Raw genomic sequence first — 445,661 nt, 5'->3', positions numbered from 1 at the left:
CCGGCGCGACGAAGCCCGAGGCGAAGGCCGCCGCGACGGCGGCCTCCTCGCCACCTGACATGTGCGGACGCGAGAGCCAGATGCGCATTCAGGGCTTCCGTCGGATGGGGCGGGCGGGGCTGCCGACGACCGTGGCGCCGGGCGGCACGTCGCGGGTGACGACCGCGCCCATGCCGACCACCGCCCCCGCGCCGATGCGCAGCGGCGCGCCGGGGCGGCCCTGGCGGATCGTCGCGCCCGCGCCGAGATAGGCGCCGTCGCCGACGTGGACGTTGCCGTTGCAGCGGACCCCGGGGGCGAAGGTGACGAAGTCGCCGATGACGCAGTCGTGCTCGACGACGCTGTGGACGTTGGCATGGAAGGCCCGCCCGATGCTGATGTTCGAGGTGAGGACCACATAGGGCGAGAGGCAGGCGCCCGGGGCGATCCGGACGTCGTCCATCTCGACCACGGTGGGATGGCGCGCGCCGTGCAGCGGCACCCCGGCTGCGGCGGCCCGCTCGGCCAGGCGGCGCCGCGTGCCGGGATCGGCCACGGCGAGGCATACGGCCGCCCCCGAGGCGGCGAACCCCTGCCAGTCGAGCACGGGAAGGCCGTTGACCATCCCGCCGGCGAGCGCGTCGTCCACGAAGACGAGGCGGGCATCCCCTTCGCGCCCGCGAAGGAGGGGCATGATGCCCCGCCCGCACCCCGAAGCCCCGTACACCCCGAGAAGGTCAGCCATTCCCCTGGTTCCCCTGGTCCCCCCGGCCTCCCTGGCCCCCCTGGCCCACGCCGGGCCCGCCCGTGAAGGGGGGCATGGTCGCCTCGCCCGCGGCGGCGACGCCCTCGCGGCGCAGGACCTTCGACACGGTCGTCGCGATGATCCGCAGGTCGAGGAGGAGGGTCCGGTTCTCCACGTACCAGAGGTCCAGCTCGAACTTCTCCTCCCAGGCGATGGCGTTGCGGCCGTTGACCTGCGCCCAGCCGGTCAGGCCGGGCCGGACCTCGTGCCGGCGGGCCTGGCGCGGGGTGTAGAGGGGGAGGTACTCCGGCAGGAGGGGGCGGGGCCCGACGAGGCTCATGTCGCCGAGGAGGACGTTCCACAGCTCGGGCAGCTCGTCGAGCGAGGAGGCGCGCAGCCGGGCGCCGAAGGGGGTCAGCCGCTCGGCGTCCGTGCCGGGGCCGCCCCGCATGGTGCGGAACTTGCGCATCTCGAAGGGGCGGCCGCCGAGCCCGGGCCGGACCTGCCGGAAGAGGACGGGCGCGCCCATCTCGCGCCGCACCCGCCAGGCGAGGACCGCGAGCAGCGGCGCGAGCAGCGTCAGCCCGACGAGCGCCCCGGCCACGTCGAGCGCGCGCTTGGCCGCAGCGGCGCCGCGCCCGGTCACGACGCCTCCTCCACCGCGCGCTCGAGCGTGCCGATCACCCGGCGGGCGACCGCGTCGCGCCCGAACTCGCCCTGCGCCAGCGCCTCCGCCGCCCGCGAGGCGGCCGCGAGCCTTCCCTCGTCGGCCAGGAGGCCGGCCAGCGCCCGGGCCGCCGCGTCCGGGTCGCCGGGGGCGAGCGCGAGGCCGAGGCCGTGCTCGGCGACGAGGTCGGCCTGCCAGCCGCCGTAGTTGATCGCCACCGGCGTGCCGGAGGCGAGGGCGTCGAAGAACTTGTTGGCCGAGTTGTGCCGCATCTCCGGCAGGTCGACGAAGAGCGAGGTCGAGACCCGCGCCGCGCGGAACGCGTCCACCAGCGCGGTCTTGGGCATGGCGGGGTACTGGAAGTAGTTGCGCCCGAGGACCCCGAGGCGCCCGGCCTCGGCACGGACCGCGTCCGCGCGGGCGCCGCCGCCGATGGCCACGAAGCGGACGTCAGGGCGGATCCCCGCCATCGCGGCCGCGAGGCGGGCGAGGTACTCGACCCCGTTGATGCGGCCGAACGTGCCGGCGTAGAGGACGATCGGCCCCTCCCCCAGCTCGGGGCGGGCGGCGCGGAAGCGCGCGGCGCCCGCCGGGTCGGGCGCGAAGAGGTCCGTGTCGCAGCTGTTGGGCGCGACCGTCACCCGCCCTTCGGGATAGCCCGCCGCGACCACGCCCCGCGCCATGCCGGGCGACAGGGCCAGCACCCGCGCCGAGTTGCGGTAGGCGTACCGCTCGAGCCGGCGGGCGAGGTGGATGCTGACCGGATCGCGCAGGATCCCCATCGCCACGGGCAGCGCCGGCCAGAGGTCCCGCACCTCGAGGACGTGCGGCACCCCGAGGCGGCGCGCGGCGCGCACCCCCGGCACCGCGATGGTGAGCGGCGTGCTCGTCGAGAGGACGACGTCGCCGCCGATCCCGGTCGCCCGCGCCCGCGCGAGGCGGGCGAAGCGGGCGAAGGCGCGCAGGCGGGCGAGGGGGCCCATCGCGTTGCGGTAGGGGACGGGCAGCCAGTGGACTTGGATGCCGTCGACCTCCTCCTGCCACCAGCCCCGGCGGTCCGTCCCCTCGCGCCAGGAGGTGACGACGTGCACCTCGTGGCCGGCGGCGACCATGCGGCGCGCCATCTCGTAGGAGCGGGTGCCCCCCGCCATCCGCGGCGTGGCGAAGTACTGGTGGAGGTAGAGCACCTTCATGCCCCGGCCCCCCGCCGGCGGGGGCGCCGGCGGGCGCGCGGCGCCGCGGGATCCGGACGTGTAAGGCGCGGCCGCATCCCTGGCTCTCTCCGTGATGGCCCGTGGCATGGCGATAAGCGGCCCCCGGGGCGCCTTCCATCCGTCCGCGCGGCGGCCGGGCCGCCGCCGTGGCCCTCGTGCCGCGCCGGGCGCGGCCTGGGCATGCGGACGCCTCCAGCGCCGCGCATCAGTCGAAGCCCAACCCGAGCGCGTAGAGCGCGGCGAACAGCGCCGGGCTGACGAGCGCGTAGCAGACCAGCCGGGCGAACAGCATCAGCCGGATCAGCGGCTGCAGGTTGGTCGCCGCGTCGAGGTTGCGCGCCACGACCGGGTCGATCACGAACGACAGCAGGATCGTCCCGATCCCGTTCACCATCCCCAGCATCTGAAGGATGATCGGCGCGTATTGCCGGTTCTCGAGCACCACGAGGTTGAGAAGGAAGATCGCCCCCCCGTAGAGCGCGTAGACGGTCACGCAGAACGCCGCCAGGCGGGGCGGCAGGGTGCCGTGCCCCGCCTCGTCCGCGTCCAGGGGCGGGCCCAGGGGCTGGTCCGGGGGCGGGCCCGCGTCCCCCGCCCGCCGCCCCGCCGCCGAGGCGATCGCCCGGTGCACCGCCTTTCCGCCCGACAGCTCGGACGCGAACGCGGTCGAGAAGGCGACGATCCGGCGCCTCAGCGCGTAGGCCGCGCCCACCGCCAGGGTGGCGGCGGCGTAGCTCGCGAAGATGGCGGCGTAGACCCCCGCCGGATCGCCGCGATAGACGAGAAGCCCCAGGAACGGCGGGTAGCAGAAGAAGAAGAGGCTCTTGCAGGCGTTGGCCATCTTCTCGATCGCGCCGCCCATCGCGTTCGTCCGCGCCATGGACGAGCCGACGCGCGTCAGGATCACGATCGTGTCCATGAAGACGAAGGCGGCGTAGAGCGCGGGGATGACCAGAAGGGGGATCACGGCCGGCTGCCCCGCGCCCCGCGCACGCAGAGGGCGAGGGGCAGGAAGACGAGGAACCGCCAGTACTGCATGTCCCCCGAGAAGAGCAGCCCCGTGCCGGAGAGGACGAGGACCGCGAGGCCGAAGCGGTCGCAGCGCCATGCGACGTAGGCGACCACCGCCCCGAACACCGCGAGCCCCGCGAGCCCGTGCTCCGCGAGGGTCTCGGCCACGAGGTTGTGGGGGTAGGTCGCGGGCCCCGCATGGGTCGCGATCGAGGAGTGGACGACCCAGTTCCCGCTTCCCACCCCGAACCAGGGATGGGACCCGAAGAGGAGGGCGGCGTCCTCGAGCATGAGCGCGCGCACGCCGACCGAGCCGAAGTCGCGGCCCTCGAGGCTCATCGTCGCGATACGGTAGATGGCGGTCAGCCGCTCGGGCAGGACGCCGTACTCCGCCGCGGCGAACCCCCCCGCGAGGAGCGCGGCGAGCAGGAAGAGGATCGAGCCGATCCGCCTCTCCAGCAGCAGGAAGAGCGCGCCGGCCAGCACCAGGGCCACCATCGGGCCCTTCGAGCCGCTCCAGACCACGGCCGCGGCGAAGGCCGCGACCGCGAGGGCCGCCCGCCGGCGTCCGCCCGGGGGCCCCTCGCATGCCAGGCGAAGGGCCAGCATCGCCATCAGCGCCATCATCCAGCCGAACACGATCGGGCCGTTGAGGAAGTAGCGCGTCCCCCGGTCCGTCAGGCCGAACGCCGCCTTGTGGAGCAGCGTGATGAAGAGCACGAGGAGGCCGGCGCGCACGACCCCCCGAAGGAAGCGGGGCCCGAACTCCTCCATGCCGTAGCGCCAGGTCAGGAAGACGATCGGGCCGGCGACCAGGAACCCGTCCACCTTCGCCAGCGCCAGGGCGGGGACCTCCGAGCGGGCGGACTGGACGATCAGGAACGCCGCGAGCGCCGCGAGGAGTGCCGCCGCGGGAAGGCCGACGGGCCACCGCCGCATCAGGTAGAGATAGGCCGCGAGGACCGCCAGCCACGCCGGCGCCAGGAGCGAGCGGGCCGAGCCGACCGGCTCGCCCAGGCCGAGCCCGCCGATGGCGAGCGCCAGATACGCCAGGAGCGCGGTGGCAGCCAGCATCGGGTCGACCGTCGCCGCCGCGGGCGCGCCGCGCCAGACGACCTCGCCGCCATGTCCGCCATGTCCGCGCGCACCCCCGCGCATCGGCGCGTCAGCCATGCCCCGGCGCCCCGCCCCGGGCGACGGCCCCCGTCCCGCCCCGGAACGCCGGTGGGGACGCGGCGGCTGCGCGGCGGTTCGCGATGGCCGGGAAGGGGCTCTTCATGGGATGGTCGTTCCGGTGCCAGCGCCGGGGCGTCCCATGCCCGGGCCAGGCGATCCCTAGCCGGACGGCGCGGGGGCGGGCCAGACGCCGGCGGCCCCGGCGGCCCCGGCGGCGGGCGCGGGTTGCGCGGGGGCCACGCAGGCATGCGCGCCGGCCACGGTCGCCCGCGCCAACCTGCCCGGCGGCGCGGCCGCCCGCATGGCAGCGCCCCCGTATCCCCGGCCCCTTCCCAGCCCCCCCGGGGCTTGCGCCGCCGGGTCCGGGCGCGCAGGGGGCGGGGATGCGCGCGGCCGCCGCCTTCGTCCGGGAGAACCTCCGCTGGCTCGCGGCGGGCGCGCTCCTCGCCTTCGTGTCCTCCTTCGGGCAGACCTTCTTCATCTCCGTCTTCGCGGGCGAGATCCGGGCCGCCTTCGCCCTCACGGAAGGGGAATGGGGCCGGACCTACGCCCTCGGCACGATCGCCTCGGCCGCGATCGTCGTCTTCGCGGGCGGGCTGGCCGACACGATGCCGGCGCGGCGCCTCGGCACGCTGGTCTTCCTGGGGCTGGCGGCGGCCTGCGCGTTCATGGCCGTGGTGCCCGCGCCTCTCCTGCCGCTCGCGGTGCTCTTCCTGCGGTTCTTCGGGCAGGGGATGTCCTCGCACCTCGCGGGGGTCACCATGGCGCGCTGGTTCACCCGGACGCGGGGCAAGGCCCTGGCCTTCGCCGGCCTCGGCTTCGCCCTGGGCGAGTCGCTGCTGCCGATGACCTTCGTGGCGGCGCTGCCGGCCTTCGGGGCGCGGACGCTCTGGCTTTCCTGCGCCGCGCTGGTCCTCGCGGCGATCCCCGTCCTGCGCGCCCTCCTCGCGGTGGAGCGGGACCCCCGCGCCCCGGGTCCCGGCGCGGCGGACGTTCCGGGCGCGGACGGGCGGCACTGGACGCGGGGCGAGGTGCTGCGCTCGCCGCTCTTCTGGACGCTCGTGCCCCTCCTCCTCGGGCCGCCTGCCTTCGGCACGGCGCTCTTCTTCCTGCAGGTGCACCTCGCGGCGGTGAAGGGCTGGACGCATCTGGGCTTCGTTGCCCTCTTCCCGGCCTACACGGCCGTCTCGGTCGCCGCCTCCGTCGGGGCGGGGGTGCTGCTCGACCGGATCGGCACGCGGCGGCTGATCTCCCTCGCAGCGGTCCCGATGGCGGCGGGGTTCCTGCTGATGGCGGGGGCCGCGACGCTGGCGGGGGCGACGCTTGCGCTGATGGCGACCGCCCTGACCACCGGGGCGAACCACACGGTCGTCGCCGCCTTCTGGGCCGAGCGGTTCGGCACCCGCCACCTCGGCGCGATCCGGGCGATGGCCTCGGCGATCATGGTCCTCGGCTCGGCTCTGGGGCCTTGGCTGACGGGGGCGCTAATCGACGCGGGGCACGACTTCCCCGCGCAGATGGGGTGGATCGCGCTCTACCTTCTCGGGGCGGCGGGGCTGGCGGCCGCCGGCCTCGCGCGGGCGGCGCCCGGGCGGGCCTAGAGGTCCACCCAGATCGGCAGGTGGTCGCTGGCGCGGTTGGCGGGCGCCTCGCCCCAGACGCCCGACCCCTTCGCCCGCAGGTCCGGCCCTAGGACGAAATGGTCCAGCGCCACCATGGGCCGCGAGGCGTGGAAGGTCGGCCCCGGCGTCACGTCGCTGAGCGCGTGGTAGGTGGTGCCGAGCAGCGGGTTCATCTGCCATTCGTTGAAGTCGCCGCCCATCACCAGCCGCTCGATGCCGAACCGCTCGGCCTCGCGGAGGATGACATCGACCTGCCGCCGCCGGTCCGCGCGCCGAAGGCCCAGATGGCACCCCGCGAGCAGCAGGTCCCCGACCCGCGCGATCACCGCGCCCCTCGGCTCGAGGCCCGGCAGGGTCAGGCGCGACAGGCACTCGGCCTGCAGCCCCTCGCGCAGCAGGATGGCGTTGCCGTGCCAGCCCAGCGACACCTCCGTGTCGGCGACGCGCAACCATTCCAGCCGTTCGTGCGCCTCGATCAGGCGGAAGGGCAGGGCGGCGGGGCGGGGCGCGATGCGCTTGTCGGCCTCCTGCAGGAGGACGACGTCGGGCGCGAGGTCGTCCAGCGCCGACAGGATCCGCGCGGGGCTGCGGCGCCAGTCGAGGCCCACTGCCTTGCGGATGTTCCAGGACACGATCCTCACGGGCGCTTCCCTTTCACAGCACGGGCGCGAAGAGGCGCGCCACCGGCGCGGCCGCCTTCAGCCAGAGGGGCATGGTGGCGGGGTCGGTGTCCAGGCGGCGGGCGCGGGCGAAGTCGCGCTCCAGCATGGCCTCGACGCGGGCGGCGAAGCCCTCGTCCTCGACCAGGACGGAGGTCTCGAAGTTCAGCATCACGCTGCGGATGTCGAGGTTCAGCGTGCCGATGCTGGCCACGTCGTCGTCCACGAGGAAGACCTTCTGGTGCATGAAGCCGGGCCTGTAGGCGTGGACCTCGATCCCCACCTGGTCGAGGTCGGCGAGGTAGTCGCGCGCGGCCAGCCAGGGCAGGCGGTGGTCGGCCTTCTCAGGGATCAGCAGGCGCACGTCCACGCCCCGCTTGGCGGCGAGCTGCAGCGCCGTCAGCAGGTCCGTGTGCGGCACGAGATAGGGCGAGGCGATCCAGAGCCGCCGCCGCGCCAGCCCGATCAGCGCGCAGACCAGGAGCGAGCCGCGCTCGAGCTCGTCGGTGGGGCCGGTCGGCACGAGGAGGGCGGGCAGCCCGTCCCCCTCCTCCGGTCTCTCGAGGTCGCCCGCGGGCAGCTCGACACCGTGCGAGGCCCATTTCCAGTCGTCAGCGAAGCTCTCGCGCAGGTGCCAGGCGACGGGCCCCTCGACGCGCAGGTGCGTGTCGCGCCAGGCGTCGAACTTGCCGCCGTCGACATATTCGCGCGCGGCGTTGATCCCGCCCGTGAAGCCGACGCGCCCGTCCACCACCACCGTCTTGCGGTGGTTGCGGTAGTTCAGGCCCAGCCGCCCCACGGGCCGGCTGGGGCCGTGCACGACATGGGCCTCGACCCCGCCCTCGCGCAGCGTCCGGAGGTAGCGGCGCGGAAGCCAGAGGCAGCCCAGCGCGTCGCAGAGGAACCGCACCCGGACCCCCCTGGAGGCCGCGGCGAGCAGGCGTTCGTGCAGCGCCCAGCCGATCTCGTCGGCACGCACGATGTAGTACTGGACGAGGACCTCCGTGCGGGCGGCCTCGATGGCCTCGAAGAGGGCGGGGAAGGTCTCGACCCCGTCGATCAGCAGGTCGGGATGGTTGCCCAAGGTGACCGGGAAGGGCGAGATCGCGTCCATCGTCGCCAGCCGCGACCAGTCCGGGCCCGTCGCGTCGGGGCCGGGGCTGGTCCGCGTCTCGACCGCGCGGCGGCGGCGCAGGTAGCCCCGAAAGCCGATGCGCCCGAAGATCAGGTAGCCCGGGATCGCGATGAGCGGGAAGCTGACGAGGAACACGACCCAGCCCACCGCGCCCTGCGGCGTCCGGGCGGTCGTGATCGCGGACCATGCGATCCCCGCCCCGACGAGGGTCAGCGCCGCCTGCCAGAGCGACAGCGGCACGAGGGCGTCCCAGATCCCCTCCATCACCGCCCCCGCCGCAGGTAGACGTAGAGCGCGCCGTCGCCCCCGTGGCGCCGGTGGGCGGGCATCACCTGCTGCACCAGCGCGGCGAGCGGCCCCTGCGCCAGCCAGAAGGGCACCTGCCGGCGCAGGGCCCCGCGCCCGCCAGCGGCGGCGCCGGCGCGGCCCTTGCCCGTGATGACGAGGACCAGCCGCCTGCCCTCGCCATGGGCGCGCGCCACGAACCCGAGGAGCGCGGGGTGCGCGGCGTCGAGCGTCATCCCGTGAAGGTCGATCCGCGCCTCGGGCCGCAGCGCCCCCCGCCGCAGCCGCCGCGCCTTCTTCGCGTCCATCGCCAACGACCCGGGGGACGGCCCAGGGGACGACCCGGGGGCGGCGAGGTCGGGGAACGGCCGGACCGCGGGGGCCTTCGCGCCGACGCGGAAGGCCGGCACCGGCGCGGGCCCCTCGGGGGCCGGGCGCACGGGCGAGGGCTTCGGGGCGCGGGGCCGGGGCGGGGCGGGGTGCATCCGCTCGACGCCGCTGGCCACGACCTCCCAGAGGGCGCGGTCCTCGGCGCTCAGCCCCTGGCGGCGGCGGCGGCTCACAGGCCGGTGTCCGGCGCCAGGGCGTAGGCCGCCCGCACCGGCAGCAGGGTCACCATCCGCCCGCCGTCGCGGACGCGCCCCGCCGCGAGGCCCGCCTCCGCCCCCGTGCCCCAGAAGATGTCGGCCCGCTGCGCGCCGCGGATCGCGCTGCCGGTGTCCTGGGCCACCGCGAGGCGCCGGATGGGCGCGGCGCCGTCCTTCTCGATCCAGACGGGCGCGCCGAGCGGGTGGTAGCCCGGATCGACCGCGATGGAGCGGTGCGGCACGAGCGAGAGGTTCAGCGCCCCCAGCGGGCCGAGCGCGGGGTCCACCTCCACCTCGCGGAAGAACACGTAGGAGGCGTTGTGCCGCAGCAGCGCGCGCCCCTCGTCGGGGTTGGTGCGCACGAAGGCCCGGATCACCTCCGCGCTGGCGCGATGCTCCTCTACGAGGCCGCGGCGGATCATCTCCAGCCCGACGGAGCGGTACTCGTGCCCGTTCTTGCCGCCATAGCCCACGCGCACCCCGCCCCCGCCCGGGAAGCGGACGCGGCCCGACCCCTGCACCTGCAGGAAGAAGAGGTCGACAGGATCCTCGACCCACGCGATCTCGAGGTTCCGCCCGGCGAGCGCGCCGGCCTCGATCTCGGCACGGGTCAGCCAGGCGCCGCCCTCGGGCAGCTCGGGCGGCACGGCGTAGAGCGGCACGTCGAAGCGCGCGGTCCGCCGGGGCGATCCCGCGAGCTCCGGCTCGTAATAGGCGGTGAACACGGTGCCGCCGCCCGGCCCGGCGGTCGTGAGGACGGGCCGGAAGAACGCCTCGAAGAAGGCCCGCGCTTGCGCCGGCTCGGTCCGGCGGGCGACGGCGCAGACGCCGTCCCAGTCCGGGCCCGGGGGGCGGTGGCAGGACGTCTGGAACACCGCGAGGGCCGCGGCGTGGTCGTCCCCGGCCCAACCGTCGAGCTCGTCGAAGCGCAGCATCTCGTGCCGGGGCGCGGTCTCGATCTCGGCCATGGCCCCTCCGCCCGCCCCCAGGCCCAGAAGCGCCAGCACCCCCGGCAGGAGCCATGCCGACGCCACCGGACGCTGCCTCAGCCGCCCGTCGCGACGAGCTGCCAGTTCGGATCGTCCGCGCCCATGCGCCGGGCGAAGGTCCAGATGTCGCGCTGGGGCGCTATGGTGTTGGGGTCGCCCTCCACCACCTCGCCCTCCAGGTCGCGCACCACGCTCGTCAGCTCGCCGACGAGGCGCAGCGTGATCTCGCCGACGCCGCCGGCCTCGTCCCACTCGGCGTCGTTCACGGCGATCTCGCGCAGGCCGACGAAGGTGGCGTCCACCCGCAGCCCCTGGTCGGCGCGCTGGTCGATCACCTCCTGGAAGGCCGCCGCGACGTCCTCGGAGAGAAAGCCGCGCACGGGCGCGAGGTCGCCGTTCTCGAAGGCCATGAGGATCATCTCGTAGGCCTGCTTGGCGCCTTCGAGGAACTCGCCCACGTGGAAGGAGGGCTCGGCCGCCTTCATGCGGGCCAGCGCCGCGGCGGCCGGGCTGCCCTCGGGGACGTGGTCCACGATGTCGGGATCGGGCCCGCCCTCGATCACCTCGAAGTCCGGGCGGCGCTGCGCCTCGGGGGCGGGACGCTCGAGGGGGGGCTTCTCGAACCCCTCGCGCGTGCCGAGGACCGATCGCAGCCGCAGGATGAGGAACAGCGCGACCCCGGCGAGGACCAGAAGCTGGATGACGGCGGCGTTCATGCGGGCGGGACCTCTCGCGGGGGGGGGTGAAACGGGCGGCGCGGGTCACATATCTAGGAAGGGCGCGCGGCCAAGTCCATGCGGCGCGCGCGCGCGAAGCGGCCGGGGCCGGTCCCCGCCGAGCGATCCCAGGCCCGCCCGGGCCGCCCCAGAGGACCCGACAGCACCGATGCCCCTCTTCCTCGTCTTTCTGATCGTGCCCATCGTCGAGATCGGCCTCTTCATCCAGGTCGGCGGCTGGATCGGCCTCTGGCCCACCCTCGGGATCGTGATCCTGACGGCGGCGCTCGGCGCGTGGATGGTGCGCACGCAGGGGCGGCAGGCGCTGGCGGGCGTGCGCGGCAGCCTCTCCAACCTCGAGGATCCGACCCGTCCGCTCGCGCACGGGGCGATGATCATCTTCTCGGGCGCGCTCCTGCTGACGCCGGGCTTCTTCACGGACGCGGTCGGCTTCGCGCTGCTGGTCCCGGCGGTGCGCGACTTCGTGATGCGCCGCGCGGGCCGGCGGATGACCGTGGGCGTGATGGGCGGCGCGGGGCGCCCGGCGCCCGGTGGCCGGCCGCGCCCGGCCCGGCGCCGGCCGGCCCCGTCCGGCGTGATCGAGGGCGAGTGGGAGGAGGCCGACCCCGCCGATCCCGTGGGCCCGGGCGCCGCCGCGGGCCCCCGCCCCGACCCCGGCACGCCCCCCTCGGGCTGGACGCGCCATTGAGGGCCGCCGGCCTGCCCGCTATAGCCCCGCCCGAGCACGCAAGGCACGCAACCCCACCAGGAGGCCCCATGGCCGAGAACGAGAACGGCGCCGCCACGGGCGCGGGCACGGACGCGACGACGGGAGGCCAGGGCCAGGGGGGGCAGGGGGGCGGCGAAGCGACGCAGCCCCAGCAGGCGGCCCCCACGATGAAGGTCCTGGGGCAGTTCGTCCGCGACCTCTCCTTCGAGAACATCCTCGCGCAGAAGGGCCTGAAGGGCGAGGTGCAGCCCGACATCCGCGTTCAGGTCGCCCTCGACGCCAAGAAGCGCCAGTCCGAGAACCAGTACGAGGTCGGCATGAAGCTGAACGTCGCGTCCCGCCAGCGGGACGGGGACGCGACGCTCTTCCTGCTCGAGCTGGACTATGTCGGCCTCTTCCAGGTCGAGGGGGTGCCGGAGAACCAGCTCCACCCGTTCCTCCTGATCCAGTGCCCGCAGATGCTGTTCCCCTTCGTCCGGCGCATCGTGCACGACGTCACCCGCGACGGCGGCTTCCCGGCGCTGAACCTCGAGCAGATCGACTTCGTCGGCCTCTACCGAAACCAGATCCTCGCGCAGCAGCAGAAGAAGGCGGCCGAGCAGCCCGCTTCCTGACCGCTGAGCCGCCCGGCGACATGGGCCCCGGCCCGCCGGGCGGCAGCTCGGACCGGCGCCGCACCGGGTCCGGCCAGAGGCCACGGGGCGGGCCGCCGACCGGCACGATGACCGCCGCGCCGCGGGCGCCGGCGGCCACCTTCGTGCCGTGGGCGCCGCCCGCCATGACGATCGCCGCATAGATCGGAAGCTGGAAGGACCGCAGCGCGGCCATGTCGCGCAGCAGCGCCGAGCGGAGCCGCCCCGCCCCATCACCCGGTCCCGCCAGAGGCCCGCAGGGCCGCGCCGTCGGCGCCATGAGCGGCACACCGATCGCCCGGCTCGCGGCGGCGACCTCGTCCCGGTCGTCCCCGCCACGAAGCGCTCGTCCAGGACGCCCGCGGCCGTGAAGAAGACGACCGGCGCCACCCGTGTCGGCGAAGAACCCCCCCTACCAGCGCCCGCCGCCGTCCAGCGTGGCCACGAAGGCGGCGTGCGCCTTCGCCTCGGCGTCCGTGATCCGGGGCGGCAGGGGCGTGGGCCGGGGCGGGGGGCGCCATGCGCCGCCCTCGCCCTCCTCGCGCCCGCCGGCGGCCAGCTCCAGCCCCGGCTGGCGGCCGCCGATCAGCTCGAGATAGACCTCCGCCAGAAGCTCCGAGTCGAGGAGCGCGCCGTGCTTCTCGCGCGCCGAGTTGTCGACCCCGAACCGCGCGCAGAGCGCGTCGAGGCTGTTCCTCGCGCCGGGGAAGCGCTTTCGCGCGATGGCCAGCGAATCGACCATCCGCCCGGGGCCCATCGGCGGGTGGCCGGCCCGGCGAAGCTCGGCGTTCATGAACTTGAAGTCGAACTCGGCGTTGTGCGCGACGAGGCGGGCGTCGCCCACGAACGCGATCCACTCGGCCGCGACCTCGGCGAACTTGGGCTTGCCGCGCAGGAACTCCGAGGACAGGCCGTGCACCTCGAAGGCGCCCTGGGGCATGTCCCGCTCGGGGTCGATGTACCGGTGGAACACGTTGCCCGTCGGCATGTGGCCCTTCAGCTCGATCGCGCCGATCTCGACGACGCGGTCGCCCGATTCGGGGTCGAAGCCCGTGGTCTCGGTGTCGAAGACGATCTCGCGCATGGGGCCTACCTAAGCGCCTCCAGCACCCGGCGCACCCCCTCGCGCGCGCGCTCCATCGTGGACGTGTCGATCACGAAGTCCGCCCGCGCGCGCTTCTCGGCGTCGGGCATCTGGCGCGACAGGATCACCGCCAGCCGGTCCTCGGTCATGCCCTCGCGCGCGAGGACCCGCTCGCGCTGGAGGGCCTCGGGGGCGCTGCACACGACCACGAGGTCGCAGCCCGCGTCGATCCCCGCCTCGAAGAGGAGGGGCACGTCGAGGATCACGTCGCCCGCCCGCGCGTCGATCCATTCCCGGCGGGCCTTCGCGACATGGGCGTGGATCTCGCCCTCGAAGGCCGCCAAGGCCCCCGCGTCCGACAGGAGGGCGGCGCGCAGCGCGGCGCGGTCGACCGCGCCGTCCCGGACCGCCTGCGGGAACCGGGCCTCGACCACCGGCACGCCCGCCCCGCCGGGGGCATAGAGGCGCCCGACCTCCGCGTCGGCGTCCCAGACCGGCAGGCCGGCCGCGGCGAACATCTCGGCGGTGGTGGTCTTGCCCATCCCGACGCTGCCCGTCAGGCCGACGATCCGGCCGGCGCGCGTCACCCGAAGCCCAGCGCGGCGCGGCGGGCGGCCTCGTCCACCATGGGGCGCTTGCCGAACCACCGCTCGAAGCCGGGCGCGCCCTGGTGGACCAGCATCCCCAGCCCGTCCACCGTGACGGCGCCGCCGGCCGCGGCCTCCTGCAGGAAGGGGGTGCGGAGCGGCGCGTAGACCAGGTCCATCGCCGCCGCGCCCGGCCCGATCCCGTCGAGCGGCACCCTGAGGGGCGGCTGGCCCGTCATCCCCAGCGAGGTCGTGTTCACCGCAAGCGCCGCGTCGTCGAAGATCGACCCCGCCCGGCCCCAGTCCACCACCGAGACGCGGGGCCCGAAATCCGCCCTCAGGGCGTCCGCCCGCCCGCGCGAGCGGTTGGCGACGCGCACCTCGGGCACGCCCGCCTCCAGCAGCGCGGCCACCACCGCGCGCGCCGCGCCCCCCGCGCCCAGCACCGCCGCCGGCCCCGCGCCCGGCGACCAATCCGGCGCGCCCTGCCGCAGCGCCTGGATGAAGCCGTGCCCGTCCGTGTTGTCCGCGTGGACCGTGCCGTCCGCGCGGAAGGTCAGCGTGTTCGCCGCCCCGATCAGCGCGGCGCGGTCGGTCACGTGCTCGGCGAGCTCCAGCGCCCGCTCCTTGAGGGGGACGGTCACGTTGACCCCCGCGAAGCCCAGGCCCGGCAGGACCCCCAGCACGCGGGCGAGGTCCTCATTCTCGACGTGGATGGGGACGTAGTGGCCGCGCAGCCCCAGCGACCGCAGCCAGTGCGCGTGCAGCGCGGGGCTTCGCGAATGCGAGACGGGCGCGCCCAGCACGCCGGCGAGGGGGATCCGGTCCGTCATGCCCCCACCTCGCCCCGAAGGCGCAGCCAGCGCAACAGCGCCGCCATCGGCATGCCGAGGATCGCCTCCCGCTCGCCCCGCACCTCCTCGAAGAGATCCTCCATCTCTTCGAAGAGGTAGCCCATGCTGCCCTCCAGCGCGGGCCGCCGCGCCAGGGCGCGCGCCTCCTCCGGCGCGAGCGGCCGCATCCTCAGCCGCACGGAGGAGACGTGCCGCCAGACCGGCGCGCCCCCCTCGCAGGCGACGGCGGCCGAGTGCAGCCGGTGATCGCGCCCCGAGAGGGCGAGGAGGCGCGCGGCGACGGCCTCCGCCCCCCGGACCTTGCCCAGCGCCTCGCCGCGAAGGTCCATCACCTGGTCCGAGCCGACCACCAACGCCTCCGGCCGCCGGCCCGCCACCTTGCGCGCCTTCGCCTCGGCCAGGGCGTCCGCCATGTCCCGCGGGCCCGCGCCCTCGGCCGCGAGGGCTGCGCGGACCGCCGCCTCGTCCACGCGCGGGGCCGCCGCCTCGAAGGGCACCCCCGCCTCCCGCAGCATCGCCGCGCGCGTCGCCGATCCCGAAGCCAGCACGATCACCTGTGGACGACCTCCGGACGAATCGTGGACGGGCGCGGACGGATCGGCGCCGGGGGGCGGTCCGTCCGCCGGTCCGCCCGTCCGTCCACCGCCGCCCACCGATTCCCCCACCTGTGGAAAGGACGGCTCCGCCGGTCCGCGGCGGGTGTGCCTTGAAGGCCGCACGGCGGGAACCTACATCGAACGTGCACTGGGTCCCTCGTTCCAAGGCCTTGGGGCGCAATCCGTTTCCCTATCGGCAACGTCACCGTGTCCCCGCTGCACAACCCTGTGGACGTGTAGCCAATCCACAACTCTGCGGCATCCCTACAACATCATCATCTCTATCTTCTCTTTATTATAGATAGGGGGCAGAGAGGCGGGGATGTTCCTCGATCTCCTCCAGGCGGCCTATCCTTGGACCAAGGCCTTCCACGTGATCGCGGTGATCGCTTGGATGGCGGCGCTGTTCTACCTGCCGCGCCTCTACGTCTACCACGCCGAGCGGGTGGGCGACCTGGGCCCCGAGACGGACGAGATGTTCCAGACGATGGAGCGGCTGCTCCTGCGGGCGATCATGAACCCCGCGATGATCGCCACCTGGGTCCTCGGCCTCCTCCTTGTCGCGACGCCGGGCGTGGTGGACTGGTCCCAGCTCTGGCCCTGGACCAAGGCCGCCGCCGTCCTCGCGATGAGCTGGTTCCACGGCTGGCTCGCCACCCGCCGGAAGGAGTTCGCCGCCGGCACGAACACGCGGGACGGCCGGACCTACCGCATCATGAACGAGGTGCCGACGCTTCTGCTGGTCGTCATCGTCCTGTCGGTGATCGTCCGCTGGTAGCCCCGGCGACGGCGACTTGACCCCCCGGCACCGCACGGGCTAACCCTTCCGCGACCGGCCGTCCTGGCCGCAAGGTCGCTTCCCAAACCCGGACCGCTGCGACGCGCCGTGACGGTGCGCCCGGTCCCGAGAGAGCACCCATGACCGAAGACACCCAGACCATCGACCGCGAGGTCGAGACCGAGGAAACCGGCGAGCGCCCCGTCGTGGACGAGCGGCTGAACCTCTCGGACCTCAAGGCCACCTCGCCCAAGGACCTCGTCCACTACGCCGAGGAGCTCGAGATCGAGAACGCCTCGACCATGAGGAAGGGGGAGCTGATGTTCTCCATCCTCAAGGAGCGGGCCGAGGACGGCTGGACCATCGGCGGCAACGGCGTCCTCGAGGTGCTGCAGGACGGCTTCGGCTTCCTCCGCGCGCCGGAGGCGAACTACCTGCCCGGCCCCGACGACATCTACGTCTCGCCCGAGATGATCCGCTCGAACTCGCTGCGGACGGGCGACACCGTGACGGGCGTGATCCGCGACCCCGGCGAGAGCGAGAACTACTTCGCCCTCACCAAGGTCGAGACGATCAACTTCGAGAAGCCCGAGAAGAACCGCCACAAGGTCGCCTTCGACAACCTCACGCCCCTCTACCCCGACGAGCGGCTGACGATGGAGATCGAGGATCCCACCATCAAGGACCGCTCGGCCCGGATCATCGACCTCGTCGCGCCCATCGGAAAGGGCCAGCGCGCGCTGATCACCGCGCCGCCGCGCACGGGCAAGACGGTCCTCCTCCAGAACATCGCCAAGTCGATCGAGACCAACCACCCCGAGTGCTACCTCATCGTCCTCCTCATCGACGAGCGCCCGGAGGAGGTGACCGACATGCAGCGGACCGTGAAGGGCGAGGTGATCTCCTCCACCTTCGACGAGCCGCCGACCCGCCACGTCGCCGTCGCCGAGATGGTGATCGAGAAGGCCAAGCGCCTGATCGAGCACAAGCGCGACGTGGTCATCCTGCTCGACTCGATCACCCGGCTGGGCCGCGCCTACAACACGGTCGTCCCGTCCTCGGGCAAGGTCCTGACGGGCGGCGTGGACGCCAACGCCCTCCAGCGGCCCAAGCGCTTCTTCGGCGCGGCCCGGAACATCGAGGAAGGCGGCTCGCTGACCATCATCGCGACGGCGCTGATCGACACCGGCTCCCGCATGGACGAGGTCATCTTCGAGGAGTTCAAGGGAACCGGCAACTCCGAGATCATCCTCGACCGCAAGGTGGCTGACAAGCGCGTGTTCCCGGCGATGGACATCCTCAAGTCCGGCACCCGGAAGGAGGATCTGCTGATCGACCCGAAGGACCTGCAGAAGACCTTCGTCCTGCGCCGCATCCTGAACCCGATGGGCACGATGGACGCGATGGAGTTCCTGATCGGCAAGCTGAAGCAGACCAAGACCAACGCTGACTTCTTCGACTCCATGAACACCTGAGGCCATGGGCGGCGACACGATCTTCGCCCTGGCCACGGCCCGGGGGAAGGCCGGCGTCGCCGTCCTGCGGCTGTCGGGGCCCGATGCCGCCGCGATGGCCGAGGCGCTGTGCGGCCCTCTGCCGCCGCCGCGTCGCGCCGGGCTGCGCGACCTGCGCCACGATGGCGAGCTTATCGACCGCCCGCTCGTCCTGCGCTTCGAGGCGGGCGCCTCCTTCACCGGCGAGGCGGTGGTCGAGCTGCACCTTCACGGCGCCCCCGTGATCGCGGACCGGGTGATGGACCTTCTCGAAGGGCAGGGGGCCCGCCCGGCCGGCCCGGGCGAGTTCACGCGCCGCGCCTTCGCCAACGGCACCCTCGACCTCCTGGAGGTGGAGGGCCTCGGCGACCTCCTCGACGCCGAGACGGAGGCCCAGCGGCGCCAGGCGATGCGCCTCGCCGGCGGCGACGCCGAGACGGTCCTCTCGCGCTGGAAGGACGCGCTGACCGAAGCCCTCGCCTGGTGCGAGGCCTCGCTCGAGTTCGACGATGGCGACATCCCCGAGGACGTCCGCCCGAAGGTTCGCGAGATCGTCGACCCCGTCCTCGCCGAACTGGCGGTAGAACGCCGGGGGATCGGCGCCGCAGAACGGATCCGCGACGGGTTCACCGTCGCCCTGATCGGCGCGCCGAACGTCGGAAAATCAACTCTAATCAACAAGATAGCAGGTCGGGAGATCGCGTTGGTCAGCCCCGAGGCTGGAACCACCCGCGACCGGCTGGAGGTGCCGCTCGACCTCCGGGGGCTCGCCGTGCGCCTCGTCGACACCGCCGGCATCCGCGAGGCCGACGGGGTCGAGCGTCTCGGCATCGACCGCGCGCTCGAGGTGGCGACCGAGGCCGACCTGCGCGTCTATCTCGGACCCCCGCCGCCGGACGCGCCCGAACCCCGTTCGGGGGACATCCTCGTCGCGGCCAAGGCCGACCTCTCCACCGTCCCGGACGGCGTCTCGGGCCTCACGGGGGAGGGGGTCGACCGCCTTCTGGACCGCATCGCCGGGACGCTTTCGCGACGTGCGGCGAGCTCGGGCACCTTCGCCCGCCGCCGTCACGCCGACCTCCTCGCGGCGTTCTCCGAGGCCATGGCATCCGTCATCGCCGCCCTCGAAGCCGACGCGCTGGAGATCGCCGCCGAAGGGCTGTGGTCCGCGCTCCACGTGCTTGACCGCCTCCTGGGACGGACCGATGTGGAGGACGTGCTCGACCGATTGTTTGCGAGCTTCTGCATCGGGAAGTAGATGTTTCACGTGGAACATTCATACGACGTCATCGTGATCGGCGCCGGCCATGCGGGGCTGGAGGCTGCGGACGCCGCCGCCCGTGCCGGCGCGCGCACCCTCGTCCTCTCGATGCGTGAGGGGGACTGGGGCGCCCTCTCCTGCAATCCTGCCATGGGCGGGGTCGGGAAGAGCCATCTCCTGCGGGAGGTGGACGCCATGGGCGGCGTGACCGCCCGCCTCTCCGACGGGGCCGCGATCCACTACCGCCTGCTGAACGCCAGCAAGGGGCCGGCGGTGCAGGGCCCCCGCGCCCAGATCGACCGCGCCGCCTATCCCCGGATCGTCCGGGACTACGTGAGGACGGCCGCCTTCGCCTTCCGCGCGGGGGAGGTGACGCGCCTCGTCCTGGCCGGCGGACGGGTGGCGGGCGTGGCCCTGTCGGACGGGTCCGAACTGCATGCTCCGGCCGTCGTGCTGACCACGGGCACCTTCCTCGGCGGGCGAATCCATATCGGCGACGTCAGCCGCGAGGCCGGCCGGATCGGCGACGACAGCGCGAGCATTCTCGCCGCGCAGCTGCGGGACGTCTTTCCGGGGATCGGCCGACTGAAGACAGGGACGCCGCCGCGCCTCGACGCGCGGACGATCGACTGGCCGCGCGTCGCGACACAGCCCTCCGACCCCGATCCGGTGTTCCTGTCCTTCGGGACAGACCGCATCCGGTGCGAACAGGTCGCCTGCGGCATCACCCAGACCAACCCCCGGACGCACGAGATCGTTGCGGACAATCTCGACCGCTCGGCGATGTATGGCGGGCGGATCGACAGCATCGGCCCGCGCTACTGCCCCTCCATCGAGGACAAGGTCGTCCGCTTCGCGGATCGCACCTCGCACAACGTCTTCCTCGAACCCGAGAGCCGGGAGACGGGGTGGATCTATCCCAACGGCATCAGCACCTCGCTGCCCGAGGACGTGCAGCGATCCTACGTCCGGACAATCGAAGGGCTCGAAGCGGCCGAGATCCTCCAGTCTGGCTATGCCGTCGAATACGACTTCATCCAGCCGACCGCCCTCGCGCCGACCTTGGAGGCGCGCGAGGTGCCCGGCCTCTACCTCGCCGGGCAGATCAACGGCACGACCGGCTACGAGGAGGCCGCGGCGCAGGGGCTTCTGGCCGGGGCTAACGCGGCCCTTCGTGTGGCGGGCCACGATCCGCTCGTGCTCGGGCGAGATCAGGCCTATCTCGGCGTCCTCGTCGATGACCTGACTACACGCGGCGTGACCGAGCCCTACCGGATGTTCACAAGCCGGGCCGAGTTCCGCTTGTCGCTTCGGCCCGACAACGCGGACGAACGGCTGACCGAGATCGCCGGGGCGGCCGGCCTCGTCACCGAGGCGGAAAGGGTGGCTGTCACGGATCGTCGGCGGCGTATCCGCGAAGGAAAGGGGATAGGCCGCGGCGAGCGGATCGCTCAGGAGGCGGAGCGCCTCTATCGGCCTTATCTCGAACGCCAAGCGCGTGCGGTGGAGGCTGCGCGGCGGGATCGGGACGTCGCCATACCCGTCGGGATCGACTTCGACCTCCCCGGCCTCTCGGGCGAGCTTCGCGAGAAGCTGACGCGGTCGGCCCCGAAGACCTTGGAAGACGTTCAGCGCATCCCGGGGATGACGCCCACCGCGGTTGCCCGAATCATGGCGGCGATCCGCAAGGCCGCCTGATGAATGTTCCACGTGGAACAATTCAGCGATACGCCGACCTCGTCCACCGTTGGAACCCCAGGATACAGCTCTTCGCACCGTCCGATCTAAACGCGTTCGAGACGCGGCATTTCGCAGACGGGTTGGAGCCGCTGACCTATGTCCCCGGCGGCGCGGAGCGCCATGTCGACTTCGGATCGGGCGGCGGAATCCCCCTCGTTCCCATGACGATCGCCATGCCCGGCCTCCACCATGTCGGCGTCGAGGCCGATCGCCGGAAGGCCGCGTTCCTGAATGCGGTTGCGCGGGAGTTGTCTCTGAACGTCGAGATCCGTGCCGAGCGGTTGGAGGACCTGGCACCGCAGGACGCCGACGTCGTCACCGCGCGCGCCTTCGCACCCCTGGTGCGGACGATCCCGCTTCTTCGCCGGCACCTCCGGGTCGGGGGACGGGCGATCCTGCAGAAGGGGCGGCGTTGGCGGGAAGAGGTCGAAGAGGCGAACGACGATCTCGACGCGTTCGAACTTCGGGACTATCCCACTGCGACATCCGGGGACGGCCGGATCCTCGTTCTGGACAGGATGCGTTGAATGAGCCGTGTGGTCGCGATCACCAATCAGAAGGGCGGCGTCGGAAAGACCACGACGACGATCAGCCTCGGCGCCGCACTGGCTGGGGAGGGGCGGTCGGTCCTGGTGATCGACCTGGATCCGCAGGGCAACGCTTCGACGGGCCTCGGGGTAATGCCGGAGGATCGCGACCTGACGACATACGACCTTCTGGTCGAGGGGGCGGACCTCGGGGATTGCATCGTCGGGACCGGAACGGCGAACCTGCGCATCGTCACCGGGACGGGCGACCTCTCCTCGGCCGACGTCGAGCTGATGGGCGAGCGGCGGCGCCTGCATCTTCTGGCGGATGCTCTGTCCGCGACCACGGACGACTACGTCCTCCTCGACTGCCCGCCCTCGCTAAACCTTCTGACGTTGAACGCGCTGACGGCGGCGGGATCGGTCCTGATCCCGCTGCAGTCTGAATTCTACGCGTTGGAAGGCCTCTCGCAGCTGATGCGGACGGTTCGTACGGTGCGCGAGGGGCCCAATCCCGCGCTGCGGATCGAGGGCGTCGTCCTGACGATGTTCGACGGCCGCAACAACCTCGCGCGGCAGGTCGAGCAGGACGTCCGGGCTGCGATGGGCGATCTGGTCTTCGGCACCCGCATCCCCCGCAACGTCCGGCTGAGCGAGGCGCCCAGCTTCGCCCAGCCGATCACCGAATACGACCCCCTCTCAGTCGGCAGCCGGGCCTACAAGGCCCTCGCGGCGGAGATGCTGAAGCGGCACGGATGGACGGAGGACGCGGCGTGAGCGAACGGAAACGCGGGCTGGGGCGGGGGCTTTCGGCCCTGATGGCGGATATCCCGGATGCCGGGCCGGACGGCGTGCCGGCCCGGCCCGACCGGGTGGTGGCCATCGAACGGATCGTGCCGAACCCCGACCAGCCCCGGCGACGCTTCGACGAGGACGCATTGGAGGAGCTCGCCGCGTCGATCCGGTCGAAGGGCGTGATCCAGCCCCTGATCGTGCGCGCCAAGGGCGAGGGCTATGAGATCGTCGCGGGCGAGCGCCGGTGGCGCGCGGCCCAGCGCGCGCAGGTCCACGAGCTGCCCGTCGTCGTGCGCGAGTTCGACGACACCGAGGTGCTGGAGGTGGCGATCATCGAGAACGTCCAGCGCGCGGACCTGAACCCCTTAGAGGAGGCGGCGGGCTACCGTGCGCTGATGGACCGGTTCGGCCACACGCAGGAGCAGCTGGCCGAGGCGATGGGAAAGTCGCGCAGCCATCTGGCGAACCTCCTGCGGCTTCTGAACCTGCCGGGGCCGGTGCAGCACATGGTGCGCGACGGGCAGCTCTCGATGGGGCACGCGCGGGTGCTGGCGGGGAACGAGAACGCGACGATCCTCGCGCATGACGCGGCGACGAAGGGCTGGTCGGTCAGGCAGTTGGAGGCCAAGGCCAAGGCCGCGGGCGGCGGCGGCACCGCCAAGCGCGGCGGGCAGGGGATCACGAAGCGGAAGGACGCGGACGTCATCGCCTTGGAGGAGGAGCTGTCGGGCGCCCTCGGGATGAAGGTCGAGGTCGAGACGGGCAAGGACGACAATGGCCGGGTGGTGATCCACTATGACGGGATGGGCGCGCTGGACGACCTCGTCGCCCATCTCGGCGTGTTCAGCCTAGGCGAGTAGCCGCGAGAGGATCGCGTTCAGAAGCGGGCGGCCCTCATCGGTCAGGCTAAGGCGGTCGCCTTCGCGGCGCAGGAGGCCGTCCCCGATCAACTCGGGCAGGCAGGCGAGGGGGGGACCGCCCAAGGCGTCGTAGCGGGCGAGGTCGACCCCCTCGCGCAGGCGCAGGCCCATCATCAGGAGGATCTCGGCCGGCTCGTCCTCGGGCAGGTGTACGGTCGCGCGCCCGGCTTCGGCGGCGTGGAGCCACTCGCCAGGGGCGAGGGGCGTCTCCGTCGCGATCCGTCGCCCGTCCAGCGTGAGGCGGCCATGCGCGCCGGGGCCGATCCCGGCCCAGTCGCCGCCGCGCCAGTAGGTCAGGTTGTGCCGGCTCTCCGCGCCTGGGCGGGCGTGGTTCGAGATTTCGTAGGCGGGCAGGCCATGGGCCTGCGTCACCTCCTGGGTGAGGTGCCAGAGGTCGGCCGCGCGGTCGTCGCCAGGCAGGCCGGGAAGCTTGCCCGCGTCGAACCGCGCGCCGAACGCGGTCCCGGCCTCGATCGTGAGCTGATAGAGGGCGAGGTGCGAGGGGTTCAGGCTAAGTGCCTGTTCCAGCTCTATTCTCCAGGCCTCGGGGGTCTGATCCTGGCGGGCGTAGATCAGATCGAACGAGGTACGGTCGAAGGATCGGCTGGCGATCTCGATGGTCCGCAGGGCTTCGGCGGCCGAGTGGAGGCGGCCGAGCCGCCTCAGGTCGGGATCCCGAAGGCTCTGCACGCCGATGGAGAGGCGGTTCACGCCCGCGTCGCGGTAGCCGCGGAAGCGGCCCGCCTCGGAGGAGGTGGGGTTCGCCTCCAGCGTGATCTCGGTGCCCTCGCCGATGCCCCAGGCGCGGTCGGCGGCGCGCAGGATGCGCGCGACGAGACGGGGCGACATGAGCGACGGGGTGCCGCCGCCGAAGAACACGGAAGTCAGGTCGCGGGGGCCGACGAGGGCGCGGTGCCGCGCGATCTCAAGCTCGAAGGCGGCGGCCCAGCGATCCTCGTCCGGGGGCGGGGCGACATGCGAGTTGAAGTCGCAATAGGGGCACTTGGCCGCGCAGAAGGGCCAATGGAGATAGAGGGCGAGCGCGTCCGTCAGGGCAGGAGGGCCTTCAGCTTGGCGAACGCGTCCGCGCGATGGGTCAGCGGCTCCTTCTCCTCGGGAGGCATCTCGCCGAAGGTGCGGTCGTGGCCGAGGGGGGTGAAGACGGGATCGAAGCCGAAGCCCTCCCCGCCCCTGGGGGGCCAGGTGAAGTGCCCTTCGGCGCGGCCTTCCACGATCTCGTCGTGCCCGTCCGGCCATGCGAGGCAGAGCGTGGCGCGAAAACGGGCGGGCCAGGGGGCGGGGGCGCCGGCGGCGAGGATGGCGTCGTGGGCGCGGGCCATCGCCGCGGTGAAGTCGCGGCGGGCGCTCTGGTCCGCGCCGGTCCCGGTCTCGGCCCAGTCGGCGGTGCGGACGCCCGGCGCGCCGCCGAGCGCCTCGATCTCGATCCCCGAATCGTCCGAGAGGGCGGGCAGCCCGGTGGCCGACGCCGCGGCGAGGGCCTTGATGCGGGCGTTGCCCTCGAAGGTCCCCTCGGTCTCAGCGGGTTCGGCGAGGCCGAGCGCGGCGGCGCCCGCGGCCTCGATCCCGTGGGGGGCGAGGAGGGCGGCGATCTCGCGCAGCTTTCCCGAGTTGTGCGTGGCGATCACCAGGCGTCCGGGGGCGAGCCTGCGCGTCACGAGACAGCGGCGAGCTGCGCCTGCGTCAGGTCCCTGCCGCCCGCGAGCGCCATGTCGAGGAGGGCGTCGAGCTCGGCCCGGGTGAAGGTCTTGCCCTCGGCGGACATCTGCAGCTCGATCAGGTCCTCGCCCTGGAGGACGAAGTTGCCGTCGACGTCGGCCTCGGAATCCTCGGGGTAGTCGAGGTCGGCCACGGGCGTGCCCCGGTAGATGCCGCAGGAGAGGGCCGTGACGGGCGTGCCGAGCGGGTCGTGCGGCAGCTCGCCCGACGCCATCAGGCCGTTCACGGCGAGGCGCAGCGCGACCCAGCCCCCGGCGATCGAGGCGCAGCGGGTGCCGCCGTCGGCCTGCAGCACGTCGCAGTCCACGGTGATCTGACGCTCGCCCAGGGCGGAGCGGTCGGTGCCGGCGCGCAGGGCCCGGCCGATCAGGCGCTGGATCTCCTGCGTGCGGCCCGACTGCTTGCCGGCCGCCGCCTCGCGCCGCCCGCGGGTATGGGTGGCCCGGGGCAGCATCCCGTACTCGGCCGTGACCCAGCCCAGGCCCGAGCCCTTGATCCAGCGCGGCACGGACGGCTCGACCGAGGCGGTGCAAAGGACGTGCGTGTCGCCCATGCGGATCAGGCAGGACCCTTCGGCGTGGCGGGTGAACCCCGCCTCGATGGAAAGGGGGCGGATTTCGGCGGGCTGGCGGCCGGAGGGGCGCATGAGGTCGTCCTTTCAGGGTCGGTGGGGGATATGGCGAAGCCCGCCCCCGTTGACCAGAGCGCTGCGCGCGCCTTAATCGAGCCCGCTCACGAGGGGTCAGATCGCTTGCAGGACAGCGCCGCCATCCTGTCGGACATGAACGACCGCGCCCGCGAGGTCTTCCGGCGCGTGGTCGAGGGCTATCTCGACACGGGCGATCCCGTGGGGAGCCGGACGCTGACGCGGTCGATGACCGTCTCGGCGGCGACCATCCGCAACGTGATGAGCGACCTCGAGCATCTCGGCCTGATCGAGAGCCCGCACGTCTCGGCCGGGCGGGTGCCGACGGAGACGGGCCTGCGGATGTTCGTGGACGGGCTTCTGGAGGTGAAGGCCCTGGGCGAGGAGGAGCGCGGGCTGATCGACGGCGCGCGCGGCGAGGACGGCGACGTCGCGGGGCTGATGGGCCGCGTCTCGGAGGCCCTCTCCGGGGCGACGCGGGGCGCGTCCCTCGTGCTGGCGCCGAAGGTCGAGGCCCCGATCAAGCACATCGAGTTCGTCTCGCTCGCCCCGGACCGGGCGCTGGTGGTCCTGGTGATGGCGGACGGGCGGGTCGAGAACCGCGTCTTCGTGCCGCCGGCGGGCGTCACCCCTTCGGCGCTGCGCGAGGGGGCGAACTTTCTCAACGCCTTCGCCGAGGGACGCACCCTGGGCGAGCTGCGCGCCCGCACCGAGCGCGAGGTCGCCGCCCGCCGCCGCGAGATCGACGCGCTGGCCGCGGGCCTCGTCGAGCAGGGGCTCGCGGCGTGGTCGGAGGATGCCGGCGGCGGATCCGACGATTCGGGGCGCCTGATCGTGCGGGGGCGCGCGAACCTCCTCGAGGAGGAGACGGACGACCTGGACCGCATCCGGCGCCTCTTCGACGATCTCGAGCGCAAGGCGGACATCGCGGAGTTCCTCTCGCTCGCCGAAGGGGGCGAGGGGGTGCGCATCTTCATCGGCTCGGAGAACAGGCTTTTCTCGCTTTCGGGTTCCTCTCTCGTCGTCTCTCCATATATGGACGCCGACCGGAACATCGTCGGGGCGGTGGGCGTGATCGGCCCCACCCGGCTGAACTACGGGCGCATCGTGCCCATCGTGGATTACACCGCCCGGCTGGTCGGCGAGGTCGTCGCCGCAGGCGGGCGAAAGGAGTGAAGCGCATGGCGGAAGCCAAACCCACGCTGCCGGAAGGCGATCCCACCGAGAAGCCCGAGGTCGGCCTGGAGGCCGCGAACGGCCCGGCGCCGGACGAAGGGCAGTCCCTGGAGGCGCGGCTGGCCGCCGCGGAGGCCGAGGCGGACGAGATGCGCGATCGCTGGATGCGCGCGCTGGCCGACGCCGAGAACGTCCGCAAGCGCGCCGACCAGGACCGCCGCAACGCCGAGGCCTATGGCGGCACGCGGATCGCGCGCGACCTGCTGCCGGTGTTCGACAACCTCCGCCGGGCCCTCGACGCGGTCCCGGAGGACGAGCGCGAGGCGAAGGGCGGCCTCGTCGAGGGGGTCGATCTGACCCTGCGCGAGCTGACCCAGGTGATGACGAAGAACGGCATCGAGGCCATCGTCCCCGAGATCGGCGAGAAGTTCGACCCGCAGATCCACGAGGCGATGTTCGAGGCCCCCGTGCCCGGCACCCGGAAGGGCGACATCCTGGAGGTGATGGCCACGGGCTTCACCCTGAACGGGCGCCTGCTGCGGCCCGCGCAGGTCGGCGTCTCGAGCATGGTGGCCGCCTGACGCGAGGGCAGGTTTGATTTTCGGGCCCTTCCCCCGCCTTCTGGCCCGGGGGAGGGCCTTTTCGCATGTGGAGATGGATCGGACGGGGGGCGCTGGCCCTCGTGGTGGTGCTGCTGGCGGCCGGCATCTGGCAGCGCGAGCGGATCGGACGGCTCCACGCGGTGCTGACCCTCTTCGACGAGGAACGGATCGACGCGAACTTCCGCGACATGCGGGGCGCGTTCGAGACCGTGCCAGTCGACGGGGGCGAGGCGTCCGAACTGCCCCGGGGCGAGCCCGTCGCGCTGCCCCCCGGCGTCGCCGAATGGGCCGAGGCGCGGCACGTCGCGGCCCTGCTGGCCGTGTCGGGGGGCGAGCTGGTCCTCGAGGAGTACTATCGAGGCGCCGACGCGGAGGATCTGTTCGTCTCGTGGTCGATGGCCAAGTCGGTCCTGTCGACGCTGGTCGGCGTGCTGATCGAGGAGGGGGCGATCCCTTCGGTGGACGTTGCCGTCACGGACTACGCCCCCGAGCTGGCGGGCGGGGCCTATGACGGCGCGCGCCTGCGGGACGTGCTGCTCATGTCCTCGGGCGTGGTGTTCGACGAGGACTACCTCGACTTCCGCAGCGACATAAACCGGATGGGCCGGGTGCTGGGCCTGGGCGGCTCGATGGACCGGTTCGCGGCCGGCCTGTCGGAGCGGGACGCCCCGCCGGGGACGCGCTGGCGCTACGTCTCGATCGACACGCACGTGATCGGCATGGTCGCGCGCGGGGCGACGGGGCGTCCGGTCGCGGACCTGGTGGGCGAGAAGGTGTTCGCCCCCATCGGGCTGGAGGCGGATCCCTACTACGTCGCGGATGGCCACGGGGTCGCCTTCGTGCTGGGCGGGCTGAACCTGAGGGCGCGGGACTACGCGCGCTTCGGGGCGATGGTCGCGGCGGGCGGCGCGTGGAACGGGCGGCGGGTCGTGCCCGCCGCCTGGATCGAGGAGGCGACCGCGCCCCTGGTCCCGGCCGCGGACGGCTGGGGCTACGGCTATCAGTGGTGGGTGCCGCCCGGCGCGCGCGAGGGCGAGGTGATCGCGCGCGGCGTCTACGGGCAGACCATGCTGATCGACCGGGCGCGGGACGTGGTGGTGCTGGCCCTCGCGGCCGACCGGGGGTTCCGCGAGGAGGGCGTCTGGGACGACAACCTCGCCGCGCTGCGCGCCCTCGCGGACGCGGCGGCGCGATAACCGCCTGCGGGCGGTTGAAAGCCGGCCCCCGGTGCCACAATGTCCCCCGGCATCGCATGAAGGGATCGTGGGGCGTTGGCAGGGGCGCAGGGACGGAACGGCATCGTGGCCGGTTGGCTGCCGGTCGCGATCGCGGCGGCGCTCTTCGCGTTCTTCGTGTCCCTCGCGCCCGAGGTCGCGGCGGGGCGGGCGCCGGCCGTCTCGTGGGACTGGCTGCCGAGCCTCGGGATCGCGTTCGGGTTCCGGGTCGACGGCCTCGCGCTGACCTTCGCGCTGCTGATCTCGGGGATCGGCGCGCTCGTGCTGCTGTATTCCAACGCCTACCTCGCGGGGCACCCGCAATACGCGCGCTTCGCCCTCTTCCTGACCTCGTTCATGCTGGCGATGCTGGGGCTGGTGCTGGCGGCGGACCTGATCGCGCTCTTCGTGTTCTGGGAGCTGACGACGATCACCTCCTACCTCCTGATCGGCTTCATCCACGAGGACCCGAAGTCGCGCCGCAACGCCCTGCAGGCGCTGTTCGTCACCGGGGGCGGGGCGCTGGCGATGCTGGCGGGGTTCATCCTGATCGGGATGGCCGCCGGCACGTTCGACATCGCGGCGATCAACGCCGCGGGGCTGCAGGCGCATCCCTGGTACGGCGCGATCCTGGTCCTGATGCTGATCGGCGCGTTCACCAAGTCGGCGCAGGTGCCGCTGCACTTCTGGCTGCCGAACGCGATGGCCGCGCCCACGCCCGTCTCGGCCTTCCTTCATTCGGCGACGATGGTGAAGGGCGGGGTCTACCTTCTGGCGCGGCTGCATCCGTCGCTGTCGGGGACGGAGGCCTGGCTGTGGTCGCTGACCCTCTTCGGGGGCGCGACGGCGGTCTTCGCCTCGCTGCAGGCGATGCGGCAGACGGACCTGAAGCAGGCGCTAGCTTACACGACGCTGATGGCGCTGGGCACGCTGGTGCTTCTCCTGGGGCAGAGCACGGGATACGCGCTGACCGCATTCGCCGCGTTCCTCGTGGTCCATTCGCTCTACAAGGCGGCGCTGTTCCTGGTCGTGGGCTGCGTCGACCACGAGACGGGCACGCGCCAGGTGGGCGTCCTGGGGGGCCTGCTGCGACCAATGCCGGCAACGGCCCTGGCGGCGGCGCTGGCCGCGCTGTCGATGGCGGGCATCCCGCCCCTCCTGGGGTTCATCGCCAAGGAGATCGCCTATGCCTCCGCCGCGCAGTCCTTCGCGCCGCTGCTGGTCGCGGCCACGCTTCTGGCGGCCAACGTCCTGATGGTGGCGGTGGCTGGGGTCGTGGCGATCGGGCCGTTCTGGCAGCGCGCGCGCGGACCCTTGCCCAAGGCGCCGCACGAGGCGCCCTGGGCCATGCTGGCCGGGCCGCTGCTGCTGGCGGCGCTCGGGCTGGGCCTCGGCCTCCTTCCGGGGCCGGTGCAGACCTACCTCGTCGATCCCGTCGTCCTGGGCGCGCTGGGGCCGGGGGCCGTGCCGGCGGAGCTGAAGCTCTGGGCGGGGGTGAACCTCGCGCTGGTGCTCTCGGGGGTGACGCTGGCGCTGGGCATAGCGGTCTGGCTGGCGCGGGGCGCCGCGCGGCGGGCGCTGGAGCGGGCGCTGGGCGCCCTGCCCTCGCTCGACGCCGGGTGGGACGGGTTCATGGACGGGCTGAAGGCCTTCGCCGTCTGGCAGACGCGGATCATCCAGGGCGGGCGGCTGCGGGTCTACATGGCGACGATGTTCGTCGTCGTGGCCGCGGCCGTGGGCGGCAGCATGCTGCTGCGCGGTGCGCTTCCCGCGTGGCCGGACCTCTCGGACGTGACGCCCCAGAACGTCGTCCTCCTGGGGTTGATCGGGGCGGGCTCGGTCCTGGCGGCGTTCACGGGAAGCCGCATCCTCGCCATGGCGGCGCTGGGGGTGACGGGGATCGGGGTCGCGATGACCTTCATCGTCTTCTCGGCGCCGGATGTGGCGATCACCCAGCTTCTCGTCGAGACGCTGATCGTCGTGCTCGTGGCGGTGGCCCTGCTGCGTCTGCCGCAGCTCGATCCGACCGGCAGGCCGAGCTTCCGGCCCTGGGACGCGGCCCTGGCGGCGGCGGTGGGGATCGGCACGACGCTCGTGCTGCTGGCGGTGCTGCAGCAGCCCCTAGACCTCTCCCTGACCGCGTTCTTCGAGGCGGCCTCCTACCCCGAGGCGTTCGGACGCAACATCGTCAACGTGATCCTCGTGGACTTCCGCGCGCTCGACACGTTCGGCGAGATCGCGGTGGTGGTGATCGCCGCGCTGTCGTCCTACGCGCTCCTCCGGACGACGGCGCCCGTCTGGGGGCGCGGGCCGGGAGGGACGCGCCGGTGAGGTCGATCATCCTGCGGACGGGCGCGCGCTACATCTGCGCGCTGATGCTGGTGTTCAGCGTCTACATGCTGCTGCGCGGCCACAACGAGCCGGGGGGCGGCTTCATCGGCGGGCTGATCGGCGGGACGGCCTTCGCCCTCTACGCGATCGGCTGCTCGGTCGCGGAGGCGCGGCGGGCCCTGCGCGTGCTGCCGCAGAACGTCGCCGTGGCGGGCCTGGGGATCGCGCTCCTCGCGGGGCTGATGGCGGGCCTGGACGGCGACGCCTTCTTCGAGGGGCAGTGGCTCTTCCTCGGGGGCGAGGTGCCTGGGACCTACTCGAAGGGGGCGCTGCCCCTCTCCTCCGTGCTGGTGTTCGACATCGGGGTCTATCTCGTCGTCTTCGGCTCCGTCGCCACGCTGGTCTTCGCCATGGAGGAGGAGATCTGACATGGAGGAGCTGACGGCCGTGCTGATCGGCCTGCTCACCGCCTGCGCGGTCTACCTGATGCTGGCGCGGAACGTCTTGCGCTTCATCTTCGGGCTGGTCCTGATCTCGAACGCGGCGAACCTCGTGATCTTCCTCGGGGGACGGCTGACGGCCGGCGCGCCCCCCCTGATCGAGAGCGGGCAGACCGCCCCGCCGCCCGGGGTGGCGAACGCCCTGCCGCAGGCGCTGGTGCTGACGGCGATCGTGATCGGCTTCGGCCTCTTCGCCTTCGCGCTGATCCTGATGTTCCGGGCGCACGCGACGCTCGGCACGCTCGACTCGGAGGAGATGCGCCTCGCCGAGCCGCGCCCGGACCTGCGCGCGGTGGACGAGGCCGACGCCATGCCCGCGGACGCCGAGGACCCGATGCCCGCCACGGACGAGGCCGCGACGGACGAAGCCTCGGGGGCGGCGCGATGAGCTGGCTGCTGGCGGCGCCGCTGATCGCGCCCTTCCTGACCGCGGTGGCCGCGTTCCTGCTGCGGTTCACGCCCCTGGGGCACTGGGTCAGCGTGGGCGGGATGGCGCTGCAGCTCGTCGCGGCGGGGGCGCTGATGGCCGTGGTGCTGGACCAGGGCGTGGTCGCGGCGCAGATGGGCGGCTGGCCCGCGCCCTTCGGGATCACGCTGGTGGCCGACCGCCTGTCCGCGGTGATGGTGGTCATCACCGCGATCACCGGCCTAGCGGTCGCGGTCTACGCCCTGGGCGACGTGACCCGCCGGATGGAGGAGCTGGGCTACCACGCCCTCTTCAACATCCTGATCGGCGGGGTGACGGGGGCCTTCCTGACCGGGGACCTCTTCAACCTCTACGTCTGGTTCGAGGTGATGCTGATCTCGAGCTTCGGCCTCCTCATCCTCGGCGGACGGCCCGAGCAGATCGACGGCGCGATCAAGTACGTCACGCTGAACCTCGTCTCGACCATCCTGTTCCTCTCGGGGATCGGCCTCCTCTACGGGATGACCGGCACGCTCAACATGGCGGACCTCGCGGTGAGGGTGCCCGAGGTGGCGGACCAGCCGCTCGTCACCGTGGTGGCGATGCTGTTCATGGTGGCGTTCGGGGTGAAGGCGGCGGTCTTCCCGCTCTTCTTCTGGCTTCCGGCGTCCTACCACACGCCGGCCTTCGCGGTCTCGGCGGTGTTCGCGGGCCTCCTGACCAAGGTGGGGGTCTACGCGCTGATCCGCATGTTCACCCTCGTCTTCACGGGGGACGTGGCTTTCACGCACACGGTCCTGCTGTGGGTGGCGGGACTGACCATGGTGACGGGGGTCCTGGGGGCCGCGGCGCAGATGGAGGTGCGGCGCATCCTGTCGTTCCACATCGTCAGCCAGATCGGGTACATGATCCTGGGGCTGGCGCTGATGACGCCGCTGGCTATCGCAGGGGCGGTGTTCTACCTCGTCCACCACATCATCGTGAAGGCGAACCTCTTCCTGATCGCGGGCGTGATCGACCAGGCTGCCGGATCGAACGAGCTGAAGCGGATCGGGGGGCTCTACAAGGCGGCGCCGCTGCTGGGGCTGCTGTTCCTGATCCCCGCCTTCTCCCTCGCGGGGTTCCCGCCGCTCTCGGGGTTCTGGGCCAAGTACGTGCTGATCGCCGCCGCGCTGGAGGTCGAGGCGTGGGTCATCGCCGGGATCGCGCTGGTGACGGGCCTTCTGACGATCTACTCGATGACCAAGATCTGGGGCGAGGCGTTCTGGCCCGCCCACCCCGCCGGGATCGAGCCGTCGCTCTCCGCGATCCCGCGGGCGCGGCGCCTCTCGCTGATGCTGCCCATCGCGGCGCTGGCCGGGCTGACCCTGCTGATCGGCTTCCTGCCCGGGCCCTTCGTCGCCTTCGCCGAGGCCTCGGCGGCGGAGCTGCTCGATCCGTCGGGCTACGTCGCCGCCGTCCTGGGGCGCGCGCCGTGAGAACGCTCGTCGCGAACATCATGCTGACTGTCGTCTGGGTCGCCTTCCTCGGCGCGTTCACGCCGCTGACGGTGATCTCGGGCTTCCTACTGGGGACGGTGGTCCTCTATCTGCTGCAGCCCTTGATGGGCGCGCCGACCAGCTACTTCCGGCGGGCCTTCTACTGGGCCAAGCTGGTCGCCGCCTTCCTCTACGAGCTCGTCGTCTCCTCCGTGGGGGTGCTGTGGGACATCGTGACGCCCCGCCACCGCGCGGTGCCGGCCTTCGTGGACGTGCCGCTCGACGTGAAGTCCGATACCGGGATACTGCTGGTGACGAACCTGATCTCGCTGACGCCGGGCACGCTCAGCCTCGACGTCTCGCCGGACCGCTCGACCTTGCGGGTCCACGCCATGTTCGCCGAGGATCCCGAGGAGGTCGTGCGCATGATCAAGCAGGGCATGGAGAAGTGGGTGATCGACGCCGTGGAGGAGAGGCCGTGACCGGGGCCGAGTTCCTCGAGCTGAGCGTCGGCGCCGGCTTCGCGATGGTGTTCGGCGCCGTCCTGATGGCGGTGGTGCGGCTGGCCCGCGGGCCCAGCCTGCCCGACCGGGTGGTCGCCCTCGACCTGATGACGGTGGCCATCGTCGCGTTCTGCGGGCTGATGGCGATCGCGGTGCGCGACACCGCCTTCCTCGACGTGGCGCTGGTGCTGGCGCTGGTCGGGTTCCTCGCGACGGTGGCGCTCTCGCGCTTCGCGGAGCGGGCGCGCCTGCGCCGCGAGAGGGACGAGAAGGGCGAGGAGGGCGAGGCCCGTGACTGAGGCCGTCGCAGGGGTGCTGATCTGGATCGCGGGGCTCTTCGCCCTGGCCGCCGCGCTGGGCATCCTGCGCCTGCCGGACGTCTACATCCGCATGCACGCGGCGACGAAGGTGGGCACGCTCTCCTCGGGTCTCGTGATGGCGGCCGTCGCGCTCGCGCTGCCCGAGCCGGGGGTCCTGTTGCGGTGCTTTCTGATCGTCCTGTTCCTTCTGGTGACGGCGCCGGTGGGCGCGCACATGATCGGGCGCGCCGCGCTGACCATCGGGGTGCGCCCCTGGGGCATCGACGAGAAGGACGTCCCCTCCACCTGGCGCCCCGACCCGGGCGGCGGCGGCGGCGACTGAACCGCCCCCCGGGGCCCGCCCCCCCCCCGATAAATGCGATCCCGCTTTACGATCGGCAGCCCGCGCGCGCGCCATGGCCGGCCCGCCCCGGCGACATAGGTTCCCTCTCCAGAACAGGGAGAGAACCGCATGCGCCGACCCATCCTCGCCGCCCTCCTCGCCACGGCGCCCGCAGGCGCGTTCGCGCAAGGCGGCCCGCTGACGCTCGCGATGCACTACAACCAGGAGCAGGCCGCGCCGCTGCTCGCGTGCCTCGATATCTACGAGGACGAGACCGGGCAGGCGGCGGAGTACCGGCAGATCTCATACGGGGACTATCTCCAGACGGTGCTGACCGGCCGGATCGGGGGCACGCAGCCCGACATCTATCACCTCTACTCGATCTGGGGGGCGCAGATGGCCGAGAACGGCGTTCTGGCCGAGCCGCCCGAGGAGGTCGCCGACTTCGTGCGCGAGACCTACGGCGAGACGGCCGAGGCCGCCACGATCGACGGCACGCTCTACGGGGTGCCGACGGAGGTGTCGGTCTACATGCTGGTGTCGAACATGGCGCTGCTGCGCGAGGCCGGGTACGACAGCCCCCCCGCCACCTGGGAGGAGCTGCGCGAGGTCGCGGACGCGATCACCACGCGCAACGACCAGGGCCGGATCGAGACGGCGGGCTTCGCCTTCGCGGACTCGGCCGCGGGCTCGGTCCATCCGTTCTACGCCCTCCTCGCCTCGCGCGGGGGGGAGGTCTATTCGGACGGCTTCTCGGAGGCGAACCTCGACAGCCCTGAGGCGGCTGCGGCCGTCCGGGACATGGCCGGGCTGGTCGAGGACGGGATCACCGACAAGTCCGTCGACGGGTTCGACTTCCCCGCGGGCGGGATCGGCATGATCGTCATGGCCAACTGGATGAAGTCCTCGATCCAAGAGGGGCTGGGGTCGCTGGACGACGTGGCCGTCACCCCCATCCCGGCGGGCGAGGGCTGGCGCACCCTGTCCTACGCGTTCTTTATGGGCGTCGATTCCCAGAGCGAGCGCCAGGACGACGCCTGGGCCTTGGTGCGGTGGCTGAACTCGGACGCCTCGGCCGACGAGAGCGGTGTCTCGTGCATGGGCCGGGTGCTGTCGGGGATCGGCGCGCTGACGGCGAACGCGTCGGACAACGCGGCGATGGGCGAGGCGGACGCCTTCACCCAGCCCTTCCTCGACGCGCTCGCCGAGGGGCGGGCGACGGGCCAGCCCAACGTGATGCAGGCGGCCGAGATCGAGGGCATGATGGCCGAGGCCATCGACACGGTCCTCGCCGGGGACGCTGAGGCCGAGGCGGCGCTGGAGGACCTCGACGGGCGGGTCGAGGACATCCTCTTCGAGTTCTACTGAGCGTGGGGGCCCGGCCCGCAGGCACGCGCGGCCGGCCGCCGCCCCGCCGCCGCCGCGCCGGAGCCCCGGGCTGATGCGGCGGCGCGGCGCGCCGGCGCGGCCGGGGGGCAGCGCGCCCTACTGGTTCCTGGCGCCCGTGTTCCTCTTCACGGGGGCGTTCCTCGTCCTGCCGCTGGGGTTCAGCGTCTGGCTCGCGTTCACGCGCTGGAACCCTCTGTCCGAGCCGCGCTGGGTCGGCACCCGCCAGTTCGAGTTCCTCCTGACCCGCGACGACGCGTTCTGGGGCACGCTTGGGAACACGTTCGTCTTCGCGGGCGCGCTGGTGGTGATTGGCGTGCCGCTGGCGCTGGGGCTGGCCTTCGTCTTCTCGCGCGCGCGGGGCAAGGCGGCGTGGCGGGCGATCTACTACCTGCCGCAGATCACGAGCTTCGTCGCCATCGCCTATATCTGGCAGTTCGTCCTCGACGACCGCTACGGCCTCGCCAACCGGCTGCTGGGCCTGGCGGGCCTTCGCGGATTCGACTGGCTGTCCGACCCGACCATGGCGATGGTGTCGATCGTCCTCGTGATGGTCTGGTACGACGTCGGCCGGAACATGGTCGTCTTCTCCGCCGCGATCGAGGGGGTGCCGAAGGACCTCTACGAGGCGGCGGAGCTGGACGGGGCGGGGGCCTGGCTGCAGTTCTCGCGCATCACCGTGCCGATCATCCGGCCTGCGGTGGTGTTCGTGACCGTCACCTCCTTCATCGGGGGCATGGGGTTCTTCGCGCTGATCCTGGCCATGACGAAGGGCGGGCCGAGGGGGGCGACGGAGGTCACCGCACTCTATCTCTACGAGATGGCGTTCCAGGATCTGCGGATGGGCCGGGCGAGCGCGGGGGCGTTGATCCTCTTCGCCATCATCGCGGTGCTGACGGTGCTGCAGTTCCGCCTTCTGCGGGAGCGGAGGGGATGACCGTCGCGGACGAGTTCGCGCTGGAGGCCGACGCGGACGTGCGCGCCGCCACCGGCGCGCCCGCGCCGCGGCCCGGACGGCGGAGGCGGCAGGCGATGGGGGCATTGAAATACGTCCTGCTGACCTTTGGCGCGCTTCTGATGGTGCTGCCCTTCGCGGACACGTTCATCGGCGCCCTGCGAAGTCCGGCCGACGTCTTCGCGAACCCGCCCCGCTACTTCCCGTCCGATCCGCAATGGGGCGTCTACGGCCGGGTCTTCGCCGAGCTGCCCATGGGGCGGTGGATCTTCAACAGCGTGGTCGTGACGGTGACGATCACGGTCGTGCAGGTCGCGACATCGGCCATGGCGGGCTGGGCACTGGCCCGCTACGAGTTTCCCGGGCGGGCGAACGCGTTCCGCCTCGTGGTCGGGGCACAGATGTTCCCCTTCTTCCTCTTCGTCATCCCGATCTTCTTCCTTCTGCGCTTCGCGCCGCTCGCGGGGGGGAACGACATCCTCGGGCAGGGGGGGTCGGGCCTTCTGGGCACCTATGCCGCACTCGTCCTGCCCTTCGCCGTCACTTGGTACGGCGTCTTCCTGATGCGGCAGTTCTTCACCACGATCCCCGAGGAGCTGATCGAGGCCGCGCGCCTCGACGGGGCGTCCGAATGGCTGATCTTCCGGCGCATCGCGCTGCCCCTGGTGCGGCCCGCGCTGGCCACGCTGGCGGTCTTCGCCTTCGTCTACCACTGGAACGAGTTCATCTGGACGATGACCATCACCCGCACCGCGCCCGAGCTGCAGACCCTGCCCGTGGGCATCTTCCTTCTGGAGAACCAGTTCCAGGACCTCGACCAGAAGGCCCTGCAGCAGGCCGCGCTGGCCGTCAGCGTCCTGCCGGTCCTCGTCCTCTTCGCGCTGGCGCAGCGGTTCTTCGTCTCCGCCTCGATGGAATCGGCGGTGAAGTAGTCAGACGAGGAGGTCCGCGAGGACCGGGTTCGGGAAGCGCCGGCGCATGGTGACGGCGACGAAGGCCTCCGTGATGCCGTCCAGCCGGTCGGCCTCGACGAGGGCGCCGGAGGCCAGCTCGTCGCGCACGACGATGGGCGGGACCACGGCGAGGGCGACCCCCTCGCGTGCCAGGAGGCGGATCATGGCCATGTCGTCGACCTCGGCCGCGATCTGCGGGCGCGCGCCCAGCCGCTCGGCGAGCGCGTCGAACCCCGCCCGCATCCCCGTGCCCAGGCTGGGCAGGATCACCGGCTGCCCCTCCAGCCGGGCGCGGAGGCCTTGCGCCGGGTCCACGCGCCCCGGCACCCCGACGAGGCTGACGGGCTGCTCGGTCAGGGGGTGGGCGGCGAAGGGGGTGGCGGCGTCGGCCTCGGGCGCGCGGTTGGTCAGCACCACGTCGAGCGCAAGGGATTCGAGCGCAGCCATCAGGTCCGCCTGCCCGCCCGAGCGCAGGACCACCTCGACGTCCGCGCGGCCCAGCACGGGGCGGAGGAAGCCGATCAGGAAGTTGCGCGACAGGGTGGCGAGCGCGCCGACCCGCACCGCCCGGCGGGCGCGGCCTCGCTCGCGCAGGGTGCCGACCAATTCCTCGCCGGCGGCGAAGATGGCGTCGGCGTGGTCGAGCGCGATGCGCCCCGCCTCCGTCAGGTGGAGCGCGCGGCCGCGCCGCTCGAAGAGGGGGTGGCCGAGCCGCTCCTCCAGCTTGCGAATCTGCACGGAGACGGCGGACTGCGAGAGGTTCAACCGCTCGGCCGCGCGGGTCAGGTTCCCCTCGTGCGCCACGGCCCGGAAATAGCGCAGGTGATGGTAGTTCAGATCGGCCATCCATTTACCGTATCGAACGGTTGGGCGCAGACAATGTATTTTCCTGCGGGCGCGTGCGCCTCTAGGTGGCTGCGGACCGCAATTGCCGCCGGAGCCCGGGATGCTCGCACTTCTCCTCTACCTCGCGCCCCTGGCGCTGATCGCCGCCGCGCTCCTCGCCCGGCGGACCCCCGGCGCGCGTCCGGCGGAGGCGCTGCGCGTCGCCGAATGGGCCGCGCTGGGCGCCCTCGGGGTCGCGGCGGCGGGGGGGGGCGCGCTCGTCCTCGCGGGGCCCGAGGGCGGGCCGACGCTGGGGGCGGGGGGGATCGGCCTCTCCACGCGGCTCGACGTGGTGTCGGCAGTGATGCTGCTTCTCGTCGCCTTCGTGGGATGGGTCGTGCTGCGCTACGCGGCGACCTATCTCGACGGCGATCCGCGGCAGGGCGCGTTCACCGGCTGGCTCTGCGCGACGCTGGCCTCGGTGATGCTCCTGGTGACGGCCGGCAACGTCCTGCAGCTCGTGCTGGCCTGGATCGCGACGAGCGTGTTCCTCCACCGGCTGCTGCTGCACTATCCGGGGCGGACCCCCGCCCGGCGGGCGGCGCGCAAGAAGTTCGTGACTGCGCGGATCGGCGACGCGGCGGTGATCGCGGCGGCGGCGCTGATCTGGGCGACCTACGGCACCGGCGACATCGGCGCGGTCCTCCTCGCCGCGCGGGCGGGCCTCGGCTGGGAGGCGGCGCCGTGGATCGCCGGCCTCCTGGCCCTGGCGGCGGTGCTGAAGTCGGCGCAGTTCCCCCTGCACGGCTGGCTGACCGAGGTGATGGAGACGCCGACCCCCGTCTCGGCCACGCTCCATGCGGGGGTCGTCAACGCGGGCGGGTTCCTCCTGATCCGGTTCGCGGACGTGATGCTGCTGTCGCCGGGGGTCCTTGCGGTGCTCGTGATGGTGGGCGGGTTCACGGCCCTCTTCGGCGGGCTCGCGATGCTGACGCAGCCGGCGGTGAAGACCTCGCTGGCCTGGTCCACCGTCGGGCAGATGGGGTTCATGATATTCCAGTGCGGGCTGGCCCTCTTCCCCTTGGCGCTGCTGCACATCGTGGCGCACTCGCTCTACAAGGCGCATGCCTTCCTCGCCTCGGGGACGGCCGTGGACGTGGTCGCGGCCATCCGGCGGCCCGGCCCCGTGGCGGTGCCGGGGCCCGGCGCGGTCGCGCTGGCCTTCGCGGTGGCGCTGGCGATCTACGCGGCCATCGCGCTGCTCTTCGGGCTGGAGGGCAAGTCGCCGCAGGCCGTCGCGCTGGGCGCGATCCTGATCTTCGGGATCGCCTATCTCCTGGCGCAGGGCCTGGCCGACGCCGCGCCGGCGGCGCTGACCCGGCGCACGGCGCTCTACTCCGTGGCGGCTGCGGTGGGCTACTTCGCCCTGCAGACCGGGGCGGAGTGGCTGACGGCCGGCACCCTGCCGCCGACGCCCCCGCCCGGCCCGCTGGAATGGGCGCTGATCGTCCTGGCCGTGCTGTCCTTCGGCCTCGTGGCGGTGGCGCAGGCGATGTTCCCGCTCTGGGCGCATCACCCGGCGGCGGCGGGGCTGCGGGTGCATCTGTCGAACGGGCTCTACGCGAACGCGGTCTTCGACCGGATGCTCGGCGGGTGGCGCCGGAAGGGAGAGGTAGGATGACCGACGTGATGCAGATCGCCGAGCGGACCGCGCGGGCGGTGCCGCCCGTCTGGCCGCTGGCCTCCTCCGTGGCGGTGAACCCGTTCCTCGACCAGGCGGGGATGACCCTGGCCGAGACGGGCGCGCTTCTGGGCCGGGTGGCCGGCGCGCCGGTGACGATGCCGCGCGAATGGTACGCGGCGCGGATCGTGGACGGGCGGATCGCGGACGAGGACCTCCTCGCCGCGGGGGCGGGCGACCTCGACGCCGTGAAGGCCGCCGCAAGGCAGGCGCGGCCCCTACCCGAGGCGCTGCCGACGGTCGCCCTCCTCGCCGCGGAGGCATCGGGCACGGACTGGCCGGGCCTGGTCGCGGAGCGGATCGGGGCCTGGGCGGCGGGCTGGTTCGACGAGGGCCAAGCCCTCTGGGCCGCGCCGAAGGGCCGGGGCGCCTGGGATTCCTGGCGCGAGGGGGCGACGCGCGACCTGACGCCGGAGATCGCCGGCCTGCGCGGCTTCGCCCGCTTCGCCGTGGACGCGCACCGCAACCCGCGGAAGGCGGTCGCGCGGGCGGTCCGTACGCTGAACCTCCCCGAGGAAGCCCTGGAGACCTACTTCCACCAGCTCCTCCTCGACATGGGGGGGTGGTCGCAATACGCGCGCTACCGCCTCTGGCAGGCCGAGCTGGCGGGCGGGGAGGACGCGACGCTTACCGACCTTCTCGCGATCCGCCTCCTCTGGGAGGAGGCGCTGTTCCTGCAGCACCGGGGCGCGATCGACGCGCGCTGGGCGGAGGTGCGGCGGGCCCACGCCGCGCCGCCCGAGCCGGGCGAGGCGATGCGGACCGACGCCGTCCTGCAGGAGGCCGCCGAGCGGGCCGCGCAGCGCGCCCTCGCCGCGACGCTGGCCATGCCCGCCCCGGAGAGGCCGGAGGGGCGGCCCGCGCTGCAGGCGGCGTTCTGCATCGACGTCCGGTCGGAGGTGTTCCGCCGGGCCCTCGAAGGGGTGGACCCGGGCATCCGCACCAAGGGCTTCGCGGGGTTCTTCGGCCTCGCCACCGCCCACAGGGGCTTCGCCTCGGACGTCGAGGAGCGGCGGCTTCCGGTCCTTCTGAACCCGGGCCTGCATTCGGCCGCGGGCGGCGCGGACGCCGATGACCGGGCCGCGCGCTTCCGGGCGCGGGCGGGCCGGGCCTGGGAGCGGTTCAAGCTGGCGGCCGTCTCCTCCTTCGCCTTCGTGGAGGCGATGGGCCCGGTCTATGCGGGCAAGCTGCTGCGCGACGCGCTGGGGATCGGGCACGGGAACGCCGCGCCGGAGCCGATGCCCCATCTCGACCCCGTGCCCGACCCGAAGGCGCGCGTGGACGCCGCCGAGACGGTGCTGCGGGCCATGTCGATGACCGAAGGCTTCGCCCCCCTCGTGCTGATCGCGGGCCACGGGGCGAACGTGGTGAACAACCCCCATGCGTCGGGGCTGCACTGCGGCGCCTGCGGCGGCTACTCGGGCGAGGTGAACGCGCGCCTCCTGGCCGGGCTGCTGAACGATCCCGCCGTGCGCGAGGGCGTCGCGGCGCGGGGCATCGCGATACCGGAGGACACGCTCTTCCTCGCCGCGCTGCACGACACGACGACGGACGCGGTCACGCTCTACGAGGGGGACGTGCCGGCCCCTTCCCACGCGGGCGCCATCCGGCAGGCGGAGGCGTGGCTGGCGCGCGCAGGGGCCGTCGCGCGGGCCGAGCGGGCGCTGCGCCTGCCGCGTGCGGCGGACGGGGACGACGTGCCCGCCCGGGCGCGCGACTGGGCCGAGACGCGGCCCGAATGGGCCCTGGCGGGCTGCAAGGCCTTCATCGCTGCGCCGCGCGGCCGCACCACAGGCCGCAGCCTGGAGGGGCGGGCCTTCCTTCACGACTACGAATGGCGGCGCGACGAGGGCTTCGGTGTGCTCGAGCTGATCATGACCGCGCCGGTGGTCGTCGCCTCGTGGATCAGCCTCCAGTACTACGGCTCGACCGTGGCGCCGGGGCTGTGGGGGTCGGGCGACAAGCTGCTGCACAACGTCGTGGGCGGGATCGGCGTGCTGGAGGGGAACGGCGGGCGCCTGCGCGCAGGGCTGCCCTGGCAATCGGTCCATGACGGCACGGACTACGTCCACGAGCCCCTGCGCCTTTCCGTGTGCATCGAGGCCCCGCGCGAGGCGATGGCCGACGTGCTGCGGCGCCACGAAGGGGTCCGCGCCCTCTTCGACAACGGCTGGCTGCACCTCTTCGCGCTGGACGACAGGGGGCGCATGGCCTGGCGCTACGCGGGCGGGCTGGAGTGGACGCCCGTCGCGGAGGCCGTGGAGGAGCCCATCGCCCTTTCCGCCTAGGGGACGGGGCCGTCTGGGGGAGGGAGACGTTAGCTGCGGTGACGTGCTAGCGCGCGGGCGAGGCCGGTCGCGGCGTCCGTCTCGGGCGCCGCCGCGACCGGCACGCCGAGGACGCGGGCGCGGATCGCCGTCCACCCCGGGTTCGCCGCGCCCCCGCCCGCCGTCAGGACGTGGCGCAGGGCCGGCGCGCCGAGGGCCGCGAGGGCGGCGTAGCCCCGCGCCTCGATCCGGGCGACCGACTCGAGCAGGCCGTGCAGGAAGAGGGCGTCGTCCGCGGGGCGGGGGGCCGTCCGCGGGGGAAGGTCCGGGTCGGGTTCGGGGAAGCGCTCGCCCGGGCGGGGGAGGGGGTGGTAGTCGAGCGGGGAGGGCACGTCCGGCGCGATCTTCGCGGAAAGGGCCGCCAGGTCGGCGCCCGGCAAGGCTGCGGCGATCCCCGCGCCGCCGGCGTTCGACGCGCCCCCCGCGAGCCAGAGGTCGCCGAGAGGATGCGAGTACGCGCCCCGTGCGGGGTCGTCGACGCGGACCGGGCTGACGAGCTTCAGCACGGTCGTCGAGCCGAGCGAGGTCACCGCCTCGCCGGGCGCGCGCGGCCCGGCGGCGAGGAAGGCCGCGACGGAGTCGGTCGTGCCGGCGTGGATCGTGGCGGAGGCGGGGACGCCCAGGGCGCGGGCCGCCGGGGACGCGGTCCCGATGGGCGCGTGGAGCGGGCGCACCCGTGGCAGGAGGGGGCCGAGCGGCCCCTCGCGCAGCGCGTCCGGCCAGCCCGCCACCGGGTCGTGGCCGGTCTTGAGGGCGTTGTTCGGATCGGTCGTGCCGGGCCGCGCCCCGAGAAGGGTCAGCACGAAGTCCGTCTGGTGCGCCACGTGCGCGGCGGGTCCCCGCGCGAGGGGAAGCAGCGCCCCGGCCCGGTCGGCGGCGGTCCCGTGGGCGCTGTCGTACATCAGCCCCGGCGAGACGGCGTTCCCCACGGCGTCGACCAGCACCACCGTCCCGGAGGTGCCGTCGGCGGTGATCGCGCCGATCTCCTCCGCCCAGCGCCCCCTTTCGCGAAGGGCGGCGATCAGGGCGGCGAGGGCGCCCTCGGCGCGGGCTCGCCAGGGGCGGGGATCCACGGTGCCGTCCGCGCGGCGCCGGTCCGTCCCGATGACGCGGGCGCGCGCGACGAGGGCGCCGTCCTCGTCCACCGCCGCAGCGCGGGTGCCCGAGGTGCCGACATCGAAGGCGACCGTGAGGCTCATGCCCCGCCGGCCCCTCCGTCCGATGTCCGGGCCGCTCCCATGTCCGCGCCTGGGTCCGTCCCGTCCCGCTTGCGGCGGAAGGCCTCGGCTTCCCAGTCTCGGAGGCGGGCGACCTTCGCCTCGGGAAGAGGCGCGGGCGTCCAGCCCTCCGGCACGCGGGCGAGGACGGCGCCGAGGCAGTCCAGCATCTCCCCGGCAGCCTGTGGGGCGCCCGCTTCGATCAGCCCGCCGCCCGCATCGACGCGGGCGGGGCGGCTGGTCGCGTCGACGCGGGGACCGAGGAAGACGGCCGCGTCGGGCCAGTAGGCCCCGGCGGCGGCCCGCGCGCGGGCGAGGGGCGCGGCCAGGGCGGACGCGCGGCGGCGCCAGCCCGCGGCGCAGGCCGGCGACGGGTCGTCGTCCGGGTCGATGGTCGCCGCGGGGGCCGGGGCGATCCGAAGGGCCCGCTCCACCGCCGCGAGGAGGCGGGCGGCACCGGCGACCGTGTCCGCGCCGACGACGAGCCCGTGGTTCGACAGAAGGTGGACCGAGGCGCCCGCGCCCGCCGCCTCGATGGCGGCCGTCAGCGGAAGGCCGGGCATCGCGTAGGGGACGAGCGCCGCGCCGAGATGGGCGGTCTTCTGCAGCGCCTTCGCGCGGCCCTCCGAGCAGATCAGGTGCGCGAGGGCGTTCACCGAATGGGTGTGGATCACGACCTGGTGCGGGATCAGGGCGTGGAAGCTCGTCTCGATGCTGGGGCGGGGGCCGTCCGAGACGATGTCGGCGCCGGCGCGATAGGCGTCGAGGACGGCCTTGCGATCGAGTTCGGCGAAGACGTCGCGGCCGAGCGCGTCGGCGAGGCGGGTCCCGCTCGCCTTCACGATCAGCCGCCCGCCTTCCTTCAGCGACACGTTCCCCCCGGGCCCCTGGATCTGCAGCGGGTCCGCCCCGATCCGGGCGGCGAGGCGGCGGAGCGCGTCCCTCTCGCTCACGCCAGCGCCTCGAGGAGGTAATCGGGCTCGGGCGCGCCCTCCTCGGCGCAGAGCGTGCGGGCCGCGCGAACCCCCCGCCCCGAGAGCCGCGCGGCGTGGAGGCCCCCGGCGATCAGGGCGGCGTCCCAGCCCGCCCCCTTGGCCCCCGCGACGTCATGGGCAGGGCTGTCGCCGACCATCAGGAGGCGCGCGCCCGAGGGAAGGTCGAGCGCGCGGCGCGTGGCCTCGAAGACCGGGCGGTAGGGCTTGCCGTACCAGGTGACGGCCGCGCCCGCCGCCTCGGCCTCGGCCGCGAGCGTGCCGGGGGCGAGGGCGGTCCGCCCCCCCGTGCGCGGGCTGCCCCGGTCCGGGTTCGAGCAGAGGATCGGCAGGCCGCGCCGGACCCCTTCGGCGATCGCCGCGCGGGCCTCGTCCACGCGGGCCTCGTCGAGGCCCATGACGAGGATCGCGTCGGCTTCCCCGGGGGCGTGGGCCAGCACCAGATCCAGCCCCTTGGCCCATATGTCCGCGTTCTCGCGCCGGTCGGCGACGGGGTAGGGTCGGCGCGCGGGGATCCGGCCCTCGGCCAAGTCGCGCCAGAGCGCCTCGCCCGAGGTCATCACGACCTCGGCGAGGTCTGGCAGGCCGAGGTCGCGGATGCGCGCGCGGTTCACCGCCGCCCGCTTGCCGGAGTTGGAGAGGACCGCGAGGCGGGTCGGCCCGGCCAACGCCCTCATCGCCCATGGTGCGGAAGGGTAGGGGGCGGCGCCGTCGTGCAGGACGCCCCATTGGTCGAGGACCACCGCGTCGTATCGCGCCGCCACCTCGGCGAGCGAGGCGATCAGGCGCATGGCGCGGCCCCGCGGGCGCGGCCGGAAGGCGCCGCCCACCGCCCCCGGAGGGTCATTCCGGGTCGGCCCTCGGCGCATCCAGCGAGGCGATGTAGGCGTCGGCCTCGTCCCGGCTCATGGCGGGGGCGGCCTTTTGGGCGGCGCCCGGGGGCATGTCCCCGAAGTAGAAGCGATACCCCGGGATCGGCTGGCGGCGCCTGCGGATCGGCATCCCCTCGTAGGGGAAGACGTCCGAACGCTCGTTGGCAACCTTGTCGTGGCAGGCGAGCACGTAGTCGGCGCGCTTGTCGATCTCCTCCACCGACTTCCATCCCTGATAGCTGTCGACGAAGCGCGCGGGCACCCAGTGACGCCAGCCCTCGTCGGGGTTCGGCTCGAGGTTGCGCTCCTGGAAGATGGCGTCGCCGGCGATCACGATGTCGCCCATGGCAGTGGCCACCGTCACGGCCATGTGGCCGACGCTGTGGCCAGGGGTGTGGAACATGGTGATGCCCGGCAGGACCTCGCACTCGTCCTCGACGGCCTCGAAGGCGCAGCCGGCATAGGCGGGCTCGATGCCCAGGACGCCGCTCTCGTAGGTGCGGTAGTAGAGGGGCAGGGGGTTGTAGGCCATCTCGATCTCGGCCTTGGGGGCGATGTAGCGGGCGTTCGGGAAGCGCTTCATGTTCTGCACGTGGTCCCAGTGCAGGTGGGTGAAGACGATGGCGTCGATCTCGCCCGGGTCGACGCCGAGCTTCTGCTGGAGGTGCTCGTGGACCTCGAGGCAGCCGCGCTTGTCGCACTTGTGGTGGTAGCGGGTCGCCCGCTCCTCGTCGCAGAGGCCGGTGTCGATCAGGATCTTGTGCTCGCCCGTGTCGACGTAGTGGCAGAACACCGGGTTCCAGATCTTCTGCCCCGCCGGGCCCTTCCAGAAGATGTAGGTGCCGAGGTCGGCCTCGAGCCAGCCGGTGTTGATCGGGTAGATCCTGGTTTCCTGGACGCCCATCGGCCCCTCCTGTCGGTGTCCGCCATTCTTGTGCACAAGGGCGCCTGTCTGTCCACCGCGATCAGGAGAGGGAGAGCGCGCGAATGTAGGATTCGGCCATGTGCGCCCGCATGTCGCCTTCGGCACGCTCCGCGTCGCCGCCCCGGATCACCGAGAGGAGGGCGTCGTGGCCGGCCGTGGAGGCCAGCAGATCGTCCTTGGTGACGAACCTGCGCGCCCGGAACGGCCCGGTGCGGCGCCGGAAGTCGCTGGCGAGGTCCGCCATGTAAGGGTTCTGCGTGGCCGCGTAGATCGCCTGGTGGAACGCCTCGTTCGCAGGAAGGTAGCGGGAGACGTCTCCCGCCTCGGCCGCGGCGCGGCATTCGGCCTGCGCGGCTTCCAGCGCGCCGCGGGAGAGGAGCGTCAGGCGCTGCGCGGCCAGCTTGGCGCAGACGGCCTCGAGCTCCTGCATGGTCTCGAACATGTGAGCGAGCTGCTCGCGCGTGTAGCTGGCCACCCGAACCCCGCGCCTCGGCTCGGACACGAGGATGCCTTGGGCGGCGAGGCTCGCCAAGGCCTCGCGGACGGGCGTGCGCGAGGTGCCGAACCGCTCCGCGACCCGGGTCTCGTCCAGCCGCTCGCCCGGGGCGAGGAGGCCCGCGGCGATGTCCTCGGTCAGCGTCGCGGCGATCCTGGCCCCGGTGCCGCCGCGCGCTACATGCGTGCCATCGTCCTCGTCCATCCGAGCCCCTCCAGCCGGCGCCGTCCCGGCTGCAAACCTGCGCACTGCATAATCCGCCTTGATATTGCATACAAGAAGGGCAAGTGTTGCCGCGGCCAAGGGGTGAGGGACATGCCGGTCATCGAGCTGGAGAACCTGCGCAAGGACTATGGCGGGGCGACCGTCATGGAAGGGCTCGACCTGACGATGGAGGACGGCGAGTTCACCGTCCTCGTCGGCCCCTCGGGCTGCGGCAAGTCGACCACGCTGCGGATGATCGCGGGGCTGGAGGACGTGACGGACGGCCGCATCCTGATCGGCGGGCGCGACGTCACCGACCTCGACCCCAAGGAGCGGGACTTGGCGATGGTCTTCCAAGACTACGCGCTCTACCCGCACATGAACGTGGCGCGGAACATGTCCTTCGCGCTGCGCCTCCAGCGGATGGACAAGGCCGAGATCGACCGCCGCGTGCGCGACGTGGCCGAGGTGCTGGGGCTGACCGACTATCTCGGCCGCAAGCCCGCCGCCCTGTCGGGGGGGCAGCGCCAGCGCGTCGCGATGGGGCGCGCCCTGGTGCGCGACGCCTCGACCTTCCTCTTCGACGAGCCCTTGTCGAACCTCGACGCCAAGCTTCGCGGGCAGATGCGCGCCGAGCTGGCCGAGACGCGCCAGAGGGTCGAGAAGAACATGATCTACGTCACCCACGACCAGGTCGAGGCGATGACCCTTGGCGACCGGATCGTGGTCATGCGCGCGGGCCGGATCATGCAGGTCGGCACCCCCGAGGAGCTGTTCCGCAGGCCGCGCAACCTCTTCGTGGCGGGTTTCATCGGTAGTCCGCCGATGAACTTCCTGCCCGGCCGCATCGAGGAGGGGCGCGTGGTCGGCGAGGGGTTCGCCCTGCCTCTCGGCCCCGGGCGGGCGGGCGGCGCCGCGCCGTCCGGCGCCGTGACCGTGGGCCTGCGCCCCAGCGCCTTCCGGCGTGCGGCGGACGGCGACATCCCCTTCCGCGTCGAGATCAGCGAGTATCTCGGCGCCACTTCCGTCCTCGTGGGGCGCCTGGGCACGGCCCGGGTGCAGGTCGAGGTCGATACGCCCGCCCCCGTCCGGGTGGGCGAGACGCTGCAGCTCGGCGTCGATCCGGATCAGCTCCACCTGTTCGATCCGCAAACCGAGGCCGCACTGTGATGCGGCCCGCTTCCAAGGGAGGAAGAACCATGATACTCGGAAGAAAGGCGTCCGGCGCCGCCGCGCTGGCCCTCGTGGCCGGCGGGGCGCTCGCCCAGCCCTACGAGGACTACGCCGGCCAGACGGTCGTCGCCATGTTCCCGGCGCACCCGCACTACGACGCCGTGATGGAGGTCCTGCCGACCTTCACCGAGCAGACGGGAATCGAGGTCGAGGTCGACCAGATGCAGTACCTCGCCATGCGCGAGCGCCAGACGCTGGAGCTGACCCGCCCCGAGGGCGACTACGACCTGATCGGCTACGTCGTCTTCTCGAAGGCCGACTACGTCTATGCCGACCAGATCGAGCCCCTGGCGCGGTTCTTCATGGACCCGGTCCTGGCCGATCCGGGCTACGACAGCGCCGACCTGATCCCCGGCTACATGGAGAACCTCGGCTTCGCGGGGGGCGACCGGGGCTATCTGGCCGGTCGCACCGGCGGGCAGTTCGGCATCCCCTTCGGCGCCGAGACCAGCGTGCTGGCCTACCGCACCGACATTTTCGAGGAGCACGGGCTGGAGCCGCCCGAGACCTACGAGGAGATGCTCGACCTCGCGTGCCGCATCGAGGAGCTGGAGCCCGGGATGACCGGCATCGCCTCGCGCGGGCAGTCCGGTCACCAGACCAGCCACGCGTTCCTTCTGCACCTCAACCCCTACGGGGGCGGCATCTTCGACGACGACTGGAACGTGATCGTCAACGACGAGGCCGGGGTCCAAGCCGCCGAGGCGCTGAAGACCATCCTCGACTGCGGGCCCGCGGGCGGCACGAGCTTCGGCTACGCCGAGGCCAAGAACGCCTTCCTGACGGGCGAGGCGGCGATGATCCTCGACTCGACCGCGATCGGCGGCGAGGTGAACGACCCCGAAGTCTCCCAGGTCGTGGGCAATGTCGGCTTCGTGCCCCATCCCTGCGCGGTCGAGTGCGCGTCCCAGACGGGGGGCTTCGGCCTCGCGATCCCGCGGAACGCCCGGAACCCCGAGGCCGCGTTCCTGCTGATGCAGTGGCTGACCTCGAAGGAAGGGGACAAGCTGATCGCGCTGGCCGGGGGCAACCCGTCGCGGATCAGCACCCACCAGGACGCCGAGGTGCTGGCCGAGTATCCGCACCTCGCCATCTTCGGCGAGGCGCTCGAGAACGCCGATCCCGACTGGCGCCCGATCATCCCGCCCTGGGGCGAGATCAACAGCGAGCTCGGGACCACGCTGAACATGGCGATGACCGGCGAGATGGAGATCCAGGAGGCGCTCGACATCGTGGCCGAGCGCACGGAGGAGATCATGCGCGAGGCCGGGTACTACACCTGGCAGGACGCCGCGGCCGAGTGATCCGCCCCCGCGCCGGCCCGCCATGCGCGGCGGGCCGGCGCACACCCTGCCGAAGGACCCCCTCATGGCCACCGCCCGCCGCCGCGCGAACCGCCTGACGCCCTACCTCTTCGTGGCGCCCGCGCTTCTCGTGCTGGCGGTGGGGCTGCTCTATCCGATCGGCTACATGGTCTGGGCGAGCTTCCTTGACTGGTCCCCGTCCCAGCGCATCGGCGAGGCCGAGTTCGTGGGGATGCGGAACTACGTCGGGCTGCTCGGCGACGCGAGCTTCCAGGAATCGGTGCGCGTGACCCTGGTCTTCGCCGCCGCCGTCGTCTCGATCGAGATGGTGCTGGGCGTGGGCCTCGCGCTGCTGCTCGACCGGCAGATCCGGGGCATGTCGCTGCTGCGGACGGTGTTCATCCTGCCGATGATGATCGCGCCCATCGTGGTGGGCCTGATCTGGCGCTACATGTACCACCCCTCGGTCGGCGTCTTCAACCGGACCCTCGAGTCCTGGGGGCTCGAGCCGATCCCCTGGCTCTCCTCGCCTGACTGGGCGCTGGCCTCCGTCATCATCGCCGACGTCTGGCAGTGGACGCCCTTCGTCTTCATCCTGTCGCTCGCCGCGCTGCAGTCGCTGCCCCGCTCGGCCCTCGAGGCGGCGCGCGTGGACGGCGCGTCCGAATGGCAGCAGGTCTGGCACATCAAGCTGCCGCTCATGCTGCCCGTGCTGATCGTCACCGCGCTTCTGCGGCTCATCGACGCGTTCAAGGTCCTGGAGGTGATCCTCGTGATGACGAACGGGGGGCCCGGCCTCTCGACCGAGATCGTGTCCCTGCGCATCCAGCGCACCGTGGCCGAGTTCCGGCAGCTCGGCACCGGGGCGGCGATGTCCATCTACCTCCTGCTCATCGTCCTCGTGCTGACGGTGGCGATGTTCCTCTTCGGGAAGTGGCGCGAGGGGCGGGACGCGCGCGTCCGGGCGCGCGCCGCGGAAGCAGAGGCGGCATGACCGACCAGGCGACCGGCCCGGGCCGCGCGCGCCCCGCCGCGCCCCCTGCCGCGCCCCCTGCCGGCGTTCCCGTCAGGGCCGAGGACGCCCCCGTCGCCCCCCCCCGCCGCCGGCGCCGCGAGGCGGGGCCGGTCTTCTACGTGATCATCGCCCTTCTCGTGATGATGGCGCTGGGGCCGATCCTGCTGATGGTCACGACCTCGCTGAAGCTGCAGGTCGACATCGTGTCGAGCGCGCCCGGCCTTCTCTTCGCGCCGACGCTGCAGAACTACGAGACCGTCCTCTGCGACGTCCTATGGTACGAGCCCGAGCACGTGCGCTTCTGCGATCCGACCTTCAGCCGTGCGCTGGGCAACAGCCTGATCGTGGCGACCGTCAGCACCGTCCTGACGCTGCTGATCGGCACGATGGCCGCCTACGCCATCGTCCGCTTCCGCTTCATGGGGCGCGACGCGGTCAGCCTCGGCACGCTCCTGATGCGGATGGTCCCGCCCGCGGTCCTCCTCGTGCCGATCTTCGGGATCTGGACCTTCCAGTACGGGCTGAACGACACTTATGCCGGGATCGTCCTCGTCTACGTGGCGATGAACCTGCCCTTCGTGATCTGGATCCTGCAGTCGTTCATCAGCCAGGTCCCCATGCCCCTGGAGGAGGCCGCGCGCATGGACGGCGCGAACCCCTGGCAGGTCTTCCTCCTCGTGGTGCTGCCCCTCATCAAGCCGGGGCTGGCGGCAGCGGCGATCTTCACCTTCCGCATCGCCTGGAACGAGTTCATCCTCGCCAACGTGCTGCTGGGCCGGAACACGCGCACGGTGCCGGTCACGATCGTGAACAGCCTGACCGAGCACAACATCGACTGGGGCGTCATCATGGCGACCGGGATGCTCCTGGCGGTCCCGCCGGTGATCTTCACGCTGCTGGCCAGCCGCCAGATCATCACCGGGATGACCGCCGGCGCCGTGAAGGGCTGAAGGATGTCGGTCCTGCTGCTCGCGACCTACGACACGAAGGCCGAGGAGGCCGCTTACCTAATGGGCGCGCTCATGGCCCTCGGCGTGGCGGCCGAGCGGTGCGACATCTCGCTCCATTCGGAGGGCGAGCACTGGGAGGCCGCGCGCAAGCTCTCGGGGATGGAGGCGGCGGCGGCGCGCGCCCTCGACCACGTGGCCTTCGCCCCCCAGCAGGGGCGGCGCATGGTCGTGGCCATCGGCGGCGGCACCGGCGGGCAGATCGCGCTGCGGGTGATGCGCGCGCTGCCGATCGAGATGCCGAAGGTCATGGTCAGCACGCTGCCCTTCGACCCGCGCTACGAGCTGGCGGACAACGCCATCGTCCTCGTGCCGACCATGGCCGATCTGACTGGGCTGAACGCGACCGTGCGCCAGGCGCTCGACCGGGCGGCGGCGATCGTCGGCGGGCTCTACCATGCGACCCTGCCCACGGGGCGGGTGGCGGTCGCGCCGTCCACGGGCATCACCGCGCTGGGGGTCACGGGGCCCGGGGTGGACGCGCTGTCGCGGCGCCTGAAGCGCGAGGGCCGCGAGGCGACCGTCTTCCACGCCAACGGCTTCGGCGGCGCGGCCTTCGCCCGGTGGTGCGCGGCCGGCGCGTTCGACTCGGTGGTCGACTACACCCCGCACGAGCTGACGCGTCTCTACGTCGCGGGCGTCCACACCGACATGCCCACGCGCTTCACCGCCTATCGCGACCTGCCCCGCGTCGTCCTGCCGGGGGGCGCCAACTTCATCGGCATGGGCGAGCCGCACCTGATGCCGGACGCCTACCGGCTGCGGCCGCACTATCGCCACTCGCCCCTCTTCACGCACGTGCAATGCACCCCCGAGGAGGCCGCGCGCTGCGCCGCCATCCTCGGCGCGGCCCTCTCCGAGGGGAGGGGGCCGGCGCGGGTGCTCCTGCCCATGCGCGGCTTCTCGGCCGAGGACCGCGAGGGCTGCGCCATCCCCTCGCCCGCGCTGCGCGAGGCCTTCGCCGCCGCGCTGGAGGGGGCGCTGCCGGACCACGTTCCCGTCCGCCGCATGGACGCGCACATCAACGACCCCGCCGCCGCCGAGGCCGCCGCCGCCGCGCTGGCCGAGGTCCGCGCCGAAGCCACCGCGAAGGAGCACGCATGACCCTCGACCCCAACGACGTGGAGGCGAAGAAGGACGCCCTCATCGCCGCCGCCCGCCGCTGCTTCGAGACGGGGCTGCAGACCAACGCGGGCGGCAACCTCTCCGTGCGCCTCTCGGCGGCGGAGGCGGTCGTGATCAAGCCGTCGGGCGTGGGCTTCGCCGAAGTCGCCCGCGACAACCTGCAGGTTGCCTGGCTCGACGGGCGGATCGAGCCGTCGGCGTTGAAGCCGTCCAAGGATCTCGACTTCCATCTGGCCATCTACCGCGCGCGGGACGACGTGAACGCCGTCGTGCACTGCCACAGCCCCTGGGCGACGGGCTGGGCCTGCGCGGGGCTCGAGATCCCCTGCTGCACGGTGCAGACCATTGAGAAGATCGGGCGGATGCCGCTGATCCCGCTGTCGCCCAATGGCGGTCCGCAGACGGAGGCCGAGATCGGCCCGGTCTTCGCCGACCCCTCCGTCCGCGCGGCCGTCCTAGCCAATCATGGCACGATCGGCGTCGGGCCGACGCTGACCAAGGCGCTGCACCTCGCCGAGATCATCGAGGAGACGGCGCAGGTCGCCTTCGTGCGCGACGGCCTCATGGCCGCGCGGGGGATGGCGGGGGCCGACCTGCCGCGCTTCGGGACCGCGGCGGACGCGCGCGCCGCAGGATAGCGAAACCCCGCGCGGCGGGGCGCGTTGGGGCCTCGCCGCCACCGAGGGAAGGAAGCGCGCCCCTGTGTCCCACCGAAGCCCCGCCGTCAGCGCCGTGCCGGCCGCGCTCTTCGCGGTCGCCGCGCTGTGCGCCGTGCCGTTCGACACGGTCCTCGCGGGGGTGCTGATCGGCGTCTCGGGATGCGCGATCCTGCTGCCGGCCTTCGAGGCCCTCTCGGGCCTGCGCTTCCCGTTCCGGCTGCATGCGCAGATCGCGATCTTCGTGGCGGCCGCGCTCCTCCTCGGCGAGTGGTCGGGCATCTACGAGGCGGTCCCGGCCTGGGACCTCGCGCTGCACCTCGTCAGCGCCGCCGTGCTGTCGGTCGCGGGCCTCGGCCTCGCGCTGACGCTGACGGGCGGGACCTGGCCCGCGCGGCGCCTCTGGGTGGCGGGGGTGCTGGCCTTCGGCTTCTCGCAGATGGTCGGCGCGCTTTGGGAGGTGCTGGAGTTCGGCCTGGACATCGGGTTCGGGCTGAACACGCAGCGCAGCGGCCTGCCGGACACGATGACGGACGTGATCGCGAACGCCCTGGGCGGCGTCTGGGGGGCGGTGGCCGGCACGCTCGCCCTCGCGGGGCGCGTGGCGGTCGTTCCGGCCGGCCTCATGTTGGACACGATGGCGGCCAACCCGGTGCTCTGGCCGCGCTGGCGCGGCCCGTCAGGCGCGCAGGGCGAGGTCCGCCGCCCGCTCGCCGGAGAGGACGGCGCCTTCGAGGGTGGCCGGTAGCCCCGTCGCCGCGTGGTCCCCCGCTAGGAAGAGGTTCGCCCGGTCCGTCCGGGGGCCCGTCCGCCGCGCCGCGCCGGTGGGCGACTGGTCGAAGGTCGCGGCCCGCTCGCGCAGGAAGCGGGCGGCGGGCATCGCGTCAGGGGCCGTGCCGCCATGCGCGCGGATCGCGCGGGCGACGTCGGACCAGAGGCGGGCCAGCGCCTCCTCCCGCCCGAGCCCGTCGAGGGGGGACCGCTCGGCCGCCGAGACCGTGACCGACACCACGTCCCCCCGTGCGAAGAGCCAGTGCGCGGTGCCCCCGAGCAGCGCGAGGAGCGGCGGCAGGCCGTGTGCGGGCACGAGGAAGTGCCCGTTGGCGATGGTCCGGCCCGGCCCGGGCACCGGGATGCCGGGAAGTAGGCTCGCCGCATGCTGGGACGGCACGGCCAGGACCGCCACGTCCCCAGGCCGGAGGGGGATCGGTCCATCGCGCGTCTCGAGCGTTTCGGCGCGGCCCCCGCCGTGGATGGCGGTGACGGGCGTTCGCAGGCGCGTCCCGACCCCCCGCCCCGCCAGGAGGGCCAGCGCCGGGTCGATCAGCGCGGGGCCGAGCCCGCCAGGGGCGAAGACGGGGCGCGCGGCGCGCTCGCCCTTGGCGAAGGAGCGGACCATCGCCGCGCGCAGGAGGCCGGCATCCCCCTCCTCGGGGTCCTCGTTCAGGACGGCGCGGGTCATCGGATCCCAGAAGGCGCGCCAGGCGGGCCCGCCGGCGCCGACCGCCGCCGCGACGGTGCGCCCCCGCCGCGCGAGGAGGAGGCGGCCGACCTCGCGCAGCAGCGCCGCCCTGCCGACGCCCGGCGGGCGCGCGGCCGCCGCCAGCGATCCCAGCGGCCCCCGTCCCGGCCGCACGGTCCAGCGCCGGCCGTCCGCGAGGTCGAGGAAGGGAAAGGCGGCCTCGCCCTCCCGCAGGGCATCCGCGCCGCCGATCCGCCGGGCCCAGCCGAGGACGGCCCGGTTCGCGGAGAGGATCAGGTGGTTGCCGTTGTCGATAAGCTGGCCCAGCCGCTCGTCCCGGTAGGAGCGGCAGCGCCCGCCCGCCTTGGGGGACGCCTCCAGGATGGTGACGTCCCGCCCGGCCGCCGACAGGCGTTCGGCCGCGACGAGGCCGGCCAGCCCCGCGCCGATCACGAACGCGCGGCTCATCTAAGGCGGGTCGCCGTCGCCACCCCGTCCGCAACCTTGCCCCATCGGGAGCGGGGGGGAGGAGGTGCGGCCCAGTCCGCCTCCCAGCGGCGGAGGAGCCGCTCGTAGGGGCCCATCATCATCAGGGCGGGCAGGAGCGGCACGCGGCGATGCGCCGGGATCTCGGCGGCGGCGGCCTTGAACCCGGCCCGGGCTTCGGCGCCGAGCGCCGCGCGCGCGGCCGGTAGGCGCGGATCGCCGGGGACGCCGGCGGGGTCGTGCGGCAGCCCGGCGGCGTCGAGGACGTGGCGGGGAAGGTATAGGCGGCCCCTGCGCGCGTCCTCCTCCACGTCGCGCAGGATGTTCGTCAGCTGCAGCCCCCGCGCGAGGTTCAGGGCGAACCGTTCGGAAGGGGGCCCGCTCCAGGCGCCGAAGCAGCGCATCGAGAGGATGCCGGCCGCCCCCGCGACGCGGCGGACATAGGCATCGAGGCGCTGGGCCGATGGGGCAACGATGGCGTCCGCGTCCATCCGCATCCCCTCGAGGATCAGCTCGAACTCCCTCCGAGGGAGGGCGTGCCGTTCGGCCGAGCGGGCGATCTCGGCGCCGATGGCGGTGCGGGGGCTGCCGGCGAAGGTCCTGGCGATCTCGTCGTCCCAATCGTCGAGGAGGCGCGCGCGCGTCCCGGGATCGGCGCAGCCGGGGGCGTCGCCGTCGGCGATGTCGTCCACCACGCGACAGAGCGCGTAGACCGAATGGATCGCGCGGCGGCGCATGGCGGGCAGGATCCGCATGCCCGCCGCGAAGGAGGAGCCGGCGGAGGCGACGACGCGCCGCACCTCGGCGATGTCGCGGGCGATGTCGGTGGCGGGCGCGAAGCTCATGCCCAGGCCCCGAGGCCCGCGGCGCCCGCGCGAAGGAAGTCGACGCGCGAGAGGGCGACGCGGCCCGCGAGCGGATCGCCCACGCGCAGCCGGGCGGAGAGGCGGCGGGCAAGGCGAAGCGTCGCGGTGGACTGGGCGCGCAGGCCCCGCGCCCGGATGCGGGCTGGCAGCGGCGCGGCCTCCTCGAGAAGGTCGTCGGCGGCATCGAGGGTCCGCAGTACGACGCGGCGCAGCGCGGGCGTCAGCGCGGGGGCCAGGAGGTCCGCGTCGCGCGCGCCCTCGGCCTCCATCCAGTTGCCGGGCAGGTAGCGCCGGCCGAGCCGGCGCCGGTCGGCGCCCATGTCCTGGAGATGGTTTAGCACCTGGAGCGCGGTGCAGAGCGCATCCGAGGGCGCCCTTGCGCCCTCCCCCTCCTCGTGGATCGCGAGGAGGAAGCGCCCGACGCTCGCTGCGGAGAAGCGGCAGTAGCCGGCGAGATCGGCCCAGTCCGCGCAGAGGATCCCTTCCGCGTCGCGCCGGAACGCCGGCAGGAGGTCCAGCGCCGCCGCGGCCGCCCCCGCCGCGCCCGGGGTGCCCGCAAGGGCCGCGCGCAGCTCGGCGCCGGCGTTCGCCGGCTGGCCGGCGCGCAGCCCCTCCTCCAGGCGCGCGAGGGCCGCGAGGCGTTCGGAAGGGGCGCTTGCGGGGTCGTCCGCGGCGTCGTCGGCAGTGCGCGCGAAGCGGTAGAAGGCCATCACCCGCGCGCGCGTCGCCCGCGGCAGGAGGCGCGAGGCGACGGGAAAGTTCTCGGCCCGGGCGGCACGCACGAGGGGGTCGGGCCCGCGGCGCGCGGCCGGCCCGATCCCCCCTTCCTCGGGTGCGTCCGCAAGCGTCATCTACCCGTGCCCCGCTTCCCGTGACTCTCCGTGCCCGCCACCTAGGTGGCCCCACCGGGAGAGAAAGGTGTGCCTATGCCTTGGGACAGTATGACCGGCCTCGTGGTCGGAACGCTAGCCTTCGCCGCGCCGGCCCTCGCGGCCGACGTGACGGTGGAGGTGACGGACCTGCGCTCGGGCTTGGGGGTCGTCCGCGTCGCCGTCTGCCCGGAGAGCAGCTTCACGCGCCCCGACTGCCCCTACACCGCCACCGCGCCCGCCGGAGAGGTCGTCGTGGTCAGGGACGTGCCGGCGGGCGTCTACGCGGTGCAGGCCTTCCACGACGAGAACAACGATGGCAATCTGAACCGCCGGGGCTTCCGCCCCTCCGAGGGGCTGGGCTTCTCGCGGGACGCACCCCTGCGGATGGGCCCGCCGCGCTTCTCGGACGCGGCCGTCCAGATCAACGGAAGCGGGCGGCTCACGCTCAGCATGAGGTACTATTGATGAACGCCATGACCGGCGCGAGCGGGCAACAGGAAACGAGGGACGTCGTGGTGATCGGCGCCGGCCCCGGGGGGCTGGCCTCCGCGATGCTGATGCGCGCGGCGGGCGCGCGCGTCACCCTGCTCGAGCGCGAGGACCGCGTGGGCGGGCGCACCGCCTCGTTCACGCAGGACGGGTTCACCTTCGACTACGGCCCGACCTTCTACCTCTATCCCGAGGTGCTGCAGGAAGTGTTTCAGGCCTGCGGGCGCGACCTCTTCGAGGAGGTCGAGCTGAAGCGGCTCGACCCGATGTACCGGCTGCAGTTCGACGACGGGAACACCTTCGACGCCACCCCGGACGTCGAGCGGCTGAAGGCCGAGGCCGCGAAGATCGACCCCGACGACGCCCGCAACGTGCCTGCCTACCTGCAGGAGCAGATCGACAAGTTCGCCGCCTTCAAGCCGATCCTCCAGCGCCCCTTCCTCGGGCCCCGGGATCTGGCGCGCATGGACATGGTGAAGGCGTTCCCGCTGTTCCGGCCCTGGCTGACGGTGGACCAGGACCTGCGGCGCTTCTTCAAGCACCCCGATCTGCGCCTCGCCTTCTCGTTCCAGTCGAAGTACCTCGGGATGAGCCCGTTCAAGTGCCCGTCCCTCTTCACCATCGTCGCGCATGTCGAGTACGGGTTCGGCGTGTTCCACCCGATCGGTGGCTGCAACGCGATCCCCCGCGCGATGGCGCGCGTGGCCAGCGAGATGGGCGTCGACATTCGCCTGAGCGCCCCCGCCGAGGAGATCGAGTTCGAGGGCCGCAAGGCCAGGGCCGTCCGCGTGAACGGAGAGGTGCTGAAGGCCGATGCCGTGATCGTGAACGGCGACTTCGCCTCGACCATCCCGAAGCTGATCCCGAACGCGAAGCGGCGGCGGTGGACGGATGCGAAGGTGGACTCCAAGAAGTACTCCTGCTCGACCTTCATGCTCTATCTCGGGATCGAGGGGCGGCTCGACGACGTGAGCCACCACACGATCCACCTGTCGGACGACTACTTGAAGAACATCCAGGAGATCGACGAGGGCCGCGCGCCGGAGGATCCGACGATCTACGTCCAGAACGCCTCCGTCACCGACCCGACGCTGGCGCCGGAGGGGCACTCCACGCTCTACGTCCTCGTGCCGACGGGCAACCTGTCCGGTCCCGAGGACTGGGAGGCGCTGGGCCCGGTCTACCGCGAGAAGATCCTCGACCGGCTCTCCAAGCTGACCGGCCACGACATCCGCCCGCGCATCAGGACCGAGCGGATGATCACCCCCGCCGACTGGCAGACGCAGATGGGCATCTTCCGAGGCGCGACCTTCAACCTCGCGCACAACCTGGGCCAGATGCTGCACTGGCGGCCCCGCAACCGGTTCGAGGACGTGGACGGCGTCTACCTGACGGGGGGCGGCACGCATCCCGGCTCGGGCCTGCCGACCATCTTCGAGAGCGCGCGCATCGCCTCGCGCCTCGCGGCTGAGGACCTGGGGCTGGACGCGGACGCCCTGCCCGATCAACTTCCAACCCAACCGAAGTTCAAGGAGGCCGCGGAATGAGCACGGTCGGCATCATCGGCGGCGGCCTCGGCGGCCTCGCCGCCGCGGCGACGCTCGCGGCGCGGGGGCACAAGGTCACGCTGCTGGAGAAGAACGAGTGGCTGGGCGGCAAGGCGGCCGAGCTGGAGGAGGGGGGCTTCCGCTTCGACATGGGCCCCACGATCCTGACCATGCCCCGCGTGCTGGAGCGCGTGTTCGCCGAAGCCGGGCGGGACATGACGGACTATCTGGACCTGCGCCGCCTCGATCCGCAGTGGCGCTGCTTCTACGACGACGGCACGGTCCTCGACCTGCGGGACGATCCCGCCGAGGCCGCGCGCGAGATCGGCAGGCTCTCCCCCGCGGACGAGGCGGGCTTCCAGCGGTTCATGGAGGTGGCGGACCGCCTCTCGGACGTGTCGGACCGGTTCTTCTTCTGGCGCTCGGTCGAGGACATCCGCGACACGATGAACCTGAAGCAGAACATGAACCTCGCCACCTTGTCCGACGTGATGGCGCTGCGGATGCACCGCACGGTGGCGGGGCAGATCAAGAAGGACGTGCGCGACCCCCGTGTCCAGCAGATGCTGGAGCATTTCATCCAATACGTGGGCTCGTCGCCCCTGGCCTCTCCGGCGGTGCTGTGCGGGATCGCGCAGATGCAGCAGGGCGAGGGGGTTTGGTACCCGATCGGCGGCACCCGCGCCGTGCCGACGGCGCTGACCCGGCTGGGCGAGGAGTTGGGCGTCGACTACCGGACGGGCGTCGACGTGACTGGGATCGACGTCGAGGACGGCCGGGCCGTCGGGGTCGTCGCGGACGGCGAGCGTATGCGCTTCGACAAGGTCGTCTCGAACATGGATTCGGTGCGCACCTATCGCGAACTGGTCGGCGGCGACGCCTGGCGCGACTTCGGCTACCGCAAGCGCGAGGCGGCCTGCTCGGGCATCGTGCTCTATCTCGGGCTCGACCGAGCCTACGACCATCTCGCCCATCACAACTTCGTCTTCTCGCGCGACCCCGAGGAGGAGTTCGCGGCCATCTACGACCAAGGCGTGCCGGCGCCCGACCCGACCGCCTACATCGCCGCCCCTGCCCGGACCGAGCCTGGCGTCGCGCCCGAGGGGGGCGAGGCGCTCTACGTCCTCGTCCACACGCCGCATCTGAGGGACGGTCACGACTGGGAGGCGATGCTGCCCGGCGAGCGGGCGAAGATCATGTCCAAGCTCGCCCGCGCCGCCGGGATGGAGGATCTGGAGGAGCGGATCGTCGTCGAGCGCGCGCTGACCCCGCAGAGCATCCACGACCGCTACAAGGTGCTGGACGGGGCGATCTACGGCCTCGTCAGCCATGGAAAGGTGAACGGAGCCTTCAAGCCGGGCAACCGCTCGCGGCAGGTGCGGGACCTCTACCTCGCTGGCGGGTCCGCCCATCCGGGGCCGGGGATGCCGATGGCGCTGATGTCGGGCTGGATCGCGGCCGACAGCCTCGACAGGGACGCGGCGGCCAATGCTCCGGCCGTCGCGGCCGAGTAGGCCTCCCCCCCGTGCCCCGCGCCGGGCCGCCCGCAGACGATCCGGTCGCCCTGCGCTCGCCCCGTATGTGCCGGTTCTTCGCGGGCGTCATGCGCCGGCAGATGGCGCGGAGCTTCCGCGCCGTCCGCCTCCTGCGGCCCGGCCTGCCCGCGCTGCCCGAGGGTGCGCCGACCGTCGTCTACTCCAACCACCCTTCATGGTGGGACCCGGCCTTCCACATCGTCCTGACGACGACGTTCCTTCCCCGGCACACCACCTTCGGCCCGATCGACGCCGAGGCGCTGGAGCGGTACGGCTTCATGAAGCGGATCGGCCTCTTCGGCGTGGAGCCCGGCAGCCGCGCGGGCGCGGCGCGCTTCCTCGAGGTGGGGCGGCACGTTCTCGCCGATCCGGCGCGCACGCTCTGGATGACGGCGCAAGGCACCTTCGCCGATCCCCGCGCGGCGGTCCCGATCCGGGCGGGGCTGGCGCATCTGATGGCCCGGGTGCCCGGCACCGTGGCGGTGCCGCTGGCCTTGGAGTACCCGTTCTGGGGCGAGAAGCGCCCCGAGGCGCTTGCCGCCTTCGGCGCGCCCGTCGCCGCCCCGCCATCCAAAGACGTCCCCCGCGCCGTGCGGACACGGAACCTGCAGGCGGCCCTGCAACGCGGCCTCGACGAGACGATGGAGCGCCTCTCGGCCGCGGCCCGCGAACGCGACCCCGCGGCGTTCGAGCCGGTCCTCGGTGGACGGCGCGGCGTGGGCGGTGTCTACGGGGCCTGGAAGCGCGTGACCGCCCGCGCCGCTGGGCGCGCCCACGATCCGGACCATATCATGGACCACACCACATAGGGGCACCATGATCCTCGCGTTGAACATCCTCGCCTCGCTCGGCCTCGCCCTCGGCGGGCTCTATGCCGTCGTGACGCTCATGAACCTGGCGATCTTCGGCGTGCCCCGGCGTGCGCCCGAAGGAACCCCGCGGCCCGTCTCGGTCCTGATCCCCGCGCGGGACGAGGCGGGCAACATCGGCGCCGCGCTCGAGGCGGTGCTGGCGCAGGAGGGGGCGCAGATCGAGGTCGTGGTCTGCGACGACGGCTCGACCGACGGGACGGACCGCATCGTGGGCGAGTTCGCGGCGCGCGACGGGCGCGTCCGTCTGATCCACGGGGCGCCGTTGCCCATGGGCTGGAACGGCAAGCAGCACGCCTGCCACCAGCTCGCGCTCGCGGCGAGGCATCCCCGGCTCCTCTTCCTCGACGCGGACGTGCGTCTCGCGCCCGGCGCGGTGGCGCGCATGTCCGGCTACATGGACGCGCGCGGCCTCGACCTCGTCTCGGGCTTTCCGCGCCAGATCACCCGGACCCTGGGCGAGGTCGTGACGATCCCCCAGATCCTCGTCCTCCTCCTCGGCTACCTGCCCTTCCCGATGGCCCGCATGCTGCCTGGGGAAGGGTTCGCGGCAGGGTGCGGGCAGCTCATGCTGGTCGAGGCCGAGGCCTACCGCGCCGCCGGCGGCCACGAGGCGTTCCGGGACCGGATGCACGACGGCCTGAACCTGCCGCGCAACGTGCGGGCGGCGGGGGGGCGCACGGACATCCTGGACGCGACGCCGCTGGCGCGGGTGCGGATGTACGACAACTGGGCCGACATCTGGTCGGGGTTCACGAAGAACGCGACCGAAGGGATGGCCAAGCCCGTCGCGCTGCCGATCTGGACGGTCCTGCTAGCCGGCGGGCACATCCTGCCGCCCGTGGTCGCGTTGGTCGCCTGGGGGGCGGGGGCCGACTACGCCGCCAAGGTGGCGCTGCTTACGACGGCGATGGTCCTCCTCGCCCGGGCGCTGCTGGCGTGGAAGGTGCGGCAGCGTCCGCTCGCGGTCCTCCTCCATCCGGTCGGCGTGGCGGTGACGCTGGCGATCCAGTGGTCGGCCCTCCTCGGGGCGCGGAAGGGGGCGCAGGCGCAGTGGCGCGGCCGCCTCTACGACATGAACTGATGGCCGACGGAGCGCCCATCCCCCACCCGGTTCGCGAGGCGCACGACCGCCTCGCGCGGGCCTTCGACCTCGGCGCCGTTCCTTCCGTCCGCGAGCGGATCGCCCGTCTGGACGCCCTCATGGACGTGCTTCGCGCCCGCACGGACGAGATCGCCCGGACCGTCGCCTCGGACTTCCAAGGTCACCGCGCGGAGGTCGAGACGCTGACCTCCGAGGTCGGCTTCACCCTCGACGCGATCCGGCACCTCAAGCGCGTCCTGCCGCGATGGGCGCGCACGCGCCGCCGCCGCGTGGTGCGGCCCGTCCCCGGCCGGACGGAGATCTGGCGCGAGCCGAAGGGCGTGGTGGCCGTCCTCTCGCCCTGGAACTATCCCCTGCAGCTCGCGCTCGTGCCGCTGGCGACGGCCGTGGCGGCGGGGAACCGGGTGATCCTGAAGCCGTCCGAGCGGAGCCCTGCGACCTCCGAGCTTCTCGCGGATATGCTGGGGGAGGTCTTCCCCCCGGACGAGGTCGCCGTCGTGACCGGGGGGCCGGACGTCGCGGCGGCGGTCTGCGACCTGCCGCTGGGGCACATCTTCTTCACCGGCTCGACGGAGATCGGGCGCAAGGTCGCCGCCGCGGCCGCGCGCCACCTGACGCCCGTGACGCTGGAGCTGGGCGGCAAGTCCCCCGCCATCGCCATGCCGGGCGCCGATCCCGTGCGGGAGGCCGCCCCGATCGCCTGGGGCAAGTGGTTCAGCGCCGGCCAGACCTGCGTGGCGCCGGACTTCCTTCTGGTGCCCGAGGGTACCGCGCCCGCCTGGGCGGACGCGCTCCTCGGGCAGGCCGGCCGGTTCCTCGGCGGGGCGGGCGACTACACCGCCATGATCGACGCCCGCGCCGGGGACCGCATCCGCTCGATGCTGGACGAGGCGCGGGGCGCGGGCGCCGATGTCCGCGCCCTCGACGCCGAGGCGCCCCATGTCGCCCCCGCGGTCGTGCTGCGCCCGCCCGAGGGCATCGCATTGATGCGCGAGGAGATCTTCGGCCCGGTCCTGCCGATCCTCGAGTACGGCTCCGAGGAGGATATCCTCAGGCGCCAGCGGGACGAGGCGCCGCTCGCGGCCTATGCGTTCGGGCCGGACCGGGGGGCGTCCGCCGCGCTCCTGCGGCGCATCCGTTCGGGCGGGGCGGCGACGGGGCTGCCGGTGATCCACCTCGCGGCGCACGATCTGCCCTTCGGGGGGATCGGCACTTCCGGCATGGGCGCCTATCACGGCACGAGCGGGCTGGAGGCGTTCACCCACGAGCGCAGCGTGATGCACGTGGCGCGGGGCCCGTGGATGCGGATGCTCGCCCCGCCGCACCCGCCCTTCATGCAGCGGATCATCCGCCGGATGGCGCGCTGAGCAATCCCTTCAGCTCGTAGACGAGGTCCAGCGCCTCCCTCGGGGTGAGGGCGTCGGGATTGACCGCGTCCAGCCGCTCCTCGGCGGGTCCGGCCCTCTTCGCGGGCGGCGGCGGCGGGGGAGCGTTCGAGAAGAGGGGCAGGTCGTCGATAAGGGCGGCGGGCCTCGCCCCCCGCTCGCCGTTCTCGAGAGTCTCGAGGATGCGGCGGGCGCGATCCACCACGGAGGCGGGCAGCCCCGCCAGCCGGGCGACCTGCACCCCGTAGGAGCGGTCGGCCGCCCCCTCGCGGACCTCGTGGAGGAAGACGACCTCGCCCTCCCATTCGCGCACCGCGACGGTGGCGTTGCGGGCCCCATCCAGCTTGGCCGCGAGCGCCGTCATCTCGTGGTAGTGGGTGGCGAAGATCGCGCGGCAGCGATTCACGCCCTCGAGATGCTCGAGCACCGCCCAGGCGATGGAGAGGCCGTCCCAAGTGGCCGTGCCGCGCCCGATCTCGTCGAGGATCACCAGGGCCCGGGGGCCGGCCTGGTTCAGGATCGCGGCCGTCTCGACCATCTCGACCATGAAGGTCGAGCGGCCCGCCGCGAGGTCGTCCGAAGCGCCCACGCGGGAGTGGAGGGAATCGACCGTGCCGATATGCGCCGCGGCGGCGGGAACGTAGCTGCCAGTCTGCGCCAGGAGGCAGATCAGCGCGTTCTGGCGCAGGAAGGTCGACTTGCCGGCCATGTTCGGGCCGGTCAGCAGGATAACGCGGGGGCCGCCGAGGTCGCAGTCGTTGGCGACGAAGGGGGTTCCGCCGCGGCGGAGGGCACGCTCGACCACGGGGTGGCGGCCGCCCTCAATCGCGAAGGCCGCCGAGTCGTCCACCAAGGGGCGGGTCCAGCCCCCCTCGACCGCGAGGGTCGCGAAGGCCGCCGCCAGGTCGATCTCGGCCAGCGCGGCGGCGGTGGCGTGCAGCGCCGGGGCCCGGTCCAGCACCAGCGCGCGAAGCTGCTCGAAGATGCGCAGCTCGATGGCTTGGGCGCGGCCGGCGGCGTTCAGGATCCTCGTCTCTAGCTCGGACAGCTCGGGCGTGGTGAAGCGCACGGCCGAGGCGGTCGTCTGGCGGTGGATGAAGTCGTCCCGCGCGAGCATCGCCTCCGCATGGGTCGCGGTCGTCTCGACGAAGTAGCCGAGGACGTTGTTGTGCTTGACCTTCAGCGAGGCGATGCCCGTGCGCTCGGCGTAGTCCTTCTGCATCCCCGCGATCACGGAACGGCCGTCGTGCTGGAGAGCGCGCGCCTCGTCCAGCTCGGCGTCCGCGCCCTCGACCACGAGGCCGCCATCGCGCGCGAGGAGCGGCGGCTCGGCCACGAGGGCGGATCGAAGGGTGTTCAAGACGGCGTTGTGGTCGTGAAGGTCCGCCAAGGCGTCCCGGAGGAGGTCCGGAAGGTCCATCGGGGCCACGCCCTCGAGGATCAGGGCCGACTCCAGCCCCCCCCGGATCGCCGCGAGGTCGCGCGGCCCGCCGCGGTTCAGCGCCAGCCGCGACAGGGCGCGGTCGAGGTCGGGCGCGGCGCGCAGCGCGTCGCGGAACCGCTCGCGAGTGGCGGCGTCGCCAGCCAGCGCCTCGACCGCGTCTGCCCGGGCGCGGATCACCGCGACCTCCGTCGAGGGCGCCGAGAGGCGGCGGGCGAGGAGGCGCGCGCCCGACGCCGTCGCGGTGCGGTCCACCGCCTCCAGCAGCGATCCCGCGCGGCCGCCGCCCTGCGCCTCGGCGATCTCCAGCGAACGGCGGGTGGGGGCGTCGATCGACATGGCGCCCGAGCTCCGCTCCAGCCGAGGCGGGCGCAGGAGGGGGAGCGCGCCGCGCTGCGTGATCTCCAGCCAGTCGGCCAGGGCCCCCATCGCGCCGATCTGGGCGCGGGTGAAGCTGCCGAAGCCCCCGAGATCCCTCGCCCCGAAGAGCCTGGCGGTGCGCGCCTCGCCTTCGGTCGAGTCGAAGCTCGACGGCGCAAGGGGGGTGAGGGTGGCGCCCGCGGTCTCGACCGTCTCGGCCATGGCCGCCTCGAAATCGGTGGAGACGAGGACCTCGACCGGCGCGAGGCGGGCGAGAAGGGGCGGCAGGTCCCGCGCCTCCGCCACGGTGAACGCGCCGGTGGAGATGTCGACCCAAGCCAGCGCGCCCTCGTCCCGGACCCGGTGGAAGGCCGCGAGGAGGTTCTCGGCCCGCGCGTCGAGCAGCGCGTCCTCCGTCAGCGTGCCGGGGGTGACGAGGCGCACGATCTCGCGGTTCACGACGGCCTTGGAGCCGCGTTTCCTCGCCTCGGCGGGGTCCTCGGTCTGCTCGCAGACGGCGACGCGGTGGCCTGCGCGGATCAGCCGCTGAAGGTAGCCTTCGGCGGAATGGACCGGCACGCCGCACATGGGGATGTCGCGCCCCTCGTGCTGGCCGCGCTTCGTGAGCGCGATGTCGAGCGCCTGCGCGGCGACCTCCGCGTCCTCGAAGAAGAGCTCGTAGAAATCGCCCATGCGATAGAAGAGGAGGGCCGACCCGGCTTCCTCCCTGATCCGCAGGTACTGCGCCATCATCGGCGTCGGTGCCATGTGATCCCCCCTCTCCGACGGGTGTAGGGTGCGCGCTAGAAAGGGTGAAGGCGGAGGGCGGCCGTCACATCTCGGCGGGAACCTCGATGCCTAGGATGCCCAGGATCAGCACGAGCTGCCGCCGCGCGAGGAGGAGAAGGGCGAGGTGCCCCGCCCCGTCCTCCGCACCGAGGATCCGGTTCGCGGCGTAGCAGGCGTTGATCCGGTTCGCGACGTCGTAGGCGTGCATCGCCAGGACCGAGGGCTTGCGCTGCGCCACCGCCCGGTCGAGCTGGGCCGGGAAGGCGTCGAGGGCGAGGATCAGCTCGCGCGTGCCGGTCCCGAGGGTCGGCGCGCCCGGCTCGATCCCGACCTCGGCGGCTTTGGCGCGCAGCGATTCCAGACGGACGGCGGTGTACTGCAGATAGGGGCCGGTGCGCCCCTCGAAGCGGGTGAAGGCATCGACGTCGAAGACGTAGTTCTGCTCGCGGTCGTGGGAGAGCTCGCCGAACTTCACCGCGGCCATGGCGACCTGCTCGGCGGTGTCCGTGTCGACCTCGCCGCGTTCCTTCAGCCGCTCGGTCGCGGCCTCCAGCATCATGTCGGCGAGGTCCTTCAGGCGCATCACCCCGCCGGCGCGGGTCTTGAAGGGCTTGCCGTCGGGGCCGTTCACCGTGCCGAAGGCGATGTGCTCGAGCCGGTCGCGCGAGACGTAGCCCGCGCGCCCGGCGGCGGCGAAGACCTGCCGGAAGTGCAGCTTCTGGCGCGCGTCGACGACGTAGAGCATCGCGTCCGGCGCCCCGCCCGCCATGCCCTCGTCCACGCGGTCCTTGATCGTGGCCAAGTCCGTCGCCCCGTAGCCGTAGCCCCCGCGCGAGTTGCGCAGGATGAGGGGCGGCAGCTTCTCCTCGAAGCGGATGATGACGGCGCCGTCGTCCTCCTCGGCCACCCCGCGGGCGAGGAGGTCGTCGACCATCCCGTCCAGCATGCCCTGGTAGCGCGACTCGCCGTACCAGTACTCGAACCCCACGCCGAGGCGGTCGAAGTCGCGCCGCAGCCCGGCCTTCGAGACCTCCATCATCCGATCCCAGATGGCACGGTAGCGCGGCTCGCCCGCTTGGAGGGCGGCCGTCACCCGCCTCGCGCGGGCGAGGAACTCCTCGTCCTCCTTCGAGCGGGCGGAGGCGGCGGGATACCACCGGCGCAGGTCGTCCATGTCGAACGGTGCGCCGTCCAGGGCCTCGGGGACGTCCTCCTCGATCCAGGCGATGACCTGGCCCATCTGCAGGCCCCAGTCCCCGAGGTGGACGTCCCCCTCGACCATGGCGCCCGCGAAGGCGAGAAGGCGGCGCAGCCCCTCGCCGATGAGCGAGGAGCGCAGGTGCCCGACGTGCATCTCCTTCGCGACGTTGGGGCCGCCATAGTCGAGGAGGAGGCGCCGGCCCTCCGCCGGGGTGCCGGCGCCGAACCGGGGATCGCCCGCGAGGGACGCGGCGCGGCCGAGAAGCCCCTCCTCGGTGACGCGGACGTTCAGGAAGCCCGGCGGCGCGAACGCCGTCTCGAACCCGCCTTCGAGATGCGCGGCGACCTTCTCGTACGCCGCCTGGGGCGCCATCCTGTAGCGCTTCGCGGCGGCGAGGCAGCCGTTGCATTGGAAGTCCGCGAGGTCGGGCCGGTCGGAGGGGCGCACGGTGCCGAGCGCCGGATCGAAGCCCGCGGCCTCAAAGGCGGAACGGACCTTGCTCTCGATGGCCGTTTGCAGCGTCATGGGGCCCTCCGGTGCGAAACCGGGATGCCCTAGGGCGGGGCGGGGGAGGGCGCAACATGGGACCGGTCATCATCTGCGTGGCGATCACGGGATCCTTGCCGCGCAAGCGCGACAACCCGGCGGTGCCGATCACCGTGGCCGAGCAGATCGAATCGACCCACGAGGCGTTCGAGGTGGGCGCCAGCATCGCGCATTGCCACGTCCGGAACGACGACGGGACGCCGACGAGCGACCCGGCGCGATTCGCCGCGCTGAAGGAGGGGATCGAGCGGCACTGCCCAGGGATGATCGTCCAGCTCTCGACCGGGGGGCGCTCGGGGGCGGGGCGCGAGCGGGGCGGGATGATCGGGCTGCGGCCGGACATGTGCTCGCTGAGCGTCGGGTCGAACAACTTCCCGGCGCGGGTCTACGAGAACCCGCCCGACCTGGTGGACTGGCTGGCGGCCGAGATGGCCGCCCACGGCGTCTTGCCGGAGGTCGAGTGCTTCGACCTGAGCCATCTCTGGCAGGCGGCGGCGATGCACCGCGACGGCAGGCTGCCGCGCGTTCCCTATTGCCAGTTCGTCCTGGGGGTGCGGAACGCCCTGCCCGCGGACCCGCACGCCTTCGAGGCGATGCTCGCGGCCAAGCGTCACCTCCTCGGCGAGGCGCCCTGGTGCGCCGCCGGGATCGGGCGGCACCAGCTGGAGGTGAACGAATGGGCCATCGGCGCGGGCGGGCACGCGCGTACCGGGCTGGAGGACAACGTGCGCCTCGACCGCGAGACGCTGGCCCCGTCGAACGGCGCCCTCGTCCGGCGGGCGGCGGCGGTGGCCGGGCGTCACGGCCGGCCCGTCGCCACCCCGGCGGAGGCCCGCGCGATCCTGGGCCTAGGCGAGCAGCGGACGCGCTAGGCGAAGCATCGTCGCCTCCTCGTCCGCGGGCACCACGTGGGCCGCGCGGCAACCGGTCCAGGCGAGGCCCTCCATCACCGCCTCGCGGAAGGAGGCGTCGTTCTCGCCGATGCCGCCGGTGAAGGCGACGGCGTCGAGGCCCCGCATCGCGGCGATCAGCGCGCCGCACTGCCGGAGGGTCCAGTGGACGAGGTACTCGACGGCCGCGCCCCGCCCTTCTGCGCGGAGGGTCCGCATGTCCGCGCTGCCCCCAAGGGCCAGGAGGCCCGAGCGGCGGTTGAGGATCTCGGCGGCACCGTCCGCCCCATGCCGCCGCGCGAGGTCGAGGACGGCCATCGGGTCGAGGTCGCCCGCGCGGGTCCCCATCGGCAGGCCCGAGGCGGGCGAGTAGCCCATCGTCGTCGCGACCGATCGCCCGCCCACGATCGCGCAGGCCGAGCAGCCGCCGCCCAGATGCAGGGCAAGGAGGCGCCCCGGCAGGGGATCGAGCGCGGCGGCCACCCCCGAATAGGAGATGCCGTGGAAGCCGTAGCGACGCAGGCCGCGCGCGCGCTCCTCCTCGGGGAGGGGCAGCGCGCGCTCGACCTCCGGCATGGTCGCGTGGAAGGCCGTGTCGAAGACGGCGATCTGGGGCAGGTCCGGGTCGATCCGGGTCAGGGCGCGGACCGCCGCGAGGGCTGGCGGGTTGTGCAGCGGCGCGAGGGGGGCGAGGGCGTCGAGGGCGGTCAGGGTCGCGTCGTCCAGAAGGGCGGGCTCGGCCCGGTCGCCGCCGTGGACGATCCGGTGGACAGCCGCCCTGGGCCGGGGAAGGTCTGCGAGCATCTCGAAGAGGGCGGCGGCGTGACCGCCTTCGGCGAGGCGGTCCCGCTGGTTCGAGGCGACGCGCACGCCGTCCCGGAAGGCCGACAGCTTGAGCGAGGTGCTGCCGGCGTTCAGGCAGAGGACCGTCACCCGGCGGCGATCATGTCGTCCCTCGAGACGCCCGCGACGCGAACGGGCTTCTTCATCGCGTCGCGGCGGAAGGGCTCGCCCAGCTCCTGGTTGATCATGGCCTCGATCAAGGTGGTGGTGCCGTCCCGCATCTGCGCGCGCACGGCATTGCGGAGGGCTTCCGTCAGCTCCTCCATGGTGCGCGCGACCACGCCCTTCAGGCCGCAGGCCCGCGCGATGCCGGCATAGGAGACCTGGGTATCGAGCTCGGTGCCGACGAAGTTGTCGTCGAACCAGAGCGTCGAGTTCCGCTTCTCCGCCCCCCACTGGTAGTTGCGGAACACGATCTGCGTGATCGCGGGCCATTCGCCGCGGCCGATCGCCGTCAGCTCGTTCACCGCGATGCCGAAGGCGCCGTCGCCCGCGAAGCCCACGACGGGCAGGTCCGGCCGACCGATCTTCGCGCCCACGATGGCCGGCAGGCCGTAGCCGCAGGGCCCGAACAACCCGGGCGCGAGATAGCGGCGCCCCTCGTCGAAGTCCGGGTAGGCGTTGCCGATGGCGCAGTTGTTGCCGATGTCCGACGAGATGATCGCCTCGCGCGGCAGGGCGGCCTGGATCGCGCGCCACGCCATGCGCGGGCTCATCCAGTCGGGCCTGTCCTGCCTCGCGCGCTCGTTCCAGGTGGTGCCGGGGTCGTCCTCCTCGTGGTCCATCGACGACAGCTCCTGCGCCCAGCGGGATTTCGTCTCGGCGATCAGGGTCCGGCGCGCCTGGCGCCCCTCGTCGCCCGCCGTCTCCGACAGGTCCGCGAGGATGCCGCGCGCCACCTTCGCCGCGTCGCCGACGATGGGGACGGCGACCTTCTTGGTCAGACCGACGCGGTCGGGGTTGATGTCGACCTGGATCACCTTCGCGCCCGGCGGCCAGTAGTCGATGCCGTAGCCCGGAAGCGTGCTGAACGGGTTGAGGCGCGTGCCGAGGGCGAGGATCACGTCCGCCTTCGCGATCAGCTCCATAGCGGCCTTCGAGCCGTTGTAGCCCAAGGGGCCGGCGAAGAGCGGGTGCGCGCCGGGGAAGGCGTCGTTGTGCTGGTAGCCCACGCAGACCGGCGCATCGAGACGTTCGGCCAGATCGGACGAGGCGTCGATCCCGCCCTTGGACAGCACCGCGCCCGCGCCGTTCAGGATGACGGGGAACCGCGCCTCCGACAGCAGCGCGGCGGCGGCGGCAACGGACCGCTCGCCGCCGGGCGCGCGCTCGAACACGACCGGCTCGGGGATCTCGACGTCGATCTCGCGGGTCCAGAAGTCGCGGGGCACGTTGATCTGGGCCGGGCCGCAGAGGCGCCTCGCCTTCGCGATGACGCGGGTGAGCACCTCGGCGATGCGGGCAGGGTCGCGCACCTCCTCCTGGTAGGCGACCATGTCCTCGAACAGCTTCATCTGCTCGACCTCTTGGAAGCCGCCCTGGCCGATGGTGGCGTTCGCGGCCTGCGGCGTGACGAGCAGGAGCGGCGTGTGGTTCCAATAGGCGGTCTTCACGGCCGTGACGAAGTTGGTGATGCCCGGCCCGTTCTGCGCGATCATCATCGACGTCTCGCCCGTGGCCCGGGTGTAGCCGTCGGCCATGAAGCCGGCCGAGCCTTCGTGCGCGGCGTCCCAGAAGGTGATCCCCGCCTGCGGAAACAGGTCCGAGATCGGCATCATGGCGCTGCCGATGATCCCGAAGGCATGACGGATCCCGTGCCGCTGCAGGACCTTGATGAAGGCTTCCTCGGTCGTCATGCGCATGGTCTCGTCCCCTCCCCTTGGGCCCGCCGGTCGTGATGGGCCAGGCGGGCGCGCTTGGCGAGGGGGTATTTCGCCCCGTCCCGGCCGGGGCCGCGGCCCTCAGGCGTGCGCGGCCTCGGCGATGGGATGGATGCAGGCGGCCTCGGTCTCCCGCACGGGGCGCAGGGCCGGCGGCGCGTCGGCGCAGTCGGGCCGGGCGCGCGGGCAGCGGGTGCGGAACACGCAGCCCGACGGGGGGCTGAGGGGCGAGGGGATGTCGCCCTCGACCAGGCCGGCGGCGCGCACGGCGCCGCGCGCGGGGTCGGGAACGGGCACGGCCTCGACCAGCGCGCGGGTGTAGGGATGGGCCGGCGCCGCGATCAGCGGCCGGGCGGGCCCCACCTCCATCAGGCGACCGAGGTACATGACGGCGATCCGGTCCGAGACGTTGCGCACCACCGAAAGGTCGTGCGCGATGAAGATCAGGCTGATCCCCATGTCCTTCACCAGGCGCTTCATCAGGTTCACGACCTGCGCCTGCACCGAAACGTCGAGCGCCGAGACCGGCTCGTCCGCGACGATGAGGCGCGGGTTCAGGACGAGCGCCCGCGCGATGCCGACGCGCTGGCACTGGCCGCCCGAGAACTCGTGCGGGTAGCGGTCCATCAGCTTCGGGGACAGGCCGACCTTCTCCATCACCTCGCCGACGCGTCGGCGGCGCTCGTCCCGGCTCGCGTCCGGCTCGTGGGTCTGCAGGGGCTCGGCGATGGCGCGGCCCACCGTCATGCGGGGGTTCAGCGCGGCGAGCGGATCCTGGAACACCATCTGGACCTCTGCGCGGTGGCGCCGCCGCCGGCCGGCCGAAAGCGCGGCGAGATCCTGCCCCTCCCAGAGGACGCGGCCCGACGAGGCGGGGATCGTGCCGATCACGGCGCGGGCGAGGGTGGACTTGCCCGACCCCGACTCGCCCACGAGGCCCAGCGTCTCGCCCGCGGCGACCTCCAGCGAGACGTCCGTGACCGCGCGCAAGAGGTCCGGCGCCTCCCATGGCCAGGCGCCGCGCCGGGCGACGGGGAAGGTGACCGACAGGTCCTCGAGGCGCAGCAGGGTCATTCCGCGGCCTCCGGGGCGAGGCGCGCCGCGAGGGCGCGGACGTCCGGCACCGGCGCATGGCAGGCGCGCCGGCCGTCCATAGGCGGGCGCACGGTGGGGCAGGGCGCATGAGCGAGGGGGCAGCGCGGCGTGAAGGGACAGCCCGGCAAGGGGCGCGACATGTCGGGCGGATCGCCCGGGATCGCGGCGAGATCGCCGTCGCCGTCGATGCGCGGCACCGCCGCGAGAAGGCCCACCGTGTAGGGATGCGTCGGGGCGGCGAAGAGGTCGGCCGTCGGCCCCTTCTCCATCACCCGCCCGCCATACATCACGACCGTCTCCTCGCAGGCGCCCGCCACGATCCCGAGGTCGTGCGTGATGAGGAGGAGCGCCATCCCGAACTCGCGCCGCAGATCGGCGAGCAGCTCCATGATCTGGGCCTGGACGGTCACGTCGAGCGCGGTCGTCGGCTCGTCCGCGATGAGGAGGCGCGGCCGGTTCAAGAGGGCCATCGCGATCATCACGCGCTGGCGCATCCCGCCCGAGAACTCGTGCGGGTACTGGCGCAGGCGCGCCTTCGCGTCGGGTATGCGGACCGCGTCGAGCATCCGTCCGGCCTCCCGCTCGGCCTCGCGGCGGCTGACGCCGCGGTGCTCCGTCAGGGCCTCGGCGAGCTGCGAGCCCACCCGCATGAACGGGTTGAGCGAGGTCATCGGGTCCTGGAAGATGATCCCGATCTCCTCGCCGCGCAGGGTGCGCAGGCGCCGGTCGGGGGCGTTCAGGATGTCCTCGCCGTCCCAGCGCACCGCGCCCGTCGCCCGGCCGTTCTTCGCCAGCAGGCCCAGGACGGAGAAGGCGGTCTGCGACTTGCCCGACCCCGACTCGCCCACCACGGCCGTGGCGCCGCCCTCGTCCACCGAGAGCGACACGCCGTCGACCGCGCGCACGTCGCCGCCAGGCGTGGCGAAGGTCACGGCGAGGTCGTCGATTTCCAGAAGCGGCATCTCAGCGGTCCTTCGGATCGAGCGCGTCGCGCAGCCCGTCGCCGATGAAGAAGAAGGCGAAGAGGGTCGTGACGAAGAAGAAGAGCGGGAACCCGATCTGCCAGAGCGTCCCGCGGGTCAGCGTCTCGGCGCCGTCGTTCAGCAGCGCCCCCCACGAGGTCGCCGGCTCCTGCACGCCGAGGCCGAGGAAGGAGACGAAGGATTCGAAGATGATCATGTTCGGCACGAGGAGCGTGGCATAGACCACGACGATCCCCATCAGGTTCGGCACGATGTGGCGCGTGACGATGCGGAAGGGGCGCACCCCCGTGGCGATGGCCGCCTCGACGAACTCGCGGTTCTTCAGCGACAGGGTCTGGCCGCGCGCGATGCGGGCCATGTCGAACCACGAGATCGCGCCGATCCCCACGAAGAGGGCGATGAACTGGATGCCCGGAATGGACTGGAGGAACGCGCTAGCCTGCACGACGACCAGCAGCAGGATGAGCACGAACATGTACGGGATCGAGACGAGGATGTCGACGAGGCGCATCATGAACCCGTCCACCCGGCCCCCCGCATAGCCCGAGATCGCGCCGTAGAGCGTGCCGATGACGACGGCCGCCAGCGCGCCGACGATGCCGACCATCAAGCTGATCTGCGTGCCCTGCATGGTCCGTGCGAAGAGGTCGCGCCCGAGCTCGTCCGTGCCGAACCAGTGCCCGCTCTCGATCGAAGGGCGTCCCGCCTCGCGGATGTTGCCGAGGACGGACCAGTCCACGCTCTCGTAGTCCCAGGGCGCCACGAGCGGGCCGATCAGGGCCATGGCCGCCACGATGGCGAGCCAGACCAGAGAGGCCACAGCGACCTTGTTCTGGAAGAAGCGGCGCCGGGCGTCCTGCCAGAGGGACCGTCCGCCACCTTCCTCGTCGGCGACGAGCACGCCCGTCTCGGCCGCCTCGACGAAGGGCTCGGCCGCGGCGGCCGGATGCATCTTGGGTGCGCGCATCAGTAGCGGATTCTCGGATCGATCCAGGCGTAGGTAAGATCCACCAGGAGGTTGAACAGGATCGTCAGCGCGCCGATCAGGATCGTGATGCCCATCATCGTCGAATAGTCCCGGTTCAGGGCTGCGTTCACGAGAAAGCCCCCGATCCCGCCGGTCGAGAAGAAGTAGTCGATCACCACCGACCCGGTGATCATGCCCACGAAGGTCGGCCCCAGATAGGAGATGACGGGCAGCATCGCCGGCTTCAGCGCGTGGCGCAGGACGACCTTGCGCATGGGCATGCCCTTGGCGCGCGCGGTCCGGATGAAGCCCGAGTTCATCGTCTCGAGCATGGACGAGCGCGTCAGGCGCGCGATCGAGGCCATGAAGGACGTGCCCAGCGCGATCACCGGCAGCACGAGGTTCTCGGGCGCGCCGCCGTTCCATCCGCCCGCCGGCAGCCAGCCCAGCCAGACGGTGAAGATCACGACGAGGATCGGCGCCATCACGAAGTTCGGCAGCACCTGCGCGCCCACGGAGAAGCCGACCGCGAGATAGTCGAGCCAGGTGTTCTGGCGCACCGCCGCCACGACGCCGAGCGGCACGCCCACCGCGACCGCGAGGACGAAGGACAGCGCGCCGTAGGTCAGCGTCACGGGGAAACCCTGCGCGATCATGTCGTTCACGGAAAGGTCGCGGCGCAGGAAGGAGGGGCCGAAGTCGAAGCGCAGCACGACGTTCTCGACGTAGTCGTAGATCTGCTTCCACAGCGGCTGGTCGAGGCCGTAGCGCGCCTCGATGTTGGCGATGACGGCGGCGGGCAGCGTCCGCTCGGAGGAGGTGGGCCCGCCAGGGGCGAGCACCATCACGAGGTAACTGACGATCACCAAGATCAGCAGCACCGGGATCGCTACGAGGATGCGCTTGATTGAGTAGACGAGCATAGGGCTTCCGCAGCGGGCCGGGGGCCGTCCCGCATGGACGGCCCCCGGGCTTTCAGGTCATTCGCCGGCGACGCGGTAGAGGTCGCGGGCGTACCAGTTGTTCTCGGCGTTCTCGAACGGCCAGCCCTTCACGTCCTCGTCGAGCATGAAGGCGAGCGAGTAGTGGTAGATCGGGATGATCGCCGTGTCCTCGTTCAGGATCTCCTCGACCTCGGTGTAGATCTCCTGCGGGTTCTCGGCCGTGCGCGAGGCGTCGATCAGCTCGTCCACGCGGGGGTTCGCGTACTTGCCGTCGTTGTTCTCGTTGTTGGAGGTCATCAGGTCGAGGAAGCTCGACGCCTCGTTGTAGTCGGCGCACCAAGCCGAGCGGGAGATGTCGAAGTTCTGCCCCCCGCGCACGTCGAGATAGGTCGACCATTCGTAGTTCGAAAGATCGGTGTCGACGCCGAGCTTCTGCTTCCACATCTGCGAGACGATCGTCGCGATCTGCTCGTGCTGGTCGGAGGTGTTGTAGATGAGGTCGAGCGTCAGGTCGGGGCTCCCGGCCTCCTCCCAGAGGCGCTGGGCCTCGGCGTCGCGCTCGGCCTGGGTCATCTGGGCGTCGGGAAGGACCGGCATCTCGAAGTTCGCCGTGTCCTGGTGCGCGAAGGTGTAGGCCGGCGTCTGCCCGCCCTGCAGGATCTGGTCGGTGATCACGCTGCGGTCCACCGCGAGCGACAGCGCCCGGCGGACGTTCGGGTCCTTCAGCGCCTCGGGGCCGGATTCGGACTGGTTGAACGCGTAGTAGTAGGAGCACAGGCGCGGGATCGAGTGGGCCTGATCGGGATACTCCTCCTTCAGCTCGGGGAACTGGCCGGCGGGCAGGGGCTCGGTCATGTCGACCTCGCCGTCGAAGTAGCGGGTCAGCGCCTGGTTCGGGTCGTTGATGATGAGGCCGGTGACCTCGTCGATGATGACGTCGTCGGCGTTCCAATAGGTGTCCGACTTCTCGGCGCTCCAGCGCTCGCCGACGCGGTAGTCGGTCAGGACGTAGGCGCCGTTCCCGACGATGTTGCCGGGCCGCACCCAGTCGGCGCCGTGCTCCTCGATGACGTCCTGCCTAGCCGGGAAGAAGGTCGAGTAGGTGACCATCTGCGGGAAGTAGGGCAGCGCCTCCTCGAGGGTGATCTCGAGGGTGGTGTCGTCGATGGCGCGCACGCCGATCTCGGAGGGGTCGATCTCGCCCGCGATGGCCTCGGTCGCGCCCTCCACGGTCGCGAGCTCGATATACCACGAGTAGTTCGAGGCCAGCTCCGGGTCGACGGCGCGCTGGATGCCGTAGACGAAGTCCTGCGCGGTCACCGGCTCGCCGTCGGACCACCTGGCGTCGTCGCGCAGCGTGAACGTGTAGGTCAGGCCGTCGTCCGAGACTTCGTGGGAAAGGGCGACGCCCGGCTCGATCGTGCCGTCGGGGGCCGAGTTGTAGAGCCCCTCGAAGAGCTGGCGGACCGCATGGTTCCCGGCGGTCTCCTCGACCAGCTGCGGGTCGATCGACTTCCAGTCGTCCAGCATCCGGTAGGTGAAGGACTGGTCCTCGGCCAGCGGCTCGCCGGTCTCGGGGTTGGTGGCGTCCTGAGCGAAGGCGGCCGTCGACAGAAGCAGCGCGGCGAGCGTGCCGGTGGCTGTGCGGATCATGGGGATCTCCCGTATTGGGGTCGGTGCGGGCCGCTTTTCGCGGCCTCTGGCCCCGATCCTGCGCGAGGGTCCGCCGACGCCGCAAGGCGGCTCGGCACCTTACGTCGGGTTCGGGGCGATATGCCGCCTAGGGCGGCCCCGCCTCGGCGAACAGGCGAAGGAACCCCAGTTCCTCCTCGGGCAGGAACACCTCCGTCCTCAGTCCCTCGGTCGCGTCCGCCACCCCCGTCAGCCCATAGGCGAAGGAGAGGCCCGTCGCCCGCCCGTGCCACGCCCCGCCCGAGAAGCCGAGCGCGTGACCGGCATGGCCGACCGGCCGCCCCGGCAGCGCGTCGTGCGGCGTCAGCGACAGCGCCTGCGCCGGAAAGAGGCCCCCGGCGGCCTCTCCGTTCGTGCCGTCGTGGCGCCAGCGGACCTTGCGCTGCAGGCGTCCGGCCGCGTCGTCGGCGCCGAAGAGGCGCGCGAGGCGCGCCAGCTCCGGCAGGGAGGCGCGCAGCCCCGCATGGGGCGACAGGAGGGCCGTGTCCCGGCCCGGCAGGCAGGCGCCGAGGTCGATCGCCGCGCCCCCGGCCAGGGCGGGCGCGTCCCAGGGCCATTGCGCGCCGTCCACCGACGGCACGAGGCGGTCCCCCCGCCGCTGATGGAGGGGCAGCCGCCGCGTCCGGTCCCGGACCCCCGCCCAGTTCAGCCCGCCATCGATCCCCGCCGGCCGCAGGACGTGGCGCGCGAGGAGCGTGTCGATACGCTCGCCCGCCTCCTCCTCGACGATCTGCGCGGCCACGAGCGCGGAGAGGTTCGAGTAGAAGAACGGCCCCGGTGCCTCCCGCGCCCTCGGGGCGAGGGTGCGGGGCGTCTCGGACGGGCCCGGCAGATAGCCGGCGAAGTCACGGATTCCGTCCGTGTGCGACAGAAGGCCCCCCAGCGTGACAGGCGGCCCGTGCGGCAGCACGTGCGGCGCGCCGAGGTTGAGGCCGAGCACCGCCACCAGCCGCCCCAGCGCGCCCTTGGTGATCGAGGCCGCCCTCAGTCGGAGGCCCGGGTCGATCGGGCCGGTCGCGTCCTCGGGATGCACCCGGCCCCAGAGGATCGCGCCCTCCGTCCCGTCCGGCGCGATCCACGCGGCGCCCGCCGCCATGGCGAGGCCCCCGCCGACGATGGCGCGGCAATGGCGAAGGACGGCGTCATGCATCGGGCTCGGCCTGCCCTATCGCTGCGCGACCCGCCATGCGGGGTGGGTCCACGGCTCGAGGTTGGCGGGCGCGAGGGGCCGGCGGCCGAGGACGTGGTCGGCCGCCTTCTCGCCCACCATGATCGAGGGGCCGTTCAGGTTGCCGTTGGTGATGCGCGGGAAGATCGAGCTGTCGGCCACGCGCAGCGCGTCCACGCCGATCACCCGGCATTCGGGGTCGACCACCGCGCCCGGATCGTCCGCCGCGCCCATCCGGCAGGTGCCCGTCGGGTGATAGGCGCTCTCGGCGTGCTCGCGGATGACGGCGTCCAGCTCCTCGTCGGTTCGGGCGGCCTCGCCGGGCTGGATCTCGTGGCGGCGGAAGGGGGCGAAGGCGTCCTGGGCGAAGACCTCGCGCGTCAGGCGGATGGCCCGGCGGAACGCGGGGAAGTCGTCCTCGTGGCTCATGTAGTTGAACCGGATCACGGGGGCGTCCGAAGGATCGCCCGAGCGCAGGGTGACGGTCCCCCGCGACTTCGAGCGCATGGGCCCCACATGGGCCTGGAAGCCGTGCCCCTCGGCCGCGGCCCGCCCGTCGTAGCGCACCGCGAGGGGCAGGAAATGGAATTGGATGTCCGGGTACTCGACCCCCGGGGCCGAGCGGACGAAGCCGCAGCTCTCGAAGTTGTTGCTCGCCCCCGGGCCCCGGCGCGCGAGGAGCCAGCTCGCGCCGACCCAGGCCTTCCCAAGAAGCGACCAGTATCGGAAGAGCGTGATCGGCTGCGAGGCCGCCATCTGGACGTAGATCTCCAGATGGTCCTGGAGGTTCGCGCCGACGCCGGGGCGGTCGCGGACCGTCTCGATCCCGTGCTCGGCGAGGTGCGCGGCGGGCCCGATCCCGGACTGCATCAGCAGCTTGGGCGAGTTGATCGCGCTGGCCGAGACGATCACCTCCGCCCTCGCCCGGATCACCGTGCCGTCCTTCAGCGCAACGCCCGTCGCGCGCCCGTCCTCGATCACGACGCGGGCGGCGAGGCCGCGCTTCACCGCGACCTTGCCTGTCCGCATCGCGGGCCGGAGGTAGGCGTTCGCCGCCGACCAGCGGCGGCCCTTCCAGACCGTCTGCTCGAAGGGGCCGAACCCCTCCTGCTGCCGGCCGTTGTAGTCCTCCGTCACCTCGTAGCCGGCCTGCCGCCCCGCCTCGACGAAGGCGTGGTAGAGGGGGTTCAGCCGGGTGCCCCGCGTGACGTGCAGGGGTCCGTCCTTGCCCCGCCAGGCGGGATCGGTGCCGCCATGCGAATGCTCCATCCGCTTGAAGTAGGGCAGCACGTCCGCGAAGGCCCAGCCGCGCGCGCCCGCCTCGGCCCAATGGTCGAAGTCCCTCGCGTGGCCGCGGACATAGACCATGCCGTTGATGCTGGAGGACCCGCCCAGGACCTTGCCCCGCGGCGTGGCGAGGACGCGGCCGTTGAGGTTCGGCTCGGGCTCGGTGCGGTAGCCCCAGTCGTAGCGCGGCATGTTCATCGGGAAGGACAAGGCGCCCGGCATCTGGATCAGGGGGCCGGCGTCGGTGCCGCCATGCTCGATCACGATCACGCTGCGTCCTGCCTCGGCCAGCCGGTAGGCGATGGCGCATCCGGCGCTGCCCGCGCCGACGACGACGTAGTCCGCCTCCATCTCAGAACGCCGCCTCGACGGGGGACATGCCGACGTAGACCGTCTGGACCTCCGTGAACTGGTCCAGGGCGACGCGCGCGTTCTCGCGCCCGATGCCGGACGCCTTCGAGCCGCCGAACGGCATCCCGGCGGGGGTCAGGTTGTACTGGTTGATCCAGATGGTCCCCGCCTCCAGCGCGGCCGCGACGCGGTGGGCGCGGGCGAGGTCGCGGGTGAACACCCCGGCGGACAGGCCGAACGGCGTCGCGTTGGCGCGGCCGAGGACCTCCCCCTCCTCCCGGAAGGCGAGGATCGACAGGACGGGGCCGAACACCTCCTCGCGCGCTACGGTCATTTCGTCTCTGACGCCTGCCAGGATCGCGGGCGTGATCCAGAAGCCCGGGCGGTCCAGCCGCTCGCCCCCCAGGACGGTGGCGCCCTCCTCCCGCGCGGTGGCGAGGTGGCGCTCGACCACGCGAAGCTGCGCCTCCGTCGTCATGGGGCCGAAATCCGTCGCCTCGTCCATCGGATCGCCGATCCGCGCGCCCTCCGTGCGCACGCGCAGGCGGCGGGTGAACTCCTCCAGGACGTCCTCGTGCACGAAGACCCGCGTCCCGTTCGAGCAGACCTGCCCGGAGGAGTAGAAGTTCGCGTTGATCGCCCCCGAGACGGCCGAATCGAGGTCGGCGTCGGGGAACACGATGAAGGGGGACTTGCCGCCCAGCTCCATCGTCACGGACTTGATCCTCTCTCCCGCGATGGCGGCCACCTTGCGGCCCGTGGGCACCGACCCCGTCAACGAGACCTTCGCCACCCGCGCGTCCGCCACCAGGGCCGAACCCTGCGGCGCGCGGCCCTGCACGACGTTGAAGAGCCCGGCGGGAAGCCCCGCCTCGACCAGGATCTCCGCCACCTTCAGGGCGCAGAGCGGGGTCGCCTCGCTCGGCTTGAAGACCATGGCGTTGCCGGCGGCGAGGGCGGGCGCCGCCTTCCAGCAGGCGATCTGGGTCGGGTAGTTCCACGCGCCGATCCCGACGCAGACCCCCAGGGGGCGGCGGATCGTGTAGGCCCAGTCCTGCCCGAAGCGCATCGTCTGGCCGGTAACGTCGGCGGCGAGGCCCCCGAAGTACTCCAGCGCGTCCGCGCCGGAGGACGCGTCGGCGACGAGCGTCTCGGACAGCGGCTTGCCGGTATCGAGCGTCTCCAGCTCGGAGAGGGCCCGGTTGCGCGTGCGGATGATGTCGGCGGCGCGGCGCAGGACGCGCCCCCGCTCGGCCGGATCGGTTTCCGCCCATTCGCGCTGCGCGCGCGCGGCGGAGGCGAGGGCCGTCTCGATCACCGCGTCCGTCGCGGCGTGGACGCGGGCGACCACCTCGCCCGTAGCGGGATAGATCACGTCGATCGGATCGCCGGCGTCGTCCTCGACGGGCCGGCCGTCGACGAAGTGCGAGGCGGAGGGTCGGGCACGCATCGGCTCAGTCCTTCGGCGCGCGCTGGGCGTCTTCCAGCACGTTCAGGTCCATGTGGTTGCGCATGTACCGCTCGGAGGCGGTGCGCACGGGCTGCCAGTCCCAGGGGTAGTGGCCGCCCTGACGCAGCGCCTCGTAGGCGATCAGCCGGCGCGCCTGGCTCTCGCGCACCTCCGCGTCGAAGCGGGCGAGGTCCCAGCGAGCGTCCGCCTGGGACCTGAAGCCCGCCAGGACGTCCGCGTGCCGCGCATCCCCGGCGAGGTCGCGCAGCTCGTGCGGGTCGGCCTGAAGGTCGAAGAGCTGCTCGGGGTCCAGCTCGCAGCGCGTGTACTTCCACCGCCCCTGCCGCAAGGCGACGAGCGGCGCGTACGAGCCCTCGGCCGCGTACTCCATCGCCACCGGCGTCTCGCGCGTTCCGCCCGAACCCAGGGGGACGAGGCTCTCGCCCGTGGTCCAGGGCTCGATCTCCGAAAGGTCCACCCCCGCGAGGTCGCAGAGGGTCGCGCAGAGGTCGATGTTCGACACCGGGTCGTCCACGCGGCCGGGCGCCATCCCGGGGGCGGCGATCATCAGGGGCACGCGGGCCGAGCCCTCGAGGAAGCTCATCTTGTACCACAGTCCCCGCTCGCCCAGCATGTCGCCATGGTCCGACAGGAAGACGACCGCGGCCTCCTGGCGCGTGTCGTCCAGCACCTTCAGCAGCTCGCCCACCTTCGCGTCGACATAGGAGAGGTTGGCGAAATAGGCCCGGCGCGAGCGCATGACGTCCTCCTCCGTGACGTCGTAGTTCCCGTGGTCGTTGGCCCGGAGGATGCGCTGGGAATGGGGGTCGTGATCCTCGAACGGCATGGGGCCGATCTCGGGCAGCAGGTGCCCGCACCCCTCGTAGAGATCCCAGAACTCCCGCCGGGCGACGTAGGGGTCGTGCGGGTGGGTGAAGGACACCGTCAGGCACCAGGGCCGGGGATCATGCCCCCGCGCGGCGTCGTAGAGCCACATCCGCGCGAAGTGCGCGACCTCGTCGTCGTACTCCATCTGATTGGTGATCTCGGCCACGCCGGATCCGGTCACGGAGCCCATGTTGTGGTACCACCAGTCGATCCGCTCGCCGGGCCTGCGGTAGTCCGGCGTCCAGCCGAAGTCGGCCGGATAGATGTCCGTGGTCAGCCGCTCCTCGAACCCGTGGAGCTGGTCGGGCCCGACGAAGTGCATCTTGCCGGACAGAGAGGTCCGCCATCCGGCGCGGCGCAGGTGGTGGGCGTAGGTCGGGATGTCGGAGGCGAACTCGGCCGCGTTGTCGTAGACCCGGGTGCGCGAGGGCGGCAGGCCCGACATGAACGACGCCCGCCCCGGCGCGCAGAGCGGCGAGGCGGTGTAGCAGTTGCGGAACCGGGTCGAGCGTGCGGCCAGCCGCTTGAGGTTCGGCGCATCGAGCCACTCGGCCGGCCCGTCCGGGAAGAACGTGCCGTTCAGCTGGTCGACCATGATCAGCAGGAGGTTCACAGCCGCGCCTCGATCCATTCGTTGACGGTCCGCTCGGGCGCGTCCGTCTCGCCCAGCGCCGCGCGCAGCCACACGCCGTCGATCAGCGCGGCCGCGCCTTCCGCGACCTCCGGCGCCTGGGGCGTCAGGGGCCGCAGCGCGTGCAGGAGGTTCGAGCGCAGGCGCCGCTGATACACCCGCAGGAGGCGCATGGTCGCCGGATCGGTCCGTGCGGCGACGTAGAAGTCCAGCCATGCGGCCACGTTCTCCTCCCGGAAGCTCGCCGGGGCGAAGGAGGCGCCGACGACCGCCCGGACCCGGGCCAGGGGCGTCTCGGCCCTCCGCAGCCGGCCGCGCGTCTCGGCCGCCAGAGCCCGCAGGATATGGCGCATCGCGGCCAGGAGGATCGCGTCCTTCGAGCCGAAGTAGTGGTGCGCCAGCGGGGCCGACACCCCGGCCCGGCGGGCGATCTTCGCGACCGTCACCGCGCCCGCGCCCCCATGGGCGATCTCGCCGATGGCGGCCTCGACGAGCGCGGCGCGACGCTCGGATTCCATTCCCTTTCGCGGCATCGCTTCCTCTGGCAACGTGGGACCCATCGCCGAAACCCCTTACGGGTGGATGATTGACTAGTCAATCAATGCACAGGGAGAGACCCATGAAGACCATACTCGCGACCACCGCGCTGGCGTTCTGCGCGGGCGCCGCCCTCTCGCAGGAACCCGGCGACTGCGCCGAGGTCGTGTTCTCGGACGTCGGCTGGACCGACATCACCGCTACCACGGCCACGGCGACCGTGATCCTCGACGCGCTGGGCTACGAGACCGAGACCCGCGTGCTCGCGGTGCCCGTGACCTACACGGCGATGGCCGGGGGCGACGTGGACGTGTTCCTGGGCAACTGGATGCCCACCATGGAGGCCGACATCGCCCCCTACCGTGAGGCCGGCACCGTCGAGACGGTGCGCGCCAACCTCGAGGGGGCGAAGTACACGCTGGCGACCAACGCGGCGGGCGCCGAGATCGGCATCGCCTCCTTCGAGGACATCGCCGCGAACGCCGACGCCCTGGACGGGGAGATCTACGGCATCGAGCCCGGCAACGACGGCAACCGCCTGATCCAGAGCATGATCGACGCGGACGCCTTCGGCCTCGGCGACTTCGAGCTTGTCGAGAGCTCCGAGCAGGGGATGCTCGCGCAGGTGGACCGCCTGTCGGCCGACGACGAGCCCATCGTCTTCCTCGGCTGGGAGCCGCATCCCATGAACGCCAACTTCGACCTGACCTACCTGGAGGGGGGCGACGACTTCTTCGGCCCCGACCTCGGGGGGGCCACCGTCCACACCAACACCCGCGCCGGCCTGCGGGAGGAGTGCGGCAATCTCGGCACGTTCCTCGAGAACCTCGAGTTCTCGCTGCCCATGGAGAACGAGATCATGGGCGCCATCCTCGACGGCGGCGAGGACCCGCGCGACGCCGCGCGGACCTGGCTCTCGGGCAACGAGGCGGAGTGGGCCCCCTGGCTGGACGGCGTGACGACGCTGGACGGAGGCGACGCGGTCGCCGCCGTGAAGGCCGGGCTGGGCATGTGAACCTTCCGGCCCGGCGCCCCCTCGGCGCCGGGTCGATCCCGCCATGGCAGGCCTTCTCCAGACCCTCACCGGGTGCGAGCGTCCCCTGGACCCGGGCGAGCGCACCCCCATCGGCTTCCTGACCGAGTGCAAGCTGCGCGTCGGCGACGGCGCGGAGGCGGCGTTCGAATGGACGCGCGAGAACGCGGCCGCCGTGGTGGACCGCTTCCGCGACGGCGCCGAGGCGGCCATCGAGGCCGTCGTCGCCGTCCTGCAGGACCCGCCCAACACCGGATGGCTGCGCGACATCCCGCGCCGCGAGGTCGAGTACCTCTATCCCCCCGACTGGCACCCGTTCGTCGTCATCGGCCTGCTCGCCGCGCTGACCTTCGCGCTGCACCGGCGGGCCGGCGTCACGCTCCTCGTGCTCCTCGGCCTCCTCTTCGTGGTCAACCAGGGATACTGGGACGAGACCACCGAGAGCCTGACGCTCGTCCTCTTCGCCTGCGCGGTCTGCATGGCCGTCGGGGTGCCCATCGGCATCGCCGCGGCGCACCGGCCCGCGCTCTACCGCGGGATGCGGCCCGTCCTCGACCTGATGCAGACGCTGCCCACCTTCGTCTATCTCATACCCGCCATCGTCTTCTTCGGCATCGGGATGGTGCCGGGGCTGATCGCCACGGTCGTCTTCGTCCTGCCCGCGCCGATCAGGCTGACGCATCTGGGCGTCTCGTCCACGCCCAAGCCCCTGATCGAGGCCGTCGAGGCGTTCGGCGGCACCCGGCGGAACGTGCTGTGGAAGGCAGAGCTGCCCCACGCTCTGCCGCAGATCATGGCCGGCCTGAACCAGACGATCATGCTGTCGCTCTCGATGGTGGTCATCGCGGCCCTCGTGGGCGCGGACGGCCTCGGCGTGCCGGTGGTCCGGGCGCTCAACAGCGTCAACACCGGCCTGGGCTTCGAGAGCGGGATCGTCATCGTCGTCGTGGCCATCATGCTCGACCGGATGCTGCGGGTGGACCGGCGCCGATGAGCACCCCCCCCGAGCGGCCCGCCGTCGTGTTCGACGACGTCTCCATCGTGTTCGGCCCCCGGCCGAAGCGCGCGCTGCCCCTGATGGACGAGGGGCGCACCCGCGCCGAGGTGCAGGAGGCGACGGGCCAAGTGCTGGGCGTCCACGATTGTTCGCTGACAGTGGCGCAGGGCGAGATCGTCGTGCTGATGGGCCTGTCCGGGTCGGGCAAGTCCACCCTGCTGCGGGCGGTGAACGGCCTGAACCCGGTCGTGCGCGGCGAGGTCCGGGTCGACGACGGGGACGGCATGGTCTCGGTCACGAGGGCGGGCGGGCGCGCGCTGCGGCGGCTGCGCCAGCGCCGGATCGCCATGGTGTTCCAGCAGTTCGGCCTCCTGCCCTGGCGGGACGTGCGCGGCAACGTGGGCCTCGGGCTCGAGCTGGCGGGCGTGCCGAAGGACGAATGGCGCCGCCGCGTCGACGAGCAGCTCGCGCTCGTGGGCCTCGCGGACGTGGCGGACCGCAGGGTCGACACGCTCTCGGGCGGGATGCAGCAGCGCGTCGGCCTCGCGCGGGCCTTCGCCACCGAGGCACCGATCCTCCTGATGGACGAGCCGTTCTCCGCCCTCGACCCCCTCATCCGCACCCGCCTCCAGGACGAGCTGCTGGAGCTGCAGCAGACCTTGGGCAAGACCATCGTCTTCGTCAGCCACGACCTCGACGAGGCGTTCAAGATCGGCAACCGGATCGCCATCATGAAGGGGGGGCGCATCGTCCAGAGCGGCACCCCACCGGAGATCTACACCGCCCCCGCCGACGGCTACGTCGCGGACTTCGTGGCGCACATGAACCCGCTCGGCGTGCTGCGCGCGCGCGACGTGTGCGTGCCCTCCAGCGGCGTGCCGGAACGCGCGATTCCCGCCGAGGCCCCCCTGTCGTCCGTGATGGAGGCGCTCGCCGGGGCGCCGGGTCCGATCGGCGTGCGCGACGGCGACGCGCTGATCGGCGAGGTCACGCCCGAATCCGTGATGGCGCGGCTGAACGGCAACTGACGGGGGGCGTCGTCGCGCCGCGCCCCCTCCCTCCTTCCGCCGCCCCCTCCGGTTGCGCCAAGATCCTCCGTGACGGCCGCGCTGCGGCGCCCCGTGTGCGAGGATCGCATGATCGGATACCAACTCTACTCCTCCCGGCGCTGGCCGCTCGAGGACACGCTCGCCATGCTGCGGGGCCACGGCTTCTCCTGGGTCGAGGGCTGGGCGGACCTCTACCGGACGCCGGCCGACGCGAGGCGCCTCAGCCGCGCGCTGGAGGGCGCGGGCCTGCGGATGCGCACGGCGCACCTGCCGCTCGATCTGGTCGAGGGGGACCCGCCCGCCGCCCTCGACATCGTCCGGGCGCTGAGGCTGGAGGCCGCGTTCGTGCCCTTCGTGGCGGAGCGTCCCGCGGACGCCGAAGGCTGGCGGGCGCTCGCCGCGCGGGTGGCCCGGGCGGGGGGGGCGCTGGACGGGGCCGGCGTTCCCTATGGATGGCACAACCACGACTTCGAGTTCGCGATCCTGCCGGACGGCACCCGCCCAATCGACCACATCGTCGCCGCCGGCGTGCCGCTCGAGCTGGACATCGCGTGGATCGCCCGCGCCGGCGCCGACCCGCTGGAGGCGATCGCGCGGCACGGCCACGCGGTCCGCGCAGTCCACTTCAAGGACCTCGCGCGCGTGGGCGGCGGCGAGGGGGAGGGCGGCTGGGCCGACCCGGGCGCCGGCACGCTCGACTGGCCGGCCATCGCAGCCGCGCTCGCCCCTCATGCCCCCGCCTCTTGGATCGCCGAGCACGACGATCCCTCCGACCACGACCGCTTTGCCGGCGCGGCTTTCAAAGCCGCCCGCCGCATCGAGGGAATACCCGGATGAACGACCAGTCCCCCGCGTTCGGCGGACGCCCGATGGGCGTCGGCGTGATCGGCTGCGGCAACATCTCGGGCAGCTACCTGTCGCTCGCGCCTCTCTTCCGGGGGATCGAGTTCCGCGCGGTCGCCGACCTGGACCCGGCCGCGGCCGCCGCGAAGGCGGCGCTCCACGGCCTGCGGGCAGAGACCGTCGAGGGGCTGCTCGCCGCGCCGGACGTCGACATCGTCCTGAACCTGACCGTCCCCTCCGCGCACCGGGAGGTGACGGCAGCCATCCTCGAGGCCGGCAAGCATGCCTATTCGGAGAAGCCCCTCGCCCTCTCCCTGGAGGAAGGGCAGGCGCTCGCCACGATCGCGGCGCGCACGGGCCGCCGCGTGGGGAGCGCGCCGGACACCTTCCTCGGGGCGGCGCACCAGACGGCGCGGCGGCTGGTGGACGAGGGCGCGGCGGGGCGGATCGTCCACGGCACCGCGCATTTCCTCTCCCCGGGGATGGAGCACTGGCATCCGAACCCCGGCTTCTTCTACGGGGCCGGCGGCGGGCCGGTCCTCGACATGGGGCCCTATCATGTCGCCCTTATCGTGAACCTCCTCGGCCCCGTCGCCCGCGTCGCGGGGATGTCGGCGACCGCGTCGGGGACCCGCGCCGTCACCGCGCCGGGCGCGGCGGTCCGTTCCGTCCCCGTCGAGGTCCCGACCACGCACCACGCCCTGCTCGAGTTCGCCTCCGGCGCCGTCGTCACCCTCGGGGCGAGCTGGGATGCCCACGCCCACGGCCATCGCCACCTCGAGCTCTACGGCACCGAAGGCACCCTGGTCCCGCAGGACCCCAACTTCTTCGGCGGCGCGGTCGAGGTGCACGGCCGCGACGGCCGCCCCCGGCGCCACGAGGGCGAAGGGCACCCCCTGTCGGTGCGCAACCGCGTCCAGCCCGGCGGGCACCGTCTGGCCGACTACAGGGGCATCGGCCTCGCGGACATGGCGGCCGCCATCCGCGAGGGGCGCGAGGCGCGCTGCGGCCTCGCCTTCGCGCTCCACGTCACCGAGGTGCTCGACGCCGTGATCCGTTCGGGGCGCGAGCGGCGCTTCGTCGAGATGGCCACCACCTGCCCGCGGCCCGAGGCCCTCGGCCCCGAGGAGGCCCGCGCCCTCCTCGCGGGCGAGCCGGTCCCGGCCTAGGAGGCGGGCAGGAACGGGGCGTCCTCGCCCCAGATGTCGCGGATGCGGTCGTCGCGCCCGCACGCGTCGCGGTAGAGCTGGTAGGCCGTCTCCTTCGCGCGGGGGCCGAAGCGGGTCAGGATCAGGTCCTGGGACTTGTAGTAGTCCTGATGGTAGTCCTCGGCGTCGTAGAATGGCCCGAGGTCGACGATCGGCGTCACGATCTCGCGGCCCAGCTCGGCCTCGGCCGCGGCCACCGCCGCCTCGGCGGCCTCGCGGCTCTCGGCGTCGTCCACGAAGATCGCGGTGCGGTAGCTGTCGCCGCGGTCGCAGAACTGCCCGCCCTCGTCGAACACGTCGACCGAGCGCAGGAACAGGTCGTAGAGCTGCCGCTCGCTGATCTCGGCGGGGTCGTACTCGATCTCGGCGGCCTCGTAGTGGCCGGTGCCGCCGCGCACGACCTCGCGGTAGGTCGGGTCCTCCACCGTGCCGCCGGTATAGCCGGACACGACCTCCGAGACGCCGCGCACCTTCTCGAAGTCCGCCTCCACGCACCAGAAGCAGCCCCCCGCCACGGTGATCGTGTCGGCCTGGGCGGCGAGAGGCGCGGCGAGGGGCAATGCGGCGGCGCAGGCGAGGGCGAGGGGCTTGAGCATGACGGGTTCTCCTTTGCCCGCCAAACTGGGAACGGCGCGCGCGGGGTCCATCCCCGCTCGCGCGGATGTCATTCCGCCGCGAGGCCGGCGTTCGACAGAAGGTCCGTCTTCGGCATCAGCGAGATCAGCTCGCGCGTGTAGGGATGCTCCGGCGCCTCGAAGAGCCGCGCGGTCTCCGCCACCTCGACGAGGCGGCCGTCCTTCAGGACCCCCACCCGGTCGCACATCTGCCGCACCACCGGCAGGTCGTGGCTGATGAACAGCATGGTCAGCCCCAGATGCTCCTGCAGGTCCTTCAGGATGTTCAGGATCTGCGCCTGGATCGAGACATCGAGCGCGCTGGTCGGCTCGTCGCAGATGAGGAAGCGGGGCTGGGTCGCCAGCGCCCGCGCGATCGAGATGCGCTGCCGCTGCCCGCCCGAGAACTCGTGCGGGTACTTCAGCCCGGCCTCCGCCCCGAGGCCCACGCGGTCGAGGAGCTCGCCCACCCGGGCGGTGACGTTGGCCTTCGGGATCACGCCGAGATGCAGCGCAGGCTCGGCCACGATCCGGTCGACCCTGTGGCGCGGGTTGAGGGACGAGAACGGGTCCTGGAAGATCATCTGGACTTGGCTGCGATAGGCGTCCCGCGCCGCTTCCGTCGCCCCTGCGCCGGCCACGACCTCGCCCTCGAAGCGCACCTCGCCCTCGTCGAGCGGGTAGAGCCCCGCGATCATCCGGGCGATGGTCGACTTACCCGACCCGCTCTCCCCGACGAGGCCGAACACCTCGCCGGGGCGGATGGCGAAGCTCGCGTCGTCCACGGCCGTGAACCAGCGACGGCGCGAGGGGATCAGGCTGCCCTTCTCGAGGAACCGCTTGGTCAGCCCCCGCGCCTCGAGGAAGGGGCCGTCCCCGGCGGGCCGCGCGGGCCAGTCGCGGGCGAGGTCCTCGATCCGGAAGGCCGTCTCGCGCCCTCCGTAGGAGACCTGGGGGAAGCGGCGCAGCTTGCGGTCGGGGCGCGGCACGGCGGCGACGAGGGACTGGGTGTAGGGATGCTCCGGCGCGCCAAGGACCCTCGCGGTCGGCCCGCTCTCGACGATCTCGCCGTCGTACATGACGTTCACCCGGTCGGTCGTCTCGGCGATCACGCCCATGTCGTGCGTCACCAGCATGACGCCCATCCCTCTCTCGCGCGCCAGCTCGCGAATGAGGTCGAGGATCTGCGCCTGGATCGACACGTCGAGCGCGGTGGTCGGCTCGTCCGCCACGACGACCTCGGGCTCGGCGCAGAGCGCGAGGGCGATCACCACGCGCTGGCGCATCCCCCCCGAGAACTGGTGCGGGTACTGGTCGACGCGCGTTCCCGGGTCGGGGATGCCCACGCGGTCCAGGAGGGCGACGGCCCGCTCGCGCGCCTCGCCCGCCGAGACGTCCAGATGGGCGCGTATCGTCTCCACCAGCTGCTGGCCCACCGTGAAGAGCGGATTGAGCGAGGTCAGCGGGTCTTGGAAGATCATCGCGATCCGCCGGCCGCGGATGCGGGCCTTCTCGCGCTCGGGGAGGTCGTCGATCCGCCGCCCGTCGAGGTCGATCTCGCCCGCGGAGATGTGCGCGGGCCGGTCCAGAAGGCCGATCACCGCGTTGCCCGTCATCGACTTGCCTGCGCCCGACTCGCCCACCACGCCGACGATCTCGCCCGGGCGGATGTCCCATGAGACGTCGCGCACGGGCCGCACGACGCCCCGGCGGGTCGGGATCTCGACCGTCAGGCCGGTGATCTTCAGGACGGGATCGGTCACCGCAGCCTCGGGTTCAGGGCGTCGCGCAGCCAGTCGCCCAGCAGGTTCACCGATAGCGCGAGCGCGAGGAGGGTCATCGCCGGGAAGAAGAGGATCCACCACTCCCCGGAGAAGAGGAAGTCCTGCCCGATGCGGATCAGCGTGCCGAGCGAAGGCTGGGTGGGCGGCGCGCCGACGCCGAGGAAGCTCAGCGTCGCCTCCGCGATGATCGCGAGCGCCAGCGAGATCGTCGCGATGACCAGCACCGGCGACAGCACGTTGGGCAGGATGTGCCGGAACATGATCGCCCCGTTCGAGCGGCCGATCAGGCGGGCGGCCTGCACGTACTCGCGGTCCTTCTGCACCAGCGTGGCGCCGCGCACGACGCGGGCGAACTGGACCCAGTCCGACAGCCCGATCGCCAGGATCAGCACCCAGATCGCCATGTCGGCGCGGTGCTCGATCGGCACGATCCCCCGCGCCACCCCGAAGATGAGCAGGGCCACGAGGATCGACGGAAAGGTCAGCTGCACGTCCGCGACCCGCATGATGACCGTATCCGTCCAGCCCCCCGCGTAGCCCGCCAGCAGCCCCAGCGTGATCCCCAGGAGCATGGCGAAGAGCACCGCCATCACCCCCACGAAGAGGCTGATCCTCAGCCCGTAGAGGATGGTCGAGAGCACGTCCCGCCCCTGGTCGTCGGTCCCGAAGAGGAAGTAGTCGCCCGTGAACTCGTTCGCCGTGAAGGGCGGGGTGATGCCGTTGAAGAGGTTCAGCGAGGCCGGGTCGAACGGGGTGTAGGGCGCGATCAGCGGCGCCAGCGCCGCCCCCAGCACCATCACCAGCACCACGAGGGCGGCCACCAGCGCCACGGGCGAGCGGCGGAAGCTCCAGGCGAGGTCGCCGTCCCAGACCGCCCTCCAGCGCGAGGGGCGGTGCGCCGAGGGCGCGAGCGGCGTCTCCTCGTGGGGATCGGCGGGGATGTGGGTCGGGTCGGTCACGCGGTGCCTCCGTCGATCCGAAGCCGCGGGTCCACCGTCACGTAGAGTAGGTCGACGATCAGGTTGATCACCACGAACATCACCGAGACCAGCATCAGGTAGGCGGCCATCACCGGGATGTCGACGAACTGCACCGCGTTGATGAAGAGGAGCCCGACCCCGGGCCACTGGAACACCGTCTCGGTGATGATGGCGAAGGCGATGATCGCGCCGAGCTGCAGGCCGATGATCGTGATGACCGGCACGAGCGTGTTCTTCAGCGCGTGCCGGAAGTTCACCACCCGCGCCTTCAGCCCCCGCGCCCGGGCGAAGCGGATGTAGTCCTGGCGCAGGACCTCCAGCATCTCCGAGCGGACGAGGCGCATGATCAGCGTCATCTGGTAGAGGCCCAGCGTGATCGCCGGCAGCACCAGCGAGGCGCGGCCCGATTCCGTCAGCAGGCCCGTCGTCCACCAGCCGAGGTCCACGACCTCGCCCCGCCCGAAGGTCGGGAAGAGCTTGGTCGAGATCGTCCCGTCCCCCCAGGGCACGGGGATCTCGATGCCGATGCCGAAGAACCAGATCAGCAGCACCCCGATCAGGAAGGTCGGCAGGCTGACCCCGATCAGCGAGACCGTCATGATGGCGTTCGCCGCGAACCCCTCGCGGCGGATCGCGGTGAACACGCCGAGGGCGATGCCCAGCACCACCGCGATGATGCCCGAGACCAGCGCCAGCTCGAGCGTGGCGGGCGCGCGCTCCAGCAGGATCTCGGCCACGGGCCGCGCCTGACGGTAGGAGATCCCGAAATCGCCCTGGATCGCCCGCCCGAGGAAGCCGAGGTACTGGACGACGAAGGGCTCGTTCAGGCCCAGCGCCTCGCGCAGGCGATCGACGTCGGCCTGCGTCCGCTCCTGCCCGAGGAGCTGCTCGATCGGGTCGCCGACGAAGCGGAACATCGAGAACGCAACGAGGCCGACGACCAGAAGGACGATCACGGACTGCAGGATGCGGCGCAGGATGTAGGACAGCATCCTTCGCTTCTCTGCGCGCCCGGGGGACGGGTCAAGCCGTGCCGGCCGCCCGGGCGCGCGCCGCCCCCGCCCGCTGCCGGAAAAGGAGAAGGGGGGCGGACCCTCCGGTCCGCCCCCTCCCAGCCCGCCGGACGTCCGGCCCGGATCAGTCGATCGTGAAGTACTTGAACATCGGCTGGTCGTCGGGATCGACGGAAGGATAATCGATGCTGTCCGTCTCGCCCCAGTTCAGCACCTGGTTGTGCACGGGCAGGTAGAGCGTCTCGTCCTGCACGGTGTCCCAGATGTCGGCGACGGTCTGGCTGCGGACGTCGAGGTCCGTCTCCGAGGCCAGCGACTCGATCATCGCGTCGACCTCGGGGTTCGAGTAGCCCGTCGCGTTCCACGAGCCCCGGTCGTCCGTTGGGGTGTGGACGAGGAAGTTGAAGACGTATTCCGAATCGTAGGTCGGCACGCCCCAGCCCAGCATGAAGAAGTCCGTGGTCTTGTTCTGAATCAGCGGGAAGTGCTGGGCCTTGGACTGCGCGTTCAGGTTCACGTTCACGCCGATCTGGCCCAGCATCCCGACCACGGCCTGGCAGATCGCCTCGTCGTTGACGTAGCGGTCGTTCGGGCAGTCGAGCTGGATCGAGAACCCGTCGCCGTAGCCGGCCTCATCCATGAGGGCGCGGGCCTGATCGAGGTCGCCCTCGGGCAGCGCGTCCAGCGCCTCGGTCCAGCCGTTCACGAAGGGCGGGGCGATCATCCCGGCGGGCTCGGACTGGCCGCGCATCACCACCTGCCGGATGGCGTCGCGGTTGATGGCCATGTTCATCGCCTGGCGGACGCGCGGGTCGGCCAGCGGGTTCGCCCCGTCGACGTCGTCCCCCTCGATGTCCTCCGCGCCCGAGTTCATGCCGAAGAAGATCACCCGGTTCTGCGGGGCGGTCTTGACGGTCAGCCCTTCGGTGCCCTCGACCCGCGCGATGTCCTGCGTGGGCACGTCCTGGATGAAGTCCACCTCGCCCGACAGCAGGGCGGCGACCCGCGTGGCCGCGTTCTGGATCGGCGTGTACTCGATCCGCGTGACGTCGAGGGGGAACTCGCCCTGGCCCCAGTAGTCCTCGTTCTGGGTCAGCACGGTGCGCACGTCCGGCTCGCGCGATTCCAGCACGTAGGGGCCGGTGCCGTTGGCGTGGGTCGCGGCATAGGTCGTCTCGCCGGCGGCGATGTCCTGGACGGCCGTGACGCCGTTCTCCTCCGTCCAGCCCTTGTCCATGACGAAGAGGTTGGTGAAGTTCGCCGGCAGGATCGGGTTCGGCCCGTCGGTCACGAACTCGACCGTGTGGTCGTCGACCGCCCGAACCTCGACGATGGAGTTCAGCAGCTCCTTCATGGCCGAGGTCTCGGACTGCGCCCGCTCGAAGGAGAAGACGACGTCCTCGGCGGTGAACTCGGACCCGTCGTGGAAGGTCACGCCGTCGCGCAGGTTGAACACCCAGACGTTCGGGTCCTCCTCCGAGACGGCCCAGTCGGTCGCGAGGGCGGGCTGAAGCTCGCCCGTCATGTCGCGGAGGATCAGCGGCTCGTAGATCTGGTGGGCGAGGGTGTGGGTCGGCCCCTCGTTCTGGGCGTGCGGGTCCAGCGTCAGGCTGTCGCCGGCGCGGGCCCAGCGGACCGTCTCGGCGGAGGCGAGGCTGGTCGACGCCATCAGCGCGGCGGCCCCAAGGCCGATCATGCGGGTCATGGTGATGCTCCCTATGTTTCGTTCTGCGGGCAGGGAAGCGCGCGCGGGGGCAAAGGGCAAGCGGCAAGGGCGCTTCCCTAGCCGCCGAAGCCCGCCTTCGGGTCCGCCTCGCCGCCGTAGAACGCGTCCAGCACCCGCCGCAGCGCCTCCGGCGCGCCCGGCTGCGCGAGAAAGAGCGACACGGAGGAGCGCAGCTTCATCGCGTCGAGATCGCCCAGCACCTCCTCCGGGGGGCGTCCCTCGTTCCGCAGCATCGCCTCGGCGGCCCGTGCCAGACGCTCGCGCAGGACCGGATGGGCGAGGTAGGCGCGCGCCTCCGTCTCGGACCGGATGCCGAAGGCCTCCGCCGTGGGCGAGGTGCCGAGGCCCGCGCGTTGCGGGAAGACCCACCAGATCCAGTGCGTGCGCTTGCGACCCGCCCGCAGCTCGCCGAGGGCGGTCTCGAAGTCGTGCTCCTGCGCGCGCAGGAAGCGGTCCAGGTCGGGCTCCTCGGTCATCGCGGACCTCCCTCCACCGCCCGCAGACTAGCGTGCCGCCGCCCTAGTTCGACCCCAGCCGCCGCGCCCGGGCGGCCAGCAGCTTCAGGCGCAGGGCGTTGAGTTGGATGAAGCCCTGGGCGTCCTTCTGGTCGTAGGCGCCCGCGTCGTCCTCGAAGGTGACGTGCGCCTCCGAGTAGAGCGAGGCGTCCGACCACCGCCCCACCACGTCCGCCGACCCCTTGTAGAGCTTCAGCCGGACAGTGCCCGTGACGTGCCGCTGCGAGCGGTCGATCGCTGCCTGCAACATCTCGCGCTCGGGCGAGAACCAGAACCCGTTGTAGATCAGCTCCGCGTAGCGGGGCATCAGCTCATCCTTCAGGTGCGCCTCGCCCCGGTCGAGGGTGATCTGCTCGATGCCGCGGTGCGCGGCCAGCAGCACCGTGCCGCCCGGCGTCTCGTAGATGCCGCGGGACTTCATGCCCACGAACCGCCCCTCCACGAGGTCGAGCCGCCCGATCCCGTTGCGCCCCCCCAGCTCGTTCAGGCGCGCCAGCAGCGCGGCGGGCGACAGCGCCTCGCCGTCGACGGACGCGGCGTCGCCCCGCTCGAAGCCGATCTCGACGTATTCGGGCCGGTCGGGCGCGTCCTCGGGGGCGACGGTGCGCTGGAAGACGTGCGCCTCGGCCTCGCGCGCGGGGTCCTCCAGCGCCTTGCCCTCGGACGAGGTGTGCAGGAGGTTCGCGTCGACCGAGAAGGGCGCCTCGCCGCGCTTGTCCTTCGCGATGGGGATCTGGTGCTTCTCGGCGAAGTCGATCAGCCTCGTGCGGCTCGTCAGGTCCCATTCGCGCCAGGGGGCGACGACCTTGATGTCCGGGTCCAGCGCGTAGGCCGCCAGCTCGAACCGGACCTGGTCGTTGCCCTTGCCCGTCGCGCCGTGGGCAATGGCGTCCGCCCCCTCGGCCGCCGCGATCTCGACCAGCCGCTTCGAGATCAGGGGCCGCGCGATGGACGTGCCCAACAGGTAGAGCCCCTCGTAGACGGCGTTCGCCCGGAACATGGGGAAGACGAAGTCGCACACGAACTCCTCGCGCAGGTCTTCGACGTAGACCGCCTTCGCGCCCATGGCCTCGGCCTTCCGACGCGCGGGCTCCAGCTCCTCGCCCTGGCCGAGGTCGGCGGTGAAGGTGACGACCTCGCAGCCGTACTCCTCCTGCAGCCAGCGCAGGATGATCGAGGTGTCGAGCCCCCCCGAATAGGCGAGGACGACCTTCTTGGGCTTCGGCATGGGCGTGGCTCTCCGGCTTGGGGACGTTGCGGGCGGGGCGCGGGTAGCGCCGAAGGCGGGCCCCGGCAAGCCGCGGGCGTTGACCGCGCCGCGCCCGCGCGGCACCCGGTGGCAGCAAGCGGAAGGGAACGGACATGGGACCTGAGATCGTCGGAAAGGCCATCGGCCTTCTCATGCGCAACCTCGGCGCGGCGCTCAGGGCGTCGGCCGCGCCGCTCGTGATCTTCGCCGCGCTCGCCTGGTTCCTGGGCAGGCCGGCCCTGGCGACGCTGGCGACGGTCCAAGCCGACCTCGGCGCAGATCCCGTAGCCGTCGACCCGGCGGTGGCGCAGGCCCTCGCGGCCGCGAGCGGCCGCCTGATCCTGGTCGCGCTGCTCTACGGCGTCGCCTTCTGCTGGATCGCCGTCGCCTGGCATCGCTACGTCCTCCTCGAGGAGGACCCCGGCCTCGTCCCCGTGCCGCCCGCCGGCGCGCTGCTGCGCTACGCCCTGACGGCGATCGCCGTCGCCCTCGTCGTCGTCGCGCTGGCCATTCCCGTCAGCCTGGTGGCGGGGGCCCTGATCGGGTCGCTGGGACCGGACGCGGGCTTCCTGGTCCTCTCGCTCCTCGGCTTCGGGATCGGCGTCCTCCTCAGCTATGTCGGCCTGCGCTTCTCGCTCGCGCTGCCGGCGAAGGCGGTGGGCGGGGACCTCGGGATCGGAGGCTCGTGGACCGTGACGAAGCGGGCCTCCGGGGCGATCCTGACCGTCGCGATCCTCCTCTCCGCGCTCAACGCGGTCTTCCAGATCGTCGCGGGCGCGCTCGGCACGCTGGGGATCGCGGGCGTCCTCCTCGGCCTCGCCGTCACTTGGTTCTCCACGATGCTGGGCGTGTCGATCCTGACCGCGCTCTACGGCCACCTCGTCGAGGGCCGGCCGGTTTGACCGCGCCTGCGGCCGCCCCGCCAGCGGTCCGGGACGCGCTCGCGGCGATCCGCACGCTCTTCCCGCCCACGCCCTGCCAGCGCAACGCCTTCCTCTCTGACCGCCTCGGCGCGGAGGTCTGGCTCAAGCGCGAGGACCTGACCCCCGTGCGCTCCTACAAGATCAGGGGCGCGTTCAACGCGATGCGCGGCAGCGGCGCCCCCGTGGTCTGCGCCTCGGCCGGCAACCACGCGCAGGGCGTCGCCTGGTGCTGCGCGCGCCTCAAGGTCCGGGGCGAGGTGTTCATGCCCGTCACCACGCCCGAGCAGAAGCGCATGAAGACCGCCCAGTTCGGCGGCGAATGGGTGACGATCCGCCTCGTCGGCGACACGTTCGACGAATGCCTCGCCGCCGCGCTGGACAATGCCGCGGGCACGGACGCGCGGTTCCTCTCGCCCTTCGACGACGACGCGGTGATCGCCGGGCAGGCCACCGTCGCCGCCGAGATCGCCGAGGCGGTGCCCGGGGCGGACGTCCTCGTCATGCCCGTGGGCGGCGGGGGCCTCTCGGCGGGCGCGCGCCTCCTCTTCGGGGACGGCGGGCCCGAGCTGCGGCTGGCCGAGCCTGAGACCGCCGCGTCGCTGAAGGCAGCGCTCGCTGCGGGGGCGCCGGTGGACATCGGGAAAGTGCCGAACTTCGTGGACGGCGCCGCCGTGGCGCGGATCGGCGCGCGGCCCTTCGCCCTCCTGCGCGGCATGGACCCCGCCGCGGTCGTCACGGTGCCGGAGGACCGCCTCTGCGGCACCATCCAAGAGATGCTGAACGTCGAGGGCATCGTCCTCGAGCCGGCCGGCGCCCTCGCGGTGGACGCGGTCGAGCACATGGGCGACCTCGCCGGGCGCACGGTGGTCGCCGTCTGCACGGGCGGCAACTTCGACTTCGAGCGGCTGCCCGAGGTGCGCGAGCGGGCGGCCCGCTTCGCCGGGCTCAAGCGGTACTGGATCCTCTCGCTGCCCCAGCGCCCCGGCGCGCTTCGCGGCTTCCTCGACCTCCTCGGGCCGAACGACAACATCACCCGGTTCGAGTACCTCAAGAAGTCCGCCCGCACCGTCGGCACCGTCCTCATCGGGATCGAGAGCGCGTCTCCGGCCGAGCTCCTCGCGCTCGATGCGCGGGTCCAGGCCGAGGGGCTTTCCTTCCGCGACATCACGGACGATCCCGTGATGGTCGAGTTCGTGATCTAGGCCGCGACCCGCCGCTCGAGCGCCGTGCAGACCTCCTCGAACCGTCCGGCGAGCGGCGCCAGCGGCACCTCCTCGCCCCGCGAGAGCGCCAGCATCGCCCCCCGCGCGTCCCGCTCGAGCGCGGAGAAGCCCAGGTTCGCCGCCGCCCCGGACAGCGAATGGAGGACCTCGCCCGCGTCCGCGCCGCCCCGCAGATGGGCGACGCCCTCGCGCGTCTCCTCCACGAAGATCGCGACGACCTCGTCCACGGCCTCCGCGCCGATCTCCTCCGACAGGCGCAGGATCCATCCATCGTCGATCTCGTCCGGCATCTCGTCCCTCCTCCGGGCCGTTCCGTTCCGGGCCCCCTCTAGCACCGGGTTCCTAAGGAAAGACGAACGGCCCCGTTCACCCGACCTTAACGCGCCCCGTGCGAAGGATCCCGCGTGACCAGTGCCTCCTCCAGCCCCGCCGGGCCGCCCCGCGCCGACCCGGACGGGGACGCGCCGCCCGTCGTCCTCGTCGTCGATGCCAGCCGGCTGAAGCGCCGGCTCGTGCGCGCGCACCTCGCCCCCCTCGGCTGCCCCATCGAGGAGGCCGGCGCGATGGAGGACGCGCTCCGCGCGGTGCGCGCGGGCCGGCCGGCCATCGTCGTCAGCGGCTGGCGGCTTCCCGGCGGCTCCGGCCCCGAGCTCTGCCGCCATATCCGCGAGGTCGCGGCGGGGACGGGGCGCTACGTCTACTCGATCCTCCTGACGGGCCGCGCGGACGAGGACGCGACGGCCGAAGGGCTCGGGGCGGGGGCGGACGACCTCGTCTCGATCCCGTTCCGCGGCGCGGACCTGCGCGCCCGGGTGCAGGCGGGGGTGCGGATGCTCGCGGCGCAGGACGCCGCCGCCGCCGCCCGCGCCCGGGCGGAGGCCGCGCTCGCCGACCTGCGCCGCGCCCTCGACGCGACCGAGCGGGACCTGGACGAGGCGCGGCGCCTCCAGCGCAGCCTCGTCCCCCAGCGGACCGAGACGCACGGCCCCGCCCTCCTGCAGGCCCACTACGAGAGCAGCGGCAAGGTCGGCGGCGACCTCCTCGGCTGGTTCCCCCTCGCGCGCGGGCGCCTCGCGCTCTGGGCGATCGACGTGTCGGGCCACGGCATCTCGTCGGCGCTGATGGCGATGCGGGTGAAGGGCTGGTTGTCGGGCGACGGCCAGGGCGGATCGGCCGCGTTCGAGCTCGGGCGCCCGCTGCGCCCCGACCGCGTCGCCGCCCGCCTGAACCAGCTCGCGCTCCGCGAGATGCGGACCGAGCTCTACTTCACCATGTTCTACGCCGATCTCGATCTCTCGGCCGGGACGATGACCTTCGTCCAGGCCGGCCACCCGCCGCCCCTTCTCCTGCGCGGCGGCGGCGGGACGTTCCAGGGTTCGGGCGGGCTGCCCGTCGGGCTGATCGAAGGGGCCGAGTACGACGCCGAGGCGCTGACCCTCGCGCAGGGGGACCAGCTTCTGATCTACTCGGACGGGATCACCGAATGCGAGGGGCCCACCGGGCAGCTCGGCGAGGAGGGGCTCCTCGCCATCGCGGGCGGCGGCGGGCAGGGCCTGCTGCGGACGATAACGAACGGCCTCTCGATCCACGCCGCGGGGGATCCGCCCGCCGACGACGTCAGCGCGCTGCTTCTCGAATGGCAGGGGGCGGCGGCGCGAAAGCGCCCCGCCCGCGCCCGCTAGCGCCCGCGCCGAAGGCCCGCCGCAGGCAGGTCCGGTCCCCCCCGGCCTCCCCGGCCTCCCCGGCCCCCCGCTCGCCGCGAGGCGCCGCCCCGCCTCCGCCGGCGGGCCGCGACGCGGCGCGGGCCGGGCGAGGAACGCGGCGCAGACCCCCCCGGCGTGGAAGCCGTGCCCCAGCATCCGGACGAGGCATCGCCGCGCCCCGGCCGGGGCGGGCCGGCGATCGTCCGGCCCGTCTCCTCCAGCACCTCGCGGCGACGCGCCCGCGAGGGATGCTCGCCCCGGATCGGCCCCGCCGCCCGGAAGCTGCACCTCGGGACGGGCCTCCGTCTCCTGCATCGTCAGCAGCACCCCGCCGGGGACGGGCAGCGCCGCGCGCCCCGCGCCGGTGCCCTGCCTGCCGCCCGGTGATGCCGCCCCCTTCCGCGGCCCCCCGCCCCTGCAACATCGCGCGCCCGGTCCCTATATCCCGGTCCGAGCCCGCGAAAGGGAAAGCCGATGAACGACATCTCCAAGATCGCGTGGGACGACACCGTCCTGCCCTTCCAACTCGACGCCTCCGACATCCGGGGCCGCATCGCGCGCCTCGACGGCACGCTCGACGCCGTCCTGTCGCAGCACGACTACCCCGCCCCGATCGAGCGGTTGGTGGCCGAGATGGCCCTCCTGACCGCGCTGATCGGGCAGAACGTGAACCCTGGCTGGAAGCTCTCGCTGCAGGTGCGCGGCGACGGGCCCGCACGCCTCATCGCGACCGACTGGCACGCGCCCGACACCCCGGGCGAGCCGGGCCGCCTGCGCGCCTGGGCCTCCTTCGACGCCGAGCGCCTGGACGAGCGCGCCGACCCGTTCGGGCAGATCGGCCGCGGCTACTTCGCCATCCTGATCGATCAGGGCCAGGGTACCCACCCCTACCAAGGCATCACGCCCATCTCCGGCGGCTCGCTGACCGCCTGCGCGGAGACCTACTTCGCCCAGTCCGAGCAGCTTCCCACGCGCTTCGCCCTTTCGGTCGGCGTCGACATCGCCCCCGGCGGACGCGAGAGCTGGCGCGGCGGGGGCGTGATGCTCCAGCACATGCCCAAGGCCAGCCCCTTCGCCAGGGAGGCCACGGGCGAGGGCGGGCTCCTGCAGGCCGGGGACATCCTGTCGGCGGAAGAGGGCGAGAACTGGCGCCGGGCGAACATGCTGCTCGACACGGTCGAGGACCTCGAGCTGATCGGCCCCTCGCTCCAGCCGACCGAGCTTCTCGTCCGCCTCTTCCACGAGGAGGGGCCGCGCGTCTTCGACCCCCAGCCGGCCGAGTTCGGCTGCCCCTGCTCGGCCGAGCGGGTGCGCCAGTCGCTGTCGATCTACTCGGCCCGCGACATCGGCCACATGACGACCGAGGACGGCCGCGTCACCGCCGATTGCCAGTTCTGCGGCGCCCATTACGAGTTCGATCCAGCAACCCTGGGCTTCGAGGCGACCGAGGCCCCCTGATCCGCCGCTCCGGGCGGTCCTGGGCGCCCCAGGCCCCCCGTCAGCGCCTGAAAATCCTCTGCTCGAGCTCGCGAAGGGTGTAGGCCTCCCGCACGGGGCGGTGGGCCCTCTCGTCGTAGCGCGGGTCGAAGGGCAGGCAGCGCGGCCCGCAGACGAGGACCGAGATCCCGTTGGCCGGGTCGATCCGCCAGAGCCGCCCGCCCGGCGTCGCCACGTAGTGCGGGTTGCCCCGCTCGAGGGTGTAGAGGACGTCGTCGTCCGACGGGACCTCGTTCATGTAGCCTTCGTCGAAGCTCCCGTGGGTGTGGTAGTCGATCACCTGGTCCCATGCCCGCGGGGCGGCCGCGCTGCCGCAGGACGCCCCCTCGCCCCGGTGCGGCGCGAGGTGCACCTCGAAGCCCCCCTCGTCGCGGCCCAGCGCGCCGCAATACTCCCGGCTCTCGTCGACCGACCGGGCGTTGAGGTCGCTCAGCAGCTTGACGACGCGCTTGAACTCGCGCGGGCTCTCGGGCGTCTGGGCGAGGGCCGGCAGGGCCACGAGAACGGCGAGCACGGCGAAGAGGGGCTTCATGGGCGAGGGTTCCCGATGGTGCTTGTCGGGGGCGAGCATAGGCGCGATGGATGCGGGATGCAGCAGGGCGATGCCGATCTGACGCGCTTCCTGCCCGCCGCGGGGGACGGGGCCACCTCGGATTTCGATCTGAACCCGGAGGCGCGGCCCCCCGCCCGCCCCTCCCTGCGCGAGGCGGCGGTCCTCGTCGGCGTGGTCCGCCGCGACGTCGACCGGATCGTCCTGACCCGCCGCTCGGCGCGGCTGAAGCACCATCCCGGCCAGGTCGCCTTCCCCGGCGGCAAGCTCGAGCCGGGCGAGGGCGCCGTCGACGCCGCCCTGCGCGAGGCCCGCGAGGAGGTGGGCCTCCGGGACGCGGAGGTGGTCGGCCTCCTCGCCCCGCACGAGACGGTGACCGGCTTTCGCGTGCGCCCCGTCCTCGCCAGGATGGACCCGTCCTTCCGCGCCGTGCCCGAGCGGGGCGAGGTCGACGAGGTCTTCGAGGCGCCGCTGGCCTATCTGACGGACCCGGCGAGCTTTCGCGTCCGCCGGCGGGAATGGCGCGGCGCCTGGCGCCGCTACCACGCCGTTCCCTGGGGCCCCTGGTACGTCTGGGGCGCGACGGCCCGGATCCTGCGGGGGATGGCGCCTTGAGGCTCCGGGCGGAGTGGCTGGACGATCCCGCCTCGCGCGCGGTGACGGATGCGCTGGAGGGGGCCGGGCACCGCGCGCTCTACGTCGGGGGCTGCGTGCGCAACGCGCTCCTGGGCGCGCCGGTCTCGGACCTCGACATCGCGACGGACGCCGCGCCGGAGGCGGTCGTCGCGGCCGCCGCGGGCGCCGGACTGCGCGCCGTCCCGACGGGGATCGCGCACGGCACCGTCACGGTCGTCTCGGACGGGCGCCCCTACGAGGTCACGACCTTCCGCCGCGACGAGGAGACGGACGGAAGGCACGCCCGCGTCGCCTTCACCGCCGAGGTCGCCGAGGACGCCGCGCGCCGCGACTTCACGATGAACGCCCTCTACGCCGCGCCGGACGGCGCGGTGGTCGACCCGCTGGAAGGGCTGCCCGACCTCCTGGCCCGCCGGGTCCGCTTCGTCGGCGCGCCGGACGCGCGCATCCGCGAGGACTACCTCCGCATCCTGCGCTTCTTCCGCTTCCACGCCTGGTACGGCGATCCGTCCGGCGGCATCGACCCCGACGCCCTCGACGCCTGCGCGCGCCATGCCGGCGGCCTCGGACGCCTCTCGGCCGAGCGGATCGGGGCCGAGATGAAGAAGCTCCTCGCCGCGCCGGATCCCGCGCCCGCCCTCGCCGCGATGGCGGCCTCGGGGGTGCTGGCACGGGTCATGCCGGGCGCGTCCGCCTCGAACGTTGCCTCCCTCGTCCATGCGGAGGGCGACCTCCCCCCCCGGTGGGAGCGGCGGGCGCTGGCGCTCGGCGGCGCGGTGGACGGCTGGCGGCTGTCCAACGCCGAGGCCAGGGGCATGGAGCGCCGGGCCGGGGCGGCCGCGTCGACCCTTCCCCCCGCCGCCCTGGGCCGGGCCTTCGGGCGCGAGGCCGCCGAGGACGCCGCGCTCCTCGCCGCGGCCGCTGCGGAGGGGGGCGTCCCGGCCGAGACCTTCGAGCGGATCGCGGCGGGCGCGGAGGCGTCCTTCCCCCTCGCCGCGAGGCACCTGATGCCCGCGCTGGAGGGCCCGGCGCTGGGAGAGGGGCTGAAGCGGGCCGAGCGGGCCTGGCTCGCCTCCGACCTGACCCTCGACCGCGAGGCCCTCCGCCGGATCGCGTTGGGCGAGAGGGCCTAGCGCCACCGGCCAGAAGGACTACGTAGGGCCGCCTGGGGGGCGCCCGTGCAGCTATCCGACATCATCGACCCCGAGGTCCCGGCCTCCGGCCCGCCGCCGCGCACGCTCTGGGCGTTCGCGCGCTGGTGCCTGGCGGGCGGGGGCCTCGCCCTGGGGATCGCGGGCGCGCTCTCGGTCACGGCCGGCGTGTTCGAGGTGCTGACCGCCCTCCTGCTGGGATGGATCATCGACGCCGCCCTCGCCTCCGGCCCGTCGGAGCTCTGGGCCGGGACGATGCCGCTCCTCCTCGCGGCGGCGGCATTCCTCGTGATCCTGCGTCCCGCCGTCACCGGGGCGAGCGCGATCATGCAGGCGGTGGTGCTGCAGCCGAACATCCAGAACCAGGTCCTGACGCGGCTGCACCGCTGGACGATGGGCCAGGCCGTCACCTTCTTCGACGAGGACTTCGCCGGCCGCATTGCCCAGAAGCAGATGCAGACCGCCAACGCCGTCACGAGCGTCACGGTCGACGTCATCAACACCGGCCTCTTCGCGCTGGCCTCGATCGTCGGGGCGGCGATCATGGTCGCGGGGATCGACGCGCGCGCGGGCGCCGCGATGGCGCTGTGGGTGGTGGCCTATCTCGGGCTGATGGCCTTCTTCCTGCCCCGCATCCGGGTCCGGGCGAAGGACCGCGCCGGCAAGCGGGCCGCCGTGACGGGCCAGGTCGTGGACACGGTCACCAACATCAAGACCGTGAAGCTCTTCGCCCATTCCGAGCACGAGGACCGCGCAGCCCTCGACGCCATGGGCCGCTTCCGCGGGGCGGCGCTGCGCTTCGGCCGCCTCTCGGCGGCGTTCCGGGTGTCGCTCTTCGCGCTCGCGGGCCTGCTGCCGGTGATCCTCGTCGGGATGATGCTGTACTACTGGTCCACGGGGGCGGCGACGGCGGGGGCCATCGTCTCGGCCGGGGCCATCTCCATCCGGCTGGCGCAGATGTCGGGCTGGGTCTCGTTCACCTTCATGGGCGTCTATTCCTACATCGGCGAGATCGAGGACGGGATGCGCACCCTTTCACCCCGCCCGACGCTGGTGGACGCCGAGGGCGCGGCCGACCTCGCGGTGGACGGCGGCCGGATCGAGCTGGACGACGTCTCCTTCACCTATGGCCGCGAGGGGGGGCAGGGGCTGCATGGCGTCTCGCTGACCGTGCGGCCGGGCGAGAAGGTCGGCATCGTCGGCGCGTCCGGGGCGGGCAAGTCGACGCTCGTGAACCTCGTGCTGCGGATGCACGACGTGCAGGGGGGCGCGATCCGCATCGACGGGCAGGACGTCGCCCGCGTCACCCAGGACAGCCTGCGCCGCGCCATCGCGCTGGTCACGCAGGAGACGGCGATGTTCAACCGCTCGGCCCGGGACAATATCGCCTACGGCGATCCCGGCGCCTCGGACGAGGCGGTGGTCGCGGCCGCGAAGGCCGCCGAGGCGCACGAGTTCATCCTGGCCTTGCGCGACCGCGAGGGGCGGGAGGGCTACGACGCCTTCCTCGGCGAGCGGGGCGTGCGCCTGTCCGGCGGGCAGCGCCAGAGGATCGCCCTCGCGCGCGCGATCCTGAAGGACGCGCCGATCCTCGTGCTCGACGAGGCCACCTCGGCCCTCGATTCGGAGGTGGAGGCGTCGATCCAGGCGGCCCTCGGGCGGGTGATGGAGGGCAAGACCGTGCTGGCCATCGCGCACCGCCTGTCCACCCTGACCGAGATGGACCGGATCGTCGTCCTCGACGAGGGCCGGGTGGTCGAGGAGGGCACCCATGCCGCGCTCCTGGCGCGCGGCGGCCTCTACGCCCGCTACTGGGACCGCCAGTCGGGCGGCTTCCGGGACCGGCGCGAGGCGGCGGAGTAGGCCGCGTGCCCCTTCGGCGGGTCATGGTCGTGGGCGGCCCCTGCGCCGGCAAGTCCACCTTCGCCCGCGCGCTGGGCGCCCGGACGGGTCTGCCGGTCGTCCATATGGACAGGATCCACTGGCAGCTCGGCTGGACCGAGCGGCCCCTGGCGGAGAAGCTGCCCATGATCCGTGCGGAGGAGGCGAAGCCGCGCTGGATCATCGAGGGCGGCCTCTCGGCGACCTATGCGGAGCGGGCGGCACGGGCGGACCTCGTGGTGTTCCTCGACCTGCCGGTCGGGCGGCGGCTCTGGCGGATGGGCCGGCGGATCGCCGCGGCGCGGCTGACGGGCGCCGAGCGCCCCGATGTGCCCGAGGACTGCCCCGAGCGACCCGACCTGGAGTTCGTCCGCTACACCCTTCGGACCGCCGGGCTGCACCGGCAGCGGCATCTGGCGCTGATCGCCGGGCTGCCCGCGGGGAAGGGGGTCGTCCTGCGCGGCGACCGCGTCTCCGCCCGGTTCGTCGCGAATGTTCCACGTGAAACAGTCTAAGATCGGGTTGCCAGGGGCCGCCCGGCATCATCGCCCCTCCGCAGGAAGAGGGCGATGGCGGGCAGCGCGACGACGTACATCAGGATCCCGTAGACGGCCGAGGGCACTGCGAAGGGCGGCATGGCCGTGCCGGCGATCAGGCTCGCGACGGTGATGCCAACGGTGCCGTTCTGCACCCCCGCCTCGATCGAGATCGTGGAGGCCTGCCGCCCGTCCAGCCCTAGGAGCCGGGCGAGGGCGTAGCCCAGCGCCAGGAGCGCCGCGCCCCATCCCAGCAGGAGCGGGCCGAGCACGGGCAGGTTCGCGGCGAACACCGCCCATTGCGTGGCCAGCGCCGCGAGGAGCACGACCGCGAAGAGAATCGCCGCGAGGCGCAGCAGCGCCGGCTCGATCCGCCTGGTGAAGCCGGGCGCGAGGCGGCGGATCGCCATGCCGATCAGCACCGGGACCGTGGTGATGAGGAACATCGCCGCCGCGAGCGCGGTGATGTCGATCGCCTCGGCCGCCTCGCCGAGGATGAGCCCGGCGAAGAGCGCGACGAGGATCGGCACCGTCACCACCGAAAGGAGGCTGACCACCGCGGTCAGGGACACCGAGAGGGCGACGTCGCCCCGGGCGAAGCGCGTCAGGATGTTCGTCGTCGCCCCGCCCGGCGAGAGGGCGAGGATCATCATCCCGAAGGCCAGCGCCGGATCGAGCGGCACGACCTGCAGGAGGGCATAGGCCAGCGCCGGGACGAGGGCGACCTGCGCGAGGAAGCCGATGGCGAAGGCGCGGGGCCGGGTGGCCACGCGGGCGAAGTCGGCCCCCGAGAGGCCGAGGCCCAGCGTCAGCATGATGATCGCGAGCGCCAGGGGCAGCCCCAGCGAGAGCACGAGGTCCATGTCGCATCCTCCCTTTTGGCGCCAGCCTGCGCGGAGCCGGCGCCTGGCGCCAGCCCCTTCGGCGCGGACCCCCTGTCGCGGCGGCGTCGCGGGCGCTAGGGCCGGGGGATGGAGCGGGTGCGGATCGAGCGGCTGGACGGCAGGGGCGAGGGGGTCGCGCCGGGCGTCTCCGTGCCCTTCGCCCTGCCCGGCGAGATCGCGGAAGGCACGGTGGAGCGGGGCCGCATGACCGCCCCCCGCATCCTGGACCCCGTGCCCGAGCGGCAGCTCCCGCCCTGCCCGCATTTCGGCCCCTGCGGGGGCTGCGCCCTGCAGCATATGGCGGACGCGCCCCTGGCGCGCTGGAAGGCCGGTCGGGCGCTCGGGGCGCTCCGGGCGCGGGGGATCGAGGGGCGCGTCGCGGGGGTCGCCACCTCGCCAGCCGGATCGCGCCGGCGGGCGGTGCTGTCGGGGCGGATGCTCGCGGACGGGCCGGTGGTGGGGTTCCACGGCCGGGCCAGCGACCGGATCGTCCCGATGCCCGGATGCCGGGTGGTCCGGCCCGCGATCCTGGCCGCCCTGCCGGCGCTGGAGGCCCTCGTCGCGGCGGGCGCGAAGGGCGAGGTGGCGCTGACGGTGACGGAGACGGCGGCCGGCCTCGACGTGGCGGTCGCGGGCGCCCCCGCGACGGAGCGGCTGCGGCTCGCCGCGCCGGGGATCGCCGCCGGGGCCTTCGCGCGCCTTGCCTGGGAGGGGGAGGTGCTGTTCCAGTCCGCCCCGCCCCGGCTGCCCTTCGGGCGCGCGCGCGTCGTGCCGCCGCCGGGCGCGTTCCTGCAGGCCACGCGCCACGGCGAGGCGGCGCTGCTGGCGGTGGTGCGCGACGCCCTGCGGGAGGTGCCGGAGGGCGCGCGGGTGCTGGACCTCTTCGCGGGGGCCGGCACCTTCGCGCTGCCCCTCGCCGAGCGGTTCGAGGTCCACGCCTTCGAGGGGGACCGCGCCATGGTCGCCGCCCTCCTCGACGGGTGGCGGGGCGCCCGGGGGCTGCGCGAGGTGCGGGCCGAGGCGCGGGATCTCTTCCGCTCGCCCCTCGCGCCCGAGGAGATGCGGGGCGCCGCGGCGGCCGTGATCGACCCGCCCCGCGCGGGGGCGGAGGCGCAGGCCCGGGCGCTCGCCGCGCACGGCCCGCCGGTGATCGCGCACCTCTCCTGCAACCCGTCGACCTTCGCGCGCGACGCGGCGGCGCTGGTCGCGGGCGGCTACCGGATGGGGCCGCTGCGGATCGTGGACCAGTTCCGCTGGTCCCCCCATGTCGAGCTTGCCGCCGCCTTCCGCCGCTGACGCCTTGCCAAGCACCGCCGGCACGCCGCATGGGTCGCCCATGAGGGAGGCGATCCGCAAGCTGGTCGATTCGGGCGCGTTCCGGCGCTTCATCATCGGCGTCATCGTCTTCAACGCCGTGATCCTGGGGATCGAGACCTCGGACCGGGCGATGGCGGCGGCGGGGCCGGTGCTGGTCGCGCTGGACACCGCCTGCCTCGCGGTCTTCGTGGTCGAGATCGCGCTGAAGCTCCTCGCGTGGCGGGGGGCGTTCTTCCGCTCGGGCTGGAACTGGTTCGACGTGTTCGTGGTGGGCATCGCCCTCGTGCCCGACGCAGGGGGGCTGTCGGTGCTGCGGGCGCTGCGGATCCTGCGGGTCCTGCGCCTGATCACCGTGGTGCCGCGCCTGCGCCGGGTGGTCGAGGGGTTCCTCGCCGCCGTGCCCGGCATGGCGAGCGTGTTCGTCCTGATGGCGATCATCTTCTACATCTTCGGCGTGATGGCCGCGAAGCTGTTCGGCGACACCTTCCCCGAGTGGTTCGGGGGGCTGGGCGCCGCGCTTTACTCGCTGTTCCAGATCATGACGCTGGAATCGTGGTCCATGGGGATCGTGCGCCCGGTGATGGAGGTCCATCCCTGGGCCTGGGCCTTCTTCGTGCCGTTCATCCTCGTGACGACCTTCGCGGTGGTGAACCTGGTGGTCGGCCTGATCGTGAACAGCATGCAGGATGCCCATGCCGAGGAGGAGAACGCCGCGCGCGACGCCTACCGCGACGAGGTGCTCGAGCGGCTGAGGGCAATCGAGGCGCGACTCGACGGCAACGGAGCGCCGCCGCCGAGCGAGGCCGATGGCGGGACGGCCCGCGGGGTGCTACGCCGGTAGCCGGACAGTTCGGGACCGCCGCCCATGCGTATATTGGCCTTCATCCTTCTCACGTTGGCCCTTACGGGCTGCGCGTCGAAGTTCCGCAGCTATGACGGGCCGGCCGTGACGCGCATCGTCGTCTACAAGGCAGAACGCGAGGTGCACCTGCTGCATCACGACGCCGTGCTGGAGAGCTTCGACATGGAGCTGGGCTTCGCCCCCGAGGGCACGAAGGAGCGCTACGGCGACGGGCGCACGCCCGAGGGGCGCTACTTCATCGACCGCCGCAACCCCGAATCGCGCTACCATCTCTCGCTCGGGATCGACTATCCGCGGGGCGTGGACCAGCAGCGCGCGACCGAGGCCGGGGTCGATCCGGGCGGCGACATCTTCTTCCACGGCACCCCGAGGGAGTTCGCGGGACGCGACGACTGGACCGCCGGCTGCCTGGCGATCCCGAACCGCGACATCGAGCGGATGTACGCCATGGTCGGCATCGGCACGCCCGTGGACATCTACGCCGCGCGCCCGGCCCCGAACCCGATGGTCCTTCCCGACCCGTTGCGACCGGCGCCGCTGGGCCGCTAGGCCCCGGCCCTCCGGGGGGGGGCCGCCGGGGGGCGCCTAGCTTCGCGGAAGCTGGATCGCCCCGCCGCCGAAGCCCGCGCCGCCGGGGGGCGCGGCGATGCCCGGCGCGGGCGGCAGCGTGCCCGCCGGACGCGAGACGGCCGAGGCCCCGGCGCCGGGGGCGCCCGTGACGAGGGTCCACCAGATCTTGCCGCCCGGCTCCTGGAACCAGCCGATGCCGGCATCTCGCGCGGCCGGGTTCAGGATCGCCTGGCGCGAGCCCTCCTCGAGCATCCAGGCGGCGACGGTCTCGCGCTCGGTCTCGAAGCTCTCGGCGATGACCTCGCCGACGAAGCCGCCGGTGTAGCCCGCGCGGCGCACCCGCTCGATCGGGGAGGACCCGTCGGACGAGAAGTGCCAGGGCCGGTTCTGGCGGGCCATGTCGCGGCTGTGCGTCACGGCGGCGGCGTTGAGCGCGGCGTCGAGCGACAGCGCCTCCGCCCCCCCCGCCGAGCGAAGGGCGTTCACCTCGTCGAGCATGGCGAACTGCACCCGGCCCTCGTCGGCTTCGGTGATGCGGTAGATCCCGGATGCCGGCGCGCCCGCCATCGGGCCCCCGGGCGAGGTGCAGCCCGAAAGGGCGATGAGGGCCGCGAGGGCCGCCGGGACGAGGGTGCCGCGCATGGGAAGGTTATCCGTCGTGACGGGACCGGCCTGCAGGCCCCGGCGCGGCTTCTAGCGGCCGGACCGTGGCGTCGAAAGCCCCATGGGCGATCTTCCGCCCGTCCCGCGGAGGGTCGGTGATGCCCCCGCCGCGCGCGCCGTGTAGGTCGGGGGGGCGATCTTCAGGGGAAGGACGAACGACATGGACGAGACCCGACGCCCCACCCGCCGCGCGCTTCTGGGCGTGGCCGCCGCCTTCGGCGCGGGGACGCTGGCCGCGCCGGCGCTGGCGCAGTTCGGCGCGACGGCCCAGCGCGACGACGCCGCGGACGCGCCGCGCAACATCTCCTCGTTCCGGGCGCTGGACTGGCGGCCCTATTTCGACACGCTGGCGGGGGGCGCCATCCTCTGCGACCTGCAGTCCCGCGCGCTGCACTTCTGGTCCGAGGACGAGAGCGTCTACCGCCTCTACCCGACTTCCGTGCCCCTTTCGGAGGACCTGACGCGGCGCGGCCGGACGGAGGTGATCCGGAAGGTGGAGGGGCCGTCCTGGCGCCCGACCCCCGCGATGCTGGAGCGCAATCCCGACTGGCCCGAGTTCATCGGGCCGGGACCGGACAATCCGCTTGGGACGCATGCATTGTATCTGTCTTGGCAATACTACCGGATCCACGGCACCCACGACACGCGGAAGATCGGGCGCCGATCGTCCAATGGTTGCATCGGCCTCTTCAACGAGCAGATCGCGGAGCTTTTCAATTTCTCGCAAGTCGGCACACAGGTGTTGCTGATTTGACGAAAGGCGTGGCCGCGCGGGCATATCAAGCTAGAGTCGGTTTGCAATCGAAGGAAACGGGTGATTACCCATAACTTACGAGAGACTGTCCCTTGGCCGTTTTTTCCGTTCTCTCTCGGATTGTCCGGATGACGGCCCTCAATGGAGTGAACACATGAAGAAGATCGTTCTCGCCGCCGCGCTGTCCGCCGCCGCCTCCTCCGCCTTCGCCGGCGGCCTGGTCGAGCCCATCATCACGGCCCCCGTCATCGTCGAAGAGACCACCGCCGCGTCCTCGTCGGCCGGCATCGTCGTCCCGCTGCTGCTGCTGGCCGTCATCGCCGCAGCCGTGGCCGACTGATCAGTCCTTCGCGCCGGCGCGACTGGAGAGGGCGCCCCCAGGGGCGCCCTCTTCGCATCCAGGCGCCCCGGCGCTATCCGATCCAACCCTTCAGCTCGTCCCGGATCACGTTCGACAGGGCGTCCATGTGGGCGTCGTCGTCGTTGAGGCAGGGGATGTAGGTGAACCGCTCGCCGCCGGCCTCCTCGAAGCTCTCGCGGATCTCTTCGTTGATCTCCTCGAGGGTCTCGATGCAGTCGGCCGAGAACGCCGGGGCGATCACGGCGATGTTCCTCTTGCCGTCCTCGCGGGCGAGGCGCGCGACCTCCTCGACCGTGTAGGGCTTGAGCCATTCCTCCGGGCCGAACTTGGACTGGAAGGTGGTCGCGATCTCAAAATCGTCCCAGCCCAGCCGCTCCTTCAGGAGGCGCGTCGTCTTCTGGCACTGGCAGTGGTAGGGGTCGCCCTCCATCAGGTAGCGCCGCGGCACGCCGTGATAGGAGCAGACGAGGATGTCGGGCTTCGTCTCGAGCGCGCCGTAGGCCCGTTCCACGGACCGCGCGAGCGCGTCGATGTAGTCCGGCCGGTCGTAATAGGCCGGCACCGTGCGGACGGGGGGCTGCCACTTGTCCTTCATCAAGGCGCGGAAGAACTGGTCGCAGGCCGTCGCGGTCGTGGCGCCCGCGTACTGGGGATAGAGCGGGAAGAAGAGGATCTTCGTGCAGCCCTTGGCGCGCAGCGCCTCGACCTTCGAGATCGTCGAGGGGTTGCCGTAGCGCATGCAGTAGTCGACCTCGACCGCGTCGCCGAAGGCCGCCCGCATCCGCCCTGCGATGGCCGCCGTCTGGGCCTTCGTGATGGTGGCGAGGGGTGATTCGCCCGCCTCCTCGTTCCAGATCGACTTGTAGGCCGCCCCGGAGGAGAAGGGCCGCTTGGACAGGATCACGAGCTGCAGGAGCGGCTGCCAGACGAACGGCGAGTAGTCGATCACCCGCCGGTCGGAGAGGAACTCGTTCAGGTAGCGCCGCATGGAGCGGTAGTCCGTCCCGTCCGGCGTGCCGAGATTCGCCAGCAGCACGCCGATCCTGCCCATGCGGACGGGGGGATGCCCGGCCGGCAGGTGGCCTTCGCCCGGCTCGCGGTGGAAGCGGTCCGGCCCCCGCCCGACCAGGGGATCGGCGGTCTCGACCTCTGGCAGGCCTTTGCTGTCGAGCATCGCTTTCGTCCTGTCCGGGGAATCCTTCATGGGACACGTCACCTAGCGACCCTGGGGGCAGGTTCAATCGGACAGTTTGCCCTCCCGCGTGCCCAGCGCCTCGGCGAGCCGGTGGGTGGCCGAGCCGGGGCGCAGGGGCCTGGGCTGATCCGCCGACGGGGCGAAGCCCGCGAGGTGGATCATCTCGAACGTCGCCTCGACGCGCCCGTCCCGGCGGGGCAGGAGGGCGCCCGCCTCCGGGAAGAGCGCGCGGGGCGGGACGCCGCGATGGCGGGCGGCCAGGGCGTTGCCCTCGCCCATGGCGCGCAGGTCGCGCATCAGGGCGCGCGCGTCCGCGTAGGTGACGGCCCGGCGGTCGCTGTCGGCCACGGGCAGCGCGAGGCCCGCGCGCTGCAGCAGGGCGCCCATGTCGCGGATCTCGGCCATGGGGGCGACGCGCGGCGAGAGGCCGCCCGTCAGCCGCGTCTCGGCCGTGGCGAGGGCGGCGCGCAGCTCGGCGAGGGTGTCGCCGCCGAGAAGGACGCCGAGGAAGAGGCCGTCGGGGCGGAGCGCGCGGCGGCACTGGATGATCTGCCCGAGGGGATCGTCCGCCCAGTGGAGCGACATGGCGTGGACCACGAGGTCGTGCGCCCCCGGGGCGAGGTCCAGAACCTCGTCGTCGGGCACCACCTTCGCGCCGGGGATCGCCCATTCGGAGGGAACGCCTGTGACCACGGCCGGCGCCGTAAACGTTCTGTTAACCAGCGCGATGCGATCCTCGACCTCCAGGCGCGCCTCGCGGTGTAGGAAGAGCGCGTCGGGCCGCGCGCGCGCGCGGTTCCGGGCGAGGGCCGCGCGGTCAGCGAGGGGAGGGCGCGTCATGGGCATCGGGGCGCAGATAGGGGCGGCCGTCGATCTGATCTACCCGCCCACGTGCCTCGCATGCGAGGCGCGGGTGCTCGGGCGGGGCGGCCTCTGTCCCGGGTGCTGGCGCGAGACGGGCTTCGTGCGCGGCCTCGCCTGCCGCCTCTGCGGCGCGCCGCTGCCGGGCGAATCGGACCGGGCCGAGACCTGCGACGACTGCCTCGCCACCCCCCGCCCCTGGGCCGAGGGGCGCGCGGCGCTGGTCTATGCGGGCGCGGGGCGGCGGATGGTTCTGGCGCTGAAGCACGGGGACCGGCTGGACCTCGCGGGGCCCTGCGCAGGCCTGATGGCGCGGGCCGCGGCCCCCATGGCGCTGGCGGGCGCGGTGGTCGCGCCGGTGCCGCTGCACTGGCGGCGCCACCTCGCCCGGCGGGGCAACCAGGCGGCCGCGCTGGCCGCGCCCGTGGCGCGGGCCCTGGGCCTTCCCCTCGCGCCGGACCTCCTCCGGCGGGCGCGGGCGACGGCGCCGCTGGACCGGGTCACGCCGGCCGAGCGGTTCGCCGCGCTGCGGGGCGCGATCGACGTCCCGCAAGCCCGCGCGGCGCGCCATGCCGGCCGGCCGCTCCTTCTCGTGGACGACGTGATGACCTCCGGCGCGACGCTCGCGGCCTGCGCGGAGGCCGCGCTGGCCGCCGGGCTGGGGTCGGCGCGGGTGCTGACCCTCGCCCGCGCGGTCAAGGATGGCTAGATGGGTCCCGAAGGGAGACCCCGAATGAAGCCGATCGAGATCTACACCTCGCCGCTCTGCGGCTATTGCCACGCCGCCAAGCGCCTTCTCGCCGCGAAGGGCGCCAGCTTCACGGAGCACGACGTCTCCGCCGACCCGGCGGCGCGCCAGGCGATGACGGAGCGCGCCGGGCGCCGCACGGTGCCGCAGATCTTCGTCGGGGACACCCACGTGGGCGGCTACGACGACCTCGCCGCGCTGGAGCGCGCGGGCGAGCTGGAGCCCCTGCTGAGAGCATGACGATCCGCGCGGCGCTGATCCAGCTGAACGCCTCGGACGATCCGGAGGCGAATCTCGGCGAGACCCTTCGACTCTGCGAGGAGGCGGCGCGGGGCGGGGCGCGGTGGCTCCTGACGCCGGAGGCGACGAACTGCGTCTCGGCCTCGCGCGGGCGGCAGCGCGCCTTGCTGCGCGCGGAGGGAGAGGATCCGACCCTCGCCGCGCTTCGCGGCCTCGCGGCCGAGCGGGGCGTCTGGCTGACCATCGGCTCGCTCGCGCTGGCCGAGGGCGGGCGCCTGGCGAACCGCTCCTTCGTGGTCGATCCCGAAGGGGGCGTCGCCGCGCGCTACGACAAGCTCCACATGTTCGACGTGGCCCTGGGCGGCGGCGAGGAGTTCCGCGAATCGGACGCCTACGATCCGGGCGACCGCGCGGTGCTGGCGGAGGTGGAGGGCGTCCCCGTGGGGCTGTCGATCTGCTACGACCTGCGCTTTCCGGCGCTCTACCGAGCCTACGCGCGGGGGGGCGCGCGCGTCCTGGCGGTGCCCTCCGCCTTCACCGTCCCGACGGGCCGCGCCCATTGGGAGGTGCTCCTGCGGGCGCGGGCGATCGAGAACGGCGCCTGGGTGCTGGCCCCGGCGCAGTGCGGCACCCATGCCGCCCGGGAAGGGCGGGAGCGCCGGTCCTGGGGGCATTCCCTCGCGGTGGATCCCTGGGGCGCGGTGGTCGCGGACGGGGGCGAGGCGCCGGGCGTCGCCTTCGTGGACGTGGATCCGGCGGCCTCGGCGCAGGCGCGGCGGCGCGTCCCCTCGCTCGAGCACGACCGGGCGTGGTCGGGGCCGTGAGCGCGGCCGATTCCCTCGCGGTGCAGCTCTTCTCGGAGCTCCTGGTCGCGGACCAGCTCGCCCGGTCGCGGCTGCAGAAGGCGCTGCCCAAGGGGATGGAGCTGTCGCACTTCACCGTCCTCAACAACCTCGCCCGCCAGGAGGAGAGGACGCCGGGGCAGCTCGCGCAGGCGTTCAACGTGACGCGGGGGGCGATGAGCAACACGCTCGCGCGGCTGGAGGGGGCGGGCTGGATCCACGTGCGGCCGGACTGGGACGACGCGCGGCGCAAGATGGTCGCCATCAGCCCCGCCGGGCGGCGCGAATGGGAGGCGGCGCTCGCCGCGGTCGCCCCCGTGATCGCCGCCGTGGTGGACGAGATCGGCGCCGAGAGGGTCCGCCAGGCCCTGCCGGTGCTGCGCGCGCTTCGCGTGAAGCTGGGCCCGGGGGGCTGAGGACGGGGCCGGGGGCGTCCTCAGGCTCGCCGGACCGCGGCGGTGACGTAGTTGACCGAGAGGTCGCGGTCCGAGGTCGACCAGCTCCAGCGGACGAAGTCGAACACGAACCCGGTCCGGTCCACGGGCTCGAGGCCCGCCTCCCGGAGCATGGCGAAGAGCTCGTCCGGGGTGATGAACTTGCGCCATTCGTGCGTGCCCTTTGGCAGCCAGCGCATGACCCATTCGGCGCCGACGATGCCGAAGGCGAAGCTCTTGGGGTTCCGGTTCAGGGTCGAGGTGCACATCACCGCGCCGGGGCGCATCAGGTCGTGGCAGGCCCGGAGGTAGCCCTGGGGGTCGGCGACGTGCTCGACCACCTCCATGTTGAGGATCGCGTCGAAGCGCTCGCCCGCCTCGGCCAGGGCCTCGGCGGTGGTGTGGCGGTAGTCGATGTCGAGGCCGGACGCCTCGGCGTGGATACGGGCGACGGGGATGTTCCTCTCGGCGGCGTCCGCGCCCACCACGTCGGCCCCCAGGCGGGCCATCGGCTCGGAGAGGAGGCCCCCGCCGCAGCCGATGTCGAGGATGCGCAGCCCGTCGAAGGGCCGGTCCGACTTCAGGTCGCGGCCGTGCTGGGCGGCGATCTGCTCGGTCACGTAGGAGAGGCGCACGGGATTCATCATGTGCAGCGGCTTGAACTTGCCCTGGGGGTCCCACCACTCATCGGCCATGGCCTGGAACTTCTCGACCTCGCCGGGGTCGATGGTGTCGGTGGCGCGCGCTGCGTCGGCCATTCTGCCTCTCCTCTTTCCGATGACCCCTGCCCGGGGCGGCTCGCGCGTCTATATGGGGCGGATGGACCGGCTTTCCCCCGACGCCCGGACGCGGCACCTCTTCCCGCCCGTCGACCCGTTCGACCAGCGGATGCTGGACGTGGGCGACGGCCACAGGATCTACGTCGAGCAGTGCGGCCGCCCGGACGGCATCCCCGTGGTGATCCTCCATGGCGGGCCGGGGGGCGGGTGCAGCCCGGCGATGCGCCGCTACTTCGACCCCGGCCGCTACCGCGTGGTGCTGTTCGACCAGAGGGGATGCGGCCGCTCGCGCCCCCATGCGAGCGTGGAGGCGAACACCACGCAGCACCTCATCGGGGACATCGAGCGCATCCGCGAGGTCCTCGGGATCGGGTCGTGGATCGCGTTCGGCGGCTCGTGGGGGGCGACGCTGGCGCTGGCCTACGCGCAGGCGCATCCCGAACGGGTCGCGCGGCTCGTGCTGCGGGGCGTGTTCCTCGCCACGAAGGCGGAGCTTCGGTGGTTCTACGGCGGCGGCGCCGGCCTCTTCTGGCCGGAGCTCTGGGCGCGCTTCGCCGGCATGGTCCCGGAGGAGGAGCGGGGCGACCTCATCGCCGCCTATCACGCCCGGCTCTTCGAGGCCGACCTGCCCACCCAGACCCGCTTCGCGCGCGCCTGGGCCGGATGGGAGAACGCCCTCGCCTCGGCCGAGAACCGCGGGATGACGGGCGAGAGCCCCGGCGAGTACGCGCGCGCCTTCGCCCGGCTGGAGAACCACTACTTCATCAACGGCGCCTTCCTGCGCGAGGGGCAGCTCCTGGAGGAGGCGCACCGGCTGCACGGCATCCCCGGCACGATCGTGCAGGGCCGCATCGACATGATCTGCCCCCCCGCGAACGCCCATGCCCTGGCGAGGGCATGGCCGGACGCCGACCTGCGGATCGTGCACGGCGCGGGCCACGCCCTCTCCGAGCCGGGCATCTCGGCTGAGCTCGTGGCCGAGATGAAGCGCCTCGCCGCGCTGCCCGAGGTGCGGCGGCTGGCTGCCTGAGGGGGGCCTTGCGCCCGCCGGCGCGGGCGCCTATCTGCCCTTCGACAGCGGCGCGCCGGCCTCCACCCCCGGCGCCCACCGGACGAAGAACCGATGGGGCCGCGAGGCCCCTTTTTCACGCCCGGAGACGTCATGTCCGACCTCGTCGCCCGCACCGCGCAGGACCGCCGCCTCGCGGAGATCGTCCGCCCGGTGATCGAGCACATGGGCTACGAGCTGGTCCGCCTGCGGATGCAGGGGGGCCGCACGCCCATGCTGCAGATCATGGCCGACCGCCCCGAGGGCGGGATCGAGGTCGAGGACTGCGCCCGCATCTCCACGGAGGTGAGCGCGAACCTCGACGTCGAGGACCCGATCGAAGAGGGCTACACGCTGGAGGTCGGGAGCCCCGGCATCGACCGGCCCCTGACCCGCCCGAAGGACTTCGAGGCCTGGGCCGGCTATGAGGCCAAGCTGGAGACCGCCGAGCTGATCGACGGCCGCCGCCGGTTCCGGGGCACGCTGCAGGGCGTCGAGGACGGCGAGGTGCTGGTCGAGATCGAGGAGGGTGGCGAGCCCGTCACCATCGGCCTGGCCTTCGACATGCTGTCGGACGCGAAGCTGGTGCTGACGGACGCGCTGATCCGCGACGTCCTGAGGGCCCGCAAGGACAAGGGCGCCATCGGCGCCGAGGAGGCGGCCGAGACGGCCGCGTTCATGGATAAGGACGCCGCCCCGAAGGGCGCAGAGGAGGACTGAACCGATGGCGATCACGTCTGCCAACCAGCTGGAGCTTCTCCAGACCGCCGAGGCGGTCGCGCGCGAGAAGATGATCGACCCCGGCCTCGTCGTGGAGGCCATGGAGGAGTCGCTCGCCCGCGCGGCGAAGTCCCGCTACGGGCAGGAGCTGGACATCCGCGTCTCCATCGATCGCAAGACGGGCCGCGCGACCTTCACCCGCGTGCGCACGGTGATCGACCCGGACGCCCCCCTCCCGGAGGACGAGGAGGAGGCGCCCGAGGACAACACCCGCGCCCGCCTGACCGCCGAGGAGGCGGCCGTCGCCGTCGCCCAGCAGCGCCCTGACGTCGTGGTCGTGCCCGGCGCGAACGGCATCCGCCGCTTCCTGATGCGCCGCGGCACGGAAGGCGACAACAAGCTGGCCTCCGGCACCGACCAGGAGGGCGCGCCCCGGATCGGCGACGAGCTGGTCGACGAGGTGCCGCCCGTCGAGATGAACCGCATCGCCGCGCAGTCGGCCAAGCAGGTCATCCTCCAGAAGGTCCGCGAGGCCGAGCGCGAGCGCCAGTACGAGGAGTTCAAGGACCGCGCCGGCACGATCCTGAACGGCGTCGTCAAGCGTGAGGAGTACGGCAACGTCGTCATCGACATCGGCCGGGGCGAGGCCGTCCTGCGCCGCCGCGACAAGCTGCCGCGCGAGAGCTACCGTCCGAACGACCGCATCCGCGTCTACATCGAGGACGTCCGCCGTGAGCCGCGCGGCCCGCAGATCTTCCTCTCCCGCACGCATCCTGAGTTCATGAAGAAGCTCTTCGAGATGGAGGTGCCGGAGATCTACGACGGCATCATCGAGATCAAGGCGGTGGCCCGCGACCCCGGCTCCCGCGCGAAGATCGGCGTGATCTCCTATGATGGGTCGATCGATCCCGTTGGCGCCTGCGTCGGGATGCGCGGCAGCCGCGTGCAGGCGGTGGTGAACGAGCTTCAGGGCGAGAAGATCGACATCATCCCCTGGAACGAGGATATGCCGACCTTCCTTGTGAACGCGCTGCAGCCCGCGGAGGTGGCGAAGGTCGTCTTCGACGAGGACGCCGAGCGGATCGAGGTCGTCGTGCCGGACGAGCAGCTGAGCCTCGCGATCGGCCGGCGGGGGCAGAACGTTCGCCTCGCCTCGCAGCTCACGGGCCTCGACATCGACATCCTCACCGAGGAGGAGGAGAGCGCCCGCCGCCAGGCCGAGTTCGAGGAGCGCACGAAGCTCTTCGTGGACGCGCTCGACCTCGACGAGTTCTTCGCCCAGCTCCTGGTCGCGGAGGGCTTCACCTCGCTGGAGGAGGTAGCCTATGTCGACGCCGAGGAGCTGACCGGCATCGACGGCGTGGACGAGGACACCGCCGAGGAGCTGCAGACCCGCGCGCGCGAGCATCTCGAGGCGCAGGCCGCCGCCGCGCTGGAGAAGGCGCGCGAGCTGGGGGCGGAGGATTCCCTCATTGCATTCGAGGGGCTGACCCCCCAGATGGTGCAGGCCCTGGCGGAGGACGACGTGAAGACCCTGGAGGACTTCGCCACCCTCGCCGACTGGGAGCTGGCCGGCGGATGGACCGTGCAGGACGGCGAGCGGCACAAGGACGACGGCGCGCTCGAGCCGTTCGGCATCAGCCTGGAGGAGGCGCAGGACATGATCATGACGGCGCGCGTGCTTCTGGGCTGGGTCGATCCTGACGACCTGAACCGGGACGCGGAGGCGGAAGGCGAGGACGCCGCCGCCGAGACCGAGGAGGCGTCGGCCTGATGGCCGGCGTTGAGGGGCAGGGATGTCGCGGGGCGGCAGGACGAAGGACCGGGACGAGCCGCAGCGCCGCTGCCTCGTCACCGGCGAGACGGGCCCGAAGCAGGGGCTGATCCGCTTCGTCCTCGGCCCGGACGGCGCGCCCGTCCCCGACGTGCTGGGCAAGCTGCCGGGGCGCGGCTTCTACGTCGCCGCCGACCGCGGGGCCCTGGGCAGGGCGGTCGCGAAGCGGATGTTCTCGAAGGGTGCGAAGGCGCCCGTCCCCGTGCCACCCGAATGGGCGGAGGGGGGGCTGGCCGACCTCGTGGAGGGGCAGCTCCTCCGCCGGGTGCAGGACGGCATCGCGATGGCCCGCAAGGCCGGGCTGGCGGTGTCGGGCTACGAGAAGGTCCGCGGGTGGCTCGAGTCGGGCGAGGGCCGTGTCCTTGTGCAGGCGCGCGACGGCTCGGCCCGCGGCAAGTCGAAACTGAACACCCCTCCGGGCGGCCGCTTCATAGGCTGCCTGACGGGGGACGAGTTGGGTTTGAGCTTCGGCCGCCCGCATGTCATACATGCGGCTCTGGCGGCTGGCGGACTCACGACCCGTGTTGTAGAGGACGCCGGCAAGCTATCCGGCCTCCGAGGAACAGGTGGCGGCGATCCGGCCGCCCGGAAGGAAGTGAAGCCCTATGGCAGATGATGACGGCAAAAAGCCCCTGGGGCTTCGCGGCGCCGGTGGTCCCCGGTCGGGCCAGGTGAAGCAGCGCTTCAGCCACGGCCGGACGAACAACGTGGTCGTCGAGACCAAGCGCAAGCGCGTGCTCGCGCCCAAGCCGGGGGCGAAGCCGTCCGCGGCCGCGGCGCCCGTGCGCGCGGGGGGTGACCCCTCCAAGCGGCCGGCCGGCATCTCGGAGGCCGAGCTCGAGCGGCGGATGAAGGCGCTGCAGGCCGCCAAGGCCCGCGAGGCCGAGGACGCCGCCCGCCGCGAGGCCGAGGAGAAGGCCCGCGCCGAGGAGCGGGCCCGCCGCCGCGCCGAGATCGAGGCCAAGGAGCGCGAGGACCGCGAGCGCGAGGAGGCGATCCGCGCCAAGAAGGACGCCGAGGAGGCCGAGAAGCGCGCGGCCGAGGCTCGCGCCCAGGCCGCCGCCGCGCCCGCGCCGAACCCCGACAAGCCCGCCGGCCGCGCCGCGCCCGACCGCCGCCGCGAGGAGCCCAAGCGCCGCGACAACCAGGGCAAGGGCACGAAGGACGGCGGCGGCCGCCGCACGGGCAAGCTGACCCTCGCGGACGCCACGGGCGGCGCGGGCGGCAGGCAGCGCTCGCTCGCGTCCATGCGGCGCAAGCAGGACCGCGCCCGCCGCCAGGCCATGGGCCAGTCCGAGCCGCGCGAGAAGGTGATCCGCACGGTCCAGCTTCCCGAGGCGATCACCGTCTCGGAGCTGGCGAACCGCATGACCGAGCGCGTCGCCGACGTGGTCAAGTCCCTCATGCAGAACGGCATCATGGCGACGTCGACCCAGACGATCGACGCCGACACCGCCGAGCTGGTGATCGAGGAGTTCGGCCACAAGGTCCAGCGCGTCTCGGACGCGGACGTCGAGGACGTGATCCAGCAGGTCGAGGACGCGCCTGAAGACCTCGAGCCGCGCGCGCCCGTCGTCACGATCATGGGCCATGTCGACCACGGCAAGACGTCGCTTCTGGACGCGATCCGCAACGCCCGCGTGGCGGGCGGCGAGGCGGGGGGCATCACCCAGCACATCGGCGCCTACCAGGTCGAGCAGGACGGCAAGGCGCTGACCTTCCTCGACACGCCGGGCCACGCCGCGTTCACCGCGATGCGGGCGCGCGGCGCGCAGGTCACGGACATCGTGGTGCTGGTGGTCGCCGCCGACGATGCGGTGATGCCGCAGACCGTCGAGGCCATCAACCACGCCCGCGCTGCCGAGGTGCCGATGATCGTGGCGATCAACAAGGTCGACCGCCCTGGCGCCAACCCCGACAAGGTCCGAACGGACCTGCTGCAGCACGAGGTCATCGTCGAGAAGATGTCCGGCGACGTGCAGGACGTCGAGGTGTCGGCGACCGAGGGCACGGGCATCGACGCGCTTCTCGAGGCGATCGCGCTGCAGGCCGAGATCCTCGAGTTGAAGGCCAACCCGAACCGCGCCGCCGTCGGCGCCGTGGTCGAGGCGCAGCTCGACGTGGGCCGCGGCCCCGTGGCCACGGTGCTGGTGCAGAACGGCACGCTCAAGCAGGGCGACATCTTCGTCGTGGGCGAGCAGTGGGGCAAGGTGCGCGCGATGGAGAACGACCAGGGCAAGCGGGTAAAGTCCGCCGGCCCGTCCGTTCCCGTCGAGGTGCTGGGCCTGAACGGCACGCCGGCGGCGGGCGACGTCCTGAACGTCGTCGACACGGAGGCCCAGGCCCGCGAGATCGCCGAGTTCCGTGCCGCGCAGGCCAAGGACAAGCGCGCCGCGGCCGGTGCCGCGATGACGCTCGAGCAGATGATGTCGAAGGCCAAGGCCGACGAGAACGTCTCCGAGCTGGCGATCGTGGTGAAGGCTGACGTGCAGGGCTCGGCCGAGGCGATCCAGCAGGCGATGGAGAAGATCGGCAACGAGGAGGTGCGCGTGCGCGTGCTGCATTCGGGCGTCGGCGCCATCACCGAATCCGACGTCACCCTGGCCGAGGCCTCGAAGGCGCCGATCATCGGCTTCAACGTCCGCGCCAACGCCGCCGCGCGGGCGGCCGCGAACCAGAAGGGCGTCGAGTTGCGCTACTACAGCGTGATCTACGACCTCGTGGACGACATCACGGCGGCGGCCTCCGGCATGCTGTCGGCCGAGATCCGTGAGAACTTCATCGGCTATGCCGAGATCAAGGAGGTCTTCCGCGTGACCGGCGTCGGCAACGTGGCGGGCTGCCTCGTGACCGAAGGGGTCGCGCGCCGCAGCGCGGGCGTGCGCCTCCTGCGGGACGAGGTGGTGATCCACGAGGGCACGCTGAAGACGCTCAAGCGCTTCAAGGACGAGGTGCGCGAGGTTCAGTCGGGTCAGGAATGCGGCATGGCGTTCGAGCGCTACGACGACGTCCGCGTCGGCGACCGGATCGAGATCTTCGAGCGCGAGGAGGTCGAGCGCTCGCTCTGACGGGCGTGCCGCGCGATGCCGAAGCAGGGGGCGCCTTCCGGGCGCCCCCTTCGTCCTTCCGGAAGTCCCGGCCCCTCAGGCGGCCTTGGACCCCACGGGGCGGCCCGCGAAGGTGCTCTGCCCCACGCGCACGAGGATGCGTCCGCCGGAGAGCTCGCGCACGAAGGCGCCTTGGACCGAGAGATGGTCGCCGATGGTGATGGTGCGGATCATGCCTGTCCCCTGCCGATCTGCTTCGTTGTCCCCGGCACGCTAGCGTCTTCCCTGCGTCAGTTCACCACCTTTTTGACCGCATCCCGCCGCAATCGCGCTCGGCGACCCGCCAGCGCCGTCAGAGCAGGTCGCGGAGCATCGCGACCAGCGGTACGTCCGCCGGCGGCATCGGGTAGCCGCGCATCCCGTTCGGCTTGACCCAGGCCAAGGCCTGCCCCTCGCGCGCCTCGGGGGTGCCGGCCCATCTGCGGCAGGCGAACACGGGCATCAGCAGGTGGAACCCCTCGTAGGAATGGCTCGCGAAGGTGAGAGGGGCGAGGCAGCTCGCCCAGGTGTCGATCCCGAGTTCCTCGCGCAGTTCGCGGATCAGGGCGGCCTCGGGGGTCTCGCCCGGTTCGACCTTGCCGCCCGGGAATTCCCACAGGCCGGCCATCGGCTTGCCCTCGGGACGCCGCGCAAGAAGGACGCGCCCGTCGGGATCGACCAGCGCCGCGGCGGAGACAAGGACCGTCCTCACGAACGGTAGTCGGCGTTGATGTCGATGTAGCCATGGGTCAGGTCGCAGGTCCAAACGGTCGCCTCGGCCCGCCCCAGGCCGAGATTCACGTGGATCGTCACCTCGCGCCCTTTCATGTGCGCCGCGGCGTCCTCCTCGCGGTAGCCCGGGTGCACCCAGCCATCGGAGGCGACGAGCACGTCGCCGAAGCGGATCGCGAGGCGGTCGCGATCGGCCCGCGCGCCGGACTTGCCCACAGCCATGACCACGCGGCCCCAATTCGGGTCCTCGCCGGCGATGGCGGTCTTCACGAGGGGGCTGTCGGCTATGGCGCGGGCCACCCGCTCGGCGTCTCCTTCGGTCTCCGCCCCGGTGACACGGACGGTGACGAACTTGGTCGCCCCCTCGCCGTCACGGACGATCTGGTGCGCGAGGTCGAGGAGGACGCCGTGGAGCGCTTCCTCGAACGCCGCCTCGTCCACCGGCCCCGCCATGCCCGTCGCGGCGAGGAGGAGCGTGTCGGAGGTCGAGGTGTCCGAGTCCACCGTGATGCGGTTGAAGGTCCGTGCCGCCTGCCGGGCCAGCATCGCCTGCAGCCGGTCCGCGCGGATGGCGGCGTCCGTGAAGACGTAGGCCAGCATCGTCGCCATGTCCGGCGCGATCATCCCCGATCCCTTGGCGATGCCCGCGAGGGCCGCGCCCCCCACGCGCCCCCCGGCGCCCTTGGGGAAGGTGTCGGTGGTGCGGATGGCGTTCGCCGCATCCTCCCAGGAAGCGCCGCCCGCCGCGAGGCGGTCCAGAACGGCGAGGATGCGGTCGTGGGGCAGCGGCTCGCCGATGACGCCGGTGGCCGAGGTGAGGACGCGGGCTTCCGGCACGCCCGCAGCCCCGGCCACACCCGTGCGGATCGCCGCGACCGATCCGTCGCCTGCCTTGCCGGTGAAGGCGTTGGCGTTGCCCGCCGAGACGAGGATCGCCGCCCGCCCGGTCCCGCCGCGCGCCAGGACCTCGCGGCAGCCCAGGACGTCGGACGACGCGGTCGCCGATCGGGTCAGGACGCCGGCGACGGCCGACCCTTCCGGCAGCACGGCCAGCATCGCGTCGAGCCGGCCGCGATAGCGGGTGCCGGCCTCGGCGACGCCCAGTTCCAGGCCCCGGACCTCGGGCAGTTCCGGGAACCCCGCCGGTGCGAGGGGCGAGCGTGGCAGCGCCTTTCCCACGATCTCAGTCGGCGAGGGACATGGTGGACAGGACGGAGGGGCCCACCCCTTCCGGCTCGAGCAGCTCGATGTCGGCGTCCGCCGCCCGCTCGGCGACCACCGCGCCGACGGCCTCGCGCTGCAGGGCCTGGCGGAGCTGCGGCTCGACGTCCTCGAAGGCGGGCGGCTCCTGGGTGCGGGTGTCGTTCAGGCGGATGACGTGCCAGCCGAACTGCGTCTCGACCGGGTCGCTGAGCTCGCCGGGCTCGAGGGTCTCGACGGCGTCCTGGAAGGGCTCGACCATCTGGCCGGCCTGGAACCAGCCGAGGTCGCCGCCGCGCGGGCCGGAGGGGCCGGTGGACCGCTCCATCGCCAGCTCGCCGAAGTCGGCGCCGTCCTCCAGCGCGGCGCGGACCTCCTGCGCCTCCTCCTCGGTCTCGACGAGGATGTGAGCGGCCTCGTACTCCGGCGCGCCCTCGAAGGCGGCGACCTGCTCGTCATAGGCGGCGCGCACCTCGTCGTCCGTCACGGCCTCGGCCATGGCGTCGTTCAGCGCGATCGCGGCGAGCTGCTCGCGCCGGGCAGCGTCGACGACGTAGGGGAGGCCCTCAGGCTCCTCCTCGACGGACTGCGCGAGGGCCTCCTGCTGGGTGACCTGGTCGAGGAGCCCCGAGAAGAGCTGGTCGTCGGGCAGGGCGCGGAACTGCTCGGGCAGGGCCTGGCGCGCGGCGAGGAGGTCGCCGACGGTGATCTCGGTCTCGCCCACGCGGGCGAGGGGTGTGTCGAGCGTGACCTCGCCGCCCTGGGCGAAGGCGGGCAGGGCGAGCGTCGCGAGGAGGGCTGCGGTGCGGATGGGGCGCATGGGGATGCCTTTCGGGCCGGGGCCACGGCTGCGTGGCGTTGACGATCCGCGGGCCGCTGCTTACCTCGGGCGGCGGTCGCGGGCGGGACGTCACGGCGCCCCTGTCGCCCGGCTGGATATGGCCCGGATTCCTGGGCGGCAAGCCATCCCCCCACATGCGGCCCTGACGATCTGGAGAGACCACATGCTCGGCTTCGGCACGCTAGCGCGCAAGGTTATCGGCACGCCCAATGACAGGAAGATCAGGACAGTCCGGTCGCTGGTGGACCGCATCAACGCGCTCGAGGGGGAGTTCGAGGCGCTGGACGATGCCGGGCTCGTCGCCAAGACGGAGGAGCTGCGCGCCCGCGTGGCCGGGGGAGAGGACCTGGACGCCGTCCTGCCCGAAGCCTTCGCCAACTGCCGCGAGGGCGCGCGCCGGGCCCTGGGCCTGCGGGCCTTCGACACGCAGCTCATGGGCGGCATCTTCCTGCACAAGGGCAACATCGCCGAGATGAAGACGGGCGAGGGCAAGACCCTCGTGGCGACCTTTCCGGCCTATCTCAACGCCCTGACTGGTAAGGGCGTGCACATCGTCACGGTCAACGACTACCTCGTACGCCGCGACGCCGAGTGGATGGGCAAGGTCTACGCCGCCCTCGGCATGACCACGGGCGTCGTCGTGCCCCAGCAGCCCGAGGACGAGAAGCGCGCTGGCTACGCCGCCGACGTCACCTACGCGACCAACAACGAGCTGGGCTTCGACTACTTGCGCGACAACATGCGCGGCAGCCTCAAGGAGATGTCCCAGCGCGGGCACTACTTCGCCATCGTGGACGAGGTGGACAGCATCCTCATCGACGAGGCCCGCACGCCGCTGATCATCTCGGGCCCGTCGGAGGACCGCTCGGACCTCTACGTGCAGATCGACAAGCTCGCGCCGGAGGTCTCGGAGGACTTCTACACCAAGGACGAGAAGCAGCGGAACGTCACCTTCACGGACGAAGGCAACGAGTGGCTGGAGGAGAGGCTGCACGAGGTCGGCCTGCTGCCCGAGGGGCAGTCGCTCTACGATCCCGAATCGACGACCATCGTGCATCACGTGAACCAAGCCCTGCGGGCGCACGTCCTCTTCCAGAAGGACGTCAACTACATTGTCCAGAACGGCGAGGCGGTGCTGGTCGACGAGTTCACGGGCCGCATGATGCCGGGCCGGCGCCTCTCGGAGGGGCTGCACCAGGCGATCGAGGCCAAGGAGGGGCTGGAGATCAAGCCCGAGAACGTGACGCTCGCCTCCGTCACCTTCCAGAACTACTTCCGCCTCTACGACAAGCTCGCCGGGATGACCGGCACTGCGGCCACCGAGGCCGAGGAGTTCGCGCAGATCTACGGCCTCGGCGTCGTCGAGGTGCCGACCAACCGCCCCGTCGCGCGCGAGGACAAGGACGACGCCGTCTACCGCACCGCCCGCGAGAAGTTCGAGGCGATCACCGAGGAGGTGAAGGAGGCGCACGGCCGCGGCCAGCCGGTGCTGGTGGGCACGACCTCGATCGAGAAGTCCGAGATGCTGTCGCGCCTGCTGCGCGAGGCGGGGGTCAGGCACAACGTCCTGAACGCCCGCCAGCACGAGCAGGAGGCGCAGATCATCGCCGAGGCCGGGCGGCCCGGCGCGGTCACCATCGCCACGAACATGGCCGGGCGCGGCACCGACATCCAGCTGGGTGGCAACGTCGAGATGAAGGTCCTGGAGGCGCTGGCCGCCGACCCCGAGGCCGATCCCGACGAGGTCCGCACCCGGATCGAGGCCGAAGTCGCCGCCGACAAGCGGAAAGTGCTGGAGGCCGGCGGCCTCTTCGTCCTCGCGACCGAGCGGCACGAGTCGCGCCGCATCGACAACCAGCTTCGCGGCCGCTCGGGCCGTCAGGGCGACCCGGGCCGGTCGTCCTTCTTCCTCTCGCTCGAGGACGACCTGATGCGCATCTTCGGCTCCGAACGGCTGGAGAAGGTGCTGAAGACCCTCGGGATGAAGGAGGGCGAGGCGATCGTCCATCCGTGGGTCAACAAGTCGCTGGAGAAGGCGCAGGCGAAGGTCGAGGGGCGCAACTTCGACATCCGGAAGCAGCTGCTGAAGTTCGACGACGTGATGAACGACCAGCGCAAGGTCATCTTCGGCCAGCGCCGCGAGATCATGGACGCGGACGAGGTGGGCGAGATCGTCGCCGACATGCGCCAGCAGGTGATCGACGACCTGATGGCCGCCTACGTGCCGCAGGGGGCGTATTCCGATCAGTGGGACGTCGAGGGTCTCTATGCCGCGCTGATCGAGAAGCTGAACCTCGAGACGGATGTCGTGGCCTGGGCCGACGAGGACGGGGTCGATCAGGACGTCATCGCCGAGCGCCTCTACAAGGCCGCCGACGAGGCCGCCGCGAAGAAGGCCGCCGAGTTCGGGCCCCAGGCGATGCGCGACATCGAGAAGCAGCTCCTCCTGCAGGCGATCGACGCCAAGTGGCGCGAGCACCTCCTGCGGCTGGAGCACCTGCGCTCGGTCATCGGCTTCCGGGGCTACGCGCAGCGCGACCCTCTGAACGAGTACAAGAACGAGAGCTTCCAGCTCTTCGAGGGGATGCTCGACGGCCTGCGCGAGGACGTGATCCAGAAGCTCGGCCAGATCCGCCCGATGACCGAGGAGGAGCGCGCCGCCATCCTCTCGCGGATGAAGGCGCAGCAGGCGGCCGTCGCCGCGACGGCGACAGCCGGCGAGGGGAACGGCAGCGCCCCGCCCGTGCCCGACGGCCCGGCCGAGGCCGGGTTCGACGAGAGCGACCGGTCGACCTGGGGCGATCCGGGGCGCAACGACGCCTGCCCCTGCGGGTCTGGGAAGAAGTTCAAGCACTGCCACGGGCAGATCGCCTGACCTTCCCCGGCGGACGCGGCCTGCCGCTCGCCTTCGCGCATAGCCTTTGGAGGGCGCGGGGGCGATTGGCGGGATGCCGGGCCCCCGCGCGCCCGTCCGGGCGGGGGGCATCCTCGATGCGGCGCATCGCCATCGCGGCCCTTGCCGCCGTCTTCGCCATCCCGGTCGCCGCGGACGACACCGTCGTTCTGAGGGGGCCGGAGGGCCTTGAGGTGACAGGCGCGCTCCTGGACCATGACGGCCGCTTCTACCGGATCGGCGCGTCCGAAGGCGTGCTGACGCTGGACGGCGCCGCTTTCGAATGCGAGGGCGCGGCCTGCCCCGACGCGCCGAACCGGCTGCAGGAGGTCGTCATCCTCGCCGATCCGGTGGCCTCGGACGTCCTCCTCCCCGCGTTGATCGAAGCGCATGCCGCCCGAACCGGGCGCGAGGTCGAGCGGTTCCCCGAGGCGGCGGGCGCCGTCTGGGTCCTGGGCGGGGCGGACGAGGCGGAAGTCCTGATCCACGTCCGCCCCGTCCCCGCGGCCGAAGCCCTCGCGGCCCTCGCTGCCGAGGCCGCCGACATCGCCGTGACGACCCGCCCGGCGACCCCGCGCGAGCGCCGGTCCGCGGAAGCGGCGGGCGCCGGCGATCCGGACGCCGCCGGTCGCGGCCGGGTGCTGGCGCTGATGGGGCTGGTGCCGGTGGCGGCGCCGGGAACCGACCTGGAGGCGCCGACCCTGCCGCAGCTCGCCGCGCTCTTCGCGGGCGGCGGCGGGGGCCGGTCCGGCCCTGGAGATGCCGCCGTGCCGGTGCGGCCCCATCTGCCGCTGCCGGACACGGGCGTCGATCCCGCCTTTCGGGAAAGGGCGATGGCCGCCGCCGGGCGCGAGGTCGCCGCGGACGTCGCACGGCACGCCGACGAGGCGGCGCTGCTCGGGGCTGTTGCGGCGACCCCGGGGGGGATCGGGGTCGCGGTCGCCGATGGCGACGTGGGCCCGGCGCGGGCGCTGGCGCTGCGTCCGGCCTGTGGGCCGCCCGTGAGGCCGAGCGCGGCGGCGGTGCGATCCGGGGACTGGCCGCTGGTCGCGCCCGTGATGGTCTATCTTCCCCCCCGGCCCGCTCCGCCCGAGGCGCGCGCGCTTCTGCGCTTCATCCTCTCGATCGAGGCCCAGCTGGTGATCCGCCGTGCCGGGTTCGTGGACCAGGCCGCGGCCGGCGTGCCGATCGCCCAGCAGGGGGAGCGGTTCGCCAGCGCGATCCTGGCGGCGCGCGATGCGGAGGACCTCGCCGAGCTCCGGCGCATGACGCGGCGGCTGCGTCCGCTGGCGCGTCAGGGCGAGACCTTCCGTTTCGAAGCCGAAGGTGCCGGCCTCGATGCGACGTCACGCGAGGCCATCTCTCGGCTCGCCGAGGCGCTGGCGACCGGGCGACGGCAGGGGCCGGTCCTCCTGGCCGGATTCTGGAGCGGCGAGGCATCGGCCGTGTCCAACCGCCGGCTCGCCTTGCATCAGGCGCGGCGGGTCGCCGCCGCGCTGCGGGCGGCCCTGCCCGAGGGAACGGAGGTAGAGATAGAGGTGGACGGGTTCGAGGAGGTCCCGCCGCCGGGCTGCGACGATGGGCCGTGGGGCCGGCAGGCCGGTCGCCGCGTCGAAATCTGGCTGCCCCGGAACCCCTAGATCAGCCCTTCGGCGCGGAAGCTGACCTCGCCGCCTGCGCCGATGACGACGTGGTCGTGCAGCACGAGGCCGAGCGCGTCCGCCCCGTCGCGGATGCGGTCGGTCATCATGATGTCAGCCTCCGAGGGGGTGGGGTCGCCCGAGGGATGGTTGTGCACGAGGATCAGCGCGCTCGCGTCGAGCTCGAGCGCGCGCTTGAGCACTTCGCGCGGATAGACGGGAACGTGGTCCACCGTGCCCCGGCCCATCCCCTCGTCCGCGATCAAGGCGTTCTTCCGATCGAGGTAGAGGCAGCGGAACGCCTCCGTCGTCTCGTGCGCGAGGGCGGTGCGGAGGTAGTCCAGGATCGCGCGCCAGGACGATATGACCGGCCGCTGCATCACCCGGGTCCTCGCCAGGCGGCGCGCGGCGGCGGCGACGATCTTCACCTCCTGCGCGACGGCCTCGCCCACGCCATGCACCTCGCGCAGGCGGGCGGTGGGTGCGGCCATGAGGCCCGCGAGATCGCCGAACTCGTCGAGTAGGCGACGGGCGAGGGGCTTCACGTCCTGCCGCGGTATGGCGCGGAAGAGGATCAGCTCCAGCAGCTCGTAGTCCGGCATCGCATCCTCGCCGCCCTGGAGGAACCGCTCGCGCAGGCGGGTGCGATGGTCGCGGATGTAGGACGGCAGACGCCCCTTGTGGTCGGGCGCGACGGTGGGCGGCGGCGCGGCGCGCGCGATCACCGGCATCTCGCCGAAGCCAGGCGCCTCGTCGGGGGAGGGCGCCTCGCCCTCCCCCAGGAGGGGGAGCATCGTGTCCTGAAAGGTGGAAGGCTGGGTCATGCCCCAGCCTTCGGACGATTTCGTTAAGGAATGGTTGACGGCCTAGCCGGTCATCCGCTCCCAAAACGACTTGACCCGGGCCCCGAAGCCCGAGGATTGCGGGTTGGTGGACGCGTCGCAGAGACCCTCGAACTCGCGCAGGATCTCCTTCTGGCGGCTCGTCAGGTTCACAGGCGTCTCCACGGCCAGCTCGATGAACATGTCCCCACGCCCGCCGCCGCGAAGCATCGGCATCCCCTTGCCGCGCAGGCGCATCTGCCGGCCCGACTGCGAGCCTGCCGGCACCTTTACCTTGGACCGTCCGCCCTCGATGGTCGGCACCTCGACGTCGCCGCCGAGCGCGGCCGTCGCGATCGAGACCGGGACCCGGCAGAAGAGGTGCTGCCCGTCGCGTTGGAAGATCGGGTGCTCGGCCACCTCGACGAAGATGTAGAGGTCGCCCGAGGGCCCACCGCGCAGGCCGGCCTCACCCTCCCCGCCGAGGCGGATGCGCGTTCCGGTCTCGACCCCCGCGGGGATGTTGACGTTCAGGGCGCGGTCCTTCTCGACCCGGCCGGCGCCGCCGCAGACATGGCACGGATCCTTGATGATCTGGCCTGCGCCGTTGCAGGTCGGGCAGGTGCGCTCGACGGTGAAGAAGCCCTGCTGCGCCCGCACCTTGCCAAGCCCCGAGCAGGTCGGGCAGGTCTGCGGCTCGGCGCCGCTCTCGGCGCCGGTGCCCTCGCAGTTGCCGCAGGTGACGGAGGTGGGAACGTCTATGGTCGCCTGCTTGCCCGCGAACGCCTCCTCCAGCGTGACGGAGAGGTTGTAGCGCAGGTCCGAGCCACGGGACGCGCGACCGGCGCGGCCACCGCCCTGACGCGTCCCGGACATCCCCCCGAAGAGGTCGTCGAACACGTCAGAGAACGCGGAGGCGAAGTCCTGGTTCTGATACCCGCCACGCCCGCCGAACGGATTGCCGCGCGCCCCGCCCCCGCCGCCGCCTTCGAAGGCGGCATGGCCGAACCGGTCATAGGCGGCCTTCTTGTCGGGGTCCTTCAGGACGTCGTGCGCCTCGTTCACTTCCTTGAACTGCGCTTCGGCCTTCGGGTTGTCCGCGTTGCGGTCGGGATGTAGTTCCTTGGCCTTGCGGCGGTAGGCCTTCTTGATCTCGTCCGCGCCGGCGCCCTTCGAAAGGCCGAGCACCTCGTAGTAGTCGCGTTTCGCCATTCTCGAATGTCCCCTCGAACGGGATGCGGCCGGCCCCGGAAGGGGACCGGCCGCCAGACGTCAGACAGGGTGGATCACGACGCGCGCTTGTCGTCGTCGAGATCCTCGAAATCCGCGTCGACGATGTCGTCGTCCACGCCACCCGGCTGGTCCTGGCCCTCGGGGGCCTCCTCGCCGGCTTCCTCCTGGCTGGCCTTGTAGATGGCCTCGCCCAGACGCATGGACGCCTCGGTGACGTTCTGGATGCCCGAGCGGATCTTCCCCGCGTCGTCGCCCTTCATGTCCTCCTCGAGGGCGCCGAGCGCCAGCTCGATCGCCTCCACGGTGGACGGATCGACCTTGTCGCCGTGGTCCTTGAGCGACTTCTTCGTCGCCTCGACCAAGCTCTCGGCCTGGTTGCGGGCCTCGACGAGCTCGCGGCGCTTGGCGTCCGCCTCGGCGTTGGCCTCGGCATCCTTGACCATCTGCTCGATCTCGTCGTCCGAGAGGCCGCCCGACGCCTGGATGGTGATCTTCTGCTCCTTGCCGGTGCCCTTGTCCTTGGCGCCGACCTCCACGATGCCGTTGGCGTCGATGTCGAAGGTCACCTCGATCTGCGGCATGCCGCGGGGCGCGGGGGGTATGTCCTCGAGGTTGAACTGGCCGAGCAGCTTGTTGTCGCCGGCCATCTCGCGCTCGCCCTGGAAGACGCGCAAGGTCACCGCGTTCTGGTTGTCCTCGGCGGTCGAGAAGACCTGGGACTTCTTCGTCGGGATTGTGGTGTTGCGGTCGATCAGGCGGGTGAACACGCCGCCCAGCGTCTCGATGCCGAGGCTCAGCGGGGTCACGTCCAGAAGGACCACGTCCTTCACGTCGCCCTGCAGCACGCCCGCCTGGATGGCGGCGCCCATCGCGACGACCTCGTCGGGGTTCACGCCCTTGTTCGGCTCGCGGCCGAAGAACTTCGTGACCTCGTCGATCACCTTGGGCATCCGCGTCATGCCGCCGACCAGGACTACCTCGTCGATGTCGCCCGCCGACAGGCCCGCGTCCTTCAGGGCCTCCTTGCAGGGCTTGATCGACTGCTTGATCAGGTCGGAGACCAGCGATTCCAGCTTGGCCCGCGTCAGCTTGACGACGAGGTGCAGCGGCTGGCCGTTCGAGCCCATGGAGATGAACGGCTGGTTGATCTCGGTCTGGGTCGAGGAGGACAGCTCGATCTTGGCCTTCTCGGCCGCCTCCTTGAGGCGCTGGAGGGCCATCTTGTCGGCCGTCAGGTCGACGCCGTGCTCCTTCTTGAACTCGTCCGCGAGGTAGTTGACGATCCGCATGTCGAAGTCCTCGCCCCCGAGGAACGTGTCCCCGTTGGTGGACTTCACCTCGAAGAGGCCGTCGTCAATCTCGAGGATGGTGATGTCGAAGGTGCCGCCGCCGAGGTCGTAGACGGCGATCGTCTTCGTGTCCTTCTTGTCGAGGCCGTAGGCCAGCGCGGCGGCCGTCGGCTCGTTGATGATGCGCAGCACCTCGAGGCCGGCGATCTTGCCGGCATCCTTCGTGGCCTGACGCTGGGCGTCGTTGAAGTAGGCCGGCACGGTGATGACCGCCTGCGTCACGTCCTCGCCGAGATAGCTCTCGGCGGTCTCCTTCATCTTCTGGAGGATGAAGGCGGAGATCTGCGAGGGCGAGTACTTCTCGCCGCGGGCCTCGACCCAGGCGTCGCCGTTGCCGTTCACAACGTTGAAGGGGAGGTTCTTCTTGTCCTTGGCGAGATGCTCGTCGTCGAAGCGGCGCCCGATCAGGCGCTTCACGCCGAAGACGGTGTTCTCGGGGTTCGTCACCGCCTGCCGCTTGGCGGGCTGGCCGACGAGGCGCTCGTCCTCGGTGAAGGCGACGATGGAGGGGGTGGTCCGCGCGCCTTCCGCGTTCTCGATCACGCGGGGGGTGGACCCGTCCATGATGGCCACGCACGAGTTCGTGGTGCCGAGGTCGATGCCGATGACCTTTGCCATATGTCTGCTCTCCTAAAGGCGATTGGGGCGTCCGCCCGTTCTGGCGCTGGACGCCGATCCCACTGGAAAACCGGAGCGACTGATCGTCCCGCCGGTGCTGCGGGATCATATAGGAAGGCCGTTTTCGCGCCGCAACGCGGATGCGGGGAGAAATCTCGCGGGTTCGTGATCGCCCGGGCGGCGCCCGGACGGCGGGGCGCGGGGGCCGCGGGAGGTGGGCGCCTAGCGCCCCGCCGTCCAGGACAGGGACACGGACCTGCGGGTCGTGAACTCAGCCATCAGGCCGATCGTCAGGCAGACCATGCCGACCCAGAACGGGTAGCTCACCGAGGAGAAGTGCGGGTTATAGTTCACGAAGGCGAAACCCCGCGTCTGGTCGATGACGTGGAAGAGGGGGTTCCAGTCGAAGAACGCCAGCAAGGCCGGCGGCAGCGAGTTGGCGACGAACATCTTTCCGGACGTGATCATGTTGGCCCTGGTGTAGAACTGGCGGACCATCCCCAGCATGCCCGGCGCCCACGGGGTGATCGCGTAGAAGAGCACCCCGACCGCCGAGCCGACGAACCAGCACAGGACGAACATGCCGAGGACGCCGGCGGGCTGGTCGATCTCCACCGGGCGGATGGCGAGGTGGTAGATGCCCAGCATCAGGAACACCGCCAGCGCGTTCTTGTAGAGCGAGGCGAGCGCCGCCGACCCGAGCGCCACGACCGTGTTCATCGGCGCGTGCTGCATCATCGCGGAGGCCGGCCCCTCGGCCGAGGCTGTGGCCGCCAGCGACTTGTTGAAGACGAGGAACATGAAGATCCCCGTCATGACGTAGACGAGGAAGTCGCCGCGGATCGCGAACTTCCGGGTGCCGAGTATCTCGAACATGAAGTAGAACACAGCGACGAGGAGGACGGCCTGCATCACGTCCTGGAGGAGCCCCCAGATCGGGGTGCGGCTGCTCTGCCGGACGCTGCGCACGGCCCCGTGATAGACGAGCTCGGCCAGTCGGAGCGCCGAGGCCGCGCTGGAGCGGCTGCGCCGCCGATGATCCCACATGCCGGTCCCCCGCCGATGCCGATGGCCGTCCGCGCGGTCCCACAAAGAGGTTGCCCGGGCGCCGCGGTGGAGCATAACCGGCGCGGCGGCCGGAACAAAGGGACGGGACCGATGGACATGGATCGTCTTGTGGCGACGATGCGGCGGCTGGCGCTCGCCGGCGGCGAGGCCATCATGGAGGTCTACGGCTCCGGCGACCTCGGGGTCGAGGCCAAGGCCGACGACAGCCCCGTCACCCGCGCGGACAAGGCCGCCGACGCCGTCATCTCGGCCGGGCTGCGCGAGGCGTTCCCGGACGTCGCCCTCGTCACGGAGGAGCAGGCGGCCACCCATTCGAAGGTCGCGGACCGCTTCCTGATCGTCGATCCGCTCGACGGCACGAAGGAGTTCGTGCGCCGCCGCGGCGACTTCACCGTGAACATAGCCCTCGTGGAGGACGGCGCGCCCGTGCGCGGCGTCGTCTATGCGCCCGCGCGGCGGCGCCTCTTCTACACGGACGCCTCCGGCGCCTCGGTCGAGGAGGAGGGGCCGTTCGGCCGGGCCCCCGGCCGGACGACGCCGCTGCAGGCGGCGCATCCGGGCGGCCCCTTGCGCGTCGTCGCGTCCAAGTCGCACCGGGACGCGGCGACGGACGCCTACATCGCGCGCTACGACGTGGCCGGGATCGTCTCCGCCGGCTCGTCGCTGAAGTTCTGCCTCGTCGCCGCCGGGGAGGCGGACCTCTATCCCCGCTTCGGCCCGACGATGGAATGGGACACCGCCGCCGGGGACGCCGTGCTGCGCGGCGCGGGGGGGCGGATGATCGACCTCGGGACGGGCGGGACGTTCCGCTACGGCAAGCCGGGCTACCGCAACGGCTCCTTCCTCGCGCACGGGCCGGGGGTGGCACCGCGATGAGTGTCCTCGTCGCGATCCCCGCGCGCTACGCCTCCTCGCGCTATCCCGGAAAGCCCCTCGCCGAACTGCGGGGCGCGTCGGGGGCGGCGCGCTCGCTCGTCCGCCGCTCGTGGGAAGCTGCGCTGGAGGCCGCGCCCGGCGCCCGCGTCGTGGTGGCGACGGACGACGACCGCATCCGCGACCACGCGGCGGGCTTCGGCGCCGAGGTGGTGATGACGCCCGCCGCGTGCCGCAACGGGACCGAGCGGGTCGCGGCCGTTCTCGACGTCGTCGGGGCGGGCTTCGACGTCGTGGTGAACCTGCAGGGCGACGCGCCCCTGACGCCGCCTTGGTACGTCTCGGCCATCCTCGCCGCCATGGAGGAGGGCGCGGCCGTCGCGACGCCCGTCCTTCGCGCGAGCCGCGAGCATGTCGACGCCCTGCGGGCGGACCGGGCCGCGGGGCGCGTGGGGGGGACCACCGCCGTGGTCGCGCGGGACCGGCGGGCGCTCTACTTCTCCAAGGAGGTCATGCCGCACGGGGGCGACGGGGCGACGGTGCCGGTCTGGCACCATGTCGGCCTCTACGCCTACACCCCCTCGGCCCTGGCGGCCTACCGCCTTTGGCCCGAGGGGGTCCTGGAGAAGGCCGAGGGCCTCGAGCAGCTGCGCTTCCTCGAGAATGGGCATCCCGTCCGCTGCGTCGAGGTCGAGGCCCGCGACCGCCCCTTCTGGGAGCTGAACAACCCCGAGGACGTGCCCCGGATCGAGGCCATGATGGTCGAGATCGGGATGTACTAGCGGCGGGACGCGCGGCGGCGCGCCCGCCGCACGGCCGGTCCCGGCGGGAAGGACGGCGGGCGGAACCGGACCCTCGTCCCGGGCGTCCCGATGGTGCAGGGTGGCGCGATCCCCCGTCCGCCGCACGCACCAAGGAGGTTCCCGATGCCACGCAAGGTCACGAAAGCCATCTTCCCCGTCGCCGGCCTGGGGACGCGGTTCCTGCCCGCGACCAAGTCCGTCCCGAAGGAGATCATGACCCTCGTGGACAAGCCCCTGATCCAGTACGCCATCGACGAGGCGCGGGCGGCGGGGATCAAGGACTTCATCTTCGTCACCGCCAAGGGCAAGTCGGCGCTCGAGGACTACTTCGACCAGTCCCCCGAGCTGGAGCGCACGCTGAAGAAGAAGGGCAAGGACGACCTCCTGCAGGCGCTGAAGGAGTCCAACATGGATTCCGGCGAGATCGCCTATACCCGTCAGGCCAAGGCCCTGGGGCTGGGGCACGCGGTATGGTGCGCGCGCCGCTTCGTCGGGAACGAGCCCTTCGCCGTGATGCTGCCCGACGACGTGATCCAGTCGGACGACAAGCCCTGCCTGCAGCAGATGGTCGAGGCCCACGCCGAGACCGGCGGCTGCATGGTCGCCGCCATGGAGGTGCCGAAGGACAAGGTCAGCGCCTACGGCGTGCTCGACGTGGAGGAGGATCACGGCGCGATCGTGAAGGTGCGCGGCATGGTCGAGAAGCCGGACGCGGAGGAGGCGCCGAGCAACCTCGCCGTGATCGGGCGCTACATTTTGACGCCGGAGGTCATGCGGTCGCTCAACCGCACGAAGGCCGGCGCGGGGGGGGAGATCCAGCTGACCGACGCCATCGCCGAGCAGATCGACGGCGGCGGGGTATACGGCCTGCGCTTCCGCGGGCAGCGGTTCGACTGCGGCTCGAAGGCCGGCTTCCTTCAGGCGACCGTCGCGTTCGGTCTGTCGCGGCCCGATCTCAGAGAGGACCTCGAGGGATTCCTCGCGGAGGTCATGGCCTCCCGCACCGCCGCGCAGTAAGGCATCCCCCGGACGTGTGGGGGGTGCGGTCATGATGGAGGGAAAGGGCGCCGTCCTGGTCACGGGCGGCGCGGGCTACATCGGGTCCCACGCCTGCAAGGCCCTGCGTCGCGAGGGCTTCCTTCCCGTCACCTTCGACGATCTCTCGACGGGCAACCCCGCCGCGGTGCGGTTCGGCCCGCTGGTCGAGGGCGCGTTGCACGACGCCCGCGCGCTGGACCGCGCCTTCGCCGAGCACCGGCCGATCGCGGTCATGCACTTCGCCGCGTCCTCGCAGGTGGGCGAGGCGATGGCTCGGCCGGGGCGGTACTGGCGCAACAACCTCGGCGGCTCGCTGGAGCTGCTGGAGGCTACCGTCCGGGCCGGCGTGGGCGCGCTCGTCTTCTCCTCGACCTGCGCGGTCTATGGCGACCGGGACGGCGAGGTCCTGGACGAGGGCGCGCCGCGGCTTCCCCTGAACGCCTACGGCGCCTCCAAGCGGGCGACGGAGGACATGCTGCGCGACTTCGAGGCGGCGCACGGGCTGCGGCACGTGATCTTCCGCTACTTCAACGTCGCCGGCGCCGACCCGGAGGGAGAGGTCGGCGAGGCGCACGACCCGGAGACGCACCTGATCCCCGCGATGATCGAGGCCGTCCGCGGCATGCGCCCGGCGCTCACGATCCACGGCACCGACTACGCCACGGCCGACGGCACCGCCGTCAGGGACTACGTCCACGTCCTCGACCTCTGCGAGGCGCACGTGGCGGGGCTGGAGCGGCTCCTGCAGGGGGGGACGAGCCGGGCCTACAACCTCGGCTCGGGGACGGGCTACTCCGTGCGCGAGGTGGTCGAGGCCGCCCGCGCGGTCACCAACAGGGAGGTCCCGGTCGTGGAAGGTCCCCGGCGCGCGGGCGACGCCGTGCGCCTCGTCTCCGGATCGCGCCTCGCCGCGGACGAGCTCGCCTGGACCCCGACGCGGGGCCTGCGCGCCATGATCGAGGACGCATGGCGGTGGCATACGGGACCGGGCTTCGGCCCCCGGGCGTGAGGCGGCGGGTCGAAGGCGCCACATACGAGCCGCTGCGCGGGGCGGCCCGCGAGGCGGCCCTAGCCTGGAAGCTGCGCTGGCGACGCCTGCACCGGCTGCGCGACGCCCGCCACTCGGGGCGCGACCTCGTTCCGCTCGGCGCCCCGCCGCGGCTGCCCGCGGGCGCGATACCAGTCTTCGCCGTCGTCCGGGACGAGATCGAGCGGCTTCCCCATTGGCTCGAATGGCACCGCCGGATCGGCGCCGGGCCATTCGTCGTGGTGGACAACGGCTCCTCCGACGGAACGACCGAGCTTCTCCTCGGCGAGGAAGACGTCCATCTCTGGCGGACGGAGGCGTCCTATCGGGCGTCCCGGTTCGGCGTGGACTGGTTGAACCACCTCCTGCGCCGTCATGGGACCGGCCGCTGGTGCGTGGTGCTCGACGCGGACGAGCTGCTTCTGGCGCCCCATCACGGCGTCCGCGACCTTCGCGCGCTCACGACTTGGCTGGACGGCCGGGGCGGCAGGTCGATGGGCGCGCTGATGCTCGACCTCTATCCAGACGCACCCGTCGGCGCGGGGCCGGCCTTCGCGCCCGGGGACGATCCCCTCGCCGCGCTGACGCTCTTCGATCCGGACGGCTATCGCGGAACGCGCCAGCGGGTGCTTCGGAACCTCTGGATCCAGGGCGGCCCGCGGGACCGGCTGTTCCACCGGGCCGCGCCCCGCCGCGCGCCGACGCTGAACAAGCTTCCCCTCGTCCGGTGGCGAAAGGGCGACGCCCTCGTCAACTCGGCGCACACAGCGCTGCCGCGGGGGCTCAACGACGTCTGGGAGAGGGTGCCCGGCACGCCTGCGCAGGACCTGGCGCGGCCGGTGGCCGCGCTCCTGCACACGAAGCTCCTGCCGATGATCCGCGCCCGCTCGGCGATAGAGAAGGCCCGCGGCGAGCATTTCCACGACCCCCTCGGCCATGACGGGTACTACGACGCGCTGATCGCGGGCCCCGACTTCCGGCACGGCGGCAGCCTGGCGCTGGAGGGGTGGGAGCAGCTCGAGCGGCTGGGCCTGATCACCCGCGGTGCCTGGACGTAGCGGCGCGGACGCTCGGACGTGCGCGACGATCCCGCGCTCTTTACCAGAACCTAACGGGTTCCTAGACAACTGGCGAGCGCGCGGGTCGTCCCGCGTCACGGGACGGGCCGGCACCATGGGCATAATCGATTCCTACCGGATGCGCGTCGCTCGCCGCCGCCTTCGCCTTCGTGCCCTTCGCAAGTCGCGAGAGCTTTCGATCCTTGCCGACCGCACCGGACGGATCGGGCCGCGCGACGTGGTGGTGCTGGCGACGATTCGGAACGAGCGGCTGCGCCTGCCCTACTTCCTGCGTTACTACCGCGGCCTCGGTGTGGGGCACTTCCTCCTCGTCGACAACGGTTCGGACGATGGAGGCGCGGAGTACCTGCGCGATCAGCCGGACGTGTCGCTCTGGCACGCGGAAGGATCCTACCGGTCCGCCCGCTTCGGCACCGACTGGACGAACCACCTCGCGTCGCGCCATGCCGACGGGCACTGGGTCCTGACCGTCGATCCGGACGAGTTCTTCGTCTATCCCTTCTGCGACACGCGGCCCGTGACCGCCCTGTGCGACTGGCTCGATGTGGCGAGGATCCGGGCGTTCCCGGCGATGCTGCTCGACATGTACCCCAAGGGGCCGATCGACGCGCAGCCCTACCAGGAAGGGCAGGACCCCCTCGAGATCGCGTCCTGGTTCGACAGCGGCAACTACTTCTACCGCAGGAACGCGCGCTACGGGAACCTGTGGATCCAGGGCGGGCCGCGCATGCGGGCCTTCTTCGCGGACGATCCGTCCGGCGCGCCCGCGCTCAACAAGATCCCGCTCGTCAGATGGCGCGGGCACTACGCCTACGCCTCGTCGACCCACATGCTGCTGCCGCGTGGGCTGAACCGGGTCTACGACGACGTCGGCGGCGAGAAGGCGTCGGGCGTTCTCCTGCACGCCAAGTTCCTCAGCACGTTCGGCGAGAAGGTCGAGGAGGAGCTCGAGCGCCGCCAGCACTACGGCGCCGGCCGCGAATATGCCGGCTATGCCGGATGGGGCGGGAAGGCGCCCGACCTCTGGAATCGTTGGAGCGAGAAGTACATCAACTGGCGCCAGCTCGAGGTGCTGGGCCTGATCTCCAAAGGGAACTGGGTGTGACGGTCGGGGTCGTCATGCTTGTGCACGAGGCCCTGCACCGCGCCGGCGAACTGGCGCGGCACTGGTCGGACGCCGGATGCCCAGTCGTGATCCACGTCGACAGCAACGTCGGCGACGCGGCCTTCGCGCGGCTCAGAGGCGCCACCGCCGACCTCGGGCGGGTCACCTTCTGCAAGCGGTTCCGCTGCGAATGGGGGACCTGGTCGCTCGTGCAGGCGACGCAGGCCGCCGCCGAGCAGATGCTGCGCCAGCACGAGGACGTGCGGCACGTCTACCTGACCTCGGGATCCTGCCTGCCACTGCGGCCCGTCGCCGAGCTGAAGGACTATCTCGCCGCCCGGCCCCGCACCGACTTCATCGAGAGCGCGACCACCGCCGACGTCGCCTGGACGGTCGGCGGCCTCTCGGCGGAGCGTTTCACCTTGCGCTTCCCCTTCTCGTGGCGGCGGCAGCGGGCCCTCTTCGATCGGGCGGTCGCGCTGCAGCGCAGGGCGGGCTACCGGCGCCGCATTCCGCCGGGGATCGAGCCGCACCTGGGCAGCCAGTGGTGGTGCCTGACGCGCCAGACGCTCTCGGCGATCCTCACCGATCCCGCCCGGGCCGAGCGCGACCGCTACTTCCGCCAGGTCTGGATCCCGGACGAGAGCTACTTCCAGACGCTCGCCCGCAACTACGCCGTCAACATCGAGAGCCGGTCGCTCACGCTCTCCAAGTTCGACTTCCAGGGCAAGCCGCACATCTTCTACGACGACCACCTCCAGCTCCTGCGGCGGTCGGACTGCTTCGTCGCGCGCAAGATCTGGCCCCGGGCCGACCGTCTCTGGGCCGCGTTTCTCGCCCCCCCCGCAGACATGCCCGAGCGGTCCGAGCCGCAGCCGGGCAAGATCGACCGGCTCTTCGCCCGTGCGGTCGAGCGGCGGACCCGCGGCCGGCCGGGCCTCTTCATGCAGTCGCGCTATCCCCGCGAAGGGTTCGAGAACGGGAAGACCGCGAATCCCTTCTCCGTGTTCGAGGGGTTCGACCGCCTCTTCGAGGACTTCGAGGGATGGCTGGGCCGCGCCCTCGGCACGGACGTCCACGGCCGCCTCTTCGACGAGGGCGGCGCGCGCTTCGCCGATGGGGGGGACGTCCACGCCGGCGGGCTTCCCGCCGCACCGGCGGTGCGGGACCACAACTGCCATCACTGGTTCCGCAGCCTCGTCTGGAACACCCGGGGAAAGCGGCAGTGCTTCATGTTCGGCCCAGAGGATGCCCAGGACATCACCTGGCACCTGTCGGCGGACGGCAACGGCGACTTCTCCGTCATCACGGGGGCCTGGGCGATCCCGCTCTTCCAGCAGGGCGGGGACTTCGCCGAGACGCGGCGGCTGGCCTCGCGACTCCAGCGGATCGAACAGGGGCATGTCGAGATCCTGCGCTCGCCCCATTCGCGGGCCCGGACGCGGATCTGGAGCCTGTCGGACGTCGTCCTGCACCCCATGGCGCCGCTGCAGCAAATCCTCGACGAGATCGGGCCCAAGGCCGCGACGCCCCTCGCGGAGGCCCCGCGCATGGTCGACCTGTCCGGCTTCTCGAACTTCCTGCGGGCGCTGAAGAACCAGGGGATGCACCTGCCCCTCGTCGGCGACTTCCCTGCCGAGGTCGAGGTCGCCGGGCCCCCGTCCGAGCGACGCCGGCGCCGACCCTACCTCGTCAAGTGAAGGGCTTCGTCGTCCTCGCGGAGATGCGGACAGGGTCGAACCATCTCGAGGCGTCCCTGAACGCGATGGACCGGGTGACCTGCCATGGCGAGGCGTTCAACCAAGCCTTCGTCGGCTATCCCGATCAGGATAAGGTACTGGGCTTCGATCTGGCGCGCCGGCGTTCCGATCCTGCCGGGATGCTCGAGGCGATCGCCGCGCAGCCAGGGCTGAACGGGTTCCGCTACTTCCACGATCACGACCCGGCGGTGTTCGACCTGGTGATGCGCGACCCGGCTTGGCGGAAGGTCGTGCTGACGCGCGACCTGCTCGACAGCTTCGTCTCGCTGGAGATCGCGCGGGCGACCGGCCAGTGGAAGCTGACCCGGCCCAAGCACCGCAGGACGGCGCGGATCACCTTCGATCCGGCACGCTACGACGCCTATCGCCGCGAGGTGGAGGGGTTCGCGTCCCGTCGCCGCCACGCCCTGCAGGAGAGCGGGCAGGCGGCCTTCGACGTCGCATTCGAGGAAATCGGCGATCCCATCGTGATCGGCGGGCTCGCGCGGTTCCTCGGGACGGAGCCGCCGGCGAGGCTGGGGGGGCGTCTGGTTCGGCAGAACCCGCCGGACCTGCGCGAGAAGGTCGAGAACTTCGACGCCATGATCGCCGCCACGGCGGCCCGTCCCGCCGAGCCCGAGAGCGAAGCCACGAGGACCGCCGCGGTGCCGAGCTGGCGCGCCTCCGCGGCCGTTCCGCTTCTGCACATGCCGGTGCGCGGCGGGCCGGAGGCCGCGGTCACCGCTTGGCTGGAGGGGTTCGGGCCGCTGGAGGACGCATTCGACCAGAGGCGCCTGCGCCAGTGGAGCCGGCACCACCCGGGCCACCGGCGCTTTGCCGTCCTGCGCCATCCCGTTCGCCGCGCCCATGCCGTCTTCGCGAGCCGCGTCCTCGGCACGGGCGAGGGCCCGTTCCTCAAGGTCAGGGAGCGGCTGCAGCGGGACTGGGGCCTCTCCTTGCCGAAGGGGGCTGCGCGGGGGGGCTGGGACGCGGCGCGGCAGAAGGCGGCGCTGCTGGGCTATCTCGGCTTCGTGCGGGAGAATCTCTTGGGCCAGACGTCGATCCGCGTCGAGGCGGATTGGGCCACCCAGGCGGCGCAGATCGCGGGCTTCGCGCAGGTCGCGCCCCCCGACCTCGTCCTCCGGGAGGGCGAGCTGCAGAAGGCACTTCCCGCCCTGGCCTCACGGGTCGGCGCGGAAGCGCGCCCCTTCGCCGGCGCCGTGGACGATGCCCCCGTGCCCCTAGCCGACTACTACGACGACCAGGTCGAGCGCGCGGTGCACGAGGTCTACAGGCGCGACTACGTGATGTTCGGCTTCGGACCCCTCGCCTAGGCGGCGGCGGCGGTCCGGTCGGTCAAGATGGCGTGGAGCGGATCAGGATCGGCGTTCGCCCGCAGCTTCGCGCGGACGTCGACGTCGCGCATCATCCGGCTCACGGCGGCGAGCGCCTTGAGGTGCTCGACCCCGCTGCTGGCGGGCGCGAGGAGGCAGAACACCAGATCGACCGGCTGACGGTCGACGGCCTCCCACTCGACGGGCTTCTCGAGGCGCACGAAGCATCCACGCACCCGGTCGAGGCCGTCGAGCCGGGCATGCGGCAGGGCGACGCCGTGGCCGACCCCGGTCGGCCCGAGGGTCTCGCGTTCCATGAGGGCGGCCACGACGGCGTCCGTCCTCAGCCCGTAGGCCGATGCGGCCAAATCGCCGGCCGCCATCAGGACGCGCTTCTTCGACGCGGCGGTGGCGGACGGCCTCACGGCCTCCGGGGGGAGGATGTCCACGATCTGCATGTGCTGCACCTCGTACTGCCCGCGGCGTGGCGGCCGTCTACGCCGCCTCGCGCCGCTCCGCGTTGCCGGGCTCAGGCCGATCCGCCGGGATCGATCCAGCCGACGTTTCCGTCCTCGCGCGCGTAGACCACGTTGATCCCGCCGTTCCCTTCCTTGCGGAAGACCAGCACCGTCGCGCCCTTCAGCTCCATCTGCATCACCGCCTCGCCTACCGAAAGGGAGGGGATCTGCGTCTGCATCTCCGCCACGATCAGCGGCGCGAGGTCCTCGGAGCTCTCCTCCTCCTCGCTCGGCGCGAGCACGTAATGGGCGCCTTCGAGGACTTCAATGGGCCGTGCTCGCCCGGCGTGATGGTTCTTGAGGCGGCGCTTGTAGCGGCGAAGCTGCTTGTCCATCTTCTCGCCGCAGGCGTCGAAGGCGGCGTAGATGTCCGGCGCGCGGGCGCTGGCCTGGACCGTCATGCCGGTCGAGAGGTGGATTTCGGCGTCGCAGGAATGCTCGTGCCCGCGCCGCGAGAAGACGATCTCCGCGTCCGTGGGCCGTTGGGAGTACTTCGACAGGATGCCCTCGATCTGCGAGGTCACATGGCCGCGCAGCGCCTCGCCCACGTCGATCTGCCGTCCGCTCACCCTGGTCCGCATCGCCTCTCCCTTCGTCCGGCCGCCACGCGCGGCCCCGGCATCATCGCGCGGCGCACGGGGGGCCTGTCAACGCCTCGCGGCGGCGCCCATTCGCCACGCCTCAGACGATCCGGAAGCCCTCTCCGAGATAGACCTTCCGCACCGCCTCGTCCTCGACGATCTCCTCCGCCGTGCCGGACATCAGCACCGCGCCGTCGTGGAGTATGTAGGCCCGGTCCACGATCCCCAGCGTCTCGCGCACGTTGTGGTCGGTGATGAGGACCCCTATGCCGCGCGTCCGGAGGTCCCCCACCAGCGTCCGGATGTCGCCGACGGCGATGGGGTCCACGCCGGCGAACGGCTCGTCCAGCAGCAGGTAGCGCGGGGCCGAGGCGAGGCAGCGCGCGATCTCGAGCCGCCGCCGCTCCCCACCAGACAGGGCCGTCGCGGGCGCGCGGCGCAGGTGCTCGATCCCGAACTCGGCGAGGAGCCGCTCGAGCGTTCCGGACCGCTTGCGGCGAGAGGGCTCCGCGATCTCGAGCACCGCGAGGACGTTGTCCTCGACCGACAGGCCGCGAAAGACGCTCATCTCCTGGGGAAGGTAGCCGATTCCGAGGCGGGCGCGGCGATACATCGGCAAGCCCGTGGCGTCACGTCCGTCGATGGCGACGGTACCGGAATCGGGCGGCACGAGGCCGGCGATGCAGTAGAAGCTGGTGGTCTTGCCCGATCCGTTCGGGCCAAGCAGGGCGACCACCTCGCCCCGGCCGAGGTCCAGCGAGATGTCGCGGATCACGGGGCGCTTGCGATAGGCCTTGCTCAGGCCGCGTATGCGGAGGCCCCCGCTCCCCTCGATGACCTCCGGCGCGCTCACTGAAGGACGGTCCGGACGTTGCCTTCGGCCTGCGCCTCGCCGGTGGCGAGGTTCACCGTGGCGCTGTCGGCGGAGATCGCCGTCTCGCCCTGCGACAGGAGGACGTCGCCCGTCAGCACGACGACGCCCGCGTCCACGTCGTAGGAGGCGGACCGTGCCTCGGCCGCGTCGGGCCCGGAGACGAGCGTGACCCCCCCCGTGGCGTCGAGCCGGGCGATGCGGCGGTTTTCTCCATCATAGGCGACCTCGACCCGCGCGGCGCTGAGCCGGATCTCGCCCTGTCCGATCACGACGCCGCCCTCGAACACCGCCGATCCGCCGTTCCGCGCCACCGAGAGGGAGTCGGCGGTCACCTCGACCGGCGCGCCGACGTCCTGCGCACCCCCTCCGAACGGGACCTGCGACAGGGCCGGCGCGCCGACGACGAGCGCCAAGATCAGGACGAACGGACGCATGGCAGGCTCCGGGGTTCAAGTGGGGGGGCGATACACGAGGGCGACGCCGTCATCAAAGGTCAGCCCCTCCGCATCGAGCGTCAGGAGCCCGGCGGACAGGTCGCCGAGCGGCCCGGCCCCGTCCACGGGGCCGGTGCTGCGCATGGCGGTCAGGTCGAGCCTGCCGTCGAGCCCATCGGCATCGAGGTCGTAGCCGTCCGAGGTGCGGACCGTCAGGCCGCCGCCGAGGGAGAAGGTCCCAGAGGCCGGGTCGATCCGGCCCACCGCCGCGTCCAGCGCCACGTCGCGGGCCGTGCCCTGCAGGGTGACGGAGAGGCCGGCCGCGGTGACGACGGAGGGCTCGCGCGGGTCGGGCCGGCCTTCCTCGGCGGTGATGCGGATCGCGTCCCCGTCCTGCGTGACGCCCGCGAAGTCGGGCGCGCGCAGCCGCTGCTCGCGGGCGAGGGCGTCGATCTCGGCGTCCGAGTAGGGGATCGTCGGGACCGTGCCGTGGTCGCGCGAGAGCAGGAACAGGACCGAGAGGAGCGCGAGCGACAGAACCGGCAGCATGATCTTCGCCAGCCGCACGAAGCGGGACCAGCCGTCGAGGGCGGCCCCCCGCGCCATCAGTGCGCGAAGATGTCCTGGTCGGCCCAGCCCATCAGGTCGAGCCGCGCGCGCGTGGGCAGGAAGTCGAAGCACGCCCGGGCGAGATCCGTGCGCCCCTCGCGCTCGAGCCGGTCCTCGAGGATGTCCTTGATGCGGTGCAGGTGCAGGACGTCCGAGGCGGCATAGCTCAGCTGCGCCTCGTTGAGGTCCTCCGCGCCCCAGTCGGAGGATTGCTGCTGCTTGGAGATGTCGACGTCCAGAAGCTCGTGCGTGAGCTTCGCAAGGCCGTGGCGGTCCGTATAGGTCCGCACCAGCTTCGAGGCGATCTTCGTGCACCAGACCGGCGCGGCGAGCGTGCCGAAGGCGTGGAGGAGGACCGCGATGTCGAAGCGCCCGAAATGGAAGAGCTTCAGCACTTCCGGGTCCGCCAGCATCCGCTGAAGGTTTGGCGCCTCGCGCTGCCCCTGCGCCACCTGGACGAGATGCGCGGTCCCGTCGCCGCCCGACATCTGCACGAGGCACAACCGGTCGCGGTGCGGGTTCAGGCCCATCGTCTCGCAGTCGATGGCGACGACGGGGCCCATGTCGACGTCCCCGGGCAGGTCGCGCTGATGGAGGTGGATGCTCATGGAAAGGGCCTAGCGGGCGCCGCGTGCCGCCGCAACGGGCGCGAGGGCCTCGGCGAGCCAGCGAAGCTCGGCCTCGTCGATGCCGTGCCCCGCGCCGGGCATGACGTGCTCCGTCACCGCGGCGCCCATCGCGCGCAGCACGTCCGCGCTCCGGCGCACCCGGGCGAGGGGGATGTGCGGGTCCCGCTCGTGGCAGCCGAGAAGGACCGGCACGCCATCCAGCCGGCCGTGATACTCCATCCGCTTGTCCGCCGCGCCATGAAGGGCCCGATCCGGCGTGCCCTCTCCTTCGGCGGTGCCGATCAGCGCGCCGGACAGGACGGCGACCGCCCGCCAAGCCGCCGGGCGCCGGGCCGCGACCTCCGCCGCGAGGCAGGCGCCTTGGCTGAACCCGCCGAGCGCGATCCGCTCCGGCGCGACGCCGCGCCCGCCGAGATCGTCGAGGATCGCACCCGCCATGCGCAGCGCCGAGGAGAGGTGCGGCTCGTTCGCGGCGAGGGGCGCGAGGAAGCTCTCCGGCCACCAGGAGCGGCCGGCCGCCCCTGGGGCGAGCACGGCGACGTCCGGGATGGCGAGATGCTGCGCGAGCCCCAGCACGTCCTCCGGCGCGCCGCCGCGCCCGTGGAAGAGCAGCAGGGTCGACCTCGCCTCCTCCGGCGAGGGACCGAGGGCGAGGATGCGGGGTTCGGCGTGCGGATCGGTCATGAAGCGTCAGCCGCCGGGGCGGGGATCGGTTCCATCGGTCGAGGGAATGGTGCCCAGAAGAGGACTCGAACCTCCACGTCCATACGGACACCAGCACCTGAAGCTGGCGCGTCTACCAATTCCGCCATCTGGGCGATCGCGTGTGGCGGCGCACTAAGCCGGGGCGTGGGGGGTGTCAACGGGCCGCTTGCGGGGATTTTCCCGCCCGGCTACTGCGGTGCCCGCACCCGAGGAGACGCCCCCATGGCCATGCCGAAGAACGCCCCCGCCGCCGGCCCGAACCTCGTGACGATCTACGGCGGCTCGGGCTTCGTCGGGCGCTACGTCGCGCGGCGCATGGCGCGGGCCGGCTGGCGGGTGCGGGTGGCCTGCCGCAACCCGAACGAGGCCCTCTTCGTGAAGGTCTACGGCAATGTCGGCCAGGTCGAGCCGGTGTTCTGCAACGTCCGTGACGACGCTTCCGTGGCAGCGGTAATGGAGGGGGCGGACGCGGTGGTGAACTGCGTCGGCATCCTGGAGGAAGCCGGGCGCAACACCTTCCGCGCCGTTCAGGAGGAGGGCGCCGAGCGCATCGCGCGCCTCGCCGTCGAGCGCGGCATCGGCCGGATGGTGCAGATCAGCGCCATCGGCGCTGATCCCGGCTCGAAGTCGGCCTACGCGCGCACCAAGGCCGCTGGCGAGGCCGCGGTGCTGCGCCACCTGCCGGACGCCGTGATCCTGCGTCCGTCGATCGTCTTCGGGCCGGAGGACGAGTTCTTCAACCGCTTCGCCTCCATGGCCCGGTTCGGTCCCGTCCTGCCGGTCGTCGGTGCCGGCACGCTGTTCCAGCCGGTCTACGTGGACGACGTGGCCCATGCCGCCGAGAAGGCCCTGACCGGTGCCGCCATGCCCGGCATCTACGAGCTGGGAGGCCCCGACGTCGCCACCTTCCGCGAGTTGATGGAGCAGATGCTGGACGTCATCGGCCGCCGCCGCCTGATCGGCAACATCCCCTTTCCCCTCGCCAGCGCGATGGGTTGGGGCGCCGGCGCCGCCAGCCGGCTGAGCTTCGGGCTGGTGCCGCAGCCGGTCACGGTGGACCAGGTCCGCAACCTGCGACGCGACAACGTCGTCGCGGGCAGGGCGATGACCTTCGCCGACCTCGGGATCGAGCCGATGTCGATGGAGGCGATCCTTCCGGGCTATCTCTGGCGCTTCCGCAAGGGCGGAGAGTACGCCGAGATCACCGAGAGCGCGAAGGACCTGCGCGAGGACATCTAGCGCGGCCTCCGCTCGGTTCCCGACGGTCCGGCTTGCCGGAAGGCGCGATCAGATTAGCTCTCGTCCTGCACACACATGAAGGCAGGGGGCCGTCTTCGCGGCGCCCCTCGCTTCCCCCTTTCGGGCGTCCGTATCCGAAAGCGGGGCATCAGGATCGGAGGGAGTATCGCTCCAATGCGTATAGCACAAGTCGCACCGCTCGCCGAGAGCGTGCCGCCCAGCCTCTACGGCGGAACGGAGCGCGTCGTCTCCTGGCTCACCGAGGAACTCGTCCGACTGGGCCATGACGTGACCCTCTTCGCCTCGGGCGATTCGCGGACCGCGGCGCGTCTCCACGCCTCCGTTCCGAAGGCTCTGCGCCTGCAGCCGCACATCGTTGACCACAGCGTCTACAACGGCATCCTCCTGGGGGACGTCGCGGACCGTGCGGAGGAGTTCGACGTCATCCATTCGCATCTCGACGTCGTCGGCATGCCCCTTCTGCGGAGCTTGGCCGCGCCGACCCTGCACACGCTGCACGGCCGGCTGGACCTCGACGACCTCAAGCCGTTCTACGAGCGTTTCCCGGACGAGCCGCTGGTCTCCATCTCGGATCATCAGCGGCTTCACCTTCCCGTGGACGTCAACTGGGCCGGAACCGTCCTGCACGGCCTCCCCGAGGACGAACTGCCCTTCCGCGCAGAGCCCGATGGCTACCTCGCGTTCCTGGGCCGCATCTCGCCCGAGAAGCGGCCGGACCGGGCGATCGAGATCGCGGCCCGTTCGGGGATCCCGCTGAAGATCGCCGCCAAGGTGGATCGGGTGGACCGCGAGTACTGGGAGACCATGATCGAGCCCCTGATCCGCCATCACCGCGGGCTGGTCGAGTATGTCGGCGAGGTCGGCGGCCGCGACAAGGCCGACTTCCTCGGCGGGGCTTCGGCCCTTCTCTTCCCGATCGACTGGCCCGAGCCCTTCGGTCTCGTGATGATCGAAGCGATGGCCTGCGGCACGCCGGTGCTGGCCTGGCGCAATGGAAGCGCCCCGGAGGTCCTGGAGGACGACGTGACAGGGGTCCTCGTGGAGGAGATGTCCGGCGCCCTGGCCGCGGTCGAGCGCGTCCTGAGGATCGACCGCCAAGGCGTGCGCGCCGCGTTCGAGAAGCGGTTCAGCGCGAGGCGGATGGCCGAGGAGTACGTGCGCCTCTACGAGCGGCTCGTCGGGATGAGGGACCGGGCGCCGGACGACGTGGCCGGCGCGACGCGGCTCGGCGTCGGGGAGGCCCCCGGGACGGTTCATCTGGCCGAGTAGGGCGAGGGCCCTCCCCCCCCCCGATCAGGCCGGCAGCGGCCAGTACGCCCAGAGAAGGAGCGCGGCGCCGAAGACCACGCGGTAGATGACGTAGGGCGTGAAGCTGACGCTGCGGAGCATTCGCATCATCAGCGCCAACGCCCCCAGTGCGGCGAGGAAGGCGAGCGCGGCCGCGAGGGCGAGCTCGCGCCAGAAGGCGGCGTCCCGCTCGGCTGCGAGCGCGTCGAACCCCAGCAGCGCGCCCGCGGCCAGTATCGTTGGGATCGACATGAGCATGGCGAGGCGGGCGGCGTCCTCCCGCTTCCAGCCGAGAGCGCGCGCGCCCGTTATGGTGATGCCGCTGCGCGACGTGCCGGGGATCAGGGCGACGGCCTGGAACAGGCCCATCACCGCCGCGTCCCGCAACGGCCAGGCGACGCCCTCCTTCTCCGTCCGGCCCCACTTGTCCGCGATCCAGAGCAGCACGCCGAAGCCCAGCATCGTCCAGCCGATCACCGCCACCGACCGGAGCGCTTCCTCGGCGTCGGCCGCGAAGAGGACCAGCCCGAAGGCCACGACCGGGACGGTGCCGACGACGAGCCCGGACATGAGGCGGGCGCCTTCCGTTCGGGTCCGCCCCGAAAGAAGGTCGCCCGCCCCCCGAAGCGCCAGCGCGACCTCCTGCCGGAAGTAGAGGACGACCGCCCCGAGGGTTCCGACGTGCACGGCCACGTCCACGGCGACCCCCTGGTCGTCGAGGCCGGTCAGCTTGGGCAGCAGGATCAGGTGCCCGGAGGACGATACGGGCAGGAACTCGGTCACGCCCTGTATGAGGGCGACCAGGATCAGGTGCAGGAGGGGCATGGGCGCGGTTCCGGTCGAAGGTGCGCCGACGCTCTAGCGGCCGTCCCTTCGGCGGGATAGGGGGCATCCCGGACTTAAACCCCAGGTGTTCGCGCGCGGTGGAGGCCCCCACAGCTATCAGACGCTCATTTCAGGTCAGCATCGCTGACTTGTCAGGCGCGGCTTCGATCGGCTAGAGGCTGTCGGCGACCTTTCCGAGCCATCCTCCGGAGCCTCTCATGGCCAAGCAGCCCATGCTCAAGTTCGTGTCGACCCCGCGCGACATGCCCGAGAAGCGTGCCGCCGACGCCCGACGTGAGGATTTCCATGAGATCTACGGCGAGTTCGCCCGGCGGAAGGCGGCGCAGCAGGCGGCGCGCTGCTCGCAGTGCGGCGTGCCGTACTGCCAGTCGCACTGCCCGCTTCACAACAACATCCCCGACTGGCTGCGCCTGACGGCCGAGGGACGGCTGCGCGAGGCCTACGAGGTCAGCCAACTCACCAACACCTTCCCGGAGATCTGCGGCCGCATCTGTCCCCAAGACCGTCTCTGCGAGGGCAATTGCGTCATCGAGCAGTCCGGCCACGGCACCGTCACCATCGGTGCGGTGGAGAAGTACGTCACCGACACCGCCTGGGAGGAGGGCTGGGTCCAGCCCATCGCCCCCTCCGCCGAGCGGCCCGAAAGCGTCGGGATCATCGGCGCGGGGCCGGGCGGGCTGGCCGCCGCCGACATGCTGCGCCGCGCGGGCGTGCAGGTGACGGTCTACGACCGTCATGATCGCGCTGGCGGGCTGATGACCTACGGCATCCCTGGCTTCAAGCTGGAGAAGGACGTCGTGATGCGCCGCAACCGCCAGCTCGAGGAGGGCGGGGTCGAGTTCGCCCTGGGCTGCGACGTCGGCGCCGAAGGGGCCCCGTCCTTCGCCGAGATCAGGTCACGCCACGACGCGGTGCTGATCGCCACGGGGGTCTACAAGACGCGCGACCTCTCCGCCCCTGGCGCGTCCGCCGCCGGAGTCGTCAGAGCGATCGACTACCTGACCGCGTCCAACCGCAAGTCGTTCGGCGACGCGGTGCCCGAGTTCGACTCGGGCGAGCTGTCGGCCGATGGCAAGCGGGTCGTCGTGATCGGCGGGGGCGACACGGCGATGGATTGCGTCCGCACCGCGGTCCGGCAGGGCGCCACTTCGGTCAAGTGCCTCTACCGCCGTGACCGGGCCAACATGCCCGGATCGCAGCGCGAGGTCGCGAACGCGGAGGAGGAAGGGGTCGAGTTCGTCTGGCTCTCCGCTCCGAAGCGGTTCGTGACGCGGCCGGGCGAAGAGGCCGTGAAGGGCGTCGAGGTCAGCCGGATGCGCCTGGGCCAGCCCGACGCCACGGGCCGCCAGGTGCCCGAGGTGATCGAGGGCGCGGACTATGTCGAGGACGCGGAAATGGTCGTGATGGCGCTGGGGTTCGAGGCCGAGGATCTGCCTGCCCTCTGGGACGAGCCCGCGCTGGAGGTCACGCGCTGGGGCACGGTGCGCGCGCAGTTCGGCACCCACGAGACGGCGATGGACGGCGTCTACGCGGTGGGCGACATCGTGCGGGGCGCCTCGCTCGTCGTGTGGGCGATCCGCGACGGGCGCGAGGCCGCCGCCGCGATGCTGCAGCGGTTCGACGCCGCGAGCGCCGGCATCGCCGCCGAGTAACGCACGAACCGAAAGGAACGACGGCAATGGCATCGCGGATTCTCACCGGCGCGTCCCTCGGCGCCCTTTTCGGAGCGCTTCTGGCGGGGCCGGCGGCAGCGCAGGAGTTCGAGGTGCCCGAAGGCTGCGAGCTGCAGCTCACTGTGCAGGGCCGGGAATGCGCCGTGACCCAATACTTCATCTGCGAGGAGGACCCGGAGGGCTTCCGCCGCTCGATTCAGTTCCGCGAGGACGGCGCGACGGGCGCCTCTGTCGTGGACGCCGAGTACCAGTGGGTCCAGACCATCGGCGGCGCCTCTCGGGAACGCCTGGTCGACGCCGAGGACCCCGCGAGCCTCTCCGAGCTGTTCGAGACGGGGGAGGACAGCTTCGACTTCACCTTGCAGGAGGACGGCCCCCGCGGCACGAACGAGTACCGCGTCGTCGGCATCGACCGGTTGGAGGGGGGCGAGGTCGAGATCGACGGCGTGCCGCTGCAGCGCACCATCTTCGCCTATCAGCGCCTGGACGAGGATGGCGAGGCGCTGATCTCCGTCACGGGCGAGCAGTACGTCTCCGAGGACCTGCGCCTCTTCTTCGCGGGACCGGAGACGGCGCGGATCGGGGGCCGGGTGATCGAGAGCGACAACTCCCCCGTGCGCTTCGCGCGCGAGGGCGATCCGGGCTTTGGGGACATCCGCCCGGCCTTCGGCTGCGACGTCAGCGACATCGGGTTCCGCCCGTGAGGGAGGGCGGCTGCCTCTGCGGCGCGGTGCGCGTGCGGGCCGAGGTGGGCTCGGGCATCCAAGCCTGCCATTGCAGCCAGTGCCAGCGCTGGACGGGGGGCGGACCGCTCTGGTCGGTGCGCGTTGCGGACCTGGTGGTGGCGGGCGAGGACGCGGTGCGGACCTTCCGCATGTCCGAATGGGGTGAGCGGGCCTTCTGCGGCACCTGCGGCTCGACGCTTTGGTGGCGGATGCGAGGCAAGTCGATCGCCTACGTGACCACGGGCTTGCTGGACGACCAGTCCGGCCTGACCGTCGATCAGGAGATTTTCGTGGATCATCGCCCCGGATGGCTGCCGCCGTTCGCGGGCGCCTCGCAGAGCACGGAGGCCGAGGAGATGGTCGCGCTCGCGAAGCACCTTGAAGGGGAACGCCCATGACCGCCGACGCCTGGATCGCTCAGTACGAGGACGACGCCCGCCGGCTCGCCGGGACGGGCATGTACCTGCCCGAGACGGAGACCGCCAATTGCGGCGTCGGCCTCGTCGTGTCGATCGACGGCGCGAAGTCCCGCAAGGTGGTGACGGCCGGGATCGACGCGCTCAAGGCCGTGTGGCACCGGGGCGCGGTGGATGCGGACGGGCGCACCGGCGACGGCGCGGGCATCCACGTGCAGATCCCGTTCCGCTTCTTCCGTGAGCAGGTCGAGCGCACCGGCCACGCCATGCGCGACGATCTCTTCGCCGTGGGCCAGGTCTTCCTGCCGCGCACCGATTTCGGCGCGCAGGAGACCTGCCGGACCATCGTCGAATCCGAGATCCTGCGCATGGGCTACGTTATCTACGGCTGGCGGCACGTGCCCGTGAACATCGACGTTCTCGGCGAGAAGGCGAACGCCACCCGCCCGGAGATCGAGCAGATCATGATCTCGAACGCCAAGGGCGTGGACGAGGAGACCTTCGAGCGTGAGCTCTACGTGATCCGCCGCCGGATCGAGAAGGCCGCCTTCGCCGCCGGGGTGCGCGATCTCTACCTCGCCTCGCTCTCCTGCCGGTCGATCATCTACAAGGGCATGATGCTGGCCCAGGACGTGGCGGACTTCTATCCCGACCTCCAGGACGAGCGCTTCGAGAGCGCGTTCGCCATCTACCACCAGCGCTACTCGACCAACACCTTCCCGCAATGGTGGCTGGCGCAGCCCTTCCGGATGCTGGCCCACAACGGTGAGATCAACACGCTGAAGGGCAACCTGAACTGGATGCGGAGCCACGAGATCCGCATGGCCGCCGGCGCCTTCGCTGGGCTCGAGGACGACATCAAGCCGATCGTCGCGAACGGCTCGTCCGATTCGGCGGCACTCGACGCGGTGTTCGAGGTGCTGGTGCGGGCGGGCCGCTCCGCGCCCATGGCGAAGACGATGCTGGTGCCCGAGTCCTGGTCCAAGCAGGCCGAGGAGCTGCCCCAGGCCTGGCGGGACATGTACTCCTACTGCAACGCGGTGATGGAGCCTTGGGACGGGCCCGCCGCGCTGGCGATGACCGACGGGCGCTGGGTCTGCGCGGGCCTCGATCGGAACGGTTTGCGGCCCATGCGCTACGTCGTCGCCGAAGGGCTGCTGATCGCGGGGTCCGAGGTGGGCATGGTCCCCGTGGACGAGGCGGGCGTGACGCGGAAGGGCGCGCTCGGCCCAGGCCAGATGATCGCCGTGGACATGGCGGAGGGGCGCCTCTTCCACGACCGCGAGATCAAGGACGCGCTGGCCGCCGAGAAGCCCTACGGCGATTGGGTGGGCCGGATCGTGGAGTTGGACGGGGCGCTGGCGGAGGTTGCCGAGCGCGCCCTCTTCGCGGGCGACGAGCTGCGCCGGCGGCAGGTCGCGGCCGGCTACTCGGTCGAGGAGCTCGAGCAGATCCTCGCCCCCATGGCCGAGGACGGCAAGGAGACGCTGGCCTCCATGGGCGACGACACGCCGTCGGCGGTGCTGTCGAACCAGTACCGGCCGCTCTCGCATTTCTTCCGTCAGAACTTCAGCCAGGTCACGAACCCGCCCATCGACTCCCTGAGGGAGTACCGGGTGATGTCGCTCAAGACGCGGTTCGGGAACCTCAAGAACGTGCTCGACCAGTCCTCGGCCCAGACCGAGATCCTCGTCCTCGACAGCCCCTTCGTCGGCAACGCCCAGTTCGAGCGGCTGACGCAGGCGTTCAACGCGCCCATGCGCGAGATCGACTGCACCTTCCCGGCCGGCGAGGGGGCGGGCGCGCTGGCCGCGGGCCTTGCCCGCATCCGCGAGGAAGCCGAGGAGGCCGTCGCATCGGGCACGGGCCACGTCGTGCTGACCGATCAGCACCAAGGCGAGGGCCGCGTCGCGATGCCGATGATCCTCGCGACGAGCGCGGTCCACTCGCACCTCACGAAGAAGGGCCTCAGGACCTTCTGCTCGCTCTGCGCGCGCTCGGCCGAATGCGTCGACCCGCACTACTTCGCCGTCCTCATCGGCGCGGGCGCCACCGTGGTGAACGCCTACCTCGCCGAGGATTCCATCGCCGACCGGATCGACCGGGGGCTGATCGACGGCACCCTGACGGAGGCGGTCGCCCGATACCGCGCGGCCATAGACGCGGGCTTGCTGAAGATCATGGCGAAGATGGGGATCAGCGTGATCTCGTCCTATCGCGGCGGGCTGAACTTCGAGGCGGTCGGCCTCTCCCGTGCGATGTGCGCGGAGTACTTCCCCGGGATGCCCTCGCGCATCTCCGGGATCGGCGTCGCCGGCATCCAGCGCAAGCTGGAGGAGGTGCACATCAGGGGCTTCGGCGGCCCGGCCAACGTCCTGCCCATCGGCGGCTTCTACAAGGCCCGTCGCACGGGCGAGACGCATGCCTGGGAAGCATCCTCGATGCACATGATGCAGGTCGCCGTGGGCACGGCGAGCTTCGAGATGTGGAAGCAGTACAGCGCCAAGATGCGGTCCAACCCGCCGATCCACCTGCGCGACCTCCTCGACTTCAAGCCGGTCGGCCAGCCCGTGCCGGTGGAGGAGGTCGAGAGCGTCACCGCGATCCGCAAGCGCTTCGTAACGCCCGGCATGTCCCTCGGCGCGCTCAGCCCCGAAGCGCACAAGACGCTGAACGTGGCGATGAACCGGATCGGGGCGAAGTCGGATTCCGGCGAGGGGGGCGAGGATCCCGCCCACTTCCATCCGGAGGCGAACGGCGACAACCCTTCCGCGAAGATCAAGCAGGTGGCGTCCGGCCGGTTCGGCGTCACGGCCGAGTACCTCAACCAGTGCGAGGAGCTCGAGATCAAGGTCGCTCAGGGCGCCAAGCCCGGCGAGGGCGGGCAGCTTCCCGGCATGAAGGTGACGGAGCTCATCGCGCGGCTGCGTCACTCGACCCCCGGCGTGACCCTCATCAGCCCGCCGCCGCACCACGACATCTACTCGATCGAGGACCTGGCGCAGCTGATCTACGACCTCAAGCAGATCAACCCGCGCGCCAAGGTGACGGTGAAGCTCGTCGCCGCCTCGGGCGTCGGGACGATCGCGGCGGGGGTGGCGAAGGCCAAGGCCGACATCATCCTGATCTCGGGCCACAACGGCGGCACGGGCGCCTCGCCGGCGACCTCGATCAAGTATGCGGGCCTGCCCTGGGAGATGGGGCTGACCGAGGCCCACCAGGTCCTCGCGCTGAACAAGCTGCGGGATCGCGTGACGCTCCGGACCGACGGCGGGCTGCGCACGGGGCGCGACATCGTCATCGCCGCCATGCTGGGCGCCGAGGAGTACGGGATCGGCACCGCGGCCCTCATCGCGATGGGCTGCATCATGGTGCGTCAGTGCCAGTCGAACACCTGCCCGGTGGGCGTGTGCACGCAGGACGAGGCGCTGCGCGGGAAGTTCACCGGGAACGCCGACAAGGTGGTGAACCTCATCACCTTCTACGCCCAGGAGGTGCGCGAGCTGCTGGCCAGCCTCGGCGCGCGGTCGCTGGACGAGATCATCGGCCGGGCGGACCTCCTCTCCCAGGTCTCGCGAGGCTCGGCGCATCTGGACGATCTCGACCTCAATCCCCTCCTCGTCACCGTGGAGGGCGGCGCGGGCGGGTTCGACCGCGACCGCGAGCGGGGCCGCGTGATGGCGACGCTGGACAAGCAGATCGTGAAGGACGCCGCGCGCTTCCTGAAGGACGGCGAGAAGATGCAGCTCTCCTACACGGTGCAGAATACGCTGCGGACGGTGGGCACACGGGTCTCGAGCCACATCGTGCGCGAGTACGGAATGCGCAACGAGCTGCAGCCCGACCATCTGCACGTGAAGCTGACCGGCAGCGCCGGGCAGTCCCTCGGGGCCTTCGCGGCGCCTGGCCTCAAGATCGAGGTATCGGGCGACGCCAACGACTACGTGGGCAAGGGCCTGTCTGGGGGCACGATCGTCGTGCGCCCGCCCAAGGTCTCGGCCCTCGTGGCGGCCGAGAACACCATCATCGGCAACACGGTGCTCTACGGCGCGACGGACGGCCATCTCTTCGCCGCCGGCCGCGCGGGCGAGCGGTTCGCCGTCCGCAACTCGGGCGCGCGGGTGGTGATCGAGGGCTGCGGCTCGAACGGGTGCGAGTACATGACGGGCGGGGTGGCCGTGGTCCTCGGCGGGATCGGCGCGAACTTCGGGGCCGGGATGACGGGGGGGATGGCCTACGTGCACGACCCCGACGGCACCGCCGCGCGCCTGATGAACGTCGAGACGCTGGTCCTCGGCCCCGTCGTGCACGACCACTGGCGCCGCGAGCTTCGCGAGCTGGTCGAGCGGCATCTCGAGGAGACCGGTTCGCGCAAGGCCGAAGGCCTGCTCCAGCATTGGGAGGAGGCCGAGGCAGAGTTCCTCCAGGTCTGCCCGCGCGAGATGCTGCCCCATCTCGCCGCGCCGCTCGGCTGGGAAGCCGAGGCGGTTCCGGCACAGTGACGCGGCGCGCGGCGGCGGACGGTTGATCCGGCCGCCGCCGCGCGGTCACTGGCCCCGATGGCGAAGCGCAGACGGAAGAAGGGCGGCGGGGCGGGGCCGTGGCGGCGCTTCGGGGCGCGGTGGCTGCGGCGCGTCCTTCTCGCGGCCATGGCCTTCGCGGTGTCGATGGTCGCGCTCTATGCCGTGGTGCGTCCCCCGACGACGCCCTACGTCGTCTCCGAAGGGGTGCGCCTGGGCGGGATCGAGCGGCGCTGGATCCCCCTCGAGGAGATGGCCCCCGTCCTCGTCCGGTCGGTCGTGGCGGCCGAGGACGCGAGCTTCTGCGCGCATTGGGGCTTCGACATGGACGCGATCCGCGCCGCCATGGAGGACGGGGCGGGCCGCGGCGCCTCGACGATCAGCCAGCAGACCGTGAAGAACGTCTATCTCTGGCAGGGCCGGTCCTGGCTGCGCAAGGCGATCGAGGCCGGGCTGACCCCCCTCGTCGAGTTGATCTGGCCGAAGCGCCGCATCCTGGAGGTCTATCTCAACGTCGCCGAGTTCGACGAGGGCGTCTTCGGCGCGGAAGCCGCGGCCCGCCGCTACTTCGGCGTCCCGGCCGCGGACCTCACGCCCGAGCAGGCCGCGCGCCTCGCCGTGGTGCTGCCGAACCCCAAGGGGCGGAACGCCTCCGACCTCTCCGAGCGGGACCTGCGGCGGATGCGGGTCGTCATGGACGGGGCGGAGGTCATCCGCCGGGACGGGCGGGCCGCCTGCTTCGAGGGTTGAGCGCGGTGCGCGGGCGGCGTTAGGGGGCGGGCATGATCACGCTCTACCACTATCCGCTGTCCCCTTTCTGCCGGAAGGTCCGCCTCAGCCTTGCGGAGAAGAAGCTGGAGGTCCGCCTGGTCGACGAGCCCTACTGGGAGAAGCCGGCCGAGCTGATGCGCCGCAACCCCGCCGGCAAGGTGCCCGTGCTGAAGATCGACGGCGCTGTGATGAGCGAGAGCGCCGCGATCTGCGAGTACCTCGAGGAGACGCGGCCCGACCCCGCCCTGATGCCCAAGGATCCCAAGGAGCGGGCGGAGGTCCGGCGCATGGTCGCCTGGTTCGACGACGGATTCGACCGCGAGGTGACGTCGAAGCTGGTGGGCGAGCGGTTGAACAGGAAGGTGTTCGGGCAGGGCTATCCCGATTCCAAGCGCGTGAAGGCGGGCGCGGCGCGGCGGCGCTATCATCTGGAGTACATGTCCTGGCTTCTCGACAGGCGGCGCTGGCTGGCGGGGGACGCGATGAGCCTTGCGGACTTCGCCGGCGCTGCCCATCTCAGTTGCCTCGACTACATATCGGACGTTCCATGGCAGGACTTTCCCCTCGTCCACGACTGGTACGCCAAGGTGAAGTCGCGCCCGGCCTTCCGGCCCCTTCTGGCGGACGCGATCCCGGGCTCGCCGCCGCCCCGGCATTACGCCGACCTCGACTTCTGATCCGCCGCCGTGACCTCGTGTGAAGCCTCCCTGACCGAGAGGCTTCGCGCCCGTGCGCGCGAGGAGGGGTTCGCCGCCTGCGGCATCACCGGTCCGGACGCCATCCCGGACGCGCCGAAGCGGCTGGGCGTCTTCCTCGAGGCGGGCCATCACGGCGAGATGCGGTGGATGGGCGAGCGGACGGCCTGGCGTGGCGATCCCCGCGCGCTTTGGCCCGAATGCCGCTCGGTCGTGATGCTGGCCGAGAGCTACGCGCCCGAGGCCGATCCGCTGGCCCAGCTCGCTGATCCGTCGCGGGGGGCGATCAGCGTGTACGCGCAGGGGCGGGACTACCACGACGTCGTCAAGAAGCGCCTGAAGCGGCTCGGGCGGTGGTTGCTGGAGGAGGTCCCGGGCGAGGCGATCAAGGTCTTCGTCGACACCGCCCCCGTGATGGAGAAGCCGCTGGCGCAGGCCGCCGGGATCGGATGGCAGGGCAAGCATACCAACGTGCTGAGCCGCGACTGGGGCAACTGGGCCTTCCTCGGGGCGATCTTCGCCACGGTGGCCCTGGACCGCGATCCCCCCGAGGCCGAGCACTGCGGCACCTGCCGGAGATGTCTGGACGTCTGCCCGACGGACGCCTTTCCCGCGCCCTTCCGCCTCGACGCCACGCGCTGCGTCTCGTACCTGACGATCGAGCATTCCGGCCCCGTGCCCGAGGATCTGCGCCCGGGCCTCGGCAACCGCATCTACGGCTGCGACGACTGCCTCGCCGTCTGTCCCTGGAACAAGTTCGCCGTCGCCGCCTCGGACGCACGCCTCGTGGCGAGGGACAGTCCCACGCCCCTGGCCGAGCTGGCAATGCTGGACGATGCAGCCTTCCGGCAACGGTTCAGGGGCACGGCCGTGAAGCGGATCGGGCGGGCCCGCTTCGTCCGCAACGTCGCCTACGCGATCGGCAACAGCGGCGATCCCGCGCTGGCGGAACCTGCCCGCCACCTTGCGGCCGATGCCGACCCCGTCGTGGCCGAGGCCGGGCGCTGGGCGCTGAGGCGCCTTGCGACCGTTTCGTGACGGCTGGGTTGTTATCGCCGGCGGGACGGGGCTACCTCGCCGCCGGGAAGAGTGAGAGGCATCCTTCATGCCCAAGGACACCGTCGCCGCGGCCGATCTGGGCCGCGACCTGCCGCGCCGCCTGATGGCCGAACGCGGCGTGGCGCCGGAGGAGGCGCCGCCCGGCGCATGGGCGGTCGCTCTCGGCTCCGTCCTGCGGGAGCGGATCGGCCCGGTCTGGGTCGATGCCCGGCGGGGCGCGCGGGGCGCGAAGCACGTCTCCTACCTGTCGATGGAGTTCTTGGTCGGCCGCCTGATGGGCGATGCCCTGCGCAACCTCGGCCTCTTCGATGAGGCTGAGGAGGCCCTCGCCGTGCATGGCGTCCGCCTCGCCGACGTGCTGGCGGAGGAGCCGGACCCGGCCCTAGGCAACGGAGGGCTCGGGCGCCTCGCGGCCTGCTTCCTCGAATCCCTCGCCTCGCTCGGCGTGCCGGCCTTCGGCTATGGGTTGCGCTACGAGCACGGGCTCTTCGCGCAATCCCTAGAAGGGGGGCGGCAGGTCGAGCGGGCGGACCATTGGCTTCATGCCGACATGCTCTCGGTGCGCCGTCCCGCGCGCGACGTGACGGTGGGCTTCGCGGGCCATGTGGCGAACGGCGCCTGGCATCCGTCCGAGTTCGTGGACGCGCGCGCCCATGACGTCCCGGTCCCTGGCTGGGGCGGGGAATGGTGCGCGACGCTGCGCCTCTGGCAGCCCGCCGCGCACGAGCCCTTCGATCTGCAGCAGTTCAACGCGGGCGACCATGTCGGCGCCCAGGAGGGCGAGGCCCGCGCCCGCGCCCTGGCGCGCGTCCTCTATCCCGAGGACGGGCACGAGGCCGGCCAAGCCCTGCGCCTGAAGCAGGAATACCTTCTCTGCGCCGCCTCCGTCGCCGATGTGCTGCGGCGCCACGAGGCGGCGGGCGGGACCTCTGCGGACCTGCCCGACCGGGCGGCGATCCAGATGAACGACACGCACCCCGCCCTCGCGGCGCCCGAGCTGGTGCGCCTTCTGGCGGACGAACGGGGCGTCGAGATGGGCGAGGCCATCCGCATCGCCCGCGCCTGCCTGGGCTACACGAACCATACCCTCCTGCCGGAGGCGCTGGAGGCCTGGCCCGAAGGCCTCATGTGGCACCTCCTGCCCCGCCACATGCAGATCATCTGCGAGATCGACGCGCGCCACTACGCCGAGACGCCCCAGCGGCCCGGCAGCGTGATCGACCATGGCGTCGTGCGCATGGGCGATCTGGCGTTCGTGATGTCGCACCGGGTGAACGGGGTCTCGGCGCTCCACACGGACCTGATGAAGCGGACGGTCTTCGAGGGGCTGCACCGCGCCCATCCCGGCCGGATCGTGAACCAGACCAACGGCGTCACCCCGCGCCGCTGGTTGCGCGGCTGCAACCCCGGCCTCGCCGCGCTCTACGACGAGGCGCTGGGTCCGGGCTGGGTGATGGAGCCCGAGCGGCTGCGCGAGCTGGAGCCGATGCTGGACGATGCCGGCTGGCTGGATCGCTTCATGGAGGTCAAGCGCGCGAACCAGGCCCGGCTCGCCGGAGCTTGCGGCACCCCCACGGGCTTCATGCACGACGTTCACGTCAAGCGCATCCACGAGTACAAGCGCCAGCACCTCAACCTCCTCGAGACGATCGCGCTCTGGCAGGACCTGCGGGACGGGGGCGAGCACGCCCCACGGCTGAAGATCTTCGCGGGCAAGGCCGCGCCGGGCTACGCCCTGGCCAAGGAAATCATCCGCGCGATCAACGACGTCGCCGCGGTGGTGAACGCCGATCCGGCCACCCGTGACCGCCTCCGCGTGGCCTTCCTGCCGGACTACGACGTCTCGCTCGCCGAGCTGCTTATACCGGCGGCCGACCTCTCCGAGCAGATCAGCACCGCGGGCAAGGAAGCCTCCGGCACCGGCAACATGAAGTTCGCCCTGAACGGCGCGCCGACGGTCGGCACGCTCGACGGCGCGAACGTCGAGATCCGCGAGCATGTGGGGGCGGAGAACTTCTTCCTCTTCGGCCTCACGGCGGAGGAGGCGATGAAGCGTCGCGCACTTCCGGATCACGCGGCGCGGGCCATCGTCGTCTCGCACCGGCTGGAGCGGGCGCTCGATGCCCTGCAAAGGGGCGCCTTCTCGCCGGGCGAGCCGGCGCGCCACGCCAGCCTCGCCGCGGACATCCGCCGATCGGACCATTTCCTCGTCGCGTCCGACTTCGACGACTACTGGCGCGCGCAGCGCGAGGTGGACGCCGCCTTCGCCGATCCCGCCCGGTGGGCGCGCATGGCGGTCGCGAACGCCTTGCGCTCGGGCTGGTTCTCCTCAGACCGGACGATCCGGGGCTACATGGACGAGGTCTGGAACGTCGCCCCCGTTCCCGGGTTAGGCTCCCGTTAGAGCAGGGCCCCGCGAGAGGGCGGATCGAGGGGAGGGCGCGGCAACTTGAAGGACACCGCCCCGCCAATCGGCCACGACGAGGCCCGCGCCATCTCGGACGGCACCCACCCCGACGCGTGGTCGGTCCTCGGCCGCCACGACGGCTGGGTCGTGGCCTTCGATCCCGGCGCCGAGGAGATGGCGGCGCTCTCGGCGGGCGAGGCGCATCCGCTCGCCCGTATCGAAGGGACGGACGTCTTCGCCGGTCTGGTGCCCGACGGCCCCTACACCCTGCGCGGCCGTGCCCACGGAGGGGAGTGGGAGGCGGAGGACCCATTCCGCTTCGGCCCCCTCCTCGGCGAGGTCGACGAGTACCTCCTCGGCGAGGGAACGCACCAGCGCCTCTGGAAGGCCCTCGGCGCCCACGTCACCGAGCGCGACGGCGCCGGAGGCACCCATTTCGCCGTCTGGGCCCCGAACGCCTGGCGCGTCGCCGTGGTGGGCGACTTCAACTGGTGGGACGGGCGCCGCCTTCCCATGCGGCCGCGTGGCGGAACCGGCGTCTGGGAAGCCTTCGCGCCCGGCGTGGGCGAGGGGGCGCTCTACCGCTACGAGATCACCGGGCCGGACGGCGTCGTTCGGCCCTTGAAGGCCGACCCGGTCGGTTTCGGCTCCGAGCATCCCCCAAAGACGGCCAGCGTCGTGCGCGACCTTCGCGGCTATGGCTGGACCGACGGGGATTGGATGCGAGGGCGCGCCGCCCGCAACCGCCGCGACGCCCCGATCTCGATCTACGAGGTCCATCTCGGCTCTTGGCGCCGGCGCGAGGGCGGGCGCCCGATCTCCTACCGCGAGGCGGCAGGCGAGCTGGTGGAGTACGCCGCGTGGATGGGCTTCACCCATATCGAGCTGCTCCCCGTCTCGGAGCATCCCTTCGACGGCTCGTGGGGCTACCAGCCCGTCGGCCTCTACGCCCCCACGATCCGCTTCGGCCCCCCGAACGAGTTCCGCGACCTCGTGGACGCGGCCCACCGCGCGGGCCTCGGCGTCCTCGTCGACTGGGTGCCGGGCCACTTCCCTGCGGACGAGCACGGTCTCGTGCGCTTCGATGGCACCCATCTCTACGAGCATGCCGATCCGAAGGAGGGGTTCCATCAGGACTGGAACACCCTGATCTACAACTACGGCCGCCGCGAGGTGGCGAACTACCTCTCGGCCAACGCCCTTTACTGGCTGGAGGAATATCACGTCGACGGGCTGCGCGTGGATGCGGTCGCCTCCATGCTCTACCGCGACTACTCCCGGAGGGAGGGGGAATGGATCCCCAACAAGGACGGCGGGCGCGAGAACTACGAGGCGATCGCCCTCCTCCAGCGGATGAACGCGACCGTCTACGGCAACGTGGACGGGATCATGACCGTCGCGGAGGAGTCCACGTCCTATCCCGGCGTCTCCGCGCCGGTCGACCGGGGTGGGCTGGGCTTCGGCTACAAGTGGAACATGGGGTGGATGAACGACACCTTGCGCTTCATGGAGAAGGCGCCCGAGCATCGGAAGTGGCACCACAACCTGATGACCTTCGGGCTGCACTACGCCTTCTCCGAGAACTTCGTCCTGCCGATCTCCCATGACGAGGTCGTGCATGGGAAGGGCTCGATGCTGGGCAAGATGCCCGGGGACGAATGGCAGCGCTTCGCCAGCCTGCGGGCCTATTACGGCTTCATGTGGGGGCATCCGGGCAAGAAGCTCCTCTTCATGGGGCAGGAGTTCGCGCAGCCCGGCGAGTGGGATCACGACGGCACGCTACCCTGGCACCTCTCGACGGAAGGGATGCACGAGGGCGTGCGCGAATGGGTCCGCGACCTGAACCGCGTCTATCGCGAGACGCCCGCCCTCCACGTCCTCGACGCCGAGCCGGCGGGATTCGAGTGGGTGGTGGGCGACGACATCGCCAACAGCACCTTCGTCTGGCTGCGCAAAGGCAGGGGCGGGGACGCGCCCGTCCTGATCGCCTGCAACTTCACCCCGGTCGAGAGGGCGAGCTACCGCGTCGGCCTGCCGAAGGGCGGGCGCTGGGCCGAGGTGCTGAACAGCGATGCCGAACGCTATGGCGGATCGGGCAAGGGCAACCTCGGCGGCGTGACGGCCCGCGAGGGCGGCTCGCACGGGCAGCCCTTCCAGGCCGAGATCGTGGTCCCGCCGCTCGGGACGGTGATGCTCCGCCACGAAGGCTAGCGAGGAAGAAAGGGAGAAAGACCGATGGCGACACCCTCGATGGACCGCCTGAGCCGCCGAACGGTGGCCTTCGTCCTCGCCGGCGGGCGCGGCTCGCGCCTGAAGGAGCTCACGGACCGCCGCGCGAAACCGGCCGTGCCCTTCGGCGGCAAGACCCGGATCGTGGACTTCGCCCTGTCGAACGCCCTGAACTCGGGCATCCGCAAGATGGCCGTCGCCACGCAGTACAAGGCGCACAGCCTGATCCGCCACTGCCAGCGCGGCTGGTCCTTCTTTCGCGCCGAACGGAACGAGTATCTCGACATCCTCCCCGCGTCCCAGCGCGTCTCGGAGGAGAAGTGGTATCTCGGGACCGCCGACGCGGTGACGCAGAACATCGACATCGTGGACGACTACGACATCGACTACGTGCTGATCCTCGCCGGCGACCACATCTACAAGATGGACTACGAGATCATGCTCCAGCAGCATGTGGACACGGGCGCGGACGTGACGATCGGATGCCTGACCGTCCCGCGCGAGGAGGCGTCGGCATTCGGCGTGATGGCCGTCGACGCGGACGACCGGGTGACCGGCTTCCTCGAGAAGCCGGCCGACCCGCCCGGCACGCCGGACGACCCGGCCGTGACCCTCGCCTCCATGGGCATCTACGTCTTCAGGTGGAGCTACCTGCGCGAGCTGCTGCAGCGCGACGCGGACGACCCCCACTCCAAGCACGACTTCGGCGGCGACATCATCCCCTGGATCGTCGAGAACGGGAAGGCCGTCGCCCACCGCTTCACGCAAAGCTGCGTGCGCAGCTCGGCCGAGGCGCCTGCCTACTGGCGCGACGTCGGAACGGTGGATGCCTATTGGAAGGCCCATATCGACCTGACCGACTTCACGCCCGCGCTCGACCTCTGGGATCGGGACTGGCCGATCTGGACCTACTCGGAGAGCGTGCCGCCCGCCAAGTTCATCCATGACGAGGAGGATCGGCGCGGCCTCGCCATCTCGTCGATGGTGGCGGGGGGCTGCATCGTGTCCGGCACGGAGGTCCGCAACTCCGTCCTCTTCACGATGGTGAACACCAACAGCTACGCCCAGCTGCACGAGAGCGTCCTGCTGCCTTACGTGAACGTCGCCCGCAGCGCCCGGCTGACCCGCTGCGTGGTGGACAGCGGCGTCCGGATCCCGGAGGGCATCGTCGTCGGCGAGGACCCGGAGGAGGACGCGCGGTGGTTCCGCGTCTCAGAAGGGGGCGTGACGTTGATCACGCAGGACATGCTGGACAGAAGGGCCGCCGCATCTTGAAGGTCCTCTCGGTCGCCTCCGAATGCGTGCCTTTGGTGAAGACCGGGGGGCTCGCGGACGTGGTGGGGGCGCTGCCCCGGGCGCTCGCCCCGCACGGCGTGGAGATGCGGACCCTCCTGCCCGGCTACGGGGCCGTCATGGACGCGCTCGAGGGCGCCGAGCCGCTCGAGGTGGACCTGCCGGAAGGCCGGGTGCTCGGGGGCCGGGCGGCCGGGCTCGACCTCTTCGTCCTGGACGCGCCCGACCTCTTCGCGCGCGAGGGGGGCGCCTACCTCGATCCGGAGGGGCGCGATTGGCCGGACAACCCCGAACGGTTCGCGGCCCTCTCGCTCGCGGCGGATGCGGTGGGCGCGATCTGGGGCGCCGACGTGATCCATGCCCACGACTGGCAGGCCGGCCTCGCGCCGCTCTTCGCGCGCCGCCGGGGCGGCCCTTCGGTGATGACGATCCACAACGTCGCCTTCCAGGGCAACGCGCCGATGGACCGCGCGGGCGCGATGCACCTCCTCCCGGAGGACCTGTCGGGGGAGGTGGCCGAGTACTGGGGGCAGATCAGCACCCTCAAGGCTGGCATCGCGGTCGCGGACGCGGTCACGACCGTCTCCCCGACATACGCGGCCGAGCTGGCGACGGACGATTTCGGGATGGGCCTCGCCGGATTGATCCGGCATCGGGGCGCGGACGTGCACGGCATCCTGAACGGCATCGACACCGAAGCCTGGGCGCCGCCCTATGGGGACCCGGCAGGCAAGGCCGCGCATCGCGCCGCCCTGCTGGCGGAGTTCGGGCTTCCCGATACGGACGGCCCCCTCTGCGTCGTCGTCTCACGCCTCACCCTGCAGAAGGGACTGGACCTCCTTCTCCAGGCCCTCCCCGCGCTGGTGGACCAAGGCGGCGCGCTGGCGCTCCTCGGGACGGGCGACGTGGCCATCGAGGCTGGCTTCCGGGAAGCCGCCTCCCATCCGCTGGTCGGCGTGAGGATCGGCTATGACGAGGCGCTGTCGCATCGCATGATGGCGGGGGGCGACGCGATCCTGATCCCCTCGCGGTTCGAGCCCTGCGGCCTGACGCAGCTCTACGGCCTGCATCACGGCACGGTGCCGGTCGTCGCGAACGTGGGCGGGCTCGCCGACACGGTGATCGACGCGAACGACGCCGCGCTGCGCGCCGACGCGGCGACCGGGATCAAGCTGCGCGACGTCACCACGCACGAGCTGGCGCGCGCGCTTCACAAGACCCTCGCCCTCCATCGGAACAAAGAAGTCTGGACGGGCATTCAACGGCGCGGCATGGCGCACCCCGTCGGCTGGGACGTCTCGGCCGCCGAGTATGCCGCTCTCTATCGCCGGATATCGGGATGAACGCTCACATCGGTGCCGTCGGAGGCGATGCCCTGGGAACCGCCGGGCACGCGGTGACCGCCGGCCAGCCCCTGCCGCTGGGCGTCACCGTCGGGGATGGGGGCGCGAACGTCGCGGTGGCCGCCCCGCACGCCACCGCTGTCTACGTCTGCCTCTTCGATGGGGACGGGGACGAAGGCGGGGAAGGTGGCGAGGTACGGCTGCGCCTGCCCGAACGCACGGGCGACATCTGGCACGGCTTCGTCGCCGGCCTGACGGCCGGCCGCCGCTACGGCCTGCGGGCCGACGGACCCTGGCGGCCCGAGGAGGGGCACCGGTTCAACGTGAACAAGCTCCTCCTCGACCCCTACGCCCGCCGCATCGAAGGCGAAGTCGTGTGGAACGACGCGGTCTACGGCTATACCGTGGGCGAGGGCGAGGCGGTCGACCTCGTCATGGACGGCCGGGACAGCGCGCCGTTCATGCCGCGCTGCATCGCGGTGAAGGACATGCCTCCCCTGGAGGGGCCCCGCCCCGCACATCCCTGGCACCGCACGGTCATCTACGAGGCCCATGCCCGCGGCCTGACCGAGCTGATGGAAGGCGTGGAGGGCTCGCCGATCCGCCGCCTCGCCGATCCCAGGGTGATCGCGCACCTGAAGGCGCTCGGCGTGACCGCGCTGGAGCTGCTGCCCGTCCACGCTTTCATGGACGACCGCTTCCTCGTGGAGAAGGGGCTGTCGAACTACTGGGGCTATCAGAGCTACGGCTTCTTCGCGCCCGCGCCTCGCTACATGGGCGGCGAGGGACCCGAAGCCTTCCGCGAAACGGTCGCCAAGCTCCATGCGGCGGGGATCGAGGTGATCCTCGACGTAGTCTACAACCACACCGCCGAAGGCGACGAGCACGGGCCGCACCTCTTCCTGAAGGGTCTGGGCAACACGCTCTACTACCGACTCAACCCCGAGGATCCGCGCCGCTACGTCAACGACACCGGCACAGGCAACACGGTCCAGGCCGACAGCCCCGCAGTCGTGCAGCTCGTGATGGATTCCTTGCGGTACTGGGTCGAGATCATGGGCGTCGACGGGTTCCGCTTCGACCTGATGGCGACGCTGGGCCGGGTGGGGGAGGGGGGCTTCGATCCCCGCGCGCCGCTTCTCGACGCGATACGGCAGGACCCCGTCCTGCGCTGCGTCAAGCTCATCGCCGAGCCTTGGGACATCGGCCCGGGCGGCTATCAGGTCGGTGCCTTCCCCTGGCCCTTCCGCGAGTGGAACGACCGGTTCCGCGACGACGTCCGGGCCTTCTGGCGGGGCGATCCCGGCATGGTGCCCAAGCTGGCCGAGGCGTTGGCTGGCTCCGCGCCGGAGTTCGACCATTCCGGCCGCCCGGCGACCACCTCCGTCAACTTCCTGACGGCGCATGACGGCTACACGCTGGCGGACGTCACCGCCTATGCCGAGAAGCACAACGAGGCCAATGGCGAGGGGAACCGCGACGGGCACGACCACAACCTCTCGGACAACATGGGCGCCGAGGGCGGGACGAACGACCCGGCGATTCGCGAAGCACGCGCCCGCCGCCGCCGCGCGATGATGGCGACGCTCATGGTCGCGCAGGGCGTGCCCATGATCCTGGCGGGCGACGAGGTCTGCAACTCGCAGGACGGCAACAACAACGCCTATGCCCAGGACAACCCGATCGGCTGGACCCGCTGGGACGCCGAGGGCTCCGGCGAGATGAGGGACTTCACCGCCCGCGCCATCGCGTTTCGGCAGGGGCAGCCGATCCTCGGGCAGAAGCGGTTCCTCCATGCCGAGGAGACGCCGAGCGGCAACCGCGACATCCTCTGGCTGAAGGAGGACGCCGCGCCGATGCGGGACGAGGACTGGGCCGATCCCGAACGCCGGCTGATCGTCTGCGTCAAGCGCATCGCCGCCGAGGCACCGGGCTACGTCGAGCGGGGCGGCGCGGTCCTGCTGATTCTGAACGCCGGGGACGGGGCCGAGGTCACGATGCCCGAGGGCGACTGGCGGCTCGCGCTCAACAGCGCCGATCCGGACGCCCCGGCCTCGGGGGGAGAGCGGATCGAGATGCCCGGGCAGGCGGTCCTCGCCTATGTCCTGCCCGACAACGAATGAGGAGCGGCCCCATGCGGATCGAGACGGTTCCGACGACCCCCATCGCGGGCCAGAAGCCCGGCACCAGCGGCCTGCGGAAGAAGACCCGGGTCTTCATGAAGCGCCATTACCTCGAGAACTTCGTCGCCTCGATCTTCGCAGGCATCGGCGGCGTTCGGGGGCGTACGCTCGTCCTGGGCGGCGACGGGCGTTACTTCGCGAAAGAGGCGGCGCAGGTGATCCTGCGGATGATGGCCGCTCACGGGGTCGCGCGGGCCATCGTCGGGGCGGGGGGGCTCCTCTCCACGCCGGCGGCCTCGAACCTCATTCGCCAGCGCGCCGCGGACGGCGGGATCATCCTTTCGGCCTCGCACAATCCCGGTGGTCCGGACGCGGATTTCGGCGTGAAGTTCAACGCCGCCAACGGCGGGCCCGCGCCCGAATCGGTCACCGACGCCATCTTCGCCGCCACCAGGGAGATCGAGGAGTACCGCATCGTCGTCGCCGAGGACGCCGACCTCTCCGCGCCCGGCGAGCACAGGCTGGGCGACATGGTGGTCGAGGTCGTCGATCCCGTCGCCGACTACGCCGACCTGATGGAGACGCTGTTCGACTTCGACGCGCTGCGCGCACTGATCGGGGGAGGCTTCCGCGTCCGCTTCGACGCGATGCACGCCGTCACCGGCCCCTACGCCCGCGAGATCCTGGAGAACCGGCTGGGCGCGCCGGAGGGCACGGTGGTCAACGGCACCCCGCGGGAGGATTTCGGCGGCGGCCACCCCGACCCCAACCCCGTCTGGGCGAGGGAGCTGATGGACACGATGCTGGCCGAGGACGCGCCCGACTTCGGCGCCGCCTCGGACGGCGATGGCGACAGGAACATGATCCTCGGGCGCGGCGTCTATGTCGGCCCCTCCGACAGCCTCGCGGTGCTGACGGCGAACGCCCATCTCGCCCCGGGCTACGCGGACGGCCTGGCGGGCGCCGCGCGGTCCATGCCGACCTCGCGCGCGGTGGACCGGGTGGCGGCGGCCAAGGGCATCGACTGCTACGAGACGCCGACCGGCTGGAAGTTCTTCGGCAACCTGCTCGATGCCGGTCGCGTGACCATCTGCGGCGAGGAATCGGCCGGAACGGGCAGCGACCACGTGCGCGAGAAGGACGGCCTCTGGGCGGTGCTGCTCTGGCTGAACGTCCTGGCCGTCCGGGAGAGGTCCGTGGCCGAGATCATGGAGGAGCACTGGGCCCGCTACGGCCGCAACTGGTACTCGCGCCACGACTACGAAGGGGTGGATGCCGAATCCGCCGAAGGTCTGATGAGGGCCCTGCGCGCGCGCCTTCCCGACCTGCCGGGCGAGACCGTCGCCGGCCGCACCGTCGAGGCCGCGGACGAGTTCTCCTATCACGATCCCGTGGATGGCAGCACGTCCTCCGGCCAGGGCATCCGCATCGTCCTGGGGGGGGGCGGGCGCATCGTCCTGCGCCTGTCGGGCACGGGCACGGAGGGCGCGACGCTCCGGGTCTATCTCGAGGACCTTCAGGAGGAGGGGCCCTTCGGCGGCGATCCGCAGGACGCCCTGGCCGGGATGATCGCGGCGGCGGAAGGATTGGCGGGCATCCGCGAGGCGACCGGCCGGGACGCGCCGGACGTCGCGACCTGAGGCTGGACGCGGCGCCTGCGCCGCTCCACCATCCCGCCCGGGAGGTCAGACATGCGCGACACCGTATCCGAACCCCTGCCCGAGGGGATGACCGGGGCGCCCAGCCTGTCGGGCGGCTACGCCCCGGGCTTCGGCAACGACTTCGAGACCGAGGCGCTGCCCGGGGCGCTGCCGCGGGGGATGAACTCGCCCCAGCGCTGCGCCTACGGGCTGTATGCCGAGCAGCTCTCCGGCACCCCCTTCACCGCGCCGCGCGGCCAGAACGAGCGGACCTGGTGCTATCGCATCCGGCCTTCGGTGAAGCACATGGGCCGGATGTCGCGGATCGACCTGCCCTATTGGAAGTCCGCACCGCACGTCGATCCCGAGGTCACCTCGCTCGGCCAGTACCGCTGGGACCCCGTCCCCCATGCGGGCGAGGCGCTGACCTGGCTGACGGGCATGCGGACCATGACCACCGCCGGCGATGTGAACACCCAGGTCGGCATGGCCGCGCATGTCTACCTCGTCACCGAAGGGATGGGCGACACCTACTTCTACTCGGCCGACAGCGAGCTTCTCGTCGTCCCGCAGGAGGGGCGGCTGCGCTTCGCGACCGAGCTGGGGGTGATCGACCTCGCCCCGCAGGAGGTCGCCGTCATCCCCCGCGGCATGGTCTATCGCGTCGACCTGCTCGAAGGGCCCGCCCGCGGCTTCGTGTGCGAGAACTACGGCCAGAAGTTCGACCTGCCCGACCGCGGCCCGATCGGTGCCAACTGCCTGGCGAACCCGCGCGACTTCCTAGCCCCCGTCGCCTGCTTCGAGGATCGTGACTGCGAGGCCCGGATGGTCGTGAAGTGGTGCGGCGCCTTCCACGAGAGCCGGATCGACCACTCGCCGCTCGACGTCATCGCCTGGCACGGCAACTACGCGCCAGTGAAGTACGACCTGAAGACGTTCAGCCCGGTCGGCGCGATCCTCTTCGACCATCCGGATCCGTCGATCTTCACCGTCCTCACCGCGCCTTCGGGCGTGCCCGGGACGGCGAATATCGACTTCGTCCTCTTCCGCGACCGCTGGAATGTCGCCGAGGGCACGTTCCGCCCGCCTTGGTACCACAAGAACGTCATGTCCGAGCTGATGGGCAACATCCACGGCGTCTACGACGCCAAGCCGCAGGGATTCGTCCCCGGCGGCATGTCGCTGCACAACATGATGCTGCCCCACGGGCCCGACGAGGATGCGTTCCGCGCCGCGTCGCTCGCCGATCTCGCGCCCTCGAAACTCGAGGACACGATGGCATTCATGTTCGAGACGCGCTTTCCCCAGCACCTCACCCGCTTCGCCGCCGAGGAGGCACCGCTGCAGGACGACTATGTCGAATGCTGGGCGGCCCTGCGCAAGCGCTTCGACGGCACGCCGGAGGGTGACTGGTGAGCGAGGTTCTCTGGACCATCGCCGTCCTCTTCGGCGCCATCGGGCTGGCCGGGGCCATCGCCTGGGGTGCGACCGGCCGCTATCGCCGGGAGGCGCGCAGGGGGAACCGGAACCGTGACGGGCAGTAGGGGATTGAGGCCGCGAGCGGATCTGAGTGGAGGAGAAGCCAATGGAACTGACGGCATTGATAGCCTGGGGCATCCTGCTCCTCATTCCCATCGTCGGGCTGGTCATGGCGTCCAAGGGCGCCAGGGACCACGACGGCGGCGTACGCCGTCGCGATCGCTGACGCTCCGCTCCGGGGGGACATGTGGCTGACGGCTGCAGTCCTCCCGGCATCGGAGGGCACCTTCCGTCTGCCGCCGCCTCCTTCGAGTATGGCGCGCGGTTCGGGGCGGCGACGCCCGCCTCGGTTGCATGCCGCACATCGCGTTGCCGCATCTTCCTGAGGGAGCGATGCCCCCCCGGACCGCATTGCCGCGCGACGTTCGGCGGCGTCCGGGTCCATCAGGTCTGGCCGGAGGCGCGTCGATGACGGCGAAGGGGGCCTTCCTCGTCCTTCTCTTCCTCGGCGTCGTGCTCGGCACGGCGTGGCTGCGCTGGCGGCTCAGCCACGGCCGGTGGTGGCGCAGATGAGGCTGGCGAGCCTTCGGGAAGGGCCGGACGGCCCGCTGGTGAAGCTTTCCGCCGACGGGCGCCGGATGGCGCGCGCGGGAACGACCCTGCAGCATGCGCTCGACGATTGGGACAGATGGGAGCCGAAGCTGCGCCATCTGGTCCCCGACAAGCCCGCCGGCCGCCTGGGCGCGGTGTTGCCGAGGGCGTTCCAGTTCCTAGACGGATCGGCCTACGTGAACCACGTCGAGCTCGTGCGCCGTGCCAGGGGGGCCGAGATGCCCGAAAGGTTCTGGACCGACCCGCTCATGTACCAGGGCTGCTCGACGTTCCTCTCCCCCAACGCGCCCATCGAGGGGGACGCGACCTGGGGGATCGACTGCGAGGCGGAGGTGGCGGTGATCACGGGCCCCGTGCCGATGGGTGCGGACGAGGCCGAGGCCGCCCATGCCATCCGTCTGGTCACCATCTTGAACGACGTCTCCTTGCGGAACCTCGTCCCCGACGAGCTGGGAAAGGGGTTCGGTTTCGTCCAGTCGAAGCCGCCTTCCGCCCTCGCCCCCGTGGCGGTGACGCCGGACGCGCTGCCAGGATGGGACGGCGCACGCCTGCACGGCACGATGCATGTCGAGGTGAACGGCCTTGCGCTCGGCCGGGCGGACGCAGGCCACGACATGACCTTCGGCTTTCCCGCGCTGATCGCCCACGCGGCGAGGACGCGCGCCCTGCCGGCCGGGACGGTGATCGGCTCGGGCACGGTGTCGAACCGGGACCCGGACGGGCCGGGACGTCCGGTGGCAGACGGGGGGCGCGGCTACTCCTGCATCGCCGAGCAGCGGATGGTCGAGACGATCCTGGGGGGCGAGGCCCGGACCCCGTTCCTCGAAGTCGGCGACCGGGTGCGGATCTGGATGGGCGACGAGGTGGCCCCGCCCTTCGGCGTCATAGACCAGAAGGTGGTGGCGGCTCCGGGTTGACCGTGCCGCAGGGGGCTTCGGAGGAGTGGCGCCGCTCGCCCTCGGCGGATCGCAGGCCGTAGGGCTCCGCCTGGCGCCAGACGTGCTCCGGGATCATCCACCTCATCCGGGCCGGAAGCCGTCGCCGGAGATGGAGGATGGATTCGACGGCCTTCATCTCGATCCGCGCCCGCGCGAACTCGAGGCCTCTCGGCCCGATCCGGGGCTGGAGGAAGGCTGCCAGGGGCCGGGCCCAACCCGGCATCCGGCGCACCGGCAGGCCGCCCGCCGCCGCTTCGGTGTTCGCCACGAACCCCGCGACCGCCCGGCCGCGCCGCCCCCGGGTCGTCGGCGGCGACAGGCGCAGCCCCTCCAGCCCTTCGACCAGGGCGCGCCCCCGCTCGTTCCGGACGATCAACCACTGCTCGCCATCGCCGCCCATGTAGCCGACCGTGACGTCCGACAAGCGGTTGGCGTAGTCGACGCAGGTCCGGCAGGTCAGCGGGAAGAAGTCGTCCGGCAGGTCCGACAGCGGCAGCTTCAGGAAGGGGATGGTGCGGACGGCGCCGTCGCGGAACCGCAGCTCGACCCGGTAGTCGGCCCTGAACTCGAGGTAGCTGACCTCCTCCGGGCGGCTCGTGAGCCGGCCGAGGAATCGGTGGAAGTTCTCCGTCGTGGTGTTGTCCGAACAGGGCGTCCCGATCACGACGAGCGCCTCGAGGCCCAGCCGTGCCTCGACCGCGCGCAGGGCGTGGACCTGGCAGGGAATGCCCACCACCGCGAGGCGCCGATGGCCAGCGGAAGCCGCCGTCTCGAGCAGCGCAAGGAGCGGCGCGTAACCCATCCGCATCCCCCGCGCCTGCGCCAGGTCGACGGGATCGGTGATCAGCGCCGGCACGGGTCGCCATCGGTCGTCCGGGTCCGCCACCATCGTCAGCACCGCGTCCACCCCACCCGAGCGGAGCGCGCGCGCCGCGAGCGCGGTGGTGATGCCGGTCCACTGGGCGCCCTCGGCGGGGGGCGTCATCGTCGCCCGATGCATGGAGAGGACGACGCCGAAGAATCCCTCGTCGCCCCCGCGGGCGGCCTCGCGGCCGTGGACCGCGCGCTCGCGCGCGGGATAGTCGGGCCGGATGAACTGGCAGGCCGTGCCGCAGGCCCCCGCGAGCGCCGTCCGCGACAGGCCGCAATCGGTGCACAAGCCGCGCGGTGCGGCGGCGGGAGGGTTGTCGAGGCGGATCACGCCGCGACCCTCGCAGGATCGGGGCGCGGGGGCGAGGGCCTTCAGGGCTGCCAGAACAGGGTCCGTCCCTCCGGCCATTCCAGCGTGAAGGTCAGGTCTACCTCCGCCGTCTCGCCCGCCCCGATCGAGAGGTCCCAGGCGGCGACGCCGCGGACGCCATCCACGTCCTCCTCGTCCGGCCGGGGGTCGGCGGCGACCTCGACCTCCAGGTTCTCCTGCTCGGAGATGGGCAGGGCGTAGAGGGCGCGCACGTCCCGCGCCTCGTTCCCAGTGTTCTCGACGGTGAAGCGGGCGCGGACCTCCCGGGTGAGCGCCGTCGTGACGACGCCGGTGTCGCCCCTCTCGTTCCCGAGAACCGCGAAGTCGAGGCGCATCTCGTCGAGCGGGCCGAAAGGCAGCTCCTCCTCGGCGCCGGCGGCCCAGAGGGGCAGGGACGTGCCGCCGATGAAGTCGCCGTCGCGGTAGAAAGCGGCCGGCCCCGGCACGAGCGTCTCGCCGCTGTCATTGGTCGCCCGGACGATCAGGAACGCGGTCTCGTCCACGCGCGGAACGGCGCGGGCGCCGACCTCGGAGGGCAGGTCCAGCGTTTCGAGCACGATCTGCGCCGGGTGCCCCGTCGGGGCGAGCGTCACCGGCTCGTCGTATTCGTAGCGCAGCGAGAGCCCGCGCGCGACGGCGGTCGCCCGGGCAGGGGCGGCCATCTCGAGGACGCGGGGCGCGGCGCCGGCGAAGCTTGCCGCATCCTCCTGCATGGCGATGCCGGGGGCGGGCCGGTCATCGCCGATCACCGCGATGGAGGGGCCGGGCTCGGCCGGCGCGAGGGCCCGCCGGGGATCTGCGGTGGAGAGGGTCAGCGAGACGTCCTCCCAGGCCTCGCCCGTCGCCTGCCGGATCGCGGCTCGCCGGGTCAGCGCGAGGCTCGCGGCTTCCGTGTCGAGGCGCAGCTCGTAGTCGGGCGTCCAGCCCGCCGCACCGGAGAGATAGGCGATCTCGACCGGGATCGCCGCCGGCGCGTCCAGCGTGACCGTCGCGATCAGCCCACCCGGGATCTCCGCCGGCGGCGGGGCGGCCTGCAGAAGGAGCTGCGCCCGGCGCAGGTCGGCCTGGGCTTCCTCCAGGGCGTCCTCCAGGGGGCGCCGCTCCTCCTCGAGCTCGGCGATGCCGGCCCGGGCGTCGGCGATCTCGCGCCCGATGACGTCGATCAGGCCGGCGGCCTGTCCGGCCGGCTCCTCCGCGCCCTCGAGCGCGTCGCCCTCCAGCGAGCGGGCGAAGGCGATGCGGGCCTCCAAGCCCTCGATCTGCCCTTCGATCCGGGCCAGCTCGTCCCGGCGCAGGGCGACGGCCTCGGCCCGGGTCTCGACCTCGCGCTCCGGCGGGGTCGGCGCCGCGGGCTCGACCGGCAGGGCGTCGCGCCGCTCCAGGCCGACGAGGGTGGCCGAGCCGACGGCGAGGCGCGGCTCGTCGAGGAAGGAGGCGATCTGCGGCAGCGGCAGCAAGATGCGGTGCGTGCCCGCCGGCAGCTCGGCGGTCTCGGCGGAGCGGACGATCCGTGCGCCCGTGCCGTAGAGGGTCACGGCCTCGGGCACGGTGGGAAGGGTCACGTCCTCGGCGAGAACCGGAAGGGGCAGGAGGGCGACGACGAGGAGATGGCGCATGACGGCTCCGCAGGGGTGGGTCGCGGGAAAGGTGCGCCATGCGCGGCCGTCAGGCAATGACATGGCGCCCCGCCCCGCGGCCCTGCGCTAACGGACCATCCCGAGGATGTCGTAGGTCCGCTCGAGGATGGGGACCGTGATCGCCCGCGCCCGCTCGGCTCCGCGGGCGAGGGTGGCGTCGATCTCGGCCGGGTCGCCCAGCAGGCGCCTCATCTCCTCGCCAATCGGGGCGAGCCTCCCGACCGCGAGGTCGGCCAGCGCGGGCTTGAACTCGGCCCAACCCTTCCCGCCATGCTCCGCGAGTACGGCGTCGACGGTCGTGTCCGACAGGGCGGCGTAGAGGTTCACGAGGTTCCGCGCGCCCTCCCGCCCCGCGAGGCCGGCCGCGTCGGATGGCAGGGCGTCGGGATCTGTCCGGGCCTTGCGGAGCTTGCGGGCGATGGTCTCCGCATCGTCGAGCATGTTGATCCGGCTGGCGTCGGACGGGTCGGAGGAGGACATCTTCCGCGTCCCGTCGCGCAGGGACATGACGCGGGTCGCGGTGCCCTCGATGACGGGCGTGACCTCAGGGAAGAAGTCCACGCCGTGGTCGTGGTTGAACTTCGCCGCGATGTCGCGGGTCAGCTCGAGGTGCTGCTTCTGGTCGTCGCCCACGGGAACGTGGGTTGCGTGGTAGATCATGATGTCGGCCGCCATCAGGGCCGGATACGCGAAGAGGCCGAGGGACGCGGCCTCGGCGTTCTTGCCTGCCTTGTCCTTCCACTGGGTCATGCGTCCCATCCAGCCCATGCGCGCCACGCAGTTGAACACCCAGGCGAGCTGCGCGTGCTCGGGCACGCGGGACTGGTTGATCAGGATCGACCGCTCGGGGTCGACCCCGGCGGCGAGGAAGCCGGCCGCCACCTCACGCGTCATCCGGCAGAGGCGCTCGGGGTCCTGGGGGACGGTGATCGCGTGAAGGTCGACCACGCAGTAGACGGTCTCGTAGGTACCCTCGTCCTGCATCTCGACGAAGCGGCGCAGCGCGCCGAGATAGTTCCCGAGATGGAGGTCGCCCGAGGGCTGGATGCCGGAGAAGATCCGGGGCGTGAAGTCGGCCATTGGGGTGCCTTCGGCTGGCGTCCGTGAAGGGCGCGGGGTAGCCCCGGCCGGACGATCGCGCAAGGAGGCCGGCCGGTGCAGGGCTACGACGAATCCCCTTTCCAGGCCCTGCCGCCCGTGGTGGTCGCGCTGGCCCTCGCCGTCGCCTTGCCCGAGCTGGCGCTGTCGGCGGCGGACCGGGGGCTCCTCGGCGCGGGCGCCGCGGGCTGGCGGATCGAGGCGTTGAAGGCGTTGGGCGTGTTCCCCCGGCTCCTCGACCTCGGGGCCGCGCGGGGCGACGTCATCGCCGCCGAGCCCTGGCGCCTCGCGACCTTCCCGTTCGTCCACCGGGGCTTCGCGGACATGCTCTTCGGGGTGGTGTTCGTCCTCGCGCTCGGCAAGTTCGTCGCCGAGGCGATGGGCACGCTCGCCACCTTGGCGGTGTTCTTCGGGGCGGCGATCTTCGGCGCGCTCCTCTGGTGGGCTCTGGGCGGCGCGTCGGCGCCGCTCGCGGGGGCCTACGTGCCGGCCTACGGGCTGATCGGCGCCTTCACCTTCGTCCTCTTCACGCGCGCGGGGGCGGCCGGCGGATCGCGGCTTGCGGCGTTCCGGCTGATCGGGTTCCTCATGGCGATCCAGCTGGCCTTCTCGCTGCTCTTCGGCGCGGCGGACTGGTGGATGGGCGAGATGGCGGGCTTCCTCTTCGGGTTCGCGATATCCTTCGTGGCCGCGCCGGGCCGTGCGCGCGTCTTCCTCGAGAGGATACGCTCGCGCTAGCGACGGGCCGAATTCACGAGGTCGCGCAGGCGGAACGCCCCGAAGAGCTGCCCCAGAAGCCCGTAGGACAGGATGCCGACCGCCACGAGGGCGACGATGCCCAGCGTGCGCGACGTGCCGAACACCGGCAGGAGCGCGAGGTTGGCCCCCCAGACCACCACGCCCATGGCGAGGCTCGCCAGGACGATCCGCCAGATGCGGGCCTTCGCGTCGGGCAGCAGGCGCACGTCCTCGCCATGGCGGCGCGCCGCCCGGGCGAGGAGGAGGAAGGTCGCCCACCCAGCCACGGTCGTGGCGACGGCGGCGGCGGCGAAGCCGATGGCCGGCATCAGGCCGAAGGCGAGGGCGGCGTTCACCACCATCGCCGCGACGGCGATGCGGAACGGGGTCCGCGTGTCCTCGCGCGCGAAGAAGACGGGCTGCCAGACCTTCTGGAGGACGAAGGCCGGCAGCCCGAGGCCGTAGATCGCGACGGCGACGGCGGTGGCGGCGGTGTCGTCGGGCCCGAACGCCCCCCGCTGGAAGAGCGCGGAGACCAGCGGCAGCGGCACCACGAGGAGAGCGACGGCCGCCGGCACCGTCAGGGCCAGCGCGAACTCGGCCGCGCGCGAGAGCGAGCGCCGGCCCGCCGCCGCGTCCCCGTCCGAGAGGCGGCGGGACAGCTCGGGCAGGAGGACCACGCCCACCGCGATGCCCACCACGCCGAGGGGAAGCTGGTAGAGGCGGTCGGCCAGCGACAGCCACGTGATGGCCCCTTCGGTCCGCGAGGCGACCTGCCGCCCGACGAGAAGGTTGACCTGCACCACCCCCCCGGCGAGCGCCGCGGGCGCGGCGATCACCGCGAGGCGCTTCAGTTCGGGCGTGATGCGGGGGCGGCCGGGGACCAGCCGGTAGCCGGCGCGCGCCGCCGCCCACCAGACCAGCGCGAGCTGTGCGGCCCCTGCGATAGGAACGGTCCAGGCCAGCACGAGGCCGACGTCGAGGCCGGAATGGAGGGCCAGCGCGACGGCGGCCACGAAGAGGACGTTGAGGAGGGCTGGGGCCGCAGCGGCCGCCACGAAGCGCCCCGTGGCGTTGAGAACCCCCGAGAGGAGCGCGGCGAGCGAGATGAAGAGGATGTAGGGGAACGCGATCCGGCCGTAGAGCACCGCGAGGTCGAACCGCTCGTCCCCCGCGAAGCCCGAGGCCATCGCGAGCACGAGGAGCGGCATCGCCGCCGTCGCGATCACGGTGAGGACGATCAGGATCGTCGCGAGCCCCATCGCCGCGTCGCGCGCGAAGGGAAGGGCCCCGTCCCCCTTCTCCACCTTCTTCGAGAACATGGGCACGAAGGCCATGTTGAACGCCCCTTCCGCGAAGAGCCGCCGGAAGAGGTTCGGAAGCGAGAACGCGACGATGAAGGCGTCGAAGACGGGGCCGGCGCCGAGGACGGCCGCGAAGGCGACGTCGCGCACGAAGCCCAGCACCCGCGACAGCATGGTCCAGACGCCGACGGTGGCGAAGGCGCGGGCGAGGCGGGGGGCGGGACGGGGGGCCATGCAGCGGTCATGGCCCCCCCGGCGCGCGATGGCAATTTGCCCCCCGGACGGAAGGCTTCCGGCGCGGCGCGGACGCCGCGGCCGAACCCGGGGTGCCCTCCCCCCGCCCGCGCCCGGCTAGCTGCGCGCCCGGGCCGCGCCGGTCGCGATGGCCTCGCGCAGGTGCTTCTCCAGGGACTTGCGCCGCCGCTCGTCGTGCAGCTTCAGGCCGAACAGGTCCTTGACGTAGAACGTGTCGACCGCCTGCTCGCCATAGGTGGCGACGACCGCCGAGGCGATCGTCAGCCCCGCGTCGGCGAGGGTGCGCGTCAGGTCGTGGAGAAGGCCCGGACGATCGCGGGTATCGACTTCGACCAGCGTGTAGAGATCGGACGCCTCGTTGTCGAAGGCGATCACCGTGGGCACCCGGAAGCCGCGCTCGCGCTTGCGGATCTGGTCCTTCGGCGCCAGCGCGTCGCGCGTCACCACGTCGCCCTTGAGGCAGCGGCCGATCGCCTGCCGCAGGCGCGGCAGCCGCGCCTCGTCATAGGCGGCCCCGTTGCCGTCCTGCAGCCAAAACACCGCCGTCGCGAAGCCGTCCTTCGAGGTGAAGGTGGTCGCGTCGACCACCTCGGCCCCGGCCAGCGCCAGCGCCCCGGCCAGACGCGAGAAGAGGCCCGGATGGTCGGCCATCGCGAAGGCGATGCGGGTGGCGTCGCGATCGGCGTCGGCGCGCAGCTCCATCCGCATCCCGTCCGGCGCGAGATCGCGCAGCATCCGGGCGAACCCGACATGGGCGGCGACCGGCAGGCTCAGCCAGTAGGGCCCGTAGTGTCGCGCCGTCTCGGCGCGCAGGGCGGCGGCGGGCCAGTCCGCGAGGGCCTCGCGCAAGGCGCGCTTGGCCTCGGCCTCCCGGGGGGCGCGCGCGGCGGGTGGGCGGCCGTCCAGCACGGCCGCCGCCTCCCGGTGCAGGCGGCGGAGGAGCTGCGCCTTCCAGTTGTTCCACGTGTCCGGCCCCACGGCGCGGATGTCGCAGACGGTCAGCACGGTCAGCAGGTCCAGGCGCCCCCGCGTGCCCACCTGCTTGGCGAAGGCGGCGATGGTGCGCGCCTCGGAGAGATCGCGCTTCTGGGCCACGTCCGACATCAGCAGGTGGTGGCGCACCAGCCATTCGACGGTCTCGACCTCCCCCCTGGAGAGGCCGAGGCGCTGGCAGGCGCTCCGCGCGATGCGGGCGCCGAGGACCGAATGGTCCTCCTCGCGGCCCTTGCCGATGTCGTGCAGCAGCGTCGCGAGGTAGAGCGCCCGGCGCTCGACCCCGGCCTCCAGGATGCCGCTCGCGACGGGCAGCTCCTCGAGCATCTCGCCCTTCTCGATCATCGCGAGGGTGGCCACGGCCTGGATCGTGTGCTCGTCCACCGTGTAGGAATGGTACATGTTGTACTGCATCAGGCAGGCGACGTGCTCGAACTCGGGCAGGAAGGCGGCGAGGACGCCGATCTCGTTCATGCGGCGCAGCGCGCGCTCGGGGTTTCCGTGCTTGAGGATCGTGTCGAGGAAGACCCGCTGGGCGGCGCGATCCTCGCGCAGGCCGGCGACGAGGGCGAGGTTGTCCTTCGTCAGCCTCAGCGCGTCGGCGTCGATCAGCAGCCCCGTGCGCAGCGCCTCCTCGAAGAGGCGCAGGATGTTCAGCGGCTCGGAGAGGTAGGCGGCGGGGTCGGCGACCGAAAGGCGCCCGTAGCGGACCCCGAAAGGCGCGCGGACGCGGCGCCGGCGGGGCAGCAGGCGCTGGAGCAGGGGCTCCGACTTGAACTCCTCCGCCTCGAGGGCCTGCAGGACGATGCGCGTCAGCTCGCCGACGTCGGTGGCATGGCGGAAGAAGTCCTGCATCAGCCGCTCGACGCCGCGCCGGCCGGGACGGTCCTCGTAACCCATGCGCTCGGCGACCTCGATCTGCAGGTCGAAGGTCAGGGTCTCGGCCGCGCGCCCGGCGGCGAGGTGCATGTGGCAGCGCACCGCCCAGAGGAAGGCGTGCGCCCGCTCGAAGAGGAGCTGCTCGGAAGGGCGGAACGCGCCACGCGCCACGAGGGCGTCCCCGTCGGGGGCGTCGTGGACGTATTTCGCCATCCAGTAGAGCGACTGGAGGTCCCGCAGCCCGCCCTTGCCCTCCTTGACGTTGGGCTCGACCCGGTAGCGCTGGTTGCCCTGCCGCTCGAGGCGCAGCGCCCGCTCGGCGAGCTTGGCGTCGACGAAGGCCTTCTCGCTCCCGGAGAAGAGGTCGCGCCGCAGCCGCAGCCCGAGCTCGTCCGCCAGCGCGGCGTCCCCCGCCACGGCCCGCTGCTCGAGCAGGGAGGTGCGGATGGTGAAGTCCTCGCGCCCGAGGCGCAGGCAGTCCGCAACCGTGCGCGTCGCGTGCCCGACCTTCAGCTTGAGGTCCCAGAGGAGGTAGAGGACCGTCTCGATCACCCGTTCCTGCCACCCCGTCACCTTCCACGGCACGAGGAACAGAAGGTCCACGTCGCTGAAGGGGGCCATCTCGCCCCGGCCGTAGCCGCCCACCGCGAGGATCGTGAGGCGCTCGCCCTCGGAGGGCACGCCGTTGGGATGGAGCGCGAGGGCATGGGCGAAGGCGGCGCGGACCACGACGTCGGTCAGTGCGGCCTGCCCCTCGATCACGGGGCGCGAATCGCACGGCGCCCCGGCGAGGCGCGCGGCCAGCGCGGCCCGGCCCTGTTCCAGCGCCTTGCCGAGGAGGCGGCGCGCCTCTGCGGCGGCCTCCTCGGGGGGAAGGGCAGCGATGCGCTCCGCGAGTGGCGCCTCCGGCGCGGCGCCCCGGCCGTCCGGGATCAGAAGAAGCCGCCGCCGAGGCGGGCGGGGGCGGGATCGACGACGGCGACCTGCCCGCCCCGGACCGTGGCCACCGCCAGCGCCCGCTCGGCGGTGCCGTCGGGGCGGATGCGGAACGGGCCGGTCGCCCCCTCGAAGCCCTGGCCGCGCGTCAGCGTCCCCGCCGACAGCGCGTCGCCCCTGCCGGAGGCGAGGCCGGCGACGATCGCCCGCATCCCGTCGTAGGCCACGGAGGCCAGCGGGTGCGGCTCGCTGCCGTAGGCGGCGGCGAAGCGGCTGCGGAAGGCGGCGTCGCGCCCGGGATCGGGAAGCGCGAACCAGCCGCCCTCGACGCCCGGCAGCGCCAGCGTCGCGGGCGGGATGTCCCAGCGCGTCAGGCCGACATATTGCTGGGCGGGCGGCGCGATGCCGTTCTGGGGCAGCAGCTCGACCAGCAGGGGCAGGGCGCCCGCGGTGTCGGTGGTCAGGAAGACGGTGTCCGCGCCGCCCGCGGCCTGCGCGATCCGGGGCGCCGCCTCGACGACGCCGCCTTGGGTGAACTCGAAGGTCTCGACCCCGGCGATCCGCGCGCCGGCCTGGCTGGCAGCCGTGGTCACCGCCTGCCTGCCGGCCCGCCCGACGGCGTTGTCCGGCGCCACCACGAGGATGTCGTCACGCCCCTGCGAGACCCCGTAGGACACCAGCCGCCGGGCCGTGTCGTCGAAGGTCTGCCCCAGGATGAAGACGTTCCCGCCCGCGATGGCGGCGTTGTTGGACAGCGCCAGGACGTTCACGCCCGCCGGCGCCGCGGCGACGCCCGCGGCGTTGGCCGCCTGCGCGAAGAGCGGCCCGAGGATCACCGGCGTGCCCGCGGCGACCGCCGCCTGCGCCGCCTGCCGGGCGCCCGCCGCCGTCCCGCCGGTCTCGAACACCTCGAGGGTGACGGCGTCCGCCCCGGCCTCGGACAGGGCGAGGCGGGCCGCCCGCTCGAGGTCGGTGGAGAGCTGCCCCTCGTTCCCGCCGCCCCCGGGCAGGAGGAGGGCGACGGTGGCCGGCGCGACCGGTCCGGCGTCGCGCGCCGGCCCGGCGAGGCCGACGGGCCCGCCGCAGGCCGCCAGCGCCAGCGGCAGCGCGAGAAGCGCGAGCGCGCGGCGCGCGCGGGTCGGAAAGGACGCCTTGCGGGCGGCGGTGTTGACGGCGATCATGCGGCTCTCCCCTCGGGCGGATCCGTCGCGGTCGCCCCGGCCTTCGATAGCGCCGGGTCGCGGGGCTGGCAAACGCCTCGCGCCTCCGCCCGGGCCGCGCGGGCGGGAAGGCGCGGAGAGACCCATGAGCGAGAGCGACCCCCCTTCCATCCCCCCCGGCCTCACCCTCGTCTCCGTGCCGATCGGGAACGCCCGCGACGTGACCCTGCGCGCCCTCGACGTCCTGCGGGGCGCCGAGGTGCTGGCGGCGGAGGACACGCGGTCCCTGCGCCGCCTGATGGACATCCACGGCATCCCTTTGAACGGGCGCCGCATCCGGCCCTATCACGACGCCAACGGCGCCCGCGCCCGCCCCGCCCTGATGCACGCGCTGGGGGAGGGTCGCTCGGTCGCCTACGCGTCCGAGGCCGGAACGCCCATGATCGCCGATCCGGGCCTCAAGCTCGCGCGCGAGGCCGTCTCGGCCGGAATCCCCGTGACGGCCGCGCCCGGTCCCGTGGCGGCGGTGGCGGCGCTGACCCTTTCGGGCCTGCCGACCGACCGGTTCCTCTTCGCGGGCTTCCCGCCGCCCGGCGCGGGCGCGCGGCGGCGCTGGCTGGAGGGGCTGGCGGGCGCCGGGGCGACCGTGATCCTCTACGAGAGCCCGCGCCGTGTTCACCGCCTGTTAACGGAGATGCGCGAGAGCTTCGGGGACGGCCGCGCCGCGGCGCTGGCCCGCGAGGTGACGAAGCGCTTCGAGGAGGTGATCCGCGGCACCCTCGCCGAGGTGGCCGAGGCGACCCACGGGCGCGAGCTGAAGGGCGAGGTCGTCGTGATGGCCGGCCCCGGAGGGGGCGGAGGCGCGGCGGAGGACCTTCCGGCCCTTCTCGCCGAGGCGCTGGAGGGGGCCTCCCTTCGCGACGCGGTGGACCGCGTGGCGGCGGCGACGGGATGCAAGCGGCGCGAGGTCTACCGCCTCGCCCTGGAGATGGAGCGCGGGGATGGAGACGGCGGGGACCCGGAGGGGGCGCAGGAACCACGCTGATGGCATGGCCGCCGAGGAGGCCGTCGCCCGCCACTACGCCCGCCGCGGCCTCTCCCTGCGGGACCGCCGCTGGCGCGGGTCAGGGATGGAGATCGACCTCGTGCTCCAGGACGGCGAGGGCGTCGTCTTCGTCGAGGTGAAGAAGGGCCGCGACCACGCCGCGGCCGCCCAGCGGATCACCCCGCGCCTGATGGCGCGCCTCCACGCCGCCGCGGAGGAGTATCTCGGCACCATGCCGAAGGGCCTCCTGACCCTGGCGCGCGTCGACCTGGCCTATGTGGACGCCCTGGGCCGGATCGAGCTGGTCGAGAACGCGGTGATCTAACGGCGATCCCCGCGCGGGGATTGCGCGGGCGGCGCGCGGGCGGCATCCCAGGCCCGAAGCCGGAGGAGCGCCCGTGACAGATCACCCCCGCGTCGCGGTCCAGATGGACCCCCTGGAGGCCGTCGACATCGACGCCGACACCACGTTCCGGCTCATCGAGTCGGCGCAAGGCAAGGGTTGGCCCGTGTTCGTCTACACGCCGGACCGGCTGGCCTACGTGGAGGGGCGGGTCCTGGCGACGGGGCGCGTCGTCACCGTCTCGCGGCGCAGGGGCGGGCACGCCCGCTTCGGCCCCTGGGAAGAGCGCGACCTCGCCGAGGAGGCCGACGTCGTCTGGCTGCGCCAGGACCCGCCCTTCGACATGGGCTACATCACCACGACGCACATCCTGGATCGGCTGGCGGGCCGGACGCTGGTGGTCAACGACCCGTTCTGGGTCCGCAACCACCCCGAGAAGCTGCTCGTCCTCGACTTTCCGGACCTGACGCCCCCCACCGCCGTCACGCGCGACCTCGGCACCATCCGCGCCTTCCGCGAACGGCACGGCGACGTCATCCTCAAGCCGCTCTACGGCAACGGGGGCGCGGGCGTGTTCAAGCTGGCGCCGGGGGACGGCAACCTCGCCTCGCTGCACGAGCTCTTCACCTCCATGAGCCGCGAGCCCCTGATCGTGCAGAAGTTCCTTCCCGACGTGACGGCGGGCGACAAGCGCGTCCTTCTCGTCGACGGCGAGCCGGTCGGCGCGATCAACCGGGTGCCCGCGAAGGGCGAGACCCGGTCGAACATGCATGTGGGCGGGCGCGCGGAAGCCTCCGTCCTGACCGAGCGGGAGCGGGAGATCTGCGCCCGGATCGGCCCCCTGCTGCGCGAGAAGGGGCAGTTGCTGGTGGGGATCGACGTGATCGGCGGCTGGCTGACGGAGATCAACGTGACCTCGCCCACTGGCGTGCAGGAGCTGGAGCGGTTCGATGGCACCGATGTCGCCGGCCTGATCTGGGACGCGGTGGAGCGCCGGCTTCAGAGCGCCTCGCCGTAGAGGCGGAAGCCCAGCGCCTCGGCCACGTGGGGCGCTTCGACCCGTTCGGCCCCCGCGAGGTCGGCGACGGTGCGCGCCACCCGCAGCACCCGGTGGTAGCCCCGCGCGGAGAGGCCCCGGCGGGCGGCGAACCGCTCGATCAGGGCGCGCCCCTCGCCGTCCGGCCGCGCGACGGCCTCCAGCTGCCCGGCGGAGAGGTCGGCGTTGGTCGCGGCCCCCTCCACGCCGCGCGCGGCCTGCCGCCCGCGCGCGGCGGCGACGCGTTCGGCGACCGCCGCCGTCCCTTCGCCCGCCGCGGGGCCGTCCATGTCGGTCCAGGGCACGGCGGGCACCTCCAGCCGCAGGTCGAAGCGGTCCATCAGCGGCCCGGAGATGCGCCCGAGGTAGTCGCCCCCGCAGCTGGGCGCCTTCGGGCAGGCGCGGGACGGGTCCGCGAGGTGCCCGCAGCGGCAGGGGTTCGCGGCGGCCACGAGGAGGAAGCGGCAGGGATACTTCACATGCGCGTTCGCGCGGGAGACGGTGATCTCGCCGGTCTCGACGGGCTGGCGCAGGGTCTCGAGCACCTGGCGCGGGAACTCGGGGAACTCGTCCATGAAGAGGACGCCGTTATGCGCGAGGGAGACCTCGCCCGGGCCCGCGCCCTTGCCGCCGCCGATGATGGCGGCCGTGGACGCGGTGTGGTGCGGCGTCATGCAGGGCCGCGCGCGCGAGACGGCTCCCCCCTCGATCAGGCCGGCGACGGAGTGGACCATCGTGGTCTCCAGCGTCTCGGCGGGGGTCATGGGGGGCAGGATGCCGGGCAGGCAGGCGGCCAGCATCGACTTGCCGGCCCCGGGCGGGCCCACCATCAGGAGGTGGTGGCGCCCGGCGGCGGCGATCTCCAGCGCGCGGCGCGCCTTCTCCTGGCCCCGCACCTCCGCGAGGTCGCGGGCGGGGCGCGCGCGCCCGACCTCGCCCGGGACGGCGGGCTCCAGCGGGGCGGCGTCCGTCAAATGGGCGATGGCGGCGGCGAGGTCCTTCGGCCCCAGCACGGTCGCGGCGGCGACCCAGGCTCCCTCGGGCGCGCAGGGCGCGGGAACCATCAGCGCGCGCGCCTCCGCGGCGGCGGTCATGGCGGCGGGCAGGGCGCCGCTGACCGGGACGAGGCCGCCGTCGAGGGAGAGCTCGCCCATGGCGACGAGGTCCTCGACACGCTGGGCGGGCACCACGTCAATCGCCGCAAGGAGCGCCAGGACGATCGGCAGGTCGAAATGCGAGCCTTCCTTCGGCAGGTCCGCGGGCGAGAGGTTCACCACGATGCGCCGGGCGGGGGCCGCGATGGAAAGGGCGGTCATGGCGGCGCGCACGCGCTCGCGCGCCTCCTGCACGGCCTTGTCGGGCAGGCCCACGACGGCGAAGCCCGGCGCGCCCGGCAGGACCGAGCACTGGACCTCGACGATGCGGGCCTCGACGCCCTCGAAGGCGACGGTGCGGGTGGTGGCGTGCAACGGCTCGGCCTTCCTCTGGTTCGGGAAGGGCTTCGCGCAGGGCGGTTAGGAAATCGTTAACGCCCCTCGCCGTCCGGCCAGGGGAAGGGGCGGCGGGGCAGGTCCTGCTCGTAGACGGTCTGGTCGGGCCCGTCCTCCATCGCGAGATCCCGCCATTCGAGGAGCGGGCCATGCCCTAGGTGGGCGTCCACGTAGGCGCGCGCGGCCTCTCCCACCGGCAGGTCGTAGCCTGCGATCCGCATGGCGACCGGGGCGAAGAACGCGTCCGCCGCGCCGTAGGGGCCGGAGAGCCAGGGGCCGCCTTCCGCGCGCTCGCGTGCCAGCGCCCACAGCGCCTCCAGCCGGGCGAGGTCGGCGCGCACCGCATCGCCGGGGGTCATGGCCCATCCCTGGCGCAGGTTCATCGGGCAGGCGGCGCGCAGGGCCGCGAAGCCCGAATGCATCTCCGCCACGAGGGAGCGGGCCAGGGCGCGCGCCGCCGGATCGCCCGGCCAGTGGCCGGCACCGGGGTGCCGGCTCGCCAGCTCCTCGGCGATGGCGAGGCTGTCGGTCGCGATCGCGCCGTCCGGGCAGCGCATCGCCGGCACCGTCCGGGCGGGGGCGAAGCGTTCGAGGAGGACGGGAAGCTCGTCCGTGCGCAGCTGGGCGCGGCGGACGCGGACGGGAAGGCCGAAGGCCGCGAGGAGGAGCCATCCACGCAGGCTCCAGGACGAATAGGCGCGATCGCCTATGGCGAGGTCGTAGGGCATGGGGCACCCCTAGCGTGTGCGTCCGGCCCGGTCATCCCCCGTGCGGCGCGCAAAAAATATCGCCCTTCGCCGGGGGTGTGGATGGCCGCTGCCCCGCGATATATCGCCCTTGTGCCAAAGGATATTCGGTGCCGCGTACGCAAGCGCGGAAAGCAAGATGTGCGGCGGGGCGGCACCGTCAAGGCCGCCGCCAGCCACAAAGACGGAAACCAACCGCGTTCCGAAGCAGTTGCTGATCCGTAGGCCGGTCGATCGGTACGAGTCGGACACACGCCTGCGGCAACGACGCGAAGGTCAGACCACGGGGGGTTTCACATGGCTTTCGATGGATATTCCGGGGATCAGTCCCTCTCCCGCCGCGCGATGCAGGCGGAGCTTCTGGACGCCGAGACCGAGCTCGAGCTGGCCTATGCCTGGCGCGACCGGCGGGACGAGAAGGCGCTGCACCGCCTCGTGACCGCCTACATGCGCCTCGCGATCTCCATGGCGGCGAAGTTCAAGCGCTACGGCGCGCCCATGAACGACCTGATCCAGGAGGCGTCGCTGGGCCTGATGAAGGCCGCCGACAAGTTCGACCCGGACCGCGGCGTGCGCTTCTCGACCTATGCGGTCTGGTGGATCAAGGCCTCGATCCAGGACCACGTGATGCGCAACTGGTCGATGGTGCGCACGGGCTCGACCTCCTCTCAGAAGTCGCTGTTCTTCAACATGCGGCGCGTGCAGGCCCGGATCGAGCGGGAGGCCCTGAAGGCGGGCGAGAACCTCGACCGGCACCAGCTGCGCCAGATGATCGCCACGGAGGTGGGCGTGCCGCTCCACGACGTGGAGATGATGGAAGGGCGCCTGGCCGGGTCCGACTTCTCGCTCAACGCGACGCAATCGGCCGAGGACGAGGGGCGCGAATGGATCGACGCCCTCGAGGACGAGCGCGAGCAGGCCGACGTCACCGTCACGGCCGAGAAGGACACGGACGTCCTGCGAAGCTGGCTGGTCACGGCGCTGTGCGGCCTGAACGCGCGCGAGCAGTTCATCGTGCGCGAGCGCAAGATGCGCGAGGAGCCCCGGACGCTGGAATCCCTGGGCAACGAGCTCGGCCTCTCGAAGGAGCGGGTGCGCCAGCTGGAGGCCGCGGCCTTCGGGAAGATGCGCAAGGCCCTGGAGGCGCAGTCGCGCGAGGTGCACGAATTCCTCGCCTGACGGCGCTGGCGGCGGCGGCCCTCCTGGCCGCCCCCGCCCTGGCCGAGCGGATCGGGCCGGCGGCGCTGGACGCGGCCCCGGAGGTCGACGTCCTGATCGTGGGCGAGGCGCACGACAATCCGGCGCACCATCTGAACCAGGCGCGGGCGGCCGCCCATGCCTCGGCGGTGGTGTGGGAGATGCTGACCCCCGACATGGCGGCGGGCTGGGACCCGGCCCTTCTGGGCGACCTCGCCGCGCTCGACGCGGCGCTGGGATGGTCCGGGGCGGGCTGGCCCGACGTCGCGGGCTACGCGCCCATCCTCGAGGCGGCGCGGGCCGTGCCGCAGCGCCCCGGAGGGGTGCCGCCGGCGGACGTCCGGCGCGCCGCGGCCGAAGGGGCCGCCCCCGTCTTCGGCGAGGGCGCCCGGCGCTTCGGCCTCGCGGACCCGTTCGCGCCCGCGCGGCAGGCCCGCGAGGTCGCCCGCCAGGCCGCCGCCCATTGTGGCGCGCTGCCGGAGGACCTTCTGCCCGGCATGGTCGAGGTCCAGCGCCTGCGCGACGCGGCGCTGGCCCGCGCGGCGATCGACGCGCTCGACCGGCACGGCCCCCCTGTCCTGGTGATCGCTGGCAACGGCCATGCGGAGTTCGGCGCGGTCCCGGAGGCGATCCTGCGCGCGGACCCGGAGATCGTCGTGCGGACGGTGGGCCAGCTCGAGGCGGAGCCGGAGGAGGCGCCGCCCTTCGACCGCTGGATCCTCACGGACGCCCCCGGCCGGGACGATCCTTGCGAGGCGTTCCAGTAGGCGCGCGGATCGGATAGGGTCGTCCCTATGCAGGGCAGGCGCATCCTTCTGGTGATCGGCGGCGGCATCGCCGCGTTCAAGGCGCTGGACCTCGTCCGCCGCCTGCGCGAGCGCGGCGCCGAGGTCGTGCCCGTGCTGACCCGCGCCGCCGAGGAGTTCGTGACCCCCCTCAGCGTGTCGGCCCTGGCCGCCCACAAGGTCCACCGCGACCTCTTCGACCTCACGGACGAGGCCGAGATGGGCCATATCGAGCTGTCGCGCAGCGCCGACCTCGTGGTGGTCGCCCCCGCGACCGCGAACCTGATGGGCAAGATGGCGCAGGGCCTCGCGGACGACCTGGCCTCGACCCTCCTTCTGGCGACGGACAAGCGCGTCCTCCTGGCGCCGGCGATGAACGTGCGCATGTGGGAGCATCCCGCCACCCGCCGGAACGAGGCGCTGCTGCGGCACGACGGGGTCCTCTTCGTCGGCCCGGACGAGGGGCCGATGGCCTGCGGCGAGTTCGGGGCGGGGCGCATGGCCGAGGTGCCCGCGATCCTGGCGGCTGCCGAGGCGGCGCTGGGGGACGGGCCGCTGCGGGGCGTTCGCGCGGTCGTGACCTCGGGCCCCACGCACGAGCCCATCGACCCCGTCCGCTACGTGGCCAACCGCTCCTCGGGGGCGCAGGGCGCGGCCCTCGCGGCGGCGCTGCGGGACCTCGGGGCGACCGTGGTCTTCGTCACCGGCCCGGCCGCCGTGCCCCCGCCCTCGGGCGTGGAGGTCCGCCGGGTCGAGACCGCGCGCGAGATGATGGCGGCCGTGCGGCAGGCGCTGCCCGCCGATCTCTTCGTGGGCGCGGCCGCCGTCGCCGACTGGCACGTGGAGAACGCGGCGGGCCGAAAGCTGAAGAAGGAGAGGGGCGCGATGCCCCCCCTGCGCTTCGCCGAGAACCCCGACATCCTGCGCGCCGTCGCCTCCGGGGCGGACCGGCCCGGCCTCGTGGTGGGCTTCGCGGCCGAGACCGACGACCTCGCCGCGAACGCGGAGGCCAAGCGCCTTCGCAAGGGCTGCGACTGGATCGTGGCGAACGACGTCTCGCCCGCGACGGGGATCATGGGCGGGGCCGAGAACGCCGTGCGGCTGGTCACCGCCGAGGGGGCGGAGGACTGGCCGCGCATGCCCAAGGGAGAGGTCGCGCGGCGCCTCGCCGAGAGGATGGCCGCTGCCCTGGGCCGCCCCTTGCGGGGGGCCGAGGCCGCCGAGTAGGCCCCCCCCATGCCGCCGACGATCCGCTTCCAGCGCCTTCCGGGCTTCGACCGCGACGTTCCCCTGCCCGCCTACGCGTCCGAGGGCGCGGCGGCCGCCGACCTGCGCGCCAACCTCCTGGCGCCGGACCGGCGGCACGGGCTGAACCTCGATCCGGGGGCGCGGGCGCAGGTCCCGCTGGGCTTCGCGATGGCGATCCCGGACAGGTGGGAGGCGCAGATCAGGGCGCGCTCGGGCCTCGCGCTGCGCGAGGGGCTGGCCATCGTGAACGCGCCGGGCACGATCGACGCGGACTACCGTGGGCCGGTCTCGGTGATCCTCGTCAACCTCGGCCAGGAGGCGGTGCGCCTTCGTCACGGGACGCGCGTCGCGCAGATGGTGGTCGCACGCGTCCCCCGCCCCATCTTCCGGGAGGTCGAGGTCCTCGGGGGGACGGCGCGCGGGCCGGGGGGCTTCGGATCGACCGGGACGGACTGACGCGGGGGCCGACGGATGCTGCTTTTCCTCGTCGTGGCAGCGGCGATCTGGATCCTGGGCGCGCTGCTGCGGCAGCCCCGGCAGGCGCGCTGGCTTCTCGTCGCGCTGGTCTGGGTGGCTTTCCTGATGCTCCAGATCGCGTTGCCCGAGGGCAGCGCGCTGCGCGAGGCCGTGGGCGGCGAGCCGGTCATATGGGCCTTCTTCGGCCTTCTCGGCGTGGCGATCTTCTACTACGGCCGGTGGCTGAACGGCCTGCGCGGCAAGGCGCCGGAGATGGAGGTGCTGCCCTCCGAGACCCCCGACGACCGGCTCGGGCGGCATGCGCGGCACATCGTCCTGCGCGAGATCGGCGGCCCCGGGCAGCGGCGCCTCTGGGAGGCGAAGGTGCTGGTGGTGGGGGCCGGCGGCCTCGGCTCGCCGGCGCTGCTCTACCTCGCGGGGGCGGGGGTGGGCACGATCGGGGTGATCGACCCGGACGTGGTCGACGTCTCGAACCTTCAGCGGCAGGTCATCCATCGCGAGGCGGACGTGGGCGCCCCGAAGGTCGCCAGCGCCCTGCGCGCGGTCAAGGCGCTGGCCCCGCAGGCGGTGGTGCGGCCCTATCGCCGGCCCTTCACCCCCGAGATCGGGCGCGACCTCGTGGAGGACTACGACCTCGTCCTCGACGGCACCGACGACTGGGCGGTGCGCGAGGCGGTGAACGGGGCCTGCGCGGCGGCGGGCGTTCCCCTGATCTCGGGCGCGATCGCGCAATGGGAAGGGCAGCTCTCGCTCTTCCATCCGGCGGCGGGGCTGCCCTGCGCGCGCTGCGTCTTCCCCGAGGAGCCGGCCTCCGGCCTCGCCCCTTCCTGCGCGGAGGGCGGCGTGGCGGGCCCTTTGCCGGGGGTGATCGGCTCGATGATGGCGCTGGAGGCGGTCAAGCACCTCGCCGGTGCGGGCGAGACCCTCGGGGGGCGCCTCCTCCTCTTCGACGGGCTCACCGCCGAGACCCGCGTCATCGCCGTGCGGCGCGATCCCGACTGCGCCGTCTGCGGACGGATCGCGGCCGCCGGGTAGGGGCGTTGCGTCCCCCGCGTGACGCGCCATGATCGGGCCGGCATCCGTCCGCCGTCCCAGCAAGGAGAGAAACCCATGCGCCGCGTTCCCGAAGCCCTCGCCCTCGCCGCCCTCGCGGCGGGGCCCGCCCTCGCAGACCTGCCCGACCTCGGGGGGCGCGAGATCGTCGTCGCCACGGAGAACGCCTATCCGCCCCTCCAGTACATCCGGGATGGCGAGCCGGTCGGATGGGAGTACGACGCGATGGCCGACATCGCCGAGCGGCTGAACGCGGAGGTCTCCTACGAGAACATATCCTGGGACGCTATGATCCCCGCGGTCTCGGACGGGCAGTACGACATGGGCATGACGGGCATCACCATCCGCGACGACCGCCGCGAGGCGGTGGACTTCTCCGCGCCCTACATGACGAGCGAGATGCTGATGCTCGTGCGCGCGGACGAGGACCGGTTCGACGACGCCGAGGGGTTCGCCGCCGATCCTGACCTGCTGATGGCCGCCCAGCCGGGGACGACGCCCTTCTATGTCGGCGTCTACGAGGTGCTCGACGGCGACGAGGCCAACCCCCGCATCGTCACGTTCGAGACCTTCGGAGCGGGCGTCCAGGCGCTGCGGACGGGGGACGTGGACTTGGTGCTGTCGGATTCGACGGCCGCGCAAGGCTATGTCGGCGCGTCCGAGGGGGCGCTGAAGATCGTCGGCGAGCCCCTGGGAACCGAGCAGTTCGGCTTCATCTTCCCCAAGGGGTCGGACCTCGTCGCGCCCATCGACGCGGCCATCGAGGCGATGGAGGCGGACGGCACGCTCGACGAGCTGAACCGGCGCTGGTTCGTCGAGACCGAGCTGGGGCAATAGCGGAGTTGACCGCGAACGGTCGGCCCCAGGACGGGAAAGGCCCCGCGCGATGCGCGGGGCCCGTTCCTTCGTCCTGGCCGTCCGGCCTACATCACGTCGCCGACGGTCTGAACCTCGGCTTCGATGTCGTCGCCGTCGAACCAGCCTTCGAAGAAACCTTCCTCCTCGATCGTCACCACGGCGTCGCGGTTGACGTCGGCCGTGTCGTAGAGGTCGCTCGCATACTCGTCCGAGTTCAGGAACCCGTCCTGGTCGGCGTCGTACTCGGCGAAGCGGGGCGCGACGTCCGTGCCGTAGAAGCCGCCGAACTCGCCTTGGTCGAGCATGCCGTCGGCGTTCGCGTCGTAGTCGGCGAACGCGCCGCCCTGGTAGGCGTCGCCGTAGTAACGGACGTTCGCGGTGTCGAACTCGTCCTGCGAGATCAGCACGTCGTTGTCGGTGTCGTAGTCCGCGTAAAGGCCGGTCGCATACTCGTTCTCGTCGAGCATCGTGTCGCGGTCGCGGTCGAGCGCGTCGAAGTAGCCCGTGTCGGCGAACCCGGTGTTGAACGTGTCGCGGTCGAAATCCGTCCCGATCGTGTCGGAGAGGCGGACGTCGGCGGCGGCGGCGGTGGCCACCAGCGCGGCTGCGGCGGTCGTGGCGAAGAGCTTCTTGAAGGTCATGTGATCCTCCGGCTTGCGTGCGTGTCGGCCCGGCGGGACGTCCCCGCCAGGGTCTGCAAGGAGAACGGCGAGGGGGGAGGGACGGTTCCGATCCCCCCCGGGCCTTTCCCGGCCCATGGGCGACGGGCCGCATGAGCCCCGCGCCCGGCCGCGACTTCCCCTGGTGGCTGCTCGCCGCGGCGGGGCTGCTCGGGGCCTACGTGGTCTCCGTCTGGGGCGATCCGTTCTACGTCGACCTCGCGCGGACGCTCCTGCGGGGGGTGTGGGTGACGCTGGGGGTGACGGGGGCGGCCTTCGTGCTCTCCTGCCTCGCGGGGATGGGCCTCGCGCTGATGAGCCTGTCGCGTTGGGTGGCCGTGCGGCAGGTCGCACGGTTCTACGTCGAGATCGTGCGCGGCGTGCCGGTGCTGGTCCTGCTGCTCTACGTGGCCTTCGTCGGCGCGCCGGCCCTGGTCGCGGCTTGGAACTGGGTGGCCGAGCCCCTTGGCCTCGGGACCGCGCGCAACCGCGACTTCCCCTTGATCTGGCGCGCGATCCTGGCGCTGGCCATCGGCTACGCCGCCTTCCTGTCGGAGGTGTTCCGCGCCGGCATCCTCTCGGTCGAGGGGGGGCAGATCGAGGCGGCGAAGGCGCTGGGGCTGCGCCCCGGGCAGCGCTTCCGCCACGTGGTGCTGCCGCAGGCGGTCCGAACGGTGCTGCCGCCCCTGGGCAACGACTTCGTGGCGCTGGTGAAGGATTCCTCCCTCGTCAGCGTGCTGGGGGTGCTGGACGTGACGCAGCTGGGGAAGGTCACGGCCGTCAGCAACTTCCGCTATCTCGAGACCTACAACATGGTCGCGCTGATCTACCTGACGCTGACGATCACCCTCTCGATCCTGCTGCGCCGGCTGGAGGGGCGGCTGCGCCGCAAGGTGGCGCGGGGCGGCGCGGGACCCTAGATCCGGGCGGCGCCCGAAAAGGAGGCCCCCGCCATGACCGACCCGCTTCTCGCCGACTGGGACACGCCCTTCGCCATCCCGCCCTTCGGGGCGATCTCGGACGACGACTGGGCGCCCGCCGTGGAGGCCGCCCTGGAGGAGGCCCGGGCGCGCGTCGCGGGAATCGCGGACGACCCGGCGCCGCCGACCTTCGAGAACACGGTCGAGGCGCTGGAGCGGGCGGACGCGCCGCTCTCGAGGGTGCTGGGGCCGTTCTACGTCCTGAACGGGGCGGACACGAACCGCGACCGGCAGGCGCTGGCGCGGAAATTCGCACCCGAACTGGCCGCCTACGGCAACGAGGTGGCGATGAACCGCGCGCTCTTCGAACGCATCGACGCCCTCTGGGCGCGACGGGACGCGCTGGGGCTGAGCGCCGAGCAGGAGCGGGTGCTGATGCTGACGCGCCGGGGCTTCGTGCGGCAGGGCGCGCTGCTGGAGGGCGCCGAGCGCGAGCGGCTGGGCGCGATCAAGGTGCGCCTCAGCGAGCTGGGCACCCGGTTCGCCCAGAACCTGCTGGAGGACGAGGCGGGATGGTCCATGCCCCTTTCCGGCGAGGACATGGCGGGGCTGCCGGAGTTCGTGCGCGACGCCGCCCGCGCCGCGGGCGAGGAGCGGGGGGCGGAGGGGCCGGTCCTGACCCTCTCGCGCAGCCTCGTCGTGCCGTTCCTGCAGTTCTCGGAGCGGCGGGACCTGCGCGAGAAGGCCTGGCGGGCCTGGACCTCGCGCGGGGCGAACGGGGGCGGGACCGACAACCGCCGCCTCGCCGCCGAGATCCTGGCGCTTCGCAAGGAGCGGGCGGCGCTTCTGGGATACGGAAGCTTCGCCGAGTTCAAGCTGGAGACGGAGATGGCCGGAACGCCCGAGGCGGTCGCCGACCTCCTGACGACCGTGTGGGAGCCCGCCAGGGCCAGGGCGCTGGAGGATCAGGCCGCCCTGCAGGCCATGGCCGCAGGGGACGGGGTGAACGGACCCCTCGAGCCCTGGGACTGGCGTTTCTACTCCGAGCGGCGGCGGCGGGCGCTGCACGACCTCGACGAGGCCGAGATCAAGCCCTACCTCGCGCTCGACGCGATGCGCGAGGCGGCGTTCGAGACCGCGAGCCGCCTCTTCGGGCTGGAGTTCCGCGAGCTGCCCGACGCCCCGCGCTGGCATCCCGACGTGCGCGTCTGGGAGGTCTCGCGCGAAGGCAGGCACATGGCGGTCTTCTTCGGGGACTGGTTCGCCCGCCCGTCCAAGCGGTCGGGGGCGTGGTGCACGGCGATGCGGTCGCAGTCGGCGATGGACGGCGAAGTGCGCCCGCTCGTCGTCAACGTCTGCAACTTCTCGAAGGGCGATCCGGCGCTGCTGGGCTGGGACGACGCGCGGACCCTGTTCCACGAGTTCGGGCACGCGCTGCACCAGATGCTGTCGGACGTGCGCTACGAGAGCGTCAGCGGCACGAGCGTGGCGCGCGACTTCGTCGAGCTGCCGAGCCAGCTCTTCGAGCACTGGCTGGAGGTGCCCGAGGTCCTGGAGCGGCACGCGCGGCACGTCGAGACGGGCGAGCCGATGCCGCCCGCGCTGCGCGAGCGGCTGCTGGGCGCGGGGACCTACGACCAGGGCTTCGCGACGGTCGAGTACGTGGCGAGCGCGCTGGTGGACCTGGCCTTCCACGGGCCGGACGTGCCGGAGGACCCGATGGAGCGCCAGCGCGCCGTGCTGCAGGAGATCGGCATGCCCCGCGCGATCCCGATGCGCCACGCCACGCCGCATTTCGCCCACGTCTTCGCGGGGGACGGCTATTCGGCCGGATACTACTCCTACATGTGGTCCGAGGTGATGGACGCCGACGCCTTCGCCGCCTTCGAGGAGGCGGGCGGGCCCTTCGACGCGGACGTCGCCGAGGCCCTGGAGGAGAACATCCTCTCGGTCGGCGGCTCGGCGGAGGCGGCGGACCTCTACCGGCGGTTCCGGGGGCGGATGCCGGGACCCGAGGCGATGCTGCGCGGGCGCGGGCTGGCGGCGTGAGGGCCCCCGGCGGGCGCGGCGCGCGGCGTCCGGGCGCTGGCCAGGCGCGCGCGCCGCGCTAACCTTCGTGGGGCGACCGGAGGGCGAGCCCATGCGCGGAACGGTTCTGGCACTGGCGATTACGATGGCGGGCGCGGGATTCGGCGCGGCGGCGCAGGAGACCCCCGAGGCGACGATCCGGGCGCAGATCGAGGCGTTCGGACGCGACGACTTCGCGGCGGCCTTCGAATACGCCTCGCCCGCCCTGCAGGGGATCTTCCGCACGCTAGAGCGGTTCGGGATGATGGTGATGGACGGCTATCCGATGGTCTGGCGCCCGGAGGAGCTGCGGATGCTGGGCGCCGAGGACGTGCCAGGCGGCGTCGTCCAGCGCATCGGCGTCGTCGGGCCGGACGGGGCCTATCACGAGCTGGACTACCGGATGCGCCCCGTGGCGGGCGGATGGGTCATCGAGGGCGTCAGGATCCTCGACCCGATGGAGAACTCCGTCTGATCCGGGCGTGATCCGGCGGCGATTCGGGCCGCCTGCGGGGCCGCGCGCGGCGTTCACGAAGGCTTAGGCTGATCGTGCCGCGCGCCGATTCCCCCCGCTTCGTCAACGCCCGCGCCCGCGCGGGGGGCACCGCGCGCCGCCCCAACGGACTGGTAATCCTTCGGGGGCATCCTTCTTCCCACGGCACGCGGTCCCCGGACGGGGGGGACGGGGCGCGGGCCGTGCGGCGGGCGGCGGCCCGGGCCCCGGGGGGGGGTCCGGGCCGCCAGGCCGGCCGCCGGGCACGAAGGGGGGACGCGCGGCATGAACAAGACGATCACGGACGGGGTCCATTTCGATCCGCCGGCCTTCGTGGCCGGCCTCGGGCGGTGGTCCAGCCAGGACGGGCTGCCGGGGCAGGACAGCTACGACGGCGCGGCGAACGCGGCCTTCGTGCCGTCGGACGCCGACTTCAACGGCTGCCTGGAGATGCTGAAGACGCAAGGGGTGCAGAAGCTGCGGGCCTTCGACCGCATGCCGTTGTTCCCCGGCACCTACCTGAAGGTCACGGCGCGGGTGAAGGCCGTCTCGGGCAACCTGCCGCGGGTGCGGATCGCCGGCTTCGCGGCGACGGCGCAGGGCGGCGCGGCGCCCGGGGCGGACGCCCACGGGCCGGAGGTGCGCCTCGCGGCCTATGGCGAGGTGGTCGAGGTCAGCGCGATCCTGGGCACCGGGCGGCGGCCGGGCGTCGACATGACCTGGACCGGGGCGGATCACGGGCATGTCGGGCTGGACCTCGTCGGCGCGTCGGGCGGGATCGTGCGGATCGACGACATCCGGGTCGAGGACGTGACCGCCGCCTGGCACGGCGAGATGATGGGCGTGGTCGACGTGCGCGACTTCGGCGCGCGGGGCGACGGGGTGGCGGACGACGCGGACGCGCTGGACGCGGCGGACGCGGCGGCGGCGGGCCGCGCGGTCCTGGTGCCCGAAGGGGTCTTCCGCTGCGGGCGCGGCGTCACCTTGTCCAGCCCGGTGCGCTTCGAGGGCCGCGTCGCGATGGCGCCGGGGGCGCGGCTGACGCTGGTGAAGGACTGGGACTTCGACACCTACGTCTCGGCCTTCGGGGGCGACGAGCGCCTCGCGCTCGAGCAGATGATCGCCGTGCTCTACAACTTCTCGGACCATTGGACGCTGGACCTGAAGGGCCGGCGGATCGCGCTGGACCGCCCGCTGGACGTCGCCGCCATCGTCGGCAACCGCGAGACGTTCAACATCGCGCGCACCATCACGGGCGGCGCGTTCGAGGCGCAGCCCTCGCCCGCATGGGAGGACGTGGTGGTCGTGCAGGCGGCGACCTACGACCCCGACGCCGACCCGCGCGCGCTGGTCGGCCTGCCGAACGCGGCCGCGATCCCCGTGGGCGCGCGCCTCTCCGCCCCCGGCGTCGGCCGCGAGGTCTACGTGCGCGAGGTCGACGCCGCGGCCGGCCGGCTGGTGCTGTCGGCCCGCCTCTGGGGCGCGCGGGGCCGCCAGAGCTACGAGTTCCGGCGCCACCAGTACGTCCTGGACTTCTCGGGCTTCCGGCAGATGTCCAAGCAGTGCATCGAGCGCAACAGCGTCTTCTGCAACGGGCACGCCTCGGCCGTGCTGCTGGCGCCCGAGGGGATCGCCAACCAGATCCGGCAGAACGGGTTCTTCAAGCCGAAGGACCGGGCGATCACCTCGCCCGGGCGGGCCTGCCAGGGGCTGGAGATCACCGGCAACAACTTCGAGTCGGACGAGACGCGCAAGCGCGCGCAGGACCGCACGAGCCTCGTCTTCAACGTCAATGCGAACGACGCGAAGGTGCGGGACAACCGCTGCATGTTGTTCGGCGCCTTCGGGGTGATGCACGGCTCGGGGCACCTGATCCTGGGCAACCACTGGTTCCACGGCGACGACGAGCCGCTGGGCGTGCGCCAGGCGGGCCTCGTGCTGACCGAGCCCAACTCGAAGACCACGATCACGGGCAACTACGTCGACAACACCACGATCGAGCTGACCAACGAGCACGAGCACGAGCCGGACTTCGCCGACCAGTTCTCGTTCGGGGGGGTGTCGATCACCGACAACGTGTTCACCGCGATCGCCGTCGCGCCGAGCTTCCGGTTCATCCGGATCAAGCCCTACGGCACCGGGCACTTCGTCAACGGGATGGTCGTCACGGGCAACGCGTTCCGGCCCATCCACGCGCGGCTCGAGCGGGTCGAGGAGGTGGACACCACCTTCGCGGCGCTGAACCCCATGCGGGCGCGCAACGTCACCTGGGAGGGCAACGCCTACGTCCTCGTCGAAAACGAGACGGCGAACCCGGTCTATCGCGACCATGTCGAGGGCTCGCGCGGGGCGACCTGGGACATCGACTTCGGCCCGCAGCTGCCCTTCGGTGGCAAGGTGCGGGCGGTCGAGGGGCTGGTCCCCGTCGGGCCGGTGCAGGGCGCGCGCGGCACGGTCTGGGCGCAGCCGCACGTGCTGATGGGCCGCGGCGCCGCCGGGCAGAGCCTGCACGTGAAGTGGCCCGAGCCCGTGTCGGGGCGCGTCGCGGTGCGGGCGCGGATGGACAACCCGCTCTGACGGGCCACCTCGGGGGGCATGGTGGCCCCCGAGGACGTCCAGGACTACCCGCGCCCGCCGCGCCTCGAGCCGGCGGGCGCGCCGCTGCGCGTGGCCCTGGGCGGCGCGGTCGTCGCGGAGACGGTGCGGGGCTGGCGGGTGCTGGAGACGCACCATGCGCCGACCTACTACCTGCCGCGCGAGGACGTGGCCGAAGGGGCGCTGCGCCCCGCGGGGGGCGGATCCCTCTGCGAGTGGAAGGGCCGTGCGCGCTATTTCGACGTTCATGCGGGGGGCCGGGTCGCGCGGCGCGCCGCCTGGAGCTACGAGGCCCCGGCGCGGGGCTTCGAGGCGCTCGCGGGGGCGGTCGCCTTCTACGCCGGCCCGCTGGAGGCCCGGGTCGGCGACATGGACGTCATCCCCCAGCCGGGCGACTTCTACGGCGGCTGGGTGACGCCGAACCTCCGGGGCGTCGTGAAGGGCGGGCCGGGCACGGAGGGCTGGTAGGGCCGGGGCCCCTGCCCCTAGTGTCCGCGCCGAAAGGGAGGGACGCATCATGGCGATCGCGAGGCCGCTGGACGAGGACGAGATGGACCCCGCGCTGCGCGAGGAGGTCCAGTTCTTCAAGGGCCCGCTCGGGGTGATTCCGGGCAGCGTGCGGACCATGGCCCACCGGCCGGAGGTCGCGCAGGCGTTCACCGCGCTCAACGTCGCGGTGATGCGAGGCACCGGGTCCGTCACGCCGGAGCTGAAGCGGCTGATCGGCTACGCGTCGAGCTTCGCATCGGGCTGCATGTACTGCCAGGCGCACATGATCCTGGCCTCCGAGCGGTTCGGGGCGTCGGAAGAGCGGCTGGCCGGGGTGTTCGACTTCGAGGGCTCGGACGCCTTCGACGGGGCCGAGAAGGCCGCGCTGGCCTTCGCGCGGGCGGCGTCGGCGGTGCCGAACGCCGTGACGCCGGCGCTGGAGGCGCGGCTGCGCGAGCACTGGGACGAGGGGGCCAGGGTCGAGATCATGGCCGTCGTCGCCCTCTTCGGATGGCTGAACCGGTGGAACGATTCCATGGGCACCGCGCTGGAGGACCTGCCCCGATCGCGCGGGGAGGGGCGGCTGAGCGAGGCCACGGGATGGGCCGTGGGCAAGCACGGCTAGAACTCGCGCACGAGGGCGAGGCGCAGCCCGGGCGCGTCGCCGGCGCGCAGCCCGACCTGCACGCCGCCCCATTCGAAGGCGCGGCTGGCGGCGGGCACCACGGCGGCGTGCAGGCCCTGCGCGTCGAGGCGGGTCTGCACCCCCAGGCTGAAGGTCCAGCGCCCCCGGTGCAGCCCGAAGATCCCGTCGAGCTTGGCCTCCGACAGCGGGCCCGCCCCGAGGAGGTCGAGGTCGAGCGCGACCCAGCCGGGGCCGATGCCCTCGTCGAAGGAACGGCCCAGCGAGGCGCCGAGGAGGACGGCGCCGCGCGCCTCCCCCTCGCGCAGGACGCCGAGGCCGAGGCGCAGCGAGGCGAGCATGCCCGCCGCCCGTGCCGAGTCCAGCGCGCCGCCCGTCCCGCCGGGCGCGAGCACCGCGCGCTGCGCGAAGGCCACGAGGCGCGCGTCGCGCCCGCCGCGGCCCGCCACCGCCCCGAGGGAGAGGCCGGGCGCGGCGGCCCGCTCGGCCCAGAGGCCGGCCCAGGCGCCGGGCCCCCGCCCGTCGGCCGAGAGGGCGAGATAGGTCCCCTCCGCGCGCACCCATGGCCCGGCGGCGGCCGGCCCGGGACCGAGGAGGAGGAGGAGGGCGAGGAGGAGGGCCGGGACGCGCATCGGCGCAAGCTGCCCGGGGGGCGGTTAACGGCAGGTTAACGGCGGGCGCCGCGCGGCCTGGTCCCCGCGCAGGCCGAGGTCATCGGGCGTCATCCGGTGGGCCCGGCCGAAGCCGCCGTTCAGGAAGGAGGGGCGAGGCGCGAGGCGCAGCATCCGGAAGTCGGCGAAGTCGACGTAGAGGGCGGCCTTGGGATGGGCGCGCAGCCAGGCGCCCCGGCGGGCGGGCTTGCCCTCCGGCACCGCCACGGCGTTCAGCGAGAGGCGTGGATGGGCCAGGGGGTCGCCCTTCGGCCCCGCCTCGCCCAGGAGGAGGGCGCAGCGCGGGTCGGCCCGCAGCGCCGCCGCGTGCTGCGAGAGGTCCGAGACGAGGAGGAGGAGGTCCGCCCCGTCGAGCGCGCAGGCCACGCGCGAGGCGAGGGGCCCGCCCGTCTGCGGGTCGAGCGTGGCGAGCGCGCCGTGCCGCGCGTCCCGCAGGATGGCGCGGGCCAGGGCGCGGGCCGGGTCGTCGGCGGGCTGGACGGGATCGGCCATGCGCGCGAGGGTGCCACGGCGCGCGCCCGCGGGCCAGCGCGGGACGCGGCGCCCGGCCGCGCTAGATGCCCCCCGAAGAGCGGAGGATGCGGATGGAAGAGTTTCTGGGCGGCCTCGGGATCGCCGCGGTGGTGGTGCTGGCCCTGGTGGGCGCGGTGGTGGGCTACGGCCTCGCGCGGGCGATGGGGGGGAACGGGTTCCTCGGCGCGGTGCTGGGGGCGCTGGCGGCGGTGTTCGCGCCCTTCGTGCTGACGCTGCTGGGCACGACCGTGCTCGTCGGGGCGGGGCTGCTGGTGGTGGCCTTGGTGGGCGCGCTGGTCGCGGCGGTGATCGTCGGCGCGGTGACGGCCCTGCTGCGGCGGTAGGGCCGTTCGGCGGTCGGAGGAACCTTGCCGGTTCCGAATCAGTGGGCCGATCGCCGATGATCCGGTCATGCCGACCGTCTTCCGAGAAGCGAAACTTCGCGCCTTCTTCTATTCCAATGAAGGTGACCCGCGTGAGCCGATCCACATCCACGTCCGGAGGGGGTCCGCCGAAGTGAAGCTGTGGCTCGAGCCGTGGCCGACCGTCGCGCGCTCGACGGGGTTCGCGGCGCGCGAGCTTGCTGCTATCGTGCGTCTGGTCCGCGACCGGCGGGCGGAGATCGAGGCGGCCTGGCATGAGCATTTCGGCGACTGAGGTACGGTTCGACGCCGACCAGATGTGGGTTGGGCTGTCGGATGGACGCACGGTCGGCGTGCCGCTGGCCTGGTTCCCCCGGCTGATGGCCGCGAGCCCGGCGGAGCGGGAGGCCGTCGAGATCGGCGCCTACGGGTTGCACTGGGAGGCGCTGGACGAGGACGTCTCGGTCCAGGGCCTCCTGGCGGGCCACGGCGACCGGACGGCGCGGGGGCCAGAGGCGGCGTAGGGCGGGGTTCGGGGCGACCGACGCCGGGACCATCGCACCGGACCCAGAGGGCGGAACCCGTTCCGCTGCGGCGGAGTGAACGCCGCCCTAGGGTGGAAGCCATGCGACCGCGCCGAGCCAGCGTAGGTCGCGCTTCAGCCCGCCGCGCGGGGGCGTCGGGCTGAAGCCCGACCTACGATCAACGAAATGCACTGCCGTTCATACCAATGGCACGAGTCATACGTCCGCTGGTTGATCGACATTGCGGAACTGTATTGGCACTTGATCTGGTTTGAGGGTCCAGCCTTCTTCGCCGGTCGTCATTATCCGCCCTTCACCACCCAGAGACACTAGCATCTCCCGGACTTCTTCTTCGGAGGAACCGACAGCAATCGATAATCCATGAATATCGATTATTAGCATTTCGGTAGCCTGAAAAATTCGCTTTAGCATTCGTTTCCTTGGTTCGACCCATCTTCGATTATGAAACCGCTTTCGGACCTCTTCGAGAAGAAGCGGACCAAGGAACGAGCCGAATGCCGAACCCGCAAATATTGCAGCGAGTATCTCTACAGTCGCGGCCATCTAGGAAGAACGCCCCCGCTTCCCCTTCCGCTTCACGTTCCCCCCTCGTTGTCCCGGCCTCCCGGCCGTCGACCGCCCCTCCGCCGCCCGGGCGTCCTCCACCGCCTGCTCGACGGCCGATTGCTGGACCATCGGGTCGCCTCCGACGGCGAGGTCCACGGCCTCGAGGCGCTTGACCTCGTCGCGCAGGCGCGCGGCCTCCTCGAACTCGAGGTTCTCGGCGGCCTTCCTCATCTGCTCGCGCAGGCCGTCGAGATGGGCCTGGAGGTTGGCGCCGACCATGGGCTTGTCGACCTTGGCGGTGACGCGGCTCATGTCGACGTCGCCCTGGTAGAGGCCGGCGAGCACGTCCTCGACGTTCTTCTTCACCGTCTCGGGGGTGATGCCGTGCGCCTCGTTGTAGGCGATCTGCTTCTCGCGCCGGCGGTTCGTCTCGGAGAGGGCCCGCTCCATCGAGCCGGTGATGGAATCGGCGTACATGATGACGCGCCCGTCCGCGTTGCGCGCCGCCCGGCCGATGGTCTGGATGAGCGAGGTCTCGGACCGCAGGAACCCCTCCTTGTCCGCGTCGAGGATCGCCACCAGCCCGCATTCGGGGATGTCGAGCCCCTCGCGCAGCAGGTTGATCCCCACGAGCACGTCGAAGGCCCCGAGGCGCAGGTCGCGCAGGATCTCGATCCGCTCGATCGTGTCGATGTCCGAATGCATGTAGCGGACCTTGATGCCCTGCTCGTGCAGGTACTCGGTCAGGTCCTCGGCCATGCGCTTGGTGAGGGTGGTCACCAGGGTCCGCATCCCCTTCTGCGAGACCTTCCGGATCTCGTCCAGGAGGTCGTCGACCTGCATGGAGACGGGCCTGATCTCGACCTCCGGGTCGAGAAGGCCGGTGGGGCGGATCACCTGCTCGGCGAAGACGCCGCCGGCCTGCTCCAGCTCCCACGCGGCGGGGGTGGCGGAGACGAAGACCGACTGGGGGCGCATGGCGTCCCACTCCTCGAACTTGAGGGGGCGGTTGTCCATGCAGGAGGGCAGGCGGAAGCCGTGCTCGGCCAGGGTGAACTTGCGGCGGTAGTCGCCCTTGTACATCGCGCCGATCTGCGGGACCGAGACGTGGCTCTCGTCCGCGAAGACGATGGCGTTGTCGGGGATGAACTCGAAGAGGGTCGGGGGCGGCTCGCCCGGGGCGCGGCCCGTCAGGTAGCGGGAGTAGTTCTCGATCCCGTTGCAGACGCCCGTCGCCTCGAGCATCTCGAGGTCGAAGTTGGTGCGCTGCTCCAGCCGCTGGGCCTCGAGGAGCTTTCCCTCCTCCTCCAGCTGCTTCAGGCGGACGGCCAGCTCCTTCTTGATGCCGCCGATGGCCTGCCTCATCGTGGGCTTCGGGGTCACGTAGTGCGAGTTGGCGTAGATGCGGACGCGGTCCAGCTCGGCCGTCTTCTTGCCGGTGAGGGGGTCGAACTCGTCGATGGACTCCAGCTCCTCGCCGAAGAAGGAGAGGCGCCAGGCGCGGTCCTCCAGGTGCGCGGGATGCACCTCGAGCACGTCGCCGCGCACCCGGAAGGAGCCGCGCTGGAAGGCGGCGTCGTTGCGGCGATAGGCCTGCGCGACGAGGTCGGCCATCACCGCGCGCTGGTCGTACTGGTTCCCGACATGGAGGTCCTGGGTCATGGCCGAGTAGGTCTCGACCGAGCCGATGCCGTAGATGCAGGAGACGGAGGCGACGATGATGACGTCGTCCCGCTCGAGCAGGGCGCGGGTGGCCGAGTGGCGCATCCGGTCGATCTGCTCGTTGATCTGGCTCTCCTTCTCGATGAACGTGTCGGAGCGGGGGACGTAGGCCTCGGGCTGGTAGTAGTCGTAGTAGGAGACGAAGTACTCGACGGCGTTGTCGGGGAAGAATCCCTTGAACTCGCCGTAGAGCTGGGCCGCGAGGGTCTTGTTCGGGGCGAGGATGATCGCGGGGCGCTGCGTCTCCTCGATGATCTTGGCCATGGTGAAGGTCTTGCCCGTGCCCGTCGCCCCGAGGAGGACTTGGTCCCGCTCGCCGTCGCGCACCCCGCCGGCCAGCTCGGCGATCGCGGTGGGCTGGTCGCCCGCGGGCCGGAACGGCGTCTCCATCCGGAAGCGGATGCCCCCTTCCAGCTTCTCGCGCTGCTCGGGGCGGCGCATGGTCATGGGCATGTCGGCGGCGGGGGCGGCGCCCCGCCGTTCGGGCAGCTTGTCGGAATGGGCGTAGGCCATGCGAGGTTCCCCCTGCGTTCCCCTTCGACCTACGGTCCGGGGGGCGCAATGCAAGGGGGCGCGGCGCCGGCGCGGCGCTTGCGCGGCGGGGCGGGGAGGGGCATATCGATGCCGTTCCACCGCGGAGGGCCCGATGCGCGCGCGACTCTACCAGCCGGCCAAGACGGCGATGTCCTCCGGGCAGGCGCGCACTCGCGGCTGGGTGCTGGAGTTCGTGCCCCAGACCGCGCGCGAGGTGGACCCCCTGATGGGCTGGACCTCGTCCCGCGACACCCAGGCGCAGGTCCGCATGAGCTTCGACACCCGCGAGGCCGCCGAAGGCTACGCGGAGGCGCACGGGGTCGAGCTGGTCGCGAAGGACCCTCGCAGGCGCGCGCCGAACGTGCGCGCGGGCGGCTACGGCGAGAACTTCGCCACCGGCCGGCGGGGTTCGTGGACGCATTGAGGGTCGGGCGGGCCTCCGCTTCGGAGGCGGACGTCCGGGCGCTGATCGAGGCGCACCACGCGCTGATGGTCCGCATTTCCCCGCCCGGGTCGTGCCACGTGATGGATCCCGGCGCGCTGGAGGCGGCGGGCGCCCGCCTCTTCGCGGCGCGGGGGCTGGCTGCGCAGGGGGCGACGCTTCTCGGCATCGGGGCGGTCAAGGCGATCCGCGACGGCCATGCCGAGATCAAGTCGATGCACACGGCCGCGGCGGCGCGAGGCCGGGGCGTGGGCCGGGCCCTGCTGGCGCGGCTGATCGCCGAGGCCCGCGCGATGGGCGCGTCCCGGGTCTCGCTGGAGACGGGCGGCTGGGACGACTTCCTTCCCGCCCGCCGGATGTACGGACGCTTCGGCTTCCGGGAATGCGGGGCGTTCGAGGGCTACGCGCCCGACCCCGAGAGCGTCTTCATGACCCTGGAGCTGGGCGCCGTGCGGGACGGCGTGCAGGACGGGGAACTGGACGGGGCCCCCGCGCCGGGGCAATGAGGGGCCCGTGGGGCGTTAGCTCAGCTGGATAGAGCATCCGACTTCTAATCGGACGGTCGAGGGTTCGAATCCTTCACGCCCCGCCACGCCCCTCGCCGTCCGGCCGCGCCGCCGCGGCGCGCCGCCGGCCGGTCCACAGGAGGAGGCAGACGGCGATCAGCGCCGAGGAGAGGAGGAAGGCCAGCCCCGGCAGGCCCCGCGCCTCGCCCCACCAGAAGAGGGCCGTCATCGCGAAGGGCGAGAACACCGCCGCCAGCGCCCGCGCGGAGGTGATCGCGCCCTGCAGCTCGCCCTGCCGGTCCTCCGCCATCCGCCGCGACATCAGCCCCTGCAGCGCCGGCGTCACCACCGCCCCGAGGCCCGTCACCGGCGTCAGCGCGAGGGCGATCCACCCCACGCCGAGGACGCCGAGGACCGCGAAGATGCCCGCGTTGAAGACGAGCCCCCAGAGCACCGTCCCCCGCTCGCCCAGGTGGCACAGGGCGACGCGGATCAGCCCGCCCTGCACAACCGCCAGCGAGACGCCGAAGAGCGTCAGCGACAGCCCCACCGTGCCGGGCGTCCAGCCGAAGGCCGCGGGGCCGAAATAGGCCCAGGTGGCGGGATAGACGATGAACGCGAACTCGTAGAGGAAGACGATCCCGAGGAAGAGGCGCACCCCTTCGCCCCCGCTTCGGCCCCCGCCCCCGCCCCCGCCGAGCGCGGCGAGCGCGCCGAGCGGGTTCGCCCCGCGCAGCGAGAAGGGCCTGGGCCGGCGCACGGTCTCGGGCATCACGAGGAGGCCGAGCGCGAGGTTCGCCGCCCCGAGGGCCGCGGCCGCCCAGAAGGGCGCGCGGGTGCCGAGCTCGCCCAGCACGCCGCCGATCGCGGGTCCGAGGACGAAGCCCACCCCGAAGGCCGCCCCCGCGAGGCCGAAGCGCGCGGCCTTCTCCTCCGGGTCCGAGATGTCGGCGATGAAGGCGTTGGCGGTGGACATGGTCGCGGCGGTGATCCCGCCGACCACGCGCGTCAGCAGCAGCAGCCAGATCGACCCGGCCAGCGCCATGACCACGTAGTCCGCCGTCATCACCGCGAGCGAGACGAGGAGGACCGGCCGCCGCCCCCACCGGTCCGAGAGGCTGCCGAGGAGCGGGCCGAAGAGGAACTGCATCACCGCGAACGCGGCCGACAGCACTCCGCCCCAAAGGGCCGCCTCGCCGATGCCGCCGCCGGTCAGCTCCTCGATGAGGGCGGGCATGACGGGCAGGATCAGCCCGATCCCCATCGCGTCGAGCGTCAGGCAGAGGAGGACGAAGGCGATGGGCAGCCGCCCGCCCGCCGCCCGCCGCGTCATCCCAGCGCCTCGCGCGCCCGGGCGGCGAAGGCGCGGGCGTCCGCCTCCGCGGTGCCGGTCCCGGCGGGGGGGAAGGCGACGTCCGGATGGGCCCGCGCGGCGAGGGCGGGCAGGGGCGTGCCCTGCGCCCGCGCCCGCGCCGCGAGGCGCTGCGTCTCGGCCTGCGCCTCCGCGCGGGGCAGGGGCCCCGTCAGCGCGAGGGAGATCGCCTCCGCGTGGATCAGCCCCAGGACGTCGCCGCCCATCGCGGCCATCGCCGCACGGTCGGGGCGCAGCGCCTCCAGCGTCTCGCGAAGGGCCGTCAGCGCCCGGTTCGTCCCGAGGAGGACCTGCGGCAGGAGGAGCCATTCGGTCATCCAGGCCGCGCCGTCGCGCTGGCCCCGGTGGATCCGCGCGCCCTGGAGCGCGGCGTCGAGGCCGACCTGCGCGCGCGCCAGCGCCACCACGAGCGAGGGCAGCACGGGGTTCGCCTTCTGCGGCATGGTCGAGGAGGCGCCCGCCCCCTCCAGCCGGGCCTCGCCCGCGGCGACCATCGCGATCACGTCCTCGGCCGCCTTCGCCGAGGCGCCCGCCGCGCGCGTGCACCAGGCCGAGAGGCCGGCCACCCCCTGCCGGTCGGCATGGATCGACGCGCCGGGGTCGAGAAGGCCCAGCGCCCCGGCCATCCGGGCGCGCACGGCGGGCCCCTCCGGCCCCATCGCCGAGAGCGTGCCCGCCGCCCCGGAGAGCGAGACCCGCAGGGCGTCCGCCCGCACCGCCCCCAGCGCCGCCCTCGCCGCGAGGAGGGGCCGGCCCCATTCGGCCGCCACCGCGCCCAGCGTCGTGGGCACCGCGGGCACCGCCCAGGTGCGGGCGGCCAGGGGGGTCGCGGCCTCGCCGCCGGCCAAGGCGGCGAGGGCGCGGATCGCGCCGTCCAGCCCGTCCTCCATCACGAGGAGGGCCTGGCGCAGCCGCAGCGCCAGCGCGGTGTCCATCACGTCCTGCGAGGTCGCGCCCCAGTGCACCCAGCCCGCGGGCTCGGGCGCGCCGACCGCTTCCCGGAAGGCGGCGAGGAGGGCCGGCACCGGCACGGCGCTGCGGGCGGTGCCCTCCGCCAGCGCGGCAGGGTCGATCTCGGCCTCGAGGGCGGCGCGGCCGATGGCGCGGGCGGCGGTCTCGGGGATCAGCCCCTCGGCGGCCTGCGCGGCGGCCAGCGCCCGCCAGACCAGCAGCATCGACCGGACCTCGGCCCCGTCCGTCAGGAGGGGGGCGAGCGCGCCGGGCGCGAAGAGGCCCCCGTGGAGGCGCGAGGAGAAGGGCGAGGCCGGCATCCCCGCGGGGGTGACGCCCCGCGCGGGCGTTGGCAAGACGCCTGCCGGCAACGATCGCCCGCCCCGTCCCGCAATGGCCGCGCGTCCGCGCCAATCGGCGCATCCTCGCGCCACAATCCCCCGCGACACGTCGTCGACGAGCACCGCACCCGAGGACCTTGCCCATGGACAGACTGAGCGAGATGGAGGCGTTCGCCACGGTGGTGGATCAGGGCGGGTTCACCGACGCGGCGCGCAAGCTCGGCATCTCGAAGTCGGCGGTCTCCAAGCACGTCTCCTCGCTCGAGGCGCGGCTGGGCGCGCGCCTGCTGAACCGCACCACGCGCCGCGTCTCCCCGACCGAGATCGGGCTGGCCTATTACGACCGCGCGCGCCGGGTTCTGAACGACGCGGGCGAGGCCGACGCCCTCGTCGCCTCGATGCAGTCGGCGCCCTCGGGGATGCTGCGGATCTCCGTCGCGACGGATTTCGGGGTGAACCACCTCTCGCCCGTGCTGGGGGACTTCCTGAAGGAGTACCCCGACATCACCGTCAACATGGTGCTGAACAACCGGTTCGTGGAGCTGATCTCCGAAGGGTTCGACATGGCCATCCGCATCGGCGAGCTCGAGGACAGCTCGCTTCGCGCGCGCAAGCTGGCCGAGACGGCGCGCCGCATGATCGCGAGCCCCGCCTACTTCGCCCAGTACGGCCGCCCCGGGCGGATCGACGACCTGAACGCGCACAAGCTGCTGCACTACTCGAACGACGCGCGCGGGGCCGTCTGGCGTATCACCGCCCCCTCGGGCGAGAAGCGGCAGGTCCGCACCGCCGGCTGGCTGACGGTGAACGACGGGCAGTCGCTGCTGAACGCCGCCATCTCGGGCCTCGGCATCGCCTACCTGCCGACCTTCCTGACGGCCGAAGCGCTGTCTCAGGGCCTCGTGGAGGAGGCGCTGCCAGACCTTCCCGTGGACACCCAGGGCATCTACGCGGTCTATCCGCCGGGCCGGTTCACCCAGCCCAAGGTGCGCGCCTTCATCAACTTCCTCGTGGGGATGTTCGCCGATCGCGGCCCCCACGACTGGACCGAGCCCGAGCCGGAGGAGACCAACGTCGCCGTCCTGCGCGGGGTGGGCTGAGCGCCCGGCCCCCGGCGGCGCCCGGCCCATCCCCCCCGGGCCCCGCGCGCGGCCGGGCGGCTAGGCCGGGCGACTAGTCCGCCGAGCGCGCGCCGAGGTCGAAGGCCAGCGCGACCTCCTTCGCGCCGCCGGGCGCGTCCTCGCCCTCCAGCACCTCGGTCCCGCCCAGATGCCGGTAGAAGCCCCGCGAGGGGCTGGAGGCGAGCACCCATAGCGCCGCCGAGGCGTGGCCCCGCGCCGCCAAGGCGTCCAGCATCGCCTCCATCAGCGCGCGCCCCAGCCCCCGCCCGTGCGCGGCCCGCAGGGCGTAGAGCGACCAGATTTCGCCCGTGTGGCCCATGGTGCGCAGCGCCTCCGTCCGCTGGGGGCCGGCCTTGCCGAAGGCCGCCACCTCGCCCTCGGCCTCGCCCACGAAGACGGGGGTGTCCTCGTCTTGGGTCTCGATCACCGCCCGCCAGAGGGCGCGCCGCGCCTCCAGCGTGCGGGAGGCGATCACGTCGTGGGGCAGGAGGTCGAGATAGGCCTCGCGCCAGGCCTGCACGTGGACCCGCGCTACCGCGTCCGCGTCGCCGGGCCGGGCGCGCCGAACGCTCACGCCCGGCCCCAGTAGCGGTAGCGGCCCACCTCGCGCAGCCCCGCCCCGCGATAGAGCGCGAGCGCGGGGGCGTTCGCGGCGTCCACCGGCAGCACCAGCCATTCCGCGCCGTGCCCGCGCGCGAAGTCCGCCGCGTGCCGCATCCCCAGCATCCCCACCCCGCGCCTCCGCATCCCAGGCCTCGTCACCACCATGTGGAGCGCGGCGCACCCCCCGTCGACCCCCGCGAAGAGGCCCCCCGCCACCCGGTCCCCCACCCGCAGGAGGATGGCGGCCTTCGGCCCGGGCGCGCGGTGGGCGGGGGCGCGGCGGATGGCGGGGTTGCCGGTCGCGTCCCAGAGCGCGCCCAGCGCGGCGAGGGGCGGCCAGTGCGCCCGGCCGGAGCCCGGCGGCGGCGCCTCCCCCTCGGCGAGCGGCGCCGCAGGCCCCGCCATCAGCAAGGTCGCCGGCCCCGGCGCGAAGCCGCGCGCGCCGAGCGCGCCGGGATGGTCCACGCCCTCGACCACGCAGACCGCCACCCCGGGCCGGGCGGCCAGGAGGGCGTCCACGTCCGCGGGCGCGGGCGGCGACAGGACCCGCGCCGAGGTCGCGCGGCCCGACCCCTCGCGGTCGCGGGGCAGGTCGAACGCCCCGATCCGGTCCAGCCCGGCCGGCGGCCACGTCGCCCGGACGGCCGCCATGACCCGCGCGGCGTCCGGCGCGGTCACGGCAGCGCGGCGAGCGCCGCCTCCAGCTCGGCCCGCGCCCGTGCCAGGGCCGCGGCGTCCGTGCCGCGGATCACTAGGTTCGTGCCGTAGCGCCCGTCCGGGCGCTGGAACGGGTAGGAGCCGAAGTCGAGCGCGGGATGCGCGTCCTGCAGCCCGGCGAGGAGGGCGGCGACGTCGCCCTCGCCCCGCTCGGCGGGGACGCTCTCGGAGAGGATGGGCGCGCCCCCCGTCAGGCGCGGCAGCAGGCCCTCGCACATCGCGGCGAAGATCTTCGGCACGCCGGCCATGACGTGGACGTTGCCCAGCGAGAAGCCCGGCGCGGCCGAGACGGGGTTGTCGATCAGCACCGCGCCCTCGGGGATGCGGGCCATGCGCAGCCGCGCCTCGTTCATCGCGATGCCCTGCCGGTCGTAATGGGCCTGGAGGAGGGCGCGCGCGTCCTCGCGCACGTCGATGGGGGCGCCCATCGCCTCGGCCACGGCGTCCGCCGTGCGGTCGTCGTGCGTGGGGCCTATCCCGCCGGAGGTGAAGACGTGCCCGTGCGCCGGCGAGAGCGCGCGGACGGCCGCGACGATGGCCGCGGGCGCGTCCGCGACCACGCGCACCTCGCGCAGGGGGATGCCCTTCGCGGTCAGGAGGCCGGCGAGGTGGTGCATGTTGCTGTCGCGGGTCCGGCCGGAGAGGATCTCGTCCCCGACGACGATCATGGCGGAGGTGGTCTGCTGCATGGCGCCGACCGCTATGCGGCGCGCGCCCGGCTGGCAATCCGCAGCGGGCGGGACTATCTCGCGCCGCAATCGCGGAGAGACGGCATGGACGAGATCAGGGGGCGCCTCACGCGCGACGGCATCCGCATCCACGAGGACGCGGATTTCGCGGGCATGCGCCGCGCCGGCGCGCTGGCGAGCGGCATCCTGGACCGGATCGCGGAGCACGTCCGCCCCGGCCGGACGACCGGCGCGCTCGATGCGCTGGTGACGAGGTGGGTCGAGGAGGCGGGCGCCCAGTCGGCGACCATCGGCTACAAGGGCTACCGCCACGCGACCTGCATCTCCGTGAACCACGTCGTCTGCCACGGCATCCCCGGCGACAAGGTCCTGAAGGACGGCGACGTCCTCAACATCGACGTCACGGTGATCGTGGACGGCTGGTTCGGGGACACCAGCCGCATGTACGTGGCCGGCAGCCCTTCGGTGAAGGCGCGGCGCCTTATGGACGTGACCCACGACGCGCTGATGAAGGGGATCGCGGCCGTCCGCCCCGGCAACACGTTCGGCGACGTCGGCCACGCCATCCAGTCCTTCGTCGAGGGGCACCGCATGTCCGTGGTGCGCGACTTCTGCGGGCACGGCCTCGGGCGGGTGTTCCACGCGCCGCCCAACGTCCTGCACTACGGCCGCCCCGGCACCGGGCCCGTGCTGGAGGAGGGGATGTTCTTCACCATCGAGCCCATGGTGAACCTCGGCCGCCCCGAGACGAAGGTGCTGTCCGACGACTGGACGGCGGTGACGCGGGACAAGTCCCTCTCCGCGCAGTTCGAGCATTCGGTCGGCGTGACCGCGACGGGGGCCGAGATCTTCACCCCCTCGGACCGCTTCCACCCGACCTGGGGCTGAGGCCCCCCCGGGGGGCCCGCGGCGACCTTCGGACCGGAAGGGCAGGGGGCGGCCAGGGGGCGGCCAAGGGGGCGGCCAGGGGGCGGCCAGGGTGACGTCAGGCGCCTTCCTCCGCCTCCAGCAGCGTGAGGAAGGTCGCGCCGTAGCGGCGCGCGTCCAGCGGGCGGAAGCCCGCGGGCGGGGCCATGGGGGCGCCCTCCTCCCAGAGGGCGAGGGCGCCGGGGGCGACCCAGCCGCCCCTCCGGGCGGCGGCGAGGGCCCGCTCGCCCAGGCCCCGGCCATAGGGCGGATCGAGGAGGATCAGCCCGAACGGCGCGTCCGGGTTCGGGGGCAGGCGGGTGGCGTCGCGGCGCAGGTGGCGCGCCGGAAGGCCCGTCCTCTCGACGTTGGCGGCGATCAGGCGGGCCGCCGCGCGCCCGTCGTCCACCAGCACCGCCGCCGCGGCGCCCCGCGACAGCGCCTCGAGGCCCAGCGCGCCCGTGCCCGCGAAGAGGTCGAGGACGCGCGCCCCCTCCACCGCGCCGCGGGAGGCGAGGATCGAGAACAGCGCCTCGCGCACCCGGTCGGGGGTGGGGCGCAGCCGCGCCGCCTCGTCGCCCCTGCCGAGCGGCGCGAGTGCGCGGCCGCGCGCCGTGCCGCCCGTTATCCTCACGCCCCGAGGAGGGGCTTGAGATCCTCGGCCCCGAGCGCCTCCGGCCCGGGCGAGCGCCCGGCCTCGAGAAGGCGCTTGCCGATCATGTAGTCCCGGGGCGCGTTCATCGCGTCCACCGCGATCAGCACGCCATCCCGGTAGTACCAGTGCGAGCGCGCGCCCCCGGCCTGCCGCACGTGGACCGCGTCGTGCCCGGCAGAGAGGCCCGCGATCTGCAGCTTCGCATCGTACTGGTCCGACCAGAACCACGGCACGGGGTCGTAGTCCGCGCCGATCCCCAGCATGTCGCCGGCGACGGCCTCGGCCTGGTCGATCGCGTTCTGCACCGATTCCAGCCGGACCCGCCGCCCGCGCCAGGGCAGGCGCGCGCAGTCCCCCGCCGCCCAGACGCCCTCCAGCGCGGTGCGGCCGCGCGCGTCCACGTCGATCCCGTCCTCGGTCATCAGCCCCGCCGTCGCGGCGAGGGCGGCGTCCGGCACGATGCCGATCCCGCAGACCACGAGCGTCGCGGGAATCTCGGTCCCGTCCGCCAGCACCGCGCCCGACACGGCGCCCTCCCCCTCGAGGCGGTCCAGCGCCGTCCCCTCGCGGACGGTCACGCCGTTGGCGCGGTGCAGGGCGCGGAACCAGTCTGCCGTCTCCGGCGCGGCCACGCGGCCGAGGATGCGCGCCGCCGCCTCCAGCACCGTGACCTTCATCCCCGCCTGCCGGCAGACCGCCGCCGCCTCGAGGCCGATATAGCCGCCGCCGACCACGACCGCGTGCCCCCCCTCGCGCACGAAGGGCCGCATCGCGTCCGCGTCCGCGAGGGTCCGCAGGGTGAACACCCCTTCGAGATCGCCGCCCCGGTTCGCCGGAAGCCGCCGGGGGATCGCCCCCGTGCAGAGGGCGAGGCGGTCCCAGCCGAGGTGCTCGCCCCCCGCCGTCACCGTCCGCTCGGCGGGCGAGACGGCCGTGACGCGCGTGCCCAGCCGCAGGTCGATGCCGTTCCCGGCGTACCATTCGCGCGGCCGCAGCCAGAGCCGCTCGCGCGTCGTGGCGCCGGTCAGGTAGGCCTTCGAGAGGGGCGGGCGCTGGTAGGGCGGATCGCCTTCCTCGCCGACGAGGGTGATCGGCCCGGTCTCGCCGCCCGCGCGCAGCCGCGCGGCGAGGGCGAGGCCGGCCTGGCCGGCGCCGACGATCAGTGTGGACATCCGCTCTCCCCCCCGCTTTGCCCCCGGGCTATATGCGCGGCGAACCGACAGAGCAAAGGACCCCCCATGCCGATCATCGAAGAAGGGCAGAAGCTGCCCGGCGCGACCTTCATCCGCATCGGCGAGGACGGGCCCGAGCCCGTGCGCCTGAACGACCTGATGGACGGGCGCAGGATCGTCCTCTTCGCCGTGCCGGGGGCGTTCACGCCGACCTGCCACAGCGCCCACATGCCCAGCTTCATCCGCACGAAGGACCGCTTCGCGGAGAAGGGCGTGGACGAGATCGTCTGCGTCGCCGTGAACGACCCCTTCGTCCTGCGCGCCTGGGCCATGGCGACGGGGGCGCAGGACGCCGGCATCACCGTGCTGGCGGACCCCGAGGGCGCGTTCACCCAGGCCATCGGGATGGAGTTCGACGCACCCCCCGCGGGCCTGCTGAACCGGTCCAAGCGCTACGCGATGCTCGTGGAGGACGGCATGGTGAAGGAGCTGCGCGAGGAATCGAGCCCGGGCGAGTGCGACATCTCAGGGGGCGAGTCGCTCCTCGAGGTGATCTGAGGGACGCCGCGCCCGGCTGGCGGCCCCGCGCGCCCGCCGGGCGGATGGGGGCGCCTCGCCCCCCTTGCCTCCGGGGGGCGCCCCGGCCGGGCTGCGGCCCGCCGGCCGGGCCCGGTCAGGCGAGGGCGTCCATCGCGCGGGCCATCTCGACGTCGAGCTGCGTGACCCCGCCGGCGTCGTGGGTGGTCAGGGCGACGTCGACGCGCGACCAGACGTTGCGCCAGTCGGGGTGATGGTCGACCTTCTCGGCCAGCAGCGCGCAGCGGGTCATGAACGCCCAGGCCTCGCCGAAATCGGCGAAGCGGTAGCGGCGGCGGAGCGCGCCGTCGGCCTGCCGCCATTCGGGAAGCGAGGCCAGGGCCTCCTCGACCTCGCCGGGCGAGAGGCGGCGCGGACGGCTCACTGCCGGTCCTCCGGCGTGCCGCGGCGGAAGGGGCCGTAGCTCGTCAGGATCCGGGCCTCGTGGTCGACCTGCCGTCCCTCGGCCTCGCAGAACTGCCGGACGGCCTCGCGGAAGCCCTCGTCGGCCAGCCAATGCAGGGAATGGGTCCGGCTCGGCAGGTAGCCGCGGGCGAGCTTGTGCTCGCCCTGGGCGCCCGCCTCGACCCGCTTCAGCCCATGCTCGAGCGCCCAGTCGATCGCGCGGTAGTAGCAGAGCTCGAAGTGGAGCATCGGGTGATCCTCCGTGCAGCCCCAATAGCGCCCGAAGAGCGTCTCGCGCCCCGCGAAGTTCAGCGCCCCGGCGATCCAACGGCCTTCCCGGCGGGCGAGGATCAGGACCATGTCGCCTCGCAGGGTCTCCTGCGCGACGTCGAAGAAGCGGCGGGTCAGGTAGGGGCTGCCCCATTTGCGCGCACCCGTGTCCTGGTAGAAGCGCCAGAACGCGTCCCAGTGCGCGGGCTCGATGGCATCGCCCGCGAAGGAGAGGATCTCGCCCCCGAAGGCGTTCGCCCTCTCGCGCTCCTTGCGAAGGTCCTTGCGCTTGCGCGAGGACAGCGAGGCGAGGAACCCCTCCCAGTCGCCATAGCCCCGATCCTCCCAGTGGAACTGCTGGTGGGTGCGGTGCAGAAGGCCCATCCGCTCGCCGGCCAGGGCCTCTCCTTCGGTGCAGAAGGTGGCGTGGACGCCCGACAGGTCGTTGTCCGCGGCGATCTGGACCGCGCCCTGCACGAGGGCGGGCATCCCGGTCGCCTCCTCGCCGGGCCGCGACAGGAAGCGGCGGCCCGTCGCGGGGGTGAAGGGCACGGCGATCTGCAGCTTGGGGTAGTAGTCGCCGCCCGCCCGCTCCCAGGCGTGGGCCCAGTTGTGGTCGAACACGTACTCGCCCTGGCTGTGCCCCTTCACGTAGAGCGGGGCGACCGCGATCGTCTCCCCGCCGCGGCGCACGCGCAGGGGGCGGGGCTGCCAGCCCGTGCCCGGCCCGACGCTGCCCGACGCCTCCAGCGCGGCGAGGAAGCGGTGCGTGGTGAACGGATCGACGGGGCGGCCCCCGTCCGCGGCCTCCGGGCAGGCGCAGGCATCCCATTCGGCGGCGTCGATCTCGCCGACGCCGCCCAGGGCCTCGACCGTGATCTGGGGCGTCCCGTCCATGCTGCGCCAGATGGCCCCTCCGCGCGCGGGTTCAACCGGGGAAGGGCGCCCCACGCGCGTTCCGGCGATGGGCGGGGCGGTAGCCCTCGAACGTGATCTGGTCGGCGTGCCGCAGCGCCTCGGCCGCCTCGGCCTCGGACCGGATCGTCCAGCAGAGCACCGGCAGCCCCGCCGCCCGCGCCCGTCCCGCCCGCGCGGAGGCGAGGTCCGCCCGGTCGTGCGAGACGAAGTCCGCCCCCCCGAGCCCCGGCATGAGGCGCAGCGCCCGGCGCCGCTCCTCCGGCAGGTGCGGCCAGTCCTCGGCTGACCAGGCGCAGGTGACGAGCCCCGCCGCCAGGCCCGCGTCCTTCAGCCGCGCCGCCGAATGGGGGTTGAAGGACATCGCGGCGAGCGGGCCGCCATAGCCCTTCGCGGCGGCGGCCACCGCATCCTCCAGGGCGCCGCCGTCCGGCCCCATGTCGCCGCTCTGGTCCTTCACCTCGACGAGGACCGGCACGCGCCCCGCGACCCGCGCGAGCGCGTCCTCCAGCGCCAGGGGGAAGCCGCCGCCGCGAAGGGGCGTCCCCGCCAGCGCCTCCATCGAGATAGTCCGCGCGACCCCCTCGCGCCCCGTCAGGCGGCGGAGGTCGTAGTCGTGGAAGACCGCCGCGCGGCCGTCGGCGGTCAGCTGGATGTCGATCTCGATCCCCCAGCCCGCCCGGGCGGCGGCCTCGATCGCGCGGTCCGAGTTCTCGGCCGCCCCCTCGCCGTGCAGGGCGCGGTGCGCGAAGGGCCGGGCGAGGAAACCGCCGGGCAGGCTCACCCGACCTCCAGCACCGCCTCGATCTCGACCGCGACGCCGAAGGGAAGCGCCCCGGCGGAGACCGCGCTGCGCGCATGGCGCCCCCGCTCGCCCAGAAGGGCGACGAGAAGGTCCGAGGCCCCGTTGATCACCTTGGGCTGGTCCTCGAAGTCGGGCGCGGAGTTCACGAACCCCACCAGCTTCACCACGCGCCGCAGCCGCCCGAGGTCCCCGTCCAGCGCCTTCCTCGCCTGCGCCAGGATCGCCAGCGCGCACCGCTCGGCCGCCCGGGCCCCGTCCTCGACCGAAAGGTCGGCGCCGACCTTGCCGGTGATGAGGGCGCCGTCCGCCCCCTGGCTGATCTGCCCCGAGACGTGGAGATGGTCGCCCGTGCGCACGGCGGGCACGTAGTTCGCCGCCGGGGCGGGCGCGTCCGGCAGGCTAAGCCCGCGCTCGGCGAGGGCGGCGTCGATGTCGTGGCTCATGGGGGTCCTCCGGGCGTTCGCGTCGCCGCGGAGGCTAGGCCCCCCGCCGCCCGTGCGCCAGCCCGGCCCGCGCGCCCCCGGCGGGCCCTTCCTCCTCCGGGGGCTCTCGCCCGTTCGGAACCCGGTCGGTCCCCCGGACCGATCGCCGCGCGGGGCGCGGATCGTTCCTCCTCCGGGGCTCTCGCCCGTTCGGAACCCGATCGGTCCCCCGGACCGATCGCCCCGCGGGGCGCGGATCGTTCCTCACCCTTCGCGGAAGGCGCGGGCGAAGTAGTCGGTGAGCGGCGAGAGGAGGTAGGCCAGGGGGGTGCGGTCGCCCGTGCGGATGAAAGCCTCGACCGGCATGCCGGGGACCAGGGCCTGGCCGCCGCTGAGGCGGGCCTGCTCGCCGTCGGCGAGGGCGATGGTCGCGCGGTAGAAGGCCGCGCCCGTGCGCTCGTCGGCGAAGGCGTCCGCGCTCACGTCCGCGATCACCGCGAGAAGCTCGGGCGTGGCGCGGGCGTCGAAGGCCGGCAGGCGGACCCGCGCGGGCTGCCCGGGATAGACCTCGTCGACATGGATCGGATCGACCCGCACCTCGATCCGCAGCGCGTCCCCCTCGGGCACGATGTAGAGCAGCGGCTCGCCCGCCGCGACGACGGAGGCCGGCCCGAACACCGCGAGGTCGTAGACCCGCCCCGTCACCGGCGCGGTGATCTCCAGTCGGCCGCGGCGGTCGAGGGCGGCGGTCAGCTCCTCGCGCAGGGTGCGGATCCGGGCCTCGACGTCGCGCAGCTCGCCGATGGCGGTCTCCCGCAGCTGCCCGTCGAGGCCGATGATCGCCAGCTCGATCTCGGCGGTCCGCTCCTCGGCCTGGGCGCGGCGGGCGGTCAGCTCGCCCCGCCGGCCGAGCAGCCCGGCCGCCTCGCGCCGCAGGGCGAGGACGCGCGGCGTCTGCGCCAGCCCCCGCTCCAGCAGGGTTTCCTGCGCGGTCAGCTCCTCGTCGATCAGCTCGCCCTGCCGCTCGAGGGACGCGCCCTGGGCGTCGATCCCGTCGATCTGCCGGGCGATCTGCTCGGTCTGGCGCAGGTAGCGCGCGCGCTCGCCCTCGCGGGTCTCGCGGCGCGCCTCGAAGAGGTTGCGCTGCCCCTCGACGAGGTCGGCGGCGCGCGGGTCGCTTCGCGCCGCCTCCAGCAGCGCGTCCGAGAACTCGATCTCCTCCGCGCCGTCGCGCTCGGCCCGCAGGCGTGCGGCGCGGGCTTCCTGCTCGAGCAGCTCGTCGCGGGCCACGGCGATCTGCGCGTCGAGCGCGTCCGCCTCCAGGACGATCAGGACGTCGCCCGCCTCGACCCGCTCGCCCTCGCGGACCGCGAGCGATTCGACCACGCCGCCGTCGGGATGCTCGACGACCTGGCGGTTGCTCGCCACCTCGATCCGGCCGGGCGCGACCACCGCGCCGGCGATGTCGGTCGTCGCGGCCCAGACCCCGAACCCCCCCAGAAGGATCAGGAGGGCGACCGCGCCCAGCGCCAGGGGTCCCTTCGCGCCGCTCATCCCTTGCCCTCGCGCGCGGCGGCGGCGGCGGCGGCGGCGGCGGCGGCCGGCTTGGGCAGCGTGGCGATCTGCGCGTGGTTGCGGGTGATCTTGGGCAGCACCTCGGCGGTGGGGCCGAAGGCGCGGGCCTGCCCCCCCTCCAGCATCAGCAGCAGCTCGCAGCGCTCGATGGCCGAGGGGCGGTGCGCCATCACGATCGCCGAGCGCCCGTCCGCCTTGGCGCGGTCGATCGCCTCGTTCAGCGCGACGGTTCCCACATGGTCGAGGTTGGCGTTCGGCTCGTCCAGGACGAGCAGGGCGGGATCCCCGTAGAGCGCGCGCGCCAGCCCGATCCGCTGCACCTGCCCGCCCGAGAGGCGCCCCCCGAGGGCGTCGATCGGCGTGTCGTACCCCTCCGGCAGCTCGAGGATCATCTCGTGCGCGGCGGCCCGCTTCGCGGCGTCCACCACCGCGGCGTCGTCCGGGTCGAGGTCGAGCCGGGCGATGTTCTCCTTCACGGTGCCGTCGAAGAGGCGCACCTGCTGCGGCAGGTAGCCGATCAGCCGCCCCAGCGCGTCCGGGTCGTAGCGGTCGAGCGCGGCGCCCCCCAGCCGCACGCTCCCCCCCGCGGCGGGCCAGAGGCCGATGAGCGCGCGCGCCAGCGTCGTCTTGCCCGCCCCCGAGCCGCCGATCACGCCCATGGCCTGCCCGGGCGGCAGGTCGAAGGCGATGCCGCGCAGCGTGGCGTGGCGGCTGCCCGGCGGCAGGACGGTGAGCGCGCGCGCCTCGACCCGCGCCTCGGGGCGCGGCAGCTTCGTGCGGGGCGCCTCCTGCGGCGCGGCCCCCAGAAGGTCGGCGAGGCGGCCCCAGCCGGCCTGCACGGCCTGGATCGCCGGCCAGCCGCCGACGATCTGCTCCACGGGCGCGAGCGCGCGGCCCAGCAGGATCGAGCCCGCGATCATGGCGCCCGCCCGCAGCTCGCCCTGCAGCACGAGCCAGGCGCCCGTCGCCAGCATCAGCGACTGCAGCAGCAGCCGCCAGGTGCGGGTGGCCACCGTGAAGCCGCCCGTGCGGTCGGCGGCCGCCAGACCGGCGCGCGCGGCCTCGTCGCGGCTGCGCTTCCACCGCGCGGCGGCGGGCGCGCGCATCCCCAGGCTCTCGACCGTCTCGGCGTCGCGGCGCAGGGCGTCCGACCAGCCCTCGGCGCGGGCATCGGCGCGGCGGGCCTCCTCGCGCAGGCCCGAGGTGAGCAGCCCGTTCAGCACCGTCACCACGACCAGGACCGTGCCGCCGGCGACGGCCACCCAGCCCATCAGCGGATGGAAGATGAAGATCCCGGCGAGGAACAGCGGCACGAAGGGCAGGTCGAACAGGGCGGTGAAGACCGGCATCCCCAGGAAGCCCCGCACCTGGTCGAGGTCGCGCAGCGCCACCGCGCGCGCGCCGTCGCCGCCCTCGCGGCTGCGCGCCGAGAGGGTCAGCACCGCGCCGAGGACCCGCTCCTCCAGGCGCTCGCGGAAGCGCGCCCCGAGGCGCGCGGCCACCCGCTGGCGCGCATGGTCGAGCAGCGCCATCATCCCGTAGAGGAACGCCACCAGCCCCGTCAGCGCGAGCAGCGTCTCCTCCGAGCGCGAGGACAGGACCCGGTCGTAGACCTGCAGCATGAAGATCGGCCCGGTCAGCATCAGGAGGTTCACGAACACCGAGAAGAGGCCGATCGCCCACAGGAGGCCCCGGCCCTCGGCGCGCACCGCCGCCAGCTCGCCGCGGCCGGCGCGCAGCCGTCCCTGCCTGATCCTGCCCTGTCGTCCGCCCTCGGTCATGCTCATTCCCCCAGGATCTCGCCCAAGACCTCGATCAGCGCCCGCTCCACCGCGTTCCCCCCCTCGGGCGAGCGGGCGACCGTCCGGTCCGGCTGCGGGACCGGCAGCGGCTGCGAGGCGAGGCCGGGCACGGGGGTCGGCGCGGTGCCGGGCACGGGGCCGGGCGCGCGCGCCGCCTCGGGCGTGCGCATGGGCAGCGCGCGGGGCGGATCGCCCGCATGGACCCCCGCCATCGCCTCGCGGAAGATGTCCGCCGGCAGCCCGCCGCCCGTCACGCCCGTCAGCGGGCGGTTGTCGTCGTAGCCCATCCAGACGCCCGCCGCGTAGTCGGCCGAGAAGCCGACGAACCAGGCGTCGCGCCCCTCCTGGGTGGTGCCGGTCTTGCCGGCCACGGGCTGCCCGCCGGGCAGGGCGGCGCGCGCACCGGTCCCGTCCTCGACGACGCGGGACATCATCCAGACCAGCTGCTCGGCCGCGTCCATCGAGATCACCCGCTCGCCCATGCCGCCGGTCTGCTCCATCACGGTGCCGTCGGCGCGGGTGCTCAGCGTGACGAGGCCGTAGGGCGTCACCGACCGGCCGCCGTTCAGGATGCCGGCATAGGCCCCCGTGATCGAGATCAGCGTCGTCTCGGACGCCCCCAGCGCCACGGCGGGGCCCTGCGCCAGGTCGGTGTCGAGGCCGAAATCGTTCGCGATCTGCGCGACCGCCTCGCGGCCCACCTCCTCGAAGACGCGCACCGCGGGGATGTTGTAGCTCCGCGCGAGGGCCTCGGTCAGCGTGACGCGTCCGTGGAAGCGTCCGTCGTAGTTGCGCGGCGTGTAGGCGCCCGAGCCGGGGACCCGGATGGTGATCGGCTCGTCCACCACCGTCGAGTTCGCCGGATAGCCGAGGTCGAGGGCCGCGGCGTAGACGAAGGGCTTGAAGGCCGAACCGGGCTGGCGCCGGGCCATGGTCGCGCGGTTGAACGCCCCCGTCGCGTCGAGGTCGCGCCCCCCCACCATGGCGCGCACCGCGCCGTCGGCGGACATGACCACCACCGCCGCCTCCGCCTCCGAGCCCTCGCGCACCTGCTCGGCGAACACGGTCTCGACGGCCCGCTCGGCGGCGGCCTGGATCGCCGGGTCGAAGGTCGTGCGCGCCATCACGTCGGCGGTGGTGTCCTCCATGAAGAACTCGGGGCCCGAGGCCATGACCCAGTCCGCGAAGTAGCCCCCCGTCGACTGGCGCGCCCGCGGCGCGAGGGTGGCCGGGTCGGCGCGCGCCGCGTCGTGCTCGGCCTGCGAGAGGTAGCCCTGCTCGTGCATCAGCCGCAGCACGGTCTCGGCCCGCTCGCGCGAGCGCTCGAGGTTGCGGGTGGGATCGTAGCGGCTGGGCGCCACGAGGAGCCCCGCGAGCATCGCGGCCTCCGCCGCGCCGACCTGCTCCGCGCCGTGCCCGAAATAGCGCTGGGACGCGGCCTCGAACCCCCGCGCGCCGGCGCCGAGATAGGCCCGGTTGAGGTAGATCGTCAGGATCTCCTCCTTGGAGTAGCGCAGCTCCATCGCCATCGCGTAGATCGCCTCGAAGGCCTTGCGGGCCAGCGTGGTGCGGCGGCAGTCGGCCTCGTAGGCGGCCTCGCTCTCCCATTCGGCGGGGTCGTAGGGGGTGCCGAGGCACAGCAGCTTGGCCGTCTGCTGCGTGATCGTGCTGCCGCCGTGCCCCTGCAGCGGGCCGCGCCCCTCGCGCATGTTGATCCGCATCGCGCCCGCGACGCCGCGCGGAGAGACGCCGAGATGCGAGAAGAACCGCCGATCCTCCGTCGCCACCACCGCGTCGCGCAGCAGCGGCGAGACGGAATCGACCGTCACCGGGCTGTACTGGTCGCCCCTCCAGGCGAAGGGCTCACCATGGCGGTCGAGCAGCGTGACCGAGCCGCGCGCGCGCCCGTCGAACATCTCCGCCGCGGGCGGAAGCCGGATCGCCGTCCAGGCGACCATCGCCGCCAGCACCGCCGCGCCGACGAGCGACAGCCGCCACGCGAAGGCCCAGAGGGCCCGGAAAGGAAGGGTGATCGCGCGCCTCAGCAGCGAGCGGCTGCGCCGCGGCCTGCGCGCCTTGCGCTTCGGCGCGGCCTTCGCGGGCCGCCCGCGCCCCTTGGGGGGCGTCCGCCGCTCGGCGCGCAGGCGCCGCCCGCCTCCTCCTCCCGATGTCGCCATGCCGCTTCCCGCCCCGCTTCCCGCCCGATGTCCCGAAGGATGATTCTACCGCTCGCGGCCCATAATGTCAGGCCGGGGTTAACGGGCCGTAACGGCACCGTGCGTTCGCGCACCGCCCTGAAAACGGGCAATCGCGCGCGATTGCCTAATATTCCGTCAACGTACCGCGCTCCCGGCCCCGTCCGCCCCGCCCGGCCGTTGCCGCGCGGCCCCGGCGGCGGGCCTTCTCCCTTCCGTGAAAAGCGCGGGCCCCGGCCCCCCTTCGGCGGGGCGCCGATCCGGCCACGCCCGGCAGGGGGAAGACGTGAGACTCATCATCGCAGCGATCAAGCCGTTCAAGCTCGAGGAGGTGCGCGAGGCGCTGACCGCCATCGGGGTGCGCGGCATGATGGTGTCCGAGATCAAGGGCTTCGGCTCGCAATCCGGCCACACCGAGATCTACCGCGGCGCCGAATACGCCGTGAACTTCGTGCCGAAGGTCCGCCTCGAGATCGTGGTCCCCTCGGCCCTCGCGGAACAGGTCGTCGAGACCATCCAGTCCACCGCCCGCACCGACAAGATCGGCGACGGCAAGATCTTCGTCCTTCCCGTCGAGGCGGCCGTTCGCGTCCGCACCGGCGAGACCGGCGAAGACGCGATCTGAGGAAAGACAATCCCATGACGAAAAAGCATTTCATCATCGCCGCCCTGGCCCTCGCGCCGGGGGCCGTCGCCGCCCAGGGGGTCGAGACCGCGACCCTCGCCCAGGGCGTCTCGGACGAGGTGGTCTGGATCCTCAACACGCTGCTCTTCCTGATCGGCGGCTTCCTCGTCTTCTTCATGGCGGCGGGCTTCGCCATGCTCGAGGCGGGGCTCGTGCGCTCGAAGAACGTCGCGATGCAGCTGACGAAGAACGTCGGCCTCTTCTCGCTGGCGGCGATCGCCTACTGGGCGATCGGCTACAACCTCATGTATCCCTTGGGCGAATGGGCGGTCGACGGCTGGTTCTCCGGCCTCTTCCCCGCCGCCGGGGTGCTCGAGGGGGTGGGCGTCTCGCTCGCGGACGCGGACGATCCGGGCTACGCCTCCACGGGCTCGGACTTCTTCTTCCAGCTCATGTTCTGCGCTGCCACCGCCTCCATCGTCTCGGGCGCCCTGGCCGAGCGGATCAAGCTCTGGCCGTTCCTCGCCTTCGTGGTCGTCCTGACGGGCTTCATCTACCCGCTGCAGGCCTCGTGGAAATGGGGCGGCGGCTGGCTCGACGCCCTGGGGTTCCAGGACTTCGCGGGCTCGACGGTGGTGCACTCGGTCGGGGGCTGGGCCGCGCTCGCCGGCGCGCTCGTGCTCGGGCCGCGCCTGGGGAAGTACGCGGGCGGGCGGGTGAACCCGATGCCCGGCTCGAACCTCGCGCTGGCGACGTTGGGGATGTTCATCCTCTGGCTCGGCTGGTTCGGCTTCAACGGCGGCTCGCAGCTCGCCATGGGGTCGGCCGGCGACGTCGCGGACGTCTCGCGCATCTTCGCCAACACCAACATGGCGGCCTCGGCGGGCGCGGTGGCCGCGCTGGTGCTGACGCAGGCGATGTACGGCAAGGTCGATCTGACCATGGTGCTGAACGGCGCCCTCGCGGGCCTCGTCTCCATCACGGCCGAGCCCCTGGCGCCGACGCTCTTCGGCGCGCTCTGGATCGGCGCGGTGGGCGGGGTGATCGTGGTGCTGGCCGTTCCCATGCTTGACCGGTTCAAGATCGACGACGTGGTGGGCGCGATCCCCGTGCACCTTCTCGCCGGCATCTGGGGCACGCTCGTCGTCGCCGTCCACACCCGGGCCGCGATCCTCGGCCCGGACGGCGAGGAGACGGGCGAGGTGGCGTCCCTCGGCGCCCAGCTCGCGACCCAGGCCATCGGCATCGCCGCGGTGGGCGCCTTCGTCTTCGCGGTCTCTCTGGTGCTCTGGCTGGTGCTGAAGGCCGTCGCCGGGATCCGCGTCTCCGAGGAGGCCGAGGCGAGCGGGCTCGACACCGCCGAGCTGGGGATGGAGGCCTATCCCGAGTTCGCCCGCGGCTGACGCGGCACCCCGGGGGGAAAGCCGGCGGGACCCTCCCCCCGCCGCCCCCGTCCCGGCCCCGGGCGCCGTGCGCGCCCGGGGCCTTCTCGTGCGACGAACCCTCTCGGCGGACGCCACCCCTCGGGGCCGCGGCGCCCCTCAGGCGCCCTTCGGGGCGCCCGTCGCGGGGTCGATGGCCACCGTCGGCAGCTTCGCCCCCTTCCAGGCCCCGAACCCCCCCTCCATGTGCGCCGCCACGCCCCGCCCGCGGGCCAGCGCGACCTCCGCGACCTTGCCCGAGCGCGCGCCGGCGGCGCAGTGGAACACGACCCTCTGCCCATCGGGGTCGCCGGGGATCACCGCCTCCCCCACCTCCTGCATCGGCATCAGGAGGGCGCCCGGAACGTGCTCGAGGGCGTATTCCTGCGGGGTGCGCACGTCGACCAGAACCACCTCGCCGCGCTCCATCCCGGCGCGCACCTCCTCGGGGGTCCATGTCTCCAGGGTGCCGCGCTCAGTCCGCTCGGTCCGCATCGGGTCCTCCTTCCTCTTCGGGGAATCGGTCCAGCGGGATCCGCAGCACGCCGTCCTGCGGCAGCCGCCCCGCGTGAAGGTTCACCTGCAGCGCCGCCAGCATCCGCGCGGGCAGCGGCAGCGTCCGGTCCCGCGCCTCGCGCCATGCCACGAAGGCCTCGCGCCCCTCCTGCAGGTGGGGGTTGCGCGCGGCCTCCGTGGCGACGTCGCTCTCCCATTCGGCTTCGCGGCCCGAGGGGTAGTCGTGCCCCACGAAGAGGCGCGTCGCCCCCGGCAGCGCGAGGATCGAGCGCAGCGAATCCCACATCGCCCCGGCCGATCCGCCGGGAAAGTCGCAGCGCGCGATGCCCGTCGCGGGCGCGCCCATGAACGTGTCGTGCACGAAGGCCGCGTCACCCATCAGGAACGTGACCGACGCCAGCGTGTGCCCGGGGTGCAGCATGACGCGCACCTCGCATTCGCCGATCCCGAACGTCTCGCCGTCCTCGAAGAGGCGGTCCCAGGCGCCCTCCGGCTCCATCGGCGCGCCGTAGAGCCCGCCCCAGATCGCCGCGACGTCCCGCACCCGCGCACCCGTGCCCGCCCGCGCGCCGGTCCGCCCCCGCACGAAGTCCGCGGCCGAGAGGTGGTCGGCGTGCGGGTGGGTGTCGAGCACCCACTCCACCTCCAGCCCCTCCGCGCGGATCCAGTCCAGAAGGGGGCGGACGAGCTCGAACGAAGTGGCGGCCGAGGCCGGGTCGTACCCCTGCACGGGGTCCACGATCATGCACCGCCCCGTCGCGGTGCAGGCGGCGACGTACTGGACGCTGCCCGTCTCGGGCTCGTGGAAGCCCGCCACGCGGGGGCTTCCCCGGCCGCGGCTCTCGCTGATGCGCATGGCCCGCCTCCTCCGCTCGGGGCGAGGCTAGCGCAGATCACAGGACCTTGGCGACAGCCTCCGCCAGGGTGTCGACCGTGCGCGCGTTCAGCCCCGCCACGTTCATCCGGCTGTCTCCGATCATGTAGATCGCGTGCTCCTCGCGCAGGCGGCGCACCTGCTCGGGCGTCAGCCCCAGCCGCGAGAACATGCCCCGGTGCCCCGCCACGAAGTCGAACCGGTCCGAGTTGGTGCGCGCCCGCAAGGCGTCCGCCAGCGCCCGCCGCAGGCCGAGCATGCCCTCGCGCATCCCCTCCAGCTCGGCCTGCCAGTCGGCGCGCAGCGCCTCGTCGTCCAGGACCTCCGTCACCAGCCGCGCGCCCCAGTCGGGCGGGAAGGAGAAGTTCAGCCGGTTCAGCGAGGCCATGTTCGCCTGCGTCAGCCCGGGGTCGCCCGACAGCGCGATCAGCACGCCCGTGCGCTCGCGGTAGATGCCGAAGTTCTTCGAGCAGGACGCCGCGATCAGCAGCTCGGGCAGCTCGGCCGCCAGCATCCGGGTAAAGAGCGCGTCCTCCTCCAGCCCGTCGCCGAAGCCCTGATAGGCCAGGTCCACCATCGCCGTCGCGCCCGCCCGGCGCACCGCCCGGGCGATGCGCGGCCAGTCCTCGCGCGCGGGGTTGGCGCCCGTGGGGTTGTGGCAGCACCCGTGCAGCAGGACGACGTCCCCCGGGCGCGCCTTCGCGATGTCCTCGAGCATCCCGTCCATGTCGACCGTGCCGCCGTCGAAATAGCGGTACTCCCGCGCCTTGATCCCCAGGTGCCGGGCGATCGCGGGGTGGTTCGGCCATGTCGGCGCGGGAAGCCGGAGGGTCAGGTCCGGATTGGCCGACCGGGCCAGCTCCAGCGCGGCGTGGACCGCGCCCGTCCCGCCCGGCGTGGCGATGGCGGCCGCGCCCCCGGGCCGCTCGCCCAGGATCAGCCGGATCATCGCGTCGGCGAAGGCCGGATCGCCGGCGAGCGTCGTGTAGGCCTTCGTGTCCTGCCGCCGGTGCACCCGGCCTTCGGCCGCCTTGATCGCGCGGAAGATCGGCGTGCGTCCTTCCGCGTCCTTGTAGACCCCGACCCCGAGGTCAACCTTCCCCGGGCGCTCGTCGGCGCGGAACATCCCCGAGAGGGCGATGATCTTGTCCTCGGGCTGCGGGCGCAGTTTCTCCAGCATTCAGGCCTCTCCGGTGGCGACGTCCCCGCCGCTCTCCATGCCCCACTCGGCCCAGGAGCCGTCGTAGAGCGCCACGTCCTCGTTCCCCAGCCGCGCGAAGGCCAGCGACAGCACCGCCGCCGTGATCCCCGAGCCGCAGGTCGTGATCGCCGGGCGGGCGGGGTCCACGCCCCCCGCCTCGAAGGCCGCGCGCAGGCCCGCGGGATCCTTCATCGTGCCGTCCGGGTTCAGCAGCGTGCCGAAGGGCACGTTGCGCGCGCCCGGCATGTGCCCGGCGCGCAGCCCCGGCCGCGGCTCGGCCTTCTCGCCCCGGAAGCGGGCGGGCGCGCGGGCGTCGACCACCTGCCGGTCGCCCCGCTTCAGCGCGTCCGCCACCCGGGCCGCGTCGGCGTAGATCCCGTCCCGGCGCCGTGCGGGGGCGGCCCGCTCGCGCGCAGGCGCCGCCGCGCCGCCGGTCACGGGGCGTCCCTCCGCCAGCCACTTGGGCAGCCCGCCGTCCAGGACGGCCACGTCGCGATGGCCCATCAGGCGGAAGAGCCACCAGGCGCGCGGCGCCGAGAACACGCCCGACGCGTCGTAGACCACGACCCGGTCCGCCTCCCCGACGCCCAGCCGGGCGGCCTGCGCCCCGAACTCGCGGGGCTCGGGCGCCATGTGCGGCAGGCCCGAGCGCGGGTCGCTGATCGCGTCGATGTCGAAGAAGCGCGCGCCGGGGATGTGGGCCCCGTCGAACTCGGCCCGGGCGTCCCGCCCCTCGGCCGGCATGTGCCAGGACGCGTCGAGCACCCGGAGGTCGGGGTCCTCCAGACGGTCAGCCAGCCAGCCGGTCGAGACGAGGGTGGTCGGGTCGTCCATGTCGCGCCTCCGGGGTCCGGGGGGCGGTTACGCCCCCGCGCCGGCGCTTTCCACCCCTTTCGCCTCGCGCCGCAGCCAGGCCGCGAAGGGCTTCAGCCCCGGATGCGGGGGGGCCGGCGCGGGGACGAGGTGATAGCCCGCGCCCGTCTCCTCCAGTATGCGGATCGCGACGAGGGTGCCGGCGGCCAGCTCGGCCTCGACGTTGGGCAGCGTCTGCGCCGAGAGGCCGTGCCCCGCGCGCACCGCCGCGAGGGTCAGCGCGTTGCTCGGCTGCTCGTGCACGCAGCTGTCCCCGTCGATCAGGCCCGCCGCCTCCGCGAAGCGGCGGATCTCGTCGGAATAGGGCTCGATGTACCAGCACGTCCGGGCGGGGTCGGGGTCCGCGGCCGCCAGCGCCGGCGCCGCGACCACCGCGTAGCGCGCGGAGAGGAGGCATTCCGACCCGGGCCATCCCCTGCCCGAGCGGATCGCGACGTCGGCCTTGCCCGCGGCGAGGTCCGCCAGCGCCGTGGAGGGCAGCAGCGCCACCTCGACCTCCGGATGGGCGGCCCAGAAGCGGCCGATGCGCGGCATCAGCCAGTTCTCCGCGAATGTCGGCGTGACCGCGACCCGCAGCGGCCCGACCCCCCGTGCGCGCCGCGCGGCCTCCACCCCCGCGGCGATGCGCCCGAAGCCGTCCGAGAGGGCCGCCGCCAGCGTCGCGCCCGTCTCCGTCGCCTCGACGCCGCGCGGGCCGCGGTGGAGGAGCTCGGCCCCGACCTCGCGCTCGAGGGCACGGACGTGCTGCGAGATCGCGGCATGGGTCACGTTCAGCGCCCCCGCCGCCGCCGAGAGCGAGCCGGTGCGCGCCGCCGCCTCGAAGGCGCGCAGCGCGGCGAGGGAGGGGACGCGCTTCCAATCCATCCTGTAGCTCACCTTACAACGGCGAGGATTCGTTTCCTCGCGTCGATCCAAGGATAGCGGGTATCCCGGGACCAGTCACCCGATGGAGGACGTCATGCTGAATATCATCTCCGACATGCTCGCCCATGCCGTGCGCCGCCGCGCGCCGTCCCGGGCGCATCGCCCCGCCGACCCCCCGACCGAGCGCGAGCGCGTCCTGCGCATCGCCGAGAGCGGCGGCCACGATCCCTGGGACCACCGCACCGGCCCCCACCGCCGCTGACGGACCCGCGCAGCGTGCTAGTGCTCGCGCAGAAGGCGGGCCTTCTGGCGCTGCCAGTCGCGCTTGGCCTCGGTCTGGCGCTTGTCCTGGGTCTTCTTGCCCTTCGCGATCCCGACCCTAAGCTTCGCGATGCCCTTGCCGTTGAAGTACATTGACAGGGGAACGATCGTCATGCCCTGCCGCTGGGTCGCGTTCCAGAGGTTCGACAGCTCCTTCCTCGACACGAGGAGCTTGCGGCGCCGCTTCTCCTCGTGGCCGAAGGTCTTGGCCTGTGCGTAGGGGGCGATGTAGCTGTTAACCAGCCACAGCTCGCCGTCCGCGACCTCGGCATAGGCCTCCGCGATCTGGGTGCCGCCTTGGCGCAGGGACTTCACCTCGGACCCTTCGAGGACGATCCCCGCCTCGATGTCGTCCTCGATCGCGTAGTCGTAGCGCGCGCGCCGGTTCTCGGCGATGGTCTTCACGTTGGGGTTCTTCGACTTGGCCATGCCCCCGGAGATAGGCCGCCCGCGGCGTCGGCGAAAGGCGCGGGCGGGCTGGGAACCGCGCCACGGGGGCGGCGTTCAACCGCCACGCGTCCCGGACACCGGAAGGGGGCCATGGCCCGCCGCAGCTTCACCGTCATCGGCCTGGGCGCCTTCGGGCGGACCGTCGCGCTCGAGCTGCGCCGATTCGGCAACCACGTCACGGGCATCGACGCGAAGGAGGGGCCGGTCAACGACCTCGCCGACGCCCTGAGCCAGGCGGTGATCGCGGACGCCCGGTCGGACGACGCGCTGCGCGAGGCGGGGGTGGCCGACGCCGACGTCGCCGTGATCGGTATGGCGAGCGATCTCGAATCCTCGGTCATGGCGGCGATCAACTGCCGCCTGCTCGGGGTGCCGACCGTCTGGGCCAAGGCGACCTCGCGCACGCATCACCGGATCCTCTCGAAGCTGGGCGTCGACCGGATCATCCACCCCGAGGAGGAGGTGGGCCGCCACCTCGCGCAGGTGCTGCACAACCCCCTCGTGCGCGACTACCTCTCGCTCGGGAACGGCTACACGGTGGTGAACTTCACTGTCCCGGACGCCCTGCGCGGCCGAGGCGTCGGCGCGCTGCACCTCGAACGGCGGCAGCTGCGCTGCCTCGGGGTGATGCGGGGGACGGAGTACGTCGGCTCGGACGTCGAGCCCTGCACGCTGGAGGCCGACGACCGCCTCCTCCTGCTGGGGCGGCGGCAGGACCTGCGCGACTTCGCGGCCGCGCTTTGAGGCGCCGGCGCCCGTGGCGGGGCATCCGCTGGTTCGAGGCGCTGCCGCCCCCGGCGATGCTGATCCTCTTCTATGCCGCCTTCATCGCGGCCGGCGCCCTCGTGCTGTGGCTGCCGGTCTCGCATGGCGGGCAGGTCGGCTTCTCCGAGGCGCTCTTCACGGCCGTCAGCGCGGTCACGGTGACGGGCCTCGTCGTGGTGGACACCGGCAGCGCCTACACCGTCTTCGGGCAGGTCGTGGTGGCGGCGCTGATCCAGCTCGGCGGGCTGGGGCTGATGGTCTTCGCCGTGGTCCTGATGATGACGCTGGGCCTGCCGATCGGGGTGCCCGCCAGATCCTTCCTCGGCGAGGAGCTGAACCAGCGCGGGCGGCCCGATGTCGCGGCGGTCGCCCGGCTGGTGCTCGTCGTCGCGCTCGTCTGCGAGGCGGTGGGTGTCCTCGCGCTCTCCTTCGTCTTCGTGCCCCAGTTCGGCTGGGCCGATGGGCTGTGGCACGCCGTCTTCCACACCGTCAGCGCGTTCAACAACGCGGGCTTCGCCCTCTTCCCGGACAGCCTGTCGGGCTGGATCGGCGACTGGCGGGTCAATGTCGTGGTGCCGGCGCTGTTCATCCTCGGCGGCCTCGGCTTCGTGGTGATCGGCGACGTCTGGGCGAAGCGCGCCTGGGGCCCGCTCGCGCTGCACACCAAGCTGATGCTCGTGGGCACGGCGGCGGTGATCGCCGTCTCCTGGGCGCTGGTCGCCGCGCTCGAGTGGAACAACCCCCGCACGCTGGGCGGCATGGGCGGGCCGGCGAAGTTCTGGGGCTCGTGGTTCCAGGCCGTTACGCCCCGGACGGCGGGCTTCAACACCTTCGACACCGGCGGGATGGAGGCGTCGACCGCCCTTCTGACCATCGTGCTGATGGTGATCGGCGGGGGCCCGACCTCGACCGCCGGGGGGATCAAGCTGACCACCGCCATCGTCGCCTTCCTCGCCGTGGTGGCCTTCTTCAAGCGGCGCGAGCGGCTCCAGGCCTTCGGGCGCTCCATGGGGGCCGAGCAGGTGATGAAGGCGATGGCCCTCGTCGCGATCTCGGCGGCGCTGATCCTCCTCGCGCTCTTCCTCCTCACGCTGCGCTGGGAGGGCGATTTCCTCGTCCTCGCCTTCGAGGTCGCCTCGGCCTTCGGCACCGTCGGCCTCTCCATGGGCGCGACGGGCGAGCTGGACGAATGGGGCCGCGCAGTGATCGTCGCGGTGATGTTCCTCGGCCGGGTCGGGCCGCTCACGCTGGGGTTCTTCCTCGCCACGCGCGCGGCGCCGCGCGTGCGCTACCCCCGCGCGCAGGTGGTGCTGGGATAGCCGCCGGCCGGACCGGGCCGCGGTGCGCTAGCCGATCAGCCCCGCGGCTATCATGGCGTCCTTGATCGCCAGCTTCGTGCCCTCGCCCACGGGCACGAGCGGCAGGCGCGTCTCCTCGCGGCACCGGCCGAGGAGCGAGAGCGCGTATTTCGCCCCGCAGACGCCCGGCTCGAGGAACACCGCCTCGTGGAGCGGCATCAGCCGGTCGTGCAGCCCGAGCGCGCGGGCGTAGTCGCCGCGCCCGCAGGCGTCCTGGAACTCCGAGCAGAGCGCGGGCGCCACGTTCGCCGTCACGGAGATGCAGCCGTGCCCGCCCTGGGCGTTGTAGCCGATCGCGCTCGCGTCCTCGCCCGAGAGCTGCACGAACCCGGTCCCGCAGGTCCGCCGCTGCTTCGAGACCCGCGTGACGTCGCCCGTCGCGTCCTTCACGCCCACGATCATCTCGTGCCGCGCCAGCCGGCCCATCGTCTCGGGCAGCATGTCCACGACGCTGCGCGGCGGGATGTTGTAGATCACGACGGGCAGGCCCACGGCCGCGACCGCCTCGAAATGGGCGACGAGGCCCGCCTGGGTCGGCTTGTTGTAGTAGGGCGTGACGACCAGGGCGGCGTCGGCCCCCGCCTCCTTCGCCGCCCGGACGAGGCGCAGGGCCTCGGCCGTGTTGTTCGAGCCCGCGCCCGCGATCACCGGCACCCGGCCCGCCGCGGCCTCCACCGCCATGGCGACGACGCGGTCGTGCTCGCCATGGGTCAGGGTCGGGCTCTCGCCGGTGGTGCCCACGGGGACGAGCGCGCGGGTGCCTTCCGCGATCTGCCATTCGCAGAGGGCGCCGAACGCCGCCTCGTCGAGCGCGCCGTCCCGCATGGGCGTCACGAGCGCGGTCATCGAGCCGGAAAGGCGCGCAATGTCCATCGAGGTCCCTCCAGATCGCTTCCCCCGGCGCCGCGCGGGGGCGCCTTCGCGTGCGGCCCGGCGGCGGAAAGCCGCCCCCGGGCAACGGACCCGCCTTAGACCCACCCCCCTCCCTTGCCAAGCTGCGCCGCAGGCCCGAAACTCGGCCCCGTCCCGACGTCCTGCGACCCCAGCCGGCGGAGTTCCCCCCATGTCCCGTGCCCTCGCCATCGTCATGCTCTGCCTCGGCGCCGCGCCCCTAGCGGCGCAGGATCTGGCCCCCGTGTCGAGCCTTCGCCCCGAAGCCCGCGGCGAGGGGCCGTCCGCGCGGGTGGCCAGCATGGGCACCCAGGCCCCCGCGCGCTTCGCCGGCGCCGCCCTCGAGCGCGCGATGGAGCACGTCCGCGCCCGCCGCTGGGGCGACGCGCTCTCGGCCGCGGGGGGCGACGGCACGGCGGCGCGGGACGTCGTCCTCTGGCACGCATTGCGCGCGCGGCAGGGCACCTGGGACCAGGCCGCCGACTTCGTGGCGCGCAACGGCGAGTGGCCGGGCATGCCCCTGCTGAAGGCGCGCGCCGAGCGGCTGATGCCCGCCGGCCTGCCCGCCGCCGAGGTCCTGCGCTGGTTCGAGGACCACGAGCCGCAGACCGCCACGGGCGCGCTGCGCTACGCCGCCGCCCTGCGCGAGGCCGGCGAGGCCGAGGCGGCGGACGCGGTCCTCGCCATCGGCTGGTCCGAGGGCCTGCCGATGTCGCCGGGAACCGAGCGGCAGTACCTCTTCGCCGCGGGCGACATCCTCGACGGCCTGCACGAGGCGCGGATGGACGCCCTCCTCTGGGCCGGCCATTCGGAGAGCGCGACGCGGCAGATGGCCCGCGTGGGCGAGGGCTGGCAGGCGCTGGCCCGGGCGCGGATGGCCCTTCGCGCCGGGCAGCGCGACGGCGTGAACGCCCTGATCGCGGCCGTTCCGGGCAGCCATGCAGACGACGCCGGCCTCGCCTACGAGCGTTTCGTGTGGCGCCTCGACCGCGGGCTGGAGGAGACCGCGCTGGACCTCATGCTCGAGCGGTCCGACAGCGCCGAGCGGCTCGGCCGTCCCGAGCTGTGGTCCGAGGTCCGTCTCGACGAGGCGCGCGCCCTGATGATCCGCGGCGAGGCGCGGGACGCCTACAGGATGGCGTCGCGCCACCGCATCCCCGAGGACACCGAGGAGGGCGTGCGCCGGGCGACGCTGGAATGGCTCGCCGGATACGTCGCGCTGCGCCAGCTCGGCGACGCCGAGACCGCGCTGCGGCACTTCCGCGAGGCCGCCCGCACCGTCGAGACCCCGGTCAGCGTCGCGCGCATGGGCTACTGGCAGGGCAGGGCGCTCGATGCCTTGGGCCGCGCCGACGAGGCCCGCGAGGCCTATGCAGCGGCCGCCCGTTTCCAGACCGCCTTCTACGGCCAGCTCGCCGCCGAGGCCGCGGGCCTGCCGGTCGATCCCGCGCTGGCGGGCGATCTCTCCGCGGAGGACGGCGCGCTGCCGGACACGGACATGCTCGGGACCGTCGAGCTGCTCCTCGCCGCGGGCGAGCGCCGGCTGGCCGCCCGCTTCGTCGCGCACCTCGCCGAATCGCAGGACCGCGCGGGCATGATCGCCCTGGGGGAGTGGGTGCAGCGCCGCGACCCCTATCTCGAGGTTATCTTCGGCAAGCGCGCCGCCCGCTACGGCGCGGTCCTGCCGGAGTTCTACTTCCCCGTGCACCCGATGGCCGAGGCCGACATCCCCATCCCGACGGAGATGGCCCTGGCCGTCGCCCGCCAGGAGTCGGAGTTCCACCCCGGCGCCGGCAGCCCCGTGGGCGCGCAGGGCCTCATGCAGCTCATGCCGGGGACCGCGCAGGACGTGACGCGCGACCTCGGCCTCTCCTACAGCCACGCGCGCCTGACCTCCGACCCCGAGTACAACGCCACCCTGGGCGCGGAGTACCTGCGCCAGCTCGAGGCCCGGTTCGGCTTCAACGTTCCCATGATCGCGGCGGGCTACAACGCCGGTCCCGGCCGGCCGCTGCGCTGGGCGCGCCCAGGGTTCGACCCGCGCGGCGCCACTGTCGAGGAGGCCGTCGACTGGGTCGAGCGAATCCCCTTCGACGAGACGCGCAACTACGTCATGCGCGTCACCGAAGGGATGGGCGTCTACCGCCAGCGTCTCGCCGGCGAGCCGGTTCCGCTGAGCACGGGCGAGATGCTGACCGGGCGCTAGGCCCCGCCCGCCCGGCATGCCAGGAGGGCTGCGCCCTCCCGGCCGGCGACCACCGCCTCGACGATCTCGCCGGGGGGGGCGTCGCGGTCCAGCCTGATTTCGGCGAAGCTCTCCGCCCGGCCGCCGCGCGTGCCTTCCACGAGGAGCCGGACCCGCCGTCCGCGCTGCCCATCGGCCCAGGCCGCGAAGGCGCGTGCCCCCTCGGCGCGCAGCTCGGCGGCGCGTCGGCGGATCGCGGCGCCGTCCACGGGCGGCATCCGCGCCGCGGGCGTGCCGGGGCGGGGAGAATAGGGAAAGACGTGAAGGAAGGTCAGCCCCGCCTCGCGCACGAGCGAGAGGTTCGCCCGGTGCCGGGCTTCCGTCTCCGTGGGGAAGCCCGCGATCAGGTCGGCGCCGAAGGCCACGTCCGGGCGAAGCCGCCGGCATTCCTCCACGAAGCGCAGGGCGTCCTTGCGGCCGTGCCGCCGCTTCATGCGCTTGAGGATCAGGTCGTCCCCGTGCTGCAGCGACAGGTGCAGATGCGGCATGAACCGCTCCTCCTCGGCCAGGGCGCGCATCAGGTCGGCGTCCGCCTCGATCGAGTCGATGGAGCTGATCCGCAGCCGCTCCAGCTCCGGCACGAGCTTCAGCACCCGCCGCACCAGCCCCCCGATGCGCTGCCGCCCCGGCAGGTCCGCCCCCCAGGAGGTCATGTCCACCCCTGTCAGCACCACCTCGCGGTGCCCGCCCGCCGCCAGCCGCCGGACCTGCTCGACCACGGCACCCGCGGGGACCGAGCGGCTGTTGCCGCGCCCGAAGGGGATCACGCAGAAGGTGCAGCGGTGGTCGCAGCCGTTCTGGACCTGCACGAAGGCGCGGGTTCGCGCGCCGAACCCTTCCAGCAGCTGCGGCGCGGTCTCGCGCACGTCCATGATGTCCGCGACGCGCACCCGCTCGCCCCCGCGGTCCGTCCCAAGGGCATCCCACGTGGCGGGTCGCATCTTCTCGGCGTTGCCGAGGACCACGTCCGCCTCGGGCATGGCGGCGAAGCGCCCCGGCTCGATCTGCGCGGCGCAGCCGGTGACGACGATGCGCCGCCCCGGGTGCAGCTTCCGCATCCGCCGCACGTCGCGCGCGGACTTGCGCACCGCCTCGGCCGTCACGGCGCAGGTGTTCACGATCACCGCGTCGCCCGCGCCGGCGTCGGCGGCGAGCTTGCGCATCCCCTCGGCCTCGGCGGCGTTGAGGCGGCAGCCGTGGTTCGACAGGATCGGGACGGGGGGCGGGTTCGCGCCGTCAGCCATGCCAGACCCCGTCGAAGACGTGCGCGGTAGGCCCCGTCATCCAGAGGCCGGCATCCTCGCCCTCGGGCCGCCAGTCCACCTCCAGCTCGCCCCCGTCCATCACGAGGATGACCCGCCGCCCCGTCAGCCCCCGCCTGTGCGCGGCGCAGGCGACCGCGCAGGCCGAGGAGCCGGAGGCGAGCGTCGGCCCCACGCCCCGCTCATGCACCCGCACCCGCAGCCGGTCCGGCCCGGCGACCGACGCGACCTGGACGTTGGTCCGTTCCGGAAAGAGGGGATGCGTCTCGAACCGGGCGTAGCCCGCGAGGCCGGCCGCCTCCGCGTCCTCCACGAAGAAGGTGCAATGCGGGTTGCCCATGCCGGTCGCGGCCGGCCCGCCCTCAACGGGCAGGCGGTCGAGGTCCACGTCCTCGGCCAGCGGCACCTCGCGCCAATCCAGCATCGGCGCGCCCATGTTCACGGCGATCCCCCCCTCGGCTCGCCGGCAGTCCAGCACGCCGCGCTCCGTCCTGAGGAGCAGGCGTTCGCGCCCGCCCGCCCGTGCGAGGTGGGCCGCCACGCAGCGGGTCGCGTTGCCGCAGGCCCCAGCGGTGGTGCCGTCAGCGTTCCAGAAGGTCAGGAGGGCATCCGCCCCGGCGTCGTCCGCGATCACGGCGAGCTGGTCGAAGCCGACCCCCCGGTGCCGGTCGCCTATGGCCCGGGCGAGGTCCGGCGTCACGTCGAGGCCCTCGCACCCGCCGCCGGGGCGGGCGTCGAGCACCACGAAGTCGTTGCCGAGGCCGTGCATCTTCAGGAAGGGGATCATGGCGCGGGGATATAGACCCCCCGCCCGCCGCCCGCATCCCCCCCCCCGGCGAGCGGCGGGCGGGGCAGGGGGCGGCCCCGCTCAGGCGGCGGCGTCCTTCAGGCGCGACAGCTGCCAGGCGACCGCCAGCATCGTCGCGCCGTACATGGCGAGGTCCACCGCCAGCAGCAGCCCCGGCAGCCAGAGCGCGGCGACGGGAAGCTGCAGCAGGAGCAGCAGCGCGAGGACGAGCGAAATCGCGCCCGACGCGATCATCCATCCGCGGCCGGGCATCCCCTCCCCGTTCCGGATCCCGTACCAGAGCTTGGTTGCCCCCGAGGCGGCGAAGAAGGCGATGATCACGGTCGTGACGGCGAGGAAGCCCGCCAGCGGGATGAACAGCATCAGCACGGCCCCCACCACCGACAGGATCGACACGATCACGCCCGCGACGATGGCCCAGCCGTCGTTCATGCGGAACGCGCCGACCAGCCCCGCGATGCCCGAGACCAGCAGCATCGCCGCCGCGAGCGTCGTCGCCGCGAGCGTCGCGACGAAGGGCATGAAGAGCGCGACGAGGCCGGCGACCAGCGCCACGCCGCCCATCACCCAGAGGGGCCAGACGGGCGCGTCCGCCGCCCGCCCGTAGGGGTTCGCGAAGCCGGCGCCGCCCCCCGCGCCGCCGGGGACGGCCGTGCCGGTGGCGACGTAGGGGTCGGCATAGGGGTCGGCGCCGGGCGCGGGATCGACGTCCGGGCGCGTGCCCTCGGCCCGGTTCACCGCCGGGATCGCCGCGGCCGGGGTGCGCGCCTCCACGCGCGCCATCTCGGCATGGGAGGGTCCGGCGTCATGCGCTTCCTCCGCGGGCGCGATCCTGCGGTCGCCCCCCGCGTCCCGCAGCGGCCCGTCCGCGTCCGTCACTGGCCGGCCCTCGCCGTCCCGCGCGGGCGCGCCGCCTCCCGGACCCGCGACGCCGGGCGCCGCCTCGTCGGCGGTCGGCTCCACGTCGCCTTCGCCGGCGGGTGCCTTGCGGCCCGTCGCAGGACCGCTGCCCGCCGGGGCGACCACCCCGCCCCCGCCGCCGGCCGGCATGGCGCCCCCTTCGGCGGCGCCGACCGGGGGGCCGGGCTCCACGTCCTCGCCGGGGCGGCGCGGGGGCAGGTTGGTCGGCTTATCTCGATCGCTCATCGGGGCCTCCTACGGCTGCGCCGCCAGCGAAGGGGCGCCGCCTCTTGGGAAAAGCGTTCTCTCCGTGGGAAAGCGCTCCCCGCCGGGGATCGGTTCCGACCGCACGGCTCCGTCGGCTGCCCATCGCTGCCGGGACGTTCTGCATTGGGCAGGGCGCGGCGGCGCGACCGGGCGGAGCGGCCTTCCGCCCCGCGCTTGCACTTTTTCGCCCTGCGCTTGGGAACCGATTCGCAGCACCGCCGTTCCTACCCCGAACGCAAGTTCCACAGGCCGACCCTGTCCCCTTCCCCTCAGGCCTGTGTCATCGGCGGGGCGCTTTCGAACCGACTGTCCCTCGTTCAGCGCTCCGCCGATAGCTTTTTTCCTTCCGTTCGTCGGCCCGCGGGCGCGGCCGCGACGTCCAGCGCCCCGGCAGAGCGGCTCGCGCGGGTTGCGGGCCCACCCGCCAGGCCCTTGCTTCCGGAACGGAACGGAAGGGGGGATCGTTCTTCGAATGCGCGGCGCGCAAGGAGAGGGAGGATCCCATGAGGGCATATGACAAGGGCGACGAGGTCGAGTGGAACTGGGGCGCAGGCACCGGCACCGGCAAGGTCACGAAGAAGTACACCGGCAAGATCACGAGGAAGATCGGCGGCGCCGAGGTGACCCGCAACGCCACGGAGGAAGAGCCCGCCTACCTCATCGAGCAGGAGGACGGCGACGAGGTCCTCAAGTCCCACTCCGAACTGAAGAAGGCCTGAGGGTATGGAATGGCTGCTCGGAATCGTGCATCTGGTCTTGGTGATCTGGGCCCTGGTGAACATCCTGTCCTCGGCGGACACCACCGGGGCGAAGGTCCTCTGGTCGCTGGGCGTCCTGATCTTCCCCCTGGTGGGCTTCATCGTCTGGTTCTTCGCCGGACCGCGCGGCTCGGCGGCCTGAGGGCTTGATCGGCGCGCTCCTGAGACCAGCGAGGCGCGCCTGGTCCGTCCTGATGGCCGTGCTCGAGGTCATGGACGAGCGCAACATCGGCCTCGTCGCCGCCGGCACAGGGTTCTTCGCGATGCTCGCCCTCTTCCCGGCGCTGGCGGCTCTGATCGCCATCTGGGGCCTCGTCGCCGATCCGCAGGTCGTCGGCACCCTCCTCGACGACGTGCGCGACTTCCTCCCCTCCGGGGCCTTCCAGATCCTCGACGCGCAGGTCGACACCCTCCTGAACGCGGAGACCGAGGCGCTGGGCTGGGCGACGGTCCTGTCCACTGGCCTCTCGCTCTTCTGGGCGCGCCAAGGTGTGGCGGCCCTCGTCCGGGGGCTGAACGCCGTCTACCGCGAGCGGCACCGCAACGTGGTCCGTCGGCAGCTCAACGTCCTGGTGCTGACGGGCGCGCTCGTGCTTCTGGGGATCGTGGCGCTGGTCGCGCTCGTGTCGGTGCCGGTCATCCTCGCCTACGCCCCGCTGGGGATCTACATGCAGAACGCGCTGATCGCCGGACAGTGGATCGTCGTCCTGACCGTCCTGATCCTCGCCTTCGGGATGCTCTACCGGTACGGGCCGAACCGCGCGAAGGCCCGCCCCGCCTGGATCAGCCCGGGCGCGGTCCTCGCAGTGCTGCTTTGGGGCGGGGCGTCCTATGCGTTCTCGCTCTATTTGGCGAACTTCGGCCGCTACAACGAGGTCTACGGCTCGCTCGGGGCGGTGGTGGCGCTCTTGATGTGGCTCTACCTCTCGGCCTACGTCACGCTCCTGGGCGCGGCCCTCAACGCCGAGCTGGAGCTGAGGACCAAGAAGGACACCACCGACCCGCCCGCACGGCCCATGGGCCGGCGGGGCGCCTACGTCGCCGATCACTACGTCCCCCCCGATCAGGAACCCGAGTCGTCCTGACCCCGTTTGTCCGGCGCACGCACATGCGCCCCACACGAGCGGAGGAGGACATCATGGCCGAACGCCTGCGATCGAAGGACGGACGGAGCGAGACCGCCGAATACGTCGGGGGACGGCCCGGCACCCCCTCCGGGCAGGGACGCGCGGGCGGCGACATCGCCCGCGAGGTCGGGACGCGCGACATCCTCAAGCGCGAGAAGGGCGGCTCCGGCTCCACGGGGCCGACGAAGGAGGAGTCCACCGAGAAGCCGGAGCACGGTCAGGACGGGGAGGAATCCTGATGGCCAGGCTGACCGGCGGCACCTGGGTCCTCGTCGCGGACGGCGAGAAGGCCCTCATCCTCGAGAACCACGGGGACGCGGACTACATCGACCTGCGCGTCCTGGATAAAGAAGAGCAGGAGAACCCCCCGACCCGGGAGCAGGCCGCCAATCGCCGCGGCCGCATGTCCGACAGCCAAGGCAACAAGTCGGCCTTCGAGGACACCGACTGGCACGAGCTTCAGAAGGACCGTTTCGCGGACGATCTCGCGGAGCTGCTCTACGCACATGCCCACAAGGGGGCCTTCGATCGGATCGTCCTCGTCGCCGCGCCGGGCGTGCTGGGCGAGATCCGCAAGAAGCTGCACCAGGAGGTCGAGAGCAAGGTGATCGCCGAGATCCCCAAGACGCTGACCAACCACTCCCTCGACGCGATCGAGCAGCGCGTGGCGGAAGACATCAAGGATGCCGCCTGAGGCATCCAAGGCGGAGGCGCGGTCGGCGGGTCTGGTCTGGTATCCCGACGACCGCCCCGGCATCGCGCGCCGCCGGCGGGGCAGGGGATGGAGTTACACCGCCCCCGACGGCACCTCGATCGACGCCGCAGACGAGCGGGCGCGCCTCGACGCGCTGGCCGTTCCCCCGGCCTACACGGACGTCTGGATAAGCCCGAAGCCGCGCGGCCATCTCCAGGCGACGGGGCGCGACGCGCGGACCCGCAAGCAGTACCGCTACCACCCCGACTGGACCGAAGCGCGCGCTGCGACGAAGTTCCATGCCCTACCGGAGTTCGGCCGCGCGCTGCCGGACGTGCGGGCCGCCGCCGCGCAGGGCCTCGCCGCGAAGCCCGGCAGCCACGAGTTCGCCCTGGCCACGTTGATCCGGATGATAGACGCCACCGCCATCCGCGTCGGATCGCCCAAGGCGCTGGAGGAGAACGGCACCTACGGCGCCACTACGCTGCGACCCGGCCAAGCCCGCTCGGAGGGCGGCGCGATCGAGTTGTCCTGGACCGCGAAGGGCGGCACGCGCGTGCGCAAGCGTCTCGCGGACCGCGCGCTCGCGCGGGCGCTGCACGCCTCGGCCGACCTTCCCGGCCGTACGCTGATCTCTTGGATCGACGAGGAGGGCGAGGCCCGGTCGGTTCGGTCCGAAGAGGTGAACGACTGGCTGCGCGAGACGGCCGGAGAGGGTCATACGGTCAAGACCTTCCGCACCTGGCATGGCACGCTCGCCGCGTTCCGGGCCGCGTTGGACGGCGCGACGACCATCCGCGGCATGACCGAAGCGGCTGCCGAGCGGTTGCACAACACGCCCGCCATCGCCCGCAAATCTTATGTGCACCCTTCGGTGATCGCCATGTCCCAGGACGGTTCGGAAGCGTTGGAGGGCCTGCGGGGCGGACCCCGCGCCCTCACCCGGGAGGAGCGCCTCCTGATCCGTTTTCTCGAGGAAACGGACGATTGAAGCGCCGTTTCGGCGAATATCGCATCCATCGTTCCGGCGGGCCGCCTGCGAGGAGCGATGCACTAGGACATAGCGAAAACCGGGGCGGTGCCTCCATACGACATATCCGCGAGCGCCCTTGTCAGATCAGGGGTCGCCGCTCCGCCGGGTCCTCGCCCTCCATCCCCGCCACCCGCGCGAGCTTCTCCGTCTCGGGCACGGAGAGTATCCCGTCGTGCCAGCTCGCGAGTTGACGCTCGCGCAGACGGGCGAGGGTCTTGTTCGTGTGGACGAGCGACAGGCCCAGCGCGTCGGCGAGGTCCTGCTGCCGGAAGGGGAAGGGCACGCGGCCGGCATCCGCGATCCCGAGCGCCTCGCAGCGCCGAGTGACCCGCACGAGGGCCCAGGCGATCCGCTCGACCGCCGTGCGCTGGCCCACGGTCGCCAGCGCCTCCCCGAGGAAGTGCTCCTCCGTGGCGGCGATCCAGGTCAGGTCGTAGGCCAGCTCGGGATTGCCCCGCACGAGGGACCAGAGCTCCTTGCGGTCGAACACGCAGAGCGTCATCCGCGTGACCGCCTCGACCGTGTGCCGCATCCCGTCCATGACGGCCGACTGAAGGCCGAGGAAGTCGCCGGGATAGACGAAGTTCACCACTTGGCGCCGGCCGTTCGACAGCGTCTTGGCCCGGATCCCCATGCCCCGCAGCGCCGTGAAGAGCTGTGGCGAGTTCGAACCCTCCATCATGATCGGCGTGCCCGCCTCCACGGTCAGCTCGCCGACCTTGAACCGGCGCATGAACGCCAGATCCTTGTCCGCCAGTGCCGCAAAGAGAGGCCGCCCGCGAAGCGGACAGTTCGCGCAATCCGTCGCCATGCCACCGTCTTCCTATGTCGGAGTTTAATGCTTCCTCCTATTGGGGGTTCCATATCCCTCCGGCACACCGCAGTCTTCGAGGGGATCCCGATGGACGCTGCGCCCAAGGCCACCTTCCTCGTGCTCGTCGAGGACGTCATCGTCGCCGACGACGTCGCCGAGCTGCTCGCGGTGGCGGCGCCCGGCGTCGCCGTGTCCGCCCCCCATGCGGTCGTCGGCGCCCCGCCGGACGTCCACGACCTCGAGTTCGACGTTCTCCTGACCTCCTGGCCCATCGCCGCCCTTCGAAGGAGCGGCATCGCCGAGGCGGCGCGGAGGAGCGGCGCTCGCATCGTGGTGCTGGACGGCGGCGGCGATCACGCGCTGGAGCGATCCGAAGGATGGGTCTTCGTCCCGTCCCCCTTCTCGGAGGGCGCGCTTCTCGACGCGCTCCTCCCGGCGCGGGCGTCGGGCGGCTGAGAGAGGGGGGGGTGAGGGAACGGGCGTTGCCCGAGGTCGTTGCGCCGGCATGGAACCCTCCGCCCGCGCCGCGCTCGAGGATCGGTGGTTGACCCTGACCCGGCAGCGGCTTCCGGCCGCCGCGCACGCGCGGGGGTGGCCGGTACGTCTCGACCACTGCTTCCAGCGCATCCTTCTCGACAACGCGGTCGGCGGCCGGTGGTACGACGCGATCGCGGGCCGGCCGGCCTATCGGCACGCCCCAGGCGAGGTGCTCGCCCGGGCGGTGTCGCTGGGCGAGGGGGCGCTGGCGGGGCGGTCCGACCTCTGGGCGATGAACCGGGCCTCGCTGCGCTGGCGGGGCAAGCGCGGCCCGGCCGCCGCGCCTCAGGCGTGAAGCGTCTCGGTAGAGGCGAAGAACAGCGCCTGGCTCACTGCCGAGCGGACCTGATCCTCGGTGTAGGGCTTCGAGATCAGGAACGCCGGCTCGGGACGATCGCCGGTGAGCAGGCGCTCGGGGAAGGCGGTGATGAAGATCACGGGCACCTCGCCGAGCGTGCCGATCAGGTCGTTGACCGCATCGATCCCCGACGAGTTGTCAGCGAGCTGGATGTCCGCGAGGATGAGGTCGGGCCTCTCCTTGTTGCCGAGGTCCACGGCGCCGTCGCGCGTGCGCGCGACCCCGGTGATCTTGTGCCCCATCTCCGAGACGATGGACTGGATGTCCATCGCGATGATCGCCTCGTCCTCGATGACGAGGACCTTGCCGGCGACGGCGTCCTGCATCTCGCGCTGGGCGGTCCGGACGTAGGCTTCGGCGTCCTCCTGGGGAATGTCCATGATCGACGAGATCTGGTCGAACCCGAACTCCTCCACTGTGTGGAGCAGCAGCGCCTCGCGCGAGTTCGGCGTGAGGTTCTGCATATGGGCCTGGGCGCGTCCGGACAGCCCACCCTCGCCGCCATCCTCGTCTACCGGCGCGCCCGAGGAGATCCAGATCGAGTTGAACACCTTGAAGAGGGCCGTGCGCGGCTCGAGCGCACGATCGAACACGCTCCGATCCTCCAGGATCGCCATGAGGGTCGCCTCCGCGTAGCGATCCCCGGAGGGCTGGCTGCCCGTCAGGGCACGCGCGTATCGCCGCAGATAGGGAAGTTGCCCCGCCACCGTCGTCGCGATGTCGGGCGCGGCATTCTGATCGTCCATCTGCGGTTGAACCTTCGTTTCCTGTCCATCAGGGAACCGAACGCCGCCCCGCAGGTTCCGTTCCCTGGACAGCAGCAAAATCTCTCGGATCATCCGAGCGGGACAGGCCCCTTTGACCGAACAGAATGACAGCGAGCCGCGGCCCCATGTGGCCGCGCAGATCGACGAGAACCTCAAGCGCGTCTATGGCGAGGTCGCGCGGGAGGGCGTTCCCGACCGCTTCCGCGACCTGATCGCGCAGTTGAAGGCACGCGAGGTCGACCAGTCGGAGGACGCGCAATGAGCGATCATCCCGACCCGCGAGACGAGCTCGTCGATCACCTCCCGGCCCTCCGGGCCTTCGCCCTGTCGCTGACCCGCAACGGGGCCGCGGCCGACGACCTCGTGCAGGACACGATCGTGAAGGCGTGGACCAACATCGAGAAGTTCCAAGCCGGCACCAACATGCGCGCCTGGCTGTTCACGATCCTGCGCAACACGTTCTACTCGAACCGGCGCAAGGCCAAGCGCGAGGTCGCTGACGTGGACGGGGTGTTCACGGCGTCGCTCTCCGAGAAGCCCGCCCATGACGGTCGCCTGCAGATGACCGATTTCAAGAAGGCGTTCGAGCAACTTCCCGACGAGCAGCGCGAGGCACTGATCCTCGTGGGCGCGCAGGGCTTCTCCTACGAGGAGGCGGCCGCGATGTGCGGTTGCGCCATCGGCACCATCAAGAGCCGCGCGAACCGCGGCCGCGGCAAGCTGGCCGAGCTCCTGCAGCTCGAGGACGGCGAGGAGCTGACGATGACGGACAACGCCACCATGGCGGTCATCGCACAGGGCGGCCAGGGCTCCTTCTGATGGATCCCGTGACCGGTCCGGCCCGGTTCGCCCAGCGGATCGGCGTCCGGCTGGCCGTGCTGCTGACCATCGCCCTGCTGCCGATCGGCGTCCTCTCCGTCCTGCAGACCCGCCAATCCGCCGAGATCGAGCAGGCCCGGGCGGAGCTGACGCTCCTCGCCCTGACCGAGCAGTCGGTCACCGCCGACCGCGTGCTGACGCAGCGCGCGCTCGGCTCGGCCAGGGCGCTGGCCACCGTCGTGCCGACCATCGCCGGCGATCCGGAGGCATGCCGCCGCCGGATGGCGGCGTTCGTGGAGGAGGGCTCGATCTACAGCTTCGCGGGCTTCATCCCCTCGTCGGGCGTGATGACCTGCTCCTCCTCCGGGAGGGAATTCGACTTCAGCGGTTGGGACGATCACGAGCTGATGCTGTCGAACCCCGAGCCCATGGTCATCGTCAACGAGGAGGCGCCGCTGTCGCGCACCTCCGTGATCGTCATCTCGTACCCTTCCTTCGACGCCGCCGGCACGCTCCTGGGCTACGTGTCGCTCTCGGTGCCGACGGTGAACGTGCGACCCGACATCCCCGTCGTGGCCGGGATGGACATCGTGATCTTCACCCGGTCCGGGGCGGTCGTCGGGGCGGGCGGCTTCGAGGGCGGCATCAGCGTCGAGGACCGCCTGCCCGCGAGCATGGTCCTCTCCGAGCTCGTGCGCGACCGGCCGGGCGTCTTCACCGCCCGGGACGGCCTTGGCGAGCGGCGCGCCTTCGCCATCGTCCCCTTCGCCGAGGACCGGCTCTTCGCGCTCGCCAGCTTCCCGGACCGCAGCGCCGGCATCCTCGCGGGGGGCTACCTTCTGCCTTCCTGGCTTCTTCCGGGCCTCATGTGGGCGGCGAGCGTCCTCGTCAGCTACTTCGCGATCGACTGGCTGGTGATCCGGCATCTTCGCGGCCTCAACCGCCGCATGCGCGAGTTCGCCGATAGCCGCCTGCTGCCCAAGGAGGGCGCGGTCGCCGGCCTTCCGCTGGAGATCGCGGAGATGGAGGACGACTTCACCACCATGACCCGGCAGATCGTGCGCGACGAGGCCGAGGTCGAGAACGCCCTCCACCAGCAGCGCGTCCTCCTCAAGGAGGTGCACCACCGGGTGAAGAACAACCTCCAGCTCATATCGTCGATCATCAACATGCAGATGCGCGAGCTGTCCTCGCCGGAGGCGCGCCTCGTGCTGCGGCGGGTGCAGGACCGGGTGCTCGGCCTCGCGGCGATCCACCGGAACCTCTACCAGACCACGGACGTTCGCCGCCTCGAGGCGGGGGAGGTCATCTCCGAGATCGTCGACCACATGGCCGACATAGGATCGGAAGGCGAGGAGAGCCCCCTGATCGAGAAGCGGATCGACCCGGTCGACCTCTACCCCGACCAGGCCGTTCCGCTCTGCATGTTCGTGACCGAGGCGATGACCAACGCCTTGAAGTATCTCGGGGCCCCCGCCGGCGGGGGGCACCCGGTCATATCCGTCTCCCTCGAGACGTCCGGGGACGGCGCGGTGGACCTCGTCATCGCCAACACGCTCGGCGAGGGCGGCGTCACGCCGGTGGAGGGCAGGTCGCGGTCCAGCGGGCTGGGGCGGCGCCTGCTCGCCGCCTTCGCGGCCCAGCTCGACGCGAGGCTCGAGGACGGCGAGAGGGACGGCCGCTACGGCGTCCGCCTGTCGTTCCGCGAGCGGGCGTTCGTCGACGAGGGCGACCGGCTCGACGCCGAGGAGCAGGCCTCCGCCCGCGCGGCCACCTTCGCGGCCCAGTGAGGAAGCTCGGCCTGCCCGCGTCCGGCGGAGGCGGAGCGCCCGGCGCCGGGCCGCCGCGCCGCCCGCGGCCCCCGCCCGCCCGCGCGCCCGGCGCCCCGGCCTTCCTCGTCACCGCCGAGGAAGGGTTCCCCGCGTTCGAGCGGCTCTTCCTCGGCGCCCGCAGGAACGTCCGCATGGGCTTTCGGATCTTCGACCCTAGGACGCCGCTCTACTCCGCCGAAGGGCTGGCGGTGGGGCGGGACTGGTTCGACCTTCTCGTGCACACGCTCGCACGCGGGGTGGACGTGGACCTCGTCCTGGCGGACTTCGACCCCGTCGTCGCCTCGCCTACCCACCGGCTGACATGGCGGTCGATCCGCATCCTCCTCGCCGCCGAGGAGGTCGCGCGTGCTTCGGCTGGCGACGTGGCGGGGCGGCTCGACGTGTCGGCCGCGCTCCACCCCGCCCGCGTCGCCGCCGGCCCCCGCGCCTTCCTCTACCGCCGCATCCTCGGCGAGCTGCACGAACGCGCCCGCGATCTGGCGGCCCTTGGCGAGCGGCAGCTCGACCGCGCGCTCTCGGAGATGCCGGGCCTCGCGCCCTGGTTGGCGTCGGCGAAGGACGCGCTGGCGCCGCGCCGCTGGCCGATCCCGCCCCTGGTGCCGGCGACGCATCATCAGAAGATGGCGGTGTTCGACCGCGAGACGCTCTACATCGGCGGGCTGGACCTCGACGAGCGGCGCTTCGACACTTGGTCGCACGACCGGCCGGGACCGGACACGTGGCACGACGTCCAGGCCGTGGTGCACGGGCCTGCCGCGGCGGAGGCGGACGACCACCTCCAGCGCTTCCTCGACGAATGCGCCCGCCGCGCGCCCGTGATGCCGTGCCGGCACCTCCTGCGGACCCTGTCGCGCAAGCGGCGGGTGCAGGGCCTATCCATGTCCCCCGAACCCGTCGTCTCCGAGATCGCCGACCTTCACGCCCGCGAGATCGGGCGCGCGCGCGGCCTGATCTACCTCGAGACGCAGTTCCTACGCGACCGGGCCATCGCCCGCGCCCTCGTCGAGGCGGCCAGGCGCGATCCCGGTCTCACCTGCATCCTGATCCTGCCCGCCGCCCCCGAGGAGGTCGCCTTCCAGGACCGCCGAAAGCTCGACATGCGCTACGGCGAGCACCTTCAGGCGCGTTGCGTCCGCCGCGTCCGGCGTGCCTTCGGAAGCCGCCTCTTCGTCGGCAGCCCCGCCCGCCCCATGGCGGCCGGGCAGGCGGACGGGCGCGACGCGCTCTTCGGCGCGCCCATCATCTACGTCCATGCCAAGGTGTCCATCTTCGGGGACGCGGCGGCGAGCGTGTCGTCGGCCAACCTGAACGGGCGCTCCATGCGCTGGGACACCGAGACCGGCGTCGCATTCCGCGACCCCGCCGACGTTCGCCACCTGCGGGAGCGGTGCATGCGGCACTGGCTGCCGGACGATCCCCCGGCCGAGTGCCTGGACCCGTCCACCGCCGCGGCGGCCTGGACGGCGCTCGCCAACCGCAACGCGTCGCTTCCTCCGGCCGAGCGGCAGGGGTTCCTGCTACCCCATCCCGTCACGCCCGCGGAGCGGTTCGGACGGCCCGTCCCCGGCGTGCCCGAGGAGATGGTCTAGGGCGACATCGGGTCCGAAGGCGCGTTCCAGTGCCGTAGGATCGCCGCCGCGTCGCCTTCGGTGAAGTCGCCCGGCACCGGCACGTCCGGCGAGCCCGAGAGTTCCGCCGTGCCCCCGGCGATGACCACGTGCCCGCCCGGCGCGCGGCGGCGGACGGCCGACCAGGGCACGGCATGGCGATCGGCCGGCGTCTGCACGATGAGATGCGCCGCCGTCCAGTCCGCCTGCGCGAGCAGGACGTCGTCGACGCGACCCAGCTCGCCGTCGCGCCCGAACACCTCCGCGCCCAGCCATTCCGACGCCCGTTCCAGCGTCTCGCGGGGATCGTGCGGGGCCTCGGAGCCGGGCGCGTCGGGATGGGGGGCCTGCTCCTCCACGGCCTCGCTGCGCAGCCCCGCCGCGATCAGGAGAGGCGAAATCGTGTTGCCGAACGGTCCCGTCAGGATCGCCGGCATCGCCGCCGGATCGAGGAGGAACCCCTCCTCGGGCTCGGTCTCGGCGGCCTCGATCATCGCGGCATCGACGTCCGCGCGCGGCGGGGTGCCTGGGGTGACGCGGCTGGCGTGGATCAGCGCCCGGCCGCGCGACAGGAAGCCGCCGGTGCCCACCTCGACGTAGACGAGGCGCGCCCTGCGGGGGTCGAGCCAGCCCTCCTCGACCTCGTAGGCGCCGTCGAGCGTCATCACGTCCTGCGCCAGAAGCGCCCGAAGCCCCGTCAGCATGCCGATGTCCCCCATGCGGTGTCGCTAGGCGGAACGCCAGCCCCGCCCGCGCGTTCCCTCCCTTGCACGCAGCTCGCACGAAGGAGCAGCCCCATGGATACCGCCTGGAACGACGTCGGCATCATCGCCACCGTCCTCGTCTTCGGGACGCTCCTCATCGTCCTCTTCTTGACGCGCCTGTCCAAGCGGCACGTCGAGAAGCGGCGCGACTCGGACCGCCCCAAGTCCACGCTGGCCGCCGACGCGCCCAGTACCCGCCCGGGCGATCCCGTCGACTAGTAGTCCCGCTCGAAGAAGATTCCGATGCCGGTGCCGCCCTCGTTGTCCACGCTGCCCTTGACGGTCAGGTCGTCGGTCAGGTCGATGTTGATGGTGACCTCGGCCTCGCCATCGCCGCCGACGGTGACGTCCGTGTAGATGTTCTCGCTGATGTAGCGGCCCGCGCGCACGCCGACGTCGCCGTCCTCGTCCGTGGTGATGTCGAGGTCGTCCAGCCCGGCCCCCTCGCGCAGGTCGTCGATGAAGCCGATCCCGCCCCGGCCCGTCAGCTGCGCCACCGCGTTCGCCAGCCTCGCTGCCTGCAGCGGGCTGAGGTTGTCGAGGCCCCGCCCGAAGAGGAGTTGCGAGATCACCTCGTCCTCCGGAAGCCCCGAGGACGATTCGAAGGTGATGTCCGGCTCCGTCAGGTCGCCCTCGACGATGATGCTGATCGTGCCGTCGTCGACATCCGTCCGGGCCACCAGCCGGACTATGGGAACGAAGTCCCCCTCCAGCTGGATGGATCCCTCGTCGAGGGTCAGCCGCCGCCCCAGAAGGTCGAGGCGTCCGCGGATCAGCTCGAACTGGCCGACGGGGATGACCTCGCGCGTGGTGCCCGTCAGCCGGATCGAGCCGCCCAGCTCCGCGTCGAGGCCGCGCCCGCGCACGAAGATGCGCCGCTCGGCGTCGATCAGGAGGTCCAGCGCGAACGCGTTGCGCGAGCGGGTCCCGTCGCGGCCCACCGTCGCAGGCGGCTCCTCGATGCGGGCGCGCCGGCGCGTCAGCTCGACCGCCGCGGTGTCGTCGACGTGCCGGATCGCCGGGATCGCCCCGGTTCCGCCGAAGCCGGTGGAGGGGATGCGGATCTCCGTCTCGCCGAGGGCAAGGCGGCCGGTGATCGCGCCGCCGCCGCCCGTGAGGGGTCCCGAAACGTTGATCTGGCCGGAGACGGTCGTCTCGTAGAGCAGGGGGTCGCGCACCGACAGCGCATCGGCGACCACGGTCAGGTCCGCCCGGAACGGCGGCTGCAGCGCGATCGGGCCCTCGACCCGGATCGTCCCGCCCGAAGCCGGCGCCCCCGCGAGGTTGATCCGCGCAGTCCCGTCCGACAGGGTCACGGTGCCCGAGATGCCCTCGATCGCCTGCCGCAGCCGCGGCAGCGCGAGCCGCGCTCCCTCCGTGCTGACGGTGCCGGTCAGCGAGGACAGGGCCGGCGGGCCGTCGATGCGAAGGTCGAAGCGCGCCGGCCCCCGGACGCGGCGCGGCCGGATGAACGGGTTCGCCAACTCGAGCGGCGCCTCGCCTGCGGCCGAGAGCGACAGGTCGTCGAACCCCTCGCTCGCGCTGCCCTCGACCCGCGCCGTCACGCCGGCGGCGCCGACATCGGCCGCGATCTGCCAGCGCCCGCCGTCCCGCCCGATCCGCCCGTCCAGCGAGGCCCCCCCGGAGAGCCGCGGCACGAACGCCCCCAGGTCGCCGAAGCGCGCGTCCACGTCGAGATCGGCGAACTCGAGGTCCGGCGAGAGCGTCCCCTCCACATCCGCCGAGAGGCCCCGCGGCCCGAAGGCCTGGACGTCCACCGCCAACCGGTCCGCGCCCGCGCCGCGCACTGTGCCCGAGGCCCGCGCGCCGCCCTGCAGCTGCGGCACGAACCGGCCGAGAAGGCCCGTCGAGACGTCGAAGTCCAGGTCCGCCACCGAGAGGTCCGGCGCGACGCGCCCCTCGACGTCGAAGGCCGTCGCGCCGGGCGCCGTGCCGTCCACGTCGAGGTCGAACACGCCCTCGGTGCGCCCGATGGTGCCGCTGACGGACGCCTCGCCCTGCAGCTGGGGCACGAAGACGCCGATCAGGCCCCCGCGTGCGTCCACGTCGAGGTCGAAGTCCTCCAGCCCCGGCTCGACCGTGCCCTCGACGTCGAAGACGGTGCCGCGCGGGGCGGTTCCCTCTAGGTTCACCGCGACGCGCTCGCCCTGCCGGACCACCGTGCCCTCAACGCTGGCGCGGCCCTCGCCGACCTGGGGGACGAAGACCCCCAGCGCGCCGGTCTCGGCGTCCAGCCGCAGGTCGGCCACCGAGAGGTCGGGCGCGATCCGCCCCTCCACGTCGAAGACGGTGCCGCGCGGCGCGGTGCCCTCGACGTCCACGTCGTAGACGTCCCCGTCCTTGGTCACGCGGCCCGCGATGCTGGCGGTGCCGGGCAGCTCGGGCACGAAGGCGCCGATGGCCTGCGTGCGCGCGTCCACGTCGACGTCCACCACCGAGAGGTCGGGCGCGATCCGCCCCTCCACGTCGAAGACCGTCTCGCGCGGGGCGGTGCCTTCCACGTCCACATCGTAGACATCGCCGTCCTTGGCGATGCGCCCGGTGACGCTGGCCGCGCCGGGCAGCTCGGGCACGAAGGCGCCGAGGGCCCCGGTCCGGGCGTCGACCGCCAGGTCCGCCGTGGACAGATCCTCGGCCACCGTGCCCGACGCCGTCAGCGCCGTGCCCTCGCCCGCCGAGGCGTCGACGTCGATGGTCCATATCCCGTCCTCGTCTCGCAGGCCCGCCGCGTCGATCGTGGCCGGCCCCGGCAGGTCGGGCAGGAAGGGCGCGAGGTCGACGACGTCCGCCTCGACGTCCACCGCCGCCGTGCCCTCGGGCGGCAGCGAGACTTCGGCCGTCACGGTCGATCCGTCGCCCGCCGCCGCGTCGAAGTCGGCGGCCCAGGTGCCGTCATCGCGCGTCGCGACGCCGTTTGCCGTGACCGGGCCCTCCAGCCCGTTGAGATAGGACGCGGGATCGGCCAGCCGTCCGTCGAACGCCGCCTCGACGTCGCCGTCCGCCGCCAGGCTCCCCTCCAGGGCGAGGCGGTCGCCGTCCGGCGTGGTGGTCTCGACCTCGCCGGCGATCGCGCCGTCTGGCGCGCGGCGCAGGTCGGCGTCGAAGTCGATGGGGCCGGGCAGGCCCTCGCGCAGGACCTCCGGCTCAGCGATCCGGCCGTCCAGCGCGGCGGTGATGCCGCCATCGGCGTCCAGGGCGAGGTCGCCGCTGGCGGTGATGCCCGCCCCGGCGGAGAGCCGCAGGTTGGTGCGCCAGCCGCCGTCCCGCTGGACGGCCGTGCCCGTCACCGCCGCGCGTCCCGGAAGCTGCGGCACGAAGGGCGCGAGGTCCGGCACGCTCGCCTCGTATCCCACGGTGGTGGGCTGACCCTCCACCACGCGGGCGCCGAGGCTCGCGCGCAGCCCCTCCGGGCCCTCGATCTCGGCAGTCGCGCGCGTGCCCGCGTCGGTCACCGTCACCTCGCCGGAAAGCTCCGCCGGACCCTCGACGAGGTCTGTGAACGCACCGACCTCGGGCACCTCGGCCGCGTAGCTCGCGCTCAGCGGCCCGCCCTGCGGCGCGTCCAGCGCGATCCGCGCGCCGATCCCCTCGGGGGCGTCCGCGGTGAGCCGCGCGGTCCAGTCGCCCTCCTCGCGCACCGCCCGCCCCGAGATCGCGGCCTCGCCCGGAAGCTGCGGCACGAGATCCCCGAGGGCGCCCACGGTCGCGTCGAAGTCCACCGTCGCCCGCCCGTCCGGCGGCAGCACGGCCAGCAGCACGGCCTCCGTGTCGGCGGGGCCGTCCAGCTCGCCCGAGACGGACCAGCGGCCATCGGCCATCCGCGCGCCCCCGTCCAGCGTCACGGGCCCCTCCAGCGCGGGGACGACGCGCCCCAGGTCGTCGAGCCGCAGCGCCACCTGCAGGTTCGCCCGCTCGGGCGCCACCGTCCCCTCGGCGGAGGCCTGGAGCGCCTCGGTCTCGACCGAGGCCTCGCGCAGCAAGGTCCCCTCCTCGTCGCGCCGGGCATCCAGGACCACCTCGGCCCGCCCCCCGAGAAGGGCGTCGACCGCTTCGATCCCCACGGCGAGGTTCTGCCCGAGGCCCGTGATGCGCGCGTCGAACGCCCCGTCCAGGGCGGCCTCTCCCTCGAGGCGGCCGTTGATCGAGCCCTCCAGCGGCTGTCCGGCCAGCGCCGACAGCCGGCCGAGGTCGCCGAAGTAGAAGCCCGCGCGCCCGTCCAGTGCGATGCCGCCCTCGGTCCGCAGCTCGCCGACCGCCTCGATGCCGTAGTCGTCGCCCGTCACGTCGAGAAGGCGCACGGTCGCCGGCTGGCCGGACCGCCAGTCCGCGTCGAGGACCGCCGCCACGTCGTCGCCCAGGGCGCGCTGCAGCGCGGGATCGCGGGCCATCAGGCCCTCGGCCCGCGCCTCGATGCGCGCGCTCACCGCGTTGCTGCCGTTCGTCTGGATGGTGCCGCCCCCGTCCAGGGTCAGCACGTCCACGTCCAGCTCGGTCGTGTCGAGGCCGTCGAGGCGCCCCTGCAGCGTCCACGCGTCGCCCGTCGAGGCGTCGAACGTCGCGGAGAGGTCGGCCGCGTCCACCAGCACGCGCCCGCCGATCGGAAGGCGCGTCGGCCCGTTCGCGTCGCCCAGCAGGATCCGAAGGTCGAACCGCTCGGGCAGGTTGCTCGGCGCCAGGGCGGCCTCCCCCTCGATCCGCAGCGCCGCCGAGGAGAGGTCGAGCGCGTCGATCACCGTCCGCCCCTCCGGCGTGCGGACGCCGCTGACCTCGAGGTCGAGATCCTCGCCGAAGAACTCCCGGTAGGCCGGTGCGAAGAGGGGGGTCACGTCGCCCGAGAGGTCGAGGGCGAAGCGGCGCCCGCCGGCCTCGTCGCCCTCCCGCAGGGCGGTCAGCGTCGCGCGTCCGCCCAGTCGCTCCTCGCCGTCCGTGTCGAGCGCGATGTCCGCGGCGAAGTCGTCCAGCGTTCCCTCGCCCTCGACGTCCAGCTCGACCGACGGGCGGCCCGGCAGGTCGAGAAGGCCCGCGACGATGCCGTCCTCGCCCTCGCTCGCCTCCACGTCGACGTCCAGCGTCTCGGCCTCCCGGTCGTAGTCGAGCGAGACGGAGAAGCGCGCCGGCGCGTCCAGCCGCTCGGCCACGAGGTTCAGCCCCAGCCCCCGGTCGTTCAGCACGGCGCTCGCCGCGGCGGTCAGCTCGGCGGGCACGCCGGCGACGGGCTCGCCCACGACGAGGCGCCCGATGGCCAGCCGGTCCACGTCGACGCTGACGGGAAGCTCGGGGATCGAGAAGCCCGTGCCGCTCGTGGCCGAGGGCACCCCGTCCGAGACGGGCAGCCGGTCCAGCACCACCCTCTCCGCCGAGAGCTCGTCGACGTCGAGCGTCCCGCGCAGCAGCGCGGAGCGGTTCCAGTCGAGCACCACGCCCTCGACCGTGACCCAGACGCCCTCGGGGTCGGCGATCTCGATCCGCTCGATCGTCGCCTCCGAGGACAGCGCCCCCCTGAAGCCGATCACGTTCACGTCGCGCGTGCCGTCCGACAGCGCGCCCTCCAGCAGCCCCTCCAGGAAGCCGGCGTCCTCCCGCTCCGCATCCGTGCGCTGCGCCTCGGCGCCGAGCGGCAGGCAGAGCGCCGCCAGAAGAAGCATCCGCCGCATCAGAAAGCCTGCCCTATGCCGATGTAGACCTGTACCCCGTCGCCGGTGTCGCCCGAGACGGGGGCGCCGACGTCGAGGCGGATCGAGCCGATGCCCGTGCGATACCGCAGCCCGATCCCGGCGCCGGCATGATCGCGCGTCTCGCCGCCGAAGCTCTCCTCGCCGAGGATGCCGTAATCTGCGAAGAGGACGCCGCCGATCCGCTCGGTGAAGCCCACCCGCAGCTCGGCCTGCGCGGTCACCCGGCTCGCGCCTCCGGCCTCCCGGCCCATGATCGGGATGCCGAGGCTCTCGTAGGGCTGGCCCCGGACGGTCTGCGAGCCGCCCGAGAAGAACAGGAAGTCGGCCGGCACCTCCGAGCGGTCCGCGCCGATGACGCTGCCGAAGCCCAGCCGCCCGGCGGCCACGACCCGCGTGCCCAGGGCGCGGTAGCCGCGCACCTCCCCCTCGACGCGCAGGCCCGTGCCGTCGCCGTCCGTCAGCCCCGCGAAGCCCCTCGCGTCGAGGTCGGCGTAGTAGCCGCCCGTGGGGTCGAGCGGGTCGTCGCGCCGGTCGACGCGCGCGGTGACCGGCAGCTCCAGCAACTGGAACTCGCGCGTGCCGAAGGCGTCGTCCGTGCGCGCGTAGCGGTAGCCCAGGCCGGCGGCGACGGTGATCTCCTCGGTGGCATAGCGGGTCAGAAGGCCCTGGAAGGCGAAGGTCTCCTGCTCGAAGGCCGGCTCGTCGAGGCGCTCGAGCTCGGTCGAGAGCTGCAGGTCCACGTCGGGCCTGAACGTCGCGGGACGGTTGAAGAGGACCTGCGCGCGGTAGTCGCGCCCCTCGCCGCCGCCGTCGATCCCGCTCACCTCGAAGTCGAGGCGCAGCCGCTCCGCCCCGCCGAGGAGGTTGCGGTGCAGCCAATACACCTCCAGCGCGGCGCCGTCGTCCGATTCGATCTCCGCGCCGAAGCCGAAGCGTCGCGGAAGCTGCTCGACCACCGTGAGGGTGGCGTCAATCGTGCCGTCGGGGTTGGCCTCCTCCGCCGGGATGATCCGCGCGGCGGTGAACGCGCCCGTCCGGCGCAGCCGGTCCTCCGCACGCTCGATGGCGCCGGGATCGAATACCTCGCCCACGGGAAGGCCGGCGATGGCGCGCAGCCGGTCCTCGCGCACCCGCTCGGCGCCCTCGATGCGAAGGGGCGCGAAGTGCAGCACCGGCCCGGGGGCCAGGCGCACCTCGGCGTTCAGGACGGCGCTGGGATGGAGGGCGGTGATCTCCTGATCGTCGATCCGCGCCAGGGCGCGACCGGTGTCGCGCCACCCCTCGACGCCGGCCTGCGCGGCCTCGCGGATCGCGCCGGTGAGCGCGCGCTCGCCCGGGGCGAACTCCTCGGGAAGCTCCGTGCCGGGGGCGAGGGGGGCGACGATGGCCTGCCCGAAGCGGAACTGCGCCCCAGAGCGCACGGCGATCACGACCCGTCCGATCCGCGCGGGCGCGTCCAGCGGCGCGATGCGCGCGGCCTCCCGCCCGTCGAGCTGGATGGACACGACCGGCCCGTAGAACCCCTCGGAATAGAGGCGCCCGACGATCCGCGTGTAGTCGGCGCGCGCCGCCGCGACGAGGTCCTGCGCCGTCTCGATCCCCTCCTCGCGGCCGGCGACCACGAGCGAGGCGGCGCGCACCTCGTCCTCCAGCGCCTCGGGCCCATCGACGACGACGTCCACCTCGAACGCCGCCGCGCAGGCGGGCAGCAGCGCGACCAGCGCCGCCAGAACGGTCCGTGTCCTCAATGCAGCCCCCTCCGTGCGCGCCGCCCCATCTTGCGCCGATCGCGCGTGCCCCCACAACGGGAAATGTCGCAGATGCGAAAGCCTTTCTGCCCTCAGGCGGCCTTCGGCGCATCGCCCTGGGCGACGCGCTCGAGATCGGCCAGGATCGCGCGGCGCCACCAGTGCACGTCGCGCGCCCGCATCCCCTTCATGATCGCGCCGTGCCGCTCGCGCCGCTCGCCCAGCGGCATCCAGAGCGCGGTGACCATCGCCTGGACCATGTCCTCGCCGTCATGAGGGTTCACGATCAGCGCCTCGGGCATCTGCTCGGCCGCGCCGGCGAACTTCGACAGGATCAGCACGCCCGGGTCCTTCGGGTCCTGCGCGGCCATGTACTCCTTCGCGACGAGGTTCATCCCGTCCGCCAGCGGCGTGACCAGCCCCACATAGGCCGCCCGGTAGAGCCCGGCGAGGCGGTCGCGCGGCACGGGCCGGTGGATGTAGCGGATCGGCGTCCAGTCGAGGTCGGCATGGGCGCCGTTGATCGCGCCGGTCATGCGCTCCAGCTCCTCGCGGATCTCGCGGTAGGCCTCGACCTCCTCGCGGGTGGGCGGCGCGATCTGCAGCAGCTCGACCTTGCCATGAAGGTCCGGCCGCCGGTCGAGGAGCGTGCCGAACGCCCGGAACCGCTGGGGCAGGCCCTTGGAGTAGTCCAGCCGGTCCACCCCGATCACCGTGGCGCGCCCTTCGGTGTCCCGCGGCGGCGCGGCGGCCGCGGTGCGGGCGAACTCCTCCACGTCGATGCCGATCGGGTAGGACGCGACCCGCACCTCCTCGCCGCGCAGCGCCATCCGCCCGTTCAGCAGGATGGACGCCTCCGGCACCGTGCGGAACGCCTCGAGGCAGGCGGAGACGTCGCGCATCGACTGCAGCCCGAAGAGGTCGAAGGCCGCGATCCAGCGCGCCGTCTCGGCGCTGTTGGGCAGCGCCTGGAAGGCCATCGGGCCCGGGAACGGGATATGGAGGAAGAAGGCGACCGGGTTCGAAACGCCCAGCTGGCGCAACTCGTAGGCGAGGGGCAGGTGGTGGTAGTCGTGGACCCAGATGCGGTCCTCCGGCTCGACGATGCCCGCGATGAGGCGCGCGATCCGCCGGTTCACCCGCCTGTAGGCGCTGGGATAGTCGGGCCGCATCCGCATCAGGTCCACCCGCCCGTGGCAGAGCGGCCAGAGCACGGAGTTGGCGAACCCCGCATAGTAGTTCTCGTGCTCCTCGTGGGTGACGTCGAAGCTCAGCCGGTCGAAGGCCGCCCCGGGATGCGGGGTCAGCCGCTCCTCCACCGCGTCGACGGGCGTGCCCGAGTTGCCGACCCAGACGCCGCCGCCCGACAGCGCCTCCTCCAGCGCGACCACCAGCCCGCCGGAGGGGTTGTCCCCCAGCGGAAGGCGGTTCGAGACGACGACGAGGCGCGACATGGGAGGGGTTCCGTTAGCAGGGAGAGGGCGGGCGCGGGAAGGGCAGGGCCGATCCTCAGGCGGCGCCGGCGGGCTCCTGCGCACGGCCGGCGATCTGGCGCGCCAGCGCCCTATGCACGACCTCCGGGCTCTCCAGCCGGCAGCCGGCGGCCGACTGGCCCTCGCCCACCTTCACCGCGACCCCGCCCCGTTCCTTCGCCCAGGCCAGGGCCGGCTCGTCCGTCACGTCGTCGCCGAAGACCACGGGCAGCCGCCCCGCGAACGGCTCCTCCTCCATGAGGGCCTGGATCGCGTTCTCCTTCCCGACGCCGTCCGGGCGGACCTCGAAGGCCATCTTGCTGTGATGAATGTGGAACCCTTCGAACTGCGAGAGCGCGTTCTCCAGCATGTTCCAGGCCGCGCCCCTCAACTCGGGGTTGCGGCGGAAGTGCAGCACGACGCCCGTGGGCTTCGGCTCGGCGATGTAGGCCTCGTTCGAGGTGGCGAACCCCTCGACCATCTTCTGCAGCGCCGCGACGACGCCCGGATCGGGCGAGACGGTCGCCTCAGGGCCCTGCCCGCGGTCGATCTCGCCGCCATGGCTGCCGACGATCACGCCGGGAAAGTCCGGCAGCCAGCGGCGGATGTCCGCGACCGCCCGGCCCGACGCGATGGCCACAGCCCCGCCCGCCTTGGCATGCAGCTCGCCCAGCATCGGGCCGAGGTGGCCTGGCACGTCGATGCCGTCCGGCGTCTCGGCGAGGTCGACGAGCACCCCGTCGAAGTCGAGGAAGAAAGCGGCCTCCTCGGTCCGGAACCTCGGCAGGCAGTCCAGCTCGGGGCCGGGTCCGTCAGCGGCGAAACCGATCATCTCGTAGAACATCATCCCTCTCCCGCGGGCGCGGCCCGCAGCCGCGTCACTCGCCCGGAGACGTTCCGGACACCGATCCCTGACGCTGCTCAACGCGCGCCGACTTGCTGGCGTTCCGCCGTGCGCTGTAGTGCTCGCGCAGCTCCGCCATGCGCCTGTCGCGGGCGCGGCGCGCCTCCGTCATGCGGATCTCGTCCTTGACCTGTCCCCAGGCCATCACGCTGAACACCGCCGTCCCGCCCACCACGTTGCCCATCAGGACCGGCAGGAAGAACCCGAAGACGGCCAGCCCGATGCCGAGCTCGCCTGCGAGCAGCAGATAGCCCATCTCGACGCTGCCCGCCACGATGTGGGTGAAGTCCCCCGCCGCGATCAGCCACGTGAAGACGATGATGATGAAGAACTTGGCATCCTCCGCCTGCGGCATCATCCACACGATCGCCGCGATCAGGATCCCGGCCGGCACGCCCCGCAGGAAGCCGTCGAGCGCGCCCATGTGGGTCGCGTGGACGCTGAGGTCGTGGATGGCGGGGTGCAGCTCGGGCGCGATGGCGCCCGAATGGAACAGCGCGGCCGCCATGAAGGCGCCGACGAGGTTGGCCCCCAGAACGATCGCCCACAGGCGCAGCACGTCGAGCGCGGCCGCCCAGGTGGGCTTGATCATGAAGGGCAGCACGGTGGTGATCGTGTTCTCGGTGAACAGCTGCATCCGGCCCATGATGACCAGCATGAACCCCAGGCTGTAGCCGAGATTCTCCAGAAGGTAGGTCCACTCGGCGGCCGGCAGGTAGGTGCGGAAGATCGCCTCCCCCAGGACGGAGAAGGATATGAGGAGCCCCGCCGCGATCCCCGACCAGACGAGGCCGGAGATGGGCCGGGCCAGCTCCTCCTCGCCCGAGCGGCGGATCACCTCGTAGATCATCTTGGAGCTGAGGCCCGCCGCGTTCTCGATCGAGCGGTCCTCCATCTCGTCGCGCACCTCGCGCGCGTGCTCCTCGCCTTCCTCGGTCAGCGCCTCGCTGTGATCTGCCATGGGATGCCCTTCGCGGTGATGCTTCCCAAGCGCGCTGCGCCGCCGGGGTTCCCCGGAACCTAGCCCGCCGCGCGCCCGTTCGCCATTCGACGGAGGGAGGCGTCCCATGGAGGAGGACAACGCCGGCGACGTGGCGGCGACGCTGCTCGTCCAGCTGCAGGGCTGGTCGGCCGGTCTCGTCGAGGCGCTGCCCCGCATCGGCGTGGCCCTCGTGGTCCTCGCGCTTGCGGTGCTCGCGGTCGCCATCGGGCGCTCCGTCATCGCGCGCCTCGGGCGCCGGCTGCGGCCCAACCTCGTCGAGGTCCTTCAGCTCCTCCTGTCGGTGGGGGTCTGGCTGGTGTTCGGCCTCGTCGCGCTGACGATCGTCTTTCCGTCCATCACCCCCGGCTCGGCGCTGGCCACGCTCGGCCTCGGGTCGGTGGCGATCGGCTTCGCCTTCAAGGAGACGTTCGAGAACTTCCTCGCCGGGATCCTCATCCTCCTGCGCGAGCCGTTCAAGATCGGCGACTTCGTCGAGTGCGACTCGGTCGAGGGGCAGATCGAGCGGATCACCATCCGCGACACCCGCCTGCGCCAGACGGACGGGCAGCTCGTGGTGGTCCCGAACCACGACCTCTTCCACAATCCCGTCGTGGTGCGCACCGACCGCGACCTGCGCCGCGCCGCCATCACCGTCGGCGTCGCCTACGGCGAGGACGTGGACGCCGCGCGCGAGGTGATCGCCGACGCCATCCGGGCGGTGGACTCGGTGCGCGACGACGTCCACGACGTGCAGGTCTTCGCCAAGGCGTTCGCCTCCTCCTCGATCGACTTCGAGGTCGCGTGGTGGACCGGGTCGACCCCGCTCGACATCCGCTCCTCGCGCGATCAGGTGGTCGCCGCCATCAAGCGGGCCCTCGACGAGTCCGGCATCGAGATCCCCTTTCCCTACCGGACCCTCACCTTCAAGGAGCCGCTCGCCCTCGGCCGCGAGGGGCAGGACGGCGACCGGCGGGAAGCCGCGGAATAGCGCGGGTCGCCCCGCATCGCCGCCCGTTCGCTGCAACCCGCCCGTTCCGGTCCGTCCATTGTTGACCGAATAAGTCAGGTATGGCAGCAGGGTGTCAGGGCAAGCCGGTCGCCAGCCTCTCGCCGCCGACGGAAAGGGCCCCCAGTGAACCAATCAGCCACCCCGCCCCGGGCGGCCGCCTGTGCGGGCCATCGGTCCGAACCCCTGGACGCGCTTTCCTTCGACGCCGCCGAACGGGACGTGCTGACGATCGCGCGGCACTACTTCCGCAGCTTCGCGATGCCCGGGACGCAGTCCTGGATCGGCGGGATAGGGGCGGCGCTGGCCGCGTTCGACCACGACCGCGCCCCCGGCCTGGCGGTCGCCGCGGTGGCGGCGGTGCAGGCCATGCGGCAGGCGCGGGCCTCGACCTTCCGGTTCAACGACCCTTGCTGCCCGGACTGCGCCCGCCGCATCACCCGGCACGAGAAGGCCTGGCTCGGCGCGCTCGCGGCGATGCGCGAGCGGGCGCACGAAAGGGCGTCCGGCCATGCCGTGATCCTGTGCGAGGGCGCCGATCACGCGGCCTTCCTGCGGGCCATGGCCGTGCTCGCCGGCCACCTGCCGCCGCGCGGGGCGGCCGCGCCCGGCCGTCCGGCCCCTTTCCCCGGGGGCTAGCCCGGGCCGACCGGGACGAGGTGGTTGTCCCAGGCGACCCCGGCCCGGCGCGCGCCGCCCGGGTGCAGGATGCCGCCCCGCCCGTCGGTGAAGGCCAGCCCCGCCCCCGCCGGCGCCACGCCGCAGATATCCGGGCGGCGCACGATCCCCGCCGGGCCGCCCGCCACGGGGAAGACCTGCGCGAGCCCGCCGCGCGGCCCGGTGACGGCGACCCGCGCACCGTCCCCCGAGAAGGCCACCGACCCCCCGTAGCCCCGCATCGCCCCCTGCGTCGCGGGATCCTCCAGCAGCCGCGGCGCGCCGCCGCCCCGGCGGTGGAGCGCGAGGAGGGCGCGCGCCTCCCCCTCCTCGCCCTGCCATTGCAGCGCCATCGCCACGGTGCCGTCGCGGCGCGCCGCGAGATGCCGTATCGAAGCGAGGCGCATGCCCTCGCCCAACTCGACCACCTCCTCGGCCGCACCGTCCCGCAGGAAGGCTAGGTTCGGGCGCATGACGGCGAGGTTCAGCTTCCGCCGCCCGGTGGCGGGATGGGTGCGGATGCCGCCGTTCGCGACCGCCAGGACCTCCGTTCCCGGCAGGCGCACCACCTCGTGCGGGCCGGTCCCGCCCGTGCGCCACTCGCCCATGCGGCGATAGCCCCCGTGGGCGTCCCAGAGGCCCAGCACCCCCTCGCCGGCGGCGAAGTCGTTCTCGGTCGTCGCGAGTACCGTGCCGCCGCCCAGATAGGCCCCGTGCCCGTAGAAGTGCCGCCCCTCCGGCGCCTCGAGGCGGCGGCGCACGGCGCCCGTCCGGCAGTCGAGGACCAGCGCGAAGGTTCCCGGCCGCCGCGCGAAGGCGACCGCCTCGGCGCGCAAGGGGTGCGCGGCGGCGGCATGGCCCCGCGCGGGAAGGGGGACGCGGAACGCCTCCCCGCCCTCGGGGCCCAGGCCGATCAGCGCGAAGGCCCCCGAAGGCTCGCGCGCGGCGGCGAGGAAGGCCGGCGCGCCGACCTCGGCCCAGGCGGCGGCGGGGATCGCGGACGCCGCGGCCGCGCCGGCCAGGAAGGCCCGGCGGCGCATCAGTCGCCGTCCAGGGCGTTGAAGCCCGCCGGAACGTCCAGGGCGGCGCCGATCTCCTCCTCGGCCGTGCGCCAGACCTCGCGCACGGCCGTCTGCAGCGCCTCGACCCGAAGCCGCTCCGAGGGTTCGGCGACGCCGGCGAGGGCCGGGTCCTCCAGCCCGTCCGCCAGCGCGATCGCCCGTGCGAAGGCGGCGTCCGTCTCCGGCGCGTCCGCGAGCAGCGCCGCCAGCTCCCGCAGGGCGCGAAGCGCGGCGGCGACGTTGGGCAGCGAGCGCTCCGACCGGCGCATCTCCGCGCGCAGGGGCCGGGGCGCGTCGAAGGTGCCCAAGGGCCGCCCCAGCCGCTGCTCGGCCGTGAACTCCAGCCCTCCGACCAGCGCGGTGTAGAGCGCGGCCTCCGCCTCCCCGGGGGCGAGGAAGCGCGCGTTCCCCGGCTCGCCGGCGGCGCGCATGAGGGCGGCGAACCCATCCCATCCGGCATCCACGGCCCCGGTCAGCGCGGCGAGATCCGCCGCCAGCGCCGCGGTCAGCGCGCAGGGCTCGCCACCGTCCTCGAAGATCAGCCGCTCCAGCCCCGCGAGGCCCCGCGCCGCGGCCGAGGCGCGGGCGATCCCCTCGGGGGTCCAGGCGCCCTCGCCCCCCTCCCGCAGGAGGCGCAGGCCCCGCGCGGTCGCGTCCCGCCCGTCCGGCCAGAAGTGCACGATCCGCAGGCGCCCCCCCTCCTCCAGGGGGCCCAGGGTCAGGTGCGAGGCGCCCGCCCACGCCTCGGCCGCGTCCCGGAACGGCCCCTCCAGACCCTCGCATCCCTCCGCGGCCGCGTCCGACAGCGCCTCCGCGGCATCGGCCAGCGCCGCGATCCGGGGCAGCACGTGCCCCTCCAGCGCGGCGTCCACGTCCGCGGGGGCGGGGGCGGCCGGGGCCGCGAGAAGGGCGAGGGCGAGGGCGAGGCGCATCAGAGGGACTCCAGGAAGGCGAGAAGGGCGGCGCGGCGTCCGGGCGGCATCGCGGCGTAGGCGTCGCGGGCGGCCGCCCCCTCGCCGCCATGCCAGAGGATCGCCTCCTCCGGCGTGCGGGCGCGCCCGTCGTGCAGGAACCCCGCCTCGGGCGAGACCTGGCGCACCAGCCCCAGGCCCCAGAGCGGCGCGGTCCGCCATTCCGCGCCCTGCGCGTCCCCGGCGGGCAGCCCGTCGGCCAGCCCCTCGCCCATGTCGTGGAGGAGGAAGTCCGAATAGGGCCAGATCAGCTGGAAGGAATGCTCGGGCCGCCCCCGCAGGCGGTGGGTGACGAATTTCGGCCTGTGGCAGGAGGCGCACCCCGCCTCCATGAACGCCGCCTTGCCGGCGAGGACCTCCGCCCCGCCCGGGGCCGCCCGGCGCGGCACCCCCAGCGTGGAGGAGTAGAACGTCACGCGGTCCAGCGCCTCGCCCGACACCTCGAACCCGCCCTGCGCCGCGTCCATCCCGTGGAAGGCCGCGCGGCAGGCGGACTGCGCCTCCGTGCAGTCGCCCCAGGGGTCCGGCCGAAGGGGCGAGGCGAGGCCCATGTCGGCGTTGAACGCGTCCGCCGCCTGCTGGCGCAGCGTGGGCGTGGTGGCGCGCACCCCGAAGCGGCCCAGCATCTCCGTTGCGTATTCCGGCGACCAGACGACGTTGGGCCGCCCGGAGATGCCGTCCCCGTCCGCGTCCTGCGGATCCGCGCCGGCCAGGATGTCGGCCGCCGGAATCGCCTCGACGAGGCCCAGCCCGATCATGGCGGGGGCGACGCGCGGGCTGATGGCGGTGGCGGGGCCCAGGGACCCGTAGGCCAGCCCCTCCAGCGACCACCGCGGGCGGCGCAGCGGGACGGGGCCGGTCCCCGCCAGGGGGACGCTCTGCGCCGTCTCCCACTCGACGGCGACGCGCCCCTCGGCCGGAACGCCCGGGAGCGAGCGGTCCGAGAGCTGGTGCCCGTAGGCCGGGTCCGCGCCCGCGCCGAGGTAGCGCGACAGCCCCGAGGGGTCGGGCTCCGGCACGCCGAGGCGCACGACGAGGCTTCCGGCGTCGTCCCCCGGCCCCGCCGGCGCGTGGCCCCGCCCGTCCTTCAGGTGGCAGTCCTGGCACGACCGCATGTTGAACATCGGCCCCAGCCCGTCCGAGGCGATCGTCGAGGCCGGCGCCGCGACCCAGAGCCGCTCGAAGAGGCCGTTGCCCACCGCGAACTCCGCCTCCTGCTCGAAGGAGAGGTTGGCCTGCGGCAGCGAGAAGGCCTGGGCGTCCCCCCGCCGCCGCACGGTGCCCGCGCCGCCGCCGTTGGCCTCGAACCGTTCGGGCGCGTCGAAGGCGGCCGCGGGCGCGGTGACGGCGGCCACGCGCGCGGCCTCGGCCGGCGTGCGGGGCACGACGTCGAGATGCGGCTCGGCCTCCTGCGCGAGGGCGGCGAGCGGAACGAGGGCGAGCAGGACGGCGATGCGCATGGGGGCTCCTCCGCCAGATGTTCGAGGTATCGCAACCGATATCGCGGCGACCGGCGGGGCGGGGGCCGGGACGGGCCGGCCCCGCCCGGGCGGCCTACTCGAACACCGCGTCCGGGTCGTCGAGGCTGTCCGACCCCTCGAACGCGACCTCCTCCCCGCCGAGGGCGGCGGCCGCGCGCTCGATCTCGCGGGTCTGCGCCACCAGGGCGTCCACCGCCGACTGTATCAGCGCGCCGCCCGCCTCGTTCGCGGGGTCCAGCATCATGTCGTAGGGCATGCCCGCCTCCGCGACGAGCTTCAGCTCGGTCATGCGGTCCTGCGTGACGCCGAGCGCGTCCTCGAGCCCTTCGGCGACCTGCGGGTCCGCCTTCGCCAGCAGCTCGTGCAGCGACGGGCCTTCCGTTATCGCGCCGTCCACGCCGACATAGCGTCCCTCGTAGACGTTCCGGATGCCGAGGGCGTCGTAGAAATGGTCGTTGTGGGTGTTGTCGGCGAAGCAGGAATGCTCCTCCTCCGGGTCGTTGAGAAGAAGGCCGAGCTGCATCCGCTCGCCCGCCTGCTCGCCATAGGAGAGCGAGCCCATCCCCGTCAGGATGCGCTGCACGCCGCCCTCGTCCTCCAGCACGGCGGCGCGCGCCTCGCCGCCCTCGGCCCAGGCGCCGGCCATGTACCCAAGGTCCGAGACCAGAAGGTCCGTGGCCGCCTTCAGGTACTCGCCCCGCCGGTCGCAGTTGCCGCCCGTGCAGGCGTCGCCCGCCGCGTAGTCCGTCCACGGCCGCCGGCCCGCCGTGGCGTCGTAGGCCCCGATGTCCTGCCCCCAGAGCAGGAACTCGATCGCATGGTAGCCCGTGGCCACGTTCGCCTCCGCGCCGCCGGCCTCGTGCAGCACGTCCGCCAGCAGGGCAGGGGTGATGGCCGAGGCGTCGACCGTCTCGCCCGAGAGGTCGAAGGAGGGGTTCGCGATCACGTTCAGCCCCGCGGCCGGGTTCTCGTCGTGGCCCTCCAGCGGGGCGGAGCCCTCGGCCGCCACGTAGTCGATCAGCCCCTCGTCCAGCGGCCAGGCGTTCACCTTGCCCTCCCAGTCGTCGACGATGGGGTTGCCGAAGCGGTAGACCTCCGTCTGCTGGTAGGGCACGCGCGCGGCGAGCCAGGCGTCCTTCGCGGCCTGCAGCCCCTCGGCGGACGGCTCGGCGAGGAAGGCGTCCACCGCCTCCTGCAGGGTCCGCGCGGTGCTCAGCGCGTCGCCATAGGCCGCCTCGGCGATGTCGGCATAGGTGGTCAGAACCTCGCCTTCGGTGGCGGCGAGGGCCGGAAGGGCCAGCGCCCCGAGAAGCGCGGTGGTGGCGAGAAGACGCATGGGATGTCCTTGCTGGATGGATGCGATGGGATCGAGGGGCCGGGCGGCCCGCCGCGCGGACCCGCCCGCGGGCGGGCGAGGGGGGCGGAAGGCGGGGTCCTCGTCCTGTCGCATGATCGGGTCCCTCCGGCGCTCGTGGGGCGGGTCCGGGCTGGCGGCCGCAGCGGCGCGCTGGCTGGGATCCTCCGCAACCTGACGAAACCCGTCGGATATGGCAAGCGCCTCCGAGGCCCCTCGAAGGGGCCGCCCGGGGGACCGCCCCCGCCGCCCGTCTCCCGGCGGGCCTTCAGCGGCCCCGGCGGTCCTGCGGCGCGGCGCGCCTCGCCGCCCCGCCGTTGGGCCGCGTCACGACGAAGGCGCCCGCTGCGACGAACGCGGCCCCCTCCCCCGCGAGCACCACGTCCGGCAGGCCCAGCCAGAGCCCGAGGCAGAACCCCGCCGTCATGCCCGCCACGGCGAGGATCTTGTGGCGCGGCGCGATCGCACCGTTCTCGCGCCAGTCCAGGATCACCGGCCCGAACGCGCGGTTGCGCTCCAGCCGCGCGGCCAGCTCGGGCGCGCCGCGGTTGTAGGCGTAGGCGGCCACGATCACGAAGGGCGCGGTCGGCATGACGGGCAGCACCGCGCCGATCACGCCGAGCGCCAGCGAGACGCCGCCGATGACGCGCCATGCCCGCTGCCCGAGCGTCCGCCCGCCCCTCCGCCTCCCTCCGGCTCCACCACCCATCGCGATCCGCCCGCTTCGACTGCAGGGGTCAGCGCCGCGGCGCCCGCCCTGTTCCATGCCCTCCGTCCCGCGCCCGGCGTTCCGTGACCCCGGGCCGGGCCGCGCCTGCGCCCGCTCTGGATGCCGCCCGGCGTCCGGGCTAGGCCGACGCGGCCTGCCAGGGAGGCCGACGATGACCGAAGAGCGCGCGGCGCCGCCCGCCGGAACCCCGGCCCCCGCCGCAGGCGCGGCCGACCCGCGCCGCCGGGTTCCCGCCACGCCGGCCGGGCAGACCCTCGCGACGCTGGTGCAGGTGGTCCTCCTCGTCCTGCTCACGGGGTTCCTGCTCGCCCTCGGCAAGCCGGTCCTCCTGCCGATCCTCGCGGCGGTCATCGCGGTCTACGTCCTCGTCAGCGCGTCGGACGCGCTCGGGCGGCTGCCCGTGGTGGGGCGCCTTCCGACGGCGATCAGGCGGTTCCTCGTGCTCCTGGGCTTCGCGGCGGCGGTCATCGCGCTCAGCGGGATCGTGGTCGACACGATCGGGCGCCTCGTGCGCGCGGCCCCCCTCTACCAGGCCAACGTCGAGCGCCTCGTGGCGCAGGGCGCGGACCTCCTGGGCATCGACGAGCGTCCCGACTGGGGCACGATCCGCGAGGCGACCTTCGGGCGCTTCTCGCTGCAGCGCCTCGTCAACGGGGTGCTGCTCAACGTGACCAGCATCGGCGGCACGGTCCTTCTCGTGATCGTCTACGCCGCCTTCCTCCTGGCGGAGCGGGGGGGCTTCGACGCGCGTCTCGCCGCCGCCCTGCGCGACCCGGAACGCACGGCGCGGACGGGCGCGGTGATCCGCGACATCAACGACCGGATCGGCGACTACCTCGCCGTCAAGACGCTGGTGAACGCGATCCTGGGCGCGGTCTCCTTCGCGATCCTCTGGGCGCTCGGGGTGGACTTCCCCCTCTTCTGGGCGCTGGCGATCGCGCTGCTGAACTACATCCCTTATCTCGGCTCGCTGATCGGGGTGGCGTTCCCCGTGGCGCTGGCGGCCGTCCAGTTCGGCGACCTCGCCCGGACCCTCCTCGTGGGGGCGCTGCTGACGGCGGCGCAGGTCGTCGTCGGCAGCGTGATCGAGCCGCGGTTCATCGGGCGCCGGGTGAACCTCTCCCCCTTCGTGGTGCTGGTGTCGCTGGCGACCTGGTCGTCGCTCTGGGGGCTTCCGGGCGCGCTCCTGGCGGTGCCGCTGACCTCCATGCTCGCGATCGTGCTCTCGGCGTTCGAGGGCACGCGCGGCGTGGCCGTCCTTCTCGCCGACCGGATCGAGGGCTCGCCCGCCGGCGAGGGCGGGGCGCCCCGGCCCGCCCCCCGCCCCTAGGCGATCCAGAGCCTCAGGATCGCCGCGACGACGCCGACGACCACGACGCCGCCCAGCCAGAGGCCGGCGAACCAGGCCAGCCGGGCGGCGAGGCGCCGGCCCCCCCGGCCCCCCCGGCCCCCCCCGGGCCCACCATGTCCCCCGGGCCGGCGTCCGGGGCGCGTCAATGGTATCCCGCCTCCGGGTCCACCTTCCCGCGGAACACCCAGTAGGCGTAGGCGGTGTAGCCCAGGATCAGGGGCAGCAGGATGCCCGCCCCCACGATCATGAAGAGTTGGCTCTCGTAGGGGGCCGCCGCCTCCCACAGCGTCACCTCCGTCGGCACGATGTAGGGGAAGATCGAGATGCCGAGGCCCACGAAGCACAGCGCGAACATCGCCAGCGCCAGGACGAAGGGCCAGTACTCGTGCCGGTGGACGGTGAGGGCGCGGAACATCAGCACCGCGATCAGCAGCACCGCGGCGCCCACGCCGAACGCCGCCCCGATGCGCCATCCGCCGAACCAGCGCACGAAGTACCCTTCCTGCAGGAACGGCGTCCAGAGGCTGACGACCCCGATGAAGGCCACGGTCGCGAAGCCCAGCACCCAGGCGCGGGCGCGCATCCGCTCCTGCAGGGGGCCGGTGGTCTTCATCACCAGCCAGGTCGCGCCCAGCAGCATGTAGCCGACCATCACCGCCACCCCGACCGTGACCGAGAAGGGGGTCAGCCAGTCCCACCAGCCGCCCGAATAGGCGCGCGCGGCCTCGTCGACCTCGATCCCCTGGAGCAGCGCGCCGAGCGCGACGCCCTGCGCCAGCGCGGCCACGGCCGAGCCGCCGATGAAGGCGAGGTCCCAGACCCAACGCCGCCGGTCGGTGCGCCAGCGGAACTCGAAGGCGACGCCGCGGAAGATCAGCGCGAGCAGCATCGCGATGATCGGCGCGTAGAGCGCGGGCAGGATCAGCGCGTAGGCCAGCGGGAACGCGGCGAGAAGCCCGCCCCCCCCCAGCACCAGCCACGTCTCGTTGCCGTCCCAGACCGGCGCGACCGAGTTCATCATCACGTCCCGGTCGCCCCGCTCCGGCTCGACCGCGAAGAGCATCCCGAGCCCGAGATCGAACCCGTCGAGGATCACGTAGATCAGCACCGCCAGCGCGATGAGCAGCCCCCAGACGAGGGTCAGGTCGAACGAGACGCCTTCGGCGACGGGCATGGCTTCACTCCCCCGGCTGGTGGACGGCTTGCGGTCGGCGCTCGGCCTCCTCGGCGGCCGGCGTGATGCCGGCCGTGCGGATCGGCCCTTCCGGCGCGTCCTTCAGGCGCGGCTCGTCGAAGATCGGCGGTCGCGACATCAGCCGCAGGATGTAGAAGGTCCCCGCCCCGAAGACCGTGAAGTAGATCAGGACGAACGCGACGAGCGACGTGCCCACGGCGGCCGCGTCCAGGGGCGCCGCGCTCTCGCCGGTGCGCAGCATCCCGTAGACCGTGTAGGGCTGGCGGCCGACCTCCGTGGTGATCCAGCCCGCGATCACGGCGAAGAGGCCCGAAGGCGCCATCGCCAGCGCCGCGCGGTGCAGCCAGGGCGCCTCGAAGAGGTGCCCGCGCCAGCGCGCCCACAGCGACCAGAGGCCGACGCCCAGCATCGCGAAGCCCAGCGCCACCATGATGCGGAACGACCAGAACACGATGCCGACGGGCGGCTGCTCGTCGTCGGGGATCGTGTCGAGCCCCGCCAGAGGCGCGTCGAAATCGTGCTTCAGGATCAGCGAGGAGAGGTTGGGGATGCCCACGGCGTAGTCGAGGCGCTGCGCCTCGTCGTTGGGGATCCCGAAGAGGTAGAGCGGCGCGCCGTCCGGGTGGCTCTCGTAGTGGCCCTCCATCGCCATGACCTTCTGCGGCTGGTGCTCCAGCGTGTTGAGGCCGTGCAGGTCGCCCAGGCCGATCTGCACGGGCGCCACGATCGCCGCCATCCACATCGCCATCGAGAACATCGTCCTCGTGGCCTCGGACGCCCGCTCGCCCCGCCGCCGGCGGCGCAGCAGGTGGAAGGCCGCGACGCCGCCCACGATGAAGGCCGTCGTCAGGTAGGCCGCCGTCACCGTGTGCGCGAGGCGGTAGGGGAAGGAGGGGTTGAAGATGATCTCCCAGAAGTTCTCCGGAAGGAACTGGCCGGTGTCGGGATCGACCGAGAAGCCCGCGGGCGTCTGCATCCACGAGTTCACCGAGATGATCCAGAACGCCGAGAAGAAGGTGCCGAAGGCCACGGCGAGCGTCGCGGTCATGTGCAGCGCGGGCCCGACCCGCTCCCGCCCGAAGAGCATGATGCCGAGGAAGCCCGCCTCGAGGAAGAAGGCCGACAGAACCTCGTAGGCCATCGGCGCGCCGATCACCGGCCCCGCCCTGTCCGAGAAGACCGACCAGTTGGTCCCGAACTGGTAGGACATCACGATGCCCGACACGACGCCCATGGCGAAGGCCAGCGCGAAGATCTTCACCCAGTAGCGGAAGAGGTCCAGGTACTTGTGCTCCTTCGTCCAGAGCCACAGCCCGTTCAGCACCGCCAGGTACGACGCGAGGCCGATGGTGAAGGCGGGAAAGAGGAAGTGGAAGGAGACCGTGAAGGCGAACTGGATGCGGGCGAGGAGCACGGCGTCGAAGGAGGCGAGCATGGGGTGGTCTCCGGTCGTTCGGGCCGCGCCGGGCGGTCGGCCCTCGGGGCTCTCCCGGCGCGCGGGCCCCGGCCCGGCCCCCCGGCCCGGCGTCGCCGGGCGGCTGTCGGGATCGCCGGTCCGCTGCCGGGCGGAACCTAATGCGGACATCTCGCGCGGCAATGCCGGGCAGGGGGCGGGATAGGGGCGATGCCGGGCAGGGGGCCGGCCACCCCGGGATCGGCCGTCCCGGGCCTCGCCGGCAGCGCCCGTGCCCTCGCCGGCAGCGCGCCGGGGTCCCGTCCGCTCCGTCCGGCCACTGGGGATGCAGGGGGACGCCGCGCGCTTCGATGCGCGTCGCCCCCCGGCGGCCCGGCCCCGAGAGGGTGGACAGGGCCGGGCCGCGCGGCACCTTCGCCCTGAGAAGATCGGACGGGCCGGTGGGGAACTGGCCGGGGCGATGCCGCTCGCGGCGCAGGGGCGCGCCGTCGACACCCCTCACCATCCGCGATCCGGCCGCGGCCGCCAACTCGCCGTTTCCGCGTATCCCGAAGGCCGGTACCCGCCGGGTATCCGGTCGAAATCGGGGGCCGCGGCCCTCGCGGCCCGGGATCATCTTCTGATGCGGATCGTGAAGGCGGTGCGGGCGCCTTGCGGGGGCGGGGGGCACGCGGCGCCTTCGATCGCCCGCCGGACGGCTCGGGCGAGGTCGCGGTCCCCGCTGACGCCGACCCCGCCGATCCGTCCGCCGGCGGACACCGAGAAGGAGACGTCGACCGTGCCGCTGCCGCCCCTGGCGCGGCGGGCGGCCCGGTCGACGCATCCCTGGACGATGCCGGGATAGCGCGCCGCCGCGGCGTCGCCCGCCGAAGGCGCCGCGGCGCCCCCTCCGGCGGACGCGGCCGTTCCCTCCGCCGATCCGCCCGCCGCGCCCCGCCGGGCGTCGCGCGCGGCGTTCCCAGCGGCTTCGGCGGCGGCTTCGGCGGGGGTTTGGACGGCCTCCGCTGCGCGCCTCGCCGCCACGCGCGCGGCAGCCTCTTCTGCAGCCTCCGCGGCAGCCACCGCTGCGGCCTCCACGGTGGGCGGGCGGACGGGCGGGCGGGGCGAGAGGCGCGGCGTGGTCGCCTCCTCGTCCTCCACCACGGCGGCGGCGGCGGTCGCCGCGACGGCGCGCGCCGCCCCGGGCCCCTCGGGGGAGGGGGCCTCCCCGGGCGCCCCCGAGGGGCGGGGCGCCGCCCCCACGGGCGCCGGCACGGGCCGGGCGGCGACGGGAGGCGTGACGGCGGACATGACGGGGGGCAGGGCGGGGCGCAGGGCGGCGTCCACTTCGGCGCCCCTCCCGGCGCGCGCCCCGGCGCGGGGCGCTTCCGGCAGCACGGCGTTCGCCGCCCTCTCCGCCACGACGCCCGCGGCGGGCTCGGGGGCGGGTGTCGTGGCAGGCACGGGGGCAGCCACGGGGGCAGCCACGGGGGCGGGGGCAGGCGAGGCGGGCGAGGCGGGGGGCGGGGGTGCCGCCGCGCCGACGGCCGGATCGGGCCCGTCCGCTGCCCGCGCGGCCCGCGCCGCCGGGACCGGCTGCAGGCGGCCGGCGGCGAGATCGGCGAAGGACGCGCCGTCCAGCACGATCTCCGCCTCTCCCGCTCCCGCCTTCCTCGGGCGCTCCTCGGGGGGCAGGGGAAGCATCAGCAGCCCCGCATGCACCCCCAGGGAGGCGAGCGCCGCCGCCGCCGCCGCCGCCAGGCGGGCCCCGGGCGCGCTGGGGGCCCAGGGGGACCAGGGGGACCAGCGGGTCCGGGGGGCCCGGGCGGCCGGGGGGGCCGGGGGGGCCGGGGGGGCGGGGCGGGCGCTCACCGCTCCTTCCGCTCGCCCACCACGAGGACGCGCGGCGCGCCCGCCTCGACTAGGGCCGCCGCGAGGGCGACGAGGTCCCGGGCGGAGGCGGACCGGTCGGGCGCGATCCGGGCCGGCGCGCCGCCGAGCCCGGCGACGAAGTCCTCGGGCGCGATGCCCGCGCCGCGGTGCTCCACCCGGCCGTCCGCATGCAGAGCGAGGGCGTCCGGCGGGGGCGCGCGCTCCAGGTCGCCGGCCGACGGCAGCGCCAGCCCAGGCGCTGGCGGCGGCGCGACCTGCCCGGCCACGAGGAAGAAGATCAGCATCAGGAACACGACGTTGATCAGCGCGACCGCCGGCTCGGCCCGCCGCCTCGGGCGTGGGCGGGGGCGTCCCCTCACCGCAGCACCGTCAGCGACAGGTCCGGCACCGTCCGCAGACGCGCCAGAAGGTCCACGAGCGTCTGGCTGTCCACGTCCGGGCCCGTCGACAGCACCGCCCGCGCCCCCCGCAGCGCGCCCGCGGGGTCCTCGGGCAGCGGCGCGCCGTCCAGCGTCGCCCCCCGCGCGGTCAGGCGCAGGAAGGACAACCCCTCCGCCGGGGCCGCCGCCGCCCCCCCGCCCCCCGCGGCGAGGGGGACGGTCCCGAACCGCGTGAACGTCGAGGTCAGCATGAAGAAGAGGAGCAGCAGGAAGATGACGTCGACCAGGGGCGTCAGCGCCACCGTCCGGCGGCTGCGGGCCGGGCGCCTAGGCAACCGCCCGCGCCCGCGGCGCCCGCGCCCGCGCCAGGGCGAGGTCGGCCAGCGCCCGCTCGCCCGCGACGCGCCCCTCCAGCCAGGTCAGCAGCACGGTCGCGGGCATCGCCACCGCAAGGCCGGCGGCCGTGGTCAGCAGCGCCACCCAGATCCCCCCCGCGAGCGCGGAGGGATCGACGTCGGCGCCCGCCGCCTGCAGCGCCCGGAAGGCGTCGATCATCCCCAGCACCGTCCCGAAGAGCCCGAGCAGCGGCGCGACCTGCGCGATCGCGTCGAGCAGCCGGAACCCCCCCTCCAGCCGCCCGGTCGAGGCCTCGGCCTCGGCCTCCAGGCGCGCGGGATCGCCCTCCGGGCCCATCGCCGCCGCGACGACGGGCGCGAGGTGGCTCCGGCTTTCGGCGGCGAGGGCGCGCGCCCGCTCGCCCTCGCCCCGGTCCCAGGCGGCCAGCGCCTCGCGCAGCCGCCCGTGCCGCCCCACCCGCGCCGCGCCGAACTGCCAGAGCTTGTAGAGCGCCAGCGCCAGCACCACGCAGGACAGCGCCAGCAGGAGCAGCACCACCGGCCCCCCGAGCGCGTAGACCGCGCCCAGCCGGTCCAGCGCCCCGCTCACCCCTCGAGCCCGACATCGCCCCGCGAGGCGACGGCGAGGGCGTCCAGGCAGGCATCCGGCCCCAGCCCGTCCCCCTCGCACCGCTCGATCCCGTTGAGGAGGAATCCGCCGATCGCGTCGCATCCCAGCCCGGCCAGGTCGAACTGCCGCACGCGGGGCCGCCCCGCCGGAAGCGACCCGAAGTCGAGCAGCGTCAGGAGGGCGACCCCCCCCTCGGCGCCGAACGCGACCCCCTCGAAGACCAGCGCGTCGATGTCCGCGCCCGTCCCGTTGCGCGCCACGAAGGTCGCCCGGCACCCGTCCCCGACATCCGCCAGCCCGTCCAGCGTGACCCCCAGCGAACGCCCCGGCGGCCCCTCCTGCGCCGGCAGGGCCGCCGGAAGGACGGCGAGCGCGGCAGCCAGCGGAACGGCGAGAGGAAAGGGGGGGGAAGGTCGCATGACGGCTCCGGGCCGGCATGGGCGCCGGCGGTTGCGAGTTCGAGGGGCGGAATGGGTGGCTCTCGCGACGGCGATGGCGGCCTCCGTGCTCCCGACCGTGGTTCCGACGCCCGGGCGCGGAAGTCAATTCGGGCGGCGGCCGCTCGCCCGCGAAGGTCTACCGGCCGCTCCGAAGATGCTCTATCCCGAAGGCGCACGGGCCCGGGGACGCCGCGGCCCGAGATGTCGGAGAGACCGCCCATGAGCGAGGAGCGCGCCGAGGACCCGACCGCCGGGCCCGGCTCCGCCGGTGGAGGCGCCGACGCCGACGCGGTCGTCGCCGTGGGCGCCTCCGCCGGCGGCCTGGAGGCGCTGACCGAGATGCTGTCGCGGGTCGATCCGGCGACCGGCCTCGCCTTCGTCGTCGTCCAGCACCTCGCGCCCGACCGCGACTCGGCGCTGTGCGCGCTCCTGCAGAGCCATTGCCGGGCCCCCGTGGCGCCCATCCGCTCGGGCGAGGCGGTCCGCCCCGGCCGGATCCACGTGGTCCCGCCCGGCCGCCTGCTGCGGTTCGACGGCCCGCGGATGCGCCTCCTCGAGCAGCGCGAGGACGCGTACCGCTACCGTCCCATCGACTTCTGCTTCGAGGGCCTGGCGCGCGCGCATGGCCGGTCGGCCTGCTGCGTCGTCCTCTCGGGGACGGGCTCGGACGGCGCCGCGGGCCTTCGGGCGGTGAAGGCCGCCGGCGGGATCGCGCTCGCGCAGGAGGGGGGGTCCGCGCGCTACCCGGCGATGCCCGAGGCGGCGGCGGCGACGGGGATGGTGGACCTCGTCCTGCCCGCCTCGCGGATCGTCGCCAGCCTCGAGGAGATCGTCGATCACCGGGCGGGCCTGGGCGGCGACCGGCGCGGCGCGCGCCTTCGCAAGCGGATCGCCGGGCGCCTGCCGCGCGTCGCCGCGCGCCTGCACGAGGTCACGGGCCACGACTTCGCGGACTACAAGCCCGGCACGCTCGTGCGGCGGATCGAGCGGCGGATGGCGCTGACGCGGACCGGCGACCCCGACGCCTTCGTCCGCAGGCTCGAGGAGGACGCGGACGAGGCGGCGCGCCTCGCGCAGGACTTCCTGATCGGCGTGACCCGGTTCCTGCGCGACCCCGAGGCGTTCGAGGCGCTCCGGCGCGAGGTGATCGGGCCCGTCCTCGACCGCGGCGGCGCCGGCGTGCGGGTCTGGGTGCCCGGATGCTCGACCGGCGAAGAGGCGTACACGCTCGCGATCCTCTTCGCCGAGGCGATGGAGGAGCGGGGGCACGGCGGGACGCTGCAGGTCTTCGGCACCGACATCGACGCCCCCGCGCTCGCGGCGGCGCGCGCCGGGATCTTCACGCCCGCCTCCGCCGCCCCCTTGGGCGAAGGGCGCGTCGCCCGCTTCTTCCAGCCCAGGGGCGGCCAGCTCCAGGCCCGGGCGGAGCTGCGCGAGCGCTGCGTCTTCGCGCCGCACAACATGCTGCAGGACCCGCCCTTCTCGCGGCTGGACCTCGTCTCGTGCCGCAACCTGATGATCTACCTCTCCGGCACGCTCCAGCGCCGGGCGCTGCCGCGGTTCCACTTCGCCCTCCGGCCGTCGGGCTTCCTCTTCCTCGGCCCCTCCGAGGGCGTCGCCGCCGGCGAGCGGCTCTTCGAGACGGTCAGCAAGCCCTACCGCATCTTCCGGCGCAACGACGCGGCCCCGCCCGGCTACTCCTCCCTCGGCGCCCGGCCGCCGCGCGCCCGCGGCCCGCGGGCCGGGGACGCGCCGGCCGCCCTCCGGCCCCCTTCGCCGCCGCCCGCCCCGCCGCTCCCGCCCGAGGCGGGCGAGGCGGCCGCCGAGCAGGCGTTCCTCCGGCACCACGCGGCGCCCTTCGCGGCGGTCACCGCCTCGGGCGAGGTGCGCTACCTCTCGCAGCGGATGACGGCGTTCGCCCGGCCCTCCAGCGGCACGCCCTCCACCCGGATCGACGACCTCCTCGCGCCCGAGCTGCGCATCCCGGTCCGCACCGCCCTCGCGGCGGCGAGGCGCTCGGGCGCGCCCGAGCGGATCGAGGGCATCCTCGCGCGCGTGCCCGGCGAGGCGCCGCGCCTCTTCGACCTGTCGGTCTCGGCCATGGACCAGGGGGGCGAGGGGGCCGAGGGGGGCGAGGGGCAGTACCTCCTCGCGCTGTCAGAGGTGCGCGCCATCGACCCGTCGGGGATAAAAGGCGTGCTCGAGCGGCGCGCCGCCGCCGACCAGGACCTCGCGGAGGCCGAGAACGCCCGCCTGCGCCGCCAGCTCGCCGCGGTCCTCGGCGAGTTCGAGACCTCCGACCAGGAGCTCAAGAGCACCAACGAGGAGCTCATGAGCATGAACGAGGAGCTCCAGTCCTCCAACGAGGAGATCGAGACCTCGCGCGAGGAGCTGCAGTCGATCAACGAGGAGCTCGAGACCGTCAACGCCGAGCTCAGCGAGAACAACCGCCAGGTCGTCCGCGCGAACTCCGACCTCAAGAACCTCTTCGAGAGCACGGACCTTCCGGTCCTCTTCCTCGACCGCGACTTCTGCGTGCGGAACTTCACCCCGCCGACGGCGGCCCTCTACGGGATCAGGGCGCGCGACATAGGCCGGCCGATCTTCGACCTCTCCTCGCGGGTCGACTACCCCTCGCTGCGCGAGGACGCCGAGCGGGTGGACGCCTCCCTACAGCCCGTCGAGCGCGAGGTCCGCATCCCCCCCACGGACGAGACGTTCATCCTGCGGATGCGGCCCTATCGGACCACGGACGACCGGATCGACGGCTACGTCCTCTCCTTCGTCGACATCACCGCCCGCCAGCGCAGCGAGCGGGCGCTCGAGCGCAACCGCGAGGAGCTGGCCCGCCGCTACGCCGAGCTCGAGACGCTCTACGACACGACGCCCGTCGGCCTCGCGCTGATCGGGTCGGACATGCGATACGTCCGCATCAACGAAACCCTCGCCGCGATCGACGGCGTCCCGGTCGCCGACTACGTGGGCCGCACCATCCAGCAGGTGATGCCCCACCTCGCCGCCGAGGTCGTCCCCCTCTACGAGGAGGTGTTCCGCACCGGCCGGCCCCGCCTCGGCGTGCCGGTCGACACCACCCTGCACGAGACGGGGGGCGAGATGCGCCACTTCCTCGCCGACTTCTACCCCATCGAGCTCGACGGCGAGGTCTACGCCGCCGGCGTCTGCGTGCGCGAGGTGACCGAGCAGCGGCGCCTCGTGGCCGACCTCCAGGCCAGCGAGGCGCGGATGAGGCGCCTCTTCGACGCCTCGCCCATGCTCATCGTCGTGACGGAGGGGCCGGACCATGTCTGCCGCTACGCCAACCCCGCCCATGTCCGGCTGACCGGGCGCGAGGTCGTCGGCCAGAGCCTTCCCGAGGCGCTGCCCGACGCGGGCTGCACGGGCTTCTACGACCGCTTCGACGCCGCCTACGCCACCGGCGAGGTTCAGGTCTCGCCCGAGTACGAGGCGCCCCCGCGCCCCGGCGAGGCCGAGGGCCGCTGGTTCCGCCACGAGGCGCACCCGGTGCTGGACGGCGCGGGCGGCGTGCGCGGCGTGGCGAGCTACGCCTTCGACATCACCACCCTCGTGCGCGCCCGCCACGCCGCCGAGCGCAGCGAGGCGGAGAAGACCGTCCTCATGGCCGAGCTGCAGCACCGGGTGAAGAACACCCTCGCCACCGTGCGCGCGATCTCGCGGCTGCTGCTCGAGGGCGCGGGCGACGCCAGGACCTTCCACGCGCGGCTCGGCGCGCGGCTCGGCACGCTTTCCCGGACGCACGACCTGCTCACGCGCTCGCAATGGGGCGAGACGACGCTGCGGGACGTGATCGCCGCCGAGGCCGCCCCCTACGAGGAGGCGCCGGGCGCGCGGATCCGGGTGCGGGGCGACGCGGTGCCGCTCGACCCCAGGCGGACCCTCGCCTTCGGCATGGCCTTCCACGAGCTGATGACCAACGCCGCCAAGCACGGCGCCCTGTCCGTCGACGGCGGATGGATCGAGGTCGCCGCGACCGCGGGCCGTGACGGGCGCCCCTCCCGCATAACCTGGAAGGAGCGGGGCGGCCCACCCGTGGAGGCGCCCGGCGACCGGCGGGGCTTCGGGTCCACCGTGCTCGAGAAGGTCCTCGGCGCCGACGCCGACGCGCAGATCCGCTTGGAGTTCGAGCGCGACGGCCTATGGTTCGAGGCGGTCTTCTGAGGGGCGGCGCGATCGGTGGCGGGAAAGACGGACAGGACGGACACCAGGACGGGCACGATCCTCGTGGTCGAGGACGAGACGCTGATCGCCATGGACATCGAGGCGACGCTGCGCGAGGGCGGCTACGACGACGTCCACGTCGCCACCTCCGCAGGCCGGGCCGGGGCCTATCTCGACGCGGCGACGCCGTCGGCCGCGCTGCTCGACGTGAACCTCGGCCGCGACGAGACCAGCGTCGAGCTGGCGCGCCTTCTGGACGCGCGCGGCTGCCCCATCCTCTTCATGACGGGCTACACGGCCTCCGCGGTCGCGCTGCCCGGCGCGCTGAGCGAGGCGCCGCGCCTCTCCAAGCCCTTCGAGGAGGGCGAGCTTCTCGACGCCCTCGCCGCGCTCCTGCGCCCCTGACGCCGCCCGCCCGCGCCGCCCCCGTCCGGCCGCCCCCGTCCGGCCGCTCCCGTCCCGGACGCGGCCCGCCTTCGCTCCGCAGCCATCCACCCGCTCTGCCCTCTCACGCCGCCGCGCCCCCCGCTGCTCAGTCGCGATTCCCGCCGCTCGCCCGATGGCATCCGCCGCGCCGCCTCCGCGCCCGGCCCGACCTTGCCCCCAGCCGTCCATCGCCCCCTCCACGCCCACCGCCCGCCGCTCCACCACGCCCTTCCGCCTGCCCCTCCGGCGCCGTCGCGGCCCCGCTCCGCCGCCCGCCCCGGGGCATCCGCCGCGCCGCCCGCGCGCGCGGCCGGCCCTCCGTCCGCACGCGGCCGCCGCTCCCGCGATGCCGCTCCCGCGCGGCCGCCGCCATCGCCGCCTTCGGGTCGCCTGCCGCCGCCGCTCGCCCCTTCGGCGCATCGCCCGCCGTCGATCCACCGCCCGCACCCCGGCCCCTCCGCCCCGGCGCCCCCGTTCCGGCATCCTCGTTCCGGCATCCTCGTTCCGCCGACCGGCCCGACCTCGCTGAGGTCCCCCTCGGCGTCGCCGCCTGCCGCCCGCTTCCCCACCCCCTCTCCGGTCGGCAGCGGACGGCACCGGCGGGACCGCGTCCCCGCGCCCGGCCGCCACCGCGCCCGTCCGCCGGCGTCGCCCTCGACCCGCCGCGCACGGCCCCGGCCGGTTCCCTCGCCGTCGGCCTTCCCCCCGCGGCCGCCTCGCGGGCGGACGGGCGGGTGCGCGGACGGGCGGGGGCGGCCGCCGGGGGCTGGCGGCCCGCCTCGGCGGCGGGAGGGGCGGCGCCGGGCCGGAACCCGCCCGGGCCCCGATCGGCGGGGTTCCGGGCCCCGAGCGGCCGGGTCCCCGGCCACGGTCCGCGGCCGCCGGCCGGGCCCCGGTTCCGGCCAGGGCTCGGACCGTGCCCTGGGCCCGGCGGCCGGGCCACGGACCGGGGCCACATCTCGCGGCCACGGTTCGGGGCGAATCGGGGCGTTGCGGGGTCCGCGCCCCGGCGGCCGGGCGCACCTCGCCCGTCCGCCCGCGCCGCGGTCGTTCGAAACCGTCCGATCCGGAGCCCTCGCCGCCGAGGAATCCTTCGTTGGCAACGTGCTAGGGCGGCGAGGGCCCCGAGGTGGCGTGCTTGCGCGAATCCATGGGTCCACCATGCCGCGCCCGGGTTAACGCCTGGTTCGCTTGACGCGCGTTGCGTCCTTCCCATCATGCGAGGGCACGGGTTGAGAGGGGTCCTTCATTGGCCAAAGCGTTCGCATCGGCTGGCGACACCGCCGAGAAGGCTGTTTCCTTTACCGAAATCGGCGAGGGGCTCTACGCCTTCACCGCCGAGGGCGACCCCAACTCGGGCGTGATCGTCGGTGACGATTCCGTAATGGTCGTCGAGGCGCAGGCGACCCCCCGCCTCGCGCGCAAGGTGATCGAATGCGTCCGCTCCGTGACCGACAAGCCGATCACCCATCTCGCCCTCACGCACTACCACGCGGTGCGCGTCCTCGGGGCAAGTGCTTATGGCGCGAGGGAAATCCTGATGTCCGACGCGGCCCGCGGCATGGTCGCGGAGCGCGGGGAAGAGGACTGGAAGTCCGAGTTCGAGCGTTTCCCACGCCTTTTCAAGGGCTTCGAGGAAATCCCCGGCCTCACTTGGCCGACCGCCACGTTCACGGGCCGGATGTCGGTCTTCCTCGGCGGGCGCCGCGTCGAGCTCCTCCAGCTCGGCCGGGCGCACACCGCCGGGGACATCGTGATTCACGTTCCCGATCAGAACGTTGCCTTCACCGGGGACATCGTCGAGGACCGCTCCGCCTGCTATTGCGGCGACGGCTATTTCGCCGATTGGCCTCGCACCCTCGAGGCGATCCGCGCCCTCGCCCCGGACGCGATCGCCCCGGGGCGCGGCGGCGCCCTCACGGGGTCGCGGGCCGTAGGGCAAGCCATTGATTCTACATCGGACTTCATCGCATCCACCTATCGGCCCGTGGCCCGCGTCGCCCATGCCGGCGGCACCCTTCGCGACGCGATGGAAGCCTGCCGCGCCGAATGCGACCCGAAGTTCGGGGACTTCGCCATCTACGAACACTGCCTGCCCTTCAACGTTGCCCGCGCCTTCGACGAGGCCCGCGGCATCCACCATCCCCGCATCTGGACGGCCGAGCGGGACGCCCAGATGTGGGGGGCGCTCCAGGGATGAGAAGGACGGGGGATCAGGGGGTTGGCTGACGGCCAGCCCTTCCCGGCCCGCCGCCCGCCCGGCCTCGACGCGCCCGAGCCGCGCCACCCCGTCGCCATCGTCGGCGCGGGGCCGGTCGGCCTCCTCGCTGCGCTGGAGCTGGCCCGGTTCGGCTGCCCCTCGGTCCTGCTCGACGACAACGACCGCGTATGCGAGGGCTCGCGCGCGATCTGCTGGTCCAAGCGCTCGCTCGAGATCATGGACCGGGTCGGCCTCGGGGAAGGGATGGCCCGGATGGGCGTCACCTGGAAGGTCGGGCGCACGTTCCACGGCGATTCCAAGGTGTTCGAGTTCGACCTCCTCCCCGAGGACGGCCACAAGATGCCCGCCTTCGTGAACCTCCCCCAGCACGAGGTCGAGCGGATGCTCGTGGAGCGCGCCGAGGCCGAGCCCCTCGTCGACCTGCGCTTCCGCAACCGCGTGGCGGCTGTCCGGCAGGACGCCAGCGGCGCGACCCTCGCGGTCGAGACCGATTTCGGCCCCTACGAGCTTTCGGCCGGATGGCTACTGGCCTGCGACGGCGCCCGCTCGCCCATCCGGCGGGCGATGGGCCTCGACTTCGACGGCGAACTATTCGAGGAGCGGTTCCTCATCGCCGACATCGCCATGGACCACGACATGCCCGACGAGCGGCACTTCTGGTTCGAGCCGACCTTCCACCCCGGCCAGTCGGCCCTGATGCACAAGCAGCCGGGCGGCATCTACCGGATCGACCTGCAGCTCGGCTGGGACGCGGACCCCGACGCCGAGCGGACGCCCGAGATCGTGATCCCCCGCATCGAGAAGGTGGTCGGACACCGTGACTTCCGCCTCGAATGGACGAGCGTCTACACCTTCCACTGCCGCCGCCTCGCGCGGTTCCGGCACGGGCGCGTCCTCTTCGTGGGGGATAGCGCGCACGTCGTCTCGCCCTTCGGCGCACGCGGCGGGAACGGCGGGCTGCAGGACGTGGACGCCCTGGGCTGGCGGCTGGCGGCCGTCGTGGCGGGCGAGGCGGGGAACGAGGCGCTGGACCACTGGGATGCCGAGCGGCAGCACGCGGCGGACGAGAACATCGCCAACTCCTCCCGCGCGACGCGCTTCATGACCCCGCGCGAGGGCGCCGAGCGGGTCTATCGCGACCAGGTGCTGCGGCTCGCGGCGCGGGCGCCCTTCGCGCGGCCCATGGTGAACTCGGGTCGCCTGTCCGCGCCTTGCGCCTATCCCGCCAAGGGGGCGGAGGCGGCGCTGCCGGAGGTCTCCGCGCCGGGGCGGGTCGCGCCGGACGCGCCGCTGCCGGACGGCTGGCTCTCCGAGCGGCTGCGGGGCTGGACCCTGCTCGGGATCGGGGCGCGGCCGCCACGGGCGGAGGGCATGGCGCGGGTGACGGCCCCAGCGGAGGGTCCGCTGGCGGAGCGCTATCTCGGCGCCGCGGCCCGCGCGGTGATCCTCGTGCGGCCCGACGGGGTCGTCGCCGCGCGCTGGGACCGGGCCCCCTCCGCCGCGGAGGCCGAGGCGGAGCGGGACGCGCTGCTGTGCCGCTGATCCGCGAGCCCAACATCGCCGATCCCGACGGGTTCTACGCCGCGCTCCTCAGGGCGCACGAGGGGCTGACGGGGGAGGAGAGCCGCGCGCTCGACGCGCGCCTCGTCCTGATCCTCGCCAACCACGTCGGCGAGCGCGAGGCGCTGGAGGAGGCGCTGGCGCTGGCCCGCGAGACCTGAGCCGGGGATCGCCCGGACGGGGCGTCGGACCCCTCGCGGACGAGGGGGGCGCTTCGCCCTCCGGACCGCCAGGGGGCGATCGCCGCCGCCGACGAGGAGGGATGGCGCGTCAGCGCCAGTTCGGGGCGCCTTCGGGCGGACGGAGGGGCGTGCGCCCCCCCTCGTCCATGGTGAAGGCGTCCGTGCCCTCGAAGGCGACGGGAACGAGCGGACGGCCGAAGGCGGCGCCGGCGTCGATGGCCACGCGGTTGCCGTAGTGGACGGGGAAGCGCTCCGGCGTGTGGCCGTGGACGACGAGGCGGCCCATCGGCGCGTCGTGGTCGAGGAAGGGGTGGCGGATCCAGACGAGGTCCTCCTCGTCCTGCTCGGAGAGGGGAACGCCCGGGCGGATCCCCGCATGGACGAAGAGGAGGTCGCCTGCCTCGTGGAGCAGCGGCAGGCCCTCGAGCCGGTCGAGATGGCTCTCCGGCACCAGCCGCCGGGCGTCGGCGAGGATCCCGGCAACCTTCCGTTCGTCCGCGACGTCCACGCCATAGGAGGCGAGCGTCGCGGCCCCGCCCATGCTCGGCGACAGCCAGGACGGGCCGGCGGCCCGAAGCGCCCCCACCGTCCCGTCCGCGCCGACGAGCGCGCGCCATCGCGGCACCTCCGGGTGGTCCTCCTCGTGGAGGCTGCCATGGCGCAGGGCCCGCAGGAGGAACCGGTCGTGATTGCCGAGGAGGACCGTCCAGTCCCGCCCCTCCGCCTGGCCCCGCATCAGCCGCTCGATCACCGCGCGCCCGTCGGGGCCGCGGTCCACGAGGTCGCCGACGAGGACGGTGCGCCCGCCCGCGCCCCCGTCGGCCTCGACCAGCGTGAGCGCGCGGTCGAGCTTCCCCAGATGCCCGTGGACGTCGCCTATCGCATGGACCTGCCCGGTCACATGCCGAACCTCAGGGCCTTCACCTGCCCGAACATCCCCGTCTCGCGCAGCTTCTCCTGCACGGCCGGGTCCACCGCCTCGTCGACCGAGAGCAGCGCGATGGCCTGCTCGCCCCTGTCCGTGCGCCCGAGGGTGAAGTTCGCGATGTTCACCCCGTTTCCGCCGAGGATGGACCCCAGCGCGCCGATGATCCCCGGCACGTCGACATTGGTGGTGTAGAGCATGTGCTCGCCGATCTCGGCGTCGACGTTGATGCCCTTGATCTGGATGAAGCGGGGCTTGCCGTCGCTGAACACCGTGCCCGCGACCGAACGGGTCCGCCCGGCCGTCCTCACCGTCAGCTTGACGTAGCTCTCGAAGGCGCCGGTCTGCGCCTGGGTGGTGGTGGAGACGTCGATCCCCCGCTCGCGCGCGATCACGGGGGCCGAGACCATGTTCACGTCGGGATTCGCCGCGCGCATCACGCCGGCCAGCGCGGCGGAGTTCAGGGCCGCGGTGTTCATCCCCGCCACCTCGCCGTCGTAGAGGACGTTGATCTCCTCGATCGCCTCCCCGGTCATCTGGCCGGCGAAGGTCCCGAGATGCCCCGCGAGGTCGAGCCAGGGCCCCATGACCTTGGCCTCCTCGGCGGTGACCGACGGCATGTTGAGCGCGTTCGCGACCGCCCCCGTGAGGAGGTAGTCGGACATCTGCTCGGCCACCTGGAGGGCGACGTTCTCCTGCGCCTCGGTGGTGGCTGCGCCCAGGTGCGGGGTGACGACGACGTTCGGCAGCCCGAAGAGGGGCGAGGCGGTCGCCGGCTCCTCGGCGAAGACGTCGAAGGCGGCGCCGGCGACGCGGCCGTCCTTCAGCGCCTCGGCCAGCGCCTCCTCGTCGACGAGGCCGCCGCGCGCGCAATTCACGACCCGCGCGCCGGGCTTCAGCCTGGCGATCGCCTCGCGCGAGAGGACGTTGCGGGTCTGGTCGGTCAGCGGGACGTGGAGGGTGACGACGTCCGCCTCGGCCAGAAGCTCGTCCAGCTCGACCTTGCGGACGCGCAGCTCGCCCGCCCGCTCCTCCGAGAGGAAGGGGTCGAAGGCGACGACCTTCATGCCGAGGCCCACGGCCTTCTGGCAGACGATGCCGCCGATGTTGCCCGCGCCGATCACGCCGAGGGTCTTGCCGGTCAGCTCGACGCCCATGAAGCGCGACTTCTCCCACTTGCCGGCATGGGTCGAGGCCGAGGCCTCGGGGATCTGGCGGGCGACCGCGAACATCATGGCGATCGCGTGCTCGGCCGTGGTGATCGAGTTGCCGAAGGGCGTGTTCATCACGATCACCCCCTTCTTCGAGGCGGCGGGGATGTCGACGTTGTCCACCCCGATCCCCGCGCGGCCGACGACCTTCAGGTTCCGGGCGGCGTCCAGGACCTTCCCGGTCACCTTCGTGGCCGAGCGGATGGCGAGGCCGTCGTATTCGTCGATGACGGACAGCAGCTTGTCCTTGTCCTTGCCGATGGAGGGGTCGAACGTGACATCGATCCCCCTATCGCGGAAGATCTGGACGGCGGTCTCGGAGAGCTTGTCGGAGACGAGCACCTTGGGCATTTCGTTCACCTCGGGTCGTCGGGCCGAAGCCCGACCTGCGATATAGGGTAGGGCGGGCCTCGGCCCGCCGATGGGTTTAGGCGGCGCCGGCGAGGGCCGCGCGCTCGGCGCGATAGGCCCATTCGATCCAGGGCATCAGCGCGGCGACGTCGGCGGTGTCGACCGTGGCGCCGCACCAGATCCGCAGTCCCGGCGGGGCGTCGCGGTAGCTCGCCACGTCGAGGGCCACGCCTTCCGCCTCCAGTCGCTTCGCGACGGCCTTGGCGAAGGCCGCGTCCTCGGCGACGGCCGGATCGGTGAACCGCAGGCAGACGCTGGTGTTCGACCGGGTCGCCGGGTCCACCGCCAGATTCGCCAGGAAATCCGAGGCGTCCACGAAGTCCCAGACGGCGCGCGCGTTCGCGTCCGCCCGCGCCTTCAGCGCCGGCAGCCCGCCGACCGACCGGGCCCAGTCGAGGGCGACGAGGTAGTCCTCGACGCAGAGCATGGAGGGGGTGTTGATCGTCGCGCCCTCGAAGATGCCCTCGATCAGGGTGCCGCCCTTGGTCAGGCGGAAGATCTTCGGCAGCGGCCAGGGCGGGGTGTGGCCCTCCAGCCGCTCCACCGCGCGGGGCGACAGGATCAGCACGCCGTGCGCCGCCTCGCCGCCCAGGACCTTCTGCCAGGAGAAGGTGACCACGTCGAGCTTGTCCCAGGGCAGGTCCTGCGCGAACGCGGCGGAGGTCGCGTCGCAGAGGGTCAGGCCGGCGCGGTCCGCCGGGATCGCGTCGCCCGAGGGGACCTTCACCCCCGAGGTCGTGCCGTTCCAGGTGAAGAGGACGTCCGTGTCCCAGTCCACCGCCCCGAGGTCGGGCAGGGCGCCGTACTCCGCCTCCGCCACCACCGGGTCCAGCTTCAGCTGCTTGACGGCGTCCGTGACCCAGCCCTTGCCGAAGCTCTCCCAGGCGAGGGCGGTGACGGGGCGGGCGCCGAGCAGCGTCCACATCGCCATCTCGTAGGCGCCCGTGTCCGAGGCCGGCACGATGCCGATGCGGTAATCCCCGGGCACGCCGAGCACCTCGCGCGTGCCGTCGATGGCGACCGCGAGGCGCGCCTTGCCCGCCGCGGACCGGTGCGAGCGGCCCAGAGGGGCGTCCGAGAGCTTGTCGGGGGTCCAATGGGGCGGCTTCTTGCACGGCCCGCTGGAGAAACGGGGATCGGCCGGGCGCGCGCCCGGCTTGGAAAGGTCTGTCATCTCATCCTCGCAGATGTGCGCCCCTCGTTGGGGAGGGGTGTCCCGCCGCCGGCGGTAAGGGAGGCGGGCCCCCCGCGCAAGCGCGACTTGCGGACCGGGCCGCGCCGCGCGACACCCCGCGCCCATGTTCGCCGTCTCCCTCGTCGCCGCGCCGGGCGCGCTGGACCGCTCGCACGTGGAGGCGGTGCGGGACGCCTTCGGGGGCGGGGACGCCGCCTGGCTGTCGGGCGGCGAGGCGGCCGAGTTCGCGATTCCGGCCCGGCCGCCCCAGTTCGCACACGTGGCGGGCGAGATGCGGATGCTGGGCGTGGACGTGAACCTCCTGCCCGCGAAGGGGCGGCGCAAGCGGCTGCTGCTGGCGGACATGGACAGCACCATGATCGGGCAGGAGTGCATCGACGAGCTCGCCGACCTCGCCGGCGCGGGCGGCGAGGTGGCGGCCGTCACCGCCGCCGCCATGCGGGGCGAGCTGGACTTCGAGGCCGCGCTGGAGGCCAGGCTGGCCCTTCTCGAAGGGCTGGAGGAGGGGGCGGTGGACCGCGTGATCGCCGAGCGCCTGACCCTGACGCCGGGCGGCGCGGCGCTGGTGGCGACGATGCGGGCGCAGGGCGCGCGCTGCGTCCTCGTCTCGGGCGGGTTCACGGCGTTCACGGGATGGGTCGCGGGCCGCCTGGGCTTCGACGCGCACCGGGCCAACGTCCTCGAGGTCGCGGGGGGCAGGCTGCTGGGGCGGGCGCGGCGGCCCTATCTGGGGCGCGAGGCCAAGGTCGCCGCCCTGGAGGAGGAATGCGCCGCCCTCGGGATCGGGCCGGAGGCGGCGCTGGCGGTGGGCGACGGGGCGAACGACCTCGGCATGATCGGACGCGCGGGCCTCGGCGTCGCGCTCCACGCCAAGCCCGTGGTGGCCGAGCGGGCGGACGCCCGGGTGGACCACGGCGACCTCTCGGCGCTGCTCTACCTCCAGGGCTACCGGCGGGAGGAGTTCGCCGCCTGAGCGGCGCGAGGCCGGCCGTCCGCGGGCGGGCGCGGAGGCGTGCGGGTCACGCTTGGCTTTCGCTCGCCGCGGCGCACGGGCAGGGGAGGGCCATGCTCGAGATCGCCCCCGAGATCGCCCTCCTCCTCGTCCTCGCGGCGGGGCTCGCGGGGTTCGTCGACGCCATCGCCGGGGGCGGGGGGCTGGTGACGCTGCCGGCGCTGCTCCTGGCGGGGGCGCCGCCCGCGGTGGCCATCGGCACCAACAAGGTGCAGGCCATCTGGGGGGCGGGGGCCGCGGCCCTGTCCTATGCCCGGGGCGGGCAGGTCGACCTTCGCGCGCAGGCCCCGCTGGCGGGGATCGCGTTCGGCGCGTCCGTCGCGGGGGCGCTCTTGGTGCTGGTGGTGCCGGTGGACGCCTTGCGCGTCGTCCTGCCCTTCGTGCTGATCGGCGTCGCCCTCTTCTTCGCGCTGCGCCGCGGCGTCGGGGACGCGGACCGGGCGCGGCGCCTCTCGCCCGCGCTCTTCGCCGTGCTGCCGGTGCCGCTCGTGGCGGCCTATGACGGGCTGCTCGGGCCGGGGGCGGGGGCGTTCTACATGATCGCCTTCGTGACCCTCGCCGGGATGGGGATGCTGCGGGCCACGGCCCATACCAAGCTGCTGAACTTCGCCTCCAACGCCGGGGGGCTAGCCGTGTTCGCGCTGTCGGGCGCGCTCTGGTGGAAGGTGGGCCTTCTCATGGCGGCGGCGCAGGTGGGGGGCGCGCTCGCAGGCTCGCATCTCGCGATGCGGGTGGGCGCGCGGCTGATCCGCCCCCTGGTGGTGGGGACCTCGCTGGCGCTCGCGCTCTCGCTGCTCCTGCGGGGCTAGAGCGCGGGCGCGATCCGCCCGGTCTCGATGCCGCGCCAGTTCCGCTGCACCGGATCGCGGAACGCCCGCGCGCCCGGATGCGCGGGGTCGAGCGCGCCGAGCCGGACAAGGATCTCCGCCACGGCCGATTCGGCCGCCCGCGTCGCCCCGTCCGCCGCCTTCACCGCGACGCCGAGGCCGCGCCCCGGCAGGATGGCGAGGAACACGCCCTCCGCCCCCGTCTTCAGCGCGACGGGCTCGGAGGTCGCGCGCATGAGGACGGTGCAGGCCCGCCCCTCGCCCGCGACGAGGTCGGGGTGGCGCATCATCGCCTCCCTCGCGGCGATCATGGCCCGGCCGCGCGCGTCCCCCTCCCGGGCGGTGGCGAAGCGCATGGCGCCCCGGGCGAGCCCCTCCAGCGTGCAGACGAAGTTGGGCGCCGAGCATCCGTCGATGCCGTAGCCGGGGCTCTCCTCGCCCGTCACCTCCTCGAAGGCGGCGCGCACGGCGCGCTGGAGGGGGTGGCCGGGATCGACGTAGTCCGGCCCCGCGCCGAGGTGCTTCGTCATGGCGAGGAAGCCCGCATGCTTGCCCGAGCAGTTGTTGTGCACCTGCCGCGGCCCCTCGCCCGAGCGGATCAGGGCGTCGCGCGCCGCGCGGTCCTTCGGCTCGTGCGCGCCGCAGCGGAAGTCGTCGTCCGACAGGCCGAGGTCTCGCATCCAGGCGCCGACCCGCCCGGTGTGGATCGCGGCGCCGTCGTGCGAGGCGCAGGCGAGGGCGAGCCGCTCGGGCCCCGGGTCGAGCCCGGCCTCGAGCATCGGCAGCGCCTGGAACATCTTGCACGAGGATCGCGGGAAGATCGCCGCGGACGGGTCGCCCCAGGCCTCCCGCACCCCGTCGGGCCCCACCACGACCGCATGGCCCAGATGGACGGATTCGACCCGCCCGCCCCGTTCCGCACGGCAGATCGGCACCGCTCCGTGGTCGTAAAGCATCGTCGGCATCCCCTCGCCCATGACGAAAAAGCGCCCCTGCCGGGGTTCAAACTCGGCCCGGGTCGTCGTATCGCGCCATATCGGGGTCGGACCGCCCCCGCCAGCCGGGCGAAGCGGGCCGGGGACATCGAACCGACCGGAGGCTTTGGGACGCATGACGGGCACTCTCGCGCGCGCCGCACTCGCCGCCACGCTGGCCCTGGGGGGGGCCGCCGCGGCACAGGAATCCACCAACCGGGTCGCCGCGCAGACGGACTGGTCCGTCTTCGTCGAGAGCGATCCGACCGAATGCTGGGGCGTCTCCGCCCCGAAGGAGCAGGCGAACACCCGCGACGGCCAGCCGGTCACCGTGCGCCGCGGCGACGCGCTCTTGTTCATCGCCTACCGCCCCGGCTCGGACGTCGAGGGCGAGGTCTCGTTCACCGGCGGCTACCCGTTCGCCGACGGCTCGACCGTCTCGATGAACATCGGCGGCGACAGCTACGAGCTCTTCACCGAGGGCGAGTGGGCGTGGCCCGCCGACGCCGAGGAGGACGCCGAGATCATCGCCTCCATGCGGCGCGGCGCCGAGGCTGTCCTCGTGGGGGAATCGGGCCGGGGCACGCGGACCGAGGACACCTTCTCCCTCCTCGGCTTCACCGCCGCGCTGGAGGAGGCCGGGTCCCGCTGCGGCGGCTGACCCTGCCGGACGTCCTGCGGGGGGGGGGCGGCCTCGCCGGGGCCGCCCCCTGTCATCTCGGGCCCCGTGCCCCTATCTGGCGCCCATCCCGAGGAGCCGAACCCATGCCCGCGCCCATCACGCCCGACGCCCTGACCGTTCCGCGCAAGCTGCCCGAAGGCGGGCGGGCGAACCTCGTCGGCCTGACGCGGGCGCAGCTGCGGGACGCTTTGGCCGATGCCGGCACCCCCGAGAAGCAGGCCCGGATGCGGACGGGACAGATCTGGCAATGGGTCTATCAGCGCGGCGTGCGCGACTTCGCCCTCATGACCAACCTCGCCAAGCCCTACCGCGCGATGCTGGCCGAACGGTTCGAGATCGCCCTGCCGGAGGTCGTCTCGCGCCAAGTCTCCGCTGACGGCACGCGCAAGTACCTCGTCCGCCTCGCCGGGGGCCACGAGGTCGAGACGGTCTACATCCCCGAGGAGGGGCGCGGCACGCTCTGCGTCAGCAGCCAGGTCGGCTGCACGCTGACCTGCTCGTTCTGCCACACGGGCACGCAGAAGCTGGTGCGGAACCTCACGGCGGGCGAGATCGTCGGCCAAGTCATGCTGGCGCGCGACGACCTGGGCGAGTGGGGCGAGGTCGGGGTCGGCTCGGACGCGCGGCCGCGGCTCCTGTCCAACATCGTCCTGATGGGCATGGGCGAGCCGCTCTACAACTTCGAGAACGTACGAGACGCGATGCAGGTCGTTATGGACGGCGAGGGGATCGCGCTGGGGCGCCGGCGGATCACCCTCTCCACCTCCGGCGTCGTGCCCGAGATCGCGCGCACCGCAACCGAGATCGGCTGCCAGCTCGCCGTCTCGTTCCACGCCACGACGGACGCGGTGCGCGACTTCCTCGTGCCGATCAACCGGCGCTGGAACATCGACGCGCTCCTCGCCGCCCTGCGCGAGTATCCCAAGGCGTCCAACTCCGAGCGGATCACCTTCGAGTACGTGATGCTGAAGGACGTGAACGATTCGGACGAGGACGCGCGCCGCTTGGTGGGGCTGCTGGACGGCATCCCGGCCAAGGTGAACCTGATCCCGTTCAACCCCTGGCCCGGCGCGCCCTACGAGCGGTCGTCGAACAACCGCATCCGGGCCTTCGCGACGATCCTCATGCAGGCCGGCTACGCCTCGCCCATTCGCACGCCGCGGGGCGAGGACATCCTCGCGGCCTGTGGGCAGCTGAAGTCCGCGACGGAACGCGCGCGCAAGTCGCGCGCAGAGGTCGCGGCCGAGGCGGGGCTCTGATCCGCGGAACTTTCCCAGGTTGCCTTAATCGCGCGTTAACCGATGCCGGTGCAGGGTCGGCACATGGATAGCCGCCTCCCCCTCGCGCCCCGCGCCCTTGTGCCGCCACCGCCCATCCCCGCCGCCAAGACGGAGGGACGCGCGCCGCCCGCCCCGCCCCTGTTCCGCTCGCGCCGCCCGGAGGCGATCCTCTCGGGGCCGGCCGCGATCGACGCGCTGGAAGCCGGCGCGGCCTCCTTCGCCTTGGGCATGATGGACCTCCTGACGGGCGATCTGGACCGGGCGGAGGGTTGGACCGACCTGGCCGTCCGCCTCGCGCGGCGCGGCTACGCCGTCCGCACCGAAGGCACCCGTACGGTCCTCGTCCGGGCGTCGGACGGGAACGACCTCTGCGGCACCGCCGATCTCGGCCATTCCCACGTCGCCCTGGCCGAGCGGTTCGGCACCGCCCATCCCGGCTGGCGCCGACCGGCCCGCCCCGCCAGGGCGGCCTGAAGGGGACGCGGTCCGGCCGGCGGACCCGTCAGCGGACGGGCCGGCCCCGGATCAGCGAGAGGAGCGCGAGGAGCGCGCAGGCCCCGATCACCGACACCACGAGCGCGGAGAAGAAGCCCGTCGCGGCGTCGCCGTCGACGAAGAAGCCGACGAGGAACGCACCGAGATAGGCGCCCACGACCCCGACGATCAGGTTCGTCAGCAGGCCGTGGTCCCGCTTCATGACCTTCTCCGCGATCCAGCCGGCCAGGAGGCCGACGATGAGGAATGTGAACCAGCCGACGCCCATGGCGCTCTCCTTCTTGCGGGCGCCGTGATCGGCCCCTTCGGGGCCATAACGCCGCAGCGCGGCGAGGGGTCCCTCGGGCGCGCTCAGCCCGGCGGCAGGCCGGCGCATTCGGTTCCGCCGCCCCCGTCGGTCAGGTCCGTCAGCCGTGCATCACCGCGCGCGCTCCACCATTCCCAGCGCCCGGACACGTAGCGCGCGCCCGAGGCGGAGACGACGTTCACGAAGAGGCGCTCGCGGCCCCCGACCTCGACGAGCGCGAAGGCATCGCCGCCGGCGTTGACGTAGCGCACATGGGTCGTCTCGCCCTCGCAGTCGTAGCGCGCCGCGATGACCTCGTCGCCCTCGCCGAGCGGCACCGACAGCGTCAGCGCCGCCTGGCCCGGGGCGGCGGCCGGCGCGAGAGAGGTCGCGACGGCCAGCCCCGCCGCGAGGCGCATCCCCGCGTGCCGGACGCAGGGGTGGTGGCGGGGGCTCACTCCTCCTCCCTCAGCGGCGGCGGCCGTCCGGGGATCTCCTCCCTCGGGGGGGCGGGCTCCCAGGCGTCGATCGTGGCCATCGCCTCCTCGGCGGTCTCCACGTAGGCGAAGAGGCGCAGGTCGTCGGGCGAGATGGTGCCCGCGTCGGCCAGCGCCTCGAAGTTCACGACCCGCTCCCAGAACCCGCGCCCGAAGAGGAGGACGGGCACCCGCTCCATCCGTCCGGTCTGGATGAGGGTCAGCGTCTCGAAGAGCTCGTCGAGCGTGCCGAAGCCGCCGGGAAAGACCGCGACGGCCCGCGCGCGGATCAGGAACTGCATCTTGCGCGTGGCGAAGTAGTGGAAGTTGAAGCAGAGCTCTGGTGTCACGAACTCGTTCGGGGCCTGCTCGTGCGGCAGCACGATGCCCAAGCCCACGGACCGGCCCCCCGCCTCCATGGCGCCGCGGTTGCCGGCCTCCATCACGCCGGGCCCGCCCCCCGTGACGGGCACGAACTCGCCCGGGCGTCCCTTCCCGGCCAGCATCCCCGCGAAGCGGCGCGCCTCCTCGTAGAAGCGGGCGAGGCCGCGCAGGGTCTCGGTCCGGGCCTCGTGGGCGCGCTCGGGCGGCGGTACCCGCGCGCCCCCGAAGAGGACGACGGTCGATTCGATCCCTTCGGCGTCCATCACCATCTTCGGCTTGGTCATCTCCAGCTGCAGGCGCACGCCGCGCAGCTCCTCGCGGCAGAGGAAGTCCTCGTCCGCGAAGGCCAGGCGGTAGGCGGGCGCGCGGGTCTGGGGCGTGTCGGGCACGCCCCTGGCCTTCCTCATGTCCTCGCGCGCGCGGCGCAGCGGGTGCCGCGGCTGGTCTCGGCTCTCGTCTTTCATGTCTCGCTTCCCTAAGGGGTCCGGGCCGTTCCACCATGCGAGGCCGCCCATGTCCAACGACCAGCTCGAGACCGCCATCGAGGCCGCATGGGAGGATCGCGCCTCGATCACCCCCACAACGGGCGGCGCGGTGCGCGACGCGGTCGAGGCGACGCTGGACGCGCTCGACTCCGGCGCCCTCAGGGTGGCCGAGAAACGCGCGGGCGGCGACTGGCACGTGAACCAGTGGGCGAAGAAGGCGGTCCTCCTCTCCTTCCGCCTGCGCGACATGGAGATGCAGCCCGGCAGCCCTCAGGGCGGGGGCTGGTGGGACAAGGTCGATTCCAAATGGAAGGACTGGGGCGAGAACCGCTGGCGCGACGCCGGCTTCCGCGCCGTGCCCAACGCTGTGGTCCGCAGGTCGGCCTATGTCGCGCCCGGCGTCGTCCTGATGCCCTCCTTCGTGAACCTCGGCGCCCATGTGGGCGAGGGCACGATGGTCGATACCTGGGCGACCGTGGGCTCGTGCGCGCAGATCGGCCGCAACGTGCACCTGTCGGGCGGCGTCGGCATCGGCGGGGTGCTCGAGCCCATGCAGGCCGGCCCCACGATCATCGAGGACAACTGCTTCATCGGCGCCCGCTCCGAGGTGGTCGAGGGCTGCATCGTGCGCGAGGGCTCGGTCCTCGGCATGGGCGTCTTCATCGGGCAGAGCACCAAGATCGTCGATCGCGAGACGGGCGAGGTGACCTATGGCGAGGTGCCCGCCGGATCGGTGGTCGTGGCGGGGTCCATGCCGTCGAGGAACGACGTGAACCTCTACTGCGCGGTGATCGTGAAGAAGGTCGACGCCCGCACCCGCGCCAAGACCTCGATCAACGAGCTCCTGAGGGACTGAGGGCCCCCGGCGCGGGCGCGGGCCTCGCGCCGTCAGATCGTCGCCTCGAATCCTCTGAGCATGGCGAGATGGGTCTCGATCGAGGCCACCGCGACGATGGCGCCGCCGCGCGCGGTCGGGTCCTCGCCCGTGCCCGCGTAGTTCCGCGCGATGGGAAGGGCCGCCTCGTGGGCCGCGATCTCCTCCTCGACGAACAGCCTGTCGGGGTCGGGCGCCGTGCGGAACGCCTCCAGCCGGGCCGCCTGCCCCTCGGTGAGGGGCGCGGGCTCGCTGGCGCCGAAGGCCTGCATGATCGCGTCGATCTCCGCGATCTCCAGCTGCGCGAACGTGGTGAGCGAGGGATCGGTCACCCGCTCGAGCGCGAGCTGGCTCATCTGCTTGGAGAGGGTGCCGACCTGGAGCATCGGCAGCTTCTCCGGCGCGACGCCCTGCGCGAGGGCCGCGCCGAAGGCGAGGGGCGAGACGGCGACGAGGCCGCTGCCTAGGAGGATGGTCCTACGATCCATGGGGTGCTCCTTCACGATGCGTGCCGGCCCCAACGCCCCGCCGGCGAGGTGGTTCGGCCGCGGCCCGCGCCGCGGCGCGGCCATGGGCGCCCCTCCGCCGACGGGTCCCTCAGGCCGCGGCGCCCCGCAGCATCAGCCAGGCGACGTAGCCGGCATAGGCCAGCAGCAGCGCGGCGCCCGCGCCCCGGCCCACCGGCCGCAGCGCGAAGAGGACGAGCAGGGCCGTCGCCCCCAGCATCACGAGAAGGTCGGGTCCGATCCCGGCGGGCGCGGGGATCGGCCTGACCAGCGCCGTGGCCCCGAGGATGCCGAGCACGTTGTAGACGTTCGAGCCGACGACGTTGCCCAGCGCCAGCGCGCCCTGCCCCCGGCGGGCCGCGGCGACGGAGGCCACCAGCTCGGGCAGGGACGTGCCGACCGCCACCACCGTCAGCCCGATCGCGGCCTCGGAGATGCCCCAGCCCGTCGCCAGCTCGGTCGCCCCGGCGACGAGGAAGCGCGCCCCGAGCATCGTCACCGCGATGCCGCCCGCCGTCAGGGCCAGGGCGGGGACGGCGCCCATGGCCGCAGGCGCGTCCCCGGACGCGCCCCCGGGCGCGGCGCCCCTCTCCTGGCGCCAGGCCAGCAGCAGCCACAGCGCGAGGCCCGCCAGCAGCGCCAGCCCCACAGGCCGGCCCAGCGCGTCCGCCCGGATCACGGCCGCCGCCGCCCCCGCCGACAGCGCCAGCGCCCAGAGGTCGCGGCGCGGCGCGGCCGCCGCGAGGGGGGCGATCACCGCAGCCACCCCGAGGATCAGGAGGACGTTCGCCACGTTCGATCCCACGACGTTGCCCACCGCCACGCCCGGCGCGCCCGCGAACGCGGCCTGGAGCGAGGTGACCAGCTCGGGCGTGGAGGTGCCGAAGCCCACCACCGTCAGCCCGATCATGAGCGGCGAGACCCCCAGCCGCGCGGCGAGCGCGACCGCCCCCCTGACGAGCGCCTCGCCCCCACCGAGGAGGAGCACGAGGCCGAGCGCGACCGTCAGATAGACCATGGGGGACGTCTCCGGGACCGGCGAAGGGGCGGGCGGCACCGACATCGCGAGCGGCCGGCGCGCTCGCCAGAGGGGCCCGGGGCCGGGACGATGCGCAGATGGCCCCGGCGGGGCGAGGGTTCAAGCTCACTTGCCCCCGCGGCGTTCCGCCGCATGTAGGGGCCGATGCAGGACATCCTCCTCGGCCTGCCCTCCTGGGGCCTCGTCGCCACCTTCGCCGTGACGGCGCTGGTCGTCACCCTCGTCTCGATCAAGGCGACCTCCCTCGCGGACGCCATCGCCGACCGGACCGGCCTCGGCGAGGCGATGGTCGGGGCGGTCGTCCTCGGGGGGGCGACCTCGCTCTCGGGGGTGGTGGTCTCGGTCACGGTGGCCGCCCAGGGCGACGCCTCGTTCGCCATCTCCAACGCGGTGGGCGGGATCGCGGCGCAGACCCTGTTCCTCGCCATCGGCGACGCGGTCTACCGGCGCGCCAACCTCGAGCACGCCGCGGCCGAGCCGGCGACGCTGTTCCAGGCGGTGCTCCTCATCATCCTGCTGTCGCTGCCGCTCTGCGCGATCGCGGGCCCCGAGATCTCCTATCTCGGCATCCACCCGGTCAGCGTGGTGATGTTCCTGGCCTACCTCGCGGGGCTGAAGGCCGCGTCCGCCGTGCGCGAGAACCCGATGTGGGTCATCGTCCGCACGCCGCTCACCCGCTACGAGGCGGACGACCCGACCGAGGACCGGCGCCCCCTGCCGGTGATCTTCGGCCTCTTCGCCGCGCTCGTCGTGGTCATGGCGGCGGCCGGCTGGGTGATCTCGCAGCTGGGCACGTCCACGGCGGTGCGGTTCGGCCTCTCCACGGGCCTCGTCGGCAGCCTCCTGACGGCGGTGATCACCTCGCTGCCCGAGCTCGTGACGACGCTGACGGCGATCCGGCGCGGCGCGCTGCAGCTCGCCGTGGGCGGGATCATCGGGGGCAACACGTTCGACACCCTGTTCCTCGTGGCCTCGGACGTCGCCTACCGCGACGGCTCGCTCTACCATGCGGCGGCGCGCACGGACCTCTACTGGCTCGGCACGGGCCTCCTGATGACGTCGATCCTCCTCGCGGGGCTGGTGCTGCGCCAGCGCCAGGGCTTCGCCCGCATCGGATGGGAGAGCACCGGCCTCGTCGTGATCTACGCCACCGCCCTCGCCGTGCAGGTGGCCGCCGGCGGCTGAGGCTTGCGCCCGCCTGCCGCGCCGGGCACGGGGCGGGACGCGAAAGGACCGCCCATGCCCGAGAAGCGCCCGCAACAGGTCTTCACCCTCCTCGTCGAGGTCGGCCGCGCCGCCGGCGACGGGCTGCCCGAGGGGGCGAAGGGCGCCGGCATCCTCTGCTACGCCTCCGGCGTCGACGAGGCCGAGGCCGTTCGTGAGACCGTCCAGGTCCTGCGTCAGGCCGGGATGGCGCCCCTCGACGTCGCCGGCCACGGCACCCTGGCCGAGCGCGAGGCCGCCGGAGAGGAGATCGGCGAGGAGGAGCGCGCGCTGATGGACCGGGCGCTGGCGGAGAACGCCGTGATCGTCGCAGCCGTCGAGACGGCCTAGGCCGCCCCCGCGCGCGGCCCGCATCAGCCCCCCAGGCGGCGGCCGGCGGCGGTTGCGCGCCATGGGCCGGGCGGCGACAAGGCCGCATGACCGATCCCGCCGACCTCACCGCCCGCCTCGTCCGCTGCCCCTCCGTCACCCCGGAGGAGGGCGGCGCCCTCCGCCTTCTGGCCGAGGAGCTGGCGGCCGCCGGCTTCCACTGCGAGCGGATCGACCGGGGCGGGGTCTCGAACCTCCTGGCGCGGGCGGGCGCGAAGGGCGCCCCCCGCACCTTCGGCTTCAACGGCCACACGGACGTCGTGCCCACCGGCCCGGAAGGGGAATGGACCCATCCCCCCTTCTCCGGCGCCGAGGCGGACGGCCTGATCTGGGGCCGCGGCTCCGTCGACATGAAGTCGGGCGTCGCCGCCTTCGCCGCGGCCGCGATGCGGGTCGCGAAGGACCTGCCAGAGGGCGGCGCGATCCTCCTCGCGATCACCGGCGACGAGGAAGGCGAGGCCGTGGACGGCACCCGCGCCCTCCTCGATGGGATGGCCGCGCGGGGCGAGGCGATGACCGTCTGCCTCGTGGGCGAGCCGACCAGCCCCGACTCCTTCGGCCAGGCGATGAAGATCGGCCGCCGGGGCAGCATGAACGCCCTGTTCACGGCGACGGGCGTGCAGGGCCACTCCGCCTATCCCCACCGCAACCGCAACCCCGTTCCGGCCCTCGCGAAGCTGGTCGACCGCCTATCGACCCATCGCCTCGACGAGGGGACCGAGCATTTCGACCCCTCCAACCTCGAGGTGACGGGCTTCGACACCGGCAACCCGGCCACCAACGTCGTTCCCGGCGCCTGCCGCGCGATGGTGAACCTTCGCTTCAACGACCGCCACACCGGCGCCTCCCTGACCGAATGGCTCCGCAAGGAGGCCGCCGCCGTCGCGGAGGAGACCGGCATCGCCATCGACCTCTCCGCCTCGATCTCGGGCGAGGCTTTCCTGACGCCCCCCGGCCCCCTCTCGGATCTGGTCGCGGATGCGGTGGAGGCGGAGACAGGCCGCCGCCCGGAGCTCTCCACCTCCGGCGGCACCTCGGACGCGCGCTTCGTGAAGGACCACTGCCCCGTGGTCGAGTTCGGCCTGGTCGGCCGGGGCATGCACGAGGTGGACGAGCGCGTGCCCGTGGAGGACGTCCGCCGCCTCTCCGCGATCTACGAGCGCATCCTGCGCGCCTTCTTCGCGTGATCCCCGCCGCCCGGCGGCGGGTCCGGATGGACGGGCCGTTCCGCCGCCGCCTCGTCCTCATGGTGAAGGAGCCGCGGCCCGGCCGGGTGAAGACGCGCCTGGGGCGCGACGTCGGGATGGTGCCGGCGGCGTGGTGGTTCCGCCGCCAGACCGCGGCGCTGATCCGGCGCCTGCGCGATCCGCGCTGGGACCTCCTCCTCGCGGTCGCGCCCGACGCCGAGGGCCTCGCCTCCCGCGTCTGGCCCGCGGGCGTGCCGCGGGTGCCGCAGGGCGGGGGCGATCTCGGCGACCGCATGGGCCGCCTCCTGCGCTCCCTCCCGCCGGGTCCGGCCCTGATCTGCGGCGCCGACATCCCCGGCATCGACCGCCTCGCCGTGGCGGAGGCCTTCGCCGCCCTCGGCCGCGCCCCGGCCGTCCTCGGCCCCGCGCCGGACGGGGGCTACTGGTGCGTCGGCCTGCGCCGCGCCGCCGCCCCGCCCGCCCGCCTCTTCGAGGGCGTCCGCTGGTCCAGCCCTCACGCGCTCGCCGACACGCGGGCGACGCTTCCGGGCGCCGTCCTCGTCCGCACTCTCCGGGACGTCGACACCGCCGCCGATCTCCGGCCCCTCCCCGCCGGCGGGGAGGGCGCCCCCGCCTGGACGGCCCCCGGGCGGGGGCCCCTTGTGGCCGCCACCGCCCGCCCGTGCTAGCTCGCCCGCCATGGCCCTTCCCTCCAAGACCGAGATCCTCGACTGGATCGCCGCCCACCCCGCCGAGAGCGGCAAGCGCGACATCGCCCGCGCCTTCGGCGTGAAGGGCGCGCTGCGCACGGACCTCAAGCGTCTCCTGCGCGAGCTCGAGGACGAGGGCCACCTCTCGCGCCGCAAGAAGACCTATCGCGAGCCCGGCACGCTGCCCCCCGTCACCGTGCTGACCGTCCGCGCCACGCCCGACGGCGACCTGATGGGCGAGCCGATGGAATGGCGCGGCGAGGCGGACGCCCCCACGATCCTGATCCATCCCAGGGAGGGCGAGGCGCCCGGCGACGGCGAGCGGGTCCTCGCCCGGCTCCAGCGCCTCGAAGGGGCGGACACGGACTACGACGCCCGCATCATCCGCCGCATCGGCACCAACCCGCGCCGCGTCCTCGGCGTGTTCCGCAAGGGCGCCGAGGGCGGGCGCATCGTGCCGATCGACAAGGGCTCGGAGAAGGAATGGCGGGTGAGGGACGGCGACGCCGCCGGCGCCCGCGACGGCGAGCTGGTCGAGGCCGAGCAGTCCGGCCCCAGGCGCATGGGCCTGCCCCAGGCCCGCGTCACGGACCGGCTGGGCGATCCGTCGGCGCCCAGGGCCGTCTCGCTCATCGCGATCCACCAGCACGGCATCCCCGACAGCTTCCCCGACGAGGCGGTCGCCGAGGCCGACGCCGCCCGCCCCGTCCAGCTCGGCGAGCGCGAGGACCTGCGCGACCTGCCCCTCCTGACCATCGACCCCGCGGACGCGCGCGACCACGACGACGCCGTCTGGGCCACGCCCGACGACGAGCCCGGCAACGAGGGGGGCCACGTCCTCTGGGTCGCCATCGCGGACGTCGCCCACTACGTCACGCCCGGCACCGCCCTCGACGCCGAGGCCCGCCGCCGCGGCAACTCGACCTACTTCCCCGACCGGGTCGTGCCGATGCTGCCCGACGTGCTGTCGGGCGATCTCTGCTCGCTCCACGAAGGGGTGGACCGCCCGGTGATCGCCGTGCGCATCCGCCTCGCCCCGGACGGCGAGAAGCTGGACCACCGCTTCGCCCGCGCCCTCATGCGCTCGGCCGCCTCGCTGCCCTACGAGGAGGTGCAGGCAGCGATGGACGGCGACGTCTCCGGCCGCATCGCCCCTCTGATGGCGGAGGCGATAGACCCGCTCTACGCCGCCTTCCGCGCGCTCCAGGCCGCCCGCCGCCGCCGCGAGCCGCTGGATCTGGACCTTCCCGAGCGGCGGATCGTCCTCTCGGACGAGGGCGAGGTCACGTCGGTCGCCGAGAAGGAGCGCCTCGACGCCCACCGCCTGATCGAGGAGTTCATGGTCCTTGCCAACGTCTGCGCCGCCGAGACGCTCGAGGCCAAGCGGACCCCCCTCGTCTACCGCGTCCACGAGGAGCCCTCCCCCGAGAAGCTCGACGCCCTGCGCGAGGTGGCCGAGGCGTCGGGCCTCTCGCTCGCCAAGGGGCAGGTGCTGCGGACCCGCCACCTCAACCGCCTCCTCGCCCAGGCCGAGGAGGCCGAGGTCGGCGAGCTCGTGTCCCTCGCCACCCTGCGCTCCATGCAGCAGGCCTATTACAGCCCCCGCAACTTCGGTCATTTCGGCCTCGCGCTGCGCCGCTACGCGCATTTCACCTCGCCCATCCGGCGCTATGCCGACCTTCTCGTCCACCGCGCCCTGATCCGCGCCCACGGCTGGGGCCCCGATCCGAAGGCGGACGGGCTGACCCCGGAGGAGGAGGAAGGGCTCGACGCCGCCGCCGAGCACATCTCCGGGACCGAGCGTCGCTCCATGCTGGCCGAGCGGGACACCAACGACCGCTACCTCGCCGCCTTCCTCGCCGACCGCGTGGGATCGACCTTCGAGGGGCGGGTGTCGGGCGTGCAGCGCTTCGGCCTCTTCGTGAAGCTCGACGAGACCGGCGCGGACGGCCTGATCCCCGTCCGCGCGCTCGGGGGGGGCGAGTACTGGCGCTTCGACGAGGACGAGCAGACCCTCACCGGCTCCGAGAGCGGCACCGCCGTGGGCTTGGGCGACCGCGTGACCGTCAAGCTGGTAGAGGCCGCGCCCCTCACGGGCGGGCTGATCCTCGAGCCCGTCGAGATCGCCGGCCGCGCGCGCCGTCCCGACCCGCGCCCCGCCCGCCGGGGCGGGCCGCGCCGCGCGAAGGGCAAGGCCGCCGCGAAGGCCCGCAAGTCCCGCAAGGTCGCCCGCCGGCGCCGCTGAGGCGGGCGCCGCCCCGGCGCCACCCCGGCGCCGTTCCGCCGCCCGGCGCGACCCCGCCGCTTCCGCCGGGGCGCCCGCGCGCCTAGACGTCGTCCTCGAACCCGAAACGACAGGCCACGTCCCATGCGCCTCCCCCTCGTCCTGATCCTCGCCGCCGCGCCCGCCCTGGCCGAGATCGACGCCTCGGTCCGCCCGCCCGCCCGGCCGGCCCCTGCGCCGGCCTCCGAACCCGCGCCCCCCGCCCCGCTTTCGGCGGCGGTGCGGGACGCGGTCGCCCGCGCGCAGCAGCCCGCCGGTTCGGACGCACCCCCCGCGGCCCCGCCCCGCCCGGGGGAGGGGGCCGCCCCCGCAAGCGCCGGGGTCGCCACGATCGCCACCGCCGCGCCCGCCCGCGACACCGGCACGGCGCCCGCGCGGCCCGCTCCCGCCGCGGTGCCCCCCGCCGGGCCCGCGGACCTCTCGAACGGCGGGCAGCCCGCGCTCGATGCGTGGATCGCGGCCTTCCGCCCCCGCGCCCTGGCCGCGGGGATCGAGCCCGCGACCTTCGACGCAGCCCTCTCGGACGTCCCCTTCGATCCGCGGATCATCACCCGCGATCGCAACCAGACCGAGTTCACCAAGACCATCTGGGACTATCTCGACACCGCCGTCTCGGACGCCCGGATCGCGAACGGGCGCGCGGCGATGGAGCGGCACGCCGGCGCCCTCGCCGCCGCGGAGGCCGAGCACGGCGTCGACCGGCACGTCGTCGCGGCTATCTGGGGGCTCGAATCGGCCTATGGCGGCTTCAGGGGCACCGACTCGACCATCGCCTCGCTCGCCATCCTCGCCGCCGACCCCCGGCGCAGCGCCTTCTTCGAGGACCAGCTCCTCGCCGCCCTGCGCATCCTGCAGGCGGGCGAGGTCGCCCCGGGGGGGATGCGCGGCTCCTGGGCGGGGGCGATGGGGCACACGCAGTTCATGCCGACCAGCTTCCTGCGATACGCCGTGGACGCGGACGGCGACGGGCGGCGCGACGTCTGGGGGGACGATCCGGCCGACGCGCTCGCCTCCACCGCGCGCTACTTGGCCGCGCACGGCTGGACGACCGGCCAGCCCTGGGGGGTCGAGGTGACGCTTCCCGAGGGCTTCGACTTCACCGAGGCCCGCCGCGACAACCCCCGCGCGCCCGCCGAATGGCAGGCGATGGGCGTGCGGGCGGCGGACGGCGCCCCGATCCCGGACCACGGCCCGGCCACCATCCTCTTGCCCGCGGGGCATCAGGGGGCCGCCTTCATGATCTGGCCAAACTTCGCCGCGCTCGAGGCCTACAACACCGCCGACGCCTACGTGATCGGCGTCGGCCACCTCGCCGACCGGCTGCGCGGCGGGCCCGCCTTCGCCGGCGGCTGGCCGCGTGCGGACCGCGCGCTCACGGGCGACGAGCGGCGCGAGCTGCAGCGCCGCCTGACGGAGCGGGGCTTCGATCCGGGCGGGGTGGACGGGCGCATCGGCCCGCTGACGGTGGGCGCGGTGCGCGACTGGCAGCTCGCGGAAGGAAGGGTGCCCGACGGCTACGCCTCCCCGGCGGTGCTGGACGCGCTGCGTCAGTAGCCGCCCGGCCGGCAGCCCGCGCCCGCCATGCAGGCCGAGATCGTCCCGACGACCTCGGGCGCCGCGTCGAAGGCCCGGCCCCCGCAGGGCTCCGCCAGGAGGAGGTAGCCCCCCTCCTCGGCGACCTCCAGGAACAGCACCTGCCGCCCCTCGGCGGCGCCGCCGCACCAGGGGCCCGCGCAGGTCGCCGTCACCGTGACCGGCGCGTCGAAGGCCGAGGCGAAGCGCCCGTCCGCCGCCAGCGCCTCGCCCCGCACCCGGCCCGGCGCCGATCGCGCCCCGGGCGAAGGGTCGGCCGAGACGACGCGCCCCAGCGGCGCCTCCAGCGACAGCTCCCCCAGCACCACCACGAAGCGCTCGGGCGCCTCCTGCGCGGCGAGGAAGGCGCGCGCGGGATCGGGCGCGAGGCAGGACAGCGCGGCCGCGGGGCCCGCGGAGGTCGCCGCGAGGGCGAAGGCGAGGGCGGGGCCGAGGGGGGGCGTGCGTCTCATGCCCCGCATCATGCGGCGTCCCCGCGCGTCATGCGATGACGCCGGGCGCCCCCGGCATCAGCTCCGCGAAGACCCGCCGATAGACCTCGCGCTTGAAGGGCACGATCGCGTCCAGCACCTCCGGCGGCGTCATCCACCGCCAGCGCGAGAACTCCGCCGCGTGCCCCGTGCCCGAGATGTCCACGTCATCGTCCCCGCCGAGGAAGCGCAAGCGCAGCCATTTCTGCTCCTGCCCGCGGAACCGTCCGCCCCAGCGGTGGGGCACGATCTCCGGCGGCAGGTCGTAGGGGATCCATCCGGCCGTCTGCGCCTCGACGCGCGCCAGCCGGGCGGGCACGCCCGTCTCCTCCTCCAGCTCGCGAAGGGCGGCGGCGCGCGGCTCCTCGCCCGGATCGATCCCGCCCTGCGGCATCTGCCAGGCGCCCGGCCAGTCGATCCGCTCGCCCGCCCAGACCCGGCCGTCGCCGCGCGTCAGCACCACGCCGACGCAGGGCCGGTAGGGCAGGGCGGCGGCCGCCTCGGGCGTCACGCCCCCCGCTCCGTCATGGCTGCAGGGCCGCCAGCCCCTTCAGGATGTCGACCGCGTAGGCCAGCTGGTAGTCCTCCTCGCGCAGCTCGGCGGCCGCCTCGGCCAGCTCGCGCTCGAACTCGATCTGCTGGCGCTCCTCCTCCGACAGCTCGGAGGCCAGCGATCCGCGCAGGTCGGCCTCCGTGCGGCGGCGGCGCTCCTCCTCCTCCCGCTCGTCCTCCTCGACCTCCTCCTCGATGGCGGCGGGGTCGACGCGGGGCTGCTCGACGACGATGTCGGGCGAGATGCCCAGCGCCTGGATCGAGCGGCCCGAGGGCGTGTAGTAGCGCGCCGTGGTCAGCCGCATCGCGGACTGCCCCCGAAGCGGCATGACGGTCTGCACGCTGCCCTTGCCGAACGAGCCCTCGCCCACGACGATGGCGCGCTGGTGGTCCTGCAGCGCGCCGGCGACGATCTCCGAGGCCGAGGCCGAGCCGCCGTTGATGAGCACCACGATGGGCAGCCCCTCGGCGATGTCGCCGGCCTCGGCGTTGTAGCGGTCGGCGTCCTCGGGGTCGCGCCCGCGGGTCGAGACGATCTCGCCGGCGTCGAGGAAGGCGTCCGACACCTCGACCGCTTGGTTCAGCAGGCCGCCGGGGTTGTTCCGAAGGTCAAGGACGATGCCCGTGACGTTCTCGATGCCGCCCAGCGCCTCCACCTGGCTCTCGAACTCCTCGAGGAGGCCGGGGAAGGTCTGCTCGTTGAAGGTGCTGATCCGCAGGACGATCGTGTCCCCCTCGGCCTGCGAGCGCACGGCGATAAGCCGGATCGTGTCGCGGATGATCGAGACGTCGAAGGGCTCGGCGGTCTCCTCGCGGGCGACGGTGATCACGATCTCGCTGCCGACGGGGCCGCGCATCATCTCGACCGCCTCGTCGAGGGTCAGGCCGAGGACGCTCTCGCCGTCGACATGGGTGATGAAGTCGCCCGCCTGGATGCCGGCGTCGAAGGCCGGCGTCCCGTCGATGGGCGAGACCACCTTCACGAAGCCCTCCTCCTGGGTGACCTCGATCCCGAGGCCGCCGAACTCGCCCCGGGTCTGCTCGCGCATCTCCTCGAAGTCCTCGGTCGACAGGAACGAGGAATGCGGGTCGAGCGAGGTCAGCATCCCGTCGATCGCCGCCTCGATCAGCTCGCCCTCGTCGACCTCGTCGACGTATTCCGCGCGGATCCGCTCGAATATGTCGCTGAACAGGTCCATCCGTTCGTAGATGGTCGCCTCGCGCGCGGCCTCCTGCGCCAGGAGGGGGCCGGCCACCTGGGTGGCGACCACGCCGCCGGCCAGAACGCCGCCCAGCACTGCATACGCGAATTTCCTCATGCGGGTCTTCCCCTTCAAAGCGCGAACCAGCCGGCCGGATCGGCCGGCGCCCCGTCCACGCGCGTCTCGATATAGAGCGTCTCGCTGCGTTCCTCGCCCGCGCCGCGGTCGGCGTCCTCGACCATGGCGGCCGGGCTGCCGGCCCGCCCGCCCATCAGGCCCAGCGCGTCGCCCGCCGCCACGACCTGTCCGGGCCGGACATACACCCTTCCCAAGCCGGCGAGAACCGTCAGCCGATTGGCTGCGGGCTCCAGCACGATCACGTTCTCGTAGCCCGTCAGGGGGCCGGCATAGCGCACCGTGGCGGGTCCCGGCGCCTCGACGAGGGCCCCGGGCGCGGTCGCCAGGATTACGCCGGGGCGGATCGCGCCGGCGGCGTCGGGCTCGCCCGCCGCGCGCAGGACCGTGCCGGCGACGGGCAGGGGGCGGGGGCCGGCGGCGGCCGGCGCGTCCGGGTCCGGGGCCAGCGTCCCGGCGAAGGCGCCTAGGGTCTCGACCGCGCCGGCCAGCTCGGCGAGGCGCGCGGGGTCGTCCAGAAGGCGCGGGGGCGGCCCGGTGCGGTCGGCCACCGCCGTCGCCAGCGCCTCCCGCGCGGCGCGCGCGCCGGCCAGGCCCTCCTCCAGCACGGCCGCCGCGCCCTCGCGCAGGCGGCGCAGCCGCCGGGCCTCCCGCGCCTCGGCCGCCAGCGCGTCCGCCTCCGCGCGCAGCGCCGGCACCGCGGCGCCAAGCAGCATCCCCGCGCGCACGGTCGCCTCCGGCCCTTCGGGGTGCAGCAGCAGCAGGGGCTCGGGCGTGGCCTCGACGCGCGCCAGCGCGGCCAGCACCCGCTCCATCCGCGCGCGGTCCCGGTCGGCGCGCACGGCCAGCGCCCGCTCGCGCGCGGCCGATTCGCGCAGCCCCTCGCGGAAGGCCGACAGCCCCCGCTCGTAGGCGCGGACCAGCTCGGTCAGCGCGGCGATCCGGTCGCCGGCCTCCTCGGCCATCTCCAGCCCGGCGGCCATCTCGAGAAGGGCGGCCGCCGCGGCCTCGGCGTCCTCGGCGGGGCCGGCCCGCGCGCCGCAGGCCAGAAGGGCCAGCAGCGTCGCCAGCAGCAGCGGCCGCCTCACGCGATGAGGCTCCGGCCGGTCATCTCGGCGGGCGGCTCGATCCCCATCAGCTCCAGCACCGTCGGCGCCACGTCGGCGAGGATCCCGTCCCGCATCCCCGCGCCCTCCGGCCCGCCGACGAGGATCGCCGGGACGAGGTTCGTGGTGTGCGCGGTGTGCGGGCCGCCGTCCTCGGCGATCATGGTCTCGCAGTTGCCGTGGTCGGCGATGATCAGCGCCGCGCCCCCGGCCTCCTCCAGCGCCGCCAGCGCCCGGCCCAGCCCCCCGTCCACCGTCTCGCAGGCCCTGATCGCGGCCGCGAGGTCGCCGGTGTGCCCCACCATGTCGGGGTTGGCGTAGTTCACCACGATCAGGTCGACGCCCCGGACGATCGCGTCCACCAGGGCTTCCGTCACCGCCTCCGCCGACATCTCGGGCGCGAGGTCGTAGGTCGCCACGGCCGGAGAAGGGGGCATCAGCCGTTCCTCGCCAGGCTCGGGCTCCTCCTTGCCGCCGTTGAGGAAGAAGGTGACGTGCGGATACTTCTCCGTCTCGGCGAGGCGGAACTGCCGCAGCCCCTTCGACGCCACCCAGGCGCCGAGGCCGTTCGCGATCTCCTCCTTCGGGAAGGCGGTCGCCATGTAGCGGTCGTGCCCCTCCGAATAGGGCACCATCCCCAGCAGCACGAGCCGCGGCCGCGGGCCCGCGTCGAACGCGTCGAAGCCCGGATCGCCGATGGCCGCCATGATCTCGCGCGCCCGGTCCGAGCGGAAGTTCAGCATGAAGACGCCGTCACCGTCCTTCATGCCGCCGTAGCCCTCCAGCACGACGGGCTCGACGAACTCGTCCGTCTGGCCGGCCTCGTGCGCGGCACGGATCGCGGCGCCGGCATCGGCCGCCCGCGGCCCCTCGGCGCGCACCATGGCGCGGAACGCCTTCTCGACCCGGTCCCAGCGGTTGTCGCGGTCCATCGCGAAATAGCGCCCCGAGACGGTCGCGACCCGCGCGCCGTCCGGCAGCCCCTCCTCCAGCGCGGCGAGGTGGCGCGGCGCGCTCGTCGGGGCGACGTCGCGCCCGTCCGTGATCGCGTGGACCGCGACCGGCAGCCCCCGCGCCGCCAGGGCGCGCGCCGCCGCCACCGCATGGGCCGTGGTGCCGTGCACCCCCCCGTCCGAGGCCAGCCCGACCAGGTGGGCGGTGCCGCCGCGGCCGGCGACCTGCTCGGCGAACTCGGTGAGGCGGGGGTTGCGGGCGAAGGTGCCGTCCTCGACCGCGAGGTCGATCCGCCCCAGGTCCATCGCCACCGTCCGGCCCGCGCCGATGTTCGTGTGCCCCACCTCCGAGTTGCCCATCTGCCCCTCCGGCAGCCCGACGGGCGGCCCGAAGGTCACGAGTGTGGAATGCGGGCAGGTCGCCATCAGGCGGTCCATGGTGGGCGTGCGCGCCAGAAGCGGCGCGTTCCCCTCGCGCCGGTCCGTCACGCCCCAGCCGTCGAGGATGCAGAGCATGGTGGTCATGGCGCCGCTCCTACCCCGCCACGATTCCGCCCGAAAGGGGAGGGGGCGCGTCCTCAGCCCCGATGGTAGGGCGTGCCGGCGAGTATCTGGGTCGCGCGGTAGAGCTGCTCGGCCAGCATGGCGCGGGCCAGCATGTGCGGCCAGACCATCGGCCCGAAGGACAGCACGAGGTCGGCCCGCTCCCGCAGCGCGGGGTCCAGCCCGTCCGCCCCGCCGAGGAGGAAGGCGCAGTCCCGCGCCCCGTCGTCCCGGCGCCCCGCCAGCCACCGCGCCAGCCCGGGCGAGGTCAGCGCGCGTCCCCGCTCGTCCAGCGCCACGACCGCGGCGCCCGGCGGCACGGCGCGGGCCAGCCGCCCGCCCTCCGGGCCCGGCCCGCCGGGGGCCTCGACCTCCGCCACGGCCAGCGGCCCCAGCGAGAGGGCGCGCCCGGCCTTCGCGATCCGGCCCGCGTACTCGTCCAGGAGCTCGCGCTCGGGCCCGCGCCGCAGGCGGCCCACCGCGCAGATCAGAAGGCGCAGGTCAGCCCCCGGCGGCCGGGTCGAACCCCTCGGGCGCGGCCTCGTCCCCGGGGACCTCCGGCGCCTCGAGGCCCTCGGCCCACATCTTCTCGATCTGGTAGAAGGCCCGGACCTCCGGGCGGAAGACGTGGACCACTACGTCGCCGGTGTCGATCAGCACCCAGTCGCCGCCGGACTTGCCCTCGACCTTGGCGAGGCGGCCGAACTCGTCCTTGAGGCGCTGCACCAGCTTGTCGGCGATGGACTGGACCTGGCGCGACGAGCGGCCGGAGGCGATCACCATGTGGTCGGCCATCTCGGACTTGCCGGCGAGGGGGATGGTGACGACGTCCTCGGCCTTGTCCTCGTCCAGCGATGTCAGGATGCGCCCGAGCAGCGCGTCGACGGAAGGTTGCGGGGCGGCCTCGGCGCCCTGCGCGGTTTGTGCGGCAGGCAGGATGACTCTCCTCTGATCGGCGCCGGCGGCCCCGGCGCTTGCATGGCGTCGAATCTAGGCTCGCCCGGCCTGCCGCGCAACGGGTGCGGCGTCACTCCGCCGCCCGCGCGGGCCGGTCCTCCACCGTCGCGAGGCGCGACCCCTCCAGCACCTTCACCTCGCGCTGCGGGAACGGGATCGAGATGCCCTCGCGCTGGAACGCGTCCCACAGCGCGAGGAAGACGTTGCCCCGGATGTTGGTCAGCCCGCCCGTGGGGTCCCTGATCCAGAAGCGCAGGATGTAGTCGACGCTGCTGTCGCCGAAGCCGACGATGTGGCAGACGGGCGGGCGGTCCTGCAGCACGCGCGAGACGCCGATCGCCGCCTCGATCGCCGTCTTGCGCACGAGGTGCGGATCGTCCGCGTAGGCGCAGCCGAAATGGATGTCGAGGCGCACAAAGTCGTTGGAATGCGACCAGTTCACCACCTGGTTGGTGATGAGGTCCTCGTTCGGGATCAGGAACTCCTTGCCGTCCCGCGTCGTGATCGAGACGTAGCGCGCCCCGAGCGAGTTGATCCACCCGAACGTCTCGCCCAGGCTGATCACGTCGCCCGGCTTGATGGACTTGTCCATCAGGATGATGAGGCCCGAGATCAGGTTCGACACGACCTTCTGCAGCCCGAAGCCCAGGCCCACGCCGATCGCGCCCGACAGGACCGCCAGCCCGGTCAGGTCCACGCCCACGGCACGCAGCCCGAAGAAGAACGCCCCCGCATAGAGGACGATCTGCAGCAGCTTGACCGTCAGCACCTGCATTGAGGGCGAGATGTCCTCGTTCCGGCGCACCCTGTCCCCGACCGAGCGCGAGACGAAGGCCGCCGCGAAGAACAGCACCGCGATGATCGTCGCCGCCAGGATCAGGTCGAGCAGCGATATGCGGAACTCGCCCAGCTCCAGCGCGACGGCGTCCAGCACGTCGCGCGTCTGCGACTCGACCCCGAGGTAGTAGACCGTGACCCAGGCCGCCGCGCCCAGCGTCACCCAGCGGCGCAGCGCCTTGTTCACGATCAGCCGCGCCGCGAGCGAGATGATCAGCCACGCGGTCGCGATCTCGGCCGCCAGCCCCACCATGTAGGAGCGCGAGGGCCAGGTGAGCTCGCGCATGACCAGCCAGGTCGCCCAGGCGAGCGCCACGAAGAAGATCAGCCAGAGCCGGCGCACCAGGATCGCCAGCAGGCGCAGGCGCAGCTTGCTCCAGCCGCGCCCCTTCACGAAGGCGCGGATGCGCGGCTCGGCCGCGCGGGCCAGCAGCCAGGCCGCCCCGCCGAGGGCGAGGACGATCAGCACCTGCCAGAGGCGCCAGCCCGGCATCAGCAGGTCCAGCGCGCCCCCGCGCGCCAGGTCCCACCAGGCGCGCGCGGTCTCGACCTCGATGAGGGGCAGCTCCTCCATCCCGGCAGGGTGCCATGACGCGCGCATCCGCCACAAGGCGGGCCTTGCCGCGCCGCCTTTCGGGGCTTAACCCTCCGGCCCCATGACGCGCGTGTTCGACATCGCCGACCGCCGCCGCCTTCCGGGACGGTTCGAGAGGCGCGCCCGCGCGGCCGGCTCGCTCCTCTAGGGCGGCCATGCGGCCCCGCGCCGCGCCACCCACGCCCCGATCCGCGACCCCTCGAAGGGACCCGACCCCATGACCGGCCCGAACGCCCCGAAGACGCTCTACGACAAGATCTGGGACGCCCACCTCGCCCACGAGGCCGAGGACGGCACCGCCCTGCTCTACATCGACCGCCACCTCGTCCACGAGGTCACGTCCCCCCAGGCCTTCGAGGGCCTGCGCATGGCCGGCCGGTCGGTGAGAAGACCGGACCAAACCATCGCCGTGCCCGACCACAACGTGCCCACCACCCCCGGCCGCGAGGACGCCGGCCGCGTGCCCGAGGACAGCCGCGCCCAGCTCGCCGCCCTCGACCGCAACGCGCGCGAGTTCGGGGTCCACTACTACCCCGTCACGGACGTGCGGCAGGGCATCGTGCACATCGTCGGGCCCGAGCAGGGCTGGACGCTGCCGGGCATGACCGTGGTCTGCGGCGATTCGCACACCGCCACCCACGGCGCCTTCGGGGCGCTCGCCCACGGCATCGGCACCTCCGAGGTCGAGCACGTCCTGGCCACCCAGACGCTGATCCAGAAGAAGTCGAGGAACATGAAGGTCGAGATCACCGGGCGCCTGCGCCCCGGCGTCACGGCCAAGGACGTCACCCTGACGGTGATCGGCCGCACGGGCACCGCAGGCGGCACCGGCTACGTGATCGAGTATTGCGGCGAGGCGATCGAGGCCCTCTCCATGGAAGGGCGCATGACCGTCTGCAACATGGCGATCGAAGGCGGCGCGCGCGCCGGCCTCATCGCCCCGGACGAGAAGACCTTCGAATACTGCAAGGGCCGCCCCCACGCCCCGAAGGGCGCGCAGTGGGACGCCGCCGTCGCCTGGTGGCGGACCCTCAAATCCGACCCCGGCGCCCGCTGGGACAAGGTCGTCACCATCCGCGGCGAGGACATCGCCCCCGTCGTCACCTGGGGCACCTCGCCCGAGGACGTGCTGCCCATCGACGCCGCCGTCCCCTCGCCCGACCAGTTCGAGGGCGGCAAGGTAGGGGCCGCGAGGCGCTCCCTCGACTACATGGGGCTGACGCCGGGCACGCCGCTGAAGGACATCGCCATCGACACGGTGTTCATCGGCTCGTGCACCAACGGGCGGATCGAGGACCTGCGCGCCGCCGCCGAGATCCTGCGCGGCCGCCGGGTGAAGGACGGGCTGCGCGCCATGGTCGTCCCCGGATCGGGCCTCGTGCGCGCCCAGGCCGAGGAGGAGGGGCTGGCCGCCGTGTTCCGCGACGCCGGCTTCGAGTGGCGCCTCGCCGGTTGCTCGATGTGCCTGGCGATGAACCCCGACCAGCTCGCCCCGGGCGAGCGGTGCGCCGCCACGTCGAACCGCAACTTCGAGGGGCGGCAGGGCCGCGGCGGGCGCACCCACCTGATGTCGCCGGCCATGGCCGCCGCCGCCGCCGTCACCGGCCGCCTCACGGACGTGCGCGAGCTCTCCCGCTCGCCCGAGCCGGCCGAGTAGTCGCCGCAGACGGGCGAGGGTATGGGCGAGGATTCGCATCATGGCCCCCATTCTCGCCCTCAAACCTTTCGGGTGCGTTAAGCCACCGCGCGCTGGACCAAGCCATTGCGAGAAGGCGTAGAAACCGTGACCGTAGCCTCCGCCGATCCGATCCGCCCGGCGCGCGCGGCCGCTCTGGCGGCCCTGCTCGCGCTCGCGGGATGCGCGGGGGCGGGCGGGGACGGTGGCGGGGACATGCCGCGCATCGACATGTCCGGGCGCACGGCCGTCGACGTGGCGCTGCCGCGCTCGGGGCGGGACCTCGTCCTCGCCTGCCGCCCCGGCCCGGGCGGGGGCGAGGCCGCCGCCCGTGCCGCGGCCGCCGCGCGCGACCTCGACGCGGGCTTCGCCGCCATGGGCGCGGACATCACCGGCCGCTTCCTCGCCGCGCTCGGTTCGGGGGGCGAGCCGGACGCCGCACGGATCGCCCGCATCGCCCGCCGGACCGAGGCCGACCTGACCCGCCGGATCGAGCGCGAGCACGGCTGCGCCCCCGCCCGGCCCCGCCGCCCCGCCCCGAGGGGGTCCTGAACGTGCGCATCGTCCTTTCCCGCAAGGGCGTCGACGGCGCCGCCGGGGGCTGCGCCTCGCCGGTCCTGGACGGGCGCTGCCTCTCCCTGCCGATCCCCGCGCCCCGGCGCTTCCCGTCCGCCGTCCGCTACCGCGACCTCGATTTGCCCGCCCCGGTCGAGGCCCTGTCGAAGGGCCGCCTGACGGGCGACCTGCCCTGCCATCCCGACCCCGCCTTCCACGGGGGCCGCGCGGCCCTCGGCCAGGTCGCGGCGGCCCAGTCCCACCTCGCGCGGCAGGGCGTCGGGCCCGGCGACATCTTCCTCTTCTTCGGCCTCTTCGGCACGGGGCGGGACCGGGCCCACCGCGTCTTCGGCTGGCTGCGGGTCGAGGAGGTGCTCCGCCTTCCCGGCCGTCCCGCGCCCGCCGACCTGATCGGCGAGGGGCGGCCCCATCCCCACACCCGCGGCGACCTCTGCGAGTGGCCCGCCTCCAACGCGGTCTATCTCGGACCCGGCGCGGCGGGCGCCCCGGCGGCGGCGGCGCTGCGCCTCACCGCCCCGGACGGCCCCGCTAGCCGCTGGCGCGTGCCGGGATGGATGCGCCGCACCGGATTGACGTACCACGCGAAACCCGCCCGCTGGGCCGAGGCGGGGCACCTCCTCTCCGCGCCCCGCGGGCAGGAGTTCGTGGCCGACGCCACCGACGTCCCCGAGGCCCGCGCATGGGCCGAATCGATCATCCGCCGCATCCCCGAGGAGCAGCCCGCATGACCCCGTTCACCACCCTCGCCGGCATCGCCGCGCCCCTGCCGCTGGTCAACGTCGACACCGACATGATCATCCCCAAGCAGTACCTGAAGACGATCGAGCGGACCGGCCTCGGCCGCGGCCTCTTCGACGAGATGCGCTACCGCGAGGACGGCGCCGAGAACCCGGACTTCGTCCTGAACAGGCCCGCCTACAGGAAGGCCGAGATCCTCGTCGCGGGGGACAATTTCGGCTGCGGCTCCTCGCGCGAGCATGCGCCATGGGCGCTTCTAGACTTCGGCATCCGCTGCGTGATCGCGCCCTCCTTCGCGGACATCTTCTACAACAACTGCTTCAAGAACGGCATCCTGCCCATCGCCCTTCCCCAGGATCAGGTCGACCTCCTGATGGACGACGCCGAGAGGGGGGCCAACGCGACCCTGACGGTCGACCTCGAGGCGCAGACCATCCAGGGCCCCGACGGCGGCACGATCCCCTTCGAGATCGACCCCTGGCGCAGGCATTGCCTCCTGAACGGGCTCGACGACATCGGCCTGACGCTGGAGAAGGCGGACCGGATCGACGCCTTCGAGAAGGAGGCCGCGCAGGCCCGCCCTTGGGTCTAGGCGGCGGGTCCGGGCCCGGACCCGCGCATCATCGCCCCGCAAGTCCCTTCTTTTCGCCCAGATGTGCCTCCATCGCCTCACCGCAGGGGGCGCGGGATCGCGCGCCTCTGGCCCCCCGGCACGCCGAGGGGCCATGAATGGGGCAGAACGGCGGCGGCGCGCCCGGCGGGCCCTGGCGGAACCCTGGGGCCGGGCGACCGGCCGCGCGGAGAAGGAAGAGAGGGCGGCATCAACCGCATGACGCGATTCCTGGGCGCACTGGCGCGGGCCTTCCTGGTCCTCCTGCTGGCTGTCACGCCATCGGCGGTGCTGCCTGACGTGGGGGCGGAGCAGGCCCAGGTCGCCCTGCTCCTGGGCCTCTTCATGGGGATCTTCGTCCTGTCGGAGTACTCCGGCCCCGCGCCGGGCCTCATCGGCTTCCGCGACGCGCCGCCCATCAACCGGCTTCGCTTCCTCGTGCTCTTCCTCAACGCCTTCTGCCTCTCCGCGCTGATCGCTGGCCCCGAATCCGAGGCCGGGTCCCCCGCGCTCCTCATCGTCCTGCAGGCGATGGGGCAGGTGGTGGCCCTCGGCCTCGACTTCCCCGGCTCGCCCCTGCGGCTGATGGTCGGGGCCGTCGCGGGCCCTTCGGACGCGGACGCGGTCGCGACCATGTGCGGGCTGGCCTTCCTGATATCGGGCACGGTGCTGGTCGCCTTCGCGATGATCGTGCGCCGCGGCGCCTGGCCCCTGAACCGCGCACCCGCGAACCTCTGGGTGCTGCTGCCGACCTTCGATCCGGCCCGCGGCGCCCTGCAGGAGCGGCTGCGCTGGGACGGGCGGTTCTGCGTCGTGCTCGGCCTCTGCCTGCCCTTCCTGCTGCCGATGCTGGCGGCCCTCTCGGTTCCCGCGGGGGGCGGCCTCGCCATGGCGGCGCCGCAGACCCTCGTATGGGTGGTGGCCTTCTGGTCGTGGGCGCCCGTGGCCATGGTCATGCGGGGCCTCGCGATGATGCGCCTCGCCGGCATGGCGGCGCAGCGCGGCTCCGCGCGGGATGGACGGGCGCACGGCCTCGTCTCCTCTTGAGGGGGAGGGCTGCGCTCGTCGCGCTCGGGCTGGCGGCGGGGCAGGGGGCTGGGCAGGGGGCGGCCGCCGACGGGCTGCGCCTCGCCCTCCTCCACTCCGAGCTCTCGCGCGAGGGGCCGGGCCTTCTGCTGCGCGACGCCGCCGAGGGGCGCGCGCCCGTGGCCGCCATCATCGCCCGCATCGTCGCCGCGCGGCCAGACGCGCTGATGCTCGCGGGACTCGACCACGACGCCGAGGGTCTCGCCCTCGCGGCGATCCAGGCCCGCCTCGCGGAGGCCGGGCACCCCATGCCTCACGCGCTGCACCCTCCCACCAACGCGGGCCTTCCCTCCGGCCTCGACCTCGACGGCGACGGACGCCCGGGCGAGCCGGAGGACGCCCATGGCTGGGGGCGCTTCCGAGGGCAGGGGGCCTTCGCCCTTCTCGCCGCGCACCCGCTCGAGCCGCGCGCCGATCTCTCCGCCCGCGAATGGGGCGCCGCCGCCCCCCCGGGCGAGGAGGGGCGGCGCGTCTCCTCCTCCGCGCACGTCTCGGCGGACCTCGTGCTGCCGGAGGGGCGGCTGACGCTCGTCGCCTTCCACGCGGACGCGCCCGCCTTCCGCCCGACATCGCCCCTTCGCAACGCCGCCGAACTGGCGCTGGGCGCCGAGCTGGTCGAAGGGGCCTGCCCGGCCTTCGCGGTGCTCGCGGTGACCAACCTCGACCCCGCCGACGGCGACGGGATCGGCGGGGCGATGCGCGCCTTCCTGGACCGGCCCGACCTCCGGGACCCGCGCCCCGCCGCGCCCCCGAGCCATTCGGACCCCGGCCACGAAGGCGATCCGGCGCTGGACACAGCCCTGTTCGACGGCCCCTCGGGCCCCGGCGGGCTGCGGACCGACTACGTGCTGCCGGCCGCCGTCCTTCCGATCGCCGGGGCCGCGCTGGAACGGCCCGCTGACCCGGCCGACCCCTCGCGCCACGCGCTCGTGCGGGTGGACCTCGCCCTGCCCGACGCGCTGCCGCCCTGCGAACCTTGACCCCTTCGGGCCCCGGTCCTAGCCCCGCCCGGACCCTTCCCAGCCGGAGCGACGCGATGTCCGATCCCACCCTCCTGATCCTGCCCGGCGACGGCATCGGCCCCGAGGTCATGGCCGAGGTCCGCAAGGTCATCGAGTGGACCGGCGCGAACGGCGGCCCCCGCTTCGACGTCCAGGAGGATCTGGCCGGCGGCTGCGCCTACGACGCGCACGGCACCCCCCTGACGGACGGGACGATGGCGCGGGCCCTCGCGGCGGACGCGGTCCTCCTCGGCGCGGTGGGCGGGCCGCGCTACGACGCGCTCGACTTCTCGCTGAAGCCCGAGCGCGCGCTCCTGCGCCTGCGCAAGGAGATGGACCTCTTCGCCAACCTGCGCCCCGCGCAGTGCTTCGACGCGCTGAAGGACTTCTCCTCCCTCAAGCCCGAGCTGGTCTCGGGCCTCGACATGATGATCGTGCGCGAGCTGACCTCCGGCGTCTACTTCGGCGAGCCGCGCGGCGTCACGGGCGAGGGGGACGGACGCGTCGGCATCAACACCCACCGCTACGCGGCCCCCGAGATCGCGCGCGTCGCCAGGGCCGCCTTCGATCTGGCCCGCCGCCGGCAGGGCCGCGTCTGCTCGATGGAGAAGTCGAACGTGATGGAGGCCGGCATCCTCTGGCGCGAGGTCGTCGAGGAGGTCCACCGGGACGGCTACGAGGACGTCGAGCTCTCGCACATGCTGGCCGACGCGGGCGGGATGCAGATCGTGCGTGCGCCCAAGCAGTTCGACGTGATCCTGACCGACAACCTCTTCGGGGACATGCTCTCGGACGTGGCGGCGATGCTGACCGGCTCGCTCGGGATGCTGCCCTCCGCCTCGCTCGGCGCGCCGCGGGAGAACGACCGCCCCAGGGCCCTCTACGAGCCGGTGCACGGCTCGGCGCCCGACATCGCGGGACAGGGGAAGGCGAACCCGATCGCCTGCATCCTCTCCTTCGCGATGGCCCTGCGCTACTCCTTCGACGCGGGCGAGGCCGCGACGCGGATCGAGCGCGCGGTCGAGGCGGTGCTGGCGGACGGCGTGCGCACGGGCGACCTGATGCAGGCGGAAGGCGGCCGCCCGGCCACGACCGCGCAGATGGGCGACGCCATCGTGGGGAAGCTCTCCGGGACGGCTTGACCGGCGGCCCGGGCGGGCGCAGGGCGGGGGCGGCCCCCTCCTCCTTGCGATCCCCGTCCCATGCCCTCCCAGCCCCGCGGCGCCCTCCTCGCGCTCCTCGCCTTCGCGCTCTTCTCCGCCCACGACGCGGTCGTGAAGGCGCTGGGCGGGCGCTACGACACCTTCCAGATCCTCTTCTTCGCGGTCCTCCTCTCCTTTCCGCTGGCGACCTTCCTCCTGATGCGGGACGGCGAGCCGGGGACCTTGCGGCCGCGCCATCCGGGATGGGTGGCGGTGCGCACGGCCGCGACGACGCTGACGGGCCTGTGCACCTTCCACGCCTTCGGCGCGCTGCCGCTCGCGCAGGTCTACGCGATCCTCTTCGCCGCGCCCCTCATCATCACGGTCCTCTCCATCCCCCTCCTGGGCGAGCGGGTGCGCCTGCGCCGCTCGATCGCCATCCTCGTGGGCCTCGCGGGGGTGATGGTGGTGCTGCGCCCGGGGGCGATCCCGCTGGGCCTCGGCCACCTCGCGGCGCTCGGGGCGGCGTTCGGCGGGGCGCTGGCTTCGGTGATCGTTCGCAAGATCGGCCGCGAGGAGCGGCCGGTCGTCCTGATGCTCTACCCGCTGGCGGCGAACTTCGTGATCGCGGGCTCGGTCATGCCTTTCGTCTACAGGCCCGTGGCGGGGGCGGACCTCGCGCTGCTGGCCTGCATCGCGGGGCTGGGCTTTTGCGCGACGCTCACGCTGATCGCCGCCTACAAGCGGGCCGAGGCGACGACCGTCGCGCCCATGCAGTACAGCCAGATCGTCTGGGCGACCGTGCTGGGCGCGCTCCTCTTCGCGGAGGCGCCGGACGGCTGGACGCTGCTCGGCGCGGGGATCGTGATCGGATCGGGCCTCTACATCCTCCTGCGGGAGAGCAGGGGCGCCTCGGCCACCACGCCCGTCCTGCGCTCGCGCAGCCGGATCGGCACGCCGGGGCTGCCGCGCGTCTCCGTGCTGATGGACCGCGCCCGGCCCATGCCGCCCCCGGCGGGTCCGGGCGTGCGCCCGCGCGGCCTCGCCGGGCCGCCGGGTCGCGCGGGCGCCTTGCACCGCCGGACCTGAACCCCTTGCGCGGCGCCCGGCCCGGCGCTATCGCCGCGCCACGGTCGGAGTATAGCTCAGCCTGGTAGAGCACTGTCTTCGGGAGGCAGGGGTCGTAGGTTCGAATCCTGCTACTCCGACCAAAACCCCGCCATTCCCTGCGGCATCGGTCGATCCACGGATGGTCGTCCCCCCGGTTCCTTCGGGTCGCCGCGCCTCCGCCGGCAGGAACCCCGCCCTCGGCGCGACGTTTCGTCATCGCCGGGCCTTCGTAGCGCACGCGTCCGGTCCGGCATGCACATGCACCCATGACGGAGGCCCGGCACCATGTTCCGGACGAGCACCGATCCCTTCTACGAGATGCGGCGCCTGACGCGCCAGATGGACCGCCTGATGAGCCAGCCGGCCGCCGGCGCGGCGGGCGGGGGCGCGTTCCCGCCGATGAACGTCCATGCGGGCCCCGACGGCATCGCGATCACCGCCGAGGTGCCGGGCCTGTCGGCCGACGACCTGGAGATCTCGGTCCATCGCGACACGGTCACGCTCAAGGGCCAGCGGGACGCCGCGCCCGAAGGCGCGAAGGCCTGGCACCGCCGCGAGCGCGGCACGGGCCGTTTCGTGCGGACCCTCTCGCTGCCTTATGCGGTCGACCCCGAGAAGGTCGAGGCGAGCTTGGCGGACGGCGTCCTCAAGCTGTCGCTGCACCGGCCGGAGGCGGACAAGCCCCGGCGCATCGAAGTCAAGGCGAGCTGAAGGAGACCGCCATGCAGGACGAACATCAGACGCAAGACGAGGCGAACCGGGAAGAGGGCATGGAGGGCCCGCAGGAGAAGCTGCCCGCGGAGGCCGAGGGAGGCGAGCCCACGCGCTCGCGCCCGACCTTCCGGCCCCGCTGCGACATCGTCGAGACCGACGAGGGCCTCGTCATCCTCGCGGACATGCCGGGCGCGAAGGCCGATACGCTCGACGTGTCGATCGAGCGGCGGGAGCTGACCATCCGCGCCGAGGTCGAGGACCATGCGCCCGAGGGCATGGACCTCGCGCTGCGCGAGTACCGCGTCGGCGACTGGGAACGGCGATTCCGGATCCCGGTCGAGATCGACGCGGACCGGATCGAGGCCAAGCTGCGCGACGGCGTGCTGACGCTCACGCTGCCCCGCGCGGAGGAGGCGCAGGCCCGCCGCGTGGAAGTCGGCGCCGGCTGATCCCTGGTCGAACCCCCTGGCCGAAGCGGGCGCCGCCGCGCTCGCTTCGGCCGCATCGGCTCCACGGCGCGGGACATGACATGCATGCCTTCGCGCCGATGGCGCCGGATGACTGGCACGCGCGAGATCCCAGCCCGCTTCGCCAGCCGCGGGGGCCGGGGCGGGACTTGCCGCGCCCGGAAGCCGCTCGAAGGGTCACCCCGAGGGCCTGTCCCCCCTTCCCGCGGCTTCCTCCGCGGCGGGCGGGCCAGCTTTCGAGGCATCGCCCGATCGTCCTTTCCCCGCATCCTTTGCCTTCCCCGCGTTCCCGTCCTCGCGGGCGGGCGGCTCCGGGGTGGCGTCGTCCTTCTCGACCGAGAGGGCGAAGTCGCCGTCCTCGACCGACACGGTGACGCGGTCGCCTTCCGACACCTCGCCGCCGAGCATCTTGCGCGCCAGGGCCGTCTCCACCGAGGAGCGGATCAGGCGGCGCAACTCGCGGGCGCCGAACTCGGGGCGGTAGCCCTCGTTGGCCAGCCGCTGCACGGCGCGGTCGTCGAAGACGAGATCCACGCCCTGGGCCGACGCGGTTCGGCGGACCCGCTCGAGCTGCAGCTCGACGATCTCCCTGATCTGACCGCGGTCGAGCGACCTGAACACGATGATCTCGTCGATCCGGTTCAGGAACTCGGGCCGGAAATGGCCGCGCAGGACGTCCATCAGCCGGTCCTTCAGCCCCGCCTCGTCGGCCTCGGCCGTACCGCGGCGACGCATCTCGTCCTGGATGAGGTGGGCGCCGAGGTTCGACGTCGCGATGATGATCGTGTTGGTGAAGTCGATCACCCGCCCCTTGCCGTCCGTGAGCCGACCGTCGTCGAAGACCTGCAGGAGCACGTTGGACACGTCGCCATGGGCCTTCTCGATCTCGTCGAGGAGGACGACGGAATAGGGCTTGCGCCGCACCCGCTCGGTCAGCTGCCCGCCCTCGTCGTAGCCCACGTAGCCCGGCGGCGCGCCGATCAGGCGCGCGACGGTGTGCTTCTCCATGTATTCGGACATGTCGATGCGGATCATCGCGTCCTCGTCGCCGAACACCGTGGCGGCGAGCGCCTTCGCAAGCTCGGTCTTGCCGACGCCGGTGGGGCCGAGGAACAGGAAGGACGCGATGGGGCGCGAGCCTTCGCGCAGCCCCGCGCGCGCCAGGCGCACCGCGTCCGAGACGGCGCGCACCGCCTCCTCCTGGCCGATGACGCGCTCGTGCAGCGTCTCCTCCATGCGGGTCAGCCGCTCCCGCTCCTCCGCCGTCAGCTCGCTCACGGGGATTCCGGTCAGCTTGGCGACGATGTCCGCGATGTCCTCGGCGCGCACCTCGTCCGAGCGCGAGCGGCGATCGGCGCGCCATGCCTCCTCGGCCTCCTCCAGCCGCGCGCCGGCAGCCTCCATCCGCTTGGCGATGTCGGCCTCGCGCGCCTCGTTCCGGTGCGAGCGGGCGTAGTCCCGCTCGCGTTCGAGCTGCCGCACCTCGGCCTCGGCCTCCTGCACCTCGGGCGGGCGCGAGGTCGTGGCCATGCGGACCCGCGCGGCCGCCTGGTCCAGCAGGTCGATCGCCTTGTCCGGCAGGTAGCGGCCCGTGACGTATCGGTCCGACAGCTCGGCGGCGGCGACCACGGCCTCGTCGGTGACGGACACCTTGTGGTGGGCCTCGAACGTGTCGCGCAGGCCGCGCAGGATCATGATCGCCTGCTCGACCGTGGGCTCGGGCACCAGCACCGGCTGGAAGCGCCGCTCGAGCGCGGCGTCCTTCTCGATGTGCTTCTGGTACTCGTTCAGCGTGGTGGCGCCGATCAGGTTCAGCTCGCCCCGGGCCATGGCCGGCTTGAAGGTGTTGGCGACGTCCAAGCCACCCTCGCCGGCGCCCGCGCCGACGATCGTGTGCACCTCGTCGATGAACAGGATCAGGTCGTCGGCGTCCCGTGCCTCTTCCATCACCTTCTGCACGCGCTCCTCGAACTCGCCACGGTACTTCGACCCGGCGACGAGCGCGTTGACGTTCATCTCGACCAGCCGCTTGCCGCGAAGCGTCTCGGGCACCTCGCCGGCATGGATGCGCTGCGCCAGCCCTTCCACGATCGCGGTCTTGCCCACGCCGGGCTCGCCGATGAGGACGGGGTTGTTCTTCTTGCGGCGGGCCAGGACCTCGATCGTGGTCTCGATCTCTCGCGCGCGCCCGATCACGGGGTCGAGCTTGCCGTCGGCCGCAAGCTTCGTGAGGTCGCGCGCCACCTTGTCCAGCTCGGGCGTGTCAGACGGGCGCTCGACCGCGCCATCCTCGGCGCCCTCGCCCACGACCTTCGCGATCTGCTGGCGCAGCGCCTGGGGGGTCAGGCCGTACTTTCGCAGCACCTCCGAGGCGAGGCCCTCGCCCTCCTCGGCCAAGCCGATCAACAGATGCTCTGGCCCGACGTAGCGGTGGCCCATGTCGCGCGAAGCGGCGAGCGCGCGGCTCAGCGCGTCCTTCAGGCGCGGCGTCACGCCGATCTCGTCGCCATCCGCCTTGTGGTCGCCCTTCGGGGCGTTCTCCTCGATCCAGCGGCGCAGGTCGGCGGGGTCGACCTTCACCTGCTCCAGCACGGCCTGCACGACGTCGGCGTCGGCCAGGGCGTGCAGCAGGTCCTCGGTGTCGACTTGGGTGGTGCCCCGCTCCTGCGCGCGGCGGGCGGCGGCCTGCAGCATCTCCTTGGCGCGCTCGCTCATCACGTCCATGACGTTGACGCTCTCGCGCGGGCGGCGGGGCGACAGGCGGGACGTCTCGCCGCCGTTCTCGCCGCCGAAGGCGCCGCGAAGGGGGCTGCCCTCCCCGAAGAACTCGTCGAACATCGAGCCGCCCCCCAGCGGCGAGCCGCCGAAGAGCGACTCGAGCGGCGAGGAGGCGCGGCCCCGCCCCGTCAGGCGGCGGTAGTCGCGGTCGCACAGCTCCACGTCGCGCAGGCGTCCGTTCACCCGCGCCTGCACCTCCACCGTCGCGGGACGCTCGCCGCATACGTCGCAGATTCCGTTCGCCATGGATGCCTCCTCTTCGTGCGTGTGCCGTGCGGACGCAGACGGGGGCGCCGCCTGCCGTCCGCCCTGGAATGAACGCGGACGGCACCGCGCGGTTGCACGGCGCGGGACCGGGCGCGGCGGCCGGCTCTTCAGCCTTCGAGGACGTACTCGACGATCTGCGCACGCTGGAACGGCAGGAAGTTGTCGTCCGACACGAGGGTCAGCCGGACCGCGCCTTCCGCGTCGCGCCAGGCGGCGATCCCCTCGAGGTTGCCGTGCAGCCCCAGGGGCAGGTCGAGGACCGTCTCGCCGCCCGTCAGCCCATCCGGCCCTAGCGCGAAGCGCCGAACCCGCGCGGCGAAGCCGAGCCCCCCGAAGCGGCGCTCCAGGAGGTAGAGGCGCCCGTCGGGCCCCCAGTCGGCCCCGGTCGGGCGCAGGCCGGAGGGCGCGGCGGCCAGGGCGGGCAGGGTCGTCCAGCCCGTGCCGGTCCAGAGGCGGACGGGATGGCGGCCGTCCGCCCCGCTTCCCTCGGAGATCGCGAGAACCCCCGCCGGCGTGGCGGCCAAAGCCTCGAAGCCCTCGTTCCGCGCGATGCCCGGGGCGGGGTCGATCGCCGTCAGCGGCGCGGAAGGACCGTCCAACGGCCGCGCGCCCGGCGCCCATGTCGAGACCCGCGGGCGGCCGCCTTCGAATGCCACGTACCATCGCCCGTCCGCACGCCGCGCCAGCGCCTCCGAGTCCACCCGCCCCATGGACGCGCCGTCCCGGCCGAGGAGAGGGCGCGAGGCGCGGACGCGGGCGGCCACGGGGTCGCCCGCCGCGTCCCGCTCGATCATCAGCTCGTGCAGGGTGCCCCGATCGCCGAGGAGGACGGCGTCCTGCCCCGGCGCCTCCAGCTCGATCCCGGATGCGCCGCCGACCTCGACGGGCACCGCGCCCGCCAGGCGCCCCTCCCCCCGGCAGGGAAGGGCGGCTAGCAGCGCGAGAAGGAGGGGTGCGGCGCTAGCGCCCGACCAGCGCGGCACATTGCCCTGGCAGGTCCGCCAGCGTCAGCTCCCGCCGCGGGGCCGGCGCCGGCGCGTTCGGGTCGGGCGGCGGGGGGTTGAGGATGTTCGCCTGCCACTGCCGCGCCTCGGCGCAGCCGTCGCCGGGCGGGGGCGGGTCCTGGTCGACGCAGCCCCTCTCTCCGCGCGGGCAGCGCAGGCGCACGTGGAAGTGGTAGTGGTGCCCCCACCAGGGCCTGATCCGCCGCAGATAGGAACGATCGCCCGTCTCGGCGTCGCACATCGCGACCTTCGCGCCGGGGAAGACGAAGATGCGCGCCACGCGCGGGTCGGAGGCCGCCGCGCGCAGCAGCGCGTGGTGCGTCGGGGTCCACCGGTCATTGACGTAGGCCCCCTCCGCCCGCCGCATGGAGATCGAGGAGATGTTCTCCCGCTCGCCGGGCGAGAGGTCGAGGCGGCCGGGGGGGCGCATCCATATGTCGGCGTCGAGGCCGATCTGATGCGAGCGGTGCCCCGACAGCATCGGCCCGCCCCTGGGCTGGCTGAGGTCGCCCACGTATATGCCGTTCCACCCGAGGAGCCGCGCGCTGCGGGACAGGTCCTGCACGAAGTCGATCAGCGCCGGGTGGCCCCAGTTGCGGTTGCGGCCGAGGCGCATGGCCTGCCAGGTGGGCCCCGTCTCGGGCAGCTGCGCCGCCCCGGCGAGGCACCCGCGGCTGTAGGAGCCGTAGGCCCGGCCGTCCCCGGCGGTGGGCCCGTCGACGCGGCCGAAGAACTCCCGCGCCTCCGTCTGGGCGAGGGCGGGCAGGGCGGCGAGGATCAAGAGGCCGATCAGTCGGATCATGTGCGATCTCCTTCCGGTCTCACCCAGCGTAGCAGGACGAGCCCCGCAAGGAAGAGGAGCGCGACCGGAAAGATGCCGAGCCGCGCCGATCCCGTGGCCGAGGTGGCGATCCCGATGAGCAGGGGCGCGAGGAAGGCCGTCGCCTTGCCCGAGAGTGCGTAGAGGCCGAACGCCTCCGTCGCGCGCGCGGGGTCGGAATGGCGCACCATCATCGTGCGCGACGCCGCCTGCAGCACGCCGCCCGCGCCGCCGATCGCCGCGCCGAGGACGTAGAAGACCACGTCCGCCGTTCCCATCCCCTCGCCGAACAGAAGGCGCGCGGCGCCCGTGGTGGGCAGCCCCGTCGCCAGCGGGACGCCAAACAGCGCCTCCGGCGTCATGCCGACGAGCACGATCACCACCCCCGTCAGCACCAGGACCGCCCCCACGATCACCGGCTTCGGCCCCAGCGCCCCGTCGAGCCGCCCCCCGGCCCAGGAGGCGATCGCGGCCGCGACGGCCCCGAGGATGCCGAACACGCCGACCTGCGTGACCTCCCAGTCGAGGACGAGCGTCGCGTAGACCCCGCCGAAGGCGTAGAGCGCGACGAGCGCGTCGCGGTAGAGCATGGAGCCCGCGAGCCACGCCGCGAGCGATGGGCGCCCGGGGATCGAGCGGACCATCGCCTTCAGGTCCGCCCAGGCCCGCGGCACGCTGGCGCGCCGGGTGTCCGCGCGGTCGTCCCGGACGTAGAGGAAGAAGGGCACCATGAAGAGCGCGAACCAGATGGCGGCGAAGGGCCCGACGAAGCGCGTCCCCTCGCGGGCCCCGGGGTCCAGCCCCAGCGCGGGCGGCCTGCCCAGCAGCGTGGTGCCGCCCGGCTGCTCGACGAAGAACGCCAGCATGATCAGCAGCGCCAGCACGCCCCCCGCATAGCCGAGCGCATAGCCCGCCCCCGAGAGGCGCCCGACCCGCCCCCCCGTGGCCAGCGAAGGCAGCATCGCGTTCGTGAAGATGGTCGTGAACTCGGCCCCCGCCATCGCGATCCCGAACGCCACGAGCGCGAGCACGACGCCCGAGGCGTCCGGCGCCATGACCCACAGCCCCGCCGTCCCCGCGACGTAGAGCAGGGAGAACGCCCAGACCCACGGCATCTTGCGTCCCGACGTGTCCGCCAGCGCCCCGAGGAACGGCGCCGTCAGCGCGATGGCGACCCCGATCCAGGTCTGCGCGCGGGACCATAGGATCTGGGCGCGCGCGTCGGCCGCCGCCTCGGGCAGCCCGTCCGACAGGAGGGCGCCGGCCACGACGGCGGTGAAGTAGGGGCCGAAGACGAAGGTGAGGCAGAGCGTGTAGAAGGGCTGCGAGGCCCAGTCGAACATCAGCCAGCCGAAGACCCGGCGCCGGTCCCCCGCCACGGGCACGTCCGTCGTCGCGCTCACCATCCCCGCGTCCTCCCCGCCGCCACGCTCGCGGGGATCGCGCGGCTTGGCAACGGGCAAGTGAACGCCGCCGCGACAGGACGCGCCTTCAAACCACGCCCGACGCCGGTTAGAACGATTCCAAATCACTACGGGAGACCAGATCATGATGGACGGAGACGACCGCCCGGCCTCGGGCCATTGCCCGGTCCTGCACCACACCTCGTTCGGGGGGCGCGGGAACCGCGACTGGTGGCCCGAGCAGCTGAACCTCGGCATCCTGCACCAGAACCCGCCCGCGGGCGATCCGGTCCACGGCGACTTCGACTACCGCGAGGCGTTCCGATCCCTCGACTACGAGGGCGTGAAGGCCGACCTGCGCGCGCTGATGACGGATTCGAAGCCCTGGTGGCCGGCCGACTGGGGCCATTACGGGCCGTTCTTCATCCGCATGGCCTGGCACGCGGCCGGCACCTACCGCACGGCGGACGGCCGCGGCGGCGCCTCCTCGGGCTCGCAGCGCTTCGCGCCGCTGAACTCCTGGCCGGACAACGCCAACCTCGACAAGGCGCGCCGGCTGCTCTGGCCGGTGAAGCAGAAATACGGCGCCTCCCTCTCCTGGGCGGACCTCCTGATCCTGACGGGCAACGTGGCGCTCGAGACGATGGGCTTCCGCACCTTCGGCTTCGGCGGGGGCCGCGTCGACATCTTCGAGCCCGAGCAGGACATCTACTGGGGCGGCGAGGCCGAATGGCTGGCCGTCTCGGGGGGCGAGAACTCGCGCTACACGGGCGACCGGGTGCTCGAGGCGCCGCTCGCGGCCGTGCAGATGGGCCTGATCTACGTGAACCCCGAGGGCCCCGACGGGAACCCGGACCCAGCCGCGTCGGCGCGAGACATCCGCGAGACCTTCGCGCGCATGGCCATGAACGACGAGGAGACGGTCGCCCTGACCGCCGGGGGCCACACCTTCGGCAAGTGCCACGGCGCGGGCGACCCCGGCCACGTGGGCGCCGAGCCCGAGGGCGGCGACATCGCCGAGCAGGGCCTGGGCTGGATGTCGGCGCATGGGCTGGGCCACGGCGCGGACACGATCACCTCGGGCCTCGAGGGCGCGTGGACGCCGAACCCGACCCGGTGGGATGGCGGATACTTCGACATGCTCCTGGGCTACGAGTGGGAGCTGACGACCTCGCCCGCGGGCGCCAAGCAGTGGCAGCCCACCGACCCGGCCGCCCATCACCTCGTTCCGGACGCGCATGTGGAAGGCAGGTTCAACCCCCCGATGATGACCACGGCCGACATGGCCATGAAGGTGGACCCCGAGTACCGGAAGATCTCGGAGAGGTTCCACGCGGACCCGGCGGCCTTCCAGGACGCCTTCGCCCGCGCCTGGTTCAAGCTGTGCCATCGGGACATGGGGCCGAAGGTCCGCTACCTCGGCCCCGAGGTGCCGGAGGAGGACCTGATCTGGCAGGACCCGATCCCGGCGCCCGAAGGCCCCGTGATCGACGAGGGGGACATCGCCGAGCTGAAGGGCGAGCTTCTGAAGGCCCTCTCGGTGAGGGACCTCGTCCGTACGGCATGGGCCTCGGCGGCCAGCTTCCGCAAGTCGGATATGCGTGGCGGCGCCAACGGCGCGCGCATCCGCCTCGCCCCCCAGAAGAACTGGGAGGTGAACGATCCCGCGACGCTGGGCGACCGCCTCGCCGCGATCCAGGCGGTGAAGGACGCGTTCGACGCCAGGGGCGGCAAGACCGTCAGCCTCGCCGACCTGATCGTGCTGGGCGGCGTCGCGGCCGTCGAGAAGGCCGCGCGCGACGGCGGGGTCGAGGTGTCGGTCCCGTTCCACCCCGGCCGCGGCGACGCGACGGAGGAGCAGACGGACGCCGCCTCCTTCGAGCCGCTCGAGCCCGAGGCGGAGGGGTTCCGCAACTACCTGCGGGGCGACTACTCCGCCCCTGCCGAGAAGATGCTGGTCGACCGGGCGCACCTCCTGGACCTGACGGCGCCCGAGATGACCGTCCTGCTGGGCGGGTTGCGGGTGCTGGGGGTGAACGCCTTCGACGCGGCGCACGGGGTCTTCACCGACCGTCCGGGCGTCCTGTCGAACGACTTCTTCGTCTCCCTCCTCGACATGGACACGAAGTGGTCCGCCAAGGAGGGCGAGCCCGGCGTGTTCGAGGGGCGCGACCGCGCCTCCGACGCGCTGAAGTGGACCGCGACGCGGGTGGACCTCGCGTTCGGGTCGAACTCGCAGCTGCGCGCGCTCTCGGAGGTCTACGGAGCGAACGACGGCAACGAGCGGTTCGTCCGCCACTTCGCGGAGGCCTTCGCGAAGGTCATGGACAACGACCGCTTCGACCTTCGGGCATGAGCCGCAGGGCGCGGGGGGAACCCCTCCCGCGCCCGTCTCCCGCGCCCGCCTCTCAGATGGCCGGCGCCGAATCAGGCCTCCGGCGTCGCCGCGCCCTCCATCGGCGGCCAGGGGCGCGCCCCGTCGGCCTCGGCCCAGGCCGAGATCCATTCCGGCAGCGCGGGGCTCGGGCCGAGGCCGAGCGCCTGCTCGACCTCCACGCTGGGAACGAGCCCTTCCTTCGACGTGACCCCCATCCGGAGGAGGGCGTGCGAGGTCGTGACCCCCTTCACCCGCATGGACTGCTCGGCATAGGAGAATCGCGCGTCCCAGCCCACGATCCGGGAGCGCATCTCGATCCGGTCGCCCATCCGCACCCGCTTTCGGTAGCGCGTCGAGCCCCCGAGGATCGTGCCCGCCCAGCGACGCTCGCGCATCACCCGCGGGAAGCCCATCCGCTGGAACAGCACCACCCGCCCCAGATCGTAGAGCGTCAGCGTCCGGCCGTTGTTCAGCTCCATCCAGACGTCGATGTCCTGCGGCCAGCAGACATGGTGTGAGACGTGCGCCTCGCCGAGCGCCAGGGGCGGGGCGGAACGGAACTTCCAGAGCTCCTTCGCCATGCGGATCACGGGGTACATCCCGGTCCCATCGCCGCGCCGCGGCGAGGGGTCAAGCGGGGCCGTTGCGGCCCCCCGGCTGGCCGCCTATCTCCCTAGGCGGGACCGAGGGGGACGTCGAATGCTGTCGCTGCTGCAAATCCTGCTGCTGATCCTGGACGTGGTGTGGTTCGTGCTGATCGCGCACATCGTCATGTCATGGCTCATCAACTTCCAGGTGCTGAACCTGCGCCAGCCCCTCGTCGCGCAGATCTGGGGCGGGCTGAACGCCCTGCTGGAGCCGATCTACGCCCCGATCCGCCGGATGCTGCCGAACACCGGCGGCCTCGACCTCGCGCCGCTGATCGTGCTGATCGGGATCTACGCCCTGCGGATCATCCTGATCAACAACGCCTCCGCCTTCGCCTGAGCGATGGCCGTGTCCCTGATCCTGGGCGGCGCCCGGTCGGGGAAGTCGCGGATGGCCGAGGCGCGTGCGGGCGGCGGCGTGCTGATCGCGACCGCCCAGGCCCATGACGCGGAGATGGCCGCCCGCATCGCCCGGCACCGCGCGGACCGCGGCGCCGGATGGGAGGTCCTCGAAGTGCCGCTCGACCTTCCCGAAGCCCTGGCCACCTTGCGCGAGGATCGCCCCGTCGTGATCGACTGCCTGACCCTCTGGCTCTCCAACCTTCTCCTCGCGGGCCGGGGGGAGGGGGCCGAGGCTCTGCCGGACGCCCTCCGGGCCTGCCGGGCGGACGTGATCTGCGTGTCGAACGAGGTGGGGCAGGGGATCGTGCCCGCCACGCCCCTCGGACGCGCCTTCCGCGACGCCCAGGGAAGGCTGAACCAGCGCGTCGCGGCCGCGTCGGACCGCGTGACGCTGATGGTTGCGGGCCTGCCGCTGGAGGTGCGCCCGTGACCCTTCTGCGCGACGTCTTCGGCTTCGATGCCTTCCGCCCCGGCCAGGAGGAGATCGTGGAGGCCGTGGCGGGGGGCGATAACGTCCTCGCCATCATGCCCACGGGCGGGGGCAAGTCGCTGTGCTACCAGCTTCCCGCCCTCATGCGGGATGGGGTCACGGTCGTCATCTCGCCGCTCATCGCGCTCATGCGCGACCAGGTGCGGGCCCTGCGCGCGGTGGGCGTCGAGGCGGGCGCGCTGACCTCCGGCAACACGGAGGAGGAGACCGCCGAGGTCTGGCACGGGCTCGAGGCGGGAACGCTGAAGCTGCTCTACCTCGCGCCGGAGCGGCTGGCGACGACGGGGGCGCAGCGGATGCTGCGGCGCGCGGGCGTCGGCCTGATCGCGGTGGACGAGGCGCACTGCGTCTCGCAATGGGGGCACGACTTCCGGCCGGACTACCTGCGGATCGGCCCCCTACGCCGCGACCTGGGCGTCCCGCTGGCCGCCTTCACCGCCACCGCCGATGCCGAGACGCGCGAGGAGATCGCGCGAAAGCTCTTCGACGGAGAGGCGCCGCGCACCTTCCTGCGGGGCTTCGACCGGCCGAACATCCACCTTGCGTTCAAGCTGAAGGACGGGCCGCGCGCGCAGATCATGGACTTCGCCGCCGCCCGCCGCGGCCGGCCGGGGATCGTCTACTGCGGCACCCGCGCCCGGACCGAGACGCTCGCGAAGGCGATGCGCGACGCGGGGCACGAAGCCGTCCACTACCACGCCGGGATGGAGGCCGAGGATCGCCGCCTGGTCGAGGCGCGCTTCCAGCGCGAGGACGGGCTGATCGTCTGCGCCACGGTCGCCTTCGGCATGGGCATCGACAAGCCCGACATCCGCTGGGTCGCCCATGCCGACCTGCCCAAGTCGATCGAGGCCTACTACCAGGAGATCGGCCGCGCCGGCCGCGACGGCGCCCCCGCCGAGACGCTGACCCTGTTCGGCCCGGACGACATCCGCTTTCGCCGCCAGCAGATCGACGAGGGCCTCGCCGAGGACGAGCGCAAGGCCCAGGACCACGGACGGCTGAACGCGCTCCTGGGCCTGGCCGAGGCGCAGGGGTGCAGGCGGCAGGTGCTGCTGGGCTATTTTGGCGAGGCGGCGGAGCCATGCGGCAACTGCGACCTCTGCGAGAACCCGCCCGAGCTCTGGGAGGCGACGACGGAGGTGCGCAAGGCCCTCTCCGCCATGCTCCGCACGGACGAGCGATTCGGCACCGGTCATCTCATCGACGTGCTGAGGGGTACGGCGACGGAGAAGGTCCGGCGCTTCGGGCACGACGACCTGTCCGTGTTCGGGATCGGCTCGGACCTTTCGAAGGCGCAGTGGCAGGGTGTGTTCCGGCAGATGATGGGCCGGGACCTGGCCCGGCCGGACCCCGCGCGGCACGGCGCCCTCGTGATGACGGAAGCGGCGAAACCCGTCCTGAAGGGCGAGGAGGGGGTCACGCTGCGCCGCGACGCCCTGGCGGAGCGCAGGCGCCGCCCGGCGGTCAAGCAGCTCGTATCCGAGGAGGACGCGCCGCTCCTCTCCGCGCTGAAGGCCAAGCGGCGCGCCCTGGCCGAGGAGATGAACGTTCCCGCCTACGTCGTCTTCCCGGACCGCACCCTGATCGAGATTGCCGAGACGAAGCCCGCCACCTTGGACGACATGGCCCGGATCGGCGGCGTGGGCGCCAAGAAGCTGGAGAGCTACGGGGCTGCCTTCCTCGCCGTCGTCACGAGGGAGGCGGTGCCGGAGGTGCATCCCGCCCGGCGGGCGCTGGCGGGGCGCGCGGCCGGCGACCTGTTCGACCGTCTCTCCGAGGCGCAGCTGGTCCTCGCGCGGGGCGAGGACGGCACCGGGCGGCCCATGTCGCTGGGCCCGTCGGTCCTGCGGCGGGTGGCCGAACGCCGCCCGACCTCGCTCGAGGAGCTGGCGCGCATCGCGGGCATGGACGAGCGGCGGGCCGAGCGCTTCGGCCCGGCCTTCCTGACGATCCTCAGGGAAGCCGGCTGACCACCTCGTCGCCGGGCGCGGTCAGGGCGCCCTCGAGGACCTTCGTCAGGGCATCCCGGCGCAGGGGCTTGAACACGACGTCGTCGATGCCGGACGCCCGCATCGCCTCGATCTCGTCGGGAAGGACGTGCGCGGTCATCGCGAGGATCGGCGTTCGGGCGAGGCTGTGCCGCGCCTCGTGCGCGCGGATGGCCGCCGCGGCGGCGCGGCCGTCCATCACCGGCATCGAGATGTCGAGGAACACGAGGTCCCAGCCCCCCTCGCCGAAGAGGTCGAGCGCCCGGCGCCCGTTCTCGACCGTCACGATGTCCACCGGCAGATGGGCGAGCATACGTTCGAAGATCATGCGATTGGTCCGGTTGTCCTCGGCGGCGAGGACGCGCAGGCGGGCGGCGTCCCCCGGCCCGGGTGGAACCCCGCGCGCGAGCGGGAGGGTCACGGTGAAGCGGGAGCCGGCGCCCGGCGCGCTCCTCAACGCGATCCGCCCCCCCATCGCGGAGACGAGCCGGCGCGTGATCGCGAGCCCGAGGCCCGAGCCTTCCACCGACCGCGCGCCCGCGGTCGTGGCGCGGGCGAACTCCTCGAAGACGGCGGCGTGGTCGGCTTCCGGGATGCCGGGCCCGGTATCGGCGACCTCGAGCACGAGCTCGGCCCGGTTGCCCGCAGCCCGGCCACGGGCGGTTATCCGGATCTTGCCGGCCTCCGTGAACTTCGCCGCGTTCCCCGCGAGATTCAGCAGGATCTGCCGGATCCGCCCGCCGTCGCCCCGAAGCCCCGTCGGCAATTCGCCGATGTCGAGGCGCAGGCGGACCCGCGACCCGTCGATCTGGGGGCGGATCAACTCGGCCACGTCGCGCGCGATCCGGGCCATGTCCACCGGCCCCTCGCGCAACTCCAGGCGGCCCGCCTCGATCCGGCTGAAGTCGAGCACGTCGTCGACCATCTCGAGGAGCGCTTCCCCCGACGATCGGATAGTGTCCGCCAGGAAGCGCTGATCCTCGTCCAGCGCGGTCTCCGCCAGGAGATCGGCGGTGCCGACCACGCCGTTGAGGGGGGTCCGCAGCTCGTGGCTCATGGCGGCGAGGAAGGCGGACTTCGCGGCGCTCGCGCTCTCCGCGGCGCGGCGGGCCTCCGCCAGCTCGGCCTCGCGACGGCTGGCGGCGGCGACGTCGAGCGCGATGGAGACGACGTTTCCGTCCCCGGTCCGGCGGTCGACGAGCCGCACCTCCGTGCCGTCGAAGAGCCTTAGCGACTGGTCCGGGATCGGGTTCCGGGTCAGGCGGTGCCGCATCATGTCGATCCAGTCCGATGCGCCCATGTCGCCCAGCTCGATCAGCCCCTCTTCGCACATCAGGACCAGCAGGCGGTCGTAGGCGATGCCCGGCCCCACCTCGCCCAGGCCGGCGAAGGGGCGCAGGAAGGCCCGGTTCGCGGCGATCATATCCCCGCCTGGATCGTAGAGCGCGAACCCGTCATGGATCGCCTCGAGCGCGTCCCAGAGGAGGCGCTCGGACGTGGCGGCGCGGCCGTCGGCGGCGGCGCGCCCTTTCTCGGCAGCCTCGGCACGAGCCTCGACCTGGATCGTCCGCGCCCGCAGGGAGGAGGCGCGCGCGTCGAGGCGGCGATTCGCGTCGAGCAGCTCGGCCTCCTTCGCGACGAGACGTCGCTCGGCGTTCAGCCGGCCCCGCCGCTCGCGCGCGAGGAGGGCTTCGATGGACGCGGGCGGATCGTCCTCCGGCGGCTGGGGTGGGGCGGGTCGCGCGTTCATGCCCGCACCCTAGCCGCCGAGGCTGAACGAGCGATTAACGCGCGGCGCGCGCTTGACCGCCGGCGACCACGAGGATAGGGCCGCCGACGGGCCGTTAGCTCAGTTGGTTAGAGCAACTGACTTTTAATCAGTAGGTCCCGGGTTCGAGTCCCGGACGGCTCACCACACTCCCGCTGTGATCTGCTACGCAGGTTGGCTATCACCGCCAGGTTTCTGACCATTCTTGACAGCGAAGATGACCATGGCCCGTTTTGGTGATTTCGACCATGTTTCATGGCCGGCGATGAGAGACCCCTGGCCACTGTAGTGCCCGCTCAGCGTTCAGAGGTGACACCCACGGGCCACTGCTCTCGCTGAGCATGCCCGGAGGTCCAGACTGCGAAGTCCGATCAGCCGCTTGAGTAGTTGACCAGATGCATGCGGGCGGACCGGACCATGGGCGGCGAGGCAGCACCCTCCGTAAGATGTGGACGTTACCCGTTAAGGAGGGCGGGAAGCGGTCGTTCGCTGCGGGTGCGACATGAGCGCAAAGCGAGGTCCTAACGGTGTCCGAAAACGGTCGGTAAAGGACTGGAGCTGTTGCAAGGGCAGCCGTCATTTAGGCACCGGAAAAGTAACCGGCTGACAAGGCGCGGACGCGCACATCCATCGCGCGGCGTGCCTGGGCCTCCGACAGTGGCTTCACGCGGATCCGCTCAGCCAACTCCAGGATGCCTGCCTCCGCCGGAGAGACTTTCATGCCGGTTTCGGAGATCCAGTCGCGCAGGCGTGTCCACTCATCGGCGCCGAGCTCGACCGTCGCGGTCTGCGCCTCGATGCCGTCCACCATTTTCTGGTCCCTTCGACCCTCGGCCTTGCGGACCCGCTTCTCCCCGACGTCGATCAGCAGACTCGACAGATCCACAGAGTGCTCGACCTTCAATCCCGCTGCCGCGGCCCAGCAGGCGCGCTTCTTCGCCCACTCCGTCGGGTTCGACCCGCCCTGCGGATCCAGCAGGTGCAGGTGCAGGACCTCGCCGTAGACATCCAGCACCTCCGTCAGTTCGTCAGGGATGTCCTGAGCCGTCCAGATCGCACGGAGGTCCAGCGCGCGTCCGTCCGTCTCTAGGTCATCCACGAACTTGGAGATCGCGTAGCAGACCGTATTCGCCCGCAGGCCACCAGTGTACCAGCGACCGGCGCCGTCGGAGACGATCCGTTCCATCCGCCGGAAGACGATCAGCTTGGCGACGGCGTCGCGGAACCACTCCTCATTAAAGCCGACATCTGACTTGTCCCATTCGCGTCCGACGGCATTCGCGAAGAAGGCGAAGTTCTTCTGCGCACCTTTGCTGACGACATCGGGCTGTCGGCGTCATGTCATCTCGGCCTTGGCGAGGTCTGTCTTGGTGAAGACCTGCGCGCGAGGATGCTCGAGGTCGAACTTCTTGGTCTCGGCCGCGGTCAGTCCGGAGCGGCGGTCCGCGAACTGTCCCCGTGCCCGCTCGTAGAACCACCTGCTCTGTGTGAAGGCACCCTCGCGAGCGGGTGCATAGATACGGCGCGAGATCTCCTCCATCCGCACGTGGAATGAGTGGTTCGAGAAGAAATCGGCGGCGGCGATGCGGTTCTGGCTGTTCGCATAGCGCGAGATGTCGGGGACGATGCGCTCGGCCTGCTCCCCGTCGACCACGGACAGCTTCGCCTGCACGAAGGTGCCGGAGAGGTCCTTCTTCGCGCGGAGGGCGGCATGGATGGAGGCCGTCGTCTGCCCCCCGTTCACGATCTGCAGGTTTCGAATTCGCGTCATCACGGTGAGGCCGTCCCGTTCCTCGATCTCGATGGCTTCCGCCGTCGCCGTGATCCCGTTGTTGTAGGCGAAGAACATCTTGGGCTCCTCCTCGATGGTCCTACGAATGCCCTTATTCACGTTGCCTCTTGCCTGGAGGAACACACGGACGTTGCTCTCCAGCAGACGGGCCGCCCAACGATCGTAGATGGAGGCGAGCACCGCACCGGGGAACACGGACAGGTAGGCCTCATAGGGCGATCCCGGCATGTGGGCGGGAAGGATCGGGATGGCCCCTCCGTGTTCGTCGAGATTGACGACGATGTCCTCGCGGGCCAGCGAGGATGCCTCCAGTTTGTGCAGGCGCGTGGCGTCCCACACGCTGTAGGCCACGGGCCGGTCGCGGAACTCCGTCATTTCCCGTCCGTCGATCCGCCTGCTGAGCCTCCGGTTCGTTAGCAGCAGCAGTCGGATTTTCTGAACCTTCGGCCATTTTGCGGCAATCATATCAGCCAGTTCGAACCCGGGAGACGTCTCCTCAAGCGCGTCCCGCCAGTCCTCCTTCAGGGCGCTCTGAAGGAACTTGAGGGGACGCCTGAAGATCGCGTTCAGCTCGGAGCCGGTGAGGACGGGGCCATCGACGTCGTCGGAGTGGGAGACGAGGCACAGAGTCAGCTGTCCGGACCTTCCGGGGTTGCCGCCCCATCCATCGACCCGGATCCCCGAGGTGGGACTTCCGCGATGGTGGAAGTATTCCAGAAGCTCCACCTCGCCCGATCCCGTCACCGTGTCCGTCACGCGCGCGAAGAAGGCTTCCTCCATGGAGAGGCCCTCAGCTTCGGAGCGGAGCCGCACGTCCTCGGAGAGGGTCTGTAGAAACTCGTCGATTGTCATGCGATCCGCCCCCCCGCGCGTATCAGCTGGCCCGCCCTGTCGTCGGAGACGGCATGCGCCCTGATCGAAGAGAGGGACAGATCGTAAGAGAGGCCGGAGGGGCCTTCCGGATACATGCCAGGCACGATCCGGGGAAAGCCGTCGCGGACCTCATGCCAAGCCGTTCCGACGTGAAGCCACCAGAAATCGTATGAATGGGCCCCGTCATAGCCGACGGTATCGAGGCCTTCGTCCAGTCTGCTCCGCGCGAAGGCTGCAGTCAGGTCGACGGCCTTCCGGACGCGCGCCACCGCACCGTGCAGGTTGACGGCGCCGCTCACAGTGGAGTCGGCGCAGGCGAATGTTGAGACATGGAGCAGGAGCGAATGGCCCGGCTCATCGGTGAGCTGGTCCTCGGAGGTAATCCGGACGGTGCCCTTTCCCGACGCCGTCCGCGCCTTGCACTCGATGCACGTGGCCGGCAGCTCGAAGTCCTTCGGGTATCCCGACGGGCCACGCCACGACCCGACCGCCGCGTGAAGGCCTGTCATGGGGGCGAGTGTGTCGAGCAGGAGCCGCAGCTCGCCGATCAGGCCCAACTGCGCCTGCGGTCCCAGCACCTCGCGGCGGGCGCCCCTTAGAAGGGCCTGCCAGCGCGCGGCCTGGTCGATGATCGCCCGCACGGCCAGCGCCTCGGTGGATGCGCCAGCGACGGTCTCCGCGATGTCATCGCAGAACTTGGCGAAGATGTCGGCGTATTCGCCCTCCTCCAGTCTCAGGGCAAGGATCCGCTTGCCGTCGTGCAAGCGCTCGCGGATCGAAAGGGCGATCCCCGCGATCGCTGGCAACCGGCCCGAGGGACTTGAACGCGCGTCATGGACCATGAACAGAACGCGGTTCCCGGCGGGGGAGAGCGCGCGGAACAGTTCCCATGGCCGAGCCGCGGAGATTAAGTGTCCTCTGAAGGCTTGGTCAGAGGGGGAGCGCTCAAGCCCCGCCCACGGGTCCTCATCCATCTCGATCCAGCTCCTCGGCCACCTCCTCGTCGACCTCGTCTCGGTTCTGGCGCCACCAAGTGGTATTAACCCGGTAAGTCACCGTCTTCTCGGGTCGCTCGGATGATGGGAAGCCGATGGTCCACGCAATCAATGGATCCCCGGAGACGGGCACGCGCTCAGTGTCTTCTCCGCCGGGGACCCGTTCGAGAAGCCGGATGGCGTGGATGACGAGAAGCGGCCTCGTTCTGCCCGCCAGATACGGGGCGTCGGAAATGTTGGGTCGCTTCCATCGCTGCGGGCTCGCCTAGCCTCTGCTTCCACCTCTCCAATCTGTTCCGCGCTCATTCCGAGCTTCACAACCCCGCGAGAGGAAAAGCGCCGACTCGTCGCCTCGACTCGGCCGCCTTCGCGCGAGTGCGGGGTCCGACGTTGCATCGGAAGAGGATAGCCGAGCGCATCCCAAGTGTCGTCCAAGGCACCGGAGTCGCTATTCCCGACGAACGCGACATCCCAGTGACCTAGGTTCTCGTCCTCCCGCTCGTCGATGTACCGGAGGATCGGATCGACTTGGATCCCAGCATCGTCCCCATGGGGGCGGTAGTTCCCCAGGAATTCCTTCACCATCGAGGAGGGCACGTCGGCATAGACCCGGCTCGCCTTATCCTGCTGTGCTGGCAGCCTCGCGGCCTCAAGCCGTCGATGCAGCGCGATCACCGCCTCGCGGTTCCGGTCCGCCTCCCCGCCCGGGCCGTTGTCGTGAAGGATCGTGGTCTCCAACCGGGTCTTCTGGAGTCCGATTTCGACGCTGACGACCTCGCCCTTCCCCGCCTTGTTCCGTGCGGTGATTTCGAGGGCGGAAGGATGGCTGCGCACCCGCAGGCCGAAGTCCCGGGGCGTGGCATCGTTGGCGGCCATGTCCGCGAGGTCTTGTCGGAGGTCCTCGCTCGCCTCCGCGATGTGGGCGTACCATTCCGCGGACTCGTCCTTGATCCAGAGCCGGCAGAGGTCCTCGTAGCGGGGGCGGTAGCCGAACCAGCGCGCCATTTGCAGGAGCGTGTCGTAGGCCTTCGAGTTGCGCAGGAAGTAGCTGACCGTCAGGCCCTCGAGGGTGAGGCCGCGGGACAGGGAGTAGCCGCCCACGGCGATCGCCGTCACTTGGTCGTTCTGCAGATCCTTGACGTCGGGATAGTCGAGCTTCTCGCCGGAGCTGCTGTTGACCTCGTAGACGCGCGCCCGCGTGACGACTTCGTCGAGCAGGGGGAGGATGTCCTCCCAGTTCTCGGGCGCCTCGGGAAACTCCTCCTCGAACGCCGCGCGGCATCGCGCGCAGGTTCTCCGCGAGCGTCCACTCGTCGCCCTTGGCGCCGGTGACGAAGACGTAGCCGGGGCGCGGCACGGCCTCGCGGAAGGGCTCCCGCAGGCGCGGCAGGCTGACCACGTCGATGGGCGCGTTGGCTGTCGAGGCGCCGTAGGCGGAGGTGGGCGCGACAGGCGGCGCGGCGGCCTCCCCGGTCGTGCCGGCGGTCTGCGCCAGCGCGCCTCCGGCGAACGAGATTGTGCCAACGGCCGTGGCGGCGCTGCCGAGGAAGGTTCTGCGTGTCGTCATGGTGTGTCCTTTCAAGAGTTCGGTGGTGCGGTGTGCGTCCCTTGGATCGTCGGTCTGCGGACAACGTTAGGTCATGGGCGTCCTCCCCCCTCAGCCGCCGCCCCGCCCCGAGCCGTCATCCGCTCGTAGACGCCGTCGCGGCGGATGATCCGGTGCCATCCGAGGGCGAAGGCGACATGGCCCGCGATCAGCGCGGCGAGGATCCAGCCCATCTCGCCGTGCCACTCCCCCACGGCGGTCATCCAGGCGATCTCGGTGTCGCGCGGGGGGAAGACGGTGAGGCCGAGGACCTCCAGGCCGCGCGTCGAGCCGGCGCTGGCCACGAGGCGCGCGCCGGGCACGACGATCATCAGGGCGTAGATCGCCGCGTGACCCGCCGCCGCAGCACGGCCCATGAGGCCCTCGTGCGGCGGGCGGCGGGTCAGGTTCGCCAGCCCCCACGCGCCGCGGATCACCACCAGCATGAAGAGGATCGAGCCGAGGTCGACGTGGTAGCTCCAGAACAGGTCCCGCCATGCGTCGCCGCGCGGCAGCGCCCAGCGGGCGGCGGCCGACAGGAACTGCGCGGCGAAGAGGATCGCCATGCCCCAGTGGAGGGCACGGCTCACCGGGCCGTAGCGGTGGGGGGTGTCGCCGAGGGCGGCCATGGGGTCTCCTCATCGTGGGGGCCGAGGGCGCGGCGCGGACGCTTGGTGGCCGGTCAGGCGAAGAGGGCGTCGATCCTCAGGTGCGCCCTCTCCATGGCCTTCTGTCCGGCATCCGGCGCGAGGGCGGTGCCCTCGGCGCGGACGGTCTCGACTTCGGTGATGCCCATGAAGCCAAGCACCGTGCGCAGATAGGTGTCGAGATGGTCGGCCGAGGCGGCGGGGCCTTCCGAATAGACGCCGCCGGAGGACAGCGCGAGATAAGCGCGTCCGTCCAGCAGGCCCTCGGGGCCGTTCGCGGTGTAGCGGAAGGTCTGGTTCGCGATGGCGACGTGGTCGATCCACGCCTTGAGCGTCGAGGGCACCGTGAAGTTGTACATCGGCGACCCGATCACGACGACGTCGGCCGCCTTCAACTCCTCGACCATCACGCGGGAGCGCTCGGCAAGATCCTTGAGATGCGCGCCCGCGTCCTCGGACCACGCCTCGCGGATGGTGGTGTCAACATGGGGCGGGCGGGCCTCGGCCACGTCGCGATAGGTCACGTCGGCATCGGGGTTCGCGGCCTTCAGGCGTTCGACGATCTCCGCCGACAGGCGGCGCGAATGGGAAGCGTCATGGGCACTGGCGCTGGAATCGATGTGCAGGATGTTCATAGGGATCTTCCTTCAGTTGGGGAGTTCGGCCCGCGCGGGGCGCGCGGTGGGTTCGGGGGCGATGGCCGCGATGACCGCATCGCGGGCCTCCTTGCCGCGGGCGAGGGCGACCTGCTCCGCGAGGCGCTCGGCATCGCGCACGTCCGCCCTCTCGGCCGCCTCGCGCGCGGCCTCCTCGGAATGGCCCAGCGCGCGCAGCGCGCGCTCGCCCATTGAGAGGGCAGAGGCGCGGGTCTCGCGGAGGATGGCGTCCTTGTGGATGCCTTCGGCGGCGAGACGAACGGCTTGGATGCGGTCATGCGCGCGCACGACCAAGGCCGCCTCCGGGTGGCGCCGGCGCAGGATACGCACGATCGCCAGCGTCGTCTCGGGATCGTCCGTGGCCACCACGACGGCGCGCGCGGTGCCGGCGCCTGCGGCCTCCAAGACCTCCTGCCGCGTCCCGTCGCCGAAATGGACGCGCGTGCCGAAGCGCCGCGCATCGCGGATGCGGTCCGCGTCGTGGTCCAGAAACGTGACGGAGGTGCCCTCCGCGAGGAGCGGCTGGGCGGCGAGCTGTCCGACGCGGCCGAATCCCACGACGAGGACCGCGCCGCCCGCGTCCGTGAAGTCCTCCTCCATCGTCTCGCGCTCGCGCGTGCCCGCGGCAAGGCCATAGGCGCGCTCGGATTGGGAGGAGACGGCCATGGAGAGCGTCACGATGGCGATGACGATGGAGGCGGTCTCGGCCGGCAGCACGAGCGCCGAGGCGGCGGCGGCGAAGAGGACGAAGCCGAACTCGCCGTGCTGGCCCATGGCGAAGGCGACGCGCAGCGCCAGGTCGTGCGGGCTGCCGAAGAGGCGGCTGACGGCATAGGCGCCGGCGCCTTTGAGGGCGATGGTGACGGGCACGGCGAGCGCGATGAGGAGCCAGTTGTCCGCGACGGCGCCTAGGTCGAGCGACATGCCCACGGCGACGAAGAACAGCCCGAGGAAGAGGCCGCGGAACGGCTCGATATCGGCCTCGATCTCGTGCCGGTAGGAGGAATCGGCCAGCATCACGCCGGCGATGAAGGCGCCCATCGCGTAGGACAGGCCCACCGAGGCCATGATGAGCGCGGCGAAGATCACGACGCCGAGCGCGGCGGCGGTCATCAACTCGGGCGTGCGGGTGCGCGCGATGACGCGAAACATCGGATCGAGAACGTAGTGCCCGATCAGGATGAGCGCGACGATGGCGGCGGCGCCGATGGCGAAGGCGCCCGCGCTGGCGGCGAGCGACGCCTCGCCGCCCGTGGGCGCGAGGAGCGCGACCAGCAGCAGGAACGGCACGATGGCCAGATCCTCGAAGAGGAGGACGGAGATCACGGTCTTGCCGAACGGGGTGTTGCGCTCGCCGCTCTCGTCGATCTGGCGCATCACGAGGGCCGTGGAGGAGAGCGCGAGGCCGAGGCCGACGATTAGCGCGGCGCGCCAGTCCAAGCCATAGAGGAGGGCGGCGGCGCAGAGGAAGGCCGCGCAGATCATGACTTGGGTGAGGCCGCGCCCGAAGATCGCGCCGCGCATGGCCCAGAGCCGCGCGGGGCGGAACTCCAGTCCGATGACGAAGAGGAAGAGGACGACGCCGAACTCGGCGAAGTGCAGTAGCTCTAGGGGATCGTTCGTGAACGAGAGCGACAGGCCGAACCCCGCGACGATGCCGGCGGCGAGATAGCCGATGACCGTGCCGAGTCCGAGCGCCCGCGAGACGGGCACGAAGAGGCACGCGAGCGCGATGAGCGCCAGCGCGGCCAGGAAGCCGATCTCCAGGCCGACGAGGCCGAAGATCGCGGGGCCCTCGGCGGCAAAGGCAGGACCGGCCGCGAGGAGCGCGGCCGGCAGGACGGCGCGTCTCACGGGTAGTGGACTCCGCCTTCCGCGCGCTGCACCTCGCGGCCGTCCTCGGGGAGGGGGATGAATTCCTCCTCGTCGCCCGGCACGGTCTCGAAGCGGCCCTTGGCCCACTCCTCCTTGGCCTGGTCGATCCGCTCCTGCCTGGAGGAGACGAAGTTCCACCAGATGTAGCGCGGTCCCTCCATCGGCGCCCCGCCGAAGAGCATGAAGCGCGCGTGGTCCCCGGTGCCGTCGTCCACGCTGCGGACCACGATCTGGTCGTCGGGGCGCAGCACCAGCAATTGGCCGGGCTCGAACACGTCGCGGGCGATCTCAATCTTGCCGGCGATGGTGTAGAGCGCGGCTCGTCCGCATGGGGCTCGATCGGGGCCTGCGCGCCAGGGGCGAGCCGAACGTCGGCGTAGAGCGTGTCCGAGGAGGTCACGAGGGGCGAGGTCGCGCCGAAGGCCGACCCGGCGATCAGACGCGCCTCGATGCCGTCCGTGTCGACGACGGGCAGTTCGGCCTTGCCGTGATGCATGAAGGCTGGGTCGGTCTCCTCGTCCTTCTCGGGCAGGGCCATCCAGGTCTGGATGCCGAAGAGCTTCTGGCCCGTGCGCAGCCGCTCGGGCGCGGTGCGCTCGGAATGCACGATCCCGCGGCCGGCCTTCATCCAGTTCACCGCGCCCGGCTCGATCGGCACGTCCGTGCCAAGGCTGTCGCGGTGATGGATTTGGCCCTCGAAGAGATAGGTCAGCGTCGCGAGGTTGATGTGCGGGTGCGGGCGCACGTCGATGCCCTGGTCGGTCAGGAACTCGGCGGGGCCCATCTGATCGAAGAAGATGAAGGGGCCTACCATCTGGCGCTTCTTCGAGGGCAGGGCGCGGCGCACCTCCATTTCGCCCAGGTCGACCGCGCGGGGGACGATCAGCGTCTCGACGGCGTCCGTGCCCGCGCGGTCGCCGGGGACGGGGTCGGGACAGGGGCTCCAGCTCATGGGGTCTCTCCTTGGCTTTGGTTCAGGTGGCGGCGCAGCCAGACGACCTCCTCGGCGACGATGCCGTGGCCCGCGCCGGGGATGACGTGAACGTCCACCGCAGCGCCCATGGCGCCGAGCACCTCGGCGCTGCGGTGGACGCGGGCGAGGGGGATGTGCGGGTCGCGTTCGTGGCAGCCGAGGAGGACAGGCACGCCGTCGAGATTCCTACCGCCACGCCAGACGGGACGCGTTCGAGTTACGGGCGGATCACACGACCAAGCTGTCCGCATGAGCGAACCCCAACGGCACATAGCCCAGCCACACAAAACAACCCAAGGATCCCTCGCAAGCTGGAGATCACCCGGCCCGACCAAGTTTGGGCGATGGACATCACCTATATCCCGATGTCCCGGGGCTTCGTCTACCTTGCCGCGGTGATCGACTGGTACAGCCGACGGGTCCCGTCCTGACGGGTCTCGATCACGATGACGGCAGACCTTTACGTGGCGGCCCTCGAGGAGGCGCTGGCCCTGCACGGCAAGCCGGACATCTGCAATACTCAGCAGGGTAGCCAGTTCACCGGCACGGCCTTCACCTCTGTGCTCCACGATGCCGGCATCCAGATCAGCATGGACGGCAGGGGGGCGTGGCGCGACAACGTCTTCGTCGAGCGGCTTTGGCGGTCGGTGAAGTACGAGGAAATCCACCTGCGCGCCTATGACAGCGTATCCGAGGCCAGGGCGTCTATCGGGCGATACCTGACCTTCTACAACGGGACGCGCCCGCATTCGGCACATGGCGGGCAAACGCCGACCAAGCATACTTCAACCCGCCAAGGCCGATCCCGGCCGCGGCATAATCAGCGCGGAAATCCACTTAACAACGGACATCACGCTGTTCAGACAAGCGGGACCACCTCCTGCGCCATGGCCGCCGTCCGGCTCCGCCACGCTCCGCCTCCCGTCACCCATGGCGCAGGAGGGCCCATGATCTAACATTACAACCGGACCACCTGATGGGGGTCGGTCACCCCCACCTCTTCATCTGTCTGTCTCCTTCAGGACGGACCCTACCTAATCCTAGAGGAGGAAGCGGGATCCAGGTCAGCGGCGAAGTTTGGCGCGCTCGTGCTCAAGGACGTCGTGTAGAGCATCGTCTAGGGTAGCCCGAGGCTGCCAACCGGTTACCCCATGCAGGGCTGCCGCGTCCCCAGCAACGGTGGGCAGGTCGCTAGGACGCTGTCGGGCTGGGTCCTGCTGCACAGTGATCTCACGCTCGGACAGGGCCAAGAGGCGGCTTAGCACCTCGCGCATCGGCACCGCTCGTCCTGAGGCCACGTTCAGTGCCCGTCCATCCGTCACCGCGTCGCCTGCGTCGATCACCGTGGCATAGGCATCGACCACGTCCGAGACGTGTAGGAAGTCGCGGGCAGCGTCGAGGTTGCCAACGTCCAGGACAGGTTCCTTCGCCCCAGCCTCGATCTCGGCGATCTGGGCGGCAAAGGCCGGCACGGCGAAGCCGGTGCGCTGTCCCGCCCCGGTATGGTTGAAGGGTCGCATTCGAACGACCCGCAGTCCCCGACCGGCGAGCGCTCCGAGCGCGAGATCGCCCGCGGCCTTCGTGACGCCGTAAGTATCCATCGGCTCCAGCGGCTCGTCCTCCCGAACGGGACGCCCATGCAGGGCCGTGCGTCCGTAGGCTAGCCCCGAGCCGATATGGATCAGGCGGGCTTCCGGGCGTCGCTTCAGCAAGACTTCGCCAAGATCGGCGGCCGCGTGCACGTGAAGGTTCCACGCCGCGCGCTCCAAGCGGGCCGCCTCCGCCGGGGCCGCGAGTCCAGCGAGATTTACTACATCCGTTGGCGCATAAGCGTCGATGGCCGCGTGGATCGCCGCGCCGTCCGTGACGTCTAGCGCTTTGCCGTTACCGCTCCTCATGCCACGTCCGGCACTGATGACCGCCGCCTCGCCATAGCGGGCCCGCAGGGCCGTCACGAGATGGCTGCCCACGAACCCCGCGGCGCCGATCACGAGGATGACCGGTGCGGTCATCGGAGCCGGGTGGCCGGGTAGATGGACGGCATGGGCGGGCTCTCCTAGGTAGTGCGGCCGTGACACTAGGGGCGGCCATGCTCGCTCGCAATCGCCGAAGGGCCGCTTTGGCCCCGACTGAGCTTCAGAGAGTTGTATGCACAACCAAGACACGCCGCCGGCGATCGACATGTTCTACCGCGACTTCGAGGCACGGTTTCGGGGGGATCGTGCTACGATCTTGACCCGGCTCGAAGTGTACCGCCCATTCATCGCCCCTCTCGCCGAGAGGGGCGATGCGCGCGCCCTCGACCTCGGCTGCGGCCGCGGCGAGTGGCTCGAGCTGCTGGGGCGCTGGGGTGTGGAGGCGCGCGGAGTTGATCTCGACGCGGGCATGTTGACCGAGGCCAAAGAGCGGGGCCTTTCCGTCGCGCGTGAGGACGCCGTCCAGGCGTTGCGGGCGGTTCCCGATAGGGATCTCGCTATAGTCTCAGCCTTCCATCTGGCTGAGCATCTGCCCTTCGACGTTCTTCGCGCGCTGGTTGCGGAGGCGCTGCGTGCCCTGCGCCCTGGCGGACTGCTGATCCTCGAGACACCGAACCCAGAGAACCTTCAGGTGGGGCTGGTCAACTTCCACCTCGACGCAACCCATGTGCGCCCCCTTCCTCCGGTCCTGACGGGGTTTCTTGTCGAGCACGCAGGTTTCACGCGGCACGCGGTGCTGCGGCTCCAGGGCCAAGCGCCGACCGCGGAGACGAGGGATAAGCTGATGGCGCTTCTGACGGAGGTGTCTTTGGACTACGCGGTGGTGGCGCAGAAGGAGGGCGAGGAAATGGACCGGCTGGACCCCGCTTTCGAGCAAGAGATCGGGCTGTCGCTCGTCGATGCCGTCGTGCGCATCGATGGTGCCCGTGACGAGCGTCACGCCCGGAGCCGGGCCAACGCTGCCACGCTCGCCAACAGGATCGCGGGAGAGACCTCGCGCCTGCGCGCTGAGATCGAGGCGCTGCACGCGCGGCTTGCAGAGCGCGAGGCTGGCGACGAAGCTCACCAGGTCCAGTTCGCCGAATGGCAGGCCGAGACAGCCGCCCTCCGTGCCTCTCTGTCGCCGGAGATTGCGGAGATACGGTATCTCGTGAGCCGCTCGTGGACGGAACGCCTTTTGTTCCGGCGCTGCGGGCGCCCGATCAAGGCGCTGAGACGTCTTCTCTTTCACACCTCCGGCAAGCCGCGCGGCATCTTCCGCCGTTGGGTCGTGGACAAGGATCGCAACCCCCGCCCGGCCTTCCGCCGCTGGATGGAGAGCCCCCGCTACCTCGCGCTGCGTTGGCCTGCGAGCCGCCAACCGATTTTGGCACCCACGCCCGCCGAACTTCCGCCCGTGGAGGACCATCCCCTGCGCGGGGTGCTGATAGCCCGGCTTGAGGAGGCCGCCGCACGCGCAGCCTTGCCGAAGGTAACGAATTGATGCGCATCGTCCTCGACCTTCAGGGCGCGCAAACGATCGGCTCGCGCAACCGCGGCATCGGGCGCTACTCGATGGGCCTCGCGGGAGGCATGGCGCGTGCGGCAGGGCCCTGGGTGGACCTTCGCATCGTCCTCAACGGTGCCTTCCCCGACACCATCGAGCCGATCATCAATGCTCTTTCGGCGGATCTGCCGCGCGACGCCTTCTCCGTCTACTTCCCACCCGAGGGCGCGATATGGCCGCCCCCGCCGGAAGGCGATCCTGCGCAGGCTGCACTCGCGGCGGCCGCACGGCTCCATTATGCCTCGCTAGAGCCGGACGCAGTCCTCCTGTCCTCTGCAATGGAGGGGGTCGGCTTCGGCGATGTCGCAGGCTTCGATCCGGCACTGCCGAATGTGCTGTCGGCGGCGGTGTTCCACGATCTTACACCACTGCACGACTCGGAACGTTTCCTTAGCTCGCCTCCCATTCATGCCTACTATCATCGTCAGCTGGACGTGTTCCGCAGCGTCGATCGATTATTGGCCAATTCGGACGCGACCCGCGCGGACGGGCTCGAGAACCTTGGTCGGCATGCAGATGAGATCGTGACCATTGGCGCAGCGACTGCTTCGGTCTTCCGCACGCGCCTCAAGGGCCCGCCCGGGCCCCATCTGCCCTCGGAACCCTACATCCTGCTGCTCGGCGGCGTAGACCCGAACAAGAACCTCGCCTGCGGTATCGAGGCCGCGGGCCACCTGCCGGCCGAACTACGGGAGGACTACACGCTTCTTCACTGTGGCGTGCTTGAACGGAAAGCGCGTGATGCGCTTGAGGCTCAGATGAGGGGCCGGATGCCGATGCGGTTCCTCGGGCACGTTACGGACGACGAACTGATCAACGCGCTGGACCATGCGGAGGTCGTTCTGTTCCCCTCACGGCTCGAAGGATTCGGCTTGCCCGCGCTGGAGGCGATGACGCGCGGCACCCCCGTCCTTGCGTCGAACACGACCAGCCTCCCAGAGGTGGTGGGCGATCCGGACCTCCTCTGCGATCCCGACAATCCCGAGGAGATGTCAAAGCGTCTCGAGACGCTTCTGCGTGATCCGGCGCGGCGTACGACCGTCGGTCACCGACTGCGCGCGCGGTCCGAACGGTTCACCTGGGACGCGGTCGGCAGGCGTGCCCTGGACGCCCTTGCAGCGGCCGTCGAAGCGCGGCCCGGAGGGGACGGCTTACGCCCCGCGCCTACCTATGATGCCGACGCGGCCATCGCAGATGCCGTCCCCGCGGTCGCGGCGGGCGGACTTCCAGCCGGGCGCGTGATCGACTCCCTCCTTCAGAGCGGCCGGGTGGGCGCGGAGCTCGGCACGCCCCGCCTGCTGGTCGACGTTACCGTGACTAATACGTCCGACGCAGGAACCGGCATCCAGCGCGTCGTCAACGCTACGGTTGGCCATCTCCATCATGCACTCGTGGCGGACGGTGGGGCGCGAGCGATGGTTCCTGTCGCGCTCAACGGGAGGGCGTTGCGGGGCGCGCCGCGGTTCGGCGCCCCATCGGACGCGCCGATACGCTTCCGCGCTGGCGAGACCATGCTCATGCTCGACTCGAGCTGGAACCAGTATCCGGACTTTGCGCCCGCCTTCGCCGATCTTCGCGGACATGGCGGGCGGGTCGTCACGACGGTCTACGACCTAACGCCTCTGCTCCATCCGGCCGTCGTCATCCGGGGCATGCCGGAGGTGTTCGACGCCTGGTTCCGCCGCGCGCTCGTCGAGAGCGACGGCCTCGTCTGCATCTCGCGGGCGGTGGCCGACGAGGTGGCCGCCTATATTCGCGCGCACGGCCTACCCCATCGCGACGGGCTGCGCATCGGGTGGTGGCACCTGGGCTCGGACCTGCCGGCGGGCGAAGGGGAGGGCGCACGCCCCCAGGGCGCCTTGGCGCGGTTCCTCGCAGTCACGACGCCGACCTTCCTGATGGTCGGCACCGTCGAGCCCCGCAAGCGCCACGCGACCGCTTTGGAGGCGATGGAACGCTTGTGGGCGGGGGGATCGCCAGCCCGGTTGCTGATCATGGGGCGCCAGGGCTGGAACATCGAAGAGTTCGCCGAGCGTCTCCGCAACCACCCGGAGGCGGGCGCTCGGCTGCTCTGGCTCGAAGGCCCATCGGATACCGAGCTTGCGCACGCCTACCGCGCGGCCTCGGCGTTGCTCTTCCCCTCGCTCTACGAAGGCTATGGCCTTCCCATCGTCGAGGCCGCGCGCATGGGCCTCGGCGCGATCTGCTCCGACATCCCTGTCCTGCGCGAGGTAGGTGGCGAGGGTGCCATGTACGCCCCCGTGGGCGACGTGCAGAAGTGGGCTGAAGCGATCTCGGCGGTCGCGGATGATCGTGCGCTTCCCGATCCGTCGCATACGCCCGCCCTCTCTTGGGACGAAAGTACCCGCCATCTGCTGGAGGTGCTCTACGCAGATCGCTGGCGCCACGTGCTACGCACGCCCAACATGGAGGACGAAGCAGGTGATGCGAACTTCCCAGAGCGGACCGAGAAGTAGCGCCGTTCTCTGTCCGTACCGAAAAGCCGAGTGGATAGGCGAGTTTCCTCCGCCCTTCTTACCCATCCGAACTGTATCTTAAGTTCAGGCTATCCCCAACCTAAGGGTGCTTGGACTCTACAGGAGCACGGCTATGCCTTCGGCACTCATCACTGGCATCACAGGACAAGACGGGGCTTATTTGGCGAAGCTCCTCTTGATGAAAGGCTACGAGGTGCACGGCGCCTACCGCCGGTCTTCCACTACCAACTTCTGGCGGCTGGACGAGAGCGGCATCGCGGATCAGCCGGGCCTCAGTCTCGTGGAGTACGACCTCACCGACGCGTCCGCCAGCATCCGCCTTTTGGACCGACTACGCCCCGATGAGGTCTACAACTTGGGCGCGCAGTCCTTCGTCGGCGTCTCCTTCGATCAACCGCTCGCGACTGCGGAGACGACCGGCATTGGACCGGTTCACCTCCTCGAGGCGATCCGCATCGTCGATCCGAAGATCCGTTTCTATCAGGCGTCCACCTCCGAGATGTTTGGCAAGGTGCAGGCGGTTCCGCAGGATGAGGACACGCCATTCTATCCGCGTTCACCCTATGGGGCGGCGAAGCTCTACGCCCATTGGATGACAATCAATTACCGGGAATCCTATGATATTTTCGGCGCGTCCGGCATCCTCTTCAACCACGAGAGCCCCCTTCGCGGGCAGGAGTTCGTAACCCGCAAGATCACCGCTTCCATTGCGAGGATCTCCGAAGGCCGGCAGGAACGGCTGGAATTGGGGAACCTGGATGCCAAGCGGGACTGGGGCTTCGCGGAGGAGTATGTTGAGGGGATGTGGCGCATGCTTCAGGCGGACCGTCCCGAAACCTACGTTCTGGCCACGGGGCGGACAGAGACGGTGCGCGACTTTGTTACGATGGCGTTCAAGGCCGCCGGGATCGGGATCCATTGGAAGGGCACGGAGGCAGACGAGATCGGCGTCGATGCCGGATCAGGCCGCACGCTCGTGTCCGTCAACGCTCGCTACTACCGCCCAGCCGAAGTCGATCTGCTCGTCGGCGACCCGACGAAGGCCCGGCGCGAGCTCGGCTGGGAGGCGCGGACCTCGCTCGAGGATCTCTGTGCCATGATGGTACAGGCGGACGTGCACCGCATATCGAAGGGCGCGCTCTTTTGAGCGTTGGCGACAGTCGGGCTTGATGCGCCTGCCCTTCGCACTTCCCTCCGCCGCGCCCAGAACGAGAGGTTCCATGCCCCCCAAATTCGGAACGAGCGGCCTTCGCGGCCTTGTCGCGGATCTCACGCCATCCCTCGTACGTGCCTATGTCGGCGCCTTCCTCTCCACCTGCCCCCACGGTGGGACCGTACTGGTGGGACGCGACCTGCGCCCATCCTCGCTAGGCATCGCCGAGGTGGTTTTCAGCGCCGTGCAGGCGGCCGATCTCGTCGCAGTGGACTGCGGCGAGGTCCCCACGCCCGCGCTCGCCCAGGCGGCGCTCGCTCGGGGGGCCGCAGCGGTCATGGTCACCGGCTCGCACATCCCTGCCGACCGGAACGGGCTGAAGTTCTATGTGCCCTCGGGTGAGATATCTAAGGCGAACGAAGCGCGGATAGTCGAGGCCTATGCCGCTGGGACTGTCCCCAACCCCGGTTCGGGTTCGTTCGAACGCGACCAAACGGCCGGCGCGGCCTGGTGTGACCGGATCGTGGAGGCGTTCGGAACGCGGGCGCTGGCCGGCCTAAGCATCGGCATCTACCGCCATTCTTCCGTCGCCCGCGACCTCCTGGAAGATGCTCTCAGCGCACTCGGCGCGCGAGCGGTGCCGCTGGGTCAGTCAGAGGTTTTCGTGCCCGTGGACACCGAAGCCATCGAACTCAGCACGCGCCAGCGCCTCACCGCCTGGTGCGCCGAGCATCGACTAGACGCGATCGTTTCGACTGACGGCGACGGGGACCGCCCGATGCTGGCCGACAGCCGCGGCCGGATCGTGAGCGGCGACCTTCTGGGAGTGATTACCGCGCGTGCCGTCGGGGCGGAGCGCATCGCAACGCCGATCTCCTCCAACGACGCAGTCGAGCGGATGGGTCTGCAGGTCACGCGGACGCGCATCGGCTCACCCCACGTGATCGCTGCACTCGAAGCCGCGGGCGGGCGCTGCGTTGGGTTCGAGGCGAATGGCGGTTTCATCATGGGCTTCGACGGCCGTGGGCCAGAAGGCCCGCTGCCCGCACTCATGACGCGCGATGCACTTCTCCCCATCGTGGCGTCGCTTGCGATCCCCGGCGGCCTCCAAACTGCGCTCGCCGCCCTTCCCTCACGCTTCACCGCTGCCAGGAAGGTGGAGGAGATCGATCGACCCGCCGGTGAGGCGCTGATCGCCGAGCTCGACTCCGATGCAGAGGCACGCTCCATCTTCTTCGGAGCGACGGGCATGATCGGGAATGTCGATCGGACCGACGGCCTTCGGGTCGTTTTCGAGGATGGGCACGCGGTGCACCTGCGCCTGTCGGGGAACGCGCCAGAGTTCCGCGTATATGCCCAAGCCGATGACGCGGACACGGCGGATGGACTAGCCGCGGCCTATACCGACCGCGTCGCCTTGCGCGTCCGTCGCTGAGGGGAGGCACCGGGCCGAAGCCCTGCTGCCCCGTTCGGCCCGACAATCCTCCGCATGGCGCCGCGTGCCGCCCGCTGCGCTCGGCAGGATGGCGAGGACATCTCGCGCAACGTCGGACCAGGTACGAAGCCGGGGGCGTGCGCCGCGGATGCGCTCCCGAAGCACGCGGACATGCTCGCTGTCCTCCATCAGGCGCGCGACATGGTTCGCCAGCGCAGCTGCGTCGTCTGGGTCGAAGTAGAGGCCCAGATCACCTGCCACCTCGTGCAGCGCAGGCACGTCTGCGCAGATCGCCGGTGTGCCAAGCCAAAGCGACTCGCCCGCCGGCAGCCCCCAGCCCTCCATACGCGAGGGTACCACGGTAGCCACGGCGCCTCGGTAGAGCGCGATGAGATCGGCTTGCGGGGGCGTGTGACGGAACACCACCCGGTCGCGCACGCCTTTTCGCTCCTCCGAGCCTATGTGCTCCTCCACACGCTTGCGACGCGCACCCGCGATCACGAGAAGGGGCACCGCCACGCCCCGGCTCCGCAGCACCTCCATCGCGTCGAGCACCGCTTCTAGATTCTTGCGTCCCAGAAGCGAGCCGACCGTCAGCAGGTAAGGCTCGGCAGGCGGAGAGATTCGCGGCGACGGATCGGCGTCCGAACATTCATGCACGAGGGGGACCGGATGGATATAGTTTGCCGATATGGCGGGCAAGTAGCCAGAAGCGGAGAAGCGCAGCAACTCGCTGCGGGTGAACTCCGAGTTCGTCATCACCCGAGCCGCGCGATTGAGGATACGGATGTTGTCTGCGACAAAGTTGGTCGGGAAGGACTTGCTGCGGTGCTCGAAATGGTCGTGGAGCGGAATCATGTCATGGATCAGCGGCACAAGATCAATCCGTGTGCTTGCACGGTCCAATGCAGCGATTTGATCGACGATCAGCTTCGGACGAGCGCAGGAGACATAGGTCGCTCCATTGAGGTCAATCTTCGGCAGGTCGATACCAGCGCGATCCCACGCTCGGCGGTTGAGGCCGCCGACTACGGCACGCGCGGTCGCAGCGACGGCATCGCGCAGCGGGCGGCGATCAGGAAATACCGAGCGGAGCCGCAGCTGCCGCACACCAAGCGGCACGTCAAAGGCGACCGCGTCGCGGTCGCGACGGACCGGCACCTCGAAGAAGCTCTGGTGCCCTGCTGAGAATACGCAGAACCGCACGGCAGGGTCGATCCGCGCGATGTGCAGGGCAATCTCGTGCACGCAGCGCACGATGCCATAGAAGCGCAGCTTTCCGGTTGATGCTAGCTGTACCTCAGTCAGATCGAAGATTATCGGCTGTTCCATGTCATGGTTATCCCTTCGCACCTTGGCCTCGGGCATAGACATCCTCGTAGCGGACGATGTCGTCCTCCCCTAGATAGGAGCCGGTCTGCACCTCGATCAGCACCATTGGCACCTTGCCAGGATTTTCCATGCGATGCACCGCGCCTAGCGGCACATAGATGCTGCCGTTCTCCGTCACGAGGCTCACCTCGTCATCCACCGTGACGCGGGCGGTGCCAGACACCACGATCCAGTGCTCCGCCCTGTGGTGATGCGACTGCAGGCTCAGGGCGGCGCCAGGATGGACAACGATACGCTTGACCTGAAAGCGCTCGTCGAGAGCTAGCGTCTCAAAATGACCCCATGGGCGATGGTCGTACGGGAATGCCTCAGCCTGCGCCGCCCCTCGCGTACGCAGCCGTTCGACCGCCAGCTTCACGTCCTGCACACGGCCCAGATCGGCCACGAGCACTGCGTCGTTCATGGCGACCGCCACGATGTTCTCGAGGCCGATACCCACCAGCTCCAGCCCGTCCACCTCCGAGCGCAGCAGGCTGTCACGGCAGTCGATCGCTGTCGTCGCGCCACGCGCGGCAACTCCATCGGCGCCGCGCTCCATTTCCCGCCAGATCGAGTTCCAGCCACCCAGATCGGTCCAGCCACCGTCATAGGGCTGCACGTAGAGCCCCTCCGCGGTCGAGGCGGGCTCCATCACCGCGTAGTCGATCGACTGCGCCCGCACCTTGGACCAAGGATCGGCCGCCAGGCGCAGGAAGCCCAGATCGGTCCCGGCATCCCCAACGGCGGTGCGCACGTGCTCCACCATGTCGGGCGCATGCCGCTCGAAGGCCGAGACCATCGCGTCCGCCCGGGCCATGAAGATGCCCGCGTTCCAAAGGTGCCCCCCGCGGGCCAGCATCGCCTCGGCAGTGGCTTGGTCCGGCTTCTCCACGAACCGGCGCAGTGCATGCGTCCCCTGCAGCGTCCCGCCGTCCAGCTCGAGCCAACCATAGCCGGTCTCCGCATGTGTGGGCCGGATGCCGAAGGTGACCACGTGGCCCGCCTCGGCCACGGGGCAGGCGGCGCGCATGCACTCGCGGAACGCCTCCGGATCTGAAATCGCATGATCGGACGGTGCGACGAGGATCACCGCCGCTGGATCGCGCAAGGCGACCGCCATCGCGGCAGCGAGAATCGCTGGCGCGGTGTTGCGCGGCTCAGGCTCGATCAGGATCGGCCCGGGGTCGACAGCCGCGTCTACGAGTTGCTCTGCGACGAGGAAGCGGAAGTCCGACGCCGTCACCACAGTTGGCGCTGCGAACCCTTCGCCCGACAACATCCGAGCGCAGGAGGCGAACAGCGACCCATGCCCCAGCACGTCCACGAACTGCTTGGGATGAGCCTTGCGCGACAGGGGCCAAAGCCGTGTGCCGGAGCCGCCGCATAGGATGATGGGATGGATCATAGACACGCCTCGGGAGATAATGCGCCGCCGCGCGCATCGTGTTTTCTGCTTCATGAAGAGCGGTCCCGACGACGACCATCATTCTGCCGCTTCCGCCAGCGCGATGGGGGCAGGCTCGGCCACCCCGAACTGGCGGTCGTAGAGCCTGCGAAACGGGCCGTCTGCGGCCAGGAGGTCCCGGAGGGTCCCGCGCTCGACCACGCGCCCTTCCTCTACGTAGATGATCTGGTCGGCCCCAAGGATGGTGGACAGGCGGTGCGCGATCACCACCGTCGTTTTGTCCCTCGTCACCCGCGCGAGCGCCTCTTGGATTAGCGCCTCGGAATGGCTGTCGAGCGCGCTCGTCGCCTCGTCGAACAGCATGATGTCCGAGCGCTTGAGGATGGCCCGCGCGATGGCGAGGCGCTGGCGCTGCCCGCCCGACAGGAAGGACCCGTTCTCGCCAACCATCGTCTCGTAGCCCTGCGGCAGCTCCGAGACGAAGGTGTGGGCGTTCGCGTCCTGCGCTGCGGCCTCGACCTCGGCGTCGGTCGCGTCCGAGCGCGCCATGCGGATGTTCTCACGCACCGAAGTTGAGAAGAGGAACGTGTTCTGCCCCACGAAGGAAATGCGTTGGCGAACCGAGGACAGCGTCGCCCCTGCAAGGTCCTGCCCATCGATTAGCACCTCGCCCTCCGATGGCTCGTAGAGCCGCATGGCCAGGTTGAGGATCGTCGACTTGCCACCTCCCGACGGCCCGACGAGCGCGCTTGTCTGCCCAGCCGAAAACAGAAGGTCGAGGTTGCGCACCACCGGCGCGGCGCCGTATCCAAATGTCACGCCGCGCATTTCCAAAGCTCCTCTCCCCGGTTTCAGCGGCCGGGCGTCGCGCGCCTCGGCCTGCGACTCGGGCATGTCGAGGATGCCCAGCACCATGCGCACGCCGACCAGCGCCGTCTCGATCGATACGCGCATCCGGCTCAGCCGCTTGGCAGGCTCGTAGGCCATCATCAGCGCCGTCACGAAGGACATGAGCTCGCCCGGCGTGGACGGCTGCCCGCCAAGCACGTTCCAGGCACTCACGAGGATGACCCCCGCTATGGCGAAGCCGGCGAGCGTCTCGATGATAGGAGAGGTCGCCGACTCAAGCCGCGAGATGGAGTTCATGCGATCCTCCACCCGGCGCACCGCTCCGTCCATGCGTCCGCGCATATGGTCCTCCAGCGAGAAGACCTTGATCACATGAATTCCGCCCGAGCTCTCCTGCAGCACTCGGTAGATCTCCGAAAAGGCGGTGAGCTGGCTCTCCATGATGCTCTTGACCCGCCGCAGGATGATCCGGATCCCCCAGAGCGCCACTGGCCCCACAAGGAGCGAAACCAGCGAGAGCGTCGGCTGCTGGTAGATCATCACCCCGATCAGCCCCACTAGCGTAAGCGTGTCGCGCACCGCTGAGACCACGATGATGTCGATCAACGTCCGGCAAGCCGTCGCACCCTGGACCACACGCATGATGATGTCCGAGGATTCGGTGCGGTTGAAGTAGCCCACGCCTTGCGAGACCAGCTTGGAGTAGACCCGGTACTGGTAGCTTGCGACGATCCGGTTGCCCGCGCGCGCCATGAAGACCGACTGCGTGTAGGTCGCTGCGCCCTTGATCACGAAGATCGCAATTACCGTTGAAGCGACGGCGATCACCGCCCCGCGGTTTTCCGGGTTGCCCAAAGCGTCGATGATCCACTCCATCACCCACGCCACCGCCGCGGCCGAGCCGGCCACAACCACCATCGCAGCGATGGCCACGCCGTAGAGGCGCCCCTGCTCGCGAAAGCCATCCCGCAAGAGCCGCATGATGATCGGCCCGAGCCCTGCAGCGGGCGCGGCGGATGGGTCAGACATGGCGGGACCCTCCGAGCGTCGGGCTTAGGCGCTAGTTAGGGGCCCAAGCGCCCATCCGCAATCGCGGCGGCAGTTCGGTTTGGTTTCCCCCGGTCTGGTGGACACCCTGATAGGGTTGAGGAGACGCGGAGAGGAGTGTTCGATGACGGACCGGAATCGGCGGGTATTCGCGGATGCGTTCAAGCGTGAGGCGGTGGAGCGGGCCCGGACGAGCGGGATGACGATCGTCGCGGTGGCCGAGGAGTTGGGGCTGCACGAGACGGTCCTGCGGCGGTGGATCGCGCGGTTCGGCGGGAGCACGACGGTATCGCCGGCTGGGCGGCCGCCCGCGGCTGCGTCCATGATGCCATCGCCGGCCGAGAATGCGCGGCTCAAGCGCGAGCTGCACCGCACCGGGTCGGAGCGCGACATTCTAGAAAGGCCGCTCTCGTCTTCGGCAGGGATCCTTAGGTTGTTTTGTGTGGCTGGGCTATGTGCCGTTGGGGTTCGCTCATGCGGACAGCTTGGTCGTGTGATCCGCCCGTAACTCGAACGCGTCCTGTCTGGCGTGGCGGTAGGAATTCGCTGAAAGACAATTGCGGCGCGAGCGGAAGATGGCGGCTGTTTGATCGTGGACCGGCAGGAATCGCTGGGCCTGTCGCGGCAATTCGAACCGGCCCGTGACCTTCTCCCGTCGGCGGGTATGGCGATGCGATGCTTCCGCCGCGTTGTTGATCCCCTTGTGGTGACGGTGCTCTAGGCCGGGGGCGAGATCCGCCTTCGCGGCGGAGTTGGGATCCGAGCTCGTCCGTTACCATCACCCGCGGCAGGCCCCATCCCTCGAAGAGCTTGCACATGAACCGCTTGGCGGCTGAGGCATTGCAGCGCGACTGCACGAGGACGTCCAGCACGTCACCGTTCGCATCTACTGCCCGCCAGAGCCGTTGCTTTGCGCTGTCGATCTCTGGACGACCTCGTCGAGGTGCCACTTATCGGTTGGCACAGGTATCGGTTGGCACAGGCCGGTCGCGCCGGATCGTGGCGATCCGCGTTCCGAACTTCGCAACCCATACCCGGGCAACCCATACCCGGATCGTCTCGTAGGAGACGACGACCCCCCGTTCGGCGAGAAGGTCCTCGACATCGCGCAGGCTCAGGGCAGAGCGGTGATACGCCCAGACAGCATAACCGATGACGGTGCGCGCGAAGCGATGCCCCTCGAGACGCAGGAGATCCTCAAGGTCCAGCACCCGGGATGGCTACCCAGCCGTCGCCGTACCTCCAACCTGACAATCCCTTCAGGGCGCGGTAGCGGGTGGGCGCGGGCTCGGACATGCCGCCCAGTTCCGTCGCTGGACTCCAAATGTGAATCCCAAGCCCGGCTTCGTGCAACAAGGCCGGCTCAGGCAAGTCGTCCGTCGCGGACGGCCATACCAACGACGTGTCGCATCGGGGGCAGGCAAGCTCCGCTCCCGGCGGCATCTTGCCGGACCGTGCGGGACAGAAGGGGATCATTTCGTCGGCAAATAGAGGTTCGGTATCTCGTGGAGGCCAGGGAGATACCGCGGTCGACAGCGGCTACGGTTGAATGTCCTGCGACGTATCCCCAGTTGGGCCCCATCGTCCGGCGGGGGAAAGCGCATTGTCCGACGGCATCTCCATCGCCCACCCTCAGGGTCGCGTCTTGGATACCGCGGCCCTGGGCCTCGTGCCGGGCACGCCGCTGCTCGGGCTGATCGCCTTCGACTCCGAGCCGGGCCACCAGTCGCCGGACGCCGTCCATCTGCACCGGATGCTCATCTTCACCGGGACCGATGCGGTCCCCGTGATCGAGCGCCGCGACGGTCGTCGCACCGAGGCGGTCGTCGGGCGGGGCGACATCGTCCTCTTCCCCGCCGGCACCCGCGCCGGCCTGGAATGGTCCGAGCGGGCACAAGGGATCGGCATCACGGTGGATCCCGCGACGATGAGCGATTTCGTAAGACGCGAGATGAAGGTGCTCGTCAGGGGCCTGTGCTGCGAGGGCGAGACCATCGTCCACGACGACGCCTTGCTCGCCGTCGCCGAGGCGCTTCGGGACGCAGTCCGGCCGGAAGGGCCGGGCCGGAAGCTGATCTTCGACAGCATGGCACGGGTGTTCCTGGCCACCCTGGTCCGGCGCCGCGGCGTCCTTTCGGACGCTGCCGCAGGCATGTTCGGCGAGGATCGCTGGCGGATGCTCGTCGAGCACGTCGGGGCACGCCTGTCAGGGAACGTCACGCCCGGGGAGATGGCCCGCGTGGTGGGCATGTCCGAGAGCGCGTTCCGCCGTGCCCTGCGCGCGGCGACGGGCCTTGCTCCTTCGGCATGGCTGAGGGGCGAGCGGGTGGCGGCCACGCTGCCCCTGCTCGAGCAGGGGCATTCGCTGGGCGAGATCGCCGCTCGGTGCGGGTTCGCGGACCAGTCGCACTTCACCCGGACCTTCAAGGCCGCGCATGGCCTCACCCCTTCTGCTTGGCGACGACGCGGCGCATGAGAAGGACCGCCCCTGGGGAAGGGCGGTCCCTTTGCCGGCGGCGAGGCCCCGGCTACGCCGGCCCGCGGGGACACGGGCGGGCCGTCTTAATCGATGAACCGGTCCGTATGCAGTCGGGCCAGCTCCGCGGCGGAGTAGTCCTCGACGTTTACGCCAAGGCTCGCAGCCATCTGCCTCATCGCCGGCGTCGTGCCGCCCGGGCCGGTATCGCGAAGGTCGCCGTTCAGGATCGCGCGCGCGGTCGTGAGGTCGTTCTCCGAGAGCGCGTCGTCGAGGCGGATCAGCTCACCCGTCGTGTAGGCGTCGGGATCGACGCCCAGCGTCGCGGCGAACTGGTCCTTTCCGACGTTCGCGGCGGCTGGCAGCGCGGCGGCCGACACGGCGAGGGCAAGGATGGCGAGGGTCGTGTTGCGGAGCATGATGTCCTCCTGTCAGGTTCGAGGAAGGACCGGATCGGCCTTCCGATGAACATGAGAATGACCATTCCGCCGTCCGACTTTTTGAACCTAACGAGAAAAGATTTGAACTGAACCGTACGGTTCATTTCCTGCCGTCGTTCGTCTGCGTCAGGCGATCCGTATCGCGCCGGGATCGACGGAGAGGGCATAGCCCTTCTTAGCCACGGTCCTGATCAGGAGGGCCGCGACCATCTGCCCCCCGAGGGCATCCCGAAGCCGCTTTATCCGGGTGACCCCGGCGCCCTCGTCGCAGTCGCTCGCGTCCTTGCCGGTCACCATCGCCTCGATCGTGGCACCGGTCATGACGTCTCCGTCGAGCCTCGCCTCCGCGAGGACCGACAGGGTCTCCATCGCGGCCTCGGTCAGCCGGAACTCGAGGTCGTTGATCCAGACGGTCCGCGTCTCGCGGTCCAGCGCGAGCGAGTTCACCCTTATCCCGGCCCGTTCGATCGCATCGAGCCGCCGCGCCTGCGTGGCGAGGGCCACGAGAAGGCCGAGCGCCGCTAGGAGAAGCCCGGTGGTCGCCAGCAGCAGCACGAAGATCACGACGCGGTAGCTCGCCAAGACGTCGGCGAAGGCGTTTCCCGACTGGGCGATGATCTCGAGCAGCTTGATCTGCGTGTTCGACGTCAGATCCGCGTTCTCGACGAAGAGGCGCGTCACCCGCTCGTCGAACGCGTCCGCATCGGGAAGCGCGATCAATAGGAACGCCCCCGCGAGCGCGAGGATCAGCACCACGGCCCCGAGGCCGAGCGCGATCACGTGCCGCGGGGCGGGCCCTTCAATAGCGAAGGTGGTAGGCGCCGGCATCCGCTTCCCTCTCCTGCAGTCCGTCGGCGTCGAAGATGCCTACGACCTCGAGGAGTTGCCACCCGTCGCGCGCGATTCGCCCGGCGATCTCCGAGGCGGCGGAGGAGGCGTCGCAGGCCTCGTGCAACTCGATCGTTCCGTAGTGAAGGCGCAGGGGCTCGACCGTTCGGGCCTTGTAGTCCGCGTAGCAGGGCGCCTGCCCGAAGGCCGGTGCCGACATGAGTGCGACGGCAAGGAGGGGAAGGAGACGTCTCATCCCCCGTCAATGGTTGGGGACGTCGCGTCATGCAATGGCCGACCGGGTCGCAGGCACGGTGTGGCCCCCGATCGGCCATGGCATCGGATGTCGGCCACGTCGACATGGCCCGACGCAGACCTTCTGGGCGAGGGTCGGCGGATGGCCCCGCCTGGGGCGCCGACCCGGAGGATATCCCGCCATGATCCGCACCCTCTCACGCTGGCTGCAGGCCCCTGTCCGTGCGATCCCCGCAGCCGCGCTGTCGCTCTCGGTCATGGCGGCCGCCTCGGCGCCCACCCCCGCCTCCGCGGACCGGAAGGACATCGCCCGCGCGCTCGCCATCCTCGCCACCGTGGGGGCGATCGCCTATGCTGTCGAGAATGCGCAGGAAGACGACGGCCGGACCCTGCGCAGCCTGCCCTCGCCGACCCGGCCGCCGTCCGGCCTCCGCTCCAGGGCAGCGCGTTCCGAGGTCCTTCCCGTCTCCTGCATCCTCGCAAACGGCACCCATCCCGCGGCGTTCGGCACCCGCCGCGATCGGCGCGTGGTGGCCGAAGGTTGCCTGCACCGCGCCCGTATTCGGCTGGAGTCGCTGCCCGAGCCTTGCAAGGGCGAGGTCCCCGTCGGCGGGCGCGACCGCCCGGTCTTTGGCTTCGCCTGCCTGCGCGACGCCGGATTCCGTTTCAGGTAGGGCATGGCTCCGCCGGAGGACGAAGGCGCCGGCCTATTCCCGCATGTTCCGGGCCCGGGCTTGTCTCCGCCCCCGCATGGGGCAAGGAGGACGCCATGAGGACCCGCCCCGACACCGCGCTGGAGGAGGCCGCCCGTGCCGAGGGCTTCCTGCGCGTCGCCGGCGTGGACGAGGCTGGCCGCGGGCCCATCGCCGGCCCTCTCGTCGCGGCGGCGGTGATCCTAGACCCCGGTGCGGTCCCGGACGGCCTCGACGATTCGAAGCGCCTCTCGCCTGCGCGGCGGGCGATCCTGAGGGAGAAGATCGAGCGGACGGCACGTTGGGGGGTGGGGGTCGTGGATGTCGCCACCATCGACCGCGTGAACGTCCTTCAGGCGACCTTCATCGCCATGCGCGAGGCGATGGGCGATCTGCTCGCCGACCTCGCGTTGATCGACGGGACCATGGTCCCGCCCGGCCTGAACGTGCCCGCCCGCGCAGTGGTGCGGGGCGACGCGCGGTCCGCCTCCATCGCGGCGGCCTCGATACTCGCAAAGGAGCTGCGGGATTCGATGATGCGGGCGCTCGCGCAACAGGACCCCCGCTTCAATTGGGGCAAAAATAAGGGCTACCTTACGCCCGAGCATCGCAGTGCGCTCGCGCAACATGGGCCGACACAACATCATAGGCGCACCTTCGCCCCCGTCCGCGACATGTTGTGTCCACCGGGGGGTTAAGCCGGTCCGCCAAATAAACCCTTAGCGTCGGCTTCGCCGCTTCGGCAGGTTCTCCTCACACCCTGAGAGGCCCCGTCAGAGGGCCCAAGGAAGAGGCAGATGAAACAGGCAAAAACCGGCGCGGCGGCGCCGTCTCTCCCCGTGGACGAAATCCTGTCGGGCGATTGCATCGAGGTCATGCGAAGCCTGCCGGAGGGCAGCGTGGACCTCGTATTCGCGGACCCACCCTACAACCTCCAGCTCCAGGGCGAACTGCACCGGCCGGACGCGTCCCGAGTCGACGCCGTCACGAACGACTGGGACCGGTTCGACAGCTTCGCGGCATACGACGCCTTCACGCGGGCCTGGCTCGCCGAGGCGCGGCGTGTCCTCAAGCCGGACGGGGCCCTCTGGGTGATCGGATCCTACCACAACATCTTCCGCGTAGGCGCAGCGGTGCAGGACCTGGGCTACTGGATCCAGAACGACGTGATCTGGGCCAAGACCAATCCCATGCCGAACTTCCGCGGCACCCGCCTGACCAACGCGCACGAGACCCTGATCTGGGCCTCGCGCAGCCAGAAGGGGCGGCCGACCTTCAACTACGAGGCGCTGAAGGAGCTGAACGAGGGCACGCAGATGCGCTCGGACTGGTCCATGCCGATCTGCACCGGGCACGAGCGGCTGAAGGACGCGGGCGGCGCGAAGGCCCATCCGACGCAGAAGCCCGAGGCGCTGCTGCACCGGGTCCTCGTGGCGACCACCAATCCCGGCGACGTCGTCCTGGACCCGTTCTTCGGCACCGGCACCACGGGCGCCGTCGCGAGGAAGCTGGGCCGCAGCTTCGTGGGCATCGAGCGCGAAGCCGAATATCGCGCGGTGGCCGAGAAGCGCCTCGCGAAGGTCCGGCCCTACGAGGGCGCCGCGATCGAGGTCTCGCGGGGCAAGCGTGCCGCGCCGCGGGTTCCCTTCGGCACCTTGGTCGAACGGGGCATGCTGTCCCCGGGCGAGGAACTGGTAAGCCTGAACGGCCGCCATCGCGCGAAGATCAGGGCGGACGGGACGCTGACCGTGAAGGGCGTCGCCGGCTCGATCCACAAGGTCGGGGCCGAGCTGCTCGGCGCGCCGTCCTGCAACGGCTGGACCTATTGGCACTTCAAGCGCGACGGCGCGAAGGTCCCGATCGACGCGCTGCGCGAGCAGATCCGCGCGGAGATGCGTCCGTCCTAAGACATCCCAGAATACCGTCCCTTCCGATCCGGCCGGGAGGGACGGGACGAGCCGCCGGCGCGGGTCATCCTGACCTCGACCCGTGCCCAACTGCGCCCCCGTCCACCGTGGCGGGGGCTTCTTTCTTCAGGGGACGTCCCCGGCATCGACCGGTGCGGACATTCGCGAGCGGCCGCACCGCGTGCACGCCGCCGCCTGAACGGCTGCCTTCCGCACCCCGAACGGCCGTTCGACCGCGCCGGGAGGGCCGGCCCCGGCCGGCTGGAAGTAGAGGCCGTTCGGGCTGATCACTATTCCCGCATCCGTCTCGGCGCCGCCGCACGAAGGGCGATTGGTCGTCCGTAGTTCCATCACGGAAGGCAAGCACATCCCCGTCGGGCGAGGTTCCGTCAGGCCCTGAGGTCTTTCGGCGAGCCCATGACGACGTGCGTGGTGATCGTGCGCACCTGCGGCAGCGTGCCCAGCCTGTCCGTATGCCACGCCTTGTAGGCGGCGAGGTCCGGCACCTCGACGCGCAGGAGGTATTCCACCGCGCCGGTGATGTTGTGGCACTCGCGCACCTCCGGGGCGGCGGCGACGGCGCGCTCGAACCCCTCCTGCGCCTCCTTCGAGTGCTCGCGCAGACCGACCGTGACATAGGCCGTGAAGCCGCCACCTGCATGGACGGGATCGACGATCGCGCGGGTGCCCCGGATCACGCCGCGCCGCCGCAACTCGGCGAGCCGGCGCGAGACGGCCGAAGGCGAGAGGCCCGCCCGCTCGCCTAGGGCGGCGTTGGAGAGGGCGCCGTCCTCGGACAGGGCCTGCACGATACATGCGTCGAACGGGTCGATTGCGGATCTCATTTGCAGGAAAGGGCCGGATCGGCGCACGATTTGCAATCCCCATGCTCCGTGAGATGGATACAAAGGGCCGCATGACCGCCGAACTCTTCCTCGCCCTGACGCTCTTCGCGCTCTCGACCCTGTACACGCCGGGGCCGAACAACCTGATGCTCATGGCTTCGGGGGCGAATTACGGCCTGCGACGCACGGTGCCGCATCTCCTGGGGGTGGCGCTCGGCTTTCCCCTTCTCGCCATGGCGGTGGGCTTCGGTATCGCGGCGCTGTTCCGGGCCGTTCCGGCGATGGAGGTCGTGCTCAAGGTCCTCGCGGTCGCGTTCCTCCTTTGGCTCGCCTGGAAGGTCGGCACCTCCGCTCCGCCGGAGGAGGCGAAGGCGGAAGGACGCCCGTTGACCTTCGCGCAGGCGACGGCGTTCCAGTGGGTGAACCCCAAGGCTTGGGCGATGGCGTTGGGCGCCATGACGGCCTTCGCGGCCTCGGGCGGCTTCGCGCAGGTCCTGATCGTCGCGGCCACGTTCGCGGCCTTCGGCCTCGGCTCGGCGACGGCGTGGACGGCGATCGGCACCCAAATTCGGCGAATCCTTTCGACGCCCCGGCGCCTCCGGGCCTTCAACTGGACGATGGCCGCGCTGCTCGTCCTCTCGCTCTTTCCGATCCTCGGGACGGACCTCGCCCCGTCCTAGCGGGGCATGGGGTTCGTCATCCAGCGGTAGGGCCCCCAATCGTCTATCTCGGGATAGTGGCGGCGGCGCCAGGCCCGGACCCGCGGGTTCATGAACCGCAGGAACAGGGGCGGGACCATCGCCATCGCGGTCATCACCGGGTAGCCGTAGGGAAGCTGCGGGGCCTCGTCCTCCGGATAGGTCTGGAGGAGTGGGAAGCGCCGGTCGGGCTTGTAGTGGTGGTCCGAGTGGCGCTGGAGGTTGATCAGCAGCCAGTTCGACGCCCGGTGCGCGGCGTTCCAGGAATGGCGCGGCAGCACGTGCTCGTACTTGCCGGCGCCCAGGTGCTTCCGGGTCAGGCCGTAATGCTCGATGTAGTTGACCAGCTCGAGCTGCCAGATCGCTACGAAGGCCTGATACGCGAAGAGCAGGACGCCCCACCACCCGCTGATCAGCAAGGCGGCCAGAAGCATCGCGCCCTGCAGCGCGGCATAGCGCCAGAACGGGTTCTTGCGGTCGAACCTGGACTTGCCCCGCCGCTCCAGCATCGCGGCCTCCGCCTTCCAGGACGAGGCGAGGGACTGTCGCACCACCCGCGGGAAGAAGCGGTGGAAGCCCTCGTTGTAGCGGGCCGTCACCGGGTCGCGCGGGGTGCAGACGTAGCGGTGATGGACGAGGAGATGCTCTGACCGGAAGTGCGAGTAGAGGGTCGAGGCCATCAGGACGTCGCCCATCCATCGCTCGACCTTGGGCTTCTGGTGCATCAGCTCGTGCGCATAGACGATGCCGATCGTGCCGGATGCGACGCCGATGCCGAAGAAGACCAGGATCTCCTCCCACCAGGCGAGGTGGTCGGTCGCGGTCAGGTAGGCCAACGTGCCGAAAATCAGTCCGATCTGGACCACCGGCCAGATGAGCGTGATCGCCCGGTACCAGGTCAACTCGCTGTCGGGGGTGAGAGGGTCGGGGTTCTCTTCACTCAGGCCGGCGAGCGCGTCCATGACCGAGAAGGCGCCCCAAGCGTAGAGCGCGGGCAGGATCACCGTCCATCCGCCCTGGGTAGCGGCGATCACGACGAGCGGCACGTTCATCAGGCACAGCCAGAACGGCATGGCCTTCGCGAAGCCCCCGACGGGCCGGACGCCCCCTGTGTCGTTTGTGGTCACGGCCATGAAGGCGATCTCCCTCGTTCCTCGCGCATCGTGGCATGCTACAGCCGCGGCGAAAGGTGCAGGGAAGGGACGTAGCGTCGCGCCGGGGGGCGGGCGCTCTGCCGCGACGCCGGCGGCAGTCAGTCCAGTGCAGCCGCCGCGCGCTCCATCGCCTTTCGGAAGAGGGTCGGCAACTCGGACGGAACGGCCTGATGCCATTCGCCCCGTTCCGGAACCGCGTCCACCCCCACCTCGGCGGCTCGGACCTCCGCCGACAGCAGGTAGTGCGTGAACCCATGATCGACCGTGCCCGCCTCGCGCCATTCGGCCGCGAGCGGCGGGCCTCCCTCCGGCTTCTCCGCCCAGTTCGTCGTGGGCCAGCCTAGGGTGCCGCCCAGCATCCCCTTCGGCGGGCGCCGCTCCAGCAGCCACGCGCCGTCGGCTCGCCGCGCGGCCCAGAACACCGCGCGCTTTAGCGGGCGGGCCTTCTTCGGGGCCTTCGCGGGCAGGTCCGACTGGATGCCGGCCTTCCGCGCCTCGCACCAACGCATGACGGGGCAGATCGCGCAGGCCGGCGAGCGAGGCGTGCAGATCGTCGCGCCGAGGTCCATCACCGCCTGCGCCCAGTCCCCCGGCCGGACGGGGGTGGTGAGGGAAGCGGCCTTCTCCCGCAGCAGGGGCCGTGCGCCGGGCAGGGGGGTGCGCACCGCGAAGAGGCGCGAGGTCACCCGCTCGACGTTGCCGTCGACGACGACCGCTGGCTCGTCGAAGCAGATCGCGGCGATGGCGGCGGCGGTGTAGCGGCCGATCCCCGGCAGCTCGCGCAGCTCCGCCTCCGTCTCGGGAAAGCGGCCGTCCCGCATGGCGACCTCGCGCGCGCAGGCAAGGAGGTTGCGCGCCCGGGCGTAGTAGCCGAGGCCAGCCCAAGCCGCCATGACCGCCCCGTCCTCCGCCGCGGCGAGGGCCTCGACCGTCGGCCAAGTCTCCGTGAAGCGGCGCCAGTAAGGGATCACCGCGGCGACGGTGGTCTGCTGCAGCATCACTTCGCTCAGCCATACTGGGTACGGTTCGGGACGCACGCCGCGCGCGCGCGCGGCGGGGCCGATGCGCCATGGCAGGTCGCGCGCATGGCCGTCGTACCAGCCCAGCAGCGCCTCGCGCACCTCCTGACACATTCGTTATCCCCCGCTCTTCACCGCGCCCCTCGGGGGACGTATCTAACCCCCCATGGCCCGCAAGCCCGCCCCCCGGCCCTCCGCCAAGCCCCGCGCCCGCGGCTTCGCCCGCGCCTCGACTCTGGTGGAGGGGCAGGTGAAGGTCGCCGGCGACGGCCGCGGTTTCGCGGTCGCGCGCCTCCTCACCCGCTGGGAGGAGATCGTCGGCCCCGACCTCGCCGCCCTCGTCCGCCCGGTGAAGGTCGGTCATGGCAAGGGCATCGGGGCCGAGTTGACCGTCCACGCCGAAGGTCCCCGTGCGGCCCTCGCGCAGATGGCCACCGGCCGCATCCGGGACCGGGTGAACGCCTGCTACGGCTATCGCGCGATCGCGCGCGTGCGCGTCACGCAGATCGCCCCCGCGCCCGATCCGGGCTTCGCCGAGACCCGCGCGCCTTACATGCCGCCCTCGCAGGCCGCCCTGGCCCGGGGCGAGGGGCTTGCCGAAGGCGCGACCGACCCCGACCTTCGCGCCGCGCTCGCCGCGCTGGGGTCCCATGTCATGTCCAAGGGAGAGACCCGATGAACACCAAGATCGCCCTCGCCGCCGGCGCCGTGGCCGCAGCGGCCGGCGCCGGCTTCTGGCTCGCCGAGACGCGCGCGCCTTCCCTCGGCTCCGCCGCCGTCGCGCAGGAGGCGGCCCAGGCCCCCCTGGTCGAGGACATCGCCTTCGGCGACGCGGATGCCCCCGTCACGATCGTCGAGTACGCGAGCTACACCTGTCCGCACTGCGCGCGCTTCCACGAAGACGTCTATCCGGTCCTCAAAGAGGAATACGTCGATACCGGCCAAGTCCGCTTCGAGCATCGCGAGGTCTTCTTCGACCGCTTCGGCCTCTGGGCCGCGATGATCGCCCGCTGCGACGGTGGTTCGCATTACTCCGAGGTGGTCGATCTGGTCTATGACCGCCAGTCCCAGTGGACCCAGGGCGATCCGGCCACGGTTGCGGGGAACCTGCGCGCGATCGGGGCCGAGGCCGGCCTCGCGCCCGATGCCGTCGAGGCCTGCATGAGCGATCCGGCGATGGCCGAGGCGCTCGTCGCGAACTACGAGGAGAACGCGGCGCGCGACGGCATCCGCTCGACCCCGAGCTTCCTCATCGACGGCGAACTGGTGGACAACATGCCCATCGGCGAGTTCCGGGATGCCATCGACGCCGCTTTGGAAGGCTGATCGCTAGCTGCCCGCGTCGCGGGGGGGCAGGATCCGGGCCAGGGCGTCGTCGAGCGCGGACCAATCCGGCGCGCGCAGCCGGACCGGCACGACGAGGATCGAGGCCCGCGCGCCCGGCGGCAGCCGTACCGCGTCCTTCTCCGTGCAGACGAGGCGGGCATCCAGGCGTGCGGCTCGCTCCGTCAGCCTTCGAAGGAGGGGGAGGGGGAGCGGCTGGTGATCGCCCAGCGGAACGGCTTCGACTATCTCGGCCCCGAGGCCGCGGAGGGTGGCGAAGAACTTCGCCGGCCGCCCAATTCCGGCGAATGCGAGGACGCGGATCCCGGTCCAGTCCATGCCGGTCTCCAACGGCGCCAGCTCCGCATCGACAACCGGCTTCGGCAGCACGTTGGCCTGTCGAAAGGCTTTCCGTGCATGCTCCGGGCCGATCAGCACGACGAGGTCCGCCCGCGCGAGCCCGGCGGCAACGGGTTCGCGTAGGGGGCCGGCGGGGAAGACGCGGCCGTTGCCGAATCCCGCTTCGGCGTCGATCACCACGATCTGCAGATCCCTCGCGGGGTCCGCCGATTGGAACCCGTCGTCGAGGATGATCGTCTCGGCCCCCGCCGCTTCGGCCGCCTCGGCCCCCGCCCCACGGTCCTTGGCCACCCAGACGGGCGCGAACGGCGCCATCAGAAGCGGCTCGTCCCCGGCTTCCGACGCGTCGTGCCGCGCCGGATCGACCCAGACCGGTCCTTCGAGCGTGCCGCCGTACCCCCGGCTGACGACCTGCGGCTCCAGCCCCAGCGCCTTCACCCGCTCGATCAGCGACATCACGACGGGCGTCTTGCCCGTCCCACCTACGGAGAGGTTGCCGACGCAGACCACCGGAACGCCGAGGCGCCGCCCGCCCCGTGCGACCCGGCGAGCGGTCGCAGCGGCGTAGAGCGCGCCGAGCGGCGACAGGAATGCGGGCAGCCTGCCGCCGCGCGACCAGAAGCCCGGGGCCTTCACGCGGTACCTGGCGGCGCGTCGTCCACCGCATCCAGTATGGCCTGCGTGAGCATCGCGGTGGCTTCGGCGCCCTCGGTCGCCACCTCCCAGCCGGCCCGGGCGAGGATCGCCGCCCTGTCGGGGGCCAGAAGATCCTCGACGGCGGCGACGATCTGCGCGGGACCGCCGATCCTCACCGCGCCGCCGGCGGCGTCCAGCCGCCCCGGCGGGCCCCCGTGGATCACCGCCGATCCGACCGAGGCCGGGACGAGAGGATCCATCTGCCGCCCGTCGAGGGTTCCCGCCAGCACCGTCACCGCGGCAAGCCGTGCCCACAGCCCCTGCTGGCCCGGGCGGACGGCGAGGACCGAATCGTCGAAGCCCGGCGTCCCGTGCTCGGATACGATCCCCGGTCCTTCCGGCGGCTCGTCGGCCTCGAGGACCAGAAGGACCCGGTGGGCCCGCCGCCGCAGCTCGGCCTGCGCCTCCAGGAGATCTGCGACCATCCCGGCAGGCGCGCCCGCGGCGAGCCATACGGGGCGTCCCGCTAGGGCGGAGGCCAGTTCCTGCCTGCGGGCCTCGTCGACCGGCGGGGCCGCGGCGGTGCCCAGCAGCGGCCCGGCAACCTTTATCCGCGCTTTTGGGATGCCGACCCGGCGCAAGGCCTCGGCCTGCGCGTGGTCGGCGGGAAGGGCGATGCGGGCACCGCCCAGCGCGAGGCGGGCGTTCGCGCGGCCGACGCGCTCGATCTCGCTGCCGTCGGGACCGCCGGCCAGGATGGGCATGAGGCCCCTCTGCGCGGCGGCGGCAAGGAGGATCGGCCGGACCGGACCGCCCGCCCAGACCAGCGCCGCCGGCCGCCAACGGTCGAGCAGCGCGGCGGCGAAGCCGGGCCGGTCCTCTGGCACGGGCAGGCCGATATCGGCCTCGGCGTGGTCCGGCTCGCGCGTGAGGGCGAAGGTGATGCCCGAATCCTCCTCCGCGACCTGCGCGCGAACGACCTCCAGCGCCGACGCAGAGAGCGTGGCGCCGGCGTGAAGCCAGACGACGGGGGCCGGGCCGGTGGGTGGCACCTCCCCCCAAAGGGCGGGATCGGCCCCTTCGGCGCGCAGGCGCCGAAGCGCGGCCGCCTCGCCCTGACGCCTGACGACGCGCCAGACCGAGAGGGGGAGGCGGCTCAGGCGCCGAGCTCCTCGGTGGGCGAGGCAGGCTGCTCCTCGTCGCGCAGCCTGTGGATATGGGCAATGAAGTAGCGCATGTGCGCGTTGTCCACCGTCCGCTGCGCCTCGGACTTCCACGCGGCGTAGGCGGACGCGTAGTCGGGGAACATGCCCACCATGTGGATCGCCTCGACGTCCCGGAACACCGTGCCGGAAGGATCGACGAGCTCGCCTCCGAAGACGAGATGCAGGCGCTGGGTCATCGTGTCCTCCGTTCATTGAACGCCGGCGTGATGGGCCAAGTGACGACCAGGTGCAAACGGGAGCGGGCCCCGCCCGTCACGGGATCAGCGCCTCGTGGGGGATGCCGCCCGTGGCCACGCATCCGGCCGTCTTCGGCGTCCAGCCGTCGAAGCGCAGCGGCGCGCCGTCGCGGTCCGTCACGACCGCCCCGGCCTCCGCAGCGATCAGGGCGCCGGCTGCGATGTCCCAGTACCAGCTGTCGCGAAGGGTCAGCATTGCGTCGAACCGTCCTTCCGCGACGAGGCAGAGGCGCCAGGCGAGCGAGGGGCGGAAGGCCGTCCGCACCTCCGGCAGCCCATCGGGCCAGTCCTCGGGGCGAAGGTTGGCCTTCGTCGTCAGAACGGCCGGCGGGTCGGCCGGGATTGCCCTGGCCCGGATGGGCGCGTCGTCGAGGGTGGCGCCCGCGCCTCGCAGGGCCGCATAGGTCAGGCCCCTCGCGGGTAGGTGCACGACAGCCGCTTCCGGAACGCCGTCGACGACCATCGCCGCGGCCACGGCCCAGTCCGCCTCGCCCTTCAGGAACGCCCGGGTCCCGTCTAGCGGATCGACGATCCAAGCGGGACCCGAGACGCGGGAGGCCGGATCGTCCGGGCTCTCCTCCGACAGCCAGGCGTAACCCGGACGGTCGTCGCGCAGACGCGCCTCCAGGACGGCGTTCGCAGCGAGATCCGCCTCCGAGACCGGACCCAGGTCGCCGCCCTTGTCGCGCACGGCCGGATCGCGCCTCCAGAACCGCAGGGCCTCGGCCCCGGCGGCGTGGGCGGCGTCGCGAAGGAGGGCGAGGTCACTCGCCGGCAATGGTCATGCTGGGCACCAGAAGGGACGGCACCACATGCGAGGCATAGGACCGGGCATCGTTCGCAGGCACGATCGTGCGGAGCATGTCGCGCAGGTTACCCGCGATGGTCACTTCCGAGACGGCGTGCACGGGCGCGCCCTTCTCGTACCAGATGCCGGATGCGCCGCGCGAGTAGTCGCCGGTGTTGGGGTTTATCGTCGACCCGATCAGAGAGGTCACGAGAAGGCCCGTGCCCATCTGCGCGATCAGATCGTCGCGGTTAGCGGTGCCGGCGGTGAGATGAAGGTTCGTCACCGACGGCGAGGGCGGGGTGGAGGTGCCGCGCGCGGCGTTCCCCGTGCTCTTCAGCCCCAGTCGGCGCGCGGTGGAAAGGTCCAGCACCCAGCGGCCGAGGACGCCGTCCTCGACCAGCGGCGCCTCTCGGGTGGCGAGCCCCTCGGCGTCCAGCGGACGCGAGCCGGTCACGCGCGGGCGCAGCGGCCGCTCGGTCAGGCTGAGGCCGTCCGGCAGCACGGATGCGCCCATCAGGTCCTTCGCCCAGGACGAGCCGCGCGCGATCATCATGCCGTTGATGGCCGCGACGAGGTGCCCGATCAGGCCGGCCGCGACGCGTTCGTCGTAGAGGACGGGATAGGTGCCGGTCCTGGGACGACGGGGCGCGCGCCGGGCTAGCGTGCGTTCGGCTGCGAGGCGGCCGATCTCCTCCGGGGGGTCGAGATCCGAAAGGTGGGTGCGGCCGTCGAAGGCCCAGTCCCTCTCCATCGCGGTTCCCGTCCCCGCGATGGCGACCACCGAAAGCGAGCGCGACGTCCGCTCGTAGCCCGCCGAGAGGCCGTTGGTGCCGGCGAGGTGGATGTGCCGCCGCGAGGCGCCCGCGCCGGCGCTGTCGGTCTTGGTGATCCCGTCCACCCCGCGCGCGGCGGCTTCGGCCGCGAGCGCCATGTCGCGCAGCACGTCCGGCGATGGGTCGCCGGCGTCGTCCGCAAGGTCGAGGTCGGGCACCTCGGTCGCCAGGAGGGACGGATCGGCCAAGCCGACGGACGGGTCCTCCGGCGCTTCGCGGGCCATCGCGACCGCGCGCTCCGCCATCGCGCGGATCGTGTCCGGCCGCGCGTCCATCGACGAGACGACCGCCTGCCTCGTGCCGATGATGACCCGCAGCCCGAAATCCACACCTTCGGCGCGCTGCGCCTCCTCGAGCTTGGCGTCCCGCACGTCGACGGAGGTCTGGAAGCCCTCCGTCACGAGCGTGTCGGCGGCATCCGCGCCGGCCGCCTTCGCCGCATCGAGAAGCTGCTGGGCCAGATCGGGAAGGGCATGCGTCATCCCCGGCAGCTAGGGCGCGGGAGAGGGCGGCGCAAGCGTCGCCCACGCGGTTGTGGGGCCGCGCGGGGCCGCATCCCGGGCGGTGTCACGGCCGGAGCGGGCGTGCCGTCGGCACGGGCGGCGCGGGGGGCCTCAGCGCAGCGGGATCGGGAACCCGTTCGCGGTGATCGAGGCGCCGGGCCCGAACACGATCTCCGAGACGAACTGATCCTCGCCGACCGGGCGGGCCACGGCGCCCACCATTCCCTGAACGAACAGGGCCTGCTCCGCCGGCACCAGCCCGGCTTGGACGAGCGTCCGGACCAGGCCCTGCAGGCCGGTCAGCGAAAGCTCGATCGTGCCGTCGGGCGCGGGGAAGCCGTCGAAGCTCTCCATGTCGTCGAGGTCGAAGTCGACCGTGCCGTCGCCTGTCAGCTCGACGCCGGCGAAGTCGATCCGCAGCTCGTCCAGGGTGACGGTCGTCGGAAGCGGCGGCTCGGGCTGCTGCGACTGCTCGTAAAGGGCGGAATCGAAATAGTCGAAGGGGAGGATGACCTGACCCGTGAGCGCGATCGCGATCGTCGCAGGATCGCGCGGCAGGTCGATGGGCGCCCCGACCATGTCCGGCAGCATGTCCCAGACACTGTCCGACAAGGCCAAGCCCTCCATGCGCAGCTCGGCAGAGAAGTCCTGCGCCTCTTCGGAGGACACGGTCGGCGCGGTCAGCGAGAGCGCCACGCGATCGAGGGTGCCGGAGACCGCGCCGACGGGCAACTCGGGCGTCTCGACGGCCAGGCGCACCGCTGTGCTCTCGGTCGAGTAGGACATCCCGTCGGCCGAGATCGCGAAGGCCGCTTCGCCGCCCTCGCTGCCGCCGGAGAAGGAGAACTGGTCCGCCGGACGGCTTGCGTCCGTGTCCTCCTCGTAGAACTCGAACGTGTAATCGTAGGGGCCCAAGGTCGCGGAGCCCTCGCCTGAGAATCCGGAGGCGAGAGCGTCCTGGAAATCCTCCGGCTCGAGGTCGGAATCGACGAACGACGTCGCCTCGAATTCCAGCGATCCGAGGTTCATCGCGAGGTCGAAGGTCGCGACGGGATCGGTCGCGTCCATGTCAACCGATATCTCGGTGGACCCGATCCGGGCCGTCTGCGAGATGCGGTCGAGGCCGTCCTCGGCGGGCTCGGTCGAGTAGTCGCCCGACAGATCCGTCATCGTCATCGTCATCGGCGCCTCGAACGTTCCCTCGTCGGGGACGTCGATCTCGGAAACCGTCACGGTGACGGCGTCGGCGGCGTAGTCGTAGTCGAGGCTCTCGATGTCCTGGCCGGTCAGGTTCGCCGTCCAGCCGTCCAGGTCGAGCACGAGGGTGCCGGTGGTCGGCTCCTCCGAGTACTCGCTCCGGCTGGAGAACGTGATCTCGGAAGTCTCGGGCAGCTCGAGCGCGACGCCCTCGTCGGTCTGGCGCATGACGATCTGCGGCAGCGTGAAGGTCGTGGCGGTGAAGCCGTCGTCCTGGCTGACCTCGATGTTCGAGACGGTCAGCACGTCGCCCTCGCGCGACTCGTCGGCCGATTCGAGCACGAGCTGCCCGCGCTCCAGCCCGTCGACCATCTCGGCCCAGACGTCCTCCGGCGCGATCTGGGCGAGCGACGGCGCCGCGCCCGCGACGAGGGCGGCGAGGGGAAGGGACATGGTGCGAAAGGTCATCGAGCGCTCCGGTGGCATGGCCGCGCGATGCCCGCCCGGCGTCCGGCGCATCCTCCGGCGAGCGGGTCGCAGGGTCAAGCGAAGGCGCCCCCGGAAGTGAGCGGAGAGGCGCATAGCGCTGGCCCTCGCGGGCCTTTCCGTCGCATAAGGGCGGTCGGCGAACGCGGGGGGCGGTCATGGGCGGCAGGATCACCATCATCACCGGCGCGAGCCGGGGCATCGGCGCCGCCGCCGCGCGTGCCTTCGCGCAGGCCGGGCACCGTGTCGCGCTGCTGGCCCGCTCGATGGGCGAGATCGAAGCCCTCGCGGCCGAGATCGGGTCCGGCCGGTCCATGGCCCTGGGCTGCGACGTCGCCGACTTCGACGCCGTGGAGGCCGCCTTCGCCGCAGTAGAGAGGGCCTGGGGGCGGCCCGACGTTCTGATCGGAAACGCCGGCGTCATCGAGCCGGTCGCCCGCCTGGAGGATGCCGATCCCGCCGCGTGGGGCCGCGTGATCGACGTGAACCTCAAGGGCGTCATGCATGGGATGCGTGCGGCGCTTCCGCGCATGCTCGCGGGGGGCGGGGGCACGGTGCTCACGATCTCGTCGGGCGCGGCGCACCGGCCGGTCGAAGGGTGGTCCCACTACTGCGCCTCGAAAGCCGGAGCGGCCATGCTGACCCGTTGCCTCGACGAGGAGCATCGCGGGAACGGCATCCGCGCGATGGGCCTCAGCCCCGGCACCGTGGCCACGAGGATGCAGCGCGAGATCAGGGCGAGCGGCATCAACCCCGTGAGCCGGTTGGACTGGTCGGCGCACGTTCCGCCCGAATGGCCGGCGCGGGCGCTCGTCTGGATGGCCGGCCCTTCCGGGGACCGCTTCCTCGGCGAGGAGGTCAGCCTGCGCGACGAGGCGGTGCGCCGGGAGCTGGGGCTGACGGCGTGAGCCGCGCGGACCTCATCCTCCCGCCCGAGCCACCCTCCGGCGCTGCGCTGCGCGCGATCGGGCGCGAGGTCCGCGCGCTCCGCCCTTCGGTGACGCTCGTGCTGCGGGGATCCGGCGGGCGGTTCGGACCGCCATCGGCGCGGTCGGCGTTCTGGGACACGGTCGCAAGCGCGATCGAGCGGCACGAGGGGCTGACGGTCGCCGTGGTCGACGGTCTCGCCGAAGGGGCGGCGCTGCGCCTCGCGCTTGCGTGCGACCTGCGCCTCGCGGGGCCGGACGCGCTTGCCTGGCTGTCCCCTCTTGGGGGCGCGCGGGGCACGGACGCCCCCATCCCGCAGCTTCGCCGCCTTCTGCCGCCGGGCGCCATGGCGCGCGCGGCGATCAGCGGCGGGCGCTGGAACCCGGAGGTCGGCCGGGATCAGGGCCTCTGGGACGACGCGCTGGAGGCCGGGCGCCTGGAGGAGGAGGTGCGGGTCCTGACCCGTTACGCCGCCGAGGTCGGCGTGGGGCAGGTCCGGGCGATGAAGGCGATGCTGGGGGGCTGAGGCCGCCGCGCCTAGAGCAATTCCGCCACCGCCGAGAGGTCGCCGAGATCGAGGTCGCAGATCTTCAACAGGTCGTCGTCGAAGCGGAGCACGGCATGCGCCCCTTCCTGCGTGCCGAAGGCGGCGACCGCTTCCCCGGCCGTCATCCCCCCTCCTCCCCAGAGGTCCGGATCGAGGACGATCCGATCCTCCTCCGGCGCGAGGTCGAGCACGACGTCCCGCCCCGCGCCGGGGCGTATGACGAAGCTGTCGGCCCCTGCGCCGCCCAGCAGCCTATCGTCGCCGGCCCCGCCCTCGAGGACGTCCGCCCCGGTGCCTCCGTCCAGGAGGTCCGCGCCATCGCCGCCCCGGAGGACGTCGTCCCCGTCGCCCCCGATCAACAGGTCCGGTCCGGCGCCGCCGCGCAGGGTGTCGCCCCCCCCGCGACCGAGGCCGATGCCTGGCCCGCCCGCGGCGATCGCGTCGTCACCCGCCCCGCCGTCCATCTCGTCGTTTCCCGGCCCGCCTCGCAGCGCGTCGTTTCCGTCGCCCCCCAGGAGGCGGTCGTCGCCCGCTCCTCCCTCCAGCAGGTCGTCGCCCGCCCCGCCTTCGAGATGGTCGCGCCCCGCTCCGCCGAGCAGGTGATCGTTCCCGCCTCGCCCCAGCAGACGGTCATCGCCCGCCATGGCGTCCAGCAGATCGTCCTTCCCGCCGCCCTCCAGCACGTCCCGCCCCGCAGAGCCGGTGATCTCGATCCCGCTGCGCAGGGCCACGTCCCGGACGCCGATGTCCGGAAGGATCCGGAACCCGTCGAGAAAGCCCGTGCCGAGAACGTCCCCAAGCGCCAGCACGCCGCCGTCGTGGGAATGGACGACCAGCGCCTCCCCTCGCGCATGAAGGGTGAGCCCGCCCGCGAAGGAGACCGCGTCGATCTGCGCGGCCGAATGCAGCAGCGGCCATTCGGAAAGGTCGATCCGGTCGATTCCCGCCTCGAAGTCGCGGATCGTGTCCGTCGCGCCGTCATGGGCCAGGACGAAGGTGTCCGCGCCGGAGCCGCCGAAGAGGACGTCCTCCCCCGCGCCGTCGCGCAGGACGTCCGATCCGGCGCCGCCCTCCAGTCGGTCGGCTCCGTCCGAGCCCTCGATCAGGTCGTCGCGCGCGCCGCCGCGCAGGATGCCGGCACCTGCGACGTGCTGCCCGATCGCGCCGGGATCGATCGTCATCTCGATCAGCTGGCGGCGCTGGGTCGTGGCGACGACACGCAGGGCGCCGTCGATCTCGGCCATGGCGATCGCGGTGACGGCGCCTATGGCCATGCCTTCCACCGCCGCCACCGTGTCCAGCGTCACCAGCCGGCCCCCGGGCATCAGCGTCAACAGGGTCAGCCCCGAATCGCCGCCCCCCGCGACGACGAAGGCTCGCCCCGCGACCTCGGCGGCGGCGAGGGCCTGCGCGCTTCCGAACCGGCTCGCCGCGTCGTCGATCAGATGGTCGGTCGGCATCGGTGCGCCGTTCGCGCCGATGTGCAGCACGCTGAGCGAGGAGGAGCCCGACGCCCCCAGGATCACGTATCGCTCGCCGGCCACGGCGGCGCGCACGAGGGCCGTCGGCTCCGCGATGCCGAGGCCTTGCACGGCCCCGACCGCGCCGACGGCGGACAAGCCCCCGTCGCCGTCGCCCGCCCATACGGTGATGCCGCCCTCGTGCGCGGATGCGGTGACGAGGTAGTCGCCCACCGCGACGGCGAGATGGGCGTCGGCCGCATAGGTCGCCTCCGTGTCGGCCATCCGGCCGGTCACGCCGAGCGCGGTGCCCGAGGCGTCGATTCGCGCGATGCCGCCGCCGGCCGCGCTCGCCACGAAGGCGGGCATCGTGCCGCCGGCCCCCGTCGCGAGAGGGGTGCCCGCCCCCACGGACGAGATGGCCGCGGTGCCGTCCAAGCGGTCCCCGCCGTAGAGGCCCATCAGCCCGACCCTGCCGCCTTGGGAGACGGTGACGTAGGACGTGCCGTCGATCTCGGCCGTGCCGAGGCGCAGGTCCGCGAGCGGGTCCAGCCCATGGGCGACGCCGGGGCCGTAGGTCTTCAGGCCGTGCGCGAGATCGAAGGCGCGCACCTCGCCCGTCTCGCGGTCGAGGGCAGCCGCGTGCCGCCCGTTCGGCAGCAGCGTCAGGTCGGAGACGTGGCGCAGCCCCTTCGGCGTCGGGGCCGCGGCGATGGCGGCGAAGCGGGGCACGGGATCCTCTCCTTACGGCTCGTTCGGTCGGATGCATCCCGGCAGGACGCCGGGGCGCTCCGACGCTCGCCCCGTGGCGGCGCCGCGACGAAGAAGGCCGAACTCTAGCGGTATCCGGCTCGCTGCGAAGGAAAGGGAAACCCCGCCGCGACGCCGCCGCCGTCCCGCCGGGGAAGGGCCACAGCACCGTCACCGCACCGTCCCGGCCCGCCGCTCGGGCGGCAGGGGGAAGGGCGCCCGCCTACCTCCGGCGCCGGGCGCTGCGCCGCGACCGGGCGTGGAAGTCGGGCGGGCGCTTGGCCACCCAGGCGAAGAACGGCCCCAGGACCGGATGGGCGCGTAGCTTCCCGGGCGTGTTCCACTCGCGCGCCAACTCGGTCTCGGACAGCGCCGCGTGGACCTCGTTGTGGCAGATCTGATGGACGAGGATCGTGGGGCCTCCCTTGCCCCCGCGCAGCTTCGGCACGAGGTGGTGCAGCGACTGCTTCGCGTGCTGCGGGATCGGCCGCAGGCAGAGGGGGCAGGTCGGATCGGTGTCTGACGGGTCGGCCATGCCGCCCGAGGTGGGGCGGATGAGGGTGGAATCCATCGACGCGCTGGTGATCGGCGGCGGGCCCGCGGGCCTCGCAGCGGCCGAGGCGCTCGCCGGGGCGGGGCGGGCCGTGGTCCTGGCGGAGCGGATGCCCACGCCGGGCCGCAAGCTCCTCATGGCGGGCAAGTCGGGGCTGAACCTCACGAAGCGCGAGGATCCGGCGCAGTTCCGCGCCGCCTACGGCGCAACCGCCCCCGCCCTCTCGCCGATGCTGGACGCCTTCGGTCCCGCAGAGGTCGAGGCGCTGGCCGAGGGCCTCGGCCAGCCGGTCTTCGCGGGCTCCACCGGGCGGGTCTTCCCCCGGGCCTGGAAGGCGAGCCCCATGCTCCGCGCTTGGCGCGCGCGGCTCGAGGGGATGGGCGTCGCCTTCCGTACCGGCTGGCGCTGGACCGGGCCCGGCTGGCGGTTCGACGCCCCGGACGGACCCCGTGCGCTCGCGCCGGGGGTCGTCGTCCTGGCACTGGGCGGGGCGAGCTGGCGGCGCCTCGGCTCGGACGGGGCCTGGGCGGGATGGCTCGGGGCGCCGGTCGCGCCCTTCGCCCCGGCCAATGGCGGCCTGCGAATCGCGTGGTCCGCCCATATGGAGCCGTTCCTCGGCCGGCCGGCGAAGGGCATCCGGCTGACCGCTGGCCCGCTGACGAGCCGGGGCGAGGTGGTCCTCTCCCGCGAGGGGCTGGAGGGCGGCGGCCTCTACGAGGTCTTCCCGGCCGTCCGGGACGGCGCGCCCCTGATGCTCGATCTCGCCCCGGACCGTTCTGAGGCGGCGCTGGCGGGACGGCTCTCGGGGAAGGCGTCGACGGCGAACCTCCTGCGGCGGGCGGGGCTGGATCCGGTCAGGGCCGCCCTCCTGCGCGAGCTGAGCGGCCCGCCCCCGCGCGGTCCGGCCCTGGCCGCCCGGATCAAGGCGCTGCCGGTCCCCCACGAGGGGCCCCGCCCGATGGACCAGGCGATCAGCACCGCAGGGGGGATCCGCTTCGACGCGCTGGACGAGGGCCTCATGCTGCGCGCGCGCCCCGGGGTGTTCGCCGCGGGTGAGATGCTGGACTGGGAGGCGCCGACGGGCGGATACCTCCTGACCGCGTCGCTCTCGACCGGGGCCTGGGCGGGACGGCACGCGGCGGCATGGCCGGGCCCGCCGCCAGGCTGACGGGCGCCCCCCTCACGGAACGGGCCCGGGCCGGGCGGGCGCCCGCGTGGCGGGGGGCCTTCAGCGGGGCATCATCGCCAGCCGGATCAGCGCGCGCTGCGCCGTCGCGTCCTCGGGCGCGGTCCGGCCGGCCGAGCGTAGCGTCCGGTCGGCCTCCAGCAGCGCGTGCAGCGCGGCCTCCGCGCGCTCCGTGCCCCAGGCGCGGGCCTGCCGGGCCAGCCGGTCGCGCCGGGGGCCGTAGAGGGGCGGGCGCAGCCCCTCGACGCCCGAGGCCGCCGCCTGGTGCAGCCGCCGCACGGCCCGCTGCGCCGCGATCAGTAGGGCCGTGGGCGTGGTCCCCTGCGCCTCGGCCCGCCTCAGCAAGGGGGCCAGATCGTTCACCCGTCCGTCGAGCACCGCGTCGATCACGTCGTCGGTGGCCGCCTCCGCCGCCGCCGGGGCGACGGCCGCGACGTCCTCGGCCGTCGCCGCGCGCCCCTCGCCGTGAAGGAGGAGGGCGAGCTTCGCCGTCAACCCCCGCAGCGCCGCTGGGCCGACGGCACGGCCGAGCCCCTCCAGGGCCACGAGGGCGCCACCGTCCGCCGTCAGGCCGTCGCGCGCGAGGAGGTCCTCGATCTCCGCACGGCCGGGCGGGTCGTCGTAGAAGGCGCAGGCACGCCCGGCCGGGTGCTTCTCGAAGACCTGGCGCAACTTCGAGCGGGCGGGAAGCTGCGCCGCCGTCGCCAGGATCAGGGCGTCCCCCTCCTCGCGCGCGTCGAGGGCCGCCGCCATCGCCGGCGCGAGCCCGTCCGTCGCCCCGTCGACCCAGACGGCGCGGGGTCCGGGAAAGAAGCCCACGGCCTTCTGGGCGTCGATCAGCGCGGCGGGGTCCTTGCGCAGATCGGCCCCGGCAAGGCGGGCGAGGCGCATCTCCTCCTCCGCGGCGGGGCCGAGATGGCTCGCCAGGAGGTCGCGGCGCGCCATGTCGATCCGCATCGGGTCCGCCCCGTGGAGGAGGATCCCCCCCGCCGCCCGGTCGGGCCCGGCGATCAGGTCGGCCGTCTGCCGCGGGTTCAGCTTCACGGTTTCGGCCTCACGGGGCGCCGGGAAGCGCGGCGGCCCCCGGCGGAGCGGCGGCGCCCGGCCGCTCGAGCACCACGGGCGCGAGCGGCGGGGCCGAGGGGGCGGCGTCGAGGCGCAGCGCCGCCTCGACCCGCTGGGCCAGGATGGCCATCAGCCTGTCCTCGGCGTCGCGCCGCGCGGCGTCGGTGGCGACGGGCGTGCCGGTCGCCGAATAGCCCGTGAACGCCGTCTCCCGCCCCGACGGGCCGCCCTCCAGCGACCAGGTCACTGTGCCCTCGATCTGGACCCTCTGCGTCTCGCGCCCCCCCGTGAACGCCAGCGCGATGTCCTGGCTTCCTATCGCGTAGGACAGCGCGGGGCCGGGGCCGTCGAGGCGATCGGCCAGCGCACGGGCGAAGACGAAGCCGAGGCGGTCGGACGGCGCGTCGGGCGTGGCCGCAGCGGGCGGGGGCGGCGGAAGGGGCGCGCAGGCCACGCACAGCGCGGCGGCGACCAGGATCGCCGGCAGGGCGCTACGCGACCACATTCACGATCCTGCCCGGAACCACGATGACCTTTCGCGGCGCGCCGCCGTCGAGCGCCCTGACGACCGCGGGATCGGCCAGCGCCTCGGCCTCGACCTCCTCCTTCGGCATGTCCTTGGCCACCGTGATCTCGGACCGCCGCTTGCCGTTCACCTGGATCGGCAGGGTCACGGTGTCCGAGACGAGCAGCGCCGCGTCCGCGACGGGCCAGGGCGCGGCCGCGCAGAGGCCCGTCCCGCCGGTGGCCTGCCAGACCTCCTCGGCCAGGTGGGGGGTGAAGGGCGCCATGAGCTGCGCCATGGTCCGCAGCGCGACCCGGCGGGCGCCGGGGGCCGCCTTCGACTTCTGGATCGTCGCCGCAAGCGCGTAGAGCTTGGCGATGGCCGCGTTGAAGCCGAAGCTGTCCACGCCCTTCGTCACCTCGTCGACGGCGCGGGCGACCTCGCGCTCCAGTGCCGCGTCCCGTGCGTCCTCCGCGCCCACGACCTCCTCGGCCATGCGGTGCACGCGGGCGAGGTGCCGCGCCGTCGCCTCCACGCCCGCGGCGGTCCATTCCACGTCCCGCTCGGGGGGGGAGTCGGAGAGGACGAACCAGCGTGCGGCGTCGGCGCCGAAGCGGGCGACGATGCCGGCGGGGTCGACGACGTTCTTCTTCGACTTCGACATCTTGGCCGAGGGGAACACCTCGACCTCCGTGCCGTCCTTCAGGGCGCGCATCCCGTCGGGCTTGGCGACGACGTCCTCGGGCAGGTGGTAGACCGGCCGGCCCGCCTCGTCGCGGGTGAGGTAGATCTCGTGCGTCACCATCCCTTGCGTGAAGAGGGCGTCGAACGGCTCCTTCGCCTTCTCGGACAGATGGCCGGTGGCGTGCATCGCGCGGGCGAAGAACCGGGAGTAGAGCAGGTGCAGGATCGCGTGCTCGATGCCGCCGATATACTGGTCGACGTTCATCCAGTAGTCCGCCTCGGCTCGGTCGGTCGGCGTCGCCGCGCGCGGCGCGGTGAAGCGCGCGAAGTACCAGGACGAATCGACGAACGTGTCCATCGTGTCCGTCTCGCGCAGGGCCTCGCCGCCGCATCGGGGGCAGGCGGCCCGCCGCCAGGTCGGGTGGCGGTCCAAGGGGTTGCCCGGCACGTCGAAGGAGACGTCGTCGGGCAGGGTGACGGGCAGGTTCTCCTTGGCCTCCGGGACGATCCCGCAGGCCTCGCAGTGCAGCACGGGGATCGGGCAGCCCCAGTAGCGCTGGCGCGAGAGGCCCCAGTCGCGCAGGCGGAACCGCGTCTCGCCCTTGCCGATGCCCTGCGCCTCGGCCCATTCGATGGTCGCGTCGATGGCCTGCTGGCCGGTCCCGCGCTCGATCCCGGCGGGCTGGTCGATCCAGTCTACCGTCTCGGTCTTGGGGGGGACGTAGGCCTCGTTCCCGATGGCGAAGTCCTCCATCGCCTCGGGTTTGAAGGTCGGGATGACGGGCAGGTCGTACTTGCGCGCGAAGTCGAGGTCGCGCTGGTCGTGGGCGGGGCAGCCGAAGACGGCGCCGGTGCCGTAGTCCATCAGGACGAAGTTCGCGACCCAGACGGGCAGGGTGCCGCCCAGGGGGCTCTCGACGGTCCGGCCGGTGTCGAAGCCCATCTTCGGCGCGGTCTCCAGCGCCTCCTCGGTGGTGCCGCCCTTGCGGACGTTCCCGGCGAAGGCCGCGAGGTCGGCGTTCTCCTCGGCCAGCGCCTTGGCCAGCGGGTGCTCGGGCGCGATGGCGATGAAGGACGCGCCGCGCAGGGTGTCGGGGCGGGTGGTGTAGACCTCGATCGCCTCGTGCCCGTGCGTCGGCTCGGTCAGGGTCCAGCCCATCCGCAGACCACGGGACTTCCCGATCCAGTTGCTCTGCATCGTCTTCACCTTGGACGGCCAGTCGTCCAGGCCGTCCAGCGCTTCGAGCAGCTCCTCGGCCATGTCGCTGATCTTGAAGAACCACTGCGTCAGCTCGCGCCGCTCGACCTCGGCCCCCGAGCGCCAGCCCCTGCCGTCGATCACCTGCTCGTTCGCCAGCACGGTCATGTCGACCGGGTCCCAGTTCACGGTGGCCTTCTTCCGGTCGACGAACCCGGCCTCGAGCATGTCGAGGAACAGGGCCTGCTGCTGGCCGTAGTATTCCGGGTCGCAGGTGGCGAACATGCGGTCCCAGTCGATCGAGAAGCCCAGCGGCTTCATCTGGGCGACCATCGTGTCGATGTTCGCGTAGGTCCACTCCTTCGGATGCCCGCCGGAGGCCATGGCGGCGTTCTCGGCCGGCATGCCGAAGGCGTCGAAGCCCATCGGGTGCAGCACCGAATGGCCCGTGGCGCGCTTGTAGCGCGCGATCACGTCGCCCATCGCGTAGTTGCGGACGTGCCCTATGTGGATGCGCCCCGAAGGGTAGGGGAACATCTCGAGCACGTAGTATTTCGGGCGCTCGTCGCGGCGCGCGCGGAACAGGCCGGCCTCGTCCCAGGCGGCCTGCCATTTCGCCTCGATGGCGGAGGGATCGTACATTGGATGATGCCTGCGTTCGGGGTCCCGCGAGGGGATAGGCCCGGCGGCGCAGGGCGTCCAGCGGCCCCGGCTAGAGACCGCCGGCCGCCACCCTGAGTTGCCGCGCGCGGGTGAGGATGGCGTCCTCGACCGCGCGCTGCGTCTCGGGCGCGACGGGCCCCGCGCGCGAGGCGAGCGCCACCGTCAGGCTGCGCGCGTCGAGGGCGGGGTCCTGCACGAAGACCGTCGCCCGGTAGGCCCGGCCGCCGCCGGGGGGCGTGCCGTAGCCGTAGGAGATGACGCCAGTGAAGGGGTCGACCGCCTGGATTGGCAGGAAGGACAGGACGTCCTGCGCGGCCTGCCAGATGTAGCGGTTCACCTCGACGGTGACGTTCGGGTCGGACGCGTTGGTGAAGAGGTCCAGCACGGAGGAGCGCTGCGCGTTCTCGGCCGAGGTGGCCCCGGGGCGCGAGATGTCGTCGTCGCCGGCGAGCGGCGCCCTCTCGGTCGTGGCGCGGGCGAACGGGCCGCCGCAGGCCGCCAGCGTGAACGCGATCGTCCCGAGAAGCGCGAGGCGCGGGGCGGTTCTGATCATGAGGTCGGCTCCCTTGTCCCGGGGGCTGGCTTATCGCGGCGGCGGCCCGCGTCACAAGTCCGAAGGGGCAGGGCCGGGGCGGCTGGGCTGTGGCGCCCGCGCATCACCCGGGGGCGGCGCGGGCGGCGGGCGGGGCCCGGTCCCCGCGGCCCCGGAGCTTGCGCCGCAGGCGCCTGGGGGCGTTGCGGGGCGCGTTGTGGCCCGATTGCATCAGGCGGTGCCCATACACGTCCCGCGAGGGTCGCGATGATTGCGAGTCGCGCGTCCCGTGCGCCATTCCTGTCCCCGGTGATCGGCAGGCCAGGTGGCGTGTCGACCGATCAAGAGGGAAAAAGCGATGAACAGGATTCTTCTCGCCTCGACCGCCCTGGTGCTCTCGGCCGGCTACGCAGCCGCCGAAGTCACCGTCGGCGGCGATGCGCGTGCCGGCGTGGTCTACTCCGAAGGCGGCGGCGCCGTCGCGGCCGGCGGCACCCCCGCCCAGCAGGCTCAGGTCGAACAGGCGATCACCGACCTCGAGGCCGCGGTCAACGCGGCTCAGGCGACCATCAACAACCCCGCCTCCACCGCCGATCAGATCGAAACTGCCGCCCTTGATCTGGCCGAGGCCAACGCCGCGCTGGTCGCGCTGCGCGATGAACTGGGCGACATCATCGGCTCGCCCGGCGAAGGCGAGTTCTCGTTCAACTCGCGCATCCGCATCTCCTTCTCGGCCTCGGGCGAGACGGACAACGGCCTTCAGTTCGGCGGCTCGGTCCGCGCCGACAACTCCGAGGGCGGCGCCGACGGAACCGCGGGCTCGGTCTTCGTGTCGGGCGCGTTCGGCAAGTTGTCCTTCGGCGACGTGGACTCCGGTGGCAAGGCCGCGGTCGGCCAGGTCTCGGGCGTCGGCTACACCGGCCTCGGCGACCTGAACGAGATCACCTACATCTCGACCCCGGTCGACGAAGCCGTCCTCTACGAGTACGCGTTCGGCGGCGCGACGTTCTACGCCTCGATCGACCAGATCGGCGACGACAACGACGCGCTCAGCGCCGGCGTCAGCTTCGGCTTCGGCCCGGCGACCCTGGCCCTCGGCTACGAGACCGACGACGTGACGGGCGACCACATCATCGTGGGCGCGTCCGCCGGCTTCGGCGACGTGACCGTCAAGGGCGTCTACGGCCGCCTCGACAGCGTGGCCGACGGCGACGACGATTCGGACCAGTACGCCGTGTCCCTCGACTTCGCGACCGGCCCGACCGTTCTCACCGCCTTCGTGGCCGACCAGTTCGGCGACGACGACGACCTGAACTACGGCCTCGGCGCGTCCTACGACCTCGGCGGCGGCGCGTCGCTGAAGGGCGGCGTGGCCCATAACGGCCAGTCGGGCGACGACGACGACCTCGTCGCCGACTTCGGCGTCACGATGTCCTTCTGATCCGACCGGATCGGAGCTAAGGGAAGGGCGGCCCCCGGGCCGCCCTTCTTCGCGTTCGGAGGTTGACGATGGGACTGGACGAGGTGACCGCGGGGATCGCCCGCGCCTGCGGGCGGACCGGGCGCGACCCCGCCGGGGTGACGCTGGTGGCCGTCTCGAAGGTCCAGCCGGAGGAGCGGGTCCGCGCCGTCCTGCGCGCCGGCCACCGCGTCTTCGGCGAGAACCGCGTCCAGGAGGCCGAAGGCCGCTGGACCCCCCTGCGGGGCGAGTTCCCGGACGTCCGCCTGCACCTCGTCGGCCCCCTGCAGACCAACAAGGCCCGCGCCGCGATGGGCTTCTTCGACGCCATCCACACGGTCGACCGGCCGAAGCTGGCGCGGACCCTCGCCAGGCTGCGGGACGAGGGCGAGCGGTGCCCCGACCTCTTCGTGCAGGTGAACACCGGGGAGGAGCCGCAGAAGGCTGGCGTGGCCCCCGCCGAGGCCGACGCGCTGGTCGCGGAGTGCAGGTCGCTCGCGCTGCCCCTCGTCGGCCTGATGTGCATCCCCCCCGCCGAGGAGGAGCCGAGCCCGCATTTCGCCCTTCTGCGGAAGATCGCGGAGCGGAACGGCCTCTCCGGCCTCTCCATGGGGATGAGCGGCGATTACGATGCCGCCATCGGGCAGGGCGCGACCCATGTGCGCGTCGGCTCGGCCGTGTTCGGCGCGCGCGAAGCGTAGCCCCCCGGGCCGGCGGGCGGGGTCAGCGTCCCTCCAGGAAGGCGGGCACGACGAGGCGGGTTCCCGGGCGGATCAGCCGGGCGATGCGGCGCAGGTCGCAGGGACGGAAGGCGATGCAGCCCTCCGTCGGATGGCCCGGCCGGCGCTGGCGGTGCAGGAAGATCGCGCTGCCCCGGCCTGGCACGGCGTCGGGCCAGTTCCAGTCGGTCAGGATCACCACGTCGTAGAGGCGGTCGGCGCGGCGCAGCCGCTCGGCCGAGGCGGCGAGGGGCGCGCGCGCCAGGCGGTTGTAGCGGGGGTGCCCCGGCTCGTCGCACCAGAGGTCGCGGGGCCCGATGGGGCGCGACCAGCCGGCCGGCCGGCGCAGGCGGTCCGCGCGGTGGAGCATCCCGGCGATCCGGTGCGTGCCCGCCGGGGTGGCGCCGTCGCCCTCGCGCTTGGCGGCGCGCACGCCCCCCTTGCCGATGGTGCGCGGCCAGCGCCGGCCCCTGAAGCGCAGGCCCGTCGGGGTCAGCACCATGTCGGCGGGCCCCGGCATCCGGCCGGCGGGGCGACGCGGCACGCGCCTCACAGGACGTGCCCGGACTTGAGGGCCTTCACGCGCAGGTACTCCTCGTTGCGGGGGTTCGCGCCGACGATCAGGGGCAGGCGCTCGGCGACCTCGATCCCTTCGGCGGCTAGGCGCTCGACCTTGCGGGGGTTGTTGGTCATCAGCCGGACCCGCGGCACGCCGAGGTGGCGCAGCATCGCGGCGCCGAGGCGGAAGTCGCGCTCGTCGTCCTCGAAGCCCAGGCGGTGGTTCGCCTCGACGGTGTCGAAGCCCTGGTCCTGCAGGGCGTAGGCCCGCATCTTGTTGGCGAGCCCGATCCCCCGGCCCTCCTGGTTGAGGTAGAGCAGGACGCCGGCCCCCGCCTCGCCCATCGCCGCGAGGGCGGCGGCGAGCTGAGGGCCGCAGTCGCACTTGAGCGACCCGAGGACGTCGCCGGTGAAGCAGGCCGAATGGAGGCGCACCAGCGGCGCCTCACCCATGCCGGCGCGGCGCAGGGCATCCCCGATCTCGACGGCGTAGTGCTCGGGGCCGAAGGGGAGGGGGCGATGGACGTGGACGCGCGCCCGCTCGGCCAGGGCGAGGGGGACGCGCGCGGCGATCACCGGGGGCAGGGGCGGGAGTGCCCGGAGGGCCCGCAGGACCTCCGCGGCCGGCAGCGCGGTCAGCCCGGGCGCCCCGCCCCGCGCGAGCAGCATCGCCGGCAGGAGCTGCGCCGACTTGGCGAGCGCGACCGCCGCCTCGGCGGGCCCTGGGTCCCCGCGCACGGGCTCGAACGGACCCTTGAGCGGGGCGGCGAGGTCGCGCGAGGGGTCCGCCGCGGCGCGAAGCGCGGCCGGCGCCATCCCCCCGGCGGCGACGCGCGTCAGCTCGCCGTCATAGACCGGCAGGCGCAGCCCCTCGGCCCGGCGGCGGGTGAGGACGAGGCGCGCGCCCTCCATCCCGGCGAGGGCGCGGAGGCGGTCGTCGGGCGCGGTCTCGACGGGAAGGGCGAGCCAGCCGTCCAGCGCCACGGGCACCCCCGCGCGCAGGTCGGCGCGGGCGCGGGCGATCCGCTCGGGGAGGGTGGGGGTCAGGGCGTCCACCGGCGCCCGTTAGCCCGGACTGAAACATTTGCCCATGTCCTGGCACCTCTGCGTGAGGGTGCCGTCACGCAGGTTCACGCGCCCGCGCGCGCCATGGCAACGTCGGGATGCGCGAAGCAGCCGGAGGCGGACATGGCGGCCCTGAAGAAGATCCTTCTGGTGGACGACGACGACGACCTGCGCGAGGCGCTGTCCGAGCAGCTCGTGATGACGGACGAGTTCGACGTGTTCGAGGCCGCCGACGGCGCGCAGGGGCTGGCCCAGGCCAAGGCGCAGCCGCACGATCTGGTGATCCTCGACGTCGACCTGCCCGACACCGACGGGCGCGAGCTGTGCAAGGTCATGCGGCGCAACGGCGTGAAGGCCCCGGTCGTCATGCTGACTGGCAAAAACGGCGACGCGGACACGATCCTAGGCCTCGACGCGGGGGCGAACGACTACGTCACCAAGCCCTTCAAGTTCCCCGTCCTTCTCGCGCGGCTGCGCGCCCAACTGCGCCAGCACGAGCAGTCCGAGGACGCGATCTTCCAGGTCGGGCCCTACACGTTCAAGCCCGCCGCGAAGCTGCTCTTGACGGAGGACGACCGCAAGATCCGCCTGACGGAGAAGGAGACGGGGATCCTCAAGTACCTCTACCGCTCGCAGTCGGGGGTGGTGCCGCGCGACACGCTTCTGCACGAGGTGTGGGGGTACAATGCCGGCGTGACCACCCACACGCTGGAGACGCACATCTACCGCTTGCGCCAGAAGATCGAGCCGGACCCTTCCAACGCGCGCCTCCTCCTGACCGAATCGGGCGGGTATCGGCTGGCGCCCTAGGCGGGATGTAGCCGAGCGCGGCCGCCGGCCGGCCGGCCCGGGCCTTTGCGCGGAACCGCCATGATGCGGGCCCGTTCAGGGGGCAGGACACATCCTTGCGAAATCCCCTGTCCGCGCCGGGGCAATGGTGCGGAAACCTCCCTGTTGGACTGGCCCGGGCTCCGGCCCGGGCTTTTTTTGTGCCCATCTCGCAGTGGCTTGCGCCGCCGGAGCGGGAAGACGTCCCGGCGTTAACGGGGCCGAAAGACCCGTGTGGTGAGATGGGTCCATGTGGCAGGCGATCCGAATCGGCACGCGACGAAGCACCCCCATCGCGGGGCCCGCCTTCCCGGCCCGGGGCAGGGTGCCGGGCGAGGTGCGCCCGTCCGAAAGGCGGCAGCGTGGCGAACGGAACGGTCCGGCGCCCCGCCGCCCGGACTTCCGGCCGCTTCGTCGCAAGGCGGGCACCGCACCGCCGGGGATCTGCGAAAGAACCTGCGAGGTCGGCGAGACCCGTGAGGCCTGCGCGGCCTGCGCGGCCCGGGGGGCCGGCGAGACCGGCGCCGCGATGCCCGGCGGCCGGGCGGATGGCTGGCCATCGCCGGGCGGGGCGGGGGGTGGCGCGTGCGGGGGTGCCCGGCGCCCGGACAGGACGGCGTCACGCCCGGCCCGCGCGCTAGAGGCGGTGCGCGCCCGGGCCCTTCGCGGCATCGGCGTCGCCCGGGTTCCAGAGCGCGCAGGATTCGAGCGAGAGGCAGCCGCAGCCGATGCAGCCCGTCAGCCGGTCGCGCAGCGCCTCGAGGCCGGCGATCCGCCGGTCGAGATCGGCGCGCATGCCCCGCGCCATCCGGTCCCAGTCGCGCGCGTTCGGGGCGCGCCCCTCCGGGAGGGCGGCGAGATGGGCCGCGATCCGCGCGAGCGGCAGGCCGAGGGATTGCGCGATGCGGATGAAGGTCAGGCGCCGGATCTCGGACCGGGGGTAGCGGCGCTGGTTCCCGCGCGTCCGGCGCGAGGGCATGAGGCCCTTGCGCTCGTAGAAGCGGATCGCGGTGACGGGCACGCCCGTCCGCTCGGCGAGCTGGCCTATGGTGATCTCTCCGGCGGGCATGGGAAATCTCCGCTTGACCTCGACCAAGGTGGAGGTCGCATGAGGGGGTTCGTCGAGGCAAGGACGAAAGGACCCCGATCATGTTGGAGCACGTGAACGTCACCGTCAGCGATCCCGATGCGACCGCCGCCTGGCTGGGCCGGGTGTTCGGCTGGACCGTGCGCTGGGCCGGCCCCGGCATGCAGACTGGCCGGACGGTCCATGTCGGCGAGGAGGGCAGCTACGTCGCGCTGTTCGGCTATGCCGACACCCCCCCCGAGCCGGGCGCGACCTCGAGCTACCGGACCCGCGCGGGGCTGAACCATATCGGCGTCACGGTGGACGACCTGGACGCCGCGGAGGAGCGGGTGCGCGCCGAGGGGTTCGAGCCGGGGAGCCACGCCGACTACGAGCCGGGGCGGCGCTTCTACTTCGACGACCGAGACGGCGTGGAATGGGAGGTGGTGAGCTACCGCTAGCGCGTCGCCGGGACTTGCGCGGCGGCCGGGGGGGCGCATGGGGCGCGCGCGGGGCAGGGCGTTCCCGCAGCGCGGCCCATTCGCCTTCGCCCCGCCCGCCTCCGGCCGGGGGGCGCCGGGGAGGATTGCGCCGGGGACGCCGGTGGCGCAGGTCCGCCGCGGCAGAGGGGGGAAGGCGCCGATGGCCCTGACGATCGCGACCTGGAACATCAACTCGGTCCGCCTGCGCGAGCCGATCGTGCTGGACCTCCTGCAGCAGGAGGGGCCGGACGTCCTGTGCCTGCAGGAGTGCAAGTCGCCGGCCGAGAAGATCCCGCTGGAGGGGTTCCGGGCGCTCGGCTACGGGCACGTGATCGCGCGGGGCTTCAAGGGCTACAACGGGGTCGCGATCCTGTCGCGCCGCCCGATGGAGGAGGTCTGCGCCCGCCCCATGTGCGGCCGCGAGGACGCGCGCCACATCGCCGGGCGCGTCGAGGGGGTCACGATCCACAACTTCTACGTTCCCGCGGGCGGCGACGTGCCCGACCGCGCCGCGAACGAGAAGTTCGGGCACAAGCTGGACTTTCTGGCGGAGATGCGCGGCTGGTTCGAGGCCGAGCGGCCGGAGCGGGCGGTCCTGGTGGGCGACCTGAACGTCGCCCCCCGCGAGGACGACGTCTGGTCGCACCGCCAGCTGCTGAAGGTCGTCTCGCACACCCCCGTCGAGACGGAGGCGCTGGAGGCCGTGCGCGCGGCGGGCGGCTGGACGGACGTGACGCGCCGGCACCTGCCGGAGGGCAAGCTCTATTCCTGGTGGTCCTACCGGGCGCGCGACTGGGACGCCGCGGACAAGGGGCGCCGGCTGGACCACGTCTGGGCTACGCCGGACCTCGCCGAAGGGGCGTCCGAGAGCCGGATCCTGCGGCACGTCAGGGGATGGGAGAAGCCGTCGGACCACGCGCCGGTCTTCGCCACCTTCGAGACCTGAGGCCGGGGGCAGGGGCAGCCGCCCGCGCCGCGGGGGCGTCCGGCCGGGCCGCCTTCCCTTGCCAAGCGGGGGGGCGCCGCCCAGATAGCGCCCGATCGAGGAGGGTCTGCCATGCTGGAATTCGGGGCGAACGACGCGGGGTCCGGCGAAGGGCCCGGCACCTACGTGAAGGACGGCACGGAGGCGACCTTCATGGCCGACGTCGTCGAGGCGTCGCGCGAGCAGCCCGTGATCGTGGACTTCTGGGCGCCCTGGTGCGGGCCTTGCAAGACCCTCGGCCCCGCGCTGGAGGCCGCCGTGGAGAAGGCCCGCGGCAAGGTGCGGATGGTCAAGATCGACGTCGACCAGAACCCCCGCCTCGTCCAGATGCTGGCCCAGCAGGGGCTGCCCATGCAGTCGATCCCGACGGTCGTCGGCTTCGTCGGCGGGCAGATCGCGGACATGTTCCAGGGCGCGGTGCCGCCCGGCCAGATCGACGCCTTCATCGACGCGCTCGTGCGGACGGGCGGCAGCGGCGGGCTGGAGGAGGCGCTGGAGGCCGCCGAGGAGATGCTGGACGGGGGCGCCGCCGCGGACGCCGCCCAGACCTTCGCCGCCATCGCCGCCGAGGACCCCGCGAGCGCCCGCGCCCATGCCGGGCTGATCCGCGCGCATCTCGCCATGGGCGAGGCGGACCGCGCGCAGGCCCTGCTGGACGCGCTGCCCGGGGACGTCGCGAACGCCCCGGAGGTCGAGGCCGCGCGCGCGCAGCTGGCCCTCGCGGGGCAGGCGGCGGCCGCCGGGCCGGTGGCCGAGCTTCTGGCGCGGGTCGAGGCGGACCCGGACGATCGCCAGGCGCGCTTCGACCTCGCCACCGCGCTGGAGGCGTCGGGCGACCGGGCCGGGGCGGTCGACCAGTTGCTCGAGCTGTTCCGCCGCGACCGGGAATGGAACGACGGCGCCGCGAAGGCCCAGCTCTTGACCATCTTCGAGGCGGCCGGGCCGAAGGATCCCGTGGCGCTGGCGGGGCGGCGGCGGCTGGGGTCGATGATATTGATCTGATCGTGCTCGCCACGGTTGAGCGGCGCGCTAACTTTCCAGGCATGCCCCTGACAGGCGACCTTCCCGACACGATCCCGGTGTTCCCCCTGACGGGCGCGCTGCTGCTGCCGCGCGCGCGGTTGCCCCTGCACATCTTCGAGCCGCGCTACCTCGCCATGCTCGACGACGCGCTGAAGACGCCCGAGCGTCTGATCGGCATGGTCCAGCCGCATGACGGCCCCAAGGGGACCGAGCTGCACCGCATCGGATGCGCGGGCCGCGTCACCGGCTTCTCGGAGACGGAGGACGGGCGCTACATGATAACCCTGTCGGGGATCAGCCGCTTTCGCGTGCGCGAGGAGGTCGAGGGCTTCGCGCCCTACATGCGCTGCGTCGTCGACTGGACCGGGTTCGAGCGGGACCGCAGGGGCGCGGAGGCCGAGGAAGGGTTCGACAGGGGCGCCTTCCTCGGGCTGCTGGGCCGCTACTTCGAGGCCGAGGAGCTGCGGACCGACTGGGATTCGCTCAAGGAGGCGGAGGAGGAGCTTCTGGTGAACTCCCTCTCGATGCTCTGCCCGTTCGAGCCGGAGGAGAAGCAGGCCCTTCTCGAGGCGCCCTCGCTCGCCACGCGGCGCGAGACGCTGGAGGCGCTGATCGAGTTCACGCTCGCCGGCGGCTCGGACGAGGAGCCGATGCAGTGACGGACGATCCCCGGGAGGCGCCGGCCGATCGGGTCGGCCGGGGCGGCCGGGGCGGCGGCGACGATGCCGCGCGGCCCGATCCCCGGATGCTGGAGGCCCTGGTCTGCCCGCGCACGCAGCAGCGCCTGGAATGGGATGCTGAGGCCGGCGAGCTGATCGCGCGCCGCGCCGGGCTGGCCTATCCCGTCCGGGACGGCATCCCGATCATGCTGGTGACGGAGGCCCGGCGCCTTTGAGGGCCCCCGGCCGTGCCGGAGGGCGCGCCGCTAGAGGGGCCGCCCCCTGAGGAGGCGCGGCAGGTCGCCCGTCAGCCCCGCCGCCTCGCGGATGAAGGCGCGGCGCAGGGCCGGGACCTTCGCCACGAGGCCCAGCCCCGCGCGGCGGAAGCCGCCGAGGAGGGGGTCGTCGTTGGAGAAGAGGCGCGCGAAGCCGTCCGTCGCCACCGCGAGCGACGCCGCGTCGAAGCGCCGCCAGCGTGCATAGGCCGCGAGCACGTCGGGCGCGCCGGGATCCTGCCCGCGCCGGCGCGCGTCGGTCATCACCTCCGCCAGCGTCGCGGCGTCCTTCAGCCCGGCGTTGAGGCCCTGGCCCGCGACCGGATGCACCGCATGGGCGGCGTCGCCCAGAAGGGCCGTGCGGCCCCGCGCGAGATCGCGCGCGACGGAGCGGACGAGGGGGAAGGCGCCCCGCGCCCCCGTGAGCGCGAACGCCCCGAGATAGTCGCCGATGACGGGGTGGAGGGCTTGGAGGTAGGCCTCGTCCGGCAGGGCGTCGATGCGCCTTCCCTCCGCCGCGGACTGGGTCCAGACGACGCCGACCCGCCGCTCGGTCAGGGGAAGGACGGCGAGGGGGCCTTCGGGGTAGAAGACCTGCCAAGCCGTTCCCTCGTGGTCCCGCTCGGTCGAGAGGGCGCAGGTCAGCGACCACTGGCCGTATTCCGTGACGGCGTGCGCGATGCCCGCCCGCCCTGCGACGCCGGAGGCGCGGCCGTCGGCGCCGACGAGGGCCGCGCCCTCGAGACGGGTGCCGTCGCCCAGCGTCACGGCGACGCCCGAGGGGCCTTCGGACTGCTCGGCGACGGGCGAGGCGTGGGCCTCGATCCCCTCGGCGGCGTCCGAGAGGGCGGGGCGCAGGCGGCGGTCCTCGACCATCCAGCCCATGGGGCCCTCGGCGATCTCGGCGTGGTCGAAGGTCAGCACGGGGCCGCGCGCGCCCGTGCCGGGCCGCCCGTCCGCGACGACGATCCGCAGGATCGGCTGGGCGCCGTCCTCCAGCGCGTCCCAGACCCCGAGGGCCCGCAACATCCGCACGTTCGCATGCGCCAGCGCGTAGGAGCGCCCGTCGAAGGGCGCGCCGCGGTCCGGGGCGGGAACCGGGTCGATCAGCACGGGCTCGAGCCCCCCCTGGCGGAGGGCGATGGCGAGGGCGGTGCCGTTCAGGCCCCCTCCGGCGATCAGGACGCGTGACATGGCGGGGGATGTGGGCCGGACGGGTGGCCTTGTCCACGCCCGCGTGGGATGCCGGCGGGAAAGGAGGGCGGGCCGATGGAACCTTGGAGCAGGAGCGCGGCCGACCTGGGCCGCGCGATCGGGGCCGGCACGGTCGATCCCGTGGCGCTGTGCGAGGCGATGCTGGAGCGGATCGAGGGCCACGAGCACGGCGCGCGCGTCTATGCGCGGCTGATGCCCGCGCGCGCGCGGGCCGAGGCCAGGGCGGCCGCCGCGCGGGCGCGCGGCGGCGCGCGCCGTGGGCCGCTGGACGGGGTGCCGGTGTCCTGGAAGGACCTCTTCGACACGGCGGGCACGGGGACGGAGGCGGGATCGCGGCTGCTGGCGGGCCGGGTGCCCGAGGCTGACGCCGAGGTCGTCGCCCGCGGCGCCCGCGCGGGCTGGGTCGCGCTGGGCAAGACGCACCTGTCCGAGCTGGCCTTCTCGGGCCTCGGGCTGAACCCTTCCACGGCGACGCCGCCGGGGGCGCACGACGCGGGGCTGCTGCCGGGGGGCTCGTCCTCCGGGGCGGCGGCGTCCGTGGCCTGGGGGCTGGCGCCCGTGGCCGTGGGATCGGACACCGGCGGCAGCATCCGGCTGCCCGCGGCCTGGAACGACCTCGTGGGGTTCAAGCCGGGCTGGGGGCGGGTGCCCGGCGAGGGGGCCGTGCCGCTCTGCGAGACGCTGGACTGCGCCGGGCCGCTCGCGCGGACGGTCGAGGACTGCGCCCTCGTCCACGCGGTGCTGGCGGGGGAGAAGCCGACCGCGCTGGAGGGGGCGTCGCTGGAGGGCGCCAGGATCATGGTCCTGGAGGGGATGCCCTTCGAGGGCATCGAGGAGGCCCCCGCCGCGGCCTTCGAGGCGGCGCTGGAGCGGCTGGCCGCCGCCGGGGCGGAGGTCGTCCGGCGCGCGCCGCCCCAGCCCGCGGAGGCCGACGCGATGAGCGGGACGATCTACGCCGGCGAGGCCTGGGCGATCTGGGGCGATCTGATCGAGCGCAATCCCGGCGTCATGTTCGAACAGATCGAAGCGCGGATGCGCGGCGGCGAGGGGCTTTCGGCGCGCGAGCACATCGGCGCCTGGCGGCGGCTGCGCGCCCTGCGGGCCGGGTGGAGGGAGGAGACGGCGGGGTTCGACGCGGTGGCGACACCGACCTCGCCCATCCTGCCGCCCCGGGCCGAGGGGCTGGAGGGCGAGGCCTACCGGCGCGCGAACCTCCTGGCGCTGCGGAACACGCGGATCGGCAACCTCCTCGATTGCTGCGGGGTCTCGCTGCCCGCGGGGGCGGCGTCCTGCGGGCTGCAGATGCTGGCGCCCGGCGGGGCGGAGGGGCGGCTGCTGCGCCTCGCGGCGGCGGCCAAGGCGGCGCTGGGCTAGCGCCCTGCCGGGCCCCGAACCGATCGGGGGGGGCGCCACGGCGCAAAGGTCACGGGATGCCGGGCGCCTGGCGCCCGCGATGGACCCGCGCCGCCGGGGCGGGCTAGGGTCCCGGGGCGACCGGGACAGGACGATTCCGGCGCGACGAGGCATCGATGGACTACCCCGAGCGGTTCGAGAACCTGCCGGCCTACGCCTTCCCGCGGCTGAGGGCGCTACTCGACGGCATCGAGCCGGGGCGGGACCCCGTCGCCATGTCCATCGGCGAGCCGCGCCACGCGAGCCCGGACTGGGTCGGCCCCATGCTGGCCGAGAAGGCGGCGGGCTTCGCGAAGTACCCGCCGAACCCCGGACCGCCCGCGCTGCTGGACGCCGTCGCGGCCTGGATCGCGCGCCGCTACGGGGCGGAGGTCGGGACGGACCGCCTGATGGCGCTCAACGGCTCGCGCGAGGGGCTGTTCGCGGTCTCGATGGCGCTGGTGCCCGAGCGCAAGGCCGGCGCGGCGCCGACCGTGCTGGTCCCGAACCCGTTCTACCAAGTCTATGCGGTGGGCGCGCTGGCCGCCGCCGCCGAGCCCGTCTTCCTTCCCTGCACCGAAGGGACGGGGAACCTGCCCGACCTCGACGCGATCCCGCGGGACGCGCTGGACCGCTGCGCCCTCTTCTTCCTCTGCTCGCCGTCGAACCCGCAAGGGGCGGTCGCGCCGATGGGCTACCTGCGGCGGCTGGCGGCGCTGGCCGAGCGGCACGATTTCCGCGTGGTCTGCGACGAGTGCTACTCGGAGATCTGGCGCGACGCCCCGCCGCCGGGGATCCTGCAGGCCGGGGCCGACCCCGAGCGGGTGGTGGCGATCCATTCGCTGTCCAAGCGCTCGAACCTGCCGGGGCTCAGGTCGGGCTTCGCCGTGGCGGGGCCCGAGACGATGCGGCGGCTGCGCCGGCTGCGCGACTATGCCGGCGCGCCCCTGCCCGGGCCCATCGCGGAGGTTTCCGCGCGCCTCTGGGGGGACGAGGCGCACGTGGAGGCGTCGCGCGCGCGCTACCAGGCGAAGTTCGCCCTGGCGGACCGGATCATGGAGGGCATCGCGCGCAGCCCCGAGGGGGGCTTCTTCCTCTGGCTGCCCGTTCCGGGCGGCGACGCGGAGGCGGCGGTCCGGCGCCTCTGGGCCGAGGAGGGGGTGCTGGGGCTGCCGGGGAACTTCCTCGCCCGCGAGGCGGGGGGCGAGACGCCCGGGCGTGGGCACGTGCGCCTCGCGCTCGTGGCAGGCGAGGACGAGCTGGAAGACGGGCTGGGGCGGGTGCGCCGCTGCCTCTGGAAATAGGAAGGGACGGGATGGCCATGACCTCGAGGGAGCGCGATCCGCTGTTGGACCGCCACGTCAGCGAGGCGATCGAGCGCCGGGGCGTGGAGCTGCTGGGGCTGGGCCTCGCGGGGGCGGGGGCGCTGCTGCTGGCCGCGCTCGCCAGCTATTCTCCGGCCGATCCGGGCTGGCTCTCGGCGTCGGACGCGCCGATCGCGAACTGGCTCGGGGCGGCGGGGGCGTCGGCCGCCTCGCCGCTGCACGTCCTCTTCGGGCGCGGCTCGCTGGTGCTGGCCCTCGTGCCGCTGGCGGCGGGGGTGCGCCTCGCGCTGCACCGGGGCGAGGACCGGATGCTGCGCCGCGCCCTCTGGGCGCCGTTCGCGCTGCTCGCCGCGGTGGTCCACCTGGCCACGCTGCCCAAGGGCGCGGGCTGGGCGCACGATTTCGGCATGGGCGGCATCTTCGGGGACACCGCGCTGGGCGCGCTGCTGAACGCCATCCCGCTGCCCTTCGCCGTCGGGGTGCCGCTGGTCGGGATCCTGTCGCTGGGGGCGCTGGCGTTCTGCGGGCTGAAGGCGACGGGCTTCGACCGGGGCGAGCTGCGGTGGCTCGCCCGGACGGGGGCGGTCAGCGTGATCCTCTGCTACGACCAGGCGGTGCGGCTGCTCGCGCGGGCGGGCGCGGGGGCCGCCAGGGGCACGGCGCGGGCCGCGCGCGTGGCCGTCGACGGGCACGCCGCGCGAAGGGAGGCCCGGGCCGAGGCCGCCCGCCGCGCCGCGCCCGCCCCCGAGGATGCGGCGCGCGGGCGCGGCGCGGCGGGGGAGCCCGTTCCGGGACGCGCTGGCGTCGCCCGCCGGGGCTGGCGGGCTTCGCCGGACGAGGCCGACGCGCACGCCGCCCCGGAGGAGGGGGGCGCCGCCCCGGGCTTGCCGGGGCTGCCCGGCAGCGGCCCGATGGACGACGAGGTGATCGACGACGAGCCCCGCCTCCCCCCTTCCGGCGCGGCGGGGGGCGAGGACCGGCTGAAGGCCCGCATCGGCGAGGCGATCAAGTCGCGCGTGCGCCGGCCCATCGTGCTGGAGGCGCGCCCGCAGCCGCGCCTGACGGCCCGCGCCGCGGCCGCCATGCCCCCCTCGATCCCGCCCGCGCCCGAGGAGGAGGACGCCGGCGCCGCGGCCGGGGGGGCGGGGGTTCCCACCTTCCGCCACGCCGGGACGGCGCCCGCCGCCGAGGCGCCCGCGCCGAAGCCGGCCGCCCGCGTGCGCGCCGCGGCGAGGCCCCCTTCCGCGCCAGCCCCGGCGGCCGGAGGCGAAGGGGACGCGGTGGAGACCCCGCCCATGGATCTGCTGCGCGACCCGGCGACGGTCACCCGGCACGTCCTCTCGGAGGAGGCGCTGGAGGAGAACGCGCGGATGCTCGAATCCGTGCTCGACGACTACGGCGTGAAGGGCGAGATCGTGAGCGTCCGCCCCGGACCCGTCGTCACCATGTACGAGTTGGAGCCCGCGCCGGGGCTGAAGGCGTCCCGCGTGATCGGGCTGGCGGACGACATCGCGCGGTCGATGTCGGCGCTGGCCGCGCGGGTCAGCACCGTGCCCGGGCGCAGCGTGATCGGGATCGAGCTGCCCAACGAGAACCGCGAGATGTGCGTCCTGCGCGAGATCCTGTCGGCGCGCGACTACGGCGACGCGCAGACGCGCCTGCCGCTGGCGCTGGGCAAGGACATCGGCGGCGAGCCGGTGGTCGCCAACCTCGCCAAGATGCCCCACCTCCTGATCGCGGGGACGACCGGGTCGGGCAAGTCGGTGGCGATCAACACGATGATCCTCTCGCTGCTCTACCGGCTGACGCCGGAGGAGTGCCGGCTGATCATGATCGACCCAAAGATGCTGGAGCTCAGCGTCTACGACGGCATCCCGCACCTGCTGTCGCCCGTCGTCACGGACCCGAAGAAGGCCGTGGTCGCCCTGAAATGGGTCGTGGGCGAGATGGAGGACCGCTACCGCAAGATGTCCAAGATGGGCGTGCGGAACATCGAGGGCTACAACGGCCGCGTGCGCGAGACGCTGGCCCGTGGCGAGATGTTCGAGCGCACCGTCCAGACCGGCTTCGACGACGAGACGGGCGATCCGGTGTTCGAGACCGAGGTGATCGAGCCCAAGGCCATGCCCTACATCGTCGTCGTCGTGGACGAGATGGCCGACCTGATGATGGTCGCCGGCAAGGAGATCGAGGCCTGCATCCAGCGCCTCGCGCAGATGGCGCGAGCGTCGGGCATCCACCTCATCATGGCGACGCAGCGCCCTTCGGTCGACGTCATCACCGGCACGATCAAGGCCAACTTCCCGACCCGCATCTCCTTCCAGGTCACCTCGAAGATCGATTCGCGCACCATCCTGGGCGAGATGGGGGCCGAGCAGCTGCTGGGGCAGGGCGACATGCTCTACATGGCGGGCGGCGGGAAGGTGACGCGCATCCACGGGCCGTTCTGCTCGGACGAGGAGGTCGAGGAGATCGTCAACTTCCTCAAGCAGTTCGGGCCGCCCGACTACGTCTCGGGCGTGCAGGACGGCCCCGAGGAGGCGCCGGCCGAGGGCGGGGGCGGGACCTCGATCGACGAGGTGCTGGGCCTCGGCAACTCAGGCAACGCGGAGGACCAGCTCTACGATCAGGCGGTGCAGATCGCGGTGAAGGACCGCAAGGCGTCCACCTCCTACATCCAGCGCAAGCTCGGGATCGGCTACAACAAGGCCGCGCGCCTCGTGGAGCGGATGGAGGACGAGGGCGTGGTCTCGGCCTCGAACCACGTGGGCAAGCGCGAGGTCCTGGTCCCCGAGCCGCAATAGGGCCGGGGCGTGGCCGGAAGTCCGCAGCGCGGAAGGATGCCGCGCCGACATGGCAGACGCGACTTCGCCCCGGCGCCCGAATCGGTGTGGGATCGGGGGGCGGTCCCGCCCCCGCGGGGCCGTCCGGAGAGGCCGCGGGGAACCGGTCCCACGGGGCACCGCGTTTTCCGGGCAACGAACGATCGACGAGGCCCTGGCCCATGTCCTTCCAGACCGACCCCGACCGCTTCGGGCAGACCCGCAAGCCCGCCGCGGACAAGCCCGCCGGCAAGGCCAGGGACGCGACCCACGCGCCCTGCAAGCCGGCCGCCCGCTGCTTCGAGTAGCGCGGCGCAACCCCATGTCGGCGGCCCGGCGCCGGGTCGTCATGTCGTGACGCTGGGCGTTCGGCCGATGCACCCCATATCGGGTGCCACACGGGCACCGACCGCAAGAGGGGCACACGCATGACCAACCGCCGAACGATCCTGGCCGGCCTCCTGGCCGCGCCGCTTCTCGCCCTGGGGGCCGCGCCCGCCGCGGCCGAAGCCTCGCTGGGCGAGATAAGCCAGTACTTCAACTCCTTCCGCACGGCGCAGGGCGGGTTCACCCAGATCAACGACGACCAGTCCATCTCGACCGGGACGGTCTACATCCAGCGGCCGGGCCGCGTGCGCTTCGAGTACGCCCCCCCCGAGCGGCAGCTCGTCGTCGCGGGCGGCGGGCAGGTCGTCATCCTCGACGCGCGGGGCAACGCCCGCGGCGAGACCTATCCGCTGCAGGAGACGCCGCTGTCGATCATCCTGCAGGACACGGTCGACCTGAGCCGCGCGGGGATGGTCACGAACCACGTCTCGGACGGCACGCTCACCACCGTGACGGCGCAGGACCCGCGGCATCCCGAATACGGCAACATCCAGCTCGTGTTCTCGGAGAACCCGGTCGCGCTGCGGCAATGGGTCGTGACGAACGGGAACGGCGAGCGGACGACCGTGATCCTGAACGACTTCGCCACGGGCATGGCCCATCCCACCTCGCGCTTCTCGATCGACCGCGCGCGCGCCGAGTTCGCGGGCTGACCGGCGCCTCGCGCCCCGCCGCCGCATCCGCGCGGCGGTCAGCGGCGGCGGCAGGCGATCAGCTGGCCCTCGTAGGTCGTCGCGCGGGAGGCCACGCGCGACGACACCGCCAGGAGCCAGGGCTTGGCGTTGTAGGACGCCCGCCGGTAGCCCGTGCGCCCCTCGTGGTAGGCGAGGTACTGGCGGCGGGCGTCCGAGAGGGGGATTCCCAGGCGGCGCCGGCTCTCGTCCATGTACCAGCCCATGAAGTCGGTCGCGTCGCGGATGTCGTCGCGCCGGGCGCTGCGCCCGCCTCGCTCGGCGACGTATTCCTCCCAGGTGCCGTCCAGCGCCTGGCTGTAGCCGTAGGCGGACGACTGCCGCCCGACCGGGATGACGCCCAGCCGGTAGCGGAACGGCGTGCGGGCGTTGCCGATGAAGCGGCTCTCCTGGTGGATCATGGCCATCAGCACGGGGACCGGGACGCCCCAGGTCCGCTCGGCCCGCTGCATCGCGGAGAGGTAGTGCGGCCGCTGCGCGACGATGGCGCAGGCGTCGTCCAGGTTCCGGGGCGCCGAGTAGTCCGACGAGCCGCAGGAAGCCACCAGCAGCATCAGGATCAGGGCGCGGATGGGTCTGCTCATGGCCCGCCTCGCTTCGTCTTCGCATGTCGCCCCGGAACCGTAACCCGCAGCGTCGGCCCGCGGGAAGTGGGATCAAATCAGCACGGCGAGGATCAGAGGCAACGCCGCGACGGAAAGGAGCGTCGAGGTCACGACGAGGCCGGCCACCGCCTCGGCGTCGGCGCCATATTTCAGCGCCAGCATGTAGGAGGTCACGGCGACCGGCGTGCCGATCTGCACCACGAGCACCGCGGAGGCCGTCGGCCCCAGCCCGAAGGCGGATGCCGCGGCCCAGGCGACGGCGGTGCACAGGACGAGCTTGAGCACCGAGAGCGCGAGCGACCGGCCGATCCCGGCGGGCCTCAGCCGCGCGACCGCGACCCCCAGCGTGATCAGCATGAGCGGGATCGCGAGCTGCCCCAGAAGGTCCAGCGTCGCCATCGCGGGGGCGGGCAGGTCCCAGCCCCGCCAGAGGAAGAGCGCCCCGAGGAGCGTCGCGGCGACCAGCGGCTCGCGCAGCGCCCGTCCGGGCGGGCCGCCGCCCGCCACGAGCCAGACCCCCGCCGTGAACGAGAGCACCACCATCACCGCGAACACCACCACGGCGAGCTGCAGCCCCGTCTCGCCGAAGGCGAAGAGCGCGAGCGGCAGGCCGAGGTTGCCCGTGTTCCCGAAGGCGAGCGCGGGCAGGAAGGTCCGCCGGTCGAGCCCGAGCGCCGCCCCGATCGCCCAGAAGGCCGCGAGCACCCCGCCATAGGCCGCGAGGCTCGCCAGGGTCAGCGCGGCGAGGGCGGCGGGCTCGACCTGGGTCCGGACGAGGGCGGTGAAGATCAGGCAGGGCAGGGCCAGCGTCATCGCCAGCCGCGTCACGAAGGCCAGGGGATAGTCCCAGCCCGCCCGCACCCAGAGCCACCCGGTGGCGGCCAGCGCGAGGACGGGCGCGACGATGGCCGCGACGGCGGGGATGGCGGCGGCGATCTCGCCGGGGAGTTCGTTCACGCAGTGTTTCCCGTCCGTGCCCCGGCGCGCCATGGACAGCGCGCGGGCCGCCTTCTAGGGGCGTTCCCCACCATGCTGACCTCGCAAGCCAAGTACGCCATCGGGCAGGTCGTCCGCCACCGCAACCATCCGTTCCGGGGCGTGATCTTCGACGTCGACCCGGTCTTCGCCAGCACGGAGGAGTGGTACGCCGCCATCCCGGAGGCGCGGCGCCCCCGGAAGGACCAGCCCTTCTACCACCTTCTCGCCGAGAACGAGCGGGACTACTACGTGGCCTACGTCTCCGAGCAGAACCTCGTGCGCGACGAGGCGGCCGGGCCGGTGGGCCATCCGGACGTCGCGGACCTCTTCGGGCCTTTCGACGGGCGGAGCTACCGGCTGGGGTCCGCGCTGAACTAGCGCCCCGCGCGGTCGGGGTCCGTCCGCTTGGGCGGCGCCCCGGGATCGCGGGAAGGCACCCGCCCGCCGCGCCGCCCGCGCCCGTACCCGTGCGGCGCGAAGGCTTTCGGTCGCGCCGCGGGGCCGGCGACGCGGCCCTTCGTGCTCCGCCTCGGGGATGGTCCTTCGGCGAGGCGGGCGGGGCCTGCGCCGCCCGGGCCGGGGCGCGCCTGGCCCGAGCGGCGGGTTCCGGGGCGGGGGCGACCGGCCTCAGTATCCCAGCGCGCAGCCGTCCTTGCGCGGGTCGGACGCCCCCGTCAGAGTGCCGTTCGCCTCGATCACGATGGCCTGCGCGCCGCCGATGGCGGTGGGCGGCTCGTCGATCCGGTGGCCGAGGGCGGCGAGGGCGTCGCGCACCTTCGGGGGATACCCGCGTTCGAGCTGCAGCCCGCCCCCGGTCGCGAAGGCGCGGGGGGCGTCGATCGCCTCCTGCGGGTCCATGCCGAAGTCGAGGAGGTTCGACGCGAAGCGCACGTGCCCCGCCGCCTGGTACTGGCCGCCCATGACGCCGAACGGCATCTCGACGCGGCCGCCGCGCGCCAGCATGGCGGGGATGATCGTGTGCATGGGGCGCCGGCCGGGCGCGGCCTCGTTGGGGTGCCCCTCCTCGAGGGTGAAGCCCGCGCCGCGGTTCTGGAAGAGGACGCCGAACCGATCCGAGGCGAGGCCCGCGCCGAAGGAGTGGAAGATGCTGCAGATCAGGGACACCGCCATCCGGTCGGCGTCGACCACGGTGAGGTAGACGGTGTCCTTGTGGACCGCGTCGGTCGCCGCCCGCGCGTCGGGCATGGCGCGGGCGGGATCGATCAGCGCGGCGAGCGCGTCGGCGGTCGCCTCGTCCGTCAGGCGATGCGCGGGCGCGTCGTCGGCTACGAAACGGTCCCGCGCGTCGTAGGCGAGCTTGGTCGCCTCCGCCTCGAGGTGGACCCGCTCCGGCCCGAGGGGGTCGAGGGCGGCGACGTCGAAGCGCGCGAGGATGCGCGCCAGAAGGATCGCCGCCGCGCCCTGGCCGCAGGGCGGATGCTCGATCAGGTCGGCCCCCCGGTAGGGTCCTTGGATCGGCTCGTGCCAAGTGGCGCGCACGGCGGCGAGGTCGTCCTCGCCATGGGTGCCGCCCAAGGCGCGCAGGGACGCGACGATGTCGGCGGCGACGGCGCCCTCGTAGAAGCCCGCCCGCCCCTCGCGCGCGATGATCTCGAGAAGGGCGGCCTGCTTGGGGTCGCGAAAGCGCATGCCCGCGCGCGGGGCGGCGCCGTCCACGAGGAACTGCGCCCGGGCGGCGCCCTGCAGGCGGCCGGCGGCCTGCTGCCAGTCGGCGGCGGTGCGGGGCGCGACGGGCACGCCGTCATGCGCGGCGCGGATCGCCGGGGCCAAGAGATCGGCCCAGGGCAGCCGGCCGTGGGCGGCGTGCAGCGCGGCGAGGCCGTCGACCGCGCCGGGCATGGTGACCGAGCAGGCGGCGTCCAGCGGCATGGCGTCGTGGCCCGAGGCGCGCAGCGCAGCAGGGTCGAGGCCGGCGGGCCCGCGGCCCGAGCCGTTGAGGGCGCGCACCGTCTGCGTGCCGGCGGGCTTGACGAGGGCGAACATGTCCCCCCCGGGGCCGGTCATCTGCGGCTCGCAGAGCCCGAGGAGGAAGGCGGCGGCGACGGCGGCGTCGGCGGCGGTGCCGCCCGCGCGCAGCACGTCGACCGCCGCGAGGGCCGCGAGCGGGTGAGAGGTGGCGCACATGCCGTTGTCGGCATGGACGGTCGAGCGTCCAGGCAGGTGGAAATCGCGCATCGCGGGAGGCTACCGCTCCTGGCGCCGGCGGCAAGCGATTCCCTCGGCCGGCGCGATGCGGAAGCGCAGCACGTTCTGCCCCGGCGGCGGCTCGGCCCACCGCTCGTAGAGCAGGTCGCGCGATAGGCTGCGGATGAGGAACCAGCCGAAGCCGCCGTCCGGCAGCGTCTCAGGGTCGCCGTCCACGGTCGGGGGGCTTCCCTCGGGGGGGGCGCCGCCGGGCATCGCCGCGCCGGAATCCCGCACCTCGCAGAGGGTGCCGTCAGGCAGGGAGGTCACGGCCAGCTCGATGCAGCCCCCCCGCGCGTCGTAGGCGTGCTTGACCACGTTGTTCATGGCCTCGGCGAGCGCCAGCTCGAGGCGCTGCAGCTCCTCCGGCGGGCGGGCGAGCGAGCGCGTCACCGCCCCGAGGGCCGATCGCACCTCCTCGGAGGTGGCGCGCAGGACGAGGCGCAGCGTGAAGGGGGGATCCTCAGCCATCGGCGGGGGCACGGTCGTGGATGGCGAAGACGCTGTCCATGCGCGTCAGGCGGAAGACCCGGTCCACCGCCGGGTGCAGCGCCGCGAGGTCCAGCCGCCGCCGGGGCGCCAGCATCTTCATCGCCGAGACCACGGCCCCGAGGCCCGAGGAATCGACGAACTCGACCCGCCCAAGATCGAGGATCACCGGCCCGTCGCCCCCGGCGACGCAGGCGCGGAAGGCATCCTTGAAGGCTACGGCCGCGGCGGCGTCGATGCGGGGCGCGTCCACGGTCAGGACCGTGCCGGCGGGGGACTGGCGGGCGTCTATCCTCATGGCCCCCATCTGGCAGGCGAAAGCTTTCCATCCGGTGAACGACGGCGCCGAAGGATCGAATCCTCCGGGTTTCGTGCCGCGCATTCCGGCGCTAGGCCCCCCGGCATGGACCGGGACCAGATCGCCGCGCGCATCGACGCGCTGACCGAAGGCGAGGGGGACGCCGTCGCCGTCATGGCGACCGTCGCCTGCGAGCTGCACCATGCCGACCCCCGCTTCGACTGGACGGGGTTCTACCGCGTGGTGGCGCCGGGCCTTCTGAAGATCGGGCCCTACCAGGGCGGCCACGGGTGCCTTTCCATCCCCTTCGGCAGGGGTGTGTGCGGCGCCTGCGCCCGCACCGGGGAGGCGCAGGTCGTCGAGGACGTCGACGCCTTTCCCGGCCACATCGCCTGCTCGTCCACCACCCGGTCCGAGATCGTCCTGCCCGTCCGGGACAGGTCCGGCGCGCTGATCGGCGTGCTCGACATCGACAGCGACCGCCCCGCGGCCTTCGGCCCGCAGGATGCCGAATGGCTGGCGGCCGTCCTGCGCCGGGCGTTCGCGGCCGTCGGATGAGGGCGGCGCCCCGCCCCCGCCCGCGCCGGCGCCCCTGCCGCGCCGCTGGGCGCCGCGCGCCCGCCCCGCCGCGGCCCCCCCTCGCGCGATGAGCGCCGCCGTCGGCGACTATGACCCGCCAGGGGGGCCGGTGATGGTGCTGCACGAGGATGCCGAGCTGCTCTTCGTGGAGAAGCCGCAGGGGCTTCTTTCCGTGCCGGGGCGGGGGGCGCACCTGCGCGATTCGCTCCAGGTGCGCGTGGCGGAGCGGTGGCCCTCCTCGCTGCTGGTGCACCGGCTGGACCGGGACACCTCCGGGGTGATGGTGTTCGCGCTGACGCGCGGGGCGCAGCGGCATCTGGGCCTGCAGTTCGAGCGGCGGGTCCCGAAGAAGCGCTACGTCGCGCGGGTGGCGGGCCGGCTGACGCCCGAGACCGGCACCGTGGACCTGCCGCTGATCGTGGACTGGCCCAACCGGCCGAAGCAGCACGTGGACCGGGCGAACGGAAAGCCGGCGGTGACGGACTGGCGCGTGATCCGCGCCTCGGCGGGTGAGACGCGGGTGCGGCTGATGCCGCGGACCGGCCGCTCGCACCAGCTGCGCGTGCACATGCGCGAGCTGGGCCATCCCATCCTGGGCGATCCGTTCTACGCCGAAGGGCCCGCGCGCGACGACCATCCGCGCCTGATGCTGCACGCCGAGAGCCTGCGCCTGCGCCACCCCGACGGCGGCGCCTGGCTGCAGGTCTCCTCGAAGGTGCCGTTCTAGCGGGTCGGGATGGGGAAGTTCGCCAGTCCGCAGCCGGCGACGATCAGGGCGAGGGCGATGGCGGCCAGGGGGACGGCGCGGCGGAGTTTCGGATGGGTCATCGGGGGCGTTCCTTGCTTTCGTTGCCCCCTGATCCTGCGGCGGGCGGGAGAGGTCCGCGAGTGCGGAAAACCCGCCCCGCCGCGCACGGCAGCCGTTTCCCGGGGCGCGTACGGGCCCGTCGCCGCGCAGCGGCGGAGCCCTGCCTCCGCGCATGGCCTCGGACCCCGATCGCCGCGGCATTCAGGAGAGGCCGGGAAAGGCGCCCGGACCGCCGCCCGGACCGCCGCCCAGGCCGATCCCGATCCCCTGCGGCGCCCCGGGAGGCCGCGCCCGGTAGCGACGCGTCTGGCCCATGCGCGCCGGGCGGCGAGCGCCGGGGCGCGCGGGCGGCGCCTCGCCCGTTCCCGCCGCCGTCGCGGCCATCTTGCGAAGGGCGAACGCGGCCCCCCCCGGGGGGACCGCGGCGCGGGTCAGGCGATCCTGCCGGAGATCACCTTCACCTCCGTGAAGTCCTCTAGGCCCCAGCGGCCCGCCTCGCGGCCGTTGCCGGATTGCTTCATGCCGCCGAAGGGCAGGCCGTTGGCGCGGTCCGCCCCGTTCACCTCGACCATGCCCGAGCGCAGCGCACGGGAGACGCGCGCCGCCCGCTCGAGATCCTCGGTCTGCACGTAGTTGGTCAGGCCGTAGGGCGTGTCGTTGGCGATGGCGACGGCCTCCTCCTCCGTGTCGAAGGGGATGATCGACAGGACGGGGCCGAATATCTCTTCGCGCGCGATGCGCATGTCGTTGGAGACGTCCACGAAGACCGTGGGGCGCACGTAGTAGCCGCGGTTCACCCCTTCGGGCAGGCCGGTGCCGCCGGCGACGAGCCGGGCCTCGCCCTCGCCCGCGGCGATCAGCTCCTGCACCTTGTCCCACTGCGCGCGCGAGACGAGGGGGCCGATATGGTCGCCCGCCTCCGCCGTGGGGCCGACGCGCGTGCCCTCGGCCGCCCGGGCGGCCTGGGCGACCGCCTCGTCGTAGCGGGGCCGCTCGACGAGCATCCGGGTCGGGGCGTTGCAGGACTGGCCGGTGTTGCGGAAGCAGTGGGCCACGCCATCGGCCACCGCGTCCGCGCGCGCGTCGGCGAAGACGAGGTTGGCGCCCTTTCCCCCGAGCTCGAGCGTGACGCGCTTCAGCGTGTCCGAGGCCGCCCGGCTGATCGCGGTGCCCGCCCGCGTCGAGCCGGTGAAGGACACCATGTCCACGCCCGGGTGCGCCGACAGCGCCGAGCCGGCGCCGGCGCCGTCCCCGTTCACGAGGTTGAACACCCCCGCCGGCAACCCGGCCTCCGCGACGATGTCGGCGAAGAGCATGGCCGAGAGTGGCGCGACCTCGGAGGGCTTCAGCACCACCGCGTTGCCCGTCAGGATCGCCGGGACGACCTTCAGCACGATCTGGTTCATGGGCCAGTTCCACGGCGTGACGAGGGCGCAGACCCCCACCGCCTCGCGCCGGACGAGGTCGCCGTTCACGACCTCCTCGGGGTCGAACGCCTCCCACGCCTCGGCGAAGCCCCGCATGTGGAAGCTGCCGGCGCCCACTTGGTTGCGGCGCGCGAGGTCGAGGGGCGCGCCCATCTCGAGGCGGATCGCCTCGCCCATCTCGCCCGCGCGGGCCTTGTAGGCGCCCATCAGGCGGCCCAGCCATTCGCCCCGCTCGGCCTTGCCGGTCGCCATCCAGCCCGGCAGCGCGCGGCGGGCCGCCGCGACGGCCGCGTCGACCTCCTCCGCCGTACCGAGGGCGATGGTCGCGACCTCCTCCTCCGTGGCGGGGTCGATGACGGGCATGGCCTCGCCCGCGCCGTCCCGCCACGCGCCGTCGATGTAGTGCCGCTTGCCGCCGAGCATGGGATCGCCCTCCCTTTTGGATCGCGCCCGCGCGGTCTGCCGCCCCCCGGCGCCGGCGTCCAGACGGGCGTGACGTTACGCCCGGCCGCTTCGGGCCGACCCGATCTCGCCCGCCCAGAGGCGGCGGTAGACCTCCTCGATCCCGGCGGCCTCGCCCTTGATGGAGAAGCGCTCCACGGCGACGGCGCGGGCGGTGCGGCGCATGGCGGCGTGGCGAGCGGGGTCCGAGAGGATGGCGTCGGCGGCCGCCGCGGCCGCGTCGAGCCCCTCCTCGCCCGGGGGGACGATGACGCCGCACGCCTCGTCGTCCGGCGCGGCCTCGGCGAAGGAGCGGAAGGCCCCGGTGTCGGAGGCGACGAAGGGCAGCCCGGCGGCCATCCCCTCCAGCGGGGTGACGCCGTAGGGCTCGGACCGGGGCAGGGTCAGCATCAGGTCGCAGGCGGCGAGGAGGGCGGGCATCCGCTCCGCCGGGACGTCGCCGGGCCAGAGGATGCGGTCCCCGAGGCCGGCCGCGGCCGCCTTCGCCTTCAACCCCTCGACGAAGCGGGCGTGCCGGGGCTGCGCGCGCCCGCAGGCCACCGCGACGAGGCCCGGATGCCGCGGCAGGAGGCGCATCGCCGCCTCGACGAAGAGGTCGGTGCCCTTGCCGGGCCGCAGCCTGCCGACGGCGACGATCGCCCGCGTCCCCGCCAAGCCCGCGGCGGCGGGCGTGGCGGCCGGATCGGGCACGAAGCGCGCGGTGTCGACCCCGTGGGGGATGGTCGCGTCGGCCCGCACGAAGGCGGCCGCGCCGGGCGATGTCGCGATCACGGCGTCCATCCGCCCGATCAGCCAGCGCGGATAGGCCGAGTGGCGGCGCTGCGACGCGGAGGTGAAGACGAGGCGGATCGGCAGGCGCCGCACGTCGCGAAGCCAGAGCGCGACGCGCATCTCCGGGTTGCGGCGCACGTGCCAGATCGCGAAGGGCCGGCCGGGAGGCGGCGTCCGGCAGAGGCGCGCGGCCTCGGCGGCCGGGATCGGGGCGGGGCAGCCCGGCAGGGGATGGCCGACGAGGCGGAGGGCGTGGCGCCGCGCGTGGTGCGGGATCAGCCGCGCCGCCGTCGAGGAGACCCCCGTGTAGCGCGGGTTGAAGTTCGTCACGAAGAGCTCGGGCGCGTCCATGGACCCTTCTAGCGCGCGGGCGGGGCGGGGGCACGGGTGCCGCGAAGATTTGTCCGCGGGGCGTGCGGCGGCCCGCGCCGCGCGCTTCGGCGGGACGGGGTCCCGTTCGGGGTGGGCTGCCCGGGACGCTGTTCCGTTCGGCGGCCCCCTGTCTTGCGCGGGCCGGGACGCCCGCCCTATGTCGCGGGCGAAGCCACCACTCACGGGAGGCCCCGCAATGGCCCTTCGCATCGGCGACACCGCCCCGAACTTCACCGCTCAGACCACGGAAGGCGAGATCGACTTCCACGACTGGATCGGCGACGGCTACGCGATCCTCTTCTCGCACCCGAAGGACTTCACCCCGGTCTGCACGACCGAGCTGGGGGCGATGGCCGGCATGGCGGAGGAGTTCGCCAGGAGGGACGCCAAGATCATCGGCATCTCGGTCGACCCGATCGAGGACCATCTGCGCTGGAAGGACGACATCAAGTCCTACACGGGCAACGCGGTCGAGTATCCGATGATCGGCGACCCGGACATGACGGTCGCCAAGCTCTACGACATGCTGCCCGCCGAGGCGTCCGGCGATCCCGCGGACCGGACCCCGGCGGACAACCAGACGGTGCGGACGGTGTTCATCATCGGGCCGGACAAGAAGGTGAAGCTGTCGCTGACCTATCCGATGACCACGGGCCGCAACTTCGACGAGATCCTGCGGGCCCTCGATTCGATCCGGCTGACGGCCGAGCACAAGGTGGCCACGCCAGCTGGCTGGAGGGACGGCGAGGACGTGATCGTCACCGCCGCCGTGTCGGACGACGAGGCGAACGAGCGGTTCGGGGGCTTCGAGAGGAAGCTGCCCTACCTGCGGACCACGAAGCAGCCGGGGTGAGCGCCGGCGGCGCGCGTCCGGCAGGCGCGCGGGGGGCCTTCGGCCCTCCGCGGGCGCTGCCCGTCGCGCGGAGGGCACGGGTGGGCGCGCGTGCCGGCTAGCTGGACTTGCCGAACGCGGCGGTTCCGAACTTGCGATCCATCACGGTTTCAAGCCGAGCGGCGACGGAGGCGGGCGCCTCGTCGAGGCTCTGCAGGCATCCGAACGGCTCTTCAGCGGCCTCCACCGCCGTCACGAACTCGTCGAGGCTGAAGCGCGCTCCCGGCTTGTAGTAGACCATCCCCGTGTCGGGCTGCGTCGGAGCGCCTTCGCGCCGGAACTCGAGGTGGTTGGCGAGGCTTGCCGGAAGGTACTGGTCGCGATGGCGCAGGCGGTAGCCAAGCTGCCGCGGCAGGGCGTCGGCATGTTCCCGATGGAAGGCTTCGATCGTGCTGCGTCGCATGGGACGCGGGAGGTGCTGCGTCAAAAGGAAGTTACCGGTCACCCCGGCGAGTTGCGCGCCCACCTCGTGCGCGACGCGGTAGCTCGGACGCATGTTCCGGGACCCTCGCAGCTTTCGCAGGAAGCGCCGGACGATCATCTTCGGCCGTCGTCTGTCCGGGGCTTCCCACGTGCCCCGGAGGACGGGGATGCCGTCCGGCCCGAAGAACTCCTTCGGTGCAACGGGGCGGTTCAGGAAGAAGTCGTCGTTGAAGTAGACGAAGTGTTCCGAAAGACCGGGGATGCGGTGCAGCACCGCTTCGATCGAGAGCGAATTGAAGGTCGGCAGGGCGTCCTCGTACCCCTCGAACACCTCGCGGTGATCGACGATGACGATCCGACCGGCCTCGCACAGGCCCGACCGTTCGAAGAGTTCCAGATCGGCGGGGCGCTGGTCATCCGTGGCGACATGGATGCGGCGGACGAAAGGTGCGTTCTGCAGGATCGACGCGATGCACCAGTATATCTCGCGCGAACTCTTCCAGCGGGTGGGGAGGTCGGCTTCCCGGTGGGACGACGCTTCCCGCAGCGCGGCGCGTTTCGCGACGTGGGCGGGATCCGATCCGTCCACCCAGGTTATCACGGCGTCGATATCCAATTCCGGCCCTCATCCCGAAGATCGAGCCGGATCTCTAGAACCGGGCGGTGTCTCCGGCAACCTGACGGCGCCGGCGACATCGCCCGGTCATCGTCTCAGGCGTGCAGCACCGCGGTGGTGCCGGTGGGGACGCGCTCGTAGAGGTCGATGATATGGTCGTTCAGAAGGCGCACGCAGCCGGAGGAGACGGACGAGCCGATCGTCCAAGGCTGGGGGGTGCCGTGGATGCGCAGATAGGTGTCGCGCCCGCCGCGGTAGAGGTAGAGCGCCCGCGCCCCGAGCGGGTTGTCCGGCCCGCCGGGCACGCCGTCGGCGAACTGGGCGTAGAGGTCGGGCTCGCGCTCGATCATGTTGCGGGTCGGGGTCCAGGACGGCCACTCGGCCTTGCGCGCCACGTCGAACGTGCCCGGAACGTAGAGGTCGTCGCGGCCGACCGCGATGCCGTAGCGGATCGCGCTGTCGCCTTCCTCTATGAGGTAGATATGGTGCATCGCGGGATCGACGTGGATGTCGCCCGGCGTCCATCCGGGGCGTACCGCGACGCGCTGGGCGCGGAAACGGGGATCCAGGGTCCATTGCGACTGGGAGACGGCCGGTGCGGCGAGGGTGGTGGTTGCGGCGGCGGCGGCGGTCGCGAAGAAGGCGCGGCGGTCCATGGCGGGTCTCCTGCAATGCATGCGTTGCCTTTTAACGCCGAAGCGTTGCCGAGGTTCAACGACATGACGGAGAGGTGAACGGATCGGCCCCCGGCGGGAACCTTTCGCAGGGTCCGCGCGCATCGCCGGCGATCCTTCGCGGCGCCTCGGGGAAGGCCGGCGTCAGGGGTCCGGGCGGATCGACCGGCGGCGCCGGACGTCGCCGCGCCACTACGCCCGCCGGAGGTAGCGCCTCCAGCTCTTGGGCGGCTTCGCCCTGAGAGGTTCCTGCGCTCGTCCTCGAGATGGCTGACCTTCGAGCTCGCGTTCGCGTTGTCCACGAGCCGGGGCGAGAGGGCGTGGGCCCTCGCCCGCCAGAGGTCGCTCGGCCAGTCCGGCACGGAGCGGACGGGCGTCGCCTACGCGTCCAGATGGCGGGCCGCGTCGTGCGAGACGGCGTAGCCCGTCGTCAAGGCGGAGCTTCCGACGACCCGCCACAACCGGCCGAACGGCGGGAATGGGTCGCCGGAGGATCGGACGACCCGGACGCGTTGGCGATCGAGAAGGATCATCGGCCGGACGAAGAGGCCGCCGGCCTCGACGAAGGCACCCGGCCGGGGCGACACGATCGCGTCGTCCTCCAGGACCAGCGCCGCGTCGAGGTCGTCCGCCACGATCCTGCGGTGGATCGCGCGGTGCGAGAGGGCGCAGGCGTACTCCCCGTCGGTCATCGGGCGGCGAAGCTCGCGCAGCGTGCCGGGCCGGTCGACCTCCCTCTTCATCTCCGAGGAGAGGCCCTGCCTTCCGTCGGCCCCGAAGAAGAGCTGATGCTCGATCCCCTGCCGCCCGAGCTCGCGCAGCAGGGGCACCCGCCGGTCCTCGTCGCCCGGCAAGGTGAGGACGAAGACGGCCCATCGGCCGCCCTCGCCCTGCGAAGCCGTGTCGGCGGCCGCAGCCTCAGGCGTCTTCCTTCGCGATCTCCTCGCCGGTCTCCTGATCGACCATCTTCATGGCCAGCCGGACCTTGCCGCGATCGTCGAAGCCCAGGAGCTTGACGTACACCTCCTGGCCCTCGGAGAGGACGTCGGAGGGATGGTTCAGGCGCCTGTTCTCGATCTGCGAGACGTGGACGAGGCCGTCGCGCTTGCCGAAGAAGTTCACGAAGGCGCCGAAGTCGACGATCTTCACGACCTTGCCCTTGTAGATCTTCCCCTCCTCCGGCTCGGCCACGATCGAGTGGATCATGTCGTAGGCCTTCTGGATGGCGTCCCCGTTCGGCGAGGCGATCTTGATGACCCCGTCGTCGTTGACGTCGACCTTCGCGCCCGAGGTCTCGACGATCTCGCGGATGACCTTGCCGCCCGAGCCGATGACTTCGCGGATCTTGTCCGTGGGGATCTGCATCGTCTCGATCCGGGGGGCGTGCTCGGAGAACTCGTTCCGGCCCTCCGACAGCGCCTTCGACATCTCGCCGAGGATCTGCAGCCGGCCTTCCTTCGCCTGGGCGAGGGCCTTCTCCATGATCTCGGGCGTGATGCCCGCGACCTTGATGTCCATCTGGAGCGAGGTGATCCCGTCCTCCGTGCCGGCGACCTTGAAGTCCATGTCGCCGAGATGGTCCTCGTCGCCCAGGATGTCGGTCAGCACGGCGTACTCGCCGTCATCCTCGAGGATCAGGCCCATCGCCACGCCGGCCACGGGGGCCTTCAGCGGCACGGCCGCGTCCATCATCGACAGCGAGCCGCCGCATACCGAGGCCATGGAGGACGAGCCGTTCGACTCGGTGATCTCGGAGACGACGCGGATCGTGTAGGGGAACTCGGTCGCGGGGGGCAGCACGGCCTGCAGCGCGCGCCAGGCCAGCTTGCCGTGCCCGATCTCGCGGCGGCCCGGAGGGCCGAAGCGCCCAGTCTCGCCCACCGAGTAGGGGGGGAAGTTGTAGTGCAGCAGGAAGTTCGACTTGTAGGTGCCCTGCAGCGCGTCGATCATCTGCTCGTCGTCGCCCGTGCCCAGCGTGGTCACCGCCAGCGCCTGCGTCTCGCCCCGCGTGAAGAGGGCCGAGCCGTGCGTCCGCGGCAGGAGGCCGACGGTGCAGTCGATCGCGCGCACCTCGTCGAGGGCGCGGCCGTCGATCCGCCTGCCGGTCCTCACCACGTCGCCGCGCAGCACGGAGGATTCCAGCTTCTTGAGGGCCGAGCCGAGGTTCGGATCATCGCGCTGCTCGTCCGAGAGCGCCTCGCGGACGGCGTCGCGCGCCGCGGCGATGGCGGCCGTGCGCTCCTGCTTGTCGGTTATCGCGAAGGCGGCGCGGACCTTGTCCTCGCCGGCCCGCTTCACCACCTCATAGAGGTCGCCGTAGTCGGGGGCCTGGAAGTCGAAGGGCTCCTTCGCGGCGTCCTCGGCCAGGTCGATGATGAGGTCGATCACCGGCTGGATCGCATCGTGCGCGAACTTCACCGCGCCCAGCATCTCGCCCTCGGTCAGCTCGTAGGCCTCGGACTCGACCATCATGACGGCGTCCTTGGTGCCGGCGACGACGAGGTCGAGCTTCTGGTCGGGGTTCTCGCGCAGCTTGTGCATGTCGTCGACGGTGGGGTTCAGGACGTACTCGCCGTCCTCGAAGCCCACGCGGCAGCCGGCGATGGGGCCCATGAAGGGCGCGCCCGACAGCGTCAGCGCGGCCGAGGCGGCGATCATCGCGACCATGTCGGGATCGTTGACGAGGTCGTGGGAGAGCACGGTGCAGATGACCAGCACCTCGTTCTTGAACCCGTCCACGAAGAGCGGGCGGATCGGCCGGTCGATGAGGCGCGAGGTCAGCGTCTCCTTCTCGGTCGGGCGCGCCTCGCGCTTGAAGAAGCCGCCGGGGATCTTGCCCGCGGCGTAGTACTTCTCGTTGTAGTGGACGGTGAGCGGGAAGAAATCCTGGCCGGGCTTCGGCGCCTTGGCGTAGGTCACGGCCGCCATCACGGAGGTCTCGCCATAGGTGGCGATCACGCAGCCGTCGGCCTGACGGGCGATCTGGCCCGTCTCCAGCGTGAGGGTCTCTTCGCCCCACTGCATGGACTTCTTGGAGATATCGAACATTCGCATCCTATCCGGCGCCGAACTGCCCCTTGGCAGTGCGCCGTTCACATATGGCGGCCCCATTGCCGCCCGGTCCTGCCATCCTTCGGCGCCGGACCCCGCGCCTTTCCTCGACGGACGGGCGCCACCTAGGGGGTTTCGCGGCGTAAGGGAAGCGGGCGCGCGAACCGGCCGCCCCTGGCGCGTTCCCGCTAGCCCTCAGGTCCGGCGGGGATCGGGCCGCGCGGGAAGGCCGAACGCCTTGCGCGCGGTGACGAGGCGAAGGTCCTCGGGATCCATGCCGAGCGATAGGATCGTCTCGCGGTCGAAGCGGCCCTTCGCGGCGTCGCGGTCGTAGGCGGTGCCGAAGAGGCGGTCGATCCAGCCCATGCCGAAGCTGACATGGAAGGTCGCGTCATGGTCGTTGAAGTGATGCCGCAGGTGGGAGTGGGTGACGCGCCGCCCGAACGGGCCCTTCGGCACGTCGAGATGGGCCAGCGTATGGCAGTACTCGTAGAAGGCGAACGCCGTCACCGAGCCGAGGAAGAGCGCCACCGTGGAGAAGAGCGCCGCCGGACCGAGGCCGATCAGCGGCCAGAGCACGAGGACGTGCGCCGCCACGGAGAGGAGGCCGAAGCGCACGGGGTACCAATGGTCGTCGCCGGTGAAGAACTCGGGCTTGGCAGGGAATTCGTGATGGCCGACATGGCTGCGGTAGAGCGCCTCGAACGGGCCCTGATCCTGCGGCGGCGCGCGGTGCAGCAGGAAGCGGTGCATCGCATACTCGACGAGGAACTGCAGCACGAAGCCATAAAACACGGCGAGGGGAAGCCAGGGCTCGAACCGCAGCACGAGGAGCGCCAGCGCGGCGAGCCAGAACGGCAGGAGCCGGTGCAGGGTGCCCATGCAGGCAAGAACGCGGAGCGTCGGGATCATGCGGCGCCTCCTCCCTCATTCAGGAAGGGAGGAGAGACCGGCGCGCCCCGCGCGGTCAACCCGGACGCGGCGTCGGCGATCGGCGCCCGCCGGGCCATGCCGGCGGGCGAAAGGCGAAGGGCCGCCCCGAAGGACGGCCCCGAGATGCGGCGGCGTGCGCGGGTTCAGCGCCGCAGGCCGAGGCGCTTGATGAGGTCCTGGTAGCGGTCCTCAGACTTGGCGCGGGTGTAGTCGAGCAGCTTGCGGCGCTGGGCGACCATCTTCAGCAGGCCCCGGCGGCCGTGGTTGTCCTTCTTGTGGGTCTTGAAATGCTCGGTCAGCGTGGCGATGCGCGAAGACAGGATGGCGACCTGCACCTCCGGAGAGCCGGTGTCGCCCTCCTTGGTCGCGTACTCCTTGATGAGCTTCTCTTTCTCGGCGGGCGTGATCGACATCGGGTCCTCCTCCGGGGGTGAAGACGGCGGCGGCCGCGATGTCGTGCAGCCGCGCCCATGGAAAGCCCGCCCCCTAGCGCGGGGCAAGGCCTGTCTCAAGCCCCGGCGGGCGCCCCCCTGCGATGCGGCGGCTCGGGCGGGGCGGGCGGCTCAGGCGGCGACGAGGAAGATGTCCTCGACCGCCGGGGGCGGGGCCGTGCCGAGCGAGGCAATCGGTGCGCCGTCCAGGGTGACGACGCTCCGGCCTTCGGCGTCGGTCACGACGTCCACGACGGCGCCGTTAATCTCGGCGGCGTCCAACTCGATCACGATGCGGTCCTCCTCCCGGTCGAAATCCAGGATCTCGGCCGAGGCGCCGCCTTCGATCCAGCGGCCGAGGACGAAGTCGTCCTGCCCCCTGTCGCCATAGCCGTGGTCGCCCGCCCCGAGGCGCAGCGTGTCGTCGCCCTGGCCGGCGTTCAGGTCGTCCTCTGCCGCCGCGGCGGCGCCTTCGCCGCGCACGCCGTCGAGGACGTCGCTCCCGCGGCCGCCGTGCAGCACGTCCGAGCCCCCGCCGCCGATCAGCACGTCGTTCCCGTCGCTGCCGTGCAGCACGTCCGCGCCGCTGCCGCCGTCGAGGCGGTCGTCGCCCTGCCCGCCGATCAACCGGTCGTCGCCGTCGCCCCCGTCCAGCCCGTCCGCCCCGAAATGGCCCGACAGCGCGTCGCCGCCCTCGCCGCCGACGAGAAGGTCGTCGCCGTCCCACCCGTCGAGCACGTCGTCGCCCGCCCCGCCTTGCAGCCGATCGTCGCCGGCGTCGCCGCGCAGCCGGTCGTCGCCGGCCCCGCCCTCGATCACGTCGTCGCCGGCCCCGCCGGCTATCTGGTCCTCGCCCGCGCCGCCGCGCAGCACGTCGCCGCCGTCGCCGCCCGTCAGGATCCCGCCCCCGTCGGCCAGCCAGAGGTCGAGCGGTCGGACCTGCGAAGGGCCCTCGCCCTCTGGCATGTCGCCTTCGTCGGGGGAGGGGCCCTGGGCGCCGTCCTCGGCGCCGGCGAACAGCGCGTCGACCGCGACCCCAGCCGCGAACGCGCCAAATATCATCGCCATCGCCAGCATCGCATGATCCTTCCCGTCCGGGCTTCCTCGCTTCGGGCGCGGGGCCTTCGCATCGTCGACCGGCATGAGCCCGCATCCCGGCAACCTTGCGGCGGCAGAAGGGGCTTTCCGTGGGCAGGCCCACGGCATTCGAACGATCACGCGGTCAGGCGGCGGCCCCCCCGGGGGCGATCACCCGCCCGGCGTGGAGGACGCCGTGCTCGCGCCGCACGAGGGCGACCGCCGACCCGCCCGGGCCGGCCGCCCAGCCGCCGTGGACGTCCGGGCCGGGGGACGGGACGGGCCGTCCGTGCCGCAGGGCCGCGGCCGCCGCCTCGTCGACGTCGATGCGGGGGCGCCCGGCGAGGGCCTCCTCCAGGGGGCGCAGATCGGCGCGGCCCACGCCGGCGAGCGGCACGGCGTCGCCCTCCGCCCAGGGGCCGGTGGCGGTGCGCCGCAGCCAGAGCGCGTGGCCGTGGCAGCCCAGCATCGCGCCGAGATCGCGCGCCACCGCCCGGACATAGCCGCCCTTGCCGCAGGTCATCGACAGGATGGCGGTGTCGGGATCGGGCCGCTCCTCGAGGGTCAGCGCGTGGACCGTCAGGGGGCGCGGGGCCGGCGCGACCTCGCCGCCCGCGCGCGCGACGGCGTAGGCGCGCCGTCCGTCCACCTTGACGGCGGAGAAGGCGGGCGGGGCCTGCATGACCTCGCCCGTCAGAGCGGGAAGGGCGGCGCGGATCGCCGCGTCGCCCGGCCGCGCGGCCGAGGTGGCGGTCACCTCGCCCTCGGCGTCGTCCGTCGTGGTCGCGGCGCCGAGGCGCACGGCGAAACGGTAGGTCTTCGGCGCGTTCATCAAGGCAGGCACGGTCTTCGTCGCCTCGCCCAGCGCGACCGCGAGGAGGCCCGTCGCCGCCGGGTCGAGGGTGCCGGCATGGCCTGCCTTGCGGGCGTCGAGCGCCCGGCGGACCGCCCCGACCACGGCGTTCGACGACGGGCCGGCCGGCTTGTCGATCACGACCCAGCCGGAGATGTCGTCGCCCTTGCGCCGTCTTGCCATGGGGTGCCCCTAGCCCGGGCCGCGCGTTCGGGAAAGGCCGTGCGTGTTCGGCGGGGGGCTCAGCCCGCCGCGGGCTCGACGAGGCCCAGGATCGGGCCCATGCGCCGGCCGGCGTCGTTCCGCCCGATCCCGGGCGCGTAGACCCGGTTGACGCGCCCATCCGTGAAGAGCGCGTCCGGCGCCCCGAGGCCGTCCCGGAAGAGGCGCGCGAAATGGTGGAAGTTCACCGGCTCGCGGGAGGTGGCGAGGTGGACCGTGCGCCCGTCCGCCGACACGCCGACCCCGCCGCGCACGTTTACGCTGTCCGACCCCGGGATGAACCGCGGATGGATCGCGCCGTCGATCACGAGCATCGGCCCCGACTGGGTCGCGTAGCGGCACTCGGGGCGGCGGGCGGCGTAGTCCTCGGTGGTCAGCACCATCGCCCGGTCCGCGCCGAGGCACAGCACCCCGTTCGGCTTCAGGCCGAAATTGCCCGGCCCGTCGGCGGTGATCAGGCGCTGCCTCTCGCCCTCGGGCGTCAGGAAGAGGCCGACGGGGCTGCGGTCCTGGTGGTACATGCCGCCGTTGGTGGCGAAGGCCAGCCGTTCACCCCGCCGCGCGAGGTGGCGGGCGAGCGCGTCGAAGCCGCCGAACGGCTGCCCGTCCTCGCCCCAGAAGAGGCGCAGGTCCGCCGAGGCGGGGACCGAGCAGACGGTGTGGGCGCGGCCCTCGAAGCGCAGGTCGCGGCAGGGGCCCTCCGCCCCCGCTGCGAAGGGCAGGAGCATCAGGAGCGCGGCGAGGCGGATCACCCTTCGGCGTCCCGCCGCACGCGGTCCTCGCCGAAGATGCGGCGGGCGGCGTCGAGCTTGTCGAACGTGTCGTCGAGGCGGAAGCGCAGCTCGGGCGCGTATTTCAGGTTCAGCCCCTTCGACACCGCGCGCCGCAGCTCGGGCGCGGCGTGGGCGAGGGCCTGCAGCGCGCCTTCCGCGTCGTTCCCGCCGAGCGGCAGGACGTAGGCGGTGGCGATCCGCAGGTCGGGGGTCGCGCGCACTTCGCCCACGGTGATGGTGTGCCGGTCGAGCTCGGGGTCGTGGACCTCGCCGCGCGCCAGCACCTCCGCCAGCCGCCGGCGCAGGAGCTCGCCCACGCGGAGCTGCCGCTGGGAGGGGCCGGGCCCGTCTTCGAAACGCTTTGCCATGGGGCGCGAGATAGGCGACGGGGGGGCGGGCCGCAACGGAGGGACGTGCGATGGACGGGTTCGGCGTGGTGATCCACGGCGCCTCGGGGCGGATGGGCCGGATGCTGCTGCGCGTGGTGGCCGAGACGGACGGGATGCACCTCGCCGGCGCGCTGGACGCGCCGGGGTCGGAGTGGGTCGGCCGCGACGCCGGCGCGCTGGAGCCGCTGGCGCAGGGCCTGACCGTGACGGACGACGCTGTCGGGGCGATGGCGCGGGCGCAGGCGGTGATCGACTTCTCGACCCCGGAGGCGTCGCTGGAGATCGCGGCGCTGGCGGCGCAGGCGCGGGCGGCCTGCGTGATCGGCACCACCGGATTCACCGTCGAGCAGGAGCGGGCGCTGGAGCCCGCGTCGCGGCACTGCCCGATCGTGAAGGCCGGGAACATGAGCCTCGGGGTGAACCTCCTGACCGGCCTCGTGCGGCAGGTCGCGGGTGCGCTGCCCGGCTGGGACGTCGAGGTGGTCGAGGCGCATCACGCGCGCAAGGTCGACGCGCCGTCCGGCACCGCCCTGATGCTGGGCGAGGCGGCGGCCGAGGGGCGCGGCCTGCGCCTCGCAGACGTGGCCGAGCGGGGGCGCGACGGGATCACGGGGCCGCGCGCCGAGGGGGCGATCGGCTTCGCCGTGATCCGGGGCGGCGACGTGGTGGGCGAGCACGACGTGATCTTCCACGCCCCCGGCGAGCGGGTCGTCCTGCGCCATCTTGCCGCCGACCGGGCGATCTTCGCGCGCGGCGCGGCCCGGGCGGCCGCCTGGGCGCAGGGGCGCGCGCCGGGCCTCTACGGGATGGACGACGTGCTGGGGCTGCGCACGGAAGGCTAGGCCCCGCGCCCCTAGTCGCCCAGCTTGGCGTGGACCTCGCCCAGGTCGACCTCGCCCTTCGGCTTCTTGTTCGAGGGGTCCTCGAAGTCGTAGCGGAAGAGGCGGAAGTCCTTCTTGTAGATCTCGTATGTCAGATGCATCGCGAGGTCGTCGAAGTAGTCCTCGACCGGGTGGAGGCGCTTCGGCCCGTGGTCCGCGCTCTCGTTGAAGCGGGGGACGTCGGCGACCGAGACGGGGTGGGGCGGCTCGACCTCGTCGAGCACGGACTGCATGCCCCGCTCGAACTCCTCGACGTGGAAGATGCGATCGTAGCGCCCGCCGTTCACGACGAAGGTCGCGATGTGCCCCGACATGGCGGACCAGTGGATGTCCGGGTCCATCGGGCGGCGCCAGCGGATCGTGTCGCGCGCGAAGAGCAGGAACCGCCGGAAGGAGGCGATCTGGTCGAACTCCTCCGTGCCGTCCTCGCCGCCGACCTCGACGCCGTAGCGCTGCGTCAGCAGCGGCACGAGGTTGCCGCGGTACCGCCTGCCGTTCCTCTGGATCCCGGCGATCTTGTCGAAGAAGCTCGACAGGATGCGGGTGTAGGGGTTCCGGACGCAGGTGAACGCGAAGGAGCGGTGGCCCGAGACGTTCGCCTCGATCCTCGGCTGGCTCCCCTCCATGGCCCACTTGTGCAGGCCGTGCTTCGCGTCGTGGATGTCGCCGTCGAAGTAGCGCCCGTGGTCGGAGTAGAACATGACCTGCCCGATCGTCGAGCAGGCGCACTTGGGCACCACGCGGTACACCATGCTCTCGCTCTCGGTCATCCAGGTGCCGGGAAAGCCCATGTCCAAGTCCCTCGCGCCGCCGCCACCCGCGCGGCCTGGTGACAAAAATCAACAAACTCCCCCCGGGACAACATGGCGCGGCCGCGGGCCTGTGGACGCTGTGGCGAAAATGGGGGCATTGGTCCGCCGATGGCACGCATCGCCTTCCTCCTGCTCGCGCACAAGGACCCGGACGCCGTCGTCGCCCAGGCCGAGCGGCTGACCGCCACGGGCGACCACGTCGCGATCCATTTCGACGCCTCGGCCCCGAAGGGCACGTTCCGCCGCATCCATGCGGCCCTGAGGGACAATCCCGGCGTGGCCTTCGCGCGCCGCGTCCGCTGCGGCTGGGGGGAATGGTCCCTCGTGCAGGCGACCCTCAACGCCTGCGAGGCGGCGCTGGAGGCGTTCCCCGGAGCCACCCATTTCTACATGCTCTCGGGCGACTGCATGCCGATCAAGTCGGCCCGCTACGCGCGCGCCTTCCTCGACCGCGAGGACGCCGACCTCATCGAGAGCTTCGACTACTTCGAATCGGACTGGATCAAGACCGGCTTCAAGGAGGAGCGGCTGGTCTACCGCCACTGGTTCAACGAGCGCACCCAGAAGCGGCGCTTCTACGCCGCGTTCGCGCTGCAGCGGCGACTGGGGATCACGCGCGCGGTGCCGGCGGACCTGCGGATGATGATCGGCTCGCAGTGGTGGTGCCTGCGCCGCGCGACCCTCGAGCGGGTCATGGCCTTCCGCGCCCGGCGCCCCGACGTGATGCGCTTCTTCCGCACGACCTGGATCCCCGACGAGACCTTCTTCCAGACCCTCGTGCGCCACCTCGTCCGCGAGGAGGAGATACGGCCCCGCACCCCGACCTTCCTGATGTTCTCGGACTACGGGATGCCGGTCACGTTCTACAACGACCAATACGACCTCCTGCTCTCGCAGGACTTCCTCTTCGCGCGCAAGATCAGCCCGGAGGCGATGGATCTGAAGGCGCGGCTCGGCGACCTCTGGGCGGAGGAGCGGACCGACTTCCCCCTTTCGGACGAGGGGCGGCGGCTGCACGCCTTCCTGACGAGCCGCGGCAGGGTCGGCCGCCGGTTCGCCCCCCGCTTCTGGGAGCGCGAGGCCACGCTGGGCCGCGGGCGCGAGCTGCTGCTCGTCACCTGCAAGAAGTGGCACGTCGCCAAGCGCCTGACCGCCCGCATCCGCGAGGAGGCCGGCCTGCCCTGCATCGACTACCTCTTCGACGAGGAGGCGACGCCCCTTCCCGATCTCGGCGGGATCGAGACGACGCTCGAGAAGCGCCAGCGCCACCGGCGGGCGGTGCTGCGGATGCTGTTCGAGCGGCACGGGACGGACCGGCTGGTCATCTGCCTCGACCCCGCGCGGCTGGACCTGATGCAGGACTTCCAGGACGACCGCTGCGTCACGCGCCTGCTGGAGATGGAGTGCGCGTTCACGGACGACTACCTCGCGGGCCATGCCCGGCGGGTCGGCCTGGCGGGCGAGGCCACGGCGGACGAGACCATCGGGCGCCTCCTGCCGACGATCCGCCAGGAGATCGCCGACGAGGGCGACCGCATCCGCGACGCGGGCTTCGCGCACCTGCACCGCCTCCGCGAGACCGCGACCGATGCCGGGAACGCGGCCGAGCTGGCCGCGTTCCTGCGCTGCGGCGAGGACGTCGCCGGCCGGATCGTGGACACGCGCTATCTCTTCGAGGACTAGGGAGGAGCCGATGGCCTGGAGCTACGACGACGACAACGTGTTCGCGCGCATCCTGCGGGGCGAGATACCGAACGACACCGTGCTGGAGACCGAGCACGCGCTGGCCTTCCGCGACCTCTCGCCCCAGGCGCCCGAGCACGTCCTGGTGATCCCCAAGGGGCCCTACGTGGACGCGGCCCATTTCGGGGCGGAGGCGCCCGACGCCGAGCTCGCCGGCTTCGCGCGGGCGGTGGCAGAGGTGGCGCGCGCGCTGGGCGTGTCGACCGATGGCGGGGGGGGCTTCCGCACGATCGCCAATGCCGGCGGGCACGCGCACCAGGAGGTGCCGCACTACCACGTCCACGTCCTCGGGGGGCGCCCGCTCGGCCCGCTGCTGGCGGGCTGAGGGGTCCGGGGCCCCTCTCCCCTTGAGGGCGCATCCCGGCCCCGCTAGGGCTTGCGCCGCCGCCATGCCCGGAGGGAGCCTGCCTTGGCCCAGCATCCCAGCGCCACCACCAATGCCGATGGCACGCCCCGCATCGAGCCGCCGCGCGGCGCCGCGCCCCGGCCCGCGCCCGACCCGAAGCCGGCCGATTACGGCGTGCCCGAGACGGAGGTCGTGACCGCGCTGCGCGTCGCCTGCGATGGGGGCGAGGGCGCGCTGGGCCATCCACGCGTCTGGCTGCAGATCGACGATTCCATCGGCTGGGTCGAATGCGGCTACTGCGACAAGCGATACGTCCTCGCGGGGCACGACCCGGCGCCCGGCTCGAACGTCTCCGTGGGGGGCGCGGGCTTCGGGGACCGGACGGACGGGGACGGGCTGGACGAGAAGGCGTGAGGCGGGCGCTCGCCTTCCTGGCCCTTCTCGGGGGGTGCGCCTCCGCGGGCACCGCGCCGGTCGCCACGGCGCCCGCGCCCGTGCCAGCGGCGACGGGCGTCGAGATCCCCGGCACGGGGCGCGAGATCGGGTTCGGCCGCACGCTGGAGAGCGCGGAGGCGAGCCTGGCGCGCCTCTACGGCGCGCCGGAGCGCCGGGCCTGCGCGGGCGGGGCGATCCTCGTCTCCGAAGGGATCGAGCTGCACTTCACGGGATTCGGCTTCTCGGGCTGGCGGACGCCTGCGGCCTCGCGCGGGACGCTCTGCTAGCCTACGAGGTCGATCGCCGGCGCGCAGGGCAGGCGGGGCACGCCGTCCTTCCCGGCGAGGAACCCCAGGACGTTCTCGCCGGTCCACGCCTCGATCCGCCGGCCGTCCGACGTCGCGCCATAGCCCAGGCCCGTGCCCGTCGGCCCGTCCTGCGCGAAGTAGGACACGGTCCCCTCCATCCCGTCCTCGCAGAGGATCTCGGCCGCCGCCGCCCCGCCTGAGACGTAGGCCCAGCGCCCCGTGCAGGCCGCGCCGGAGCCTAGCGCCCCCTCAAGAGTGCCCTCGTTCCAGCCGAGGGCGCGGCCGTCGAACCACTCGCCCTCCGTGCCGATGCAGGCGAGCACGCGCGAGCATGGGTCCCCCGCCCCCGCGTCGGCCTCGCAGGGCTGCCGCGCGGCGGCGGGTAGGGCGAGGAGGGCGAGGGCGAGGAGGGCGCGCATGGCGCCACGGTACCCGCGCGGCCGGCCTTCGCGAAGGACCGGGGCGGGGCTTCAGCGGGTTTCCCCCGAACGACGCGCATGGCACATCGCGCGCGGACCGGGAGGGACGCAGCATGAGCTTCGGCAAGGGCCACCATCTTCATCTGATCGACGGCAGCGCCTTCATCTTCCGCGCCTTCCACGCGCTGCCGCCCCTGACGCGCAAGTCCGACGGCCTGCCCATCGGCGCCGTGGCGGGTTTCTGCAACATGCTGCAGCGCTACCTCGAGGGGAACGAGGGGCCGGACGCGGCGACGCACCTGGCGGTGATCTTCGACAAGGGCTCGCAGACCTTCCGCAACGAGATATTCCCCGAGTACAAGGGCCACCGCCCCGAGCTGCCCGAGGATCTGCGCCCCCAGATCCCCCTGACGCGCGAGGCCACGCGCGCCTTCAACGTCGCCTGCGAGGAGATCGAGGGGTTCGAGGCCGACGACATCATCGCCACCCTCGCCCGGCAGGGGCGCGAGGCGGGCGGGCGCGTCACCATCGTCTCGGCCGACAAGGACCTGATGCAGCTCGTCGGCGGCGGGGTCGAGATGATGCGTCCCGGCATCCAGGGCAAGCCGAACGAGACCATCGGCGTCGAGGGGGTCGAGGCTTATTTTGGCGTCGGCCCTGACCGGGTGGTGGACGTGCAGGCCTTGGCCGGGGACAGCACCGACAACGTGCCGGGCGCGCCGGGGATCGGGATCAAGACGGCCGCGGCGCTGATCGGGGAGTGGGGCGACCTCGATACGCTCCTCGCGAACGCCGAGAGCATCAAGCAGCCCAAGCGGCGGCAGACCCTGATCGATCACGCGGACCAGATCCGCATGAGCCGCGAGCTGGTCAGGCTGGACGACCGGATGGATCTGCCCTTCGGGCTGGACGACCTCGAGCTGCGCGACCCGGACCCGGACGCCCTCCTCGGCTTCCTGAACGAGATGGAGTTCCGGACCCTCACCCGCCGCGTCGCCGACGCGCTGGGCCGGGACGCCCCCGCCATGCCGGGCCCGAAGGCGGCCGAAGGCGCGGCGGTTCCCGAGCAGCCGCCCTTCGACCCGGCGGCCTACGAGATCGTCCGCGACGAGGAGGCGCTGCGGACCTGGATCGCCGCCGCGCGCGAGGCGGGCGTGGTCGCCGTGGACACGGAGACGACCGGCCTCGACGAGATGCGCGCGGACCTCGTGGGCGTCAGCTTGGCGACGGCGGCAGGGCGGGCCTGCTACGTGCCGCTCGCCCACAAGGCGGAGGAGGGGAAGGCCGACCTCTTCGCGGGGGACGGCGAGGCGCTGGCCGAGGGGCAGGTCGGGATGGACGCCGCGCTGGCGCTGCTGAAGCCGCTGCTGGAGGACGACGGCGTCCTGAAGGTGTTCCAGAACGCCAAGTACGACGTGAAGATCCTGGCCCGGAACGGCATCGCCGCCGCGCCGCTCGCCGACACGATGCTGCTGAGCTACGCGCTCCATGCCGGGCTGCACGGGCACGGGATGGACGAGCTGTCCGAGCGGTATCTCGGCCACGTGCCCCAGCCCATCAAGGCGCTCATCGGGTCGGGCAGGTCGCAGATCACCTTCGACCGGGTGCCGGTCGACAGGGCCGCCCCTTACGCGGCCGAGGACGCGGACGTCACGATCCGCCTCCACGAGCTCTTCCGCCCGCAGCTGCACGCCGAGAAGGTGACCACCGTCTACGAGACGCTGGAGCGCCCGATGATCCCCGTCCTCGCCCGGATGGAGATGGCCGGGATTATGGTCGACCGCGAGCACCTGAGCCGCATGTCCGGGGCCTTCGCGCAGAAGATGGGCGCCCTGGAGGAGGAGATCCACGCCCTGGCCGGGCGGCCCTTCAACGTGGGCTCGCCGAGCCAGCTGGGCGGGATCCTCTTCGGCGAGATGGGCCTGCCGGGCGGCAAGCGCACCAAGACGGGCGCCTGGGCCACCCCCGCGGACGTCCTTGAGGACCTCGCGACCGAGCACGACCTCGCCCGCAAGGTGCTGGACTGGCGGGCGATGTCGAAGCTGAAGTCGACCTACACCGACAACCTGCAGAACCACGTCAACCCCGAAACCGGGCGCGTCCACACGTCCTACTCGATCGCGGGGGCGAACACGGGGCGGCTGGCCTCGTCCGACCCGAACCTGCAGAACATCCCCGTCCGCACGGAGGAGGGGCGCCGCATCCGCGAGGCGTTCGTGGCCCCCGAGGGGCGGGTCCTGGTCTCGCTCGACTACTCGCAGATCGAGCTGCGCCTCCTGACGGAGTTCGCGGACGTGCCCGCCCTGGAGGAGGCGTTCCGCGAGGGGCAGGACGTCCATGCGGTCACCGCGTCGGAGATGTTCGGCGTGCCCCTGGGGGAGATGACGCCCGACGTCCGCCGCTCCGCCAAGGCGATCAACTACGGGATCGTCTACGGCATCTCGGGCTTCGGGCTGGCGCGGAACCTGCGCATCCCGCGCGAGGAGGCGTCGGGCTTCATCGACCGCTACTTCGAGAAGTTCCCCGGCATCAAGGAGTACATGGAGCGCACCACCCGCGCCGCGAAGGCGGACGGATACGTGAGGACCCTGTTCGGCCGGCGCGTGAACACCCCCGGCGTCGGACAGAAGGGCCCGCAGGCGGGCTACGCGCGGCGGGCCGCGATCAACGCGCCGATCCAGGGGTCCAACGCGGACATCATCCGCCGGGCCATGGCGCGGATGGAGGAGGCGACCGAGGGCCTGGACGCGAGGATGCTCCTCCAGGTCCACGACGAGCTTCTCTTCGAGGTGGCCGAGGCCGACGCGGACGCCCTGGTCGAACGCGCGCGGGGGGTCATGGTCCACGCCCACGAGCCGGCGGTCAGGCTCTCCGTGCCGATCGTGGTGGATGCGGGGCGGGGCCGGAACTGGGCCGAGGCGCACTAGGCGCCCGGCCGCCGAGGAGGGCGCGTTCGGCCCCCCAGACCCCATGGCCCCAGCCCTGCGCCGCGCCGTGCGCACGCCGGGTGTGCACGGGACGCGGGGTCCATCCCGATTTCCCGCCTTGGGTCCGGCGGCGCGAGGGCCTAGGCAGCCCCCATGCGGTACGATCCCTCGACGAACCCTCCCCGCGCCGGCGCCTTCGAGGCCGCGCCCGACATCCTGTCGGCGATGCATTCGGGCGGGGTGGCGGCCTGGCGATGGCGGGCGGGGGCGATGACGGCGACGCTCGACCCGCTGGCGATGGCGTGGTGGGGCGTGGGCGCCTCCGAGGTCGCGGTCGAGGACCTCCTGGCGCGCGTGGACCCCGCCGACCGCGAGGAGACCGGCCGCATCTGGCGCGAGGCCGCCGAGGAGGGCCGCCCCTTCGTCCACGCCTTCCGCGTGGACGGCCGGTGGATCGCCGCGAGGGGCGACGAGCCCGCGGAGGGCGAGCCGTTCACCGCCGTCTTCCTCGACGTCACGGACATGCGCCGCGCGCGGGAGATGCAGGACCTCATGCTGCGCGAGATGGGGCACCGGATCGGCAACCTCTTCGCGGTCGCCTCCGCCACGGCGACGATCGCCGCGAAGGGCGCGCACGACGCCGAGACGCTGGTCGCCGACCTTCGGCAGCGCTTCGCCCAGCTCTCCGGGGCGTTCCGAATGGTCGCGCGCGGCGAGGCGGGCGCGGCGCTGGGGCCCATGCTCGCGGTGCTCCTGCGGCCCTATGCCGATGCCGGCCGCCTCCGGGTCGAGGTCGAGGGGCCCGCGCTGCATCAGGACGAGGTGACGACCCTGAGCCTCGCGCTGCACGAGCTGGCGACCAACGCCATGAAATACGGCGCCCTGTCGGCCCCGGGCGGGCATGTCGAGCTGACCGGCGGCGCCCGCGGCGGCCGCCTGGAGCTGCGCTGGCGCGAGCGGGGCGGCCCCGTCCCCGAGGGCGTGCCGGAGGATCAGGGCCTCGGGCGGCACCTCGTCGACACCGCGATCGCGGGACGGCCCGGCGGCCGGACGCGATGGCGTGCGCCCCCCGGGGGGATCGAGGTGGACCTGGGGTTCGAGCTTTGCCGGGGCGGGGGCTGAGGGGCCCGGCGCGCCGTCCGGCCCTCCGGGCCGGCGCCACCCTCGTCGCGCTGCACAAGCCGATGAACGTCCTGTCGCAGTTCACCCCCGAAGGGGGCTGGCCGGGGCTCGGCGGCTTCGGGCTGCCGAAGGGCGTCTATGCCGCCGGGCGCCTGGACCGCGACAGCGAGGGGCTTCTGCTGCTGACGGATGACGGCCGCCTCCAGGCCCGCATCGCCGCCCCCGGCAGCGGGATCCGCAAGACCTACCTCGCCCAGGTGGAGGGGGCGCCGGACGACCGTGCGCTCGGCCGGCTGCGGGACGGGGTCGCCCTGAGGGACGGGCCGGCGCGGGCGCTGGCGGCGCGGGCCGTGCCGCCGCCGGGCTGGCTGGGCCCGCGCGATCCGCCCGTCCGGGCCCGCCGCTCGGTGCCCGATCACTGGATCGAGCTGGTCCTCGGCGAGGGGCGCAACCGGCAGGTCCGCCGCATGACCGCCCATGTCGGCCTGCCGACGCTGCGCCTCGTGCGGGTGCGGATCGGGCCCTGGGCGCTGGGCGGCCTGGCGCCTGGCGAATGGCGGGAGGAGGGCCCCCCGCCGCCGGGCTGACGCACGATATTCGTGCTGCTGCATCAGGATGTCGGCGGGAAATGTCCGTTCCGGCGCCGTCCCTTAACCTGGCGGCAAGGTTCGTGCGGCATGATGGCCCGATGATCCATGCAACCCGATTCGCGCGGCGACGAGGCGAGCCCATCGCGGGCGCTGCCTTCCCGGCCCGGGGCAGGGCGGCGGCCGTGCCGTGCCCTGCCGAAGCGCGGGGGGGCGGAATCCGCGCCGGCCGGGGCGGCCCGCGCCCGGGCGGCTCAGCCTTCGAGGGCGCTGACGGGGATCATGGGGAAGAACGCCCCGTCCGAGCGGACGCCGAACCACGGGGTGCCGTCCACCTCCTCCGTCTCGCCGATCTCGGTCAGGCGGTAGAAGGTCTTGCGGTCGATCCGCGCCATCAGCCCCCGGCGGACGTGAAGATAGGGCGCCGGCTCGCCGTCGCCGGCGATCTCGACGGTGATCGGGTTCTCCGGCCCGGCGGCGACGAGGTCGCCCACGCCGGTCTCGAAGGTGAGGACGCCGTCCTCCTCCTCGAAGTCCTGGGCGATGAAAGGGGCGTCCTCGACCTCGATCCCGAGCTTCTCGACGGGGGTGACGAGGAAGTGGCGGTCCCCCTCGCGCTTGAGGATCGAGGCGAAGAGCCGCACGAGCGCGGGGCGGCCGATCGGCGTGCCCTCGTGCAGCCAAGTGCCGTCGCGCAGGATGCGGATCGCGATCTCGCCGCAATGGTCGGGGTTCCACAGGTGGACCGGCGGCGGACCCTTGCCGCCCGATCTTGCCGCCCTGACCAGCGCGTCGGTCGGGTTTCCGCCGCTCGCGGGGGCGTTCACGCCCTCGTGCGCCCTGGTGCCCTTTGTCATCGCGATCCCCCCGGACTAGGTTACGCCGCGCGGCGCCCCGAAGGGAAGTCGTGCCGCAAACCCCCATCTAGAGGCGAAGGGACCCGCGTCATGAGCATCGACACCGATCCGGTCGCCGAGATCGAGGCGCTGTCCGTCCGCCTGGGCGAGGCGCGCGCCGCCATCGCCCGCCGCTTCATCGGGCAGGATCGGGTCGTGGACCTCGTGCTGAGCACGCTTCTCTGCGGCGGGCACGGGCTGCTGATCGGCGTGCCGGGCCTGGGCAAGACGCGGCTCGTCGAGGCGCTGTCGACCGTGATGGGCCTGCGGGCGGGGCGGGTGCAGTTCACCCCCGACCTGATGCCGACGGATATCGTGGGATCGGAGATCCTGGAGGCGGGCGAGGACGGGCGCCGGGCGTTCCGCTTCGTCGAGGGGCCGGTGTTCTGCCAGCTCCTCCTCGCGGACGAGATCAACCGCGCCAGCCCACGCACGCAGTCCGCCCTCCTGCAGGCCATGCAGGAGCGGGAGGTGACGGTCGCCGGCCAGGACCGCGCGCTGCCCACGCCCTTCCACGTCCTCGCCACGCAGAACCCGATCGAGCAGGAGGGGACCTATCCCCTGCCGGAGGCGCAGCTCGACCGGTTCCTCGTGCAGATCGAGGTGGACTATCCCGACCGCGCCACGGAGGAGGCGATCCTCGTGGCCACCACTGGCGGGGCCGAGGAGGTCGCGGTGCAGGCGTTCGCCGCCGCCGAGCTGATGGAGGCGCAGGCCCTCCTGCGGCGGATGCCCGTGGGCGAGAGCGTGACGGCCGCCATCCTCGACCTCGTGCGGGCCTGCCGCCCTGGCCAGCCCGAGGCGCCGGACTTCGTCACGGAGGACGTGGCCTGGGGGCCGGGGCCGCGCGCGGCGCAGGCCCTGATGCTGACCGTGCGGGCGCGGGCGCTGCTGACCGGGCGCCTCGCCCCTTCGGTCGAGGACGTGGAGGCCCTGGCGCGGCCCGTGCTGGGGCACCGGATGGCGCTGGGCTACGCCGCGCGCGCCGAGGGGCGGACCGTGGGCGCAGTCGTCGACCGCCTGGCCGCCGCCGCCTGCCGCCCCGAGACCCGGGCCGCCTGAGCCCCGTGGCCGCGCCCGTCACCCTTCGGCCGCGCGCCGACGCGCTGGCCGCGCCGCTGCCGCCGCTGCTGGCGCGGGCCGAGCGCCTGGCGAGCACGGTCGCCCACGGCGCGCACGGGCGCCGCCGTCCCGGCGCGGGCGACGAGTTCTGGCAGTTCCGCCACGCGATGCCGGGCGACCCCGCGCGCAGCATCGACTGGCGCCGAAGCGCCCGGTCGGACGCTACCTTCGTCCGCGAGATGGAGTGGGAGACGAGCCAGGCGGTGACGATCTGGGTCGACCGCTCGGCCTCCATGGACTTCGCGGAGGGCGGGCGGGCGCCGAAGGCGGACCGGGCAGCGCTGCTGGGGCTGGCCTGCGCGATCCTCCTGATCCGGGGGGGGGAGCGGGTGGCCCTCGCGCCCGGGGAGGGGCGCGGTCCGCCCCCCGCGGCGGGCCGGGCGCGGCTGGACCGGATCGCCGCCGACCTCGCCGGGCCTGGCGCCGGGGGGGATCGCGGGGGGGATCACGGGGGGGATTACGAGGGGGATTACGGACGCGCGCCGCAGACGCCGCCCCCGCCCAACACGCGCGCGCTCTGGCTGTCGGACTTCCTCGGCCCGGTGGAGCCCGCGCTCGCCGCGATGCGGCGGGCGGCCGACGCGGGCGTGCGGGGCGTCCTCTGCCAGGTGCTCGACCCCGCGGAGGAGGCGCTGCCCTACGAAGGGCGGACCGTCTTCGAGAGCATGGGCGGCCGGCTCAGGCACGAGACGAGGAAGGCGGACGCGCTACGCGGCGAGTATCGCGGGCGCCTCGCCGAACGCCGCGCGGCGCTGCGGGACGCGTGCCGCCGCACGGGCTGGGTCTGGACGCGGCACGCGACGGACGGGTCGGCGGCGGCGGCGCTCGGCGGGCTCTACCATGCGCTGGAGGGCGGGGGCCGGTGACGCTGGGGCCCGTCGCCTTCCTCGCGCCGTTCCTCCTCCTGGCGCTGGTCGTGCTGCCGATCCTCTGGCTGGTCCTGCGCGCGGTGCCGCCCGCGCCGGTGCGGCGGCGCTTTCCCGGGGTCGCGCTGCTGCTCGGCCTGCAGGACGAGGAGGCGGCGGCCGATCGCACGCCGTGGTGGCTGCTGCTCCTGCGGACGCTGGCGCTGGGGGCGGTGATCGTCGGGCTGGCGGGCCCCGTGCTGAACCCGCGCGAGGGCGCGGGTGGCACCGGGCCGCTGCTGATCGTCGCGGACGCCTCCTGGGGGAGCGCGCCGGACTGGGCGGCGCGGCAGGCGCGCGTCGAGGCCGCGCTGGAGGAGGCCGCGCGCGACGGCCGGCCCGTGTCGGTCGCGGCGCTGACCGCGCCGCCGGTCGAGGCGCGCTTCTCGCCAGCGGAAGGCGCGCTCGCGGCCCTGCCGGGGCTGGAGCCCGCGCCCTTCGCGCCCGACTATGCGGCCTTCGCCATACCTGAGGGCACGGCCGGGACGCTCTGGATCTCGGACGGGCTGGACCATCCGGGCCGGGCGGAGCTTCTCGCGCGGCTGGAGGCGTTCGGGCCGGTCGAGGTGGCCGAGGCGGCAGGCATCCCGCCGTCTCTGGGCCCGCCTCGGCCCGAGGGGGGCGAGGTCGCGCTGGAGGTCCACCGCCCCTCGGGCGGTCCGGCGCAGGTCGCGCGGGTGATCGCGCGCGGCCCCGACCCCGCCGGCGCGGTGCGCGTCCTCGCGCAGGGCGAGGCGGCGTTCGAGGCGGGCGCGACCCGTGCCGAGGCCCTGCTGGAGATGCCGTCCGAGCTGCTGGCGCGGGTGCAGCGCTTCGAGGTCGGGGGCGTCCGCTCCGCCGGGGCGGTGCAATTGGCCGATGACGGGCTGCGCCGCCGCGAGATCGCCGTCCTGGGGCCCGGCGCGGACGAGGCGCTCGTGCTGCTGTCGCCGTCGCACTACCTGCGGGAGGCGCTGGCGCCGGTCGCGGACCTGATCGAGGGCGACCTCGGCGCCGTGATCCCGGCCAACCCGGACGCGATCGTGCTCGCCGACGCGGGCCGGGTGCCGGAGGCCGCCGCGCTGGAGGCCTGGGTCCGCGGCGGGGGCACGCTGATCCGCTTCGCGGGGCCGCGCATGGCCGCCTCGGAGGTCGGGGTGGGCGAGGACGACCCGCTCCTTCCGGTGCGCCTGCGCGCCGGCGGGCGCACGGTGGGCGGCGCGATGTCCTGGGGCGAGCCCAAGGCCCTGCGCCCCTTCGACCCCGAGGGGCCTTTCGCGGGGCTCGATGTGCCCGAGGAGGTGCGCGTCTCGGCCCAGGTGGTCGCCGAGCCGGGGCCCGACCTCGCGGAGCGGACCATCGCGGCGCTGGAGGACGGCACCCCCCTCGTGACGGCGGCGCCCCTCGGCGAGGGGCGGGTGGTGCTGTTCCACGTCACCGCCAACGCCGAATGGTCGGGGCTTCCACTCTCGGGGCTCTTCGTGCGGATGCTGGACCGGCTGGCACTGGGCGCGGGCGGGGGCCGCGAGGGCGCCGGCGGGCTGGAGGGCACGGTGCTGGTGCCCGAGGTCCTGCTGGACGCCTACGGCGCCGCCCGCGACGCCGGCGAGCGCGCGGGCGTCGCGGGCGAGGCCGTGGCCGAGGCGCTGGCATCGGGGCCCGGCGCGGCGCTGCCGCCGGGCCTCTACGCCGGCGAGGACCGGGCCGTCGCGGTGAACGTGATCGGCACGGAGGCGGCGGAGGCGGGGCCGGCGGCGTTCGAGTGGCCCCGCGCGCCCGGCCCGCTCGTCGTCGACGAGGAGATGCCGCTGGGCGGGTGGCTCCTCGTGGCGGCGCTGGCCCTGCTGGCGCTGGACGCGCTGCTGTCGATGTGGCTGGCCGGGCGGCTCCGGCTCCGCCGGGGGGCGGTGGCGGCGGCGCTGCTGCCCCTGGCGCTGGCGCTGGCGCCCGGGGGCGCCGACGCGCAGGACGCGGCCCCCGGCGGCGGCCCTGCCACGGCGACCCCGGGCGAGGAGGCGCCCTTCGACGCCGAGGATATCCAGGCCGCCTCCGACGTGACGCTGGCCTATGTCGTGACGGGCGATCCGGCGGTGGACGAGATCAGCGAGGCGGGGCTGCTGGGCCTGTCGCGCACCCTCGCCGCGCGCACCTCCGTCGAGCCGCGCCGCCCCGCTGGCGTCGTGCCCGGCGAGGACGAGCTGGGCTTCTACCCCCTTCTCTACTGGCCCGTCACGGCCGACCAGCCGACCCCCGGCGCCACCGCGACCGAGGCGCTGAACCGCTACCTGCGCGGCGGGGGCATGATCGTCTTCGACACGCGCGACGCAGGCTTCCGGGGCGGCGGCACCACGGCCGAGGGGCGCGCGCTGCAGCGCATCGCCGCCGGTCTCGACGTGCCGCCCCTGGAGCGGCTGCCCGAGGACCACGTCCTGGGCCGGGCCTTCTACCTGCTGCAGGACTATCCGGGCCGCTTCAACGGGCGCGACGTCTGGGTCGAGGCCGCGCCCCCCGGGGCCGAACGGATCGAGGGCATGCCGTTCCGCAACCTCAACGACAACGTGACCCCCGTGCTGATCGGCGGCAACGACTGGGCCGCCGCATGGGCCGTCACCGACGCGGGGCGCCCGATGCTGCAGGTCGGTCGCGGCCCCGCGGGCGAGCGTCAGCGCGAGATCGCGCTGCGCTTCGGCGTCAACCTCGTGATGCACGTGCTGTCGGGCAACTACAAATCAGACCAAGTGCACGTTCCGGCCCTCCTCGACCGGCTGGGGAACTGAGATGCGGCGCGACCTCGCCTTCTCGCCGCTCGTCCCCTGGGAGGTCGTCGCCGGCATGGGCGCGCTGGCGCTGGTCGTGGTCGCGCTGGCCGCCTGGCGGGGGCTGCCGGGTTGGTGGCTGCGGGCGCTGGCGGGGGTCGCGCTGATCGCGGCGCTGGCGGGGCCGGCGCTGCGCGTCGCCGAGGAGGAGGGGTTGTCGGACCTCGTGGTCCTGGCGGTGGACGCCTCGGCCTCGAACCGGCTGGACGGGCGGGACGCGCGCACCGCCGGGGCCGCCGCCGCCCTGGAGGAGGCGCTGGAGGACCGCGCGGACGTGGTGCGCGTGGACGTGGCGGACGATCCGGGCGACGGCGGCACGCTGCTGGGCGGGGCCCTGTCCCGCGCGGTGGCCGAGCTGCCGGCGGGGCGGATCGCCGGGGTGATCGCCTTGACGGACGGGCAGGTCGCCGACCCCCTCGCCGTGCCTTCGGTGGACGCGCCCTTCCACGTCCTCCTGACCGGCGAGCGGGACGACTGGGACCGCCGCCTGGTGGTCAGGGGCGCGCCGGCCTACGCCATCCTCGGCGAGGAGGTCGTCCTGGAGGTCGAGGTCGTCGACGAGGGCCCCGTGCCCGAAGGCGTCGCCGGCTCCGCCGAGGTCGCGATGTCGGTGGACGGCGCCGAGCCGGTGACCGGCCTCGTCCGGCCGGGCGAGGTGCTGCGCCTGCCGGTCGTGCTGCCGCACGGGGGCCGCAACGTGATCCGCTTCGAGACGCCGGGCCTCGAGGGCGAGACGACCGATCGCAACAACGCCGCGATCGTCCAGATGACGGGCGTGCGCGACCGCCTGCGGGTCCTCCTCGTCAGCGGGGAGCCGCATCCCGGCACGCGCACCTGGCGGAACCTGCTGAAGTCGGACAGCCAGGTCGACCTCGTCCACTTCACCATCCTGCGCCCGCCGGGCAAGGAGGACGGGGTGCCGGTGGACGAGCTGTCGCTGATCGCCTTCCCGACGCGCGAGCTGTTCCTCGAGAAGGTCGAGGAGTTCGACCTCATCATCTTCGACCGCTACCAGCGGCGCGGGATCCTGCCCGACAGCTACCTCGCCTCGGTCGCCGACTACGTGCGCGAGGGCGGCGCGGTGCTGGTCGCGGCGGGGCCGGACTTCGCGACGGCCTCCTCGCTCTACTACTCGCCGCTGGGGGAGGTGCTGCCCGGCGCGCCCACCTCCGTCGTCCTGGAGGAGGCGTTCCGCCCCGAGGTCACGGAGATCGGCGGGCGCCATCCGGTGACGGACGGCCTCGCCCCCGTGGGCGAGGCCGCGTGGGGCCGCTGGGGGCGCCTCGTCGACGTCAGCCCGGTGGACGGCCAGACGGTGATGGCCGGCCCGGGCGAGCGGCCGCTCCTGCAGCTCTCTCGGGTGGGGGAGGGGCGGGTCGCGCTCCTTGCGTCGGACCATGCCTGGCTCTGGGATCGGGGGGTGGACGGGGGCGGCCCGCAGATGGAGCTGCTGCGCCGCCTCGCCCATTGGCTGATGAAGGAGCCCGAGCTGGAGGAGGAGGCGCTGACCGCCCAGGCGGAGGGGCAGCGGATGGTGATCACCCGCCGCACCCTGCGCGAGGAGCCGCCGGGCGACGTCCTCGTCACCGGCCCGGACGGCGAGGTGGTCGCCGTGCCGCTGGAGGAGGTCTCGCCAGGGGTGTTCCAGGGCCGCTACGACGCGCCGGAGCTGGGCCTCTACCGGCTGGAGGAGGGCGGGATCGTCGCGGTGTTCGGCCTCGGCCCGCCCGCCCCGCGCGAGTTCGAGCGCACGCTGGCCACGGACGCGGTGCTGGGCGCGGCGGCCGAGGCCTCGGGCGGGGCCGTGCGCCCGATCGAGGGGGGGCTGCCGCAGGTGCGCGAGGTCCGCCCCGGCCGGGCGGCCTTCGGGCGCGGCTGGATCGGGATCACCCCGCGCGAGGCGGCGGTGACGACGGGGCTGACGATCACCCCCCTCGGCGCGCCCTGGCTGTGGCTCCTGGTGGCGGGGATGCTGGTGCTCGGCGCTTGGCTGCTGGAGGGGCGCCGGACCTGAGAGGCGCCGGCGGCGGGCGACGCCGGGCGGGCCGCCCGCCCTTCCATCTCGCCGGCTTCCCCGGGGGCCTTCCGAAGCGGCCCGGCCGGCCTTCACCTTCGGCCAGGTGCCGGCCGCTTCGGGCGGGCGCGCTCGGGACGCCGCCACGCCCCTCCGCGCCCTTGCGGGCCCCCCTCCTGGATTGGCGGCCCGCAGGGGGCCTTCCGCTCCGTCCATGGTCCATGTGGGAACGGCCCGGTCGTCTCCCCCTCCGGTGGCCGGATCGCGGCGGCCGATCCGGCAGGCGCCCGTCGTCCTCCGCCCTCACCCCCGCGCGTTCTCCGCCGAAGTGGCCCGCCGAAGTGGCCCGCCGTCCTTGGCTTCCGCGCCGCCCGCGTCCCGGTTGGGAACGACTCCGCGGCCCCTTCCCCCTCCTGGGAGGCGTTCGAGGCGTCTCGTCGCTTAGCGCGCCGTCGCCCCCCGGGGCGGCCATCCCCGGCTTTCGCCCCGCCCGCGCCCGGCGCCGGGACGGGTCCGCCGCCCTGGCTGCCCAAGGGCATCCGGCGGGGCTTCGCTGGCCTTCGCGCCCTGGCGCCCGCCCCCCGCCGGGGAGTGGCCCGCCGTTCGCGGGGGGCGCCTCGCGGGTGCCCAGACGGGGGCGCCGTGGCCCTCGTTCCACTCAAG

Annotated in this window: 418 protein-coding genes, 4 tRNA genes and 6 pseudogenes (1 of these 428 running past the window's edge); 219 read left to right on the top strand and 209 right to left on the bottom strand. The window is 72.8% G+C overall.

Translation table 11 applies throughout. From position 1 onward, the window contains the following. The 6 genes from BCF33_RS09870 to BCF33_RS09845 all read right to left on the bottom strand — a co-directional run. A protein-coding gene (locus BCF33_RS09870) for a DegT/DnrJ/EryC1/StrS family aminotransferase (protein WP_106160764.1) crosses the window boundary here: on the bottom strand, positions 1-88 show its 5' end (the start). 1,034 nt of this gene lie to the left of the window's left edge; 88 of the gene's 1,122 nt are visible here — the first part of the coding sequence; the start codon lies at positions 86-88; its stop codon lies off the left edge, out of view. Beyond that, positions 89-724, bottom strand: coding sequence for a NeuD/PglB/VioB family sugar acetyltransferase (locus BCF33_RS09865; protein WP_106160763.1), 636 nt, complete (start codon positions 722-724; stop codon positions 89-91). It lies immediately after the preceding gene. Further along, complete coding sequence (locus BCF33_RS09860) at positions 717-1,370, bottom strand: sugar transferase (protein WP_106160762.1); 654 nt, start codon at positions 1,368-1,370, stop codon at positions 717-719. Before BCF33_RS09860 ends, BCF33_RS09865 begins: the two co-directional genes overlap by 8 nt. Continuing rightward, complete coding sequence (locus tag BCF33_RS09855) at positions 1,367-2,584, bottom strand: glycosyltransferase family 4 protein (protein ID WP_106160761.1); 1,218 nt, start codon at positions 2,582-2,584, stop codon at positions 1,367-1,369. Before BCF33_RS09855 ends, BCF33_RS09860 begins: the two co-directional genes overlap by 4 nt. Positions 2,585-2,810: 226 nt before the next feature. Beyond that, positions 2,811-3,572 (bottom strand): DUF2837 family protein, encoded by a 762-nt coding sequence (locus BCF33_RS09850; RefSeq protein ID WP_106160760.1) that lies wholly within the window; start codon positions 3,570-3,572, stop codon positions 2,811-2,813. Beyond that, positions 3,569-4,789 (bottom strand): O-antigen ligase family protein, encoded by a 1,221-nt coding sequence (locus tag BCF33_RS09845; protein ID WP_106160759.1) that lies wholly within the window; start codon positions 4,787-4,789, stop codon positions 3,569-3,571. Before BCF33_RS09845 ends, BCF33_RS09850 begins: the two co-directional genes overlap by 4 nt. Positions 4,790-5,175: 386 nt before the next feature. Here BCF33_RS09845 and BCF33_RS09840 point away from each other — a divergent pair, with 386 nt between their 5' ends. Then, positions 5,176-6,393: an MFS transporter gene (locus BCF33_RS09840; protein ID WP_106160758.1), complete on the top strand. Its 1,218-nt coding sequence runs from the start codon at positions 5,176-5,178 to the stop codon at positions 6,391-6,393. Here BCF33_RS09840 and BCF33_RS09835 read toward each other — a convergent pair. From BCF33_RS09835 to BCF33_RS09815, 5 genes are all read right to left on the bottom strand, one after another. Continuing rightward, positions 6,390-7,055 (bottom strand): endonuclease/exonuclease/phosphatase family protein, encoded by a 666-nt coding sequence (locus tag BCF33_RS09835; protein WP_106160757.1) that lies wholly within the window; start codon positions 7,053-7,055, stop codon positions 6,390-6,392. The two genes, BCF33_RS09840 and BCF33_RS09835, sit on opposite strands and share 4 nt — an antisense overlap. A 13-nt stretch (positions 7,056-7,068) precedes the next feature. After that, a complete protein-coding gene (gene cls, locus BCF33_RS09830; RefSeq protein ID WP_106160756.1) occupies positions 7,069-8,472 on the bottom strand; it encodes a cardiolipin synthase in 1,404 nt (467 codons plus the stop codon). Further along, a complete protein-coding gene (locus tag BCF33_RS09825) occupies positions 8,472-9,056 on the bottom strand; it encodes a Smr/MutS family protein (RefSeq protein ID WP_245883806.1) in 585 nt (194 codons plus the stop codon). Before BCF33_RS09825 ends, cls begins: the two co-directional genes overlap by 1 nt. Beyond that, on the bottom strand, positions 9,053-10,048 hold the full coding sequence (mltA, locus tag BCF33_RS09820; protein ID WP_106161557.1) for a murein transglycosylase A: 996 nt from the start codon (positions 10,046-10,048) through the stop codon (positions 9,053-9,055). Before mltA ends, BCF33_RS09825 begins: the two co-directional genes overlap by 4 nt. Positions 10,049-10,125: 77 nt before the next feature. Beyond that, positions 10,126-10,785 carry a Tim44/TimA family putative adaptor protein gene (locus tag BCF33_RS09815; protein WP_106160755.1) on the bottom strand — a complete coding sequence of 220 codons (660 nt, stop codon included), beginning with the start codon at positions 10,783-10,785 and terminating at the stop codon, positions 10,126-10,128. A gap of 169 nt (positions 10,786-10,954) precedes the next feature. On the opposite strand from BCF33_RS09815, the gene BCF33_RS09810 reads away from it, so the two are divergent. Further along, on the top strand, positions 10,955-11,494 hold the full coding sequence (locus BCF33_RS09810) for an FxsA family protein (RefSeq protein WP_106160754.1): 540 nt from the start codon (positions 10,955-10,957) through the stop codon (positions 11,492-11,494). Between the two features lie 68 nt (positions 11,495-11,562). Then, positions 11,563-12,129, top strand: coding sequence for a protein-export chaperone SecB (secB, locus tag BCF33_RS09805; protein WP_106160753.1), 567 nt, complete (start codon positions 11,563-11,565; stop codon positions 12,127-12,129). On the opposite strand, the pseudogene alaE reads toward secB, so the two are convergent. The 5 genes and pseudogenes from alaE to BCF33_RS09780 all read right to left on the bottom strand — a co-directional run. Beyond that, positions 12,011-12,448 (bottom strand): annotated as a pseudogene (gene alaE, locus BCF33_RS14545) (L-alanine exporter AlaE); the annotation flags it as partial. The gene secB and the pseudogene alaE overlap by 119 nt on opposite strands. Positions 12,449-12,559: 111 nt before the next feature. Continuing rightward, positions 12,560-13,231, bottom strand: a complete 672-nt coding sequence (gene dnaQ / locus BCF33_RS09795; RefSeq protein ID WP_106160752.1) for a DNA polymerase III subunit epsilon — start codon at positions 13,229-13,231, stop codon at positions 12,560-12,562. 5 nt (positions 13,232-13,236) lie between these two features. Beyond that, positions 13,237-13,818, bottom strand: a complete 582-nt coding sequence (coaE, locus tag BCF33_RS09790; RefSeq protein ID WP_245883805.1) for a dephospho-CoA kinase — start codon at positions 13,816-13,818, stop codon at positions 13,237-13,239. Further along, positions 13,815-14,651, bottom strand: coding sequence for a shikimate dehydrogenase (locus BCF33_RS09785; protein ID WP_106160751.1), 837 nt, complete (start codon positions 14,649-14,651; stop codon positions 13,815-13,817). Before BCF33_RS09785 ends, coaE begins: the two co-directional genes overlap by 4 nt. Further along, positions 14,648-15,226, bottom strand: a complete 579-nt coding sequence (locus BCF33_RS09780; RefSeq protein ID WP_245883804.1) for a Maf family protein — start codon at positions 15,224-15,226, stop codon at positions 14,648-14,650. Before BCF33_RS09780 ends, BCF33_RS09785 begins: the two co-directional genes overlap by 4 nt. Before the next feature lie 364 nt (positions 15,227-15,590). Between BCF33_RS09780 and hemJ the strand changes: the two genes are divergently transcribed. The 7 genes from hemJ (at position 15,591) to BCF33_RS09745 (ending at position 22,722) form a co-directional block, all read left to right on the top strand. Then, positions 15,591-16,046: a protoporphyrinogen oxidase HemJ gene (gene hemJ / locus BCF33_RS09775; RefSeq protein WP_106160750.1), complete on the top strand. Its 456-nt coding sequence runs from the start codon at positions 15,591-15,593 to the stop codon at positions 16,044-16,046. A 206-nt stretch (positions 16,047-16,252) separates the two neighbouring features. Further along, entirely contained in the window at positions 16,253-17,521 is a 1,269-nt protein-coding gene (gene rho / locus BCF33_RS09770; RefSeq protein WP_245883838.1) for a transcription termination factor Rho, read from the top strand. Positions 17,522-17,525: 4 nt separating this feature from the next. After that, on the top strand, positions 17,526-18,797 hold the full coding sequence (gene mnmE / locus BCF33_RS09765) for a tRNA uridine-5-carboxymethylaminomethyl(34) synthesis GTPase MnmE (protein ID WP_106160748.1): 1,272 nt from the start codon (positions 17,526-17,528) through the stop codon (positions 18,795-18,797). Next, complete coding sequence (gene mnmG, locus BCF33_RS09760; RefSeq protein ID WP_106160747.1) at positions 18,798-20,498, top strand: tRNA uridine-5-carboxymethylaminomethyl(34) synthesis enzyme MnmG; 1,701 nt, start codon at positions 18,798-18,800, stop codon at positions 20,496-20,498. Beyond that, positions 20,498-21,067, top strand: a complete 570-nt coding sequence (gene rsmG, locus BCF33_RS09755; RefSeq protein ID WP_106160746.1) for a 16S rRNA (guanine(527)-N(7))-methyltransferase RsmG — start codon at positions 20,498-20,500, stop codon at positions 21,065-21,067. Before mnmG ends, rsmG begins: the two co-directional genes overlap by 1 nt. Further along, entirely contained in the window at positions 21,068-21,844 is a 777-nt protein-coding gene (locus BCF33_RS09750) for a ParA family protein (protein ID WP_106160745.1), read from the top strand. After that, positions 21,841-22,722 carry a ParB/RepB/Spo0J family partition protein gene (locus BCF33_RS09745; RefSeq protein ID WP_425432766.1) on the top strand — a complete coding sequence of 294 codons (882 nt, stop codon included), beginning with the start codon at positions 21,841-21,843 and terminating at the stop codon, positions 22,720-22,722. The genes BCF33_RS09750 and BCF33_RS09745 overlap by 4 nt, the downstream gene beginning before the upstream one ends. Here BCF33_RS09745 and hemW read toward each other — a convergent pair. From hemW to rph, 3 genes are read right to left on the bottom strand one after another with little or no spacing between them, the layout of a single operon-like run. Further along, positions 22,711-23,835, bottom strand: coding sequence for a radical SAM family heme chaperone HemW (gene hemW / locus BCF33_RS09740; protein WP_106161551.1), 1,125 nt, complete (start codon positions 23,833-23,835; stop codon positions 22,711-22,713). The two genes, BCF33_RS09745 and hemW, sit on opposite strands and share 12 nt — an antisense overlap. Beyond that, a complete protein-coding gene (locus BCF33_RS09735) occupies positions 23,832-24,458 on the bottom strand; it encodes a non-canonical purine NTP pyrophosphatase (RefSeq protein ID WP_106160743.1) in 627 nt (208 codons plus the stop codon). The genes hemW and BCF33_RS09735 overlap by 4 nt, the downstream gene beginning before the upstream one ends. Next, on the bottom strand, positions 24,455-25,165 hold the full coding sequence (gene rph / locus BCF33_RS09730) for a ribonuclease PH (protein ID WP_106160742.1): 711 nt from the start codon (positions 25,163-25,165) through the stop codon (positions 24,455-24,457). Before rph ends, BCF33_RS09735 begins: the two co-directional genes overlap by 4 nt. Before the next feature lie 105 nt (positions 25,166-25,270). Between rph and hrcA the strand changes: the two genes are divergently transcribed. The 13 genes from hrcA to BCF33_RS09665 all read left to right on the top strand — a co-directional run bounded on the left by hrcA (position 25,271) and on the right by BCF33_RS09665 (position 37,290). Continuing rightward, positions 25,271-26,341 (top strand): heat-inducible transcriptional repressor HrcA, encoded by a 1,071-nt coding sequence (gene hrcA, locus BCF33_RS09725; RefSeq protein WP_106160741.1) that lies wholly within the window; start codon positions 25,271-25,273, stop codon positions 26,339-26,341. Between the two features lie 5 nt (positions 26,342-26,346). Next, positions 26,347-26,922 (top strand): nucleotide exchange factor GrpE, encoded by a 576-nt coding sequence (locus tag BCF33_RS09720; protein WP_106160740.1) that lies wholly within the window; start codon positions 26,347-26,349, stop codon positions 26,920-26,922. 65 nt (positions 26,923-26,987) lie between these two features. Next, positions 26,988-28,139 (top strand): serine hydrolase domain-containing protein, encoded by a 1,152-nt coding sequence (locus BCF33_RS09715; RefSeq protein WP_106160739.1) that lies wholly within the window; start codon positions 26,988-26,990, stop codon positions 28,137-28,139. A gap of 75 nt (positions 28,140-28,214) precedes the next feature. Then, the gene (gene mbhE / locus BCF33_RS09710) at positions 28,215-30,488 is read left to right on the top strand and encodes a hydrogen gas-evolving membrane-bound hydrogenase subunit E (protein WP_245883803.1); all 2,274 of its coding nucleotides are present in this window, start codon (positions 28,215-28,217) and stop codon (positions 30,486-30,488) included. After that, positions 30,485-30,916 (top strand): Na+/H+ antiporter subunit B, encoded by a 432-nt coding sequence (locus BCF33_RS09705; RefSeq protein WP_106160738.1) that lies wholly within the window; start codon positions 30,485-30,487, stop codon positions 30,914-30,916. Before mbhE ends, BCF33_RS09705 begins: the two co-directional genes overlap by 4 nt. Position 30,917: 1 nt before the next feature. After that, positions 30,918-31,376 (top strand): Na+/H+ antiporter subunit C, encoded by a 459-nt coding sequence (locus BCF33_RS09700; RefSeq protein WP_106160737.1) that lies wholly within the window; start codon positions 30,918-30,920, stop codon positions 31,374-31,376. Then, on the top strand, positions 31,373-32,872 hold the full coding sequence (locus BCF33_RS09695; protein WP_106160736.1) for a Na+/H+ antiporter subunit D: 1,500 nt from the start codon (positions 31,373-31,375) through the stop codon (positions 32,870-32,872). The genes BCF33_RS09700 and BCF33_RS09695 overlap by 4 nt, the downstream gene beginning before the upstream one ends. After that, complete coding sequence (locus BCF33_RS09690; protein ID WP_211292375.1) at positions 32,869-33,354, top strand: Na+/H+ antiporter subunit E; 486 nt, start codon at positions 32,869-32,871, stop codon at positions 33,352-33,354. The genes BCF33_RS09695 and BCF33_RS09690 overlap by 4 nt, the downstream gene beginning before the upstream one ends. Continuing rightward, positions 33,351-33,674 (top strand): MrpF/PhaF family protein, encoded by a 324-nt coding sequence (locus tag BCF33_RS09685; protein ID WP_245883802.1) that lies wholly within the window; start codon positions 33,351-33,353, stop codon positions 33,672-33,674. The genes BCF33_RS09690 and BCF33_RS09685 overlap by 4 nt, the downstream gene beginning before the upstream one ends. After that, positions 33,667-34,017 (top strand): monovalent cation/H(+) antiporter subunit G, encoded by a 351-nt coding sequence (mnhG, locus tag BCF33_RS09680; RefSeq protein ID WP_106160735.1) that lies wholly within the window; start codon positions 33,667-33,669, stop codon positions 34,015-34,017. The genes BCF33_RS09685 and mnhG overlap by 8 nt, the downstream gene beginning before the upstream one ends. A gap of 129 nt (positions 34,018-34,146) precedes the next feature. Continuing rightward, a complete protein-coding gene (locus BCF33_RS09675; RefSeq protein WP_106160734.1) occupies positions 34,147-35,385 on the top strand; it encodes an extracellular solute-binding protein in 1,239 nt (412 codons plus the stop codon). Positions 35,386-35,458: 73 nt separating this feature from the next. Beyond that, complete coding sequence (locus tag BCF33_RS09670) at positions 35,459-36,340, top strand: carbohydrate ABC transporter permease (RefSeq protein WP_106160733.1); 882 nt, start codon at positions 35,459-35,461, stop codon at positions 36,338-36,340. Next, positions 36,337-37,290, top strand: coding sequence for a carbohydrate ABC transporter permease (locus BCF33_RS09665; protein ID WP_106160732.1), 954 nt, complete (start codon positions 36,337-36,339; stop codon positions 37,288-37,290). Before BCF33_RS09670 ends, BCF33_RS09665 begins: the two co-directional genes overlap by 4 nt. On the opposite strand, the gene BCF33_RS09660 is transcribed toward BCF33_RS09665, so the two are convergent. Beyond that, positions 37,291-38,157, bottom strand: a complete 867-nt coding sequence (locus BCF33_RS09660; protein WP_106160731.1) for a LysR family transcriptional regulator — start codon at positions 38,155-38,157, stop codon at positions 37,291-37,293. A gap of 100 nt (positions 38,158-38,257) precedes the next feature. Here BCF33_RS09660 and BCF33_RS09655 point away from each other — a divergent pair, with 100 nt between their 5' ends. Further along, entirely contained in the window at positions 38,258-39,817 is a 1,560-nt protein-coding gene (locus BCF33_RS09655) for a proton-conducting transporter transmembrane domain-containing protein (RefSeq protein ID WP_106160730.1), read from the top strand. Then, positions 39,814-42,165: a YbcC family protein gene (locus BCF33_RS09650; protein WP_106160729.1), complete on the top strand. Its 2,352-nt coding sequence runs from the start codon at positions 39,814-39,816 to the stop codon at positions 42,163-42,165. The genes BCF33_RS09655 and BCF33_RS09650 overlap by 4 nt, the downstream gene beginning before the upstream one ends. Positions 42,166-42,194: 29 nt before the next feature. On the opposite strand, the gene BCF33_RS09645 is transcribed toward BCF33_RS09650, so the two are convergent. The 5 genes from BCF33_RS09645 to BCF33_RS09625 form a co-directional block, all read right to left on the bottom strand. Beyond that, positions 42,195-43,403, bottom strand: a complete 1,209-nt coding sequence (locus BCF33_RS09645) for an FGGY-family carbohydrate kinase (protein WP_106160728.1) — start codon at positions 43,401-43,403, stop codon at positions 42,195-42,197. After that, complete coding sequence (locus tag BCF33_RS09640; protein WP_158259401.1) at positions 43,400-44,374, bottom strand: class II aldolase/adducin family protein; 975 nt, start codon at positions 44,372-44,374, stop codon at positions 43,400-43,402. The genes BCF33_RS09645 and BCF33_RS09640 overlap by 4 nt, the downstream gene beginning before the upstream one ends. Then, positions 44,371-45,204 (bottom strand): TIGR01459 family HAD-type hydrolase, encoded by an 834-nt coding sequence (locus tag BCF33_RS09635; RefSeq protein ID WP_106161543.1) that lies wholly within the window; start codon positions 45,202-45,204, stop codon positions 44,371-44,373. The genes BCF33_RS09640 and BCF33_RS09635 overlap by 4 nt, the downstream gene beginning before the upstream one ends. Positions 45,205-45,256: 52 nt before the next feature. Then, positions 45,257-46,189: an N-acyl homoserine lactonase family protein gene (locus tag BCF33_RS09630; RefSeq protein WP_106160726.1), complete on the bottom strand. Its 933-nt coding sequence runs from the start codon at positions 46,187-46,189 to the stop codon at positions 45,257-45,259. Positions 46,190-46,250: 61 nt separating this feature from the next. Further along, entirely contained in the window at positions 46,251-46,910 is a 660-nt protein-coding gene (locus tag BCF33_RS09625) for a GntR family transcriptional regulator (RefSeq protein WP_106160725.1), read from the bottom strand. 111 nt (positions 46,911-47,021) lie between these two features. Between BCF33_RS09625 and BCF33_RS09620 the strand changes: the two genes are divergently transcribed. The 7 genes from BCF33_RS09620 (at position 47,022) to BCF33_RS09590 (ending at position 53,998) form a co-directional block, all read left to right on the top strand. Then, positions 47,022-48,080, top strand: coding sequence for an ABC transporter ATP-binding protein (locus BCF33_RS09620; protein ID WP_106160724.1), 1,059 nt, complete (start codon positions 47,022-47,024; stop codon positions 48,078-48,080). Between the two features lie 29 nt (positions 48,081-48,109). Next, positions 48,110-49,447, top strand: a complete 1,338-nt coding sequence (locus BCF33_RS09615) for an extracellular solute-binding protein (protein WP_106160723.1) — start codon at positions 48,110-48,112, stop codon at positions 49,445-49,447. Between the two features lie 64 nt (positions 49,448-49,511). Continuing rightward, the gene (locus BCF33_RS09610) at positions 49,512-50,441 is read left to right on the top strand and encodes a carbohydrate ABC transporter permease (RefSeq protein ID WP_106160722.1); all 930 of its coding nucleotides are present in this window, start codon (positions 49,512-49,514) and stop codon (positions 50,439-50,441) included. 161 nt (positions 50,442-50,602) lie between these two features. Beyond that, positions 50,603-51,412 carry a carbohydrate ABC transporter permease gene (locus BCF33_RS09605; protein WP_425432778.1) on the top strand — a complete coding sequence of 270 codons (810 nt, stop codon included), beginning with the start codon at positions 50,603-50,605 and terminating at the stop codon, positions 51,410-51,412. A gap of 3 nt (positions 51,413-51,415) precedes the next feature. Further along, a complete protein-coding gene (locus tag BCF33_RS09600) occupies positions 51,416-52,573 on the top strand; it encodes a Tm-1-like ATP-binding domain-containing protein (protein WP_106160720.1) in 1,158 nt (385 codons plus the stop codon). After that, positions 52,570-53,232, top strand: a complete 663-nt coding sequence (locus tag BCF33_RS09595; RefSeq protein ID WP_106160719.1) for a class II aldolase/adducin family protein — start codon at positions 52,570-52,572, stop codon at positions 53,230-53,232. Before BCF33_RS09600 ends, BCF33_RS09595 begins: the two co-directional genes overlap by 4 nt. Positions 53,233-53,296: 64 nt before the next feature. Then, the gene (locus BCF33_RS09590) at positions 53,297-53,998 is read left to right on the top strand and encodes a DUF2238 domain-containing protein (protein WP_106160718.1); all 702 of its coding nucleotides are present in this window, start codon (positions 53,297-53,299) and stop codon (positions 53,996-53,998) included. Here BCF33_RS09590 and hpnE read toward each other — a convergent pair. The 3 genes from hpnE to BCF33_RS09575 are packed head-to-tail and all read right to left on the bottom strand — an operon-like array spanning position 53,930 to position 56,915. Continuing rightward, positions 53,930-55,180 (bottom strand): hydroxysqualene dehydroxylase HpnE, encoded by a 1,251-nt coding sequence (gene hpnE / locus BCF33_RS09585; RefSeq protein ID WP_106160717.1) that lies wholly within the window; start codon positions 55,178-55,180, stop codon positions 53,930-53,932. The two genes, BCF33_RS09590 and hpnE, sit on opposite strands and share 69 nt — an antisense overlap. Further along, positions 55,177-56,043 carry a squalene/phytoene synthase family protein gene (locus BCF33_RS09580; RefSeq protein ID WP_106160716.1) on the bottom strand — a complete coding sequence of 289 codons (867 nt, stop codon included), beginning with the start codon at positions 56,041-56,043 and terminating at the stop codon, positions 55,177-55,179. Before BCF33_RS09580 ends, hpnE begins: the two co-directional genes overlap by 4 nt. Continuing rightward, a complete protein-coding gene (locus tag BCF33_RS09575; protein WP_106160715.1) occupies positions 56,040-56,915 on the bottom strand; it encodes a squalene/phytoene synthase family protein in 876 nt (291 codons plus the stop codon). The genes BCF33_RS09580 and BCF33_RS09575 overlap by 4 nt, the downstream gene beginning before the upstream one ends. Positions 56,916-56,990: 75 nt before the next feature. On the opposite strand from BCF33_RS09575, the gene BCF33_RS09570 reads away from it, so the two are divergent. From BCF33_RS09570 to BCF33_RS09545, 6 genes are all read left to right on the top strand, one after another. Further along, positions 56,991-57,401 carry a DUF2141 domain-containing protein gene (locus tag BCF33_RS09570; protein ID WP_106160714.1) on the top strand — a complete coding sequence of 137 codons (411 nt, stop codon included), beginning with the start codon at positions 56,991-56,993 and terminating at the stop codon, positions 57,399-57,401. Next, the gene (locus BCF33_RS09565; protein WP_245883801.1) at positions 57,401-58,972 is read left to right on the top strand and encodes a phytoene desaturase family protein; all 1,572 of its coding nucleotides are present in this window, start codon (positions 57,401-57,403) and stop codon (positions 58,970-58,972) included. Before BCF33_RS09570 ends, BCF33_RS09565 begins: the two co-directional genes overlap by 1 nt. After that, positions 58,969-60,486 carry a phytoene desaturase family protein gene (locus tag BCF33_RS09560; RefSeq protein ID WP_106160713.1) on the top strand — a complete coding sequence of 506 codons (1,518 nt, stop codon included), beginning with the start codon at positions 58,969-58,971 and terminating at the stop codon, positions 60,484-60,486. The genes BCF33_RS09565 and BCF33_RS09560 overlap by 4 nt, the downstream gene beginning before the upstream one ends. Positions 60,487-60,587: 101 nt before the next feature. Continuing rightward, positions 60,588-61,316, top strand: coding sequence for a lysophospholipid acyltransferase family protein (locus tag BCF33_RS09555; RefSeq protein WP_245883800.1), 729 nt, complete (start codon positions 60,588-60,590; stop codon positions 61,314-61,316). A 7-nt stretch (positions 61,317-61,323) separates the two neighbouring features. Beyond that, positions 61,324-62,460, top strand: a complete 1,137-nt coding sequence (locus BCF33_RS09550) for a glycosyltransferase family 2 protein (RefSeq protein ID WP_211292374.1) — start codon at positions 61,324-61,326, stop codon at positions 62,458-62,460. After that, positions 62,460-63,848: an aldehyde dehydrogenase family protein gene (locus BCF33_RS09545; RefSeq protein ID WP_106160711.1), complete on the top strand. Its 1,389-nt coding sequence runs from the start codon at positions 62,460-62,462 to the stop codon at positions 63,846-63,848. The genes BCF33_RS09550 and BCF33_RS09545 overlap by 1 nt, the downstream gene beginning before the upstream one ends. On the opposite strand, the gene mutS is transcribed toward BCF33_RS09545, so the two are convergent. Then, positions 63,826-66,435, bottom strand: coding sequence for a DNA mismatch repair protein MutS (gene mutS, locus BCF33_RS09540; protein ID WP_106160710.1), 2,610 nt, complete (start codon positions 66,433-66,435; stop codon positions 63,826-63,828). The two genes, BCF33_RS09545 and mutS, sit on opposite strands and share 23 nt — an antisense overlap. Positions 66,436-66,499: 64 nt before the next feature. Next, the gene (gene argS / locus BCF33_RS09535) at positions 66,500-68,182 is read right to left on the bottom strand and encodes an arginine--tRNA ligase (protein ID WP_106160709.1); all 1,683 of its coding nucleotides are present in this window, start codon (positions 68,180-68,182) and stop codon (positions 66,500-66,502) included. A gap of 56 nt (positions 68,183-68,238) precedes the next feature. On the opposite strand from argS, the gene BCF33_RS09530 reads away from it, so the two are divergent. Continuing rightward, entirely contained in the window at positions 68,239-69,075 is an 837-nt protein-coding gene (locus BCF33_RS09530; RefSeq protein WP_106160708.1) for a 3-oxoadipate:acetyl-CoA acetyltransferase, read from the top strand. On the opposite strand, the gene BCF33_RS09525 is transcribed toward BCF33_RS09530, so the two are convergent. The 12 genes from BCF33_RS09525 to betI all read right to left on the bottom strand — a co-directional run bounded on the left by BCF33_RS09525 (position 69,052) and on the right by betI (position 83,805). Next, entirely contained in the window at positions 69,052-70,026 is a 975-nt protein-coding gene (locus tag BCF33_RS09525; protein WP_106160707.1) for an acetate/propionate family kinase, read from the bottom strand. The two genes, BCF33_RS09530 and BCF33_RS09525, sit on opposite strands and share 24 nt — an antisense overlap. After that, positions 70,023-71,798: a sulfoacetaldehyde acetyltransferase gene (xsc, locus tag BCF33_RS09520; RefSeq protein WP_106160706.1), complete on the bottom strand. Its 1,776-nt coding sequence runs from the start codon at positions 71,796-71,798 to the stop codon at positions 70,023-70,025. The genes BCF33_RS09525 and xsc overlap by 4 nt, the downstream gene beginning before the upstream one ends. Positions 71,799-71,897: 99 nt before the next feature. Then, positions 71,898-72,890: an ABC transporter ATP-binding protein gene (locus BCF33_RS09515; RefSeq protein ID WP_106160705.1), complete on the bottom strand. Its 993-nt coding sequence runs from the start codon at positions 72,888-72,890 to the stop codon at positions 71,898-71,900. Further along, on the bottom strand, positions 72,887-73,873 hold the full coding sequence (locus BCF33_RS09510) for an ABC transporter ATP-binding protein (RefSeq protein ID WP_106160704.1): 987 nt from the start codon (positions 73,871-73,873) through the stop codon (positions 72,887-72,889). Before BCF33_RS09510 ends, BCF33_RS09515 begins: the two co-directional genes overlap by 4 nt. A 1-nt stretch (position 73,874) precedes the next feature. After that, positions 73,875-74,846, bottom strand: coding sequence for an ABC transporter permease subunit (locus tag BCF33_RS09505; protein ID WP_211292395.1), 972 nt, complete (start codon positions 74,844-74,846; stop codon positions 73,875-73,877). A gap of 14 nt (positions 74,847-74,860) precedes the next feature. Continuing rightward, on the bottom strand, positions 74,861-75,784 hold the full coding sequence (gene oppB, locus BCF33_RS09500) for an oligopeptide ABC transporter permease OppB (protein ID WP_106160702.1): 924 nt from the start codon (positions 75,782-75,784) through the stop codon (positions 74,861-74,863). Positions 75,785-75,841: 57 nt separating this feature from the next. Next, positions 75,842-77,458 (bottom strand): peptide ABC transporter substrate-binding protein, encoded by a 1,617-nt coding sequence (locus BCF33_RS09495; protein WP_106160701.1) that lies wholly within the window; start codon positions 77,456-77,458, stop codon positions 75,842-75,844. 127 nt (positions 77,459-77,585) lie between these two features. After that, a complete protein-coding gene (locus BCF33_RS09490; RefSeq protein WP_106160700.1) occupies positions 77,586-78,647 on the bottom strand; it encodes a serine hydrolase in 1,062 nt (353 codons plus the stop codon). Positions 78,648-78,662: 15 nt separating this feature from the next. Further along, positions 78,663-80,303, bottom strand: a complete 1,641-nt coding sequence (gene betA, locus BCF33_RS09485; protein ID WP_106160699.1) for a choline dehydrogenase — start codon at positions 80,301-80,303, stop codon at positions 78,663-78,665. Between the two features lies 1 nt (position 80,304). After that, on the bottom strand, positions 80,305-81,753 hold the full coding sequence (gene betB / locus BCF33_RS09480; protein ID WP_106160698.1) for a betaine-aldehyde dehydrogenase: 1,449 nt from the start codon (positions 81,751-81,753) through the stop codon (positions 80,305-80,307). 4 nt (positions 81,754-81,757) lie between these two features. Continuing rightward, complete coding sequence (betC, locus tag BCF33_RS09475) at positions 81,758-83,272, bottom strand: choline-sulfatase (RefSeq protein WP_106160697.1); 1,515 nt, start codon at positions 83,270-83,272, stop codon at positions 81,758-81,760. Then, positions 83,251-83,805, bottom strand: a complete 555-nt coding sequence (gene betI, locus BCF33_RS09470; RefSeq protein WP_106160696.1) for a choline-binding transcriptional repressor BetI — start codon at positions 83,803-83,805, stop codon at positions 83,251-83,253. The genes betC and betI overlap by 22 nt, the downstream gene beginning before the upstream one ends. An 86-nt stretch (positions 83,806-83,891) precedes the next feature. On the opposite strand from betI, the gene choX reads away from it, so the two are divergent. From choX to BCF33_RS09445, 5 genes are all read left to right on the top strand, one after another. Next, complete coding sequence (gene choX, locus BCF33_RS09465; protein WP_106160695.1) at positions 83,892-84,824, top strand: choline ABC transporter substrate-binding protein; 933 nt, start codon at positions 83,892-83,894, stop codon at positions 84,822-84,824. 109 nt (positions 84,825-84,933) lie between these two features. After that, positions 84,934-85,836 (top strand): choline ABC transporter permease subunit, encoded by a 903-nt coding sequence (gene choW, locus BCF33_RS09460; RefSeq protein ID WP_106161536.1) that lies wholly within the window; start codon positions 84,934-84,936, stop codon positions 85,834-85,836. After that, positions 85,833-86,867, top strand: coding sequence for a choline ABC transporter ATP-binding protein (gene choV, locus BCF33_RS09455; RefSeq protein WP_106160694.1), 1,035 nt, complete (start codon positions 85,833-85,835; stop codon positions 86,865-86,867). The genes choW and choV overlap by 4 nt, the downstream gene beginning before the upstream one ends. 69 nt (positions 86,868-86,936) lie before the next feature. After that, a complete protein-coding gene (locus tag BCF33_RS09450; RefSeq protein ID WP_106160693.1) occupies positions 86,937-87,725 on the top strand; it encodes a sugar phosphate isomerase/epimerase family protein in 789 nt (262 codons plus the stop codon). Then, positions 87,722-88,900 carry a Gfo/Idh/MocA family protein gene (locus BCF33_RS09445; RefSeq protein WP_106160692.1) on the top strand — a complete coding sequence of 393 codons (1,179 nt, stop codon included), beginning with the start codon at positions 87,722-87,724 and terminating at the stop codon, positions 88,898-88,900. Before BCF33_RS09450 ends, BCF33_RS09445 begins: the two co-directional genes overlap by 4 nt. Here the strand turns inward: BCF33_RS09445 and msrA are convergent. The 7 genes from msrA to BCF33_RS09410 all read right to left on the bottom strand — a co-directional run bounded on the left by msrA (position 88,897) and on the right by BCF33_RS09410 (position 96,799). Continuing rightward, complete coding sequence (msrA, locus tag BCF33_RS09440) at positions 88,897-89,535, bottom strand: peptide-methionine (S)-S-oxide reductase MsrA (RefSeq protein ID WP_106160691.1); 639 nt, start codon at positions 89,533-89,535, stop codon at positions 88,897-88,899. The genes BCF33_RS09445 and msrA overlap by 4 nt on opposite strands. Before the next feature lie 68 nt (positions 89,536-89,603). Beyond that, the gene (locus BCF33_RS09435) at positions 89,604-91,316 is read right to left on the bottom strand and encodes an ABC transporter ATP-binding protein (RefSeq protein ID WP_106160690.1); all 1,713 of its coding nucleotides are present in this window, start codon (positions 91,314-91,316) and stop codon (positions 89,604-89,606) included. Further along, entirely contained in the window at positions 91,313-92,167 is an 855-nt protein-coding gene (locus tag BCF33_RS09430; RefSeq protein ID WP_245883836.1) for an ABC transporter permease, read from the bottom strand. Before BCF33_RS09430 ends, BCF33_RS09435 begins: the two co-directional genes overlap by 4 nt. A 125-nt stretch (positions 92,168-92,292) precedes the next feature. Continuing rightward, positions 92,293-93,309, bottom strand: coding sequence for an ABC transporter permease (locus BCF33_RS09425; protein ID WP_106160689.1), 1,017 nt, complete (start codon positions 93,307-93,309; stop codon positions 92,293-92,295). Between the two features lie 145 nt (positions 93,310-93,454). Further along, on the bottom strand, positions 93,455-95,035 hold the full coding sequence (locus BCF33_RS09420; protein ID WP_245883799.1) for an ABC transporter substrate-binding protein: 1,581 nt from the start codon (positions 95,033-95,035) through the stop codon (positions 93,455-93,457). Positions 95,036-95,112: 77 nt separating this feature from the next. Beyond that, positions 95,113-95,532: a DUF1810 domain-containing protein gene (locus tag BCF33_RS09415; protein WP_106160688.1), complete on the bottom strand. Its 420-nt coding sequence runs from the start codon at positions 95,530-95,532 to the stop codon at positions 95,113-95,115. A gap of 43 nt (positions 95,533-95,575) precedes the next feature. Further along, positions 95,576-96,799 carry an argininosuccinate synthase gene (locus tag BCF33_RS09410; RefSeq protein ID WP_106160687.1) on the bottom strand — a complete coding sequence of 408 codons (1,224 nt, stop codon included), beginning with the start codon at positions 96,797-96,799 and terminating at the stop codon, positions 95,576-95,578. Between the two features lie 134 nt (positions 96,800-96,933). On the opposite strand from BCF33_RS09410, the gene BCF33_RS09405 reads away from it, so the two are divergent. Then, entirely contained in the window at positions 96,934-97,722 is a 789-nt protein-coding gene (locus BCF33_RS09405; RefSeq protein WP_106160686.1) for a hypothetical protein, read from the top strand. After that, a complete protein-coding gene (gene ilvA, locus BCF33_RS09400) occupies positions 97,719-98,945 on the top strand; it encodes a threonine ammonia-lyase IlvA (RefSeq protein WP_106160685.1) in 1,227 nt (408 codons plus the stop codon). The genes BCF33_RS09405 and ilvA overlap by 4 nt, the downstream gene beginning before the upstream one ends. Here ilvA and BCF33_RS09395 read toward each other — a convergent pair. Further along, positions 98,942-99,256, bottom strand: a complete 315-nt coding sequence (locus tag BCF33_RS09395) for an Hpt domain-containing protein (RefSeq protein WP_106160684.1) — start codon at positions 99,254-99,256, stop codon at positions 98,942-98,944. The genes ilvA and BCF33_RS09395 overlap by 4 nt on opposite strands. 114 nt (positions 99,257-99,370) lie before the next feature. Between BCF33_RS09395 and BCF33_RS09390 the strand changes: the two genes are divergently transcribed. Both BCF33_RS09390 and hslO read left to right on the top strand, forming a co-directional pair. Further along, complete coding sequence (locus BCF33_RS09390) at positions 99,371-100,648, top strand: PP2C family protein-serine/threonine phosphatase (protein ID WP_106160683.1); 1,278 nt, start codon at positions 99,371-99,373, stop codon at positions 100,646-100,648. Positions 100,649-101,143: 495 nt separating this feature from the next. Further along, a complete protein-coding gene (gene hslO / locus BCF33_RS09380) occupies positions 101,144-102,127 on the top strand; it encodes an Hsp33 family molecular chaperone HslO (protein WP_106160681.1) in 984 nt (327 codons plus the stop codon). Positions 102,128-102,167: 40 nt separating this feature from the next. Here the strand turns inward: hslO and BCF33_RS09375 are convergent, their stop codons facing one another. Further along, entirely contained in the window at positions 102,168-102,698 is a 531-nt protein-coding gene (locus BCF33_RS09375; protein ID WP_158259400.1) for a DUF4329 domain-containing protein, read from the bottom strand. 57 nt (positions 102,699-102,755) lie between these two features. On the opposite strand from BCF33_RS09375, the gene BCF33_RS09370 reads away from it, so the two are divergent. Genes BCF33_RS09370 through BCF33_RS09355 form a run of 4 tightly spaced genes read left to right on the top strand, consistent with a single transcriptional unit; the run spans position 102,756 to position 106,899 of the window. Further along, positions 102,756-103,331, top strand: a complete 576-nt coding sequence (locus tag BCF33_RS09370) for an NUDIX hydrolase (RefSeq protein ID WP_106160679.1) — start codon at positions 102,756-102,758, stop codon at positions 103,329-103,331. Then, on the top strand, positions 103,328-104,485 hold the full coding sequence (locus BCF33_RS09365) for a CCA tRNA nucleotidyltransferase (RefSeq protein ID WP_106160678.1): 1,158 nt from the start codon (positions 103,328-103,330) through the stop codon (positions 104,483-104,485). Before BCF33_RS09370 ends, BCF33_RS09365 begins: the two co-directional genes overlap by 4 nt. Before the next feature lie 45 nt (positions 104,486-104,530). Beyond that, positions 104,531-106,366, top strand: a complete 1,836-nt coding sequence (locus BCF33_RS09360; protein ID WP_106160677.1) for an ABC transporter ATP-binding protein — start codon at positions 104,531-104,533, stop codon at positions 106,364-106,366. A 5-nt stretch (positions 106,367-106,371) separates the two neighbouring features. Further along, positions 106,372-106,899, top strand: coding sequence for an isopentenyl transferase family protein (locus BCF33_RS09355; RefSeq protein ID WP_146132807.1), 528 nt, complete (start codon positions 106,372-106,374; stop codon positions 106,897-106,899). Here the strand turns inward: BCF33_RS09355 and BCF33_RS09350 are convergent. Then, the gene (locus BCF33_RS09350) at positions 106,896-107,783 is read right to left on the bottom strand and encodes a bile acid:sodium symporter family protein (protein ID WP_106160675.1); all 888 of its coding nucleotides are present in this window, start codon (positions 107,781-107,783) and stop codon (positions 106,896-106,898) included. The genes BCF33_RS09355 and BCF33_RS09350 overlap by 4 nt on opposite strands. A gap of 108 nt (positions 107,784-107,891) precedes the next feature. Between BCF33_RS09350 and BCF33_RS09345 the strand changes: the two genes are divergently transcribed. The 3 genes from BCF33_RS09345 to BCF33_RS09335 are packed head-to-tail and all read left to right on the top strand — an operon-like array spanning position 107,892 to position 110,532. Further along, the gene (locus BCF33_RS09345) at positions 107,892-109,100 is read left to right on the top strand and encodes a class I SAM-dependent RNA methyltransferase (RefSeq protein WP_106160674.1); all 1,209 of its coding nucleotides are present in this window, start codon (positions 107,892-107,894) and stop codon (positions 109,098-109,100) included. Positions 109,101-109,140: 40 nt separating this feature from the next. Further along, positions 109,141-109,962 (top strand): ion transporter, encoded by an 822-nt coding sequence (locus tag BCF33_RS09340; protein ID WP_106160673.1) that lies wholly within the window; start codon positions 109,141-109,143, stop codon positions 109,960-109,962. A gap of 24 nt (positions 109,963-109,986) precedes the next feature. Then, complete coding sequence (locus BCF33_RS09335) at positions 109,987-110,532, top strand: L,D-transpeptidase family protein (protein ID WP_106160672.1); 546 nt, start codon at positions 109,987-109,989, stop codon at positions 110,530-110,532. A 36-nt stretch (positions 110,533-110,568) separates the two neighbouring features. Here the strand turns inward: BCF33_RS09335 and dalA are convergent, their stop codons facing one another. Then, positions 110,569-111,195, bottom strand: a complete 627-nt coding sequence (gene dalA / locus BCF33_RS09330) for a divisome-associated lipoprotein DalA (protein ID WP_106160671.1) — start codon at positions 111,193-111,195, stop codon at positions 110,569-110,571. 181 nt (positions 111,196-111,376) lie between these two features. On the opposite strand from dalA, the gene BCF33_RS09325 reads away from it, so the two are divergent. Continuing rightward, complete coding sequence (locus tag BCF33_RS09325) at positions 111,377-111,970, top strand: L,D-transpeptidase (protein WP_106160670.1); 594 nt, start codon at positions 111,377-111,379, stop codon at positions 111,968-111,970. A gap of 154 nt (positions 111,971-112,124) precedes the next feature. Further along, complete coding sequence (locus BCF33_RS09320; protein ID WP_106160669.1) at positions 112,125-112,310, top strand: hypothetical protein; 186 nt, start codon at positions 112,125-112,127, stop codon at positions 112,308-112,310. A 73-nt stretch (positions 112,311-112,383) separates the two neighbouring features. Here the strand turns inward: BCF33_RS09320 and hemH are convergent, their stop codons facing one another. Both hemH and BCF33_RS09310 read right to left on the bottom strand, forming a co-directional pair. Beyond that, positions 112,384-113,382 (bottom strand): ferrochelatase, encoded by a 999-nt coding sequence (gene hemH / locus BCF33_RS09315; protein WP_106161530.1) that lies wholly within the window; start codon positions 113,380-113,382, stop codon positions 112,384-112,386. Between the two features lie 186 nt (positions 113,383-113,568). Further along, entirely contained in the window at positions 113,569-114,366 is a 798-nt protein-coding gene (locus BCF33_RS09310) for a methyltransferase domain-containing protein (protein ID WP_245883798.1), read from the bottom strand. On the opposite strand from BCF33_RS09310, the gene BCF33_RS09305 reads away from it, so the two are divergent. The 4 genes from BCF33_RS09305 to BCF33_RS09290 are packed head-to-tail and all read left to right on the top strand — an operon-like array spanning position 114,365 to position 116,633. Continuing rightward, positions 114,365-115,096, top strand: coding sequence for a ComF family protein (locus BCF33_RS09305; RefSeq protein ID WP_106160668.1), 732 nt, complete (start codon positions 114,365-114,367; stop codon positions 115,094-115,096). The two genes, BCF33_RS09310 and BCF33_RS09305, sit on opposite strands and share 2 nt — an antisense overlap. Positions 115,097-115,120: 24 nt before the next feature. Next, positions 115,121-115,375, top strand: a complete 255-nt coding sequence (gene grxC, locus BCF33_RS09300) for a glutaredoxin 3 (RefSeq protein WP_106160667.1) — start codon at positions 115,121-115,123, stop codon at positions 115,373-115,375. Then, positions 115,372-116,199 (top strand): carbon-nitrogen hydrolase family protein, encoded by an 828-nt coding sequence (locus tag BCF33_RS09295; protein ID WP_106160666.1) that lies wholly within the window; start codon positions 115,372-115,374, stop codon positions 116,197-116,199. The genes grxC and BCF33_RS09295 overlap by 4 nt, the downstream gene beginning before the upstream one ends. Beyond that, positions 116,196-116,633 carry a MarR family winged helix-turn-helix transcriptional regulator gene (locus BCF33_RS09290; RefSeq protein WP_245883797.1) on the top strand — a complete coding sequence of 146 codons (438 nt, stop codon included), beginning with the start codon at positions 116,196-116,198 and terminating at the stop codon, positions 116,631-116,633. Before BCF33_RS09295 ends, BCF33_RS09290 begins: the two co-directional genes overlap by 4 nt. Before the next feature lie 20 nt (positions 116,634-116,653). Here BCF33_RS09290 and ubiG read toward each other — a convergent pair whose 3' ends face one another. Beyond that, positions 116,654-117,409: a bifunctional 2-polyprenyl-6-hydroxyphenol methylase/3-demethylubiquinol 3-O-methyltransferase UbiG gene (gene ubiG / locus BCF33_RS09285; RefSeq protein WP_106160665.1), complete on the bottom strand. Its 756-nt coding sequence runs from the start codon at positions 117,407-117,409 to the stop codon at positions 116,654-116,656. 61 nt (positions 117,410-117,470) lie between these two features. On the opposite strand from ubiG, the gene pip reads away from it, so the two are divergent. The 5 genes from pip (at position 117,471) to infB (ending at position 124,100) form a co-directional block, all read left to right on the top strand. Beyond that, complete coding sequence (pip, locus tag BCF33_RS09280) at positions 117,471-118,460, top strand: prolyl aminopeptidase (RefSeq protein ID WP_106161524.1); 990 nt, start codon at positions 117,471-117,473, stop codon at positions 118,458-118,460. Between the two features lie 132 nt (positions 118,461-118,592). Further along, positions 118,593-119,198, top strand: a complete 606-nt coding sequence (gene rimP, locus BCF33_RS09275) for a ribosome maturation factor RimP (protein ID WP_106160664.1) — start codon at positions 118,593-118,595, stop codon at positions 119,196-119,198. A 4-nt stretch (positions 119,199-119,202) separates the two neighbouring features. Beyond that, the gene (gene nusA, locus BCF33_RS09270; RefSeq protein WP_106160663.1) at positions 119,203-120,972 is read left to right on the top strand and encodes a transcription termination factor NusA; all 1,770 of its coding nucleotides are present in this window, start codon (positions 119,203-119,205) and stop codon (positions 120,970-120,972) included. A gap of 22 nt (positions 120,973-120,994) precedes the next feature. Further along, a complete protein-coding gene (locus tag BCF33_RS09265) occupies positions 120,995-121,648 on the top strand; it encodes an RNA-binding protein (protein WP_106160662.1) in 654 nt (217 codons plus the stop codon). Further along, on the top strand, positions 121,638-124,100 hold the full coding sequence (gene infB, locus BCF33_RS09260; protein ID WP_106160661.1) for a translation initiation factor IF-2: 2,463 nt from the start codon (positions 121,638-121,640) through the stop codon (positions 124,098-124,100). Before BCF33_RS09265 ends, infB begins: the two co-directional genes overlap by 11 nt. Before the next feature lie 75 nt (positions 124,101-124,175). On the opposite strand, the gene BCF33_RS14205 is transcribed toward infB, so the two are convergent. From BCF33_RS14205 to BCF33_RS09245, 4 genes are all read right to left on the bottom strand, one after another. Continuing rightward, positions 124,176-124,313, bottom strand: coding sequence for a hypothetical protein (locus BCF33_RS14205; protein ID WP_170073288.1), 138 nt, complete (start codon positions 124,311-124,313; stop codon positions 124,176-124,178). 118 nt (positions 124,314-124,431) lie between these two features. Continuing rightward, the gene (locus BCF33_RS09255) at positions 124,432-124,830 is read right to left on the bottom strand and encodes a (deoxy)nucleoside triphosphate pyrophosphohydrolase (RefSeq protein ID WP_106160660.1); all 399 of its coding nucleotides are present in this window, start codon (positions 124,828-124,830) and stop codon (positions 124,432-124,434) included. Next, on the bottom strand, positions 124,827-126,029 hold the full coding sequence (argJ, locus tag BCF33_RS09250; protein WP_106160659.1) for a bifunctional glutamate N-acetyltransferase/amino-acid acetyltransferase ArgJ: 1,203 nt from the start codon (positions 126,027-126,029) through the stop codon (positions 124,827-124,829). Before argJ ends, BCF33_RS09255 begins: the two co-directional genes overlap by 4 nt. A gap of 4 nt (positions 126,030-126,033) precedes the next feature. Further along, entirely contained in the window at positions 126,034-126,870 is an 837-nt protein-coding gene (locus tag BCF33_RS09245) for a peptidylprolyl isomerase (protein ID WP_106160658.1), read from the bottom strand. 184 nt (positions 126,871-127,054) lie between these two features. On the opposite strand from BCF33_RS09245, the gene secA reads away from it, so the two are divergent. Both secA and BCF33_RS09235 read left to right on the top strand, forming a co-directional pair. Next, positions 127,055-129,766 carry a preprotein translocase subunit SecA gene (gene secA / locus BCF33_RS09240; protein ID WP_106160657.1) on the top strand — a complete coding sequence of 904 codons (2,712 nt, stop codon included), beginning with the start codon at positions 127,055-127,057 and terminating at the stop codon, positions 129,764-129,766. A gap of 116 nt (positions 129,767-129,882) precedes the next feature. Next, positions 129,883-131,424 carry a PstS family phosphate ABC transporter substrate-binding protein gene (locus BCF33_RS09235; RefSeq protein ID WP_106160656.1) on the top strand — a complete coding sequence of 514 codons (1,542 nt, stop codon included), beginning with the start codon at positions 129,883-129,885 and terminating at the stop codon, positions 131,422-131,424. Here BCF33_RS09235 and radC read toward each other — a convergent pair. From radC to BCF33_RS09215, 4 genes are all read right to left on the bottom strand, one after another. Then, positions 131,421-132,248 carry a RadC family protein gene (radC, locus tag BCF33_RS09230; protein WP_106160655.1) on the bottom strand — a complete coding sequence of 276 codons (828 nt, stop codon included), beginning with the start codon at positions 132,246-132,248 and terminating at the stop codon, positions 131,421-131,423. The two genes, BCF33_RS09235 and radC, sit on opposite strands and share 4 nt — an antisense overlap. A 42-nt stretch (positions 132,249-132,290) precedes the next feature. After that, positions 132,291-133,457, bottom strand: a complete 1,167-nt coding sequence (gene dnaJ / locus BCF33_RS09225; protein ID WP_106160654.1) for a molecular chaperone DnaJ — start codon at positions 133,455-133,457, stop codon at positions 132,291-132,293. Between the two features lie 74 nt (positions 133,458-133,531). Continuing rightward, entirely contained in the window at positions 133,532-135,445 is a 1,914-nt protein-coding gene (gene dnaK, locus BCF33_RS09220; RefSeq protein ID WP_106160653.1) for a molecular chaperone DnaK, read from the bottom strand. A gap of 222 nt (positions 135,446-135,667) precedes the next feature. Continuing rightward, a complete protein-coding gene (locus tag BCF33_RS09215; protein WP_106160652.1) occupies positions 135,668-136,492 on the bottom strand; it encodes an ABC transporter permease in 825 nt (274 codons plus the stop codon). A gap of 111 nt (positions 136,493-136,603) precedes the next feature. Here BCF33_RS09215 and cysQ point away from each other — a divergent pair, with 111 nt between their 5' ends. The 8 genes from cysQ (at position 136,604) to BCF33_RS09175 (ending at position 145,511) form a co-directional block, all read left to right on the top strand. Beyond that, positions 136,604-137,389, top strand: coding sequence for a 3'(2'),5'-bisphosphate nucleotidase CysQ (gene cysQ, locus BCF33_RS09210; protein WP_146132806.1), 786 nt, complete (start codon positions 136,604-136,606; stop codon positions 137,387-137,389). Beyond that, positions 137,386-138,168, top strand: coding sequence for a 3-deoxy-manno-octulosonate cytidylyltransferase (locus BCF33_RS09205; protein ID WP_106160651.1), 783 nt, complete (start codon positions 137,386-137,388; stop codon positions 138,166-138,168). Before cysQ ends, BCF33_RS09205 begins: the two co-directional genes overlap by 4 nt. A gap of 144 nt (positions 138,169-138,312) precedes the next feature. Continuing rightward, positions 138,313-139,206: a UTP--glucose-1-phosphate uridylyltransferase GalU gene (gene galU, locus BCF33_RS09200; RefSeq protein WP_106160650.1), complete on the top strand. Its 894-nt coding sequence runs from the start codon at positions 138,313-138,315 to the stop codon at positions 139,204-139,206. 31 nt (positions 139,207-139,237) lie between these two features. Further along, positions 139,238-140,236: a UDP-glucose 4-epimerase GalE gene (galE, locus tag BCF33_RS09195; protein ID WP_106160649.1), complete on the top strand. Its 999-nt coding sequence runs from the start codon at positions 139,238-139,240 to the stop codon at positions 140,234-140,236. After that, positions 140,233-141,312 (top strand): glycosyltransferase family 2 protein, encoded by a 1,080-nt coding sequence (locus BCF33_RS09190; RefSeq protein WP_158259399.1) that lies wholly within the window; start codon positions 140,233-140,235, stop codon positions 141,310-141,312. The genes galE and BCF33_RS09190 overlap by 4 nt, the downstream gene beginning before the upstream one ends. Before the next feature lie 115 nt (positions 141,313-141,427). Further along, positions 141,428-142,438 (top strand): glycosyltransferase family 2 protein, encoded by a 1,011-nt coding sequence (locus tag BCF33_RS09185; RefSeq protein WP_106160647.1) that lies wholly within the window; start codon positions 141,428-141,430, stop codon positions 142,436-142,438. Beyond that, the gene (locus tag BCF33_RS09180) at positions 142,435-144,138 is read left to right on the top strand and encodes a DUF5927 domain-containing protein (protein WP_106160646.1); all 1,704 of its coding nucleotides are present in this window, start codon (positions 142,435-142,437) and stop codon (positions 144,136-144,138) included. Before BCF33_RS09185 ends, BCF33_RS09180 begins: the two co-directional genes overlap by 4 nt. Continuing rightward, on the top strand, positions 144,135-145,511 hold the full coding sequence (locus tag BCF33_RS09175; RefSeq protein ID WP_106160645.1) for a nodulation protein NodH: 1,377 nt from the start codon (positions 144,135-144,137) through the stop codon (positions 145,509-145,511). Before BCF33_RS09180 ends, BCF33_RS09175 begins: the two co-directional genes overlap by 4 nt. Here BCF33_RS09175 and BCF33_RS09170 read toward each other — a convergent pair. From BCF33_RS09170 to BCF33_RS09135, 8 genes are all read right to left on the bottom strand, one after another. Beyond that, positions 145,508-145,969, bottom strand: a complete 462-nt coding sequence (locus BCF33_RS09170; RefSeq protein WP_106160644.1) for a PTS sugar transporter subunit IIA — start codon at positions 145,967-145,969, stop codon at positions 145,508-145,510. The genes BCF33_RS09175 and BCF33_RS09170 overlap by 4 nt on opposite strands. 71 nt (positions 145,970-146,040) lie before the next feature. Then, positions 146,041-146,610, bottom strand: a complete 570-nt coding sequence (gene hpf, locus BCF33_RS09165) for a ribosome hibernation-promoting factor, HPF/YfiA family (RefSeq protein WP_106160643.1) — start codon at positions 146,608-146,610, stop codon at positions 146,041-146,043. Positions 146,611-146,710: 100 nt separating this feature from the next. Then, a complete protein-coding gene (gene lptB / locus BCF33_RS09160; RefSeq protein WP_106160642.1) occupies positions 146,711-147,463 on the bottom strand; it encodes an LPS export ABC transporter ATP-binding protein in 753 nt (250 codons plus the stop codon). Further along, on the bottom strand, positions 147,460-147,918 hold the full coding sequence (locus BCF33_RS09155; protein WP_106160641.1) for an LptA/OstA family protein: 459 nt from the start codon (positions 147,916-147,918) through the stop codon (positions 147,460-147,462). Before BCF33_RS09155 ends, lptB begins: the two co-directional genes overlap by 4 nt. 15 nt (positions 147,919-147,933) lie before the next feature. Next, a complete protein-coding gene (locus BCF33_RS09150) occupies positions 147,934-148,524 on the bottom strand; it encodes a hypothetical protein (protein WP_106160640.1) in 591 nt (196 codons plus the stop codon). Continuing rightward, on the bottom strand, positions 148,524-149,135 hold the full coding sequence (locus BCF33_RS09145) for a ribonuclease D (protein ID WP_106160639.1): 612 nt from the start codon (positions 149,133-149,135) through the stop codon (positions 148,524-148,526). Before BCF33_RS09145 ends, BCF33_RS09150 begins: the two co-directional genes overlap by 1 nt. Positions 149,136-149,144: 9 nt before the next feature. Next, complete coding sequence (locus tag BCF33_RS09140; protein WP_106160638.1) at positions 149,145-149,840, bottom strand: alpha/beta hydrolase; 696 nt, start codon at positions 149,838-149,840, stop codon at positions 149,145-149,147. Positions 149,841-149,887: 47 nt separating this feature from the next. After that, a tRNA-Leu gene (locus BCF33_RS09135) sits at positions 149,888-149,974 on the bottom strand. 109 nt (positions 149,975-150,083) lie between these two features. Between BCF33_RS09135 and BCF33_RS09130 the strand changes: the two genes are divergently transcribed. Next, positions 150,084-151,100, top strand: coding sequence for a complex I NDUFA9 subunit family protein (locus tag BCF33_RS09130; RefSeq protein ID WP_245883796.1), 1,017 nt, complete (start codon positions 150,084-150,086; stop codon positions 151,098-151,100). A gap of 174 nt (positions 151,101-151,274) precedes the next feature. Beyond that, a complete protein-coding gene (locus tag BCF33_RS09125) occupies positions 151,275-152,390 on the top strand; it encodes a glycosyltransferase family 4 protein (RefSeq protein ID WP_106160637.1) in 1,116 nt (371 codons plus the stop codon). 24 nt (positions 152,391-152,414) lie between these two features. Here BCF33_RS09125 and BCF33_RS09120 read toward each other — a convergent pair whose 3' ends face one another. Beyond that, positions 152,415-153,233 (bottom strand): undecaprenyl-diphosphate phosphatase, encoded by an 819-nt coding sequence (locus tag BCF33_RS09120; protein ID WP_106160636.1) that lies wholly within the window; start codon positions 153,231-153,233, stop codon positions 152,415-152,417. A gap of 218 nt (positions 153,234-153,451) precedes the next feature. Here BCF33_RS09120 and BCF33_RS09115 point away from each other — a divergent pair, with 218 nt between their 5' ends. The 16 genes from BCF33_RS09115 (at position 153,452) to BCF33_RS09050 (ending at position 177,156) form a co-directional block, all read left to right on the top strand. Beyond that, on the top strand, positions 153,452-154,906 hold the full coding sequence (locus BCF33_RS09115) for an NAD(P)-dependent oxidoreductase (protein ID WP_106160635.1): 1,455 nt from the start codon (positions 153,452-153,454) through the stop codon (positions 154,904-154,906). A 26-nt stretch (positions 154,907-154,932) separates the two neighbouring features. Beyond that, entirely contained in the window at positions 154,933-155,631 is a 699-nt protein-coding gene (locus tag BCF33_RS14070; RefSeq protein ID WP_158259398.1) for a hypothetical protein, read from the top strand. After that, positions 155,628-156,050, top strand: a complete 423-nt coding sequence (locus BCF33_RS14065) for a GFA family protein (protein ID WP_158259397.1) — start codon at positions 155,628-155,630, stop codon at positions 156,048-156,050. Before BCF33_RS14070 ends, BCF33_RS14065 begins: the two co-directional genes overlap by 4 nt. Then, complete coding sequence (gene gltB, locus BCF33_RS09105) at positions 156,047-160,570, top strand: glutamate synthase large subunit (protein ID WP_106160634.1); 4,524 nt, start codon at positions 156,047-156,049, stop codon at positions 160,568-160,570. The genes BCF33_RS14065 and gltB overlap by 4 nt, the downstream gene beginning before the upstream one ends. A gap of 57 nt (positions 160,571-160,627) precedes the next feature. Next, the gene (gene mtgA / locus BCF33_RS09100) at positions 160,628-161,338 is read left to right on the top strand and encodes a monofunctional biosynthetic peptidoglycan transglycosylase (protein ID WP_106160633.1); all 711 of its coding nucleotides are present in this window, start codon (positions 160,628-160,630) and stop codon (positions 161,336-161,338) included. 32 nt (positions 161,339-161,370) lie between these two features. Beyond that, a complete protein-coding gene (fzlA, locus tag BCF33_RS09095) occupies positions 161,371-162,036 on the top strand; it encodes an FtsZ-binding protein FzlA (RefSeq protein ID WP_106160632.1) in 666 nt (221 codons plus the stop codon). A gap of 9 nt (positions 162,037-162,045) precedes the next feature. Beyond that, positions 162,046-163,092 carry a tRNA epoxyqueuosine(34) reductase QueG gene (gene queG / locus BCF33_RS09090; RefSeq protein ID WP_245883795.1) on the top strand — a complete coding sequence of 349 codons (1,047 nt, stop codon included), beginning with the start codon at positions 162,046-162,048 and terminating at the stop codon, positions 163,090-163,092. A gap of 67 nt (positions 163,093-163,159) precedes the next feature. After that, a complete protein-coding gene (locus tag BCF33_RS09085) occupies positions 163,160-165,517 on the top strand; it encodes a glycogen/starch/alpha-glucan phosphorylase (RefSeq protein WP_106160631.1) in 2,358 nt (785 codons plus the stop codon). Positions 165,518-165,562: 45 nt separating this feature from the next. Further along, positions 165,563-167,731, top strand: coding sequence for a 1,4-alpha-glucan branching protein GlgB (glgB, locus tag BCF33_RS09080; RefSeq protein ID WP_245883794.1), 2,169 nt, complete (start codon positions 165,563-165,565; stop codon positions 167,729-167,731). A 24-nt stretch (positions 167,732-167,755) separates the two neighbouring features. Continuing rightward, on the top strand, positions 167,756-169,024 hold the full coding sequence (glgC, locus tag BCF33_RS09075; protein ID WP_245883793.1) for a glucose-1-phosphate adenylyltransferase: 1,269 nt from the start codon (positions 167,756-167,758) through the stop codon (positions 169,022-169,024). After that, a complete protein-coding gene (gene glgA, locus BCF33_RS09070) occupies positions 169,018-170,385 on the top strand; it encodes a glycogen synthase GlgA (protein ID WP_106161511.1) in 1,368 nt (455 codons plus the stop codon). The genes glgC and glgA overlap by 7 nt, the downstream gene beginning before the upstream one ends. Next, complete coding sequence (glgX, locus tag BCF33_RS09065; protein WP_106160629.1) at positions 170,382-172,508, top strand: glycogen debranching protein GlgX; 2,127 nt, start codon at positions 170,382-170,384, stop codon at positions 172,506-172,508. The genes glgA and glgX overlap by 4 nt, the downstream gene beginning before the upstream one ends. 11 nt (positions 172,509-172,519) lie before the next feature. After that, on the top strand, positions 172,520-174,148 hold the full coding sequence (locus BCF33_RS09060; protein WP_106160628.1) for an alpha-D-glucose phosphate-specific phosphoglucomutase: 1,629 nt from the start codon (positions 172,520-172,522) through the stop codon (positions 174,146-174,148). A gap of 87 nt (positions 174,149-174,235) precedes the next feature. Further along, positions 174,236-175,564 (top strand): homogentisate 1,2-dioxygenase, encoded by a 1,329-nt coding sequence (gene hmgA / locus BCF33_RS09055; protein ID WP_211292393.1) that lies wholly within the window; start codon positions 174,236-174,238, stop codon positions 175,562-175,564. Continuing rightward, the gene (locus tag BCF33_RS14475) at positions 175,561-175,692 is read left to right on the top strand and encodes a hypothetical protein (protein WP_281260014.1); all 132 of its coding nucleotides are present in this window, start codon (positions 175,561-175,563) and stop codon (positions 175,690-175,692) included. The genes hmgA and BCF33_RS14475 overlap by 4 nt, the downstream gene beginning before the upstream one ends. A gap of 504 nt (positions 175,693-176,196) precedes the next feature. Next, a complete protein-coding gene (locus BCF33_RS09050) occupies positions 176,197-177,156 on the top strand; it encodes a fumarylacetoacetate hydrolase family protein (RefSeq protein ID WP_106161509.1) in 960 nt (319 codons plus the stop codon). Here the strand turns inward: BCF33_RS09050 and BCF33_RS09045 are convergent. The 3 genes from BCF33_RS09045 to trpS form a co-directional block, all read right to left on the bottom strand. Then, a complete protein-coding gene (locus BCF33_RS09045; RefSeq protein WP_245883792.1) occupies positions 177,122-178,378 on the bottom strand; it encodes a Coenzyme F420 hydrogenase/dehydrogenase, beta subunit C-terminal domain in 1,257 nt (418 codons plus the stop codon). The two genes, BCF33_RS09050 and BCF33_RS09045, sit on opposite strands and share 35 nt — an antisense overlap. A 41-nt stretch (positions 178,379-178,419) precedes the next feature. Next, a complete protein-coding gene (locus BCF33_RS09040; RefSeq protein ID WP_158259396.1) occupies positions 178,420-180,033 on the bottom strand; it encodes a DUF4139 domain-containing protein in 1,614 nt (537 codons plus the stop codon). A gap of 87 nt (positions 180,034-180,120) precedes the next feature. Beyond that, a complete protein-coding gene (gene trpS, locus BCF33_RS09035; protein WP_106160624.1) occupies positions 180,121-181,134 on the bottom strand; it encodes a tryptophan--tRNA ligase in 1,014 nt (337 codons plus the stop codon). Between the two features lie 75 nt (positions 181,135-181,209). Between trpS and BCF33_RS09030 the strand changes: the two genes are divergently transcribed. After that, complete coding sequence (locus tag BCF33_RS09030) at positions 181,210-181,890, top strand: rhomboid family intramembrane serine protease (RefSeq protein WP_158259395.1); 681 nt, start codon at positions 181,210-181,212, stop codon at positions 181,888-181,890. Here BCF33_RS09030 and murJ read toward each other — a convergent pair. From murJ to BCF33_RS09015, 3 genes are all read right to left on the bottom strand, one after another. Next, on the bottom strand, positions 181,887-183,428 hold the full coding sequence (gene murJ, locus BCF33_RS09025) for a murein biosynthesis integral membrane protein MurJ (protein ID WP_106160622.1): 1,542 nt from the start codon (positions 183,426-183,428) through the stop codon (positions 181,887-181,889). The two genes, BCF33_RS09030 and murJ, sit on opposite strands and share 4 nt — an antisense overlap. 117 nt (positions 183,429-183,545) lie before the next feature. Beyond that, positions 183,546-186,257, bottom strand: a complete 2,712-nt coding sequence (locus BCF33_RS09020; RefSeq protein WP_106160621.1) for a [protein-PII] uridylyltransferase — start codon at positions 186,255-186,257, stop codon at positions 183,546-183,548. After that, positions 186,254-187,438 carry a penicillin-binding protein activator gene (locus BCF33_RS09015; RefSeq protein ID WP_106160620.1) on the bottom strand — a complete coding sequence of 395 codons (1,185 nt, stop codon included), beginning with the start codon at positions 187,436-187,438 and terminating at the stop codon, positions 186,254-186,256. The genes BCF33_RS09020 and BCF33_RS09015 overlap by 4 nt, the downstream gene beginning before the upstream one ends. 124 nt (positions 187,439-187,562) lie before the next feature. Here BCF33_RS09015 and rsmI point away from each other — a divergent pair, with 124 nt between their 5' ends. The 3 genes from rsmI to gshB all read left to right on the top strand — a co-directional run bounded on the left by rsmI (position 187,563) and on the right by gshB (position 189,823). Next, positions 187,563-188,462, top strand: coding sequence for a 16S rRNA (cytidine(1402)-2'-O)-methyltransferase (gene rsmI / locus BCF33_RS09010; RefSeq protein ID WP_106160619.1), 900 nt, complete (start codon positions 187,563-187,565; stop codon positions 188,460-188,462). 4 nt (positions 188,463-188,466) lie between these two features. Continuing rightward, positions 188,467-188,787: a YraN family protein gene (locus BCF33_RS09005; RefSeq protein ID WP_245883791.1), complete on the top strand. Its 321-nt coding sequence runs from the start codon at positions 188,467-188,469 to the stop codon at positions 188,785-188,787. 73 nt (positions 188,788-188,860) lie between these two features. Beyond that, positions 188,861-189,823 (top strand): glutathione synthase, encoded by a 963-nt coding sequence (gshB, locus tag BCF33_RS09000; protein ID WP_281260013.1) that lies wholly within the window; start codon positions 188,861-188,863, stop codon positions 189,821-189,823. On the opposite strand, the gene BCF33_RS08995 is transcribed toward gshB, so the two are convergent. Together BCF33_RS08995 and BCF33_RS08990 are read right to left on the bottom strand one after the other, a co-directional pair. Continuing rightward, positions 189,805-191,310 carry a YifB family Mg chelatase-like AAA ATPase gene (locus BCF33_RS08995; RefSeq protein WP_106160617.1) on the bottom strand — a complete coding sequence of 502 codons (1,506 nt, stop codon included), beginning with the start codon at positions 191,308-191,310 and terminating at the stop codon, positions 189,805-189,807. The genes gshB and BCF33_RS08995 overlap by 19 nt on opposite strands. Positions 191,311-191,366: 56 nt before the next feature. After that, entirely contained in the window at positions 191,367-192,059 is a 693-nt protein-coding gene (locus tag BCF33_RS08990; RefSeq protein WP_106160616.1) for a glutathione S-transferase, read from the bottom strand. 315 nt (positions 192,060-192,374) lie between these two features. Between BCF33_RS08990 and BCF33_RS08985 the strand changes: the two genes are divergently transcribed. From BCF33_RS08985 to BCF33_RS08960, 6 genes are all read left to right on the top strand, one after another. Next, positions 192,375-193,256, top strand: coding sequence for an RNA polymerase factor sigma-32 (locus tag BCF33_RS08985; RefSeq protein WP_106160615.1), 882 nt, complete (start codon positions 192,375-192,377; stop codon positions 193,254-193,256). Continuing rightward, positions 193,244-194,041 (top strand): ChaN family lipoprotein, encoded by a 798-nt coding sequence (locus BCF33_RS08980; protein ID WP_106161504.1) that lies wholly within the window; start codon positions 193,244-193,246, stop codon positions 194,039-194,041. The genes BCF33_RS08985 and BCF33_RS08980 overlap by 13 nt, the downstream gene beginning before the upstream one ends. Positions 194,042-194,068: 27 nt before the next feature. Continuing rightward, the gene (gene coaBC / locus BCF33_RS08975) at positions 194,069-195,286 is read left to right on the top strand and encodes a bifunctional phosphopantothenoylcysteine decarboxylase/phosphopantothenate--cysteine ligase CoaBC (RefSeq protein ID WP_106160614.1); all 1,218 of its coding nucleotides are present in this window, start codon (positions 194,069-194,071) and stop codon (positions 195,284-195,286) included. A 9-nt stretch (positions 195,287-195,295) separates the two neighbouring features. After that, positions 195,296-195,763: a dUTP diphosphatase gene (gene dut, locus BCF33_RS08970; protein ID WP_106160613.1), complete on the top strand. Its 468-nt coding sequence runs from the start codon at positions 195,296-195,298 to the stop codon at positions 195,761-195,763. Between the two features lie 15 nt (positions 195,764-195,778). After that, positions 195,779-196,819 (top strand): HesA/MoeB/ThiF family protein, encoded by a 1,041-nt coding sequence (locus tag BCF33_RS08965; RefSeq protein WP_106160612.1) that lies wholly within the window; start codon positions 195,779-195,781, stop codon positions 196,817-196,819. Between the two features lie 75 nt (positions 196,820-196,894). After that, positions 196,895-197,674 (top strand): transporter substrate-binding domain-containing protein, encoded by a 780-nt coding sequence (locus BCF33_RS08960; protein ID WP_106160611.1) that lies wholly within the window; start codon positions 196,895-196,897, stop codon positions 197,672-197,674. An 86-nt stretch (positions 197,675-197,760) separates the two neighbouring features. Here BCF33_RS08960 and BCF33_RS08955 read toward each other — a convergent pair whose 3' ends face one another. Further along, complete coding sequence (locus tag BCF33_RS08955; protein WP_106160610.1) at positions 197,761-198,336, bottom strand: EF-hand domain-containing protein; 576 nt, start codon at positions 198,334-198,336, stop codon at positions 197,761-197,763. A 131-nt stretch (positions 198,337-198,467) separates the two neighbouring features. Here BCF33_RS08955 and BCF33_RS08950 point away from each other — a divergent pair, with 131 nt between their 5' ends. From BCF33_RS08950 to BCF33_RS08925, 6 genes are all read left to right on the top strand, one after another. Beyond that, the gene (locus BCF33_RS08950) at positions 198,468-199,274 is read left to right on the top strand and encodes an amino acid ABC transporter permease (protein WP_106160609.1); all 807 of its coding nucleotides are present in this window, start codon (positions 198,468-198,470) and stop codon (positions 199,272-199,274) included. A gap of 33 nt (positions 199,275-199,307) precedes the next feature. Further along, positions 199,308-201,323, top strand: a complete 2,016-nt coding sequence (locus BCF33_RS08945; RefSeq protein WP_106160608.1) for a M3 family metallopeptidase — start codon at positions 199,308-199,310, stop codon at positions 201,321-201,323. Between the two features lie 91 nt (positions 201,324-201,414). Further along, entirely contained in the window at positions 201,415-201,816 is a 402-nt protein-coding gene (locus BCF33_RS08940) for a DUF4864 domain-containing protein (protein WP_106160607.1), read from the top strand. A gap of 303 nt (positions 201,817-202,119) precedes the next feature. After that, positions 202,120-204,411 carry a glycosyl hydrolase family 28-related protein gene (locus BCF33_RS08935; RefSeq protein WP_106160606.1) on the top strand — a complete coding sequence of 764 codons (2,292 nt, stop codon included), beginning with the start codon at positions 202,120-202,122 and terminating at the stop codon, positions 204,409-204,411. 18 nt (positions 204,412-204,429) lie between these two features. Beyond that, on the top strand, positions 204,430-204,897 hold the full coding sequence (locus BCF33_RS08930) for a DUF427 domain-containing protein (RefSeq protein ID WP_106160605.1): 468 nt from the start codon (positions 204,430-204,432) through the stop codon (positions 204,895-204,897). Positions 204,898-204,946: 49 nt separating this feature from the next. Beyond that, positions 204,947-205,543 (top strand): carboxymuconolactone decarboxylase family protein, encoded by a 597-nt coding sequence (locus tag BCF33_RS08925; protein ID WP_106160604.1) that lies wholly within the window; start codon positions 204,947-204,949, stop codon positions 205,541-205,543. Here BCF33_RS08925 and BCF33_RS08920 read toward each other — a convergent pair. Together BCF33_RS08920 and BCF33_RS08915 are read right to left on the bottom strand one after the other, a co-directional pair. Continuing rightward, the gene (locus BCF33_RS08920; protein WP_106160603.1) at positions 205,540-206,193 is read right to left on the bottom strand and encodes a hypothetical protein; all 654 of its coding nucleotides are present in this window, start codon (positions 206,191-206,193) and stop codon (positions 205,540-205,542) included. The two genes, BCF33_RS08925 and BCF33_RS08920, sit on opposite strands and share 4 nt — an antisense overlap. Positions 206,194-206,217: 24 nt before the next feature. Continuing rightward, the gene (locus tag BCF33_RS08915) at positions 206,218-206,724 is read right to left on the bottom strand and encodes a pyridoxamine 5'-phosphate oxidase family protein (protein ID WP_106160602.1); all 507 of its coding nucleotides are present in this window, start codon (positions 206,722-206,724) and stop codon (positions 206,218-206,220) included. Between the two features lie 92 nt (positions 206,725-206,816). Between BCF33_RS08915 and BCF33_RS08910 the strand changes: the two genes are divergently transcribed. The 3 genes from BCF33_RS08910 (at position 206,817) to BCF33_RS08900 (ending at position 207,631) form a co-directional block, all read left to right on the top strand. Then, a complete protein-coding gene (locus tag BCF33_RS08910) occupies positions 206,817-207,089 on the top strand; it encodes a GlsB/YeaQ/YmgE family stress response membrane protein (RefSeq protein WP_106160601.1) in 273 nt (90 codons plus the stop codon). A gap of 67 nt (positions 207,090-207,156) precedes the next feature. Further along, a complete protein-coding gene (locus BCF33_RS08905) occupies positions 207,157-207,402 on the top strand; it encodes a DUF4160 domain-containing protein (protein WP_106160600.1) in 246 nt (81 codons plus the stop codon). Continuing rightward, a complete protein-coding gene (locus BCF33_RS08900; protein WP_106160599.1) occupies positions 207,383-207,631 on the top strand; it encodes a DUF2442 domain-containing protein in 249 nt (82 codons plus the stop codon). The genes BCF33_RS08905 and BCF33_RS08900 overlap by 20 nt, the downstream gene beginning before the upstream one ends. A 564-nt stretch (positions 207,632-208,195) precedes the next feature. Here the strand turns inward: BCF33_RS08900 and uvrB are convergent. Next, positions 208,196-210,433, bottom strand: a complete 2,238-nt coding sequence (gene uvrB, locus BCF33_RS08895) for an excinuclease ABC subunit UvrB (RefSeq protein ID WP_106160598.1) — start codon at positions 210,431-210,433, stop codon at positions 208,196-208,198. Positions 210,434-210,566: 133 nt separating this feature from the next. On the opposite strand from uvrB, the gene BCF33_RS08890 reads away from it, so the two are divergent. From BCF33_RS08890 to BCF33_RS08880, 3 genes are all read left to right on the top strand, one after another. After that, a complete protein-coding gene (locus tag BCF33_RS08890; RefSeq protein WP_106160597.1) occupies positions 210,567-210,878 on the top strand; it encodes an ETC complex I subunit in 312 nt (103 codons plus the stop codon). Continuing rightward, on the top strand, positions 210,866-211,402 hold the full coding sequence (locus BCF33_RS08885) for a GNAT family N-acetyltransferase (RefSeq protein WP_245883789.1): 537 nt from the start codon (positions 210,866-210,868) through the stop codon (positions 211,400-211,402). The genes BCF33_RS08890 and BCF33_RS08885 overlap by 13 nt, the downstream gene beginning before the upstream one ends. Positions 211,403-211,411: 9 nt before the next feature. Then, a tRNA-Arg gene (locus BCF33_RS08880) sits at positions 211,412-211,488 on the top strand. Here BCF33_RS08880 and BCF33_RS08875 read toward each other — a convergent pair. Then, positions 211,476-212,735, bottom strand: coding sequence for an MFS transporter (locus BCF33_RS08875; protein WP_106160596.1), 1,260 nt, complete (start codon positions 212,733-212,735; stop codon positions 211,476-211,478). The genes BCF33_RS08880 and BCF33_RS08875 overlap by 13 nt on opposite strands. Next, positions 212,732-214,045, bottom strand: a complete 1,314-nt coding sequence (locus BCF33_RS08870) for a lyase family protein (protein ID WP_106160595.1) — start codon at positions 214,043-214,045, stop codon at positions 212,732-212,734. The genes BCF33_RS08875 and BCF33_RS08870 overlap by 4 nt, the downstream gene beginning before the upstream one ends. Positions 214,046-214,209: 164 nt before the next feature. On the opposite strand from BCF33_RS08870, the gene BCF33_RS08865 reads away from it, so the two are divergent. Then, positions 214,210-215,166, top strand: coding sequence for a LysR family transcriptional regulator (locus BCF33_RS08865; protein ID WP_106160594.1), 957 nt, complete (start codon positions 214,210-214,212; stop codon positions 215,164-215,166). A 73-nt stretch (positions 215,167-215,239) separates the two neighbouring features. Here BCF33_RS08865 and BCF33_RS08860 read toward each other — a convergent pair whose 3' ends face one another. The 3 genes from BCF33_RS08860 to BCF33_RS08850 are packed head-to-tail and all read right to left on the bottom strand — an operon-like array spanning position 215,240 to position 217,196. Continuing rightward, a complete protein-coding gene (locus BCF33_RS08860; RefSeq protein WP_158259394.1) occupies positions 215,240-215,761 on the bottom strand; it encodes a GNAT family N-acetyltransferase in 522 nt (173 codons plus the stop codon). Continuing rightward, complete coding sequence (locus BCF33_RS08855; protein WP_106160592.1) at positions 215,758-216,468, bottom strand: GNAT family N-acetyltransferase; 711 nt, start codon at positions 216,466-216,468, stop codon at positions 215,758-215,760. The genes BCF33_RS08860 and BCF33_RS08855 overlap by 4 nt, the downstream gene beginning before the upstream one ends. After that, entirely contained in the window at positions 216,465-217,196 is a 732-nt protein-coding gene (locus BCF33_RS08850; protein WP_106160591.1) for a competence/damage-inducible protein A, read from the bottom strand. Before BCF33_RS08850 ends, BCF33_RS08855 begins: the two co-directional genes overlap by 4 nt. Positions 217,197-217,280: 84 nt before the next feature. Between BCF33_RS08850 and map the strand changes: the two genes are divergently transcribed. Further along, entirely contained in the window at positions 217,281-218,084 is an 804-nt protein-coding gene (gene map, locus BCF33_RS08845; protein ID WP_106160590.1) for a type I methionyl aminopeptidase, read from the top strand. A 97-nt stretch (positions 218,085-218,181) separates the two neighbouring features. On the opposite strand, the gene BCF33_RS08840 is transcribed toward map, so the two are convergent. Beyond that, positions 218,182-218,736 (bottom strand): RsmD family RNA methyltransferase, encoded by a 555-nt coding sequence (locus BCF33_RS08840; RefSeq protein ID WP_106160589.1) that lies wholly within the window; start codon positions 218,734-218,736, stop codon positions 218,182-218,184. Further along, entirely contained in the window at positions 218,733-219,929 is a 1,197-nt protein-coding gene (locus BCF33_RS08835; protein WP_106160588.1) for an NAD(P)/FAD-dependent oxidoreductase, read from the bottom strand. The genes BCF33_RS08840 and BCF33_RS08835 overlap by 4 nt, the downstream gene beginning before the upstream one ends. A gap of 66 nt (positions 219,930-219,995) precedes the next feature. On the opposite strand from BCF33_RS08835, the gene BCF33_RS08830 reads away from it, so the two are divergent. Next, positions 219,996-220,487: a peroxiredoxin gene (locus BCF33_RS08830; RefSeq protein WP_106160587.1), complete on the top strand. Its 492-nt coding sequence runs from the start codon at positions 219,996-219,998 to the stop codon at positions 220,485-220,487. A gap of 115 nt (positions 220,488-220,602) precedes the next feature. On the opposite strand, the gene BCF33_RS08825 is transcribed toward BCF33_RS08830, so the two are convergent. From BCF33_RS08825 to BCF33_RS08795, 7 genes are all read right to left on the bottom strand, one after another. After that, positions 220,603-220,890, bottom strand: a complete 288-nt coding sequence (locus BCF33_RS08825; protein ID WP_106160586.1) for a 4a-hydroxytetrahydrobiopterin dehydratase — start codon at positions 220,888-220,890, stop codon at positions 220,603-220,605. Continuing rightward, a complete protein-coding gene (locus tag BCF33_RS08820) occupies positions 220,887-222,077 on the bottom strand; it encodes a GNAT family N-acetyltransferase (protein WP_106160585.1) in 1,191 nt (396 codons plus the stop codon). The genes BCF33_RS08825 and BCF33_RS08820 overlap by 4 nt, the downstream gene beginning before the upstream one ends. A 31-nt stretch (positions 222,078-222,108) precedes the next feature. Next, positions 222,109-222,879 carry a glycerophosphodiester phosphodiesterase family protein gene (locus tag BCF33_RS08815; RefSeq protein WP_106160584.1) on the bottom strand — a complete coding sequence of 257 codons (771 nt, stop codon included), beginning with the start codon at positions 222,877-222,879 and terminating at the stop codon, positions 222,109-222,111. Then, positions 222,876-223,343, bottom strand: a complete 468-nt coding sequence (locus BCF33_RS08810) for a RidA family protein (RefSeq protein WP_106160583.1) — start codon at positions 223,341-223,343, stop codon at positions 222,876-222,878. Before BCF33_RS08810 ends, BCF33_RS08815 begins: the two co-directional genes overlap by 4 nt. A gap of 243 nt (positions 223,344-223,586) precedes the next feature. Continuing rightward, positions 223,587-224,876: an HlyD family type I secretion periplasmic adaptor subunit gene (locus tag BCF33_RS08805; RefSeq protein WP_106160582.1), complete on the bottom strand. Its 1,290-nt coding sequence runs from the start codon at positions 224,874-224,876 to the stop codon at positions 223,587-223,589. Further along, a complete protein-coding gene (locus BCF33_RS08800) occupies positions 224,873-226,684 on the bottom strand; it encodes a type I secretion system permease/ATPase (RefSeq protein ID WP_245883788.1) in 1,812 nt (603 codons plus the stop codon). Before BCF33_RS08800 ends, BCF33_RS08805 begins: the two co-directional genes overlap by 4 nt. Further along, complete coding sequence (locus BCF33_RS08795; protein WP_106160580.1) at positions 226,681-228,876, bottom strand: transglycosylase domain-containing protein; 2,196 nt, start codon at positions 228,874-228,876, stop codon at positions 226,681-226,683. Before BCF33_RS08795 ends, BCF33_RS08800 begins: the two co-directional genes overlap by 4 nt. A 304-nt stretch (positions 228,877-229,180) precedes the next feature. Between BCF33_RS08795 and BCF33_RS08790 the strand changes: the two genes are divergently transcribed. Both BCF33_RS08790 and amt read left to right on the top strand, forming a co-directional pair. Next, positions 229,181-229,519 carry a P-II family nitrogen regulator gene (locus BCF33_RS08790; RefSeq protein ID WP_106160579.1) on the top strand — a complete coding sequence of 113 codons (339 nt, stop codon included), beginning with the start codon at positions 229,181-229,183 and terminating at the stop codon, positions 229,517-229,519. A 14-nt stretch (positions 229,520-229,533) separates the two neighbouring features. Continuing rightward, the gene (gene amt, locus BCF33_RS08785; protein WP_106160578.1) at positions 229,534-230,922 is read left to right on the top strand and encodes an ammonium transporter; all 1,389 of its coding nucleotides are present in this window, start codon (positions 229,534-229,536) and stop codon (positions 230,920-230,922) included. 138 nt (positions 230,923-231,060) lie between these two features. Here the strand turns inward: amt and BCF33_RS08780 are convergent, their stop codons facing one another. Genes BCF33_RS08780 through BCF33_RS08760 form a run of 5 tightly spaced genes read right to left on the bottom strand, consistent with a single transcriptional unit; the run spans position 231,061 to position 235,280 of the window. Further along, positions 231,061-231,435 (bottom strand): rhodanese-like domain-containing protein, encoded by a 375-nt coding sequence (locus tag BCF33_RS08780; RefSeq protein ID WP_106160577.1) that lies wholly within the window; start codon positions 231,433-231,435, stop codon positions 231,061-231,063. Next, the gene (locus BCF33_RS08775; RefSeq protein ID WP_106160576.1) at positions 231,416-232,312 is read right to left on the bottom strand and encodes an MBL fold metallo-hydrolase; all 897 of its coding nucleotides are present in this window, start codon (positions 232,310-232,312) and stop codon (positions 231,416-231,418) included. Before BCF33_RS08775 ends, BCF33_RS08780 begins: the two co-directional genes overlap by 20 nt. A gap of 37 nt (positions 232,313-232,349) precedes the next feature. Then, complete coding sequence (locus BCF33_RS08770) at positions 232,350-233,510, bottom strand: amino acid aminotransferase (RefSeq protein ID WP_106160575.1); 1,161 nt, start codon at positions 233,508-233,510, stop codon at positions 232,350-232,352. Beyond that, positions 233,511-234,365 carry a 3-mercaptopyruvate sulfurtransferase gene (sseA, locus tag BCF33_RS08765; RefSeq protein ID WP_106160574.1) on the bottom strand — a complete coding sequence of 285 codons (855 nt, stop codon included), beginning with the start codon at positions 234,363-234,365 and terminating at the stop codon, positions 233,511-233,513. Positions 234,366-234,392: 27 nt separating this feature from the next. Continuing rightward, positions 234,393-235,280 (bottom strand): LysR substrate-binding domain-containing protein, encoded by an 888-nt coding sequence (locus BCF33_RS08760; RefSeq protein WP_245883787.1) that lies wholly within the window; start codon positions 235,278-235,280, stop codon positions 234,393-234,395. Between the two features lie 82 nt (positions 235,281-235,362). Here BCF33_RS08760 and BCF33_RS14060 point away from each other — a divergent pair, with 82 nt between their 5' ends. After that, on the top strand, positions 235,363-235,530 hold the full coding sequence (locus BCF33_RS14060; RefSeq protein WP_158259393.1) for a hypothetical protein: 168 nt from the start codon (positions 235,363-235,365) through the stop codon (positions 235,528-235,530). A gap of 17 nt (positions 235,531-235,547) precedes the next feature. On the opposite strand, the gene smpB is transcribed toward BCF33_RS14060, so the two are convergent. Continuing rightward, complete coding sequence (gene smpB, locus BCF33_RS08750; protein ID WP_106160571.1) at positions 235,548-236,018, bottom strand: SsrA-binding protein SmpB; 471 nt, start codon at positions 236,016-236,018, stop codon at positions 235,548-235,550. A 111-nt stretch (positions 236,019-236,129) separates the two neighbouring features. On the opposite strand from smpB, the gene BCF33_RS08745 reads away from it, so the two are divergent. Together BCF33_RS08745 and BCF33_RS08740 are read left to right on the top strand one after the other, a co-directional pair. After that, complete coding sequence (locus tag BCF33_RS08745) at positions 236,130-236,783, top strand: potassium channel family protein (protein ID WP_106160570.1); 654 nt, start codon at positions 236,130-236,132, stop codon at positions 236,781-236,783. Next, positions 236,780-238,123: a TrkH family potassium uptake protein gene (locus tag BCF33_RS08740; RefSeq protein WP_342747434.1), complete on the top strand. Its 1,344-nt coding sequence runs from the start codon at positions 236,780-236,782 to the stop codon at positions 238,121-238,123. Before BCF33_RS08745 ends, BCF33_RS08740 begins: the two co-directional genes overlap by 4 nt. 27 nt (positions 238,124-238,150) lie before the next feature. On the opposite strand, the gene dapA is transcribed toward BCF33_RS08740, so the two are convergent. Next, the gene (gene dapA / locus BCF33_RS08735; RefSeq protein WP_106160569.1) at positions 238,151-239,035 is read right to left on the bottom strand and encodes a 4-hydroxy-tetrahydrodipicolinate synthase; all 885 of its coding nucleotides are present in this window, start codon (positions 239,033-239,035) and stop codon (positions 238,151-238,153) included. A 190-nt stretch (positions 239,036-239,225) separates the two neighbouring features. Between dapA and BCF33_RS08730 the strand changes: the two genes are divergently transcribed. Then, the gene (locus tag BCF33_RS08730; RefSeq protein WP_106160568.1) at positions 239,226-241,259 is read left to right on the top strand and encodes a lytic transglycosylase domain-containing protein; all 2,034 of its coding nucleotides are present in this window, start codon (positions 239,226-239,228) and stop codon (positions 241,257-241,259) included. On the opposite strand, the gene mtaB is transcribed toward BCF33_RS08730, so the two are convergent. The 3 genes from mtaB to BCF33_RS08715 all read right to left on the bottom strand — a co-directional run bounded on the left by mtaB (position 241,256) and on the right by BCF33_RS08715 (position 244,514). Next, positions 241,256-242,542 (bottom strand): tRNA (N(6)-L-threonylcarbamoyladenosine(37)-C(2))-methylthiotransferase MtaB, encoded by a 1,287-nt coding sequence (gene mtaB / locus BCF33_RS08725; protein WP_106160567.1) that lies wholly within the window; start codon positions 242,540-242,542, stop codon positions 241,256-241,258. The genes BCF33_RS08730 and mtaB overlap by 4 nt on opposite strands. Beyond that, positions 242,535-243,347 (bottom strand): diaminopimelate epimerase, encoded by an 813-nt coding sequence (gene dapF, locus BCF33_RS08720; RefSeq protein ID WP_106160566.1) that lies wholly within the window; start codon positions 243,345-243,347, stop codon positions 242,535-242,537. Before dapF ends, mtaB begins: the two co-directional genes overlap by 8 nt. 81 nt (positions 243,348-243,428) lie before the next feature. Then, positions 243,429-244,514, bottom strand: a complete 1,086-nt coding sequence (locus BCF33_RS08715; protein ID WP_106160565.1) for an HdeD family acid-resistance protein — start codon at positions 244,512-244,514, stop codon at positions 243,429-243,431. 524 nt (positions 244,515-245,038) lie between these two features. Here BCF33_RS08715 and BCF33_RS08710 point away from each other — a divergent pair. Genes BCF33_RS08710 through BCF33_RS08685 form a run of 6 tightly spaced genes read left to right on the top strand, consistent with a single transcriptional unit; the run spans position 245,039 to position 248,105 of the window. Further along, complete coding sequence (locus BCF33_RS08710; protein WP_106160564.1) at positions 245,039-245,254, top strand: hypervirulence associated TUDOR domain-containing protein; 216 nt, start codon at positions 245,039-245,041, stop codon at positions 245,252-245,254. Positions 245,255-245,258: 4 nt separating this feature from the next. Then, a complete protein-coding gene (locus BCF33_RS08705) occupies positions 245,259-245,435 on the top strand; it encodes a PLDc N-terminal domain-containing protein (RefSeq protein ID WP_106160563.1) in 177 nt (58 codons plus the stop codon). Positions 245,436-245,439: 4 nt separating this feature from the next. Continuing rightward, entirely contained in the window at positions 245,440-246,378 is a 939-nt protein-coding gene (locus tag BCF33_RS08700) for a YihY/virulence factor BrkB family protein (RefSeq protein WP_146132804.1), read from the top strand. Positions 246,379-246,431: 53 nt separating this feature from the next. Next, positions 246,432-246,659 carry a hypothetical protein gene (locus BCF33_RS08695; RefSeq protein ID WP_106160561.1) on the top strand — a complete coding sequence of 76 codons (228 nt, stop codon included), beginning with the start codon at positions 246,432-246,434 and terminating at the stop codon, positions 246,657-246,659. Next, the gene (locus BCF33_RS08690; protein ID WP_106160560.1) at positions 246,659-247,114 is read left to right on the top strand and encodes a host attachment family protein; all 456 of its coding nucleotides are present in this window, start codon (positions 246,659-246,661) and stop codon (positions 247,112-247,114) included. Before BCF33_RS08695 ends, BCF33_RS08690 begins: the two co-directional genes overlap by 1 nt. Then, on the top strand, positions 247,104-248,105 hold the full coding sequence (locus tag BCF33_RS08685; protein WP_106160559.1) for a DNA topoisomerase IB: 1,002 nt from the start codon (positions 247,104-247,106) through the stop codon (positions 248,103-248,105). The genes BCF33_RS08690 and BCF33_RS08685 overlap by 11 nt, the downstream gene beginning before the upstream one ends. 121 nt (positions 248,106-248,226) lie before the next feature. On the opposite strand, the gene BCF33_RS08680 is transcribed toward BCF33_RS08685, so the two are convergent. Further along, positions 248,227-248,958 (bottom strand): Crp/Fnr family transcriptional regulator, encoded by a 732-nt coding sequence (locus BCF33_RS08680; protein ID WP_106160558.1) that lies wholly within the window; start codon positions 248,956-248,958, stop codon positions 248,227-248,229. A 90-nt stretch (positions 248,959-249,048) separates the two neighbouring features. Here BCF33_RS08680 and BCF33_RS08675 point away from each other — a divergent pair, with 90 nt between their 5' ends. Further along, a complete protein-coding gene (locus BCF33_RS08675; RefSeq protein WP_106160557.1) occupies positions 249,049-249,417 on the top strand; it encodes a hypothetical protein in 369 nt (122 codons plus the stop codon). Between the two features lie 49 nt (positions 249,418-249,466). Then, entirely contained in the window at positions 249,467-249,793 is a 327-nt protein-coding gene (locus tag BCF33_RS08670; RefSeq protein ID WP_106160556.1) for a GCN5-related N-acetyltransferase, read from the top strand. On the opposite strand, the gene BCF33_RS08665 is transcribed toward BCF33_RS08670, so the two are convergent. Continuing rightward, entirely contained in the window at positions 249,784-250,602 is an 819-nt protein-coding gene (locus BCF33_RS08665; protein WP_106160555.1) for a response regulator, read from the bottom strand. The genes BCF33_RS08670 and BCF33_RS08665 overlap by 10 nt on opposite strands. Positions 250,603-250,714: 112 nt before the next feature. Between BCF33_RS08665 and BCF33_RS14055 the strand changes: the two genes are divergently transcribed. The 4 genes from BCF33_RS14055 to BCF33_RS08650 are packed head-to-tail and all read left to right on the top strand — an operon-like array spanning position 250,715 to position 254,863. After that, positions 250,715-250,885, top strand: coding sequence for a NepR family anti-sigma factor (locus BCF33_RS14055; RefSeq protein WP_245883786.1), 171 nt, complete (start codon positions 250,715-250,717; stop codon positions 250,883-250,885). Continuing rightward, a complete protein-coding gene (locus BCF33_RS08660; RefSeq protein ID WP_106160554.1) occupies positions 250,882-251,442 on the top strand; it encodes an RNA polymerase sigma factor in 561 nt (186 codons plus the stop codon). Before BCF33_RS14055 ends, BCF33_RS08660 begins: the two co-directional genes overlap by 4 nt. Continuing rightward, entirely contained in the window at positions 251,442-253,232 is a 1,791-nt protein-coding gene (locus BCF33_RS08655) for a sensor histidine kinase (RefSeq protein ID WP_106160553.1), read from the top strand. The genes BCF33_RS08660 and BCF33_RS08655 overlap by 1 nt, the downstream gene beginning before the upstream one ends. Further along, positions 253,229-254,863: a phospholipase D family protein gene (locus BCF33_RS08650; RefSeq protein WP_106160552.1), complete on the top strand. Its 1,635-nt coding sequence runs from the start codon at positions 253,229-253,231 to the stop codon at positions 254,861-254,863. The genes BCF33_RS08655 and BCF33_RS08650 overlap by 4 nt, the downstream gene beginning before the upstream one ends. Here the strand turns inward: BCF33_RS08650 and BCF33_RS08645 are convergent. Continuing rightward, positions 254,860-255,600: a PRC-barrel domain-containing protein gene (locus BCF33_RS08645; RefSeq protein WP_106160551.1), complete on the bottom strand. Its 741-nt coding sequence runs from the start codon at positions 255,598-255,600 to the stop codon at positions 254,860-254,862. The genes BCF33_RS08650 and BCF33_RS08645 overlap by 4 nt on opposite strands. 78 nt (positions 255,601-255,678) lie before the next feature. Between BCF33_RS08645 and BCF33_RS08640 the strand changes: the two genes are divergently transcribed. Then, a complete protein-coding gene (locus tag BCF33_RS08640) occupies positions 255,679-255,864 on the top strand; it encodes a hypothetical protein (RefSeq protein WP_106160550.1) in 186 nt (61 codons plus the stop codon). Here the strand turns inward: BCF33_RS08640 and BCF33_RS08635 are convergent. The 5 genes from BCF33_RS08635 to BCF33_RS08615 all read right to left on the bottom strand — a co-directional run bounded on the left by BCF33_RS08635 (position 255,861) and on the right by BCF33_RS08615 (position 266,426). Further along, complete coding sequence (locus BCF33_RS08635; protein ID WP_106160549.1) at positions 255,861-261,320, bottom strand: translocation/assembly module TamB domain-containing protein; 5,460 nt, start codon at positions 261,318-261,320, stop codon at positions 255,861-255,863. The two genes, BCF33_RS08640 and BCF33_RS08635, sit on opposite strands and share 4 nt — an antisense overlap. Continuing rightward, positions 261,320-263,089, bottom strand: a complete 1,770-nt coding sequence (locus tag BCF33_RS08630) for an autotransporter assembly complex protein TamA (protein WP_106160548.1) — start codon at positions 263,087-263,089, stop codon at positions 261,320-261,322. The genes BCF33_RS08635 and BCF33_RS08630 overlap by 1 nt, the downstream gene beginning before the upstream one ends. A gap of 92 nt (positions 263,090-263,181) precedes the next feature. Then, positions 263,182-264,543 carry an alpha,alpha-trehalose-phosphate synthase (UDP-forming) gene (locus BCF33_RS08625; RefSeq protein ID WP_106160547.1) on the bottom strand — a complete coding sequence of 454 codons (1,362 nt, stop codon included), beginning with the start codon at positions 264,541-264,543 and terminating at the stop codon, positions 263,182-263,184. 55 nt (positions 264,544-264,598) lie between these two features. Then, positions 264,599-265,405, bottom strand: coding sequence for a trehalose-phosphatase (gene otsB, locus BCF33_RS08620; RefSeq protein ID WP_158259392.1), 807 nt, complete (start codon positions 265,403-265,405; stop codon positions 264,599-264,601). 34 nt (positions 265,406-265,439) lie between these two features. Next, positions 265,440-266,426, bottom strand: coding sequence for a formate/nitrite transporter family protein (locus BCF33_RS08615; protein ID WP_106160545.1), 987 nt, complete (start codon positions 266,424-266,426; stop codon positions 265,440-265,442). A gap of 106 nt (positions 266,427-266,532) precedes the next feature. On the opposite strand from BCF33_RS08615, the gene BCF33_RS08610 reads away from it, so the two are divergent. Both BCF33_RS08610 and BCF33_RS08605 read left to right on the top strand, forming a co-directional pair. Further along, complete coding sequence (locus BCF33_RS08610; RefSeq protein WP_211292373.1) at positions 266,533-267,435, top strand: mechanosensitive ion channel family protein; 903 nt, start codon at positions 266,533-266,535, stop codon at positions 267,433-267,435. Positions 267,436-267,579: 144 nt separating this feature from the next. Continuing rightward, entirely contained in the window at positions 267,580-268,092 is a 513-nt protein-coding gene (locus BCF33_RS08605) for a hypothetical protein (protein ID WP_106160544.1), read from the top strand. On the opposite strand, the gene BCF33_RS08600 is transcribed toward BCF33_RS08605, so the two are convergent. From BCF33_RS08600 to BCF33_RS08580, 5 genes are all read right to left on the bottom strand, one after another. Beyond that, on the bottom strand, positions 268,089-269,150 hold the full coding sequence (locus BCF33_RS08600) for a DUF1513 domain-containing protein (protein WP_245883785.1): 1,062 nt from the start codon (positions 269,148-269,150) through the stop codon (positions 268,089-268,091). The two genes, BCF33_RS08605 and BCF33_RS08600, sit on opposite strands and share 4 nt — an antisense overlap. Next, complete coding sequence (locus BCF33_RS08595) at positions 269,150-270,103, bottom strand: imelysin family protein (protein ID WP_106160543.1); 954 nt, start codon at positions 270,101-270,103, stop codon at positions 269,150-269,152. The genes BCF33_RS08600 and BCF33_RS08595 overlap by 1 nt, the downstream gene beginning before the upstream one ends. Continuing rightward, complete coding sequence (locus BCF33_RS08590; protein ID WP_106160542.1) at positions 270,103-271,602, bottom strand: di-heme oxidoreductase family protein; 1,500 nt, start codon at positions 271,600-271,602, stop codon at positions 270,103-270,105. Before BCF33_RS08590 ends, BCF33_RS08595 begins: the two co-directional genes overlap by 1 nt. A gap of 94 nt (positions 271,603-271,696) precedes the next feature. Continuing rightward, positions 271,697-272,959, bottom strand: coding sequence for an imelysin family protein (locus BCF33_RS08585; protein ID WP_106160541.1), 1,263 nt, complete (start codon positions 272,957-272,959; stop codon positions 271,697-271,699). 286 nt (positions 272,960-273,245) lie between these two features. Beyond that, positions 273,246-273,686 (bottom strand): YbaN family protein, encoded by a 441-nt coding sequence (locus BCF33_RS08580; RefSeq protein WP_158259391.1) that lies wholly within the window; start codon positions 273,684-273,686, stop codon positions 273,246-273,248. Between the two features lie 172 nt (positions 273,687-273,858). Here BCF33_RS08580 and BCF33_RS08575 point away from each other — a divergent pair, with 172 nt between their 5' ends. Further along, positions 273,859-275,037 (top strand): AI-2E family transporter, encoded by a 1,179-nt coding sequence (locus BCF33_RS08575; protein WP_106160539.1) that lies wholly within the window; start codon positions 273,859-273,861, stop codon positions 275,035-275,037. On the opposite strand, the gene BCF33_RS14050 is transcribed toward BCF33_RS08575, so the two are convergent. From BCF33_RS14050 to BCF33_RS14385, 8 genes are all read right to left on the bottom strand, one after another. Further along, entirely contained in the window at positions 275,034-275,204 is a 171-nt protein-coding gene (locus BCF33_RS14050; protein WP_158259390.1) for a hypothetical protein, read from the bottom strand. The two genes, BCF33_RS08575 and BCF33_RS14050, sit on opposite strands and share 4 nt — an antisense overlap. Then, positions 275,201-276,232, bottom strand: a complete 1,032-nt coding sequence (gene cydB, locus BCF33_RS08570) for a cytochrome d ubiquinol oxidase subunit II (protein ID WP_106160538.1) — start codon at positions 276,230-276,232, stop codon at positions 275,201-275,203. Before cydB ends, BCF33_RS14050 begins: the two co-directional genes overlap by 4 nt. Positions 276,233-276,236: 4 nt before the next feature. Further along, positions 276,237-277,688: a cytochrome ubiquinol oxidase subunit I gene (locus BCF33_RS08565; RefSeq protein ID WP_106160537.1), complete on the bottom strand. Its 1,452-nt coding sequence runs from the start codon at positions 277,686-277,688 to the stop codon at positions 276,237-276,239. 591 nt (positions 277,689-278,279) lie between these two features. Beyond that, positions 278,280-279,350 (bottom strand): energy transducer TonB family protein, encoded by a 1,071-nt coding sequence (locus BCF33_RS08560; protein ID WP_106160536.1) that lies wholly within the window; start codon positions 279,348-279,350, stop codon positions 278,280-278,282. Between the two features lie 164 nt (positions 279,351-279,514). Further along, a complete protein-coding gene (locus BCF33_RS08555) occupies positions 279,515-279,898 on the bottom strand; it encodes an ExbD/TolR family protein (RefSeq protein WP_106160535.1) in 384 nt (127 codons plus the stop codon). Further along, a complete protein-coding gene (locus tag BCF33_RS08550) occupies positions 279,895-280,221 on the bottom strand; it encodes a biopolymer transporter ExbD (protein ID WP_281260012.1) in 327 nt (108 codons plus the stop codon). The genes BCF33_RS08555 and BCF33_RS08550 overlap by 4 nt, the downstream gene beginning before the upstream one ends. A 25-nt stretch (positions 280,222-280,246) precedes the next feature. Then, positions 280,247-280,864 carry a MotA/TolQ/ExbB proton channel family protein gene (locus BCF33_RS08545; protein ID WP_245883784.1) on the bottom strand — a complete coding sequence of 206 codons (618 nt, stop codon included), beginning with the start codon at positions 280,862-280,864 and terminating at the stop codon, positions 280,247-280,249. Further along, complete coding sequence (locus BCF33_RS14385) at positions 280,861-281,304, bottom strand: hypothetical protein (RefSeq protein WP_245883783.1); 444 nt, start codon at positions 281,302-281,304, stop codon at positions 280,861-280,863. The genes BCF33_RS08545 and BCF33_RS14385 overlap by 4 nt, the downstream gene beginning before the upstream one ends. Positions 281,305-281,544: 240 nt before the next feature. Here BCF33_RS14385 and BCF33_RS08540 point away from each other — a divergent pair, with 240 nt between their 5' ends. From BCF33_RS08540 to BCF33_RS08520, 5 genes are all read left to right on the top strand, one after another. Then, a complete protein-coding gene (locus tag BCF33_RS08540; RefSeq protein ID WP_158259389.1) occupies positions 281,545-285,522 on the top strand; it encodes a chemotaxis protein CheB in 3,978 nt (1,325 codons plus the stop codon). A 15-nt stretch (positions 285,523-285,537) separates the two neighbouring features. Next, positions 285,538-285,927 carry a response regulator gene (locus BCF33_RS08535; protein ID WP_106160532.1) on the top strand — a complete coding sequence of 130 codons (390 nt, stop codon included), beginning with the start codon at positions 285,538-285,540 and terminating at the stop codon, positions 285,925-285,927. 1,270 nt (positions 285,928-287,197) lie between these two features. Next, a complete protein-coding gene (locus BCF33_RS08530; protein ID WP_106160531.1) occupies positions 287,198-288,148 on the top strand; it encodes an MBL fold metallo-hydrolase in 951 nt (316 codons plus the stop codon). A 21-nt stretch (positions 288,149-288,169) separates the two neighbouring features. Beyond that, a complete protein-coding gene (locus BCF33_RS08525) occupies positions 288,170-289,711 on the top strand; it encodes an FAD-dependent monooxygenase (RefSeq protein ID WP_211292372.1) in 1,542 nt (513 codons plus the stop codon). Continuing rightward, complete coding sequence (locus BCF33_RS08520; protein ID WP_106160529.1) at positions 289,702-289,890, top strand: DUF2783 domain-containing protein; 189 nt, start codon at positions 289,702-289,704, stop codon at positions 289,888-289,890. The genes BCF33_RS08525 and BCF33_RS08520 overlap by 10 nt, the downstream gene beginning before the upstream one ends. Positions 289,891-289,999: 109 nt before the next feature. Here the strand turns inward: BCF33_RS08520 and BCF33_RS08515 are convergent, their stop codons facing one another. The 3 genes from BCF33_RS08515 to BCF33_RS08505 all read right to left on the bottom strand — a co-directional run bounded on the left by BCF33_RS08515 (position 290,000) and on the right by BCF33_RS08505 (position 293,632). After that, a complete protein-coding gene (locus BCF33_RS08515; protein ID WP_106160528.1) occupies positions 290,000-290,812 on the bottom strand; it encodes a metallophosphoesterase in 813 nt (270 codons plus the stop codon). Beyond that, positions 290,809-292,398, bottom strand: coding sequence for a phosphoglycerate dehydrogenase (gene serA / locus BCF33_RS08510; RefSeq protein WP_106160527.1), 1,590 nt, complete (start codon positions 292,396-292,398; stop codon positions 290,809-290,811). The genes BCF33_RS08515 and serA overlap by 4 nt, the downstream gene beginning before the upstream one ends. 76 nt (positions 292,399-292,474) lie before the next feature. Then, entirely contained in the window at positions 292,475-293,632 is a 1,158-nt protein-coding gene (locus BCF33_RS08505) for a phosphoserine transaminase (RefSeq protein WP_106160526.1), read from the bottom strand. 124 nt (positions 293,633-293,756) lie between these two features. On the opposite strand from BCF33_RS08505, the gene serB reads away from it, so the two are divergent. Together serB and BCF33_RS08495 are read left to right on the top strand one after the other, a co-directional pair. Then, positions 293,757-294,626 carry a phosphoserine phosphatase SerB gene (gene serB, locus BCF33_RS08500; RefSeq protein WP_106160525.1) on the top strand — a complete coding sequence of 290 codons (870 nt, stop codon included), beginning with the start codon at positions 293,757-293,759 and terminating at the stop codon, positions 294,624-294,626. A 92-nt stretch (positions 294,627-294,718) separates the two neighbouring features. Next, entirely contained in the window at positions 294,719-295,474 is a 756-nt protein-coding gene (locus BCF33_RS08495) for a TSUP family transporter (protein ID WP_106160524.1), read from the top strand. Here the strand turns inward: BCF33_RS08495 and BCF33_RS08490 are convergent. Beyond that, a complete protein-coding gene (locus BCF33_RS08490; RefSeq protein ID WP_425432764.1) occupies positions 295,471-296,457 on the bottom strand; it encodes an asparaginase in 987 nt (328 codons plus the stop codon). The two genes, BCF33_RS08495 and BCF33_RS08490, sit on opposite strands and share 4 nt — an antisense overlap. Before the next feature lie 145 nt (positions 296,458-296,602). On the opposite strand from BCF33_RS08490, the gene BCF33_RS08485 reads away from it, so the two are divergent. From BCF33_RS08485 to BCF33_RS08475, 3 genes are all read left to right on the top strand, one after another. Beyond that, positions 296,603-297,127: an invasion associated locus B family protein gene (locus BCF33_RS08485; RefSeq protein WP_106160523.1), complete on the top strand. Its 525-nt coding sequence runs from the start codon at positions 296,603-296,605 to the stop codon at positions 297,125-297,127. A gap of 104 nt (positions 297,128-297,231) precedes the next feature. Continuing rightward, positions 297,232-298,407, top strand: coding sequence for a dual-specificity RNA methyltransferase RlmN (gene rlmN, locus BCF33_RS08480; RefSeq protein ID WP_106160522.1), 1,176 nt, complete (start codon positions 297,232-297,234; stop codon positions 298,405-298,407). A 63-nt stretch (positions 298,408-298,470) separates the two neighbouring features. Then, on the top strand, positions 298,471-298,902 hold the full coding sequence (locus tag BCF33_RS08475) for a hypothetical protein (RefSeq protein WP_106160521.1): 432 nt from the start codon (positions 298,471-298,473) through the stop codon (positions 298,900-298,902). Between the two features lie 28 nt (positions 298,903-298,930). On the opposite strand, the gene BCF33_RS08470 is transcribed toward BCF33_RS08475, so the two are convergent. From BCF33_RS08470 to BCF33_RS08460, 3 genes are read right to left on the bottom strand one after another with little or no spacing between them, the layout of a single operon-like run. Then, positions 298,931-299,299, bottom strand: coding sequence for a GlsB/YeaQ/YmgE family stress response membrane protein (locus tag BCF33_RS08470; RefSeq protein ID WP_245883782.1), 369 nt, complete (start codon positions 299,297-299,299; stop codon positions 298,931-298,933). Further along, entirely contained in the window at positions 299,275-299,667 is a 393-nt protein-coding gene (locus BCF33_RS08465) for an MliC family protein (RefSeq protein ID WP_211292371.1), read from the bottom strand. The genes BCF33_RS08470 and BCF33_RS08465 overlap by 25 nt, the downstream gene beginning before the upstream one ends. After that, a complete protein-coding gene (locus BCF33_RS08460) occupies positions 299,664-300,533 on the bottom strand; it encodes an LOG family protein (RefSeq protein WP_106160520.1) in 870 nt (289 codons plus the stop codon). Before BCF33_RS08460 ends, BCF33_RS08465 begins: the two co-directional genes overlap by 4 nt. A gap of 49 nt (positions 300,534-300,582) precedes the next feature. Here BCF33_RS08460 and dapD point away from each other — a divergent pair, with 49 nt between their 5' ends. Further along, positions 300,583-301,410 (top strand): 2,3,4,5-tetrahydropyridine-2,6-dicarboxylate N-succinyltransferase, encoded by an 828-nt coding sequence (gene dapD, locus BCF33_RS08455; protein WP_106160519.1) that lies wholly within the window; start codon positions 300,583-300,585, stop codon positions 301,408-301,410. A gap of 32 nt (positions 301,411-301,442) precedes the next feature. On the opposite strand, the gene BCF33_RS08450 is transcribed toward dapD, so the two are convergent. Together BCF33_RS08450 and BCF33_RS08445 are read right to left on the bottom strand one after the other, a co-directional pair. After that, positions 301,443-301,916: a DUF4142 domain-containing protein gene (locus BCF33_RS08450; RefSeq protein WP_158259388.1), complete on the bottom strand. Its 474-nt coding sequence runs from the start codon at positions 301,914-301,916 to the stop codon at positions 301,443-301,445. Positions 301,917-302,025: 109 nt separating this feature from the next. Then, positions 302,026-302,952, bottom strand: a complete 927-nt coding sequence (locus BCF33_RS08445; protein WP_106160517.1) for a calcium/sodium antiporter — start codon at positions 302,950-302,952, stop codon at positions 302,026-302,028. 165 nt (positions 302,953-303,117) lie between these two features. Between BCF33_RS08445 and BCF33_RS08440 the strand changes: the two genes are divergently transcribed. From BCF33_RS08440 to BCF33_RS08415, 6 genes are all read left to right on the top strand, one after another. Further along, complete coding sequence (locus BCF33_RS08440) at positions 303,118-304,158, top strand: sodium:calcium antiporter (RefSeq protein ID WP_106160516.1); 1,041 nt, start codon at positions 303,118-303,120, stop codon at positions 304,156-304,158. Between the two features lie 54 nt (positions 304,159-304,212). Continuing rightward, a complete protein-coding gene (locus BCF33_RS08435) occupies positions 304,213-304,527 on the top strand; it encodes a hypothetical protein (RefSeq protein ID WP_211292370.1) in 315 nt (104 codons plus the stop codon). A gap of 86 nt (positions 304,528-304,613) precedes the next feature. Beyond that, positions 304,614-305,753, top strand: coding sequence for a succinyl-diaminopimelate desuccinylase (gene dapE / locus BCF33_RS08430; RefSeq protein WP_106160515.1), 1,140 nt, complete (start codon positions 304,614-304,616; stop codon positions 305,751-305,753). 26 nt (positions 305,754-305,779) lie between these two features. Beyond that, positions 305,780-306,442, top strand: a complete 663-nt coding sequence (locus tag BCF33_RS08425; protein ID WP_245883781.1) for a TIGR04282 family arsenosugar biosynthesis glycosyltransferase — start codon at positions 305,780-305,782, stop codon at positions 306,440-306,442. 10 nt (positions 306,443-306,452) lie between these two features. Next, positions 306,453-308,708: a ribonuclease R gene (rnr, locus tag BCF33_RS08420; RefSeq protein ID WP_106160514.1), complete on the top strand. Its 2,256-nt coding sequence runs from the start codon at positions 306,453-306,455 to the stop codon at positions 308,706-308,708. A 123-nt stretch (positions 308,709-308,831) separates the two neighbouring features. Further along, on the top strand, positions 308,832-310,301 hold the full coding sequence (locus BCF33_RS08415; RefSeq protein WP_106160513.1) for a lytic murein transglycosylase: 1,470 nt from the start codon (positions 308,832-308,834) through the stop codon (positions 310,299-310,301). On the opposite strand, the gene BCF33_RS08410 is transcribed toward BCF33_RS08415, so the two are convergent. The 8 genes from BCF33_RS08410 to BCF33_RS08375 all read right to left on the bottom strand — a co-directional run bounded on the left by BCF33_RS08410 (position 310,295) and on the right by BCF33_RS08375 (position 317,669). Further along, the gene (locus tag BCF33_RS08410; RefSeq protein ID WP_146132803.1) at positions 310,295-310,792 is read right to left on the bottom strand and encodes a hypothetical protein; all 498 of its coding nucleotides are present in this window, start codon (positions 310,790-310,792) and stop codon (positions 310,295-310,297) included. The two genes, BCF33_RS08415 and BCF33_RS08410, sit on opposite strands and share 7 nt — an antisense overlap. 28 nt (positions 310,793-310,820) lie before the next feature. Beyond that, positions 310,821-311,321, bottom strand: a complete 501-nt coding sequence (locus BCF33_RS08405; RefSeq protein WP_106160511.1) for an RNA pyrophosphohydrolase — start codon at positions 311,319-311,321, stop codon at positions 310,821-310,823. Positions 311,322-311,334: 13 nt separating this feature from the next. Next, on the bottom strand, positions 311,335-312,681 hold the full coding sequence (locus tag BCF33_RS08400) for a S41 family peptidase (protein ID WP_106160510.1): 1,347 nt from the start codon (positions 312,679-312,681) through the stop codon (positions 311,335-311,337). A 14-nt stretch (positions 312,682-312,695) separates the two neighbouring features. Further along, entirely contained in the window at positions 312,696-313,787 is a 1,092-nt protein-coding gene (locus BCF33_RS08395) for a murein hydrolase activator EnvC family protein (protein WP_106160509.1), read from the bottom strand. Next, positions 313,784-315,283 (bottom strand): 2,3-bisphosphoglycerate-independent phosphoglycerate mutase, encoded by a 1,500-nt coding sequence (gpmI, locus tag BCF33_RS08390; protein WP_106160508.1) that lies wholly within the window; start codon positions 315,281-315,283, stop codon positions 313,784-313,786. The genes BCF33_RS08395 and gpmI overlap by 4 nt, the downstream gene beginning before the upstream one ends. A gap of 53 nt (positions 315,284-315,336) precedes the next feature. Further along, positions 315,337-315,801, bottom strand: coding sequence for a 23S rRNA (pseudouridine(1915)-N(3))-methyltransferase RlmH (rlmH, locus tag BCF33_RS08385; RefSeq protein ID WP_106160507.1), 465 nt, complete (start codon positions 315,799-315,801; stop codon positions 315,337-315,339). Between the two features lies 1 nt (position 315,802). Further along, positions 315,803-316,237 carry a ribosome silencing factor gene (gene rsfS, locus BCF33_RS08380; protein ID WP_106160506.1) on the bottom strand — a complete coding sequence of 145 codons (435 nt, stop codon included), beginning with the start codon at positions 316,235-316,237 and terminating at the stop codon, positions 315,803-315,805. Between the two features lie 91 nt (positions 316,238-316,328). Continuing rightward, entirely contained in the window at positions 316,329-317,669 is a 1,341-nt protein-coding gene (locus BCF33_RS08375) for a mechanosensitive ion channel family protein (RefSeq protein ID WP_106160505.1), read from the bottom strand. Between the two features lie 238 nt (positions 317,670-317,907). On the opposite strand from BCF33_RS08375, the gene leuC reads away from it, so the two are divergent. From leuC to BCF33_RS08320, 11 genes are all read left to right on the top strand, one after another. Further along, complete coding sequence (gene leuC / locus BCF33_RS08370; protein WP_106160504.1) at positions 317,908-319,347, top strand: 3-isopropylmalate dehydratase large subunit; 1,440 nt, start codon at positions 317,908-317,910, stop codon at positions 319,345-319,347. A gap of 126 nt (positions 319,348-319,473) precedes the next feature. Further along, positions 319,474-319,917 (top strand): hypothetical protein, encoded by a 444-nt coding sequence (locus tag BCF33_RS08365; RefSeq protein WP_106160503.1) that lies wholly within the window; start codon positions 319,474-319,476, stop codon positions 319,915-319,917. A gap of 2 nt (positions 319,918-319,919) precedes the next feature. After that, a complete protein-coding gene (locus BCF33_RS08360) occupies positions 319,920-320,669 on the top strand; it encodes an Nmad3 family putative nucleotide modification protein (protein WP_106160502.1) in 750 nt (249 codons plus the stop codon). Next, complete coding sequence (leuD, locus tag BCF33_RS08355) at positions 320,666-321,271, top strand: 3-isopropylmalate dehydratase small subunit (protein WP_106160501.1); 606 nt, start codon at positions 320,666-320,668, stop codon at positions 321,269-321,271. Before BCF33_RS08360 ends, leuD begins: the two co-directional genes overlap by 4 nt. 237 nt (positions 321,272-321,508) lie before the next feature. After that, positions 321,509-322,336 carry a hypothetical protein gene (locus BCF33_RS08350; protein ID WP_106160500.1) on the top strand — a complete coding sequence of 276 codons (828 nt, stop codon included), beginning with the start codon at positions 321,509-321,511 and terminating at the stop codon, positions 322,334-322,336. Continuing rightward, positions 322,333-323,355: an endonuclease/exonuclease/phosphatase family protein gene (locus BCF33_RS08345; RefSeq protein ID WP_106160499.1), complete on the top strand. Its 1,023-nt coding sequence runs from the start codon at positions 322,333-322,335 to the stop codon at positions 323,353-323,355. The genes BCF33_RS08350 and BCF33_RS08345 overlap by 4 nt, the downstream gene beginning before the upstream one ends. Positions 323,356-323,411: 56 nt before the next feature. Next, the gene (gene leuB, locus BCF33_RS08340; RefSeq protein WP_106160498.1) at positions 323,412-324,518 is read left to right on the top strand and encodes a 3-isopropylmalate dehydrogenase; all 1,107 of its coding nucleotides are present in this window, start codon (positions 323,412-323,414) and stop codon (positions 324,516-324,518) included. A 60-nt stretch (positions 324,519-324,578) separates the two neighbouring features. Then, positions 324,579-325,607: a DMT family transporter gene (locus tag BCF33_RS08335; protein WP_106160497.1), complete on the top strand. Its 1,029-nt coding sequence runs from the start codon at positions 324,579-324,581 to the stop codon at positions 325,605-325,607. 45 nt (positions 325,608-325,652) lie between these two features. Beyond that, a tRNA-Pro gene (locus BCF33_RS08330) sits at positions 325,653-325,729 on the top strand. Positions 325,730-325,913: 184 nt separating this feature from the next. Beyond that, complete coding sequence (locus tag BCF33_RS08325; protein ID WP_106160496.1) at positions 325,914-326,339, top strand: Hsp20/alpha crystallin family protein; 426 nt, start codon at positions 325,914-325,916, stop codon at positions 326,337-326,339. A gap of 11 nt (positions 326,340-326,350) precedes the next feature. Further along, positions 326,351-326,791 carry an Hsp20/alpha crystallin family protein gene (locus tag BCF33_RS08320; RefSeq protein WP_106160495.1) on the top strand — a complete coding sequence of 147 codons (441 nt, stop codon included), beginning with the start codon at positions 326,351-326,353 and terminating at the stop codon, positions 326,789-326,791. 195 nt (positions 326,792-326,986) lie between these two features. Here BCF33_RS08320 and BCF33_RS08315 read toward each other — a convergent pair whose 3' ends face one another. The 4 genes from BCF33_RS08315 to BCF33_RS08300 all read right to left on the bottom strand — a co-directional run bounded on the left by BCF33_RS08315 (position 326,987) and on the right by BCF33_RS08300 (position 333,057). After that, on the bottom strand, positions 326,987-329,833 hold the full coding sequence (locus BCF33_RS08315) for an ATP-dependent Clp protease ATP-binding subunit (protein ID WP_106160494.1): 2,847 nt from the start codon (positions 329,831-329,833) through the stop codon (positions 326,987-326,989). Positions 329,834-329,961: 128 nt separating this feature from the next. Continuing rightward, positions 329,962-330,744, bottom strand: a complete 783-nt coding sequence (locus BCF33_RS08310) for an esterase-like activity of phytase family protein (RefSeq protein WP_158259387.1) — start codon at positions 330,742-330,744, stop codon at positions 329,962-329,964. Between the two features lie 70 nt (positions 330,745-330,814). Further along, the gene (gene mepA, locus BCF33_RS08305) at positions 330,815-331,660 is read right to left on the bottom strand and encodes a penicillin-insensitive murein endopeptidase (RefSeq protein WP_106160492.1); all 846 of its coding nucleotides are present in this window, start codon (positions 331,658-331,660) and stop codon (positions 330,815-330,817) included. Next, positions 331,657-333,057 carry an MFS transporter gene (locus tag BCF33_RS08300; protein ID WP_170073295.1) on the bottom strand — a complete coding sequence of 467 codons (1,401 nt, stop codon included), beginning with the start codon at positions 333,055-333,057 and terminating at the stop codon, positions 331,657-331,659. Before BCF33_RS08300 ends, mepA begins: the two co-directional genes overlap by 4 nt. Before the next feature lie 172 nt (positions 333,058-333,229). Between BCF33_RS08300 and katG the strand changes: the two genes are divergently transcribed. Further along, positions 333,230-335,437, top strand: a complete 2,208-nt coding sequence (gene katG / locus BCF33_RS08295; protein WP_106161484.1) for a catalase/peroxidase HPI — start codon at positions 333,230-333,232, stop codon at positions 335,435-335,437. Positions 335,438-335,508: 71 nt separating this feature from the next. Here katG and BCF33_RS08290 read toward each other — a convergent pair whose 3' ends face one another. Beyond that, complete coding sequence (locus tag BCF33_RS08290) at positions 335,509-336,057, bottom strand: acyl-CoA thioesterase (RefSeq protein ID WP_106160490.1); 549 nt, start codon at positions 336,055-336,057, stop codon at positions 335,509-335,511. 100 nt (positions 336,058-336,157) lie between these two features. On the opposite strand from BCF33_RS08290, the gene BCF33_RS08285 reads away from it, so the two are divergent. Genes BCF33_RS08285 through recQ form a run of 3 tightly spaced genes read left to right on the top strand, consistent with a single transcriptional unit; the run spans position 336,158 to position 338,970 of the window. After that, positions 336,158-336,445 carry a YggT family protein gene (locus BCF33_RS08285; RefSeq protein WP_106160489.1) on the top strand — a complete coding sequence of 96 codons (288 nt, stop codon included), beginning with the start codon at positions 336,158-336,160 and terminating at the stop codon, positions 336,443-336,445. 9 nt (positions 336,446-336,454) lie between these two features. Further along, positions 336,455-336,937 (top strand): bifunctional adenosylcobinamide kinase/adenosylcobinamide-phosphate guanylyltransferase, encoded by a 483-nt coding sequence (gene cobU / locus BCF33_RS14380; RefSeq protein ID WP_425432762.1) that lies wholly within the window; start codon positions 336,455-336,457, stop codon positions 336,935-336,937. Continuing rightward, entirely contained in the window at positions 336,934-338,970 is a 2,037-nt protein-coding gene (recQ, locus tag BCF33_RS08280) for a DNA helicase RecQ (RefSeq protein ID WP_245883779.1), read from the top strand. Before cobU ends, recQ begins: the two co-directional genes overlap by 4 nt. Here recQ and BCF33_RS08275 read toward each other — a convergent pair. Then, positions 338,954-340,738: a hybrid sensor histidine kinase/response regulator gene (locus tag BCF33_RS08275; RefSeq protein WP_106160487.1), complete on the bottom strand. Its 1,785-nt coding sequence runs from the start codon at positions 340,736-340,738 to the stop codon at positions 338,954-338,956. The two genes, recQ and BCF33_RS08275, sit on opposite strands and share 17 nt — an antisense overlap. Positions 340,739-340,826: 88 nt before the next feature. On the opposite strand from BCF33_RS08275, the gene BCF33_RS08270 reads away from it, so the two are divergent. Then, positions 340,827-340,903: transfer RNA gene (locus BCF33_RS08270), tRNA-Lys, on the top strand. 433 nt (positions 340,904-341,336) lie between these two features. On the opposite strand, the pseudogene BCF33_RS14375 reads toward BCF33_RS08270, so the two are convergent. The 9 genes and pseudogenes from BCF33_RS14375 to BCF33_RS13915 all read right to left on the bottom strand — a co-directional run bounded on the left by BCF33_RS14375 (position 341,337) and on the right by BCF33_RS13915 (position 350,325). Continuing rightward, positions 341,337-343,328: pseudogene (locus BCF33_RS14375) on the bottom strand (AIPR family protein). A 68-nt stretch (positions 343,329-343,396) separates the two neighbouring features. Continuing rightward, positions 343,397-344,395: a PD-(D/E)XK motif protein gene (locus BCF33_RS08255; protein WP_106160484.1), complete on the bottom strand. Its 999-nt coding sequence runs from the start codon at positions 344,393-344,395 to the stop codon at positions 343,397-343,399. Beyond that, positions 344,388-344,528, bottom strand: coding sequence for a hypothetical protein (locus tag BCF33_RS14045; RefSeq protein WP_158259386.1), 141 nt, complete (start codon positions 344,526-344,528; stop codon positions 344,388-344,390). The genes BCF33_RS08255 and BCF33_RS14045 overlap by 8 nt, the downstream gene beginning before the upstream one ends. Beyond that, positions 344,525-345,940, bottom strand: a complete 1,416-nt coding sequence (locus tag BCF33_RS08250) for a Z1 domain-containing protein (RefSeq protein WP_106160483.1) — start codon at positions 345,938-345,940, stop codon at positions 344,525-344,527. Before BCF33_RS08250 ends, BCF33_RS14045 begins: the two co-directional genes overlap by 4 nt. Before the next feature lie 114 nt (positions 345,941-346,054). Beyond that, the gene (locus tag BCF33_RS08245; protein WP_106160482.1) at positions 346,055-346,630 is read right to left on the bottom strand and encodes a cytochrome b; all 576 of its coding nucleotides are present in this window, start codon (positions 346,628-346,630) and stop codon (positions 346,055-346,057) included. A gap of 53 nt (positions 346,631-346,683) precedes the next feature. After that, positions 346,684-347,283: an FMN-dependent NADH-azoreductase gene (locus BCF33_RS08240; protein ID WP_106160481.1), complete on the bottom strand. Its 600-nt coding sequence runs from the start codon at positions 347,281-347,283 to the stop codon at positions 346,684-346,686. A gap of 12 nt (positions 347,284-347,295) precedes the next feature. Then, positions 347,296-349,158, bottom strand: a complete 1,863-nt coding sequence (locus BCF33_RS08235; RefSeq protein ID WP_211292369.1) for a monovalent cation:proton antiporter-2 (CPA2) family protein — start codon at positions 349,156-349,158, stop codon at positions 347,296-347,298. Next, positions 349,155-350,131: pseudogene (locus BCF33_RS08230) on the bottom strand (pirin family protein). Before BCF33_RS08230 ends, BCF33_RS08235 begins: the two are co-directional and overlap by 4 nt. Next, positions 350,128-350,325 carry a dienelactone hydrolase family protein gene (locus BCF33_RS13915; RefSeq protein ID WP_146132802.1) on the bottom strand — a complete coding sequence of 66 codons (198 nt, stop codon included), beginning with the start codon at positions 350,323-350,325 and terminating at the stop codon, positions 350,128-350,130. The pseudogene BCF33_RS08230 and the gene BCF33_RS13915 overlap by 4 nt, the downstream one beginning before the upstream one ends. 90 nt (positions 350,326-350,415) lie before the next feature. On the opposite strand from BCF33_RS13915, the pseudogene BCF33_RS08225 reads away from it, so the two are divergent. Beyond that, a pseudogene (locus BCF33_RS08225) lies at positions 350,416-350,972 on the top strand (IS3 family transposase); the annotation flags it as partial. A gap of 244 nt (positions 350,973-351,216) precedes the next feature. Here the strand turns inward: BCF33_RS08225 and BCF33_RS08220 are convergent. Next, a complete protein-coding gene (locus BCF33_RS08220; RefSeq protein ID WP_211292368.1) occupies positions 351,217-352,164 on the bottom strand; it encodes an NAD-dependent epimerase/dehydratase family protein in 948 nt (315 codons plus the stop codon). Between the two features lie 136 nt (positions 352,165-352,300). Between BCF33_RS08220 and BCF33_RS08215 the strand changes: the two genes are divergently transcribed. From BCF33_RS08215 to BCF33_RS08200, 4 genes are all read left to right on the top strand, one after another. After that, complete coding sequence (locus BCF33_RS08215) at positions 352,301-353,611, top strand: class I SAM-dependent methyltransferase (protein ID WP_106160480.1); 1,311 nt, start codon at positions 352,301-352,303, stop codon at positions 353,609-353,611. Continuing rightward, complete coding sequence (locus tag BCF33_RS08210) at positions 353,611-356,151, top strand: glycosyltransferase family 4 protein (protein WP_106160479.1); 2,541 nt, start codon at positions 353,611-353,613, stop codon at positions 356,149-356,151. Before BCF33_RS08215 ends, BCF33_RS08210 begins: the two co-directional genes overlap by 1 nt. A 133-nt stretch (positions 356,152-356,284) precedes the next feature. Beyond that, positions 356,285-357,319, top strand: a complete 1,035-nt coding sequence (gmd, locus tag BCF33_RS08205) for a GDP-mannose 4,6-dehydratase (RefSeq protein WP_106160478.1) — start codon at positions 356,285-356,287, stop codon at positions 357,317-357,319. A gap of 22 nt (positions 357,320-357,341) precedes the next feature. Continuing rightward, a complete protein-coding gene (locus tag BCF33_RS08200; RefSeq protein ID WP_342747433.1) occupies positions 357,342-358,760 on the top strand; it encodes a phosphohexomutase domain-containing protein in 1,419 nt (472 codons plus the stop codon). On the opposite strand, the gene BCF33_RS08195 is transcribed toward BCF33_RS08200, so the two are convergent. The 3 genes from BCF33_RS08195 to BCF33_RS08185 all read right to left on the bottom strand — a co-directional run bounded on the left by BCF33_RS08195 (position 358,713) and on the right by BCF33_RS08185 (position 363,414). Then, on the bottom strand, positions 358,713-360,092 hold the full coding sequence (locus BCF33_RS08195) for a glycosyltransferase family 4 protein (RefSeq protein WP_158259385.1): 1,380 nt from the start codon (positions 360,090-360,092) through the stop codon (positions 358,713-358,715). The two genes, BCF33_RS08200 and BCF33_RS08195, sit on opposite strands and share 48 nt — an antisense overlap. A gap of 7 nt (positions 360,093-360,099) precedes the next feature. After that, on the bottom strand, positions 360,100-361,536 hold the full coding sequence (locus BCF33_RS08190) for a mannose-1-phosphate guanylyltransferase/mannose-6-phosphate isomerase (protein ID WP_106160475.1): 1,437 nt from the start codon (positions 361,534-361,536) through the stop codon (positions 360,100-360,102). Between the two features lie 78 nt (positions 361,537-361,614). After that, positions 361,615-363,414, bottom strand: coding sequence for an ABC transporter ATP-binding protein (locus BCF33_RS08185; RefSeq protein ID WP_245883777.1), 1,800 nt, complete (start codon positions 363,412-363,414; stop codon positions 361,615-361,617). Between the two features lie 142 nt (positions 363,415-363,556). Here BCF33_RS08185 and BCF33_RS14540 point away from each other — a divergent pair, with 142 nt between their 5' ends. Then, positions 363,557-363,940 carry a transposase gene (locus BCF33_RS14540; RefSeq protein WP_106160474.1) on the top strand — a complete coding sequence of 128 codons (384 nt, stop codon included), beginning with the start codon at positions 363,557-363,559 and terminating at the stop codon, positions 363,938-363,940. Here BCF33_RS14540 and BCF33_RS08175 read toward each other — a convergent pair. Next, a pseudogene (locus tag BCF33_RS08175) lies at positions 363,905-364,643 on the bottom strand (IS6 family transposase). The gene BCF33_RS14540 and the pseudogene BCF33_RS08175 overlap by 36 nt on opposite strands. Before the next feature lie 434 nt (positions 364,644-365,077). Here BCF33_RS08175 and BCF33_RS08170 point away from each other — a divergent pair. After that, positions 365,078-365,908, top strand: a complete 831-nt coding sequence (locus tag BCF33_RS08170) for a helix-turn-helix transcriptional regulator (protein WP_158259384.1) — start codon at positions 365,078-365,080, stop codon at positions 365,906-365,908. 86 nt (positions 365,909-365,994) lie between these two features. On the opposite strand, the gene BCF33_RS08165 is transcribed toward BCF33_RS08170, so the two are convergent. The 3 genes from BCF33_RS08165 to BCF33_RS08155 form a co-directional block, all read right to left on the bottom strand. Beyond that, positions 365,995-366,327, bottom strand: a complete 333-nt coding sequence (locus BCF33_RS08165) for a hypothetical protein (protein WP_106160472.1) — start codon at positions 366,325-366,327, stop codon at positions 365,995-365,997. 147 nt (positions 366,328-366,474) lie between these two features. Then, the gene (locus BCF33_RS08160) at positions 366,475-367,176 is read right to left on the bottom strand and encodes a winged helix-turn-helix domain-containing protein (RefSeq protein WP_106160471.1); all 702 of its coding nucleotides are present in this window, start codon (positions 367,174-367,176) and stop codon (positions 366,475-366,477) included. Next, positions 367,148-367,432, bottom strand: coding sequence for a hypothetical protein (locus BCF33_RS08155; RefSeq protein ID WP_106160470.1), 285 nt, complete (start codon positions 367,430-367,432; stop codon positions 367,148-367,150). Before BCF33_RS08155 ends, BCF33_RS08160 begins: the two co-directional genes overlap by 29 nt. 181 nt (positions 367,433-367,613) lie before the next feature. Between BCF33_RS08155 and BCF33_RS08150 the strand changes: the two genes are divergently transcribed. From BCF33_RS08150 to BCF33_RS08140, 3 genes are all read left to right on the top strand, one after another. Next, entirely contained in the window at positions 367,614-368,105 is a 492-nt protein-coding gene (locus BCF33_RS08150) for a hypothetical protein (protein ID WP_106160469.1), read from the top strand. 95 nt (positions 368,106-368,200) lie between these two features. Beyond that, the gene (locus BCF33_RS08145; RefSeq protein WP_106160468.1) at positions 368,201-368,821 is read left to right on the top strand and encodes a ribonuclease HII; all 621 of its coding nucleotides are present in this window, start codon (positions 368,201-368,203) and stop codon (positions 368,819-368,821) included. 99 nt (positions 368,822-368,920) lie between these two features. Beyond that, a complete protein-coding gene (locus tag BCF33_RS08140) occupies positions 368,921-370,030 on the top strand; it encodes a site-specific DNA-methyltransferase (protein ID WP_106160467.1) in 1,110 nt (369 codons plus the stop codon). Between the two features lie 389 nt (positions 370,031-370,419). Here BCF33_RS08140 and BCF33_RS08135 read toward each other — a convergent pair whose 3' ends face one another. Continuing rightward, positions 370,420-370,875, bottom strand: coding sequence for an Lrp/AsnC family transcriptional regulator (locus tag BCF33_RS08135; protein ID WP_106160466.1), 456 nt, complete (start codon positions 370,873-370,875; stop codon positions 370,420-370,422). Positions 370,876-370,946: 71 nt separating this feature from the next. On the opposite strand from BCF33_RS08135, the gene BCF33_RS08130 reads away from it, so the two are divergent. Beyond that, positions 370,947-371,555 (top strand): LysE family translocator, encoded by a 609-nt coding sequence (locus BCF33_RS08130; protein ID WP_106160465.1) that lies wholly within the window; start codon positions 370,947-370,949, stop codon positions 371,553-371,555. Here the strand turns inward: BCF33_RS08130 and BCF33_RS08125 are convergent. Continuing rightward, complete coding sequence (locus BCF33_RS08125; protein WP_106160464.1) at positions 371,552-372,706, bottom strand: alkane 1-monooxygenase; 1,155 nt, start codon at positions 372,704-372,706, stop codon at positions 371,552-371,554. The genes BCF33_RS08130 and BCF33_RS08125 overlap by 4 nt on opposite strands. Before the next feature lie 119 nt (positions 372,707-372,825). Next, complete coding sequence (locus tag BCF33_RS08120) at positions 372,826-373,860, bottom strand: A/G-specific adenine glycosylase (protein WP_106160463.1); 1,035 nt, start codon at positions 373,858-373,860, stop codon at positions 372,826-372,828. A gap of 52 nt (positions 373,861-373,912) precedes the next feature. On the opposite strand from BCF33_RS08120, the gene BCF33_RS08115 reads away from it, so the two are divergent. Then, positions 373,913-374,425 (top strand): DUF721 domain-containing protein, encoded by a 513-nt coding sequence (locus BCF33_RS08115; protein WP_106160462.1) that lies wholly within the window; start codon positions 373,913-373,915, stop codon positions 374,423-374,425. Further along, positions 374,422-375,072 (top strand): DsbA family protein, encoded by a 651-nt coding sequence (locus BCF33_RS08110; RefSeq protein WP_106160461.1) that lies wholly within the window; start codon positions 374,422-374,424, stop codon positions 375,070-375,072. Before BCF33_RS08115 ends, BCF33_RS08110 begins: the two co-directional genes overlap by 4 nt. A gap of 3 nt (positions 375,073-375,075) precedes the next feature. Here BCF33_RS08110 and lpxK read toward each other — a convergent pair whose 3' ends face one another. From lpxK to BCF33_RS08080, 6 genes are all read right to left on the bottom strand, one after another. After that, a complete protein-coding gene (lpxK, locus tag BCF33_RS08105) occupies positions 375,076-376,065 on the bottom strand; it encodes a tetraacyldisaccharide 4'-kinase (protein ID WP_170073287.1) in 990 nt (329 codons plus the stop codon). Next, positions 376,062-377,117 (bottom strand): glycosyltransferase N-terminal domain-containing protein, encoded by a 1,056-nt coding sequence (locus BCF33_RS14370; RefSeq protein ID WP_158259383.1) that lies wholly within the window; start codon positions 377,115-377,117, stop codon positions 376,062-376,064. The genes lpxK and BCF33_RS14370 overlap by 4 nt, the downstream gene beginning before the upstream one ends. Before the next feature lie 104 nt (positions 377,118-377,221). Then, a complete protein-coding gene (locus BCF33_RS08095) occupies positions 377,222-377,467 on the bottom strand; it encodes a DUF4170 domain-containing protein (RefSeq protein ID WP_106160459.1) in 246 nt (81 codons plus the stop codon). A 76-nt stretch (positions 377,468-377,543) separates the two neighbouring features. Continuing rightward, complete coding sequence (locus BCF33_RS08090; RefSeq protein WP_106160458.1) at positions 377,544-378,305, bottom strand: 3'(2'),5'-bisphosphate nucleotidase CysQ; 762 nt, start codon at positions 378,303-378,305, stop codon at positions 377,544-377,546. Beyond that, entirely contained in the window at positions 378,292-379,632 is a 1,341-nt protein-coding gene (locus BCF33_RS08085) for a TldD/PmbA family protein (RefSeq protein ID WP_106160457.1), read from the bottom strand. Before BCF33_RS08085 ends, BCF33_RS08090 begins: the two co-directional genes overlap by 14 nt. Before the next feature lie 132 nt (positions 379,633-379,764). Further along, positions 379,765-381,318, bottom strand: a complete 1,554-nt coding sequence (locus BCF33_RS08080) for a DUF2125 domain-containing protein (protein ID WP_158259382.1) — start codon at positions 381,316-381,318, stop codon at positions 379,765-379,767. Positions 381,319-381,494: 176 nt separating this feature from the next. Here BCF33_RS08080 and BCF33_RS08075 point away from each other — a divergent pair, with 176 nt between their 5' ends. Continuing rightward, positions 381,495-382,244, top strand: coding sequence for an SDR family oxidoreductase (locus tag BCF33_RS08075; protein ID WP_106160455.1), 750 nt, complete (start codon positions 381,495-381,497; stop codon positions 382,242-382,244). Continuing rightward, complete coding sequence (locus BCF33_RS08070) at positions 382,241-382,789, top strand: Clp protease/crotonase-like domain-containing protein (protein WP_106160454.1); 549 nt, start codon at positions 382,241-382,243, stop codon at positions 382,787-382,789. Before BCF33_RS08075 ends, BCF33_RS08070 begins: the two co-directional genes overlap by 4 nt. 11 nt (positions 382,790-382,800) lie before the next feature. Here BCF33_RS08070 and BCF33_RS14470 read toward each other — a convergent pair whose 3' ends face one another. Together BCF33_RS14470 and BCF33_RS08060 are read right to left on the bottom strand one after the other, a co-directional pair. Next, positions 382,801-385,002: a calcium-binding protein gene (locus BCF33_RS14470; protein ID WP_106160453.1), complete on the bottom strand. Its 2,202-nt coding sequence runs from the start codon at positions 385,000-385,002 to the stop codon at positions 382,801-382,803. A gap of 241 nt (positions 385,003-385,243) precedes the next feature. Beyond that, complete coding sequence (locus BCF33_RS08060) at positions 385,244-385,591, bottom strand: HNH endonuclease family protein (RefSeq protein ID WP_245883776.1); 348 nt, start codon at positions 385,589-385,591, stop codon at positions 385,244-385,246. Between BCF33_RS08060 and BCF33_RS08055 the strand changes: the two genes are divergently transcribed. Continuing rightward, positions 385,575-386,741, top strand: coding sequence for a TIGR03862 family flavoprotein (locus BCF33_RS08055; protein WP_106161474.1), 1,167 nt, complete (start codon positions 385,575-385,577; stop codon positions 386,739-386,741). The genes BCF33_RS08060 and BCF33_RS08055 overlap by 17 nt on opposite strands. Before the next feature lie 60 nt (positions 386,742-386,801). Here BCF33_RS08055 and holA read toward each other — a convergent pair whose 3' ends face one another. The 4 genes from holA to BCF33_RS08035 form a co-directional block, all read right to left on the bottom strand. After that, complete coding sequence (holA, locus tag BCF33_RS08050) at positions 386,802-387,803, bottom strand: DNA polymerase III subunit delta (protein WP_106160451.1); 1,002 nt, start codon at positions 387,801-387,803, stop codon at positions 386,802-386,804. 10 nt (positions 387,804-387,813) lie between these two features. Then, a complete protein-coding gene (lptE, locus tag BCF33_RS08045; RefSeq protein WP_106160450.1) occupies positions 387,814-388,329 on the bottom strand; it encodes an LPS assembly lipoprotein LptE in 516 nt (171 codons plus the stop codon). Beyond that, a complete protein-coding gene (gene leuS / locus BCF33_RS08040; protein ID WP_106160449.1) occupies positions 388,316-390,853 on the bottom strand; it encodes a leucine--tRNA ligase in 2,538 nt (845 codons plus the stop codon). Before leuS ends, lptE begins: the two co-directional genes overlap by 14 nt. Before the next feature lie 70 nt (positions 390,854-390,923). After that, a complete protein-coding gene (locus tag BCF33_RS08035) occupies positions 390,924-391,427 on the bottom strand; it encodes a DUF3576 domain-containing protein (RefSeq protein WP_106160448.1) in 504 nt (167 codons plus the stop codon). A 337-nt stretch (positions 391,428-391,764) separates the two neighbouring features. Here BCF33_RS08035 and BCF33_RS08030 point away from each other — a divergent pair, with 337 nt between their 5' ends. Together BCF33_RS08030 and BCF33_RS08025 are read left to right on the top strand one after the other, a co-directional pair. Further along, positions 391,765-392,847, top strand: a complete 1,083-nt coding sequence (locus BCF33_RS08030; protein ID WP_106160447.1) for a porin — start codon at positions 391,765-391,767, stop codon at positions 392,845-392,847. A 68-nt stretch (positions 392,848-392,915) separates the two neighbouring features. Further along, the gene (locus BCF33_RS08025; RefSeq protein WP_106161472.1) at positions 392,916-393,566 is read left to right on the top strand and encodes a YggS family pyridoxal phosphate-dependent enzyme; all 651 of its coding nucleotides are present in this window, start codon (positions 392,916-392,918) and stop codon (positions 393,564-393,566) included. A 22-nt stretch (positions 393,567-393,588) separates the two neighbouring features. Here BCF33_RS08025 and BCF33_RS08020 read toward each other — a convergent pair whose 3' ends face one another. Beyond that, positions 393,589-394,104 carry a L,D-transpeptidase family protein gene (locus tag BCF33_RS08020; protein WP_106161470.1) on the bottom strand — a complete coding sequence of 172 codons (516 nt, stop codon included), beginning with the start codon at positions 394,102-394,104 and terminating at the stop codon, positions 393,589-393,591. 29 nt (positions 394,105-394,133) lie between these two features. Further along, on the bottom strand, positions 394,134-395,198 hold the full coding sequence (gene ribA, locus BCF33_RS08015; protein ID WP_106160446.1) for a GTP cyclohydrolase II: 1,065 nt from the start codon (positions 395,196-395,198) through the stop codon (positions 394,134-394,136). 132 nt (positions 395,199-395,330) lie between these two features. Between ribA and BCF33_RS08010 the strand changes: the two genes are divergently transcribed. Next, the gene (locus tag BCF33_RS08010) at positions 395,331-396,017 is read left to right on the top strand and encodes a response regulator transcription factor (RefSeq protein ID WP_106160445.1); all 687 of its coding nucleotides are present in this window, start codon (positions 395,331-395,333) and stop codon (positions 396,015-396,017) included. Between the two features lie 655 nt (positions 396,018-396,672). Here BCF33_RS08010 and soxR read toward each other — a convergent pair. Further along, entirely contained in the window at positions 396,673-397,104 is a 432-nt protein-coding gene (gene soxR / locus BCF33_RS08005; protein WP_106160444.1) for a redox-sensitive transcriptional activator SoxR, read from the bottom strand. 80 nt (positions 397,105-397,184) lie between these two features. Between soxR and BCF33_RS08000 the strand changes: the two genes are divergently transcribed. The 5 genes from BCF33_RS08000 to BCF33_RS07980 all read left to right on the top strand — a co-directional run bounded on the left by BCF33_RS08000 (position 397,185) and on the right by BCF33_RS07980 (position 400,486). Continuing rightward, positions 397,185-397,562 (top strand): VOC family protein, encoded by a 378-nt coding sequence (locus BCF33_RS08000; protein WP_106160443.1) that lies wholly within the window; start codon positions 397,185-397,187, stop codon positions 397,560-397,562. A gap of 181 nt (positions 397,563-397,743) precedes the next feature. Then, positions 397,744-398,529, top strand: a complete 786-nt coding sequence (xth, locus tag BCF33_RS07995) for an exodeoxyribonuclease III (RefSeq protein WP_106160442.1) — start codon at positions 397,744-397,746, stop codon at positions 398,527-398,529. Positions 398,530-398,640: 111 nt separating this feature from the next. Next, positions 398,641-399,570: a tetratricopeptide repeat protein gene (locus BCF33_RS07990; protein WP_106160441.1), complete on the top strand. Its 930-nt coding sequence runs from the start codon at positions 398,641-398,643 to the stop codon at positions 399,568-399,570. A gap of 41 nt (positions 399,571-399,611) precedes the next feature. Beyond that, entirely contained in the window at positions 399,612-400,250 is a 639-nt protein-coding gene (locus BCF33_RS07985) for an LON peptidase substrate-binding domain-containing protein (protein ID WP_106160440.1), read from the top strand. 86 nt (positions 400,251-400,336) lie between these two features. Then, positions 400,337-400,486: a Trm112 family protein gene (locus tag BCF33_RS07980; protein ID WP_106161468.1), complete on the top strand. Its 150-nt coding sequence runs from the start codon at positions 400,337-400,339 to the stop codon at positions 400,484-400,486. A gap of 30 nt (positions 400,487-400,516) precedes the next feature. Here BCF33_RS07980 and BCF33_RS07975 read toward each other — a convergent pair whose 3' ends face one another. After that, positions 400,517-401,719: an FAD-dependent monooxygenase gene (locus tag BCF33_RS07975; protein ID WP_106160439.1), complete on the bottom strand. Its 1,203-nt coding sequence runs from the start codon at positions 401,717-401,719 to the stop codon at positions 400,517-400,519. 75 nt (positions 401,720-401,794) lie between these two features. Here BCF33_RS07975 and BCF33_RS07970 point away from each other — a divergent pair, with 75 nt between their 5' ends. The 5 genes from BCF33_RS07970 (at position 401,795) to BCF33_RS07955 (ending at position 408,319) form a co-directional block, all read left to right on the top strand. Continuing rightward, on the top strand, positions 401,795-403,114 hold the full coding sequence (locus tag BCF33_RS07970) for an amidase (RefSeq protein WP_106160438.1): 1,320 nt from the start codon (positions 401,795-401,797) through the stop codon (positions 403,112-403,114). A gap of 155 nt (positions 403,115-403,269) precedes the next feature. Then, the gene (locus BCF33_RS07965) at positions 403,270-404,436 is read left to right on the top strand and encodes an aminotransferase class I/II-fold pyridoxal phosphate-dependent enzyme (RefSeq protein WP_106160437.1); all 1,167 of its coding nucleotides are present in this window, start codon (positions 403,270-403,272) and stop codon (positions 404,434-404,436) included. 11 nt (positions 404,437-404,447) lie between these two features. Then, positions 404,448-407,261 (top strand): FtsK/SpoIIIE family DNA translocase, encoded by a 2,814-nt coding sequence (locus BCF33_RS07960; RefSeq protein ID WP_106160436.1) that lies wholly within the window; start codon positions 404,448-404,450, stop codon positions 407,259-407,261. A 200-nt stretch (positions 407,262-407,461) separates the two neighbouring features. Continuing rightward, on the top strand, positions 407,462-407,587 hold the full coding sequence (locus tag BCF33_RS14465) for a hypothetical protein (protein ID WP_281260011.1): 126 nt from the start codon (positions 407,462-407,464) through the stop codon (positions 407,585-407,587). 120 nt (positions 407,588-407,707) lie between these two features. Further along, positions 407,708-408,319, top strand: coding sequence for a LolA family protein (locus BCF33_RS07955; RefSeq protein WP_106160435.1), 612 nt, complete (start codon positions 407,708-407,710; stop codon positions 408,317-408,319). A gap of 38 nt (positions 408,320-408,357) precedes the next feature. Here the strand turns inward: BCF33_RS07955 and BCF33_RS07950 are convergent, their stop codons facing one another. Further along, a complete protein-coding gene (locus tag BCF33_RS07950; protein ID WP_106160434.1) occupies positions 408,358-408,942 on the bottom strand; it encodes a transglycosylase SLT domain-containing protein in 585 nt (194 codons plus the stop codon). Between the two features lie 72 nt (positions 408,943-409,014). Beyond that, positions 409,015-409,920, bottom strand: coding sequence for an AEC family transporter (locus tag BCF33_RS07945; protein ID WP_245883775.1), 906 nt, complete (start codon positions 409,918-409,920; stop codon positions 409,015-409,017). A 72-nt stretch (positions 409,921-409,992) separates the two neighbouring features. Here BCF33_RS07945 and hspQ point away from each other — a divergent pair, with 72 nt between their 5' ends. Further along, entirely contained in the window at positions 409,993-410,319 is a 327-nt protein-coding gene (gene hspQ / locus BCF33_RS07940) for a heat shock protein HspQ (protein WP_106160432.1), read from the top strand. Positions 410,320-410,568: 249 nt separating this feature from the next. Here hspQ and BCF33_RS07935 read toward each other — a convergent pair whose 3' ends face one another. The 3 genes from BCF33_RS07935 to BCF33_RS07925 are packed head-to-tail and all read right to left on the bottom strand — an operon-like array spanning position 410,569 to position 412,933. Next, positions 410,569-412,137: a gamma-glutamyltransferase family protein gene (locus BCF33_RS07935; RefSeq protein WP_106160431.1), complete on the bottom strand. Its 1,569-nt coding sequence runs from the start codon at positions 412,135-412,137 to the stop codon at positions 410,569-410,571. A 9-nt stretch (positions 412,138-412,146) separates the two neighbouring features. Then, positions 412,147-412,617, bottom strand: a complete 471-nt coding sequence (locus BCF33_RS07930) for an ATP-binding protein (protein WP_106160430.1) — start codon at positions 412,615-412,617, stop codon at positions 412,147-412,149. Next, positions 412,610-412,933 (bottom strand): STAS domain-containing protein, encoded by a 324-nt coding sequence (locus BCF33_RS07925; RefSeq protein ID WP_106161466.1) that lies wholly within the window; start codon positions 412,931-412,933, stop codon positions 412,610-412,612. The genes BCF33_RS07930 and BCF33_RS07925 overlap by 8 nt, the downstream gene beginning before the upstream one ends. Positions 412,934-413,038: 105 nt before the next feature. Between BCF33_RS07925 and BCF33_RS07920 the strand changes: the two genes are divergently transcribed. Both BCF33_RS07920 and BCF33_RS07915 read left to right on the top strand, forming a co-directional pair. After that, positions 413,039-413,491 carry a GAF domain-containing protein gene (locus BCF33_RS07920; RefSeq protein WP_106160429.1) on the top strand — a complete coding sequence of 151 codons (453 nt, stop codon included), beginning with the start codon at positions 413,039-413,041 and terminating at the stop codon, positions 413,489-413,491. An 88-nt stretch (positions 413,492-413,579) separates the two neighbouring features. Then, positions 413,580-414,239 (top strand): pseudouridine synthase, encoded by a 660-nt coding sequence (locus tag BCF33_RS07915; protein WP_106160428.1) that lies wholly within the window; start codon positions 413,580-413,582, stop codon positions 414,237-414,239. Positions 414,240-414,751: 512 nt separating this feature from the next. On the opposite strand, the gene BCF33_RS07905 is transcribed toward BCF33_RS07915, so the two are convergent. Next, the gene (locus tag BCF33_RS07905; protein ID WP_106160426.1) at positions 414,752-416,170 is read right to left on the bottom strand and encodes an aldehyde dehydrogenase family protein; all 1,419 of its coding nucleotides are present in this window, start codon (positions 416,168-416,170) and stop codon (positions 414,752-414,754) included. 75 nt (positions 416,171-416,245) lie between these two features. Then, positions 416,246-417,331 (bottom strand): glycosyltransferase family 4 protein, encoded by a 1,086-nt coding sequence (locus tag BCF33_RS07900; protein ID WP_106160425.1) that lies wholly within the window; start codon positions 417,329-417,331, stop codon positions 416,246-416,248. A gap of 217 nt (positions 417,332-417,548) precedes the next feature. On the opposite strand from BCF33_RS07900, the gene BCF33_RS07895 reads away from it, so the two are divergent. Continuing rightward, positions 417,549-418,205 (top strand): peroxiredoxin, encoded by a 657-nt coding sequence (locus BCF33_RS07895; protein WP_106160424.1) that lies wholly within the window; start codon positions 417,549-417,551, stop codon positions 418,203-418,205. Positions 418,206-418,302: 97 nt separating this feature from the next. Here BCF33_RS07895 and BCF33_RS07890 read toward each other — a convergent pair whose 3' ends face one another. The 10 genes from BCF33_RS07890 to rbfA form a co-directional block, all read right to left on the bottom strand. Further along, on the bottom strand, positions 418,303-419,283 hold the full coding sequence (locus BCF33_RS07890; RefSeq protein ID WP_106161464.1) for a stealth family protein: 981 nt from the start codon (positions 419,281-419,283) through the stop codon (positions 418,303-418,305). Positions 419,284-419,378: 95 nt separating this feature from the next. Next, positions 419,379-419,939 (bottom strand): L,D-transpeptidase, encoded by a 561-nt coding sequence (locus BCF33_RS07885; RefSeq protein WP_245883774.1) that lies wholly within the window; start codon positions 419,937-419,939, stop codon positions 419,379-419,381. A gap of 398 nt (positions 419,940-420,337) precedes the next feature. Further along, complete coding sequence (locus BCF33_RS07880; protein WP_106160422.1) at positions 420,338-420,916, bottom strand: glycosyltransferase family 25 protein; 579 nt, start codon at positions 420,914-420,916, stop codon at positions 420,338-420,340. After that, positions 420,876-423,005: a polyribonucleotide nucleotidyltransferase gene (gene pnp / locus BCF33_RS07875; protein WP_106160421.1), complete on the bottom strand. Its 2,130-nt coding sequence runs from the start codon at positions 423,003-423,005 to the stop codon at positions 420,876-420,878. The genes BCF33_RS07880 and pnp overlap by 41 nt, the downstream gene beginning before the upstream one ends. 198 nt (positions 423,006-423,203) lie before the next feature. Then, positions 423,204-423,920: a sterol desaturase family protein gene (locus BCF33_RS07870; protein ID WP_106160420.1), complete on the bottom strand. Its 717-nt coding sequence runs from the start codon at positions 423,918-423,920 to the stop codon at positions 423,204-423,206. 164 nt (positions 423,921-424,084) lie between these two features. Then, on the bottom strand, positions 424,085-424,354 hold the full coding sequence (gene rpsO / locus BCF33_RS07865) for a 30S ribosomal protein S15 (RefSeq protein WP_106160419.1): 270 nt from the start codon (positions 424,352-424,354) through the stop codon (positions 424,085-424,087). Between the two features lie 150 nt (positions 424,355-424,504). Further along, positions 424,505-425,515 carry a calcium-binding protein gene (locus tag BCF33_RS07860; protein WP_158259380.1) on the bottom strand — a complete coding sequence of 337 codons (1,011 nt, stop codon included), beginning with the start codon at positions 425,513-425,515 and terminating at the stop codon, positions 424,505-424,507. Positions 425,516-425,594: 79 nt separating this feature from the next. Then, positions 425,595-426,485 carry a tRNA pseudouridine(55) synthase TruB gene (gene truB, locus BCF33_RS07855; RefSeq protein WP_106160417.1) on the bottom strand — a complete coding sequence of 297 codons (891 nt, stop codon included), beginning with the start codon at positions 426,483-426,485 and terminating at the stop codon, positions 425,595-425,597. Positions 426,486-426,544: 59 nt separating this feature from the next. Further along, a complete protein-coding gene (locus BCF33_RS07850) occupies positions 426,545-427,252 on the bottom strand; it encodes a phosphodiester glycosidase family protein (RefSeq protein ID WP_106161462.1) in 708 nt (235 codons plus the stop codon). Between the two features lie 20 nt (positions 427,253-427,272). After that, a complete protein-coding gene (gene rbfA, locus BCF33_RS07845; protein WP_106160416.1) occupies positions 427,273-427,665 on the bottom strand; it encodes a 30S ribosome-binding factor RbfA in 393 nt (130 codons plus the stop codon). Between the two features lie 50 nt (positions 427,666-427,715). Here rbfA and dapB point away from each other — a divergent pair, with 50 nt between their 5' ends. Then, complete coding sequence (gene dapB, locus BCF33_RS07840; protein WP_106160415.1) at positions 427,716-428,528, top strand: 4-hydroxy-tetrahydrodipicolinate reductase; 813 nt, start codon at positions 427,716-427,718, stop codon at positions 428,526-428,528. Between the two features lie 11 nt (positions 428,529-428,539). On the opposite strand, the gene BCF33_RS07835 is transcribed toward dapB, so the two are convergent. After that, on the bottom strand, positions 428,540-429,358 hold the full coding sequence (locus BCF33_RS07835; protein ID WP_106160414.1) for a sulfotransferase family protein: 819 nt from the start codon (positions 429,356-429,358) through the stop codon (positions 428,540-428,542). 129 nt (positions 429,359-429,487) lie between these two features. On the opposite strand from BCF33_RS07835, the gene BCF33_RS07830 reads away from it, so the two are divergent. The 4 genes and pseudogenes from BCF33_RS07830 to BCF33_RS07815 all read left to right on the top strand — a co-directional run bounded on the left by BCF33_RS07830 (position 429,488) and on the right by BCF33_RS07815 (position 432,190). Beyond that, entirely contained in the window at positions 429,488-431,062 is a 1,575-nt protein-coding gene (locus tag BCF33_RS07830) for a DUF5928 domain-containing protein (protein WP_106160413.1), read from the top strand. Between the two features lie 10 nt (positions 431,063-431,072). Then, on the top strand, positions 431,073-431,447 hold the full coding sequence (locus tag BCF33_RS07825) for an HIT domain-containing protein (protein ID WP_106160412.1): 375 nt from the start codon (positions 431,073-431,075) through the stop codon (positions 431,445-431,447). 195 nt (positions 431,448-431,642) lie between these two features. Next, positions 431,643-431,783 (top strand): annotated as a pseudogene (locus BCF33_RS14350) (zinc-finger domain-containing protein); the annotation flags it as partial. A 95-nt stretch (positions 431,784-431,878) separates the two neighbouring features. Beyond that, positions 431,879-432,190 (top strand): hypothetical protein, encoded by a 312-nt coding sequence (locus tag BCF33_RS07815; RefSeq protein WP_106160411.1) that lies wholly within the window; start codon positions 431,879-431,881, stop codon positions 432,188-432,190. On the opposite strand, the gene BCF33_RS07810 is transcribed toward BCF33_RS07815, so the two are convergent. Then, positions 432,187-432,630, bottom strand: coding sequence for a hypothetical protein (locus BCF33_RS07810; RefSeq protein ID WP_106160410.1), 444 nt, complete (start codon positions 432,628-432,630; stop codon positions 432,187-432,189). The genes BCF33_RS07815 and BCF33_RS07810 overlap by 4 nt on opposite strands. 113 nt (positions 432,631-432,743) lie before the next feature. On the opposite strand from BCF33_RS07810, the gene polA reads away from it, so the two are divergent. The 3 genes from polA (at position 432,744) to BCF33_RS07795 (ending at position 437,266) form a co-directional block, all read left to right on the top strand. Continuing rightward, on the top strand, positions 432,744-435,557 hold the full coding sequence (polA, locus tag BCF33_RS07805) for a DNA polymerase I (protein ID WP_106160409.1): 2,814 nt from the start codon (positions 432,744-432,746) through the stop codon (positions 435,555-435,557). Between the two features lie 153 nt (positions 435,558-435,710). Further along, positions 435,711-436,679 (top strand): sensor histidine kinase, encoded by a 969-nt coding sequence (locus BCF33_RS07800; protein WP_106160408.1) that lies wholly within the window; start codon positions 435,711-435,713, stop codon positions 436,677-436,679. Between the two features lie 62 nt (positions 436,680-436,741). Then, positions 436,742-437,266, top strand: a complete 525-nt coding sequence (locus tag BCF33_RS07795) for a pseudouridine synthase (RefSeq protein WP_245883773.1) — start codon at positions 436,742-436,744, stop codon at positions 437,264-437,266. A gap of 254 nt (positions 437,267-437,520) precedes the next feature. Here BCF33_RS07795 and BCF33_RS07790 read toward each other — a convergent pair whose 3' ends face one another. After that, entirely contained in the window at positions 437,521-438,123 is a 603-nt protein-coding gene (locus tag BCF33_RS07790) for a DUF1285 domain-containing protein (RefSeq protein WP_106160406.1), read from the bottom strand. A 90-nt stretch (positions 438,124-438,213) separates the two neighbouring features. On the opposite strand from BCF33_RS07790, the gene BCF33_RS07785 reads away from it, so the two are divergent. Genes BCF33_RS07785 through BCF33_RS07770 form a run of 4 tightly spaced genes read left to right on the top strand, consistent with a single transcriptional unit; the run spans position 438,214 to position 444,998 of the window. Next, positions 438,214-439,224: an AAA family ATPase gene (locus tag BCF33_RS07785; RefSeq protein ID WP_106160405.1), complete on the top strand. Its 1,011-nt coding sequence runs from the start codon at positions 438,214-438,216 to the stop codon at positions 439,222-439,224. Between the two features lie 5 nt (positions 439,225-439,229). Next, entirely contained in the window at positions 439,230-440,150 is a 921-nt protein-coding gene (locus BCF33_RS07780; RefSeq protein WP_106160404.1) for a DUF58 domain-containing protein, read from the top strand. Further along, positions 440,147-442,945 carry a DUF4159 domain-containing protein gene (locus BCF33_RS07775; protein WP_106160403.1) on the top strand — a complete coding sequence of 933 codons (2,799 nt, stop codon included), beginning with the start codon at positions 440,147-440,149 and terminating at the stop codon, positions 442,943-442,945. Before BCF33_RS07780 ends, BCF33_RS07775 begins: the two co-directional genes overlap by 4 nt. 1 nt (position 442,946) lies before the next feature. Continuing rightward, positions 442,947-444,998, top strand: coding sequence for a hypothetical protein (locus tag BCF33_RS07770; protein WP_106160402.1), 2,052 nt, complete (start codon positions 442,947-442,949; stop codon positions 444,996-444,998). The last annotated feature ends 663 nt before the right edge of the window (positions 444,999-445,661 follow it).

Origin of the sequence: Hasllibacter halocynthiae (assembly GCF_003003095.1) — a bacterium.
GTDB lineage: Bacteria > Pseudomonadota > Alphaproteobacteria > Rhodobacterales > Rhodobacteraceae > Hasllibacter > Hasllibacter halocynthiae.
Note: the sequence above shows the minus strand (reverse complement) of the source record. Positions and strands in the feature narration are given on the sequence as shown.

What these genes read in the sequence shown, in the direction of transcription:
- BCF33_RS09595 (WP_106160719.1), top strand. Translation starts at nt 52,570, where the DNA reads ATGACCCTCGACCCCAACGACGTGGAGGCGAAGAAGGACGCCCTCATC.
- BCF33_RS08990 (WP_106160616.1), bottom strand. Translation starts at nt 192,059, where the DNA reads ATGCCCTACGACCTCGCCATAGGCGATCGCGCCTATTCGTCCTGGAGC.
- murJ (WP_106160622.1), bottom strand. Translation starts at nt 183,428, where the DNA reads ATGGCCCCCCGTCCCGCCCCCCGCCTCGCCCGCGCCTTCGCCACCGTC.
- BCF33_RS07955 (WP_106160435.1), top strand. Translation starts at nt 407,708, where the DNA reads ATGACCAACCGCCGAACGATCCTGGCCGGCCTCCTGGCCGCGCCGCTT.
- BCF33_RS09350 (WP_106160675.1), bottom strand. Translation starts at nt 107,783, where the DNA reads ATGGACCTCGTGCTCTCGCTGGGGCTGCCCCTGGCGCTCGCGATCATC.
- BCF33_RS08865 (WP_106160594.1), top strand. Translation starts at nt 214,210, where the DNA reads ATGGACAGACTGAGCGAGATGGAGGCGTTCGCCACGGTGGTGGATCAG.
- BCF33_RS08150 (WP_106160469.1), top strand. Translation starts at nt 367,614, where the DNA reads ATGATCCGCACCCTCTCACGCTGGCTGCAGGCCCCTGTCCGTGCGATC.
- BCF33_RS09570 (WP_106160714.1), top strand. Translation starts at nt 56,991, where the DNA reads ATGCCTTGGGACAGTATGACCGGCCTCGTGGTCGGAACGCTAGCCTTC.
- BCF33_RS09555 (WP_245883800.1), top strand. Translation starts at nt 60,588, where the DNA reads ATGGCGCGGAGCTTCCGCGCCGTCCGCCTCCTGCGGCCCGGCCTGCCC.
- BCF33_RS09420 (WP_245883799.1), bottom strand. Translation starts at nt 95,035, where the DNA reads ATGACCCGCATGATCGGCCTTGGGGCCGCCGCGCTGATGGCGTCGACC.
- BCF33_RS08400 (WP_106160510.1), bottom strand. Translation starts at nt 312,681, where the DNA reads ATGAGGAAATTCGCGTATGCAGTGCTGGGCGGCGTTCTGGCCGGCGGC.
- BCF33_RS08610 (WP_211292373.1), top strand. Translation starts at nt 266,533, where the DNA reads ATGGAGGAGGACAACGCCGGCGACGTGGCGGCGACGCTGCTCGTCCAG.
- mepA (WP_106160492.1), bottom strand. Translation starts at nt 331,660, where the DNA reads ATGATCCGACTGATCGGCCTCTTGATCCTCGCCGCCCTGCCCGCCCTC.
- rsmI (WP_106160619.1), top strand. Translation starts at nt 187,563, where the DNA reads ATGAGCGAGAGCGACCCCCCTTCCATCCCCCCCGGCCTCACCCTCGTC.
- BCF33_RS09085 (WP_106160631.1), top strand. Translation starts at nt 163,160, where the DNA reads ATGCCCAAGGACACCGTCGCCGCGGCCGATCTGGGCCGCGACCTGCCG.
- BCF33_RS08460 (WP_106160520.1), bottom strand. Translation starts at nt 300,533, where the DNA reads ATGAAAGACGAGAGCCGAGACCAGCCGCGGCACCCGCTGCGCCGCGCG.
- BCF33_RS08275 (WP_106160487.1), bottom strand. Translation starts at nt 340,738, where the DNA reads ATGAACGCGCGACCCGCCCCACCCCAGCCGCCGGAGGACGATCCGCCC.
- BCF33_RS09865 (WP_106160763.1), bottom strand. Translation starts at nt 724, where the DNA reads ATGGCTGACCTTCTCGGGGTGTACGGGGCTTCGGGGTGCGGGCGGGGC.
- BCF33_RS08770 (WP_106160575.1), bottom strand. Translation starts at nt 233,510, where the DNA reads ATGCTGGAGAAACTGCGCCCGCAGCCCGAGGACAAGATCATCGCCCTC.
- map (WP_106160590.1), top strand. Translation starts at nt 217,281, where the DNA reads ATGGACGAGATCAGGGGGCGCCTCACGCGCGACGGCATCCGCATCCAC.
- BCF33_RS09610 (WP_106160722.1), top strand. Translation starts at nt 49,512, where the DNA reads ATGGCCACCGCCCGCCGCCGCGCGAACCGCCTGACGCCCTACCTCTTC.
- choX (WP_106160695.1), top strand. Translation starts at nt 83,892, where the DNA reads ATGAAGACCATACTCGCGACCACCGCGCTGGCGTTCTGCGCGGGCGCC.
- BCF33_RS08435 (WP_211292370.1), top strand. Translation starts at nt 304,213, where the DNA reads ATGCCCGAGAAGCGCCCGCAACAGGTCTTCACCCTCCTCGTCGAGGTC.
- BCF33_RS09415 (WP_106160688.1), bottom strand. Translation starts at nt 95,532, where the DNA reads ATGACCGAGGAGCCCGACCTGGACCGCTTCCTGCGCGCGCAGGAGCAC.
- BCF33_RS09215 (WP_106160652.1), bottom strand. Translation starts at nt 136,492, where the DNA reads ATGTGGGATCATCGGCGGCGCAGCCGCTCCAGCGCGGCCTCGGCGCTC.
- cydB (WP_106160538.1), bottom strand. Translation starts at nt 276,232, where the DNA reads ATGCCCGTCGCCGAAGGCGTCTCGTTCGACCTGACCCTCGTCTGGGGG.
- soxR (WP_106160444.1), bottom strand. Translation starts at nt 397,104, where the DNA reads ATGCCCGCCGGAGAGATCACCATAGGCCAGCTCGCCGAGCGGACGGGC.
- BCF33_RS07905 (WP_106160426.1), bottom strand. Translation starts at nt 416,170, where the DNA reads ATGCTCGGCGGCAAGCGGCACTACATCGACGGCGCGTGGCGGGACGGC.
- BCF33_RS08155 (WP_106160470.1), bottom strand. Translation starts at nt 367,432, where the DNA reads ATGAGACGTCTCCTTCCCCTCCTTGCCGTCGCACTCATGTCGGCACCG.
- secA (WP_106160657.1), top strand. Translation starts at nt 127,055, where the DNA reads ATGCTCGGCTTCGGCACGCTAGCGCGCAAGGTTATCGGCACGCCCAAT.
- betI (WP_106160696.1), bottom strand. Translation starts at nt 83,805, where the DNA reads ATGCCGCGAAAGGGAATGGAATCCGAGCGTCGCGCCGCGCTCGTCGAG.
- BCF33_RS08685 (WP_106160559.1), top strand. Translation starts at nt 247,104, where the DNA reads ATGCCGCCTGAGGCATCCAAGGCGGAGGCGCGGTCGGCGGGTCTGGTC.
- BCF33_RS09750 (WP_106160745.1), top strand. Translation starts at nt 21,068, where the DNA reads ATGAGCCGTGTGGTCGCGATCACCAATCAGAAGGGCGGCGTCGGAAAG.
- dapD (WP_106160519.1), top strand. Translation starts at nt 300,583, where the DNA reads ATGTCCAACGACCAGCTCGAGACCGCCATCGAGGCCGCATGGGAGGAT.
- betA (WP_106160699.1), bottom strand. Translation starts at nt 80,303, where the DNA reads ATGGAGGCGGACTACGTCGTCGTCGGCGCGGGCAGCGCCGGATGCGCC.
- BCF33_RS08210 (WP_106160479.1), top strand. Translation starts at nt 353,611, where the DNA reads ATGCGCATCGTCCTCGACCTTCAGGGCGCGCAAACGATCGGCTCGCGC.
- BCF33_RS07835 (WP_106160414.1), bottom strand. Translation starts at nt 429,358, where the DNA reads ATGGGCTTTCCCGGCACCTGGATGACCGAGAGCGAGAGCATGGTGTAC.
- BCF33_RS09855 (WP_106160761.1), bottom strand. Translation starts at nt 2,584, where the DNA reads ATGAAGGTGCTCTACCTCCACCAGTACTTCGCCACGCCGCGGATGGCG.
- BCF33_RS08870 (WP_106160595.1), bottom strand. Translation starts at nt 214,045, where the DNA reads ATGCCGGCCTCGCCCTTCTCCTCGCGCCTCCACGGGGGCCTCTTCGCG.
- dnaQ (WP_106160752.1), bottom strand. Translation starts at nt 13,231, where the DNA reads ATGCGCGAGATCGTCTTCGACACCGAGACCACGGGCTTCGACCCCGAA.
- gpmI (WP_106160508.1), bottom strand. Translation starts at nt 315,283, where the DNA reads ATGACCACCATGCTCTGCATCCTCGACGGCTGGGGCGTGACGGACCGG.
- BCF33_RS08240 (WP_106160481.1), bottom strand. Translation starts at nt 347,283, where the DNA reads ATGAACATCCTGCACATCGATTCCAGCGCCAGTGCCCATGACGCTTCC.
- BCF33_RS08495 (WP_106160524.1), top strand. Translation starts at nt 294,719, where the DNA reads ATGCTCGAGATCGCCCCCGAGATCGCCCTCCTCCTCGTCCTCGCGGCG.
- BCF33_RS09695 (WP_106160736.1), top strand. Translation starts at nt 31,373, where the DNA reads ATGAGCTGGCTGCTGGCGGCGCCGCTGATCGCGCCCTTCCTGACCGCG.
- BCF33_RS08820 (WP_106160585.1), bottom strand. Translation starts at nt 222,077, where the DNA reads ATGGACGGGACGCCCCAGATCACGGTCGAGGCCCTGGGCGGCGTCGGC.
- BCF33_RS09815 (WP_106160755.1), bottom strand. Translation starts at nt 10,785, where the DNA reads ATGAACGCCGCCGTCATCCAGCTTCTGGTCCTCGCCGGGGTCGCGCTG.
- BCF33_RS08665 (WP_106160555.1), bottom strand. Translation starts at nt 250,602, where the DNA reads ATGGACGATCAGAATGCCGCGCCCGACATCGCGACGACGGTGGCGGGG.
- BCF33_RS09720 (WP_106160740.1), top strand. Translation starts at nt 26,347, where the DNA reads ATGGCGGAAGCCAAACCCACGCTGCCGGAAGGCGATCCCACCGAGAAG.
- BCF33_RS09410 (WP_106160687.1), bottom strand. Translation starts at nt 96,799, where the DNA reads ATGCCGAAGCCCAAGAAGGTCGTCCTCGCCTATTCGGGGGGGCTCGAC.
- BCF33_RS07900 (WP_106160425.1), bottom strand. Translation starts at nt 417,331, where the DNA reads ATGGACGCGCCCGAGCTCTTCGTGACGAACTTCAACCCGCGCTACACG.
- BCF33_RS09150 (WP_106160640.1), bottom strand. Translation starts at nt 148,524, where the DNA reads ATGGCGCGGGGGGCCGCCCTCGACGGCTGGTCCCGCTTCGTGCGGCTG.
- BCF33_RS09630 (WP_106160726.1), bottom strand. Translation starts at nt 46,189, where the DNA reads ATGGGCGTCCAGGAAACCAGGATCTACCCGATCAACACCGGCTGGCTC.
- mtgA (WP_106160633.1), top strand. Translation starts at nt 160,628, where the DNA reads ATGGCGAAGCGCAGACGGAAGAAGGGCGGCGGGGCGGGGCCGTGGCGG.
- trpS (WP_106160624.1), bottom strand. Translation starts at nt 181,134, where the DNA reads ATGGCCGACTTCACGCCCCGGATCTTCTCCGGCATCCAGCCCTCGGGC.
- BCF33_RS08450 (WP_158259388.1), bottom strand. Translation starts at nt 301,916, where the DNA reads ATGGATCGTAGGACCATCCTCCTAGGCAGCGGCCTCGTCGCCGTCTCG.
- BCF33_RS08915 (WP_106160602.1), bottom strand. Translation starts at nt 206,724, where the DNA reads ATGGCCGATCCCGTCCAGCCCGCCGACGACCCGGCCCGCGCCCTGGCC.
- rph (WP_106160742.1), bottom strand. Translation starts at nt 25,165, where the DNA reads ATGCGCCCCTCCGGCCGCCAGCCCGCCGAAATCCGCCCCCTTTCCATC.
- BCF33_RS08335 (WP_106160497.1), top strand. Translation starts at nt 324,579, where the DNA reads ATGCCCTCCCAGCCCCGCGGCGCCCTCCTCGCGCTCCTCGCCTTCGCG.
- BCF33_RS08615 (WP_106160545.1), bottom strand. Translation starts at nt 266,426, where the DNA reads ATGGCAGATCACAGCGAGGCGCTGACCGAGGAAGGCGAGGAGCACGCG.
- BCF33_RS08350 (WP_106160500.1), top strand. Translation starts at nt 321,509, where the DNA reads ATGACGCGATTCCTGGGCGCACTGGCGCGGGCCTTCCTGGTCCTCCTG.
- BCF33_RS08095 (WP_106160459.1), bottom strand. Translation starts at nt 377,467, where the DNA reads ATGACCCAGCGCCTGCATCTCGTCTTCGGAGGCGAGCTCGTCGATCCT.
- BCF33_RS07785 (WP_106160405.1), top strand. Translation starts at nt 438,214, where the DNA reads ATGAGCATCGACACCGATCCGGTCGCCGAGATCGAGGCGCTGTCCGTC.
- dapB (WP_106160415.1), top strand. Translation starts at nt 427,716, where the DNA reads ATGGACGGGTTCGGCGTGGTGATCCACGGCGCCTCGGGGCGGATGGGC.
- BCF33_RS09395 (WP_106160684.1), bottom strand. Translation starts at nt 99,256, where the DNA reads ATGCCGGACGAGATCGACGATGGATGGATCCTGCGCCTGTCGGAGGAG.
- BCF33_RS08945 (WP_106160608.1), top strand. Translation starts at nt 199,308, where the DNA reads ATGACCGACCCGCTTCTCGCCGACTGGGACACGCCCTTCGCCATCCCG.
- BCF33_RS08875 (WP_106160596.1), bottom strand. Translation starts at nt 212,735, where the DNA reads ATGACGCGGCGGGCGGCGGGCGGGCGGCTGCCCATCGCCTTCGTCCTC.
- BCF33_RS08130 (WP_106160465.1), top strand. Translation starts at nt 370,947, where the DNA reads ATGACCGCCGAACTCTTCCTCGCCCTGACGCTCTTCGCGCTCTCGACC.
- BCF33_RS08835 (WP_106160588.1), bottom strand. Translation starts at nt 219,929, where the DNA reads ATGTCCACACTGATCGTCGGCGCCGGCCAGGCCGGCCTCGCCCTCGCC.
- BCF33_RS09510 (WP_106160704.1), bottom strand. Translation starts at nt 73,873, where the DNA reads ATGCCGCTTCTGGAAATCGACGACCTCGCCGTGACCTTCGCCACGCCT.
- rpsO (WP_106160419.1), bottom strand. Translation starts at nt 424,354, where the DNA reads ATGTCGATCACGCCCGCCGAGAAAGAGAAGCTCATCAAGGAGTACGCG.
- BCF33_RS07950 (WP_106160434.1), bottom strand. Translation starts at nt 408,942, where the DNA reads ATGAGCAGACCCATCCGCGCCCTGATCCTGATGCTGCTGGTGGCTTCC.
- BCF33_RS08125 (WP_106160464.1), bottom strand. Translation starts at nt 372,706, where the DNA reads ATGGCCGTGACCACAAACGACACAGGGGGCGTCCGGCCCGTCGGGGGC.
- BCF33_RS08255 (WP_106160484.1), bottom strand. Translation starts at nt 344,395, where the DNA reads ATGGATGAGGACCCGTGGGCGGGGCTTGAGCGCTCCCCCTCTGACCAA.
- dapE (WP_106160515.1), top strand. Translation starts at nt 304,614, where the DNA reads ATGACCGATCCCGCCGACCTCACCGCCCGCCTCGTCCGCTGCCCCTCC.
- BCF33_RS09265 (WP_106160662.1), top strand. Translation starts at nt 120,995, where the DNA reads ATGTCGCGGGGCGGCAGGACGAAGGACCGGGACGAGCCGCAGCGCCGC.
- BCF33_RS09565 (WP_245883801.1), top strand. Translation starts at nt 57,401, where the DNA reads ATGAACGCCATGACCGGCGCGAGCGGGCAACAGGAAACGAGGGACGTC.
- leuD (WP_106160501.1), top strand. Translation starts at nt 320,666, where the DNA reads ATGACCCCGTTCACCACCCTCGCCGGCATCGCCGCGCCCCTGCCGCTG.
- BCF33_RS08985 (WP_106160615.1), top strand. Translation starts at nt 192,375, where the DNA reads ATGGCTTTCGATGGATATTCCGGGGATCAGTCCCTCTCCCGCCGCGCG.
- BCF33_RS08475 (WP_106160521.1), top strand. Translation starts at nt 298,471, where the DNA reads ATGGATAGCCGCCTCCCCCTCGCGCCCCGCGCCCTTGTGCCGCCACCG.
- BCF33_RS08025 (WP_106161472.1), top strand. Translation starts at nt 392,916, where the DNA reads ATGGGACTGGACGAGGTGACCGCGGGGATCGCCCGCGCCTGCGGGCGG.
- BCF33_RS09120 (WP_106160636.1), bottom strand. Translation starts at nt 153,233, where the DNA reads ATGCCCCTCCTGCACCTGATCCTGGTCGCCCTCATACAGGGCGTGACC.
- sseA (WP_106160574.1), bottom strand. Translation starts at nt 234,365, where the DNA reads ATGGACGACCCGACCACCCTCGTCTCGACCGGCTGGCTGGCTGACCGT.
- BCF33_RS09490 (WP_106160700.1), bottom strand. Translation starts at nt 78,647, where the DNA reads ATGCATGACGCCGTCCTTCGCCATTGCCGCGCCATCGTCGGCGGGGGC.
- BCF33_RS08660 (WP_106160554.1), top strand. Translation starts at nt 250,882, where the DNA reads ATGAGCGATCATCCCGACCCGCGAGACGAGCTCGTCGATCACCTCCCG.
- xth (WP_106160442.1), top strand. Translation starts at nt 397,744, where the DNA reads ATGGCCCTGACGATCGCGACCTGGAACATCAACTCGGTCCGCCTGCGC.
- BCF33_RS07800 (WP_106160408.1), top strand. Translation starts at nt 435,711, where the DNA reads ATGCGGTACGATCCCTCGACGAACCCTCCCCGCGCCGGCGCCTTCGAG.
- BCF33_RS08565 (WP_106160537.1), bottom strand. Translation starts at nt 277,688, where the DNA reads ATGCTCGCCTCCTTCGACGCCGTGCTCCTCGCCCGCATCCAGTTCGCC.
- dnaK (WP_106160653.1), bottom strand. Translation starts at nt 135,445, where the DNA reads ATGGCAAAGGTCATCGGCATCGACCTCGGCACCACGAACTCGTGCGTG.
- BCF33_RS08655 (WP_106160553.1), top strand. Translation starts at nt 251,442, where the DNA reads ATGGATCCCGTGACCGGTCCGGCCCGGTTCGCCCAGCGGATCGGCGTC.
- leuB (WP_106160498.1), top strand. Translation starts at nt 323,412, where the DNA reads ATGTCCGATCCCACCCTCCTGATCCTGCCCGGCGACGGCATCGGCCCC.
- BCF33_RS07985 (WP_106160440.1), top strand. Translation starts at nt 399,612, where the DNA reads ATGCCCCTGACAGGCGACCTTCCCGACACGATCCCGGTGTTCCCCCTG.
- BCF33_RS14070 (WP_158259398.1), top strand. Translation starts at nt 154,933, where the DNA reads ATGGCATCGCGGATTCTCACCGGCGCGTCCCTCGGCGCCCTTTTCGGA.
- dut (WP_106160613.1), top strand. Translation starts at nt 195,296, where the DNA reads ATGCCGCCGACGATCCGCTTCCAGCGCCTTCCGGGCTTCGACCGCGAC.
- hpnE (WP_106160717.1), bottom strand. Translation starts at nt 55,180, where the DNA reads ATGAGCCGCGCGTTCGTGATCGGCGCGGGGCTGGCCGGCCTCGTCGCG.
- BCF33_RS09810 (WP_106160754.1), top strand. Translation starts at nt 10,955, where the DNA reads ATGCCCCTCTTCCTCGTCTTTCTGATCGTGCCCATCGTCGAGATCGGC.
- hmgA (WP_211292393.1), top strand. Translation starts at nt 174,236, where the DNA reads ATGACCGGGGCGCCCAGCCTGTCGGGCGGCTACGCCCCGGGCTTCGGC.
- BCF33_RS08695 (WP_106160561.1), top strand. Translation starts at nt 246,432, where the DNA reads ATGGCCGAACGCCTGCGATCGAAGGACGGACGGAGCGAGACCGCCGAA.
- BCF33_RS08600 (WP_245883785.1), bottom strand. Translation starts at nt 269,150, where the DNA reads ATGCGCCGCCGGGCCTTCCTGGCCGGCGCGGCCGCGGCGTCCGCGATC.
- BCF33_RS09545 (WP_106160711.1), top strand. Translation starts at nt 62,460, where the DNA reads ATGGCCGACGGAGCGCCCATCCCCCACCCGGTTCGCGAGGCGCACGAC.
- rnr (WP_106160514.1), top strand. Translation starts at nt 306,453, where the DNA reads ATGGCCCTTCCCTCCAAGACCGAGATCCTCGACTGGATCGCCGCCCAC.
- BCF33_RS08800 (WP_245883788.1), bottom strand. Translation starts at nt 226,684, where the DNA reads ATGAGCATGACCGAGGGCGGACGACAGGGCAGGATCAGGCAGGGACGG.
- oppB (WP_106160702.1), bottom strand. Translation starts at nt 75,784, where the DNA reads ATGCTCGTCTACTCAATCAAGCGCATCCTCGTAGCGATCCCGGTGCTG.
- BCF33_RS08910 (WP_106160601.1), top strand. Translation starts at nt 206,817, where the DNA reads ATGGAAGAGTTTCTGGGCGGCCTCGGGATCGCCGCGGTGGTGGTGCTG.
- BCF33_RS07795 (WP_245883773.1), top strand. Translation starts at nt 436,742, where the DNA reads ATGAACGTCCTGTCGCAGTTCACCCCCGAAGGGGGCTGGCCGGGGCTC.
- BCF33_RS07885 (WP_245883774.1), bottom strand. Translation starts at nt 419,939, where the DNA reads ATGGACCGCCGCGCCTTCTTCGCGACCGCCGCCGCCGCCGCAACCACC.
- BCF33_RS08425 (WP_245883781.1), top strand. Translation starts at nt 305,780, where the DNA reads ATGGACGGGCCGTTCCGCCGCCGCCTCGTCCTCATGGTGAAGGAGCCG.
- BCF33_RS08165 (WP_106160472.1), bottom strand. Translation starts at nt 366,327, where the DNA reads ATGCTCCGCAACACGACCCTCGCCATCCTTGCCCTCGCCGTGTCGGCC.
- BCF33_RS08540 (WP_158259389.1), top strand. Translation starts at nt 281,545, where the DNA reads ATGAGCGAGGAGCGCGCCGAGGACCCGACCGCCGGGCCCGGCTCCGCC.
- galU (WP_106160650.1), top strand. Translation starts at nt 138,313, where the DNA reads ATGCCACGCAAGGTCACGAAAGCCATCTTCCCCGTCGCCGGCCTGGGG.
- BCF33_RS08415 (WP_106160513.1), top strand. Translation starts at nt 308,832, where the DNA reads ATGCGCCTCCCCCTCGTCCTGATCCTCGCCGCCGCGCCCGCCCTGGCC.
- rimP (WP_106160664.1), top strand. Translation starts at nt 118,593, where the DNA reads ATGTCCGACCTCGTCGCCCGCACCGCGCAGGACCGCCGCCTCGCGGAG.
- BCF33_RS08590 (WP_106160542.1), bottom strand. Translation starts at nt 271,602, where the DNA reads ATGCGCATCGCCGTCCTGCTCGCCCTCGTTCCGCTCGCCGCCCTCGCG.
- BCF33_RS07810 (WP_106160410.1), bottom strand. Translation starts at nt 432,630, where the DNA reads ATGCGCGCCCTCCTCGCCCTCGCCCTCCTCGCCCTACCCGCCGCCGCG.
- BCF33_RS09785 (WP_106160751.1), bottom strand. Translation starts at nt 14,651, where the DNA reads ATGACGGACCGGATCCCCCTCGCCGGCGTGCTGGGCGCGCCCGTCTCG.
- BCF33_RS09550 (WP_211292374.1), top strand. Translation starts at nt 61,324, where the DNA reads ATGATCCTCGCGTTGAACATCCTCGCCTCGCTCGGCCTCGCCCTCGGC.
- BCF33_RS09235 (WP_106160656.1), top strand. Translation starts at nt 129,883, where the DNA reads ATGCGGCGCATCGCCATCGCGGCCCTTGCCGCCGTCTTCGCCATCCCG.
- cysQ (WP_146132806.1), top strand. Translation starts at nt 136,604, where the DNA reads ATGGACATGGATCGTCTTGTGGCGACGATGCGGCGGCTGGCGCTCGCC.
- BCF33_RS07830 (WP_106160413.1), top strand. Translation starts at nt 429,488, where the DNA reads ATGGCACGCATCGCCTTCCTCCTGCTCGCGCACAAGGACCCGGACGCC.
- BCF33_RS09170 (WP_106160644.1), bottom strand. Translation starts at nt 145,969, where the DNA reads ATGCAGATCGTGGACATCCTCCCCCCGGAGGCCGTGAGGCCGTCCGCC.
- BCF33_RS08745 (WP_106160570.1), top strand. Translation starts at nt 236,130, where the DNA reads ATGGCCCGCCGCAGCTTCACCGTCATCGGCCTGGGCGCCTTCGGGCGG.
- BCF33_RS08010 (WP_106160445.1), top strand. Translation starts at nt 395,331, where the DNA reads ATGGCGGCCCTGAAGAAGATCCTTCTGGTGGACGACGACGACGACCTG.
- BCF33_RS08485 (WP_106160523.1), top strand. Translation starts at nt 296,603, where the DNA reads ATGACGGGCACTCTCGCGCGCGCCGCACTCGCCGCCACGCTGGCCCTG.
- secB (WP_106160753.1), top strand. Translation starts at nt 11,563, where the DNA reads ATGGCCGAGAACGAGAACGGCGCCGCCACGGGCGCGGGCACGGACGCG.
- amt (WP_106160578.1), top strand. Translation starts at nt 229,534, where the DNA reads ATGACGAAAAAGCATTTCATCATCGCCGCCCTGGCCCTCGCGCCGGGG.
- BCF33_RS08930 (WP_106160605.1), top strand. Translation starts at nt 204,430, where the DNA reads ATGGTGGCCCCCGAGGACGTCCAGGACTACCCGCGCCCGCCGCGCCTC.
- BCF33_RS08285 (WP_106160489.1), top strand. Translation starts at nt 336,158, where the DNA reads ATGCTGTCGCTGCTGCAAATCCTGCTGCTGATCCTGGACGTGGTGTGG.
- BCF33_RS09625 (WP_106160725.1), bottom strand. Translation starts at nt 46,910, where the DNA reads ATGGACGAGGACGATGGCACGCATGTAGCGCGCGGCGGCACCGGGGCC.
- BCF33_RS08490 (WP_425432764.1), bottom strand. Translation starts at nt 296,457, where the DNA reads ATGCCGACGATGCTTTACGACCACGGAGCGGTGCCGATCTGCCGTGCG.
- BCF33_RS08635 (WP_106160549.1), bottom strand. Translation starts at nt 261,320, where the DNA reads ATGCGGCGGATGCTTCTTCTGGCGGCGCTCTGCCTGCCGCTCGGCGCC.
- BCF33_RS08830 (WP_106160587.1), top strand. Translation starts at nt 219,996, where the DNA reads ATGCCGATCATCGAAGAAGGGCAGAAGCTGCCCGGCGCGACCTTCATC.
- BCF33_RS09370 (WP_106160679.1), top strand. Translation starts at nt 102,756, where the DNA reads ATGCAGCAGGGCGATGCCGATCTGACGCGCTTCCTGCCCGCCGCGGGG.
- BCF33_RS08935 (WP_106160606.1), top strand. Translation starts at nt 202,120, where the DNA reads ATGAACAAGACGATCACGGACGGGGTCCATTTCGATCCGCCGGCCTTC.
- BCF33_RS08470 (WP_245883782.1), bottom strand. Translation starts at nt 299,299, where the DNA reads ATGCGCCGGCCTGCCGCCGGGCTGAGCGCGCCCGAGGGACCCCTCGCC.
- BCF33_RS09295 (WP_106160666.1), top strand. Translation starts at nt 115,372, where the DNA reads ATGACGATCCGCGCGGCGCTGATCCAGCTGAACGCCTCGGACGATCCG.
- BCF33_RS09715 (WP_106160739.1), top strand. Translation starts at nt 26,988, where the DNA reads ATGTGGAGATGGATCGGACGGGGGGCGCTGGCCCTCGTGGTGGTGCTG.
- glgX (WP_106160629.1), top strand. Translation starts at nt 170,382, where the DNA reads ATGAACGCTCACATCGGTGCCGTCGGAGGCGATGCCCTGGGAACCGCC.
- dapF (WP_106160566.1), bottom strand. Translation starts at nt 243,347, where the DNA reads ATGATCCCCTTCCTGAAGATGCACGGCCTCGGCAACGACTTCGTGGTG.
- BCF33_RS08440 (WP_106160516.1), top strand. Translation starts at nt 303,118, where the DNA reads ATGCAGGACATCCTCCTCGGCCTGCCCTCCTGGGGCCTCGTCGCCACC.
- BCF33_RS09015 (WP_106160620.1), bottom strand. Translation starts at nt 187,438, where the DNA reads ATGATCGCCGTCAACACCGCCGCCCGCAAGGCGTCCTTTCCGACCCGC.
- BCF33_RS14205 (WP_170073288.1), bottom strand. Translation starts at nt 124,313, where the DNA reads ATGATCCGCACCATCACCATCGGCGACCATCTCTCGGTCCAAGGCGCC.
- BCF33_RS09345 (WP_106160674.1), top strand. Translation starts at nt 107,892, where the DNA reads ATGGAGCGGGTGCGGATCGAGCGGCTGGACGGCAGGGGCGAGGGGGTC.
- BCF33_RS08715 (WP_106160565.1), bottom strand. Translation starts at nt 244,514, where the DNA reads ATGAGCGATCGAGATAAGCCGACCAACCTGCCCCCGCGCCGCCCCGGC.
- rlmN (WP_106160522.1), top strand. Translation starts at nt 297,232, where the DNA reads ATGCCCGCGCCCATCACGCCCGACGCCCTGACCGTTCCGCGCAAGCTG.
- BCF33_RS08900 (WP_106160599.1), top strand. Translation starts at nt 207,383, where the DNA reads ATGAGCATTTCGGCGACTGAGGTACGGTTCGACGCCGACCAGATGTGG.
- dalA (WP_106160671.1), bottom strand. Translation starts at nt 111,195, where the DNA reads ATGCGCGGCACCCTCGTCCCGGCGGCCCTCGCGGCCCTCATCGCCCTT.
- BCF33_RS08030 (WP_106160447.1), top strand. Translation starts at nt 391,765, where the DNA reads ATGAACAGGATTCTTCTCGCCTCGACCGCCCTGGTGCTCTCGGCCGGC.
- BCF33_RS07970 (WP_106160438.1), top strand. Translation starts at nt 401,795, where the DNA reads ATGGAACCTTGGAGCAGGAGCGCGGCCGACCTGGGCCGCGCGATCGGG.
- BCF33_RS08625 (WP_106160547.1), bottom strand. Translation starts at nt 264,543, where the DNA reads ATGTCGCGCCTCGTCGTCGTCTCGAACCGCCTTCCGCTGGGGGACAAC.
- BCF33_RS08185 (WP_245883777.1), bottom strand. Translation starts at nt 363,414, where the DNA reads ATGTCTGACCCATCCGCCGCGCCCGCTGCAGGGCTCGGGCCGATCATC.
- BCF33_RS08315 (WP_106160494.1), bottom strand. Translation starts at nt 329,833, where the DNA reads ATGGCGAACGGAATCTGCGACGTATGCGGCGAGCGTCCCGCGACGGTG.
- BCF33_RS07935 (WP_106160431.1), bottom strand. Translation starts at nt 412,137, where the DNA reads ATGCGCGATTTCCACCTGCCTGGACGCTCGACCGTCCATGCCGACAAC.
- BCF33_RS08110 (WP_106160461.1), top strand. Translation starts at nt 374,422, where the DNA reads ATGAACACCAAGATCGCCCTCGCCGCCGGCGCCGTGGCCGCAGCGGCC.
- BCF33_RS09665 (WP_106160732.1), top strand. Translation starts at nt 36,337, where the DNA reads ATGACCGTCGCGGACGAGTTCGCGCTGGAGGCCGACGCGGACGTGCGC.
- BCF33_RS09040 (WP_158259396.1), bottom strand. Translation starts at nt 180,033, where the DNA reads ATGCGCCATCTCCTCGTCGTCGCCCTCCTGCCCCTTCCGGTTCTCGCC.
- BCF33_RS09445 (WP_106160692.1), top strand. Translation starts at nt 87,722, where the DNA reads ATGAACGACCAGTCCCCCGCGTTCGGCGGACGCCCGATGGGCGTCGGC.
- BCF33_RS09310 (WP_245883798.1), bottom strand. Translation starts at nt 114,366, where the DNA reads ATGACGCGCCCTCCCCTCGCTGACCGCGCGGCCCTCGCCCGGAACCGC.
- BCF33_RS08445 (WP_106160517.1), bottom strand. Translation starts at nt 302,952, where the DNA reads ATGGTCTATCTGACGGTCGCGCTCGGCCTCGTGCTCCTCCTCGGTGGG.
- BCF33_RS08585 (WP_106160541.1), bottom strand. Translation starts at nt 272,959, where the DNA reads ATGCGTCTTCTCGCCACCACCGCGCTTCTCGGGGCGCTGGCCCTTCCG.
- rsmG (WP_106160746.1), top strand. Translation starts at nt 20,498, where the DNA reads ATGAATGTTCCACGTGGAACAATTCAGCGATACGCCGACCTCGTCCAC.
- BCF33_RS08805 (WP_106160582.1), bottom strand. Translation starts at nt 224,876, where the DNA reads ATGAGCGGCGCGAAGGGACCCCTGGCGCTGGGCGCGGTCGCCCTCCTG.
- BCF33_RS08145 (WP_106160468.1), top strand. Translation starts at nt 368,201, where the DNA reads ATGAGGACCCGCCCCGACACCGCGCTGGAGGAGGCCGCCCGTGCCGAG.
- gmd (WP_106160478.1), top strand. Translation starts at nt 356,285, where the DNA reads ATGCCTTCGGCACTCATCACTGGCATCACAGGACAAGACGGGGCTTAT.
- msrA (WP_106160691.1), bottom strand. Translation starts at nt 89,535, where the DNA reads ATGCTCAAGCCCCTCGCCCTCGCCTGCGCCGCCGCATTGCCCCTCGCC.
- BCF33_RS08325 (WP_106160496.1), top strand. Translation starts at nt 325,914, where the DNA reads ATGTTCCGGACGAGCACCGATCCCTTCTACGAGATGCGGCGCCTGACG.
- BCF33_RS08780 (WP_106160577.1), bottom strand. Translation starts at nt 231,435, where the DNA reads ATGCGGACCGAGCGGACTGAGCGCGGCACCCTGGAGACATGGACCCCC.
- dapA (WP_106160569.1), bottom strand. Translation starts at nt 239,035, where the DNA reads ATGGACATTGCGCGCCTTTCCGGCTCGATGACCGCGCTCGTGACGCCC.
- BCF33_RS07960 (WP_106160436.1), top strand. Translation starts at nt 404,448, where the DNA reads ATGGCCATGACCTCGAGGGAGCGCGATCCGCTGTTGGACCGCCACGTC.
- BCF33_RS09155 (WP_106160641.1), bottom strand. Translation starts at nt 147,918, where the DNA reads ATGCGTCCGTTCGTCCTGATCTTGGCGCTCGTCGTCGGCGCGCCGGCC.
- BCF33_RS09650 (WP_106160729.1), top strand. Translation starts at nt 39,814, where the DNA reads ATGACCGACGTGATGCAGATCGCCGAGCGGACCGCGCGGGCGGTGCCG.
- polA (WP_106160409.1), top strand. Translation starts at nt 432,744, where the DNA reads ATGAGCTTCGGCAAGGGCCACCATCTTCATCTGATCGACGGCAGCGCC.
- hspQ (WP_106160432.1), top strand. Translation starts at nt 409,993, where the DNA reads ATGCTGACCTCGCAAGCCAAGTACGCCATCGGGCAGGTCGTCCGCCAC.
- serB (WP_106160525.1), top strand. Translation starts at nt 293,757, where the DNA reads ATGTTCGCCGTCTCCCTCGTCGCCGCGCCGGGCGCGCTGGACCGCTCG.
- BCF33_RS08290 (WP_106160490.1), bottom strand. Translation starts at nt 336,057, where the DNA reads ATGTACCCCGTGATCCGCATGGCGAAGGAGCTCTGGAAGTTCCGTTCC.
- BCF33_RS08920 (WP_106160603.1), bottom strand. Translation starts at nt 206,193, where the DNA reads ATGCGCGTCCCGGCCCTCCTCCTCGCCCTCCTCCTCCTCCTCGGTCCC.
- BCF33_RS09605 (WP_425432778.1), top strand. Translation starts at nt 50,603, where the DNA reads ATGATGGCGCTGGGGCCGATCCTGCTGATGGTCACGACCTCGCTGAAG.
- BCF33_RS09140 (WP_106160638.1), bottom strand. Translation starts at nt 149,840, where the DNA reads ATGACCGATCCGCACGCCGAACCCCGCATCCTCGCCCTCGGTCCCTCG.
- BCF33_RS09505 (WP_211292395.1), bottom strand. Translation starts at nt 74,846, where the DNA reads ATGCATCCGGCCGCCGCGGCCGAGCCCTTCGTCGAGGCGGCCGAGACG.
- BCF33_RS08940 (WP_106160607.1), top strand. Translation starts at nt 201,415, where the DNA reads ATGCGCGGAACGGTTCTGGCACTGGCGATTACGATGGCGGGCGCGGGA.
- BCF33_RS08640 (WP_106160550.1), top strand. Translation starts at nt 255,679, where the DNA reads ATGGATACCGCCTGGAACGACGTCGGCATCATCGCCACCGTCCTCGTC.
- nusA (WP_106160663.1), top strand. Translation starts at nt 119,203, where the DNA reads ATGGCGATCACGTCTGCCAACCAGCTGGAGCTTCTCCAGACCGCCGAG.
- BCF33_RS08575 (WP_106160539.1), top strand. Translation starts at nt 273,859, where the DNA reads ATGACCGAAGAGCGCGCGGCGCCGCCCGCCGGAACCCCGGCCCCCGCC.
- BCF33_RS09660 (WP_106160731.1), bottom strand. Translation starts at nt 38,157, where the DNA reads ATGGCCGATCTGAACTACCATCACCTGCGCTATTTCCGGGCCGTGGCG.
- BCF33_RS08775 (WP_106160576.1), bottom strand. Translation starts at nt 232,312, where the DNA reads ATGCGCATCAGCGAGAGCCGCGGCCGGGGAAGCCCCCGCGTGGCGGGC.
- BCF33_RS09425 (WP_106160689.1), bottom strand. Translation starts at nt 93,309, where the DNA reads ATGCTGTCCTACATCCTGCGCCGCATCCTGCAGTCCGTGATCGTCCTT.
- BCF33_RS08035 (WP_106160448.1), bottom strand. Translation starts at nt 391,427, where the DNA reads ATGATCAGAACCGCCCCGCGCCTCGCGCTTCTCGGGACGATCGCGTTC.
- BCF33_RS07990 (WP_106160441.1), top strand. Translation starts at nt 398,641, where the DNA reads ATGCTGGAATTCGGGGCGAACGACGCGGGGTCCGGCGAAGGGCCCGGC.
- BCF33_RS08955 (WP_106160610.1), bottom strand. Translation starts at nt 198,336, where the DNA reads ATGACCTTCAAGAAGCTCTTCGCCACGACCGCCGCAGCCGCGCTGGTG.
- BCF33_RS08890 (WP_106160597.1), top strand. Translation starts at nt 210,567, where the DNA reads ATGCGCGCGCGACTCTACCAGCCGGCCAAGACGGCGATGTCCTCCGGG.
- BCF33_RS08135 (WP_106160466.1), bottom strand. Translation starts at nt 370,875, where the DNA reads ATGAGATCCGCAATCGACCCGTTCGACGCATGTATCGTGCAGGCCCTG.
- BCF33_RS09050 (WP_106161509.1), top strand. Translation starts at nt 176,197, where the DNA reads ATGAGGCTGGCGAGCCTTCGGGAAGGGCCGGACGGCCCGCTGGTGAAG.
- BCF33_RS09375 (WP_158259400.1), bottom strand. Translation starts at nt 102,698, where the DNA reads ATGAAGCCCCTCTTCGCCGTGCTCGCCGTTCTCGTGGCCCTGCCGGCC.
- BCF33_RS09580 (WP_106160716.1), bottom strand. Translation starts at nt 56,043, where the DNA reads ATGAGCTTCGCGCCCGCCACCGACATCGCCCGCGACATCGCCGAGGTG.
- BCF33_RS09675 (WP_106160734.1), top strand. Translation starts at nt 34,147, where the DNA reads ATGCGCCGACCCATCCTCGCCGCCCTCCTCGCCACGGCGCCCGCAGGC.
- BCF33_RS08645 (WP_106160551.1), bottom strand. Translation starts at nt 255,600, where the DNA reads ATGGGGGACATCGGCATGCTGACGGGGCTTCGGGCGCTTCTGGCGCAG.
- BCF33_RS14385 (WP_245883783.1), bottom strand. Translation starts at nt 281,304, where the DNA reads ATGCGACCTTCCCCCCCCTTTCCTCTCGCCGTTCCGCTGGCTGCCGCG.
- rbfA (WP_106160416.1), bottom strand. Translation starts at nt 427,665, where the DNA reads ATGGCAAAGCGTTTCGAAGACGGGCCCGGCCCCTCCCAGCGGCAGCTC.
- BCF33_RS08115 (WP_106160462.1), top strand. Translation starts at nt 373,913, where the DNA reads ATGGCCCGCAAGCCCGCCCCCCGGCCCTCCGCCAAGCCCCGCGCCCGC.
- BCF33_RS09320 (WP_106160669.1), top strand. Translation starts at nt 112,125, where the DNA reads ATGAAGAAGATCGTTCTCGCCGCCGCGCTGTCCGCCGCCGCCTCCTCC.
- BCF33_RS07850 (WP_106161462.1), bottom strand. Translation starts at nt 427,252, where the DNA reads ATGCTCCTGCCCTTCGCAGCGGGGGCGGAGGGCCCCTGCCGCGACCTG.
- BCF33_RS09130 (WP_245883796.1), top strand. Translation starts at nt 150,084, where the DNA reads ATGGCCATGCCGAAGAACGCCCCCGCCGCCGGCCCGAACCTCGTGACG.
- BCF33_RS07790 (WP_106160406.1), bottom strand. Translation starts at nt 438,123, where the DNA reads ATGACAAAGGGCACCAGGGCGCACGAGGGCGTGAACGCCCCCGCGAGC.
- BCF33_RS09670 (WP_106160733.1), top strand. Translation starts at nt 35,459, where the DNA reads ATGCGGCGGCGCGGCGCGCCGGCGCGGCCGGGGGGCAGCGCGCCCTAC.
- BCF33_RS09840 (WP_106160758.1), top strand. Translation starts at nt 5,176, where the DNA reads ATGCGCGCGGCCGCCGCCTTCGTCCGGGAGAACCTCCGCTGGCTCGCG.
- BCF33_RS08200 (WP_342747433.1), top strand. Translation starts at nt 357,342, where the DNA reads ATGCGCCTGCCCTTCGCACTTCCCTCCGCCGCGCCCAGAACGAGAGGT.
- BCF33_RS14465 (WP_281260011.1), top strand. Translation starts at nt 407,462, where the DNA reads ATGTCCTTCCAGACCGACCCCGACCGCTTCGGGCAGACCCGCAAGCCC.
- katG (WP_106161484.1), top strand. Translation starts at nt 333,230, where the DNA reads ATGGACGGAGACGACCGCCCGGCCTCGGGCCATTGCCCGGTCCTGCAC.
- radC (WP_106160655.1), bottom strand. Translation starts at nt 132,248, where the DNA reads ATGACCCAGCCTTCCACCTTTCAGGACACGATGCTCCCCCTCCTGGGG.
- betC (WP_106160697.1), bottom strand. Translation starts at nt 83,272, where the DNA reads ATGGATCGAGGCGCGGCTGTGAACCTCCTGCTGATCATGGTCGACCAG.
- BCF33_RS09340 (WP_106160673.1), top strand. Translation starts at nt 109,141, where the DNA reads ATGAGGGAGGCGATCCGCAAGCTGGTCGATTCGGGCGCGTTCCGGCGC.
- BCF33_RS14540 (WP_106160474.1), top strand. Translation starts at nt 363,557, where the DNA reads ATGACGGACCGGAATCGGCGGGTATTCGCGGATGCGTTCAAGCGTGAG.
- BCF33_RS09620 (WP_106160724.1), top strand. Translation starts at nt 47,022, where the DNA reads ATGCCGGTCATCGAGCTGGAGAACCTGCGCAAGGACTATGGCGGGGCG.
- BCF33_RS08215 (WP_106160480.1), top strand. Translation starts at nt 352,301, where the DNA reads ATGCACAACCAAGACACGCCGCCGGCGATCGACATGTTCTACCGCGAC.
- cls (WP_106160756.1), bottom strand. Translation starts at nt 8,472, where the DNA reads ATGGAGGGGATCTGGGACGCCCTCGTGCCGCTGTCGCTCTGGCAGGCG.
- BCF33_RS08675 (WP_106160557.1), top strand. Translation starts at nt 249,049, where the DNA reads ATGGACGCTGCGCCCAAGGCCACCTTCCTCGTGCTCGTCGAGGACGTC.
- BCF33_RS08055 (WP_106161474.1), top strand. Translation starts at nt 385,575, where the DNA reads ATGAGGGTGGAATCCATCGACGCGCTGGTGATCGGCGGCGGGCCCGCG.
- truB (WP_106160417.1), bottom strand. Translation starts at nt 426,485, where the DNA reads ATGGCAAGACGGCGCAAGGGCGACGACATCTCCGGCTGGGTCGTGATC.
- smpB (WP_106160571.1), bottom strand. Translation starts at nt 236,018, where the DNA reads ATGGCCAAGTCGAAGAACCCCAACGTGAAGACCATCGCCGAGAACCGG.
- betB (WP_106160698.1), bottom strand. Translation starts at nt 81,753, where the DNA reads ATGCGTGCCCGACCCTCCGCCTCGCACTTCGTCGACGGCCGGCCCGTC.
- BCF33_RS08950 (WP_106160609.1), top strand. Translation starts at nt 198,468, where the DNA reads ATGAGCCCCGCGCCCGGCCGCGACTTCCCCTGGTGGCTGCTCGCCGCG.
- BCF33_RS07980 (WP_106161468.1), top strand. Translation starts at nt 400,337, where the DNA reads ATGCTGGAGGCCCTGGTCTGCCCGCGCACGCAGCAGCGCCTGGAATGG.
- BCF33_RS09645 (WP_106160728.1), bottom strand. Translation starts at nt 43,403, where the DNA reads ATGAGCCTCACGGTCGCCTTCGATGTCGGCACCTCGGGCACCCGCGCT.
- BCF33_RS08505 (WP_106160526.1), bottom strand. Translation starts at nt 293,632, where the DNA reads ATGACAGACCTTTCCAAGCCGGGCGCGCGCCCGGCCGATCCCCGTTTC.
- BCF33_RS08690 (WP_106160560.1), top strand. Translation starts at nt 246,659, where the DNA reads ATGGCCAGGCTGACCGGCGGCACCTGGGTCCTCGTCGCGGACGGCGAG.
- BCF33_RS08810 (WP_106160583.1), bottom strand. Translation starts at nt 223,343, where the DNA reads ATGAGCCACGACATCGACGCCGCCCTCGCCGAGCGCGGGCTTAGCCTG.
- leuC (WP_106160504.1), top strand. Translation starts at nt 317,908, where the DNA reads ATGACCGGCCCGAACGCCCCGAAGACGCTCTACGACAAGATCTGGGAC.
- BCF33_RS09615 (WP_106160723.1), top strand. Translation starts at nt 48,110, where the DNA reads ATGATACTCGGAAGAAAGGCGTCCGGCGCCGCCGCGCTGGCCCTCGTG.
- BCF33_RS09560 (WP_106160713.1), top strand. Translation starts at nt 58,969, where the DNA reads ATGAGCACGGTCGGCATCATCGGCGGCGGCCTCGGCGGCCTCGCCGCC.
- BCF33_RS07965 (WP_106160437.1), top strand. Translation starts at nt 403,270, where the DNA reads ATGGACTACCCCGAGCGGTTCGAGAACCTGCCGGCCTACGCCTTCCCG.
- BCF33_RS08680 (WP_106160558.1), bottom strand. Translation starts at nt 248,958, where the DNA reads ATGGCGACGGATTGCGCGAACTGTCCGCTTCGCGGGCGGCCTCTCTTT.
- BCF33_RS08905 (WP_106160600.1), top strand. Translation starts at nt 207,157, where the DNA reads ATGCCGACCGTCTTCCGAGAAGCGAAACTTCGCGCCTTCTTCTATTCC.
- BCF33_RS07895 (WP_106160424.1), top strand. Translation starts at nt 417,549, where the DNA reads ATGGCCCTTCGCATCGGCGACACCGCCCCGAACTTCACCGCTCAGACC.
- BCF33_RS08965 (WP_106160612.1), top strand. Translation starts at nt 195,779, where the DNA reads ATGCTGCTTTTCCTCGTCGTGGCAGCGGCGATCTGGATCCTGGGCGCG.
- BCF33_RS07770 (WP_106160402.1), top strand. Translation starts at nt 442,947, where the DNA reads ATGCGGCGCGACCTCGCCTTCTCGCCGCTCGTCCCCTGGGAGGTCGTC.
- mnmE (WP_106160748.1), top strand. Translation starts at nt 17,526, where the DNA reads ATGGGCGGCGACACGATCTTCGCCCTGGCCACGGCCCGGGGGAAGGCC.
- BCF33_RS08120 (WP_106160463.1), bottom strand. Translation starts at nt 373,860, where the DNA reads ATGTGTCAGGAGGTGCGCGAGGCGCTGCTGGGCTGGTACGACGGCCAT.
- leuS (WP_106160449.1), bottom strand. Translation starts at nt 390,853, where the DNA reads ATGTACGATCCCTCCGCCATCGAGGCGAAATGGCAGGCCGCCTGGGAC.
- BCF33_RS08925 (WP_106160604.1), top strand. Translation starts at nt 204,947, where the DNA reads ATGGCGATCGCGAGGCCGCTGGACGAGGACGAGATGGACCCCGCGCTG.
- serA (WP_106160527.1), bottom strand. Translation starts at nt 292,398, where the DNA reads ATGCCCAAGGTGCTCGTCTCCGACAAGCTCTCCGAGACCGCCGTCCAG.
- BCF33_RS08595 (WP_106160543.1), bottom strand. Translation starts at nt 270,103, where the DNA reads ATGCGCCTCGCCCTCGCCCTCGCCCTTCTCGCGGCCCCGGCCGCCCCC.
- BCF33_RS09305 (WP_106160668.1), top strand. Translation starts at nt 114,365, where the DNA reads ATGGGCATCGGGGCGCAGATAGGGGCGGCCGTCGATCTGATCTACCCG.
- hpf (WP_106160643.1), bottom strand. Translation starts at nt 146,610, where the DNA reads ATGCGGACCAGGGTGAGCGGACGGCAGATCGACGTGGGCGAGGCGCTG.
- uvrB (WP_106160598.1), bottom strand. Translation starts at nt 210,433, where the DNA reads ATGGCCTACGCCCATTCCGACAAGCTGCCCGAACGGCGGGGCGCCGCC.
- infB (WP_106160661.1), top strand. Translation starts at nt 121,638, where the DNA reads ATGGCAGATGATGACGGCAAAAAGCCCCTGGGGCTTCGCGGCGCCGGT.
- argS (WP_106160709.1), bottom strand. Translation starts at nt 68,182, where the DNA reads ATGACGCTGCAAACGGCCATCGAGAGCAAGGTCCGTTCCGCCTTTGAG.
- BCF33_RS08190 (WP_106160475.1), bottom strand. Translation starts at nt 361,536, where the DNA reads ATGATCCATCCCATCATCCTATGCGGCGGCTCCGGCACACGGCTTTGG.
- pnp (WP_106160421.1), bottom strand. Translation starts at nt 423,005, where the DNA reads ATGTTCGATATCTCCAAGAAGTCCATGCAGTGGGGCGAAGAGACCCTC.
- mutS (WP_106160710.1), bottom strand. Translation starts at nt 66,435, where the DNA reads ATGGCACCGACGCCGATGATGGCGCAGTACCTGCGGATCAGGGAGGAA.
- BCF33_RS08020 (WP_106161470.1), bottom strand. Translation starts at nt 394,104, where the DNA reads ATGCCGGGGCCCGCCGACATGGTGCTGACCCCGACGGGCCTGCGCTTC.
- xsc (WP_106160706.1), bottom strand. Translation starts at nt 71,798, where the DNA reads ATGCGCATGACGACCGAGGAAGCCTTCATCAAGGTCCTGCAGCGGCAC.
- gltB (WP_106160634.1), top strand. Translation starts at nt 156,047, where the DNA reads ATGACCGCCGACGCCTGGATCGCTCAGTACGAGGACGACGCCCGCCGG.
- galE (WP_106160649.1), top strand. Translation starts at nt 139,238, where the DNA reads ATGATGGAGGGAAAGGGCGCCGTCCTGGTCACGGGCGGCGCGGGCTAC.
- pip (WP_106161524.1), top strand. Translation starts at nt 117,471, where the DNA reads ATGGACCGGCTTTCCCCCGACGCCCGGACGCGGCACCTCTTCCCGCCC.
- BCF33_RS07920 (WP_106160429.1), top strand. Translation starts at nt 413,039, where the DNA reads ATGGACCGGGACCAGATCGCCGCGCGCATCGACGCGCTGACCGAAGGC.
- otsB (WP_158259392.1), bottom strand. Translation starts at nt 265,405, where the DNA reads ATGTTCTACGAGATGATCGGTTTCGCCGCTGACGGACCCGGCCCCGAG.
- BCF33_RS09115 (WP_106160635.1), top strand. Translation starts at nt 153,452, where the DNA reads ATGGCCAAGCAGCCCATGCTCAAGTTCGTGTCGACCCCGCGCGACATG.
- hslO (WP_106160681.1), top strand. Translation starts at nt 101,144, where the DNA reads ATGAACGACATCTCCAAGATCGCGTGGGACGACACCGTCCTGCCCTTC.
- BCF33_RS09405 (WP_106160686.1), top strand. Translation starts at nt 96,934, where the DNA reads ATGGGACCTGAGATCGTCGGAAAGGCCATCGGCCTTCTCATGCGCAAC.
- BCF33_RS08795 (WP_106160580.1), bottom strand. Translation starts at nt 228,876, where the DNA reads ATGGCGACATCGGGAGGAGGAGGCGGGCGGCGCCTGCGCGCCGAGCGG.
- hemH (WP_106161530.1), bottom strand. Translation starts at nt 113,382, where the DNA reads ATGGGCAGGATCGGCGTGCTGCTGGCGAATCTCGGCACGCCGGACGGG.
- BCF33_RS14060 (WP_158259393.1), top strand. Translation starts at nt 235,363, where the DNA reads ATGCTGAATATCATCTCCGACATGCTCGCCCATGCCGTGCGCCGCCGC.
- BCF33_RS07825 (WP_106160412.1), top strand. Translation starts at nt 431,073, where the DNA reads ATGGCCTGGAGCTACGACGACGACAACGTGTTCGCGCGCATCCTGCGG.
- BCF33_RS09185 (WP_106160647.1), top strand. Translation starts at nt 141,428, where the DNA reads ATGGGCATAATCGATTCCTACCGGATGCGCGTCGCTCGCCGCCGCCTT.
- BCF33_RS08245 (WP_106160482.1), bottom strand. Translation starts at nt 346,630, where the DNA reads ATGGCCGCCCTCGGCGACACCCCCCACCGCTACGGCCCGGTGAGCCGT.
- mltA (WP_106161557.1), bottom strand. Translation starts at nt 10,048, where the DNA reads ATGGCCGAGATCGAGACCGCGCCCCGGCACGAGATGCTGCGCTTCGAC.
- BCF33_RS08160 (WP_106160471.1), bottom strand. Translation starts at nt 367,176, where the DNA reads ATGCCGGCGCCTACCACCTTCGCTATTGAAGGGCCCGCCCCGCGGCAC.
- BCF33_RS09700 (WP_106160737.1), top strand. Translation starts at nt 30,918, where the DNA reads ATGGAGGAGCTGACGGCCGTGCTGATCGGCCTGCTCACCGCCTGCGCG.
- BCF33_RS07870 (WP_106160420.1), bottom strand. Translation starts at nt 423,920, where the DNA reads ATGATCCCGACGCTCCGCGTTCTTGCCTGCATGGGCACCCTGCACCGG.
- BCF33_RS09600 (WP_106160720.1), top strand. Translation starts at nt 51,416, where the DNA reads ATGTCGGTCCTGCTGCTCGCGACCTACGACACGAAGGCCGAGGAGGCC.
- BCF33_RS09005 (WP_245883791.1), top strand. Translation starts at nt 188,467, where the DNA reads ATGGCCGCCGAGGAGGCCGTCGCCCGCCACTACGCCCGCCGCGGCCTC.
- ubiG (WP_106160665.1), bottom strand. Translation starts at nt 117,409, where the DNA reads ATGGCCGACGCAGCGCGCGCCACCGACACCATCGACCCCGGCGAGGTC.
- BCF33_RS09325 (WP_106160670.1), top strand. Translation starts at nt 111,377, where the DNA reads ATGGACGAGACCCGACGCCCCACCCGCCGCGCGCTTCTGGGCGTGGCC.
- BCF33_RS09245 (WP_106160658.1), bottom strand. Translation starts at nt 126,870, where the DNA reads ATGCGCCCCATCCGCACCGCAGCCCTCCTCGCGACGCTCGCCCTGCCC.
- BCF33_RS08960 (WP_106160611.1), top strand. Translation starts at nt 196,895, where the DNA reads ATGCGCCGCGTTCCCGAAGCCCTCGCCCTCGCCGCCCTCGCGGCGGGG.
- BCF33_RS08195 (WP_158259385.1), bottom strand. Translation starts at nt 360,092, where the DNA reads ATGGAACAGCCGATAATCTTCGATCTGACTGAGGTACAGCTAGCATCA.
- fzlA (WP_106160632.1), top strand. Translation starts at nt 161,371, where the DNA reads ATGATCACGCTCTACCACTATCCGCTGTCCCCTTTCTGCCGGAAGGTC.
- BCF33_RS08560 (WP_106160536.1), bottom strand. Translation starts at nt 279,350, where the DNA reads ATGCTTCCCCTGCCCCCCGAGGAGCGCCCGAGGAAGGCGGGAGCGGGA.
- BCF33_RS08410 (WP_146132803.1), bottom strand. Translation starts at nt 310,792, where the DNA reads ATGAGACGCACGCCCCCCCTCGGCCCCGCCCTCGCCTTCGCCCTCGCG.
- BCF33_RS07975 (WP_106160439.1), bottom strand. Translation starts at nt 401,719, where the DNA reads ATGTCACGCGTCCTGATCGCCGGAGGGGGCCTGAACGGCACCGCCCTC.
- BCF33_RS09575 (WP_106160715.1), bottom strand. Translation starts at nt 56,915, where the DNA reads ATGACGCTTGCGGACGCACCCGAGGAAGGGGGGATCGGGCCGGCCGCG.
- choV (WP_106160694.1), top strand. Translation starts at nt 85,833, where the DNA reads ATGAGCACCCCCCCCGAGCGGCCCGCCGTCGTGTTCGACGACGTCTCC.
- BCF33_RS08375 (WP_106160505.1), bottom strand. Translation starts at nt 317,669, where the DNA reads ATGGAGGAGCTGCCCCTCATCGAGGTCGAGACCGCGCGCGCCTGGTGG.
- BCF33_RS08670 (WP_106160556.1), top strand. Translation starts at nt 249,467, where the DNA reads ATGGAACCCTCCGCCCGCGCCGCGCTCGAGGATCGGTGGTTGACCCTG.
- BCF33_RS08080 (WP_158259382.1), bottom strand. Translation starts at nt 381,318, where the DNA reads ATGACCTTTCGCACCATGTCCCTTCCCCTCGCCGCCCTCGTCGCGGGC.
- BCF33_RS07925 (WP_106161466.1), bottom strand. Translation starts at nt 412,933, where the DNA reads ATGAGGATAGACGCCCGCCAGTCCCCCGCCGGCACGGTCCTGACCGTG.
- mnmG (WP_106160747.1), top strand. Translation starts at nt 18,798, where the DNA reads ATGTTTCACGTGGAACATTCATACGACGTCATCGTGATCGGCGCCGGC.
- glgC (WP_245883793.1), top strand. Translation starts at nt 167,756, where the DNA reads ATGGCGACACCCTCGATGGACCGCCTGAGCCGCCGAACGGTGGCCTTC.
- BCF33_RS07915 (WP_106160428.1), top strand. Translation starts at nt 413,580, where the DNA reads ATGAGCGCCGCCGTCGGCGACTATGACCCGCCAGGGGGGCCGGTGATG.
- BCF33_RS08075 (WP_106160455.1), top strand. Translation starts at nt 381,495, where the DNA reads ATGGGCGGCAGGATCACCATCATCACCGGCGCGAGCCGGGGCATCGGC.
- BCF33_RS09655 (WP_106160730.1), top strand. Translation starts at nt 38,258, where the DNA reads ATGCTCGCACTTCTCCTCTACCTCGCGCCCCTGGCGCTGATCGCCGCC.
- BCF33_RS09635 (WP_106161543.1), bottom strand. Translation starts at nt 45,204, where the DNA reads ATGCGCCTGATCGCCTCGCTCGCCGAGGTGGCGGCGCGATACGACGCG.
- BCF33_RS07930 (WP_106160430.1), bottom strand. Translation starts at nt 412,617, where the DNA reads ATGGCTGAGGATCCCCCCTTCACGCTGCGCCTCGTCCTGCGCGCCACC.
- BCF33_RS09145 (WP_106160639.1), bottom strand. Translation starts at nt 149,135, where the DNA reads ATGAGCATCCACCTCCATCAGCGCGACCTGCCCGGGGACGTCGACATG.
- BCF33_RS09125 (WP_106160637.1), top strand. Translation starts at nt 151,275, where the DNA reads ATGCGTATAGCACAAGTCGCACCGCTCGCCGAGAGCGTGCCGCCCAGC.
- coaBC (WP_106160614.1), top strand. Translation starts at nt 194,069, where the DNA reads ATGCAGGGCAGGCGCATCCTTCTGGTGATCGGCGGCGGCATCGCCGCG.
- BCF33_RS08000 (WP_106160443.1), top strand. Translation starts at nt 397,185, where the DNA reads ATGTTGGAGCACGTGAACGTCACCGTCAGCGATCCCGATGCGACCGCC.
- BCF33_RS08140 (WP_106160467.1), top strand. Translation starts at nt 368,921, where the DNA reads ATGAAACAGGCAAAAACCGGCGCGGCGGCGCCGTCTCTCCCCGTGGAC.
- BCF33_RS09335 (WP_106160672.1), top strand. Translation starts at nt 109,987, where the DNA reads ATGCGTATATTGGCCTTCATCCTTCTCACGTTGGCCCTTACGGGCTGC.
- BCF33_RS08085 (WP_106160457.1), bottom strand. Translation starts at nt 379,632, where the DNA reads ATGACGCATGCCCTTCCCGATCTGGCCCAGCAGCTTCTCGATGCGGCG.
- BCF33_RS08730 (WP_106160568.1), top strand. Translation starts at nt 239,226, where the DNA reads ATGTCCCGTGCCCTCGCCATCGTCATGCTCTGCCTCGGCGCCGCGCCC.
- BCF33_RS07860 (WP_158259380.1), bottom strand. Translation starts at nt 425,515, where the DNA reads ATGCCGGTCGACGATGCGAAGGCCCCGCGCCCGAAGCGAGGAAGCCCG.
- BCF33_RS09205 (WP_106160651.1), top strand. Translation starts at nt 137,386, where the DNA reads ATGAGTGTCCTCGTCGCGATCCCCGCGCGCTACGCCTCCTCGCGCTAT.
- BCF33_RS08705 (WP_106160563.1), top strand. Translation starts at nt 245,259, where the DNA reads ATGGAATGGCTGCTCGGAATCGTGCATCTGGTCTTGGTGATCTGGGCC.
- BCF33_RS08220 (WP_211292368.1), bottom strand. Translation starts at nt 352,164, where the DNA reads ATGACCGCACCGGTCATCCTCGTGATCGGCGCCGCGGGGTTCGTGGGC.
- dnaJ (WP_106160654.1), bottom strand. Translation starts at nt 133,457, where the DNA reads ATGGCGAAACGCGACTACTACGAGGTGCTCGGCCTTTCGAAGGGCGCC.
- BCF33_RS09495 (WP_106160701.1), bottom strand. Translation starts at nt 77,458, where the DNA reads ATGATCCGCACAGCCACCGGCACGCTCGCCGCGCTGCTTCTGTCGACG.
- grxC (WP_106160667.1), top strand. Translation starts at nt 115,121, where the DNA reads ATGAAGCCGATCGAGATCTACACCTCGCCGCTCTGCGGCTATTGCCAC.
- BCF33_RS09060 (WP_106160628.1), top strand. Translation starts at nt 172,520, where the DNA reads ATGCGGATCGAGACGGTTCCGACGACCCCCATCGCGGGCCAGAAGCCC.
- BCF33_RS08060 (WP_245883776.1), bottom strand. Translation starts at nt 385,591, where the DNA reads ATGGATTCCACCCTCATCCGCCCCACCTCGGGCGGCATGGCCGACCCG.
- BCF33_RS08580 (WP_158259391.1), bottom strand. Translation starts at nt 273,686, where the DNA reads ATGGGTGGTGGAGCCGGAGGGAGGCGGAGGGGCGGGCGGACGCTCGGG.
- BCF33_RS08710 (WP_106160564.1), top strand. Translation starts at nt 245,039, where the DNA reads ATGAGGGCATATGACAAGGGCGACGAGGTCGAGTGGAACTGGGGCGCA.
- BCF33_RS08320 (WP_106160495.1), top strand. Translation starts at nt 326,351, where the DNA reads ATGCAGGACGAACATCAGACGCAAGACGAGGCGAACCGGGAAGAGGGC.
- BCF33_RS09530 (WP_106160708.1), top strand. Translation starts at nt 68,239, where the DNA reads ATGGGACCGGTCATCATCTGCGTGGCGATCACGGGATCCTTGCCGCGC.
- mtaB (WP_106160567.1), bottom strand. Translation starts at nt 242,542, where the DNA reads ATGGCTGACGGCGCGAACCCGCCCCCCGTCCCGATCCTGTCGAACCAC.
- BCF33_RS08850 (WP_106160591.1), bottom strand. Translation starts at nt 217,196, where the DNA reads ATGCAGCAGACCACCTCCGCCATGATCGTCGTCGGGGACGAGATCCTC.
- BCF33_RS09845 (WP_106160759.1), bottom strand. Translation starts at nt 4,789, where the DNA reads ATGGCTGACGCGCCGATGCGCGGGGGTGCGCGCGGACATGGCGGACAT.
- BCF33_RS09515 (WP_106160705.1), bottom strand. Translation starts at nt 72,890, where the DNA reads ATGACCCTGCTGCGCCTCGAGGACCTGTCGGTCACCTTCCCCGTCGCC.
- lptE (WP_106160450.1), bottom strand. Translation starts at nt 388,329, where the DNA reads ATGTGGTCGCGTAGCGCCCTGCCGGCGATCCTGGTCGCCGCCGCGCTG.
- hemJ (WP_106160750.1), top strand. Translation starts at nt 15,591, where the DNA reads ATGTTCCTCGATCTCCTCCAGGCGGCCTATCCTTGGACCAAGGCCTTC.